Source organism: Streptomyces catenulae, from assembly GCF_000718015.1.
In the GTDB taxonomy this organism is placed as follows: Bacteria; Actinomycetota; Actinomycetes; order Streptomycetales; family Streptomycetaceae; genus Streptomyces; species Streptomyces catenulae.
Window position 1 is genome coordinate 1 of sequence record NZ_JODY01000001.1, and the last position, 461373, is coordinate 461373.

A 461373-nucleotide genomic window follows, 5' to 3' on the forward strand; every position below is an offset into this window, starting at 1 on the left:
CCCGCGCCCCGCCGCCGCGCCCGGATTCCGGGACACCGCCGCCTACCACCTGGCCCGCAGCCAGGGCCTGTGGGCGCCCGGCGGCGCCGCGCCCCGCGCCCGCGCCGCCACCCGGGGCCCGGGCACCGGACTGCCCCCGGGCCGCACCGGCGGGCCGTTCCGCCCCCGTACCCCGCTGCCGCCGCAGGCCGCCGGACCGCTGGGCCCGCCCCGTCCGCTGTCCGCGCCCCGCCGCCCGCTCTCCCGGGCGTTCGCCGCCGCGGCCTGCCTGGTGCTGGGCACCGGGCTCCTCTGCGGCGCGGTCGCCGGGAGCTGGCTCACCGAGGGCGCCGACACCCGTACCGCCGCCCAGATCGCGTACGACAACGGCCGCGACGCCTGGCACAACGCCCCCGTCGACGCGCTCTTCCCACCGGTCGTCGACGGGCTCGGCGCCGGTCCTGGCGGCTCCGACCGCCGCTGGACCCGGGTCGCCGTCGCCCCGGACCGCGCCTGCGCGGGCGCCGAGAACCCGGAGCTGGCCAAGGCCCTCGCCCCGGCCGGTTGCGTACGCCAGCTGCGCGCCACCTACCTCGACGCCACCCGCACCGACCTCGTCACCGTCGGCGTCCGGACCGCCCGGGCCGACCAGGACACCATGAAGGCGCTGCGCCACCACTTCGCCGCCAAGGGCCTCGCCGACGACGCGGACCTCATGCCCCGCACCTACGCACCCGAGGACACCCCGGCCGCCTCCTTCGGCGCCGACCGGCGCGCCACCTGGACCGTGCGGGTACTCACCGACATCCCGGTCGTCGTCTCCGCCGTCGCCGGGTTCGCCGACGGCCGCACCGTCACCCCGCCGCAGCCCGCCGCGGACGCCGTCCGCCCCGGCACCACCACCGTGGCCGCCGAAGCCGGGCTCGGCCACGACGCCGAGGGCCTCGCCGACCGGATCGAGGCCACCTTCCGCGCCGCGGCCGGCAGCACCACCCGCACCACGGAGGCATCCCCGTGACCCGAGCCCCGCTGCGCGCCGCCGCCGCGCTGACCACGGTCCTGACCGCCGCCCTGGCGCCGCTGCTGACCGCCGCCCCGGCCCGCGCCGACGGCATCCGCGCCCAGGAGTGGGCCCTGGAGGCCATCCACGCCCAGGACGCCTGGCGCACCACCAAGGGCAAGGGCGTCACCGTCGCCGTCCTCGACACCGGCGTCGACGCCGACCACCCCGACCTGCGCGGCTCGGTCGCCCCCGAGAAGGACCTCATCGGCTTCGGCGCCGGTCCCGGCGACCCCCAGTGGGCCGTCCACGGCACCGGAATGGCCGGGATCATCGCAGGTCACGGCCATGGCCCGGAGAAGGGCGACGGGGTGCTCGGCATCGCCCCGGAGTCCCGGATACTCCCGGTCCGGGTGATCCTGGAGGACGACGACCCGGCCCGTAAACGCGCCCGCGCCGAACGTGCCGGGGCCCTCGCCGACGGCATCCGTTACGCCGCCGACCACGGCGCCGACGTCATCAACCTCTCCCTGGGCGACGACAGCGCCTCCGCCCACCCCGAACCCCGCGAGGACGCCGCCGTCCAGTACGCGCTCGGCAAGGGGATACCCGTCGTCGCCTCCGCGGGCAACGGCGGCGAGGAGGGCAACCGCGCCTCGTACCCGGCCGCCTATCCCGGTGTCATCGCCGTCACCGCCGTCGACCGCTACGGCAGCCGCGCCGACTTCTCCACCCGCCACTGGTACGCCACCGTCGCCGCCCCGGGCGACGAGGTCGCCACCGCCAACCCCGACCGCACCTACTACGAGGGCTGGGGCACCAGCCCGGCAGCAGCCTTCGTCTCCGGCTCCATCGCCCTCATCCGCGCCGCCCACCCCCGTCTGAGCCCCGCGCAGATCCGCCAACTCCTCATGGCCACCGCGCAGGACCGCCCCGACGGCGGCCGGGACGACGACCGCGGCGCCGGAACCGTCGACCCCGCGGCGGCCCTCAAGGCCGCCGCCGACCTCGAACCGGCCGCCCAGAAACCGGCCCCCGCCGCCCACACCGCACGCCACTTCGGCCCCGGCCGCACCGCCGAGGCCCACGGCACCGCCCCCGCGGGCTGGTTCCCCTGGACCGCCGCGGCCGCGGGCACCGCCCTCCTCGCCGCCGCCGCGGCCCTCTGGCGCGACCGCCACCCCACCCGCCTCTTCCGCTAGCCCCGGCCCGTACGGGAAGCCCCGCCCCGTACGCGGGACGGGAGAGGGGCCCGGCCGGTCCGGACCACCGCGGGCCGGGTCACCCCGGATGCGCCCCTACGACGCCGCGCCCGGTGCCCCCGCGGGCAGCGGTTCGACGCCCGTGACGCGGCGCGCCCGGTCAGGCTCGATGAGCACCATCACCCGCTGCTCACCCGGGAGCAGCCACTCGTACCCCTCGGCGCCGCGGTAGACGCGCGCCAGCTCGTCCATGTTCCGCTCCGCCTCCGGGCCCTCGACGAAGCGGACGGCGCGGCCGTGGATCTGCACCCGGTCGTACGGGTCGTCCGGGTCCGCGTGGGAGAGGCAGACCCGCGGGTCGTGGCGGAGGTTGCGCTCCTTGACCCGTCCCACGGAGGTGTTGAACAGCAGCAGGTCCCCGGCGAGCCCCACCCACATGGGGCTCACATGCGGCGATCCGTCCGGGTTGACCGTGGCGACGTACCAGAAGGTCGGCGCCTCGATCCGGCGGCGGATGTCGTTCGGCAATTCGATCATGGAGCCGAGCCTGCCCCCACCACGGCGGATACACCTCCGTCCACCCCCGCGTGGCGCGGGCCACCGCGCCCGCGGCCCGCGGCACCCGCCCCCGGCCGCCCGCCCCCGTGCCGCTAGGCTCGCCCCGTGGCGCAGAAGAACATCCCGGACCCCGGTTTCTCCGACGACGACGGCTCCGCCGACCCGGCCCTCGCGGCCGCGCTGGCCGCCTACGACCGCGACCGGAGCGCCGAACCGCAGCTCCTCGCGGCCCTCTCCGGCGCCCGGGTGCTGGTGCCCGTCGTCGCCGTCCTCGGCGAGAGCGAGACCGGGCCCGACGGCCTGCGCCGCGAGAAGACCAGCGATATGGCCGTCCCCACGCTCCAGGCCCCCGACGGCCGCCGGGCGCTGCCCGCCTTCACCTCGATGGACACCCTCAAGCGCTGGCGCGCCGACGCCCGCCCGGTGGCCGTCCCGCTCCGTCAGGCGCTGCTGGCCGCCTCCCACGAGAAGGCCGACACCGTCGTCGTCGACCTCGCCGGGCCCGTCACCTACCAGCTCACCGGCCCCGCCCTGCGCGCCCTCGCCGAGGGCCGCCGGGACGCCGATCCGCGCACCGACCCGGCCGTCCTCGACGCGCTGCGCACCCTCCTCGCCGCCGAGCCCGCCGTCCGCCTCGCCCATCTGGCCCCCTCGGCCGAGACCGACGCGACCCTCGCCCTCGGCCTCGCCCCGGACGCCTCCGCCGCCGACGTCGCCCACCGACTGGCCCAGTCCCTCGCCACCGACGAGGAGCTGCGTGCCCGGCTGGTCCGCGGCCTCGACCTGGCCCTGCTGCCGCCCGGCGCGGAGCCGCCCGAGGAGCCCTTCTACCGCCGCTGACCCCGGTGGCCGGTACCTCCACCCGGCCCCGGGCCGCGCCCGCCCGACGGGCGCACCGCTCTCCCCGGTCGCAGAATGCGAGGACAGCTCGGGATCCACGCGAGGAGAGCACCTATGGAGACCACCGAGACCCGCACGCTCCTGTCCGAATTCCTCGGGACGCTGCTCCTGGTGTTCTTCGGTGTCGGCGCCGTGGTGCTGGCCGGTGAGTACATCGGGACCTTCGGCATCGCGCTGAGCTTCGGCTTCGTCATGCTGGCCATGGCCTACTCGCTCGGCCCGATCTCCGGCAGCCACATCAACCCGGCGGTGACCCTGGGCATGCTGCTGGCCCGCCGTATCACCCTCCGTACGGCCGTGGAGTACTGGATCGCGCAGGTGGTGGGCGCCATCGTCGGCGCGGCGGTGCTCTTCCTGGTCGCGAAGCAGATCCCGGGCCTGCGGACCAGCGAGTCGTTCGGCTCCAACGGCTGGGGCGACCGCTCCGCCGTGCATCTCAACACCGGCGGCGCCTTCGTCGCGGAGCTCGTGCTGACCTTCGCCTTCGTCTTCGTGGTGCTCTCCGTCACGCACAAGGTCGCGGTTGTCGGCTTCGGCGGGCTGCCCATCGGTCTGGCGCTGGCCATGGTCCACCTCGTCGGCATCCCGCTCACCGGTACGTCGGTCAACCCCGCCCGCAGCATCGGCCCGGCGCTCTTCGCCGGGGGCGCCGCCATCACCCAGCTGTGGCTGTTCATCGTCGCCCCGCTGATCGGCGGCGCGATCGCCGCGATCGTGCACCGCTACACCCACCCGCCGTACGCCCCGGCGGTCGTCGCCGACGACGTCGCCGCGGAGCCCGAGAAGGACTGACGGCGCCCGCAGACGCGGAAGGAGCCCCGGACCACGCGGTCCGGGGCTCCTTCCGTACGTCCGGCGGGTCAGCCGTAGACCGGTCCGGTGAACTTCTCGCCCGGCCCCTGGCCCGGCTCGTCCGGGACGACCGACGCCTCGCGGAAGGCCAGCTGGAGCGACTTGAGGCCGTCGCGCAGCGGCGCCGCGTGGTACGAGCCGATCTCGGTGGCGCTGGCCGTCACCAGGCCCGCGAGCGCCTGGATCAGCTTCCGCGCCTCGTCGAGGTCCTTGTGGGCGTCGCCCTCCTCGGCGAGCCCGAGGTTGACCGCGGCGGAGCTCATCAGGTGCACGGCGACGGTGGTGATCACCTCGACCGCCGGGACGTCCGCGATGTCGCGGGTCATCGCGTCGAAGTCCGTCTCCGACGCGTCCGGGGCGTCGGGCTGCTGCGGGGTCTGGTCACTCATGTCGGGGCGCTTCGCTTCCTGCCGGGAGGGGATCGCGTCCAGCCTAAGACCCGCCCGTACGGTCCCCGTCCCCGGCCGGTCCTCCGCGCCCGCGCCGTACCTCCGGGGGTTACGGCACCTTCCGCACGGATGTCCGCATCCGCCTGGGGGTCACCTCTTGACTCGTGTATTCTGGTGTTCCGACCGGCCGGACACCCAGGTGACCGGCCCACAAGTGGAGGCTCCGATCTCCCACCCGACCGACCTCAGGGTTGGCGGGTCAACGGTCCGGCTGCGCCCCGCGGAGACCTTCGCGGCGGTGTTCCTGAACCTTTCACGGAGCCCCGCCTGTGTCCCGTCCGGGGCGTTTTTTGATGTACCGGCGCGGTTGGTCACACCGAAACAGAACTGACGCGGCAGTCCGCCAGGCCGTCGCGTGGTGCTACCGAGGAGGATCCATCAGCGCCGAGCCCCGCATCAACGACCGGATTCGCGTCCCCGAGGTGCGACTCGTCGGTCCCAGCGGCGAGCAGGTCGGCATCGTGCCGCTTGCCAAGGCCCTGGAGCTTGCGCAGGAGTACGACCTCGACCTGGTCGAGGTGGCCGCGAACGCACGTCCGCCGGTCTGCAAGCTCATGGACTACGGAAAGTTCAAGTACGAGTCGGCCATGAAGGCCCGTGAGGCGCGCAAGAACCAGGCGCACACGGTCATCAAGGAGATGAAGCTCCGGCCGAAGATCGACCCGCACGACTACGACACCAAAAAGGGTCACGTCGTTCGGTTCCTCAAGCAGGGTGACAAGGTCAAGATCACGATCATGTTCCGTGGTCGCGAGCAGTCCCGCCCCGAGCTGGGCTTCCGGCTGCTGCAGCGGCTCGCGGCCGATGTGGAGGACCTCGGCTTCATCGAGTCGAATCCGAAGCAGGACGGCCGAAACATGATCATGGTCCTCGGTCCGCACAAGAAGAAGACCGAGGCGATGGCCGAGGCCCGTGAGGCGCAGGCCGCCCGCAAGGCGGAGCGCCAGGGTGGAGCTCCCGTGGAGGAGTCCCACGAGGAGCCCGCCGAGGCGTGATTCTCGGGCGCGCCCCGGACATCGCGCCGGGGCACCCGCCCCGGACACAACCGATACATCTGACGCTCCCGTACGGCCCGGGCCGCTGGGAGCGCCACTGACGAGGAGAGAACGGCGCATGCCGAAGAACAAGACGCACAGCGGGACCAGCAAGCGCTTCAAGGTCACCGGCTCCGGCAAGGTGCTGCGCGAGCGCGCCGGCAAGCGCCACCTGCTCGAGCACAAGTCGTCCCGCGTGACGCGTCGCCTCACCGGCAACGCCGAGATGGCCCCGGGCGACGCCAAGAAGATCAAGAAGCTTCTCGGCAAGTGAGTCGCCGCGCCCCTCTCCGTACGGGGCGCGCGACCAGGACCGGGACTAATCGAATCGGGCCGTGTGACGACCACCACGGCCCCGCTACAAGGAGTTAAGAAGTGGCACGCGTCAAGCGGGCGGTCAACGCCCACAAGAAGCGCCGGGCGATCCTGGAGCAGGCCAGCGGTTACCGCGGTCAGCGTTCGCGCCTGTACCGCAAGGCCAAGGAGCAGGTGACCCACTCCTTCGTCTACAACTACAACGACCGCAAGAAGCGCAAGGGCGACTTCCGTCAGCTGTGGATCCAGCGCATCAACGCCGCTGCCCGCGCCAACGGCATGACCTACAACCGCTTCATCCAGGGTCTGAAGGCCGCCAGCATCGAGGTCGACCGCAAGATCCTCGCGGACCTGGCCGTCAACGACGAGAACGCGTTCGCCGCGCTCGTCGAGGTCGCCCAGAAGGCGCTCCCGAGCGACGTCAACGCCCCGAAGGCCGCCTGAACACCGGCCTGACGACGTGACGAGCGGACCCGCAGGCACCGGCCTGCGGGTCCGCCGCCTTTTCACCGGACGCACCCGCCTCTCCCCGCACCGAACCACAGAAGCGAGCCGCCGCCCATGGGCACCCCCGAGCTGATCTCCCCGCGGTCCCCGCGTGTCTCCGCCGCCCGGCGGCTGGCCCGCCGCGCCTTCCGGGCCCGGGAGCGCCGGTTCATCGCCGAGGGCCCGCAGGCCGTACGCGAGGCCATCGCGCACCGCACCGGCGGCGAGCCCACCCTCGTCGAACTGTTCGCGACCGTCGAGGCGGCCGAGCGGCACGCCGAGATCGTCGCCGCCGCGCACGCCGCCGGGATCCGCGTCCACCACGCCGACGACCGCACCGTCGCCGACATCTCCCAGACGGTCACCCCGCAGGGCCTGGTCGGCGTCTGCCGCTTCCTGGACACGCCGTTCGAGGACGTCCTCGCCGCCCGCCCGAAGCTGATCGCCGTCCTTGCGCACGTCCGCGACCCCGGCAACGCCGGTACCGTCCTGCGCTGCGCCGACGCCGCCGGTGCCGACGCGGTGGTCCTCACCGACGCCTCCGTCGACCTCTACAACCCCAAGTCGGTCCGCGCCTCGGTCGGCTCGCTCTTCCATCTGCCGGTCGCCGTCGGCGTCCCCGTCGAGCAGGTGATGGCCGGACTGCGCGGTGTCGGGGCGCGGCTGCTCGCCGCCGACGGTGCGGGCGACCGCGACCTCGACGCGGAGCTGGACGCCGGTTCCATGGGCGGCCCCACCGCCTGGGTCTTCGGCAACGAGGCGTGGGGCCTGCCGGAGGAGACCCGCGCGCTGGCCGACGCCGTCGTCCGGGTGCCCATCCACGGCAAGGCCGAGAGCCTCAACCTCGCCACCGCCGCCGCGGTCTGCCTCTACGCCTCGGCCCGCGCCCAGCGCACCGCCGGTGGCTGCCGCGCCGCCTCGTCCGCCTGACCTCCGTCCCGCCGGATGTGCCCCGGCGGCGCAACCCCGAGCCGTCCGCGGGTGTTGTCAGTAGGGTGACGGGCCGGGGCCGGAGGGGGCTGGTGGGGATGGACGCGAGGACACCGGACGAGAGGGGCGGCGGGCCGCCGGGCCGGGCCGCCGGAGAGACGGCGGACGGGCCGGTGGTGGCGCCGGACGACCTGCCCGACGGACTGGTCGTCGCCGACGCCGACGCCACCGTCGTCTGCTTCAACGCCGCCGCCGCGAAGATCACCGGCATCCGGGCGGCCGACGCCCTCGGCCGCCCCCTGGAGGAGGCGCTGCCGCTCCAGGACATGGAGGGCCGCCGCTGGTGGCGGGTGACCGACCCGTACGGCGGTCTCGCCATCCGGCGCGGGCAGCCCGAGCGGAATCTGCTGCTCGGCGGCCGCGAGGTGCTGGTCTCCGCCCGCTACCTCCGCGACGGTCGGGGCGGGCCGCTGCGTCGGCTGGTCGTCTCGCTGCGCGGCACCGAGGCCCGGCGGCGTACGGAGGTCAGCCACGCCGAGCTGATCGCGACCGTCGCTCATGAACTGCGCTCGCCGCTGACCTCCGTCAAGGGGTTCACCGCCACCCTGCTGCGGAAGTGGGAGCGGTTCACCGACGACCAGAAGCGGCTGATGCTGGAGACCGTCGACGCCGACGCGCACCGGGTCACCCGGCTCATCGCCGAGCTGCTGGACATCTCCCGTATCGACTCCGGGCGGCTGGAGGTGCGCCGCCAGCGGATCGACATGGTCGCGGCGGTGCGGCGGCACGTCCAGGCGCAGATCACCGCGGGGCGCTCCCCGGGCCGTTTCATGATCCGGGTGTGCGGGGCGCTGCCCGATCTGTGGGCCGACCCGGACAAGGTCGACCAGGTGCTGAGCAACCTGCTGGAAAATGCGGTGCGGCACGGCGAGGGAACGGTCACCATCGAGGTCACGGCAGCCACGGTGACCAGCGGGGAGGGGACGGCGGTGACGGTCGGCGACGAGGGGGCGGGGATTCCCGAGGAGTCCATGGGCCGGGTCTTCACCCGCTTCTGGCGCGGCAGCAAACGCGGCGGCACCGGCCTCGGCCTCTACATCGTCAAGGGCATCGTCGAGGCACACGGTGGCGCCATCACCGTCGGCCGGGCCCCCGCGGGTGGCGCCGAGTTCCGATTTATCCTGCCCGCCGCCACCCCGGCCTTCATGGCCTGACCGTCCGGCGGCGGGCGCCCCCGCCCGGGGCTCGGACCGGCACCGTCGGCCCGTCCCCTTAGACTTGCCCTTTGGCACCTTTGGCGCACAAGCATCGCGGGCGCAGCGCGGGCTCGGCATCCGAAGTTTGTGATCGAAGAGGCGTGAAGCCAAGCCAGACCACCGGAAGCACGGGAAGAGATGTCCGCACCCAATAAGTCGTACGACCCTGTCGAGGTCGAAGCCCTGAAACCGGAAGAGATCGCCGCCCGGCTGGACGAGGCGCTCGCCGCCGTCGCCGCCGCGGGCGATCTCGAAGCGCTCGCCCAGGCGAAGATCGCACACGCCGGTGGCACCTCGCCGCTCGCCCTCGCCAACCGCGAGATCGGCGCGCTGCCCCCGCAGGCCAAGGCGGAGGCCGGCAAGCGCGTCGGCCAGGCCCGCGGCCGGGTCAACCAGGCGCTCAAGGCCCGCCAGGAGGAGCTGGAGGCGGAGCGGGACGCCCGCGTGCTGGTCGAGGAGGCGGTGGACGTCACCCTGCCGTACGACCGCACGCCCGCCGGTGCCCGCCACCCGCTGACCACCTTCATGGAGCGGGTCGCCGACGTCTTCGTCGCCATGGGCTACGAGGTCGCCGAGGGCCCCGAGGTCGAGGCGGAGTGGTTCAACTTCGACGCGCTCAACTTCGTGCCGGACCACCCCGCGCGCCAGATGCAGGACACCTTCTTCGTCCAGGGTGAGGGCACCAAGGGCGACGAGTCCGGTGTCGTGCTGCGCACCCACACCTCGCCGGTCCAGGCCCGTACGCTGGTCGACCGCGAGCCGCCGGTCTACGTCGTCTGCCCCGGGCGGGTCTACCGCACCGACGAGCTGGACGCCACGCACTCCCCGGTCTTCCACCAGATCGAGCTGCTCGCCGTCGACGAGGGCCTGACCATGGCGGACCTCAAGGGCACCCTCGACCACATGGTCCAGGCGCTCTTCGGCCCGGACATGACCACCCGCCTGCGGCCGAACTACTTCCCGTTCACCGAGCCGTCCGCCGAGATGGACATGGTCTGCTACGTCTGCCGTGGCGCCTCCGTCGGCAACCCGGACCGCCCCTGCCGCACCTGCTCCAGCGAGGGCTGGATCGAGCTGGGCGGCTGCGGCATGGTCAACCCCCGGGTGCTGACCGCCTGCGGGGTGGACCCGGAGAAGTACAGCGGGTTCGCGTTCGGCTTCGGCATCGACCGGATGCTGATGTTCCGGCACAACGTGGAAGACATGCGCGACATGTTCGAGGGCGACGTCCGGTTCACCCGGCCGTTCGGGATGGAGATCTGAGATGCGTGTCCCGCTTTCCTGGCTGCGGGAGTACGTCGACCTGCCGGCGACCGAGACCGGCCGTGACGTACAGACCAAGCTCGTCGCCGTCGGGCTGGAGGTCGAGACGGTCGAGAAGCTCGGCGAGGGGCTGACCGGCCCGCTGGTGGTCGGCCAGGTGCTGACCATCGAGGAGCTGGAGGGCTTCAAGAAGCCGATCCGCTTCTGCACCGTCGACGTCGGCGACGCCAACGGCACCGGTGAGCCGCAGGAGATCGTCTGCGGCGCCCGCAACTTCGCCGTCGGCGACAAGGTCGTCGTGGTCCTGCCCGGCGCCGTCCTCCCCGGCGACTTCAAGATCTCCGCGCGCAAGACGTACGGCAAGAAGTCGCACGGCATGATCTGCTCCGGCGACGAGCTGGGCATGGGCGACGACGGCAGCGGCGGCATCATCGTGCTGCCCCCGGAGTCCGAGATCGGCACCGACGCCATCGAGCTGCTCCAGCTCGTCGACGAGGTGCTGGACATCGCGGTCACCCCCGACCGCGGCTACTGCCTCTCGCTGCGCGGCGTCGCCCGCGAGACCGCCACCGCGTACGGCCTGCCGCTGCGCGACCCGGCGCTGCTCGACGTCCCGCCGCCGAACTCCGGCGGATACGCCGTGAAGGTCTCCGACCCGATCGGCTGCGGCCGCTTCACCGCCCGCACGGTCAGCGGTCTGAGCCCTGAGGCGCGTTCGCCGATCTGGCTCCAGCGGCGGCTGCAGAAGGCCGGGATGCGCCCGGTCTCGCTCGCCGTGGACATCACCAACTACGTGATGCTGGAGCTGGGCCAGCCGCTGCACGCCTACGACCGGGCCACCCTCCAGGGCCCGATCGGCGTCCGCCGCGCCACCGGCGGCGAGGAGATCACCACCCTCGACGGCGTCAAGCGCGTACTGGACACCGAGGACCTGGTCATCACCGACGACCGCGGTCCGATCGGCCTGGCCGGTGTGATGGGCGGCGCCAACACCGAGATTGCCCGGGGCGTCAGCGACCCGGAGACCGGTGAGGTGCGCGGCACCACCGACGTGGTGATCGAGGCGGCGTACTTCGACGCGCTCGCCATCGCCCGTACGGCCCGGCGCCACAAGCTGTCGTCCGAGGCGTCGCGCCGCTTCGAGCGCGGGGTGGACCCGCAGGCGGCCTCCGCCGCCGCGCAGCGCACCGTCGATCTGCTGGTGCTGCTGGCCGGTGGCACCGCCGAGCCGGGCGTCACCGAGGTCGTCTCGCCCAGCGCCCCGCGCACCCTGACCATCCCCGCCTCGCACCCCGACGAGGTCGCCGGTGTCGAGTACGGCCGGGAGACCGTCGTCCGCCGCCTCCAGCAGGTCGGCTGCGATGTCTACGGTCAGGACGAGCTGGTCGTCACCGTGCCGTCCTGGCGGCCCGACCTCACCGACCCGAACGACCTCGCCGAAGAGGTCATCCGGCTGGAGGGGTACGAGAACCTCCCCTCCACGCTCCCGCTGCCGCCCGCCGGTCGCGGTCTGACCGAGCGGCAGCGGCTGCACCGCCGCGTCGGCCGGGCGCTGGCCGGTGCCGGGTACGCCGAGGCGCTGAACTACCCGTTCCTGGGCACGGCCGTCCTCGACCAGCTCGGCATCGGGCCGGACGATGCGCGCCGCAACACCGTCACGCTCGTCAACCCGCTCTCCGACGAGGAGCCCGATCTGCGGACGACGCTGCTCCCGGGCCTCCTCGGCGCGCTGCGGCGGAACGACGGCCGGGGCACGCACGACCTCGCGCTCTTCGAGACCGGCCAGGTCTTCCTGCCGACCGGTGCCGAGAAGCCCGCGGTCCGGCTGCCGGTGGACCGCCGTCCGACCGACGCGGAGATCGCCGAGCTGAACGCCGCGCTCCCGGCGCAGCCGCGCCGCGTCGCGGTGGTGCTGGCCGGCGCCCGTGAGCAGGCCGGTTGGTGGGGCAAGGGTCACCCGGCGACGTGGGCGGACGCCGTCGAGGCGGCCCGTACCGTCGCGCGGGAGGCCGGTGTCGAGCTGACCATCCGTCAGGACCAGCTGGCGCCGTGGCACCCGGGCCGCTGTGCCGCGCTCGTGGTGACCGTCGGCGGCGCGGAGGAGGTCGTCGGCCACGCCGGTGAGCTGCACCCGCGCGTCATCAAGGCGATGGGTCTGCCGGAGCGCACCAGCGCGATGGAGATCGACCTGGACCGCGTCGAGGCCGCCGCCGACGGTCCGCTGCGCGCCCCGCGGATCTCGTCGTTCCCGGTGGCCACGCAGGACGTCGCGCTCATCGTCGACGCCTCGGTCCCGGCCGCCGCCGTGGAGAGTGCGCTGCGCTCCGGCGCGGGTGAGCTCCTGGAGTCGCTGCGGCTGTTCGACGTCTTCAGCGGTGAGCAGGTGGGCGCCGGGAAGAAGTCGCTGGCGTACGCGCTGCGCTTCCGCGCCGCCGACCGCACGCTGACCGCCGAGGAGGCGTCGGCCGCCCGGGACGCGGCGGTCGCAGCCGCCGCCGAGCACACCGGGGCGGTGCTGCGGGGCTGACGGTGGACCGTGCCGTTGACGGCACGGGGCACACGAAGGAGTGAGGGCGCGACCGGCACTGCCGCCGGTCGCGCCCTCGCCTTTTCCGGGGGTGCGCGCCACCCTCCCGCGAAGCCGTCCGCAGGGCTCTGAAAGGCCCGGACGGGGCGGCGACACCTCCCGCGCGACAGGTGGTGTACCGGTTCTTCAGCCACCCCGCGCCACCCCCTCCCGAACCCCTCGCGCACCCCGGTGGGGCGCATTCGCGCAGGTCCGGGCGCGCCCTTGTGCGCGCCCCGTACCACCTCACCCAATGGAGTGATACAGATGCGCACCGTGGGGGTCCGAGCACGTAACGTCGACACAATCGTTGCGGCCGATACGGCCCGCCGTCCGCAGGACCGGGGCGGCTCGACCGCCGCGCAGCCCGCTGTGGGAACCACAGGCAAGGGGGACCATCGGCATGATCCGTAGTCGGGTGAGCGACGGAGCGCGCGCCGACGTCACACGCACCCGGTGGACCTTCGTCCTCGCCCTGCCCGGCCTGTGGGTGTTCGCCGTGCTGGCCTGGGAGCTGTCCTGGCCCAGCAGCGGACAGCTGCTCCAACTGCTCGCCGCCGCCCCGGCCATCGCCTGCGCGGGCACCGGCCGTCGGCTCTGTGTGGTCATGGGCGGCCTCTGCGCCCTCCTCGCGCTCGTACCGTTCGACGGCGCCCCGCCGATCGGCCCGGGGTTGCCCGCCCGCGCCGTCAACTGCGCCGCGATCCTCACGGTGGTGTGTGCCAGCTATCTGACGGCCGGTCGGCGGCTGCGGCTGGTGCGGGAGCTGGTCCGCGCCCGGGAGGTGGCGGCCACCGCGCAGCGGGCGCTGCTGCCCCCGCTGCCGCCCCGCATCGGCACGGTAGCCCCCGCCGCCCTCCACCTCTCCGCCGACGAGGGCGCCTCGATGGGCGGCGACCTCTACGACGTGGTGGCCACCCGGTACGGCGTACGGGCCGTCATCGGCGATGTGCGCGGCCACGGGCTGGCAGCCCTCGCCACGGTCGCCGCGATGCTCGGCTGCTTCCGCGAGGCCGCCCACGACGAGGCCGAACTGAGCGGACTGCTGGGGCGGTTGGAGCGCGCGCACGCCCGTCATCTGGCCGGGCGCGACCCGGCCACGGACGCCGCCCCGCTCGGCCCGGACGCCGAGGAGTTCGTGACGATCCTGCTGCTGGAGATCGCGCCGGACGGCACGGCCCGGGCGCTCAACTGCGGCCACCCGTGGCCGTACCGTGTCGCGCCCGGTGTGGTGGAGCCCGTCGTCCGCGCGGAACCGCTGCCGCCGCTCGGTCTGTTCCCGCTGCCCCGCGCGCTGGAGACGACGGAGTGCGGGCGGCTGACGCCGGGCGAGGGGCTGCTGCTCTACACCGACGGCGCGCATGACGCGCGGGGTGTGGACGGCGGGTTCTTCCCACTGGTCGAAACGGTGCGGCGGTTCGCCGGGGCGCGGGCGGACGCGGTGGTCGGCGGCGTCCACGACGCCCTGCTGCGGCACGCCCGCGGGCGGCTCACCGACGATGTGGCGCTGGTGATGCTGAGCGCCGCACCGCCGCGCGCCTCGGGTCCGGCGCCTTCGGGCCCGGCGTCCTCCGGCCCGGCTCCTGCCGCCCCCGCGCCCTCGGGCCCCGGCCGTCCGGCGGCCCGCGTCGAGGAGCCCGCGCGTCCGTGGAGGCAGGCCCTCGCTCCCCGGCGTCCGGCCCCGGTGCGCCCCTCGGCCGAGCGCCCGCGCTCCGCTGCCGCCGCTCCACGTACGGCGGGTGACGAGGCGTCTTCACACCCCGTGTGAGCCGCGCTTCACTAATCTGGACGTACGGAGTCTGTACGGCGACGAGGTCGGAGCCAGCGGCCCGTGGGCGGGCCCGGCGCACCGGGAGGCCGGTTTATGGAGCCCAACACCCTGCTCGACGCGATCCTCGACGAGGCGGGCATCTCGCACGCCGGTCTCGCCGCGCGTATCAACCAACTCGGCCGCCACCGCGGCCTGGCACTGCGCTACGAACACACCGCGGTCGCCCGCTGGCTCAAGGGCCAGCGCCCGCGCGGTCAGGTGCCCGACCTGATCTGCGAAATCCTCGCGGCGCGGCTGCACCGCCCGGTCGGCCTGGACGACATCGGTCTCGGCCGCCCCGGGGCGCGCCGCTCCGCCACCACCCCGCTCTCCGGCTTCGTCGAACGCGCCACCGCCCTGTGGCGCTCCGACGAACAGCAACGCGCCCATGTCGTCGACGCCCCGGCGCTCACCGGCACCTCCGCGGTCATGCCGGTGTGGGAGTGGGAGAACCCGCCCGAGGACTCCGACGTCTCGCGGGACGGTCAGGCACGGGTCGGGATGGCCGACATCGAGATGCTGCGCGCCGCCCGTACCCACTACGAGCATCTGTACCGCAAGGCCGGTGGGGTGGCGACGCGTACGCGGATCGTGGGGTTCCTCAACACCGAGGCGGCGCCGCTGCTGCGCGGCGCGTACAGCGACGCGACCGGCCGTCAGCTGCACCGCGCGACGGGCGGGCTGGTCGCCGTCGCGGGCATCTGCGCCTACGACTCGGACGCGCTCGGTCTGGCGCAGCGCTACTTCCACCAGGCGCTGCGGCTCGCCAAGGCCAGCGGTGACCGGGGGCTCGGCGCGTACATCATCGCGCTGCTGGTCAACCAGTCGCTGTTCTCCCGCGAGTACCGGCAGGCGGTGGCGTTCGCGGAGGCGGCGCTGCGGACCGCGGGCCCGCAGCTGACCCCGGCGCTCGCCGCCGACCTCTACGCGATGCAGGCCAAGTCCTACGCCCGGCTCGGCGACGGCGCGGGCGCGCTCGCCTGCATCCGGCAGGCGGAGGCGGCGGCCGAGCGCATCCGGCCGGGCCTGGAGCCCGCCGAGACCGGCTACGTCCAGCCGGGTCTGGTGAACGTCCAGGTGGCGGAGGCCCTGTTGAGCCTGGGGGATCTGCGGGCCGCACGGGAGCAGGCGGATGCCGCCGTGGACACTCCCGCACACGACCGGGGCCGGGTCCACCGGCTGGCGATGCTCACCCACATCGAGCTGCGCCAGGGTGACGCGGACCGGGCCGCGGCCAACGCGGCGCAGATGACCGAGCGGGCCAGGGGCGTGGAGTCCCAGCGCTTACGGGACCGGCTGCGGGCGGTACGCGAACATCTGGCGGAGACCGGTAGCTCCGCGACCGACGCGGCGGCCGATCTCATCGACGAGGTGCTGCGCATACCGCTGTAGGTCGATCCCGCACCGGGCCCGTGTCACCTTGCCGGATCTACGCGGAAGGTGGCAGACAGTGCGTTGGAACAATCTCGCGGAAGAGACCGTGTACGAGAACCGCTGGTTCCGGGTGAATCTCGCCGATGTGCGGATCCCCGACGGCCGGCACCTCGACCACTACCTCATCCGGATGCGGCCGGTGGCCGTCGCGACGGTGGTCAACGAGGCCAATGAGGTGCTGCTGCTCTGGCGGCACCGCTTCATCACCGACTCCTGGGGCTGGGAGCTGGCCGCGGGCGTCGTCGAGGACGGCGAGGACATCGCGGTGGCGGCGGCACGGGAGATGGAGGAGGAGACCGGGTGGCGGCCCGGTCCGCTGACCCATCTGATGTCGGTGGAGCCGTCCAACGGCCTCACCGACGCCCGGCACCACATCTACTGGTCCGACGAGGGCACCTACACGGGCCCGCCGCAGGACGGCTTCGAGTCGGACCGCCGGGAGTGGGTGCCGCTGAAGCTGGTGCCCGACATGGTGGCCCGGGGTGAGGTGCCCGCGGCGAACATGGCCGCGGCCCTGCTGATGCTCCATCAGCTCCGCCTCGGCTGAGGCGGATAGCGGCCCGGCACCGCCGTCCCCGGGCGGCGGTGCCGGGAGCGGTCACCTGGCCAGCACCTGCCAGACGGTCACCGCCACCCCCGCCACGGAGGCGAGCGCGGCCACCGACGGCAGCGGCCAGCGGCCGTGCTCCAACTCCGCGATGCGGGCGTTCAATTCGTCCGCATCGCGCTCGTACTGCGCGGACCGCTGCGCGAGCAGTGCCAGTTCGCCGTCGACGCGGGCGGTGCGTACGTCCAGACACCGCCTCAGCTCCGCCACATCGGTGGCTACCAGCTTGCGTTCAGGGTGGGCGGTCACTTTCCGTTGCCTCTTTTCCGCTGTCGCGACATCTGTCATCCGGTTACGAGACCAGTCAACTGCCCGGAAGCAAGAGGCGGGAGTGTGTGCACCGGGCTTCTGTGAGTCAGCGCCACACACCCCGTGTGAAGTAACGGAGAGTGAGGAATGGGAGGGGTGGGAGGGGCACCGGGGAAAGGTGGGGACGGTGCGACGGCAGCGCGACGGCCCGCCCCCGGGGAAGGGGGCGGGCCGTCGGGTGTCCGGAGTGTGGGTGGCTCAGTACGAGTAGAACCCCGACCCGCTCTTCCGCCCCAACCGGCCCGCGTCGACCATGCGGGCGAGGAGCGGGGGCGCGGCGTACAGCGGCTCCTTGTACTCCTCGTACATCGAGGCGGCGACCGAGGCGACGGTGTCCAGGCCGATCAGGTCGGAGAGCTTGAGGGGGCCCATCGGGTGGGCGCAGCCCAGCTCCATGCCGTTGTCGATGTCCTCGCGGCTGGCCATGCCGGACTCGAACATCCGGATCGCGGAGAGGAGGTACGGGATGAGCAGGGCGTTCACCACGAAGCCCGAGCGGTCCTGGGCGCGGATGGCGTGCTTGCCCAGGACGTTCTGGACCAGCGCCTCGGCGCGCGCGATCGTCTCGTCGCCGGTGGTCAGCGCGGGGATCAGCTCGACGAGCTGCTGCACCGGCGCCGGGTTGAAGAAGTGGATCCCGATGACCTGGTCCGGGCGGGAGGTGGCGACGGCCAGCTTCACCAGCGGGATGGAGGAGGTGTTGGACGCCAGGATCGCGTCCGGGCGGGTCACGACCTGGTCGAGGACCTGGAAGATCTCCGTCTTGACCTGCTCGCTCTCCACGACGGCCTCTATCACGAGGTCCCGGTCGGCGAACTCCCCGAGGTCCGTGGTGAAGCTCAGGCGGGCGAGCGCCGAGTCCCGTTCGGCGGGGGTGATCTTGCCGCGGTCGGCGGCCTTGCCGAGCGAGTTCGTCAGCCGGGTGCGTCCCAGCTCCAGGGCTTCGCCGGTGGTCTCGGCGACCATGACCTCCAGCCCGGAGCGTGCGCACACCTCGGCGATTCCGGCGCCCATCTGACCGCAGCCGACGACGCCGACGCGTGCGATGTCGGTGAAAGTGTCCGTCACCTCGTGCCTTTCGCTGATCTACGGGACCCGCGGGGCTCCGTAATGAGGTGCCGGACCCGCCGCGGCCCCCCAAGTTACTCGTACGGGTACGGGCCTCTTGGCGCCGGGGCGGGCATTCTGACCTCCAAGAACCGGACTAAAGACGGACAAGTTGGGGGTATTTGATGAGACGGATCACACGCCGGAGCTTCACCGTGGCGGCGCTCGGGGCCACCGCGTGGCGCACCGGCGGACCCATGGCCGCCGCCGCGGACCCGTCCGGACACCCGGCACCGGCACCGTCCGGCGGGCCGGGCGCCGGGCGGACGCGCCCGCGCCCCACGCTGCGCGGGGTGTGGCTGGCGACCGTCGCCCACCGCGACTGGCCCTCCCGCCCCGGTCTGCCGCCCGCCGAGGCGCGCCGCGAACTCCTCGCCCTGCTCGACGCCGCCGCCGACCGCCGCCTCGACACCGTCTTCTTCCAGGTCCGGCCCACCGCCGACGCCCTGTGGCCGTCACCGTACGAACCGTGGTCGGGCTGGCTCACCGGGCAGCAGGGCCGCGACCCCGGCTGGGACCCGCTGGGCTGCGCGGTCCACGAGGCGCACCGCCGCGGTCTGGAGCTGCACGCCTGGTGCAACCCGTACCGCGTCGCCCTCCACGACGACCCCGGACGCCTGGACCCGTCCCATCCGGCCCGCCGCCACCCGCGGTGGGTGGTGCGGTACGGCGGCAAGCTCTACTACGACCCGGGGCTGCCGGAGGTCCGGCGCTTCGTCCAGGACGCGTTCCTCGACGCGGTGCGCCGCTACCGCGTCGACGGGCTCCACTTCGACGACTACTTCTATCCGTATCCGGTCGCGGGCGAGACCTTCGGCGACGACGCCTCGTACGCGGCGTACGGCGCGGGCTTCCCCGACCGGGCGGAGTGGCGGCGGTGGAACACCGAGCTGCTGGTGCGGGAGACCGCCGCGCGGGTGGCGGCGGTGGGCCGGGCGACCGGGCGGCGGGTGCGGTTCGGGGTCAGCCCCTTCGCCGTCTGGCGCAACCGCGCCACCGACCCGGCGGGCTCGGACACCCGCGCCGGGGTGCAGACCTACGACGACCTCTACGCCGACACCCGGCGCTGGGCCCGGCTGGGGCTGCTCGACTACCTCGCCCCGCAGGCGTACTGGCACCTGGGCTTCGAGGCGGCGGACTACGCGCGGATCGTGCCGTGGTGGGCGCGGACGGTGGCGGGCACCGGTGTGGACCTCTACCTCGGCGAGGCGCTCTACAAGGCGGGCGACCCGGCGCAGCCCGCGCCCTGGCAGGATCCGGCGGAACTCTCCCGCCACCTCACCTTCGCGGACCGGTATCCGCAGGTGGGCGGCCATGTCTTCTTCGCGGCGACGGAGGTGGCCGCCGATCCGTCGGGGGCGATGGCGCGGGTGGTGGCGGACCACTACCGGTAGGCGCGGCTCCGGGCGCCGCCGTGCGGGCGGCGCCCGGAGGTGGGCCGTGGCGCCGCGGGGCGCGCCACGGCGGGGGCTCAGTGGATGTGCTTGCCCGTGCCGTGGCGGACGACCGTGTCGGGGCCGGGCGACATGATCGTCTCGTGGCCCGATTCATCGCGGACGCGGAAGGGGGGATCGCCGTGGTCGCCCAGCACTTCGATGATCTCGACGACGTGGTCCTGGTGTCCGACGGTCCTGCCGTGCACCAGCAGCCGGTCGCCCTTGGTCGCATGCATCAGGGGTCCTCCCGCCTGGGAAGGCCGTGCCGCCGCTCGGCCGGGCGGCCTGGCCAACGGAATTACGGGCCGGGGCGGCCCGGACGGCGGTACATGCCGCTGCGGCCAGTTTACGTCCGGGGGTGCACGGCGCATCCGGCGCGCGCGGGGGGCCGGGCGGACGCGGCCCGGCCCCGGGCCCTGCGGTTCAGCCCCGGCCGCGCTGGGTGACCACGATGCAGGCCAGCACCGCCAGAGCCGCCACCGGGGCCGCGGGCGGCAGGTGTTCGCCGAGCAGGGCGACCGACCAGACCAGCGTCAGCAGCGGCTGCGCCAACTGGATCTGGCTGGCCCGGGCGACCCCGACGGCCGCCATCCCGCGGTACCAGACGACCATCCCGGCGAAGGTCGAACCGGCCGCCAGCCACAGCAGCCCGGCCACCGCGTGCGGCGTCGGGTGCGGCGGCTCGGCGGTGAGCGCGAGGGCCGAGCCCGTGACCGTCACCGGCAGCGCCAGGACCAGCGCCCAGCCGATCACCTCCCAGCCGGGCAGCACACGCGCCAGCCGCCCGCCCTCGGCGTACCCGGCGGCGCAGACCAGCAGCGCCCCGAAGAGGAAGAGGTCACCGGCGCCCGGGCGGCCGCCGCTCTGGTACAGGGCGAACGCGATGACCACCGCCGCACCGGTGAGCGCCGCGAGCCAGAACGTCCGCGACGGCCGCGTCCCGGTGCGCAGCGCGGCGAACGCGGCGGTGGTCAGCGGCAGCAGACCGACGACCACCGCCGCGTGCGAGGTGGTCGTCGTCTCCAGGGCGAGCGTGGTCAGCAGCGGGAAGCCGAGGACGACCCCGCAGGCCACGACGGCGATACCGGGCCAGTGGCGCCGTGCGGGCAGCGGGGTGCGGCGTGCCGCGAAGCAGGCGCCGGCGACGGCGGCGGCCAGGACGCTGCGCAGCATCACCACCGTCCACGGGCCCAGGCCCTCCAGCGCCCAGACGGTCGCCGGGAAGGTGAGCGAGAACGCGGCGACGCCGAGCGCGGCCAGAAGGATGCCGCCGCGGGCGGTGTCGGGGGGAGGGGCGGAGGCGGTGCCGGTGGGCCGGGGTCCGGCCGGGGCGGTGCCGGAGGCCGGGGGCCGGGCCGAAGGGGTGTCGACCGTTATCCGCGCGGCGCCGATAGCGCTATCGTGTGCTCTCATGCATGAGCGTAGCAGCGTCGCCGAACTGGCCGCAGCCCTGCGGAAAGAGGTCAACCGCTACTCCGACGGCGAGAAGCTGCCGTCGAGTCGTGCGCTGCGGGAGCGGTACCGCGTCAGCCCGGTGACGGTCTCCCGGGCGCTCGCCGAACTGGCCGCCGAGGGGCTCGTCGTCACCCGGCCCGGCGCCGGGGTCTTCCGCGCCGCCGCGCCCGCCCGCACCGCGCACCCCGTCGACACCTCCTGGCAGGAGATCGCGCTCAGCGCCGAGGCGGCCGCCGACCAGGTGCCGCGCGGTGTCGACGCCTCCGGGGTGCTCGCCACCCTCGCCGTACCGCCGCCCGGCGTCGTCGAGCTGAGCGGCGGCTACCTCCACCCCGACCTCCAGCCGGAACGCGCCCTCGCCGCCGCGCTGGCCCGGGCCGGGCGCCGCCCCGGGGCGTGGCGGCGCCCGCCGGTGGCGGGGGTGGACGAGTTGCGGGCGTGGTTCGCGCGGGAGATCGGCGGTCCGGGCGGCGCGCTGTCCGGCAACGATGTGCTGATCACGGCGGGCGGCCAGAGCGCCCTGACCGCCGCGCTGCGGGCGCTCGCCCCGCCCGGCGCGCCGGTGCTCGTCGAGTCGCCCACCTACCCCGGCGTCCTGGCGGCCGCCCGCGCGTCCGGGCTGCGGCCGGTGCCGGTGCCGCTCGACGCGGACGGCGTCCGGACCGATCTGCTCGCCGAGGCGTTCCGGGCCAGCGGCGCCCGGCTCTTCGTCTGCCAGCCGCTGTTCCAGAACCCGACGGGCGCGGTGCTCGCGGACGGGCGGCGGGCCGAGGTGCTGCGGGTGGCGCGGGCCGCCGGGGCGTTCGTCATCGAGGACGACTTCGCCCGCCGCCTCGCCCACGGGCCCGCGTCCGCGCTGCCGCCGACGCTGATCTGCGACGACGCGCACGGCACCGTCGTGCACGTCGGCTCGCTGACGAAGGTGACCTCCCCGAGCCTGCGGGTGGGGGCGCTGGCCGCCCGCGGACCGGTCCTCGACCGGCTGCGTGCCATCCAGGTCGTGGACAGTTTCTTCGTCCCGGGGCCGCTCCAGGAGACCGCGCTGGAGCTGGTCGGCTCGCCGTCCTGGCCGCGCCATCTCCGCACGGTTGCCAAGGAGTTGGCCGTCCGCCGGGACGCGCTGACCACCGCGCTGCACACCCGGCTGCCGGAGCTGATGGGCGCGGACGGCGGTACGGCGCCGGGCGTGCCCCGGGGCGGCTGCTTCCTCTGGCTGCGGCTGCCGGACGGCGTCCCCGAAGAGGCGCTGGCCGGTGCGGCGCTGCGGGCCGGGGTCTCGGTCGCCCCGGGCCGCCCGTACTTCCCCGCCGAGCCGCCCGCGGCCCATCTCCGTCTCGCCTTCGGCTCCGCCTCCGGCCCCGCCGAACTCGCCGAGGGCGTACACCGCCTGGCCACCGCCTGGCGGGAGGTCGCACCGTAACCCTCCGCCGGAAAGGGCTCGACGCCCGCCTGCCGGTCTGCGACTCTCCGGTCATGGATGCACACCTGCCCGCGGGCTACGAGCTGTCCACCGACCCGGCGCGCCTGGACCACGAGCGGCTGCACCGCTGGCTGTCCGAGGACAGCTACTGGGCGTCCGGCCGCAGCCGGGAACGGCAGGAGCGGGCGGTGGCGGGTTCGATCAACTTCGGCCTGTACGACAGCGGTTCGGGCCGCCAGGCCGGGTATGCGCGGGTGGTCACCGACCACGCCACCTTCGGCTGGCTCTGCGATGTCTACGTCGATCCGGCCGACCGCGGTCTGGGTCTGGGCACCGCCCTCGTCCGGGCGGTCGCCGCCGACCTCGCGGCGCGCGGACTGCCAAGGGTCGCGCTCGCCACCCGGGACGCGCACGGCGTCTACGAGAAGGCCGGGTTCCGGCCGCTGCCGGTGCCCGGGGAGTGGATGACGTGGCAGCCCGACGCTCCGGACACGCCCGGGCGCTGACCGCCGTTCCCCGTCCGGCCCAGCCGCCACCCGGTCGGCGGAGCGCCGCCCGTGACCTGCACGGATGACGCCGCTCGGGGCCCGCGGCGCGGGGTGCGGGCCCGGACCGAGGTGCGCCCGGCGGGCGGTCGGGGTCTGCTCGGTGCATGTTCATACGGCACGTCCTCCGAAACGTACCGGCCACCGGCGCCCTCGCCGCCTCGCTGGCCCTGACCGGCGCCGGGCCGGTCCTCGCCGCGGGCGACGCCCACCGGGCGGTCGTCCAGCCCGACCCGGTCGCCCCCGGGGAGGAGTTCTCGGTCTTCGACGGCGGCAACTGCCCCGGGGAGAGCGGCGAGGCGACGTTCGACGGCGCGGGCATACCGACGATGAAGCTGTCGACGCTCCGCAACCAGGTGGGCGGCACCGCCCGGGTCCCCGACTCCGTCGAGCCCGGTTCGTACAAGGTGACCGTGGTCTGCGGCGACGGCGGCGAGGACGGCGGCCACGGCGGGAACGGTCGACGGCCCGGCGCACAGGGGCCGTCGGCGGGTGACGGGCTGAAACCCCAGAGCGGTCCGGGCGCCACGGAGCCGAATGCCACGGACCCGAACGCCACGGATCCGGGCGCCACGGCACCGGACGGTGGCCTGCCGGGCGGTGGCCTGCCCGGCGGGACGGCTCCCGGTGGTCAGGCTCCCGGTGGGGCGGCTCCCGGTGGCGGCGCGACGCCGCCCGCCGACGGTCTGCCCGGGGCCGGAGCCGGAGCCGGAGCCGGGGAGGGCGCGTCGCCCGTGCCCGGGGATCCCGGGGCGTCCGGTGGGGCGGTGCTGCCCGGTGACGGGGCGGCGGGCGCGCCGGTGGATCCGGGAGACGCCGCCGGAGCCGGGCTGCCCGCCGGGGCGCCGGTGGACGGAACGGTGGCGGCCGGTCCGGCGGGTGCGGTCACGGCGCGGGCGGTGTCCGCCGTACGGACGGACGGCGGTGGGCGGTCGGACGGGGACGGTGGACGCGGGCACCGGAGGACCACGCTGACCGGGACCCTGACCGTGGTCGCCGCCGACCACGGCCGTCTGCCCAAGGGCGGCTCCGACACCGGTCTCGGCGGCGCCGCGGGCACCGGTCTGGGCACCACCGCACTGGGCGGCGCCCTGCTCGCCGGGGCGATCGGCTGGGGCGTCGTCGACCACCGCCGCCGGAGCCGCCAGGAGGGACGGGACTGAACGCCGAGCGGGGCGGAGCCGCCCCGTACGGCCCCGCCCGGCCGGGGATCAGGCCACGGCCCCGCCCCTCCGCGGATCAGGTCAGTGACGTCTCCTGGAAGTCCTCCGGGACCAGCTGGAGCAGCTCCTCGCGGCTCGGGGACGTCTGGCGGCTGAGGCGGCCCGCCTGGCGGGTGACGAGGGACTCGAAGACCTTGCGGGCGTAGCGGGCGTTGCCGAAGTTACGGTCCCGGGGCACCGACGCGAAGTGTGCGCGCAGCAGCGCCTCCAGCTCCGGGGCGCAGGTGTAGCCGCCCGCCTTCGCCTGCCGGTTCACGATGATCACCAGCTCGTCGGCGTCGTAGTTGCCGAACTCCACCCGCTGCGAGAAACGGGAGGTCAGACCGGGGTTGGAGGCGAGGAAGGAACCCATCTCCGCCTCGTATCCGGCGGCGATGACGACGACGTCGTCGCGGTGGTCCTCCATCAGCTTGACGAGGGTGTCCACCGCCTCCTGACCGAAGTCGCTGCCGCCCCGCTCGGACGGTGTGAGGGTGTACGCCTCGTCGATGAAGAGCACCCCGCCGCGCGCCTTGTCGAACGCCTCGGTGGTCATCTGCGCGGTGTGGCCGACGTACCGCCCGACCAGATCGGCGCGCGCCACCTCCACCACCTGGCCACCGGCGAGCACCCCCATCGCCTTGAGCAGCTTGGCGTAGAGCCGCGCCACGGTGGTCTTGCCGGTGCCGGGCGGGCCGACGAAGACCAGATGGCGGCTGAGGGACGGCGACGGCAGCCCCGCCGCCTCCCGCTGCCGGGCGTTGGCCAGCAGATGCACCAGGTCCGAGACCTGCCGCTTCGCCTCCGCCAGCCCCACCATCTGCTCCAACTCGCCGAGCAGTGTGTCCAGTTGCCCTTCGTCGCCGCCCGCCGCGTGCGCGCCGACGCCGGATCCGGCGATCTCGCCGAGGTCCTGCGGCAGCAGCCGGACCATGTCGGCGGGGGTGGCGTTCACCTCGTTCGCCAGCCGGAACGCCTGCCGGTCCACCATCTCCTCGAACACCCCGCGCGCGGCCCGGCCGTTGCCGAACGTCTCGTCCCGCGTCATCTGCCGGAACAGTGTGTCCAGCCCGTCCCGGGCGGCCGGGTCGAGGGCGTACTCGTGCCGCTCGCAGATGCTCTCGACGATGGTCACCAACTCGTCCACCGTGTAGTTGGGGAACTCCACGGTGCGGTTGAAGCGCGAGGCCATGCCCGGGTTCGACGACAGGAAGCTGCGCATCTGCGAGGAGTACCCGGCGGCGATGACGACGACGTCGTCGCGGTGGTCCTCCATCAGCTTGACCAGGGTGTCCACCGCCTCCCGCCCGAAGTCGGGGCCGCCGGAGCCGGACTGGGCGGTGAGGGTGTACGCCTCATCGATGAAGAGGACCCCGCCGAGCGCCCGGTTGAACGCCTCCGTCGTCTTGATCGCGGTACCGCCGACGACCTGCGCCACCAGATCCTGGCGCGCCACCTCCACCAGATGCCCGTACCGCAGCACCTCCAGCTCGGCGAGGATCGTGCCGTAGAGGCGGGCCACGGTGGTCTTGCCGGTGCCCGGCGGCCCGGCGAAGACGAGATGGCGGCTCATCGGCGGCACCGTCATGCCCATCTCCTCGCGGCGCCGCGCCATGCGGTTGAGGCTGACCAGCGTGGTCACCTCGTGCTTGACGGAGGCCAGCCCGACCAGCTGGTCCAGCTCCTCCAGCGGCGAGGCGGGGGCCTTCTTCTTCTCCTTCTTCGGCTCCTCGGGGGCGGGCCCGTCCGGCTCCGGCCCGGCGCCGGACGGCGCACCGGCGGCGTTGTCCGTCGCGCCGGTCGCCGCGTCCCAGGCGGCGCTGCCCGCGGCCGGTACGTCCGCCCCGCCGCGCGGCTCACCGCGCCCCGCCGCCGGGGCGTCCGCCGCCTCGCCGTGGATGTCGGCCAGCCCGTTGCCGCGCGACATCACCTCCTCCAGCAGGGCGTTCTCGCTGACCACCGTGCGGTGCACCCCGGCGCCGCCGTTCTCCCAGGTGGAGACGGAGCGCAGGGCGAACTGCCCGTCGGTGTGCGTCAGGACGCCGTCGCCGCGGTTGCCGAAGACCTCGCAGCCGGTGAAGGTGCCCGAGCCGCCCGCCGCCACCAGGATGCCGTTGCGCTCCCCGTCGTGGAAACGCGACTGCGTCGCCACGACGTTGGCGCCCGAGCCGACCGACAGCCCGTCACCGCCGGTACCGGCCACATCGCAGTCCCGCAGCCGCGCCGACGCGGTGCCGGACACCGCTATCCCCGCCGCGCCGCTCTGCCGGACGACCAGCATCGTCAGCCGGGCCCGCGCCTCCCCGCCGATCTGGACGCCGCTGCGCCGGGTGCCGGTGATCTCCAGGTCCTCGAACCGGCCCTGGCTGGTGTCGCACGCCTCCAGACCGTGCGCCCCGCCGCCGGTCAGCACCGTACGGCGCAGCGTCGGCCGGGCGTCCTCGGCCACCCGCAGGCCGATGCCCCGCGGCTCCGTCACCGTCAGCCGGTCCAGCTCCGGTACGCAGTCCTGTGTCAGCTCCACACCGGTGCCCCGGACGTCGGTGACCCGCAGGTCCACGAAGACCGGCCGGGCCGCACCGCCCACCCACAGACCGGTGCCCTCGCTCGCCTCGATCGCGCAGTCCTCGAACCGCCCCCGCGCCGAGTCGTACATCCGCACGCCCTGCCCGGCAGTGCGGGCCACCCGCAGCCGCCGCACCAGCGGATCGGCGTGCTCGGCGACGGTCACGCCCTCCTCGCCGGTCTCCTCGACCCGGCAGTCCTCGACCAGCACCTGGTTACGGCTGGCCAGATGGAGACCGACGGCCTTGGTGCGGTGGATGCGGCAGCGCAGCAGCCGGGTCGCGCTGTCGTCCTCCAGCGCGACGCCGGGCTGCGCCGTCCCGGAGAAGTCGCAGTCCTCGACGGTGCCCTGGCCGTGGCCGCTGACGTAGAGGCCGTTGCCGCGCGCGTCGCGGACCGTGCAGCGGCGCACCAGCGGGTCGCCGTGGTCGCCGATGACGATGCCGGACGCGCCGAGGTCGGCCAGCCGGCAGTCCTCGATGACGCTCTCCGCCTCGCTGGTGACGACGATCCCGGCGCCCTTGGGGTTGGTCACCTCGCAGTCGCGCATGGCGAGGGTGCCGGTGTCGCGGGCGAGGACGGTGGCCCACGCGGCGCCGCCGACCTCGCAGCCGTCCAGCTCCAGTTGGCCGTCGGCCACGTCCACGGCCGGACGCTCCGGGTCGCTGCCGTGCACCACCAGACCGGTCAGCTTCACCGCCTCGGCGGCCACCGTGACCGCGGAGCCGGTGCGCGGTGCGATCCGCACCGTGCCGAGGCCCTCCGCGGCGACGACGGTCACGATGCCGGTGAAGACCAGCGCCTCGGCGTACCGGCCCGGGGCCACGGTGATCAGCGCACCGCTCGGCGCCGCCTGCACCGCCTCCGCGATCGTCGCGAACGCCCCGGACCCGTCTGGCCCCACGGCCAGCACCTGACGGCTCATCGCCGCTAACTCCCTCCAGGGCCCGGCGCCGTGACGGCACCGGGCCCGAACGTGCTCACTCTGCGCGGCATTCGGCCTTCACCTGGGCCGCGGCGACATGCGCCAGCGTCGAGGTGTCGCCCTTCCAGTCCTGCCCGGCGTTGGTCACCCGGAGGGTGAACCGGCCGCCCTCCACGTGGACGGTGGTGCCGAGCACCCAGCTTCCCTTGTTGCGAGGCTGGTCGATGTGGAACCCGGCGAGGTCCCCGCCGTACCACTTGGTGCCCTTGTGCACCGAGTATCGCGCGGGAGCCCCGCCCACCTCCACCGGGCTCTTGCCCTGGGGGATGTAGACGGAGATGCGGCAACTTGCCGACTTCATCCCGGAATTGAACTGCCAGTACGCGGTCACGTCCGAGTCCGGCGAGTCCGCGTCCCCCGACATCGGTATCGCCCGGGAGCCGCCCCCGCAGCCCCCGGCCGTCGACCCGCCGGTCCGCGTCAGCCACCCCTCCTTGCCGTCGCCGTACGCGCCGATCTCGTGGTACCCGGCATTGGCGGTGTTCGCGCAGGTCGGCCCGGCGAACGCGGTGAAGGTACGGGTGGCCAGCGTCCGGGCGTGCGCGTCGGAGCCGGACCCCTTGTCGTCCGTGGCCGCCTTGTCGCCGTGGTCGGCGCTCCCGGCGGTCGGGTCGGTGCGGGTGGTGGCGTCGCCGTCGGTGTGCGGCCCGGTGCCGGAGCCGCCGCCGCTGCCGTCGCCGGGGGCGTTCCCGCTGTCCGCGGGGGCGTGGCTGTCCGTCCGGGGCGCCGTGCCGCCGTCGTCGCGGACGCCGCCGGGGACGGGTACGAAGCCCCTGCCGCCGTCGCTCCCGGCGTCCGGCAGCGGCTGCGTCAGGTCTCCGGCGGCGTTCGTCGGGGACGCGGCGAAGGTCTTGCTCAGCGCGGAGATCGCGAACGGCGCGCCCAGCAGCACCACCCCGGCCAGCGCCGCGCCCGCCACCACACCGGGGGAGACCCGGCTGCCGCTCTCCGCCCTGGTCTCCGCGCCCGTCCCCCCGGCCGCTCCGGCCGCCGCGCCCACCGCCGCGTCCATGCGGCGGAAGAGGCCGAGGCCGCGCCGCCCGGCGGACGCCTTCTTCCCGGCGGCCGGTGCGGCCGGTGCGGGGGCCGCCGCGTCCGCCTCCGGGGCGCCGGTGTCCGCGGTCTCCTCCGTGGCCGCGCCGCCGTCCGTCCCGGACCCGGCGTCGGCCTCCGCGTCCGGCTCCGCGTCCGCCCCGGACCCGCCCTCCGCCGCCCCGGGCAGCGGTGCGCCGGGGCGCAGCACGGTCGTCCCGGTGGCTTTGCCGGTGGCCGCCGGGGGCTCGTCCGGGGTGTCCGGCGCGGTGTCCGGCTGCTCCTGACCGGGGCGCAGGGCCGTCCCGCCGGTGGCGTTCCTCGTGGTGCCCGCCGACGCGGTGGGGGTGTCCGTGGCCGTGGCGTCGGCCGGGCCGGTCCGCTCCGGGCGGGGCTGCGGTGCGTCGGTCACGGGGGCGGAGGTGTCGCCGGTCGCCCCGGCGGCACCGGCCTCTTTCGCGCTGCGGGAGTTCGCCGTCTCGTCGGTCATGATGAGTTCCGCTTCACTCGTCGGGTGTTCGGGTGGGGGGTGCGGGCACCGCCGTGCGGGGCGCGGGGAGGGCGCTCGGCCCGGCGGTGCCCGGAGAGGGTCAGTAGTGCTCCAACGCCGCGTCCAGCTCCGTGTTGAGGGCGGCGGCCCAGGTCTTGAGGCCCGCCGTGGCCTTCGGCGGCCCCTGCGGGTCGGGGGTCCGCGGCTCCGGTGTCACCGGACGGGGCCCATGGGTGCCGAAGGCGTCGCCCGGCAGGTCGAGGTGGAGCAGGAGGGACGCGCCCGCCCCGCCGTCCCACCGGACCAACTGCTCCAGTTTCGCCGCCTGTTCCTCCGTCAGGTGCGGTTTCACATAACGATCGAGGAACTGCTCCCGGCTCATCCGCTCGCCGCCCACCAGCACATCGTCGCCCTCGGACGTCAGATGCACGGTCTGCCGGTCGTCGTCCGCCGCCGTCTTCTGCGCCGTCAGCAGCCCGTCCAACATCGCCTTCCGCCGGGCGACGTTGGCGTCCGCGTAGGGGTGCGGGGGGACGTACCAGCCGGAGTTCACCCGGATCGCGCCGGGCCGCACCCCGCCGACGCCGCGCAGCACCGCCTCCGGGCTGAACCGCAGTTGCAGCGCGTCGGGCAGGGTGAAGACGCCCTCGAAGACGTTCTTGCCGGAGATCTTCGGCCGCCCGAACGCGTCGAAGGTGCCGTACGTGGCGACCTTCACCACCACGTCCACGGAGGTCGGCGTGTACCGCTGCCGGTGCACGGTGCGGTCGACGGAGTTCTTCTGCAGCGCCAGCTGTCCGCCGGAGTCGTGCTCCAGCGTGTGTGTCACCGACGAGGACGCGGAGAACGCCTGCTTGACGCCGAGGAAGCTGCCGCTCAGACCGCCGCCCAGCGTGGTGCCGACGTTGTCGGTGTGCGCGTCGATGTCGTTCTGCAGGTCGTAGTCGGCCCGCTCGCCGGTGCCGTGGTGCCAGCCCTGCGACAGGCCCAGATCGCGGGGCCGAAACTCGACGGTGAGCTGTGCATGGGTGTGGGTGGCCACACCGCCCTCCGCGGTGATCCGCACCGGGAACGTCGCGGTCTGCGGGGTCGGGGTGCCCAGCCCGGTGCGGACCAGGTGGCGGGCCAGCTCCCGGGCGCCGATCAGCTGCTTGAGCTGCACATGGCCGCCGTGCCGGGGGTCGGCGAACACCTTGGGCGTACCGGGGTGCGCGGCCAGCTCCGTCATCACCGCATCGAACAGCACCTTCCCCGCCCGCTCGTCCATGTCCACCAGCACGTCGTGCCGGAGGAACTCGTGGGACGAGATGGGGGACAGCGGCGTGGGGACGCCCGCCACCGGGACCGGCAGTTCGGACCGCGGGACGAGCACCTCCTCATGGACCGGGATCGGGATCTCGTGGGTGGTGTCCCGGCCGGTCGGGAACAGGTCGGCGACCTTGTCGATGCCCGCCTTGAGAAGATGCGCCTTCCCCATCAGCAACGCGTTGACCAGCTGCGAGGCGTGCGAGAAGCTCCCCACCGACAGCGTCAGGGTCGCCTCGGTCCGGTAGACGAACAGGTCCTCCGCGTCGGTGGTGTACGCGTCGTGCCGCCGGACCATGACGCTGCTGTTGTTCGCGACGCCGTTGCCGGTGGCGCGGGTCCACGACGCCGACAGCGAGCCCCCGCCCCCGGCGTTGCTGCCCCCGGCGCCGAGCGTGACGCCCTTGCTGTGCTTGTCGGAGGCGCTGAACTGCTCCTCCACCCGGGTGTTGGACTGGATGTAGCGGGACAGCACACCGTGCGCCGACTTCCCGGTGAAGCGGGCGGCCGTGTCGTTCCGGTCCCATCGCAGATGGACATCGACGCGGGTGTGGTGCCCGAATCCGTCGAGGCGCACCTGGAGGGTGAGTCCGGTGTCGCGCAGCAGGCTGGACAGGTTCCGCAGCGAGGCGCCGTCGAGAATGCTGTCGGCCATCGACTTCATCGCTCCGGCCGGTGTGCCGAGGGTGTGCAGCGGCCCGAGGACCTGCGGCGCGTCCTTGGCCAGCAGCGTGACCAGTCGGCGGAGCACCTCCTGCGAGAGCGTCGGATCCAGCACACTCCGCTGCTCCCCGGGCACCTGCGTCAGCTCCCGCGGAACGCGCTCCTGAATCTCCCGGACCTCCTGGATCTCCTCACTCTTCCCGGTCTCCTGGATCTCCCGGAGTTCGTAGCTCTCGTGCTGCTCCTCGTCCCCGTGGGCCTGCTCGTGCGGCGGCCGGTTCTCCTCCCGGCTCCCGTGCGGGGTGGGGCCGTTCGGGGGAGTGCCCTGGTGGGGGACGGGTACCGGGGTGAGTCCGGTGGTCATGGACAGGATCGGCAGCCGCTCCAGCGTCGGCGGCACCCCGGCCTCCTGCGCCGAGCGTTCGGTCAGCACCGGACGCCGGAACGTCGCCCCGCCCGGCACATGCAGGGTGGTGCTGAGCCCGTCCGTCTTCCAGGTGCCCAGCATGTTGTTCTCGGTGACCGCGATGTTCAGCCGCCAGAGGATGTCCACGGCGTGGTGCTCGTGCGGTACGTCGATCGAGTAGAACTCGCCGGGGTGGGTGTCGTCGATGTCGATCGTGGTCCGCGCCGTGGAGCGGCTCCATGTCTCCGTGTAGCCGACCGATCCGCTGCCCTCGTTGTCGCCCTGCTTCCCCGCGTACGCCATGCTCCCGCCCGAGGTGACCGCGTTCGAGCCGGAGAGCTGCGTCTTCCTGGTGTGGCGGAGCATGTACTCGGTCAGGCCGAACGAGGAGAGGTCCTGCGTCCCGGTGCTGAGCGGCTTCTTGTTGCCGGTGACCGCCTGCACCATCAGATACACATGCGCGTCGGCGAACTGCTTCCCCACCACGAACCGGCCCGGCAACGCCTTCGCATCGCTGCTCAGCGCCGTCTTCAGCTGATCGGTGGTGATCATGTGCTGGAGGTACGAGACCACGTGCGGCGGCACCCGCAGCTCGGACAGCAGCTCCGCCGCGGCGTCCCGCAGCACCCGGGCGTGCAGAACGTGGTCGATCCGGTCGCCGGACTGCAGCGGCTCCGGGGTGAAGCCGTCGGGCAGTTCGATGGCGGAGAAGGCCATCGTTTTGCCGTTCCACACCGGCTTCGGCGCCCGCTGCGGAACCGGCGGACCGTCACCGCCCGCACCCTCAGGGTGCTCGACGACCGGGAGATCCGTCAGGGACTTCGGCACCAGGTACTGCACCGCGCCGGTCGCCGTGGTGACATGCGGGGTGGACGTCTCGGAGGTGGCTCCGCTGACCTTCTCGGCGTGCACCGACACCTCGTACTCCGCCGGGTAGTGGTCGTGCCACATCGTGCCGGACGCGTTCGTACCGTGGTGGGAGAAGGCGTACGTGGTGATGCCGTTGGTCAGCGAGACGTCACGGGAGCGCCCGAAGCTCAGACCGGGCGGGGTGAACGTCATCCCCCCGCCGCCGGTGGACAGCGAGAAGCCGAGCGACAGCGACTGGCCGTTGCCGACGGAATCGGTGGTGGCCAGCCAGTTCCAGTGGGTGGGCCAGCTCTGGACGGTGGCGTTCTCGACCGGCAGCCGCCACGGACCGTCGGCGCCGTCGCCCTGCCCGTACCGGCCCCGGACCGTGAAGTGGAGCAGCAGTTGGGTGCCGTTGTCGCCGCGCGGCCCGAGGAACGTCAGCTGCAGCCCGTCGCCGAACAGGTCCTTGGTCTTCCGCGACAGCTCGTTCACATGGAACTGGACCTCCAGGAAGCGGTTGAGCTGGTCGAGATGGCGGCTGCGGTGCCCTGGTGTCGGATGGGAGAAGTCGACGCGCTTCTCCGCCAGTACGGCCTGCCGACGGAAGTGGTCCACGAGGTGCGCGAGACCGGAGACCCCGAACCCTTCGTAGAGCCCGAACGCGGGCGGGACCGTCGGCGGCGTGGTCAGTGTCGGCGGCGGGGTCACCGGCTCGCCCGTGGCGTGCGCCAGTTGGTACTCGAAGTGGTCCGTCAGATGCTCCGGGACGTGCACGACCAGCCGCACCGGCACGGACTGCGGCGGCATCGCCGGTTCGCCCACCTCGGTGAGTGACGCCTCCATCGTCAGCCGGATCTCGTAGGGCACGCTCTTCCCGTTGAAGCGGACGGTGTCGAGGGAGCCGCCGGTGTTGCCCTCGGTCAGCGACGCGGAGTTGTTGCTGCTCAGCGAGAAGGAGAACGGGAACGACAGCGACGGGTCGCCCCCGGAGAGCTTCGGCCCGACGGTGAGGTCGACGCCGAAGCTCTTGCCGCCGCCCTGGGACGTGGTGTGGAACAGCGAGTCCCACGCCCGCACATTGTTCGCCAGCCCGGCGTCGATCGCGTCGCCGGAACGTTTGACGGTCAGGATCCGCGTCCGGACGTCGGAGACGTAGTGGTGTCCGCCGCTGTGGACGGACGGCAGCCGGGTGTCGCTCAGCATCCGGGAGAAGTTGGCGATCGTGCCCATCTCGCCGAACCAGTGGTTCAGGAACTCATGCGCCCGCGAGCCCTCCCTCATGTGCGGGTACGGGGCGGTCAGCAGGGGGATGAGCTGCTCCTGCCCGCTGCTCTCCCGGACGAGGAAGAACATGTCCTGGAGCGCCCGGCTGACGCGGCGCCGCTGGTCCGGGGTGTGCGGGGTGATCTCCCAGTCGTGGCTGGTGTGGTTGGCCTCGTGGCTGGTCAGCTCGTGCGGGAAGGCCACCTCGACCGGTACCGGCCGGTGGAGCGGGGCCGGGTTCGGTACGGCCTTGGGGACGCCGTGCAGCTCCACCGTCAGCTGGGCGTCCGGGAAGGCGAAGTGTTCCTGGCTCCCGTCGAACACCAGCTCCGGCCGGTCGTAGGAGTTGTGCAGGAAGCTCTGCCCGGCGGAGGCGCTGGAGGAGCCGCCGACGTTGACGGCGAGGTTCACCAGCGCGTGCTCGGCGATGGGGCTGAACGACGTGGTGCCGGTCAGCGAACGGGAGTTGCCGGTGGTCTGGGTGCCGCCGTACTGCCGGTTGAGCGTCGCCTCGCGGTGCCCGACGACCTTCGCCCCGTACGGCAGCGGCTGGGTGATCCGCTCCCCGACCAGATGGACCGCCCCGTCCTGCGACAGCCCGTCGAGCCAGAGCCTCATCCGGTACTTCGACTGCCGGTCGTCGTGCAGCAGCAGGGTGAGCCCGTCCTTCGACAGCAACTTCCGTACGAGCAGCGGACCGTCCGGCCCCGAGAGCTTCTGCCACACATCGGTGGCAACCTTGTTGACCAGCGCGTTCTTGTGCCCGGCCGCCAGCGTCGTCCCGGTCCGGTCGACGGCCGCCCGCACCAGCGCGGTCAGCGACTCGGGCCGCGGCCCGGGCACGCCGACGGGGATGTCCCCGATCCGCACCACGGACCCGAACTGCCCCAGCGGATGCTGCCCACCGTCCCCGAACCCCTTCGGCACCTGCGGGGCGTGCACGAGGGGGAGGGGGGAGGGCGCGGTGGGGTCGGGGTCGGGGTCGGGGTTCTCGTCCGGGTTGTCGTGGTGGGCCTTGTCCTGGTTCTCGTCCTGGTTCTCGCTCTGGTCCTCGTGCCGGTCCTCGGTTCGGTCCTCGCCCCCCTTCTGCTCGTCCTGTTCCTGCTCCTGTTCCTGCTTCCGCTCCTGCTTCCGCTCCTGCTTCCGCTCCTGCTTCTTCTCGCTGTCGTCCCCGTGATCGCCGCCGTCCCGCTTGTCGGAGTCGTGCTCGTCGTGCTCGTTGTTCTGCCGGGGCTCGTCCGACGTCGGACGCTCGGTGGCATCGACGTGGAGCCGACGGGTTCCGGGGGTGTCGCCGTCCTCCCAGTGCGTGAGGTGGTGCAGGTGCGCGTTCTGTTCGGGGCTGAGCTGCGGGCGGACGTAGCGGTCGAGGAACTCGTCCTCGCTCAGGTGCTCACCGCGGACGAGGACGGCGCCGTCGTCGCCCACGGTGACGTGCCAGGTGGTCCGGTCCTCGACGGCGTCCCGCTCCTGGGCGAGGCGCAGCGCGTCGAGCATGGCGGCGGTCTGCTGCTCGTCGGTCGCGTGGTGCGGGGCGACGTACCAGCCCGACTCGATCCGTACCGTCGCGTCGGTGACGCCGCCCACCTCGCGGACCACCGCCTCCGGCGAGTAGCGCAGCTGCAGCATGTCGTCGACGGTGAAGCTGCCGTGGTAGGCGTTGCCGTCGGTGAAGGAGCCGATGTGGTCGACGGAGGTGCTCGGGGCGATGTCGATGTCGACCTTGAGCGCCGTGGGGCTGTGGCGGAGCCAGTGCACGGTGCGGTCGATCGACTCGGTGGGCATCGAGGTGAACGCGCCGCTGTCGTGCGTCTCCGTCTGGCTCTGCTTGAACTTCCCGCCCAGGTTCTGGGTCATCTTGCCGGTGGCCGCGGCGAAGGTGCTGGTGATCGCGGCGCCGAGGCTGCGCTCCTTGGCCGCCGCGTGGGACTGGGTGTTGTACTGGTACTGGTAGTCGGAGCGCTCGGAGGTGCCCTTGGCCCAGCCTTCCGACGAGCCGAATCCGGGCTGGCTGAAGGAGATCCGGACGTTCCCGTAGGTGAGCGTCGTGACGCCGCCCTCGGTGGTCAGCCGGACGCCGAAGGTGTTGTCCTCCGTGGTCGTCCCGCCGAGCCCCGCGCGGCGCAGATGCCAGGCCAGCTCACGGGAGTTGAGGAGCTGACGGAGCTGCTCGCGGCTCTGCTGGCCCTTCGCCGCGAACGTCTTCGCCGCGCCGCCGTGCCTGCTCAGATCCGTCATCAGCGCGTCGAAGAGACTCCGTGACGACTCCTCCTTCATGTCCACCAGCACGGAGTTGTCGTGGAACTCGCCCTTGTCGATCGACTTCGGGGTCTGCTGCGGCGGCCGGACGGTCCCGTTCCGCGAGGTCGCCGACTCCGCGTCGGAGTGCTGGGCGGTGGGCTGCTGCGTCCCGTCCTGCTGTGCGGTGGGCTTCTCGACCTCCTTGAGCTGCTCCGGGCTGAGTTCGGAACGGCTGAGGACGACCTCCTCCCGTACGGGGATGGAGAGGGTGTGGCTGCCGTCCTCGTGCGTGCGGAAGAGGTTCTTCAGCGACTGCGCGCCGCTCTTCAGCGCCTGCGTCCCGCCGAGGAGCAGGCTGTCCACCAGCTGGGACGCATGGCTCTCGTCCTCGACGGTGAGATCGATCGTGCCGTTGATCTCGTAGACGTACAGCTCCTCCTCGGCGGTCGTGTACGCGTCATGGCGGCGGATCATGGTCGCGTCACTGGAGGAGTAGGTGGTGCTCTTCCCGCCGCCGTAGGAGGCGGACGGCGTGGCCCCCTCGGAGCCCTTGGCGCCGGACCCCTCGAAGCCGAACCCGTGGGAGTTCTTGACGGTCCGGGAGTGCGCCTCCTCCTTGCGGATATGCGACTGCGTGTACCGGGAGAGCACCCCCTTGGAGACCTTCTCGGTGAAGTGCGCGCCCGCGGGGTCCCGGGTCATCTGGGCGATGACGTTGGTGTACGAGTGGTGGCCGATACCGTCCGTCCGCATACGGATGTGGAGCCCGGTGCCGCGGAGCAGGCTGCCGGCGCTCTGCAGGGTGCGGCCGTCGAGGACGCTGTCGCCCCCGGACTCCGTCAGGGTGCCGGGCGTGTTGTACGCATGGTTCCTGCCCAGCGCGTGCGGTGCGTGGTCCTTGAGGAGTTCCTCCAGCCGGGTCAGGATCGAGGAGGTCACCGAGGGCTTCGGTCCGCCGGGGGTGGCGTTTGCGTCCTGCTCGTCCGGCGACCCGGTGTCCTTCCGGGGGGAGAGGTCCACGGTCATCGCCGTCAGCGGCAGCTGCGTCAGATGCTCGGGGACCTTCGCCTCCTCCGCCGTCATCCGCGTGTAGTGGGGACGCAGATACGACACGCCGCCCTGGACGGTGACGTCCTTGATCCGGATGTCCTCCCCCCACGTACCGGCCATGTTGGTGTCGCGGCTGGTGACGCTCATCCGCCAGATGACGTCCGCCTCGTGCTGCTGGTGCGGCATGGTCTGATCGACGAACTGGCCGGGGTGGACGCTGGTCACATGGACGGTGGACGAGCCCTTCGACAGGGACTTGCCGAGGGACGCGTCGCCCGCACCGCCGCCGGAGCCGTCCCCGTGCTCCTTGGAGCCGCTGAGCGAGAGGTCCAGCGTGCCGGAGCCGCTGTCCACCTTCTTGTCGGTGCTGGTGAAGCGGCTCATCGCCTCGTCCAGCGTGAAGTTCGACAGCTCCTGCGTCTGCCCGAACGTCTTGTCGTTGACCGTGAGGGCCTCGATGACGAACTGCACGTTGTTGTCGGTGAACGTCTTCTTTCGGACCTGCCGCCCGGACGACGACTGCGCGTCGCTGTTGAGGATGCCCTTGAGCTGATCGGGGGTGAGCAGCTTCTCCAGGTACGGGACGGCCTGGTGCAGGGGGATGCCCGCGTCCCGGAAGAGCTGCACCGCCTCCCGCTGGAGGTCCAGGGAGCCGTGCACATGGTCGATGCGGTCTAGGCTGTCGAGCTGGTGCCCGGTGTCGCCGTCCGGTGCCTTCAGCGGCGGGTAACTCTTCTTCCTGCCGACGGCGTTCGGCTCGACGTCCTCGACGGTGACCTTGTGCTCGGTCTCCCCGGGGGCGTTCTCCTCGGAGGAGTACTGCAGCGACTTCGGTATCAGGTAGTCGGCACGGCCCTCGACGGTCTTCCGGATCACCGGCTGCTCGCCGATCACCTCGGTGCCGGAGACGTGCTCGACCTCCACGGTCGTCTCGAAGACCACCGGGTACGAGTCGTGCCACATCTCGCCGGAGGCGTTGGCCCCCATGTGGGAGAAGCCGTACGTGTTGATGCCGTCGGCCATGGAACGGTCGCGACCGTAGGAGAAGAGCGAGTCGACCGGCGTCATGGTGAAGTCGTCGGTCATGTCGGCGGAGAGGGTGCCACCGGCGCTGATCGACTTGCTGGTGGTCCGGCTCTGGGAGTCCTGCAGCCACGCCCAGCGCGTCGGCCACTTCTGCACGGTGCCGTCGGGGACCGGAATCCGCCAGCCCTGCGCCTGCTCCCCGGGCCTGGCCGGGCGGGCGGAGATGCCGAAGTGCATCAGCAGCCGGCCCTTCTCGCCCTTCGCGCCGCGGAACGTCCGCCGTACGCCGCCGTTCATCACGTCGGGCGCCATGTGGGACAGCTGCTCGGGGTGGAACTGGGTGGTCAGGAACTCCTTGAGGGCGTGCCGGTGTTCCTTCCCGCTCTCGACGGTCCGGTGGCGGAAATCGGTCCTGCTCTCGGCGTGGAGGGCGTCGTTCTGGAACGTCTTCGGCAGATCTTCGAGCCCCTGGAGCCCGAAGACGCTGAACAGCCCGCGGGTCGGCGGCGGACCCGGCGGCGTGAGCGGTTCCCCGGAGCCGTTCTCCGTGTGCTGCTGCCCGGTGTCCTCGGTGTGGTTCTCGGTGGTGGGGTTCTCAGCGGTGGGGCTCTCGGTGGGGTTCGGCCCGGTCTCCTGTCCGACCTCCTGTTCGACGACGCGGCCGCCCTCCTCCCGGGCCACCTCGGTGAGCTGCTTCTCGAACTGTCCGGTGAGGTGTTCCGGGACGCGGACGATCACGGTGACGTCCTTGGTGCCGGAGAAGTAGGCGCTCCCCACCGGGTTGAGCCCCGCCTCGACGTGCAGTTTCACCTCGTACGGCACGCTGAGCCCGTTGAAGCGGGTGGTGTTGGACGTACCGCCGGTGTACCCCTCGGTCAGCGATGACGCGTTGCTGGTGCCGAGGCCGAGGCTGATCGGGAAGGACGTCGGCAAGTGCTCGGGTCCGATGACGACGCCGAGGTCGAGGGATTTGCCGCCGCCCTTGGAGGTGGTGTTGAACACCGAGTGCCAGTCGCGGGTGTTCCCGGCCAGCCCCACCTGCGTCGCATCGCCGACCCGGCGGACGGAGGTGACCCCGGCGCGCGCCTCGGTGACGTAGTGGGTCCCCTTGTGGAAGAAGGAGGGCAGCATCGTGGAGGAGAGCATCCGGCGCAGGCTCCACAGCATGCTGTGCTCGCTGAACCAGTTGTCCAGCATCTTCCGGGGCGTCGAATCCTGCCCCATCGACGCGTACGGGGTGGTCAGTTCGGCGGCGAGCGACGACTGGCCGTGGCTCTCCTGCACGATGAAGAACGTGTTCTGCAGCGCCGTCGCGAACTTCCGCCGCGCCTTGGCCGAGGAGCCGCTGTGCACCTCCCAGGGGTGGTCGGTGCTGTTGGCCTTCGGGTCGGTCAGCTCGGTCGGGAAGGTCACCTCCACCGTGTCCTTCGCGGGGGCGCTCCCGTGCCGCCCGTCGCTGTCGCGGCGGACGCCGACGGTGAGCGTGGCGTTCTTGAAGCCGAAGTGCTCCCGCGTCCCGGCGAAGTTCAGTTCCGGCCGGACGTAGGTGTTGGTGAGGTTGCTGTCCCCCTTCGACGAGGACGAGGAGCCGGTCAGCGTCACCTTCGGCTTGATGCCCACCTCGTTGACGGTCGAGGCGTGCGAGGTGCTGGCCGACACGCTGCGGCTGTTGCTCGCCGTCGAACTGTCGCTGACGTTGTAGTTGACCGCCGCTTCCCGCTGCCCCTTGTCGGACTCGCCGAACCGGAGCCGCTGCGTCGCCCCGGCGCCCTTCGCCGGACCGGTGGCCGAGGCGGCGCCGGGCGTGTTCCGCGGCGGCGCCGTGGGGGAGAGGTGCTCGGCGTTGGCGCGGTCCACACCGTTGAGCCGGAGCGTGACGGTGTACGAGTTCCCGGGCGAGCCGACGGAGAAGCGCAGCCGGAGCCCGCTCTCGTCGAACAGTTTCCGGGCCAGGAGCTGACCGTTGGGACCGGACAGTTCCTGCCACAGCTGGGCGGAGAGGTTGTCGGCCAGCCGGTCGCGGTTCTCGGGCTTCAGGAAGCGCTGCCGGAACCCGCGCGGGCCGGGGATCTCGTCCATGGCCCCCCGGACCAGCTGGTGCAGGCGGTCGGGGCGCTCCCCGCCCGCGCCGAACGCGATGTCGCCGAAGCGGTGCACCCGCCCGAACTGCCCCAGCCCGTACCGCCCGTCCTTCCCGAAGCCCTGGGGGACCTCGGGCTGCGGCTCGGGCGCGGACTTCTGCCCACTGCCGCCCGGGGCGTTCTCGGCGTCGTCGCCGTCGCCGTGCGCGGGGTGGTGCAGCGGGTCGTGGAGCGGGGGTTGCCGGTGTGTCGGCTTGGGCGGGTCGACCGGCTTCTCGTTCCGCGGCTGAGTGTTCTGCTCCTTGTGCTGCGGCGGAACGAGGGGTTCCTTGCCCTTGCCCTGTGACGAGGTGGGCGGGTTCGCGGAGGTGTGGTGCGAGGGCGCGGACGTGGACTTGGCCATCGCCTGGTAGTGCACGCCGCCGCGGTCGTAGAACACGTACAGCGGCGGGCCGCCCGGGGTGAGGTGGTTCCCCGGCTGCGGCGGCTGCATCACGGTGGGATCCCCCGGGTGCTTCTTCGGCACCGTGGAGATGACCGTGAGGTTCACATCGCGCAGGTCGGGCATGGTGGCGAGGAGCTGCGGGAGGTAGTCGGCGAACGGCGAGTTCCACAGATCGCGGCCGCCACCACCGGCCGCCGCGGCGACCAGACCGACGAGCCCCAGTTCCCGCGCCTTCTCCGGGGTCGGCGCGACGGCCAGCAGATCGGGGTACCGGCTGCTTCCGATCAGCTCCTGCCATGCCCGCTGCCGGGCCTTGCGGTCCGTGCCGAACAGCGCCCGGTCGATCCGGTTCCGGAACTCCGCGTCCGACAGCCTGCCGAAGACATCGTCCCTGACGGTCTCGACGGGATCGAAGCCCTGGTGGTCACGGATGACCTCGGGGACCGTCTCGACGTACCGGGCCAGGCGGTTCCGCAGCCCCTGCACGTCCAGGCCCCGGATGTGGGGCACCAGGTTCTGGTGGTGGGCGCTCACCAGCACCGAGGTGAAGAGGCAGTCACCGTCGCCCTTGACCGTCAACTCGTCGTACAGCTCGTGTTCCACGGGGTAGCGGTTGACGACGTTCCGCTGCTTGGTGATCTCCGGCGGCGCCGTCGCGGCCCGGTGCTCGTCGCCCGTGACCGGCGGCGTCTCCGTCTCGCCCGCCTTCTTCTCCGAGCCGTTCTCCGCGTCGTCCTTCTCCGCCTCGTCCTTCTCCGTCTCCGCGTCGTCCTTCTCCGACTGGTCCTTCTCCGACTGGCTCTTCTCGGCCTCGTTGTCGGTCGGCGTGGTCAGCTCACTCCACTTGCTCTCCCGCTGCGCCTTCTCCTGCTGCGCGCTCTCCTGCTGCGCCTTCTCCTTCGTGTCCTGCTCCCGGCGGTCTTCCCGGTGCTGGTCCTCGTTCCGCTTCTCGTCCTGCTTCTCGTCCTGCTTCTCGTGCTGGTTCTCGTGCTGGTTCTGCTCCGGGGGCTTTTCCTCGTGTGGTGGTGTCCGGTCGTCGTCGGGGATCTTCTCGGAGGACGTGGCGGAGCGGTGCTCCTCGGGGGTGTGCTGCTCCTCCGAGGAGGTGGCGGTCTTCTGCTCGTTCCGCTGCTCGCTCTTCGGGGTCCCGGACGTGTCCTTCGCCGACTCGGCGGTCTTGTCGGTGGTCGCCGACTGCCCGTCCTTCTTCTGTTCCTTGGGCGGTGGGCCACCCGCGTGCTGGTCGTGGGCCGCCGGGGTGGAGCCGTTCTTCGGCTTGGGTGTCTGCGCGGTGTCCGGGGTGGGGGGCGGGGAGTGCTGCTGGTTCGGGTTGCCGGTGGGGACGGGGGGTGTGGCCGTGGGCGACGGGTCGTCCTCGGGGGCGTTCTTCGAGGGGGAGTTGTCCGTCGCCGCATCGGACTTTCCGGGTACGACCGGCGCGTCGTCGTGGAGCGATGCGTCGTCCGTGTCCGTGACGGACGCGTCGTCCTTGGCGGACTCCTCGTCGTGGGTGTCGATGTGGTCGAGGTAGTGCCCGCGCGTCGGGGGGCGGTGGTCGTCGCCGTCGCCACCGTCGCCGCCGCTCGCGGTCTTCTGCTGAGCGGAGGGGTGCGTGGGGGTGTCCGTGGCGTCGTCGGACTGCTGTTGGGTCTTCGGCTGCTGCTCGGTGTCCGTGACGGTGCCGTCGGACGGCGCGTTCAACTGCTCGTCGCTGGAGGTGGGCGGCGGAACGTACGCGTTCGGTTCGGTGGACGAGGACAGGTTCTGGTTGCCCTCGGAGGTGAGGGGCAGCGGCCCCGGCGTGTGCGCGACGGCGTTCTTCAGGGCGGAGACCCCCGCGGCGCCGCCGACGGTTCCGACGTGGGTGGCCGCCTGGCCCGCCGCCGCCGACGCGCCGGACACCCCCGTGACGTGGAAGCTCTTGTCGTCGGAGAAGAGCAGGTTGTAGAAGCCCTCGGAGAGGTATGCCTGACCGGTCACCGCGCCGGTCGCCCCGGCGAAGTGGCTGCTCTTGACGGCGATGTGGTCGTGGTGGTTGCGGATCGCCGTGAGGGTGGTGTCGGAGAGGCCGGTCAGCGACGTGTGGACGGCGGGATCGAGGTGCTGCCCGCCGCTGTCGAGAGCCTCCTTCAGCGCCGGTCTGCTCTCCTTGCCCCAGTTCTTGGCGAAGGCGTCGCCGTACTGCTTGCCGAGGTCACGGGCGGCCTGTTCGCCCAGCGTGTCCTTGAAGGTGTGGCCGAACAGGTCGCCGAAGTCGTCGCCGATCTTCTTCGTCGCGCTCTCACCGACGCCCTTGCCCGCGCCGGAGCCGCCGAGCGGGCGGAGGAGGTCGTCGGCGTTCTTGGTGATGATGTTCTCGACGCCGTCGGCCAGGTTCTTGGAGGTGGTGTGGGAGACCGTGTCGGTGGCGATCGACAGGTCCTGGGTGATCTGCTTGCCGACGTTCTTGCCCACCGGCCCCGCGAACAGGTGGGACAGCTTCTGGCCCGCCTTGCCGCCGAGCAGCGACAGCGGGCCCTCCAGCAGCCCGTCGAGCAGCCCGCCCAGCGCCGCGTCCTTGGTGAGGCTGATGTCCCAGGAGTCGCGGTGGCCCTTGGCCATCTGGATGCGCTGCGCGAGCGCGTCCAGGACGGTGCCGATGGACTCGTTGAGGACGACGTGCAGCGCGAGGTGGTCGAGGAGGGAGCGGAGCAGACGTTGCAGGAAGGTCGAGGTCTTGATCTTGATCTCGGGGATTTCCTCGAACTGCAGCATGGCGATGGCGATGACGATCTCGATCAGCATCTCGGTGATCTGGAGGATCGCCATGATCTTCATGTACTCGATGTTCACCGAGGACGACTTGGCCATCTTCTCCAGCCCACCGGAGAGTTCCTGACCGGCCCGGATGTAGTTGCGGTCGCCGCTGGTGAACTCCGAGAGCGACTTCGCGTACGCGTCGGCGGTGTCCCCCGTGATGCTGTTGCGGACCGTGTTGACGGCGCGGACCACCTGCGCGGGCAACTCCTCCAGGTGCTGGCGGATCTGCCCGTAGCCGTCGCCCATCTCCCGCAGCTTGTCCTCGTCCGCGTGGGTGAAGTCCTGCCCCGTCAGCGCGATGAACCAGCCCCGGCCCTCGTCGGATATGTGGAGGCTCACCGGGTCATCCGCTGCTTCAGGTGGTGGGAGACGTCGATGTTGGCCTGCTCGGTGTCGGCGAACGACTTCTGGGTGCCGAGGGTGTCCTCGGCCGTCTGCTGGAATGCCTTCGCGAGGTTCCCGAGCAGCCCGTGGAAGGCTTCGGCCCCGGGCAGGAGCGTCTTCCGCAGCTGGTCGGAGGTCTCGTCGCCGGAGCCGCACGCCTCGTTCGCCAGGAGGGAGACGGTCTGCGTCTGCTGGGAGATCTCCATGACGATCGCGGACAACTCGTCCGTCTGCGACGCACCATGGTTGATCCCGCTCAGATCGGCAGCCAGATTCTCGGCCACGGCCGTCTCCCTTCGTCCCGTCACATCCGTCGCACACCGGCGGCTCCGACGGCGCCGCCGTACCGCCGTGCCGTACGGGATTCCGTACGGCACGGCGCTTCACTTCCCCGCGGGGTGACCCCCGTACCCGCTACGTGCTCTGCTGGCCGGGGAGGGTGCCCCGGGTGAAGGCGGTGAGGAGGTCGTCCAGCGTGGAGCGTCCCTCCGACAGCGCCTTCATGTCGAGCGACTCGGGCAGATGCGCCGCCATCGTCCGCTGCTTCGCCTCGGCGGCGTCCTCCTGCGCCCGCTGCACCGTCTCCAGCAGCGCCTTCGCCAGCTCCGCGGCGGCCATCGAGCGGTAGCGGGTGCTGTGCAGCTTGATCCCGGTCACCCGGCCGCGGGCGTCAGCCGTGACGCTGAGCAGATGATCCTTGGCCGTAGCCGTCACGCTGACCCGGTCGAGACTCTCCCGCGCCTCCTTGGCCTGGACGCGCGCCTCCTCCAGACGTTCCAGGGCGTCCTCCATACGGCCCAGCAGCGGGTTGCCATTCATCGGTCTCTCCCTGATATGCGGTGTCGGCGAAGAGTTGGGTGCCCGGCCGGCCGAGCACGGTGGGTGCCAGCTCCGGATCGGTTCCCCATACGGACGCGTCCTCGGCCAGCCAGGTTGTGCGCTCCCGCTCCTGGTTCTCCTGGCCCTTGCCGCCGCCCATGCCGTTGGCCATCGGCGGGAACAGCGGGACGCCGGAACCGTTCTTGCCGCCGGTCGACGAGGTGGAGATCGGGCCGCGCGCCCCGCCCGCGCCGTTGGCTCCGGAGGCCCCGGAGCCGCCGGTCGAACTGGTCTGCAACCCGCCGGTCCCGGTCCCGGTGCCGGTGGTGCCCGGCGACAGGTTGCTGTTGCCGGAGGAGAGTCGCGGCGGGGTGTAGTTCTTGACGTCGTGCGGCATCCACCGCTTCGGATCGGTCTGCCCCGGACGCGGCGGCTTGTACGTGGTGTTCCCGCCGAGGTTGTTGCCCTTGCCGTAACCGGTGGACGGATTCTTCCGGGTGACGTCGGTGCTGCCCGGATGGGTCATACCGCCGGGGTTGCGCAGGTACGGCGGCACGTAGTGGTTCGGGTCGGTGTCGGTCTGCCCCGGCGGGAGGTCGGAGCCGGGGCCGAGCTTGCCGTCGCCGAGGCCGTTGGAGTCCGTCTGCCCCGGGGACAGGTCGCTGGTGTCGCCGAGGCCCTTGCCGTCGCCGAGGCCGTTGGAGTCGGTCTGGCCGGGGGCGAGATCGCTGGTGTCGCCGAGCCCCTTGCCGTCGCCGAGACCGTTGCCGTCGGTCTGTCCCGGGGCGAGATCGCTGGTGTCGCCCAGGCCCTTGCCGTCGCCGAGACCGTCGCCGTCGCTCTGGCCCGGGGGCAGATCGCCGTCGCCGTTCCCGGTGTCCTTGTCGCCGCTGCCGAGGTCCTTGTCCCCGCCGAGGTCGGTCCCGTCGCCCTTGTCCTTGTCCTTGTCCTTGGTGTCGTCACCGGTGCCGCCCGGCGGGGTCTGGGAGCCGTAGCCCCCGCCGTTGATGGCGTTCTCGATGCTCGGCGGGACGGGCTTCAGCGCCAGCGCGGAGGTGTTGTACGCCTGCGACAGCTTGGTGTGGACATCACCGACCATGCCGTTCAGATACTGCTGGGCGGTCTGTAGCCACAGGTCCTTGGCGTGCTGCTCGATCAGATCCCAGGTGCCCTGCTGGTCGACGTAGCCCAACTCCCCGTACTCGCTGTGGGTGAGCTTGGTGGTGCCCTGGCCGCCGCCCGGATTGTCCTTGTGGTCGACGTTCAGCCCGGACAGCACCTGCTGGAGCGCCCCGGCGGGCGACCAGGTGGGCTGCGAGCCCCAGGTGCTGTACATCTGCTGCATCTCGTCCACCGCGGCGCGCAGCCCGTCGCGCGCCTGGGCGACGGCGCCGAGATAGCCGCCGTTGCCGTCCGGGCCACCGGTCAGCGTGTCGATCTCCTCGAACGCGCGGGACAGCCGCAACAGGACATCGGCAAAGGCCGAGGAGGCGGAGCCCTTCCAGCCGCTCTCCGGGTCGTCCATCTTGGCCCGCCACTGGTCGAGGCCGATATGGAAGTTGTTGAAGTACTGGATGGCGCCCTTGAGCTGCTGTTCGGCGTTGGTGAAGCTCGGCAGCGAGGTCACGTCGGTCCCGGTGCCCGCCAGCGCCTGGATGACGTGGAAGGAGCCCATGTTGAGCTTGGGCCACGCCGAGTCCTTGCTGTCCGGGCCCTGTTCGTCCTCGCCCTTCATCGTGATGCCCGCGGTGCGCGAGAGCCCCCGGCCGTCGTCGTAGCGCGTGACCCACTGCCCCTTGAACGGGTCCTGCCCGAGGGCGTAGTTCCAGTACGCCTTCGTCCAGCGCGGCTCCGTCACGGCCTCCAGCGGAGGGATCGGGTCGATGGCCGTACCGCCCGGCAACCCCTTCGAGTAGAAGGAGTTCAGCAGGTCGGACCAGTTCGTGGGGTCGGCCATGGGGCTGCTCCTGCGTGAGATGTGGTCGGGGGACGGGGCGGCCGGGACTCCCGGGACCGGGCGCCCGGCGGATCAGGCGGTGGTGCTGGTGCTGGTGTTGCTGTTCGTGTTGCTGTTCGTGTTCGTGCTCGTGTTGCTGTTCTGGCCGTTGCTGTCGGTGTTCTGACCGGTGTTCGCGTTCCCGGTGGAGGAGCCGGGCGACTCGGTGCCGGTGGTGCCGGAGCCCTTGCCGCCCGCCGCCAGCGCACCGCCGATGATGCTCTGCAACTGCTGGGCCGTCAGCTGGGTGTTCTCGTCCTCGATGTTGCTCATGGCGGTACTGGTCTCCAGCAACTGCACCATCATCTTGTCCGAGAGGTTGTACGCCGTGGTCAGCTCGTTGAGCAGCGCCGTCGCCGCCTCCTTGAAGCGGTTCTGCAGATCGACGGCCGGCTGGTAGTTGGGCCCGCCCGGCAGCAGCTTGTTGGGGCCCTGGAACGCCATGAGGGCGAGGCGGGCCCGGTCCGCCTCGTCGCGCAGCCGGGTCAGCTCGTTCTCCCGGAAACCCTCCAGGGTCGCCTTCGTGAACGTCAGGGTTCCGTTGTCGTCCGCCATGTCTCGCTCCTGCTGGGTGAGGGCGCGCGCACACGGCGCGGGCCACGGTGATCGGCGCGGAAGTACGAAGTGGTACGGGGGAGGGGCGCCCGCAGCGGACGGCGCCCGGGGCGCGGGCGGCGTGCGGAGACCGCGCTCCGCACGCCGACCGCACGGACCGTCAGCTGGTGGTGAGCGCGTTCCACTTGTTCTGCTCGGAGCCGTCGACGTGCTGGTAGTTCATCCGGACCTGGCCGAGCGTCTTGCCGCCCATGCCCAGGGTCGCGCGCATCTCGTCGACCTTGCGGATCCAGTTGCGGTGCGCGGCGTCGTACGCCTCGATGGCCTGACCGCTCATCTCGCCGCGGACGGTGTTGACCTGGGCGTTCAGCTCTTCCAGGTAGTTCTCGATCTGCTGGGTGTAGTTGATCAGCTCCTGGTGACCCTGGTCCATGGCCGCATGGTTGGTGCTGAAATCGGAGAGGCTGGGCATCGGGGACGTCCTCACGGTTCGATGGGATGACAGGGGGAGGGTGGCCGCCCGGCGGCGGCCCGGTCGCGGACCGTCGGCAACGGTCCGCCCGTACGTCGCTCAGTGCGGGCTGGTCTGCGACACCCAGTGCTTGGTCAGGCCGAGGTTGTCCGACTCGTTGGTGGTGAAGTTGGAGCGGGTGCCGCTCAGCTGGTCGCCCATCGCCTGGAGGGAGTCCATGAGCGACTTCAGCTGCGTCTGCCAGGTCGCCAGGGCGTCGCCGAAGCCGCCCGACGCGTTACCCGTCCAGCTGCCGGACAGCGCGATCTTGCTGTTCTCGACGCTGGTCTGGATGTTCTGGCAGCTCTGGTGCGTGTTGTCGATGGCCTGCGCCGCGATCTGGAGCGCGTGCTCGGTACTCGTGAACTGGTTTCCGGCAACCATGCGGGACTCCTCAGAGATCGGCGCCGTACACGGACCCGGTGTCCGTGTCCCGGCGGGAGCGTGCGGTGAACGGCGTCCGGGACCGGGCCGACGGACGACGGTGCGTCATCCGGCCGCCCCCTTCCCGGAGTCTGCGGTGGTGCTCGCGGAGGCACGGCACTCGGGGTCCTCCGGCGCCTGCGGCGCCGACAGCGCGGGCCGCGCCGCCGCCACCGGGTCGAGCACGGGGCCCGTCGGCAGCAGCCGCAGCAGCGCGGACGGCAGACGGACGGTCTCCGGCTCGGTGAACGACAGCTTCTTCAGCACCGAGTCGTCGGCCAGCGGGTACTTGGTGCCGTCCCCGGTGACGAGGTACGGCGCGCCGGTGCTGCGGCCGCTGCCCTCGCCGCCACGGCCCGGCAGCGGGCGGGCCAGCACCGCGGTGCCCGGCTGCGCGGTCACCAGCCCCGGCTGCGGGCAGCCCGGCGCGGTGCTCTGCCGCGGCACGATCTCCCGGCCCCCGGCCAGCCGCCGGTCGGTCAGGGTGAGTTGCTGGAGCGGTGCGTCGCCGTGCGGGGTGACGGACAGACAGGGGACGGCGCCGCCGGGGGAGAGCGCGCGGGGCGGCGCGGCGGGCAGCCCGGACAGGAAGTCGGCCGCCCCGCCCTTGGCCAGCGCCGGACGGACCTGGTCCGGGGTGAGGGCGACGGCGGCGGGCGCGGCGCCGTCGTACGCCTTCTTCCGGGTGTCGGCGTCACCGGTCAGCAGCTGCGAGCCGGTGAGGGTGAACGGCACCAGCCCGTCCTCGGTCAGCAGGTAGTACTGGTCGGCGGAGCTGGGCGTGTGCACCACGAAGAACTGGCCGACGCGCCGCTTCGACCCGCCGATCTCCGGGCCCGCGGAGCCGCGCCCGGGCACGTCCGGCGCCGCCAGATCGGGACCGGCGGGGATCGCGGCGAGGAACGAGTCGTCCACCGCGACCGGCTCGACGGTGCCGTAGCCGAGCGCCTGCACGGCGCCGCCGTGGTCGTCCAGCCGCAGCCGCTGACCGTGCCAGAGCAGGTAGTCGTTCTTCTTGGCGTCCTGGACGAGGACCGCCTCGGAGTCCCGCAGCGGCGGGCTCTGCGCGCTCACGCCGATCCCCACCGAGGTGGTCGCCAGCTCCCGCCCGTCGTCGCCGGTGCGGCTGGTGGCGCACACCTGCCAGGCGCTGAGGGAGAGCGCGTCGCCCGAGGGCAGTGAGTCCGGTGCGTCCGGGATGCCGATCGCGGTGCCGCGCGGCACGCCCGCGAGGGACTCCCGGGAGACCTCCTGGACCAGGCCCTTGTCACCGACGGCGAGCTTCGCCGAGGTGTAGTTGAGGACCGGGCGCAGCTCCCCGCCGCCGTAGAGGTAGCGGGCGCCGGTCTCCTTCTCCACGATGATCGCGTTCGCCTGCCGCCAGGACGTGGACCGCCCGGGGAAGAGCAGACCGGACACCGCGAACCCGAGGCAGAGCAGCACCCCGATGACCAGTCCGATGACCGTCCCGCGCCGGGTGCGCCCCATATGGGTGTCGATGGCGTCCGGATCGGCGGAGAGCATGCTGGAGGTCAGGCGTCCCACCACGAAGGAGTACGCCTGGACCTGGTCCCGCCGTGACTGCATCTGCTCTCCTGCCACCGTGCTGCGCCCACTGCTGCCGGGCTGTGTTGTCGGGGTCGTGCCGACCGGACGGTGGGCTCGCGCCGGTCGCGGACCACCGGGAGGGCGAGGGGCGCGCGGGGCCGGTCGTCCGCCGCGCGCCGCGGGACGTCAGCTCAGCCAGTCCCGCAGGGCGCCGAGCGCGCCCAGGTCGATCAGGACGAGGGGGAGCAGGGCGATGGCGCAGGCCGAGTGGAGCAGATCGGCGGCGCGCCCCCAGTACGGCACCAGCCGTCGGCCGGGCAGCGCCCAGGAGGCGATGGTCAGTCCGGCGCCGACGACCAGCAGCACCAGCAGGACGACGGCGCGGGTGCCGGGGGAGCCGTGCCAGGCGAAGCCGAGGGCGGGCAGCAGCAGACCGAGGCAGCCGGGGAGCGCCACCGACAGCCGCTGGCGGGTACCGGCCATCGCCCGGGCGTGCAGCACCAGCAGCACACTGAGCACCGCGCCGAGCGCCAGAGGCTCCCAGCCCCGCCCGGTGGACAGCGCCACCAGGCAGACCGCGCACATCAGACCGCAGGCCGTGTAGAGGGCGGTCATGTAGCGGTCGGCGACGCGGGTGCGCTCCAGCACGTCGGTGGAGGGCACCGGGTCGATACCCTCCTGGAGTTCCTGGGCGTTGGTGGGCAGCGGCGGCAGCCGGAGTCCGGCCAGCCGGAACGACAGCAGGGGGACGAAGGTGCCGAGGACGACGGTGACGGCGGCGACCGGACCGGCCGCCGCCGACGGTGCCAGCCCGGCGGTCAGCCCGAGGACCCCGCCGACCGCGGTGAGCAGGAAGCCCAGCAGGACGGCGGTGAACAGCGGCGCCGCGGACGCCGCCGCGGCCAGCGCCAGGATCGCGGCGCCGGAACCCGCCGCGGCACCGGCCAGCAGCCGCGCCCCGAGCAGTGGGTCGCCGACCGGTCCGGTGGGCACGAACCAGCCCGCCACGAAGAGATAGGGGACGGCCAGCAGACCGAGGGTGGTACCGGCGACCGCGTCGCCCACGGCGCGGGCGGCGGCGATCGCGCCGAGCAGCAGCAGGACGCCGACGGCGGCGGTGGCCGCGGAGTGCAGCAGCGGCAGGCCGCTGGTGGCCAGCGGGACCAGACCGGTCAGCAGCACGGCGGCGCCGAAGCCGAGGGCGAGCCGCCGGGTGCCCTCCGGGCCCCACTGGCCGGTGCGCTCGCGCATCCCGGTGGCGACGCCGTCGACGAGGTCGTCGAAGTGGACGGGCGGCAACTGTTCGCGGCGCGGCCGCAGATGGAGGGTTTCGCCGTCCCGCAGGCCCAGATCGGCGGGGGTCGACTCCTCGTCGAGGGCGGGGCGGCCGAGGCGCTGAAGGATCCAACCGCCGTGCTCCACGCCCGTTTCGTCGAGATCGCCGCCGGGGACGGAGCCGTGTTCCAGCAGCGAGGGCATCACCTCGACCAGGGGCATGTCGGCCGGGAGCCCGATCTCGAAGGAGCGCTCGGGCGCCTTGACGACGATCTTGCATATATCGGCAACGATGGTGCTGCTCACGTCAGTTCTCGCCTTCCGCCCCAACGTCGAGGGTGTTCCACCAGAACGTCCTGCCCGGGCAAACGCCCCCGTTGTACACCTGCCGGTATAAAACGGATAGACATCCGATGACTGTGCTGACGCCTTTTTCTCGATCTTCTCGATGGGTGGGGCCTCTGCACAGGCCGCGGAACGTCACGCTCCCGGCGCGAAAAAGCACTTGCTCTGGCTGCGTGGAGGGCGTCCTGGTGGAGAGGAAGTTAACACAAGTCGCTTTAACATTGGCCGGTCCGCCAAAAACTTGTGTGATCTTCATCCGGGTGGGGCGGTGGGGCCCGCAAACGGCCATGGCATCATCTGGGCCCACCAGCCCGACGCGCCGCCGGACGCCCGTCGTTGACGCCGCCGACCCCTGCCCGGACACCCCCTCCGGACGGTCGGCCGGACCCGGCGGCGGCCGGTCCCGCACGTACCGAGAGGACCCGTGTGAGCCTCATCCTCTTCCGCCGTCCACCACGTCGGCCGGGTCCTGAAGTTCCCGGTGGCGAACTGGAATTGCAGGAGCCACCGGCCCTCCCCGAGCGGACCAGCAACCTCTCCGCGCTCTTCACCTACCTGCCGATGGCCGTCGCCTCCACCGGCATGGTGCTGATCTTCCTGCGGCCCGGCGGCGGCAGCGGTGTCTTCACCTATATGGTCGGCGGAATGATGCTGGTCAGCACGTTGGCCATGCTGATCGGCCAACTCGTGCGCTCCGCGGGCGAACGGAAGCGGCGGCTCAGCGGCGACCGCCGCGACTACCTCCGCTATCTGTCGCAGAACCGCCGCCGGGTCCGCGAGGCGGTCGTCGGCCAACGCGACGCCCACGCCTGGCGCAACCCCGACCCGGAGGCGCTGCGTTCACTGGTGCGAACGAGTCGGCTGTGGGAACGGCGCACCTCTCACGAGGACTTCGCCGAGGTCCGGCTGGCCGTCGGCGACCAGCGGCTCGGGATGCGCGTCGCCCCCATGGAGACCAAGCCCGTCGAGGACCTGGAACCGCTCGCCGCGCATGCGCTGCGCCGCTTCATCCGCGCCTACACCTCCGTCGCCGACCAGCCCATCGCCCTTTACCTCCGCGGCTATGCCCGCGTCCAGTTCCGCGGTGACGAGGAGAGCGCACGGGCCATGATCCGCGCCCTCATCGGGCAACTCGCCGTCTTCCACGCCCCCGAGGAACTGCGCCTCGCGGCCTGCACCTCCAAGGACGCGCTGGAGCAATGGGAATGGCTCAAATGGCTGCCCCACGCGCTCCATCCGACCGAGCACGACGGCGCCGGACAGCACCGGTTGGTCACCGAGGACACCACCGAATTCGCCGAACTCCTCGGAGGTCTGCTCTCCGACCGGCCGCGCTTCGACCCCCAGGCCGCACCCGGCAAGGAGGAGCCGTTCACCGTCGTCGTCCTCGACGGCGCCGACCTCCCCGGCGACGACCGGCTCTCCGGCGGCGGCTACCGCAACTGCGTCGTCCTCGACCTCTCCGGCAGCCTCGCCTGGGGCGGCCCGCACACCCTCGGCCTGGAGGTCGAACCCGGCCATCTGCGCGCCGTCGGCCGCGACCGCAACGGCCGCGAGACCGTCTCCCGGCTCGGCCGCCCCGACGCCCTCGCCCCGGTCCGCGCCCGCGCCCTGGCCCGCATGATCGCGCCGTACCGCATGAGCGTGACCACCGAGGTCGCCGAGCCGCTGGAATCCGACTTCCAGCTCACCACCCTGCTGGGCATCGCCGATCTCCACACCCACGAGCTGGAGCGGTTCCACGAGTTCCGCGGCCCGGGCGAGCGCGACCGGCTGCGCGTCCCGGTCGGTGTCGCCGCCGACGGCTCACCCGTCGAACTCGACCTCAAGGAGTCCGCGCACAACGGCATGGGCCCGCACGGCATGCTCATCGGCGCCACCGGCTCCGGCAAGAGCGAGCTGCTGCGCACCCTCGTCACCTCGCTCGCCCTCACCCACTCCTCCGAGATCCTCAATCTCGTCCTGGTGGACTTCAAGGGCGGCGCCACCTTCCTCGGCCTGGAGAACCTGCCGCACACCTCCGCCCTCATCACCAACCTCGCCGACGAGGCGGCGCTGGTGACCCGGATGCACGACGCGGTCCACGGCGAACTGATCCGCCGCCAGGAACTGCTGCGCTCGGCCGGCAACTACACCAACAACCTGGAGTACGAGAAGGCCCGCCTCGCCGGGACCCCGCTGGCGCCCATGCCCTCGCTCGTCATCATCGTCGACGAGTTCAGCGAACTGCTCGCCGCCCACCCCTCCTTCATGGACCTCTTCGTCATGATCGGACGGCTCGGCCGCAGCCTCGGCGTCCATCTGCTGCTCGCCTCCCAGCGCCTCGACGAGGGCCGCGTCCACCAACTCGAATCACACCTCTCGTACCGCATCGGCCTGCGCACCTTCTCCGCCATGGAGAGCCGCGGCGTCCTCGGCGTCCCCGACGCCCACCAACTGCCGCCCGCCCCCGGCAACGGCTACCTCAAGAGCGACACCGCCACCCTCACCCGCTTCAAGGCCGCCTACGTCTCCGGCCCCTACGAGGCCCGGCGCCGCAACGCCCCGAGCGCCCAGGGCGGCGGCTCCGCCGTCCCCTACCGCTCCGGCTACGTCGCCCCCACCCGGCCCGTCGTCCCCGTCGAGCCCGACCCGGCCGAGGAGCGCGAGCAGCTCACCCTGCTGGAGACCGCCAACCGGCGCCTGCTCGACGCCGGTGGCCCGCCCGCCCACCGCATCTGGCTGCCCCCGCTGGACATCCCGCCGACCCTCGACGAGATGCTCCCCGCCCAACCCGAGGACCTGGCCCGCCTCTACGACCCCGAGCGGCGGGAGGCCGGACCGCTGCGGGTACCCGTCGGCGTCGTCGACCGCCCCTTCGACCAGCGGCGCGACCCGCTCGTCGCCGACCTCTCCGGCACCGGCGGCCACCTCGGCGTCGCCGGTGGCCCGCAGACCGGCAAGAGCACCCTGCTGCGCACCGTCATCACCGCCCTCGCCCTCAGCCACACCCCGCGCGAGGTGCAGTTCCACTGCCTCGACTTCGGCGGCGGCGGCTTCGGCACCCTGGCCGACCTGCCGCACATGGGCACCATCAGCAGCCGCGTCCACACCGAGCGCGTCCACCGCACCGTCGGCGAGCTGGAGACCCTGCTGACCCGGCGCGAGGAACAGTTCGCCGACTCCACCATCGACGGCATCGCCGACTACCGCAGGCGCCGCGCCGCCGGGGAGTTCGCCGACGACCCCTGGGGCGACGTCTTCCTCGTCGTCGACGGCTGGTCCACACTGCGCAACGACTTCTTCGACCTCAGCCAGAACATCGCCCAACTCGGCGCCCGCGGCCTCAACTACGGCATCCACCTGCTGATCTCCTCGCCCCGCTGGGCCGACATCCAGCCCGCCCTGCGCGACCAGATCGGCAGCCGCTTCGAGCTGCGGCTCGGCGACACCGTCGACTCCGTCATCAACATGCGCAAGGCCAAGGAGGTCCCCCGCATCCCCGGCCGCGGTCTGACCGAGGACACCTACCACTTCCTCACCGCACTGCCCCGCACCGACGGCGACGGCAACGCCGCCACCCTCACCGAGGGCACCCAGGAGACGGTCGCCGCCGTCCGCGCCGCCTGGGGCGACCGCCCCGGCGCACCCGCCGTACGGATGCTGCCCTCCACCGTCCACACCACCGACCTGCCCGCACCGGTCGGCCGCGACGTCCCGCTGGGCCTGGAGGAGAACGAACTCGCCGCCTTCCGCCAGGACTTCGACGCCAACCCGCACCTCGTCGTCATCGGCGACACCGAGAGCGGCAAGACCAACCTGCTGCGCCTCGTCGCAGACTCCATCGTCCGCACCCACACCGCCAGCGAGGCCAAGTTCGCCTTCGTCGACCTGCGGCGCGAGCTGTACGACGCGGTGCCCGAGGAGTACCGCCTCGACTACGCGGTCTCCCTCGACGCCGCCCGCGAGATGGTCCGCAACTGCGCCGCCTCGATGCGCCCCCGCATCCCCGGCCCGGACATCACCCCCGACCGGCTGCGCCGGCGCGACTGGTGGAAGGGCCCGCAGGTCTTCCTCATCGCGGACGACTACGACCTCGTCGGCGGCGCCGGGATCGGCGCGCAGACCCCGTTCGAGCCGCTGATCGACATCCTCACCCAGGGCTCCGAGATCGGCTTCCACCTGGTCCTCGCCCGCTCCGCGGGCGGCGTCAGCCGGGCCATGAACGACCCGCTGATGCGGCGCCTGGTCGAGGCGAACACCAACCGTCTGCTGCTCTCCTGCCCGCCCGGCGAAGGCGTCCTCTTCGGCGACGTCCGCCCCCGCACGTACCCGCCGGGCCGCGCCCAGTGGATCGCCCGCCGCCGCAACGTCCAGGTGCAGACCGCGCTGCTGGGGGAGAAGGAGCACTGAGCCCCGCCGGGAAGGTGCCGGTCACACCGGTGGGGTGACCGGCACCCCCGGCTCCCCGGGCCCGGACACGGAAGTGCGCCCGCACACCGCATCCGTGGCCCGGGCGCGTCCGTTCCGGCGCACCATGGCCGGACCGCCACGCCCCCCGAGGAGCCCGGAGCCCCCATGCCCTTACGGATCGCCGTCACCGCCGAGCCGATACCGTCCCACCTCAGCGCGCTCGACTACGTCGTCGGCCCGGCCCGCGACCAGGGCCACCGGGTCACCCTCCACGCACCCCCGATGTTCCGCGCCGAGGCCCGCCGCCGCGGCATCGCCCACCGGCCGACCGGAACCGACTGGACCTGCGCGCCCGGCGTACAGGAGACGGCGAGCGAGATCTGGCGGCGGCACGGCAACGGGCCCTTCAACCGCCATGTCTTCGGACGGCTCTGGCCCGACCACGCCGAGGCCAAGACCCGCGCCCTGCTCACCGCCTGGCGCCGGGACCGCCCCGACCTGGTCATCGCCGAATGCAGCGACCCCGGCGCCCACCTCGCGGCCCGGATCCTCCGCCTGCCCCTGCTCGCGGCCGACAACGGCCTCGGCCCGCTGCTCCAGGAACTGTGGGACACCGACATCGCGCCCGCCCTGAACCCGCTGCACAAGCAGTACGGCCAAGCCACCCCCACCCTGCCCCCGATGCTCACCCCGGCCCCGGTCCGGTGGTTCCACCCGACGCCCCCGCCCGCCGCGCGACCGGTCCGCCGCACCGTCGCGGCACACCGCACCGTCCTCCCCGCCCGGCTGGACCGCGCCCCCACCGGCCGCCCCCTCGTCTACGCCAGCCTGGGCACCCTCACCACCGCGATGCCGGGGCTGCGCACCACCGTGGAGGCCCTGTACCGGGAGATCATCGCCGCGCTCACCACGGTCGACTGCGACGCGATCGTCTCCGCGGGCGCCCTCGCCGGGGACCTGACCGCCGACGATCCCCGGATCACCGTCGTCCCCCACGTCCCGCAGCCCGCCCTGCTGCACCGCGCCGACCTCTTCGTGACCCACGGCGGCCGGGCCTCCCTGCTCGACGCGGTACAGGGCGGGGCGCCTGTCCTCGGCCTGGGGATCCTCGCCGACCAGCCCGCCAACACCGCCGCGTTCGCCCGGCTCGGCCTCGGCCGGTCCCTGCCCCCGACGGCGGCGCGTACCGAGATCGCCGACGCCGTGACCGCCCTCCTCGGCGACCTTGGCCACCTCCGCGCCATGGCCGCGGCCCGCACCGAACTGGCCGCACTGCCCCCGCTCGACCTCACCGACCTCCCGGACCCCGGCTGACCGGCGCCACCACACACCAGACGCACCGGGCGACGGACCCGGTGCGCCTCCGCCGTGCGGGCGCGGACGCTACGGCGCGCGCCAACCGCGGGCCCGGCCGCGGGGGATGACCACCGCCAGCAGCGCCGCGACCGCCGCCACCGCCGCGACCCCGCCCGCCATCGCCCACACCGGCCCGGACGCCACCTGCGGCGGCGGCTGGTCCGCCTGGTAGGCCGCGGCGACCGAGCCCGAGCCCGGGCCGGGGGCGCTCCCGCCCGGCCGCAGCGCCGCCACCGCACCCTCCGGGTCGACCATGCCGTACCCGGTCGCCGCGTCCGGCACCGCACCGGCGCCGCGCACCGCGGTGGCCCGCAGCCGTTCTCGTACCGCGTCGGCCGACAGCTGTGGATCGCGGGCGCGGACCAGCGCGGCGGTCCCGGCGACGAACGCCGCCGCCACCGGGTCCCCGCTCCCCGTGAAGTGCCCGCCGCCCGGACCCACGCTCAGCACCCGGTCGCCGGGGGCCGTCAGATCGACCCGGACCGTCGCCCCGCCGGTCGCCGCCGCCTGTTCGGCGTCACCACCGAGCGGGGCGCCCTCCACATTGACGGCGGCCACACTGACCACCCGCGGATAGGCCGCCGGATACGACACCCCGTGGCTGCGGCTCTCCGTCCCGGCGCCCGCCACCACCACGACATCCTTCTGCTGCGCATAGGCGAGCGCCGACTTCAGCGCCCCGCTGGAGCGCGCCGCCCCCACCCCGACCAGCACCACCCGCGCGCCGTGGTCGACGGTCCGGCGGATGCCCGCGGCCACCGCGTCGGGATCGGCCGCACCGCTGTACCCCTCCGCCGCGACGGCCGCCCCGACGACCCGCGCCTGCGGGGCGACGCCCTCGAAGCCGATGTCCGGGGTGCGGGCGGCGGCGACCACCCCGGCGAGGAAGGTGCCGTGCCCGGAGCAGTCCTTGCCGGTGCCCGACGCCCGCCCGGCCAGCGCCGGGACGGACGCGTCGAGCCCGCCGTCGACCACCCCGACCGTCACCCCGCGCCCCTCGCTCAGCGGATGCGCCTTCCCGATGCCGAGCAGCTTCTGCGGCCACGGCGTCGCCCGCGCCGTCCCGGAGCTGTGCTTGACGCACTTCGTTCCGTCGAGCGCGGTGGAGATCTGCGGCAGGACGGCGGAGTCGGTGAACGGGGCGGCCACGGCCGGGAGCGGGACCGCGGCGGCGAGCAGGACACAGCCCACCGTGGTGGCCCGCAGGGAGAGTTTCCGCCGGCGGTCGGACACGAAGGTGCCTCCTGGAGCAGGTCGGACGGCGGCCACCCGGAGGGGCCGCTCTGTGCTTGACCGGGATCATACGCAGAACCGGGCGACGGACGAACGGGCAGGCGAGGCGGGGCAGTTTGTCCCCCGGGCCGCGGAACGGACCCGCCTCGCGGCCCGCGCCCCGCTCACCCCGCGGGCTTCCGCGCCTCGATCAGGAACCGCGTCGCCCGCGCCGGGAACGGCCCCTCCGCGAGGATCTTCTCGTGCAGCTCCCGCAGCCGCTCGCGGTAGCCGTCCACGGTGAAGCCCGGCACCATCCAGATCACCTTCCGCAGGAAGTACACCACCGCGCCGATGTCCCGGAACTCCGTCCGCAGCGACTCCAGCCGCAGATCGACGACGTCCAGACCGGCCGCCTCCGCGCCCCGCCGGGCGTCGTCCGGATGGCGGCGCCGCCGCACCTCGTCCGGCTGCGGCCCCAGGAAGAACTCCACCAGCTCGAAGACGCTGGCCGGACCGACCTGCTGGGACAGGTACGTACCGCCCGGCTCCAGCACCCGGGCGATCTCCTGCCACCACACCGTCACCGGATGGCGGCTGACGACCAGGTCGAAGGCGCCGTCGGCGAACGGCAGCGGCGGCTCGTCCGGATCGGCGACCACCACTACACCCCGCGGCCGCAGCAGCCGGGTCGCCGCCGCGAGATTCGGCGGCCACGCCTCCGTGGCGGCCACCAGCGGCGGCAGCCGGTCCACCCCGGCCAGCACCTCCCCGCCGCCGGTCTGCACGTCCAACGCCGCCGACGCGCCCGCCATCCGCGCGCCCATCAGCCGCTGATACCCCCACGACGGGCGTTCCTCCGTCGCCCGCCCCGCCAGCCAGGAGAAGTCCCAGCCCGCCACCGGAGCCCGCTCGGCCTCCGCCACCAGATCCTCGAACGTTCGTGACACGGGGGGATGCTCCCAGCCACCCCGCCCCGAAGCCATTCGGTGTCCGCCGTCCGGCGGCACCCGGGTCGCACCCCGGCCATCGGCCGATCGCCGCGCCGTCAACCGATCGGCCGATACGGCGTCGAGCGCGTCGGCCGATGTCCGGCCCGCGCCCCGCGCGCCAGGCTGACGCCATGTCCATCATCGAAGTGACGGGCCTGCGCAGGGCCTACGGGGGGCGCCCCGTCGTCGACGGCGTCAGCTTCACCGTCGACGAGGGCGAGATCTTCGGCATCCTCGGCCCGAACGGCGCCGGGAAGACCACCACCGTCGAATGCGTCGAGGGGCTGCGCGTCCCCGACGCCGGAACCGTACGGGTCGCCGGGCTCGACCCGATCGCCGACCACGACCGGGTGACCGGTCTCCTCGGCGCCCAGCTCCAGGAGAGCCAACTCCAGCCGAAGCTCACCGTCGGCGAGGCCCTGGAGCTGTACGCCGCCTTCTACCCGCACCCCGCCGACCCCGGCCCGCTCGCCGCCCGGCTCGGCCTCACCGACCTCCTCGACCGCCGCTTCGGCAAGCTCAGCGGCGGCCAGAAACAACGCCTGTTCATCGCGCTCGCCCTCATCGGCAACCCCCGCGTGGTGGTCCTCGACGAGCTGACGACCGGCCTCGACCCGCGGTCCCGGCGCGACACCTGGCAGCTCATCGAGGAGGTCCGCGACAGCGGCGTCACCGTCCTCCTCGTCACCCACTTCATGGAGGAGGCGCAGCGGCTCTGCGACCGCGTCGCGGTGATCGACCGGGGCCGCGTCGCCGCCCTCGACACCCCCGCCGGACTGATCCGCGGCGCCGCCACCGCCACCGTCATCTCCTTCACCCCCTCCCGGCCACCGGACCCCGCCGACCTCGCCGCGCTCCCCGCCGTCACCGCCACCACCACGGACCGGGACGGCCGCATCACCCTGCACGGCGCCGACGACACCGTCACCGCGCTGCTGTCGCTGCTCGCCCGGCACGGCATCACCGCGGGGCGGCTGCGCGTCACCGACGCCACCCTCGACGACGCCTTCCTCGACCTCACCGCGGGACACGCCGCCGACCGCACCGATCGGGAGAGCTGAGATGCCGACCGTGACCACGGCGCACACCGCCGTCCTGCGCACCGAGGCGCGACTCTTCCGCCGCGAACCCGGCGCGCTCTTCTGGCTGCTGGTCTTCCCGAGCGCACTGCTGACGATCCTCGGCCTCATCCCCGCCTTCCGCGAACCGGGCGCCGCCCCCGGCGGACTCCGCGTCATCGACCTGTACGTCCCTGTCGCCGTGCTGCTCGCGCTGGCCGTCGCCGGGGTGCAGACCATGCCGGTCCAGCTCACCGGCTACCGCGAACGCGGCATCCTGCGCCGCCTGTCCACCACCCCGGCCCGCCCCGCGTCCCTGCTGACGGCGTCGCTGGTGCTGCACGCCGCCGCCATCCTCGGCTCCGTCCTGCTCGCCCTCGCCGTCGGCCGCCTCGCGTTCGGCGTGGCGCTCCCCGCCCAACCCACCGGATACCTCCTGGCGTTGCTGGTCACCGCGCTCGCCGCGTTCGCGCTGGGCGGCGCGCTGTCGGCCGTCTCCCGGACGGTGAAGGCGGCACAGACGCTCGGGACCGTCGTCTTCTTCCCGATGATGTTCACCGCGGGCGTGTGGCTCCCGGTCCAGTCCATGCCGGAGACGCTGCGCCACCTCGTCGAGTGGTCGCCGCTCGGCGCCGCCTCGCAGGCGCTCGCCCAGGCGGCCGCGGGGGAGTGGCCGAGCTGGTCGCACCTGGGCGTGACCGGCCTGTGGGCGGTCCTGCTGCTGACCGTCGCGGTCCGCCGGTTCCGTTGGGAGTGACCGACGGGCGGACGGTGCGCCGCACCGCCCCCGGGCCGCAGGGGAGCCCGGGGGCGGCCCGCGGCATCCTGAACGCCATGACGACCGTGAGCCGCCCCGCCGGCACCGACGAGCGCTGGGAGCAGTTCCACCGTTGGGGCCCGTACGCCCTGCTGGCGGTCAGCACCGCCCTGGCGGTCCCGGCGGGCCCGCTCCTGCCCACCGCGGGCACCCCCGGTCGGCTCGTCGGACCCGTCGCCGCCGCCCTCGCCCTCCAACTGTGGTGGCACCACCGCCGCCGCACCGCCGCCCCGGGCACCGTGCCCGCCCTCGCCTACTACGCGCTCCGCACCGCGCTCGCCTTCGCCCTGACCTGGCTGAACCCCTTCTACGCGATCTTCGCCGTGATGGGGAACTTCGACATCGGGGTGCTGCTGCCGCCTCGGCTGCAACGCTTCGGACTGGCCCTCACCGCCGTGACGATGGCCGGATCGCAGTCCGGCGGGCTGCCCCCGGGGCCGGGCGCGGTGGGCTGGGGCCTCTTCGGCGGACTGTTCCTGCTCCACTTCGGGCTCGGCCTGCTCTTCAGCCATCTCGCGAAGCGGGACGCCGACCGGGCGGCGGCCAAGGCGGCCGCCATCACCGAGCTGGAGCGCGCCAACGCCCGCCTGGAACAGGCGCTCCAGGAGAACGCCGGGCTCCACGCCCAACTCCTCGTCCAGGCCCGCGAGGCCGGAGTCGCCGACGAACGGCGCCGACTGGCCGCCGAGATCCACGACACCATCGCCCAGGGCCTGACCGGCATCATCACCCAACTCCAGGCCGCCACCGACACCCCCGACCCGCACCGCGCCCGCTCCCACGTCGCCCGCGCCGCCGCCCTCGCCCGCCGCTCCCTGGGCGAGGCCCGCCGCTCCGTCCAGGACCTCGGCCCCGGCGACCTGGAGCACGACGCGCTCCCCGAGGCGCTGGAGAAGCTGGTACGGAACTGGTCGGCGCGGACGGGCGCCCGCGCCGGACTGACCCTCACCGGCACCGTCGAACCGCTCCACGACGAACTGGAGGCCACCTTGCTCCGCATCGCCCAGGAGGCGCTCGCCAACGTCGACCGGCACGCCGCCGCCGACCGCGTCGGCGTCACCCTCTCCTACATGGGGGACGAGGTGAGCCTCGACATCCGCGACGACGGCCGCGGCTTCGACCCGCTGGCGCTGCCGCCGCGGTCGGCCACCGGCGGTTTCGGGCTCGGCGGGATGCGGGCCCGCGCCGAACGCGTCGCCGGAACCGTCGACATCGAGTCGGAGCCCGGCGCCGGAACGGCCGTCTCCGCTCGCGTACCGTTGGTGCGCCATGGCTGACGATCCGACGATCACCCTCCTCCTCGTCGACGACCATCCCGTCGTCCGCGACGGACTGCGCGGCATGTTCAGCGCGTCCCCCGGCTTCACCGTCCTCGGCGAGGCGTCGGGCGGCGTAGAGGCGGTGGCGCTCGCCGTCCGCCTCGACCCCGACGTCGTCCTCATGGACCTGCGGATGCCGGGCGGCAGCGGCGTGGAGGCCATCGCGGAGCTGACCCGCCGCGGCGCCCGCGCCAAGGTCCTCGTCCTCACCACCTACGACACCGACTCCGACACCCTCCCGGCGATCGAGGCGGGCGCCACCGGCTACCTCCTCAAGGACGCCCCGCGCGACGAACTCTTCACCGCGGTCCGCGCCGCGGCCGCCGGACGTACGGTCCTCTCGCCCGCCGTCGCCTCCCGCCTGGTCACCGCCGTCCGCTCCCCGGCTCCCGCCGACGCCACCCTCTCCGCCCGCGAACGCGAGGTCCTCACCCTCGTCGCCAAGGGCACCTCCAACCGCGAGATCGCCCGGGTCCTCTTCATCAGCGAGGCGACCGTGAAAACCCATCTCACCCACATCTACGCCAAGTTGGACGCGAAGGACCGCGCGGCGGCGGTGGCGAACGCCTACGACCGGGGAATTCTCGGATAGCGACCGGGACGCCCCGAAAGGACCACGCCCGGAGCGGGAAATCCGGCCCCGCCCGGAGCGGAAAAGGGGAAGCGCCCCCGAAGGCCAGGCAAAAGAAAAAGCAGGGACGGATATCCGCTCCCTGCCACTCTCAAGATATAGCGCACAGGGGGCCTTGCCGCAAGGCCCCCAAGGTGCCGCAGAATATCCGCCGCACGTCCGGGACCAGCGGAAACGGCGGCCCCCGCACCGAGCGGGCCACCACGTGCCGGGCCGGGAGGCCCGTCAAGCAAATTCCGTGGAACGGGGTATTCGATGAACGACGCGACGAATGACGCGAGGAACGGCGCGACGAACGGCGCGAGGAACGGCGCGGTGCGACACGCGGCGGACGACATGGCGGGTGACGCGCCGCACACCACCCCGCACACCACCCCGCACGCCACCTCGCACGACGCCCTTCACGACGTGATCGTCGTCGGCGCCGGGCCGACCGGTCTGATGCTCGCCGCGGAGCTGCGGCTGCACGGGGTGGACGTCGTCGTGCTGGAGAAACTGACCGCACCGTCCGGGCAGTCCCGCGGACGCGGGCTCCATGCGCGCAGCGTGGAGCTGCTGGACCAGCGCGGACTGCTGGAGCGGTTCCTCGCGGCGGGGGAGCGGTTCCGCGCCGGTGGTCTGTTCGGCGGCATCCTCACGCCCTGGCCCGACGGGCTGGACACCGCCCATCCGTACGGCATCGCCATCGGCCAGCCGGAGACCGAGCGGCTGCTCGAAGCGCGCGCCCGTGAGCTGGGCGCCACCCTCCGCCGCGGCTACGAGGTCGTCGCGCTGCACCAGGACGCGGACGGGGTGACCGTCGAGACGGCGGACGGGACGCGGCTGCGGGCGCGGTACCTCGTCGGCTGCGACGGCGGGCGCAGCGCGGTCCGCAAGCTGGCCGGTGTCGCCTTCCCCGGCGAACCCGCCACCACCGAGACGCTGCTGGGCGACATGGAGGCGACCGCGGACCCGGCGGCCATCGCCGCCACCGTCGCCGAGGTCCGCCGCACCCAACTGCGGTTCGGCGTCATGCCCGACGTGGACGGCGAGAAAGGCGTCCACCGTTTCCTCGTCCCCGCCGACGGCGTCGCCGAGGACCGTACGGCGCCGCCGACGCTGGACGAGTTCAGGGACCGGCTGCGGGCCTGGGCGGGCACCGACTTCGGGGTGCACTCACCGCGGTGGCTCTCCCGCTTCGGCGACGCCACCCGGCAGGCCGAGCGGTACCGGACGGGCCGGGTGCTGCTGGCCGGAGACGCCGCCCACATCCATCCCCCGGCCGGTGGCCAGGGCCTCAACCTCGGTGTCCAGGACGCGTTCAACCTCGGCTGGAAGCTCGCCGCCGAGGTCTCCGGACGGGCCCCCGCGGGGCTGCTCGACACGTACCACGCCGAACGCCACCCGGTGGGCGCCGACGTCCTGTCCCACACCCGCGCCCAGATGGCCCTGATGGGCACCGACCCGGGCCCGGCCGCACTGCGCGGCCTCTTCTCCCGGCTGATGGCCATCGACGAGGTGAACCGGCACATCACCGGCCTCATCACCGCCGTCGACCTCCGCTACGACCTCGGCGACGGCCACCCCCTGCTCGGCCGCCGGATGCGCGACCTGCCGCTGACACGGGGCCGCCTCTACGACCGGATGCACCACGGCCGCGGCCTCCTGCTGGACCGCACCCGCCGACTCACCGTCACCGGCTGGACCGACCGCGTCGACCGCGTCCCCGACAACGCCGTCTCCCCGGACATCCCCGCCGCCCTCCTCCGCCCCGACGGCCACATCGCCTGGATCGGCGACGACCAGCGTCAGTTGGAGGAGCGGTTGGAGGAGTGGTTCGGGGCGGCCGGGGGGTGAGGGGGCGGTTGTCCACACCCCGTCGGAAAGCCCCCGCCACCCTCTAGGATTGTTCTTCCGATGAGCGCAACGGGGGCTTGATGACCACGCAGCCGTCTTCCGCGGGTAACCCGCCCGATGAGCGCGAACTGATGTTGGACGCCGTGTTGGGCCCGGCCAGTGAGGCGTACTACGCCGAGCGCGTCCGGTCCGGGAGTGGTGCGAGAGCCAGGGCTCAGGCGGCCCAGTCCACAGTCACGTTGTTCGCGGGCGGCATCGTGGCGACGCTGACCTTCACCCAGCTCACCGACCGGCCGCTGGGCACCCAGTTGGCCGGTGTCGTGGCGGTGGCCCTGTGGCTGTTCGCCGCGGTCCTCTATGTGCGTGCGGTGGCGCAGCCGACCGGCCCCCTGGCCGGACCGGGCCGTGCGCGGACCCGCCTGGACCTGCTCGAAGCCGTGCTGAAGAAGGCCGACGAGGAGGCCGCTCAGGTCGACAGGCGGCAGAAGTACGCGAACCGGGTGGCCATGGGCGCGTTGGGCGTCAGCGTGCTCACGGTCGGGCTCGCCGCCGTCGCGGGCCCGAAGGAGGAGAAGGCCCCCGGCGCGGTCGCGGTCTCGCCCGCGTACGTCAACAGCGTCCGCACGGTGTGTGCCGTGAAGGGTGAGCGGATCACCGGCCGGATCGACAAAGCCTCACTCGCCACCTCCTTCGTGAACCTCACGGTTGCTGCTGAGGAATGCGGCGGCCGGAGAGGCAAGGAAACGGAGCTGGTGATTCCCAAGTCAGCCGTCCGAGCAATTGCGTGGGAAGGGGAATGACCACCGACATGGGTGCGGTCTTCCATCTCTTGTGTTTCACGCCACTCGTCCACCCCGAATCCGCGCTCGAAACGGTGCGCTCACTGCACGCCCGGGGCGATCACCTGGACGGCATCCTCGTGCTGGGCTCCGGCACCGACGGGCCGCGACCCGTCAGCCGCGCCGAAACCGAGGATTTCCTCGAAACGGTGATCCTGGAGTGTCTGGAGGCCGACGCGGACCGGCTTCCGCCGGTGACGGCCGTGCCGGGACGGCATGACGTCCGCCTGCTCGGACGTGGCAGCGGCATGCTCGCCAAGTCACTCACCCGCTACTGGGGCGACACCGAGCCGGGGCTGTGGCGGGGTGACGAGCCGGACATCGTGGAGGCCGTCCGCGACGCGTCCTTCACCGAATTCGTCGAGTGGTCCGGAAAGTTCGAGTGTTCCCCGCGGTGGCGGCCGGGCGTACTGCCGGGTGAGGGATCGGTGACCCTCGGGACGGACACGGGCACCCTCGGCATCGCCGCCGTGAACACCGTCTTCCGTATGGCGGTGCCGGATGCCACCGCCGACCTGGCCACCTGCACCCTGGGCCAGTTGGACGGCACGGTCGGTGGTGAGTACCTCCGGTGGGCCGCGGAGAACGACCTCACCCTGCTGGTCGCGGGTCACTCCGCCGCCGTCCCCGAAGCGCTCGCCCCCGCGCTGCCGAAGACGGTGCTGCTCGCTCCCGAGGGGGAGCCCGCCCGGTCCGGTTCGGCCGCGCGGTGGCTGGTCGTTCCGCGCGGTACGACACGTCAGCACCGGCTGCTGCGCGTGGAGTGCGCCGACGTCGGGGCGCCCAAGGTCCGTGACCTAGCGGCGCCACCCGCGGAGCAGCCGGTCGCACTGCCGAGCCCCCGGCGCGCCGGGAACCGCGTCGCCACGCCCGGCCCGGCCGTGCCGGAGAGCTACGACGAGCAGGCCGCGGTGGCGGAGCTCTACCGGCAGATCGGCACCGGCCGAACGGTTCTGGTGGCGGTCTCGGGTGTGCACGGCGGGGTCGGCCCGATCGACACCGATGAGCTCACCCGACGGCTGACGCGGGATGTGTACGGCCAACTGCTCGACCCGGCGCCCAGCACCCCCGAAATCTGGAACACCGCGCTGAGCGAACTGGGCGCCTCCGCGATGGGCCGGTACGTCGACCAACTGCGCTGTGCGGAGCAGGAGCCCATGACGTCCGCACTCCGCGTCCTGCAGGCCCCGTGGCGGCGGATCTACGACTTCACGGCGTCCGACATCTTTTCGTCGCTCCTCGAACGCGACCCGGGGACCGCGGAGACCAACACCTTCGTCAACGCCCTGCTCCAGAAGCCCGCGGTCGGCAACGCCGCGGTCGAGGCGGTGGCCATGCACGGCACCCCCACAGCCCACGAGGCCCTCGACTTCTCCGTCCCGGCGGACGACGGCTTCTCGCCGCATGCACTGTGGTTCCGCAAGCTGAAGGCGGAACTCCTGACCCATCCCACGGTCTTCATGGCCGCCTCCCCCAGCAGCCGGTCGCTGTGGAATGCGATCGCCCTGACCCAACCGCAGGACGGGACGGAGCACTCGCCCCGGTTCCTCATCTCGGGACCGGGGACCGCCGCGGACCGCGCCCGGATCCGGCAGGCGGGGCTGACCCATATTCAGCTGCCGCCTCACGAGTTCGCGGTGGAGAAGCTGCGGCCGGGCCTGGAGGTCCTCCAGCAGGGCAAACGGCGACTGGCCGAGATCCGGAACGGTGCCCGGAGGCGCTCCGGGATCAAGACCGTCTCCTCCCTCGTCGACAATGCGTCGAAGGGCAGCGTGGAGTTCCTCAAGGGTCAGGACCCGACGTGGGGCGACGTCAAGGACGGCATCGCCGTGAAGCTCTCCATCACCGACCGCATCCGTGCCGCAGCGCAGCCCGCGGCGGACGGAAAGCACCGGATCGTCCTGGTGGAGGGCCGGGCCGGCTCCGGGAAGACCACGGCCCTGATGCAGTACGCCCATGAACTTCATCAGGCGGGGCGGAGCGTGGCATGGATCGACCGCGAGGCGACCGATCCGCTGCCCAACCTCAAGGCCCAGGCCCTCCGGATGTCGGCGGACGCGATCTTCGTGGATGACGTCGACATCTTCGGAAGCCTGGGGGCCTCCCTGCTCCGGGAACTCGGCAACGGTGGCAGGACACTGATCGTCGCGGCGATCAGGACGACCCGCTCCGACGAACTGGACGTCACCTTCCGCTCCCAACGGGTGTCGGCGGACGAGCCGTTGAACGACGACGACCTGGGGCACATCGTCGATGTGCTGCACCGGCACGGACTGCCGGGCATCCTCAAGCGGCAGAAGCTCCGGCCCGAGAAGATCGACAAGTTGCGGGAGCTGTGCGACCGCAATCTGCTCGCGGCCATGATCCAGGTCGTCACGGGCAAGCGCTTCGAGGACAAGGTCGCCAGCGAGTACCACCAGTTGGATGCCGAGCAGGTCTCGGTCTACGCCACCGTGTGCGTCTTCGAATCCACCATCGTCTTCAAGAAACGCGGCATCGAGCTGGACGACCTGCTCCAGATCGTCTCCGGGCGAGGCGCCCCCAAACCCTCGATGAGCCGTGCGATCAACCGGCTCATCGACCGGCGCATTCTCACCCTGGGCCCGGACGGGACCGTACGGTGTCGGCAGCGCACCATCGCGGACACCGTGGTCGAGACGGTCCTCAAGAAGAATCCGGGCGGGCTGGCCGGTGTCATCGAGTACCTGCTCCGGTTCTATGCGCAGTACGCGGCCGACATCCGCGACAACGACAACCCCTACCGCCGGATCCTGATCCGGCTGCTCAGTCACTCCCTGATGGTGTCGCTCCGACTCCGGCCCCCTCAGGTGCGGGACATCTACGGCACCGTTCACGAGCTGCTGCGGGACAACTTCCACTACTGGCTGCAGCGCGGCGAGTACGAGCTGGAGCGGGGTGATCTCGGCATCGCCGAGAACCATCTGGAGACCGCCCACGGCTGCGAAGGCGGAGCGAGCGATCACTTCGTCCTCACCGCATGGAGCGCGATCCGGCTGCGCCGGTCGACGGAGAACCCCGCCGATGCCTTCCTGCGCGACCGTGCGCGGGAGGCCATCGATGTGCTGGAGGGCGTCACCAAGCGCCACGGCGGCGCCTCACCGCACTCCTTCTCGGTGGTCGCGCGACGGGGGACCGAGTGGGTGGAGGCGTGTGAGCAGTCGTTCTCCACCAGCCGGGTCGAGGACTTCCTCCGCAAGATCCTCGAAGTCGTCGACGCCGGTCGGCGGTTCTGCAAGGACAACCACGAGTTCATGCGCATCGCCGACGAGTTCGGCCCCAAGCTGAACCGACTCCTCCAGCGCAACCAGGGCATCCCGCTGTAACACGCGACAGCATCCGCGAACCCGCCCGGCCGCCCCGCCTCGCCCCGAGAGGCGGGGCGGCCGGGTGTGCGCCGAAGACCCAGCCGTGCTCAGCGGGCCAAGCGGAGCGCCAAAAGGCCCGACTCAGCCGCTCAGCTGCACACCTGCGGCGCCCTCCCTTTGAATGGATTGCATAAAACTTCCCCCGGCCGTATAGTCATGCCATCAAGGAGGAGGGTCCCATGGCGGTACGTGCAGCAGTGGCCGGTGCGAGTGGGTATGCGGGGGGTGAGGTCCTGCGCATGCTGCTGGGGCACCCGGAGGTCGAGATCGGTGCGGTGACCGGGCACTCCAGTGCTGGGCAGCGCCTGGGCTCCCTCCAGCCGCATCTGCTCCCGCTGGCCGACCGCGAGGTGCTGCCGACCTCCGCCGAGGCGCTCGCCGGGCACGACGTCGTCTTCCTCGCGCTGCCGCACGGGCAGTCCGCGGCGGTCGCCGCGGAGCTGGGCCCGGAGGTGCTGGTCATCGACTGCGGCGCCGACTTCCGGCTCCGGGACGCCGCCGACTGGGAGGCGTTCTACGGATCGCCGCACGCCGGGGTCTGGCCGTACGGGCTGCCCGAGCTGCCCGGTGCGCGGACGGCGCTCCAGGGCACCAAGCGGATCGCGGTGCCGGGCTGCTACCCCACCGCCGTCTCGCTGGCCCTCTTCCCCGCCTACGCCGCGCGGCTCGCCGGGCCCGAGGCGGTGATCGTCGCGGCGTCCGGCACCTCCGGCGCGGGCAAGGCCGCCAAACCGCATCTGCTGGGCTCCGAGGTGATGGGCTCGATGAGCCCGTACGGCGTCGGCGGCGGGCACCGGCACACGCCGGAGATGATCCAGAACCTCAGCGAGGTGGCGGGCGAGCGGGTCGGTGTCTCGTTCACGCCGACGCTCGCGCCGATGCCCCGCGGCATCCTCGCCACCTGCACCGTCAAGGCGCTCCCGGGCGTGGACGCGGCGGCGGTCCGGGGCGCGTACGAGAAGGCGTTCGCGGACGAGCCGTTCGTGACGCTGCTGCCCGAGGGGCGGTGGCCCGCGACCGCCGCGGTGTACGGCGCCAACACCGCGCAGATCCAGGTGGCCCTGGACCCGGCCGCCGGGCGGATCATCGCGATCTGCGCGATCGACAACCTCGCCAAGGGCACCGCCGGTGGCGCGGTGCAGAGCATGAATCTCGCCCTCGGCCTCCCGGAGACCACCGGGCTGCCGCTCGTCGGGGTGGCCCCGTGAGCCGTACGGACGGCGCGGGCGGGCAGTACGGGGCGGGCGCCGGGTCCACGACGGACGCGGCCGGAGAACTGATCGAGGAGAAGCAGTGAGCGTCACGGCAGCACAGGGATTCACGGCGGCGGGTATCGCCGCCGGGATCAAGGAGAACGGCAACCCGGACCTCGCCCTCGTGGTGAACCACGGGCCGCGCCTGGCCGCCGCGGGCGTCTTCACCTCCAACCGCGTCAAGGCCGCGCCGGTCCTCTGGTCCGAGCAGGTCCTGGGGGGCGGCGAGGTCTCCGCCGTCGTCCTCAACTCCGGCGGCGCCAACGCCTGCACCGGCCCGCAGGGCTTCCAGGACACCCACGCGACCGCCGAGAAGGTCGCCGAATCGCTGAACACCGCGGGGCACGACGCCTCCGGCGAGCACGCCCCCGGCGCCGTCGCCGTCTGCTCCACCGGCCTGATCGGCGAACTGCTGCCGATGAAGAAGGTGCGCATGGGCGTCGACAAGGCCGTCGCCCAGCTCACCCCGCACGGCGGCGAGAAGGCCGCCATCGCCATCAAGACCACCGACAGCGTCCACAAGACCGCCGTCGCCACCGGCGACGGCTGGACCGTCGGCGGGATGGCCAAGGGCGCCGGGATGCTCGCGCCGGGCCTGGCCACCATGCTCGTCGTCCTCACCACCGACGCCGACGTCCCCGCCGCCGGACTGGACGCCGCCCTGCGCGCCGCGACCCGCACCACCTTCGACCGGGTCGACTCCGACGGCTGTATGTCCACCAACGACACCGTGCTGCTGCTGGCCTCCGGCGCCTCCGGTGTCGCCCCCGAGGCCGCCGCGTTCGCCGAGGCCGTCCGTACCGTCTGCGACGATCTGGCCCGCCAGCTGATCGGCGACGCCGAGGGCGCCAGCAAGGACATCCGCATCGAGGTGATCAACGCCGCGAGCGAGGACGACGCCGTCGAGGTCGGCCGCTCCATCGCCCGGAACAACCTCCTCAAGTGCGCCATCCACGGCGAGGACCCCAACTGGGGCCGGGTCCTCTCCGCCATCGGCACCACCTCCGCCGCCTTCGAACCCGACCGGCTGAACGTCGCCATCAACGACGTCTGGGTCTGCAGGAACGGCTCCGTCGGCGAGGACCGCACCCTCGTCGACATGCGCTACCGCGAGGTGCGGATCACCGCCGACCTCGCCGCCGGCGACGACTCCGCGGTCATCTGGGCCAACGACCTCACCGCCGACTACGTCCACGAGAACAGCGCGTACTCGTCGTGACCCACCGCCCGCCCGCCGCCCGCGCATCCGCCCCGAGCCCAGCCAGCGAGGCCGCCGCATGAGTACCCGTAAACACACCGCGCTGCCCAAGGCCCGCACCCTCATCGAGGCGCTGCCCTGGCTGACCCGGCACCACGGCAAGACCGTCGTCATCAAATTCGGCGGCAACGCCATGGTCGACGAGGACCTGAAGAACGCCTTCGCCCAGGACGTCGTCTTCCTCCGCCACGCCGGACTCCGTCCGGTCGTGGTGCACGGCGGCGGCCCGCAGATCAGCGCCCAACTCGACCGCTTGGGCCTGGAGTCGGAGTTCAAGGCGGGCCTGCGGGTCACCACGCCCGAGGCGATGGACGTCGTCCGGATGGTGCTCGCCGGGCAGGTCCAGCGTGAGCTGGTCGGCCTCCTCAACCGGCACGGCCCGTTCGCCGTCGGCATGACCGGCGAGGACGCCCAGCTGATGACCGCCACCCAGCACTACGCGTCGATCGACGGCGAGCGGGTGGACATCGGCCGGGTCGGCGAGGTCACCGCGATCGACACCGGCGCCGTCCAGGCGCTGCTGGACGACGGCCGGATCCCCGTCATCTCCTCCGTCGCGGCCAGCGGCGACGACGGCGACCACGGCGTCTTCAACGTCAACGCCGACACCGCCGCCGCCGCCCTCGCCGCCGCCCTCGGCGCCGAGACCCTGATGGTCCTCACCGACGTCGAGGGCCTGTACGAGGACTGGCCCAGCAGCGACGAGGTCATCTCCCGGCTCACCGCCACCGAACTGGAGGCGCTGCTGCCGGATCTGGCCAGCGGGATGGTCCCCAAGATGCGGGGCTGTCTGCACGCGGTCCGCAACGGCGTGCACACCGCCCGGGTCATCGACGGGCGGGTCCAGCACTCGATCCTGCTGGAGATCTTCACCGACGAGGGCATCGGCACGATGGTCGTGCCGGACCAGGACACCGAGAACGGTACGGACGAGGGGACGGCATGACCGACGCGACCGGCAACACCGACTTCCAACGGCGCTGGCAGGGCGCCATGATGGAGAACTTCGGCACCCCCCGCCTGGCGCTCGTCCGGGGCGAGGGCACCACCCTCTGGGACGCCGACGGCCGCGCCTACCTCGACTTCCTCGGCGGCATCGCGGTCAACGCCCTCGGCCACGCCCACCCCGCGGTGGTCCGCGCCGTCAGCGACCAGATCGCCACCCTCGGCCATGTCTCCAACTTCTACGTCTCCGGGCCGACCGTCACCCTCGCCGAGCGGCTGCTCGCCCTCGCCGGGCGCCCCGGACGCGTCTACTTCTCCAACTCCGGCGCCGAGGCCAACGAGGCGGCCTTCAAGATCGGCCGCCGCACCGGCCGCACCCACATGGTCTCCACCGCCGGTGGCTTCCACGGCCGGACGATGGGCGCCCTGGCGCTGACCGGCCAGCCCGCCAAGCAGCAGCCGTTCGCCCCGCTCCCCGGCGACGTCGACCACGTCCCGTACGGCGATGTCGAGGCGCTGCGCGCGGCGGTCACCACCGACACCGCGTTCGTGATCCTGGAGCCCGTGCAGGGCGAGAACGGCGTCGTCGTCCCGCCGCCCGGCTACCTCCGGGCCGCCCGGGAGATCACCGCCGCCACCGGCACCCTCCTCGTCCTCGACGAGATCCAGACCGGCATCGGCCGTACCGGCCACTGGTTCGCCGCCCAGGAGGAGGGCGTCGAGGCGGACGTCGTCACGCTGGCCAAGGGGCTGGGCGGCGGCCTGCCGATCGGCGCGACGCTGGCCTTCGGCCCCGCCGCCGACCTGCTCACGCCCGGTTCGCACGGCTCGACGTTCAGCGGCAACCCGGTCGTCTGCGCGGCGGCGCTCGCCGTCCTGGACACCATCGAACGCGACGGTCTGCTCGACCACGTCAAGCGGGCCGGGGAGCGGCTGCGCTCCGGGATCGAGGCCCTGGCGCACCCCGCGGTCGCCTCGATCCGCGGTGCGGGCCTCCTCCTGGGTATCGTCTTGACGGAGCCCCTCGCGCCGCAGGCGCAGCAGGCGGCTCAGGACGCGGGCCTGCTGGTGAACGCGGTCGCGCCGGACGTCATCCGGCTCGCCCCGCCGCTGATCGTCTCCGACGACGACGTCGACACGTTCCTCCGCAAGCTGCCCGGCGTCCTCGACACGGCCCGCGAAGCGGCCGACGGGGAACAACGATCCGGAGACTGACGAAGCGATGCATGAGGCGCAGGAGAACGAAACACTCGGTGGAGGCCAGGCCGTACCCCAGACCCGTACCGCCCGCCACCGCCGGATCGTGGACATCCTCAACCGGCAGGCGGTCCGCTCGCAGAGCCAGCTCGCGAAGCTGCTCGCCGACGACGGACTCTCCGTCACCCAGGCGACGCTCTCCCGCGACCTGGACGAGCTGGGCGCGGTGAAGATCCGCAACACCGGCGGGGAGCTGATCTACGCGGTGCCCAGCGAGGGCGGCGACCGCACCCCGCGGGCGCCGCTGGGGGAGTCGGCCAAGGAGGAGCGGATGCGCCGCCTCTCCGGGGAGTTGCTGATCTCGGCCGAGGCGTCCGCCAACCTCGTCGTGCTGCGCACCCCGCCGGGCGCCGCGCAGTTCCTCGCCTCCGCCATCGACCAGGCCGAACTCCACGACATCCTCGGCACCATCGCCGGTGACGACACGCTGATGCTGATCAGCCGCGACCCGGCGGGCGGTCAGGCGCTCGCCGACCATCTGCTGCGGCTGGCGCAGAAGGAGCACTGACACCCCGCGGGCCCGGCCCGACCGCACCGGTCGGCGCCGGGCCCGCGGCGTCGTACCCGAAGGGCCCGGGCGCCCGCCTCCTCGGCGGCGCGCCCGGGCCCTCGTCACCACCGGCGGCTCAACCGGTGTGCTCCTGGCAGCCGACGCAGCAGCGGGCGTACGGCAGGATCTCCAGCCGCTCGGCGGGCACCGGCTCGGCGCACCGCACACAGGTCCCGTAGGTGCCCGCGGCCAGCCGCGCCTCGGCCTGCTCGATCTCGGCGAGCACCTGGCGGATCGCGGCGGTCTGCGCCGTCAGCAGCGCGTCGGTGCTGCCGGGCGGCGCCTCGCCCTCGATGGCCGTGAGCTGCGCCAGCCGGGCGTCACGCTCGTGCACCAGGCGCCGACGGGCGTCGTCGGCGCCGATCCGGTCGGCGGGGGTTTCGGCGCGGGCCGCATCTGGCGACATCGTGGACGGTTCCTTTCGCTGCGCCACGGGGGCTGCGGCGGGCGTGCCCCGGCCCGGGTCCGAGACCGGGCCGGGACGCGGCCACCGCAGCCCCCGGTACGCCACCGGCGACGGTGCCGGGGCGGGCGGGTGACGGGACGGCGGGCGGCGGTCACCGCCCGGCCGGGAGCGGCCCGGACCGCGTCCCGTGGCGGTGCCCCGCCCGGCAACGCGAACCGTCGCTCCCACCTCCCAGCCTCGCCGCAGCCGCCCGTTCCGTACATGGGTGGCACCACCCATGTACGGCTGCGCCGGGGATGTATGCCCTGGTCAGGGATGGTCCCCACCCCCGATCGACGCCGTCGCCGGGCACCGGCAGGCTGGGCCCGGCGCCCGACCCGGGCGCCCCCGAGGTCCCGGCGGATGGGAGAGTGAGCCGATCAAGGAGGTGTGGCGCGCGGTGTCGCTGTTCTGGCGGATCTTCGGGCTCAACGCGGTGGTGCTGGGGGCGGCCACGGCGTTGCTGCTGTGGGCGCCGGTGACCGTTTCGGTGCCGGTGGGGCTGACCGAGGCGGTGGTGCTCGTCGGCGGTCTCGTCGTCATGCTGGTCGCCAACGCGGCGCTGCTCCGCATCGGCCTCGCCCCGGTCGACCGGCTCACCCAGCGGATGGTCACCGTCGACCTGCTCCGCCCCGGCCACCGGCTGCCCGTCGACGGCCGCGGCTCCGTCGCCGTCCTGCTGCGCACCTTCAACGAGATGCTCGACCGGCTGGAGTCGGAACGCGCCGCCAGCACCGCCCGCGCCCTCTCCGCCCAGGAGTCCGAGCGGCGCCGTATCGCCCGGGAGCTGCACGACGAGGTCGGCCAGAGCATGACCGCGGTGCTGCTGGAGCTGAAACGCGCCGCCGACCGCGCCCCGGACGAGCTGCGCGCCGATCTCCAGCACGCCCAGGAGACCACCCGGCAGAGCCTGGACGAGGTCCGCCGCATCGCCCGGCGGCTGCGCCCCGGCGTCCTCGACGACCTCGGGCTGACCAGCGCCCTCACCGCCCTCGCCACCGACTACGCCACCCACACCGGCCTCTCGGTGCGCTGCCGCTGCGACAGCGGCCCGCCGGACCTGGGCGCCGCCGCCGAGCTGGTGGTCTACCGCGTCGCCCAGGAGGCGCTGACCAACACCGCCCGGCACGCCGACGCCCGCACCGTCGAGCTGACGCTGCGCCGCACGCCCGGGGCGGTGGTGCTGGAGGTCCGCGACGACGGCCGCGGGATGGGACGGGCCCGGGAGGGCGCCGGGATCCGCGGGATGCGGGAGCGCGCCCTGTTCATCGAGGCGGGTCTGGACATCGGGCCCGCGCCCGCCGGGGGCCTCAGCGTCCGGCTGACCGTCCCGCTGCCCGGGGAGGAGAGGGGAGCCGCATGATCGAGCGCACCGCACCCGGACCCGTCCGCATCCTGCTCGCCGACGACCACGCCCTCGTCCGGCGCGGCGTCCGGCTGATCCTGGACGGCGAACCGGACCTGGAGGTCGTCGCCGAGGCGGGCGACGGCGCCGAGGCCCTGGCACTCGCCCGCGAGCACCGCCCCGACCTGGTCGTGCTGGACGTCGCCATGCCCCGGATGACCGGCCTCCAGGCGGCCCGCGAACTCTCCGCGGCCCGGCCCGGCGTGCGGATCCTCATGCTGACGATGTACGACAACGAGCAGTACTTCTTCGAGGCGCTCAAGGCGGGCGCCTCCGGCTACGTCCTCAAATCCGTCGCCGACCGGGACCTTGTCGAGGCCTGCCGCGCCGCGATGCGCGGCGAACCCTTCCTCTACCCGGGCGCGGTCACCGCCCTGATCCGCAACTACCTCGACCGCGTCCGGCAGGGCGACGGCGTACCGGAGAAGATCCTCACCGCCCGCGAGGAGGAGATCCTCAAGCTGGTCGCGGAGGGCCACTCCTTCAAGGAGATCGCGGCCACCCTCGTCATCAGCGTCAAGACGGTCGAACGCCACCGCGCCAACATGCTGCACAAACTCGGGATGCGCGACCGTCTGGAGCTGACCCGGTACGCGATCCGGGTGGGCCTGATCGAGCCGTAGCGGCGGCGGGACGGGACGGGATCATGGGGCCGGAGAGGGGAGGGGCGGGATGACACGGCGGAGCGGACGACGGCCGTCGGGCACGGTCACCGGTGACCGGCACGCCCTGCGCGGCCCCGTCCTCCGTACGCTCCTGCTGCTCACCGCCCTGCTCCTCGGCGCGCTCCCGCCGCCGATGGGGGAGCGGGCGGCGGCCCCGGCCACCGCCGCGGCGAGCCCGGTCCGGGCGGCGGGCGCCGCGTACGCACCGGGGGACACCGTCCCGCAGGCCCCCGGCACGGGCACGGGCGCCTCCGCCCCGGCCCGGTCCGACGCCTCCCCGGACACCTCCCCGAACCCGGCCGCCCACCCCGCGCCCCCGCGCTCCGAAGCCCCGTACGCCGTCCTCGTCACCGGCGGTCTGCGGATCGCGCCCGCCGTCCGGCACCCGGCACCCCTGCTGCGGTCCGGCCCGGGTGCCGGTCCCGAGCAGACGTACCACCCGTTGGCGGGCACACCGCCCGCCGCGGTCCTTCCCCTCCCGCCGTACACCGGGCCGCGTCCGCCGCGGATCCGGGCCGCCGCCACGGGCGCGCCCGGGTTCGCCGCGCTCCCCCCGGCCCGCGCACCGCCCTCCTCCGGCAGCTGACCGACGTCCTGTCGCACTCCACCGCGCCCGGCAACGCCCGGACGCGGTACGCCTGTTGGAGGCACCATGACCCGCGCCACCAGGGTGCGCGCGCTGTTCGCGTTCGCCGTGCTCGCCCTGTCCGCCTATCTCGCCGTGACCCAACCCGTCCGGCTCGGTCTCGATCTGCGTGGCGGTACGCAGCTCGTGCTGGAGACCCGTGACTCCCCGTCGGCGCAGGCCGACCGGGACGCCACCGACCGCACGCTGGAGGTGCTGCGCCGCCGGGTGGACGCCCTCGGCGTCGCCGAACCCTCCCTCACCCGCTCCGGCGACCACCGCATCGTCGTCGAACTCCCCGGCGTCCAGGACCCGGCCCACGCCGCCGCCGTCCTCGGCCGCACCGCCCAACTCACCGTCCACCCCGTCCTCGGCACCGCCGCCCCCACCGACCGCCCGGCCACCGGCAAGGACGGGACGGACAAGACCGGGCCGGGCGGGGACGCCACCGGCAAGGCCACCCCGGCGCCCGGCAAGGACCCGGCGGGAACGGGCAAGGCCCCCGACAGCTCCGACGGCTCCGACGGTTCCGCGAAGGGCTCCGGCAAGGACGCCGGGCCCGTGCTGCCCGACGAGTCCGGTACCCGGCTGCGGCTCGGCCCGCCCGCGCTCACCGGCGACGGCGTGGAGAACGCCACCGCCCGGTTCGACGCGGAGCGCGGCACCGGCTGGCACATCGCCCTCGACCTGCGCGGTGCGGGGGAGCACGCCTGGGAGAAGGTCACCGCCCAGGCGGCCTGCGCGGCCCCGGGCGACCCGGCCCGCCGCGCCGCCATCGTCCTCGACAACAAGATCATCTCGTCGCCGCAGGTCGACCCGTCCGTCGCCTGTGGCACCGGCATCACCGGCGGCGCCACCCAGATCACCGGCGGCTTCGACCAGGAATCCGCCAAGGAACTCGCCCTCCTGATCAACGGCGGCGCCCTGCCGGTCCCCGTCGAGACCGTCGAACAGCGCACCGTCGGCCCGACGCTCGGCGCCGCCGCCCTCGACTCCAGCGCCCGCGCGGCGCTCCTCGGCACGGCGCTGACCGCGGTCTTCCTCGGTGTCGTCTACCGCCTCCTGGGCGGCCTCGCCGCCGCCGCGCTGGCCTGCTACGCCCTGATCTCGTACGCCGCGCTGCTCGCCGTCGGCGCGACCCTCACCCTCCCCGGGCTCGCCGGGTTCGTCCTCGCCATCGGGATGGCCGTCGACGCCAACGTCCTGGTCTTCGAGCGGGCCCGCGAGGAGTACGCGGCGGGCGGCCGGACCCGGCGCGGCGCACCACGGCGCAGCCCCCGCGCCGCGCTCACCGCCGGGTTCCGGCACGCCTTCAGTGCCATCGCCGACTCCAACCTCACCACCCTGCTCGCCGCCGGTCTGCTCTTCGTCTTCGCCTCGGGCCCGGTCCGCGGCTTCGCCGTGACCCTCTGCATCGGCGTCCTCGCCTCCATGGTGAGCGCCCTGCTGATCACCCGCGCCCTGGCCGAACTCGCCCTCTCCCGGCGCGCGGTGACCCGCCGCCCCGGTCTCACCGGCCTCACCCGCCCCGGTCGGGTCCGCACCTGGCTGGCGGAGCGCGCCCCCGACCCGCTGCGCCACCGCCGCCGCTGGCCGCTGCTGGCCGTCCTCGCGCTCGCCCTCGCCGTCACCGGCATCGTCGTCCGCGGTGTCGACTACGGGGTGGAGTTCACCGGCGGCCGGATGATCGAGTACACGACGAGCGCGCCCGTGGACGCCGAACGGGCCCGTACCGCCCTGGGTGACGCGGGCTTCCCCCGGGCGGTGGTCCACACCTCGGGCACCCGGGAGCTGACCGTCCGCACCGAACCGCTCTCCGCCACCGCGGAGAAGCGGGTCACCGACGTGGTCTCCGGGCTGGGCGGCGGCGCGGAGAAGGTGCGCGACGAGCAGATCGGCCCGAGCCTCGGCTCCGAACTGCGCCGCGGCGCCCTGATCGCGCTGGGCGTGGCGCTGGCCGGGCAGATGCTCTATCTGGCGATCCGCTTCCGCTGGACCTTCGCCCTCTCCGCGGTCGCCGCGCTCGCCCATGACGTGGTGGTGCTGGTCGGCGCCTTCGCCTGGCTCGGCAAACCGGTCGACGGCGTCTTCCTCGCCGCACTGCTGACCGTCGTCGGCTACTCCGTCAACGACTCCGTCGTGGTCTTCGACCGGGTCCGCGAACTGTGGTCCGCCGACCGCGCGACGCCGTTCCGTACGATCGCGGGCCGGGCGCTGCTGCAGACCGTGCCGCGGACGGTGAACACCGGTATCGGCGCGGTCTTCATCCTCGCCGCGCTGGCCGTCCTCGCCGGGGACGCGCTGACCGACTTCGCGGTGGCGCTGCTCATCGGCATCGGCGTCGGCACGTACTCGTCGATGTTCACGGCGATGCCGCTGGCCATCGCGCTGGAGTCGGTGAGCGGCGCCCCGCCGCCGCAGCCGGCCCGCCCGCGCGGAGCCCGCACCCGCCGCCCGGCGGGCGAGCGGCCGCGCCACGACACGGGCGCCCGGGTCTGACCCGGGGACGGTGTCCCGGCCCCCCCGGCCGGGACACCGTCCACCCGCGCACACCGGACACGGCAGACCCCGTACACACGGAAAAACCCGCCGACCTGGAGATCTCTCTCCGGCCGACGGGCCTTCGCACCGTCGGGACGACAGGATTTGAACCTGCGACCCCTTGACCCCCAGTCAAGTGCGCTACCAAGCTGCGCCACGTCCCGGTGCATGTACCGACCGGATCGGCTCCGGTCGGGGCGTGCAGAAGAAAAATACCCTGTCCGGTGCCCGGAGACCAAAAGCGGGGTCCCCGAGCGGTCCCCGGCGGGCTCCCGGCGCGGTGCGCGGACCGCCCCGACCAGGGCCGGACCGCCGCACCGGCGGACCGGCGCGTGGCGTGTTTCGATGAGGTATGGCCACAAAATCTTCCGCCGACGGCCTGCGGATCCGCCGGGTGTACGAGGCTCCGGAGCCGTCCGACGGCACCCGGGTCCTGGTTGACCGGCTCTGGCCGCGGGGACTCTCCAAGGAGGACGCCCACCTCACCGAGTGGTGCAAGGCGGTCGCCCCCTCGACGGACCTGCGCCGCTGGTACCGGCACGAACCCGAGCGGTTCGCGGAGTTCGCCGACCGCTACCGCGAGGAGCTGGCACGGGACGCGGACGCGGGCGAGGCCCTGCACCATCTGCGGGAACTCGCCCACGACGGCCCCATGACGCTGCTGACCGCCACGAAGGACCTCTCGTACGGGCATGTGCAGATCCTGCTGGAGGAGATCCGTACCGCGGGCTGACGCGCCCGGAGGCGACCGCGGGCGGCCCGCCCTCCGTACGTTGACGAATCATGCAGTCGACTGCATACTTATGCCTATCGGTGCAGGGATCGCCGAGGGGGAGCCGGGGCCGCGCGCCTCGTGCCCGCCGCCGTGGCGGCCCGTCGCGGATACGGCCGGACGCGACTTCGTCCGGCCCGGCTCGTTACCTGATCGACCTTCGTACGACGGCCGCCGCCCGCCCCGCGCGGGTGGCGGTGTACCTCACCACCTCCGAGGAGCAGCAGTGAGCAGCAACAGCGGTGACGTCCGGCTCTGGGGCGGGCGGTTCGCCGACGGTCCGGCCGAGGCGCTGGCCCAGCTTTCCGCGTCCGTCCACTTCGACTGGCGGCTGGCCCCCTACGACATCGCCGGTTCGCGCGCCCACGCCCGGGTGCTGCACAAGGCGGGACTGCTCACCGCCGACGAGCTGGAGCGCATGATCGCCGGTCTCGACCAGCTGGAGGCGGACGTCGCCGACGGCTCGTTCACCGGCACCGTCGCCGACGAGGACGTCCACACCGCCCTGGAGCGCGGGCTGCTGGAGCGGCTCGGCGCCGACCTCGGCGGCAAGCTGCGCGCCGGACGCTCCCGCAACGACCAGGTCGCCACGCTCTTCCGGATGTACCTGCGCGACCACGCCCGGATCATCGGCGGGCTGATCGCCGACCTCCAGGAGGCGCTGGTCGGCCTCGCCGAGGCGCACCCGGACGTCGCCATGCCGGGCCGTACCCACCTCCAGCACGCCCAGCCGGTGCTCTTCGCCCACCATGTGCTCGCCCACGTCCAGTCGCTGTCGCGGGACGGCGAGCGGCTGCGGCAGTGGGACGAGCGGACCGCCGTCTCGCCGTACGGCTCGGGCGCGCTGGCGGGCTCCTCGCTCGGGCTCGACCCGGAGGCGGTCGCCGCCGACCTCGGCTTCGAGCGCGGCAGCGCCGGGAACTCCATCGACGGCACGGCCTCGCGGGACTTCGTCGCGGAGTTCGCGTTCATCACCGCGATGATCGGCGTCAACCTCTCCCGGATCGCCGAGGAGATCATCCTGTGGAACACGAAGGAGTTCTCCTTCGTCACCCTCCACGACGCGTTCTCCACCGGCTCGTCGATCATGCCGCAGAAGAAGAACCCGGACATCGCGGAGCTGGCGCGCGGCAAGTCCGGTCGGCTGATCGGCAACCTCACCGGTCTGCTGGCCACGCTCAAGGCGCTGCCGCTGGCGTACAACCGTGACCTCCAGGAGGACAAGGAGCCGGTCTTCGACTCCTGTGATCAGCTGGAGGTGCTGCTCCCGGCGTTCACCGGCATGACGGCGACGCTCACCGTCAACCGTGAGCGGATGGCGGAGCTGGCCCCGGCGGGCTTCTCGCTCGCCACCGACATCGCCGAGTGGCTGGTCAAGCAGGGGGTGCCGTTCCGGGTGGCGCACGAGGTCGCCGGTGAGTGCGTGAAGGTCGCCGAGGCCGAGGGCAAGGAGCTGGACGAGCTGACGGACGAGCAGTTCGCGAAGATCTCCGCCGAGCTGACCCCCGAGGTCCGCACCGTCCTCAACGTCCCCGGCGCGCTCGCCTCCCGCAACGGCCGCGGCGGCACCGCCCCGTCCGCCGTCGCCGTCCAGCTCGCCGAGGTCAAGGCCGACCTCGCCGTCCAGCAGCGGTGGGCCGCGGCCAAGCGCTGACCCGCGCCCGCCCGCACCGACGGCGGCCCCTCCCGCGCGGAGGGGCCGCCGTCGTCTGCGTACCCCGGGAGCCGTACGGGACCCCGGGCGCCTGAATGAGACAATTGCGTCTCACTCGATTAAGGTGCGTCTCATGGCTGTGGACCGTTCCCATGTACTCACCGCCGCCGCGGCGCTGCTCGCCCGGCGGCCCACGTCCTCCATGGACGAGATCGCCCGCGCCGCCGGGATCGGCCGGGCCACCCTGCACCGGCACTTCGCCGGGCGCGACGCCCTGATCCGCGCGCTGGAGCAGCTGGGCATCGAACAGCTCACCCACGCGCTGGACGCCGCCCGGCTCGACGAGGGCGCCGCCCCGGACGCGCTCCGGCGGCTCGTCGCCGAGGCCGAACCGGTCGCCGGTGTCCTCGCCTTCCTCTTCACCGAGAACCAGCTCTTCGAGGGCGAGGGCATCAACGAGGGCTGGACCCGCCTCGACGCCCGGATCCACGCGCTCTTCCGCCGCGGCCAGGAGGAGGGCGACTTCCGTATCGACCTCGGCGCGGCGTGGCTGACCGAGGCGTTCTACGGCCTGATCGGCGCCGGTGCCTGGGCCGTCCACGACGGCCGGGTGGCCCGTAACGACCTCACCCATTCGATCGCCGAGCTGCTGCTCGGCGGCGCACGACGGAGCATGGAGAAATGACCGAGAGCGCACCGGTGGGCCCCGGCTCCGCCCACGAGGACCACCCCCGCCCGGGCCGCTGGCTGGCGCTCGCCGTCCTGGTGCTCGCGGTGCTGCTGGTCGGCGTCGACGCGACGGTCCTGGGCCTCGCCACCCCGTACCTCAGCGAGGACCTCAAGCCGTCCGGCACCCAACTGCTGTGGATCGGCGACATCTACTCGTTCGTCATCGCCGGTCTGCTGGTCTCGATGGGCAGCCTCGGCGACCGCATCGGCCGTAAGCGGCTGCTGCTCATCGGCTCCGTGGCGTTCGGCGCGATGTCGGCGCTCTGCGCCTACGCGACCAGCCCGGAGATGATGATCGCGGCGCGGGCGCTGCTCGGCGTGGCCGGGGCGACGCTGATGCCGTCCACCCTCGCCCTGATCCGCAACCTCTTCCACGACCCCCGCGAGCGCAGCCTCGCGGTCGGCATCTGGGGCGCGATGGCCTCCGCGGGCACCGCCGTCGGCCCGGTCCTCGGCGGCTTCCTGCTGGGCCACTTCTGGTGGGGCTCGGTCTTCCTGATCAATCTTCCGGTGATGGCGCTGCTGGTGATCGTCGGCGCCCGGGTCATCCCCGAGTCCCGCAACCCCGAGCCGGGCCCGTGGGACCTGCCCAGTGTCGCGCTCTCCCTCGTCGGCATCGTCGCCGTGGTCTACGCGATCAAGGAGGCGGCGGTGCTCGGCTTCCGCTGGGACATCGCGGTGGCCGCGGTCGTCGGCGTCGCCGCACTGGTGGTCTTCGTCCGCCGCCAGTACGCCCTCACCTCACCGCTGCTGAACATGAAGCTCTTCCACCACCGGGGCTTCTCCGGGGCGGTCCTCGCCGATCTGCTGACCATCCTCGGCCTGTCCGGACTGGTCTTCTTCCTCTCGCAGTTCCTCCAGATGGTCCAGTTGCGGCCGCCGCTCAACGCCGGACTCGTGGAACTGCCCGCGGCGGTCGGCGCGGTGGGCGCGGGCCTGACCGCCGGGTACGTCGCCCGGCGGCTCTCCGTCCGCGTCGTGGTGGCCGGTGGCCTCGCCGTCGTCGGGCTGGCGCTCGCCGGGTGCGTCACCCTGCACGCCGACACCTCCACCCTCGCGCTGACCGTGATCCTCTTCGTCGTCGGCATCGGCGCCGGGTTCGCCTTCACCGTCACCGCCGACGTCATCCTCTCCAGCGTCCCCAAGGAGGAGGCGGGCGCCGCCTCCGCGGTCTCCGAGACCGCCTACGAACTGGGCGCCGCGCTCGGCATCGCCCTGCTCGGCTCCATCGTCACCGGCATCTACCGCGGCTTCCCCGCCCCGGCGGGCGTACCGGGCGACGCGTCCGCCGCGGCCCATGAGTCGCTGGGCGGCGCGGTGGACACGGCGCGGACGCTGCCGCCCGGCCAGTCCGAGGCGCTGCTGCACTCCGCGCAGAACGCCTTCGTCGAGGGCCTGGACGTCGCGGCGGGCATCGGCGCCGCGCTGCTGCTCACCGCCGCGGTCGTCGCCTGGTTCCTGCTGCGCGGCCAGGAGCTCGGCGACAGCACGGAACCGTCGCCGGACGCGGAGCGGCGGGGGACCGCCGCCTAGGGAGCCGCCCCCGCCCGCTCCCGCCGCCTCCCGGGCCCGGCGCGCACCGCGCGCCGGGCCCGTTCCCGTACGCCGATACGCCCCGGCCACCCCACCGCGCCGCCGTCCGCACCACCCCGCACCACCCCTCCCGCTCTGTACTTGCCCGGCCGTCCGATTTGGGTGCGGATGGGGGACGCGGGGCCGGGCGGGGGCGTGTCGGCGCCGGGGCGTGGGCCGGGTGGCAACCATGATCGCCACGGCGCGCCGGGCGTACCGGTGGCCGACGGGCCGATGTCCGCCGCCCGTTCACGTCCGCGTCGCGTCGCGGAGATCGGCGCGCCCGCCCCGCCCGCTTGACTCTCCGTCCGTTCCCTTCCGCCCGGGACCTCCCAGGAGAGTGACGCAGTGCGCGAGATCGGACGACGTTCCTTCCTCACCGCTGCCGGGGCGCTGGCCACCACCGGCGCCCTCGGCACCCCCACCTACGCCACCGGCCACGCCCGCGACGCGGCCACCGCCACCGAGTACGTCGATGTGCAGCTCCTCAACATCACCGACCTGCACGGGTATCTCCAGGGCGCGCCAGGCGGAAACTCCGTCATCACCGGTGCGGGCGGCCGCAGATACACCGTCGGCGGCGTCGCCTACATGGCCGCGCACCTGAAGGCGCTGCGCGCCGGACACACCAACTCCGTCTTCTTCGCCCCCGGAGACCTCTTCTCCGGCTGGGAGTTCGACGCCGCCGCCCTCGCCGACGAGCCCACCATCGAGGCGCTCAACGCCATGGGCCTGGACTTCGCCTCCGCCGGGAACCACGAGTTCGACAAGTCCGCGCGGTACCTCACCACACACATGGCGGGCGGCGAACCCTTCCCCGTCGTCGACCGCGACGACGCCTTCAAGGACTCCACCGGCACCCGCTTCAAGGGCGCCGACTTCGCCTACTACAGCGCCAACATGACGTACGTCGCCAACGGGAAGACGGTGCTGCCGCCGTACAACGTCGTGCACGTCGACGCGGGCGGCGGCCGCACCCTGCCGATCGGCTTCATCCACCTCACCGCCATCGGCACCGAGTCGTTCCCCGGCTCCTACCAGCCCGGACTGCGCACCCTCGACGAGCTGGAGACCGCCAACCGCTGCGCCGCCGAACTCAAGGCCCAGGGCGTCCGCGCCATCGTCCTGAGCATGCACGACGGCGCCGTCGCCGGAGCCGACTTCAACAGCGGCACCAACCCCTCGGGCCCCGCCTACGAACTCGCCCTGCGCGCCTCGTCCGACATCGACGCCATCGTCACCGGCCACTGGCACTGCGCCTTCTCGATGATGCTGCCGGACCCGGCGGGCCGACCCCGCCCGTTCGTCGAGGCGGGCTGCTACGGCCAGCTGATCAACGAGATCACCCTCCGCCTCGACCCCGCCACCGGCGAGGTCGTCCGCGAGCTGACCACCACGACCAACCACCCCAACACCCGCGACATCACCCCCGATCCCGTCCTGCGCGAGATCGCCGACTACTGGGCCGGATACGGCACCCGCCGCGCCACCACCCCGATCGCCACCCAGACCGCGTCCTTCACCCGCACCCGTAAGGACACCGGCGAGAGCACCATGGGCAACCTCGTGGCCGACTGGGCGCTGTGGGCCGGACGGCAGCCGCTCGACCCGATGGCCGACCCGGGCGGACCCGCCAACACCCCCGCCGACCTCGCCCTGATCGTCGTCGCCCCCCGCCAGGGCCAGTCCGTCATCGCCGCCGACCTGGTGCACGACGCCGACAGCGGCGGCACCGTCACCTTCGGCGCCGCCTGGAACGCCGTCGGCTTCGGTGACCCGATCATGACCGTCACCGTCACCGGGCGCCAACTCCACGACGCCCTGGAGGAACAGTGGGCGCCCGTCCCCGGCGGCGGCCTCGGCTACGCCCCGCTCGCCGTCTCCGGCAACGTCCGCTACACCTTCGACGCCGGTGCCCCGGCGGGCAAACGGGTCGACCCCGCCGAGGTGCTCATCGACGGCGAGCCCCTCGACGAGAAGCGCACCTACCGCCTCGCCGCCCCCTCGTACACCCTCATCAACCAGGACGGCTTCAGCGCCTTCCTCGGCTTCACCGAACCGGTGCGCCACACCCGCGACTTCGAGAGCTTCGTCGCGTACGTCCGGCAGACGGGGAAGCTCACCCCGGCGGCCACCGACCGGGTCCGGGTGAAGAACGCCACCGCGCCCAACGCCCGCACCGGCACCATCACCGAACGTCCCCGCCCGCTCCAGTACGACGGCACCGCCGTCCCCCGCCCCGAGGCGGCCGTGACCACCGCCCTCACCCGGGGCCGCCGCGCCGCCGGAGGCTTCCGCGTGCCCTGCTGAGCGCGGACACGGCGACGGGCCGCACCCCCGAAGGGATGCGGCCCGTCGCGCGGCAGGCCGTCAGGCGGCGCGTGCCTTGGTCGCGTAGACGTCCACGTACTCCTGGCCGGACAGCTCCATCACGTCGCTCATCACCTCGTCGGTGACGGCCCGCAGGACGTAGCGGTCGCGGTCCATGCCGTCGTAGCGGGAGAACTCCAGCGGCTCACCGAAGCGGACGGTCACCTTGGCGACCCGCGGCACGCCCTTCCCGTCGGGCTGCACCTTGTCCGTGCCGATCATCGCGAACGGGACGACGGGCGCACCGGTCATCAGCGTCAGCCGGGCGATGCCGGTACGGCCGCGGTAGAGACGGCCGTCGGGGGAGCGGGTGCCCTCCGGGTAGATGCCGAAGGCGTGGCCCTGCTCCAGGATCCGGCGGCCGGTCATCAGCGCCGCGACGCCGCCGCGCCCGCCGTCACGGTCCACCGGGATCATCCCGGAGCTGCGGAAGAACCACGCCATCAGCCGACCCTTGACACCCTTGCCGGTGACGTAGGAGTCCTTGCCGATGAAGTACACCGGCCGCTTGACGACCAGGCTCAGGAAGAGCGAGTCGATGAACGTGATGTGGTTGCCGGCCAGGATCACCGGGCCGGTCTCCGGGATGCGCTCCACGCCCTCGACCGTGGGGCGGTACAGGACGCGCATGACGAATCCGAGAATCGCCTTCAGCACAATGCGGGACAACGGGCCCTCCGGGCGTGACGGGTCGGTGGTGGCGGTGGAACGCCGCGGCTCAGGACGATACTCGCGGGTCACCTGTGGTCGCACACCGGGTTCATCCGGTCGCTGCACGGAGTTGACCCCCGTTGGTGCCACGTTCTCCACAAATCCCCCTGCGGTCTCCCCGAACTCCTCCGTTCGTGCATACGATCGACCGGCCGCCCGGCCCGGACACCCGGTCCGCGCGGCTGATCAGACGATTCAGAGAGCAAGGAGCGGGGATGCACCAGGGCCAGCAGCCGGGACGGCGCAAGATACTGGGGGCCGCGGCCCTCGGCGCGGGCGCGGTGGTGTTCGGCGGCGCCGGACAGGCCGCGGCGGCGGACCGCACCGCGGCGGACCGCACCGGCACGGCGGCGGGCGGCCGCCCGGGCCACGGCGGTGTGGGCGGCGAACTGCCCGTCCCGCTGATCGTCGGCCACCGCGGCGCCAGCGGCTACCGCCCCGAGCACACCCTCGGCTCCTACCAACTCGCCCTGGACATGGGCGCCGACGTCATCGAGCAGGACCTCGTCCCCACCAAGGACGGCCATCTGGTCTGCCGTCACGAGAACGACATCACGGCGACCACCGACGTCTCCGCGCACCCCGAGTTCGCGGACCGCAAGACCACCAAGACGGTCGACGGGGTGAAGCTCACCGGCTGGTTCACCGAGGACTTCACCCTCGCCGAGCTGAAGACCCTCCGCGCCAAGGAGCGCATCCCGCAGACCCGCCAGCACAACACGCTCTACGACGGCGTGTGGGAGGTCCCCACCTTCGACGAGGTGCTGCGCTGGGCCGACCGCGAGGGCCGCCGCCGTGGCCGCCGGGTCTGGCTGCACATCGAGACCAAGCACCCCACCTACTTCCGCAAGCTGGGCCTGGGCCTGGAGGAGCGGCTGGCGAAGGCGCTGCGCGCCTACGGGCGCCACCGCCGCACCTCGCCGAACTTCCTCCAGTCGTTCGAGCCGAGCAGCATCCGGCGGCTGGGCAAGCTGGGCCTGGAGTGCCCCAAGGTCGTCCTGCTGGACGCCCCCGACACCCGGCCGTGGGACTTCGTCGAGTCCGGTGACCCGCGGACCGTCGCCGACCTGATCAAGCCCGAGGGGCTGCGCTGGATCGCCGGTTACGCCCAGGGCATCGGCCCGGCGCTGGACCAGATCATCCCGCGGGACGCGTCCGGCAAGTCCGGTGAGCCGACCCCGCTGGTCAAGGACGCGCACGCGGCCGGTCTGGTGCTGCACCCCTACACCGGTCGCAACGAGAACACCTTCCTGCCGACCGACTACCGCCGCGGCACCGACCCGAACGCCTACGGCGACGCCCGCGGTTACTTCCGCGCCTGCCTGGCGACCGGCCTCGACGGGATGTTCTCCGACAACCCGGACACCGCGCTGCTGGTGGCCGAGGAGTTCCGCAAGGCCTGATCCGCGGCCTGATCCGCGCGGCCCGGTCCGGCCGCCGCCCGTCCCGGCCGCGGGGCGGGCGGCGTCGGGAATGTCACAGCGGGCCGCCGGTCCGTTCCGGTTGCGGCGGCGGGCCCGCAGAATGCTCGCGGCGCGATTGCCGCCGGTGCTTTGCGGGGAGCCCTGGAGAGCACCGGCGGCGGCCACGCCGGGAGCGGCGGTGCCTGCCGGGCGCCGCCGGTCAGGGCCATCGTTCCGGGAGCCGCCACCACCCTCATGGCACCCGGGCACCGCGAACCGAAAAGGGGAGGACAACGCGCATGGGCACGAGCGTGACCATCTCTGCGGCGACCGACCAGGACGCCGAGCAGATCCTCAAACTCCAGTACCTCTGCTACCAGCCCGAAGCGGCGCTGTACGACGACTACGGCATCGAACCGCTCACCCAGAGCCTCGCCGGGCTCCGCGAGGAACTCGCCACCGGCTGTGTGGTGGTCGCCCGCCTCGGCGACGAGGTCGTCGGCTCGGCCCGCGGCACCGTCGACGCCGACGGCACCGCCCGCATCGGCAAGCTCATCGTCCACCCCCGGCTGCAACGGCACGGTCTCGGCGGCCGGTTGCTCGCCGCCGTCGAGGCACGGCTGAGCGCCGAACGCGCCGCCACCCGCTACCGCCTCCTCGCCGGACACCGCGGCGACGGCGGACTGCGCCTCTACCGCAGCCACGGCTACGCCCCCGTCGCCACCGAGGAGGCCGGTCGCCGACTGGGCCGCGTCACGCTGGAGAAGCCGGCGACGGCGCAGGCGTACGCCACCGGAGCCTGAGCCGCGCGCCGCGGGGCCACCCTCAGGGCCCCGCGGCACGGCCGCCCGCGGGCGTGTCAGGCGCTGCGCGCCCGCCGCAGCCAGAGCAGACCGGTCACCGGCAGGATCACCGGAATGAAGAGATAGCCCATGCCGTAGTCCGACCAGACCGTGGCGTCGGGGAAGGCGGCCGGGTCGAGCAGCGTCCAGGTGCCGATGCCGAAGACGCCCAGCAGCTCCAGCGCACAGCAGACCAGCGCCGCCCGACGGGCCCCCTCACCCCCGCGCACCAGCGAGAAGGTGATGAAGCCGTAGACCACCGCGGAGACCGCGGAGAGCGTGTACGCCAGCGGCGCCACATGGAACTGCGCGATCAGCTGGTAGAGCGAGCGGGACGCGGCGGCGACGGTGAAGATGCCGTAGAGCGCGACCAGCAGCCGCCCGGGGCCGGAGCCCAGCGAGCGGCGGCCGTCCGCGGCGGCGGTGTCCTGTGCGTCGGTCTCCACGGTCTCAGCCATTGCCGCCTCCCCAGATGTCGAAAAGCCTGACTTCCAGCACCGCCAGCACCACGGCGCCCGCCGCGACGGTGGCCGAGCCCCAGCGGGTGCGCTCCGACAGCGACATGAAGCCGGTGCCCGGCACACACGCCGCCGCGCCGATCAGATACGCGAGGAAGAGCGCAGTGCCCTTGTCGGGGGTGTGTCCGCCCGCCAACTGCACGATGCCGACGACGAGTTGCACGATCCCGAGGAGGGAGACGAGGGCCATGCCGATGAAGTGCCAGTCCTTCGTCGGCTCGTCGCGGTACGCGGCGAAGCCGCACCAGGCGGCCAGGGCGAGGGCGGTCGCACCGACCGCGATCGTCAGGGCGTCGATCACCGGGACCTCCGCGCGGCACGGCGGCACACCGTGGGGTTGTGGGGCATGAGGCGATGCTAATCGGCCCGTACCGGACGCCCGCGCGCGGGCCCGGCCCGGCGGGGGAGCGGCGCGGCGGGCCGGTCCGCCCCCGCATCCGGGCCGCACCGCACCGGGCGCCCGCACCGCCGACCCCGTCCGCCGTGGCGTTGGCCACACGGTCCGGACCCGTGCCGCGCGGGCCGGAAGGGCGCCCGGTCGCCCGCGCGCGCGTTCGCGCAGGCCGCGCGCCCGGGGAGCGGTCGGCGGGCCCGGCGGACCCGGCCCGGGCGCCGTCCACGCTCCGACACCGGCCGTCCGCTATTCGGACACGCTGGCTCGTCCTGGACGCTTGTCTGGTTTACTTGCCGCCATGACCACGACGAGCAGCTGCACCTTTGCGACCGAGGCGATGACGACGCCCGGTGCTCGTTGCATGTGTCGAATGTGTGACCGCTGAGGGCCCCCGCCTGAGCCTCGCGCCCCGAAGCGAGACCTGCTGCCATGAGCCGAGAGCGTCCGCCCCCACGGACCCGGCCACCCCGCGTCACCGGAACCCGAAGCCCGCTCTTCGGCGTCTTTCAGGTCCCCGGTTTCCCATGCCGCGAAAGAATGCCCCGTGTCCGGCGGGCGAGCCGCCGGGTACTCGACAGTGACGGAATTCCCTGTGATCACCACAACGGGCCTGACCAAGGTCTACCGCTCAGGAGACCGCGAAGTCACCGCGCTGGACGGCGTCGACCTGCACGTCCGCGAGGGTGAGGTCTACGGCGTCCTCGGCCAGAGCGGCGCCGGCAAGTCCACCCTGATCCGCTGCCTCAACCTCCTGGAGCGCCCCACCTCCGGCACGGTCACCGTCGCCGGGACGGACCTGACCGCACTGGCCGGACGCGGCGAGCGCGCGGGCGCCGCGCTGCGCGCCGCCCGCAGCCACATCGGCATGGTCTTCCAGCACTTCAACCTGCTGTCCTCGCGCACCGTCCAGGACAACGTCGAGCTGCCGCTGGAGATCCTCAAGGTCGACCGCCGCGAACGCTCCCGCAAGGCGCTCGAACTCCTCGACCTGGTGGGCCTCGCCGACAAGGCCAAGGCGTACCCGGCGCAGCTCTCCGGCGGCCAGAAGCAGCGCGTCGGCATCGCCCGCGCCCTGGCCGGTGACCCCAAGGTGCTCCTCTCCGACGAGGCCACCAGCGCCCTGGACCCGGAGACCACCCGCTCCATCCTCCAGCTGCTCCGCGACCTCAACCAGCAGCTCGGCCTGACCATCGTCCTCATCACCCACGAGATGGACGTCGTCAAGACCATCTGTGACTCCGCCGCACTGATGAAGGGCGGCCGGGTCGTCGAGTCCGGCACCGTCGCAGGGCTCCTCGCCACCCCCGGCTCCGAGCTGGCCCGCGAACTCTTCCCCGTCGGCGGCGAGCCCTCCGGGGACGGCCGCACTGTCGTGGACGTCACCTTCCACGGCTCCGCCGCCACCCGCCCGGTCATCTCCGAGCTGTCGCGCACCTACAACGTCGACATCTCGATCCTCGGCGCCGCGATGGACACCGTCGGCGGCAAGCAGATCGGCCGGATGCGGATCGAGCTGCCCGGCCCCTTCGAGGAGAACGTCGTCCCCATCGGCTTCCTCCGCGAACAGGGGCTGCAGGTCGACGTCGCCGACGCCGCGGACACCACCGACGCACCCGCCGGAGCCACCGCGCCCGCCCCCACGCTCCGGAAGGACGCTGCCAAGTGAGCTGGAACGAGATGCAGCCGCTGCTGTACAACGCCTGCCTCGACACCTTCTTCATGGTGTGGTGGGCGACGGTCTGGGCGGTCATCGGCGGTCTGCCGCTCGGTGTGCTGCTGGTCCTCACCGAGCGCGGCGGCCAGCTCCGCAACGCCGCCGTCAACAAGGTCATCAGCGTCGTGGTGAACATCGGGCGGTCGCTGCCCTTCATCATCCTGATGATCGCCCTGATCCCGTTCACCCGCTTCGTGATCGGCACCTCCATCGGCCCCAGCGCCGCGGTCGTCCCGCTCGCCATCGGCGCCATCCCGTTCTTCGCCCGTCTGGTGGAGACCGCGGTGCGCGAGGTGGACGGCGGTCTGGTCGAGGCGGTCCAGTCGATGGGCGGCTCCACCTGGACCATCGTCTTCAAGGTCCTGCTGCCGCAGGCGATGCCCTCGCTCGTGGCCGGTCTGACCAACACCGTCATCACCGTCATCAGCTACTCCGCGATGGCCGGTGCCCTCGGCGCGGGCGGTCTGGGCAGCGTGGCCATCACCTACGGCCAGCAGCGCTTCGACACCCGCTTCATGATCGTCACGGTGGTCCTGATCATCGTGATCGTCACCGCCGTCCAGCTCATCGGCGACCTCGCGGTACGCGCCCTCTCCCGCCGCACCTCGCGCGCCGACACCCCCCGCGGGCTGCTGCGCCTGCCCCGCCCCCGCAAGGCGAGCGAGCAGATCCAGCGGGACAACGCACATCTTCTGTGAATCCCGGTCCGGACCCTTTGCCGGACGGTAGACGCCCCGCGCCCGCCGCGGGGCCCGTGAGAAAGGCACTCTTCGTGCGTAACGTCATCAAGCTCACCGGGGCGGTCGTGGCCGCCGCCGCCCTCACCCTCGGGCTCGGCGCCTGCAGCGCGCCCTCCGACCCGGACACCACCGACAAGAACGACGCGAACGCGCCGCTCACCGTCGGCGCCACCTCCGTCCCCCAGGCGCAGATCCTCGACTTCGTCAAGAAGAACCTGGCGTCGAAGGAGGGGCTGAAGCTCAACGTCCGCACCTTCGAGGACTACACCCTCATCGACCCCGCCACCGACAACGGGGAGCTGGACGCCAACTACTTCCAGCACAAGTACTACCTGGACGAGTACAACAAGAAGGAGGGCGGCCACCTCATACCGGTGGTCAACGTCCACCTGGAGCCGATGGGCCTCTACTCCAAGAAGCACACCAAGCTCTCCGAGCTGGGCTCCGGCAGCGTCGTCGGCGTCCCCAACGACCCCAGCAACCAGGGCCGCGCCCTCAAGCTGCTCGCGTCCAAGGACCTGATCACCCTCAAGGACAACAAGGCCGAGAACCCGGGCCTCAACGACATCAAGGACACCAAGGGCCTGAAGTTCCAGGAGGCCAAGGCCGAGACGCTGCCCTCCTCCCTCCCGGACTACGACGCCGCGGCGATCAACGGCAACTACGCCATCCCCGCCAAGCTCAAGCCCTCCAAGGACGCCCTCGCGATCGAGCCGGTCCAGGGCAACCCGTACGCCAACTTCCTCGCCGTCAAGAAGGGCAACGAGGACGACCCCCGCGTCAAGAAGCTCGTCAAGCTCCTCAACACCGACGCGGTGAAGAAGTTCATCGAGAAGACCTACACCGACGGCTCCGCGCTGCCCTCCTTCGGCAAGCCCAAGGACTGACCGCGCCCGGCACCTCCGGCGGCCCGTGCACAGCCCCGCGCTGCGCACGGGCCGCCGTGCTTGGCGCATCCTCGCCGGGATGCTGCATGCTGGTGCACTCACGATGGTCGACAAGTGATCGAAAACGACCCGTAACTCCCCGGAGCCCTACGGTCGACAGCGTTGGAGCAGCGGCATGAACCCCACCTTTCCGGACATCTCCATCAGCACGGACCGGTTGGTGCTGCGCCCGTTGGACGAGGACGACATCCCCGCCCTCGCCGAGATGATGAACGACGAACTCGTCGCCGCCTGGACCGCGATACCGCAGCCCTACACCGAGGACCGCGCCCGCCACTGGGTCACCCGCCACGCACCCGGCGAACGCACCGCGGGCCGCGGCATCGACCTCGCCGTCACCGAGTTCCTCACCCAGCGCCTGGTCGGCATCGTCCAGCTCGGCAACACCAACTGGCGGGTGCGCTCCTCCGAGATCTCCTACGTCATCGCCCCCTGGGCCCGCGGCGAGGGCTACGCCTGCGAGGCCACCCTCGCCGTCGCCCGCTGGCTCTTCGGCGACCAGAAGTTCGAGCGCCTGGAGCTGCGCACCGCGGCCGGGAACACCGCCTCCCAGCAGGTCGCCCAGAAGATCGGCTGCATCAGCGAGGGCGTGCTCCGCAACGCCTTCCTCGCCCGCTCCCGCACCGAGGACGGCGGTCTGGCGGACATCCGCACCGACCTCATCGTCTGGAGCCTGCTCCCCGAGGACCTCGACGTGCCCGACCGCCGGGTCGACGCCAACGGCTTCGCCTACCCGGAGTGGAACTGACGGGGCACCCGCGGCCGTTCCCCGGGTACACCACCGGCGGCGCGGCCCCGCCCCACCCGGTCCGCGCCCCGGCCCCGCCAGGAGTAGTCTCGCGGTGCCGCCCCCGCACCCACCTGCGACGCGGCTCCCGCCCCTCACCCGTGACAGGAGACTGACGAAGCATGGCCGACCGGGTCACGGTCATCGGATGGGACGGCTCGCCGCTCACCGCCGCCGCCCGCTCCGCGCTGGGCGCCGCGACCCTGGTGGCCGGCGCGGCGCACCACCTCGCCCTCCCCGAGGTACCGCCCGCCGCCGAACGCATCCGGCTGGGCAGCGTCCCGCTCGCCGCCCGCCGCATCGCCCGCCACCGCGGCACCGCCGTCGTCCTCGCCGACGGCGACCCCGGCTTCTTCGGCGTCGTCCGCACCCTGCGCGCCCCGCAGTACGGCCTGGAGGTCGAGGTCGTCCCGGCGGTCTCCGCCGTCGCCGCCGCGTTCGCCCGCGCCGGGATGCCCTGGGACGACGCCCAGATCGTCGTCGCCCACAGCCGCGACCTGCGCCGCGCCGTCAACGTCTGCCGCGCCCACCCCAAGGTCGCCGTCCTCACCGCCCCCGGCGCCGGTCCCGCCGAACTCGCCCTGCTGCTCGGCGGGGTGCTCCGTACGTTCGTCATCTGCGAGGCCCTGGGCACCGACCGCGAACGGGTCACCGTCCTCACCTCCGACAGGGTCGCCGACCACGACTGGCGCGACCCCAACGTCGTCATCGTCGTCGGCGCCGCCCAGCGCACCGACGACACCGGGGACCGCGCCGGTGGCTGGATCGCCGGGCACGACGTCGACCACCCCGCCGGACCGCGCGGCTGGGGGCTGCCGTCCGGCGCGTACGGCGGCGTCTTCGGCGAGGGCGAGGGGGTGCAGCTGCGCACCGCCCAACTCGCCCGGCTCGGCCCCCGGCTGGGCGACCTGGTCTGGGACATCGGCTCCGGCAGCGGCGCCGCCGCGGTGGAGGCGGCCCGCTTCGGCGCCGCCGTCCTCGCCGTCGACGCCGACCCGGACGCCTGCGGCCGCACCGCCGCCGTCGCCCGCCGCCACGGCGTCCAGCTCCAGGTCGTCCACGGCCGCGCCCCGCAGATCCTGGAGGACCTGCCGGAGCCGGACGTGATCCGGATCGGCGGCGGGGGAGCGGCGGTCGTCACCGCCTGCGCGGCCCGCCGCCCGGAGCGGATCGTCACCCACGCCTCGACCCGCGACGAGGCCGAGGAACTGGGCCGCGCCCTGGCCGACGGCGGCTACGACGTCGAGTGCGCCCTGCTCCAGTCGGTCGATCTGGACACCTCGGCCTGGGTCGAGCGGGAGCGGTCCGTGGTGTTCCTGCTGAGCGGATATCGCGTTCCTCACCCGTGACCAGGAAGGTCACCGGCGCGGGGTAGGCTGGCGGATCGTTGCGCCGCCGTTCCACGTTCGGCTTCGTACGTCAATATCCGGGGAACGCCGCGGTTTTGGCTGAACATCCGGATACCTGACCACGACGCCCGGAGGGCGGACGTGCCGCGAGGCGTGCCGTTCTTTCCGCTCACCGGGCGGAGGGCACGCCCTCCGCCACGCGCGCGCACGAGCGGTGGTAAGGAGCACTATCGATGGGCGAGGGGTACGCATGACCGACACCGGCCAGGTCCCGGGCGAGGGACAGCCGGAGCACGCGGGCGGGCAGGCCGGGCAGCCGGCGACCGCCTCCCCTGCCGGACCCGCGGCTGCCGAACAGCCGGGTGCCGCGCAGGCGGACGCGTACGGCCCTCCCGAACCGTCCGGTGTCGTGGTCGACGACGACGATCTGCTGCTGATGCCGGCCGCCCAGGGCGCCTGGACCGAGCAGCCGGACCGCAGGCCCCGCCCCGCCACCCCGCAGCCCCAGCCCGCGCCCCGGCGCCCGCTGCACATGGGCCCGCCCGTGCCGGACGCCACCGGCGGCGTGGTCCGCTCCCTCGCCGACCGCGGCCCGGCGACCCCGCCGCAGCCCCCCATGCCGGTCCGGCAGCCCGGACCGCCCACGGTCGGCCCCGAATACCTGGACGTTCCGGCGGCGGATGTACCGACGACGGATGTTCCGGTGACGGATGTGCCGACGGGGGACGTTCCGGCTACGGATGTGCCGACGGGGGACGTTCCGGCGGCGGACGTGCCGACGGCGGACGTTTCGGTGACGGACGTGCCGACGGCGGATGTTCCGGCTACGGAGGTTCCGCAGGGTCCCGGGGTCGAGACCGGGGCGCAGGTGTCCGGTCCCGGGGCTCAGGCGCCCGGCGTCGGTCCCGATGGGCAGGCGCCCGTCGCGGAGGGCGGTCCGCAGCTGCCCGGACAGGCCGTGCCCGCCGCTCCGGTGGCGTACGCCGCTGCCGACGCGACGCTGCCCGGTCCCCAGCTCGGTGCGATTCCGCCGCAGGTGGTGCCATGGGGCGAGGCGTCCGCGCAGGCCGCCGCCGCGCCGGTCGCCGACCCGCAGCAGGCCGCCCGGCCCGCCGCCGTGCCGCTGCCCGCGCAGGGTGCGCCGACGCCGGACGCCGCTGCGGCCGAGCCGGTCCCGGACGCCGTCCCGGCCGAGGCGCCCGCCGAGCCGTCCGGCCAGACCGTGGACGCCCTCGTGGAGGCGGAGGGTTCCGCCCCGCAGGACGCCGCTCCGGCCGAGGCCGTCGCGGTGCAGGACACCCCCGCTCCGGAGGCTACGGCGGACGCCCCGCAGGCCGCCGATGCCTCCGACCCGGCCGCCGCCGCGCAGCCGGAGGCGGACGTGGCCGCTCCCGACGCGGCTCCGCAGCCCGTCGAGGCGCCCGTCGCGGACGGTGAGGCCGCCGACACCGCCGCTCCCCAGGCCGACGCTGCCGAGGCTCCCGTGCCGGGCGCCGAGGTCGTGGACGGGACCGCTCCGGTCGCCGTGGCGGAGCCGACCGGGCAGCCCGCCGCTCCGGAGGCTGCGGACGCGGCCCCCGAGGCGGTCGCGGACGCGCCTGCCGAAGCCCCCGCGGCCGGGGCCGGTGACGCCGCGCTCGAGGGTGCCGTGGCCCAGCCCGCCGAGGCGGTCGCGGAGCAGCCCGTGGCGGAACAGGCCGAGGCCGTACCGTCCGAGCCGCAGCCCGAGGCCGAACAGGCGCTTGTCGCCGAGGGCCCCGAGGCCGTCGAGGGCGCGGTGCCCGCCGCCGAGGCCGATGTCCGGGCAGCCGCCCAGGCTCCCGCGCCCGAGGCGGACGCCCAGGCCCCGACGGAGGCCCCCGAAGCCGCAGGCCCGGAGCCGGAGGCGCAGGCCGAGGCTCCGGTTCCGGCCCCGGAGACCGTGACCGACGCCCAGCCGCAGGCTCCCGAGGCCGAGGCCGAGGTTCCGGAAGCCCAGGCCACCGAGGCTCCGGCTCCGGAAGCCCAGGCCCCTCAGACCCAGGCCCCGGAAGCCCAGGCCCCCGAGGCTCAGGCCGCCGAGCCCACCGCCCCCGAGCCCACCGCCACCGAGCCCGAGGCTCAGCCCCAGGCTCCCGAAGCCGCAGCTGCGGACCCCGCGCGGCCCGCCCCCGGCGCGGACCCGGCGGCGGCCGAGCCCGCTCCCGAGCCCGCCGCCGAGGCCCCGGCCCCGCAGCCGTCCGACGTCCCCGGCGCCGGGACGCAGCCCGAGGCCGCCGCGCCGCAGGACACCGCACAGAACCACCCCGCACCGGAGCACACCGTTCAGGACCAGCCCGCCCAGGAACCGGCCGCCCAGGACCCGTCGGTACCGGCCGACGGCGTCGCCCCGGCCGCCGCCCCGCAGCCGCACGTCCCGGAAACCGAGGAGGCGCAGCCCACCGGGCCCGCCGCCGACGCCGTCCCGCAGGCCGCCCCCGCGGTCGCGCCCGGTGTCCCGGTGCCCGCCCCGCTGCCCGCCACCGCGACCCCGGCCGCCGGTACCCCCATCGCGGGGTGGCCGCAGACCGTGCCCCCGGCCGCTCCCGCAGCCGCCTCGCAGCCGCAGGACGCCGCGCCCGGCGCGCCCGAAGCGCCCGAGGACGCCCCGCGGGCCGAGGCCCACCCCGAGGCGGCGCCCGCCCCGGAGCAGCCGCAGCCCGCCGAGGTCACCGGGGCGACGGCACCGGCCGAGGCCCAGGAACAGCCCGAGGTCCCCGACGCCCCCGCCGCCGAGCAGGCCGGACAGGTCGAGGCGACCCCCGCGGCCCCCGGTTACGACGAGTCCGAGCGGGCCGCCGTCCACCGCGTCATGCGGGAGCGCCGCGACATCCGTAACGGCTTCCGCTCCGACCCGATCCCCAACGAGGTGCTGCTGCGCGTCCTGGAGGCGGCGCACACCGCGCCGAGTGTCGGGCACTCGCAGCCGTGGGACTTCGTCGTGATCCGCTCCGGCGAGACCCGCGAGCGGATGCACCAGCTCGCCACCGAGCAGCGGAAGGCGTACGCCGCCTCGCTGCCCAAGGGCCGCGCCAAGCAGTTCCGTGAGCTGAAGATCGAGGCCATCCTCGACACCCCGGTGAACATCGTCGTCACCGCCGACCCCACCCGCGGCGGCCGCCACACCCTCGGTCGGCACACCCAGCCGCAGATGGCGCCGTACTCCTCCGCGCTCGCCGTCGAGAACCTCTGGCTCGCCGCCCGCGCCGAAGGACTCGGCGTCGGCTGGGTCAGCTTCTTCGACGAGCGCCAGATGGTCACCGAACTCGGCCTCCCCGAGCACCTGGAGGTCGTCGCCTACCTCTGCATCGGCTACGTCGACGAGTTCCCCGAGGAACCGGAGCTGATGCAGGCCGGTTGGGCCGAGCGCCGTCCGCTGTCCTGGGTCGTCCACGAGGAGACCTACGGCCGCCGCGCCCTGCCCGGCGAGGACCCGCACGACCTCCTCCGGGAGACCCTGCACGGCATCCGCCCGCTCGACGCCAAGGCGCTCGGGGACGCGTGGGAGCGGCAGAAGCGGATGACCAAGCCCGCCGGGGCGCTGGGCATGCTGGAGATCCTCTCCGCGCAGCTGTGCGGCCTCTCCCGCAAGTGCCCGCCGCCGATCCCCGAGCCCGCCGCCGTCGCGATCTTCGCGGCCGACCACGGTGTGCACGCCCAGGGGGTGACCCCCTGGCCCCAGGAGGTCACCGGCCAGATGGTCGCCAACTTCCTGGGCGGCGGCGCGGTCTGCAACGCCTTCGCCACCCAGGTCGGCGCCGAGGTCTGCGTCGTCGACGTCGGCGTCGCCACCGAACTCCCCGCCGCGCCCGGGCTGCTGCCCCGTAAGGTCCGGGCCGGTACGGACGATTTCACCGCCGGGCCCGCCATGTCCCAGGAGGACGTGCTCAAGGCGATCGAGGCCGGTATCGAGACCGCCCGCGACCTCGTCGCGGCCGGGAACAAGGCGCTGCTCACCGGCGAGATGGGCATCGCCAACACCACCGCGTCGGCCGCCCTGATCAGCGTCTACACCGGCGCCGACCCCGACGGGATCACCGGCCGGGGCACCGGCATCAACGACGAGACGCACGCTCGCAAGGTCGACGTGGTGCGCCGCGCCCTGGAGCTGCACCGCCCCGACCCGGCCGACCCCATCGGCGTTCTCGCCGCGGTCGGCGGTCTGGAGCACGCCGCCCTCGTCGGTCTGATCCTCGGCGGCGCGTCGCTGCGGACGCCGGTGATCCTGGACGGTGTCAGCGTCGGCGCCGCGGCCCTCGTCGCGCACGCCATCGCCCCCGAGGCGCTGGCCGCCTGTATCGCCGGTCACCGCAGCGCCGAACCGGGCCATGTCGCCGCCCTGACCAAGCTCGGCCTCCGCCCGCTGGTCGATCTCGACCTGCGGCTCGGCGAGGGCACCGGCGCCCTGCTCGCCCTCCCCCTGGTGCAGAGCGCCGCCCGCGCCATGCACGAGGTCGCCACCTTCGACACGGCGGGCGTGACAGAGAAGAGCTGATCCGAGGCACCCGCCCGGGGCCGTCCGTCCACACGGCCGCCCCGGGCCGTACGCCCACGGGCCCGGTGTCCTGCCCGCCGAGGGGACACCGGGCCCGAGCTTTCAGGAAGGGTGCCTGTTCGCCACGGGGGGGGGAGGCGGCCCGGGCCGGTTCCTTCAGGAACCCTTCCTGTACATGGGGCAGCCCCGGCCCGCACTTTCAGGACCCCTTCCGGTACGCGGGGCAGCCCCGGCCCGGAATCTTCAGGAACCCTTCCTGTACGTGACCGGGCCCCGGCCCGGAACCTTCAGGAAGCCTCCCTGTACGTGACCGGGCCCCGGCCCGGAACCTTCAGGAACCCTTCCTGTACGTGACCGGGCCCCGGCCCGGAACCTTCAGGAACCCTTCCTGTACGTGACCGAGCCCCGACCGAGCCCCGCCCGTACCCACCGACCCCGTACCCACCGACCCCATACCCACCGACCCCGGGCCCCCGCCCCCCTGGCCGATGCCCCCTATAGGCTGGGAGCCGGGCCGCCACCCGCGTCGGGGCCGGACCCGGCGGCGCCCCGTGGATGCCTCCCAGCCGTTCCACCGCCGCAGCGGCTGTGTCCCGCCGCCCCCGCCTCATCTGCACAAGGAGCCGCACCCATGGCCGAGCACGCCGCCGAACACGCCGCCTACCCCGTCGGCCTGCGCCTGTCGGGCCGCCGCGTCGTCGTCCTCGGCGCCGGCCAGGTCGCCCAGCGTCGGCTCCCCGCCCTCCTCGCCGCGGGCGCCGACGTCCTTCTCGTCTCCCCGTCCGCCACCCCGTCCGTCGAGGCGATGGCCGACACCGGCGAACTCCGCTGGGAGCGCCGCCCGTACCGCCCCGGCGACCTCGAAGGCGCCTGGTACGCGCTGATCTCCACCGACGACCCCGAGGCCAACGCCGCCGCCTCCCGCGAGGCCGAGGAGCGCCGCGTCTGGGCCGTCCGCTCCGACGACGCCGGGGCGGCCACCGCCTGGACCCCGGCCACCGGCCACAGCGAAGGCGTCACCGTCGCCGTCCTCACCGGCCGCGACCCCCGCCGCTCCGCCGCCGTCCGCGACGCCGTCGTCGAGGGCCTGCGCGACGGCTCCCTCGCCGCCCCCCACCACCGCGCCCGCACCAAGGGCGTCGCCCTCGTCGGCGGCGGTCCCGGCGACCCGGATCTGATCACGGTGCGCGGTCGCCGCCTGCTCGCCGAGGCGGATGTCGTCATCGCCGACCGCCTCGGCCCCCGCGACCTCCTCGCCGAACTCCCGCCGCACGTCGAGATCATCGACGCGGCGAAGATCCCCTACGGCCGTTTCATGGCGCAGGAGGCCATCAACCAGGCCCTCATCGACCACGCCAAGGCGGGCAAGGCCGTGGTCCGGCTCAAGGGCGGCGACCCCTTCGTCTTCGGCCGCGGCATGGAGGAGGCCCAGGCGCTCGCCGAGGCCGGAATCCCCTGCACCGTCGTCCCCGGCATCTCCAGCACCATCTCGGTGCCCGGCGCCGCCGGGATCCCGGTCACCCACCGCGGCGTCGCCCACGAGTTCACCGTCGTCAGCGGCCATGTCGCCCCCGACGACGAGCGCTCCCTCGTCGACTGGCCCGCCCTCGCCCGGCTGCGCGGCACCCTCGTCGTCCTGATGGGCGTCGGCAACAGCGCCGCCATCGCCGCCACGCTCATGGCCCACGGCCGCTCCGGGGACACCCCCGCCGCCGTCGTCCAGGAGGGCACCACCGCCGCCCAGCGCCGCGTCGACGCCACCCTCGCCACCCTCGGCGAGACCGTCCGGGCCGAGGGCGTGCGGCCCCCGGCGGTCCTCGTCATCGGGGACGTCGTCGCCGTCACCCCCGGCAGCTCCGTCGAGTAGCCCTTCCCCGCCCGGCATTGGCACCCCGACACCGACAAGGCACTATCTCCCCGTGGCAGAAATCATCACCGTCGACGATCCCGACGACCCCCGGCTCCGTGACTACACCGGCCTGACCGACGTCGAGCTGCGCCGCCGCCGGGAGCCCGCCGAGGGCCTGTTCATCGCCGAGGGCGAGAAGGTCATCCGCCGCGCCCGGCACGCCGGTTACGAGATGCGCTCGATGCTGCTCTCGGCCAAGTGGGTCGACGTCATGCGCGACGTCATCGACGAGGTCCCGGCGCCGGTCTACGCGGTCACCCCCGACCTCGCCGAACGGGTCACCGGCTACCACGTCCACCGCGGCGCCCTCGCCTCCATGCAGCGCAAACCCCTCCCGGACCCGGTGTCGCTGCTTACCACGGCCCCCGGGACCGCGCTCCACGACCCTGCCGACATCGACGCGCGGTCATCGTCCGGTCCGCGGAAGAGCGCAGGTCAGCGCGTTGCCATCTTCGAAGACATAGTCGATCACGCAAATATGGGGGCGGCCTTCCGCAACGCCGCCGCCCTGGGCGTGGACGCCGTCTTCCTCACCCCACGCTGCGCCGACCCGCTCTACCGGCGGTCCGTGAAGGTGTCGATGGGCGCCGTCTTCCACGTCCCCTGGACCCGGCTCCCTTCCTGGCCGGAGGGGATCGAACTCTTCCGCCGGAACGGCTTCGTGACGGCCGCCCTGTGCCTCGACGAGAAGTCGATCGCCATCGACGAACTCGCCGCCCGCCGGTACGACAAGCTGGCGCTCATGCTCGGCACCGAGGGCGACGGACTGTCCGTCGGCGCCCTGCGCGCGGCCGACGAATGGGTCCGGATCCCGATGGCCGCCGACGTGGACTCCCTCAACGTCGCCGCGGCATCGGCCGTGGCCTTCTACGCGACGAGGCTCTGACCCGCGCCGCCCTGCGCCGGTGGTGACGGTCGGGAGCGCGGTGGGTGGGGCTTCGCCGGAGTGGTGCGCGACCCGGGCATCAGGCGGCCACCTTGATGCGGGTGTGGTCGCCCACCACGAGCGTGTGGCAGACGGCACCGGCCGGACCCGTACCGATGACGGCGTTCCGGCCGATCAGCGAATTTCCGCAGACCGGGGCCGTGGGAGATCTCGGCGCCGTCCATCACGACACCAGGGCTTTCACGGATCCTCCTTGCGGTGATCGGCGGCGAACGGGAAAGGCGATCAGCTGATGGCCGGCGGTGCGCCGACGCCGCCGTGCAGCAGATACCGCTTGCCACCGATGCCCCGGACTCCCGGGGTGTCCTGGGTGAGCTCGGTGGTCGCCCGGGCGATGGGGCTGGACAGGAAGTCCGGGTGGGCCTCGTCCTCGGTGAATTCCGCGTAGTTCAGCACCCGGCTGCCGTCCAGGCTGTAGTGGAAGTGCGCCGAGATCAGGCCCGGTGTCGCCTCGGTGAGCGGACCGTCGAGCAGCGTGTCGATGACGGTGCGCTGCGCGGAGCGGCCGTCGACGTCGAACATCGGGGCGACGATACGGGTGGGGGCGTTGACGGTGTCGAAGACGGTGCTCCGGTAGCGCCTGAAGGCTATGGGAGCACAGCGTTCGACGTCCGCCCCGGCTGTCCCGCGGCCGCGCAGCGTCGGGGGCTGCAGGTACATCCGCCGGAGGCGCGGTAGGCGGCCAGATCCGTCCACTGCTCGGGGGCCGGAGCCGCGTGGACCGGCGCGGGTGGTCGCCGGGCACGGGGAACGCCCCGGCTCCGCGCCGCGGGATCCGGAGAGTGCCGCCCCTTAGGATGAGGGCATGTCGAACTCGGGGGCGTTGGCCAAGGAGTTGACGGTCGGAGAGGTGTCGGACCGTAGCGGTGTGCCCGCCTCCACCTTGCGCTACTACGACCGTGAGGGCCTGATACACAGTCGCCGCACCGGTGGGAACCAGCGGCGCTACGCTCGCGACACACTCCGCCGCGTCGCCTTCATCCGCGCCTCACAGCGCGTGGGGATCCCCCTCGCCGAGATCCGGGAGGCCCTGCGCCTCCTCCCCGAGGGCCGCACCCCCACCGAGGAGGACTGGAGCCAGGTCTCCGAGCGGTGGCGCTCCGAACTCGCCCGCCGCATCGATCTCTTGCTACGTCTGCAGAGCAAGCTCACCGACTGCGTCGGATGCGGATGCCTCTCGCTGGAGAAGTGCGCCCTCGTCAACCCCTGTGACGTGCTCGGGGAAGTCGGGCCGGGCGCGGGGGCGCTCCAGTTCTAGGGACACGAGTGCCGGGCCCGGGCTCCGGGTCAGCCGCTGTACGGCCGCTTCTCGCGGGCCTCCCGCAGGGCGAGGCCCCACCAGACGAGCTGGTCGAAGAGGGTCGTGGCCGCGGCGATCGCGGCGGTCGGGTCCTTCAGCGCGCCGGTCTCGTCGAACTGCCCCCAGCAGTTGTGGAAGCTGACCACGTCCCGGACGGTCACCGCATGCAACTCCGCGAAGACGGTGCGCAGCTGCTCCACCGAGCGCAGCCCACCGGCCAGGCCCCCGTAGGAGACGAAGCCGACCGGCTTGGCGCCCCACTCGGTGCGGTGCCAGTCGATCAGGCTCTTCAACGAGGCGGGGAAGCTGTGGTTGTACTCCGGGGTCACCACGAGGAAGACATCGGCGTCGGCCAGCCGCGGCGACACCTTCGCCAGGGTCTCGGCGACCTCCGCGCGGGGGTTCGGGGACAGCTCGTACGGCAGCGTGTGATCGGCGAGGTCGATCAGATCGACCTGTAGGTCGTCGCGCTCCTTGGCGAGCGAGTTGACCCAGTTGGTGACGGTCGGACCGAAGCGGCCCTCCCGGACGCTGCTGTTGATCAGGGCGAGGCGCAGTGGCGTGGTGGACATGGGTCTCCTTGTGGACGAGGGCAGGCCCGGTTTCGCGGAATGTTCAAACGATCAGACTTGAAGTGGGGTTCAAGTCAAGCCCGTTGCTCAGCCGGTGTGACGCGCGGTGGAACGGGTCTCGCCGCGCCAACTGCGCGGCCCACGGTGTCCCAGCGCCCGCTCCAGGCGGCGCCAGTTGGGGCGGTGGCGGTGGATCTCGCCGGGCCGGGCCGCGGGGCGCTGCCGGGCGAGCACCGCCACGACGAGCGCGGCCAGCTCTTCGGGAGTGGCGTTCCCCCCGGTCACGCGGAGGAAGGGGGCGGCCTCGGTCGCCATCGTCTCCGTCTCCGTCTCCCTCTCCGTCACTGTGGGGGATTGCCGTGTTTGCGGGAGGGCAGCTCGGCGTGTTTGTCCCGCAGCATCGCGAGGGAGTCGGCTCGCCGCCGAGCCGGGTCTCCGCACCGATCTCTGCGACGTTGTCGAGGCGTACCGGGAAGGCGACGAGGAACTGACACGGACTCGCCGCCTGCCGCTCGTTGCACGGTTTCGCGCCCGCGGCACGCCGGGTGCCCCTGGGCGGCTGTTCCCACCCCCACTGCACCGGACAGCTGTACGCGGTGATCACGGATGCGATGCGGCGTCGACCCCCAAGACGTCGGCGCCGCCCCGGCGGTCGCCTTCCACACCGTCACGACGGGCCGCCCCACCGCCCGAAAACCCGACAGCCGTACGCCCGGAGCCTGCGAAAGACTCCGGGCGTACGGCTGTGCGGTGCGGTTCAGCTCTTCGCGTCGCCGGACGGCGGGGCGGCGTCGGGGGAGTGTCCCCGCGGCATCTCCACGGCGCTCCGCCCGACCGGTACGGACCCTTCGCCGCCCAGCCCACGCGTCGGTCCCTGGCAGCCCTGTGCCGCCGCGATCCCCAGCGCCACCAGCAGCGTCACCGTGACGAACACCAGGATCCGCTGCCGCATCAACCGCCGGTCGGGACCCGGCCGACGGCCGCCCGAAGTCGGACGCGGTGGCGTACGCGGCGTCTTGCGGCCGCCGGGCCGGGCGGCGGGCACCCGTCCCGCGGGCCGCCCGCCGGTCTGCCGACGGCCGGACGCCGAGGCGGGCCCGGCGGCGCGCGCCGCCGCCTCCCGCTGTGGGGGCCGGGGCGCGCCCCCGGCCGACGGACGCGGCGCGGGCGTCCCGGCCGCGCCCCGCTCGGTACGTTGACGCGCGTAGGCATCGGCGCGCCGCCCGGTGGGCCGCTCGCCGGGCCGCCGCTCACCGCGCGCGGGAGGGGCCGCCGCACCGCCGGGCGCACCGTCCTGCGGGGCGCCCGACAGCCCGTGCGCCTCCCGGGCGGCGATCTCCTTCAGCCGCAGCGACAGCGACAGCGTGCTGGGCCGGTCCGCCGGATCCTTCGCCAGACAGGCCGCGAGCAGCGGCGCCAGCGCGTCCGGCACCCCGGCCAGCTGCGCCTCCTCGTGCACCACGCGGTACAGCATCACCTCCGAACTGCCCTGCCCGAAGGGGGAGTCTGCGGTGCAGGCGTAGGCGAGGGTGGCGCCCAGCGCGAAGATGTCGGTCGCCGGGGCCACCGCGGCGCCCCGCACCTGCTCGGGCGCGAGGAAGCCGGGGGAGCCGACGGCCGTCCCGACATGCGTGAGCGTGCTGGCGCCGGTCGCCCAGGCGATACCGAAGTCGATGATCCGCGGCCCCTTGGGGGACAGCAGGATGTTGGACGGCTTGAGGTCACGGTGGACCACGCCCGCGTCGTGGACGGCCAGCAGCCCCTCGGAGAGCGCCGCCCCGATCGAGGCGACCTGCGCGGGGTCGAGCGGCCCCTCCTCGTTCACCTTGTCGTGCAGCGACGGACCCGGTACGTACTGGGTGGCGAACCACGGGCGGTCCGCGTCGAGATCGGCGGCGACCAGCCGTGCCGTGCAGCCGCCGCGGATCCGCCGGGCCGCCGACACCTCCCGCGCGAACCGGGAACGGAACTCCTGGTCCTCCGCGAGATCCGGCCGGATCACCTTCAGCGCCACCCGCTGTCCGCGTCTGTCCGAGCCGAGATAGACGACGCCCATCCCGCCCGCGCCGAGCCGCCGGTGCAGCCGGAAGGTCCCGACGACACGCGGGTCCTCGCGCCGGAGCCGCATCATCGCCATGTCCGTCCCCATACCTGCGGTGGGCAAGACCCACTCCGTGCCAACCGTCTGACGTGGCACAGCTTACGGATTGACGGCGCGGCGCGCTGAGAGGCCGCGCATGAGCCCACAGCGGGCACCGGACACGGTCGCGGGCGGGCCCGTGCCCCGGCGATTTCCGGCCGGTCCCCGGTCCCTCCCCGCCGGTGGGGTCCAATCCCCGGCCTCAGCAGGGACATTGGCCCGCCGCCCGGCCTCCGTCCGGCGACCTGGACGGGCGGCCGGAAACCGCGCCCCCGCGCCCAAGTCGCCGCGTACCGGGCGCAATCCGCTCCGCGCCCGGCCCCCGGCGGACGGCACGGACCGTTCGGGGAGTGAGAGAAGTCACCCGTTGGGGTATCTGTCCACCCGCGACCGGGATGCGCGCGCCCGCCCCGCCCGGACAACTCGCCCCGCCCCGGCGCACCACACGCCTCAGGGTCACCCCGGGGTCGGTTCTGCAACCAGCGGAGTACGCACCCCGGCCCGCCCTCCTCCTCCTGGAGGCCGTTCACCGGTACGACGGGCTGACGTCCGGCTCCGGGCGGTTGCCTACTGTGGAGACGGAGCGGCGGGCGCCGTACTCGTCCCCCGAGGTCCCGTGCCCGCCGCCACCACCACACGACAGGAGCCGGGATGACGGATCCACAGGGGCGCACGGCGCCGCGGGCACGGTGGCGCGAACGCGTCGCCCCGCTCGGCGTCCGCCGCCCTTCGGGTACCCGCCATCCACTGATCGCGGTCGCCATGGCGCTGCCGCTCGCGGTCCTGCTCTGTGTGGTCTTCGGCGGCTGGGAAGCCGTCATGACGCAGGCGTCGTCCGTGGCCGTGTTGCTGGGGCGCTGAAACGGCGCTCCGGTCCCGGGAGAGCGGCCCGGGACGGGGGAAGCGTGGCCCAGCCCCGTGGGGACGGGGGTGTCACGGACGGCACGCGTGGCCGGGCATCTGGGGAGATGCCCGGCCACCGGGTTTTTCCGGCACGGCACGGCCGGACCACTCGCGGATCGGCACGCCAACTCCCCGCCCCCGTACGGCAGATGAGTTCTTCGACTTTCCGGGAACGCCTGAGGGCCGGAGCAACGTGCGCTGCTCCGGCCCTCAGGTCTGCGGTGTGGACGATACTGGGATTGAACCAGTGACCTCTTCCGTGTCAGGGAAGCGCTCTCCCGCTGAGCTAATCGTCCTCGGGACCACCGAGAATCGAAGTCCTCTGTGGGTACTGCGTGCGCGATACTGGGATTGAACCAGTGACCTCTTCCGTGTCAGGGAAGCGCTCTCCCGCTGAGCTAATCGCGCGGGGCCCGTATATGTTACCGGGCAGTGGACGATACTGGGATTGAACCAGTGACCTCTTCCGTGTCAGGGAAGCGCTCTCCCGCTGAGCTAATCGTCCTTGGAGGTGGAGACGGGATTTGAACCCGTGTAGACGGCTTTGCAGGCCGTTGCCTCGCCTCTCGGCCACTCCACCTGGAGCGTAGGGGTTCGGGATGATCCCCCACATCGAGCGGACGACGAGACTCGAACTCGCGACATCCACCTTGGCAAGGTGGTGCTCTACCAACTGAGCTACGTCCGCAGGTGACTCTCCCGAACCGTGTCCGGGAAGCTACCGGGCCTCCGGGGCGCTTGCGCTTCCCGGCGACGTGTTGAACTCTAGCGGATTCCTGGGCCAGTACAAAAACGCGTTTGTGCAGGTGCTGCGCTTCTGGCTCGGCCACGGCGCCGGAAGGGCCCGAGATCTAGACTCGCTGACGTGCACGACCTCCCTCCTGTGGCCCGCTTCGGCGGCCTCATCGCGACCGATCTCCGCGACGTCACCACCGACCCCGCAGCCCTGGACTCCACGGGCTGGTGGGCGGTGGTGGCCGGATTCGAGGGGGAGGTGATCTGCGCCCGCTTCGCCGACGTCCGGCCCGCCACTCCGGCCGACGCCCCCGATCCCCGCGCCTGGCACGGCCCCGCCCCCGGCCACTGGCGCAGCTCCCTGGACCGCGCCGCCTATATGGACGGGGTGCGCCGCATACGCGCATACATAGGAACGGGCGACGTCTACCAGGTGAACCTCTGCCGGGTGCTGAGCGCGCCGCTGCCCGACCCCGGGCGCAGCGACATCGACGCCCTCACCGCCGTACTCGCCCTCGGCAACCCCGCGCCGTACGCGGGCACCGTCCGCCTCCCGGCGCACGGCGTCGAGGTCGCCACCGCCTCGCCCGAGCTGTATCTCCGCCGCGACGGGCGCACCGTCGAGTCCGGCCCCATCAAGGGGACCGGGCGCACCGCGGCGGATCTGACGGACAAGGACCGCGCGGAGAACGTGATGATCGTCGACCTGGTCCGCAACGACCTCGGCCGGGTCTGCGCCACCGGCAGCGTCACCGTCCCCGCGCTCTGCGCCGTCGAGGAACACCCCGGTCTCGTCCACCTCGTCTCCACCGTGCGCGGTGAGATCGACGAGCGGCACGCCAAGAGCGCCTGGGCCGATCTCCTCACCGCGACCTTCCCGCCCGGCTCGGTCACCGGCGCGCCCAAGGGGAGCGCGCTGCGGATCATCGACGAGTTGGAGACGGCGCCGCGCGGCCCGTACTGCGGCGGCGTCGGCTGGGTCGACGCCGACCGCGGCACCGGTGAGCTGGCCGTCGGGATCCGTACCTTCTGGATCGACCGCGCCGCGGCGGACGGGCCCGAGCTGCGGTTCGGCGCGGGCGCCGGGATCATCTGGGACTCCGACCCGGCGCGCGAGTGGGCGGAGACCGAGCTCAAGGCGCGACGGCTGCTCGCGGTAGCGTCGGGTGAGCTCGACGTGAACGGAAGGACGGCACCATGAGGATCTGGCTGGACGGGGCACTGCAGGAGGCCGGCCGGGCCCGGGTGTCCGTCTTCGACCACGGACTGACGGTCGGCGACGGCGTCTTCGAGACGGTCAAGGCCGAGGGCGGCCGCGCCTTCGCCCTCACCCGCCACCTGGAGCGGCTCGCCCACTCCGCCCGCGGTCTGGGACTGCCCGAGCCCGATCTCGACGAGGTACGCCGTGGCTGCGCCGCCGTCCTCGACGCCAACCCGATGGCGCTCGGCCGACTGCGGATCACCTACACCGGCGGTGAGTCGCCCCTCGGCTCCGACCGCGGCGACGCCCCCGCGACCCTGCTCATCGCCGTCGGCGAGGCCACCCGCCGCCCCGACACCACCGCCGCCGTCACCGTCCCCTGGACACGCAACGAACGCGGTGCGCTCACGGGCCTGAAGACCACCTCGTACGGCGAGAACGTCGTCGCGCTCGCCCGGGCGCGGGAACGCGGCGCCTCCGAGGCGCTGTTCGGCAACACCGTCGGCGCGCTCTGCGAGGGCACCGGCTCCAACGTCTTCGTCGTCCTCGACGGGGAACTGCACACCCCGCCGCTGACCTCCGGCTGCCTGGCCGGGATCACCCGTGCGCTGACCGTCGCCTGGGCCGGTGCCAAGGAGACCGATCTGCCGCTGGACGCCCTGGAGAGCGCCGAGGAGATCTTCCTGACGTCCACGCTCCGCGACGTCCAGGCGGTGACGCGGGTCGACGACCGTCAACTCGGCGACGCGCCGGGCCCGGTGACCCGCGCCGCGATGTGCGCCTTCGACGCGGGCGCCGCCGCCGACTTCGACCCGCGGTGAGGTGAAGGGCCGCGGCGGCGGGTAGAAGGTCCCCGTGACCACCACGCTGCGTCCCGCGGGACCGGAGGACCGAGACGGCGAGGGCCACCGCGCCCGCCGTTACGACATCTGCGTCAACAGCCGCCGGGTGGGCGGTGTCCGGCTCACCACCGACCCGCTCACCGGGCCCGCCACGGGCCGTATCGAGGAACTGGCGGTCGACGCCGCCGACCGCCGCCGTGGCCGGGCCACCGTCGCCGCCCTCGCCGCCGAGGAGGTGCTGCGCGGCTGGGGCTGCCGCCGGATCGCGGTGACCGCCCCCGCCGGAGGGGAGGCCGCGCTGCGCCTCGCGGCGGCCCTGGGGTACACCGAACGCGCCCACCACCTGGCCAAGGTGATCGTCGCCGTCCCGCAGCCGCCGCCGGGCGCCGAGGACCGTCCGTTGGCCGCCGACGGGTACCCGTCCTGGCGCGCCGCCGCGGTCGCGGACCGCGCCCGCCTCCTTGCCGCACCGGGGCTGACCTCGGACGAAGCCACCCGTGCGGCGGAGGCCGAACACCGCGCGCTGCTCCCGGAGGGCGCCGCCACACCGCACCACGCGGTGCGGCTCCTCAGCGTCGGTGGCACCGGCGTCGGCCATGTCTGGACCGCGCTGCGTCCGCCGGACCTGCCCGGCGGACGCGTCCTCGATGTCTTCGTAGCCCCGGAACACCGCGGCCACGGCCACGGCCGGGCCCTGCTGGGCGTCGCGGAGCGGGAGTGCCTGGCCGCCGGGGCGCCCCTGATCGCGCTGACCGTCCGCGCGGACGACACCGCCGCCCGCGGTCTCTGCGCGGCCCTGGGCTACCGCCCCACCGGACTGCTCCTCGCCAAGCCGCTCCTGTGAGCCGCGCTCAGCCCTCGCCGAGCAGCCGGTCCGCGATCTCCTCGATCCGGGCCCGCAGCCCCTCCTGGCTCGCGCTGCCGTCCAGCAGCTCCCCGCCGATGACGTACGTGGGGGTGCCGCGTACGCCGATCGCCTTGCCCTCGGCGTGGTCGGCGTCGACGATCAGCAGATGGCGGCCGTCGATCAGCGCGGTGTCCAGCTCGTCGGAGTCCAGGCCCAGCGCGTCGGCGACCTCCAGCAGCAGCGGGTCGCCGGTGCGGCCCAGCTCCTCGGTGCGGGCCAGCACCGCCTCGGTGAACTCCTGGCCCTTGCCCTGCTCGGCAGCCTCCTCGGCCGCCTGTGCCGCCGCGTAGGAGTGCTTGTGCTTCTCCAGCGGGAAGTGGCGCAGCCGGATGTCCAGCCGGTCGCCGTAGCGTGCGCGCAGGGCGCGCAGATCGTCCTGGGCGGTGTGGCAGTCCGGGCACTGCAGCTCGCACCAGACGTCCAGGACGACGGGGGCGGAGGAGGAGGCGGAGGGTGCGCCGGAGGCGGGGGAGTCGTTCATGGGGCCAGTCTCCCAGTCCGCCGGGCGGCAGGGGCACCTGGACCTCGGGAGGAGTCCGACCCGGAGATCTCCCTGATCACCCCGGCCGGGCATGGCCGCGAGGACGTCGGGCAGGGCAGGATGGAGGAAGGGGACGCAGGGTGCGCTCCCTCCCACCTAGGGCAGGAGGACCCGATGCTGACATCGACCGTATGCGCCGCGGTGTCGGCGGCGGGCCTGGCCGTCGCCGCGCTGACGGCCTACCGCAAGCGTTTCCTGGCGGCGATGCGGATCGCGGCGTTCGCCCTCATCCCGATCGGTCTGGCGATGACCGGCATCATCGACTGGATCACCGGGCTCGTCCTCAAGCCGACGGTCTGGGCCGGGTTCGGTCTGCTGGCGCTCTCGGTCGTGCTGTTCATGATCGGCCGCGCGGTGGAGCGCCGCCGAGGCGGTGTCGGCAGCCGCAAGGAGCGCCGGGCCGCGGCCTCCGCCCGTGGCGCGGCGGTGTCCCCGGGCGCCTCCGCCCCGTCCCTGGGAGCGGGCCGTACGGCCGCCGGGTCCGCGGGCCCGGCCAAGGGGAAAACGGCTCCTGAGGATGACTTCTCGGACATCGAAGCGATCCTCAAAAAACACGGGATCTGATGAACTCCCGCCACTGAGGGGGTAATTGGGCATTCGCGACTGATCGGCTGCGCCATGATCGTCGCGAAATGAACGATGAGTGTGCCCTGGCCCGGGATGAAGCCCCGGCCCCCGAACCGCGCGGATGTCTTTTCGCGCTGTCCCAGCCGCCCCTGATGCTCTTCCTCGCCTTCATCGGCCTGCTGCTGTTGCTGGGCGCCGTCCACGACCTGTACCTCCAGTGAGGGGCGGGACGTGGCCGGTGCGGCTCAGTCCGCGGCCTCCCGCTGCCGCGCCCGGTAGGCGGCGACGTGCAGCCGGTTGCCGCAGGTCCGGCTGGAGCAGTAGCGCCGGGAGCGGTTCCGGGAGAGATCCACGAACGTGTGTCGGCAGCCCGGCGCCTCACAGCGCCGCAGCCGCTCCCGCTCACCCGCCACCACCAGGAACGCCAGCGCCATGCCGCAGTCGGCCGCCAGATGGTGGGCGACCGAGGCACCCGGCGCGAAGTAGTGGACGTGCCAGTCGTAGCCGTCGTGGTCCGTCAGCTGCGGAGTGGTGCCCGCCGAGGCGATCAGCGCGTTCAGCAGCGCGGCGGCCCCGCGGTCGTCGGGTGCGGCGAAAACCTCCGCGAAGCGGGCGCGCAGCGCTCTCACGGCGGCCAGGTCGGTGTCGTCGAGGGTGCCCACCCCGCTGATGTCGTGCCGCGCGGTGAACTCCTGCAGTGCGGCCGTATCGGTCAGGGTGTCCGGGCTGCCGGGCGCCTCGCCCTCCGGCGCGGTGTTCAGCAGGTCGACGACCGCGTCCAGGGCGCACCGGGTGTCGTGCGTGATCATCACGGTTTCGCTCCCAGGCAGGGTGGGGCGACGCGAGAAGCCGCCCCCGAGTCCTTGCGGAATGGTCGCCGACTCTAGCGCGTCGCCCATGCCGCGGCGCCGTCACCGCGGTGGGTCCGCGGTGACGGCGCCGGAGCGTGCCATATGAACTTGTCGGTCCCGCGGCGTCTCCCCGAGTCGGACGCCGCGGACGTGTGCGGGTTGGTTGCGGTGGGTGGCTGTGGTGCGTCTCAGCTCTCCGCGAGGATGTGGGAGAGCTCTGTGTCGAGATCGAAATGCCGATGCTCGGTACCGGGCGGTACCGCGGCATCGGTCCTTTTGAGGAACGATTCGAGGGCCCGTGCGGGGGCCTCCAGGAGGGCTTCGCCTTCCGGGGAACTCAGGGCGATGCAGACCACGCCCTGTCCGTGGCTCCGGGACGGCCAGACGCGGACGTCGCCGGTGCCGGTGGGCCGGTGCAGGCCCTCGGCGAGGAGATCGCGGGCGAAAACCCACTCGACGGTCTCTTCGGCTCCGGTGTGGAAGGTGGCATGCACGGCGTAAGGATCGGCCGTGTCATACCGCAGGCCCGCCGGTACAGGCAGTGAGGACTCGCTCGACACAACGAGGCGCAGGTGCAGCTCGCAGCTGACCGTGGTGTTCATAAGCGCCAGGGCCTTTCGCTCAGTGTGCGCTCGGGGATTCGCACGTCGGCGAAATCGACATGCCACCTACGGTGCCGTTGTAAACCCCTCTGAGCGTTTTGGGTGGCTTCGGGTACCTCTGACGGCGGATTGAAAGATCGTCCCCCATGGATATTCGGGTGGCGGGTCACTCCGGGCGCGATGAAGCGAATACGGAGGGTCACGGAAGGGTGGTGTTCGGTGGGGGTGGGTGTGGCATCCGGCGGAGCCGCCGGTTCGGGGTGCGGAGGCGGAGCCGTGGTCGCCGGGCCCGCTGGTGATCTTGGGGGGCGGTGCTCCGGGTGGCCGGGCCCGGCCGGGTGCCGGACGGCGCGGGTCGCCCCGTCGGATGCGGTGTGCGCGGCGATGACCTGCGCCGGGGCCGTCCGGGTGGTCACGGGGCCCCGTCCGTGTGGGGTAATGTGTGCCGTGCGCCGGGCGATTAGCTCAGTGGGAGAGCGCTTCGTTCACACCGAAGAGGTCACTGGTTCGAACCCAGTATCGCCCACCCCGGCCGAAGGTCCGGAGGCTCCAAGCCTCCGGACCTTCGCGGTTGTTGGGTCCCACCCGCCCCGGAGCGGCACACTGAACCCATGCCCTCCTGGTCGCGCGCACTCCACCGCTACCGCTTCCGCAGCGTGTGGCTGCTGCCCGACGCCCCGCCCGCGGTCGTCTACGCCGTCCTCGAACGCGTCGAGAGCTATCCGCTGTGGTGGCCCCAGGTGCGCGCCGTCGACCGCACCGGCGAGTCCGGCGGAACGGCCCGCTTCCGCTCGTTCCTCCCGTACGAACTGGACGTCGTCGCAGGTGAGGGTGGGCGGGATCCGCGTGCCGGGATGCTGGAGGTGACGCTTCGCGGCGATCTTGAGGGCTGGGTGCGGTGGACGGTCACGGCGCGCGGCGGCGGGACGCGGGTCCTGTTCGAACAGGCGGTGGAGGTGCACAAGCCGCTGCTGCGCCGGCTGGCGCTGCCCGGTCGGCCGCTGTTCGTGCTCAACCACGCGCTGATGATGCGCTCCGGGCGGCGCGGTCTGGTGGCGTGGCTGGCCCGCTGACCGCGTCCGGCCGTCGCACCGGGTGACCGGCGCGGGGTGCCGCGGGGCCCGCGCGGAGGAATTTGTTGGAAAGCCGTGGCGGCCTGTATTGTTCAGGTCGTTCGCGAGGGAAACCCCGCCGACACCCGGGCGATTAGCTCAGTGGGAGAGCGCTTCGTTCACACCGAAGAGGTCACTGGTTCGAACCCAGTATCGCCCACCGGGATCAAGGTCCGGGCCGTCAACTGACGGCCCGGATCTTTTCGTTGGGGCGGCAATTCCCGAACTGCCCGCGCATTTCCGCGCGGTGCGTAAATGCGCTTCTCACTTCTCCGGGACGGCGGGCCGCATCGGCCAGTGACCGTCTGCCGCGCCGCCGCGCGGGAACCACGTCTGCCGGTCGCGGACCTGGGAGCCGAACCACGTCGTCTGGAGGGTGTGGAGTTCGTCGGGGCGCAGCCGGGCGAGGCGGGCGGCGAAGCGGCGGCCCAGCGCGCGGACCACCTCCAGGACGGTCAGCGTCTCGTCGGCGGTGCGCCCGGAGCCGTGCCCGCCGTCGGACGGCTTGACGTCGTACTGCGCGCAGAGGTCGGGAAGGGCGCGGTCGCCCTTGCGGTAGCGGTCCAGATGGGCGTCGAGGACCAGCGGGTCGAGGACGTACAGCGGATGGCTGCCGAGATAGCCGGTCAGGGACGTGGCGCGGTGGCGGGTGGCCTCGCGGTCCAGGAGCGTCAGGGTGAACGGGGCGTCCAGCACGGCCACCGGGCGGCCGGACGCCGCCTGCGCGGCCAGGGCGCGGGCGATCTCGTCGACCGCGGGCGCCGGCCAGCGGCCACGGCGGGCGAGGTGCCCGGCGGTCAGACCGTGCGCCGCCGTCGCCACCTCGGGGATCTCCACGCCGGGACTGATCAGCCAGCGGGTGAGCGCCGGGGCGGCGCCCGGGGTCTCCTGGACCGCCAGCGCCGCCGCGACGACGCGGTCGGTCTCGGGATCGTCCCCGGTCGTCCCGACGCCGAACGCCGCCAGCGGACCGTCGTACCAACTCGGCACCATCGCCCCTCCTCGCACTCCGACACCACGGCGCGGGCGCCCGCCGTCCGTCGGCCGACGCGGTGCGCCGAGCTGCCGGGGACGACGCGGCGGCCCACGTTCCGAGCAGGTGATACCCGCCTCGTGGTGTCGCCGAACCGCATTTGTTTGCGGGCCACTTGACGGGGAGACAAACCAGAAGGACGGGGCGTGGCACAAGTCCGGCCGCGGCTCCCGTCGGACGGAGCCTTCGCGCGAGGACCCGCCCGCACCGGAACGGCCGCCCGTACGCCCGCGCCCGGCGGGCCGCCGCCCCCGCGCACCGCACCCGCCCCGCCGCCCACCCGGCGGCCGCCCCGTACGGCCGCCACCGGGCGTTCCGGCCGGCCCCTCCCGGTGACCGGCCGCAGCTCTTCGACCACCGCGCCCGGCGCGGACCGGGCCGGGAGGGAGACCGTGATGCACCGGCCGATCGACGACACCACCGTGCCGGGCCCGCAGCTGCCGGGCGCCGGTATCCCGCTGCCCGACCCGGCGGCCATCGACCCCGCGATCCTCGGCGCGCTGCTGGCCCGGCACGGCTGGCACCGCACGGGCGGCCCCGGCGGACGGTACGCCCGCTGGACCCCGCCGGGCGGCGGCGCCGGGCTGCTGGTGCCGCAGGACCCGCGCTTCCCGGAGTGCGCCGATCTGCTGGCCGAGGCGCTGGCCACGCTCAGCGTCAGCCCGGCGCCGTACGCCCGGGAGGTGTTGCTGGGGATGGCGGCGCTCAGCGACGAGGTGCGCTGGGAGCGGCTGGCGCCGGGGACCGGGTCGGTGGTGGCGCGCTGGGTGGCGCAGGAGCAGCTGCGCGGTGCGGCGCGCGCGACGCTGGGCGCCGCGGCGCTGGCCAGCTGCGCCCGCGCCGGGTACTACGGGTCGCGCTACCGCGGCCACGCCGAGCGGTATCTGGCGGACGCGCTGCTCGGACCGGCGCCGGAGGGTCGCCGGGTCGCCGCCTTCATCCCGGTGTCGGTCGGCCGGGACCCGGTGATCACGCTGCACCGGGCGCTGCGCGCCGCCCGGGACGCCACCGACCACCGGCGCGCGACCGGGGGTACCGAGGCGTTCGACGCGGCGGTGGCGTTCGGCGTCTGCCACGAACTGGTGCAGGCGCTGATCGCGCTGGTCCACGAGGGCGGCGGCATCCGGATCACGGTGGACTGGTCGCCCGGCGCGGGCCCGCCGTCCGGCTGCCCGGTCCGCCCCGGGCCGGTGGAGTTCACCACGGGCGACCTCCCGGCCCTGGCGGATGCCGCGCAGCGCTACGTCCGCGGCGAGCCGTCGCTGCCGGTCCGGGTGACCGGTGCGGTGGTGCGGCTGCACCGGGAGCGGCCGGGCGGGGGAGTGGTGCGGCTGCGGGTGATCACCGGCGCCGACGTCGAGCAGGTGCGGGTCGCGCTCGGCGACGACGACTACCGCGTCGCGGGCCAGGCCCATCTGATGAATCTGCCGGTCCGGATCAGCGGCCGCCTGGAGAGCCGCGGCGGCTTCCGACGGCTGACCGGGGCGCGGGGCGTCGTCCCGCTGCCGACCGGCGAGCCGGAACCGGGGGAGCCGTCGTAGGGGCACGGAGGGACCGCCGGGTCCCGGGGCGCCCGGGAAACCGTCCTCCCCGGGGGCGACCCGGGGAACCGGCGCCCCCGGCGGCGGCCCGTGGCCCGGCCCGCCCCGGGTGAGCCGGTCCCGGGCAAACCGTTTCGCGCTCCGGTCCGCGGGATCGGTACGATTTCCCTGCGCAGCAATCGCTGACGCGCAGCAGACATGACAGGAGAGACCGGTGTCAGACGTCCGTGTGACCGTCCAACGCGATTCCGAGCGGGAAGAACGCGTGGTGACCACGGGCACTACGGCCGCCGACCTCTTCCAGGGCGAGCGCGCCGTCGTCGCCGCGCGGGTGGCCGGGGAGCTGAAGGACCTGGCGTACGAGGTGGCCGACGGCGAGACCGTCGAGCCCGTCGAGATCACCTCCGAGGACGGCCTGAACATCCTGCGGCACTCCACCGCACACGTGATGGCGCAGGCCGTGCAGGAGCTGTTCCCGGAGGCCAAGCTCGGCATCGGCCCGCCCATCAAGGACGGTTTCTACTACGACTTCGACGTCGAGACCCCGTTCCAGCCGGAAGACCTCAAGCGCATCGAGAAGAAGATGCAGGAGATCCAGAAGCGCGGCCAGAAGTTCGCGCGCCGGGTCACCACCGACGAGGACGCCCGCGTCGAGCTGTCCGACGAGCCGTACAAGCTGGAGCTGATCGGCCTCAAGGGCAACGCTGCGGAGGCCGCCGAGGGTGCCGCCGCCGAGGTGGGCGGCGGCGAGCTGACCATCTACGACAACCTCGACGCCAAGACCGGCGAGCTGTGCTGGAAGGACCTCTGCCGCGGTCCGCACCTGCCCAGCACCCGCGTCATCCCCGCCTTCAAGCTGATGCGCTCGGCCGCCGCCTACTGGCGCGGCAGCGAGAAGAACAAGCAGCTCCAGCGGATCTACGGCACCGCCTGGCCGACCAAGGACGAGCTCAAGGCCCACCTGGAGTTCCTCGCCGAGGCCGAGAAGCGCGACCACCGCAAGCTCGGCGCCGAGCTGGACCTCTTCTCCTTCCCGGAGGAGCTGGGCCCGGGCCTCGCGGTCTTCCACCCCAAGGGCGGCGTCATCCGCAAGGAGATGGAGACCTACTCCCGTAAGCGCCACGAGGTCTCCGGCTATGAGTTCGTCAACACCCCGCACCTCTCGAAGGAGCGGCTCTTCGAGATCTCGGGCCACCTCCCGCACTACGCGGAGGGCATGTTCCCGGCGATCGAGTTCGACGAGCAGAACTACCGCCTCAAGGCGATGAACTGCCCGATGCACAACCTGATCTTCAAGTCGCGCGGCCGTTCCTACCGCGAACTGCCCCTGCGCCTCTTCGAGTTCGGCACGGTCTACCGCTACGAGAAGTCCGGCGTCGTCCACGGTCTGACCCGCTCGCGCGGCTTCACCCAGGACGACTCGCACATCTACTGCACCAAGGAGCAGATGCCGGAGGAGCTGGACACGCTCCTGACCTTCGTGCTGGACCTGCTCCGCGACTACGGTCTGACCGACTTCGAGCTGGAGCTGTCCACCCGCGACGACTCCGACAAGTTCATCGGCACCGACGAGGACTGGGCCGAGGCCACCGAGGCGCTGCGCCAGGCCGCCGAGAAGCAGGGCCTCCCGCTCGTCCCCGACCCGGGCGGCGCCGCGTACTACGGCCCGAAGATCTCCGTGCAGGCCAAGGACGCCATCGGCCGCTCCTGGCAGATGTCGACCCTCCAGGTGGACTTCAACCAGCCCAAGCGGTTCGGCCTGGAGTACACCGCGGCGGACGGCTCCAAGCAGCAGCCCGTCATGCTGCACCGCGCCCTGTTCGGCTCCATCGAGCGGTTCTTCGGCGTGCTCCTGGAGCACTACGCGGGCGCCTTCCCGGTCTGGCTCGCCCCCGTCCAGGCCACCGGTATCCCGATCGGCGACACCCACGTCCCCTACCTCCAGGAGTTCGCCGACGAGGCGCGCGCCCGGGGGCTGCGGATCGAGGTCGACGCCTCGTCGGACCGGATGCAGAAGAAGATCCGCAACGCCCAGAAGAGCAAGGTGCCCTTCATGATCATCGCCGGTGACGAGGACGTCGCGGGCGGCGCGGTCTCCTTCCGCTACCGCGACGGTTCGCAGAAGAACGGCATCCCGCGCGCCGAGGCGATCGCCGAGATCGTGGACGCCGTGGAGCGCCGCATCCAGGTGTGACCCCACGCCGACCATCCGCCCGGGCCCCGGTGAGCGACCGCTCGCCGGGGCCCGGGCGTCTTCCCCGCGCCGCGCCTCACTCCTCGCCCTCCTGCCGGAACCGCCGCACCAGCCAGGACGAGAACGCGCCGACCACCGCACCGACCAGCGCCACCCCCACGAACATCAGTCCGGCGCCGACGGTGCGCCCGCGCGCGGTGACGGGCGTGGCGTCGCCGTACCCCGTCGTCGTCAGCGCCGCCACGGCCCACCACACCGCGTCCCCCAGATCGTGGATGCCGCTCCCCGGCGCCGACCGCTCCTCGTGCAGCACGGCCAGCGCCGCCGCGAACCCCAGCAGCAGCGCGGACAGCCCGGCGTACGCCATCACCCGCGCCTCCAGCACCAGCCGCGGCCGCCGGTGGCGCAGCCGCTGCCGGTCGTGCGTCTCGACCAGCCGCAGCGGTCGCAGCAGCGGCAGCACCACCACCAGCAGGTCGAGCCAGCGGGTGCGTACGAACCGCCGCCGGTCCGGGCTGAGCGCCAGCCGGGTCAGATACTCCGCGATGAAGCACGCCCAGGTCAGAGCGGTCACCGCGGCCCAGCAGGCCCGTACGGCGGGGGACATGCCGGGCTCCAGGACCCGTACCGCGTACGCGAGCAGGAAGAGCAGTGAGGCGGCGAGGAGGTAGGGGTCGGCGCGTCTCTCCCACGCCGCCAGACGGTCGTTCCGGTCCATCGGCCCAGCATCGGGGAGGGTGCGGTGCGGTGCGCCCCGGCGACACGCCGCGGACGGCGGACGCCATATGCTGGCCGGTATGACGAGCGAGCCGGAGCAGCAGATCGGAGTCGGGACGCAGGACGCCTTCCAGCGCCTGTGGACGCCCCACCGGATGGCGTACATCCAGGGGGAGAACAAGCCGAGCGGCCCAGGGGCCGACGACGGCTGTCCGTTCTGCTCGATCCCCGCCAAGTCCGACGAGGACGGTCTGGTCATCGCCCGCGGCGCACATGTCTACGCGGTGCTGAACCTCTACCCGTACAACGGCGGGCATCTGATGGTGGTGCCGTTCCGGCACGTCGCGGACTACACCGAGCTGGACGCGGCGGAGACCGCGGAGCTGGCGGAGCTGACCAAGCACGCGATGACCGCGCTGCGCACCGCGTCCGGGGCGCACGGCTTCAACATCGGTATGAACCAGGGCGCGGTGGCCGGTGCGGGTATCGCCGCCCACCTCCACCAGCACGTCGTCCCGCGCTGGGGCGGCGACACCAACTTCATGCCGGTGGTCGGCCACACCAAGATCCTGCCGCAGCTCCTCGCCGACACCCGGCGGATGCTCGCGGACGCCTGGCCCGCGTAACGGCGCCGCCGCCCCGGGGACCGCGCACCTCCCCGGGGCGCACCGCTCCTCCGAAGGGCCGAACAAAACACCTCCTTCCGGTCCGTCCCGCTCTGTAATGGAGTGGTGACTCCACCGGACCGTCGTTCTGTGCTACGCGCTGCCGCCGCGGTGGCCGCCGGGGCCGCCGCGACCGCCTGCACCCGAGGCGGCGCGGACCCCGCGGCCGCCCGCGCCACCGCCCCGGCCACCCCGCGCCCGGCCTCGCCCCGCCCGGCGCACGCCGCCCGGCCGCCCACCCGCGCGCCGGGCCTGCCCGCGCAGATCGCCCACGGCCCCCGGCGGGGCGACGCGGTCGCGCTCACTTTCCACGGCCAGGGCGACCCGAAGACCGCGACCGCGCTGCTGAGCGAGGCCGAGCGGGCCGGTGCCCGTCTCACCGTGCTGGCCGTCGGCACCTGGCTCGACGAACAGCCCGCGATGGCCCGCCGGATCCTCGACGGCGGCCACGAACTGGGCAACCACACCCTCCACCACCGCACCATCTGCGCGATGCCCGAGGACGAGGCGTACGCCGAGATCACCGGCTGCGCCGACCGGCTGCGGACCCTCACCGGCACCATCGGCAGCTGGTTCCGCCCCTCGCGGACCCAGTACGCCACCGACCGGGTGGTCCGGCTGGCCCGCCGGGCCGGGTACCCGCACGTCCTCTCGTACGACCTGGACTCCCTCGACGCCGACGACCCCGGCGCGTCCGCCGTCCGGCGCACCGTGCTGGACGGTGTCCGGCCCGGCTCGGTCGTCAGCCTCCACCTCGGGCACCCCGGCACCGTCGCCGCGCTGCCCCCGATCCTCGACGGCCTGCACCGGCGCGGTCTGCGCGCGGTGACGACTACGGAGCTGGTGACCTGATGGCTGACCGGACCTCTGCCCTCCGCCGCACCCCGGGGAAGGCCGCCCTGCTGGCCGCCGTGTGCGCGCTGCTCGCCGCCGGTTGCGGGAAAGGCGACCCCGCCGCCCGCGCCCCGCACTCCCCACGCCCCGCGAGCCCGTCCCCGGCGGTGGCCGCCCGCCCCGGACTGCCCGGTATGCCGCCGCTGCTCGACCCGCACGACATCTACGCCGCCGACCGGCCCGGCAAGCTCGTCCCGCAGGTCAAGGACTATCCCTCGATGGTGTACGTCCCCAACACCATCTCCAACACCGTCAGCGTCATCGACCCGCGGACGTACAAGGTCGTCCGGACCATGCCGGTGGGTGTGCAGCCGCAGCACGTCGTGCCGTCCTGGGACATGAAGACGCTCTGGGTCAACAACGACCGCGGCAACAGCCTCACCCCGATCGACCCGCGCACCGGCAAGTCCGGGAAGACCGTCTCGGTCCACGACCCGTACAACCTCTACTTCACGCCCGACGGCAAGTACGCGATCGTCATGGCGTCGATGGACAAACAGCTGGTCTTCCGCGACCCGCACACCATGGCGGTCCGCAAGACCGTGCCGGTGAGCTGCGCCGGGGTCAACCACGCGGACTTCTCCGCCGACGGCCGGTACTTCATCGTCTCCTGCGAGTTCTCCGGCGAACTGCTCAAGGTCGACACCGCGAAGATGACGGTGACCGGCCAGCAGAAGCTGCCGCAGCACGGCGCGATGCCGCAGGACGTCAAGCTCTCCCCGGACGGGAAGACCTGGTACATCGCCGATATGACCTCCGACGGGGTGTGGGTCCTCGACGGCGACCACTTCACCCGGCCGAAGCTGCTCCGCACCGGCAAGGGCGCCCACGGCCTCTACGTCAGCCGTGACTCGAAGCAGATGTACATCTCCAACCGCGGCGAGGGCACCATCTCGCTGCTGGACTTCGCCACCGGCCGCCTCACCGGCAAATGGCACATCCGCGGCGGCGGCAGCCCCGACATGGGCGGCGTCTCCGCCGACGGCAAGGTCCTGTGGCTCTCCGGCCGCTACAACTCGGAGGTCTACGCCCTCGACACCCGTACGGGGAAGACCCTGGCGAAGATCCCGGTCGGCAACGGCCCGCACGGCCTCGCGGTCTACCCGCAGCCCGGCCGCTACTCCCTCGGCCACACCGGCATCTTCCGCTGACCGGCCGGACCGCACACCGGGCCGCGAAACGGCCGACTCCCGTACGGGGCGGGCCCGTACGGGAGTCGGAGGCGGGGGAGTGGACGGCCGCGGGTCAGGCGCTGTACTCGTCGGCCTTCCGGGGCTCGACGCCCTGGACCATGCCGCTGAGCACCATCGAACGGCCCTCGAAGCGCTCGGTGTCCACGCCGTTCTCCTTGAGGACACCCACCGCCGCGGTGTGGACCGCGCGCAGCACCGGCGTCGCCGCGCGCAGCGCGTCATCGGCCATGAAGCGGTGCCGCCAGGGCTTGTCCGCCCAGACGTGCCGCAGCCCGAACGGCTCGGGCAGCCCCAGCTTGCCGCCGAGGAAGTCCAGCACCGGCGGGAACCACGTCAGCGGGGCGCGGGCGGAGAGCCGGACGACCTCGGAGGGGTCGATCAGCGGCAGCGTCTGCTTACGCGTCTCCCAGAACTTGACGACCTTCGCGACCTCTTTGGTCTTGGGCGACGGCTTGCCGGTGAACAGGGAGTTGACCGGGCCGAGGGCGTGGCCGGTGACCTCGATACGCAGCGTCTCGTGCAGCACCGTGACCGTGATCAGCAACGTCAGCACCAACTGGCCGTCCCACAGCACGAACTGCACGCCCAGGTAGTGGCGGTTGCCGCTGCCGAACTGCTGCTCGTTGCAGATCCGCTCGACCTCGTGGCCGCGGATCTGGAAGGCGTCGGTGTCGGTGCCGTCCGGACGGCTGACCTCCTTGGCCTTCTCCCCGACCGGTACGACGATCCAGTGGTTGACCTGCGGCGCCTGCTGGAACCCGCCGGTGTGCAGCGGGCTGCGCTCCAGCATCCGCAGCTTGTCGTGGATCGCCCGGACGACGTCCCAGCTGCGGAACGGATGGATCTCCGTGCCCTCCTTCGCCGGCTTCAGCTCCTCGGCCAGATGCCAGCTGCCCCAGCGGGTGCCCATGCCGAGGATGCCGCGCGGACCGGCGTAGAAGACGACGTTGCTGCGCTGCTCCGCGGAGAGTTTGGCGAGATTGTGCCGCAGCGTCTCGGCCGCGATCTCGCCGGGATCGCCCGGCACCGCCTCGGGGATCTTCGCGCCGACCCCGCCGCCGTCCAGCAGCCCCTGCCACGCCTCGCGCAGCAGCACCGCCGTCCGCTCGCAGATCTGCTTGGCGAACCACCAGCCGACGATCGGGACGACGACCGCGGCCCGGGCGTACATCGGCCAGAAGCCCGTCGTCGGCAACTTGATCAGCAGGACCACCCCGGCCACCGCGAGCACGGCGAGCAGCGCCGAACCGCCGAGGGAGGTCTTGCCGTCCTTGGCGAGGTACTTCTTCAGCTGGAAGCCGCCCAGCCACAGCAGCACACCGGGCAGGAACGCCAGCCCGCACAGCAGCATGATCACCGTCAGCTTGGCGTCCCGCTGCTTGCGGATACGGGTGGCCGCCAGACAGTGCTCGACGATGACCTGCGGCTCGGTGCCGAAGGACTGGATGAGCGCCTTCCGGCCGCCGCCGAGCATCCGCGTCTGGATCGCCCGGGAGAACGCCTCGCCGAGATTCGGCTCGAAGAGCGAGATCTTGGGCTTCTTGATGTCGGAGGCGCCCGAGTCCGAATCCGCCTTGGAGATATCGGCCAACGGACTGTCCCGATACGCGGCGGAGGCCAACGCCTGGGTCGCCGCGGTCTGTCCCGCGCCCCCCAGGAGCGGGACCTGCGCCCCGGGACTGAAGTCGAAGCCGTCTGCTGCCACTGCCCGCCCCCAACGCCGCACCATCACTGCCGCGGCTCTTTACCCGTCCACCGCTCCTGGCACACCTGCCGAGCCCGTCCGGTCAGCGTACAGGCGGGGCCGGGCACAAGGGAGTTGACCGGACGGGCCGCCGGTCAATCGTTGACTATGCGCCGTTTTCCCCGCCCCGCCGCACCGCCTCGGCCAGCTGCTGCGGCATCGGCTCATGGCGCAGATGGGTCCGGGTGAAGCGGCCCGTGCCGTGTGCGAGCGAGCGCAGGTCGACGGCGTAGCGGGCGATCTCCGCCTCCGGCACCTCGGCCCGCACCCAGGTGTGGTCGCCGACCTCCTCCTGCTCGGTGCCGACCACCCGGCCGCGCCGTCCGGACAGATCGCTCAGCACCGCGCCGACGAACTCGTCCGGAATCAACACCGCGACCTCCGCGACCGGTTCGAGCAGGTCGATCCGTACCTGCCCGGCCGCGTCCCGCAGCGCCAGCGCCCCCGCCGCCTGGAACGCCGCGTCCGACGAGTCCACCGAGTGCGCCTTGCCGTCCCGCAGCGTGACCCGGACGTCGACGAGCGGATACCCGGCCGCCACCCCCTGCGCCGCCTGGGCGCGTACCCCCTTCTCCACCGACGTGATGAACTGCCGCGGCACCGCACCGCCCACCACCGTGTCCACGAACTCGATCCCGGAGCCCGCGGGCAGCGGCTCCACGTCGATTTCGCAGATCGCGAACTGCCCGTGCCCGCCGGACTGTTTGACCTGCCGCCCCCGCCCGGACGCCGCGCCGCCGAACGTCTCCCGCAGCGGCACGCGGTACGCCACGGTGTCGACCCGGACGCCGTACCGCGTCCGCAGCCGCTCCAGCGCGACCTCCGCATGCGCCTCGCCCAGGCACCACAACACCACCTGGCCGGTGTGCGGATGCCGCTCCAGACGCATCGTCGGATCCTCCGCGACCAGCCGCGCCAGCCCGTGCGAGAGCCTGTCCTCGTCCGCCTTGCCGTGCGCCTCGATCGCGACCGGCAGCTGCGGGTCGGGCATCGTCCACGGCGCCATCAGCAGCGGCCGCCCGCACGACGACAGGGTGTCGCCGGTCTCCGCCCGGCCGAGCTTCGCCACGTACGCCAACTCCCCGGCCACCGCCCGCGCCAGCGGCTGTTGCTGCTTCCCGGACGGCACGGACAGCGCGCCCACCCGCTCCTGCACGTCGTGGTCGGCGTGGCCGCGGTCCTCCAGACCGTGCCCCGAGACGTGCACCGCCTCGTCCGGCCGCAGCGTCCCGGAGAACACCCGCACCAGCGACAGCCGCCCGACGTACGGGTCGGAGGTGGTCTTGACGACCTCCGCCGCCAGCGGACCGGCCGGATCGCAGACCAGCGGCGGCCGCGGCGCGCCGTCGGGCGCGGTGACCTGCGGCGCGGTCCGCTCGCCCGGCGCCGGGAAACCCCGGACGAGGAGGTCCAGCAGCTCCACGGTGCCCAGCCCGCGGCGGGCGGCGCCGGTGGGCGGGGCGGCGGCGAGCACCGGGTGGAAGGTGCCGCGGGCGACCGCCGTCTCCAGGTCGGCGACGAGCGGGTCGACGTCCAGCTCCTCGCCGCCCACGTAGCGGTCCATCAGCGTCTCGTCCTCGCTCTCCGCGATGATCCCCTCGATCAACCGGCCGCGCGCCTCGTCCAGCAGCGCCCGCTCCGCGCCGTCCGGCTCCCGCTCGGTACGTTCGCCCGACGCGTATTCCGCCACCCGCCGCGTCAACAGCCCGAGCAGCCCCGTCACCGGTGCGTGGCCGTCCGCGCCCGCCGCGCCGTACAGCGGCAGATACAGGGGGAGCACCGCGTCCGGGTCGCCGTCGCCCAGCGCCTCGCCGCAGCCGCGCAGGACGGTGGCGACGTCGGCGCGGGCGGCGTCGAGATGGGTGAGGACCAGCGCCCGCGGCATGCCGACCGCCGCGCACTCCTCCCACACCGCGCGGGTCGCCCCGGCCACCTCCTCCGCGGCGGAGACCACGAAGAGGGCCGCGTCCGCCGCCCGCAGCCCGGCCCGCAGCTCCCCGACGAAATCGGCGTACCCGGGCGTGTCCAGCAGATTGATCCGGCAGCCACGCCACTCCACCGGCACCAGCGAGAGCTGGACCGAGCGCTGCCGCCGCTGTTCGATCGGGTCCTGGTCGGAGAGGGTGTCGCCGTCCTCGACCCGCCCGGCGCGGCCGGTGGCCCCGGCGGTCAGGGCCAGCGCCTCCACGAGGGTGGTCTTGCCCGCGCCGCTGTGGCCGACCAGGACCACGTTGCGGACGGCGGCGGGGCCGTCGGCCGCCCCCGCATCCGGCTTCTCGTTCATGCCCTCGCCTCCAGGTCGTCACCTTTGCGGTGATTCGAGCTTTCCACCGCGGTGGGGGCCCGTCCACAGGGGGCGGCGGGGGAGTGGCGGCCCGCGCCGGGCGGCCGGTCGTCCCCGGGCGGCGCGGTGGGTGCGCGGCGCCCGGGGAGCGCCTGGCTACGATGGGCCAGCCGGTGGCCCCTTGACCGCACGGCCCGTATCAACCTCCGGGAAGGCCATGCTGAACAAGTACGCGCGTGCGTTCTTCACGCGTGTTCTCACGCCGTTCGCCGCCCTGCTCATCCGCCTCGGCGTCAGCCCGGACGCGGTCACCCTCGTCGGTACGGGGGGCGTGGTCGCCGGTGCGCTGGCCTTCTACCCCCGCGGTGAGTTCTTCTGGGGCACCGTCGTCATCACCCTCTTCGTCTTCTCCGACCTGGTCGACGGCAACATGGCGCGGCAGCTGGGACGCTCCAGCCGCTGGGGCGCCTTCCTGGACTCCACCCTCGACCGGGTCGCCGACTCCGCGATCTTCGGCGGGCTCGCCCTCTGGTACGCCGGTGGCGGCGACAGCATGCTGCTCTGTGCCATCGCCATCTTCTGCCTCGCCAGCGGCCAGGTCGTCTCGTACACCAAGGCGCGCGGCGAGGCCATCGGGCTGCCGGTGAACGTCAACGGTCTGGTCGAACGCGCCGAGCGGCTGGTCATCTCCCTCGTCGCCTGCGGTCTGTCCGGGCTGCACGCCTTCGGGGTGCCCGGCGTCCAGATCCTGCTGCCGATCGCGCTGTGGATCGTCGCCGTCGGCAGCGCCGTCACCCTCGCCCAGCGTGTGGTGACGGTCCGCCGGGAGTCCGCCGAGGCGGACGCCGCCGTCGCCCACGGGGGGAAGGGCGCATGAGCCGCATCGACACCGACCGGCTCACCGACGCCCTCTACGGGCTGGGCTGGAGCACCGTCAAGAAGCTGCCCGAGGGCGTGGCGGTACGCCTCGGCCGCACGATCGCCGACGCCGCCTGGCGCCGCCGCGGCAAGGGCGTGCTGCGCCTGGAGGCCAACCTCGCCCGCGTCGTCCCGGACGCCACCCCGCAGCGGCTGACCGAGCTGTCCCGCGCCGGGATGCGCTCGTACATGCGCTACTGGATGGAGTCCTTCCGGCTGCCGTCCTGGAGCCGCGAACGGATAACGGCGGGCTTCGCCGCGCAGGACGTCGACCGGCTCAAGGGCGCCCTGGCCGACGACCGGGGGGTGATCCTCGCCCTGCCGCACATGGGCAACTACGACCTGGCGGGCGTCTGGGTGACCACCGCGCTCGGCGTCCCCTTCACCACCGTCGCCGAACGCCTCAAGCCGGAATCCCTCTACGACCGCTTCGTCGCCTACCGCGAGGGCCTGGGCATGGAGGTGCTGCCGCACACCGGCGGCGCCGCCTTCGGCACCCTCGCCCGGCGGCTGCGCGCCGGTGGCCTGGTCTGCCTCGTCGCCGACCGCGACCTCTCCAGCTCCGGCGTCGAGGTCGACTTCTTCGGCCACGCCGCGAAGATGCCCGCAGGACCCGCGATGCTCGCCGCCCGCACCGGCGCGATACTGCTGCCGGTCACCCTCTGGTACGACCGCTCGCCGGTGATGCGCGGCCGGATCCACCCCGAGGTCGAGGTCCCGGCGGAGGGCACCACCGCGGAGAAGACCGCCGTCATGACCCAGGCGCTCGCCGACGCCTTCGCCTCCGGCATCGCCGACCACCCCGAGGACTGGCACATGCTGCAACGCCTCTGGCTCGACGACCTGGAGCCGCGCGACGCGGCCCGCGGAACGGAGACGCCGTGAGAATCGGCATCGTCTGCCCCTACGCCTGGGACGTCCCCGGCGGCGTCCAGTTCCACATCCGCGACCTCGCCGAACACCTCCTCTCCCGCGGCCACCACGTCTCCGTCCTCGCCCCCGCCGACGACGGCACGCCGCTGCCGCCGTACGTCGTCTCCGCGGGCCGCGCGGTGCCGGTGCCGTACAACGGCTCCGTCGCCCGGCTGAACTTCGGCTTCCTCTCCGCCGCGCGGGTCCGCCGCTGGCTCCAGAACGGCGCCTTCGACGTCATCCACATCCACGAACCGGCCTCGCCCTCCCTCGGCCTGCTCTCCTGCTGGGCGGCGCGCGGCCCGATCGTCGCGACGTTCCACACCTCCAACCCGCGCTCCCGGGCGATGATCGCCGCGTACCCGATCCTGCAGCCCGCGCTGGAGAAGATCAGCGCGCGCATCGCGGTCAGCGAGTACGCCCGCCGCACCCTCGTCGAACACCTCGGCGGCGACGCGGTGGTCATCCCCAACGGCGTGGACGTCGACTTCTTCGCCCGCGCCGAGCCCAAGGCCGCCTGGCAGTCCGGCCCCGGGGACGCCGCGGCCACGGGGGCGGGCTCCGGCCCCACCATCGGCTTCATGGGCCGGATCGACGAGCCCCGCAAGGGCCTGCCGGTCCTGATGCGCGCCCTGCCCGCGATCCTCGCCGAGGTCCCCGGCGCCCGGCTGCTGGTCGCCGGGCGCGGCGACGAGGAGGAGGCGGTCGCCGCGCTGCCCCCCGAACTCCGCTCGCACGTCGAGTTCCTCGGCATGGTCAGCGACGAGGACAAGGCCCGCCTGCTGCGCAGCGTCGACCTGTACGTCGCCCCGAACACCGGCGGCGAGTCCTTCGGCATCATCCTCGTCGAGGCGCTGTCGGCCGGTGCGCCGGTGCTCGCCAGCGACCTCGACGCGTTCGCCCAGGTCCTCGACCAGGGCGAGGCCGGGGAACTGTTCGCCAACGAGGACGCCGACGCCCTCGCCGCCGCCGCCGTCCGCCTGCTCCGCGACCCCGCACGCCGCGCCGAACTGAGCGAACGCGGCTCCCGGCACGTGCGGCGCTTCGACTGGTCCACCGTCGGCGCCGACATCCTCGCGGTCTACGAGACGGTCACCGAGGGCGCCGAGCCCGGCCGCTCCGTCGCCGCCGACGAGCCCGCCGGGCGCACCGCCCAGGACTGACCGCCGCTACGGCCCGTGATCCCCGGGGCCGCCCGCGCCCCGCGGGTACGCCGTCCGGGCCGGTAGGGTGACGCCGCGTGACCACCTTCATCTGGATCGCGGCCGTCGTCGTCCTCATCGGCATCTACCTGAGCTGGACCGCGGGCCGCCTCGACCGGCTGCACGCCCGGATCGACGCGGCGCGCGCCGCTCTCGACGCGCAACTGCTGCGGCGCGCCTCGGTCGCCCAGGAGATCGGCACCTCCGGCGTCCTCGACCCCGCCGCCTCGATCGTGCTCTACCAGGCGGCGCACGCCGCCCGGCAGGCGCCGGAGGACGGCCGGGAGGTCGCCGAGAGCGAGCTGACCCAGGCGCTCCGCGCCACCCTCGGCGAGCGCGAGCAGGTGGCCGCGGTCCGCGAGGCGCCCGCCGGGGAGCAGACCCTCGCGGAGCTGACCGCCGCCGTCCGCCGCGTCCCCATGGCCCGCCGCTTCCACAACGACGCCGTACGGGCCGCCCGCGCGGTCCGCCGCCACCGGGTCGTGCGCTACTTCCGCCTCGCCGGACACGCGCCGTTCCCGCTCGCCTTCGAGATGGACGACGAGCCCCCGGCCGTCCTCGGGGACCCGCACCTGCCCGCCTGACCTGCGGCTGCCCCCGGCGGCACGAGCCACCGGCCACCAATTGGCCCTTTTCGCGGCCCCCTCACCAACGGTTGTGTGGGTGAAGAAGCGCAACCACCCGCATTGAGTGAGGTCAACCGTGTCCAGCACGCCCACCACGCCCCAGACCCCCGAGACCGGAACCGCCCGGGTCAAGCGCGGCATGGCCGAGCAGCTCAAGGGCGGCGTGATCATGGACGTCGTCACGCCCGAAGAGGCCAAGATCGCCGAGGACGCCGGTGCCGTCGCCGTCATGGCGCTGGAGCGGGTCCCCGCCGACATCCGCAAGGACGGCGGCGTCGCCCGGATGTCCGACCCGGACATGATCGACGGCATCATCGACGCCGTCTCCATCCCCGTCATGGCCAAGTCCCGCATCGGCCACTTCGTCGAGGCGCAGGTCCTGCAGTCCCTCGGCGTCGACTACATCGACGAGTCCGAGGTCCTCACCCCCGCCGACGAGGTCAACCACTCCGACAAGTGGGCCTTCACCACCCCCTTCGTCTGCGGCGCCACCAACCTCGGCGAGGCCCTGCGCCGGATCGCCGAGGGCGCGGCCATGATCCGCTCCAAGGGCGAGGCCGGTACCGGCAACGTCGTCGAGGCGGTCCGCCACCTCCGCCAGATCAAGGGCGAGATCGCCAAGCTGCGCGGCTGCGACAACAACGAGCTGTACGCCGCCGCCAAGGAGCTGCGCGCCCCCTTCGAGCTGGTCAAGGAGGTCGCCGAGCTGGGCAAGCTGCCCGTCGTGCTCTTCTCCGCCGGTGGCGTCGCCACCCCCGCCGACGCCGCGCTGATGCGCCAGCTCGGCGCCGAGGGCGTCTTCGTCGGCTCCGGCATCTTCAAGTCCGGCGACCCGGCCAAGCGCGCCGCCGCCATCGTGAAGGCCACCACCTTCTACGACGACCCGAAGGTCGTCGCGGACGTCTCCCGCAACCTGGGCGAGGCCATGGTCGGCATCAACTGCGACACCCTCCCCGAGGCCGAGCGGTACGCCAACCGCGGCTGGTGAACACGGAGATGACCACCCCCACCATCGGAGTCCTGGCCCTCCAGGGCGACGTCCGCGAGCACCTGGTGGCGCTCGCCGCGGCGGACGCCCTGGCCCGGCCGGTGCGCCGCCCCGAGGAACTGGCCGACCTCGACGGCCTCGTCGTCCCGGGCGGCGAGTCCACCACGATGTCCAAGCTCGCCGTCGTCTTCGGGATGCTGGAGCCGCTGCGCGACTTCGTCCGCTCCGGCCGCCCGGTCTACGGCACCTGCGCCGGCATGATCATGGTCGCCGACAAGCTCCTGGACGCCCGCGCGGACCAGGAGACGTTCGGCGGCGTCGACATGATCGTCCGCCGTAACGCCTTCGGACGGCAGAACGAGTCCTTCGAGGCGGCCGTCGACATGACGGGCATCCCCGGCGGTCCGGTCCACGGCGTCTTCATCCGCGCGCCCTGGGTCGAGTCCACCGGCGCCGCCGCCGAGGTCCTCGCGAGGTACGACGGACACACGGTGGCCGTCCGGCAGGGTAACGTCCTCGCCACGTCGTTCCACCCGGAGCTGACCGGCGACCACCGTGTACACGCCTTCTTCGTGGACATGGTGCGTACGGCGGTCTGATGCGCTCCCGGTAGGATCGGCGCGTTGGTTTCTCAATGGGTTACGCGAAGGAGACAGGCGGATGTCCGGCCACTCTAAATGGGCTACGACGAAGCACAAGAAGGCCGTGATCGATGCCAAGCGCGGCAAGCTCTTCGCGAAGCTGATCAAGAACATCGAGGTCGCGGCCCGGACCGGCGGCGCCGACCCGGACGGCAACCCGACCCTCTTCGACGCCATCCAGAAGGCGAAGAAGTCGTCGGTTCCCAACAAGAACATCGACTCCGCGCTCAAGCGCGGCGCGGGTCTCGAAGCCGGTGGCGCCGACTACGAGACGATCATGTACGAGGGTTACGGCCCCAACGGTGTCGCGGTGCTCATCGAGTGCCTCACCGACAACCGCAACCGTGCCGCCTCCGACGTCCGCGTCGCGATGACCCGCAACGGCGGCTCGATGGCCGACCCGGGCTCGGTGTCGTACCTCTTCAACCGCAAGGGCGTCGTGATCGTCCCCAAGGGCGAGCTGTCCGAGGACGACGTCCTGGGCGCGGTCCTGGACGCGGGCGCCGAGGAGGTCAACGACCTCGGTGAGAACTTCGAGGTGCTCAGCGAGGCCACCGACCTGATCGCGGTCCGCTCCGCGCTCCAGGAAGCCGGTATCGACTACGACTCGGCCGAGGCCAACTTCGTCCCGACCATGCAGGTCGAGCTGGAGGAAGAGGGCGCGCGCAAGATCTTCAAGCTGATCGACGCGCTGGAGGACAGCGACGACGTGCAGAACGTCTTCGCCAACTTCGACGTCTCCGACGAGACGATGGCCAAGATCGACGCCTGACGGGGCGTTCCTCCCGTACGACCGACAGCGGCCCGCCGGTGCGAACCGGCGGGCCGCTTCGGCTGACCGGCACCGGACGCGCCCGCCCGCGGCGGCGCCCGCGGCCCTGACCCGACGCGTTGTCAGTGGCAGCCGATAGCCTGCACGAACAGGCCGACGCTCCCGCGTCCGGCCGGTCGACCGAGGAGAAGGCACCGTGCGCGTACTGGGCGTGGACCCCGGGCTCACCCGCTGCGGCGTCGGCGTCGTGGACGGCGCCGTCGGCCGCCCCCTGACGATGGCGGGCGTCGGCGTGATCCGTACCCCCGCCGACGCCGAGATCGCCGACCGCCTCGTCCTCGTCGAGCGCGGCATCGAGCAGTGGCTGGACGAACACCGCCCCCAATACGTCGCCGTGGAGCGGGTGTTCAGCCAGCACAACGTCCGTACGGTCATGGGCACCGCCCAGGCCAGCGCGGTCGCCATGCTCTGCGCCGCCCGCCGCGGACTCCCGGTCGCCCTGCACACCCCCAGCGAGGTCAAGGCCGCGGTCACCGGCTCGGGACGGGCCGGGAAGGAGCAGGTCGGCGCGATGGTGACCCGGCTGCTCCGGCTCGACGCGCCACCCAAGCCGGCCGACGCCGCCGACGCGCTGGCGCTGGCCATATGCCACATCTGGCGCGCCCCCGCCTCCGGCCGCCTCCAGCAGGCACACGCCGCGGCCCGCCGCGCCGCACCCTCCGCCCGTACCCCCGGCGTCCGCCGGGCCGCTCCCCAGAAGGGCATCCGATGATCGCCTTCGTCTCCGGGCCGGTCGCGGCCCTCGGACCGGACACCGCCGTCGTCGAGGTCGGCGGCGTCGGCATGGCCGTCCAGTGCACCCCGGACACCCTCTCCGGCCTGCGCATCGGCAAGCCCGCCCGGCTCGCCACCTCCCTCGTCGTCCGCGAGGACTCGCTGACCCTCTACGGCTTCGCCGACGACGACGAGCGGGCCACCTTCGAACTGCTCCAGACCGCCAGCGGCGTCGGCCCGCGCCTGGCACAGGCCATGCTCGCCGTGCACTCTCCCGACGCACTGCGCCGCGCGGTCGCCACCGCCGACGAGAAGGCGCTCACCGCCGTCCCCGGCATCGGCAAGAAGGGCGCCCAGAAGCTGCTGCTTGAGCTGAAGGACCGCCTCGGCGCGCCGCTCGGCACCGGCGGCGCGCCCGCCCCGGTCACCACGGGCTGGAGCGATCAGCTGCACGCCGCGCTGATCGGCCTCGGCTACGCCACCCGCGAGGCCGACGAGGCGGTCGCCGCCGTCACCCCGCAGGCCGACGCCGCCGTCGCCGGGGGCGGCACCCCGCAGATCCCGCAGCTCCTCAAGGCGGCGCTGCAGACCCTCAACCGCACCCGCTGAGCCGCCCGGCCCGGCCCCCGCCGGACCGCGCCCGCACCCCCACACCCCGGCGGCCCCGCCGCCCCGACCCCGCGAGGCAATCCGCAGTGAACTGGGACGACACCGCACCGTCCGCCGCAACCGACCCGGCCCTGGCCGCGGACCGGCTGGTCGGCGCCGCCGCCGACGGCGAGGACACCGCGGTCGAGGCCGCGCTGCGCCCCAAGGACCTCGGGGAGTTCGTCGGCCAGGAGCGGGTGCGCGAACAGCTCGACCTGGTGCTGCGCGCCGCCCGCGCCCGCGGCGCCACCGCCGACCACGTCCTGCTCTCCGGCGCCCCCGGCCTCGGCAAGACCACTCTCTCGATGATCATCGCCGCCGAGATGGGCGCCCCGATCCGCATCACCTCAGGCCCCGCCATCCAGCACGCCGGTGACCTCGCGGCGATCCTCTCCTCCCTCCAGGAGGGCGAGGTCCTCTTCCTCGACGAGATCCACCGGATGTCGCGCCCCGCCGAGGAGATGCTCTACATGGCGATGGAGGACTTCCGCGTCGACGTCGTCGTCGGCAAGGGCCCCGGCGCCACCGCCATCCCCCTCGAACTCCCGCCGTTCACCCTCGTCGGCGCCACCACCCGGGCCGGTCTGCTGCCGCCCCCGCTCCGCGACCGCTTCGGCTTCACCGGCCACATGGAGTTCTACGCCCCGCCGGAGCTGGAGCGCGTCATCCACCGCTCCGCCGGGCTGCTCGACGTCGAGATCGACGCCGAGGGCGCCGCCGAGATCGCCGGACGCTCCCGCGGCACGCCCCGTATCGCCAACCGCCTCCTGCGCCGCGTCCGCGACTACGCCCAGGTCAAGGCGGACGGTGTGATCACCCGCACCACCGCCGCGCGCGCCCTGGACGTCTACGAGGTCGACGCCCGCGGACTGGATCGCCTCGACCGCGCCGTCCTCACCGCCCTGCTGAAGCTCTTCGGCGGCGGTCCCGTCGGCCTGTCCACCCTCGCGGTCGCCGTGGGGGAGGAGCGCGAGACCGTCGAGGAGGTCGCCGAACCGTTCCTGGTCCGCGAGGGCCTGCTGGCCCGCACCCCCCGTGGCCGGATCGCGACCCCCGCGGCCTGGGCCCACCTCGGCCTCGTCCCGCCCCAGCAACAACCGGGCGCAACGGGACAGCAGGGCCTCTTCGGGGCGTGACGGCGCGGAGAGTCGCCCGGTCAGGAACTGCGGTGCGATGCTGGGCGTTGTTCCACTGGTGCGGACTGACTTAGACTCCGCCGATGCCGTCCCGGCAGCGGGCGGCGTTTCCCACCCCCGCTATACGAGACCGCGACTCAGCGGTCGTGCGAAGGAATTTCTGTCCCGTGAGTACCGTGACTTTCCTCCCTTTCATCGTCCTCATCGGGGCCATGTTCCTGATGACCCGGTCCGCCAAGAAGAAGCAGCAGGCGGCCACGCAGATGCGTAACGAGATGCAGCCGGGCACCGGTGTCCGGACGATCGGGGGCATGTACGCGACCGTCAAGGAGATCCACGAGGAGACGGTCCTCCTCGAGGTGGCCCCCGGCGTGCACGCCGTGTACGCGAAGAACGCCGTCGGCGCGGTCCTCGCGGACGAGGAGTACAACCGGATCATCGACGGCGCCGACCCGGTCGTGCCCGACGACATCTCCTCGCTGACCGGTGACGACACCGCCACCGTTTCGGGTGAGAAGTCCGACAAGATCGACCTCGGCAAGGGTGACGCCGCGGCCGCCGACAAGCCCGAGGCCGACGAGAAGTCCGCCGAGGAGACCCCGGCCACCGCCGAGAAGGACGCGTCCGCCGAGGAGAAGAAGTCCGGCGACGCCGACGCGAAGTAGCCCCGCCCCACGGAACCGCGACGCGCCCCGCTGCGGGCGCCGCGGTTCCGTGACGGTCTAGGCTCCGGCGGGGGCACGTCCCCACAACACTTCGTGGCCGCTCGGCAGACACCTCCGACCGAGCGGTTGGACAGGGAGAAACGAGAAGGTGGCAGCACCGAAGAAGGGCCGCAGGGCACCGGCCGGCCAGGGCAAGCCGGGGCGCACCCTGGTCCTCATCCTGATCGCCATGGTGGCGCTCGTCGGAGGCATGTTCTACTCCGGCACGCTGACGCCCCGGCTGGGAATCGACCTGGCGGGCGGCACCAGCTTCACGCTCCAGGCCCAGAACCAGCCGGGCAAGCCCAACGCGATCAACGAGACCAACATGAAGACCGCCGCCGACATCATGGAGCGGCGCGTCAACGGTCTGGGCGTGACCGAGTCCGAGGTCCAGACCCAGGGCACCGACCACATCATCGTGAACATCCCCAAGGGGACGGACGCGAAGCAGTCCCGCCAGCAGGTCGGCACCACCGCCCAGCTCGGCTTCCGCCCGGTGCTCACCACCACCGCGGGTGGCAAGACCCCCGAGCAGCCGTCCGGTACCCCCTCGGCGGGCGGCAAGCAGGGTGGCAAGGACACCGGCGGCAAGGACGGGAAGTCCGGCGACGAGGCCGCGGACGGCAAGTCCGGCGACGACCCGAAGCCCACCGCGAGCGCCACCACCCAGGGCCGTGCCGTCACGGACGCCCTGAAGAAGGACCCCACCCCCGGCGGCTCCGCCACGCAGAAGCCCCAGACGCCCGCGACCCCGCCCGTCCCGGGCCAGGCGGGCATCCCCCCGGCGTTGCAGAAGCAGCTCGCCGCCCTGGACTGCTCCACCAAGCAGAGCCGCGCGCTCGCCGGTGAGAAGGCCGCCGGCGCCAAGCCGAGCGAACCGGTCGTGGCCTGCAAGGACGACGGCTCGCAGAAGTACGTGCTCGGTCCGGTCGGCGTCGAGGGCACCGACGTCAAGAACGCCAAGGCGGTCTTCGACGGTCAGACCGGCCAGGGCTGGATCGTCCAGATGGACTTCACCTCCGACGGCGGCAAGAAGTTCGCGGACATCACCGGCCAGCTGGCCACCAAGGCCCAGCCGCAGAACCAGTTCGCGATCGTCCTGGACGGTGCGGTCGTCTCCGACCCGCGCGTCAGCCAGCGGCTCAACGGCGGCAGCGCCACCATCTCCGGCGGCTTCACCCAGCAGACCGCCGAGGACCTCGGCAACATGCTGTCCTACGGCGCCCTGCCGCTCTCCTTCAAGATCGCGGACGAGACGACGGTCACCGCGGCGCTCGGCGGTGAGCAGCTCCACGCCGGTCTGGTCGCCGGTGCGATCGGCCTCGCCCTCGTCATCGTCTACCTCGTCGCCTACTACCGCGGTCTGGCGCTGGTCGCCCTGGCCAGCCTCGGCGTCTCGGCGGTCCTGACGTACACGATCATGACGCTGCTCGGCCCCACCATCGGGTTCGCGCTGAACCTCCCGGCGGTCTGCGGCGCCATCGTCGCCATCGGTATCACCGCCGACTCCTTCATCGTCTACTTCGAGCGCATCCGGGACGAGATCCGCGAGGGCCGCTCGCTGCGCCCGGCCGTCGAGCGCGGCTGGCCGCGTGCCCGCCGGACGATTCTGGTCTCCGACTTCGTGTCGTTCCTGGCCGCCGCGGTGCTCTTCATCGTCACCGTCGGCAAGGTCCAGGGCTTCGCGTTCACCCTCGGTCTGACCACGCTCCTCGACGTCGTCGTGGTGTTCTTCTTCACCAAGCCGCTGATGACGCTGCTGGCCCGCCGCAAGTTCTTCGCCGACGGCCATCCCTGGTCCGGCCTCGACCCGCGGCGCCTGGGCGCCCGGCCGCCGCTGCGCCGCCGTCGTACCGCCGCCCCCACCCAGACGAAGGAGGCGTGAGATGTCCAAGCTCGGCAACCTCGGCGCCCGGCTCTACCGCGGTGAGGTCGGCTACGACTTCATCGGCAAGCGGAAGATCTGGTACGGCATCTCGATCCTCATCACCATCACGGCCCTCGTCGGTCTGGCGGTGCGCGGCCTGAACATGGGCATCGAGTTCTCCGGCGGCGCGGTCCTCACCACGCCGAAGACCTCCGTCTCCTCCTCCGAGGCGCAGCACCTGGCCGAGTCCGCCTCCGGCGGCCACCAGGCCATGGTGCAGAAGCTCGGCGGCGGAGCCCTGCGCATCCAGATCAGCGATCTGGACACCAAGCAGGCCGTCCCGGTCCAGGAGAAGCTGGCCGAGGACCTGAAGGTCCCGGTCAAGGAGATCAACACCCAGCTGGTCGGCCCGAGCTGGGGCGAGGAGATCGCCAACAAGGCGTGGCTGGGCCTGGGGATCTTCATGGTCCTCGTGGTCATCTACCTCGCCATCGCCTTCGAGTGGCGGATGGCGCTCGCCGCCCTGATCGCGCTGATCCACGACCTGACGATCACCGTCGGCGTCTACGCGCTGGTCGGCTTCGAGGTCACCCCGGGCACCGTGATCGGTCTGCTCACCATCCTCGGATACTCCCTCTACGACACGGTCGTCGTCTTCGACAGCCTCAAGGAAGCCTCCAAGGACATCACCAAGCAGACCCGCTTCACCTACAGCGAGGTCGCCAACCGCTCGATCAACGGCACGCTGGTCCGCTCGATCAACACCACCGTCGTCGCGCTGCTGCCGGTCGCCGGTCTGCTCTTCGTCGGTGGCGGTGTGCTGGGCGCCGGGATGCTCAACGACATCTCGCTCGCCCTCTTCGTCGGCCTCGCCGCCGGTGCGTACTCCTCGATCTTCATCGCGACCCCGCTGGTCGCCGACCTGAAGAACACCGAGCCGCAGATGAAGGCGCTGGCCAAGCGGGTCAAGGCCAAGCGCGCCTCGGCCGCCGCCAAGGAGGCGGAGCAGCCGCAGGACGACGACCCCGAGCCCGCCGACGACCCGGCCGCGGCCGGTCTCGTCGGCCCCCGCTCGCAGCCCGTCGCCCGTAGCCGCGGTCGCGGCCGTCCGTCGGGCAAGCGCCGATGACCGCCCCCGCGGCCCTGCGCGAGCTGCTGCTCGGCCGGATCACCGATGTGCCGGACTACCCGCAGCCGGGTGTGGTGTTCAAGGACATCACCCCGCTGCTGGCCGACCCCGACGCGTTCGGGGCGCTCACCGACGCCCTGGCCGAGCTGTGCGTACGCCACCGCGCGGACAAGATCGCCGGTCTGGAGGCGCGCGGCTTCATACTGGCCGCCCCCGCCGCCGTCCGCGCCGGTGTCGGCTTCGTCCCGGTCCGCAAGGCCGGCAAGCTGCCCGGCGCCACCCTGGGCCAGACGTACGACCTGGAGTACGGCCGGGCCGAGATCGAGATCCACGCCGATGCGCTGGAGCCCGGCGACCGGGTCCTGGTCATCGACGACGTGCTCGCCACCGGCGGCACCGCCGACGCCTCGCTCCAGCTGGTGCGGCGGGCGGGCGCCGAGGTCGCGGGCCTGGCGGTCCTGATGGAGCTGGGCTTCCTGGAGGGCCGTAAGCGCCTGGAGGCCACGCTGAAGGGCGCTCCGCTGGAGGCCCTGGTCACGGTCTGAGCCGGTCCGGCACCACCACGGCGCCGGGGCTCCGGGGATCCTTCCCCCGGGGCCCCGGCGCCGTTGTCGTGGCCGCCGTCACCGTCGCAGGAGAGGACCGGCGCCCGGGCCGATACGATGGCACCCCGGCCCGGTCGTGGCGCGATCGTGGCCTTGTGGTCCGGAACCACTTGAGGAGTGCTCTTGCCAGACGAGGCCCAGCCGCTCTCCCCCCGGCCGCGTCCGGCGGGGTCCGCCGACGCGTCGGGGAACGAGCCGAAGCCGCGGGCCGCGGGCCCCGCGGGCGCGCAGCCCGAAGACCGGGACGCCGCCCGCGACGGAGCCGCGCCCGGGCCCGGTACGTCCCCCGCCGGTGGCGGAGCACGGCCGGACACCCCCGAGCAGCAGCCGTCCGCCCGGCCGCAAGCCCCCGAACCGGCCACGCCGCGGCCCCCGGCCGTCCGGCCCACGCCGACCTCGGTCGCCAAACCGGCGCCGCCCGCGGCCGTCGGGCGCTCCGGCTCCTCCAGCCGCGTCCGCGCCCGCCTCGCCCGCCTCGGCGTGCAGCGCTCCAGCCCGTACAACCCGGTCCTGGAGCCGCTGCTGCGCGTGGTGCGGAGCAACGACCCCAAGATCGAGGCGGCCACGCTCCGGCAGATCGAGCGGGCCTATCAGGTCGCCGAGCGCTGGCACCGCGGCCAGAAGCGCAAGAGCGGCGATCCGTACATCACCCACCCGCTCGCGGTGACCACGATCCTCGCCGAGCTGGGCATGGATCCGGCCACCCTCATGGCCGGGCTGCTGCACGACACCGTCGAGGACACCGAGTACGGCCTCGACACCCTGCGCCGCGACTTCGGCGACCAGGTCGCGCTGCTCGTCGACGGCGTCACCAAGCTCGACCGGGTGAAGTTCGGCGAGGCGGCGCAGGCCGAGACCGTCCGCAAGATGGTCGTCGCGATGGCCAAGGACCCGCGCGTCCTCGTCATCAAGCTCGCCGACCGCCTGCACAACATGCGCACCATGCGCTACCTCAAGCGGGAGAAGCAGGAGAAGAAGGCCCGCGAGACGCTGGAGATCTACGCCCCGCTGGCGCACCGGCTGGGCATGAACACCATCAAGTGGGAGCTGGAGGACCTCGCCTTCGCGATCCTCTACCCCAAGATGTACGACGAGATCGTCCGCCTCGTCGCCGAGCGGGCCCCCAAGCGCGACGAGTACCTGGCCATAGTGACCGACGAGGTCCAGGCCGATCTGCGCGCCGCCCGCATCAAGGCCACCGTCACCGGCCGCCCCAAGCACTACTACAGCGTCTACCAGAAGATGATCGTCCGCGGCCGGGACTTCGCGGAGATCTACGACCTGGTGGGCATCCGCGTCCTCGTGGACACCGTCCGCGACTGCTACGCGGCGCTCGGCACCGTCCACGCGCGATGGAATCCGGTCCCCGGCCGGTTCAAGGACTACATCGCGATGCCGAAGTTCAACATGTACCAGTCGCTGCACACGACGGTCATCGGCCCCGCGGGCAAGCCCGTCGAGCTGCAGATCCGCACCTTCGACATGCACCGCCGCGCCGAGTACGGCATCGCCGCGCACTGGAAGTACAAGCAGGAGGCCGTCGCCGGTGCCTCCAAGGTCCGTACCGACGTCCCCAAGGGCGCGGGCGGCAAGGGCGACACCGTCAACGACATGGCCTGGCTGCGGCAGTTGCTCGACTGGCAGAAGGAGACCGAGGACCCGGGCGAGTTCCTGGAGTCGCTCCGCTTCGACCTCTCCCGCAACGAGGTCTTCGTCTTCACCCCGAAGGGCGACGTCATAGCGCTGCCCGCCGGGGCCACCCCCGTCGACTTCGCGTACGCCGTCCACACCGAGGTCGGCCACCGCACGATAGGCGCCCGCGTCAACGGGCGGCTCGTCCCGCTCGAATCGACGCTGGACAACGGCGATCTGGTGGAGGTCTTCACCTCCAAGGCGACCGGCGCCGGTCCGTCGCGGGACTGGCTGGGCTTCGTGAAGTCCCCGCGCGCCCGCAACAAGATCCGTGCGTGGTTCTCCAAGGAGCGGCGCGACGAGGCGATCGAGCAGGGCAAGGACGCCATCGCCCGCGCCATGCGCAAGCAGAACCTCCCCATCCAGCGCATCCTGACCGGCGACTCGCTGGTCACCCTCGCGCACGAGATGCGCTACCCGGACATCTCCTCGCTCTACGCGGCGATCGGCGAGGGCCATGTCGCCGCCCAGAGCGTCGTCCAGAAGCTGGTGCAGGCGCTCGGCGGGCAGGAGGAGGCCACCGAGGACATCGCCGAGTCCACCCCGATCCGGCGCTCCAAGCGGCGTTCCAGCGCGGATCCCGGTGTGGTGGTCAAGGGCGTCGACGACGTCTGGGTGAAGCTGGCGCGCTGCTGTACGCCGGTGCCGGGCGACCCGATCATCGGGTTCGTCACGCGCGGCAGCGGCGTATCGGTTCACCGCGCCGACTGCGTCAACGTCGACTCCCTCTCCCGGCAGCCGGAGCGGATCCTGGAGGTCGAGTGGGCGCCCACCCAGTCCTCCGTCTTCCTCGTCGCCATCCAGGTGGAGGCGCTGGACCGCTCCCGGCTGCTGTCGGACGTCACCCGCGTCCTGTCCGACCAGCACGTCAACATCCTCTCCGCGGCCGTCCAGACCTCCCGCGACCGCGTCGCCACCTCCCGCTTCACCTTCGAGATGGGCGACCCCAAGCACCTGGGCCACGTCCTGAAAGCGGTCCGCGGGGTGGAGGGCGTCTACGACGTGTACCGCGTGACATCCGCGCGACGCCCCTAGGCGCAGGCCCGACACGGAAGAACCCCCGCCCGGTCCCGAAGGTCCGAGCGGGGGTTCTTCCTACGTGGTCGGGGCTCAGCCGCCGAACTCCTCCAGGCCCTTCAGCGCCTGGTCGAGCAGGGCCCTGCGGCCCGCCAGCTCCCGGCCGAGCTTGTCCGCCTTGGCGGTGTTACCGGCCGCCCGCGCGGTCTCGATCTGCTTCTCCAGCTTGTCGACCGCGTCCTGCAGCTGACCCGTCAGGCCCGCGGCCCGGGCCCGCGCCTCCGGGTTCGTCCGCCGCCACTCGGCCTCCTCGGCGTCCTGGATGGCGCGCTCCACGGCGTGCATCCGGCCCTCGATCTTCGGGCGGGCGTCCCGCGGGACGTGCCCGATGGCCTCCCACCGCTCGTTGACCGAACGGAACGCGGACCGCGCCGCCTTGAGGTCGGTGACCGGCAGCAGCTTCTCCGCCTCGGCGGCCAGCTCCTCCTTGCGGGTCAGGTTCTCCCGCTGCTCGGCGTCGCGCTCGGCGAACACCTCACCGCGCGCCTGGAAGAAGACGTCCTGCGCGCCGCGGAAGCGGTTCCACAGGTCGTCCTCGTGCTCGCGCTGGGCGCGGCCCGCGGCCTTCCAGTCGGTCATCAGCTCGCGGTACCGGGCGGCGGTCGCCCCCCAGTCCGTCGAATTCGAGAGCGCCTGCGCCTCGGCGACCAGCTTCTCCTTGACCTTGCGGGACTCCTCACGCTGCGCGTCCAGCGACGCGAAGTGCGCCTTGCGCCGCTTGGAGAACGCCGAGCGGGCGTGCGAGAAGCGGTGCCACAGCTCGTCGTCCGCCTTGCGGTCCAGCCGCGGCAGGCCCTTCCAGGTGTCGACCAGCGCGCGCAGCCGCTCACCCGCCGCCCGCCACTGCTCGCTGGCGGCCAGCTCCTCGGCCTCGGCGACCAGCTTCTCCTTGGCCACCCGGGCCTCGTCGCTCTGCTTCGCCTTCTGCGCCTTGCGCTCCTCGCGCCGCGCGTCGACGGTGGCGACCAGCGCGTCGAGCCGCTTCCTCAGCGCTTCCAGGTCACCCACCGCGTGGTGCTCGTCGACCTGCTTGCGCAGATGGTCGATCGCGGCCGTCGCGTCCTTCGCCGACAGGTCGGTGGTCTTGACCCGGCGCTCCAGGAGGCCGATCTCGACGACCAGGCCCTCGTACTTGCGCTCGAAGTAGGCGAGAGCCTCCTCGGGGGTTCCCGCCTGCCACGATCCGACGACCTGCTCGCCATCGGCGGTACGCACGTACACGGTCCCCGTCTCATCGACGCGGCCCCATGGGTCGCTGCTCACAGCGCCTCCTCCACATGACACCGACGAGGGCGTGCGGCCCCCCGGCGTCGTCCACAGTTTCTGTCCGCCGGGGCTGCGCCCCGGCCGGTCCGACGGGCTGTCTTGCGGGAGAGGGGCCGGCCGTCGGAACAGGCACCCTCCACATACGCCAATCTAGGCGACCCGGCGGTCGGCTGTCCGCATCCAGCACGACCGAATTCCACCGGCCCGCAGCCTTTCTACGAGGCGGTTACCGTCGCGCGGTCGATGACGACGGTGGCGTTCGGCGCGGTGTCGCCGGTCTGGGGATCGGGCGAGGAACCGGCGTCGGTGATCTTCTTCAGTACGTCGGTGCCGCCGGTGATCCTGCCGAACGGCGTGTAGTTGGGCGGCAGTTTGCTGTCCTGGTAGACGAGGAAGAACTGACTGCCGCCGGTGTTGCGGGTCTTGTCGTGCTTCCCGTCGTAGCGGTTGGCCATCGCGACCGTGCCCGCCGGGTAGACGTCGCCCTTCAGCCGCGGGTCCTTCAGATTCTCGTCCGGGATCGTGTACCCGGGGGTGCCGCGGCCGGTGCCCGTCGGGTCGCCGCACTGCAGGACGTAGATGCCGGAGTCGACGAGCCGGTGGCAGCGGCTGTGGTCGAAGTAGCCCTGCTTCGCGAGGAAGGCGAAGGAGTTCACCGTGTGCGGCGCCTTCGCGGCGTCCAGCTGCAGATCGATCTCACCGCAGGTGGTCCGTAGCTTCGCGGTGTACGTCGCGGAGGTGTCCACGGACATCTCCGGCTCCTTCTTCCACGTCTTCTTCGACGCCGCACCCTTCTCGGGACGGGCGCACGGGTCGGCCGGTTTCGTGGGGGCGGCCGCCGCGGCGTCGTCGTGATCGCCACCGGCCAGCCCCGCGGTGGCGTACGCGGCTCCGCCCGCGGCGAGGACCACGGCGAGCACACCCGCGATGATGACGTTGCGGCGTTTGGCCTTGTGCCGGGCCTCGGCGCGCCGCTGCTGCTGGCGCGCGTACTTCTCCCTGGCGAGCTGCCGCCGTCGCTGATCGCTGCTGACCACCGGTCGTCTCCTGTCCTGCACTGCGTGCCGCGCTCGGTCGCTCGGGTGACGAGCTGGGGCGAAGGTCTCGGCGCCCCAGGTCGTGGGCCGTGGCCGTACCGTATACGGGTTCGCCGCCGCCTCAGGTGCGCCGGTAGGCTCTGGAGCTGCCGAGTTGTTCCGGGAGCGGCCGCCTGCGCGAGGCGCCCGACCCCACGACCTTTAAGGACGAACGTGCTGATTGCCGGGTTCCCCGCCGGGGCCTGGGGGACCAACTGCTATCTGGTCGCCCCCGCCGCCGGCGAGGAGTGCGTGATCATCGATCCGGGCCACCGCGCCGCACAGGGCGTCGAGGAGGCGGTCGCCAAGCACCGCCTCAAGCCCGTCGCGGTCGTCCTCACCCACGGCCACATCGACCACGTCGCCTCGGTCGTCCCGGTGTGCGGTGCGCACGACGTACCCGCCTGGATCCACCCCGAGGACCGCTACATGATGAGCGATCCGGAGAAGGCCCTCGGCCGGGCCATCGGCGCCCCGCTCATGGGCGAGCTGACGGTGGGGGAGCCGGACGACGTCAAGGAGCTGACGGATGGCAGCACCCTGCAACTGGCCGGGATGGACTTCTCCGTCGCGCACGCACCGGGCCATACCAAGGGGTCGGTGACCTTCCGGATGCCCGAGCAGGCCGACGTCCCGCCGGTCTTCTTCTCGGGCGACCTGCTGTTCGCCGGCTCCATCGGACGCACCGATCTGCCGGGCGGCGATCACGCCGAGATCCTGCGGTCGCTGGCACGTGTGTGCCTGCCGCTGGAGGACTCGACCGTCGTCCTGTCCGGCCACGGCCCCCAGACCACCATCGGCCGCGAGCGCGCCGGCAACCCCTATCTGCGGGAGCTGGCCGCCGGCCTCGGAGAGGGCACCACCGCCCCTCCGCGACGAGGAATGTGACGAGACTTTCCGTGAGCACCTTTCAGGCCCCCAAGGGCACGTACGACCTGCTTCCCCCCGATTCCGCGACCTACCTCGCGGTCCGCGAGGCGATCTCCGCACCGCTGCGCAACTCCGGCTACGGCTACATCGAGACGCCCGGCTTCGAGAACGTCGAGCTGTTCGCCCGCGGTGTCGGTGAGTCCACCGACATCGTGACCAAGGAGATGTACGCCTTCGAGACCAAGGGCGGCGACAAGCTCGCACTGCGCCCCGAGGGCACCGCCTCCGTGCTGCGCGCGGCGCTGGAGGCCAACCTCCACAAGGGCGGCAACCTCCCCGTCAAGCTCTGGTACTCCGGTTCGTACTACCGCTACGAGCGTCCGCAGAAGGGCCGCTACCGCCACTTCTCGCAGGTCGGCGCGGAGGCCATCGGCGCGGAGGACCCGGCGCTCGACGCCGAGCTGATCATCCTCGCCGACCAGGCGTACCGCTCGCTGGGGCTGCGGAACTTCCGCATCCTGCTGAACTCGCTCGGCGACAAGGAGTGCCGCCCGGTCTACCGCGCCGCCCTCCAGGAGTTCCTGCGCGGCCTCGACCTGGACGACGACACCCGCCGCCGCGTCGACATCAACCCGCTGCGCGTCCTCGACGACAAGCGGGAGGCCGTCCGCAAGCAGCTGACCGGCGCCCCGGCGCTCGGCGACTACCTCTGTGAGGCGTGCAAGGCGTACCACGAGCAGGTCCGCGAGCTGCTGACCGCGGCGGGCGTCGCCTTCGAGGACGACGCCAACCTGGTGCGCGGTCTCGACTACTACACCCGCACCACCTTCGAGTTCGTCCACGACGGTCTCGGCTCGCAGTCCGCGGTGGGTGGCGGCGGCCGTTACGACGGTCTGTCCGAGATGATCGGCGGCCCGGCGCTGCCGTCCGTCGGCTGGGCGCTCGGCGTCGACCGCACGGTGCTGGCCCTGGAGGCGGAGGGCGTCACACTCGACATCCCGGCGGCCACCGCGGTCTACGCGGTCCCGCTCGGCGAGGAGGCCCGCCGGGTGCTGTTCGGCCAGGTCACCGCGTTGCGCAAGGCCGGGATCGCGACGGACTTCGCCTTCGGCGGCAAGGGCCTGAAGAACGCCATGAAGTCGGCGAACCGCTCCGGCGCCCGGCTGGCGCTGGTCGCCGGTGAGCGCGATCTGGCCGAGGGCGTCGTCCAGCTGAAGAACCTGGAGAGCGGCGAGCAGACCGCCGTGCCGCTGGACACGGTGGTCGACGAGGTCCGGCGCACGCTGGGCTGACCCGCCACGACGGCCGACGGGGCCGGGCCGGACGCCTTCGGGTGGCCGCCCCGGCCCCGTTCCGTTCCCGGGGCGGCCACCTCCGTCAAGGCCGTGCCCGGCCGTTCACCCGCCTGATCGGTTCGTACCGCGCCCGGGGTGGGAAGGGGCGGCCCGCGAGGCGGTGACGGCGCTGTTCGGGGCGGTGGCGCGGGCGGTGCCGGGGCCGCGGGGAGCGGTCGGCGCGGCCTCGCGCGCGTTCCTCTTTATGTCCTTCGAACGGTGGCACGCACGGTCGGTGGGGCAGAATGTGGAAGCGGCCGCTGCCCGCGGGCCCGCTTGTCCACCCCACCCCACAAGGGATCGACGGAACCGCGATATGACGACGACAGCGCTTGACGACGTGTCCACCGACGACGACCGCGACCGCGGCCCGATCGGGGCGGGCCGCGGACTCTCCTGGCTGCTGGTGATCACCGGTGCGCTGGGCATCCTCGCGTCGTGGGTCATCACGACCGACAAGATCGAGCTGCTGAAGGACCCGAACTTCAAGCCCGCGTGCAGCTTCAACCCGATCATCTCCTGCGGCAGCGTGATGCAGAGCGCCCAGGCCGAGGTCTTCGGATTCCCGAACCCGATGGCCGGGATGCTCGCGTTCCCCGTGGTCGTCGCGATCGGCGTCGGTCTCCTGGCGGGCGCCCGCTACCGCCGCTTCTACTGGATCGGCCTCAACATCGGCACCCTGCTGGGCACGGTGTTCTGCATGTGGCTGATGACGCAGTCGCTGTACCACATCAACGCCCTGTGCCTGTGGTGCACGCTCACCTGGTGCGCCACGCTCCTGATGTTCTGGTACACCACCGTCCACAACATCAAGCACCGCATCATCCCGGTGCCCGCCGGACTGCGCGGCGCGGTGCTGGAGTTCCACTGGGTCGTCCCGGTGCTCTGGTACGGCACCATCGGGCTGCTGATCCTCACCCGCTGGTGGTCGTACTGGTCGTCGCTGCTCTGAGTCACCCCGCGCCCGGTCCGCCGCCCGGTCGCCGGTCCCGCGCGGACCGGCGGCCGGGCGGCGTTGTCAGTGGGGTGACATAGGCTCGTGAGCGTGGAGCCCGACCTGTTCACCGCCGCCGCCGAAGACCGTCAGGAGAAGGACCCCGCGGGGTCCCCGCTCGCCGTACGGATGCGTCCGCGCACCCTCGACGAGGTCGTGGGCCAGCAGCATCTGCTCAAGCCGGGCTCACCGCTGCGGCGGTTGGTGGGGGAGGGCAGCGGCGGGCCCGCGGGCCCGTCCTCGGTCTTCCTGTGGGGCCCGCCCGGCATCGGCAAGACCACCCTCGCGTATGTCGTCAGCCAGGCGACCAACAAGCGGTTCGTGGAGCTGTCGGCGATCACCGCGGGCGTCAAGGAGGTGCGGGCGGTCATCGACGGCGCGCGCCGCGCCTCGGGCGGCTTCGGCAAGGAGACCGTCCTCTTCCTCGACGAGATCCACCGCTTCAGCAAGGCCCAGCAGGACTCCCTGCTCCCGGCGGTGGAGAACCGCTGGGTCACCCTGATCGCCGCCACCACGGAGAACCCGTACTTCTCGGTGATCTCCCCGCTGCTCTCCCGCTCGCTGCTGCTCACCCTGGAGCCGCTGACCGACGACGATCTGCGCGGGCTGCTGGGCCGGGCGCTGACCTCGGAGCGCGGGTTGGGCGGTGCGGTGACGCTGCCGGAGGACACCGAGGCGCATCTGCTGCGGATCGCCGGTGGTGACGCCCGGCGCGCGCTGACGGCGCTGGAGGCGGGCGCGGGCTCGGCGCTGGCCAAGGGCGAGGCGGAGATCACCCTGCAGACGCTGGAGGAGTCGGTCGACCGCGCCGCGGTGAAGTACGACTGGGACGGCGATCAGCACTACGACGTCGCCAGCGCGCTCATCAAGTCCATCCGCGGCTCCGACGTCGATGCCGCGCTGCACTATCTGGCGCGGATGATCGAGGCGGGGGAGGACCCGCGGTTCATCGCGCGGCGGCTGATGATCTCGGCGAGCGAGGACATCGGGCTGGCCGATCCGTCCGCGCTGCAGACGGCGGTGGCCGCGGCGCAGGCGGTCGCCCTGATCGGCTTCCCGGAGGCCCGGATCACGCTGAGTCAGGCCACCATCGCGCTCGCCCTGGCCCCCAAGTCCAACGCCGCCTATCTGGCGATAGACGCGGCGCTCGCCGACGTCCGCGCAGGTCAGGCCGGTCCCGTACCGCCGCATCTGCGCGACGGCCACTACAAGGGCGCCGAGAAGCTGGGCCACGGCAAGGGCTATCAGTACCCGCACGATCTGCCCGGCGGCATCGCGGCCCAGCAGTACGCCCCGGACGCGGTGCACGGCAAGCGGTACTACTCCCCGACCCGGCACGGCGCCGAGGCACGTTACGCCGATGTCGCCGACCGGGTCCGGGCGCGACTGCGGGGCGGTTCCGCGGAGAGCTGAGGGCGCGGCGTCAGCCGGTGGCGCCGGAGCCCCGGGGTGTCACCCCTCCGCCGCCTCGAAGAGCAGGTGCATCGCGCGCCGCAGTTCGGCGACGTCGCGGACGGGCTCGGGGAAGTCGAAGCGCGCGTCGAACGGCGCCTTCCCGGCACCGGTGAAGCGCACCCGCAGCCCGAAGCGGTCCAGGGCCACCGGCGTGGCCTCGTCGCGGGCGCCGCACACCGTGGCGCTCCGCTCGCCGAGCAGGCCGCACAACCCGCGGACCTGCGGCCCGTGCGCGGAGTGCAGATGCTGGAGCAGTTCGGCCTCGTGCACCACGAGCGGATCGGGCACGGCTTCGGCGAACTCCTCCGGCTCGACGGCTTCGGCGCCCCACAGGTCGTCCACCGCGCATTCGCCGACCTCCAACCGGAGCATCAGCCATCCGGCCCGCCCGGGGATGCCCGGCGCCGGTTGCGGATGGACGGCCTCACCGATCCCGAGCAGCTCGCCGACGGGGTGCCGCTCGGCGAGCAGCGCCGCACAGCGGGCGCGGTCCCCGTTGCGTACGGGGGTGAGCCAGCCCGCCACCCAGGCGCGTCCGCGGACCCGGTGGGGCACCGAAACCGGCGCGACATCGGTGATCTCCATCACGGCTGCCAGGTCGTCGTCCTGGGCGTACGCGGCCGCGCGGGCGGCCGCGGAGTCGCCAGGAGCCAGCAACAGCACGTCTCCCTCGGGGGTCACGGTCCGGCAGACCGGTGCCGAGAGCCCGCTGGGGTCGGGGTCCTCGACTCCGGGAATGCTCAGCGAACCCATACCATTGGACTCGACGAGGGTGCGTACGCGCTCGGCCGCCGATGGCCGGGCGTCTTCCACGGGACGCGGCTGACCCGCCTCGGTGCCCTGAGCGGCATCGGGCAGGGGGATCCCAGGTCGAAACATGCGTTCTCCTCGCGCTAAGGTAAGCCTCACCTAACTTACACGGAGGTCCGTTCCACGTGAACCAGTCGCGTCCCAAGGTCAAGAAGTCCCGCGCGCTCGGCATCGCCCTGACGCCGAAGGCCGTCAAGTACTTCGAGGCCCGTCCCTACCCGCCCGGCGAGCACGGCCGTGGCCGCAAGCAGAACAGTGACTACAAGGTCCGTCTGCTCGAGAAGCAGCGTCTGCGTGCGCAGTACGACATCAGCGAGCGCCAGATGGCGCGTGCCTACGACCGCGCTCGGAAGGTCGAAGGCAAGACGGGCGAAGCCCTCATCGTCGAGCTGGAGCGCCGTCTGGACGCGCTCGTCCTGCGTTCGGGCATCGCCCGCACGATCTACCAGGCGCGCCAGATGGTCGTCCACGGCCACATCGCCGTGAACGACCGCAAGGTCGACAAGCCCTCCTTCCGCGTCCGCCCCGGCGACGTCGTGATGGTCCGCGAGCGCAGCCGCGAGAAGCACCCCTTCCAGGTGGCGCGCGAGGGCGGCTACGCCCCCGACGGCGAGACCCCCCGCTACCTGGAGGTCAACCTCCAGGCGCTGGCGTTCCGCCTCGACCGGGACCCCAACCGCAAGGAGATCCCGGTGATCTGCGACGAGCAGCTCGTCGTCGAGTACTACGCCCGCTGAGCCAGGCGTAGCCACCGGCACCTTCCGGCCCGCCGCCCCTCCCCGCAGCTCGCGGGGACGGTGCGGCGGGCCGTCGCCGTTCCCGGCCGCGGGTCCGGGCCGCCGCGCGCCCAGGCCGTGCGCGGGGCGGCCACCGCCCGGACCGTACAATCGGCCGGTCGCCTTCCCTCCGGCCGCCTGCCCGCCGCCCGCAAATCCGGTCGGCCGCGCCGTCCCGGCGCGATAGGGTCAAGGGTGCCGTTCGAGCAGGACGGAAGCCGGAGCGGGACAGTGCGGATGCCCCGTCGGAGAGTGTCGGAGAGTGGTGCCAGCGTGACCGGTGGAGAGGTGGCGGGGATCCTGGTCGCCGTCTTCTGGGCGATCCTCGTGTCGTTCCTCGCCCTCGTGCTGGTGAGGCTCGCACAGACCCTCAAGGCGACGACGAAGATGGTGGCAGAAGTCTCCGACCAGGCCGTTCCGCTGCTCGCCGACGCGTCCGCGACGGTCCGCTCGGCGCACACCCAGCTCGCCCGCGTCGACGCCATCGCCTCCGACGTGCAGGAGGTCACCGCCAACGCCTCCGCGCTCTCCTCGACCGTCTCCTCCGCCTTCGGCGGACCGCTGGTCAAGGTCGCCGCCTTCGGCTACGGCGTACGCCGCGCGATCGGGAAGAAGGGCGCGCCGGATCCCGAGCGCACCGTCGTCGTCGGCCGTACCCTCCCCGGCGCCCGCCGCGGCGCGCGCCGCAACCGTCGCTCCAAGGACTGATCACCGCGATGTTCCGCCGCGCATTCTGGTTCACCACCGGCGCCGCCGCCGGCGTCTGGGCCACCACCAAGGTCAACCGCAAACTGCGTCGGCTGCAGCCCGACAGCCTCGCCGCGCAGGCCGCGGAGAAGGCCGTCGAGACCGGACACCGGCTGCGCCGCTTCGCGCTGGACGTCCGTACGGGAATGGCGGACCGTGAGGAAGAGTTGCACGAAGCGCTGGGCCTGACCGCGCCCGGTGACGCCCGCGAACTGCCCGCACCGCGCTCCCGCGCAGTGCTCGACACACCCCACCCCACCACGAGAGCGACCGGACCGTCCGGGATCGCCGGACCGACTGGAAATGAGGACCACTGATGGAGTCGGCTGAAATCCGCCGCCGCTGGCTGCGCTTCTTCGAGGAGCGCGGGCACACCGTCGTGCCGTCGGCGTCGCTCATCGCGGACGACCCGACGCTGCTGCTGGTCCCCGCGGGCATGGTGCCGTTCAAGCCGTACTTCCTCGGCGAGGTCAAGCCGCCGTGGCCGCGCGCCACCAGCGTGCAGAAGTGCGTGCGTACGCCCGACATCGAAGAGGTCGGCAAGACCACCCGCCACGGCACGTTCTTCCAGATGTGCGGCAACTTCTCCTTCGGCGACTACTTCAAGGAAGGCGCCATCAAGAACGCCTGGGAGCTGCTGACCGGCTCCCAGGAGGACGGTGGCTACGGCCTCGACCCGGAGAAGCTCTGGATCACCGTCTACCTCGACGACGACGAGGCCGAGCGCATCTGGCACGAGGTCATCGGCGTGCCCAAGGAGCGCATCCAGCGCCTGGGCAAGAAGGAGAACTACTGGTCCATGGGCGTCCCCGGCCCCTGCGGACCGTGCTCCGAGATCAACTACGACCGCGGCCCGGAGTTCGGCGTCGAGGGCGGCCCGGCCGTCAACGACGAGCGGTACGTCGAGATCTGGAACCTCGTCTTCATGCAGTACGAGCGGGGTGCGGGCATCGGCAAGGAGGACTTCGAGATCCTCGGCGAGCTGCCCAGCAAGAACATCGACACCGGCCTCGGCCTGGAACGCCTGGCGATGATCCTCCAGGGCGTCCGCAACATGTACGAGACCGACACCCTCCGTGTCGTCATCGACAAGGCCACCGAGCTGACCGGCGTCCGCTACGGCGCCACCGGCGACACCGACGTCTCGCTCCGCGTCGTCGCCGACCACATGCGCACCTCCACGATGCTCATCGGTGACGGCGTCACCCCGGGCAACGAGGGCCGCGGCTACGTCCTGCGCCGCATCATGCGCCGTGCCATCCGCAACATGCGTCTGCTCGGCGCCACCGGCCCGGTCGTCGCCGAGCTGCTGGACACCGTCATCAAGACGATGGGCCAGCAGTACCCGGAGCTGCTGGAGGACCGCCGCCGCATCGAGACCGTCGCCCTCGCCGAGGAGGCCGCCTTCCTCAAGACGCTGAAGGCCGGTACCAACATCCTCGACACCGCCGTCACCGACACCAAGGCCGCCGGTGGCACCGTGCTCGCCGGTGACAAGGCGTTCCTGCTCCACGACACCTGGGGCTTCCCGATCGACCTCACCCTGGAGATGGCCGCCGAGCAGGGCCTCTCCGTGGACGAGGACGGCTTCCGCCGCCTGATGAAGGAGCAGCGGGAGCGCGCCAAGGCCGACGCCCAGGCGAAGAAGCACGGCCACGCCGACCTCTCCGCCTACCGCGCCGTCGCCGACGCCTCCGGCGCCACCGAGTTCACCGGCTACCGCGCCACCGAGGGCGAGTCCTCCGTCGTCGGTCTGCTGGTCAACGGCGTCTCCGCGCCCGCCGCCCACGAGGGCGACGAGGTCGAGATCGTCCTGGACCGCACCCCCTTCTACGCCGAGGGCGGCGGTCAGCTCGCCGACACCGGCCGGATCAAGCTGGAGTCCGGCGCCGTCGTCGAGGTCCGCGACGTCCAGAAGCCGGTCCCCGGTGTCGTGGTCCACAAGGGTGTCGTCCAGGTCGGCGAGGTCGTGGTCGGCTCCGCCGCGTACGCCGCGATCGATGTGACCCGCCGCCGGGCCATCGCCCGCGCCCACAGCGCCACCCACCTCACCCACCAGGCGCTGCGTGACGCCCTGGGCCCGACCGCCGCCCAGGCCGGTTCGGAGAACTCCCCGGGCCGCTTCCGCTTCGACTTCGGTTCGCCGACTGCCGTGCCCGGCGCCGTGCTCACCGACGTCGAGCAGAAGATCAACGAGGTGCTCTCGCGTGAGCTGGATGTGCACGCCGAGGTCATGAGCATGGAGGACGCCAAGAAGCAGGGCGCCATCGCGGAGTTCGGCGAGAAGTACGGCGACCGGGTGCGCGTCGTGACGATCGGCGACTTCTCCAAGGAGCTGTGTGGCGGTACGCACGTCCACAACACCGCCCAGCTGGGCCTGGTGAAGCTGCTGGGCGAGTCGTCGATCGGCTCCGGCGTCCGCCGGGTCGAGGCCCTCGTCGGCGTCGACGCGTACAAGTTCCTCGCCCGCGAGCACACCGTCGTCTCGCAGCTGACGGAGCTGGTCAAGGGCCGTCCGGACGAGCTGCCCGAGAAGATCTCCGGTGTTCTCGCCAAGCTGAAGGACGCCGAGAAGGAGATCGAGAAGTACCGCGCGGAGAAGGTCCTCCAGGCCGCCGCCGGTCTCGCCGCCGAGGCCAAGGACGTCCGAGGGGTGGCCCTCGCCGCCGCCCAGGTCCCTGACGGCACCTCCGCCGACGATCTGCGCAAGCTCGTCCTGGACGTCCGTGGCCGGATCCCCGGCGACCGCGCCGCCGTCGTGGCGCTGTTCTCGGTGGCGGGCGGCCGCCCGGTCACGGTCATCGCCACCAACGAAGCCGCCCGCGAGCGTGGCATCAAGGCCGGTGACCTGGTCCGTACGGCCGCCAAGACCCTCGGTGGTGGCGGCGGCGGCAAGCCGGACGTCGCCCAGGGCGGTGGCCAGAACGCCGCGGCCGTGCCCGAGGCGCTGGAAGCCGTCGAGCGGCTCGTCGCCGAGGTGGCCTGAGCACGTGAGTGAGATTCGACGCGGTCGGCGCATCGCCGTGGACGTCGGGGACGCCCGGATCGGGGTCGCCTCGTGCGACCCCGACGGGGTCCTCGCCACCCCGGTCGAGACGGTCCCCGGACGGGACGTCCCGGCGGCGCACCGTCGCCTCAAGGCGATCGTCGAGGAGTACGAGCCGCTGGAGGTCGTCGTCGGGCTCCCGCGTTCCCTGAATGGGGGAGAGGGGCCCGCCGCGGCAAAGGTCCGGGCCTTCGCCCAGGTACTGGCCGGAAACATCGCCCCGATCGAGGTACGCCTCGTCGACGAGCGGATGTCCACGGTGACCGCCGCACAAGGGCTCCGGGCCTCCGGGGTGCGCAGCAAGAAGGGCCGCTCGGTCGTCGATCAGGCGGCCGCGGTGGTGATCCTGCAGAGCGCGCTGGAGACGGAACGGACCTCGGGCCGGGCTCCGGGTGAATGCATCCGAGTGGTCATCTGATGGCAGTACGGTAACGTTCCGCGATGCGACGCGGCTGAGACGAGCCGCGCAGGTAGAGGCGGGTCGGAACCACATCAGCGCTGGACAGGAGCGCGCCCGTCTCTCGGCTCAAGGGGATCGATGACCGAGTATGGCCGGGGCTACAACTCCGAACCGTGGCATCCCGAGGACCCGCTCTACGGAGACCAGGGGTCCTACGGAGGGCACGCGCAGGGCTCCCCGTGGGGCGGCCGGGGCACCGCCCCGGCCCCTCCGCGGTACGACGGCGGCTGGGACGGCACCGCATCCGGCGGCGCCCCGTACGACCCGTACGGCACCCAGCAGCCGCACGACCCGCTGACCGGTCCCTACACCGATCCGTACGCCGCACCCGCCGGCTACCCGCCCCCGCACGAGCCGCAGGGATACGCCCAGAACCCGGGCGGTCCCTACGACCAGGGGCCGTACGAGCAGTACCCGCAGGACCGGCCCTACCCGGGGGAGCCGCAGTACCCCGGATACCCGCAGGACCAGGGATACGCAGGTCAGCCCGGGTATCCGCAGGAGCCGCAGTATCCGTACGACCCGGGGTACCCGCAGGACCCGGCATACGGTGACCCGCACGCGCAGCCGCACCCGCACGCGCAGCCCTATCCGCCGCACGAGCAGGGCCCGGTTCCGCAGGCGGCGCCCCGTACGGACGGGCCGGAGGACGACTGGCAGCGGGACGGCGGGCGGGAGCCCGACCCCGACCACGCGTTCTTCGCCGACGACCCGGCGGACGACCGGCCGGACGCGGACGACGAGGACGACCGTGCGACCGACGACCGCTCCGGTCACGAGAGCCGCGGCAAGAAGACCAAGCGCCGGGGCGGCTGCGCCCGTTTTTTCATCGCCGTGGTGATCGCCGCCGGTGTCGGCGGCGCCGGATACGTCGGCTACCGCTTCTACGAGAGCCGTATCGCCAGCCCCCCGGACTTCGCGGGCGAGGGCTCCGGCGCGCTCCAGGTGGAGATTCCGGACGGGGCGCCGCTCCAGCAAATGGGGCAGATTCTCAAGAAGGAAGGCGTCGTCAAGAGCGTGGACGCCTTCACCGCCGCGGCGGGGGAGAACCCGAAGGGCTCCGGTCTCCAGCCCGGCAGTTATTCGATGCGTCTGCGGATGTCGGCGGCGTCCGCCGTGGAGCTGATGCTGGACCCGAAGAGCCGTAACGGCCTGACGGTTCAGGAGGGGCTGCGGGCCGGTGCCGTGTACGACCTCATAGACAAGAAGCTCCGGGTGAAATCCGGCACCACGAAGGCCGCCGCCGAGAAGAATCTCAAGCAACTCGGACTGCCTTCCTGGGCCAACGACTCCTCGGAGATAAAGGACCCGCTCGAAGGGTTCCTCTACCCCTCGACGTACAACGTCGGCGGCCATGCCACCCCCACTGACGTGCTGAAACAGATGGTTTCGCGGGCCGGTCAGGAGTACGCCCGCTACAACATGGTGGCGAATGCCAAGAAGTACCACCTCGATTCCCCGCTCCAGCTGCTGAGCGTCGCCAGCCTCACGCAGGCGGAGGGAATGACCCATGAGGACTTCCGCAAGATGGCCGCGGTCATCTACAACCGGCTCGATCCGAGCAATGCGGGTGTCACCCCCAAGCTCGAATTCGACTCGACGTACAACTACTTGAAGAACCAGAGCAAGATCAATATCGGGATCGGTGAGATCCGGAGTTACAACGATCCCTACAACACCTATTTCTACCGAGGTCTCCCGCCGGGGCCGATCGGCAACCCGGGCGCCGATGCGCTGAAGGCGGCGATCGACCCGGACAACTCCCAGAAGTGGCTCTTCTTCATCTCCGTCGACGGAAAGAAGACCGACTTCAGTACCAATCTCACGGACCACAACAAGCTCGTGCAGCAGTTCAACGAACGGCAGCGGGCAGCGAAGCAGAATGGTTGAGGGCAAGGCAGTGACGGACAGCAAGCAGGCGGCGGTTCTCGGATCGCCGATCGCCCACTCCCTCTCGCCGGTCCTGCACCGCGCCGCCTACCGCGAACTGGGCCTGGACGGCTGGGAGTACGGCCGCTTCGACATCGACGAGGCGGCGCTGCCCGCCTTCCTGGCGAAGCTGGACGCGAGCTGGGCCGGACTCTCGCTGACCATGCCGCTCAAGCGCGCGATCATCCCGCTGCTCGACGGCATCAGCGCCACCGCCGCCTCCGTCGAAGCCGTCAACACCGTCGTCCTCACCGACGACGGGCGCCGCACCGGCGACAACACCGACATCCCCGGCATGGTCGCGGCGCTGCGCGAACGCGGGGTGACCCGGGTCGAACGCGCCGCCGTCCTCGGCGCCGGAGCCACCGCCTCCTCGGCGCTCGCCGCCCTCGCCCAGATCTGCACCGGCGAGGTCACCGCGTACGTCCGCAGCGCGCCGCGCGCCGCCGAGATGCGCGGCTGGGGCGAGCGGCTGGGCGTCGCGGTCACCACCGCGCCCTGGGAGGCGGCGGCCGAGGCGTTCGACGCCCCGCTGGTCGTCGCCACCACCCCGGCGGGCACCACCGACGCGCTGGCCACCGCCGTCCCCGAGACGCCCGGCACCCTCTTCGACGTGCTGTACGAGCCCTGGCCCACCGCCCTGGCGGCCGCCTGGTCGGCCCGCGGCGGCGCGGTCGTCGGCGGTCTCGACCTGCTGGTGCACCAGGCGGTCCTCCAGGTCGAGTTGATGACCGGGTGCGCCCCCGCGCCGCTGGCCGCGATGCGTGCGGCGGGTGAGCGGGCCCTCGGCGCCCGCTGACCCGTCGCGCCCGCCCGGTCCGTTCCCTGGACGCGGCGCCGTCCGCCCGCCGTGACGTGGGAGGATCGGGGGAGTAGACGTAGGCGCAGGAGCAGGACAAAAGGAGCACCGTTGAGCAGGTTGCGCTGGCTGACGGCGGGGGAGTCCCACGGCCCCGCACTGGTGGCGACGCTGGAGGGCCTCCCGGCCGGCGTCCCGATCACCACCGATCTGGTGGCGGACGCGCTGGCCAGGCGACGGCTCGGCTACGGCCGCGGTGCCCGGATGAAGTTCGAGCGGGACGAGGTCACCTTCCTCGGCGGCGTCCGCCACGGCCGCTCGCTCGGCTCGCCCGTCGCCGTGATGGTCGGCAACACCGAGTGGCCCAAGTGGGAGCAGGTCATGGCGGCCGACCCGGTGGACGAGGCGGAGCTGGCCGAACTGGCCCGCAACGCCCCGCTGACCCGGCCGCGCCCCGGCCACGCCGACCTCGCCGGGATGCAGAAGTACGGTTTCGACGAGGCCCGCCCGATCCTGGAGCGCGCCTCCGCGCGGGAGACCGCCGCCCGGGTCGCGCTCGGCGCGGTCGCCCGCTCCTTCCTCAAGGAGACCGCCGGGATCGAGATCGTCTCGCACGTCGTCGAGCTGGCCGCGGCGAAGGCCCCGTACGGCGTCGTGCCGACCCCCGCCGACGTCGAGAAGCTGGACGCGGACCCGGTGCGCTGCCTGGACGCGGACGCGAGCGAGGCGATGGTCGCGGAGATCGACCAGGCCCACAAGGACGGCGACACCCTCGGCGGCGTCGTCGAGGTCCTGGCGTACGGCGTGCCCGTCGGCCTCGGCTCGCACGTCCACTGGGACCGGCGGCTGGACGCCCGGCTGGCCGGTGCGCTCATGGGCATCCAGGCGATCAAGGGCGTCGAGGTCGGCGACGGCTTCGACCTGGCGCGGGTGCCCGGCTCCCAGGCGCACGACGAGATCGTCGCCACCGAGGACGGCATCCGCCGCTCCACCGGCCGCTCCGGCGGCACCGAGGGCGGTCTGACCACCGGCGAACTGCTGCGGGTGCGCGCCGCGATGAAGCCCATCGCGACGGTCCCGCGGGCGCTGGCGACGGTCGACGTCACCACCGGCGAGCCGACCAAGGCGCACCACCAGCGCTCGGACGTCTGCGCGGTGCCGGCCGCCGGAATCGTCGCCGAGGCGATGGTGGCGCTGGTCCTGGCGGACGCGGTGGTCGAGAAGTTCGGCGGCGACAGCGTGCCGGAGACCCGCCGCAACGTCCGCGCGTACCTCGACAACCTGGCGATCAAGTGACGCCGCGCGCCGTCCTCGTCGGCCCGCCCGGCGCGGGCAAGTCGACCGTGGGCGCCCTCCTCGCCGAACGGCTCGGGGTCGGCTACCGCGACACCGACGCCGACATCGTCGAGACGGCCGGAAAGCCGATCGCGGAGATCTTCATCGACGAGGGTGAGCCGCACTTCCGCGAGCTGGAGCGGCAGGCGGTCCGCGCCGCCGTCGCCGGGCACGCGGGCGTGCTCTCCCTCGGCGGCGGCGCGATCATGGACGACTCGACGCGGGCGCTGCTGCGCGGGCTGCCGGTCGTCTTCCTGGACGTCGCGCTGGCCGACGCGGTCAAGCGGGTCGGCCTGGACGCGCCGCGGCCGCTGCTCGCGGTCAACCCGCGCCAGCGCTGGCGCGAGCTGATGGAGGCCCGCCGCCCCCTGTACACCGAGGTCGCGTCCGCCGTGGTCAGCACCGGCGGCCGTACCCCCGAGGACGTCGCCGAGGCGGTCCTCGACGCACTGGAGCCGGGGCGGGCCGCGGGCGAGGACCCGCGCGCCGCCCGCAGGAAGGAAGAGGCATGACGGAGCAGGCCACCCGTATCCACGTCGGTGGTACGGCGGGCAGCGAACCGTACGACGTGCTCGTCGGGCGGCAGCTGCTCGGGGAGCTGCCCACCCTGATCGGGGACGGCGTCAAGCGCGTCGCGGTGCTGCACCCGGAGGCGCTGGCCGCGACGGGTGAGGCGCTGCGTGAGGACCTGGCGGGTCAGGGCTTCGAGGCCATCGCGATCCAGCTGCCCAACGCCGAGGAGGCCAAGACCGCCGAGGTCGCCGCGTACTGCTGGAAGGCGCTCGGCCAGACCGGCTTCACCCGCAGCGACGTCATCGTCGGCGTCGGCGGCGGCGCCACCACGGACCTCGCGGGCTTCGTCGCGGCCACCTGGTTGCGCGGGGTGCGCTGGATCGCGGTGCCGACCACCGTCCTGGGCATGGTGGACGCGGCGGTCGGTGGCAAGACCGGCATCAACACCGCCGAGGGCAAGAACCTCGTCGGCGCGTTCCACCCGCCCGCCGGGGTCCTCTGTGACCTCGCGGCGCTCGACTCGCTGCCGGTGCACGACTACGTCTCCGGGCTCGCCGAGGTCATCAAGGCGGGGTTCATCGCCGACCCCGGCATCCTCGACCTGATCGAGGCCGACCCGGAGGCCGCCAGGCGCCCCGACGGGCCGCACACCCAGGAGCTGATCGAGCGGGCGATCCGGGTCAAGGCGGAGGTGGTCTCCGCGGACCTGAAGGAGTCCGGGCTGCGGGAGATCCTCAACTACGGCCACACCCTGGCGCACGCCATCGAGAAGAACGAGCGGTACAACTGGCGCCACGGCGCGGCCGTCTCCGTCGGCATGGTCTTCGCCGCCGAACTGGGCCGGATCGCCGGCCGGTTGGACGACACGACCGCCGACCGCCACCGCGCGGTGCTGGCCGCCGTCGGCCTGCCGCTGACCTACCGCGGCGACCAGTGGCCCAAGCTGCTGGAGACCATGAAGGTCGACAAGAAGTCCCGCGGCGACCGGCTGCGCTTCATCGTCCTGGACGGTCTGGCCCGCCCCACCGTCCTGGAGGGCCCGGACCCGGCCATGCTGCTCGCCGCGCACGCGGAGATCGCCGAGTGAACGGGCGGCGCGGGACAACCACCGAGAGGTACGCCCCCGGCGCACGCCGGGCCGAACGGAGCGGGGGACGGTCATGAGCCGACGGGTGCTGGTCCTCAACGGCCCCAACCTCGGCCGCCTCGGCTCCCGCGAGCCGGACGTCTACGGCGCCACCTCCTACGCCGGTCTGGTCGCGGAGTGCGCCCGGCTCGGCAAGGAGCTGGGCCTGGACACCGAGGTGCGGGAGACCAACGACGAGGGTGAGCTGGTCCGCTGGCTGCACGAGGCGGCGGACGGCGCGATCCCGGTGGTCATCAACCCCGGCGCGTTCACGCACTACTCCTACGCCATGCGGGACGCGGCGGCGCAGCGCACCGCCCCGCTGGTCGAGGTGCACATCTCGAACCCGTACGCCCGCGAGGAGTTCCGCCACAACTCGGTCCTCGCGGCGGTGGCCAGCGGTACGGTCGCCGGTTTCGGCATCGGCTCCTACCGGCTGGCGCTGCGCGCGGTCGCCGAGGAGCTGACCGACTGACCGACCGCCCGGGGCGTGTCCGGAAAGTCCCGGCCCCGCCCGGCGAGGCACCTTCCGCCGCCCCCGGCCGTTCACACCGTGAGCGCCGGGGGCGGTACCGTTCGTCAGCAGTACCGCACGGACCGCGGCCACGGCGCCGCACCGGCCCGCCCGGCGGGCGCCCGGTGTGCCGGACGGCCGCCCGGCTCCGCGCACCGCACCCAGTCGATCCCACGAGACGGAGACCACCGGATGCAGTACGCAGTGGGGGCTCCGCTGCCGCCCCGTCATCAGACGCAGGAGCAGGGAGCGACCCAGAGCTGGACCCCCGGCCCCGGTCACCCCGTCCCGCCGGGCCCGCCGCCGTCCCCGTCCGCACCGCCCGGCGGCCCGCACCCGGGCGCCGTACCTCCCGGGACCGGGCATCCGGGAGCGGGCGGGCCGGGCGGCGCGCCCCCTGGTGCCGGGCACCCCGGTGCCGCGCAGCCCGGCTGGAGCGCCCCGCCGCCGCAGTCCGCGCCGCCCGCCGCGGACACCACGGGCACCGCCGGGTCCACCGGTCACATCCAGCTGCCGCCCGGCGCCCCCGTCGCGCTGCCCAGCCCCCCGGCGGGCACCGCCGCCCCCGACGCCGCGCACACCGCCGTCGCCGTGCTGCTCATAGGCCCGGCCGGGGCGGGCAAGACCAGCGTGGCCCGCCACTGGGCCGACTGCCGCCGGGTGCCCACCGCCCACATCAGCCTCGACGACGTCCGCGAATGGGTGCGCTCCGGCTTCGCCGACCCGCAGCAGGGGTGGAACGACCACTCCGAGGCGCAGTACCGCCTGGCCCGCCGTACCTGCGGCTTCGCCGCCCGCAACTTCCTCGCCAACGGCATCTCCTGCATCCTCGACGACGCCGTCTTCCCGGACCGCCCGGTCGTCGGTCTCGGCGGCTGGAAGCGCCATGTGGGCCCGGGGCTGCTGCCGATCGTGCTGCTGCCCGGCCTGGAGATCGTCCTGGAGCGCAACGCCCGCCGCTCCGGCAACCGCCGCCTCTCCGACGAGGAAGTGGCCCGGATACACGGCCGGATGGCGGGCTGGTACGGCTCCGGCCTGCCGATCATCGACAACTCCCAGCACGACGTCGCGACCACCGCGCGGATGCTCGACGACGTCCTCGCCCGCAGCCTCGCCTCGCCGCCGAGCTGGTGACCGTCCGGCGGCGCCGGTGGGCGGAGGCGGCCGGTCCGGGCCGGGTACCCCGCCCGGCGGCGCCCGACCGGCCCGTGGGGTGATTCGCCCGTAAGCTCGGGATATGTCCGAGCTGCACGCGGCCCGGCGCACGCGGCTGCGGGACCGCTGCGCGGCGACCGGAAGCACCGCCGCCCTGATCTCGCGCCCCGCCAACGTCCGCTATCTCACCGGCTGCGCGCCCTCCGGCGCCGCACTTCTCCTGGGCCCCGCCGCGGACGTGCTGCTCTGCGGCGCCCCGCTGACCGGCGACCCGTCCGAGGGACGCCCCGCCGAGGACGTCCGTGTCACGGTGCTGCCCGCCCGCGACGGCGACCCCGTGGTGGCCGGTGCCGATCTCGCGGCGAAGGCCGGGGCCGCCACCCTCGCCGTCGAGGAACACCATCTGACCGTCGCCCGCCACCGGGCGCTGGGCCGCGCCGCGCCGCGGCTGCGGCTGACCGATGTGGCCTGCGCGGTCGAGGGGCAGCGGCTGGTCAAGGACGACGACGAGATCTCCTGTCTGCGCATCGCCGCGGAGATCACCGACCAGGCCCTGGGCGAACTCCTGGAGTCGATCCTGGTGGGCCGTACCGAGCGGCATCTCGCCCTGGAGCTGGAGCGCCGCCTCGTCGACCACGGCGCGGACGGCCCGGCGTTCGCGACCTCGGTGGCGACCGGCCCGCACTCCGGCCGTCCGGGGCATCTGCCCACCGATCGCCGGGTCGAGGAGGGCGACTTCCTCAGCGTCGGCCTCGGCGCGAACTACCGCGGCTACCGCTGCGAGATCGGCCGGACCTTCGTCATCGGCACCACGCCCGCGGATTGGCAGATCGAGCTGTACGACCTTGTTTTCGCAGCCCAGCGAGCCGGTCGGGAGGCGTTGGCGCCGGGTGTGGAGTGCCGTGAGGTGGACCGGGTGACCCGCCATCTGCTGGAATCCGCAGGGCACGGGGAGCGGCTGGGACCGTGGACCGGACACGGCGTGGGGCTCGAAATCGATGAGGACCCTCAGTTGTCACCTGCGGCCATGGGTAAACTGGACGCTTGCGTGCCGGTCACCGTCGAGCCAGGGGTCCACATCCCGGGCCGTGGGGGTGTCCGGATCGACGACACCCTCGTCGTCCGCCCCGAGGCGGACGGCGGACCCGAGCTACTCACGATCACTACCAAGGAGCTGCTCGCCCTGTGAGCCACCGGGCTCGCTGCGGGCGGTTTCTCGGTACCCACCACCTGCAGTCCAGGAGATTCCGCAACCGTGGCTTCCACGAACGACCTCAAGAACGGCATGGTGCTCAAGCTCGAAGGCGGCCAGCTCTGGTCCGTCGTCGAGTTCCAGCACGTCAAGCCCGGTAAGGGCCCGGCCTTCGTCCGCACCAAGCTCAAGAACGTGCTCTCCGGCAAGGTCGTGGACAAGACCTTCAACGCCGGCGTCAAGGTCGAGACGGCCACCGTCGACAAGCGCGGCATGCAGTTCTCGTACATGGACGGCGACTACTTCGTCTTCATGGACATGGACACCTACGACCAGCTCATGGTCGACCGCAAGGCCGTCGGCGAGGCCGCGAACTTCCTCCTCGAGGGCTTCGAGGCCGTGGTGGCGCAGCACGAGGGCGAGGTGCTCTACGTCGAGCTGCCGGCCGCCGTCGAGCTGACCATCAAGCACACCGAGCCGGGCGTCCAGGGCGACCGCTCCACCGGCGGCTCCAAGCCCGCCACCCTGGAGACCGACTACGAGATCCAGGTCCCGCTCTTCATCACCGAGGGCGAGAAGATCAAGGTCGACACCCGCACCGGTGAGTACCTCGGCCGGGTGAACAGCTAACCGTGGCCGCTCGTAACAAGGCCCGTAAGCGCGCCTTCCAGATCCTCTTCGAGGCCGATCAGCGCGGGGCCGACGTGCAGTCCGTGCTCGCGGACTGGATGCGGCACGCCCGGACCGACCCGCGGCAGCCGCCGGTCAACGAGTTCACCCTGGAGCTGGTCGAGGGGTATGCGGAGCACATCTCCCGCATCGACGAGCTGCTCGACACCTACTCCGTCGACTGGCCGCTGGACCGGATGCCGGTCGTCGACCGCAACATCCTCCGGCTCGCCTCGTACGAGCTGATCTGGGTGGACGCGACGCCCGACGCGGTGGTCATCGACGAAGCGGTGCAGCTGGCCAAGGAGTTCTCCACGGACGACTCCCCGGCCTTCGTCAACGGTCTGCTGGGCCGGTTGAAGGACCTGAAGCCGAGCCTGCGGCGCGAGACGCGATAACCGCGGCCGTCCGAGGCTTCACCCCCGGTGGCACCCGTGAAAGGGCCCGGAGCGCGCAGTACAGGCGCTCCGGGCCCTTCGCGTGTCCCCGGGCCCCTCGCGCGCGGGCCCCGGTCCCGGCCGCCGTACGGGCCGTCCGGGGGGCCGGGAGCACGCGAAACCGCCGCCCCGGTGCTCCGGGACGGCGGTTCGGTGGTCTGCTGCTGTTGCGGGACGGCTCAGAGGTCGTCGTGGGCGACCGCGCGGCGCGCGTCGGCGTCCAGCACACCCCAGCTGATCAGCTGCTCGGTCAGCACCGAGGGGGACTGGTCGTAGATCACCGCGAGGGTGCGCAGGTCGTCCTGGCGGATCGAGAGGACCTTGCCGTTGTAGTCGCCGCGCTGGCTCTGGATCGTGGCGGCGTAGCGCTGCAGCGGGCCGGCCTTCTCCTGCGGGACGTGGGCGAGGCGCTCCAGGTCCAGCACCAGCTTCGGCGGGGGCTCGGCGGCGCCGCCGGGGGTGGTGCCGGGCAGCAGCTCCTGCACCGGCACGCCGTAGAAGTCCGCCAGCTCGGCGAGGCGCTGCACCGTCACGGCGCGGTCACCGCGCTCGTACGAGCCGACGACCACGGCCTTCCAGCGGCCCTGCGACTTCTCCTCGACACCGTGGAGCGAGAGGCCCTGCTGGGTGCGGATGGCGCGGAGCTTGGCCCCGAGCTGTTTGGCGTATTCGCTGGACATAAAGCTCCCCAGACACCTGAATCGAATCGATATGCGGCACCGCCGCGCGGCTGGTAACTCACTGTGAGGTTACGCAGCGTAATCCTCGTTCGTCAAGCCGGGGGAGTCCGCAGGGGCTTCCGGGGGCCGCCCGGGGGTTCCCGGGCGGCCCTGCTAGCCTGTACGGCGGTACACCCGACGTCCTTTAAGGTCCGTCCCGTGAGGCGGAGAAGGAGGTCCGTTTCGCATGGACGCAAGCAATTCCGACGTACGCGTATCCACCGACGCATCCGACGTCACCCCGCAGGTGCCCGCGCGCCCGGTGCTCGAAGGCCCGGACATCGCGCGGATGCTGACCCGTATCGCCCACGAGATCGTCGAGCGCGCCAAGGGCGCCGACGACGTGGTGCTCCTGGGCATCCCGACCCGCGGTGTCTTCCTCGCCCGGCGGCTCGCCGCCAAGCTGGCGGAGATCACCGGCCGCGCCATCCCGGTCGGCTCGCTCGACATCACCATGTACCGCGACGACCTGCGCCTGGGCCCCGCCCGTACGCTCGCCCGCACCGAGATCCCCGGTGACGGCATCGAGGGCCGGGTCGTCCTCCTCGTCGACGACGTGCTCTTCTCCGGCCGCACCATCCGCGCCGCCCTGGACGCCCTGAACGACATCGGCCGGCCGCGCGCCGTCCAGCTCGCCGTTCTCGTCGACCGCGGCCACCGCGAGCTGCCGATCCGCGCCGACTACGTCGGCAAGAACCTCCCCACGTCGCTGCGGGAGACCGTCAAGGTCCAGCTCTCCGAGGAGGACGGCCGCGACGCCGTGCTGCTCGGCACGGGCTCCGCCGACGCCGCGGCGACCGAGCGGCCCACCCGGACCGGCGAGCGCTAGCGCAGCCACCCCACGGACCCGGTACGGCCGGGGCCGTACCGCTGCCTGCCCTCCCGGCGGACATACCCGTACGCCTTTCCCACCCACGGAGAAACCGGATGAAGCGTCACCTCATCTCGGCCGCCGACCTCACGCGCGACGACGCCGTTCTGATCCTCGACACCGCCGAGGAGATGGCCCGGGTCGCCGACCGGCCGATCAAGAAACTTCCCACCCTGCGCGGGCGCACCGTCGTCAACCTCTTCTACGAGGACTCGACCCGGACGCGGATCTCCTTCGAAGCCGCCGCCAAGCGTCTCTCCGCGGACGTCATCAACTTCTCCGCCAAGGGGTCGTCGGTCTCCAAGGGCGAATCCCTCAAGGACACCGCCCTCACCCTGGAGGCGATGGGCGCCGACGCCGTCGTCATCCGCCACCACGACTCCGGCGCCCCGCACCGGCTGGCCACCTCCGGCTGGATCGGCGGCTCCGTCGTCAACGCCGGTGACGGCACCCACGAGCACCCCACCCAGGCGCTGCTGGACGCCTTCACCATGCGGCGCCGCCTGGTCGGCGCGGACGCCGGGCTCGGCAAGGACCTCTCCGGCCGCCGGATCACGGTCGTCGGCGACATCCTGCACAGCCGGGTCGCCCGCTCCAACGTCCATCTGCTCACCACGCTCGGCGCCGAGGTCACCCTCGTCGCGCCGCCCACGCTGGTGCCGATCGGCGTGGAGAACTGGCCCTGCGAGGTCTCGTACGACCTCGACGCGGTCCTCGCCACCTCCGACGCCGTGATGATGCTCCGCGTGCAGCGCGAGCGGATGAACGCCGCCTTCTTCCCGACCGAGCGCGAGTACGCCCGCCGCTACGGGCTGGACGGCGAGCGCATGGCCCGGATGCCCGAGGACGCGATCGTGATGCACCCCGGCCCGATGAACCGCGGTATGGAGATCACCGCCGAGGTCGCCGACTCGCCGCGCTGCACCGCCGTGGAACAGGTCACCAACGGTGTCAGCATCCGGATGGCCGTCCTCTACCTGCTCCTGGGCGGCAACGAACCCGCCCTCACCACCACCGCCCGCACCGAGGAGAGCAAGTAACCATGAGCAAGACCCTGATCCGCGGGGCGAAGATCCTCGGTGGCGAGCCGCAGGACGTGCTGATCGACGGCGAGACCGTCGCCGAGATCGGTACGGGCCTGAGCGCCGACGGCGCCCGCGTCGTCGAGGCCGACGGCCAGATCCTGCTGCCGGGCCTCGTCGACCTCCACACCCATCTGCGCGAGCCGGGCCGCGAGGACTCCGAGACCGTGCTGACCGGTACCAAGGCGGCGGCGGCCGGTGGCTTCACCGCCGTCCACGCGATGGCCAACACCTTCCCCGTCGCCGACTCCGCGGGCGTCGTCGAGCAGGTCTGGCGGCTGGGCCAGGAGTCCGGCTACTGCGACGTCCAGCCGATCGGCGCCGTCACCGTCGGCCTGGAGGGCAAGAAGCTCGCCGAGCTGGGCGCGATGCACGAGTCCCGCGCCGGGGTGCGGGTCTTCTCCGACGACGGCAAGTGTGTCGACGACGCGGTCATCATGCGCCGCGCCCTGGAGTACGTGAAGGCGTTCGACGGTGTCGTCGCCCAGCACGCCCAGGAGCCGCGGCTCACCGAGGGCGCCCAGATGAACGAGGGCCTGGTCTCCGCGGAGCTGGGCCTGGGCGGCTGGCCCGCCGTCGCCGAGGAGTCGATCATCGCCCGCGATGTGCTGCTTGCCGCGCACGTCGGCTCCCGCGTCCACATCTGCCACCTCTCCACCGCGGGCAGCGTCGAGATCGTCCGCTGGGCCAAGTCCAAGGGCTGGAACGTCACCGCCGAGGTCACCCCGCACCACCTCCTCCTCACCGACGAGCTGGTCCGCAGCTACAACCCGGTCTACAAGGTCAACCCGCCGCTGCGCACCGAGGCCGATGTGCTGGCGCTGCGGGAGGCGCTCGCCGACGGCACCATCGACTGCGTCGCCACCGACCACGCCCCGCACCCGCACGAGGACAAGGACTGCGAGTGGGGCGCGGCGGCCATGGGCATGGTCGGCCTGGAGACCGCGCTCTCCGTCGTCCAGCAGACGATGGTCGACAGCGGGCTGCTGGACTGGGCGGGCGTCGCCGACCGGATGTCCTTCCGCCCGGCGCACATCGGCCGTCTCACCGGACACGGTCGCCCCGTCTCGGTCGGTGAGCCCGCCAACCTCACGCTGCACGATTCCGCTTACCGTGGAGTCGTGGACCCCGCGGGCTTCGCCTCCCGCAGCCGTAACACCCCCTACGAGGGCCGTGAGCTGCCGGGTCGCGTCACCCACACCTTCCTGCGGGGCCGGGCAACGGTCGTCGACGGGAAGCTGGCGTGACTCCTCAACTCCTCATCTCCGCAGCGGCACAGAAGTCCGCCGAGGTCACCGACTGGGCCGCGCGGATCGGCTGGGTCGTCGGACTCCTGCTGTTCATCGCGCTCGTCTACTGGCTGATGCGCCAGGGCTGGAAGTGGCGCGGCACGCTCCAGAACGGCCTGCCCGCGCTTCCGACCAGCCCTGATGACCCGGGCGAGGCCCTGCTGACCGCGTCCGGCCGCTACCACGGCTCGACCACCGCCGGGCAGTGGCTCGACCGGATCGTCGCCCAGGGCCTCGGCACCCGCAGCCGTGTCGAGCTGACCCTGACCGAGCAGGGGCTGGACGTCGTCCGCCCCGGCGCCACCGACTTCTTCGTCCCGGTGGACGCCCTGCGCGGCGCCCGCCTCGACAAGGGCATCGCCGGAAAGGTCCTCCCCGAGGGCGGTCTGCTGATCGTCACCTGGGTGCACGGCGACACGGAGATCGATTCCGGTTTCCGTTCCGACCGGGCCGCCGACCACCCCGCCTGGGTCGAGGCGATCAACCGCCTCAGCCCCCACCACACCACCAGCACCACCGAGCACAACGGAACGGAAGGCGCACGATGACGACCTCCACCAGGGGGACCAAAATCCCCGCCGTACTCGTCCTGGAGGACGGCCGCAGCTTCCGCGGTCGCGCCTACGGGGCCGTGGGGGAGACCTTCGGCGAAGCGGTGTTCTCCACCGGCATGACCGGCTACCAGGAGACGCTGACCGACCCCTCGTACCACCGCCAGGTCGTCGTCATGACCGCCCCGCACGTCGGCAACACCGGCGTCAACGACGAGGACGACGAGTCGCAGCGGATCTGGGTGGCGGGCTACGTCGTCCGCGACCCCGCCCGGGTGCCGTCCAACTGGCGGGCGAAGCGCTCCCTGGACGAGCAGCTCGTCGCCCAGGGTGTCGTCGGCATCAGCGGCATCGACACCCGCGCCCTCACCCGCCACCTGCGCGAGCGCGGTGCGATGCGGGTCGGCATCTTCTCCGGCGACGCGCTGCCCGACGAGGGCACCATGCTCGCCAAGGTCCGCCAGGCGCCCGAGATGGCCGGTGCCGACCTGAGCGTCCAGGTCGCCACCGAGGAGACGTACGTCGTCCCGGCGGTCGGCGAGAAGCGCTTCACGGTCGCCGCCGTCGACCTCGGCATCAAGGGCATGACCCCGCAGCGGATGGCCGAGCGCGGCATTGAGGTGCATGTGCTGCCCGCCACCGCCACCGCCGAGGACGTCTACGCGGTCGCCCCCGACGGCGTGTTCTTCTCCAACGGTCCGGGCGACCCGGCCACCGCCGACGGCCCCGTCGCGGTCATGCGGGAGGTCCTGAAGCGGAAGACGCCGCTCTTCGGTATCTGCTTCGGCAACCAGATCCTCGGCCGCGCCCTCGGCTTCGGCACCTTCAAGCTGAAGTACGGCCACCGCGGCATCAACCAGCCGGTCCAGGACCGTACGACGGGCAAGGTCGAGGTCACCGCGCACAACCACGGCTTCGCCGTCGACGCGCCGCTCGACCAGGTCTCCGACACGCCCTACGGCCGCGCCGAGGTCACCCACGTCTGCCTGAACGACAACGTCGTGGAGGGCCTGCACCTCCTCGACCAGCCGGCGTTCTCCGTCCAGTACCACCCCGAAGCCGCCGCGGGCCCGCACGACGCGGCGTACCTCTTCGACCGCTTCGTTACGCTCATGGAGGGCCAGCGTGCCTAAGCGCACCGATATCCAGTCCGTCCTGGTCATCGGCTCCGGCCCGATCGTGATCGGTCAGGCAGCCGAGTTCGACTACTCCGGCACCCAGGCGTGCCGGGTCCTCAAGTCCGAGGGCCTGCGCGTCATCCTCGTCAACTCCAACCCCGCCACGATCATGACGGACCCGGAGATCGCCGACGCCACCTACGTCGAGCCGATCACCCCGGAGTTCGTCGAGAAGATCATCGCGAAGGAGCGCCCGGACGCGCTGCTGCCGACCCTCGGCGGCCAGACGGCCCTCAACACCGCGATCTCCCTCCACGAGGCGGGCACCCTCGACACCTACGGCGTCGAGCTGATCGGCGCCAACGTCGAGGCGATCAACAAGGGCGAGGACCGCGACCTCTTCAAGGGCGTCGTCGAGGCGGTCAACCGCAAGATCGGCCACGGCGAGTCCGCGCGCTCGTACATCTGCCACTCCATGGAGGACGTCCTCCAGGGCGTCGACGAGCTGGGCGGCTACCCCGTCGTCGTCCGCCCCTCCTTCACCATGGGCGGCGCCGGTTCCGGCTTCGCCCACGACGAGGAGGAGCTGCGCCGCATCGCCGGTCAGGGCCTCACGCTCTCCCCGACCACCGAGGTGCTCCTGGAGGAGTCCATCCTCGGCTGGAAGGAGTACGAGCTGGAGCTGATGCGCGACAAGAACGACAACGTCGTGGTCGTCTGCTCCATCGAGAACTTCGACCCGATGGGCGTCCACACCGGCGACTCGATCACCGTCGCCCCGGCGATGACGCTGACCGACCGCGAGTACCAGATCCTGCGGGACATCGGCATCGCCGTGATCCGCGAGGTCGGCGTGGACACCGGCGGCTGCAACATCCAGTTCGCGGTCAACCCCGAGGACGGCCGGGTGATCGTCATCGAGATGAACCCGCGGGTCTCGCGCTCCTCGGCGCTCGCCTCCAAGGCCACCGGCTTCCCGATCGCGAAGATCGCCGCCCGTCTCGCCGTCGGCTACACCCTCGACGAGATCCCCAACGACATCACCGAGGAGACCCCGGCGTCCTTCGAGCCCACGCTCGACTACGTCGTCGTCAAGGTCCCCCGCTTCGCGTTCGAGAAGTTCCCCGCCGCGGACGCCACCCTCACCACCACCATGAAGTCGGTGGGCGAGGCCATGGCGCTGGGCCGCAACTTCACCGAGGCGCTCCAGAAGGCGCTGCGGTCGCTGGAGAAGAAGGGCAGCCAGTTCACCTTCACCGGTGAGCCGGGCGCCAAGGACGAGCTGCTGGTCAAGGCCCAGGTTCCGACCGACGGCCGGATCAACACCGTCATGCAGGCGATCCGCGCGGGCGCCACGCCCGAGGAGGTCTTCGACGCCACGAAGATCGACCCGTGGTTCGTCGACCAGCTCTTCCTGCTCAAGGAGGTCGCCGACGAGATCGCCGCCGCCGACCAGCTGGACGCCACCACCCTCGCCGAGGCGAAGCGGCACGGCTTCTCCGACGCCCAGCTCGCCGGCATCCGCGACCTGCGCGAGGACGTCGTCCGCGAGGTCCGCCACGCCCTCGGCATCCGCCCGGTCTACAAGACGGTCGACACCTGCGCCGCCGAGTTCGCCGCGAAGACCCCGTACTTCTACTCCTCCTACGACGAGGAGAGCGAGGTCGCCCCGCGCGAGAAGCCCGCGGTGATCATCCTGGGCTCCGGCCCGAACCGCATCGGCCAGGGCATCGAGTTCGACTACTCCTGCGTCCACGCCTCCTTCGCGCTCAGCGACGCGGGCTACGAGACCGTGATGGTCAACTGCAACCCGGAGACTGTCTCCACCGACTACGACACCTCCGACCGGCTCTACTTCGAGCCGCTCACCCTGGAGGACGTCCTGGAGATCGTCCACGCCGAGCAGCAGGCCGGACCGGTCGCCGGTGTCGTCGTCCAGCTCGGCGGCCAGACGCCGCTGGGCCTGGCGCAGGCGCTCAAGGACAACGGCGTGCCGATCGTCGGCACCTCCCCGGAGGCCATCGACCTCGCGGAGGAGCGCGGCGCGTTCGGCCGGGTCCTCTCCGAGGCGGGGCTGCCCGCCCCCAAGTACGGCACCGCCTTCTCCTTCGACGAGGCACGGACCATCGCCGCCGAGATCGGCTACCCGGTCATGGTCCGCCCCTCGTACGTGCTGGGCGGCCGCGGTATGGAGATCGTCTACGACGAGCCGTCGCTGGGCGAGTACCTCACCCGCCACGCCGGTCTCATCGACCAGCACCCGGTCCTCATCGACCGGTTCCTGGACGACGCCATCGAGATCGACGTCGACGCCCTCTACGACGGCACCGAGCTGTACCTCGGCGGCGTCATGGAGCACATCGAGGAGGCCGGAATCCACTCCGGCGACTCGGCCTGCGCCCTGCCGCCCATCACCCTCGGCGGCCACGACATCAAGCGGCTGCGCGCCTCCACCGAGGCCATCGCCAAGGGCGTCGGGGTCCGCGGACTGATCAACATCCAGTTCGCGATGGCCGGTGACATCCTCTACGTCCTGGAGGCCAACCCCCGCGCCTCGCGCACCGTGCCCTTCACCTCGAAGGCCACCGCGGTGCCGCTGGCGAAGGCCGCCGCCCGGATCTCCCTCGGCGCCACCGTCGCCGAGCTGCGGGCCGAGGGCATGCTGCCGAAGACCGGCGACGGCGGCACGCTGCCGCTGGACTCGCCGATCTCCGTCAAGGAAGCCGTCATGCCCTGGTCCCGCTTCCGGGACGCCTCCGGGCGCGGCGTGGACACCGTCCTCGGCCCGGAGATGCGCTCCACCGGCGAGGTCATGGGCATCGACTCGCTCTTCGGCACCGCCTACGCCAAGTCGCAGTCCGGCGCGTACGGCGCGCTGCCCACCAAGGGCCGGGCGTTCGTCTCCGTCGCCAACCGGGACAAGCGGGCGATGATCTTCCCCGCCCGGGAGCTGGTCGCCCACGGCTTCGAACTGCTCGCCACCTCCGGCACCGCCGAGGTGCTGCGCCGCAACGGCATCGCCGCCACCGTGGTCCGCAAGCACTCCGAGGGCGAGGGCCCGAACGGTGAGAAGACGATCGTCCAGCTGATCCACGACGGCGACGTCGACCTCATCGTCAACACCCCCTACGGGACCGGTGGCCGCCTCGACGGCTACGACATCCGCACCGCGGCGGTCTCCCGGGGCGTGCCCTGCCTGACCACCGTCCAGGCGCTCGCCGCCGCCGTCCAGGGCATCGAGGCGATGTCCCGCGGCGACATCGGGGTCCGCTCCCTCCAGGAGCACGCGGAGCATCTGACCGCCGCCCGCGACTGACGCCGGGCCCACGAGGGGGACACCGCACACCGGTGTCCCCCTCGTCATGACCGCCGCCGCTCCGGAGCCCCACGAGGACACCACCATGTACCGCACCTTCTTCCGCCTGATCTTCCAGCACATGGACCCCGAGAAGGCCCACCACCTGGCCTTCGGCTGGATCCGCCGCGCCGCCCGCACACCCGTCCTGCGGACCTTCGTGGCGGCGGCGCTCGCGCCCCGTTACCAGGAGCTGCGCACCGAGGCGCTCGGCCGCCGGATGCACGGCCCGTTCGGCCTCGCCGCCGGTTTCGACAAGAACGCCACCGCCATCGACGGCATGGCGATGCTCGGCTTCGACCACGTCGAGATCGGCACCGTCACCGCGCAGCCGCAGCCCGGCAACCCGAAGAAGCGCCTCTTCCGGCTCGTCCCGGACCGCGCGCTGATCAACCGCATGGGCTTCAACAACGACGGTTCGGCCGCCGTCGCGGACCGCCTCGCCGCCCGCACCCCGGTCTTCCGCACCACCCTCGGCGTCAACATCGGCAAGACCAAGGTGGTCCCCGAGGAGGAGGCGATCGGCGACTACGTCACCTCCACCGAACGCCTCGCCGCCCACGCCGACTACCTCGTCGTCAACGTCTCGTCCCCGAACACCCCGGGGCTGCGCAACCTCCAGGCGGTCGACCACCTCCGCCCGCTGCTGACCGCCGTCCGCGAGGCCGCCGACCGTACGGTCACCGACCGCCGGGTCCCGCTGCTGGTCAAGATCGCCCCGGACCTCGCCGACGCGGACATCGACGCGGTCGCCGACCTCGCCCTCGAACTGGGCCTGGACGGCATCATCGCCACCAACACCACCATCGCCCGCGACCCGGCCCTGAAGTCCGACCCGGCGCTGGTCAACGAGGTCGGCGGGCTCTCCGGCGCGCCCGTCGGGGACCGCTCCCTGGAGGTGCTGCGCCGCCTCTACGCCCGCGTCGGCGACCGCATCACCCTCGTCGGCGTCGGCGGCATCACCACCGCCGAGGACGCCTGGCAGCGCATCCTCGCCGGCGCCACCCTGATCCAGGGCTACAGCGCCTTCATCTACGAGGGTCCCTTCTGGTGCCGCGCGCTCCACAAGGGGCTCGCCGCCCGGCTGCGCAACAGCCCCTACGCCACCCTCGCCGACGCGGTCGGCGCCGAGCACAAGCAGGTGACCGCATGACCCAGGCACCCACCCCCTTCGGCGCGCGCCTGCGCCGCGCCATGGACGAGCGCGGCCCGCTCTGCGTCGGGATCGACCCGCACGCCTCCCTCCTCACCGACTGGGGGCTCAACGACGACGTCGCCGGGCTGGCCCGCTTCACCCGCACCGTCGTCGAGGCGCTCGGCGACCGCGTCGCGGTCCTCAAGCCGCAGTCCGCGTTCTTCGAGCGCTTCGGCTCCCGCGGGCTCGCCGTCCTGGAGACCGCCGTCGCCGAGGCGCGCGAGCGCGGTGCGCTCGTCCTGATGGACGCCAAGCGCGGCGACATCGGTTCCACCATGGCCGCCTACGCCGCCACCCACCTCGACCCGGCGTCGCCGCTCTTCTCGGACGCGGTCACGGTCAGCCCGTACCTCGGCTACGGCTCGCTCCGCCCGGCCCTGGACCTGGCCGCCACCCACGGCTGCGGCGTCTTCGCGCTCGCGCTGACCTCCAACCCGGAGGGCGCGGAGTTCCAGCGGGCGGTGCGCGAGGACGGCCGGAGCGTCGCCGCCACCGTCCTGGGCCACCTCGCCGAGGAGAACGCCACGGCCGAGGGCCTGGGCTCGTACGGCGCGGTCGTCGGGGCGACCCTCGGCGATCTCTCCGCCTTCGATCTGGCGATCAACGGTCCGCTGCTGGCGCCCGGCATCGGCGCCCAGGGCGCGACCCCCGCCGACCTGCCCACGGTCTTCGGGGACGCGGTCCGCAACGTGCTGCCGAGCGTCAGCCGGGGGGTGCTGCGGCACGGTCCGGACACCGGCGCGCTGCGGGACGCGGCGGCCCGGTGCGCCGACGAGGTGCGGGCGGCAATCGATCAGCAGGAGGCCCAGCGGTAGGTTTAGTCCGGATTTGTCCTGGTCAGCAGAGTCTGACCAGGACTTTTCGCTTGTTCTCGCTGACTCAAGCGCTGTCGGCCGCTAGTCTCCGACGAGAGCACCGCACGTAAGAGCGTTGCTCGTTGCTCCGCCCGTGCGGGGCGACTAGGTTCCACACCGGTCCGTATCCGACAGTTCTACATCCGAGGTGACGTAGGCGTGGCTCTTCCGCCCCTTACCCCTGAACAGCGCGCAGCTGCGCTTGAGAAGGCCGCCGCGGCTCGCCGGGAGCGCGCAGAGGTCAAGAATCGGCTCAAAAACTCCGGCGTCACCCTCCACGAGGTCATCGAGGCGGGCCAGGGCAACGAGGTCATCGGCAAGATGAAGGTCTCGGCGCTCCTCGAATCGCTGCCCGGCGTGGGCAAGGTCCGCGCCAAGCAGCTCATGGAGCGCCTGGGTATTTCCGAGAGCCGCCGCGTACGCGGTCTGGGCTCCAACCAGATCGCCGCTCTGGAGCGGGAGTTCAGCGGCTCGGCTTCCTGAGTTTTCCGGCACAGCCCGGAAGCTGGAATAATCGCTGCATGGCTGCAACATCCCGGGGGACGACCCCCGTGCCCCCGGACGCTCGTCCGCGACTGACCGTGCTCTCCGGCCCCTCGGGGGTCGGTAAGAGCACGGTCGTCGCCCATCTGCGCAAGGTGCACCCCGAGATCTGGCTCTCGGTTTCGGCGACGACCCGTAAGCCCCGTCCCGGAGAACAGCACGGCGTTCAGTACTTCTTCGTCGACGACGAGGAATTCGACAAGATGATCGCCAACGGTGAACTCCTGGAATGGGCGGAATTCGCGGGTAATCGCTACGGCACCCCGCGCCGCGCGGTGCTCGACCGGCTGGAGTCGGGCGAGCCCGTCCTGCTGGAAATCGATCTCCAGGGCGCCCGCCAGGTGCGCGAATCGATGGCGGAGGCGCAGCTCGTCTTTCTCGCCCCGCCGAGCTGGGACGAGCTGGTCCGCCGCCTCACCGGGCGCGGCACCGAGGCTCCCGACGTGATCGAATGCCGACTGGACGCCGCGCGTATCGAGCTGGCCGCGGAGAAGGAATTCGATGTGACGCTCGTCAACACCTCCGTCGAGGGCGTCAGCCGTGAGCTGCTAGCCTTGATGCTGCGGCGTAATGGGGACGGAAAGACCGCAGGCTGACACCGCGGATCTCCCCGACACCCGCCAGAGTTTTTGCTTCACCACCGGCTTCACACCCCTTCGGAAGGCAGAGAGTGTCCTCTTCCATCACCGCGCCCGAGGGCATCATCAACCCGCCGATTGATGAGCTCCTTGAGGCCACCGACTCGAAGTACAGCCTCGTGATCTACGCGGCGAAGCGTGCGCGTCAGATCAACGCGTACTACTCGCAGCTCGGCGAGGGTCTGCTCGAGTACGTCGGTCCGCTCGTCGACACCCACGTCCACGAGAAGCCCCTGTCGATCGCGCTCCGCGAGATCAACGCGGGTCTGCTGACCTCCGAGGCCATCGAGGGCCCCGCGCAGTAAGCACCGCACCACCACGAAGGGCCCGGCAGCGCGACTGCCGGGCCCTTGGTGTGTCATAGGGGCACACCCGCCGCGGGCGGACGGCGTCCGGCCGCCGCCACGGGGCGATCCGGACCTAGCTCGGGGAGCAGCGAAGCGATGGACAAGCAGGAGCGTGCGAAGCCCAGGGTCGTACTGGGCGTCAGCGGTGGCATCGCCGCGTACAAAGCCTGTGAGCTGCTGCGGCGGCTGACCGAGTCGGGGCACGACGTCCGGGTCGTGCCGACTGCCGCCAGTCTGAACTTCGTCGGCGAGGCCACCTGGTCGGCCCTCTCCGGCAACCCGGCCACCACCGAGGTGTGGGAGTCGGTCCACGAGGTCCCGCACGTCCGCATCGGGCAGGGCGCCGACCTCGTGGTGGTCGCGCCCGCCACCGCCGACATGCTGGCCAAGGCGGCCCACGGCATCGCCGACGACCTGCTGACCAACACCCTGCTCACCGCGCGCTGCCCGGTGGTCTTCGCGCCCGCGATGCACACCGAGATGTGGGAGAACCCCGCGACCCAGGAGAACGTCGCCACGCTGCGGCGCCGCGGCGCGCTGGTCATCGAGCCCGCGGTCGGCCGTCTCACTGGCGTCGACACCGGCAAGGGCCGCTTCCCGGACCCGGCCCAGATCTTCGAGCTGTGCCGCCGGGTGCTGGCCCGCGGCCCGCGGGCGGCCACCGCGGACCTGGCCGGGCGGCATGTCGTCGTCAGCGCGGGCGGCACCCGCGAGCCGCTGGACCCGGTCCGCTATCTGGGCAACCGCTCCTCGGGGCGGCAGGGCTACGCCCTCGCCGCGACGGCTGCCGCGCGCGGGGCGCGGGTCACGCTGGTCGCGGGCAACACCGAGCTGCCGGACCCGGCGGGCGTGGACGTCGTACGGATCGGCACCGCCGTCCAGCTCCGGGAGGCGGTGCTGGCGGCGGCGGGCGACGCCGACGCGGTCGTGATGGCGGCGGCGGTGGCCGATTTCCGGCCGTCGGAGTACGCCACCGGGAAGATCAAGAAGAAGGACGGGCAGGAGCCGGAACCGGTCACCCTGGTCCGCAATCCGGACATCCTCGCCGAGCTGTCCGCCGACCGGCCCAACCGCGGCCAGATTGTTGTCGGATTCGCCGCCGAGACCGACGACGTTCTCGCCAACGGCCGCACCAAACTCGCCCGCAAGGGCTGTGACCTGCTGGTCGTCAACGAGGTGGGGGAGCACAAGACCTTCGGGTCGGCCGAGAACGAGGCCGTGATCCTCGCCACGGACGGTTCCGAGACACCGGTGCCGCACGGACCGAAGGAAGCGCTGGCAGACACGGTGTGGGACCTCGTCGCGGGCCGGTTCGCGGCCACCGCCGACGGCTCCTGAGACGCCTGCCGCACCGGTCCCGTGGGCCCGCGGGACCGGTGCGGGCCCTCTTGACCAGCGGGGCCGTACGGCTGATCGTCCCTCTGTGGGCCGTGGTGTGCCAGGTCGCGACGGATCCACAAATCGAGACTGAGTGTCCGAACCTCGCACACGACCGATAAACTGGCCAGCGGATCGGGCCGAGCGCAGCTCTCGAGCCCCTCCGCCAAATGATCAGCCAGCAGCCGCTGCAACCCCAGGGAGCGATGTGTCCCGCCGCCTCTTCACCTCGGAGTCCGTCACCGAGGGCCACCCCGACAAGATCGCTGACCAGATCAGCGACACGATTCTCGACGCCCTCCTCAAGGAGGACCCCACCTCCCGGGTCGCCGTCGAGACGTTGATCACCACCGGCCTGGTCCATGTGGCCGGCGAGGTGACGACGAAGGCGTACGCCGACATCCCCAGCCTTGTGCGCAACAAGATCCTCGACATCGGCTACGACTCGTCGAAGAAGGGCTTCGACGGCGCCTCCTGCGGCGTCTCGGTCTCCATCGGCGCGCAGTCCGCGGACATCGCCCAGGGTGTCGACACGGCGTACGAGGCCCGCGTCGAGGGTGCCGCCGGTGACCAGGAAGACGAGCTGGACAAGCAGGGCGCGGGCGACCAGGGCCTGATGTTCGGCTTCGCGTGCGACGAGACGCCGGAGCTGCTCCCGCTGCCGATCTTCCTCGCGCACCGGCTCTCCCGCCGCCTGTCCGAGGTCCGCAAGAACGGCACCATCCCCTACCTGCGCCCCGACGGGAAGACCCAGGTCACCATCGAGTACGACGGTCACAAGGCCGTCCGCCTCGACACCGTCGTGGTCTCCTCGCAGCACGCCAGCGACATCGACCTCGACTCGCTGCTCGCACCCGACATCCGCGAGTTCGTCGTCGAGCACGTCCTCAAGGAGCTGGTCGAGGACGGCATCAAGCTGGACACCGACGGCTACCGCCTGCTGGTGAACCCGACCGGCCGCTTCGAGATCGGCGGCCCGATGGGTGACGCCGGGCTGACCGGCCGCAAGATCATCATCGACACCTACGGCGGCATGGCCCGCCACGGCGGTGGCGCGTTCTCCGGCAAGGACCCGTCGAAGGTCGACCGTTCCGCCGCGTACGCGATGCGCTGGGTGGCCAAGAACGTCGTCGCGGCCGGTCTCGCGGCCCGCTGCGAGGTCCAGGTGGCGTACGCCATCGGCAAGGCCGAGCCGGTCGGTCTCTTCGTCGAGACCTTCGGTACCGCCACGGTCGACACCGACAAGATCGAGCAGGCCATCGGCGAGGTCTTCGACCTCCGTCCGGCCGCGATCATCCGCGACCTCGACCTGCTCCGTCCGATCTACGCGGAGACCGCGGCGTACGGCCACTTCGGCCGCGCGGACGCCGACTTCACCTGGGAGCGCACCGACCGCGTCGACGCGCTCCGCAAGGCGGCGGGTCTCTAGAACCTCCCGTCCGGGGCGCCCCGGACACCGCAGCGGCCCCGCACCGGAATCTTCCGGTGCGGGGCCGTTCGGCGTGGGGACGCCCGCTCAGAGCGCGGTGGCGACCAGTTCGCGGGCGATCAGCTCCGCCCGGACGTTGATCATGTACATGGATCCGGCGTAGAAGAGATCGCCGGAGGTGAGGTCGCCCAGCGCGTACAGCCGCCCCGGGGACTGCCCGGCGGCCGGGCGCAGGGCGTTCGTCGCCGGGTCGATCAGCAGCCCGCCGTGCGGATTGCGGACCACCAGGCCCGCCTCCGCCAGCGAGCGCAGCAGCGGGGCGGCGCGCGGGCCGGTGGTGGCGAGCCCGGTGCGGGTGGCGTCGACCACGACGTCGGCGCGTCCGGCCCTGCCCTCGTGGACCACCTCGAAGCCGCCGCCCGCCCGGGCGCGGACCCCGGCCGTTCCGTGGCGGACCGTCAGCTGGCCGCTCTCCATCGCCGCCAGCAGCCGTCGGCCGGTCGGCGGCGGCATCGGGTTGTACAGCGGTTTGGCGAGCGGGTGGAAGCGGCGCAGGAACACCCGCTTCTCACGGTCGCCCCACGCCGTCCACACACTCTCGCGGACATCGCGCAGCGCCGTCGTGGCGATCGTCTGGTACGGATTGCCGTCCAGCCGGGCCAGTTCGGAGCGGAGCCGGTCGTGCGCCGGGCGGGGCGCGGTCTCGGCGGCCAGATCGGTGCCCGCCGCGGCCAGTTCGTCCCGGAGCAGCGCGAAGGTGTCGCGCAGCCCGAGCGAGCCGGAGCGCTCCAGTTGGCGGGATATCGCCTCCGGCGTCAGATGGGTGAGGGTGAACGGGCGGTGCCGGGCGCGGACGCCGGGCAGCAGACCGTGCCGTGAGGTCATCGTGATCCGGCCGCGGTGCCCCCGGTGCAGCAGCCCCAGCGCGACGTCCACGCCGGACAGCCCGGTGCCGAGGACCATGACATGGGCGTCCTCGGCGATCTCGGGCAGCACCGCGGAGAGCGGGTACGGGTCGGGGTGGAAGCCGGGGGCACCGGCCAGCCCGTAGGGGTCGGCCGGTGGTCCGCTGCCCGGGCAGAGCACCACCCGGTCGGCGTGGGTGAGGGAGGCGGCGCCGCGGATCATGACCTCCGCGGCGGACGCCTTGGCGACGGTGGCGAACTCCGGCACCACCGTCACCGTCCAGCCCCGGCGCCGGGCCTCGCGCAGACAGGCCGCCCAGTGGTCCACCAGATACTCGCCGTAGACCCGCCGCGGGACGTACGCGTCGGGCGGCAGGTTCGCCAACGGCGTTGCCGCGTACCGGGGTTGGCGGTGCAGCCAGCGCAGGAAGTGATCCCGCTCGGCGCACCGTACCGACATGAATCCGGCCTCGCGGTTGACCAGTGCGCAGTCCAGGTCGGGGCGGTAGGCGCGGCCGGTGGCCAGTTGCCGCGCCCCTTCGTGGACCGTGATGTCGAACGCGGCGTCTCTCCCGGCGTGGCGCAGCATGCTGTCGAGCAGGCTGACCGCCGCGGCGCCGCCGCCTATGACCGCCAGGCGCATGAGCGGGCTCCCTCCCGGAGCGTGCTATCGGTCCGTATCGGGTGCGATGACGGGCAGCCCCAGCGTGGTGTCGAGCCGCCGGGTGAGCGCGGTGGGGTACGCGGTGACGAACACCTCCAACGCGGGGTGGGCGACGGCCTGTTGGAGGTGGCCGCCGACCGTCGTGCCGTCGCGGCGGCCCAGCACCACATGGGCGTGGACGTGCGGGCGGCCGTCCTTCAGCGCGATGTTGCCGGTCAGGCCCAGCACCTCGGTGTGTTCCGTCACCGGGATCGGCACATGGGCCTTGGCGACCGGGTCGAAGAGGGACAGCCCGGCGGCGCGGAACGCGCCGATCCCGGTCAGGGAACCCGCGGTCACCTGCTGTTCGGCGGCGAACTTCTCCAGCGCGGGCACCACCTCGTCGCCCGCTTCCAGGACGACGGCGAACTGGCGGGTCGCCCTGGCGTCGTCGTGCAGCAGCCGGATGTGCATCGGTGTCAACTCGCTTTCGTGGCGTCGGCGGGCTTCTCGCCGCCGGGGACTGCGCTCGGCACGGGCCCGGGGTGGCGCAGGGCCCACCGGGCGCGCACCTTGCCGATCACATCGAACTGGTTGAGGACCAGCCCGAGGATCACCAGTGTGATGGCCGTCGCCTTCATCGTGCCCAGGGGCTCACCGAGGAGCAGCATCGACGACGCCATGCCGAAGATCGGCACCAGCAGCGTCAACGGCGCGACCCGCGAGGTGCGGTAGGTCCGCATCAGATGGCCCCAGAGCGCGAAGCCGAAGAGGATCGTCGGGTAGACCATGTAGAGCAGCGAGCCGAGGCCGGTCCAGCCCATGGTGGTGAAGGAGTGCTCGACGGTGCCCCAGCCGCCGAGCCCCAGCGACAGCAGGAACATCGGGATCGGCGGCACCAGGCTCGCCCAGACCGTGAACGCCAGCGCGTTCTCCGGCTTGGCCTTCTTGATGATCAGGTTGGCGACGGCCCAGGACAGCGAGGCGCCGACGACCATGACCGTACCGGCCGCGGTGACCGAACCGTCGGTGACGGCGGCGACCAGCCCCATGCCGACCGCCGCCACCACGAACCCCACCAGATAGCGGGGGCTGATGCGTTCGCCCATCAGCCCCGCCGCCAGGCCGATCGTCCAGAACGCCTGGAGCTGCATCACGACCGAGGCCAGACCCGCCGAGAAGCCCAGGTCCATCCCGGCGAAGAGCAGCCCGAACTGGCCGATGCCGAAGAAGACCCCGTACAGCAGGAGATAGCGCCACGGCACGTTCGGCCGCTTGAAGAAGAAGACCGCGGGGACGGCCGCGAGGAGGAAGCGGAGCGACGCCAGGAGATAGGGGTCGAACGAGCGCAGCCCGATGTCGATGATGGCGAAGTTCACTCCCCAGATGACCATCACCAGGACGGCACCCAGGAATTTGGACAGTGGCAAGAACGCTCCTCTTCAGGGTTGTGAGGGGGCCGCGGGCGCGGCGGCGTCGGTGCGGACGACCTGGAACGCCTCGGCGAGCCGCCCGGTGGGGAGCCCGCCGAGGGCCGCCTGTCCGGCCAGCTTCGCGCGGACGTCCTCGCGGAGCCGGTCGCGGTGGGCGGTCTGCGAGACATGGGCGCGCAGCGCGGCGAGCTTCCGCTCGAAGGTCTCCGTCACATCGATCCGGGTGTCCGGGCGCGGCCCGGTCGTCACCCATATCTCCGGGACGCTCCAGGGCGCCAACCCCTCCTCCAGCAGCAGCTCGGGGAAGGCCCGCGGATTGCCCGCGTCCGGGTAGAGCGCCGCCAGCGACGCCTCCCCGGCCGCGCGGTGATCGGGGTGGAGATCGGGCAGGAACGCCCAGTTGATCTCCGGGCTCTGGATCACCGCGCGGTGCGGCCGGGTCTGCCGGATCACCCGGACGATCTGCCGCCGCAGCGCGGCATCGGGTCGCAGCATCCCGTCCTGGTGGCCGAGGAACAGCACGTCCTCGACCCCGAGGACGGCGGCGGCGTCGCGCTGCTCCCGCTCCCGCCGTGCCGCGAGTTCGGCCCGGGGGACGGCCGGGTCCTCGCCGCCGCCCGAGCCGTCCGTCAGGACCAGATACGTCACCTCGGCGCCCGCGGCGGTCCAGGACGCGACGGTGCCGCCGGCGGTGAAGTCCGTGTCGTCGGGGTGGGCCGCGACGGCCAGCACCCGCAGCGCGCCGTCCGGGGAATCCGTGCCGCTCACGCCGTGCGCACCTCGGCGGTGAAGAGGAACGACCGGGGTACGCCGGTCATCGTGCGGGGCGGCACCGGGTGCGGCCAGCGCCCGAAGTCGGCGCCGTCCTCGCCCGGTTGCTTGAGGTCGGTGACCGACCAGCCGCAGTCGGGCAGGAACTCCTCGGGGGTGTCGGTGCCGAAGAGCCAGGGGTTGCCGTCCTCGGCCAGGATGTTGAGGAAGCCGCGGGCGAGCGGGTTGGTGAGCGTGGTGCGGCTCGTCATGTCGCCGAGGAGGACGGAGCCGGGCGCGGACAGCTCCCGCAGGGTGCCCAGCAGCCGCCGTACGACGTCCTCGGGGAGGAAGAAGAAGAGGCCCTCGGCCACCCATAAGGTGGGCTGCCGCGGGTCGAACCCGGCGGCGTGCAGATCGTCCTGCCACTGCTCGGCGAGGTCGACCGCGACGGCGCGGCGGTGCGGCCCGCCGGAGGTGTCGACGCCGTGCTCGGCGAGGAGTTCGGCCTTGGCGTCGAGCAGCGCCGGGCGGTCGAGTTCGTAGAGGGTGACGCCGTCGGGCCAGGTCAGCCGGGCGGAGCGCATGTCCATCCCGGCGGCCACGGAGACCACCTGGCGCAGCCCGCGGTCGCGGACGGCGCGGACGAGGGCGTCGTCGAGGTAGCGGGTGCGGACCAGGACGAAGGGGGCGACGGCCGAGCCGCGGTACCGCTCCAGCAGGGCGAAGCCGGTGTCCCCGGCGACGGCGCGGGCCAGCGGGTCGTCGAAGATACGGTCCGGGCGCTCGGACTCCAGGGCGCGTGCGGCGGCCGTCCACTGGGCGGTCCGGGACACCGGCTCCATCTGCATTTCCGCGCTCGTCATGAGCGGTTACTCCTCTCGGGGCGGCGGCTGACCGGCGCGGGGTGTCCGCCGGTGCCGGAGGTCCGGTTCATGTGTCCTGCCCGGCGGGTCTGCGGCGGAAGATGCTGTGCAGCACCATGCTGAAGACCACCGTGCCCTCCTCGTCGAGGAGTTCGCACCGCGGGCGCAGTATTCCGGATTGCTTGCTGTGCAGTACGGGAGCCACGCCCAGCACGGTCAGGCGCGCCCGCAGGACGTCGCCGGGGCGTACCGGCCGGTGGAAGCGGAGCTCGTCCACGCCCGGCGAGCCCTCACCGGCGGAGTCGGCGAGGATCTCCTCGACGTAGCGGCGCATGAAGAGCGAGGCGGTCAGCCAGCCGCTGGCGACGAGGCCGCCGAAGTGCGACTCGCGGGCCCGCTCGGGGTCGGTGTGGAACATCTGCGGGTCGTAGGCGCGTCCGAAGGACAGCACCTCTTCCTCCGTCACCTTCACCTCGCCGAGGTCGTAGACCTCTCCGACGGGGAAGTCCTCCAGGTACCGGGTGCTCACGGCCACCTCACCATTCCGCGCTGACGAGTTCTTCGGGCGTGGCGCCGGACAGCTGGTAGCGGTCCGGGTCCACCGGGCGTCCGGTGTAGATCCGCAGCACGTCCGGGACGTCCGCGGTCAGCTGCGCCGTGGGCCGCCCGGGCACGGCGGTGCCCAGGGTGAGCCGCCGGGTGGGCAGCTGGATCTCCACCAGGGGGGTGCGCACCACGCGGTCGCAGCGGCCGAGCAGCGTGAGCGCCGCCTGGTGGCCACGGCTGTGGTACGGGTCGTCCAGGCCGATCGCGTCGCGGACGTCGCCGCCGTGGATCCAGGTGCCGAGCGCCGCCAGGTCCTTGGCGCCGCCCGCGGCCCGGATCGCGGGGCCCGCGTCCGTGAGGCCCTGCTCGAACTCGTCGATGACCTGCTTGAGCGGCCAGGAGCGGCGCTCCTCGACGTCCCGCTGGTTCTGCTCGTGGCTGGCGCGGTACGCGGGCCCGGCGGCGAGGCCGGTGAGCGCGGCGCCGCAGTGCGCGACGATGTCGCGGACCGTCCAGGCGGAGCAGACCGTGGGGCGCTTCAGATCGGCCTCGGGCAGGGTGCGTAACCGCGGGACGAGGGTGTCGCGTTCGGCGCGGAGCACCACATCGGTGGCGGCGGGGTTCTGCGGGCCCGTCATCGCACCCCCGCCCCGAAGTAGCGCGCCTCGATGCGGCGCAGGGTGCGGAAGTCGTCGATGTCGATGCTCTCCATGTCGATGTCCTCACCGCTGAGGCGGGAGACCAGGACCATGAACTCGACGAACGCGAGGGAGTCGATCAGACGGCTCTCCAGCAGGTCGAAGTCCGGCTCGATGTCGCTGACCTCGGCGTGCCGGTCGAGGATCCACTGTTTGATCTGGTCGGTGGCGGACTGCATGGCGGACTCCTTCGAAGGGTGGGGCGGGGGAGGGAAGGACGAGCGGACGCGGCGGGCGCGGACGCCCGCGCGGCGGATCAGGCCACGGCGGCCTTGTCGAGGGCCGAGGCGACGGCCGCCCAGTCGCCGTGCTTCTCGTGCAGCACGGCGAGCCAGCGCTCCAGACCGAAGGCGACACAGCTGGTGAACACCGGTCGGCCGGTGCCGGCGACACGGATGTCGCAGCGCTCGCCGAAGAAGTTGCGGTGCTTGTTCACGGAGCCGATGGCGAGGTCGCCGACGAGGAATTCGTACTTCACCGGCGACAGCATCTGGAGCTTGGCGCGCGGCCCCTCGCCGTCGAAGAACGGGTCGGACGCGGGCTCCTTGCGCATCTCCAGGCCGAGCGCCTCGGCGAAGGCGAGGATGCGCTGCGAGGAGCGTTCCAGATGGTCCTCGACGAACTCCTGGCTGCCCAGTGCGACGATCTCGCGCATGTGGAAGCCGAGCAGCCGACGGAGCCCGGTGTACTTCTCCTCGCGGCGGAAGCACCGGCCGACGAGGGTGACCAGGGTGTTGCGCTCCAGCTCCGTGCCCTCCAGGCCGAGGTAGACGGCGTAGCAGGTGGCGGGCGGCGGGGCGACCTCGGCGGGCATCAGCTGGTCGGGCGGGAAGGCGGTGGTCGCCGTCGCCGCCTCGCCCTGGGGACGCCGCTCCAGGTCCAGGCTGCTGACGGTCAGCGCCTGGTGGGGGAAGTTCTGGTAGTAGTCGAGCTTGGCCAGACCGGCGACCGGGAGCAGGGCCGGTCCGACGACGGGCTCGGCGCCGCGGGCGGTGCCCCATTCGGCGAACGTGCGATCGAGGCGGTGGAGCGCGGCGGCTTCGTCGGCGCGCAGGAACAGCAGACCGTTGGGTTCCACGGAAATGGCCTCCCGCCCGCTCAGATGCCGGGCAGGACGTCGTCGGCGAAGATGCCGGTCTTGCACATGAAAGCAAGCGGCTTCCGCACGGCGCGGCGTTCGGCATCCCGGCGCGAGGGCTCGGCGAGCAGCCTCTCCCGGAATCCGAGCGGGTCGGGAATTCCGGCGTCGCGGTAGATCTGCGGATTGTAGAAAGCGCGCAGACTGAAGGCGATGTAGCGCTTGAGGTACTGCTCGATCTCCTCGCGCTGCCCGGGGGTGAGATCTCCGACGAGGTCGGCGTGGAGCAGCGAGACCAGCTCCCGACCGAAGGCGATGTGCCGGGACTCGTCCTCGTGGTGCACCCGGTTGACCTGGCGGATCGTCTCGTGGAGCGAGGTGTCGCCCGCCATCCGCATGTTGTAGTGGTCGACGATCTCCTCGAAGAGGAGCACCCGGCAGAACACCAGAAGGTTCTCGACGCGGGGGTCCTCGTGGGCGATGGAGTTCAGCTTCGGCCCCGAGTAGATCTTCCCGCCGTAGCGCAGACAGAATTCGGCGAAGAACCACATGTGTTCGTTCTCTTCGCCGACGAAGTGGTGGAAGAAGTCCGACGGGATCTCGAACCCGCGGGTGTGGATGCGGCGCACCACCTCCACCAGGAGTTCCCGGATGCCTTCGACGTTCAGGCTGTAGAAATTGATACTCTCCCACCGCGAGAGTTGCTGCCGCTGCGCCTCGGTGAGTTCATTGACGATTTCCGTGCCGTAGGTGGAGGTGAGGTCGTCACTCATCCACATCATTTCGGACGGCAGCGTCTCGGGCCAGTCGAACTCGCGGTACGGGTTGTAGTACTCGTCGACCGACTTGTCGACGAGCCGCTGGAGTATCTCGACGAAACGCTGTTCCCGCTCCGGTCTGGGTGTGGTGGTCGACAGCATTCAATTCCCTTTCGACGATCGGTGAAAGCGGGACCGCGGGCGGGCAGGGGGCTGCCCGAGGTGATCGGTCGGCGCGGGTGGCCGTAATGGGGAAGTGGGGGTGGGAATGCGTACGGGGAGGTGACGGCGGTCGGACGGCGGGGAGTCAGTGGCGTCGAATGCCCGCCGGAGACTTTAGCGCTCTGTCTCGCTATTGGGCCAGATCCCCTGGTGAAAAGAAGGGGAGGAGCGCCTTCCGTTTGTGTCGATGCTGCTGAGGGAGTTACCTCCTTACAAGCTGCGACGAATATTGCAGCAGTATTTCGGCAGTATGAAGCGGCTGTCTGTGCGGCAAGTCTCCCCATGGGGGCGTTGCGTCATTTCCGGCCGACTTCCCCGGAGCGCCGCACGGCTTCGGCCTGGTGATTTCGGTGCGCGGAGGGCGATCAGCTTGTGTTTCCGGCGTCGGGGAACGACTCGAATTCGCTCCTGTGTGTGAACCGGTGCCGCGGGCGCCCGGGCGGGCCCCCGCGCGCGAGGGCCCCCGCCCGCGCGCGGAACCCGCGGCGCCCGCCCCGCCGCCCGGCCTCCGGGGCGGGGCGCACCCACCCGCCGTTGTCGGTGGTGTCTGCTAAGACTGGATGCCGTGAGCAGGGAAGACGGGCGCCAGGGGGCAGGGGCGGATGCGGGCGAGCAGCTGGCCCTCATCCGGGCGAGCGTGCGGGAGACGAAGGCGACCCGCGCCAAGCCGCGCACCTGGCGCGGCGCCGAGCCCGCCGCCGAGCTGCCCGTGGCCCGCGTCCTCGTCGACAAGGGTCTCGTCCACCTCGACCGCTACTTCGACTACGTCGTCCCCGCCGCCATGGACGCCGAGGCGCGCCCCGGCGTGCGGGTGCGCGTCCGCTTCGGCGCGGGTGAGAAGGGCGGGCGGCGCGAGGGCGGCAAGCTGGTCAGCGGCTTCATCGTCGACCGCGTCGCGGAGAGCGACTTCCGCGGCGTCCTCGCCCCGCTCGCCCAGGTCCTCTCCCCGGAGCCGGTGCTCACCCCCGGACTGCTCGCCCTGTGCCGCGCGGTCGCCGACCGGTACGCGGGCAGCCTCGCCGACGTCGTCCAGCTCGCCGTCCCGCCCCGCCGCGCCCGCGCCGAGGCCAAGGAGTCCCCGCCCCCGCTGCCGCCCAACGCCCCGCCGGAGCCCGGCAGCTGGCAGCGGTACGCGGCCGGGCCCGGCTTCCTCGCCGCCCTGACACGGGGCGACGCACCGCGTGCGGTGTGGACGGCGCTGCCCGGCGCCACCTGGCCCGACGAACTGGCCCGCGCCGCCGCCGCCACCCTCGCCGGGGGCCGCGGCGCACTCCTCGTGGTGCCCGACGGCCGGGCCGCCGCCCGGGTGGACGCCGCCCTCACCGCCCTCGTCGGCTCCGGTCGCCACGTCCTGCTCACCGCCGACGCCGGGCCCGAGGAGCGCTACCGCCGCTGGCTCGCCGTCAGCCGCGGCTCGGTGCGCGCCGTGATCGGCACCCGCGCCGCGATGTTCGCCCCCGTCGACCGCCTCGGTCTGGTCGCCCTCTGGGACGACGGCGACGCCGCGCACAGCGACCCGCACGCCCCGCAGCCGCACGCCCGCGAGGTGCTGATCCAGCGCGCGGTGGGGGAGCGGGCCGGGTTCCTGCTCGGCGGCGTGAGCTGCACGGTCGAGGCGGCGCAGCTGGTCGAGACGGGCTGGGCGCACCCGCTCACCGCCGACCGCGAGCGGGTCCGCGCCACCGCCCCCCGTATCCGTACGGTCGGCGAGGGCGACGAGGCGCGCGACGAGGCGGCCCGCGCCGCGCGGCTGCCGTCGATGGCCTGGCAGGTGGTGCGCGAAGGGCTCCGGCACGGCCCGGTCCTCGTCCAGGTGCCCCGGCGCGGCTACGCGCCCCGGCTGGCCTGCGCCCGCTGCCGGACCCCGGCCCGCTGCCGCGCCTGCGCGGGCCCGCTGGAGTCGCCCGGCGCCGACGACCTGGTGTGCGCCTGGTGCGGACGGGCCGAGCCGGACTGGCACTGCGCGGAGTGCGGCGGCGCCCGGCTGCGCGCCCAGGTGGTGGGCGCCCGGCGCACGGCCGAGGAGCTGGGCCGGGCGTTCCCCGCCGTCCCCGTGCGCACCTCGGGCCGCGACCACGTCCTGGCGACGGTGCCGGACACCCCCGCCCTGGTGGTCTCCACCCCGGGCGCCGAGCCGGTCGCGGAGGGCCCCGGGTACGCCGCCGGGCTGTTGCTGGACGGCTGGGCACTGCTCGGCCGCCCGGATCTGCGCGCCGGGGAGGAGGCGCTGCGCCGCTGGCTGACCGCCGCCGCGCTGGTCCGCGGGCAGGAGGCGGGCGGCACGGTCGCGGTGATCGCGGAGCCGACGCTGCGGCCGGTGCAGGCGCTGGTGCGCTGGGATCCGGTGGGCCACGCCGTCCGCGAGCTGGCGGAGCGGGCCGAGCTGGGCTTTCCGCCGGTCTCCCGGATGGCGGCGGTCACCGGCCGCCCCGACGACATCGCCGCGCTGCTGGCATCCGCCGGACTCCCGCCCGGCGCCGAGGTGTTGGGCCCGGTGCCGCTGCCGGTCCCCGACCCCGGGCGGCCGCGCCGCCCCGGCGATCCGCCGCCGGGCGAGAGCTGGGAGCGGGCGCTGGTCCGGGTGCGGCCCGGTCAGGGCGCGGCGCTGGCGGCGGCCCTGAAGGCGGCCCGCGCGGCCCGCCTGGTCAAGCGGGAGGGGGAGGCGGTCCGGGTCCGGATCGACCCGCCCGACCTGGGCTGACCACGGGCCGTTGACGGCCGCGGCTTCGGCCCGCGGGCGCCCGGCGCTCCGCCGTCGGCCGGTCTCGTACACCCGGCCCGCGGGCGCGCGCTTCCGGGTCGCGCCGGGCGCCCGGCGGCCGGGAGGGGCGGCGTCAGCCGTTGCGGGGTGTGGGGAACGCGCCGGTCCGGGGCTCCTCGCGGGGGGCGGTGGCGGGCTGCGCGGGCATCTGGCGGGCCGCGGGCACCGACGGCGTACCGGACAGGCCCGCGGCGACGGCCACCGCGCGGGAGGTGGTCGCCTCGGGGGAGCGGTGCGCGGCGTCGGCGCCCTCGGCGGTGTGCCGGTCGGCCCGGCGGCCACCGTAACGGCGGTGCACCGCCTGCTTGGTGACGCCGAGCGCGGAGCCCACCGCGTCCCAGGAGAAGCCCAGCGAACGGTCGAAGTCGACGGCGGCGGTGACGAGCGTCTCGACGCTGTCCCGCAGTTCCTGGGCGAGGCGGACCGTGGGGGCGGGCGCGCGGCCGTAGACGACGAATCCGGCGGAGGGGCCGGTGCGGCGCGGCCGGTAGACGTTGCCGAGCTGGGCGGTCAGGGTGCGCAACGCGTCCACCTGCCGGCGTACCCGCTCGATGTCGCGTACCAGGAGATGCAGGCTGGCGCGCGCCTGGGCGTCGTGGGTTGCGTGGTCGGCCATGTGAAAGCCTCTCGAACCGGCGTGGAAAGGGAAGATGACAAGGGTGGGCCGCGCCTGCGACCCGGGTGGGGATGGTCAATGCTGTTTGACCAACGCGACAGCGGCGCCTCTGGTCACGGTGTGGGGGCGTAACGGCTCGTCAGGACGGCGCGGCGCGCCCCGCACGCCCCCGGACGGACCAGCGCCGCAGCGGTCCGCCGCCGGACGGCGCGCGGACGGGGGCGCCCGGCGCCGGTCCGGGCCCCGTGCACCCGGTGGGGGCGGCGTCCGGCCGTAGACTGGTGCGCCGTTCCGCAGCGTGTGAGAGGTAGTGCGCCACCCATGAGGCTCGTCTTCGCCGGTACCCCCGAGGTCGCCGTACCTGCCCTGGATGCCCTGATCGCCTCCGACCGGCATGAGGTGGTGGCCGTGGTGACCCGGCCGGACGCCCCGGCCGGTCGCGGCCGACGGCTGGTCGCGAGCCCCGTCGCCGAGCGGGCCGAGGAGGCGGGTATCGAGGTGCTCAAGCCCGCGAAGCCCGGCGACCCCGAGTTCCTGGCCCGGCTGCGGGAGATCGCCCCCGACTGCTGCCCGGTCGTCGCCTACGGCGCGCTGCTGCCGCAGTCCGCGCTGGACATCCCCGCCGAGGGCTGGGTCAACCTCCACTTCTCGCTGCTCCCTGCCTGGCGCGGCGCCGCACCCGTGCAGCACGCCGTGCTCGCCGGGGACGAGGTCACCGGCGCCTCGACCTTCCAGATCGAGAAGGGGCTCGACTCCGGCCCGGTCTTCGGCGTGCTCACCGAGGAGATCCGGCCCACCGACACCGCCGGTGACCTGCTCACCCGGCTCGCGTTCGCCGGTGCCGGGCTGCTCGCCGCGACGATGGACGGCATCCAGGACGGCACCCTGCACGCCGTCCCGCAGCCCGCCGAGGGCGTCTCGCTCGCCCCGAAGATCGAGGTCGAGGACGCCCGGGTGGACTGGGCGGCGCCCGCGCTGCGGGTGGAGCGGGTGGTCCGCGGCTGTGCGCCGTCCCCCGGCGCCTGGACGCTCTTCCGCGGCGAGCGGCTGAAGCTGATGGCCACCGCGTCGGTCGGCCCGGACGCCGATCTGCACCTCGCCCCCGGTGAGCTGGCCGTCACCAAGAAGGCGGTGTACGTCGGCACCGGCAGCCACGCCGTCGAGCTGCTCTGGGTCCAGCCGCAGGGCAAGAAGCCGATGAAGGGCGCCGACTGGGCGCGCGGTGTCCGTATCGAGGCGGGCGAGGTCATCGGGGAGTAGCGCCCGGCCCGGCGTCCGGGGACGGCGGCCGGTGGTCCGCCGACGGCCGCCGCCCGCCGCCGCCCCGGGCTCCCCGCACCGCGCGTACGCTGGTCACACACCCTTTCCGCTCGCCTTTCCCTCTCGTACCCGGAGCACCTTTTCGTGAGCCAGCAGCCGCGTCGCCGTCCCAGCAAGCCCTACCGCCGCCCGCAGAAGGACCCGGTCCGGATCCTCGCGTTCGAGGCGCTGCGGGCCGTCGACGAGCGGGACGCCTACGCCAACCTCGTCCTGCCGCCGCTGCTGCGCAGGGCACGCGAGAACCCGGACTTCGACAGCCGGGACGCGGCGCTCGCCACCGAGCTGGTCTACGGCACGCTGCGCCGCCAGGGCACCTACGACGCGATCGTCGCGCAGTGCGTGGACCGCCCGCTGCGCGAGGTGGACCCGCCGGTCCTCGACGTCCTCACCCTCGGCGCCCACCAGCTGCTCGGCACCCGTATCCCCACCCACGCGGCGGTCAGCGCCAGCGTGGAGCTGGCCCGGGTGGTGCTCGGCGACGGCCGCGCCAAGTTCGTCAACGCGGTGCTGCGCAAGGTCGCGGCGGCCGACATGGACACCTGGCTGGAGCGGATCGCCCCCGATTACGACGAGGCCGCCGAGGAGCACCTCGGGCTGGTCCACGCCCACCCCCGCTGGATCGTCTCCGCCCTGTGGGACGCGCTCGGCGGCGGCCGCGCGGGCATCGAGGACCTGCTGGAGGCCGACAACGAACGGCCCGAGGTCACGCTGGTCGCCCGCCCCGGCCGGTCCACCGCCGAGGAGTTGCTGACCGCCGCGGGCGAGGACCGCGCGCTGCCCGGCCGCTGGTCGCCGTACGCGGTCCGGCTGGCCGAGGGCGGTGAGCCCGGGGCGCTGGACGCGGTGCGCGAGGGGCGTGCCGGGGTGCAGGACGAGGGGAGTCAGCTGGTCGCGCTGGCGCTGGCGAACGCGCCCGTCGAGGGCGACGACCGGCGCTGGCTGGACGGCTGTGCCGGCCCCGGCGGCAAGGCGGCGCTGCTGGCCGCGCTGGCGGCGGAGCGCGGGGCGGCGCTGCTCGCCTCCGAGAAGCAGCCGCACCGTGCCGGTCTGGTGGCCCGCGCCCTGGAGGGCAACCCCGGCCCGTACGCGGTGATCGCCGCCGACGGCACCCGCCCCGCGTGGCGGCCCGGCGCCTTCGACCGGGTGCTGGTCGACGTGCCGTGCACCGGTCTGGGCGCGCTGCGCCGCCGCCCCGAGGCCCGCTGGCGCCGCCGCCCGGAGGACCTGGACGGTTTCGCGCCGCTCCAGCGGGAGCTGCTGCGCCAGGCGCTGGCCGCGGTCCGGGTCGGCGGCGTCGTCGGCTACGCGACCTGCTCGCCGCACCTCGCCGAGACCCGCGCCGTCGTGGACGACGTCCTCAAGGGCCGCGGCGGTGTGCCGGTCGGCGCGGAGTGGATCGACGCCCGCCCGCTGATGCCCGGCGTCCCGGCGCTCGGTGACGGTCCCGATGTTCAGCTGTGGCCGCATCTGCACGGTACGGACGCGATGTACCTGGCGCTGCTGCGGCGTACCGCCTGAGCGGACGCCGCCGGAAACACCCGCGGCCGACGGCCGCCGTGGCCGGTGTCCGACCCCCTGGGGGATCGGGCACCGGCCACGGCCGCTCGTCGGCCGCTGTGCCGGGTGCGGGCGGTGTCGGTCAGACCGCCGGTGCCGGGTACGTCGGGTACTCGACGCCGGAGACGTACTGCACGACGCGGATGACCTGGCAGGAGTAGCCGAACTCGTTGTCGTACCAGAGGTAGAGGATGGCGTTGTCGCCCTCGACCTTGGTGGCACCGGCGTCGACGATCGAGGCGTGGCGCGAGCCGATGAAGTCGTTCGAGACGGCGTCGGGGGCGCTGGTGAAGTCGATCTGACGCTTCAGCGGGGAGGTCAGCGAGACCTCGCGGAGGTGGTCGAGGACCTCCTCGCGGGTGGTCTCGCGGGCCAGCTGGAGGTTGAGGATCGCGATGGAGACGTCCGGCACGGGCACCCGGATCGAGCTGCCGGTGATCTTCGCCTTCAGGTCGGGCAGCGCCTTGGCGACGGCGGAGGCGGCACCCGTCTCCGTGATCACCATGTTGAGCGGCGCCGACCGGCCGCGCCGCTCCGACTTGTGGTAATTGTCCAGCAGGTTCTGGTCGTTGGTGAACGAGTGGACGGTCTCGACGTGGCCGCGCACGACGCCGTACTCGTCCTCCATCGCCTTCAGCGGCGGGACGATCGCGTTGGTGGTGCAGGAGGCGCAGGACAGGATCTGCTCGTCCGGCTTGATCATGTCGTGGTTGACGCCGTGGACGATGTTCGGGACGTCGCCCTTGCCCGGGGCGGTCAGGACGACCTTGTCGACACCGGGGCGCAGGTGCTTCGAGAGCCCCTCGCGGTCGCGCCACTTGCCGGTGTTGTCGATGAGGATGGCGTCCTTGATGCCGTACTCGGTGTAGTCGATCTCGGACGGGTCGTTGGCGTAGATCACCTTGATCTCGTTGCCGTTGGCGACGATGGTGCCGTTCGCCTCGTCCACGGTGATCGTGCCCTGGAACTGACCGTGGATGGAGTCGCGCCGCAGCAGCGAGGCGCGCTTGACCAGGTCGTCGGCGCCGCCGCCGCGCACCACGATGGCGCGCAGCCGCAGACCGTTGCCGGAGCCGGCCTTCTCGATGAGCAGGCGGGCCACGAGGCGGCCGATGCGGCCGAAGCCGTACAGGACGACGTCCCGGCCCTGGCGGCACTCGATCTTGTTGGCGCCGGTGGCGCCGGAGACCGCCTCGGCGGTGAACTCCTCGATGCTCAGACCGCGCTCGTCGGCCTTGTACGTCGCGGCGAGCATGCCGAGGTCGATCTGGGAGGGGCCGAGGTCGAGCGTGGTGAGCGCCTGGAGGAACGGCAGGGTGTCGGTGACCGACAGCTCCTCACCGGCGATCTGCCGGGCGAAGCGGTGGGTCTTGAGGATGCTGACCACCGACTTGTTCACCAAGGAGCGGCTGTGCAGCAGGACGGTCACGTCCCGCTCGCGGTGCAGCTTCCCGATGATCGGGATCATCGACTCCGCGATCTCCTCGCGGTTCTTCCAGTTGGTGAACGAGTCGTCGTTGACAGTCACAGGCTTATCTCTCGATCGAGCTAGGCGGTGCTCATATGCTAACCCGACGCAAATTCGATACTCCGGCCGGTGTCCGAGGGGGAGCGCGGCGAACGGGCCCGGTCCGCGGGGCCGCGGGCCCGGTCGGCGGCCCCGCCCGGGCGCTCCCCGGGGCACTCCGCGAAGCCGCCGCGGGGGTCAGGTCATACTGGTCACATGGCCTTGATCAACCCCAGCATCCTGTCCGCGGACTTCTCCCGGCTCGCCGAGGAGGCGCGGGCCGTCGAGGGCGCCGACTGGCTCCATGTCGACGTGATGGACAACCACTTCGTGCCCAATCTCACGCTCGGGGTGCCGGTCGTCGAGTCGCTGAGCCGCGCGACGGACACCCCGCTCGACCTCCATCTGATGATCGAGGACCCGGACCGGTGGGCCCCGCAGTACATCGAGGCGGGCGCGGGCTCGGTGACCTTCCACGCGGAGGCGGCGGCCGCCCCCGTCCGGCTGGCGCGGGAGATCCGGGCCAAGGGCGCACGGGCGTCGATGGCCCTCAAGCCGGCCACACCGATCGAGCCGTACGAGGACCTGCTGCCCGAGCTGGACATGGTGCTGATCATGACCGTGGAGCCGGGCTTCGGCGGGCAGGCGTTCCTCGACATCATGCTGCCGAAGATCCGGCGCACCCGTGAGCTGATCTCCCGGCACGGGCTCCAGATGTGGCTCCAGGTGGACGGCGGGGTGTCGGCGTCCACCATCGAGCGGTGCGCCGAGGCCGGTGCCGACGTCTTCGTCGCCGGATCCGCCGTCTATGGCGCCGACGATCCGGCCAAGGCCGTCCGCGAGCTGCGGGAGCAGGCGGCGGCCGCGACCCCGGCGGGCTGGGGCTGCACCCACTGATCCCGGGCGGCGGGCCGAACTCCGGCCCGCCGCCGCTCCTTTCATCCTCGCCCCGCCCCCGGTTGTCCGCGCCGCCACCGGCCGTTCACGGCCCCGGGGTGGTCGTGGTCCCCGTCCGCCGCGGGTTTCTGCAAGGATGAGCAAAGACTCGATCAGATGCGCACAGGGGAGATTTTCGTGGTAGCCAGCCGCCCGCAGTCCGGTATGGGCCCCGCCGAGCTGGTGCAGGCCGCGGCCATGGCCCGCCGTTTCTATCTGGAGGGCAAGTCCAAAATCCAGATCGCCGAGGAGTTCGGCGTCAGCCGCTTCAAGGTCGCCCGGGTGCTGGAGACGGCGCTGGAGCGGGATCTCGTACGGATCGAGATCAGGGTGCCGTCCGAGCTGGACGCCGAACGCTCCGACGCGCTGCGCGCCCGCTACGGCCTGCGGCACGCCGTCGTCGTCGAGTCCCCGGCCGACGCCTCCGAGGAGGCCGCCGACCCGGAGAACCTCGGCGAGGTCGCCGCCGACCTGCTCGGCGAGCTGGTCACCGAGGGCGATGTGCTCGGCCTGGCCTGGGGCCGCTCCACCATCCACATGGCGGCGGCGCTGCACCGCCTCCCGCCGTGCACCGTCGTCCAGCTCACCGGCGTCTACGACGCGGGGACCGCCGACCGCGGCTCCGTCGAGGCGGTCCGCCGGGCCGCCGAGGTCTCCGGCGGCGAGGCGCACCCGATCTACGCGCCGATGCTGCTGCCGGACCCGGCGACCGCCGCCGCGCTGCGCGGCCAGACCGGTATCGCCCGCGCCTTCGAGCACTTCGACAAGGTCACCGTCGCCTGTGTCTCCATCGGCTCCTGGGAGCCCGGCGTCTCGACCGTCTACGACATGCTCAGTGACGACGAGCGCGCGCACTACGCCTCGCTGGGCGCCGCCGCCGAGATGTCCGCGCACCTCTTCGACGCCGAGGGCCGCCGTATCGGCCGGGATCTGGGCGAGCGGTGCATCACGGTGGAGGCGGACCGGCTGCGCCGGATCCCCGAGGTCGTCGCCATCGCGGGGGGCCGCCGCAAGGCCGCCGCGATCGGTGCGGTGCTCCGCTCCGGCCTGGTCACCAGCCTGGTCACGGACACCGCCGCCGCCGATCACCTGCTGCTGGAGACCGGTCCGGGCCCGCGCCCGGCCCTGGAGCGCACCGACCCGGACGGCGCCTGAGGGACGGCGCCCGGTGGCAGGCGCCGCCGTCCCACCGCAGCGGGGGAACCGGCGCGGCGGCCCGGCCCCCGCTGTGACAGCATCGGCGCATGAAGATCCGCTTCTCCGTCCGCCCGGCCGCCACCGCCCTCGCGGCCCTGCTCTCCGGGCTGCTGCTGGTCCTGACCGGCTGCGGTCCGGGCCACGGCTCCGCCGCCTCCCCGGGCCCGTCCGCCACCCGCACCGCCGCCTCCCGTCCGGCCGGTGCCCCCGGCTGGGCGCACGGCATGGCGACGGTCACGGAGCGGGAGCTGCCGCACGAGGCGCGCGAGACGCTGCGGCTGATCGACGCCGGAGGCCCGTACCCGTACCGCAAGGACGGCACCGTCTTCGGGAACTACGAGAAGCGGCTGCCGGGGCAGGCGCGGGGCTACTACCACGAGTTCACCGTGCCCACGCCGGGCGCCCGGGACCGCGGTGCGCGGCGGCTGATCACCGGGCAGCACCACGAGACCTTCTACACCGCCGACCACTACCGGAGCTTCAAGGCGGTGCTGCGGTGACCGCCCCCGTGCCGCGGCCGTTGGCGAACGTGCTCGGCGGCTCCACCCCGCCCGGAGTGCTGTCCTGGCCCGCCGGGCGCCCGGTGTCCGACGCGCTCACCGCGGCCGCCGCGGCCGGGTGGCAGGGTGTGGACCTCGACCTCACCGGCGCCCGGGACAAGGCCGCCTTCCTCGACCGCTGCGCCCGTGCGCTGCGGTTCCCGGACTGGTTCGGGCACAACTGGGACGCGCTGGCCGACTGTCTGACCGATCTGTCGTGGTGCCCGGCGGCCCGCGGACGGCTGCTGGTGATCACCGGCTGGCAGGAGTTCGCCGCGGCCGCGCCCGAGGACTGGCATGTGGTCGAGAACGTCATCGCCGATGCGGTCGCCCACTGGCGCGACACCGCCACCGGCCTCGCCGTGATCCTCGCCCGGGGCCCGGCCCGGCCCGCCTGAGCCGCCGCCGGGCGATCCGCCGGGCCGCCGTTCGTCGCTTTGCACAGCCCGCCGCGGCGGCTCGTCGGATGATCGCATCACCGCAGGTGGTGGCCCGTATCCTGGCGGGTATGCGATTCCTGAACCCGAAGAACGGCGCCCTCGAAGAGTGTTCTTCGGTGCCGTACGACCTGACGTACGACGATGTGTTCATGGTGCCCGGCCGCTCGGCCGTGGGCTCCCGGCAGGGCGTGGATCTCTCCTCGCCGGACGGCAGCGGCACCACGATCCCGCTGGTCGTCGCCAACATGACCGCCATCGCCGGCCGCCGGATGGCCGAGACCGTGGCCCGCCGCGGCGGGCTCGTCGTCATCCCGCAGGACATCCCGATCGAGGTCGTCACCGACGTCGTCACCTGGATAAAGCGCCGCCACCTCGTGCTGGACACCCCCATCGTGCTGTCGCCCGTCGCGACCGTCGCCGATGCGCTGGCGCTGCTGCCCAAGCGGGCGCACGGTGCGGGCATCGTCGTCGAGGGCGGTCGCCCGCTCGGTGTGGTCACCGAACACGACCTCGCCGGGGTCGACCGCTTCACGCAGGTCTCCGAGGTCATGTCCAAGGACCTGCTGGTCCTGGACGCCGACATCGACCCGCGCGAGGCGTTCAACCGCCTGGACGCCGCCAACCGCAAGCTGGCACCCGCGGTCGACGAGGACGGCATGCTGGTCGGCATCCTCACCCGCAAGGGCGCGCTCCGCGCCACCCTCTACACGCCCGCCACCGACGCCGGGGGCAAGCTGCGGATCGCCGCCGCCGTCGGCATCAACGGCGATGTGGCCGGTAAGGCGAAGGCGCTGCTCGACGCCGGGGTGGACACCCTCGTCGTGGACACCGCGCACGGCCACCAGGAGTCCATGATCAGCGCGGTCCGGGCCGTCCGGGCGCTCGACCCGCAGGTCCCGATCGTGGCGGGCAACATCGTCGCCGCCGCGGGCGTCCGCGATCTGATCGAGGCGGGGGCGGACATCATCAAGGTCGGTGTCGGTCCGGGCGCGATGTGCACCACCCGGATGATGACCGGCGTGGGCCGCCCGCAGTTCTCCGCGGTCCTGGAGTGCGCCGCCGAGGCGAAGAAGTACGGCAAGCACGTCTGGGCCGACGGCGGCGTCCGCCACCCCCGTGACGTGGCGATGGCGCTGGCCGCCGGTGCCTCCAACGTCATGATCGGCTCGTGGTTCGCCGGGACGCTGGAGTCGCCCGGCGACCTCCAGCACACCGCCGACGGCCGTCCGTACAAGGAGAGCTTCGGCATGGCCTCGGCCCGTGCGGTGCGCAACCGCACCAGCGAGGAGTCGTCGTACGACCGGGCCCGCAAGGCGCTCTTCGAGGAGGGCATCTCCACCTCGCGGATGTTCGTCGACCCGGCGCGTCCCGGTGTCGAGGACCTGATCGACTCGATCATCGCGGGGGTCCGCAGCTCCTGCACCTACGCGGGCGCCGCCTCGCTCGCCGAGTTCGCCGAGAAGGCCGTGGTCGGGGTGCAGAGCGCCGCCGGTTACGCCGAGGGCAAGCCGCTCCACGACAGCTGGAGCTGACACCCGCACCACCCGCAGGGGCCCGCGCCGAAACGCTTCGGTGCGCGGCCCCTGCGGCGTTTTCGCAGCTCGTGCCGGTGCGGGGCGCCCGTACGATCGGGTGGTGGGCGCGCAACGAACGACCGGTGCCCGGCGCGGTGCGCAACGTTCCGCCGCGGTTGCGCAAGGAACCTGCATTACGGCAGGTCAGGAGCGGGCCGTAAGGTCATGCGCTGTACGTGGAGTGGCGGGGACCGTCAGCTCGGCGGTCTCCTGCTGCGGGTGCGTTCCGCCTGCCCGCACGCCGACCGCCGCCGGTCGCCGTCGCCCGTTCCCCGACCGGCAGCGATGAAGGAGCCACCCCAGTGTTGGAGCACGGCGCGTCCCCCGGGGGCAGCGATCCCCGGCCCCCGTCCGCAGGTGGCCTCGGCACCCGGCTGATGCGGCGCAAGCCCGTCGAACGGCTCGTCGCCGAGGGCGGGCAGGGCGAGGGCGGCTCGCTGCGCCGCTCGATGGGCATGTGGCAGCTGACGATGATCAGCATCGGCGCCACCCTCGGCACCGGCATCTTCGTCGTCCTCGGCGAGGCGGTGCCCGACGCCGGACCGGCGGTGATCCTCTCCTTCGTCATCGCGGGCATCACGGCCCTCTTCTCGGCCCTCTCCTACGCGGAGCTGGCCGGTACCATCCCGGTCTCCGGCTCCTCGTACTCCTACGCCTACGCCACCCTCGGCGAGCTGGTCGCCTGGGTCTGCGGCTGGTGTCTGATCCTGGAGTACGGCGTCTCCGTCGCGGCGGTCGCGGTCGGCTGGGGGCAGTACCTCAACGAACTGCTCTCCGGGACGATCGGCGTCACCATCCCCGCCGCGCTCTCCCAGCCGCCCGGCAGCGGCGGGATCTTCAACCTCCCGGCGTTGCTGGTCGTGATGCTCGCCATGGTCTTCCTGCTGGGCGGCGCCAAGGAGAGCGCCCGGGCCAACACGATCATGGTCTCCGTCAAGATCGTCGCGCTGCTGCTCTTCTGCGGCGTGGCGCTCCAGGGCGTGAAGTCCGGCAACTACGCGAACTTCATGCCGATGGGCATGGCGGGCGTCAGCGCCGCCGGGGCCACCCTCTTCTTCTCCTACATCGGCTTCGACGCCGCCTCCACCGCGGGCGAGGAGGCCCGCAACCCGCAGCGCGACCTGCCGCGCGCGATCATGCTGTCGCTGCTCATCGTCACCACGCTGTACTGCCTGGTCGCCGCGGTCGCGGTGGGCGCGCTGCCCTGGCAGCGGTTCAAGGGGTCGGAGGCGGCGCTCGCCGGGATCCTCAAGGAGGTCACCGGCCAGGACATCTGGGCCGTGCTGCTCGCCGCCGGTGCCGTCGTCGCCATCGCCAGCGTCGTGCTGACCGTGCTCTACGGCCAGACCCGCATCCTCTTCGCGATGTCCCGCGACGGGCTGGTGCCCCGGGTCTTCTCCAAGGTGCACCCCAGGTCCGGGGCGCCGCGCGCCAACACCGTCATCGTCTCGCTCTTCTGCGGGGTGCTGGCCGCCGCCGTCCCGCTCGGTCAGCTCGCCGACGCCACCAGCATCGGCACGCTCTTCGCCTTCGCCCTGGTCAATGTCGCGGTGATCGTGCTGCGCCGGACCCGCCCCGAGATGCACCGCACCTTCCGCACCCCGCTGGCACCGCTCTTCCCGGCGATCGGCTTCGTGCTCTGCGTCTACATGATGGGCAGCCTCTCCCCGGTGACCTGGGCGGTCTTCGGAATCTGGATGGCCGTCGGCCTTGTGGTCTACTTCGGGTACGGCATGCGCCGCTCCCGGCTGGCCCCGTCAGAGAAGTGATCCACCCGCAGTGCGACTGAACGACCTCGACGAACGCATCGTCCACGCCCTCGCCGAGGACGCCCGGCGCAGCTACGCCGACATCGGCCAGGAGGTCGGGCTCTCCGCCCCGGCCGTCAAACGCCGGGTGGACCGGCTGCGCGCCGAGGGGGCCATCACCGGCTTCACGGTGCGGGTCGACCCGGCGGCGCTGGGCTGGGAGACCGAGGGCTACATCGAGCTGTACTGCAGCCGCAACACCTCGCCCGAGGCGATCCACCGCGGTCTGTCGCGCTACCCGGAAGTGGCGTCCGCCTCCACCGTCACCGGTGAGGCGGACGCCCTCGTCCAGGTCTTCGCCGCCGACATGCGCCACTTCGAACGGGTCCTGGAACGTATCGCGGGCGAACCGTTCGTGGAGCGCACCAAGTCCGTCCTGGTCCTCTCCCCGCTGCTGCGCCGCTTCAGCTCCGGCTCGCCGGGCTGAGGACGGACGGGCCGGGCGGCGGCCCGCGCCCCGGAAACCGCCCCCGCAACGAATCGCCGCACCGTCCCCGATACGCGCAACAAATCGCTCATCGGGACGCAACGGAGGCGCCTTGTCGCAGGTCAGCGCCGGACCGTACGGTCATTGCGTCCACCGCGAACCGTCCGCCGAGGGGTCCCATGTCGTCGCTGCGCACCGCCCTGTTCCAGAGTTCGGGCAGGCCCGGCGACCCGGCGCACAACCTGGCGCTCCTGGCGTCGGCGGCCGGTGAAGCGGCCGCCGCCGGTGCCGGACTGCTGGTCACCTCCGAGCTGTTCCTCACCGGCTACGCCATCGGCGACGACCTCCACCGCCTCGCCGAGACCGCCCACGGGCCCGCCGCCCGCCGGGTCTCCGAGATCGCCGCGGAACACCGCATCGCGATCGCCCACGGCTACCCGGAGCGCGCCCCCGAGGGCCCCGAGGTGTACAACTCCGTGCAGCTCACCGGCCCCGACGGCGCCCGGCTCGCCACGTACCGCAAGACCCACCTCTTCGGCGACTTCGAGCACGCGCACTTCACGCCGGGCGCCGAACCGGTTGTCCAGGCGGAGCTGGACGGTCTCCGGATCGGCCTGCTGATCTGCTACGACGTGGAGTTCCCGGAGAACGTCCGGGCCCATGCGCTGGCCGGTACCGATCTGCTGCTGGTGCCCACCGCCCAGATGCACCCCTTCCAGTTCGTCGCCGAATCGGTCGTCCCGGTGCGCGCCTTCGAGAGTCAGCTCTACGTCGCGTACGTCAACCGCACCGGCCCCGAGGGCGCGTTCGAGTTCGTCGGGCTGAGCTGTCTGGCCGGGCCCGACGGCATCGTCCGCACCCGCGCCGGACGCGGTGAACAGCTGGTCACCGCCGAGGTGGACGCCGCCTTCCTGCGGGCGTCGCGGGAGGCCAACCCCTACCTCGCCGACCGGCGCCCGGGGCTCTACGGCGCCCTCGGCTGACGCCCGCGCCCGCCCCCCCCGCACCACCCGTATTCCCCCCTTGCAAGGAGCCGTACCCGATGACGTCCACGGTGCCCACCGCCGCCCACCACGCGGACGCCCAGCCGCCGATCACCATGTTCGGCCCGGACTTCCCGTACGCGTACGACGACTTCCTCGCGCATCCGGCGGGTCTCGGCCAGGTCCCGGCGACCGAGCACGGCAAGGAGGTCGCGGTCATCGGCGGCGGTCTCTCCGGCATCGTCACCGCCTACGAGCTGATGAAGATGGGCCTGAGGCCCGTCGTCTACGAGGCGGACGAGATCGGCGGGCGGCTGCGGACCGTCGGCTTCGAGGGCTGCGACCCCTCGCTGACCGCCGAGATGGGCGCGATGCGGTTCCCGCCGTCGTCCACCGCGCTCCAGCACTACATCGACCTGGTGGGCCTGACCACCCGGCCGTTCCCCAACCCGCTGGCGCCGGACACCCCCTCCACCGTCGTCGACCTCAAGGGCGAGTCGCACTACGCGCGCACCGTCGAGGAGCTGCCCGAGGTCTACCACCAGGTCATGGACGCCTGGAACGCCTGCCTGGAGGAGGGCGCGGACTTCTCCGACATGAACCGCGCCATCCGGGAGCGGGACGTGCCCCGCATCCGGGAGATCTGGTCCCGCCTCGTCGAGAAGCTCGACAACCAGACCTTCTACGGCTACCTCTGCGACTCCGCGGCGTTCCGGTCCTTCCGCCACCGGGAGATCTTCGGCCAGGTCGGCTTCGGCACCGGCGGCTGGGACACCGACTTCCCCAACTCCATCCTGGAGATCCTCCGCGTCGTCTACACCGAGGCGGACGACCACCACCGCGGCATCGTCGGCGGCAGCCAGCAACTCCCGCTGCGGCTGTGGGAGCGCGAGCCCGGCAAGATCCTCCACTGGGCACCGGGCACCTCGCTCGCCTCGCTGCACGGCGGCGCGCCCCGCCCGGCCGTGACCCGGCTGCACCGCACCGCCGGGAACCGCATCACCGTCACCGACGCCACCGGCGACATCCGCACCTACGAGGCGGCGGTCTTCACCGCGCAGTCCTGGATGCTGCTGTCGAAGATCGACTGCGATGACGCGCTGCTCCCCATCGACCACTGGACGGCGGTGGAGCGCACCCACTACATGGAGTCGTCCAAGCTCTTCGTCCCGGTGGACCGGCCGTTCTGGCTGGACACGGACGAGGAGACGGGCCGGGACGTCATGTCGATGACGCTCACCGACCGGATGACCCGCGGCACCTACCTCCTCGACAACGGTCCGGACGCGCCCGCCGTCATCTGCCTCTCGTACACCTGGTGCGACGACAGCCTGAAGTGGCTGCCGCTCGATGCCAACGAGCGGATGGAGGTCATGCTGAAGTCGCTGGCCGAGATCTATCCGAAGGTCGACATCCGCAAGCACATCATCGGCAACCCGGTCACCGTCTCCTGGGAGAACGAGCCCTACTTCATGGGCGCGTTCAAGGCCAACCTGCCCGGCCACTACCGCTACCAGCGACGCCTGTTCACCCACTTCATGCAGGACCGCCTGCCCGAGGACAAGCGCGGGCTCTTCCTCGCCGGGGACGACATCTCCTGGACGGCGGGCTGGGCCGAGGGCGCCGTCCAGACCGCGCTGAACGCGGTGTGGGGCGTCATGCACCACTTCGGCGGCGCCACCGACGCCACCAACCCCGGTCCCGGCGACCTCTACGACACGATCGCGCCGGTGGAACTCCCGGAGGACTGACCCCCCGCCCGCCACCGGTGCCGCCGGGAAACTGTCAGGAACCCGTCCTGAACGATTCCCGGTGACCCCCGATCCGCCCCGCCCGGACCGTCTGCCCAGCGGTCCGGGCGGTGGTGTGTCAGCCCAGCGGCGTCAGCAGACAGCGGCCCACCAGCCCGGTGCCCGCGTCCAGCCGCTCGGCGCACTCCCGCGCCAGCTCCGGCGCCCGCCGCGCACCCCACAGCAGCCGCGCCGCGGCCCAGGCGCCCTCCCGGGCCCGCTCCAGACTCCACGCCCCGGCCAGATGCGCCAGCGGATCGGTGACGTCCAGCGTGTCGGGGCCGGGCGCGAGGCTTTCGCGGAACTGCTCCTCCAGCCCGGCGAGCCCCGCGCCCAGCCGGTCGAAGTCGCCCTCCAGCCGGGCCGGTTCACAGCCCAGCGCCCGGCAGGCGTCCACCACCGCCAGCACGAGATCGTGCCCGACCTGCGCGTTCAGCCCGGCCAGCGCGAACTGCAGCGGACGGATGCCCGGGTGGTGGCGCAGCTGGAAGAGCGGCCGCCAGCAGGCCGGGACCGGCAGCCCGGCGTCCGCCGCCTCCACCGCCGCCGCCAGCCGCCGGGCCAGCCGCAGCTCCAGCTCGCCCGCGCCCGCCGCCCCCGGGAAGAGCCCGCCGTCCGCGCCGTCCGCCCCGTCCGTCCGCCGCGCCGCCGTCAGGCAGGCGCGGGTGAAGACGGCCACGCCGTCGCCGTCCGGCAGCGCCCGTACCGACGCCCGCAGCCGCGCCCGGACGGTCGCCGGACCGCGGGGCGTCCGCGCGGACGGGAGGGCCGCGGTGCGGTGCTGAGTGGTCGTCATCGGCTCAGCGTGGCACCGTCCGGGGGAACTATGCGCGATGCTGTGTGGCTTTGACCGGAACGGGGTAATTACCGGCGCGCCCTCTTGTGACCGCGGCCACCGTGGCGGGGAGGGCAACGGCCCTTGAGAACCGCATACTTCCGGCGCCCGCGACCGCACCGCGGGTCAACGCGGCGCCGGACCCCGGAGGTTGGCATGTTCCGACGGCGCACCGCCGCCCTGACCGCCCCGCTTCTGGCCCTGGCCGCGACGCTGGTCGCGGCGGCCCCCGCACAGGCCGTACCGGCCGACAAACCGCAGATCCTCACGCGCTGGACGCAGACCGCCCCGGCGAGCTACACCCAGTGGGCCGACGCCCGCGCGCACCGGGCGAAGTGGTCCGCGTACGGCTTCGACTGGTCCACCGACTACTGCTCGCACTCGCCCGACAACCCCTTCGGCTTCCCCTTCCGGATGTCCTGCGCCCACCACGACTTCGGCTACCGCAACTACAAGGCGGCCGGCACCTTCGCCGCGAACAAGCCCCGGCTCGACTCGATGTTCCACGCCGACCTCCGCCGCGCCTGCACGCGCTACCGGGGCACCAAGAAGAAGTCCTGCGACGCGCTGGCGTGGACGTACTACGAGGCCGTGAAGCGGTTCGGGCACTGATCCGCCACGGGCGGTCCGGGAGCGCCCGGGCCGCCCGCCGTGCGCGGTACCACCCGGTGGGCGTCCGGACACATTCCGCGTTCAGTTTGTCCAGAAGCGATCGTTCGACTATGAATCACCTCGGCTCTGTGACGTGCAGGGCGTCGCAGAGTGGAGAGTGATCATGGCTGGTTTCGGGTGGAAGCTGCACGGAGACGGGCGTCACCTGGAGCCGGGGGAGGTGGTCAAACCCGGGGAACGCCTCACCTGGGGGCGGACGATCGGGCTCGGCGCCCAGCATGTGGTGTCGATGATCGGGGCGTGCTTCGTCGCGCCGGTGCTGATGGGCCTGGATCCGGGGCTCGCGCTGATGGCGTCCGGCGTCGCCACCATGCTCTTCATGCTCATGACCCGCGGCCGGATCCCCAGCTACCTCGGCTCCTCCCTCTCCTTCGTCGGCGTCTCCGCGGTCATCGCGGGTCAGGGCGGTGACGCGGGCACCCTCACCGGCGCGATGCTGGTGGTCGGCGCCTGCCTGGCCGGGTGCGGTATCGCCATCCACATCCTCGGCGCCCGTGTGATCCACGCGGTGCTGCCGCCGCCGGTGACCGGCGCGGTCGTCATGCTCATCGGCTTCAACCTCGCGCCCGTCACCGCGCAGACGTACTGGCCGCAGGACCAGTGGACGGCGCTCGCCACGATGCTCTTCACCGGTCTCGCGCTGGTGGCGCTCCGCGGGTTCTGGTCGCGGATCGCGATCTTCCTCGGGCTGCTCTTCGGCTATGTCCTCTCCTGGGTCCTGGACCGCACCGCCGGACAGATCCACTCCGCCGACGGCTCCGGCAAGGTCACCGACCACTTCCGGATCGACTTCTCCGGCGTCGCCCACGCCGACTGGATCGGCCTGCCCACCTTCCACGGCCCGAACTTCTCCGCCTCCGCGATCCTCGTCGCGCTCCCCGTCCTGGTGGCGCTGGTCGCCGAGAACGCCGGGCACGTCAAGGCGGTCGGGGAGATGACCGGCGACCCGCTGGACGACAAGATGGGCATGGCGATCGTCGCCGACGGCACCGCCACCGTCCTGTCCACCGCGGTCGGCGGCCCGGCCACCACCACCTACGCGGAGAACATCGGCGTGATGGCCGCGACCCGCGTCTACTCCACCGCCGCGTACACGGCTGCCGCGGTCTTCGCCCTGCTCTTCGGCCTCTGCCCGAAGTTCGGCGCGGTGGTCGCCGCGATCCCCGGCGGCGTCCTCGGCGGTATCACCGTCATCCTCTACGGCATGATCGGCCTGCTCGGCGCGCAGATCTGGATCCGTAACAAGGTGGACTTCACCGTCCCGCTGAACCTCATCCCGGCGGCGGCGGGCATCGTCATCGCCATCGGCGGCGTCTCCCTGAAGATCAGCGACAACTTCGAGCTGGGCGGCATCGCCTTGGGCACGCTCATCGTCCTCACCGGCTACCACAGCCTGCGCTGGCTCTCCCGCGCCGCCGGTCAGCGCGGTGCGCCGCTCCTCGACGCGGGGACCACGGGGTACGACGACGGGACCACGGGCAAGGACGACTGACGGCGCCGACCCCGACGGGAAGGGCGGGGCGGGCCCGGGCGTGCTGCCCGGCGCCCGCCCCGCCCTCTCCTTTTCCCGCCCTTTTCCGGGCCCACGGCCGCCCGCCCGCGCCGCGTCCCGCCGCCCGCCCGTCCGGACGTTTACGCCGCCCTAACCGGCGCCGCACCAGCCCCTGGCCTGCCCCTCCGTAGCCTGGGCAGCGTCAAGGGATTCCGGACCGGATCCGGTGCCCGGGCCCGGTCGGCGGGCCGACGGGCGGCGGTCCGGCATCCGCAGCCGCCGCGCAGAAGAGGGAACCCATGTCGGTGTCCACCGCGCACCCCACCACCACCGCGACGGGCACCCCGCACGGCACCGAGGGACCCACACCGCCCTACCCCGGCGGCGGCGGACCGGACGGCTTCTTCACCCGCTCCTGCGACCGCAACCCCTCCCACCCCGCCGTCGAGTGCGGCGCCGAGACCCTCACCTACGCGGAGCTGGACCGGCGCGCCAACCGCCTCGCCCACCTGCTGCGCAGCCGCGGCGCCGGACCCGGTCGCCGCGTCGGCATCCTGCTGGAGCGCTCCCCGGACACCTACGTCACCCTGCTCGCCGTCCTCAAGAGCGGCGCCTCCTACGTCCCGCTCGACGTGTCGTTCCCCGCCGACCGGCTCGCCTTCATCGCCGCCGACTGCGGACTGCACGACCTGGTCACCACCGCCTCGCTCGACGACCGCACCCGCGAGCTGCCCTGCCGGGTGCTGGCACTGGACCGTGCCACCGACGCCCTCGCCCGCGCCCCGGAGACCCGCCCCGAGGACACCGGGGACCCCTCCGGCGAGTGCTACGTCATCTACACCTCCGGCACCACCGGCCGCCCCAAGGGCGTCGCCGTCTCCCGGGCGAACATCGTCGCCTTCCTGCGCGCCGCCGCCCCGCTCTACGGCGTCACCGACCACGACCGCGTCCACCAGGGACTCTCCCTCGCCTTCGACTTCGCGCTGGAGGAGATCTGGCCCGCCTGGATGGCGGGCGCCACCCTGGTCGCCGGGCCGGACGAGGCCCGCCGCGCCGGACCGGAACTCACCGCCTTCCTCACCGAACGCGCCATCACCGTGCTCTGCTGCGTCCCCACGCTGCTCACCACCCTCGACCCGGACCTCCCGGCGCTGCGCACCCTCCTCGTCAGCGGGGAGGCGTGTCCGCCCGGACTCGTCCGCAGCTGGTCACGGCCCGGCCGCCGGATCCTCAACGCGTACGGCCCCACCGAGACGACGGTGACCGCCACCTGCGCCGAACTCACCCCGGACCGGCCGGTCACCATCGGCACCCCGCTGCCCGGCTACCTCGTCTACCTCCTCGACGAGGAGCTGCGGCCCGTCGCCCGCGGTGAGAGCGGCGAGATCTGCATCGGCGGGCCGGGCGTCGCCCTCGGCTACGTCCGCCGCGCCGACCTCACCGAGGACCGCTTCCGCCCCAACCCGGTGACCCGCGACCGCACCACGGCGCCCCGCATCTACCGCACCGGCGACCGTGGCCGCTACGCCCCCTCCGGGGAGATCGAGTACCTCGGCCGGATCGACAACCAGGTCAAGATCCGCGGCTACCGCATCGAACTCGGCGAGATCGAGGAGGTGCTGCGGGAGGACGCCGCCGTCGAGAACGCCGTCGTCGTCCCGCGCGCCCGCGACGGCACCGCCCAGGACCTGACCGGCTACGTCACCCGCAGGCCGCCGGTGGCCGCCGAGGACGACGACACCCTGCGCGAGCGGCTGCACACGGCGCTCCGCCGCAAGCTGCCCGGCTACATGATCCCGACCTTCGTCGAGGTGCTGGCCGCGTTCCCGCTGCTCACCGCCGACAAGGTGGACCGCGCCGCCCTCCCGCCGCCGACCTCCCCGCCGCTGGGCCGCCGCGCCCGGCCGCCCACCGCGCCCCGCACCCCGCTGGAGCGCCGGATGGCCGCACTGTGGCAGGACGTCCTGGGCGGCGGCCCGGTCTCCACCGACGACGACTTCTTCACCGACCTGGGCGGCCACTCCATGACCGCCGCCCGGCTGATCTCCCGGCTGCGGTGCGACACGGACCTGCGCCACCTCGCCATGGGCGACCTCTACGCCCACCCCACCGTCCAAGACCTCGCCGCGTACGCCACCGCGACGGCCACCGCGCCCGAGGAGGAGCCCGCGGCGACCGGCGCCCCGCCGCCCGCCCCGCTGCGCCACTCCACCCTCCGGGTGCTGGCCTGCGGCGTCGCCCAGGTGGCCGGGCTCTACCTCTGGCTGCTGCTGCCCGCGCTCGCCGCGCTCGTCGCGCTGTACCGGCTCGGCGAGATCTGGCACCTGCCGGTCCACGCGCCGCCGGCGGGCAGCGCGCTGGCCACCGTCGCCGGGCTGCCGCTGGCCGCGCTGATCCCGATGGAGGCGGGGTGGCTGGTCCTGAGCCTGCTGGTGGTGCCGATGGTCCTCAGCAGAGTGCTGACGGCAGGCGTCCGGCCGGGCCGTTATCCGCTGTGGGGCGTGGTCTACCTGCGGTTCTGGCTGGCCCACAAGCTGCTCGTGGTCTCGCCGCTGGTCCTGCTGTCCGGCTCGCCGCTGCTGCCGCCGCTGCTGCGGCTGCTCGGCGCGCGCATCGGCCGCCACTGCCATCTGACGACGGTCGTCGCCCCGCCGTCCCTGGTGACGATCGGCGCGGGCACCACCCTCGGCTACGGCACCCGCGTCGAGGTGCACACCGTCGAGGGCGGCTGGCTGCGGCTCGCCCCCGTCCGGATCGGCGCGGGCTGCGGCGTCGGCACCAACAGTGTGGTGCTGCCCGGCGCGGTCCTCGGCGACGGCGCCACGGTGGGGGAGCAGTCCCTCGTCCCCGAGGACACCGAGATCCCGGCGGGGGAGCACTGGGCGGGCTCCCCGGCCACCCGGCAGGCCGCACCGCCGCCCCTCGTCGCGGACCTCGGCGCCCGCCCGGACGACCGCCGCTGGCCGCTCCCGGTGGTGGCCGGGTTCGCGCTCGGCGCGGTGTTCCTGCTGCTCCTGCCGCTGCTGATCATCGAGTGCGGGGCCTGGCTCGCCATCGCCACCGCCCACAGCGACGGCGTCGTCTGGGGCTGCCTCGCCGCCGTCGGCGCCGCCCCGCTGATGGTCCTCACCAGCTGCGCCGCCGTCCTCGCCGTCAAACGCGCCGTGATGCCCGTCGCCCGCCCCGGCATCCACCCCGAGCGCAGCGCCTTCGGGCTCCGCAAATGGCTGGGCGACGGCATGATGACGATGAGCCTGACCTTCACCCAGGCGCTCTACTCCACCCTCTACGTGATCCCGTTCCTGCGCGGACTCGGGGCCCGCACCGGGCACCGGGCGGAGGTCGCCACCGTCACCTTCGTCGACCCCGACATGCTCCGCGTCGGCCCGGAGAGCTTCCTCGCCGACGTCAGCGTGGTGGGCCCGGCCGTCTTCCACCACGGGCACCTCGCGCTGGCGCCCGCCCGCGTCGGCCGCCGCAGCTTCGTCGGCAACGGCGCCCTGCTGCCCGGCTCCGGCCGGATGGGCGACAACAGCCTCCTCGGCGTCCACTCCGTCGCCCCCGCCGAACCGATCGCCCCCGAGACGACCTGGCTCGGCTCGCCCGCCATCTTCCTGCCGCACCGCGAGGCCAGCCCCGGCTTCCCCGAGCGGCTGACCTACGCCCCGAGCCGGGGCCGGGTGCTCGCCCGCCTCGCCGTCGAGTACGTCCGGGTAACGCTGCCGCCCACCCTCGGCCTGCTCTCCCTCCTCGGCGCCTACTACGTCTCCCTCGCCCTCGCCGCGGCCCTCCCGCCGGTGGCGCTCTTCCTCGTCGTACCGCTGGTGCTGATGGCCACCGGGCTGGCCGGTGCGCTCGCCGCGGTCGCCGTGAAGTGGCTGGTCGTCGGCGGCTACCGGCCCCGCGTCGAACCGCTGTGGAGCATGTGGGTGCGCCGCACCGAACTCGTCACCGGTCTCTACGAGAACCTCGTGGTGCCGACCGTCATGAACTTCCTGCTCGGCACCCCCTGGGCGCCGCTGCTGCTGCGCCTCTTCGGCGCCCGGATGGGCCGCCGGGTGTGGCTGTCCACCACCTTCCTCACCGAGTTCGACCTGGTGGGCGTGGCGGACGACGCCGCCGTCGGCCAGTTCACCTCTCTGCAGACCCACCTCTTCGAGGACCGGGTGATGAAGATGTCGCACGTCACCGTCGAACGCGGCGCTTCCGTGGGCATCCGCTCCGTCGTCCTCTACGACTCCCGGGTCGCCGAAGGCGCGTCCCTGGACGCTCTGTCCCTGGTGATGAAGGGCGAGGAGCTGCCCGGGGCGACCCGGTGGCGGGGCATCCCGGCCACCCTCCGCCCCGCCGCCCGGCCCGCCGATCCGCCCCGCAACCCCCGTGGAGCACGTCCATGACCACGCTCACCACACCCCCGCTGATCACCTTCTCGCCGTCCGGCGCGGTGACCGGCCCGCACGTCGCCGGGGACCTGCCCGGCCCGCGCTCCGCCGAACTCCTCGCCCGCCAGGAACGCCGGGAGTCCGCGGCCCGCGTCTACCCGCGCCATCTGCCGATCGCCCTCGCCGACGGCGACGGCCCCTACGTCCGCGACGTCGACGGCAACGTCTTCATCGACTTCCTCGACGGCGCCGGGGTGCTCCCGCTCGGCCACAACCACCCCGAACTCCTGCACGCCGCCGCCCGCCAACTCGGCGTCCTCACCCACGGCCTGGACTTCCCCACCCCGGTCAAGGACGCCTTCACCCAGGCCCAGCTGTCCATGCTGGCGCCCGGGATGCGCCACCGTACGAAGCTCCACTTCTGCGGGCCGACCGGCGCCAACGCGGTCGAGGCGGCCGTCAAGCTCTGCAAGATCGCCACCGGCCGCTCCGACGTCGTCGCCTTCCAGGGCGCCTTCCACGGCACCACCTACGCCACGACGGCGCTCAGCGGCCCGGTCGGCCGGAAGGAAGCCGTCCAGGGCGGCATGCCCGGTGTCCACTTCTTCCCGTACTGCGGACCCGGCCGCTGCCCCGAGGGGCCCGGCCCCGACGGCTGCTCCCGGCGCTGCGCCGACCAGTTGGAGCGGGCCCTGACCGACCGGACCAGCGGCGTCCCGCTGCCCGCCGCCGTCCTGATCGAGCTGGTCCAGGGCGAGGGCGGCAGCGTCCCGGCGCGGCCCGCGTTCGTCCGCCGGGTGCGGGAGCTGACCCGCGCCCTGGGCATCCCGCTCATCGCCGACGAGGTGCAGACCGGCTGCGGCCGTACCGGCACCTGGTTCGCGTTCGAGCAGTACGGCATCGAACCCGACGTGATCGTGGCGTCCAAGGCGCTCAGCGGCGTCGGCCTGCCGGTCGCCCTGATCCTCTACGACGCGGCGCTGGACGTCTGGGAGCCGGGCGCGCACATCGGCACCTTCCGCGGCGACCAGCCGGCGTTCGCCGCGGGCGTGGAGACGGTCCGGATCATGCGCCGCGACGACGTCCTCGGCAACGTCCGGGCGCGCGGGCGGCAGTGCGCGGAGCTGCTGGCGCCGCTCGCCGACCACCCCTGGGTCCGCGACGTCCGCGGCAGTGGCCTGATCCGCGGCGTCGAACTCGCCGACCCGGCCGACGGCCGCCCCGCGACGGAAGCCGCGGCCGCCGTCCAGTCCCTCGCGCTGCGGCACGGTCTGATCGTCGAACTCGGCGGCCGTGACGACGCCGTCGTCCGGCTGCTGCCGCCGCTCAACGTCACCGCGGAGGTCGTGGACACGGCCTGTGCGATCCTCCGCGACGCCGTCACCGTCGCCTGCCGCCCCCGCCCGGGCGCGGCGTTCTGAACCGCCCCGGAAGGAGCCACCATGGCGCTCATCGTCCAGAAGTACGGCGGGACCTCGGTGGGGAGTCCGGAACGGATCCGCCGGGTCGCCGCCCGTGTCGTCGCGGCGCACCGCGCGGGCAACGACGTCGTCGTGGTGGTCTCCGCGATGGGCGCCACCACCGAGGAACTGCTCCACCTGGCGGGCGAGGTCAGCCCCGACCCCGTCCCCCGCGAACTCGACCTCGTCCTGACGGCGGGCGAACAGATCGCCAACGCGCTGACCGCGATGGCCGTCACCGCGCTCGGCGTCCCGGCCCGCTCGTTCACCGGACCGCAGGCCGGTGTCCTGACGACCACCGTCCACGGCGACGCCCGGATCGTCGCGGTCGAACCCCGCCGGATCCGGCTGGCGCTCGACCGCGGGGAGATCCCGTTCGTCGCCGGGTTCCAGGGCCGCTGCCGGGAGACCGGCGAGGTCACCACGTTGGGCCGGGGCGGCTCCGACACCACGGCCATCGCCCTCGCCGCGGCGCTGAAGGCCGACGTCTGCGAGATCTGCACCGACGTCGACGGCGTCTGCACCGCCGACCCCCGCACCGACCCGTCGGCCCGGCTGCTGCGCCATGTCACCTACGAGGCGATGCGGCGGCTGGCCGCCGACGGCGCCGAGGTGCTGGCGCTGCGCAGCGTGGAGTACGCGGCCCGGTACGGGGTGACCGTGCACGTCCGATCGTCCTTCCACGACCGGCCCGGCACGGTGATGTCCGCCTCGCCGGTCCCCGCCGCGACGGCGCCGTCCGGCCGGAAGGTGCCGCGGACCGTGGTCGGCCGGGCGTACGCCGGTCCGGCCGGGGGCGGCGCCGAGCCGCTGCCGGGCGTCCCGGCGGGCCCCGGCCGCCCGGCCCCGGCGCCCCGACCGCTGGCCCCCGCACACACCGGCGACCGGAAGGCGGCCGGATGAGCCGGACCCCGGCGGTCCGCACCGTCGGCCGCGACCCGCTCCCCGGCGGCGCACCGCCCCCGGGCGCCCCCGAGGTGTGGCTGCTGCCGGACGCCGCCGGGTATCTGCGCGCCCGCGGCCCGGACGTGGCCGCCGCGGTCCTCGCCGCCGACGAACGCCGCCGCGCCGCCGCCCTCCGCCCGGCCCCGGCCCGCACCCGCTACACCGCCGCCCATCTGCTCCTGCGCGAACTCCTCGGCGCCTACCTGGGCCGCGATCCGGCCGCGGTGACCTTCGTACGGGAGCGGTGTCCGCGCTGCGGCGCCCCGCACGGCAGACCGCTGGTGGCCGACGCCCCGCTGCACTTCTCGCTCTCCCGCGGCGGCGGGCCCGTCCTGCTCGCCTTCGGGGACGCGCCGGTGGGCGTCGACGCGGAGGCGGTGCCGTCCGCGTCCGGCGCCGAGGAGGTCGCCCGGCTGCTGCACCCGGGCGAGCGCGCGGAACTGGCCGCCCTGCCCGCCGCGGAGCGCCCCACGGCGTGCGCCCGCTGCTGGACCCGTAAGGAGGCGTACCTCAAGGGCGTCGGTACCGGCTTCGTCTCCGGGCCCGCCGAGGTGCGCGTGGGCGCGGGCCCGCGGCCGGTACGGAGCGGCCCGTGGCGGGTGGTGGATCTGCCGCTCGCGGCGCCCGGCGGCGCACCGGCGGCCGTCGCCGCCTGCGCGTACCGGGAGCGGGCGGTCAGCCGCTGGCGGCGTCCAGGTCGCGGTGGATGACGCGGGACGCCGCCTCGATGGTGGCGACGCCGTAGTCCATGGTCCGGTTGGCGCGGGAGAGGACGGCGAGACCGTAGTCGTGGCCGCCGCCGGTGAACGCGGCGACGCTGTGCACCCGCCACCCGTCGGTGGTCCGCGGCAGCCAGCCGTTCTTGACCTGGGAGGTGGCGTCGGCGGGATGCCCGGCGGGGGCGCCCCACCGCTGGTCGGGGGCGACGTGCCGCATCAGCCCGAGCGCGTACGCGCGGGCGCCCGGCCCGAGGACGTCGTTGTCGTGCGTCAGCAGCCGCATCAGGGTGAGCTGGTCGTCGGCGGTGATCTGGGTCAGCCCCCAGGCCGGACCGTCGCCCGGTTCGGTGTGCGCCATCTTGGCGAGGGTGAGGAAGTGCCGGATGCCGTCGGGTCCGACCTGCCGCCACAGTGCGTTGGTCGCGGCGTTGTCCGACTTGGTGATCATCGCGGTGGCCAGCCGTCCCTCCTCCGCGGTGAGCGGCCGGTGCGCCTCCTGGGCCTGCCGCAGCAGCGCCCCCAGCACGGTCACCTTCACCACGCTCGCCGAGTCGAAGGCGTCATCGGCCCGGAAGCGGCAGCTGGTCCGCGTGGACGCGTCGTAGAGGGCCAGCGCCTGGGTGTCCGCGCGCCCGCGGAACGCGTCCGCGATGTCCCGGGAGAGCGTCGGCGCGAGGCCGGGCGTCCCGGAGGTGCACACGACCCGCTCACCGCCCACGGCGGTCGAGCCGTGCCGTCCGCCGCCGGACGGGTAGACCCCGGTGACGGCGAGGGCGGGGGCGGCGGCGCCGAGCGCGGTGAGCAGTACGCCGGCCGTCACGGCGACGGCCCGGGCGCGACGGGAGGGACGGGAGCGGGGCATGGAGAAGTCCTGTTCGCTGAGGGCCGGGCACACCCACGCACCGTGCGGGAGCCAGGAACCGGCGCCGCACCGGCCGGATCGGACCGGCGGACGGGGCCGCCCGGAACAGACGCCTGCCCGGCCACACCGGGAGACGACGGACACCGGCGGTCCGCACGGAGGCCGTACGGCGCGATGTACACGGAGACGGAGCGGTGCACATCCACGACCGGTCACGGCCGACGATAAGGGGCAAACGGGGCGATCGGTGCAGCTCGGCGGGGTGAGGTGCGCCACCTGCCCGGTGCGAGGGGTGTGAGGTGCGTCAAGGAGGGCGCCGGGCGACGGCGCCCCGGGGCGCCGCCCCCCTCACTCCGCCGGGTCCGTGCCCCCGCGGGCGATCAGCCAGGTGAAGCGGGCGTACGGGGTCCGCCGGGTGACCATCAGACGGCCGCCCTCGGCCTCCACCAGGGAGCGGGCGAGGGTGAGCCCGATGCCGTGGCCGGTGGCCGAGTCGTTCTCCCGGCGCCGGGCGAACACGTCCAGCCCCTCGGGCAGCCCCGGGCCCTCGTCCGCCACATCCACCGCCACGACCCCGGAGGCGTCGCGCGCCACGACCGTCACCGCGCCGGTGCCGTGCGCCACCGCGTTGGCCAGCAGCACATCGAGCACCTGCCGCCCGGCGCGCGCCGAACCGACCGCCTCGGGCAACTCCTCCTCCGCCGTCACCCGCAGCGGACGGTCCGCGGCCCGCAGCTCACCCCGCCACCGCCGCTCCGCCTCGGCCAGCAGCGCGCCCACGTCCAGCGGCGCCCGCTCGGGCACGTCCCGCGCCAGGTCGAGCAGCGCGCCGAGGGTCGCCTCCATGTCGCTCAGCGCGGCCAGCGCGGCGTCCGTCGCCGCCCGCGCGACCTCCCGCGGCGCCTCGGCCGGTACGGACTCCAGCTCCAGCCGCACCCGGGTCAGCGCGGTCCGCAGCTGGTGCGAGGCGTCGGCGCTGAACGACCGCTCCCGGCGCAGCAGCTCCGCCACCCGCTGCGCGGCCCGGTTGAGCGCCCGGGCCACCTCGTCCGCCTCGGGCAGCCCGGTCACGGTGGCCCGCGCGGTCAGATCGCCCTCCTCCAGCCGCGCCGCCGTCGTCGCCAGCTCCTCCAGCGGCCGGGCCAGGCTCCGGCTGGAGCGGAACGACAGCGCGACCGCGACGCCGACCGCCACCGCCGCGAGCGCCAGCATCCCGGCCCAGGTCACGGCCGCCCGGCGCAGCGGCCCGTCGGCCGGGGAACTGACCCGCACCACGGCCCGGACCTGCTCCGAGGTGCCCACCGGGACGGCGGCGACCAGCCTGCTCCCGACCCGGTGCGAGGAGACCGAGCCCTCCAGGGCCTCCTGTACCGGCAGATCGCCGGCGGGCGGACCGGCGGCGCGCAACGGACCGGACGCCCGCACGAGACGGGCGTCGGAGTCGTAGACCCCGACATGGGTACCGGGCCGCAGCGGCGGCAGCTCCAGCGGGTCCCAGCGGCCCCGCACATCGGCCGGTACGTTGATCGCCACCCGGGCGGCCACCTGCTGGAGGTGCTGCACCTCGTCCTGTTGGTACAGCCGCAGGATCGCCACCCCCAGGGGCACCGAGAACAGCAGGATCGCGCAGACCACCGCGATGACGCTCGCCTGGAGGATGCGGCGGCGCACGGTCAGCCCGTCGGCGGTTCGAGGCGGTAGCCGTAGTGGCGCAGGGTGGTGATCCGGATCATCCCGCCGAGCTTGCGGCGGAGCGCGGCGACATGGACGTCGAGCGTCTTGGTGGGGCCGAACCAGTTCTCGTCCCACACGTCGCTCATCAGCTCCTCCCGGCTCACCGCCCGCCCGCTGGAGGTGACGAGGCGGACCAGCAGATCGAACTCCTTGGGCCGCAGCTCCGTCTCGCCCTCCGGGGTCAGACACCGCCGGGCCGCCCGGTCGATCTCCAGCTTCCCGTGGCGCAGCGGCCGGGCCGCCCCGACCGGACCGTCCGGTGCGGCGCGCCGTAGATGCGCGGCGAGCCGGGCCTGCAACTCGGCGAGGCGGAACGGTTTGGTGAGGTAGTCGTCCGCGCCCGACTCCAGCGCCTGGATGACATCCATCTCGCCGGTACGGGCGCTCAGCACCACCAGGACCGCGCCCGGCAGCCGCTCGCGCAGCTCCCGGCAGAGTTCGAAGCCGTCGGCGTCCGGCAGCCCCAGGTCCAGCAGCACCAGATCGGCCGGGCCGCGCGCCGCCCGGGCCCGCGCCGAGGCCGCGTCGGGACACCAGGTGCTCTCGTGTCCCAGCCCGCGCAGCGTCCCGGCGAGGCGGTCACCGATGGTCTCGTCGTCCTCCACAAGCACGATGCGTGCCACAGATTCATGGTACGTACGCGCCTTGGGGCCGCATCCGCGGGCGGGGGAGGGGCGGGCCGGTGGGGTGGCCCGGCGGGACGGTTTCCTTCAGGAAGGCTTCCTGATCCCGCGGCCTCCCCGGACCGGGCCCGTCCGCCGTTCAGTCCCCCTGGGACCACGCCGCGACCGGCAGCGACAGATAGATGCCGACGTCCTCCAGCCCCGTCGTGGCGGCGACGCCCTCGTACAGCCGGTCCACCCGCTCCTGCCGGTCGGCGGCCCGGCTCTCGAACCACTTCGATCGCACCTCGATGACGACGTCCAGCCCGCTGCGGTCGTACGGACCGAGCGGCCGGAAGCGCAGTTCGATGTCGCCGGGCTGCAGGTCCCCGTCGTAGGGCTCCTCGGGGCACTCCACCGCCTCCGACACCAAGTGGGGCAGGACCGAACCGAGGTGACGGAGCGTCGCCTCGGCGACCTCGGGCGCGTAGGTGATCTCGACGAGGGGCATGGGGCCACCCTAGTGACCGGCCCCGGGGCGCCCCGGACGGGCCGGTCGTCCCGACGCGGAACGCCTCCGGCTCCGGACGGGCCACGGTCCCCGCGCCGCACCCTCGCCGCACTCCTCGCCGCCGCCGAGGAAACCGCGCTCCGGACCGGCCGGGAGGGCGGTCGGCGGCGCACAGATCCCGGTCGGCTCCCGGTCGGCGGCCGGTCGGTGGCCCGGCGTCGGAGGGGCCGTACGCGGAGGGGCGCGTTCCCCCTGTGGCCGGTTCTCCCCGGGGTCGCCGTGTCCGTCCGCGCCCCGTGCGCGCATACGTGAGGATGGCCCGAGGGTCGGCGGGGGCCAGAGACCGGACGGTGCGGCCCGACGGACCAGGAGGTGGCCGACAGATGGTGTCCACGGAGAGTTTGCTGGCGTTCGCGGTGATGTCGCTGGTGGTGATCGTGATCCCCGGCCCGAGCGTGCTGTTCGTCGTCGGCAGAGCCCTCGCCCACGGCCGCCGCGCGGCGCTGGAGACCGCCCTCGGCAACATCCTCGGCTCGTACGCGCTGATCGTCGCCGTGGCCTGGGGGCTGGGCGCGGTGGTGGAGCGGTCCGCGGTGGTGTTCACCGTCGTGAAGCTGGCGGGCGCGGTGTACCTCGTCCACCTGGGCATCCAGGCGTTCCGGCACCGCAAGGAGATGCACGCGGCGGACATCGACGCCCCGGCCGGTGCCCGGCGCGGCCCGCTGCGCACGGTCCTGGACGGCGCGCTCGTCGGCGTCACCAACCCGAAGGGTCTCGTCTTCTTCGCCGCCGTCCTCCCGCAGTTCGTCAACCACGCGGCGGCGCACATCCCCGTACAGATGATGGTGCTGGGGCTGGTCCCGGTGACCATCGCCCTGGTCACGGACACCCTGTGGGGCCTGGGCGCCTCCGCTGCCCGCACCTGGTTCACCCGCTCGGAGCGCCGCCTGTCGCTGGTCGGCGGCGCGGGCGGCCTGGCGATGATCGGCCTGGGCGTCACGGTGGCGGCGACCGGCCGCGCGGACTGATCCGCCGGACGGCACCCGGTGCGCCTCCGCGGCGGGCGGCGCACCGGGAGAGTCGGGATCTCGCCACCGCCTCCGGGCGGCGGATCCGTACGGGAACGCCGCCGCGGACCGGTGCCGTGCCTCGGCGCAGCGGACCGGCAGGGCGCTCCGGCCCGGTGTTCCCGGGCGTCACGGCGGGCGAGACAGCCGCCCCGGAGGCGTCGAGGTGCCCGCCGGACCGGGCACCGTAAGCAGCCGCTTACGATGGTTTCCTGCCATTTTGCACAGCACCACCCAGGAGCATCACCCGTGAGCGTCGAACCCCTCCAGTCCGCCCGCCCCGTCCCGTTCGGGCAACTGGTCCCCGTCATCGTCCACTTCGACGACCTCGACGCCCTGGGGATGCTGCACAACTCGCGCTACCCGGTGCTGGCCGAACGCGCCTGGGCCGACCACTGGCACCGCCACGGCTTCACCTTCGAGGGCGACTGGGCCGCCGCCAGCGACATGTGCAACGTGATCAAGGAGATGAAGGTCTCCTACGAGCGCCCGATCACCCGCCCCGGTCGCTACGCCGCCCATCTCTGGATCGAACGCCTCGGCCGGACCGGAATGACCTACGGCTTCCGGATCTGCGCCGCCGACGGCACCGAGACCTACGCCCACGGTCACCGTGTGATCGTCCGCGTCGACCCGCAGGCCCTCCGCCCCACCCCGTGGTCGGACCACGCCCGCACCCTCGCCGCGGAACTCCTCCGCCCCACGGCGGACGAGACACCGGAGGGCGAAGCGGCCTGACCGGCTGAAGCGGCCTGACCGGCGGACGTGACCTGACCGGCTGATGCGGCCTGAGCTGCCCGGACCGGGCCTGATCCGGCCGGGCCGGACGCCGGTGCCGAGGGCCGTCCCGCCGCGGGCGGCCCTCGGCCGTGTCACGGACGGGGCGGCGCCTCCGCCGCGGGCGGGTTCCCGGTCGCGGCCGGGGGCTGCGCCGCGGTGTGCGCCTCCGCCGTCGCCGCCGGTGCCGGAAGGGGCGGGAGGCGCAGCACCCGGGCGCCCGCGATCAACCCGACGGCCAGCGCCGTCACCAGGGCGAACGAAATCGTCAGGGAGGTTGCCTGAGCGATGCCGCCGATGGTGGACGGTGCGATCAGCCCCGAGGCATAGGTGATCGTCGCGACACCGGCGATGGCCTGACTGGGGGCCGGACCGCTGCGGCCCGCGGCCGCGAACGCCAGCGGCACCACCACCGCGATCCCCATCCCGACCAGCGCGAACCCCGCCATCGCCACCACCGGGTGACGGGCGGCCACCACCAGCAGACCGCCCGCCGTCGCGAGGACCCCGCCGCACCGCACGGTCCGCACCGGGCCGAAGCGGGCCACCACCCGGTCGCCCGCCAGCCGCGCCGCGGCCATCGTGCAGGCGAACGCCGTGGTGGAGGCGGCCGCCGGGCCCGCGCCCGTCCCCAGGACGTCCCGCAGATAGACCGCGGACCAGTCCAGACTGGCGCCCTCGGCGAACACCGCGCAGAACCCGACGGCCCCGATGACCAGCGCCGACTTCGGCGGCAGCGCGAAGCGCGGCGGCGCGGGCGCATCGGCCGCACCCCGCAGATCCAGCACCCCGCCGCACGCCACCGCGCCCACCAGGGTCAGGACGAGAGCCGTGACGCCCAGGTGCAGCCGGGCGTCCGTACCGGCGTGCGCGGCCACCGTGCCCGCCGCCGAGCCGAGCAGCGCGCCCACGCTCCACATGCCGTGCAGCCCCGACATGATCGGCCGCCCCAACCGGTCCTCCGTCTCCACCCCCAGCGCGTTCATCGCCACATCCGACGTGCCCGCGCTCGCGCCGTAGACCAGCAGCGCCGGGCAGAGCGCGTACAGACCGGGGGAGAGGGCCGGGAGGATCAGCGAGAGGGTCCACAGGGCGAGCAGACCGCGCAGCGCCGTACGGGCGCCGAAGCGGTGGCTGATCCGTCCGGCGAGCGGCATCGCCAACGAGGCGCCGATCGCGGGGAAGGCCAGCGCGAGGCCGAGCTGCCCCGCGCCGATACCGGTGTGCTCCTGGATCCAGGGCACCCGGGTGGCGAAGCTGCCGGTCACCGAGCCGTGTACGAGAAAGACCAGAGAGATGGCCCACCGGGCGCGGCGGAGTGCCGCGGCCGGTGGAGGGACGTCGTTGCGGGCACCGTTGCCGACCATGGCGCGCAAACTATCAGGAACCCTGCCTGTTAATAAGAGCGCCGCGAACACCGGCTGTTGGGCAGCTACGCGGGGCCGCGCCACCGCCCGTGGAGCGCCGCCGGAACACCCACCGCGGACCCCGGCCCGGCCGCCCGTGCGGCGCCCCGGCGGTACGGCCGTCAACCAACGGCGAGTTGTCCACAGGCCGTTCGCCGGGTTGACGGGGTCTGGAAGGATCCCGGCCATGCATGCACCGCGCAGCGAGGCCGTCGGCCGGACCGCCTCTCCCACCACCGCACGGCGGATCAACGACCGTCTCGCCCTGCAACTTCTCCAGGACGAGGGCCCGTTGACGGCGACCCGGCTCAGGGAGCTGACCGGACTCTCCCGCCCGACCGTCGCCGACCTCGTCGAACGGCTCCGGGCCGCCGGTCTGATCGCCGTCGTCGGGGAGAGCGGCGCCCAGCGGCGCGGCCCCAACGCCCGGCTCTTCGGCATCGTCGCCGACCGCGCCCATCTCCTCGCCCTCGACCTGCGCGACCACGGCGTCAGCATCGCCGTGGCCGATCTGCTCGGCGAGATCCGTGCCGAGCGCACCGTCCCTCTCGCGGAGCACACCCCGCCGTTGCACGCCGTCCGGGCCACCCGCCGCGCGATCGACGAGGCGCTGACCGCCGCGGGCGCCACCGAGCCGCACACCGTCGCCGTCGGCGCGCCCGGCCTGATCGACCCGGAGAGCGGCCGTATCGGCGGCACGGACTGGGTCCCCCGCTGGCACCACGCGGTGGTGACCGCGCTGGAGGAGTCCGGGGCGCCGGTCCTGCTGGAGAACGAGGTCAACCTCGCCGCCGTGGCCGAGGCGCGCGACGGCGCGGCCCGCGCGCGGGACACCTTCGTCCTGCTGTGGCTGGGGCAGGGCACCGGCGCCGCCGTGGTCCTCGACGGCCGCCTGCGCCGCGGCGCCTCCGGAGGCACCGGCGAGATCGGCTTCCTGCCCGTCCCCGGCACCGGCGGCCTGCCCTCCGCACACGGCTGCACCGGCGGTTTCCACTCCCTCGCCGGATCGAGGGCGGTGGTCCGCCTGGCCGCGGAGTACGGCATCGAACCGCCGGACCCGGCGCCGGTCCGCACACCCGACACCGGGGCACACCCCCCGGCCGCCGCCCCCGGGGCCGACGGCCCCGATGCCTACGTCACCGCCGCCGAGGCCCTGATGCGCGCCGCCGTCGAACGGCCCGGCGGCGCCGCGTTCCTCGACGACCTCGCCGCCCGGGTCGCCCTCGGGGTGGCCGCGGTGAGCGCCGTCCTGGACCCCGGCTGTGTGGTGCTGGGCGGCGAGGTCGGCCAGGCCGGGGGGCCGGAATTCGCCCGGCGGGTCGCCGCGCAGCTCGCCCGGGTCTCCCCGCTCGCCACCGAGGTACGGGCCGGGACGGTGGGCGGCCGCGGTGTGCTGCGCGGCGCCGTCCTCACGGCGCGGGACGCCGCCCAGAACACCCTCTTCCCGGGCCCCGCCGAACCGCACCACTGACCCCACCCGGCCCGTCCCCGCAGGCCCCGGCCCCGTCCGCCCTCACACCCGCCACCCCGCCCGCTCCTTCAGGAACTCCTCGTACGTCCGGACCCCGACCGCATGGCCCGGGGCCAGGTTCTCGCCCGCGCGGAAGCCCGCCATCGTGCGGCCCGGGAGCCACAGCGGGACCGCGAGGCGGCGTCGGCCGCCGTACCGCAGGGTGAGCCGGACCAGGTCCCGGGCGTCGAGGATCTGCGGGCCGCCCATGTCGGTGGCCCGCCCGGCGGGGTCGCCGAGCGCCAACCCGGCCAGCCGCGCCGCCACTTCGCGCACCTCGATCGGCTGGACGCGCACCCCCGACGGGTACGGCAGCAGCGGGGAGCGGGCGCCCGCCTTCACCACCCGGAGCACCAGATCGTGGAACTGCGTCGTCCGCAGGACCGTCCAGCCGGGCCGGTACTGCTCGACCATCCGCTCCACCACCCGCTTGGTGCGGTAGTAGCCGAGCGGGATGCCGCCCACCCCGACGATCGAGATGTAGACCAGATGCTTCACCCCGGCGCCCTCCGCCGCGGCCAGCAGATGGTCCGCCGCCTCCTCGTCCCCGCCCGCCGGGGCCGACGCGCAGTGCACCACCGTGTCCACCCCCGCCACCGCCTCCGCCAGCCCGACACCGTCACGCAGGTCCACCGCGTACGGATGGAGCCCGGGGGCGGTCGGTCCGGCGGGGAGCCGCCGGCTCAGCGAGCGGACGTCGTGACCGGCGTCGAGCAGTCGGCCGACGACGGCCCGGCCGAGCGTGCCCGTACCGCCGGTCACCAGAAGAGTCGCCATCGCGGATCATTCCTTGAGGTCGTAAGGGTGAGGAGCGCCGTACCCACGGCGGGTCCGTCGTAGGTGTGACATCCATTCCAGGCCCGGCACGCCCCGGAAACCGGTGGCCCCCGAAGCCTGTGAGGCACCCCACAGGGTTCGCCCGCATGGCCGACGATCAGCCGTGGCACACTGGCCCTGTACTGAAACAAGCAGCAGCGCACTCCGGGGTCGGTGTAATTCCGAACCGGCGGTAACAGTCCGCGACCCGTCCGCAGCCAGCGGCCGGTTGAGCAGGTGAAATTCCTGCACCGACGGTGAAAGTCCGGATGGGAGGCAGTGCGCGGCGGGCGAGCTTCGGTGACCGCCGCAGGTGGTGCGTCCGGTGCGTTTTCCGGGCGGGCTTTCCCTTTTTCCACGGCGGGTCCGCCGTCGTTCGTTTCCGCTTCTGCCGTCCAGGCAGCCCCGGAGTCCGTGCCCGAAGAGGCAGGAGGACCCGGTGGCCACTCAAGCCCCCGTCGAGACCGCGGCGATGCGCCGCGCCATCGCACTCGCCGCCCACGGGCTCGGGCACACCAGCCCCAACCCCGTCGTCGGCTGCGTCATCCTCGATGCCGAAGGCCGTACCGCGGGCGAAGGTTGGCACCGGCGCGCCGGTGGCCCGCACGCCGAGATCCACGCCCTGGCGCAAGCCGGTGAGCGGGCCCGCGGCGGCACCGCGCTCGTCACGCTGGAGCCCTGCAACCACTCCGGCCGCACCGGACCCTGCGCCCGCGCCCTCATCGACGCCGGGGTGGCCCGCGTCGTCTACGCCGTCCCCGACCCCAACCCCACCGCGACCGGCGGCGCCGCCACCCTCACGGCCGCCGGGGTCGACGTCGCGGCCGGGCTCCTCGCCGACGAGGCCACCGCCGTCAACGAGGCGTGGCTGACCTCCGTCCGGCTCCGCCGCCCCTTCGTCCTGTGGAAGTACGCCGCCACCCTCGACGGCCGGATCGCCGCCGCCGACGGCACCAGCCGCTGGATCTCCTCGGCCGAGTCCCGCGCCGACGTCCACCGGCTGCGCGCCCAGGCGGACGCCGTCGTCGTCGGCTCCGGCACCGCCCGCGCCGACGACCCGCAGCTCGGCGCCCGCGTCACCGGCCTCACCGATGACGAGGTCACCCAGCCGCTGCGGGTCGTCGTCGACTCCGGCGCCACGGCGGTCAAGCCCGGCGCCCGGGTCCTGGACGGCACCGCGCCCACCCTGATCGCCGTCGCCGAGGACGCCGACGCCGCCCACCTCGAAGGGCTCGCGCCCCTGGTACGGCTGCCCCGCGCCGCCACCGGCCGCGGACTGCGCATCACCGCCCTGCTCCACGAGCTGTACGCCCGCGACGTCCGCTCCGTCCTGCTGGAGGGCGGGCCGACGCTCGCCGGGGCGTTCCTCGCCGCGGGCGCCGTCGACAAGGTCGTCGCCTACCTCGCGCCGGTCCTGCTCGGCGCCGGGCCCGCCGCCGTCGGCGACGCCGGAATCACCACCCTCACCGATGCGTTGCGCCTCGACATGAGCGAGACCGTGCGCCTCGGCCCCGATCTGCGGATCACCGCCACCCCCGTCCGCCACACCCCGCACGAGGAGATCTGACGTGTTCACCGGAATCGTCGAAGAACTGGGTGAGGTCACCGCCGTCGAGAACCTCGGCGACTCCTCCCGCTTCCGGCTGCGCGGCCCCGTCGTCACCGACGGCGCCCGGCACGGCGACTCGATCGCCGTCAACGGCGTCTGTCTCACGGTCGTGGACACCGCGGACGGCGAGTTCACCGCGGATGTGATGGCCGAGACGCTCCAGCGCTCCAGCCTCGGCGCGCTGACCACCGGCTCCCGGGTCAACCTGGAGCGCCCGACGGCCCTCGGCGGACGCCTCGGCGGCCACCTCGTCCAGGGGCATGTCGACGGCACCGGCACGATCACCGAGCGGATCCCCGGCGAACACTGGGAGATCGTGAAGATCGCCCTGCCGCCGCAGCTGGCGCGCTACGTCGTCGAGAAGGGCTCGATCACCGTCGACGGGGTCAGCCTCACCGTCGTCGACGCCGCCGACGACCACTTCACCATCAGCCTCATCCCCACCACCCTCGCCCTGACCACCCTCGGCATCAAGCAGGTCGGCGACCCGGTCAACCTGGAGGTCGACGTCCTCGCCAAGTACGTCGAGCGGCTGCTCGGGCAGGGCGGCACCACACCCGAAGGAGCCGTCCGGTGACCGCGGTGACCTGGCTCAACGGCGAGGCGTTCACCCTCTTCGGACAGCACGTCATCTGGTCCGACATGATCGGCAACACCATCGGTCTCGCCGCCCTCGCCCTCGGCTGGCGCCGCTCCATCTGGACCTGGCCCGCGCAGTTCCTCTCCGGCGTCATCCTCGTCGCCGCCTACGCCTCCGCCCACCTCAGCGGCGGCGTCGGCAAGCAGCTGCTGGTCATCGTCGTCGCCCTGTGGGGCTGGCGGTCCTGGCGCCGCGGCCGCCGCCAGGCGCAGGACGGCTCCATCGCCGTCCGCTTCGCCAGCTGGCGCGAGCGCGGAGTGCTGCTGGCCGGTACCGCCGCCGGTACCGCCGCCGTCGGCGGCCTCTTCGCCCTCGTCCCGCAGCTGTCCTGGAACCCCTGGCCGGACGCGTACATCTTCGTCGGCACGCTCGCCGCGATGGTCGCCCAGGCCCGCGGGCTCGTCGAGTTCTGGTTCGCCTGGCTCCTGGTCGACCTGGTGGGCGTCCCGCTCGCCTTCGGCAGCGGCCTCGCCTTCTCCGGCCTCGTCTACGTCGTCTACTTCGCGCTCGTCATGTGGGGCCTGCGCGACTGGTGGCTGCGCTCGCGCACCGGCGCCGCCACCGCCCTGGAAGGAGCCGCGGCATGACCGCACTGCAGAGCTGGTACGAGCCCGGGGCGGCGGACGACGCCGCGGACCTCACCCTCGACCCCGTCGAGCGGGCCGTTGCCGACATCGCCGCCGGACGCCCCGTCGTGGTCGTCGACGACGAGGACCGGGAGAACGAGGGCGATCTGGTCCTCGCCGCGGAGAAGGCCACGCCCGAGATCGTCGCGTTCATGATGAGCGAGTGCCGCGGTCTGATCTGCGCGCCCATGGAGGGCGACGCACTCGACCGCCTCGCGCTGCCGCAGATGGTCGAGCACAACACCGAGTCGATGCGGACCGCCTTCACCGTCTCCGTCGACGCCACCGGCGCCCACGGCGTGAGCACCGGCATCTCCGCCGCCGACCGCGCCACCACCCTGCGGCTGCTCGCCTCCGGCGCATCGCAGCCCGGCGACTTCGTCCGCCCCGGCCACATCTTCCCGCTGCGCGCCCGCCCCGGCGGCGTCCTCGTCCGCAGCGGCCACACCGAGGCCGGGGTCGACCTCGCCCGCCTCGCCGGACTCCGCCCGGCCGCCGCCATCGTGGAGATCGCCGGGGAGGACGGCACCATGCTGCGCCTGCCCGAGCTGGTGCCGTTCGCCCGCAGGCACGGCCTCGCGATCATCTCCATCGAGGACCTGATCGCCTACCGCCGCCGCTCCACCCCCACCGTCCGCCGCGAGGCCACCACCCGGCTGCCCACCGCGCACGGCGACTTCACCGCGTACGGCTACCGCTCCACCGTCGACGGCGTCGAGCACATCGCGCTGGTCGCCGGGGAGCTGGGCGACGGCGAGGACGTCCTGGTCCGCGTCCACTCCGAGTGCCTGACCGGCGACGTCTTCCACTCGCTGCGCTGTGACTGCGGCCCGCAGCTCCAGGCGTCGCTGGCGCGGATCAGCGCCGCCGGGCGCGGCGTCGTCATCTACCTCCGCGGCCACGAGGGACGCGGCATCGGCCTGCTCTCCAAGCTGCGCGCCTACGAACTCCAGGAGCGCGGCCGCGACACCCTCGACGCCAACCTCGAACTGGGCCTGCCCGCCGACTCCCGCGACTACGCGGCGGGCGCCCAGATGCTCCAGGACCTCGGCGTCCGCTCGGTCCGGCTGCTGACCAACAACCCCGACAAGACCACCGCCCTGGCGCGCCACGGCCTCACCGTCGCCGGACGTGAGCCGATGCCCGTCCAGGCGGGGGAGCACAACCTCCGCTATCTGCGCACCAAGCGCGACCGCATGGGCCACGACCTGCCCTGGCTCGACCACCAGGACCAGCGGTAACGCACCTCCCGACCGTCCCCGACGACACCACCACCAGTACGAGGAGAACCGTGAGCGGCAAGGGCGCACCCGAACTGACCGTGAAGAACTGCCGGGACCTGCGGGTCGCCGTGATCGCCGCGCAGTGGCACGAGCAGGTGATGGACGGCCTGGTGAGCGGCGCCCTGCGCGCCCTGACCGACCTCGGCATCGACGAGCCGACCCTGCTGCGGGTCCCCGGCGCCTTCGAGCTGCCGGTCGTCGCGAAGGTCCTCGCCGGACGCGGCTACGACGCGGTCGTCGCGCTCGGCGTCGTCATCCGCGGCGGCACCCCGCACTTCGACTACGTCTGCCAGGGCGTCACCCAGGGCCTGACCCAGGTCGCCGTCGACACCGGCGTCCCCATCGGCTTCGGCGTGCTGACCTGCGACACCGATCAGCAGGCCCTGGACCGCGCCGGTCTGGCCGGCTCCACCGAGGACAAGGGCCACGAGGCGGTCACCGCCGCCGTCGCCACCGCCGCCACCCTCCGCACGGTCTCCGAACCCTGGCGCTGACGGGAACGCGCCCACCCGTCGCCCACCACCACCCTTCACCCGAGGCGCTGCGCCCCCGCCCGTCGCCCACCACCACCCTTCACCCGAGGCGCTGCGCCCCCGCCCGTCGCCCGCCACCACCCTTCACCCGAGGCGCTGCGCGCCGCAGCGACATTGCCCGCTAGGGTATGGAGCACCATGTCCAAGAAGACGTTCGAGGAGCTCTTCGCCGAGCTCCAGCAGAAGGCCGCCACCGGCGACCCCGTGACCTCCCGTACCGCCGAGCTGGTGCAGTCCGGTGTCCATACGATCGGCAAGAAGGTCGTCGAAGAGGCCGCCGAGGTGTGGATGGCCGCGGAGCACGAATCCGACGACGCCGCCGCCGAGGAGATCTCCCAGCTCCTCTACCACCTCCAGGTGATGATGATCGCCAAGGGCATCTCCCTCGACGACGTCTACGCCCACCTCTGAGCCCCGCTCACCCCGTCACACCTCACCCACCGAAGGAAGAAGAGCACCTCATGCTGCGCATCGCTGTCCCCAACAAGGGTTCACTGTCCGAGCCTGCGTCGGCGATGCTCCATGAGGCCGGGTACCGCCAGCGCAAGGACCGCCGGGAACTGGTCCTCGTCGACGCGCAGAACGAGGTCGAGTTCTTCTTCCTGCGCCCCCGCGACATCGCCGTCTACGTCGGCTCCGGCAAGCTCGACATCGGCATCACCGGCCGCGACCTGCTGCTGGACTCCGGCTCGCAGGCCGAGGAGATCCTCCAGCTCGGCTTCGCCGGTTCCACCTTCCGGTACGCGACCCGCCCGGGCACCGCCACCGACGTCAAGGAGTTCGGCGGCATGACCGTCGCCACCTCCTTCTCCGGTCTGGTCAAGAAGCACCTCGCGGACAACGGCGTGGACGCCGACGTCGTCCACCTCGACGGCGCCGTCGAGACCGCCATCCAGCTGGGCGTCGCGCAGATCATCGCGGACGTCGTCGAGACCGGCACCACGCTGCGCAACGCCGGACTGGAGATCATCGGCGAGCCGATCCTCACCTCCGAGGCGGTCGTCATCCGCCGCACCGGCGCCCCCGCCGACGACCCGAAGGTCCGTCAGTTCCTCCGCCGGATGCAGGGCGTCCTCGTCGCCCGCCGTTACGTGATGATGGACTACGACATCCGCGTCGAGCACGTCGAGAAGGCCGTCTCGCTCACCCCGGGCCTGGAGTCGCCGACCGTCTCCCCGCTGCACCACGAGGGCTGGGTCGCGGTCCGCTCGATGGTCCCGTCCAAGGAGGCCCAGCGCATCATGGACGAGCTGTACGACCTCGGCGCCCGCGCCATCCTCACCACCGGCATCCACGCCTGCCGCCTCTGACGGCCCGCAGCCCCCGCACCCTCCCCTCCGACGGAAGACCCACGACGTGTCCGCGCCCCTGCCCAGCCTGCCGGTGACCTTCCGGCCGACCCGCACCCGGGTCGTCCTGTACCTCGTCGGCCTCGCCCAGCTCGCGGCCCTCACCGCGATCGGTGTGGCGCTGCCCAAGCTGTCCGGCGGGGAGCGGATCAGCTTCGTCTTCACCGGTCTGCTGGTGTTCGCCGTCCTCCTGCTGCTCGCCCGCCCCAAGGTGGTCGCCCGGCAGGAGGGCGTCACCGTCGTCAACCTCACCACCCGCCGCGAACTGGCCTGGGCCCAGGTGCTGCGCGTCAACCTCCGGCAGGGCGACGCGTGGGTCCACCTCGACCTCGCCGACGGCACCAGCCTGCCCGCGATGGGTATCCAGCCCGGCATCGCCCGCCAGCAGGCCATCCGCGACGCCCGCGCCCTGCGCGACCTCGCCGAAATCCACGGCACCGGCGCCTCCGCCACGGCCTGACCCGCCGTCCGGTGGCCCTGCCGTAACCGGCTCCCGCCTGTTTACCCTGTTCCCCACGGCGCGCTCCCGCGCCCGCCCCTGCCCGGGGCCACTGCGACCTGAGGAGTGACTCCCTCCAGCAATGGACGGATCGTCCTGTAGTACCTGCGCCGCCCCCTTGGACCCCCCGGATACGACGGAGGCGGCGGCATGACCGGCCCCCTCCTGCTGCTCACCGCAGCGCTCGTCCTCATCCTGGCCAACGGCTTCTTCGTGGCCGCGGAGTTCGGACTCGTCACCGTGGAGAAGGCCGACGCCGAGCGGGCCGCCGACGACGGCGACCGCCGCGCCGCCACCGTCGTCGCCGCCCTGCGCGAGCTGTCCTTCCAGCTCTCCGGCACCCAGCTGGGCATCACCATCACCTCCCTCGTCGTCGGCATGCTCGCCGAACCGGCGCTCGCCGCCGTCCTCGACGGGCCGCTGACCGCGACCGGGCTGCCCCGCGGCGCCGTGTCCGGCATCTCGGTGGTGACCGGCATGCTCCTCGCCTCCGCCGTCCAGATGGTCGTCGGCGAACTGGTGCCGAAGAACTGGGCGGTCTCCAAGCCGCTCCAGGTGGCCCGCTTCGTCGCCGGACCGCAGAACGCCTTCTCGCGCTTCTTCCGCCCGGTGATCACCCTGCTGAACACCGTCGCCAACCGCCTGGTCCGCGCCCTCGGCGTGGAGCCCACCGACGAACTGGCCTCCGCCCGCACCCCCGGCGAGCTGGTCTCCCTCGCCCGGCACTCCGCACAGGCAGGTGCCATCGAGCAGGACACCGCCGACCTCTTCGTCCGCACCCTCGCGCTCGGCGAGCTGACGGCGGAGAACGTCATGACGCCCCGGGTGCGGGTCAGCGCCCTCCAGGCGTCCGCGACCGCCGAGGACGTCGTCAACCTCACCCGCGCCACGGGCCTGTCCCGCTTCCCGGTCTACCGCGCCCGCCTCGACGAGGTCGTCGGCATGGTGCACCTCAAGGACGCGCTGGCCGTCCCGGCGCACGACCGGCTGCGTACGCCCGCCGCACGGATCGCCGTGCCGCCGCTCCAGGTACCGGCGACGCTCCCCGTCGCCCCGCTGCTGGAGCGGCTGCGCAGCGAGGCGCCGATAGCCGTCGTCGTCGACGAGTACGGCGGCACCGCGGGCGTCGTCACCCTGGAGGACATCATCGAGGAACTGGTCGGCGAGGTCCGCGACGAGCACGACGGGGTGGACCTGCCCGAGCTGGCCCAGGCACCCGCCGAGGACGGCCGCCCCACCTGGGACGCCGACGGCGGCTGCCGCGTCGACACGCTGCGGCGGATCGGCCTGGCGGCCCCCGACGGTCCGTACGAGACGGTCGCCGGGCTGGTCGCCCACATACTCGGCCGGATCCCGGCCCCGGGCGACACCGCCGAACTCGACGGCTGGCGGCTGCGGGTGCGGCTGGTCGCGCACCATCGCGCCGAGCGGATAAGGATCGTCCGCACGGCTCCCGTGGGCGTCGCCCGGGAGGCCGTCGGCGCCGGGGCGGAGGCGGCCCGGTGACCTTCGCGCAACTCCTCCTCGCCGTTCTCCTCGTCCTCGCCAACGGCTTCTTCGTCGGCGCCGAGTTCGCCCTCGTCTCCGTGCGCCGCAGCCAGATCGAGCCGCTGGCCACCGAGGGCTCCAAGCGGGCCCGGCAGGTGCTGCACGGGCTGGAGAACCTGCCGCAGATGATGGCCGCCGCACAGTTCGGCATCACCGTCTGCTCGCTGACCCTGGGCGCCGTCGCCGAACCGACCGTCGCCCGGCTGCTGGAACCGCTCTTCGCCGCGGTCCATCTGCCCGCCCCGCTGATCCATCCGCTCGGCTACGCCATCGCGCTGGCCGTGGTGGTCTTCCTCCACCTCGTCATCGGCGAGATGGTGCCGAAGAACCTGGCGATGGCGGCGCCCGAGCGGACCGCGCTGTGGTTCAGCCCGGGCCTGGTCGCCTTCGCCCGGCTCTGCCGCCCGGTCACCGCACTGCTCGGCGCCTGCGCCAGGGGAGTGCTGCGGCTCTTCCGCGTCGAGCCGAAGGACGAGGTCGAGGCGGTCTTCACCAGCGAACAGCTCACCCACCTCGTCGAGGACGCCGGACAGGCCGGACTGCTCGCCCCCGCCGAACAGGAGCGGCTGTCCGACGCCCTGGAGCTGGGCAGCCGCCCGGTCACCGACGTCCTCCTCGACCGGGCCCGGCTGGTGACGGTCGACGCGACGGTCACCCCGCGCCAGGTGGAGGAGCTGACCGTCGCCACCGGCTACTCCCGCTTCCCGGTCTGCGCGCCGGGCGGCGCGTACATGGGCTATCTGCACGTCAAGGACGTCCTGGACCTGGAGGAGCGGGACCGGGCGGTGCCGCAGCGGATCTGGCACCCGATGACGACGCTCCGCGCCGAACTCCCCCTGGACGACGCGCTGACCGCGATGCGCCGGGCCGCCTCGCACCTCGCCGCGGTCGCCGGTCCGACCGGCCGGGTGCTCGGCCTCGTCGCACTGGAGGACGTCCTGGAGATGCTGGTCGGGGAGGTCCACGACCCGGCGCACCGCACCGAGTCGCCCTCGCACGGCGCCCGCGACACGGCCGCGCCCGTTCCGGCCGCCGTCCCGGACGCCACCGGCGCCGAGGTGGCCGGGGGCGCCGGGCTCCCCGACGGGGACCGCGCGCTGACCGGCTGATCCGACCGGCTGACCCGACCGGCCCAGGGGCCCGTCCCGCCGCCGCGCACCGCGCGGTTCAGAGCGGGGCGGGCCCCGCCGCGTCCGGGCCGCGCCCCGAGCGCACCTCGCCGTACGCCTGGATCAGATCGGGCAGCCGGAGGGTGGCGAGGTCCTCGCGGCCCGGGGTGCCGCGCCAGGTGGAGAGCCGCAGATCGCGGTAGGCGCAGCTCTTCTCGTACAGGGTGCGCAGGAAGCGGCCGTTGCCCAGTTCGTCGATCCAGCCCTGGTCGACGACGTGGCCGCTGATGCTGCGCAGCTCGTCGCGGGCCTCGTCGTCCCAGCGGTCGCCGTTCTCCTCGGCCAGCACCTCGCCGATCGCGGTCAGCTCGCCCGGCCGGTAGCTGGGGAAGTCGACCCGGCTGGTGAACCGCGACGACAGCCCCGGGTTGGTCGCCAGCAGCCGGTCCATGCCCTCGGGATAACCGGCCAGGATGACGACGAGCCGGTCGCGGTTGTCCTCGGCCCGCTTGAGCAGCACCTGCAACGCCTCGTCGCCGTAGGCGTCGCCCTTGCTGTAGCCGGTGTTGGAGAGGCTGTACGCCTCGTCGACGAAGAGGACGCCGCCGAGCGCCGAGTCGATCAGATCGTTGGCCTTGACGGCGGTCTGGCCGAGGAACTCGCCGACCAGATCGGCGCGTTGCGCCTCCACCAGATGGTCGCCGCCCAGCAGCCCCAGCGCGTAGAAGACCCGGCCGAGGATGCGGGCCACCGTCGTCTTGCCGGTGCCGGACGGGCCGGAGAAGACGAAGTGCCGCTTGGGCGGCTGCACCGGCAGCCCCTGCCCGGCCCGCAACCCGGCCATCCGCAGCTGCGCGGAGAGCGCCCGCACCTGCCGCTTCACCGGCTCCATGCCGACCATCCGCTCCAGCTCCGCCAGCGCCTGCTCCAGCAGCACGGGGTCGGCGGGCCCGGCCGCCCGCCCGGCGGCCCGCTGCCCGGGCACCGCCGCCTTGCGCCGGGCAGCGGACGCCGCATCGGGCACCGCACCCGCCGCCTCCGGGAAGCCCGCCTCACCGGCGCCCGTCTCCCAGCCGTCGACGGCGTCGAGCGGGGCGAGCGGATCGGGGTCCCGCCCGGCCTCCTGACCCGCGGCGGGCACGGTCGCGAGATCGCCGCCCTCCTCCAACCCGTCGGCCTGGGTGATGGTGGCCAGCCGCGCCGCGGTGTCCATGAACGACCGGTCGACGCGGTGCACCGCGCGGTACAGGGGGAGCGCGGCGGCGCTGCGGCCGGTGCCCTCGTGGGCGCGGGCGAGCCAGTACCGCAGCTCCTTGCGCTGCGGCTGCTCGCTGCGGCACCGCATCAGCGCGGCCGACAGCAGCGGCGCCGCCTGCCCGTACATCTCCAGCCGCACCCGCGCCATCCCGCCGAACAGCCCCGCCTCGATGCCCAGCACCGGATCGTCCAGCAGCGGTTCGGTGTGGCGGACGAGCTGCTCCCAGTCCTTGACGAGATAGGCGCGGCAGGCGTGCAGGAAGCGGACCTGCGGATCGGCCTCGACCGGCGGGCACCCGGCCAGCGCCTGGTCCAACTCCGCGACATGGCGGCCGTCGAGCCAGTGCGAGGCGTGCGCGAGCAGCAGATCGCGGCGGCTCTCCAACACCGGCTGCACCCACCAGCCCAGCCAGTACCAGGAGTTGAGGGGGCGTCGGTGGCGGGTGCGCTGTTCGCCGAAGCGGTCGCGGTGGCGGTGCATCCGCAGCAGGGCGGTCGAGGTGTCGGCGCGCAGCGCGTGCAGACCGAGCCAGGCGTCGGCCATCGTCGGATCCATCCGTACCGCGGCCCGGAACTCCTCCTCGGCCTGCGGATACGCGCCGACGGTGTACGCGTCGACCGCGCGCAGCCAGGCGAGTTCGGCCGGGGCGGGCGGCGCGCCCGGTGTACCCAAGTCCATCGCATCCCCCACAGAACGTGCCCCGGTGTCCCGCCGACCGGCTGCCACGCCGTCGCCGAAGCACCGTACGCCGTACGGGAGTTGCCGCCGCCCCGCAGCCGTCACCGGCCCCTCGCACGCCCCTGCCGTGGCACCGACTCGCATGGTACCCGGGGTGTCGCCGCAGGCCGTAGGGGGCGACAGGGGATGCGCGGAAGGGGGCAGAGAGGGGCGCACACGGCGCGAACGGGGCGGTGACCCACGGTGAGGGGAAGAGAGGCGCCGAAGCGGCGAATGGGGGTGTCAGGGCAGAACGAAGCCCCCGATCACGGGGGAACAACCGGGGGCTTCGCGTCTGCGGGCGACTCCGTGAGCCGCACAATGAGAACGTAAGTCCTGTACGCCCCCCAGGTCAAGCCGAGTTGGACAGTCGGCGGGTCCTCACCACCCGGCACCCGCGCCGCCCCCAAGTCCGGTGACACAGCGTAAAGGTGACGTTCCTTCAGGTCGCCGAACCGGGCCCCGCGGACACCTCGTACCCCACCGCTCCCTGCCGCACCAGAAGGTCGGCGTACGGACGTGACGGATCTCCCGCGAAGTGCGTCCGCTCCGCCGGGATCCAGCCATCCCAGAACTCGGTGAGAGCCGGTCCGTCCCGGAGCCGCCCCCGCTCCCAGGACGGCTCGTCCGCCAGCTCCATCCACAACAGACAGGCCAGCTGCGGCCGCACCGCCCGGCGCCCGACCCCCACGCCCTCCACCAGCACCACCGGCTCCGGCGCCACCTCCCGCACCTCGCCGTACTCCCGGCGCACCCAGTCGTACACCTCGTACCGCGCCCGCTCGCCCCGGGACAGCGGCGCCAGCACCTGCTCCCGGAACCGCTCCGCCCAGCCGAAGAGCCAGGCGTGGCAGGCCAGGTCGTCGGTGCGGACGACCGGCGCGCCGCCCAGCGCCGCGGCCAGCCGCCGGGCGAAGGTGCTCTTCCCCGACCCCGCGTGCCCGTCCACCCCGATCAGCCGCACCGGACCGCAGGACGGCGGGAGCGCGGCGAGGCGGGCGGCGAGCGGGGCCAGGGTGTCGTTCATCGCGCCAGCGTACGTACCCCGCGGCCGCCGCCCACATCGGCCCGGCGACGCGCGTCCGACCGCTGGCCGAAATGTGGGGGCACCCGCGATAGTTGATCCCTGCCCGAACGGGCGCCGCGGCCGTGCCCGGCGCCCGCCCTCCGTGGCGCCCGGCGCGGATACGCCGTCCGGGAGTCACCCGACCGTGTTCCGCCCGCCGTCCGCACCGCCCGCGTTCCCGTACGCCGCACCCGACTGGGGGAATCCCGATGACACCTTCCGCGTCCCGCCGCACCGTCCTCGCCGCCGCACTCGCCGCGGCCGCGGCCACCGCGGCCCCCGTCGCGGCCGCCGCGCCGCGCCGCACGGGCTCCGGGCCCGCGCCGCGGGCGGCCCGCCCGAGGAGAACCGTGGATCACCACGACTGGACCACCGCCGCCGACTGGGCGCGCGGCACCCACGACGGGACCGGCCCGGCGCCGTCCGCCCGCGCCGGGATCCGGCTGCGGCGGCCCGCCGGGACCGCCGAGTACCACGACCCGCACACCGGCCGCACCGCCGCCTGGGAGTACGCCACCTGGACCGGCCCCCGCCACCCCCTCGCCGTCCCGGCCACCGAACTCGTCGCCGCCTGGAACGCCCACACCCCGCCCGGCACCTGGATCACCGTCGAGGCACGCGCCGACTACTCCGACGGCGGCCGGACGCCCTGGTACGTCATGGGCCGCTGGACCTCCGGCGACGGCGACGCGGACATCCGCCGCACCTCCGTCGACGGCCAGAAGGACGGCCGCAGCAGCGTCTCCACCGACACCCTGGCGATCGACGACGCGGCGTCCGGCACCCGATTCACCGCCTACGCCCTCCGCGTCACCCTGCACCGCACCCCGGGCACCACCGCCACCCCCACCGTCCACCGGCTCGGCACGATGGGCTCGGACATCCCCGCCCGCTTCGAGGTCCCGGCCTCCGTCCCCGGCCCCGCCACCGGCCGCGAGCTGCCCGTCCCGCGCTACTCCCAGGAGATCCACAAGGGCCAGTACCCGGAGTACGACAACGGCGGCGAGGCATGGTGCAGCCCCACCTCCTCCCAGATGATCGTCGAGTACTGGGGCCGCCACCCCGCCCCCGAGGACCTCACCTGGGTCGACCCCTCGTACCAGGACCCCCAGGTCTGCCTGGCCGCCCGCCGCACCTACGACAACCAGTACCAGGGCTGCGGCAACTGGCCCTTCAACGCCGCCTACGCCGCCACCTACCCCGGCCTCCAGTCCGTGGTGACCCGCCTGACCTCCCTCACCGACGCCGAACACCTCATCGCCGCCGGTATCCCCGTCATCACCTCCCAGTCCTTCCTCGCCACCGAACTCACCGGCGCGGGCTACGGCACCGCAGGCCACCTCATGACCGTCATCGGCTTCACCCCCGACGGCGACGTCATCGCCAACGACCCCGCCTCCCCCGACGACCCCGCGGTCCGCCGCGTCTACCACCGCCGGGAATTCGAGACCATCTGGCTCCGGACCAAGCGCTACGACGCGGAGGGCAAGGTCAGGAGCGGGAGCGGGGGAGTGTGTTACCTGTACTTCCCGGTGGATTTGGGGCCGGTTCAGCGCGCCGCGCTGCGGGAGGTCGGGATCCGGTAGGACGCCCGCGCCGCCGGGCGGGCCGACTTCCGCCGCGGGAGGTCGGCCCCGGAGGACCGGAGGAGTAGCCCCGCCCGGCGGCTGGGGGCCCGCCCGTCCTCGGGTACGGGTCAACCGTGACCTCGACGGAACGGTGCCCGAGCCAGCGGACCCTTCATGAATGACGGGCAACTCTGTGCGTCAGCATCAGGGTTGCCCATTACTCAGGAGGCGGACGGCTCGATCTCCCCCGCGAAGACGATGACCTGGTCGATGAGGCTCCGCCGCAGATGGACGACGTCCGTTCCCGCCAGGCGGGGGCCTCCGTCAGGCGTGGTGAAGACCCACTGGTACCGGGCCCATTCGCCGGGCATGTCCACCGCCGAGCAGCGCACCATCGTGCCGGTCCCCGCCGGGTGGCGCCGGATGTCCAGCACGAACCGCTCGACCGCCGCGATTCCCTCGCTGCGACCCAACGGCCCCCAGAAGACCACGTCCGAGGTCAGGGCCTGGGAGAGCAGGGCGGTCACATAACTGTCGTCCGAGGCGTTGAACGCGGAGATGAATGTGTCGATCGCGGAACGTGCGGTCTCTTCCTGCATGCCCCAGTAATACCAGCCGCCTCACGCACACTCGAACCACGAGCCGCCTCCCGATCACGGTGAACCATTCCGGTCACAGCACCAGGTGCGCAGGGTGCGCCGTCGAAGGCTCTCGGCAAGGCGTGGGCGGCCTACCGGCAGCGGGGTCACGACCTCGACCGACCTCGGAATGCTCCCCGCCAGCCATCGGTAGACCGACCACGGCCACGGGGCATCCGTCCGCGGACTTCCCCTACCCGAGCGTCTCGCGAATGGTCGTAGGTAGGCGAGGCGTTGGTGTTACGCGTCGAACTCGCCGCGCCAGGCGAAGTCGAGGAGAGCCTCGGGGAGATAGTCGGTCTCGACCTCGACCGGGATGCCGTTGGCCTTGGCCAGGCAGGCGATTGCCAGCGGGGCGAGGGCCACGACGCCCAGGACGTTGTGGGCCCGGTCCTCGTCGGCAGTCCAGTACGCCTTGTGCCAGCGGACGGCGTCGGCCAGGGACTCGTTGAAACCGGCGGCGTCGTTGCGCAGGTAGCGGTAGAGCATCATGATCGGCGGGTAGCGGAGGTTGCCCATCTCCTCCGCGTCGACGACGCGGGCGTGGTCGGGAGCACTCAGGTCCACGGCGTTCACCAGGTGTGTGCGCAGGTCGTCCCGGCGGAGCCAGAAGCTCTGGAGGGTCTCCACCCAGGCGTAGGTGTACTCGTCCAGGACACCGCCGAAGTCGCGCAGCAGGGACACCGGGATCCGCGCCAGCATGTCGAGGCGGGCCGCTTCACGGCAGATGACCGCGAGGTAGAAGGCGTCGAGCCAGGCGTCCGCGTTGAGGTAGGTCTGCGGTCCGGTGGTGGCGAGGTGGCGCTCCTCCTGGCGGATCTTGCAGCTGACCGTTTCCTGATCGGAAGCGGTGGCGGCGAAGACGGCCGAATGCACCTGCATGGCCAGCAGCCAGGATTCCCAGGTCTCCAGCATGCCGGCACTGGGATCCCCGACACAGCGGACGAGGGCGACGTTCAGCGACTCCATGACGGCATCTGACCTGGAGTTGTGCGAGGTCTCGATCTCCTCCAACGAATAGGACAGAGACTCCTCCATGACGGGCACGACCGCCGCCATCTCGTCCTTGTCGTAGTCCTGGCGCGTCATGTTCACGGACACTGTCTCCTACCTCACTAATACCTAGCCCCTCACCCGGCGCCGAGGGGCTAGCCAGCGCGAACCGGCCCGCTGTCCGGCCCATCGGGGCCTTCGGAGCCCTCCTGCCATCGGGCAGGGGTGACGCTATCGGGCAGGGGTGACGCTGCGGCCTACGGCCACCGTCTGATCTACAGTCTTCGCACACCGATGATCAGCGGTGGCTGTACCTGGACCCCAGACCTACCTCAGTAGCGAGATCACGACCTACGACTGGCGCAAGAGAAGTTCGGCGAACGGCTCGGCTCAGGGGGCGTGTCGCCTGCCGGGAGATGACGGTCGGCGCTGAGGGGCTACTTGTTTTTACGTAGGGAACTCGCCGCACCAGTTGCGCCCCAGGAGGGCGGTCGGCAGGTACTCGGACTCGACCTCGATGGGGATGCCTGCGTCGTGGGCGAGGCAGGCCATGGCGAGCGGGGCGAGAGCGACGAGCCCCGAGATCTGGAAAGCCCTGCTCTCCTCGCTCCAGTATTCCTTGTGCCATTGGAGGGCATTGGCGAGCGCTCGGTTGAAGCCGGGAGCGTCCTTGCGGATGAAGCGGTGGAACATCTCCATCGGCGGGTACAGCAGCTTGCCCACCGTCTCCGGATCGGCGACGGCTTGCGGGTCGGTGCCGTCAACTGCGGCAACCAGCTTCGGGACGAGATCCTGACCGCCGCGCCAGTAGGTCTGGAGCGTGTCAACCCAGGTGTAGTGGTATTCCTCGAAGTGTGGACCATTCTCCCGCAGCAGCGATATGGGTACCTGGCACAGGGCCGAGATCCTGTCCTTCTCCCGGCACACCAACGCCAGGTAGAACGCTGTGATCCACGAGCCCGGATGCACATACCACTGCGGACCGGTGGCCTGAAGAACGCGGTCCTTGTGCGCGATGCGGCACTGGACATGGTCCTCTGCCGTGGTCGCCACGGCGAATGCGGCAGAGCCGACCTGCATGGCGTTGACCCAGGCATCCCACGTGGGGAAGAGCGATGCCTGCGGGTCCATCAGACAGTGCGCCTCGGCCAGAGTGAGCGTGGTGCCCAGGGCGTCTCCCAGATTGGCGGAGCCCGCCTCCAGACCGTCAATCAGCTCCTGTGCGTTCTCCTGGAGCACGGCGAGGCCTTCTTCCGCGTTCCCCGTAGGAAAGGGATGGCGGGGGATGATCGAGACCAACGCGTTTCTCCTTAGAAGAGCTTGAAGTGCTTGAGCTCGGCGCCAGCATACTTACCGGTGTTCTCGGTGGCCTGCACGAGAACGTATTGCAGGGTCTTGTTCTGAATAGCCGCTTTTATTTCTCTGGCGTACTTGGCGTCTTTCGGTGATACGAAAGCACGTTGCTCCATATCAGCCACGATCGTGCGGACGTACTCGAGAGTTCCTTGCTTCACCAAGGTGCCACTGTCGAGCCTACCGTTGCCCTGGCGCCAGTCGAGCCTCGCATTGGGGCCCTTCGCCTCGACGATGATGAGGTTACCTTCCTTATCTCGCCAGAGCTGGTCGAACCTCTTCGAGCCGTTTGCTGTCTCCGGAAGGTCAGTGATCTCCCGGCCCCCTTCGAATTCATGCTGCAGGAGCATGTGCCGGCGCGCGGCCTCCTCGCCGAGGGCTTCACCGAGCTTGCTGTTGTTGGAGACACCCTCGCCGACCGTTGCGTGGAAGTGGTCCTGCGCATCGGTGAGCGCCTTCGCGGTCTCATCGGTCGGGTTGGTCTGGTAGGCCCTCTCGGCATTGGTCAGGTCCATGCCGGCCACACGCTTGGCCGAGACCTCGTCGAGGTGATCGATGCCTTGCGGATCGACCGTGTCCCGGCCTCGCACCAGGTCGTCGAGGTGGTACGCCTCCGGATTCGCGTACGGCAGGTTGTCGGCCGCCATCCAACTGCCGTCAGGCTTCTCGACGAGCTTTGGCAGGAGCTGGCCGTCGACCAGCTCAGTGGAACTGTTGCGCTTGCCAGGCCCCCATTTGTCGTAGTGCTGCGCGCGCCAGATGGGATCCTCGTTGGCGAGCCGGACGTGTTCGCGGGTGATCGCCTCCCGTTCAGTGGGCGTCCGCTCGCCGGCCGGCTTCTCGCGGGCGGCCTCGTACTCCGCCCGACGGGCCGCGTCGTCGGTGCCGCGAGCTGGGTCACCCACGCCGTCTGGGCGGGTGGTGCTGGTCGGCGGAATCTCTGGATGGTCACCGCCCGGGACGCCAGTGTTTGCCGAGGAGCCGCCTGAGACAGTGTGGTCGGCCGTAGAACTGCTCGGCACGTCGCGGGGGTCGGCTGTGGACGTGGTGTCCGCAGGGTTCCGGGCGTCGGTATGGCCGGAGCTGCCTGCCCCGTGGTCCAGGTTGTTCCTGGGCATGTGGTCAGCTGCGTGGCTGCCGGAGGAGTGGCCCACGGTGCTACCGGGCGCCGTGCCGGTGTGACCGGGTGGGGGGCCGCCCGCGGTATGGGCCAGCTCATGGATTCCCGAACCGTCACGTATGACGTCGTCTCCCCGCCCGCCGACGCCAACCGGGACCCGCTGCTCCTGGCGGACCGGCGTCTCGACCGGTGGGTTGTCTGCGCCCGAGGCAGAGGCGTCCTTGGGGGCGTGGTGGGCGTCTTGGAGGAGGTTGCCGTTCTTGTTGTAGAGGTTGCCGGTGGCGTCTGTGTAGTTGCCGGTGAAGGGGTCTTTCACCGTGTGGGGTGGGAGGGTGACGGTGCCTTCGGGCAGTTTGATGGTGCCGTCCGGGAGTTTGGTGGCGCCTTCCGGGATGGGGGTGTCCTTGGGGAGTTGGATCGAGCCGTCGGCCATGTGGAGGGAGCCCTCGGGTAGGGCGAAGGCGCCTTCGGAGATCTGTGGGATTTTGAAGTAGCCGGTGTCCTTGAGGTGGGCCATGACGGCGCCGATTTTCGATACTCCCGTGCCTGCGCCCTTGAAGATGTAGGTCATCGGGTCGATGGCCTTGCCCGCCTTGCCTGCGAAGGACATGACCTTGGCTGCGGCGCCTGCCTTGCCTGCGCCTGATGCGGCGGCGCCTGCGCCTTCGGTGAAGATGGCGGTCAGGACGTTGAAGGTGACGGCACCGGCGGCGCGGGGGGCGTTGGATTCCCATTGGTCCCAGGCCACGAGTGCCTTGCCGGTTTCCTTCATCGCGGTGCGGGAGTCGCGGAGCCAGGAGGGGAGTTTGTCGCCGGGGATGGCGAGGAAGGCGGGGCCCACGAGGGGCATGGTGGTGATCGAGATGCCGGTGGCGAGCTTGGCGAGACCGGTCCATGCCTGGCCGGCGGCGTCCCACCCGTCGACGCAGAGCAGGGTGCCCAGGCCCCTGATGGTGCCCCAGACGCCGTCGACGATGACGCCCTTGCCGAAGTCGTAGGCGTGCCGCCATACCTTCCACCACGGCACGGATTCTTCGACGGCGTCGCCCCAGGGCAGGTGCTTGGACTGCTTGAGGTCTTCGGCGTGGTAGCCGTAGCCCGTTTTGTGGGAGCCGTCGATCGCGTGCAGTTTCTTGCCGCCGACCAGGCCGACGATCTTGGCGTGGCAGTCGCGTTCGGCTGCCTGGAAGGCTGTCCAGACCTCGGCGATCTTGTTGCGGCGGTTGAGGTTTTCGTCGGTCAGGTCGCCGTCCTCGTCCCAGTCGTCGTCACCGTCGACCTTGTGGCGGAAAGCGGCGGCGTCCCGCTTGAGTTGATCGAGCTGCTTGACGAGCGGGGCGATTTCACGGGCGTAGGTGCCCAGCGCCTTGGCGATGACCTGTACGTCCGCACTGATGTCGCGGGCCTTGTCCGCCACGGGCTTGGTGACGGCGAACAGCTGCTCCGCCTCGGGCGCCTGGTAGAAGGCGGAGAGTCCGCCGAAGGACGTGTGGACGTCCGAGCCGGCGGTCTGGACCTTGGGGCCGCTGTGGGACAGCGCCTTCACCTTGGATTCGAGAACGTCCAGATCGCCGGTGAAGACCGGCACCTCTGCCGGGTCGACCGGAGCGTTACTCACTTCTTCCCCCCGAAGCCCTTCAACGCATCCACCCGCACCTCTCGGGCAGCGACCTGGGCGTTCCTCGCCGCCTCCAGATCGCCCTGGACGTACTCATTGGTGGCTTTCGCCGCGCCCAGGACGGCGGCTTGGCAACGGTCGGCCATCGCCTTGAAGTCTGACTGGCGTGCTTTCGCGTACTCGCCCAATGCCGCGGCCACCGGCCCCGTCGCACCGTGCGGCATGAGGCCGGGTGCCACCGGCCCCACCGGCTTGTACCCCGCGGCCACCGGCTGCCCGCTCGGCAGCACCTGGGCCTGGGAGCCCGGCACGGCCGTACCCGCGGCCTGCGCCGCCTCCCGTATGTCCGCCAGCAGCGTGCGGAGAACTTTCCCGAGGTCCTCGGCATGGGTGCCGACGACCTTCAGCTGGCCCTGCACGCCCTGCGGCTGAATGTCCCACGACGCCATGAACGCCCCCTGAATTCCTCTCTGCCGCACCGCCACTACTACCTGCGGCGGTGCCCCCCTACGGCCGGAAACCCGTTGGCGCACGGTGAAGACTGCTCTTCAGCCGGGGCGCCCGGGCCGGGATCAGCCGATGTTGTCGACCGCGGACTTCGCGCGGGCCAGTGTCTGGTGCGCGGTCGCGTCGTTCTTCTCCAGCGTCGTCTTGAGCAGGTGGATGATGCTCTTGACCTCCTGCGAGGCGCGGTTCCAGCGCATCTCCTTGCCGTGGTACTCCTCCGCGACACCGTCCGCGGTGAAATCCGCCATGGCCTGCTTCACCTGCGCGTCGCGCGCCGCCATCACCTGCTCCAGGCGCGCGATCACCGCTTGGATGTTGCCCTGCGCCTCGGCCGATGCGCCCGAGTCGTACGAACGGCGGTCCTTGCCGGCAGTCATCACAATCCTCCCCGTTGAGAGCTGAGTACGCGTCCCTGATCGGGCGGTCAGCGGCCCGAGAAGCGGGCCGCGTCGAAGTTCGCCGCCGACATCTGTGTCCGGGCGTTGTCGGCCTGTTCCTGGACGCCGGAGCTGAACGCGGACTCCATGCCCGACTGGCCGCCCACGATCCCGGCCAGTGCGCTGTTCAACTCGGCGGTGATCTGGTCCGCGTGCGACTTGAACGTGTCGAAGGCCGCCTTGCCGGAGCCGTTGAACTTGCCCTCCAGCGGCTGGGCCGCCTGAACGAGCTGGCGGATCAACGTCCCCAGCTCCGTGCTCGACCCCTGCGACCGCGACCTCAGCGTCGAGAGCGTCTGCGCTCCCATGTCGAACTTCATCGGGCTCCCCCCAGCGGACTTGACGATCGTATGTACGGATATGCCTATCAACTGCGGATCGCTGGTGCAATCTGCTGTTCCGATGCTACGGCCGGGGTGTGACAACAGCTCAGCGCCGTTTTCCGTCCCCCGTCGCTGCGGTGGAGGCCGAAGGCCCACTCCGGCCCGGGCCCTCTCACTCGCCCTTCAGATGCCGCATCAGGCGCTCGAAGTCCTGCCAGCCCGACAGGTCCGACGGGTCTCCCGGCAACGGGTAGTACATCGCGGGGCGGGTCTTCGGGCCGAGGGGGAGGGGAGGCTCGGACAGCGGGGTGCGCCGGGCGCGGTCGTCCGGCATCTGGCGGACCTCCTCCGCGCCCAGGACGAAGGCGAAGGGGACCCCAGGGCCTTCGAAGCGGGGCGGCACCGCCAGATCGCGGCGGGCCTTGCGCAGCTGGACGAGCATCGACTGGAGGCGGTGGCGGGTGGCCAGCAGCTCCGCCGCCCGGGGCACGGCGTCCACCGGCGGCTCTTCGTCGGGCCCGTAGCCGAACATCAGCGTGACGTCTTCCTCCACGCCCGCCGTCGTCCGGCTGATACGCACCGTGGCGAGGCCCGGCCGTTCCGGGCTGCCGACCACCACGCACCATGTCGGCTCAGGGGCCCGTTCGCGGGCCAGGTCGCTGATCTGCCGCGGTGACCAGGGGAGATTGGCAGGTTCCGCGGTTCCCCACCCGGCCGGGGGTGCGCCGGTCAGTTCACGCCACACCGGCTCCAGGGCGCCGCCGAGGACCAGGCGGTCGTCCGCGGGGTGGACGGTGCGGAAGGTCACGGCCAGTTGACGCTCGCCACTGTCCACCACGTCCTGGTAGGAGGCGGCCACCGGGGTGTGCGGGTCGTCAGCGGTGGCCTCGGGCGATGCGACGGGGGCGAACATGCCGTCCTGCCAGTGCAGTACGGCCCCGGTCAGCCCGTCGTAGTAGCCGTCGCGTTCGTCGCGTACGACCCAGCGGGAGGGCCAGGTGCTGAGGCTCTCGCGGACGGCCGGGGAGAGCGTGGTGCCCGGCGGGGTGACGATCTGGAGGCCCAGCTCCGCGGTGGTGGCGGCGCGGTACGCATCGGAGAGCCAGGCGGTCATGGCGGCCACGGGGCGGTCCTGGATGACCACGGCGACCTTGTCGGTGAGGACGTCGACGGTGGGCTGCCCGGCGGCGGACGCGGGCGCCACTCGCGTGCCCTCGGTGTTCACCACGGCCAGGGAGCGCGCGGCCTCCGGCGGCCAGGCGGAGCCGTCGGCCAGTGCCGCCAATCGCGCCGCGAAGGTGCCCGCGAGGAGTTCGGCGTGTTCGACGCCGGTGGTGGCGCGGGCCTCCGTCCACCAGTACGGAACCGGCGGCGGTGTGGCGCCGAGCAGCCGCTCCGCCTCGCCCGCGACCTGGACGAGCAGCGGGGCCTCGACGGAGACGAGGGGGCGGCCCTCGCCGTCGCAGAGTCGCAGCACGGCGCCTTCACCGGTGGTGTCCACGAGCGTGTCGGGGCCTGCGGAGAGCAGTCCGGAGAGCACGGCCCCCGGGGTGGGCATGGTCCGGGTGAGGGCGATGACGTCCTTGGTCATGGGGTCGTCCGGTCCTTCGTCGTTCGTGGCATGGGTGCCGTGTGTCTCGTGGCCCGTGCGCTTGCGCGGGCTGGTCCCCGTTGACTCACGCCGGGGAATGGACGGTCTGGATGAGGCGGTTGGCGTGGCCCCGGCGGATGAGGACGCCGCGGCCGGTCGGTTGCGGGGAGGCGTACACGCCGGAGAACAGCTGGCCCTCGCCGCGGTCGCCCGACATGACGAGGGCGGCGGAGCCCGACTCGCGCAGCCCCTGGACCACGGGTTCGTAGAGGCCGCGGGAGGCGCCTGCGACGCGGCGGGTGAGGACGAAGTGGAGGCCGATGTCCACCGCGGAGGGGAGGTAGGGCAGGAACGGGGCGAGCGGTTCCTGGCCTGCGGTGGTGAGGACGTCGTAGTCGTCGACGAGTACCACGATCCGTGGGCCGCCGCCCCAGCTGCCGGGCTCCAGGTCCTGCGGGTGTGTGGTGCCGTCGGGCACCCGTTTGCTCAGGACGTCGGCGATGCCGTGGGCGAGGCCCGCGCAGAGACCGGCGTTGTACGCGTAGCCGCCGTTGAACTCCTCGGGGACCACGCCGCGCAGGGAGCGCCTGGGGTCCATCACGGCGAAGACCAACTCGTCCTCGCCGTACCGCTCGATCAGGCCACCGGCGACGGCCTTCAACAGGTTCGTCTTGCCGCATTCGCTGTCGCCCAGGACCAGGAGGTGCTGGTCGTGGTGGAAGAGGTCGAGCAGAACGGGCCGGAGCGCGGTCTGATCGAGACCGATCGGCACACACCGGGGCTCGGCGACCGGACCCGGCAGGAGGTCGGGCTGAAGGACGTGCGGCAGCATCCGGACCGGTGGGGCGACCTCGCCGCTCCAGGTGGCCCGGATCGTCCGGGCCGTGCGCTCCAGGACGGTGCCCACATCGGCGGCGTCGGTGAGCGAGTCGGTGCGGGGGAGCGCGACCTGTGCGAAGAGTTTCCCGTCCGTGAGCACGCGGCCGGGCTCGTCCGGCGAGAGGGTCTGGGCGAGCTTGTGGTCGATGCTGGACTCGCTCGGGTCGTTCAGCCGCAGCTCGACGCGGGTGCCGAAGTTCGACTGGACGGCGATGCGCGCGTCGTTCCAGCGGAGCATGCCCGCCACCACGTGGACGCCGTAGCCGCCACCGCGCTTGAGGATGTCGGCGACCTCGTCGTCCAGCTCCTCGAAGTCGTCCCGCAGCGCGCCGAAGCCGTCGATGACGAGCACGATCTCGGCGGAGGCCAGCTGGGGCAGCCGACCCGCCGCGTGCAGGTCGCGCAGCTGGGAGACGGAGTCGATGCCGTGCTCGCGGAAGACGCCCTCCCGCGCCGCGAGCATGGCCCGGACCTCTTCGACGGTGCGGGCGATACGTTCCCGGTCGGCGCGGCCCGCGACGCCGCCCACGTGCGGAAGCCCGGCCAGCGCCGCCAGGCCGCCGCCGACCAGGTCGAGACCGTAGACGCTGACCTCCTGCGGGGTGTGGGTCAGCGCCAGCGAGAGGACGAGGGTGCGCAGCAGCGTGGTCTTGCCGGACTGCGGACCGCCGATGACCGCGGCATGGCCGCCCGCCACCGTCAGGTCCAGGTACCACTGCCCCTGCCACTGCCTGGCCGGGTCGTCGAGGACCCCGAGCGGTATCTCCAGCGGACCGCGGCGCCGCGAGAGCTGCATCCCGCGCGCTCCGGCGACAGTATCCAGGGCGATGGCGTCGGGCAGCGGCGGCAGCCAGATCCGCCGTACCGGGCCCGCGGCGTTCTCCAACTGCTCCACCATGACGCCCAGCTCGGTCGGCCCCGTCTCACGGCGCCGCACCGTCGGCCCCTGGGCGTCCGCAACCTCTTCGGAGGACACGGTGTTGTAGGTGTCGTAGGGGAGGGCGAGCGGTGCGGTCTCCTCTTCGTCCTCGCGCTGTACGGGGCCTCGGTAGGCGCCCGAGACATAGCCGGCCTTGAAGCGGTCGTAGTGGCTGGTGTCGACCTTGAGGTAGCCGAAGCCGGGCAGCGGTGGCAGATGGAAGGCGTCGGTGGTGTCCAGGACCGTACGGGACTCGTCGGCGGAGAAGGTGCGCAGCCCGAGCCGGTAGGAGAGGTAGGTGTCCAGGCCCTTGAGCTTGCCGCCCTCGATGCGCTGGCTGGAGAGCAGCAGATGCACGCCGATGGAGCGGCCGATGCGGCCTATGGAGAGGAACAGATCGATGAAGTCCGGCTTGGCGGTGAGGAGTTCGCCGAACTCGTCGATGACGACGAAGAGGTGCGGCAGCGGCTCCAGATCAGGCCGTCCGTCGGCGCGCAGCGCGGCGTAATGGCCGATGTCGGCGATGTTGCCCGCGTCCTTGAGGACCTGCTGGCGGCGCTTGACCTCGCCCGCGAGCGAGGCGTGGACGCGTTCGACCAGTCCTGCCTGGTTCTCCAGGTTGGTGATCACGCCCGCCACGTGCGGCAGGTTCGCGAACGGCGCGAAGGTCGCGCCGCCCTTGTAATCGACCAGGACCAGGGCGAGATCCTCCGGCGGGTGGGTGGCCACCAGGGCGAGGACGAGAGTGCGCAGCAGTTCGGACTTGCCCGATCCGGTGGCGCCGACACAGAGGCCGTGCGGCCCCATGCCCAGCTCGGAGGACTCCTTCAGGTCCAGCAGCACCGGCTCGTGGGAGTCGTTGACGCCGATGGGCACCCGGAGGAAGGCGCGCTCGCCGCGCGGCGCCCACAGCTGCGCCAGATCCAGGTGCGCCATGTCGTCGATGCCGAGCAGCCCCGCGAAGTCGACGGGCCCGGTCAGGGGAGCGTCGACGCGGGACTCGGCGGACAACCGCAGCGGCGCCAGCATCCGGGCCAGCCCCTCGGCGAAGGAGACGCCGACCTCGTCCGCGGTGCCGTGCGCGACGACCGGCTCCTGGGCGCGCAGGTCCTCGACGACCACCTCGCCGCCGTCGACGGTGATCCGGACGCTGACCTGCCCCGGCTCCTGCACCCGCTGTTCGAGCAGGTGCAGCACGGTGACGCCCATCTCCCGCAGACCGACCGCCTCGTCGGGGCGCGGCAGATCGACGGCGTCCTCGCCGTGTCCGTCGGCGACGACGAGCAGCCGGGACACCATGGACAACGCATCGTTGCCGGACAGTCCGCGGCGCACCTCGGCCGCGTAGGACGCGCGGCGCCGCAGTTCGGGACCGAGCCGCCGGGCGAGCTGAGGTGTGGAGGGCGCTGTCCGGCGGGCGGCGATGGGGCCGTCGAACTGCTCGTCGTCGAGCAGATGCGGCAGCCACTTCGCCCACTCCCAGTCGGCGAGCCGGTCGCCCGGCACGGCCAGCGCCAGCGCCACATCGTCCGGTGAGTGCAGCGCCGCGGCCTGGACGAGCAGAGCACGCGCGATGCGCAGACAGTCCTCGCGGGGCCCGATGACGCTGATGTTGCCGACCCGGTCGAGCGGGACGGTGAGGGGGAGTTCGGTGCCGGTGCGGAAGCGGGTGATCAGCGCCGACGCCTCGTTGAGCATGAAACGGTCGGGCGGGGTGAGGACCGACGAGTCCTGCTGCGCGATCCTCAGGTCCTGGACCGGCATCTCGCCCGCGCCGACGCGCACGTGCAGGAAGTCGGCGTCGCGGCGGCGGCGCTCCCACAGACGCGCCGGATCGCGTACGAGGTCGTAGAGGGCGGGCGGCGGCGGGTTGAGAACATCGGCGCGCTCGCCCCGTCGGCGCTCCTCGGCGGAGAGCTCGTCGCGCAGTTCCTCAAGATAGGAGAGGTACGCCTCGCGCTGGGTGCGGCGGGTGCGCTGGGCCTTGCCGCGCTGCGAGAAGACCAGCGTGAGGGAGCCGATGACGGTGACGACGAGGATGATCGCGCCGAGCGCGGCGAACTGACTGTTGCGTACGACCGTCATCATCACCACGGAGGACATGACACCGGCGACGGGCAGCAGCGACATCGCGATATTGCCCGCCTTCCCCTCCGGAAGGTTCGGCGGTGCCTCGATGATGCGCGCTTCGGGGACGGCCGGGGGCCTGACGGTCCGGGCCGGGCGGTGGATCAGTCGGGTACTCATCGGGGTCCGTCAATCACAGTCGTCGTCCGTTGTTCACGGTCGGGCTCGGCATCTGGTCAGTGACGCTGCTGGGAGAGGCGGAAGGCGTCCGCGGCGATGCGCGTGGCCGCCTGCCTGGTCGAGTGGGCGAGCAGTGCGGTCCGGATCGGCCCGCCCGCTGCCAGATGCCGGTCGAACGGCAGGACCTGGACGCTCACCCCGGTGGCCTTGAGCCGCTCGGCGGCCTCGTCGACGTCGATCCGTGAGCGCGGCATCAATTCGGTGAGTACGACGACGGTGCCAGCGATCACGTGTGGCGGCAGCCCTTGCAACCACTGGAGCACCGCGTATGTGCTGGTGAGGCCCTCCGGCGTGGCCGGAGCGGTCAGCACGCGGCCGTGGGCGGCGGCGAGCGCGACCCGGGCCACCTCGGCGGGCAGCGTCTCGCAGTCGACGACCATCACACCGAAGTAGCGCCGCAGCGCCACCACGGCCCGCTCGTACGCCCGGCTGTCCAGCATCGCGCCGATCTGCCCCTGGCTCGCCGGCAGCAGCCAGGCGTTGTCGGGGAGCTGGACGAGATAGCCGGTGACGTCGAGCAGCGACATGTCCGGCTTGACGATGTCCGCGATCTCGCTCGTGGTCCAGCGCCGCGTCCGGGCGCCGAGCCGCAACGGCAGCGTGCCCAGCGCGGGATCGGCCTCCAGGACGAGAACCGGATCCTGCCGGTAGTGCGCGAACGTGGTGCCCAGCAACGAGGAGACGGTCGACTTGCCCGAGCCGCCCCGGATGGACGTCACGGCGATCTGCCGACCGGTCGTCACCGGCTGCTGAAGCACCCCGGCGGTCTGCGTGACCGCGGCGACCTCGCGTGCGGCCGACGAGGACAGCATGTGGCGCAGAGCGCGTGCGGCCCGCGCAGCAAAAGGCTCGCCGTGCTGCGGCTTGTGGCGTACGGCGTCGGCCAGCGCCTCGTCCACCACGGGGCGGGAGCCGGACGCACCGGAAGGCTGAGGAGCCGACGGGTATGCCGCGGGTGCGTGCTGCTCCTGCTTCCGAAGGTCGGCCTGCTGCGGCCGGACGCCCTGGTGCCCCGCCTGCTGCTCCTGCCCCGGCTGCGGTTGGTCGGCCTGCCCGTACTGCTCCTGGACCTGGGCGCGTGGTGCGGACGGGCCCGGAACGGACGAGGACACCTGGTGTGCCCCTCCGCCGGGGCCCCGCGCGCCCTGCGGGGCGCCGCCCCTCACCTCGCGCAGCACCTCACCCTGCCAGCTGTCGCCGCTCGGCATGCCTGACCTTCACCCCACCCTGCTCCGCCCGGAGCGCCTGCACATCGACTCAGAACTGGTTGAGCAGCTGCCCGTAGACCCCGAACACCCCGAAGGCGAGCGGGAAGAGCCCCACCATGCCCACGGACTCGACCAGATCGGCCACGCGCCGCAGCCGCACCTGCACATGCTCGGGAACCTGCACCGCCAACGCCACCAGCGGCACCACCGCAGCCACACCGAGCACGGCGAACGGCCCGATACCTCCCGCGTGCGCCATCCACACCGTCACCAGGCGGACGACGAGACACGACGCGGCGACCAGAAGCGCCACGACCTCGGGGACCAAGGGGAAGGCCCGCGCCCTGGACACCAGCACCACGGCGACGAGCGACGCCAGCACCGCGGTCCACACGGTCGGCTTCCCGGCCAGCGTGAGCAACCAACCGGCGGCGGCCGCCGAGACCGCGGTGACGACCGTCGACAGGACAAGACCCCGGTGCGTCGCCGCAAGAGCGGTCCCCACCTGGTGCCGACTGACCGAGACCCCACCCGAGCGGCGGTCGTCGAGCGCGGTCAGCCCCGACGCCATCAGGGCGAGCCGTGGCAGCACGCCCAGCAACACCAGCGAGAAGACGGCCATGACCGCGCCGAGCCGGGCCGGATCGCTCTGGACCGCGGCAACCGCCTCCCACACTACGGCGAGTACGGCCGTCGTCACGGCGCCGACGAGCCCGCCCTTGCCGAGTGGCGAGAAGTGGCCGAGACACCCGAGCGCCACCACCAGCACCCCCGCGACGGCGGCGAGCCGTGCCGCGCCCGACCAGGCGTACGCGTCGGCAGCCGTCCACGCGGTGAGGACACCGAGCCCGCCGGAGGCGAGGAGCAGCGCGGTCGTCAGACCCCGGTTCCCCTGCCCGACCCTGGTGACGAGCAGACCGGCCGCCAGGAGCACCAGCGCGAGCGCCGAGCAAGGGCCGACGAGCGCGTCGAGCGCGAACTCGTGCCGGGCGAGCAGCGCGGCGATCACCGTGAAGGCGACCGTGGCCACCCCCGCGGCCGCCCGGCGCGCGGCAGGACGCCAGCGCCAGGCCCGCAGATCGAGATCGTCAGCCACCTGATCCGTGACGTCATGCACCACGGGCGCCGGGGGCGCAGAGTGCGTCCGGACGAGCCGGAGTACCGCACCATCGACGATCCCGGCCGATGCCAGCGTGCTGTCGTGCGGGAGAACGGAGCCGTCAGACGTGATCAACTGCCGCGACATCGGCTCCGCCGCGGGGCGGTCACCCAGCAGTCGCAGGATATCGGGGAGCAATTGCCCGATGGGCGTATCGGAAAGCAGGACGATGTCAGCCCGGCGTCGCTCGCCGACCAAGGTCACTCGGCTCAATTGCGCCTGGGAAGTCGTTGCTCTGCTCACCACTTACGGGAACCTATCATCGCGGTGTTGACGAACTCCGGGGCCGAGGGAGCAGCCTGTTCTTCAGGTCTCCGCCCGGCATCGCGAGATCTTGAATCTGGTCGCTTCTTCCGGTCGCTTCTAGGGATTCGCCGACTTCGTCGGCTGCTCGTACTGCTGCATCTGACGCTGCTGCTTTTCCTGCTCGGCCTTCTGGTTAGCCAGGGTGTGCTGGAGGAAGGACCACCCGACGCACCCCGCGCACAGGACGGCGGTGATGGCGATCCCCGCGAACACCTTCCCGAGCCGCTCATCCGCCGTGCGGCGCCCCCGCTGTGCACCGAACAACAGGGCATCCCGCATCCTGCGCCGGCGTACCGCCACCGACTCCAGCAACTGACTGTCGTAATCCCGCGCCATTTCCTCGCCCGCCGCTCCCCTCGCCTGCCGCATTCACGGGGCCGATGTCCCGGCCTTCGGCGGCCATCCGCGCGCCGCCGATCCGGGGCCCCGCATCATGGTGCACTCCGCGTCTGCCGCCGCACCACCCAGGCCCACCAGCCGCCTCCCAGGGCGCGGCTGCCCACGACAGGCGGTCGCGCTCTGCGCCGGAGGTGTGCTGCGGGCTCGGTGCAGTGGCGGGCGCTTCCGCCGTCAGGACGGGCGCTCCCGCCACCAGGGAGAAATGTCGGGCACCGAGGTGCTCTCCCCCCCCCCGTGCCCCTGTCAGGTCACTCGTTGTGGAGGACGTACGCCCAGGCGGGCTGTTCGCCGCCCTTCTCGTCGATCGCGGTCAGCTCCGACAGGACCCAGTACGGGATCTGCCCCCGCTCGGAGCTGCCCGGGGGGAGGAGAGCGCGGGTACGGATTCCGGTGACGTACAGCGCGACCATGGTGAGGAATTTCTCCAGGCCGCACGCGGCGGGAAGCCCGGCCAGATGCTCCTCGTCGGGTCCGGTCGGGATGCGCAGGATGTGCCCGGTGGGACCGTCGATGACCAACTCGCCCCCCATCCATCTGCCGATCTGGAAGAAGGGGCCGCGCTCCGCCACGGGGTCGACCTCATTCGGCCAGTCCACCTCGTCGAAGAGGTCGACCTCCCAGTCCCCGTACGGCAGCAGCGCCATGGCGCCCTCTCTCATGTCCGGCAGGCCGAACTCGGTGAGGAATTCGCGAGTCGGCCGGTGGGTCAATTCCTCGGGAATGTCCTCGGGTTCGGACTCCCAGATGTCGTCCTCGCCGAACAGGCTGATCAGGTCTCGGTGGCTCGGGGGAGTGGCATCAACGGGGCTGCTCGGGCCCGCATCCGCGTAATCCCGGGACAGGGGCTGTTGCAGGGAGCCGAAGGTGCCCGAGAAATCCATGGCGTCCGTCGGCTGAAGGGCGATCAGTCCCGGGCTGCCGCCGAACACGAGGGTGTTGCCCATGGCCAGCGGTACGCAGGGCAGGAGGAAAGCGTGATTTTCCCGTCGCGGTGCCGGTGACGGAAACAGCTGGGAGAGGCGTGTGGGAGGCCCGGAGCAGTCGTCGTCGCTCTCTGTGTCCGACGCGGTCGGTGAAGCCGGGGGAAGGGCCAGGTCCGTGCGATCTTCCGGCGGGATCTCTTCCTCTTCCCAGGGACCGGCGATCAGTTCACCCGTATCCATGTCCCGGACGGATACATACGCATCCGGCGCCCCGTCCACCGTACGCAGCTGCAGCCCGGCAAGGGCGGGCCGTCCCTGCCAGCGCACTTCCGCCAGCCTGACGAACCTGCCCGCTTCGAGAAAACGCGGGTGGTAGCCACCCGGTGGCCGCCAGTGGGCCCACTTCGTACGCCACAGAAGGGAGACACCGGACGAAGCCACGGAATGCGCGAATTCCTGGTCACCGCGCGACCAGGCCATCACATGCAGCCAGGAAGCCCACTCCCGCTGGCTTTTCGGAACAACTCCCCATTCCCACAGATGAATGGCGTCTGCCGCGGGACTGTTGCCAGGGATGAGATAGCTGCGGCTTCGCGCCGAGTCCATGAGGGCGGTCTGCGGCAACTGCGCCACCATCCGCCCGTCGCGCAGCAACTCCTCGTACACCCCCGCCTGTACGGCGTGCATGGCGAGCCCGGCGGCGGCGTACAGCCCGACAGCTCCGGTCCTGGCCCAGCCCTCGGGGTGCCGGAGGTCGACGGACGTCCGCAGCAGCCAGTCGACCAGATGCCGATTGACGCGCTTGCGCTCCCCGGAATCGACCTGCCGTCGCAGGGCTTCGGCCACACGCTCCTCGGCGAAGGACACACCGAGCGGGCCCACGACCAGCAGCTCTGCGTGCTCCCGGGTCAGCGCGGTGAGTTCCTCCGCTGACCGGGTCTCGCCGGTCAGCGCAGAGACGAGCTGTCCCCACACGGGCAGGGGCACGTTGCGCGGCTCCGCCAGGGCGAGGGCGCGCAACGCGTCCGGCATGTCGGGAGCGGGGACGCCACCGGCGGGATCGGCCAGTCGGAAAACGTTCTCGGGAGGCGCACTGCGGGGCAGGAGTCCGGGACCGGTATCGGTCAGCACGGCCAACTTGCCACGGGCCAACAGGGGAAGGACCCAGGTCACCAACCGCTCGGGCTCGTACGACCGCCGGGTGAGCCCGGCGCGCTCGGCGTTGACCAGCACCAACAACCGCTCTTCGGGCCATGAACCGAGCGCGAACCGCCAGTCGTCCCGCTTCCCCGGAGACAGGTCGAACCCCAGCGCAACCAAGGCGTTGTGCATCACTTGCTCGGCGGTCAGCCCTGCGGCATCGACAAGAACACTCCCCGGTACGCCCTCGTGTACCCGCCGCATGACATCCCCGGCATCGACACCGACCGGAGTGACGACATGGGCGGCACTGCCACCCCGCCCCCCGACACGCCACCATGCCCCCACCCGACCGGGCACCCCCTCCGCAGGAATGCCCACCGACCCCTCAGCCATACCGCTCCTCGTCGCCACTGCTCACGAATTCCCTCACAGTAGGGGGAGAACGCGTTCGGAGGGGGACCGGGGGCTGTGCAGAGGACTTGCCGGAGAGTTGGCCTGTGCGGGGGAGTGCCCCTCCACCGTGACTGTCACCAGGTCTCGATGCTCAGGGGAGCAGGGAATTACCAGGGGGCTGCTCTTACTTTCGTTTTCCGGCGTGCCTCTGCGGAGTTCACATTCCATGCGGGTGTATGCACTGATCTTCGACCCCGACTACTCACCCAGGAAGGGGATCGACGAGCGATCGATGCCCGCAGGTAGGGAAAAGCCCTCGCGGTAGAAGTCCGGCATGTCGACGTCATCAAGAGCCGTCGCCAGCTGTGGCGTGCTGCCTTCGAGCGAGTCACGGATGCTGACGACCTCACCCTCGGGGTTGTATTCGAAGGCGTAGTGCAGTTGGCCGTCACCGTCGTAGGAATTCTTCTCAATTTTTTTCAACTGCCGCTGAAGGTCGATCTGTAGCGTCATCAGCGCAGCGTCGTAGGTGTTGATCCGCTCCAGGTGGACGAGGTATCCGGCAAGGTCACCCGAGCCCGCGTATCTGTAGGAGATGCTCCACTGATGGCTGCCGATGCGCTGCACGGTGGACTGGATTCCGAAGGGGACACCTGGGTGGCGCGCCAAGTGTTCACCCCTGGTGCTCTCCGGGTCGGTCGCCCAGTAATCAATGTGGAAGAGGCTGCCGGAATCGTAGAATTCGGCAAACAGGAGTGCGTGGGATTCGTCGAACTGGGCCCGTGTGTAGTCGCCCTCGTCCAGAGCTTCCTCGCGAGTGACCTCTTCCCCGGGGTAGATTCCCCAATCCAGGTAGAAGCGCTGAATTTGACTGGACACGTGACCTCACACTTCCATGCTCGGGTACATGGCGTACCTGCTGCTCTCGCGCATGACTGAAAAATCGATTCCCGGCAGGCCGAATTCCTCAGTCAGTCTATATGCCTCGCTCGCGAAGGTGCGATCAGGATCCCCAGGGATCCTGTCCAGCAAGAAGCTGGGGACGAAGCCCTTGTTGTTGTAGCTGCGGAGGTCCTTACGCAGCTTGCGGCTGCCCTCCAACGTGTTGCGATCGATGAGACCTTGCTTGCACTTCTCCACGTACGCGTCGAAGCCTTCGTCCGATACGAAGATCGCGAAGTCGACATCCTTGGCATCCGGCTTCCGTAGCGAAGACCCTTGCACCACGATGCTGCCGTCGGGTAGGCCGAACTCTCGTGCCAGACCGCGCAGTCGAGTGGTGAACCGATCGAACTCTTCCTTGTTCTCGAAGTGGTACGGGTAGCCCCGAGGCTCTACCTCGTGGGACCAGTTCTGCATCTGCTCGATGATATTGGCATCGGTTATAGGGGTGTCTCCTTCCTTTATCTTTTTGTTCTTGATGGCTGCCACGTTGACGAAATCCGCGATCTGGAGCGGACTGAGCCCGAGGTCCTGGCCGACATGGAACACCCGGATCAGGTCTCCCGGGATCGGCGGGAGAGGCGTGGCGCTGCTGCTTGAGTTCAGCGGGACGAAGCTCTGTGACCCGGTCAGCGGATCCGTGTAGACGATCTGACCGTTCTGATTCGTCGCGGTCACCGGGAGGCTTCGGTCGTTGGCGTCCTGCGCGAGGAAGACCCTCTGAGCGCCGTGCCCCTCGCCGGCGAGAGAGGTCTCCAGTTCACCGATCGTGGTGCCCTGCTGCCGAGGGGGCCGTGGAACGCTGCCGGTCGCGTCGCGTGTTGCGGTCGGCTCGTGAGTCGGCGCGCTGTGCTGGGTTCCGCTGTTCGTACGGTCGCTGTGCTGCTCGGGGGCGTGCGAGGGCATGCGGTCGTTTTCGGGCGAGTCGGCCGTGGGCGCACGGTCGGAGTCCTCCGGGGCGGCCGGAGGGCGTCGCTCGGTGCCCGCCAGATCGGCCTGGTGCCTGTGGTCTGAGCCTGCGGGGGCGGCGGGGGGCCGACGTTCGGTGCCTGCTGGATCCGCGGGCGGGGTGTGGTCGATGCCGGCCGGGCCCGCCTGTGGGGTGTGGTGGGGGTCCGGGGCGGTGGGGGGAGTCTGGCTCTGATCGTTGTGCATCGCCGAAATGAGGCTGTCGACGAAGTTCAGGTGCTGCTGGATCTCCTCGTCCATGCGCAGGCGCCGGGGCGTCTTGTAGCCCTCTGTCGCCTTCTTGGCCTCGGCCTCGGTCTTGCCCTGGGCCCGCAGGTCGGAGCGTTCCTGCTCCAGCAACTCCTTGCGCTGGGGGTCGACGCGGTACGTCGTGCTGTAGTAAACGGGCACTTCGCGCATGGCGAGGGAGGCGCGAATGGTCCGGGAGCAGTCCGCATGCCCGGAGTTGGCTTTGCGCAGACCGCAAGGTTCCCGCTCCGTGTACAGACCGGCGATCTTGTAGGTGGGCTTCCCCTCGGCCTCCCTGCCTCTGTTGAGCTGATCGACCCACTCCAGGATGTGACCTTCCGAGTGCCGCGGACTCACGGCGTCCGAGGCGGCCGGGACGGACGAGTCGATGATGTAGTGGCTCTCGCCGTGCTCGTCGACGACCTCCACCACCGCGTAGTTCTTGTCGGAGAAGTCCGGGGAGTTGCGCTCCGTCTCGGCCAGCACATCCCGGGCGTCCGGAGGGACGTTGTCCTTGGGGCGCGAGGATGCCTCCCGTCGGGTGGACGCCACGGACTCGTGATGGTCGTGCGCCGGGTCCACCCGCTGCCCCTTCTTGGGCGGGGCATCGGCGTACGGGTCGTTGCGGGGTGCGGGTTCCGGGCTCGCGCCCACCGCGTTGTTCGCGTGGAAGGAGTGGCTCATCCGGCCCAAGGTCGCGAGCGCGGCGGACCGGTCACCGTCGTTCATCTGCGACCACGCCGGGTCGAGATGACGGCGCAGATCGCTGTCCGTGAAGTTGGTCGCAGGCATCGAGACGTTGTCGCGGTGCTCCCGCAGCGTCTCCTTGTGCTCTTTCTTCGCTTCCGCCAAGGCGTTCTTGGCGTCCTTCAGCCGCTGTTCGGCAGCCGCCCGCTCCGCCTGACCGGCCTTCTTCAGCTCTCTCTTGGCGCTGCCGAACTCCTTCTTGGCGTCGTCAATCGCCTGCTTGGCATCGCGGATGTGCTGTGCGGACTCCGCATGCCGCTGCCGTCGGTCCAGGGACTCCTGCAGCAGATCGCCCAAGGGGGACCTGGGCGGGTCGCCCTGGGGCTCGGCCCAGGCTCGCATCTGCTGCTGGACCGGCTTCAGATCGATCCGCCGTACCGGGTGGTCGTCGCGGAGGTCCTGCTGAGATTGGTCCGGAGGCAGCTCCACCTGCGGCTGGTCCACGGCTTCCGGGTGGGGAAGGCTCTGGTTGCGCTGCTCGCGGGTGGCTTGCGGGCTGGGGTCGTGGGGCTCGGCGGGGGAACCGGCCGGGCGCTGGGGCGTGGTCGGGCTCTGGGGTGTGTGCGGGCTCTGGAGGTGGGCGGCGGGCTGGTGGGTGGTGTCGACGGGGCGGCGGTTGGCGTCGAGCGGGATGGCGAAGACGCCGTTGTCGCCGTTGTGGAGCGGGGTGGTGCCGCGTCGGCCCGTCTGCGGGTCGGCGTAGACGATCCGGCCGTTGTGGTTGACGACGTTCCAGGCGTGGGCGCGGCCGTCGGCGTTCTGCGTGATGATCACGGCCTGTGCGCCGTGGCCCTCGTCGCGGAGGGTGGACTCCAGGTTGCGGTACGCGTCGTGGCCGTCGCCGAAATCGTGGAACTCGGCGCCCAGGGTGCGTTCGATACGGTCCCGGCCGTGGGGCTCGGGGGTGTCGGCGGGCGCGCCGTCCTCATGCCGGCTGCGGCGGGCGGCGACCGTGGGGTTTCCGGCGTACGCATCGGCGAACGCCAGGGCTCCGTCGGGGCAGTTGACGTCGCGGCCCGACTCGTCCGGGTGCTGGCCGCGGATGTCGTCCACCCAGGTGCCCTCATGCGGGTCGGGGGCGTGCTGGAACGAACCGTCCTCGTTGCGCGGGAACCGCTCCTGCTGTACGCGGGAGTCCTCGTCGTTGGGCCGGTCGTAGCCGTCCGGCGGCCCGTAGGGACGGGTCTCGGTGGCCGGGAAGACCGGCTCCCTCGACTCCGGCTCGTGGTCGGTGTCCGGGGAGTCCTGGGGGTCCGTGCCGTCGTGGGGCTCGTGGGATTCGTCGGACTCGTGGGTGTCCTGAGCGTTGTCGGAGTCCTCGGTGTCCCGGGGGGTGTCCTGCCCGTCCTGGCCGTCCTGCCCGTCCTGGCCGTTCTCGGTGTCCCGCGTGTTCCGGGTGTCCTGGCCGTCCCGGGGGTCGTCCGGTGTGTCGCGGGTGTCCTGCGTGTTCCGGGGAGCGGCCGTCGGTCGGCCGTAGTGTTCCCCGGTGTCCGGGGCCCGGTTCGGGGTGGCGTCCGGATCCGGGGTCGCCGTCGGGGGTGCTGTGTCGGTGGTGCGGTTGTCCGTGTTCTGTTCGGTGGTCGGGGTGTCGTGGGAGGGCGGTTCGTCGGTGGACTGCCTGGTGGACGGATCGGCCGTCGGCTCGGTGGACGGTGAGGTGTGGGAAGGGTCGTCCGAGCGGGTGTCGGTCGTCGAGTGGTCCGTCGGCGAGTCGGAGCCCGAGCTGTTGTCGGTGCCGGTGTTCTTGTCGGTGTCGGTGTCCGGGGTGGTGTGCTGCGTGGACGGCTCGGGTGTCGGCGGGGTCAGGAAGTATGGGGTGATCGGATTCCGGTTGGCGTCCAGCGGGGTGTAGAAGACCTCTTGGGCGCCCAGGTGGATCGGGTTCTCGCTGACGACGCCTGTTTGCGGGTCGACGAAGAGGACCTTGCCGTTGTGGTTGACCGCGGCGAAGGCGTGGCCGCCACCGCCGGGCCAGTTGACGCCGATCACGGCCGCCGAGCCGTGCCCGGCCTGCGACAGCTCGTGGGTGATGCGCGCGTACGGGTGGGGATGGTCGTTGCCCGCGTACGTGGCGGGGGCCCCGGCCCAACGTGTCTGGTTCTCGACCGAATTGCGCTCCGCGGAGAAGGTGTTCAGGCTGCCGTCCGGATTGCGGTCCAGGGTGCGCGGCGCGGACACCGTCGGGCGGCCGAACCAGGTTTCGAGGAACGAGCGGGTGCAGTCGGCGCAGTTGTTGGACCGACCGGGCACTCCCGGGCCGCCGTCGTTCTGCAGACCGGCCCAGTTTCCCTGCCGCGGGTCCGCGAATACCTGCGGGGTGCCGTCGGGGTTCCTCGGGTGGGCGTTCTCAAGGTCCTGCTGGTGGACGGGGTCGGGCGTGGTCAGGCCCTCGGTCGGGGTGTTCAGGTCGTTGCGGATGTCCGAGAGGTGGTCCGCGTGGGGCGGGGGCGGGGGCGCCGTGGGCTGCGCGGGCGTGCTGTCGTCCGTGGGCGGCTGGTGGTGATCGGGCGACTGGTGGGTGGTGTCCGGCTGGTGAGTGGTGTCCGACTGGGCGTGGTCCGGCTGGTGGTGGTCCGGTGCCGGCATCCCCTGGTCGTTCGGCGTGGCGGTCGGGGACGCGGACGGCGGGTGCTGGTCCGTCGGACGGTTCGTCGGCTGCTCGCCACGGGGCGGCGTGGTCGGGCGCCCGGGTGTCCCGGTACGGGGTGTTTCCGTACGCGGCGCTTCCGACCGCGGCTGCCCTGTACGGGGTGCCTCCGTGCGCGGTGCCTCCGAGCGTGGCGCTTCCGTACGCGGTGCGTCGGTACGCGGCGTGTCGGTACGGGGCGGTGTGGCGGGCCGGTTGGGCGTTTCGGTGCGTGGAGCCTCGGAACGCGGCGTTTCGGAACGCGGCTGTGCTGTGGGGCGGCTCGGTGTTTCGGTGCGTGGTTGCGAGCCCGGACGGTTCTGCCTCGGGTCGCGCGACGGGGGCGTGGGCCTGGTGTTCGGCTGTTCCGTACGTGGTGGCGTGGCCCGTGGCGTCGTCCCGGCGGCGCCTGCCATCGGTGCCTGCGTCGGGATGGGGCCGACCGTCGGCGGCACGGAGGACGAGGGGGCGGGCGAGGGTGTCGTGGGCGGCGGGGTCGGGTGCTGCGGGGCGCTCGCCTCACCGGGCTGCGTTCCGTGGGCCGGGGGCGCCACCGTGGCGGTGTCGCTCATGAGGCTGACGTCGGTGTCGCCGGGGTGGTGCGGGGCCGGTCGCGACGGTGCCGGTGCGTGGCCCTGGCCAGGGCTCGGGTGTGCGGTGGGGGCGTTGCCGGGCATGGCGCCGCTCGGCATGGCGGGGCGGCCACCGCCCTGGCTCTGGCTGTCGTTGCCGCCGTCGTGGGAGCCGTCCGGCGTGGGGCCCTGGGCCGGGGCGGGCATGGTGGTGACCGCGTCGTGCTCGACCTGGTGCACGGCCGGTTCCGGGCGAGGGCTGTCGGGCGCCGGGGCCGGTGCGGCCTCGTGGTGGTCCGCCGTAGGTGGCGGGGACGGCATGGGGGCGGGCTCGGTGTGGCGCGGGTCCGGGATCGACGCGTCGTGCTCCGGGGCGTGGGGGGCGAAGCCTTCCGGGTGGCTCGGGCGCACGCTGTCCGGAGTGGTGTCGGGGGCCGGTCCGCCCTCGATGTCCGGCCGTGTTCCGGTGGACGGCTCCGGGGACGAACTGGGGGTGGACGGGTCGTCGCCCGGGGTGTGGCCGATGCTGTCGTGGTAGGCCTGGGTGCCCACGTCGAAGGGGCTGGGCGAGTCGGAGCCACGGTCCGGTGCGGGCGACGAGGAGGGCGACGAGTCCGGGCCGCCGGTGCTCTCCGGACTGCTGTGGGGCGACGTCCCCGAGTCCGACGGACCGTCGGAGGATGCGGGCGACGAGGGCGACGAGGGGCCGATGTCCGGTGCTCTGCGCCCGGATTCGCCGCTGCTCGGGTTCGGCGCACTGCCGGAACTCGGGGAGTCGCTCGGCGAACCGCTCTCGCCCGACGAACCGGGGGACGAGCCCGGCGTGTTGTCGGAGCCGGGGGAGTTGTCGGACGAACGACCTTCACTGGGCGACGAGTTGTTGTCCGACGAGGGGTCGTTCGACCGCGACGGGTCGTTCGACCGCGAGGGGTTGTCGTTGCCGGATTCGGACGAGTCGTGGCCGTCGCCGCCGTCGCCGCCGTCATGCCCGCCGTCGTGTCCGCCGTTGGTCAGATGGTGGCGGGCGCCGTGCCCCATGCGGGAGCCCGCGCCGTCCCGCAGGGACTCACCGAAGGTGGAGCCGGAATTCTTCAGGGCGTTCGCGCCCTCTTCGAGACCCGTCTTGGCGGTACGGCTCAGGTCGTAGCCGGACTGTTTGCCGAAGTTCTGCTCGACGGTCTGCGCGACCACGTCGGAGATCATGGCTTCGAGAGCGGAGACGAAGGGTTCCTTGGCGGTTTCCAACACCGCGTCCAGGATTTGTTTCGCTATCTCCTTGAGGAGTTTTCGCAGAATCATCCGCGTGGCGGCAGCTGCGCCCATCGCGCCGAGTTCGGACAACCCCAGGGTGAAGGGGGCGGCGGCCTGAGCTGCGATGAGCTCGACCGCCAGGATGACCAACTGGGCGATCACCGCCACTTTGAGCCCGATGATGAGCATCGCCGCGGCGTCCATGCAGATGGCGATCAGCTCGGCGCCCTGGCGGGCGTCGTCGAAATAGCCCGAGCCGCCGGCGAACTTCTCCCAGGTCTTGTTGAACCCGTCGATGGAGTCGCCGGAATTGTCGGCGAGAACGTTGCTGGCGGCGCTCAGGCCACGGGACTGGAGTGCCTCCACATCGGCGGCGAACTGGCGCCAGGTGTTGGCGCATTCCATCATTTTGTCTTCGTCGCCTGTGGGCCATTCGAAGCCGCACATCTCCAGAACCCACTCAAGTGCGCTCGGCAGCATCAAAGCCATGACGAAGACCCCCGTTGTCGCCCATGTAGTTCATGCCGTCCCGGCCTTACGGCCCGAACGATCCCTTCCGCCTCGCCGTCGGCGGAAGGGCCCCGCTGTCCCTGCTGCTGCCGGAGGCGCCGTACCGGAGCCCCGTGAGCGCTCCACCGAACTGCGTCGGCGCGGAGCCATGCTCATGCCAGAGCCTACCCAACGGCTCTTTCAAGCCTTCGGCTCCGCTCTGTCACGGTGCCGTGGTGGACATCAGGCCCCGGCTGTCCGGACCCTCGGCGCCGCCCTAGCTCTGTGGCCGCCGCATGCTCCGGTACAGCTCGATCGCCGAGTCCGGAGGGAAGTTGGGGACGTAGGTGACGGCTCCGTCGCTCTTGGAGATCACCATGTGGCTGCCGCCCAGCGGTGCCTGCGTGCCGGGCGGCGGCGGGGGCAGGACGGCGTGGATGAGATAGCCGAGGTCGAAATCGACCACGTACAACGGCGCGGGATGGCCCTCCACGTCCCGTACTTCGAATCGGGACCGGGCGGCTGCCAGAGCCTCTTCGGCGGTGGCGGGGACGGGCTGTACGGGTTCCGGCATGCCGGGATGGGACACGGACTCTCTCCTGTCAGCGAAGGGAAGGGAAAGGGGAAGGGGAGGGAAGGGAAGGGATGACTGTGGGGCAGACGTGGGGTGATGAGGTGGAACTCAACGATGCGGTGCGGCTATTGGCCGCCGACGGATGGTGCCGGAGCCGAAGCGGCGCCGGAACCGTACGGCGGCGTATGTACTCGGCCCTGGTCGATGCAGCCGTGAGCCGTGAGGTCCCGTGGTGGCCTCGCACCTCAGCCGTACGGTCGTCAGACGACCTACGCCACGGGCCGGATCACTTTCCGACGGACTTCAGCACGCGGACGTCGCCGCCGAACTGATTCTCCGGCTTCTGCTCCTTGATCAGAGCGTCGTTGAAGTCCTCGTTCTCCTCGTGGTTCTTCGCCATCCGCTCCAACGCCTTGCCTATCTCGTTGAGCTTGGTGGCGAGGTGATCCATCGAGTCCGTCATGCCGTCCCGCAGGCCCTCGTAGACCACGCCGAACTTCTCGCCCAACTCGTCGTCACCCCAGGGCGGGGTGCCCTGCTTGTCGCTGAGGGTGGTCATACCCTTCCAGGCGTCGTGGACGACGCTGGAGAAGGTCGTCGCCTTCGGCGCCTCGCCGCCGCCACCGCCGTCCCCCTGCGCGGCCAGGCCGGACTTCAGCCTGGCAGTCGCCTGGTAGAAGTCCCTGCCGATCTCGGAGAAGTTTCTTCCCTCGGACTTCAGGGTCTCCGGACTGCTCTGGAACTCGTCGCCCATGATGACGCCCCCGTTTCACCGACCGGCGTCATCGCTGCCGGTCGCACGTTCGTTTCATGTCTGTGCCAGCGTACCCAGAGGCACTGACAAGCCCTCAACCCCTGGAGCCCGTCAGGTCCGGTGGGGCCGGGGATGGGGGGTCAGAAGAGTCCGTGCCACATCTGCTCGATGATCACGGACCACCAGTTGCGTGGGTCGTCCAGTGCCGTGGGGTCGATGGCGACGAGTTGTTCCTGGAGGTCGGCGACGGCGCCGCCGGCCATGACGGGGTCGAGTCCGGTCATCTCCTCGCGTGTGGTGTCCAGGAGCGCGAGGGAGCGGACGAAGGCGGCGACCGAGGCGTTGACGCGGCGGCCCGCGCCGTTTTCCGGGGTGACGGCCCAGATCTGGCCGACCGGCTCGCCGTCCAGAGCGGATCCGGTGCACTGGACGGTGATCAGGGCGTTCCCGTCGTTGCCGATCCGGATGTGCCCCTCCAGGAACGCGAGGGCGCCGTCGCCCGCCTGGGAGCCGACCTCGCGCAGATGCGCGGCGGCATTGCCGAAGAGACCGCCGGGAAGGTCGGCCTCCGGGTTGTCGGGGGTGAAGAAGAACGGGATGTCGGGCAGCCCGGCCCAGGTCAGCGTGGCCTTGGCGGCTTCGGGGAGTGGGGTCCCCGCCAGGTCGTCGGCGTCGTAGCGGCGTACGTCGTCGGTGCCGAAGACCTCCGTCAGCTCATGGCCCAGGGCGACATCGCGGATCGGCTCGGCAGGCTCGACGTCGGTCGGCACCGGCGCCCGGTGCGGTCGGGGCGGCGGTTGCTGTCCCGCGATCCGGTGCATCTGCTCGACATGCTCGATCAGCCCGGCGATCGCCTTGGCGCGATCCTCGCCCCGCACGCCGTACTCCTGGGTGCAGGTGAACTTGGCGTTGGTGAAGCGGCGGCGGAGCAGCAGGCCCGGATATCCGCCGGGGAGCGGGCTGGAGCTGAGGTCGGTGTGGATCGCGACCACGTTCCCCGCGGGGATACCGAGGTCGACGAGGTCCACCACAGCCTGGTACTCGGAGTGCGGCTCGCCGGGGGCGGAGTTCTTGATCAGGCTCGTCTCCTCGCCGGTGTGCGGGTCGACGTAGGTGAGGACCGTGGTGTTGCCGGGGCCGGTGACCGGCGGCTGCGCGGGCGGCACGGTTTCCGGGCCGCCGCCGTGCTTCGCCTGGTACATCCGCACGACCTCCTCGACCGGCACGGACGGCCAGGTGCTCAGCTCGCCGGTGCGGCGGTCGACCACACCGCAGGCGTGGCCGATCGCGGCGGGCGGACGGCGCCTGCCCGTGACCGGGTCACGCTCGACCGGCGGGGCCGCGGCCCACACCACCCACCCCAGGTCGAACTCCTGGATCCGCACCTCACGGCGGTCCTGCCCCTCGGGGTTGAGCCACCCCTCGGCGGTCGCGAGCGCCTGCTCCTGGCTGATCACGGGAACTCCCTTCAACTCTTCGGACGGACGGGGCCGGTACGGCCGGGGCGGCGCCCCGGCGCACTCCGCGGCCCTCGTCCGGGTGGGCCTGGGTGCAGACGGTCCGGTGCGGCTGCCTTCGACAGGCTCCGGGCCTTCGAGGCTAACGGTCTGCGGTGGGTGGCGGTCAGGCGGTCGGATGGGCGACGGGCCCGGTGACCTGCGGAGCCTGCGCGGTGTCCGGCCCGGCGGGCGCCCGTACGGGCTCCGGTCCGGCTGCCCGGGGATCGGGTACGGAACGCCGAGCGGTCGCCGTACCGGGCTGCGCCGGACGGATCCGTAGCGCCTTCACCCCGTCCTCCGTGGCCACGAGGAGGATGCCGTCGGGCGAGAGGTCGGTCCCGGTGAAGGGAGTGGCGGACATCAGGGCTGTGACGATCTTCTCGTCGCCCGGCTGCGCGCTGCGGTGCCAGACCCGGACGTAGTCGGCGCCGCGGCTGAACCCGAGCGCGCCGGTGGCCCGCTCGTCCTCCGTGGGGCGCTGGATCCGGGCCGGGTCGGCATCGACGACGGAGCCGGTGGCGAGATCCTGCACCAGTACGGCGGAGGCCTCGGGATCATCGGCCCGCAGCGGACGCGAGCCCGGCGTGCCGTGCGGCACCACGCTCACGGCGACCGCGAGCGGAACCGGCTCCGGGGCCGCCTCCTGCCCCGTGGGAGGCTCCTCGGCGCTCTCCGACGCGGGCGGATCCAGTCTGCCGACGGTCACGGTGGCGACCCCGGCGACCCGGACGCTCCACAAGGTGTGCCAGGGCAGCTCCGGCAGCGCCCGGCGCAGCACCGCCGCGTACTCCGGCAGCCCGTCCTCGACGAACGCGGTCTCCAGCAGCGCCGCCCGCAGGACGGCGGGCGCCTGGGTGCGGGTGAGCAGCGGCGCCGTCCGCAGATAGGTGCGCGCCGGTGCGCCCAACTGCTCCGGGGGCACGGCCTCCACCGCGGCGCGCAGCCGCACCGGCTCGGCGTGGGCGAACAGGTTGGGGTCGGTGAGCAGCTGGGGGAGCAGACCGGCTTCCAGGGTGTGTCCCGCGATGTGGTCGCGGACGTACTCCCCGGCCTGCCGCCAGTCCTGCTGGGGGACGGCCTTCAGCAACTCCATGGCGATACGCGCCTGGGCGCCCGGCACATCCGGTATGTCGGCCCGAACGGCCGCGCCGATGCCCGGGTGCCGCAACGCCACCAGCGTCCGCTCGTCCTCGGGGATGCCGTCGTCGTCCCGCTCGACGGGGCGGATGAACGGGGCGGCGAGCAGCATGCCCTGGGCCAGCTCCTCGCGCATGTCCCGCTCGGCCACGGCGGAGGCGAGCGGGGACAGCAGCTGTACGGGCAGCCCCTCGCCCTCGGCGAGGGCGAGCGGCGCGAGGATCTGCCGCAGGGTGCGGGGGTGGGCGCCGAGCCGCCGGGCGTGCAGGTCGAGTGCGTCGCCGACGCTGCCGGGCAGTTGCTCCGGATCCGCCGGATCGAACCCTTCCGGGTGCAGCAGGACCGACTGCACGGCGAGCTGCACCGTCAGACGGCTGCCCGCGCCGTCCCCCGCCCGCCGGGCCATCGCCGCGGCGAGCGCGCGCCGCGCGTCGGGGTCACTCGTGAACGGCAGCTCCGGGGCGCCGAACCGGGGGCTGAGCAGCGCCTCGGCCTGCCGCATCAGCCCGTGCGGGTCGGCCCACTCGGGGGCGTCGAGGTCGATGATCCGGGCCACGCCGGGCGGCAGACTCCCGGCCAGCTCGGCGGCGAACTCCCTTGGCACATCGGCGAGAAGGCGTACGGACTCGACGGCGGCGAGGGGCGTCAGCACCTCCCGCACCAGGCGCGCGGGCTCACCCGCCCCGCGCACCGGACCTGCCCGGTCCACATCCGGCACGACGATCGTCACCGGCCGTCCCGACGGCGGGAGCTGACCGAGGGCGGGGAAGATGTCGGCGGTGCGGGTCGCGGACAACCCGTAGTGATCGGCGAGCAGCCAGAGCGTCTGCGATGCCGTCAACCCGGCGGTACTCGGCACCGCGGGTGCGGGCAGGTCCGGCGGCACCGTCGCCGGATCCAGCGCCGCCAGCTCCAGCCCCTTGCGGTACTCCGGGTCGCAGAGCATCAGGAATCCCGTGAGCAGCCGTGAACACCCGGCGCCCGGACTGCCGGTCAGGACGACGACGCGAGGCGCGTCCGGCCGCTCCGCGCGCCACGCGGCGAGCGCGCGCAGGGCGGCGGAGCGCCCCCCGATATAGGGGTGGGGCTCATGGGCGGCCTCTTCCGGGGCCTGGGTCGGGCTGGTCATCGTTCCCCCGTTGTCCTGTCCGTCCGCACCGTCAAGGCGCCTTGACCGTACGCCGTTCATCCTAGGGTCGCCGCGCGGGGTGAGCCGTGCCCCGACCGCTGTCCGTCCTCCACGGGTGGCGTCGGCGGCACCGCTCGGCGAGCGGGTCCGGCGCGGTGGCCGCGTCCACCGGAGCGGCGTCCACCGGCCGTGCGGCGGGCGCGTTCGGAAGGTGCGCGGCCGACCCCACCGGATGCCTGCGAGCACCCGTGAAGCTTGCGCACCTGCATCATGCCGCACCCCACTGACAACGCCTCTGACCTGCCCTGATGCGCCGAAGAGCCGTCAGCGGAAGCCGCGAGGGGACAGGAGCGGACCGGACGGGTTGCGGCGCGGACGCGCACCGGTACCGGCTGGCACCTGCGCGGCCGGAGGCCGAGACGAAGACCGATACGGACGCACCGTCTCCTCGGCGCCGCCGCCGGGCGGGACGCCCCGGACCGTCCCGCCCGGCGACGGCGTCATTCGGGCTCGGCCTGCGGGGCATCGGCGGCGGACGCGTCGCCGCCCTCCCCGGAGGTGAGGTGCAGGCCGATCACCCCGCCGATGATGGCGAGGAAGCAGAGCGCCTTGCCGGGTGTGATCCGCTCGCCGTACAGCACCCCGGCGAGGAGGACGGAGCCGACGGCGCCGATGCCGGTCCAGACGGTGTAACCGATGCCGACGGGGATGCTCTTCAGGGCGAGGCTGAGGAGGTAGACCCCGCCGCCGCCCGCGACGACGGTGACGACGGACGGGACGAGCCTGGTGAATCCGGCGTTCGCGCCCGAGCCGAGGGCGAAGACGACCTCGACCGCCGCGGCGGCCAGGAGCAGGGTCCAGGCGGTCGCGGCGCTCTGCCCACCGCGCGTCCGCTGCCGGGGTGCGCTCATCGTCACGCCCCCGACAGCGTCTTGAGCCCGACGACCCCGCCGATGATGGCGAGGAAGCAGACCACCTTGGGCAGGGTGATCTTCTCCTTGAAGAGCAGTGCCCCGAAGACGACCGTGCCGACGGCCCCGGCGCCCGTCCAGATCGGATAACCGACCCCCACGTCCAGGGTCTTGAGGGCGAAGCTGATGAAGACGATCCCGCCCACCACGCCGATCAGCGTGATCACGGATGCCTTGGGCTTGGTGAAGCCCTCCGACGCGCTCGCGCCCAGCGCGAAGACGATCTCGAACACAACGGCAAGGGATAAGTAGATCCAGGCCATGACGGTGAAAGCGGTCCTCTCCGACGGTCGGTGCCCGGGCCGGACCTCGTCGGCCGACGGCCCGCTGGCTGCAACGGCCGTACGGGTGGCGATCATTCCGGGACACCCGGCCGGGGCGCCGTGCCGCTCAGAGCGTCAGCCCCTTGAACGCCTTTGTCTGTTCCCGGATGGCGCGTTCCGCGGGGAGGCGTTCGATGGAGGAGGCGCCGAAGAAGCCGACGACGCCTTCGGTACGGGCGAGGACATGGGCGGCGTCGGCCGGTTCGGCGATCGGGCCGCCGTGGCAGAGGACGAGGAGGTCCGGGTTGACGCGGACGGCGGCGTCGCGCATCGCCTGGACGCGGGCGGCCGCCTCGTCGAGGGTGGGGGCGGTCCGCGCGCCGATGGTGCCGCTGGTGGTGAGGCCGAGGTGCGGGACGAGGAGGTCCGCGCCCGCCTCCGCCATCGCGGCGGCCTGGTCCGGGTCGAACACGTAGGGCGCGGTGAGCAGATCCCGCTCGTGCGCCCGGCGGATCAGGTCGACCTCCAGGGCGTAGCCCATACCGGTCTCCTCCAGGTGGCGGCGGAAGGTGCCGTCGTAGAGGCCGACCGTGGGGAAGTTCTGCACACCGCAGAAGCCCATCCGTTGCAGGTCGTCGAGGAAGGGGCCCATGAGGCGGAACGGGTCGGTGCCGTTCACCCCGGCCAGGACGGGGGTGTCCGTGACGACGGGCAGGATCTCGGCGGCCATGTCGACGACGACGGCGTTCGCGTCGCCGTAGGGGAGCAGGCCCGCGAGGGAGCCGCGCCCGGCCATCCGGTAGCGGCCGGAGTTGTAGACGATGAGCAGGTCGATGCCGCCCGCCTCGGCCGCCTTGGCGGACAGGCCGGTACCGGCGCCGCCGCCGATCACCGGGGTCCCGGCGGCCACGGTCGCCCGCAGTCGCCGCAGTACGTGCTGTCGGTCCATTCCGGTCATGCCCGGTCGTCCTCCTCGGTGAGGGTGATGAGGCGATGGAGCTTCCGCGCCATGGCCCGGCCGAAACCTGGATCGTTGATCGCCTCGTCCCGCTCGTGGACCTCGACGGCGGTGCCCGCGGTGGCGTCGCGTACGGCCGCGAAGAGCGCCGCGTCCGCCGCCTCGTCCCGGAACGGGCCACCGGCCACGTCGACCGCGGAGACGCCGCGCAGCGGCAGCTGGATCGCGGACGGTCCGGTGGCGGCGGCCACCTTGGCGCCGAGGAGGCGGCCCAGCTCCGCCATCTCGGCGGCGGTGGTGCGCATCAGGGTGACCGTGGGGTTGTGGCGCAGCAGCGTACGGTCGGCGAAGCGGGCGGGAACGGTCTCCGGCGGGCCGAAGTTGACCATGTCGAGGGCGCCGACGCTCACCACCTGCGGCACGCCCCGCCGCGCCGCCGCGGTCAGCCGCTCGGGGCCCGCGCTCAGCACACCGCCGACGAGTTCGTCCGCCAGCTCGGTGGTGGTGAGGTCCAGGACACCGGCGATCAGCCCGGCGGCGACCAGGCGTTCCATGGCGCGGCCGCCGGATCCGGTGGCGTGGAACACGAGGGTTTCGTAGCCGAGTCCGTCGAGCGTGTGCCGGGCCTCGTCGGCCGCCGGGGTGGTGACGCCGAACATGGTGAGGGCGACGGCGGGCCGGGTGCGCGGGGGCGCGGCCCGCCCGCGGCGGTACGCCGCCGCCATCCCGGCCATCGCCGCGGCAGCGTTGCCCAGGACCTGTTCCGACACCGAGTTGAGGCCCGCGAGATCGACCACCGCGTACATCAGGGTGGCGTCGGTCTCGCCCACGTAGGGGCGAACGTCGCCGCAGGCCATCGTGGAGACGAGGAGTTTGGGGAAGCCGAGGGGGAGCGCCTGGAGCGCCGCGGCGGCGATCGAGGAGCCGCTGGAGCCGCCGAGGGCGAGGAAGCCGTCGATGGCACCCCGGGCGTGCAGGCGGCGCACGGTGTGGGCGGCCCCTTCCGCCATGGCCGCCACCATGGCGCCGCGGTCGCGCCGGGCCCGCAGCGCCGCCAGATCCGCACCGGCGGCCGCCGCGACCTCCTCCGCGGACACCTCGGCCGGGACGTCGGTGGGGTATCCGCCGACATCCACCAGGACGACGGTCACCCCCGCCTCCCGGAGCCGGTCGCGGAGCCAGCCGTACTCCTCGTGCTTCGTGTCCAACGTGCCCAGCAGACACACCGTCGTCACCGGGACCTCCTTCGCGACGCACCACCGCGGATCTCTCGGCGCCGGGTTCCGCCCCGACGGGGAGATGATCGCCGCGCGCCCGGCCCGGGGCCAGCCCCCGGGCGGTACGGGGCCGGAAGAGAGCCGTCGGACGGGGGTCCGGCGGCGCGGCCGGTGGGGGAGCCCCGGCCCCGGCCGCGCGGCGGACTCCCTCCTCCCGCCTAGTGGTCGGAGAGCGACGGGCGGGTACCGCGGTCCGCCGGGTCCGCGTCCGCCGGGTCGCCCGCGGGCCCGGTGCCCTTGCCGCGCGGCCCGTTGCCCGCCGTCAGGACCACGGCCGCGACCAGCACCATGGCGGCGGACAGCACGGCGAATCCGGCCGAGAACGTCGCCACCTGGGCGGCGAGGCCGAGCAGCAGGGAGCCGAGGCCGGTGCCGGAGTCGTAGCCGATGTTCCAGGCGACGGATGTGGTGTGCCGGTTCCCGGGCCCGGCCCGGTCGAAAGCCTGGACGAAAGTGATGCTCTGCAGCCCTCCGTACCCGGCACCCAACAGGACGAGCCCGGCCAACAGCACGGCGAGCGGCGGGTGGCCGGAGCGGACGGCGACGGCGACCAGCGCGAGCCCCGCGCCGCCCCCGACCAGCAGCGTGCAGACCAACGGGCGCGGCGCGAAGCGGTCCGCCAGCACCCCGCAGCCCCAACGGGCGACCGCCGCGGTGGCGGTGAAGAGGAACAGCGCCGTCACCGCCGACGCCGGACGCCCGGCGAACTGCGGGGTGAACGTCAGGACCGCGCCACCGGCCGAGGTCACCAGCAACAGCGTGACCAGCGGCAGCAGGATGCGGCGGAGCACCCCGGCCGTGGGGTCGCCGCCGGTCGCCGCCCGCTCCGCCGCGGGCGCCCCGGTGCAGGCGTCGACCGCGCGCCCCAGACCGCGGGTGAACGGCAGGGCGAGGACGGGCAGCGCACCGCAGGCGAGGACCACCGGGAGGGGGAGCGCCGCGGCCAGGGCCGGGGCCGCCGGGGTCAGCACCATCTGCGGCACCGAGAGCACCAGGCCGTACAGTCCGGTGGCGGCGCCGCGGCGCCCGGGCGGCGCCAGGGCCGCGGTGGCGCTGGAGCCGCACACGGTGAGGATGCCGAAGCCGAACCCCCGCAGGGCGGTGGTCAGCAGGATCACCCACAGGCTGTCGCCGAGCGCCTGCACCGGCGCGGGCAGGCCGAGCAGCAGCGCCCCCAGGGCGAGGGTGCGGGTCCAGCCCAGCCTGCGCAGCGCCGTTCTGACCAGGAGTTGGGCCAGCACGGTGGTGGCCATCAGGGTGGCGGTGACGAGCCCGGCGCCGAACTCGTCGGCGCCGCCGTGCACGGCCCACTGCGGGGAGAGCGGCAGCAGGAGGGCGAAGCCCGAGAAACAGAAGAACACCAGCAGGAGCAGGTGCACCATGCCGGGAGCGGATATGACGGACGTTTTCGCGCGAGTCATGGCAGTCGTGCTTTCTGCGCCGACGCGTGGCCGACGTAGGAGACGGAGGGAGCGGTCGGAGGGCGTGGACCTTGCCGGGGGCGCGGTGACGGCGGCGCCGCCCCGCATGCCCTCCGCCGGGGCGAGGCGCTCCGGGCCGGTCGTGGCGGACCGGCGCACGCCGACGGCGGCGGCACGGGCACGTCGTGAGCCGACACACCTTCCCACCCGCCCGAGCGACCCTACTCCCTCGCCACCTCGGCCGGACGGCTGTGCCGGGACGGCGGGGCAGCCGCACCCGACGGGCGCGGTGAGGCACCCGTAGGACCGCGGACGCCCTCCGAAGTTCCGGATTCCGGCCCTCTCCCGTGGCCGCGGTGACAGCATGGCGGGTGCTGGCCGCGGGCGGGGAGGTAGTGGGTGGCGGGTCGGGGGCCTTCACGGCAGGAGTTGATCAGGCGGCGGCGCCGCAGCGGATTCGTCGGGCGCCGCAGTGAACAGGCGCAGTTCCAGGAGGCGTTGGGGCAGGTGCCGGAGGAGGCCACGCAGTTCCTCTTCCACATCCACGGCCCCGGTGGCGTGGGGAAGTCCACGCTGGCGCGGCAGTTGGAGAGCGCCGCCCGGCAGGCGGGCGCGCTCACCGCCTATGTCGACGAGGCGGTGGCCGATCCGGTCGAGGCGATGGAGTCCATCAGCACCCAGCTCGCCGCGCAGGGCGCGCCGTCGAAGGAGCTGGGCAAGGCGCTCGCGGCCTACCGGCAACGGCGGCACGAAGCCGACTCCAGCCTCGCCGAGGCCGAGGCGGCCGCGGGGGCGCCGGACGCCGCGGCGCCGTCACCGTCGAGCATGATCCTCGCCCAGGTCGGCCTCGTCGGCGCGGGAATGGTCCCGGGGCTGGGCGCCTTCACCGGCGCGGTCGGCGCGCAACAGGTCGCGGCCGGTGCCGACCGGCTCAAGGCGGTGCTCAGCGCCCACCTCCGCAACCACGAGGACGTCCAACTCGTCACCTCCCCGCTCCCGGTCCTCACCCCGGTCCTCCTCCGGCACCTGACCGAAGCGGCCCGCGACCGGCCGTGGGTCGTGCTGCTCTTCGACACCTACGAACGGACCGGCCCCCGGCTGGACACCTGGCTGCGCGACCTCCTGGTCAGCGACCGCTACGGCGAACTCCCCGCCAACGTCATGGTTCTGCTCGCCGGTCAGTCACGGCTGGACGCACGGTGCTGGGGCGACTGGCTCGACCTCGTCACCGACCTCCCCCTCGACGTCTTCACCGAGGACGAGGCCCGCCATCTGCTGGCCGCCAAGGGCGTCACCGACGAACGCGTCGTGGAGGTGATCCTCACCCTCTCCGGCGGGCTGCCGGTGCTGGTCTCGATGCTCGCCGAGACCCGCCCGACCGACCCCGCCGAGGTCGGCGACCCCAGCGGCACCGCCGTCGAACGCTTCCTGAAATGGGAGACCGACCCGGCCCGCCGCGCCGCAGCCCTCGCCTGCGCCCTCCCTCTGGAGCTGGACCAGGACATCTGCCGCACCGCCATCGGCGACGCGGAGAGCGCGGCGGGGGAGCTGTTCACCTGGCTGCGCTCACTGGCCTTCGTCCGCGACCACGCGGGCCGCTGCGTCTACCACGACGTCGTACGGAACGCGATGCTGCGCCTGCAACGCCAGCAGTCCCCCGAGCGGTGGCGGGAGCGGCACACCCGCCTGGCCGACGCCTTCCGGCGGCAGCGCGAGGAGAGCGAGGGCGACGCGGGCCCGAGCGCGGCGGACTGGAAGGACGAACGCTGGCGCGCCGCCCGCCTCCACGAGACCTACCACCGCCTGTGCGCCGACCCCCGCGCCGCACTCCCCGACACCCTGGCCGAACTCGTCAGCGCCTGCCGCCACGGCCTCACCACCCTCCGCCGCTGGGCCGACACGGTCACACGGGCGGCCGAGGACACCGACGCCACCACCCTCACCGAGGTCGGACACCGCCTGCGTACCGCCCTGGACGGGCCGGAACCCGCCATCGCCGCCCTCACCTTCCTGCTCTCACGGAGTGCCCTCGACTCCCGGAGCAGGGCGCTCGCGCATGCGCTGCGCGGTCAGGAGCACCGCACGGCCGAGCAGTTCGAGCAGGCGATGATCGACTACGACCGGGCCATCGAACTGGGGCTGGAAGGGGACCGGGCCTATCGCGGACGGGCGTTCGTCCACCGCGAGGCCCACCGGTACCAGGAGGCCCTGGACGACTTCACCAGGGCTGCCGAAGCCCACCCCGACAGCACGTCGACGCTGACCCAGCGCGCCATGACACATGTCGCCCTCAAGCAGTACGAGGAGGCCATCGCCGACTGTGACCGGGTCGCTGCCATCGACCCGGGTGATTCCTGGATCCTTCGCTACCGCGGCGGGCTGCACCGCAGAAGGGGCGATCTCGATGCCGCGCTGGACGACTTGAACAGAGGGCTTGCCCTCGCCCCGGACAACGCCGGGGGCCTGCGGTCGCGCGGCGCCCTCCACCACGACGCGAAGCGGTACGAGGAGTCCCTCGCGGACCTGGATCGGGCCGTCGACATCGAACCGGACAACGCCTTCGGCCTGACCTGCCGCGGTAACACTCTCCGTGCCATGGGCCGGTACGAGGAAGCCCTCGCGGACTTCGACCGGGCCCTCGACATCGACCCGGACTACAACTGGGCCCGCGTCAACCGTGGGCTGCTCCACGCGTCTCGTGGCCACCATGCGAGGGCCTGTGCCGACTACGACGAGGCGCTCGACAGGGATCCCGACTACACCTGGGCGCTCCGTAACCGGGCCTGGTCCCACCATCTCCTCGGCCGTTTCGACGCGTGCGTGACCGACTGCACCCGCCTCCTCGAGAGCGCTCCCGCGGACGCGTCGGCCCTCGTGGAGCGGGCGGGCGCCAGCCGCTTGGAAGGGCACCACGCCTCGGCGCTGGACGACCTGAACCGCGCCCTGGAGGCCGAACCGGACAAGGCTTCCGCCCTCGTTGCCCGAGGTCTGCTCCACCGCCTCACCGGGCGGTACGACGAGGCGTTGGCCGACCTCACCCGAGCGGTCGCGCTCCATCCCGACAACGGGTGGGCCCACTACGAACGAGCGGTGGTACTGCACGCCCGCCACGACCCGGCCCGGGACGAGGTCCTCACCCGAGCCGTGGCGATCTTGGAGTCCGGGCTCACAGCGCCGGGGGATCCCAGTGTGCCGACGCTCGGCAACCTCGTCCTCGCCCACTGTCTGATGCCCCACTGGGAAGAGGCGGACCGCCGCCTGACCGCCTTCCTCGCCGCCCAGCCGCCACCCGGCCAGCTCTTCGAACTCCTCGCCGTCATGAACACCCTCGTGGACGTCTGCCCCGAGGCGGACACGCACCTGGTGCCGCTCCGCCGTCGGCTGTCCGCCGCCCTCGCCGACGCCGCGGAGGGGTGAGCCGCCGGTCCGTGGCGTGCCGTCAGTTCCGGGTCGACTCCTCGTCGGGGCAGCGCCACGGCCCGGCCGGTGGGGGCAGATGTCCCGGCGCCGTGCCGTGCGCCGCGCGGGCCATTCCGGCGATGAACGCCTGGACGGCCGGGGTCTGGGAGCGAGGGGCGGTGGCCACGCAGACGGTGCGGGTGACGGCCGGGCGGCAGGGGATGAGGCGTACGCCGGGGTGGTGGGCGGGGACGGCCATGCGGGGGACCAGGGCGGTGGTCAGACCGGCGGCCACCAGCTGGAGTTGGGTGCTGTAGTCGGCGACGCAGTAGCGGACCCGGATGTCGGTGACCGCGTGGCGGCGCAGCAGTTCGACGAGGGCCTGATGGGTGTCGCTGCCGGCGGGGCAGCTCGTCCAGACGAGGCCGTGCAGGCTGTTGAGGGGGACTTCCGACAGATGCGCGAGCGGGTGGCGCTCGTGGACGGCCAGCAGCGCGTTCTCGCGGACCAGGGGGTGGGTGAGGACGCCCGGGGGGACGCGGGCCGGGGCGTGGGTCCAGCTCTCCATCACCACCGCGTCCAGCCAGCCCGCCTCCAGATCCGGCAGCAGGTCCGACGCCTCGCCGTCCTGAACCTCGGGTTCCAGGCGCGGATAGGACTCCGTGAGGGCCAGCAGGGTTTGCGGTAGCAGCGAACGTAACGCCGAGGCGACCGCGCCCACCCGCAGCGGGCCCGCCACCAGGCCGCTGATCGCCGCGAGGTCCGAGTCGGCCTGCGACGCCGTCTCGGCCATCCGGTTGGCGGACGCGGCCAGGACCCGCCCGGCGTGGGTGAGACGGATGCCCCGGCCATCGCGTTCGACGAGGGCACAGCCCACCTCGCGCTCCAGGCGGCGCAGATGCTGCGAGACGGCGGGGCCCGTCACATGCAGGGCCTCGGAGGCCGCGCGGACCGAGCCCAGCCGTGCCACCGCGTCGAAGACACGCATTCTCTCCCAACTCACCATGTGCGAAGGCTAATGAATACAGCGAACAAACAGTAAGTAGTGCTGTCGCTTCTTGAGTGGAAGGCTGCTTGACGTGGAAGCCGCACCGAAGCCCCGAACCCCCGCCCCCGAACGTGCCCCGGAGACCTCGGCCACCCAGACGAAGGCAGCCGCCCTGATCATCGGAGGGGCCGCCTGCCTCTCGATGTCGGCCGTCTTCGTCAAGCTGGCCGACGTCAACGCCGGCACCGCGGCCTTCCTGCGCTGCGCCATCGCCCTGCTCGCGCTGGTACCGATGTGCGTGTACGAACTCCGCCGACGCGGCGGGATGCCCGCCGCGCTGCACCGGAACGCGATCCTCGCGGGCGTGTTCCTCGGCGCCGACTACGTGATGTGGACACTCAGCATTCTGGACATCGGCGCCGCCGTGTCCACCGTCCTCATCAATGTGCAGGTGATCGTCTTCCCGTTGCTGGCCCGGGTCTGGGACGGCACACGGGTGACGCGCCGCTTCCTGCTGGCCTGTCCGCTGATGCTGATCGGCATCACGCTGGCGGGCGGCGTCATCGACTCCGGCGCGCAGGCCGTGCACCCCGTGCGGGGGGCGCTGCTGGGCGTCGGCGCGGGCACCGCCTACGCGGTGTACCTGTATCTGATCCGCCGTTGCGGCCAGCGGTCGCCCCGGCACGTCGTGACCCCGGTGTGTGTCTCGACGGCCGCGGCGACGGTCAGCTCCGGCGTCATCAGCCTGCTGACGACCGGGCTGCCGCTGGCGGTCCCGGCCGCCTCGTGGGGCTGGATCGTGGCCCTGGCCCTCCTCGGCCAGGTCGCGGCCTGGCTGCTGATCAGCAAGGGCGGGCCGCAGCTCCCGCCCAACACCGCGGCGGCGCTGCTGCTCCTCCAGCCGGTCATGGCGATCGCGTTCGCCCTCCTCATCCTCCGCGAGACGCCCACTCTGACCCAGTTGGGCGGCTGCGCGCTGGTGATCGCGGCGGTGTGGACCAGCAACCGCACCCCCCGGACCAAGCCGACGGCGCGTCCCGCGTAGGACCGCGACGGCACGGACCGGTAACCCCCCTCGGAAAGCCTGTGGTGCGCCCCCCACGCGCGTGACGGCGTGGGCGAAACGCGCGCCCGCACTGGAAAGGGAAAGAAGAGATGGACCACTTATCGGCCGATGACCACGGCCTCATCGCCCCGGTGAGCCTGCCCCGTGACGGCATGGCCCCCGGGAAGCTCAGCGGCCCGGACGAGTACGACGCGTTCTTCCGTATCCACTACGACGACGTCTCCGACGCCGCCTGGGCCAAGCAGGCCCTCGCCGTCACCCGCAAGGTCGCCGACGACCTGCAGGACTCCAGCCTGGGCGAGGCGGAACGAGCCGACCTGCTGGACGGGATGAATCTCCTCCTCCAGCACGCCCTGACGCTCACCGCCGACCGGTAGCGCATTTCCTTCAGCCCGCTCGAAAGTTCACCGTGACCTCCGTACTTCAGTGGTGCCCGGAATCGGGCGCCGAGATCAAAGGATGTCGGCATGAAACTGACCAGCGACCAGGAAATCGCCATCCGTAGATGGAAACTCGGCCATCACGTTTTCCATCTCCACCTCACGATGATGAACTCCCATCTCCTCGCGCTGCACACCGCGCTCGAAAACGAGGAATGGGCCACCTGCCGACGGCTGCTGGAGACCCTCACCCGTCTCTACCGCGCCTCCACCGCCTCGATGCAGTACGCGTCGGACTTCCCCGCCGGTGCCTACCACGGCCTGCTGCGACCTGCGATGGAGCCGCCGTGGGTCAGCCCCGGGTTCTCCGGGAAGTTCAACGCCGACCATGAGCGGATGCTCGGTCTGCTGAAAACCGTCCGCACCCCGCTGAAAAAGGCCGCACGCGACGGCCGGGCGCCGGACGAAGTGAACGACGCGGCCCGCGAATTGTGGCGGGAGCAGTCGCGTAACCGCGCCAACCACAAGCTCATCTGCGAGAAATTCGTTCCCGGCGGCACATCCCTGCTGCAGGAATATTTCGCCACCAGCGGAAAGTAGAGGAGAGACCATGTCCTTCACCATCGTGGAAACCTGGTACCTGACCGAGAAGGCCGCGGAGCAGGCCACCCGCACCATGCAGCTCATCGACGACGCGCTCGGCGACAACGCCCACCACCACCCGGGCTGGAACGGCCACGCCACCTTCCTCCAGGACCGCGAGGACCCGCGCGTCGTGACCTGGGTCTACCCCTGGCGCAGCGCGGAGGACCACGCCGATCTGCTCAAGTCCGAAGAGTCCCTGGTCGCGCCGTTGATAGCCGAGTACTGCACCCGCCCCCGCGAGGTCCGCTACGCGGTGGAGCTCCCGGTGGAGGTCGACCATGACCACCACTGATCACCGCTCCGCACCGTCCGCCGGGACGCCCGCGGCGGTCGGCGACTGGACACCGGAGGAGCTGGAGCGCAACGGGCAGCTGCTCCTCAAGCGGCTCAGCGAGCACTTCGCCTCCTTACGCACCCAGCCGGTGACCACCGACCGGTCGGCGAAGGAGATCCACCAGCTCTTCGACGAGCCGCTGCCGACGGGCCCGCAGGACTTCGCCGACGTCCTGGACCAGACGTGGCGGGACGTCCGGCCGCATCTGACGCAGTGGAACCACCCCCGCTTCCACGCGTACTTCTCCAACAGCTCCAGCGGCCCGGCGATCCTCGCCGAGACCGCCGCGGCGGCCCTGAACGTCAATGTGATGCTCTGGGACGCGGCACCGGCCGCCGCCGCGGTGGAGTCCACCGTGCTGCGCTGGCTCTGCGAGATGCTGGCCTACCCCGCCGACGGCGACGCCGTACTCGTCGACGGCGCCTCCCTGGCCACGCTGTACGCCCTCGCGGCGGCCCGTGAGCACCTCACCGGTCTCGACGTCCGCCGCACCGGTCTCGCGGGCGGGCCCGTGCTGCGGGTGTACACCTCCGACCAGACGCACAGCAGCATCGACAAGGCGGCCATCACCCTGGGCCTCGGCCTGGACAACGTGGTGCGGCTGCCCGCCCGGCCCGACGGCAGCCTGGACCCGGCCGACCTCGACGCCCGGCTGCGCGCGGACGTGGCGGCCGGGTACCGGCCGCTCGCCGTCGTCGCCAACGTCGGTACCACCTCCACCGGCGGCATCGACCCGCTCGCCGACATCGCCGACCTCTGCGCCCGGCACGGCGTCTGGCTGCACGTCGACGCGGCGTACGGCGGCTTCTGGCGGCTGGCCGACCCCGTCCGGCCGCATCTGCCGGAGCTGGCGGTGGCCGACTCGCTGGTGGCCAACCCGCACAAGGTGCTGCTCTGTCCGATGGAGGCGAGCGCCCTGCTCTCCCGCCACCGCGACGCGCTGACCAACACCTTCCGGCTGGTCCCCGAGTATCTGACGACGCGCCACGAGGACGGCAGCGTCGACTTCATGAACTACTCCCTCCAACTGGGGCGGCAGTTCCGGGCGCTGAAGCTGTGGTGGATCCTCAAGAGCTTCGGCACCGACGGGATCGCCTCCCGCCTCACCGCCTCCGCGGGCCTCGCCGACCGGCTGCGGACCGCCGCCGGGACCGCCCCGCACTGGCAGGTCACCAACGGGCACACGCCGTTCCCGCTGGTCTGCCTGCGGTACGCGCCGGAGGGCCTGGACCGCGCGGCGACCGACGACCTGAACCGCCGTATCCACCACCGCGTCAACGCCGGACGCCGCTCGTTCGTCTCGCACACGGTCACCGGCGACGGCTACGTCATCCGCGTCTCGATCGGCAACATCCACACCCGCGCCGAGGACGTCGACGCGCTCTGGGACGAGCTGACCGACGCGGCGCGGAAGGAGGGCGGCGACCTGTGACGGTCTCACCCCCCGCCACGGCAAACCCGGACACCTTCGCGGAACGCCTCGGCACCTTCTACGCGGTGGGCCGCTGGTCGGCGGTGAACGACGACCTGCCGTGGACCCCGGCCCCCAAGTCCCTGCCCTGCATGTGGCGGTACGCCAATCTGCGGCCGTTCGTGGAGGAGGCCGCTGAGTTCGTCAAGGGCGACGCGGCGGCGCTCCGGGTCCTCACCCACCTCAACCCCGGGCACCGGGAGTACGAGGCGGCCTGCGGGCACCTCTACTCGGGGCTGCAGGCGCTCAAGCCGCACGAGTCGATGACCTGTCATCGGCACGCGGCGTCGGCCGTCCGCTTCGTCCACGAGGGGCACGGCGGCTGGACCGCCGTCGACGGCGACCGCGTCGAGGTCGGCACCGGGGACGTGATCATCACCCCGAGCCGCCGCTGGCACGAGCACGGCAACGACGCCGACGAGGGCCTGGTCATCTGGCAGGACCTCACCAACGACCCGCTGGTCAACACGCTCGGCGCCAACTTCTTCGAGCTGCACCCCGACGGCACCCACCTGCCGACCACCCCGCGCCGCGACACCCACGCGACCTGGGGCGGGCTGCTGCTGCCGGACACCCGCCGCCGCCACGAGGGCTCCCCGCTGTACTCCTACCCGTGGGAGAAGTGCCGGGAGTCCCTGGAGAACGCCGCCCGGGCCGGGCACCACGACCCGCACGACGGGGTGGTCCTGGAGTACGCCGACCCGTCGACGGGCGGCCCGGTCACCCCGACCACCGGCTGCCGGCTCCAGCTCCTGCGGGCCGGGGAGCGGACCCTGACACACCGCCGGACCGGCGCCGTGGTCTACGTCGTCGCCGAGGGCACGGGCACGACCACCATCGAGGGCACCGATTTCGAGTGGTCGGCGGGCGACACCTTCTGCGTCCCGTCCTGGGCCCGGCACCACCACACCAACCGCAGCGGCACCGGCGAAGCCGTGCTGTTCTCCGCCGACGAGTCCCCCCTCCTCCGCGCCCTCGGCCTGTACGTCGAGGACACCGGACCGTTCGACGGGTCCTGACCACCCGCACCGCCCGGGGCCTTCGGGCCCCGGGCCCCGTCAGAGAGGAAGACTCATGCACCGCATTCTCGTGATGCTGTCCGCCGCCACCCGGATGCCGCTGACCGACGGCCGAACCCAGCCCGTCGGCTTCTGGCCCGAGGAGGTCACCGAACCGCTGGCGGTCTTCGACGGCGCCGGGGTGGAGATCACCACGGCGACCCCCGACGGACGGCCCGCCGAGCCGGACCCGTCGGGCTTCACCCCGGAGGGCACCGGCCTCACCCCGGAGGGGTGCCAGGCGCTCCGCGACGCCGTGGCCGGACACCGCGAACGGCTGGCCGCCCCCGCGTCGTTGCAGGAGATCCGCGGCGAGGACTTCGACGCCGTCTTCGTGCCCGGCGGCTACGCCCCCATGATCGACCTCTGGTGCGACCCGCACTGCGGCCGCATCCTGGCCGGTGCCTACCGGGCCGGTCGCCCGGTCGCCGCGGTCTGCCACGGCCCCGCCGCGCTGCTGTCCTGTACCGACGCACAGGGCGACTGGCTCTTCCGCGGCTACCGGATGACGTCGTTCACCGACGCCGAGGAGAAGGACGTGGCGCTGCTCGACGTCCTGCCGTGGACCTCGCAGCAGTCGCTGGTCCGTCAGGGCGCCCACTTCTCGTCCGCACCCGCCCCCTGGGCGGAGCACCTGGTCGAGGACCGCGGGCTGCTCACCGGCCAGAACCCGGCCTCGGCCCGGCCGCTCGCCGAACGGCTGCTGGCCCGGCTGAACGGCGCGCAGCCGCCCGCCGCCTGAGCGCACCGCGGCGGTGACCCCGACGGACGGCGCCCGGCCCCCGGGACGCCCCGCCCGCCGCGGTCACCGCCGTCTGCGTCCGGTCGCCCACACCGCCACCGCCGACGCGCCGGTCCACGCCGCCGCGTAGCCGAAGCCGACCGCCGGGCCGAAGGCCGTCCACAGGACGCCGACCACCGCCGAGGAGGCGAAGTCGCCGAGGGACTGGACGAGTCCGAGCAGCCCGAAGCCGCTGCCGCGCAGCGCGTCCGGGAGCATCCCCGCCACCAGCGTCGACTCGGCGGGCTCGACCAGCCCGATACCGCTGCCCGCCAGCACGAAGGCGGCCAGCAGCGGCGCCCAGCCGTGCCAGGGGACGGCGAACATGCCGTACGCCGCCAGGTAGAGGAGCCCGCCGGTGGCGAAGGCGGTACGGGGGCCCGCCCGGTCGATCCAGTGGCCGCCGAGGTAGGCGACGGCGGCGGCGAGGGCGTTGTGCGCCGCGTAGATCAGCACCGCCAGCGAGGTGGCGGCGGCCAGATCGCGGGCGCCGTGGTGCAGGAGTTGGGTGGCGCGCAGGATGAGCAGGGTGACCGCGATGTTGCCGCACTCGAACAGTGCCACCGGCAGCAGCGCCCGGACCATCCCGGCGCGGTGCAGATCGCCCAGGCGGAGCCGGAGACGGTGCCGGGCGGACGGCTGCGCGAGGGTGCGGCGGGCCTCACGTCCGGCGAAGGTGATCGCCACCGCCGCCAGCAGACCCGGCAGCGCCGCACACCAGAGCGTGGCGCGGATACCGATGACGGAGACCAACAGCGCCGCGAGGAGCGGGCCGACGACCGCGCCGAGGTTGTCCCCGGCCCGCTCCAGGCCGAAGGCGCGTCCGTAGGCGTGCGGCGGGGCGAGGGAGGCCAGCAGCGCGTCCCGGGCCGGTGACCGGATACCGCGCGAGGCCCACGCCGTGGCGCGCAGCACGCCGACCTGCCCCACCGACTGCGCGAGACCGAGGGCGCCGGTGGCCAGCGCGGTGCCGAGGTAGCCGCCGGTGGCGATCCGGGCCCGGCGCGCGGGAGAGTTGGCCAGCGGGCCGCCCGCCAGTTTGGCGACCCCGGTGAGCGCGTCGCTGACGCCCTCGACCACGCCGAGCGCCCCGGGGGAGGCGTGCAGGGTGGCGGTGAGGAAGCCCGGCAGCACGGCGGTGGCGATCTCGTGCCCGGAGTCGCTGAAGAAGCTCGCCGCGCCGACACCGCCCACCCCGGCGCTGTACCAGCCGCCCCGCTCGCCCGGCCGCTGTCCGGTGTGCTCGTCCATGGGGAAGTGTCCTACCGGGCGGCGCCCGGTGGCGGCGGCACGCCACGCCGGGCGCGCGCCCGCCGCCGTACGCCCCCGGTCACTGGGCGGGCAGCCGTACCGAGTACAGCGACGGGGTGTCGAGCCGCCGGGAGACCAGCACCGCGCCGGTGACGGCGAAGAGCAGCGGGACCATCAGGGCGTCGAGGGTGCGGGTGAGTTCCAGCGCCAGGACGACGGCGGCGATCGGCGCCTGCATCGCGGCGGCGAGGACGGCCGCCGCGCCGATGATCGCGAAGCCCGCGGCCGGGCCCGGCCAGGCGAGCGTCCAGCCCTGCCCGGCGAGGGAACCGAGCAGCGCACCGGTGGCGAGCGTCGGGGTGAAGAGCCCGCCGCTGGCGCCGCTGCCCAGGCTGCCCGCGGTGGCGAGCGGTTTGAGCAGGAACAGCGCCACCAGGGTGGCGGCGCCGAACTGCGCCCCCAGGGTGAGCTGGACGATGTCCTTGCCGTTGCCGAGCAGTTCGGGGTACGGCACGGCCAGCGCGCCGACCGCGGTGAACACCAGCGGCGGCCCGGCCCACCGGCCCCACCCCGTCGGCCGCAGCCCGTGCGCGATCCGGATCATCCGCACCCAGCCGACCGCCACCCACCCGGCGAACGGGCCGATCACGAGGGCGAACACGAGCAGCGACGCGGACAGCGGGACCTGCGGCAGCCGGTAGGTCGGCCCCGTCGGAAGCACGACCCAGGAGACCGCGGTCGCCACGCACGAGGTGGCCAGCGCGGGCAGCGCCAGCCGCAGCGACAGGACGCCGAGCATCACCTCCAGGGTGAGCAGCGCCCCGCCCAGCGGCACGTTGTAGACACACGCCATGCCCGCACCGGCGCCGCAGGCGGCCAGCAGTCTGCGGTGCGCGGTGTTCAGCCGGGCCCAGTCGGACAGCCGGGAGGCGAGCGCCGCGCCCGCCAGCCGTGGCGCGGCCTCCCGGCCCAGCGACGCGCCCATGCCCACGATCACCACGGACAGCACCGCCGTCCCCAGACTGCGCCGCAGCGGCAGCCGCCCCTCGTCCCGCCACAGCGCCCGGCTCACCTCCGAACCGCCGGGCCCGGTCCACCGCCGCAGCAGCCACCACCCGGCCCCGGCCACCACCCCGGCGGCGGCCAGCGCCGCCACCCGGCGGCCCGCGCCCGCCCGTTCGACCGCGGCCAGGAAACTCCCCGAGCGGTAGGAGTACGTCAGATACGCCGCCGTGTGCAGCAGCGCCATCAGCGCGGCGCCCGCCAGCCCCGCCAGCACCCCGGTGGCCACCACCAGCACCCAGAACCGCGCGGACAGCGACGGGACGTCCGCCGGTGCGACCAGGTTCGGCTGCTCCACCGCCCCGCCGCCCCGGGCCCGCGCCCGTCCGTTCCGCTCTGCGCCCATCGCTCGCCTTCCCGGCGGGTCCCGGCGCCGCTGCCGGACCCTGCCGGGCATCGTCTCCCGGCCCGGCGCGCACGGGGTGGGACCCGGCGCGCGTGTCGTGCCCGTACGCCGGGGGCGCGGTCACGTGGCGTACGTCGCAGAGGCGGGAAAACGGGGACACGGACGGCGGGTCGCTGGCACCGTCGGGTCAGGCGCCCCCCGGGGCGCGGTTCTTCGTACGAGGTATCGCGGTATCGGCGACGGCATCGGAGGGGCAGGCGACCATGGCGGATCACGGGCTCGAAGGATTCGGGCGGACCACTTTCACGCACGACGGCGTCACCCGGAAGGTGCTGCGCCGCGGCACCGGGCCCGCCGTGATCGTGATGTCCGAGATGCCGGGCATCACGCCCAAGGTCCTCGGGTTCGCCGAACGGGTGGCCGCCCTGGGGTGCACCGCCGTGCTGCCCGTCCTGTTCGGCACGCCAGGACGCGACCCGCACCCGTCGGCGCACGGCCCGCTGCGGGCCCGGGCGTACGTCGGGTCCACGTTCCTGAAGCTCTGTGTGAGCCGGGAGTTCACGCTCCTCGCCACCGGCCGCAGCTCCCGGGTCGTCGACTGGCTGCGGGCGCTCGCCGCCCACGAGCACGGGCGGTGCGGCGGCCCCGGCGTCGGCGCGATCGGCATGTGCGCCACCGGCGGCTTCGCCCTCGCCATGGCCACCGACGAGCGGCTGCTCGCCCCCGTCCTCTCCCAGCCCTCGCTGCCGCTGCCGGTCACCGCCGGGCGGCGCGGCACGATCGACATCTCCCCGGCGGAGCTGGCCGTCGTCAAGGACCGCTGCGCCCGCGGTGAGCTGCGCGTCCTCGGTATGCGGTTCCGCGGCGACCGCTTCGTACCGGGGGAGCGGTTCGACGCGCTGCGCCGCGAGTTGGGGGACGCGTTCGTCGCCGTGGAACTGGACGACGAGGACGCCGCCCCGGAGGCGCTCGCCGCGCCGCACTCCGTCGTGACGGAGCATCTGATCGACGCGCCGGGCCAGCCGACCCGCGCCGCCCTCGACCAGGTCCTCGACCTCTTCCGCACCCGGCTGCTGGCGGAGCCGCCGACCGCACCGGAGCCCGGGAGCGGCGGCTGAGCCGCGCGCCCTACTTCTCCTCCGCCGCCGGTTCGGTCTCCCGGACGACGACCACCGGGCACGGGGCGTGCGCCGTGCAGTGGTGGCTGACCGAGCCCAGCAGTGCCCCGGTGAAACCGCCGCGCCCGCGGCTGCCGACGACCAGCAGATCGGCGCCGCGGGCCGCCTCCAGCAGCACCCCGGCGGCCGTGCCGTACCCGAGGAACTTCTCCACCGGCGGCCCGGACCCCGGCCGGACGGCCTTCGCGAGCGCCTCGTCCAGCTCCTGGCCCGCCGACTGCTCCAGCGAGGTCCGGAAGTCCTGGGGCGTGTCCATCCAGCCGACGGAGCCGTAGAGCGGCGGGTACTCCCACGCCATCACCGCGGTGACGGTGCTCCCCGTCAGCTCCGCCTGGCGCAGCGCCCAGCGCAGCGCCTCCTGGGACGGCTCCGAGCCGTCGACACCCACGACGATGCGTCCGTGGTCCTGCTGCCGGTTTTCCATGGCGACCTCCGCGGGACGGGTTTCCGGCGCACCGGGACGGCGTGCCCGTGCACGCCCTTCCCCCAGCTTCCGTCACACCCGGCCCCGCCGCAGCGGGACACCGGTCAGGCGGCCCCCTCGTCCGGGACGACCGCCACCGGGCAGGCCGCGTGGTGCATCGCGGCGTGCGCGACCGGCCCCACCCGGGGCACGAAGGCGTGCCGCCGCCGACGGCCGACCGCCAGGAGGACGGCTCCGGGCGCGCTGTGCACCAGGGCCCGGGTCGGGTTCTCCGGCCGTACCGTCATCGCCACCTCGACCCCGGGGAACCGCTCCCGCCACGGCCGCAACGTCTCCCGCAGCGTCTCCTCCCGCTCCCCGACGAACTGCCCGGCGGCTTCGGGGTCGATGCCCCAGGGCGCGTAGGCGGTGACGGGCAGGGCCCGGCCGTGCACGGCGTGCAGCGGCAGACCGCGGCGCGCCGCGGCGTCGAAGGCGAAGGCGAGCAGGGCGTCACAGGGGGCCGTCAGCCCCATCCCGACGACCACGTGCGGGGCGGGCGACGGCACGTCCTCCGCCCCGGCGCCGCGGAACGCCGGACGCCCGGACCAACCCTCCCGGACGAGGACGACGGGACGGTCGGCCCGGCCCACCACCTCCAGGCTGACGTCGCCGAGGACATAGCTCTCCCACGCGGTGAGGGCCCGGGAGCCGAGGGCGAGCAGCTGCGAGCCCTCCGCGGCGCGCAGCAGCGCCGGTACGGCCTCGGAGCCGACCAGGTCCTCGATGATTCGCAGGTCCGGATGGTCGGTGCGGACCTCGGCCAGGGCGTCCTCCACGAGGCGCCGGGCACCGGCGTTCTGATCGCGGTCCGGCGGGGTGTCCGGCCCTTCGGCGGCCAGCAGGATCCAGGCGTGCAGCAGCCGCAGTACGGCCCGCCGCCGCTCGGCCTCCTCGGCCGCCCACCGCGCCGCCGCCAGGCTCTCGGCGCTGCCGTCCAGCCCGACGGTGATCACTTCCGGTTCCATGGCTCCTCCTCGTACGGCGGGCGGCTCACGGCACGATCGTCAGCACCTGCTCCACCGGCCGCCGGGGGGAGGCGGGCCCCTCGGGGCCGTAGCCCAGGCGCAGGATCATCTGGACATGGCCGGTGCCGGACACCGGGTCGCGCAGCAGCCAGCGCAGTTCGGGCCATTCGACGGGCTGGGTCGCGAAGGAGCTGACGAGCCCGCGGCGGGTGGCGCGCAGCAGGACGCGCTGGAGCGCCTGTCCCGCCCGCAGCCAGTCGGCCGGGGCGTCGTCGGCGGTGCTCAACGTCGCGAGCTGGGGACGGGATTCGAACGTGGCGTAGGCGCGGTCCGGCTGGGCCCGCCGCCCGGCGAAGTCCCGGACCGGCGCCGCCGCGTTTGGCGAGCGGGGCCCGAAGGCGTACTCGGGGACGCCGTCGTCGGCCGGTGGCCCGCCGGTGTCCGCGCGGGTCCAGCGGCGCTGTTCGGCGTCGCGGGCCTCGTCCATCCGGTTGTACCCCTCGGCCTGCTCGATCAGGTCGAGGACGGTCTCCCGGTGCGGTCCGGTCAGGAAGGACAGACACGCCCCCTCGGCCGCGGCGGCGGCCAGCAGCGCGGCGCGCACCGCCGGGGGGATCTCCCGGTCGGTGTAGGGCAGCCGGCTGGTGTGCCGGGCGCGGACCGCGGGGTGCAGCCCGGCGAGGTCGGGGTCGACGGGGTCGGCGTCGCCGGGCCCGGCGGGAGCGCCGAGGCGTACGGAGGCGAGGACGTCGGGCCGCTCCGGGGCGGGCAGCAGGACGGGCGCCGCGGGCAGCCCGGCGTGGGCCGCGGCGACCCGCAGGTTCAGCAGCGCGGCGCCGCAGCCCAGATGGAGGGCGCGGCCGGAGGGGTCGGTGTGCGGCAGGGCGCGTTCGGGGTCGGCGGCGAGGGTCAGCGTGCGGTCGGCCCGGGTGTACCGGAACCGCCAGGGCTGGGCGTTGTGCTGCGACGGCGCGGTGACGGCGTCGGCGACGAGCGCCCTCACCAGCGTGTCGTCGAGAGGGGGAGCGGACACCGGCACCTCCTGGACGGACGGCGGACGGCCGGTTCCGGCGAACACGGCCGGTCCCCTCCAGGGTCGCCGCTCCGGCCCGCCCGTACCAGGGCCGCAGGTCCCTGCCCGGGACCCGGCCGGAGGGCCGACCGGCTCATACCGCACCGGCGCCCGCCCGGCCATGCTGGAGAGGCGGACCCCGCGGGCCCTCGCGGGAGCCGCGGCGGAAAGGAGCAGGTCATGGAGCACCGCACGGTGGGTGAACTCATGACACGGAAGGTGGTGACCGTCCGGCTGGAGACGCCGTTCAAGGAGATCGCGCGGATCCTCGACGACCACGCGGTCAGCGCCGTCCCCGTCCTCGACGGTCTCGGTCGGCCCGCCGGGATGGTCTCGGAGGCCGATCTGCTGCGGAAGGTGGCCGACCGCTCCGATCTGACCGGCCGCACCCCGCTGCCGCATCTGGAGGCGTGGGAGCGTGAACGGGCCGAGGGCCGCACCGCCGGGGAGTTCATGTCCGCCCCCGCGGTCTGCGCCCACCCGGAGTGGACGGTGGTGGAGGCCGCCCGGCTGATGCAGGTGCAGAACGTGAAGCGGCTGCCCGTGGTCGACGAGACGGACCGGCTGCTGGGCATCGTCAGCCGCAGCGATCTGCTACGGGTCTTCCTCCGGCGGGACCGGGCGATCCGCGAGGAGATCTCCCACGAGGTCGTCGGCCGCCTCGCCCGCCTCGGCGCCGCGGGCGTCACCGCCGAGGTCACCGAGGGCCAGGTCACGCTGCGCGGCACGGTGGACGACGCGCTCCTGATCCCCGTCCTCACCCGGATGTGCGCCGGGGTCGACGGGGTGGTGTCGGTGGCGGAGGAGGTACGGGTGGGGGCGTGACGCCCGCCGTCCGGGGCCCTGCGCCCGCCGTCCGGATCGGGCCCGTCCGGGTCAGGCCCGTCCGGGTCAGGCCCGTCCGGGTCAGGCGGAGACCGGTGCGGGCCGCCCCGTCGCGTGGATCCGGCGCCCGGTGAGGTGTACCGGGTCGAGGGCGATCCAGAGCGGGCGCGCGCCCACCCAGGGGTCGGAGTGGGCGGCCGCGGTCAGCCGCCGGTCCTCGGCCGGGTCGGTGACCGCCCGGGCCGGGCCCACCACCAGGACGCTCCACCCCTCGCCGAACGCGTCGTCGAGGTGGTCGACCTCCAGCGCGGCCCGGTCCCCGGCGGCCGCGGCCGGTCCGGACTCCGGGGCGGTGCGGAAGGCGATCCCGCCGTCGGTGACGGTGTAGTTCACCGGGAAGATCGCCGGGGCGTCGTCGACGGTCACCGCGACCCGGCCGACGCCGTGCGTCCCCAGATGGGTCCAGCAGGCCGCGGTGTCGAGCACCAGCACCTCGGGCCGGGCCGCGGCCCCGGCGAGCCCCGGCGGGAACTCCACGGTCCCGCCCACCAGCTCCGCCACCGTGGTGTCCAGCGCGTCGGCGAGCCGCAGCAGGAACTCGGCGCCCGGTTCGGCCGGGTCCTCCTCCACGTGCCGGAGGTAGCCGGGCGAGGCGCCCGCGCGGGCCGCGACCTCCGCCAGGCTCAGCCCGAGACGGCACCGCCGGAACCTCACCCGCCGCCCGAGGTCGCTGCCCGCCGGAGGCGTCGCGGATCCGGGCCCACGGTCCTGATCGGTCATGGTGCAGGTCCTTTCACGGTGGGGCGGGCGGGGGAACGTTCAGGAAGGCTTCCTGAAGGTGTGCGGGGCGAACTGTCCCGGACCGCCCGGGCCCGGCCCCCTCCCGCCCGCGGAGCGTCCCTGTTCCTGTCCACCCGCCCAGCCTCCGCCGCCCCGCCCGTACCGCGCATGGGCCGGTCGGCCCCCACCCGGGGCACGACGGCCCACCCGGCCCGGCCGGAGGACGCACCCGCCGCCCGCCCCGGACCGGCGGAAGGCGGACAATACGGGTAGATCCGCCTCCGCCCGCAGGGAGCGCCATGTCCGACACCCCGACCACACCGCCCACCGGCACCGCCATCCGCGTCTTCCTCGTCGACGATCACGAGGTGGTACGCCGGGGGCTGCGCGATCTGATCGACGACGCGCCCGGGATGGAGGTGGCCGGGGAGGCGGCGACCGCGGACCAGGCGGTGGCCCGGGGCCCCGCGCTCCGGCCCGATGTCGCCGTGCTCGACGTCCGGCTCCCCGACGGCGACGGCATCGCGGTCTGCCGGGAGCTGCGTTCGCGGATGCCCGGACTCGCCTGTCTGATGCTGACCTCGTTCGACGACGAGGACGCCCTGCTGGACGCGATCATGGCGGGCGCCGCGGGCTATGTGCTCAAGCAGATCCAGGGCGCCGACCTCGTCTCGGCGGTACGGACCGTGGCCACCGGGCAGTCGATGCTGGACCCGGCCACCACCGCCCGGCTGATGCGCTCGCTGCGCGGTCCCGGGGAGGCGAAGGCGCCCGAGGAGGAGCGGCTCGCGGTGCTGTCGGAGCGGGAGCGGGCCGTGCTGGAGCTGATCGGCGAGGGCCTCACCAACCGGCAGATCGCGCACCGGCTCCGGCTCTCGGAGAAGACGGTCAAGAACCACATCTCCCGGTTGCTCGGGAAGCTGGGCGTGGAACGCCGCGTCCAGGCCGCGGTCCTCGCCGCGCAGGCCCAGGAGCACGCACGGCCGCAGGACCACGGACCGTCCCACCGGCACCCGCCGCCCCCGGCCCGCGCCCCCTTCCCCGGCCACCGCCCCGGACACGGCTGACGGCCGCGCCGGGCCGCCTCACCCCTCCTCCGCCACCACCGGAACACGCCAGACCAGCGCGGTCCCCCCGCCCGGCCCGGACCGGGCGCCGACGGTGAGCGAGCCGCCCAGCAGATCGGCGCGTTCGGCGAGGTTGCGCAGACCGCTGCGGGCGGTCCCGGACAGGATGCCGACGCCGTCGTCGTCCACCGTCACCGTCAGGGTGCCGCCGCCGACGGCGACGGAGACCTCCGCCCGGCGGGCCCGTGCGTGGCGGGCCACATTGGTGAGCGCCTCGCCGAGCACCGCGACGACCTCCTCGGCCACCCCGGGCGGCACCTCCGTGTCGAGCAGGCCCTCCATCCGCAGGGCGGGCGTGAAGCCGAGGGCGGGCACGGCCGCGTCCACCGCCGCGACCACCCGGTTACGGAGCTTCGGGGCGGCGCCGGAGAGGTCGTGGGCGCGGAGGCCGAAGATCGTCGAGCGGATGATCTTGATGGTGGCGTCCAGGTCCTCGGCCGCCCGGGCCAGCCGCTCCGCCGCCTCCGGACGGTCCACGAACCGGCGCGCGCCCTGGAGCGTCAACCCGATCGCGAAGAGCCGCTGGATCGCCAGATCGTGCAGGTCACGGGCGATCCGGTCGCGGTCCTCGCGCAGGCTCGCCCGCTCCGCGTCGCGCCGCCGGGCGGCCAGTTCGAGGGCGAGCGCCGCCCGGTCGGCGAAGCCGGGGAGCGGGGTGACCTCGGCGCTGGTGAAGGGCGGGCGCCCGCGCCGCCGGGCCAGCACCAGCACCCCGCTCGGACGCTCCTCCGTACCGACCGCGACGGCCACCGCCGCGCCGCAGCCCGGCCAGCGGTCCGGCTGCGCCGTGACCCGCCCGTCGTGCTCCGCGTCCGCCACCGTGACCGGCCCGTCGCGGTCCAGCGCGGCGGCGGTCAGCGTCCCCCCGCCGCCGGGGAACGCCACGTCCCGGTGGTCCGCGGCCCGCTCGCCCCGGGCCAGCGAGCCGTGGACGGCACCGCCGGGCCCGACGAGGTAGAAGACCCCGGTGTCGGCGCCCGCGATGGCGACCGCCTGCTCCAGCATGCCGTCGAAGACCTCCGACTCCGCCGCCCCGGACAGCAGCGCGCGGGTCAGATCGGAACCGGCCGCCAGCCACCGCTGCCGGAGCCTGCCCCGTTCGTAGAGGCGGGCGTTGTCGAGGGCGAAACCGGCGGCGACGGCCAGCGTGGTCACCACCGCCTCGTCCTCGTCGTCGAAGTCGGCGCCGCCGCGCTTCTCGGTGAGGTAGAGATTGCCGAAGACCTCGTCGCGGACGCGGATCGGCACCCCGAGGAACGACCGCATCGGCGGGTGGTGCGGCGGGAATCCGGACGAGGCGGGGTGCCCGGCCAGCTCGGACAGGCGCAGCGGCCGCGGATCGCGGATCAGCTCGCCGAGCAGCCCGTGGCCCGAGGGCAGCTCGCCGATCCGGGCCCGTAGTTCGTCGTCGATGCCGACCGGGACGAACTCCGCGAGCCGGTGGTCGTCGCCGATGACGCCGAGCGCGCCGTAGCGGGCGTCCACCAACGTCACGGCCGCCCGCACGATGCCGTGCAGCACCTCGGGCAGCTCCAGCTCCGCCCCGACGGCGATGACCGCGTCGAGGAGTCCGTCGAGCCGGTCCCGGGCGCCGCGGACCTCGTCGACGCGTCCCCGCAGTTCGTCGAGGAGTTCGTCGAGCCGCAGCCGCGGGACCCTGCCCTTCCGCTGCGGGTCACCGGTCCCCATCGCCACCTCCGCCCGCGCGCGTGGCCCACCTTCACCGTAGTCCGGGCCCGGGCCGCCTTCCTGTCGAGCCCGCCCGGGGCCGCCTCAGAGCCGGAACCAGCGCTCCTCGCCCGGCGCGACGGTGCGGTGCCGGTCCCCGGGGAGGACGACCGGCAGCGGGCCCCGGGACGACGCCGGGACCCGGACCGCCAGCCGCCCCGGCAGCATCCGCAGCCGTACGCCCCGGTGCCCGCCGACGCAGCAGGTGAACGCGAACCGGGGGATCTCCCGCAGCGTCACCGGCGCCACCCGCAACCCCTCCGGGCCCGCCTCCAGACCGGTCAGCCCGCGCTCCACCAGGTCGACGGTGCCCGCCATCGCCCCCAGATGGATGCCCTCGCCCGTCGTCCCGCCCTGCAGATCGGCGACGTCACCGAGCAGCGCCTCCCGGCAGTGCGCCCAGGCGCCCGGCCCGTCCCCGCGGGTGAGCAGCCAGCCGTGGACGAGGCTGCTCAGCGTCGAGCCGTGGCTGCTGCGCCGCAGGTAGTAGTCGACCGTCGCGCGCCACAGCGCGTCGTCCAGCCGGTAGCCGAGCCGGGAGAACAGCGCGGCCAGCTCCGGCGGGCGGAAGAGGTATCCGAGCATCAGGGCGTCGGCCTGTTTCGACGCCTGGTAGCGGTTGACGGTGTCGCCCTCGGCCTCCAGGATCCGGTCCAGCCGGCGGATGTCGCCGTAACGGTCCCGGTAGCGCGCCCAGTCCAGCTCCGCCAGCTCGCCGTACCCCGCGAACTGGCTGAGCACGCCCCGGTGGAAGGGGAGGTACAGACGGCGCGAGAGCGTGTCCCAGCGGGCGAGTTCCTCGGCGTCGAGCCCGAGGTCCCCGGACAGCTCCGCGCGCCGGGCGGCGGGCAGTTCACCGAGCAGGTCGAGACCGCGGGCGAGCACCCAGGCGGCGGTCGCGTTGGTGTAGGCGTTGTCGTCGATGCCGGGCGCGGCGGCGTCCGGGTAGGCGTCGTGGTACTCGTCCGGCCCGACGACGCCGGTGAGCCGGTAGCGCTCCAGCGCCGGGTCGAAGGTCGCGGCTCCGGACCAGAAACGGGCGACCGCCAGCAGGATCTCCGCCCCGGCGGAGTACAGGAACCCGCGGTCGCCGGTGGTCTCCGCGTACCGCCAGACGTTGTGGGCGATGGCCGAGCCGACATGGCGCTGGAGGTGCGAGTGGTCGGGCAGCCAGCGCCCGGAGCGCGGGTTGAGATGCAGCGTCTGCGTCTCCTCGCGGCCCGAACTCGCGCTCTGCCAGGGGTACATGGCGCCCGCGCGGCCGGTGCGGAGCGCCGCCGCCCGCGCGGCCGGGAGCCGCCGGTGGCGATGCCGGAGCAGGGACCGCGCCACCTCCGGGAAGTGCAGACCGAGATAGGGCAGCACGAACAGTTCGTCCCAGAAGATGTGCCCCCGGTACGCCTCGCCGTGCAGCCCGCGCGCGGGGACACCGGCGTCGAGGTCGGCGGTGTGCGGGGAGAGCGTCTGCAGCAGATGGAACAGGTGCAGCCGCAGAATCCGGCCCGCCTCACCCGGCACCTCCAACTCCCCCTCCGCCCACAGCCGCGCCCAGGCCGCCTCATGGGTGGCGAGCAGCCGCGGCAGCGCCGGTGCCCGGGCGGCCTCGTCGCAGGCGGCGGCGGTGGGATCGGCGACCGGCCGGTCCAGGGAGGAGCGCAGCGCCAGGGTCTTCACCAGCGCCACCGTGCGGTGGGGCGCCACCGGCAGCCGGTACGTCCGGACGGCCCCGGTCTCCGTGACCGCCTCCCGGGCGGGGCACTCCGGGACGGTTTCGGTCCGGAGTGCCAGTGCGATCCGGATGCCCGGGTCGGTGGTCCGGCAGGTGAGCCAGGCGGTGCCGTCGGACCGGAACCCCGCCCGGTGGCCGGTGAGATGACGCCCTTCGAGGTTGCGGTAGCGCTCCACACCGCTGTTGGTGACGGCGCCGTCGAGCGCGGACTCGACCTCGACGGTGCCGCGCCAGCCGTAGGCACGGAACAGGGTGCGCTGCGCCGCCAGATCCGGGTCCCCCATGTGGACGATCCGCAGATGGCAGACGCGCAGCCCGCGCCCCTCGGCGTCCTCGAAGAACAGATACCGGTTCAGGACGCCGGTCCGCGGGTCGAGGCGGGCGGTGCAGTGGCGCGCCGCACCGGGCGTCAGCCAGGGGCCGGGCGGGGCGTCGTCGGGGCGGCAGCGGTAGCGCAGCAGCGTCCAGTTGGGCAGATTGACCAGGTCCTCGTTCTCGACCCGCCGGTCCGCGACCTCCGAGGTGCGCCGGTCGTAGCAGCCCGCGAGGTAGGTGCCCGGGTAGTGGACGGGTCCGGCGGGGCACTCGGGGGCGGAGCCGCGGGTGGCGAACCGGCCGTTGCCGAGCGTGCAGAGCGCCTCCACCAGCCGCTCGCGCTCCGGGTCGTAGCGGTCGTAGCGCCAGTCGGGGTCCGTCATCCGTGCTCCCTCCGTACGCGTCCGACCAGCGCCGTCAGCGTGTCGGTCGTCTCGTCGGCGCCCGCCTCGCGCAGCGCGGCGCGGGCGGCGCCGTCCGCGGTCCGGTCGATGCCGACGACGAGCCCGAAGCCGCCCCGCCGGGCCGCCCGCACCCCGGCGAGCGCGTCCTCGACGACCGCGGTCTCCGCCGGGCGGGCGCCGAGCAGGGCGGTGGCGTGCAGGAAGAGCGCCGGGTCGGGCTTCCCGGCGAGACCGTGCCGGGCGGCGTCCACGCCGTCCACGACCACGGTGAGGAGCCGGTCGAGCGCGGTGGCCGCGAGCAGGTCGCGGGCGTGCCGGGAGGCGGACACCGCGGCGCACGGCACCCCGTCGGCGCGCAGCGCCCGCAGCGCCGGTCCGGCGTCCGGGAACGCGGTGACGCCCTCGCTCCGCACCCGTTCGACGAACGCCCGCTCCTTGGCCGCGGCGACCGCCCACACGGTGCCGAAGCCGGGCGGATCGCCCGGGGTGCCCGTCGGGAGGGCGATGCCCCGGGCGGTGAGGAAGGCGGCGGCGCCGTCGTGGCGGGACTTCCCGTCGACGAACCGGCGGTAGTCGGCGTCGCCGTCGAACGGCGGCTGCGCGCCGCCCGCGACGGCCCGGAGGCAGGCGTCCAGCGCGGTCCGCCACGCCGCGGCGTGCAGCCGGGCGGAGTCGAGGAGGACGCCGTCGGTGTCCAGGACGACCGCGCGCAGCGGGCCGGTCGGCGGGCCGGGGGAGTTCACCTGAAGCCTCCTCGCGCACGGCGTACGGACCGCCCGGGCACCCTGCGACGGCCCCCGGGCGCAGCCCCGCCGGGGAGCGCCCGCGCCCGGACCCCGGTCGGCCGTGGTCCCTTCCAGGGTTCCGCGAACCGGCGCCGCCGCAACCGGGAGCGGCCCGGCGCCGGACGGCCCCTCCCCGCCCGGCATGCGCCGCGCACCCCGCCGCGGGACGGTGGGAGCAGGCCGCCCGCCCGGACGGCGCGGCGCGCACCGGCCACCGACCGGACCCCGCACCCCGCCCGTCCACCCCGTCACGCGGCCCGCACCCGCACGATGAGGAACGCCCCATGACCGCCCAGCACTTCACCGTCGCCGATGTGATGACGCGGCAGGTCGTCGCGGTCCGGCGGGACGCCGGATTCAAGGAGATCGTCGCGGCGATGGCCCGGTGGAAGGTGACCGCCGTGCCCGTCGTCGAGGGCGCGGACCGGGTCGTCGGGGTGGTGTCCGAGGCCGATCTGCTGGCGAAGGAGGAGTTCCACGACCACCGCACCGGGATGATCGAACAGCGGCGCCGCCTCGACGCCACCGCCAAGGCGGGCGCCCGCCGCGCCGAGGACCTCATGGCCGCACCCGCCGTCACCGTCGGCACCGGCGCGTCCCTGCCCCAGGCCGCCCGGCTGATGGCCACCCACCACGTCAAACGGCTGCCGGTCGTCGACGAGGACGGGACCCTCCGCGGCATCGTCAGCCGCGCCGACCTGCTCAAGGTGTTCCTCCGCCCAGACCGGGACCTCGCCGCCGAGGTACGCCGCGAGGTCGTCGAACCGCTCTTCCCGGACGCGCCCCGGCGGATCGGCGTCACCGTCGACGGCGGCGTCGTGACCCTCTCCGGCGAGGTCACCGACACCGCGGTCGTCCCGCTCGCCGCCCGTCTGACCCGCGCCGTGGAGGGCGTGGTGGACGTACGGTGCGAGCTGACGCCCCGGGCGGCCCCGTAACGCCCCACCGGCCGTCTCATCACTCCTCCGCGGGCGGCACCGCGACCACCGGACAGGCCGCACGGTGCAGCAGCCCGTGGACCGTCGACCCGAGCCGCCCGCCGTGGCTCCCGCGGCCGACGACCACCGCGAGGGCGGCGTACGAGACCCGGCTCAGCTCCTCGACCGGGCGGCCCCGGACGACCTGTTGCTCCACCGGGACCTCGGGGTAGCGCTCGGCCCACCCGGCGACCGCCTCGGACAGCGCGCGGCGGCGTTCGAGCAGGTCCTCCTCGGTGTCGTCCCGGTAGGGGAACGGGCCGGGCCACACCCAGACCGCCCGCAGCCGCGCCTCGCGCAGCGCCGCCTCGGCCACCGCGAAGCCGACGGCCGCCCGGCAGCCTGGCCCGCCGTCCACCCCGACGACGACCAGCGGCGGATGGACCGCCGGACGCTCCGGGTCGCGGACCACCACGACCGGGCAGTGGGCCCGCGCGGCCAGCGGGATCGCCACCGACGCCTCCCCGAGGACCTCGGCGACCCGGCCCAGGCGCCGCGACCCCAGCACCGCGAGCGCGGCGTCCGCCGTCCGGTCCCGCAACACGGCGACCGGCGGCCCGTCCAGGAACTCCGTCGCGGTCCACAGCCCGCTGTGCAGCTCCCGCACCAGGTCCTCCGCCGTCGCCAGGGCCGACTGCGCGCGGATCAGCAGGGTGCTGCGGCGGGTGAACGCGCCGTACCGCAGCGGCGGCGCGACGGTGACCAGCCGCAGCCGCACCCTGCGGTGCGCGGCCTCGTCGGCGGCCCACACCAGCGCCGGGACCGACAGCTCCTGCGGGTCCACACCGACCAGGACGTCGTTCATCTCCGGCTCCGTACCCCGTCCCTCAGCTCCGGCGCCGCACCGCGCGACCGCCGGTCGTCCCCGTCACGGCTCCTCCTCGGGCTCCTCGGGCGCCTCGGCGGTGGCCGGGCGCCGCTGCGGGACGACGGCCACCGGGCAGACCGCGTGGTGCAGCGCCCGGTGGACGACGCCGCCGAACTCCCGCCCGAAGACACCGCCGCGCCGCCGCGCCCCGAGCACCAGCAGATCGGCGGCGGCCGACCATGCGGTCATCGTCCGGCGCGCGGTCCCCTCGGGCGTGCTCCGGCGCAGCCGCACCCCGGGACGGTCGCGGACCGCGGCCGCCAGCGCCTCGTCGAGCAGCTCCCCGGCGCGCTGTGCATGGTAGGTGCCGGGCGCACCGGCCAGCAGCGGATGGTCGGCCGGTTCGTGGAGCGGCCGCCGCCAGGTGCGGACCGCGTCCAGCTCCGCGTCCCGCACCGCCGCCGCCCGGAACGCGAACCGTACGGCCGGGGAGTCCACGTCGTGGTCGCCGATGCCCAGCAGCACCCGCCCGTGCTCACCGTCCAGGGCCTGCCGGTCCCCCCGGACGACGACGACCGGGCAGTGCGCGCGGGCGGCGACCAGCAGGCTGACGGAGCCCAGCAGCAGACCGGCCACCGCGCCCCGCCCGCGGTCCGCGACGACCAGGAGGACGGCCTCCTGCGCCGCGTCGAGCAGGGCGGTCGCCGCGTCGGTGGCGGCGACGTCCGCCGTGACGGCCAGGCCCGGCGCCCGCTGTCCGGCGCGTTCGGCCGCGGCGGCGGCGATCGTCTCGGCGAGCAGCTGCTCCGCGGGCCGGTCCGCGGCCGGGTCCGGCTCCACGCCCTCGTACCGCTCCCACAGCGAGGCGTGCACCACCCGCAGTGGACGTCCGTGCCGTACGGCCTCGTCGGCGGCCCAGTCGACGGCCGTCAGGCTCGCGTCGGAACCGTCGACGCCCACCACCACGGGAAGCTCCATCGTCGCCACCGCCTTCCGGCTCCGGGACCTCCTCCCACCCTCGCGCCGCGGCGGCCGCCCGGCCAGGGCCGACCGGCCCCGGACGCGGCCCGCCCGGACCTCCCCGACGGCCGCGCGCCACCGCCGAAAATACCCGCCGTACCCGGTCTGACCTGCCCTGTCGCGGATCGGTCCCGGTCTTTGCAGCGGGCCGCCGGGCGGTGCGGCGTCCAGGCATACTTCGGGCATGGTCATGACCGTCCTCCTCTTCGCTCTCTTCGGTCTCAGCGTCCGGCAGGACCGCCGCAGGTTCCGTAACGCGGTCCTCCTCGGACTGGCGCTGCTCAGCCTCTCGGGCTGGCTCCTCGGCAAGGTCGGTCAATTGCCTCCCGGTGTGGCCGTCGCGGCCTATCTGCTGGTCTTCGCGGTGCCCGTCGTCGGCGTGGTGGCGCTCGGCGGCTTCCTGGTGGCCAACGGCGTCACCATGGCCCGCAGGGAAGGGCTCCGCCCGGCCAATCTCCTCTCCGGTCTGCTGGGCGTGGCCGTCTTCGGTCTGGTCGCCCTGCTGGTCGGGCTGGGCCGACTCCAGGGCACGCCCCTCCTCCCCGTCGCCGTGGCGGTGCTCCTCCTCGCCGCCTACGTCTCCTTCCTCTTCCTCTGCTTCCTCGCCTACGCCTTCCTCTACGGCCGGATCGCGGTCCGCGGCGACGTCGACTACGTCGTCATGCTGGGCTCCGGGCTGATCGGCGGCGAGCGGGTGCCGCCGCTGCTCGCCTCCCGGCTGCGCAAGGGCCTGGAGATCCACGACGCGCAGCTCGCCCGCGGCGGCCCGGCGCCGGTCCTGCTCACCTCCGGCGGCCAGGGGCCGGACGAGAAGCTGCCGGAGGCCGAGGCGATGGCCCGCTGGCTGGTCGAGCAGGGCGCCCCGGCCGACCACGTCCAGGAGGAGAACCGCTCCCGGACCACCGACGAGAACCTCCGTTTCAGCCACGAGATCATGACCGCCGGGAAGCCCGACTACCGCTGTGTCGTGGTCACCAACAACTTCCACGCCTTCCGCGCCGCCATGACGGCCCGTCAGTCCGGCGTCCCCGGTCAGGTGCTGGGCTCGCCGACCGCGCGGTACTTCCGGCCGAGCGCCACCCTCCGCGAGTTCGTCGCGGTGTTCTGGGAGCACAAGCTGGTCAACCTGGGCGTCTGCGCCGCCCTGATCGCCCTGGTGGCCTTCGTCGCGACCCGCGGCTGACCCGGACCGGCCGCCCCCTCCTCCGGAGGTACCGGACGGCATCGCCCGGGGACGCGCGACAATGGACCGCAGATATCCCGTTGGGGTGGATATCGGGAGGGACCAGAACACGATGAGGCACCGCAGTGTCGCCGATCTGATGACGCCCGGCGCCGTCGCCGTACAGCTCGGCACGGCGTTCGGTGAGATCGCGCGGCTGCTGGACGAGTACGACATCAGCGCGGTACCGGTGGTGGACGGGGCGGGCCGCACGCTCGGCGTCGTCTCCGAGGCCGATCTGCTGCGACGGCACATCGACCGGACGCCGTCGAACACCGCCGCCTCGCTCATGACCAGCCCCGCCGTGGTGGCGCGCCCGCAGTGGAGCGCGATCCGGGCGGCCCGGGTGATGGAGGAGAAGGGCGTCAAGCGGCTGCCGGTGGTCGACGAGGAGGGGCTGCTCATCGGCGTGCTCAGCCGCGGCGACCTCGTCCAGCTCTTCCTGCGGCGCGACCGCGCGATCCAGGAGGAGATCCTGGAGGACGTGCTGACCCGCACGCTGAACGTCCCGCCGTCCGCCGTCACCGTGGAGGTCTCGGACGGCACCGTCACGCTCAGCGGCACCCTCGCGCGCCGCAGCCTGGTCGTCGTGGCGGTGCGGCTGTGCGAGAGCGTCGACGGCGTCGTCGAGGTGATCAATCGCCTCACCTACGAGACGGACGACCGCGCGGCCCTGAAGGACCGGACGCCGATCGAGCCGCCGGAGCCCGTCTGACCTGAGACGACACCATCCGCCGCGGCAACCGCCCGGCGGGTGGGGTGGACTTACTAGGACGTCCAACTATATCTTCGGGGCCAAGGCCCGCGGTGCAGGGAAGCCGGTGTGAATCCGGCGCGGTCCCGCCACTGTGACCGGGAAGCACGCCCTTCGGAGAGAAGGCCACTGACGGAGGAAGAACACCGTCGGGAAGGCCGGGGGCGCGCGCAGATCCGGGAGTCAGGATACCGGCCGCGGGGTGTTCCGTGTTGTCCACGAGGATGGAGCAGACACGCATGGCACCGGTCCGTTTCCACGACCCAGGTGAACCGGCGCGGCGAGCGACGACGTCCGCCCGAAGGGCCCCCACGCGGCGCTCGTGACGGCGCCCGGCGGCGTCCGCACCCCCTGTGACGACGCCCCGGCCCGCCCCCGAACCCCGCGACGGCCCCCGGCCATCGTGTCCCGCGGCAGGCCCCCGCACCCCACCGGGTGCGCCCCCGGCCTGCCGCGCCCTCCCCGGATCGCACCTGACGAGAGCAGGCATCTCATGGTCCGTGAACTGACGCACTTCATCGGCGGCGCCCCCGCCCCCGGCACCTCGGGGCTCTTCGCCGACGTCCATGACCCCAACACCGGGCAGGTCCAGGCCCGCGTCCCGCTCGCCGGGCGGGCCGACACCGAGCGGGCGATCGCCGACGCCGCCGCGGCCCAGCCGGAGTGGGCCGAGTGGAATCCGCAGCGCCGCGCCCGGGTGCTGCTGAAATTCCTCCAACTCGTCGAGGGCGAGCGGGACCAGCTCGCCCGGCTGCTCTCCTCCGAACACGGCAAGACCGTCGAGGACGCCCACGGCGACCTCCAACGCGGCCTGGAGGTCGTGGAGTTCGCCGCCGGGATCCCGCATCTGCTCAAGGGCGAGTTCACCGACAACGCCGGGCGCGGCATCGATGTGCACTCGCTGCGCCGCCCGCTCGGCGTCGTCGCCGGGATCACCCCGTTCAACTTCCCCGCCATGATCCCGCTCTGGAAGGCCGCACCCGCCCTGGCCTGCGGCAACGCCTTCATCCTCAAGCCCTCCGAACGCGACCCGTCCGTCCCGTTGCGGCTCGCCGAACTCTTCCTGGAGGCCGGTCTGCCGCCCGGCGTGCTGAACGTCGTCAACGGCGGCAAGGAGGCGGCCGACACCCTCCTCGCCGACCCCCGCGTCCAGGCCATCGGCTTCGTCGGCTCCACCCCGATCGCCGCCGACGTCTACGCCACCGCCGCCCGCCACGGCAAGCGCGCCCAGTGCTTCGGCGGTGCCAAGAACCACCTCATCGTGATGCCCGACGCCGACCTCGACCAGGCCGTCGAGGCGCTGATCGGCGCCGGGTTCGGCTCCGCGGGCGAGCGCTGCATGGCCGTCTCCGTCGCCGTCCCGGTGGGCGAGGAGACCGCCGACCGCCTCGTCGCCCGCCTCAAGGAGCGCATGGGCACCCTGCGCATCGGCACCTCCGACGACCCGGACGCCGACTTCGGCCCGATGGTCGGCCGCGACGCCGTCGACCGGGTGCGCCGCTACGTCGACATCGGCGTCAACGAGGGCGCCGAACTCGTCGTCGACGGCCGCGGCTTCACCCTCCCCGGCCACGAGAACGGCTTCTTCGCCGGTGCCTCCCTCTTCGACCGGGTCAGCCCCGCCATGCGGATCTACCGCGAGGAGATCTTCGGCCCGGTCCTCAGCGTGGTGCGCGCCGCCGACTACGAGGAGGCGCTGCGGCTGCCCAGCGAGCACCCGTACGGCAACGGCGTCTCCCTCTTCACCCGGGACGGCGACACCGCCCGCGACTTCACCCGCCGCGTCGACACCGGCATGGTCGGCGTCAACGTCCCGATCCCGGTGCCCGTCGCGTACCACACCTTCGGCGGCTGGAAGCGGTCCGGCTTCGGCGACCTCAACCAGCACGGGCCCGACGCCATCCGCTTCTACACCCGCACCAAGACCGTCACCTCGCGCTGGCCCTCCGGGGTCAAGGAGGGCGCGACCTTCACCCTGCCGACGATGGGATGAGGGCGATGACCACCACCCTCACCAAGGACCAACTCGCCCTCGCCGAGGTCACCCTCGACTTCACCGAGGAACACCTCACCCCGCACGCCGTCGCCTGGGACCGCGACAAGCACTTCCCCGTCGACGTCCTGCGCAAGGCCGCCGGACTGGGCCTCGGCGGCATCTACGTACGCGAGGAGTCCGGCGGCTCCGGGCTGAGCCGCGCCGACGGCGTCGTCATCTTCGAGGTCCTGGCCACCGGCTGCCCCTCCATCGCCGGATACCTCTCCATCCACAACATGGTCGCCTGGATGATCGACCACTACGGCGACGAGCCCCAGCGCGCCCGCTGGCTGCCGGACCTCTGCGCCATGGACGCACTCGGCAGCTACTGCCTGACCGAACCGGGCGCCGGCTCCGACGCCGCCGCCCTGCGCACCCGCGCCGTCCGCGACGGCGACGACTACGTCCTCACCGGCGTCAAACAGTTCATCTCCGGCGCCGGTGCCTCCCAGGTGTACCTCGTGATGGCCCGCACCGGCGGCGAGGGGCCGGGCGGCGTCTCCGCCTTCGTCGTCGAACGCGACGACCCGGGCCTGTCGTTCGGGCCCAACGAGCAGAAGATGGGGTGGAACGCGCAGCCCACCCGGCAGGTGGTGCTCGACGGCGTCCGTATCCCCGCCGACCGGATGCTCGGCGCCGAGGGCGACGGCTTCCGCATCGCCATGGCGGGCCTCAACGGCGGGCGCCTCGGCATTGCCGCCTGCTCGCTCGGCGGTGGCCGCAGCGCCCTCCACCGCAGCCTGGCCTACCTCGCCGACCGGGAGGCGTTCGGCGCCCCGCTGCTCGACGCCCAGGCGCTCCGCTTCCGCCTCGCCGACATGGCGACCGAACTCGCCGCCGCCCGCGCCCTGGTGCGGCAGGCGGCCGAGGCGCTGGACGGCGGCGACCCGCAGGCGCCGCAGTTGTGCGCGATGGCCAAGCGGTTCGCCACCGACACCGGCTACACCGTCGCCGACCGGGCCCTGCAACTCCACGGCGGCTACGGCTATCTCAGCGAGTACGGCATCGAGAAGATCGTCCGGGACCTCCGGGTCCACCAGATCCTGGAAGGGACCAACGAGATCATGCGGCTCATCGTGGCCCGCGGCCTGACGGAGGTCGCCCGATGACCGCATCCGACGACCCGGTCCTCACCGAGGTGACGGGCCGCACCGGCCGCCTCACCCTCAACCGCCCCCGGGCCCTCAACGCCCTCACCCACCCCATGGTCCACCGGATCTCCGAGACGCTCGACGCCTGGGAGCACGACCCGGCCGTACGGACCGTGGTACTCACCGGCGCGGGGGAGCGCGGACTCTGCGCGGGCGGCGACATCCGCGCCATCCACGACGACATCCGCGCGGGCGGCGGCAGCGCCTCGGCCGCCTTCTGGCGCGACGAGTACCGCCTCAACGCGCGGATCGCCCGCTACCCCAAGCCGTATGTGGCGCTCATGGACGGCATCGTGATGGGCGGCGGCGTCGGCGTCTCCGCGCACGGCACCGTCCGCATCGTCACCGAACGGACCCGGATCGCCATGCCGGAGACCGGCATCGGCTTCGTCCCCGACGTCGGCGGCACCTACCTCCTGGCGCTCGCCCCCGGCGAACTGGGCACCTACCTCGCGCTGACCGGGCAGCCGGTCGGCGCCGGGGACGCGCTGCGCTGCGGTCTGGCCGACCACTTCGTCCCCTCCGACCGGCTGCCGGGCCTCCTCGCCGCGCTGGCCGACCGCGAGGTCCACGACGTCCTCCCGGCCTTCGTCGGCGAGGCACCGCCCGGCAGCCTCGACTCCCGGCGCGAGTGGATCGACCACGCCTTCGCGGCGGACACGGTCGAGGAGATCGTGGACCGGCTCCTCGGCAGCGGTCGGCCCGCCGCGAAGGAGGCCGCCACCACGCTCCTCGCCGCCTCGCCCACCTCGCTGAAGGTCACCCTCGCCGCCCTGCGGAAGGCACCCGGCCTCGGCCCGCTGGAGGCGGTGCTGGAGCAGGAGTACCGCGTCTCCTGCGCCACGCTCACCGCCCCCGACCTGGCCGAGGGCATCCGCGCCCAGGTGATCGACAAGGACCGCACGCCCCGCTGGTCGCCCGCCACCCTCGCCGAGGTGACCGACGCCGACGTGGCGCGCTTTTTCGCCCCGCCCGCCGACCGGCCGCTGCGCCTGGTCACCGACGCCGCACCCCAGGAGGTCCCGTGGTGAACATCGCCTTCATCGGACTCGGTCACATGGGCGGCCCCATGGCCGCCAACCTCGTCCGCGCAGGTCACCAGGTGCTCGGCTACGACCTCGACGCCGCCTCCCTCGCCGAGGCGGCTGCCGCGGGCGTCACCCCCGCCGCCTCGGCGCCGCAGGCCGCGGCCGGGGCCGACGTGGTCGTCACCATGCTCCCCATGGGCCGCCACGTCCTCGCGCTCTACCGGGACGAGGGCCTGCTCGCCGCCGCCGCGCCGGGCACCCTCTTCGTCGACTGCTCCACCATCGACGTGGCCGACGCCCGCCTCGCCCACCGGGCGGCCACCGACGCGGGCCACCGGGCGCTGGACGCACCCGTCTCCGGCGGGGTGGTGGGCGCCGAGGCGGCCACCCTCACCTTCATGGCGGGCGGCGGCGCGGCCGAGTTCGCCGAGGCCGAACCGCTCCTCGCCGCCATGGGGAAGAAGGTGGTCCACTGCGGCGACGCGGGCGCCGGACAGGCCGCGAAGATCTGCAACAACATGATCCTCGGCATCTCGATGATCGCGGTCAGCGAGGCGTTCGTCCTCGGCGAGAGCCTGGGCCTGTCCCACCAGGCGCTCTACGACGTCGCCGCCGCCGCATCCGGCCAGTGCTGGGCGCTGACCACCAACTGCCCGGTCCCCGGCCCCGTCCCGACGAGCCCCGCCAACCGCGACTACCGCCCCGGCTTCGCCGCCCCCCTCATGGCGAAGGACCTGGGGCTGGCCGCCAACGCCGCTCGCGCCGGAGGGGTCGACGCCCGCCTCGGCCTCCAGGCGGCCCGGCTGTACGAGGAGTTCGGCGCCGCCGGGGGAGCGGACCGGGACTTCTCCGCCATCGTGGCGGCCATCCGGGAACGCTCCGGCGCCCCGCAGGCGGCCGTGGAGGGCCCGTCCTGACCCGCGCGGGTGCGACCGGGGCCCGCCACGGCGCGGGCCCCGGTCCGGTCAACCGGCCTGCGCGCTGTCCTTGTGGGCGCCCCAGCCGTGCCACCGGTCGATCTCGATCCAGGCGGTCACCCGGGCCCGGTCCCGCCGCGGGTACGGGGTGCCGAGGTAGTGGTGGGCCAGCCGGTCGATGTCCGTCAGCTCCCCGTCCGGCCGCAGCTCGGTGACGCGGCCGACGAGGCTGAGATGGGTGTACCAGTCGCCCTCGTCGAGCACGGTGAGCGTCACCCGCGGATCGTCGCGGACATGCGTCAGCCGCCTGCGGCCCTCGTCCATGTTGACCATGACGCGGCCGTTGTCCCAGAGGTACCAGGTGGCCGTGGAGACGGGCTGACCGTCCGGCCGCAGGGTCGCGATGACGGCGGGGTTGGCCTTCGCCAGCATGGCGGTGGCTGCCTCGGGCAGCGGAGGCTTCGACATGGGCACACCTCACGGTCGGGCCGGTGGACGGGAACGGGCGGCTGACGGGCGCCGGGCCGCGCGCCTGCGGCGGGCACCGGAGCCCCCGGGACATGCTGTCCGCTCCCCGCCCCGACCGCCATCCCGCGGGGGCCGCTCCCGTGAACGGCCCGCACCGGGCCCGCCTCCGCACACCCCCGCCCACCGCGCGCCGGGCCCCCCGCCGACGTACCGTTGACGCGGAAATCCCCGCTCCCACCCCGCCCGCCGCCCGCGTCCGCGGCGCCCCGGGCCGGAAGGTGCGCCATGACCAGAGTCCGCGACGCGCTCACCGCCGCACCGGACATCGGCGGCCTCACCACCGTCGTCACCGGCGGCTCCCGCGGTCTGGGCCTCCTCCTCGGCCGCCGCTTCGCCCGGTACGGCTGCCGGGTGGTGCTGCTCGTCCCGGACGCCGCCGACCTCGACCGGGCGGTCCGGTTCGCCGGACGGGGCGCCGGGGGCCCGGTGCGCGGCGCCGTCTGCGACGTACGGGACGCGGCGGCGGTCCGCGACCGGTTCGCGGAGATCGCCGAGGACGAGGGCGGCATCGACATCACCGTCGCCGCCGCGGGCCTCCTCCAGGTCGGCCCGGCGGAGGCGCTCGGCCCCGACGGCTTCCGCCGGGCGCTGGACGCGGTCTTCACCGGTGCCCTGCACACCTCCCTCGCCGCCCTGCCCCACCTGCGGCGCAGCCCGGTCGGCGGCCGCCTCGGGCTGATCGGGTCGGTGGGCGCGCCGGTGCCCGTACCGCATCTGGTGCCGTACGCCTGCGCCCGGTCGGCCGTCGGCGCCCTCGCGGCGGGGCTGCGCGCCGAGGAGGCGGCGCACGGCGTCACCGTCACCGCCGTCCACCCGGGTCCGGTACGCACCGGTGCGCCGCTGCGGGCGTACTTCGGCGGTGACCGGCGGCGGGAGTACGCCTGGTTCTCGGCGCTGGCCGGGCTGCCGCTGCTCTCCATGGACGCCGAACGGGCCGCCGACCGGATCGTCACCGGGATCCGGCGCCGCCGCCCGCGGATCGTCCTCACCCCGGCCGCCCGGCTCGGCGCCGTGGCGGGCGGGGTGGCGCCGGTGACCACCGGCCGTCTGATGGCCGCCGTCGCCCGCGCACTGCCGCGCGGCGACGCCCCGGCGACGGTGACCGGCGCCGAGGTCGCCGCCGACGACCAGCCGCCCGCGCCCCGGCTACGCGCCGTCCTCGGTGTCCTCGACGCCCGTGGCGCCGCCCGCTGCAACGCACGCATCCGCAAAGACCGGTGACGGGATCCGGTCGCAGATTGACGTGTTCCGCGCCCCGGAAACGGCCGAGCGCGCCGCCCGGCGGGGTGCCGGTGGCGCGCTCGGCCGACGGAGCCGGGGCCCCGTCGGTGGTGCGGGTGTCACTCGCCGACGACGCCGGACTTGTCGATGGTGACCTTGGCCTTGGGGGCACCGCTCTGCGAGCCGAGGGCCTCGATCTTGGTCACCAGGTCCTGGCCCTCGACGACCTCGCCGAAGACGACGTGCTTGCCGTCGAGCCAGGAGGTGACGACGGTGGTGATGAAGAACTGCGAGCCGTTGGTGTTGCGGCCGGCGTTCGCCATCGACAGCAGGAACGGCCGGTCGTGCTTGAGCTGGAAGTTCTCATCGGCGAACTTCTCGCCGTAGATGCTCTTGCCGCCGGTGCCGTTGTGGTTGGTGAAGTCACCGCCCTGGAGCATGAACTGCGGGATGACGCGGTGGAAGCCGGAACCGGCGTAGCCGAAGCCGTGCTGGCCGGTGGCGAGCTCACGGAAGTTGGCGGCGGTCTTCGGCACGACGTCGTCGTACAGCTTGAAGACGATGCGGCCCTCAGGCTTGTCGTTGATGGTGATGTCGAAAAATACGTTGGTGCTCATGGAGGCATTGTGGCACCCGGTGTGCCCCGTCCCGTGCGCACCCTCGGCCCCGCGCGGCTACGGCGCCGGGGTGTCGTCCGTGGTGGCCCGCAGGTCGGCGAGGAGTTCGGCCTGTCCGGCGAGGACACCCGTGAGGATCGTCCTGGCGACCTTGAGCAACTCCGCCACCTGCGGGTTGGCCAGCGAGTAGTGGACGGTCGAGCCCTCTTTACGGGTGGTGACCAGCTTCGCCCGCCGCAGGACCGCGAGCTGCTGCGACAGATGCGCCGGTTCCAGACCGACCTCGGGCAGCAGCTCCGCCACCGCGTGCTCCCGCTGGCTCAGCAGCTCCAGGACACGGATCCGCGCCGGGTGCCCCAGCGTCTTGAAGAACTCGGCCTTGAGTTGGTACAGCGGCGTGCTCATCGCGCCCCCACTTCTCCGGCGCGGCGGGAGCGCCCGGTCGGGCCCTCCGCGGCGTACCGCGTCCATCCGCTCGTCGACGACATCGGTTTCCTCCTCCCGCGCGGTGACGGGGCGGCCGACGCGCGGGATCCGGAGCCACCTGAGGCCGACGTGGTGACCTCGGCGATCGCCAAGATTATCAACTCCGCCGGTCACCGGAGGCGGCCCGGGGCGGGCGCCCGGCGGCTCGCGGACCGGCTCACAGGGGCAGACAGACTCGGACGGTCTTCCCCTCGCCGTCCGCGTCCGGGAGCACCCCGGCGGTACCGCCCAGACCGAGGGTGAGTTCCATGACGGTGGCCAGCCCGCCGTCCTCGCTGCCGACCGTGGCGCCGTACAGCGTCGGCAGGTACGGGTGCCGGTCGTGGACCGCGACGACCAGCCGGTCCCGGCGGGCCGCGTAGACGACGGTCAGCTGGGTGGAGAGCGGTGCGGCGTGCCGGACGCTGTTGGTGACCAGCTCGGCGAGGATCAGCAGCGCCGGGCCGACGGTCGGGTGGTGCGCGCCGATGTGCCACTCCGCCAGGACCTGCTCGGCGGTCTCCCGCGCCACCCGGACCGCCGCCGGGACGGTGGGCAGGGTGAGGACGTGACGCTGCCGCAGCGATTCCAGCCCCGCGATCACCGCTCCTCCCGGTGGCCGGGCCCTGATGCAAAGGTCATCACCACAGCATCTAATCAATTGCGAACTTTCGCAATTCCGCAGCTCAAGGCGGTGCCCCGGCCCGGCGTGGCCGGGGCGTCAGCGCACCACGGGCTGCGCCGGAACGGTGACCGGGAGGGGGAGCGGCGCAGCGGTCAGGGCGCCGGGACCGCGCCGGGCGAGGCGGAGCACGGCGGCGGACACCCGGGCGACGGCGTCCGGGACCTGACGGAAGCTCGGGAAGTCGTTGATGTCGACGACCACCGGACCGTCGGGCCCGAACAGGACGTCGATGCCGTAGAGGTCGAGCCCGAAGGCGGCGCCCGTCTCGGCGGTGATGCGGGCGACCTCGGCGGAGAGCGGGACGCACCGCTCGCGGACCGCGCGCCCGGGGTGGAGCGGGGAGCGGCGCTCGGTGGCGAACAGCTCCCCGGCGACGCTGTAGACCTTGAGATCGGTACCGGAGTTGGGGACGTACGGCTGGGCGATCAGCAGCCCGGTGGCGGGTGCCTGGTCCGTGGCGGTCAGCTCGCCCGGGTCGCGGACCAGCCGGACGGCGCGCCCGGAGCTGCCGTCGGCGGGCTTGACCACGAGCGGGAACTCCGCCTCGGGTATCCGCGCGAACTCCTCGGCGCGGGCGGCCGCGTACGTCACCGGGACGGGCAGCCCGTGGGTGCGGGCGATGACCGCGGCGAGCGCCTTGTCGCGGACGCCGCGGATGGCCCGCACATCGTTGACGGTCGTCAGACCGGTGTGTGCGGCGGCCTCCAGCAGGGTGAGACCCGGGCCGCCGGAGACGGTTTTCAGCACCCAGGCGTCGTGGTCCCCGGCGGTGAGGGCGGAGGACAGCGGCAGCAGCGAGCGGCCGGGCCGGACGATGTCCACCGTGTGGCCCCAGGCGCCGAGTTGGGCGATCACCTCCCGGGGCATCCCGTCGTGGCGGTACTCCTCCTCCACCAGGAAGCAGAGCCTCATCGATGACACCCCGATCGCCGCACGTCCACCGTCCGCCCGGCAGATCCTTGACCTTTGACATGCGGGATCCTACGCGGGCGCCCGGCACCCGGCCGCCGGGGTCGCGGGCGGCGGCGCGGGAGCGCGCGACGGCGCCCGGCCGGGGGTGGTGGCCGGGCGCCGCAGCGGAGTCAACGGGGAGCGGGGGCCCGGCACTTCGGTGCCGTCCGGCCGCTCCCGGCGAGGTCAGTCCTCGTAGTAGTTGTTGACGATCACATCGGGCTCGTCGTCGTCGAACGCCTCGTTGAGCAGCGCGCCGCCGACCAGACCGGCCGCACCGGCGCCGATGAGCGCGCCGGTGCCGAACCGGCGGCCCTGCTGCGGCTGTTCGGGCTGCGGGTACCCCTGCTGCGCGGGCGCCGCCTGCGGGTAGCCCGGCTGGGCGGGCTGCTGCGGGTACCCGGCCTGCGCGTACCCCTGCTGCGGGGCGGTGTAGTACGGCGGCGGGGTGGTCTGGACGCGCTGGGCGCAGCCGGGGCACGAGGTGATCTGACGCGGGACGCCCCACTGCGGCGACCACATGACGGGCGTCGTGCCGGGGCCGTGCGAGGGGTCGAAGAAGCAGGTCATGTCGGTGGCTCCGATCGGTGCGGGGTGGGCGGCGGGGTCCGGCACGGTGGCGTGACCGGACGGCGGGAAGGCGGCGGGCTCCGGCGGGAGCGGGGGCGTCGGCGGCATCGCGGGCGCGGGCGGCGCCGGTGCCGCGATGGGCGCCGGGGCGGCCGGTTCGGGGCGCAGGACGTCGACGCCGTAGTCCTGGGCGATCCCGGCGAGCCCGGAGGCGTAACCCTGGCCGACGGCACGGAACTTCCACTCCGCGCCGTGGCGGTACAGCTCGCCGAAGACCATGGCGGTCTCGGCGCCGCCCGCGCCGTGCAGGTCGTAGCGGGCGAGCGGGGTGCCGTCCGTGGCGGTCACCTGGATGTGGGCGGCGGCGACCTGCGCGAAGCTCTGGCCGCGTTCCTCCGCCTCGTAGAGCGAGACCGGGAAGACGATCTTGGTGACGGCGGCGGGGACGGCGCCGAAGTCGATGTCGATCCGGGCGTCGTCGCCGCTGCCGTCATGCGGCGGGGCGGCGAGCGTCACCGCGCCCTCGGGGCTGCGGAGGTTGTTGAAGAAGACGAAGTGCGCCTCGGACAGCACCTTCCCGGAGCCGTCGCAGAGCAGCGCGCTCGCGTCCGGGTCGCAGCCGGTGCCTTCGGTCCGCCAACCCAGCCCCACCCGTACGGCGGTCAGGCCGGGGGCCTGTTTGCTGAGCGACACATTGCCGCCCTTGGTCAGGGCCACCGTCATCTCTTCCTCCACAACTGCCGTGCCGTACGGCGTCCTTCGGCGTCCGCGATCCTACGGTTACCGGATTGCGCAATGACTGAAGTATGCCTGGTCCGCGGGGGTGGCAAGGCGCTGACCGGCGCACTTCGGCCAGGTGGCGCGGAGGGGTGGCCGGTGGGCGCCCCTCCGCGCCACCCGGACGGCCGTGACATCGGCCTCATCTGCTGGGCGTGGGGCGGGATCTGGTGTTTGGTATCCCATCGAAGGTGCGCCGACCGCGGTGCGGTGCTTCCGCGGTCGGATTTCTGTGACGCACCCCACCTGCGTTTTTCTGCTGCACGCCTCTTGACCGCCGCGCGAAGCCGCCCGTAGCGTCCCCGTCACCTCAGCGGAATTTGATTTCTGTATACCGGAATATTTTCGGGAAAGGCGGCTGGTGTGACCGCAATGCAGGGCGCATCGCGCACGGAGGGGACGCCGCTCGCCGGTTCGGAGGCGGACACCGCGGGCACCGACACCAGTCCCCGGCTCTACAACCCCGATCTCGCCCCCACCAGGAAGGCGGGCCGCAGCTGGAGCGGGTACAACGTCTTCACGCTCTGGGCCAACGACGTGCACAGCCTGGGCAATTACGCCTTCGCGATCGGCCTCTTCGCTCTCGGGATGGGCGTCTGGGACATCCTCGCCGCCTTCGTCCTCGCCTCCGTCTTCCTCTTCGGACTGCTGAGCCTCTCCGGCTACATGGGGGCGAAGACGGGCGTGCCGTTCCCGGTGATGAGCCGTATCGCGTTCGGGATCCGGGGCGCCAAGCTCCCGGCGGTCGTCCGCGGCGGCGTGGCCATCGCCTGGTTCGGCATCCAGACCTATCTCGCCTCGTCCGTGCTCTCCGCCCTGCTGGTGGCGGTGGCGCCCGGACTCCGCTCCTGGCAGCAGCACTCGCTGCTCGGACTGTCGGCGCTCGGCTGGGTCTCCTTCCTTACGCTCTGGCTCGTCCAGGTACTGATCGTCAGTTACGGCATGGACGTCATCCGCAAGTACATCGCGGTGGCCGCACCGGCCGTACTGGTGACGATGGCGGCGCTGGCGGTGTGGATGTTCGCCAAGGCGGACTGGTCGCTGGCGATGGACGCGGGCCACCCGTTCACCGGGGCGGAGCGCTGGCTGCACATCCTGGAGGCGGCGGCGCTGTGGGTGGTCATCTACGGCACCTTCGTCCTCAACTTCTGCGACTTCACCCGCTCCGCGAAGTCGAACCGCTCGATCCTGCTGGGCAACCTCGTCGGCATCCCGGTCAACATGATGTTCTTCGCGGGCATCGTGGTCGTGCTCAGCGGCGCCCAGTTCAGGATCAACGGGCGGATCATCGCCGGTTCCGACGACATCGTGCGGACCATCCCCCACACCTTCCTGCTGGTCCTGGCCTCGCTGGCGCTCATCGTGCTGACCGTCGCGGTCAACCTCATGGCCAACTTCGTCGCCCCCGTCTACGCCCTGGTCAACCTCTTCCCGCAGCGGCTCGACTTCCGCCGCGCGGCCCTCGTCAGCGCCGTCATCGGCCTGGTGATCCTGCCGTGGAACCTCTACGACAGCCCGGTCGTCGTCGAGTACTTCCTCGGCGGGCTCGGGGCGCTGCTCGGCCCGGTCTTCGGCATCGTGATGGCCGACTACTGGCTGATCCGCCGGACCCGTGTGCACGTCCCGCACCTCTACACCGAGGATCCGCGGGCGAGTTACGCCTACCGCTCGGGCGTCAACCCGCGCGCCGTCGCCGCACTCGTCCCCTCGGCCGCCGTCGCCGTCGTCGTCGCGCTCGTCCCGTACTTCTCCGCCGTCTCCGGCTTCTCGTGGTTCCTCGGCGCGGTGCTCGCCGCGGTGCTCTACGTGGCCGTGCCCGGCCGGGTGCGCCGTCCGTACGAGGACGTGGACGGCGAGGAGATCGCCGTACCCAGCGCCTAGGCGCGCACCCCGCTCCACCGAACACCTCTAGCGAAACGGGATCCCCCTCATGCGGCTGCTGGTCGTCAACGTCAACACCACCGAATCGATGACGCGGAGCATCGGCGAGCAGGCGGCGGCCGTCGCCGCGCCGGGCACCGAGATCGTGCCGCTCACCCCGGCGTTCGGCGCCGAGTCCGTCGAGGGCAACTACGAGAGCCATCTCGCGGCCGTCGCCGTCATGGAGGCCGTCCGCGCCCACCGCGAGCCGTACGACGCGGTGATCCAGGCGGGCTACGGCGAGCACGGCCGGGAGGGGCTCCAGGAGTTGCTGGACGTCCCGGTCGTCGACATCACCGAGGCGGCCGCTGCCACGGCGCAGTTCCTGGGGCGCAGCTACTCCGTCGTCACCACGCTCGACCGGGCCGTCCCGCTGATCGAGGACCGGCTCACCCTCGCCGGGCTCGCCGCCCGCTGTGCCTCGGTCCGGGCCAGCGGTCTGGCCGTGCTCGATCTGGAGCGCGATCCGGCGGCCGCGGTCGAGGCGATCGTCGAGGAGGCGGCGCGCGCGGTCGAGCGGGACCGCGCCGAGGTGATCTGTCTGGGCTGCGGCGGCATGTCCGGGCTGGGGGAGCGCGTCGTCGAGCGGACCGGTGTGCCCGTGGTGGACGGCGTCGCGGCGGCGGTGACGGTCGCCGAATCCCTCGTCCGCCTCGGCCTGAAGACCTCCAAGGTCCGCACCTACGCGCCGCCGCGCCCGAAGCGGTTCCGCGCCTGGCCGCCGACCGCGGGCGGCCTCGGCTGAGCGGCCCCGGGCGCCGCGCCGTCCGGGCGCGGCACACCCGTAAGAAGAAAAACCGCAAATAGGGACATAAGGTCTCCGGTGTGCCGCGGTGGTCGCGGTGTCGATCCCGCCGCACCGCGAAGGGGACCCCATGCCCGTCCCGGAGCTGACCGTCACCGCCCTCGACCGGGCCGCCGCCCGCCTGGTGGACACCGGGCCGGGCCCGTGCGCCGGGCCGGAGACCGTACGGCGGGGCCCCGTTCGCCCGGATCACCGGGAGCGGGCCGCGTGGGAGGGGATCGCCGCGGGCTGGGCGCGGACCGCGCCCGCCGATCCGGCGGCCCGGCGGCTGATCCGTGCGACCGTCGACGAACTGGTCGCCGAGGCGCTGCGCGCGGTGCCCCGGTACGGGACCCGTCCGGATGTGGAGGTGCGGCTGCCCGGCCGGTTCGCCCGGGCGCTGCCCGACTGGGCGCACCGCCGCCGCCCGGACCTCTCCCACCGGCCGAGCACCCAACTCGCCGTCACCGCCGAGATCCTGCGGACCTGGGGCTGGCAGCAGCGCCCGCACCGGCTGCGCGACCGCCGCGGGCGCCGGTGCGTCTGCGGGGCGCTCCTCGGCGCGGTGGCGCTCGGCGTCGGCTCCGAGGACGCCGCGGAGCGCGCCGCCGCCCACATCCTCGGCGAACTGCGCCACCGCGGCTGGCAGGCGCTGATCGGCGACTGGAACGCGGTACCGGGCCGCACCCGGGAACAGGCCGTCGCACTGGTCACGGCGGCCCGGGGGCGGGCGCTGGCCGCGGGGGAGTGAGCGGCCCCGCGCCCGCCCTCTGTTACGCCGTGGCCACCAACGGCCGCAGCCGGGTGGTGCCCAACCGCTCCACCAGCGGCGCCGCGCGGCCCGCCGGGACGGACACCGCGCAGGCCACGGCCGCGCCGACGAGCAGTCCGGCCGCCACGTCGTGCGGATAGTGCGCGCCCACCCACACCCGGGACGCGGCCATCAGCAGCGCCAGCACCGCGGCGAGCGCGCCGATGCGCCGGTCCGCCAGCAGGAGCGCCACGGCGGCGGCTCCGGCGATGGCGGCGTGGTTGCTGGGGAACGACCAGTCGCCCGGCGGCGGGCACGCCTGGACGGTGACGGTGTGCAGCACCTGGCACGGCCGCCGCTCGTCGAAGACCGCCTTGACCACGTCGTTGACGAGATACCCGGCGACGATCACCACCGGTACCGCCAGCACCCGCGCCATCCGGACCGCGTCCCCGCCGGAGCGCGCCCGCCACCACGCGACGGCCAGACAGAGGACGAACGCACCGAGCCCGAAGTCCGTCCACACCGACACCGCGGTGTTCCACGGTGCCGGGGCGTGTGCGGCGAGATCGGTCACCCAGAGGTAGAGCCCCCCGTCCAGGGAGGCTCCGCCGGCGGCGAGCGGAAGGGTCACGGCAGCTCCTTGTGAGCGGGGGAGGGGCGGGCGCCGTCGGGCGCCTCGCGCGGGGGCCGGGTCGCACCGCCCGCCCCGGAGGGAGGCCCGGACCGGACGGCAGGGGCGTCTACACAGCAGTAGACCGACTACGTCACTGTAGACGACGATGTGCGAGGCTGGACGCCATGAGCGGTACGGAGGAGACACGATGAGCGGTGCGGACAAGGAGCGGCGGCTCGCCGGTGAGCTGGAATCCGGGGTGCTCGCCGTGTTGTGGGCGGCGGACGCTCCGCTCACCCCCGGTCAGGTCCAGCAGGCGCTCGGCGCGTCGCTGGCACGCACCACGGTCACCACGATCCTCACCCGCCTCCACGGCAAGGGCACCCTCGTCCGCGCCCGCTCCGGCCGCGGCTACGCCTACGCGCCCGCCCAGGACGCCCCCGGGCTGACCGCCCGCCGGATGCACTCGGAGCTGGCGAAGGACGAGGACCGCGGTGCCGTGCTCGCCCGGTTCGTCTCCCAGCTCTCCGACGAGGACGAGCAACTGCTCCGCTCGCTGCTCGACGAGGGGCCCGCCGGGGACCGCCCGTGATGTCCCTGGTGTGGGTGCCGCTGCTCGCGCCGTTCCTCGCCGTCCCGGCGGCCCGGCGGCTGGCCGACGCCCTCGCCCCGCGCCGCGCCGCCGCCCTGCTGGTCTGCGTCGCGGTGGGGCTCGCGCTCTGCACCGCGGCGGCGCTGGCGCTGCTGATGGTCCCCGGCGCGTCGTATCTGCCGTGGGTGGCCGCCGCCGGTGAACTGCTCACCCCGCTCGCCGACGGGCCGCCCGCGCTGACCGTCGGCGTCTCGGCGGTGGCCGCCGCCCTGCTGGGCGCGAGCGCCGCCGCGGTGACGGTCCGGCTCCGCGCCCACCGCGCCGACCTGCGCGAGGCCCGTACACGGGCCGGGGCGTTCCGCGGCGAGCTGGCCGTGGTGCCCGACGAGCGGCCGGACGCCTTCGCGCTGCCCGGACGGCCCGGCCGGATCGTGGTGACCACCGCGATGCTGCGCGCCCTGGCACCGGCCGAACGCACGGCGCTCTTCGCCCATGAACGCGCCCATCTGCGCGGCCGTCACCATCTGCCGCTCGCCGCCGTGGACCTCGCCGCCCGCTGCCATCCGGCGCTGCGCGGCCTCCGCGCGCCGCTCGGGTACGCGCTGGAGCGGATCGCCGACGAGGCCGCGGCGGACGCCGTCGGCGACCGGACGCTGACCGCCCGCGCGGTCGGCCGGGCGGCGCTCGCGGGCGGCCCCGCGCCCCGGCCCCGTACGGTCCTGGCGGCCACCGCCGGGCCGGTGCCGCGCCGGGTGGCGGCGCTGCTCGGCCGGGAGGTGGCCGCCCGTCCGGCGCCCCGGCTGCGCCGCGCGGTCGCCGCCGGACTGCTGCTCTGCCTGGTCACCACGGGCGCGGCGGAGCTGAGCGCCGCCGACACGCTGCACGCCCACATCGAGGTGGCCCAGGGCGAATGGCGGTGAGCCGGGGACCGGCGGGCCCGCGGCGGTGACCGCCGCCGGAGCCGTCCGGCCACCCGGCACCGCCGCTCAGGCGCCTTCCCCGGACTCCTCCTCCGGCACCGAGATCACCCAGTGGCTGTCCTGGCGCGGCCGCAGATAGCAGGCCCAGTACAGGGCCGCCGCCGCGACGATCGCGCCGGTGATCGCCAGGCTCCCGGCGCTCTGCTGCCACAGCACCCACACCAGGACCAGTACCAGCAGCGCCGGGATCGCCGGCCACAGCGGCATCCGCCAGGCCGCGCGGTGCCGGTGCGCGCCCCGCCGGGCGACCAGCGCGCCCAGCGCCACGAAGACGTACATCGCCGCGACGGCGACGCCGGTGACCTCGCTCAGCATGTCCAGGTCGACGAAGCACAGGGCCGCCCCGGGCACGCCCACCGCCAGCGTCGCCGCCCAGGGGGAGCCGAAGCGCCGCCCGAGGTGGGACAGGGCCCGGTTGACGCCGGTCGGCCAGGCCGCGTCGCGCGCCGAGGCGAAGACCACCCGGGAGTTCTGGATCACCATCACGATCGCCGCGTTGATGATCGCCAGCGCGATGCAGAGGCTGACGAACGTACCGACCGCCGAATTGCTCCAGGACTCCACCATGCCCGCGACATCGCCCGAGGTCAGCGTGGCCAGATCCGGTGCGCCCAGCGTGATCGCCACGACCGGTACGAGGACCACCGCCGCGCCGATGCCCAGCGTCCACAGGACCGTACGGGAGACGTTGCGCCGCGGGTTCTCCATCTCCTCGGCGAGGTACACCGCCGTCGAGAAGCCCTGGAGGATGAAGAGCGCGGTGGCCAGTCCGGTCACCACCAGGCCCGCGGTCAGCGCGGTGCTGTGCCCGTCGGGCGTGGCGATCACCGGGTGGACCAGGACGGCGGCGGAGCGGCTGGTGTGGCTGAAGCCGAGGAAGGCGACGACCCCGGCGGCCACCACCTCCAGGACCAGGAAGATGCCGGTGATCCAGGCGTTGGCCCGCAGATCGAGCAGGCCCATGGCGGTGGCGAGGAGCATCACGCCCGCGGCGGTCCACTGCGGATCGAGGTGGGCGAGCGGCGCCAGGTAGTCGGCGGTGCCCAGCGCGATGATCGGCGGCACGATCATGACGACGATCAGCGACAGCACGAAGACCAGCCACCCGGCCAGCCGCCCCATCAACGTGCCGACCATCGCGTACTCACCGCCGGAGCTGGGGATCAGCGTGCCCAACTCGGAGTAGGTGAACGCGACGCCGATACAGAGCACGGCGGCGATGGCGATGGTGAGCGCGGTGCCGGTGCCCAGCGTCGCGAAGGAGTCCGGCACGATCACGAAGAGCGAGGACGCCGGGGTCAGGCAGGAGAGGGTGAGCAGGGTGCCGCCCACCACGCCGATCGAGCGGTTGAGCTTGGGTGCTCCGCCGGTCGCGGCGTCCGTATCCGCTCCGGACGTCGGCGCCGGATGCGGGTCCGCCGCGGGGGTCGCGGAGGCAACGGGTGTGGCGGGCGTAGTGGTCATCCGTGTCCCATCGTGCGAGCGGCCGAGGTGCGTGCCGAAGAGGTGGTGCCACGAAGCGGTGCGACCCGAGGAGCGCGGCCAAGGCGCGGTCGCCGTTTCGGTGACCGAATGAAACCCCCGTCCCCGGGGCGCGTCAAGGTTTCCTATGAAATTCGCAGGACGACGAAATCCGTTGTGTGGAGGGGGTGATGGGGAGGTATTGGTGTCATGTGGGAGACGTCGGAACGGAATCGGTGGCGTCGCCCGTGGGTCCGGTCCGGGCTCCGGCGGGAGTTGCCCGGGGCGGCCGGGGCGGTGCGGCGGCCGGGCGGCGGGCCCCGGCGCGGTGGTGCGGCAGCCGCGGCCCGGACCGCGGGGCGGGCCGCGGCCGGGCCCGTTCCACCGCCCGTGGAATCCGTCGTGAACGCCCGCCGGTGCCCGGAAGCGGCCACCGGAACGCCGCTGACCAGGCGCGGGAACCGGCCGGTCCGGATCGCTCCGGACGGCCGCCGCGCCGCCCGTACACCTTGCGCCCACCGGGCTCCCGCCCCCTGGCGCGCTCCGCCCGCGGGACGGATGCCCGCCTCGCCCCTGTGGACGCTTTTCGGCCAGTCCCGGGTACAGGTGGCCCGCGCCCCGGAGGTACCGTGGGAGCCACGTGGCGCCTCCGGGCGCCGCACGGCGGTGGGGCCCGCCGTACCCAACCGCGGCAGACGCCGCCAACGGTCCCTACTTGCGACGACGTGCGCCCGGCGACGGGCGCCGCGAGTAGGAGAGACAGATGGTGAAGGCCCAGGAACCGGTGTGTGACGACCCCGTTGACCCCGATGTCGGCGTCCGCCCGCCCGCGCGGCGCCGTACCCCGCTGAACGGCCAGGGCGCCGTGGTCGCCGTGGTCTCCCTCGGCGGCGTCCTCGGCGCCTGCGCCCGCTACGGCGCCTCGCTGCTCTGGCCCACCCCGAGCGGCGGCTTCCCCTGGACCACGCTCGCGGTCAACTCCCTCGGCTGCGCCGTCATCGGCGTCTTCATGGTGCTGATCAGCGAGGTCTGGGCCGCCCACCGCCTGGTGCGGCCCTTCTTCGGCACCGGCGTGCTCGGCGGCTTCACCACCTTCTCCACCTACGCCGTGGAGATCCAACGCCTGATCACCGACGGCCGGGCCCGTACCGGGCTCGCCTATCTGGCGCTGACCGTCGTGACGGCACTGGTGTCCGTGACCCTCGCGGCGACGGTCACCCGCCGTCTCGTCGTAGGGAGGCAGAAGTGAGGTTCACCGGATCCGCGCTGCGGGCGACCGTCTACGTCGGGGAGCACGACACCTGGCACCACAAGCCGGTCTTCGTCGAGATCGTCCACCGCGCCCGCGCCGCCGGGCTCGCCGGTGCCTCCGTCTTCCACGGCATCGAGGGCTTCGGCGCCTCGTCCGTCATCCACACCAGCCGACTGCTGTCGCTCAGCGAGGACCTGCCGGTCGCCGTCGTCCTCATCGACACCGAGGAGCGCATCCGCGGCTTCCTGCCGCAGCTCGACGAGGTGGTGGGCGACGCGCTGGTCACCCTGGACGTCTGCGAGACGCTCCGCTACACACGGAACGAGGTGCGCCGGTGAACTGGCTGCTCGTCATCGCCGGTGCCGCGGTCGGCGCCCCGTTGCGCTACCTCACCGACCGCGCCGTCCAGGCCCGTCACGACTCGGTGTTCCCCTGGGGCACCTTCACCGTCAACATCTCGGCGTGTGTGATCCTCGGCCTGATCACCGGCGCCGCCGCCTCCGGCGCGGTCCCCTCCCAGGTACAGCTGACCCTGGGCACCGGGCTGTGCGGGGCGCTGTCGACGTACTCGACCTTCTCCTACGAGACGCTGCGGCTGGCCGAGGACGGTGCGCGGTTCCTCGCGGCGGCCAACGTCGTCGCGCAGCTGGTCGCCGGGCTCGGCGCCGCGTTCCTGGGCGCGGCGATCGCCGGGGCGCTCTGAGCGGTGTGACCGCGCCGCACCCGGCGTACCGGGTGCGGCGTACGGATCACAGGTGCGCGGCGATGGACGGCATCAGGTCCTGGAAGGTGCGGCCGTTCGCCGGGGTGCCGAGGGCGGCCATCTGCCAGCCCTGGTCCGAGCGGTACACCTTGGCCATGATCTGCGCGGTGTGCGCGCCGCCGCCGTCGAGGGTGTAGCGCGCCAGCTCCTGACCGGTGGTCTCGTCGACCAGACGGCAGAAGGCGTTCTGGACCTCCTGGAACGTCTGCCCGGTGAAGGAGTTGACGGTGAAGACGATCTGGTCGACGTTGCCGGGGACCTTGCCGAGGTCCACCAGGATCGACTCGTCGTCGCCGCCCTGACCGGCGCCGCCCACGCGGTTGTCGCCGGTGTGCCGGACCGAACCGTCGTCACTGATCAGATGCTGGAAGAAGACGACGTCGACGGGCTGCTGCCCGGCGAAGAGCACCGCGGAGGCGTCCAGGTCGATCTCCTTGGCGGTGAGCTTGGCCCAGAACCCCTTGCGGCCCGCGGCCTGCCAGCCCAGGCCCATCCGCACGAGGGTGAGCGCCCCGCCGTCGGACTTGCTCAGGCTGATCTTCTGGCCCTTGCTCAGATTTACGGACATCAGATTCCTCTGTCGTGACGGTGAGCCGGGCGGTTGCCCACCGGACGACGGGCGTGCCGCGGGCGCGCCCGCCCGGCTGCGGAAACCCAAAATCTACAACACTGTAGAGAGGGTGGGGGCGGAGTGCGCGGGCCCGGCCCCGGGTCGGCGCAAAGGGCCCGCCCGCTCCCGGACAGGCCCTTGCGCCACCGCCGTCAGCTCTGGCTCTGCGACGGTCCGAAGAACTCGACCGCGGCGATCGCCACCTGCTTGTCCGGCCCCGTCCCGTACGCCGAGTCCACGGTCAGCCGCACCTTCACCACATCGCCGTAGCGGAACGACTGGTGCTGGAAACCGCTGCCCTGGTCGAGGTTGATGACCCTGGTCTCGGTGTGCCCGTTGTCCATGGTGATCTGCGCCGTGATCCGGTGCGGCTGCGCCGACTTGTCGAGCGCCTCGGCGTGCGACGACTCACCCGGTGTGATGCCGATGTCCAGCAGCCGCACCGGGTCCGAGAACCGCGCCTCCAGCCAGTTCCCCGTCCCCGGCGAGATGCCGGGCCCCCACCAGGTGTTGCTGAACGGGTCGAACGCCTGCTCAGGACCGTGCTTGGCGAACGACCGGGACGCGGTGGACGCCTCCGGGCTCACCAGCGCCCGCTTCGCGAAGTGGTCCTTGACCGCCTGGACACCCTCGTCGACGTGGAACAGCCCGAACACGACGAGGCCGAGCGCCGCGGCCGTCAGCAGCCAGCGCAGGATCCGGCCGAGCTGCCGGCGCAGCCGCGGCCGGTCCCCGGCCCACGGCTGCTCCCGGTTGCGGCGGTCGAACAGCCGCCGCCACCACGGCAGTCGGGCCGGGCCCTGCGGCGACGACGCCATCCGCATCGCACAGCGGCAGCAGAAGTGCCGGTCCGGGCGGTTGGGCGTACCGCACCACGGGCAGGCCACGCCGTCCACGGTCCGGTACTCGCCCGGCGCCCGGACCTGCGGCCGCGCCGCGACCGGCTGGCCCGGCAGCACGGGCGCCACGGACGGCCGCTCCGGCTCACCCTGCGGATCCTCGACCGGCACCAGCAGCGCCCGGGCCCGGGCCCGCTCGTCCTCGGCCGGATTGGAGGAACCGGCGGTCCCGGAGGAACCGGTCGAACCGGCGGTCCCGGACGCGACCGCCGGACCGGGGCCCTCCGCCGCACCGGTCCCGAACCCGGCGCCGGGCCCGACGGACCCGCCGGACCCGGCCGTACCGCCGGTGCCCGAGATCCCGGACGTCCCTGATGTTCCGGACGTCCCGGAGATCCGTTCCCCACCGGTGCCCGCGGTGTCGGACCCGCCGTCCGGTGCGGCCGGGCGGCCCGTGGCGGGCGGTACGTCGGCGGTGTCGTCGTCCGGGTCGGACGAGGGGCCGGACGGGCGGGGCGCGGAGGCGGCCGGGCGGGTGCCGCCGGGCGTCCAGCGCAGGACGGCGCCGCAGGTGTCGCAGAACGGCTGTCCCGCCTCGTGCGGCGTACCGCACTGCTCGCAGGCCGCAGGGCGCGCGTCCTTGCCGGAGGCTCCGGAGGACGGGCTGTTGCTCATGTCGGTCAGGTCCTTTCCGCCGTCAGCACCTCGACGGTGTACGGCATGTGGGCGGGGCGGGCGGCCGCCACGAGGGCGTCCAGCCGGTGGGTGTCCGCGGCGGTCGGCGCGGGCAGCCGGAGCGTGACGTGCAGCCGCGGGCGGGGCTCGCCCGGGGCCGGGCCGCGCGGCCGGGCGCTCCATGCCGCCGCGCCGCTCTCGGAGATCTCCGGGGCGACGCCGAACGCCAGCCGCACTGTCTCCGCCAGCCCGCGGCGGGTACCGCGCACCCGGTGCAGATGGGCCGCCGCGGCCACCGCGGCCCGCAGCCGCGCCTCCCCGGCGGCGTCACCGTCGTAGATCCCGTCGGTGTCCGCCCCCACCCACCAGCCCAGCCAGCGGGTGAAGTCGGCCGGTGCCAGCGACGGCCGGAAGTAGGAGTCCAGACAGTCCAGGACGTTGACGAGCGGCGCCAGCACCTCGTCCAGACCCGCGACGAAGTCCTGCGCCAGCGCGTCGTCCGCGAAGACCGCGGGCAGCATCGGGCCCAGCGGCGCCGACGACACCAGCCCGTCCACCGAGCCCCTCACGACGCGTCCCCGATGACCCGGACCCGGTGGTCGAAGGAGAACACCAGCGACGACGGGTCGAGGTCGATCCGGTCCGACTGGTCGCCGCGGCGGCCGGTCAGCGGATCGGCCGGGTGCAGCAGCACCTCGTCCACCAACTCCACGCCCGGCACCCGCTGGAGCACCGCGAAGACCTCACCGGCCTGCACCGGACGCCCGAACGGCCAGCCGTTGCCGTCCGCACCGCCGGTCAGCGGGTCGAGATGGCGGTAGAGCGCGTCGTGTGCCTCGCGCCGCACCCGGTCCACGTCCACCCCGCGGAACGCGTGCAGCGTCGAGACGACCGTGACGCCCTGGTAGAACGGCGGGCCCACCGCGAGCCGGGTGCCGATCAGCCGCCGGTCGTCCAGATACCGCGTCACCCGCTCCAACAGCGAGTCGGCGGGCACCAGTTGCTCGAACCGCAGTCGGCCGCCCGGGTCCGGCACCGCCTGCGGCACCACCAGCACCCGCACCGCGTACGCGCCGTGCTCCCCCTCGTCCCCGGCCAGACAGGTGATCCGGGCGGTCTCCGGCGCCGCCCGCCGGGCCAGCTCCTCGTAGTCCCGCAGCGTCACCGCGCGGTCCTGCGCCCGCAGCGTGATCGGCGCGCGGGCCCGCGCCTCCTCGACAGTCTCGCCGTCGACCCCGCCGCGCGCCGCCTCCCGGTTGACCACCTCGGCGACGTACGGGACGGAGTCGCGCAGCGCGCGGACCGCGCCCCGGGCGACGTTGCCGGTGCGACCGCCGCCGGTGCGGTAGCGGCGGGCGCGGATCGCGGAGCCCTTCGGCGGCATCGCACCGTAGTGGCGCAGGGTGCCGTCCGGCTCGCGCACCGACGGGCCGAACGCCAGCTCGCCGGTGGTGGCGTCCAGCGTCACATGCCGGTCCTGGGGCCCGGACGCCGCGAAGTGCGGCACCACCTCCCAGTCCGTCCAGCCGTCGTACTCGGCGACCTGGAGGTGGAGCGGCGGGGTGTCGCCGACGACGGGCGTACGGGCCAGCCGCAGCCGCTGGCCGGGCAGCCCACCGGCCTCGCCGAGCGTCTCGTCGTACACCGTCTCGGCGTGCACCGCGGGGGTGGTGCCGCCCACCGTGAACGCCTCCGCCGACCGCACGGTGGGCGAGGTGGTGTAGAAGGGCTGGCCGGACGCGGCTTCGGTGACGCGGCAGCGGATCCAGCCCGCCTCGTTCCGCCCGGACCGGGACAGCACATGGCCGCCGGGCACGTGCAGCACCACGTCGCCGGGGCGGTTGAGACCGCCGGTGGTGTCCTGGTCGACCTCGCACGCCGCCCAGCCGTCGGCGGTCCACGCCTCCCACACCAGGGGCGGCTGCCGCGGGTCGACACCGACACCGTCGACCCGGCTGTCGAGCCGCAGCGCCACCGCGCAGTGCGGCACCGCGGCGCTCAGCCCCAGCAACATGCAGTCGCCGGGCCGCGGCGCCTCGGCGAAGCAGAGCAGGTCCTGACCCTCCTGGAGGTCGGAGGTCCGGTCGGTGACCGGCTGCCCCTCGTTCTGCACCGCGAGATGCGCGAGCGAGGACGGCACCACCGTCAACTCCCGCTCGGTGGCGAAGACCACCGCGTCCTCGCTGTCCGCCCGCACCGTCGCCGCCTCGGTGCCCAGCGGCACCACCACCGGCTCGTCCTGCGCCGCGGAGAGCCAGAACGTCAGCTCGGTCCGCGCCGCCGACGGCGGGAAGAGTGTGATGCCGACGAGGTCGAGGAAGGCGAGGTGGTTCTTCTCCGGGACGCGGTTGAGCCGGTAGACGATCTGGTCGGCCATGTGCGCGACGGTCTCCACCAGCGTCACGCCGGGGTCGGACACGTTGTGGTCGGTCCACTCCGGGGCGCGCTGCTGGATGTAGCGCTTGGCGTCGTCGACGAACTGCTGGAAGCGCCGGTCGTCGAGGTTCGGGGAAGGCAGGGCCATCAGCGGTCGCTTTCGGTGGACGGGCCGGGGGAATCGGAGGCGGTCTCGGGGCCGTCGTGGGCGGGAATGACGTAGAAGGGGAAGACGAGGTTGCGGGGGTTGTTGGTGCCGCGGATCGTGTAGCGCACATCGATGAAGAGGACGCCCGGCTCGTCCCCGGCGGTCACCTCCACGTCGTGCACCTCGATCCGTGGCTCCCACCGGTCGAGGCTGGTGTGCACCTCGTGCTGGATACGTCCGGCGGTCGCCTCGTTGACCGGCGCGAAGACCATGTCGTGGATGGCGCAGCCGAACTCCGGCCGCATCGGCCGCTCACCGGGCGCCGTCGCCAGCACCAGATGAATGGCTTCCTCCACCTCCCGCTCCCCGCTGACCAGGGCGATCCCCCCGGTCGGACTGATGCGCAGCGGGAACGACCAACCGGATCCGACGAATTGCTCGGGCATCAGATCACCGGGACCCCGTCGACGGTGACGTACCCGGCGAACGCGACCTCCGCGGCGACGACCGCCACGTTGCCGGTCGCCAGGATCTGCATGGCCGCCCCGGCGATCAGGTTCACATCGGCGCCACCGGCCAGGTGCAGCATCGCCCCGGCGTCGATCGTGCCCGCCCCGCCCGCGTTCAGGTTGAACATGCCACCCGCCGAGAGGGCCAGGTCGAGACCGCCCTTGACGGACATCGCGCCGCCCGCGGTGAGGCTCATCGCGCCGCCCGCGTACAGGCTCATCGCCCCGCCCGCCTTCATGGACAGCTGACCCTTGGCCTCGACGGACACCGAGGTGTTGCCCGTGATGCTCACGCTGCCGGAGCTGTCGACGGTGATCTTCGTCCTGGTGCGGTCGAGTTCGACGGTGAGCCGGTCGTCCCCGGTCCGCAGCCGCACCCCGCGCTTGCGCAGCCCGCTCTTCTGGCTGAGCAGATCGACGCGGTTGTTCTCCCGGTCGGCGACGGTGTGCCGGCTCGCCTTCCCGCTGAGCCGGTCGTGCAGCGGGACATCGCCGTTCTCCGGCTTGTCCTTGCCGTTGTAGAGCCCGCCGATGACGTACGGATGGTCCAGCGCGCCGCGGTCGAATGCCACCAGGACCTCGTCCTTGACGTCCAGCGGCATGATCCCGCCGCCGTTGACGCCGCCGAGTTGCACGGTGCGCGTCCAGTCGCTGACGTACTTGTCGTCCAGCCACGGGAACCGCAGCTTGACCCGGCCCTGCTTCAGCGGGTCCTTCACGTCCGTGACGATCGCGTTGGCCACCGACGGCAGCCGCGCGGCGCTCGTGCCGCCGCCGGAGGCCACGCCGTACAGCGACCGCCACTGGCGCCCGCTGACGGTCACCCACGTCTCGTAGTGCCGCCCGGAGGCGAAGACGTGCCGCACCCCCGTCGCGGTGTACTTGCCCTCGAAGGGCTCGCCGACGTCGGTGAGGGTCACCGGGGTGTCCGGCCGCAGCTTCGGCGCACCGCGCACGGTGACCTCCAACTCCGCGAAGGACGCCGTGACATCGTCGGCCAGTGCGTCCGCCGCCCGCTTGACCTGCGCCTGCTGGTCGTAGGGCGTATGGGTCTCGACGAGCGGGGAGGTCGGGAACGCCGCGGCTGCCTTGCCCGGTGTGGTGCCGATGGCGAAGCCGGGGTTGTCCTTCGCGTTCGTCCGCTCCCGCAGCGTCTTCTTGCTCTGCACGTCCCAGCCGCGCGCCTCCGTCCGCGGCACCTGGTCGGCGGCGGTGACGGCGGAGCGGCAGCGCAGGATGTCGACGCCCGCCTGGAGGACGTACGGGCTCTTGTCGCCCGGGGTGTTCTCCGGCGGGGCGCCCGACGCCTTGTCGGGGGTGACGAACTGGAACTTCCCGCGCGGGTCGAGGAACATCACCTTCTCGTTCTCGTCCGCGAGGCGGGAGAGGAAGTCCCAGTCGGTGACGTTGTCCTGGGTGAGGAAGTCGTACATGCCCTTCGTGGACTCGATCCGCCCGACGGTGATGCCGCTGTCGGCGACCAGCTTGCGGGCGATGGCCGCCGCCGTCATCCGGGTGTAACCGGCGACCCGGCGCTGCCGCAGCATCCGGTGGCCGAGGTCGTAGCCGCGGACGAGGGTGAAGGTGCCGGTGCCGTCGTACTCCGTCTCCAGCGCGGTGACCTCGCCGCTGATCAGCGGGTCCTGGGCGCCCTTGCCGTCGGCGACCGGCGCCAGCGCGACCTTGGTGCCGATCTTGATCCCGGCGGCGCCGAGCAGCTTGCGGTGCGGGTCGCGGAAGGTGAGCTGGAAGGCGCCGGGCACCCCGGAGCCGAGGTCCACCCAGGCGTCCGACAGGTACGGCAGCAGCTTCTTCGGCAGCGGGGAGCCGCCGATCGTGACGTGGATGACGCTGGAATAGGCGAGCTTGGTCATGCGCCGGTCACCTCCTCGACCGCGGGCAGCATCAGTTCGGTGCCGGGCGACAGCCGCGACGGGTCGTCGATGCCGTTGGCCGTCGCGATGGCCCGCCAGAACCCGGCGTCGCCGTACTCCCGCCAGGCCAGCGACGGCAGCGAGTCCCCGGCCACCAGCCGGTGCACCCGCCGCGCGGTCAGCGCACCCGAGGTCGGGTTCTGCCCCTTGGTGTCGGTGGGGATCTCGCCCAGCCGCACCTGACAGGTGGCCCGGATCGGCAGCCCGGTGGTGCCGAACAGCGTGTACGAGACGTCGACGGAGGCCACGTACGCGGTGAAGTGCGCGGTGGAGAACCCGCCCCACTCGAACACCACCCACGGCGTCGACGGCTGCTTCGCGGCGATGCTCGCGGCCGTCACCTCGCAGCAGTCGAGCAGCGCGTCGACCTTCTTCAGGACCTCGTTGCTGTCCGGCTTGTCCGAGCAGTCCAGGAAGATCTCCAAGGTCAGCTCCCGGGCGTACGCGCCGATGAACTCGGGGAGCGCGCCGTTGCGGACCGCGGGCGCCGGGGTCACCTTCCAGTCGGCGCGCTGGCTCAGCGCCAGCTGCGAGGGGTTGAAGTCGAAGCCGAACGTACGCTTCAGCGCGCCGGGCGTGGTGCTCTCGCCGACCGGCGGCTCATGGATCGCGAGCGAGGCTCGGACCAGGCTCTTGCCCGCCCCCGCCATCACGCGCCTCCCGCGTCGGTGAAGCCGTGGTGGGTGATCTCCAGGACCTCGGTCGCCACCCCGGGGCTCTCCGGGTCGAGGGACGGCCCCTGCCAGCGGACCGGCAGGACGTCGATCAGCCCCCAGCGGGCGACCACCGAACCGTCCGCCCGCAACGCCGCGATCTGCGCGGTGGGACGGCGCACCCCGGTGGTCACCGACGAGATCCAGGCCGCGACCTTCGAGGTGTCCGGGGTCAGCGGGCGGGTCAGCCGGATGCTGGAGAAGGTGACGCGGGACGGCAGCTGCCAGACGAAGCCGTTGTTGCCGCCCTCCTGGTGGTGCTCGATCTCCACCTCGGAGGCGAGCCCTTCACAGCCGTTGAAGTACCCCAGACTCTCGCCGTCGATGGTCAGGGTGAAGAAGATGGTGGATCCCGGATCGAGATCGCTGGGCATCGCGGCGGCCTTTCTGGTACGGACGTGAGGGCAAAGCGGGGTGGGCCGCGTCAGCGGCGCGGATCGCGGAGTCTGCCGATGCGCTCCCGGTCATGACGGAACTCGGCCTTCAACCGGGGGACCAGCAGCCCGATCAGCCGGTGGACCAACTCGTCCACCTGACCGTCGGTGAGGTCACGGGCGTCGAACCCGTCCCCCTCCCGCCCGGCGGACCGCTTCGGGGAACTCTCCTTGGGAGCCTGCCGGTTACGGGCCGAGGTCCGCCGGAGCGGCGGCTGCTCCCGGCCCTGCGCCCGCTCCGGCGCCGGACCGCTCCTCCCGGCGGGAAGCGGCGGAGCCTGCGGCGCCTCCCGCCCCCGCGGCACGCTCTTCTCCAGCAACGGCCGCCGCTCCGACCCGCCCCGCTCCGGCGCGCGTTGCACGGCGGGGAGCGGAGGGAGCGGCGGGAGCGGCGGTACGGCGGTGTGCTGCGGCGCCGGTACGGGGGCCGGGCCTCCTGCGGGCGGTACGGCCGCCGCCGGTGCCGGGGGCGCGGCGGGCCCGCCCGCCGGACGGGGCGTCAGCGGTGCGGCCGTGCGCCGGACGGCGGGCGGCCGGGCGCCCGCCGCGGTCGGGAGCGGGACCGGCGGGCGGCGCGGCGCGTCCCCGCTCCCGCCCGGCGCCGGAGCGGCGCGCAGCGGCGCGGCCCGTGGGACGGGGGCGCCCGCCGGACCGGACCGCGGTGCGGCGCCGGGCGCGCCCGCGGGGCCGTTCGGCGTCGTGGCGACCGCCGGGGCCTGCGGCGCCGGGCCGTCCGGGAGCTGCCGCAGCGGTACGGGGGCGGCGGGCCCCGGCGCACCGGGCGCGCCCCCGGGGAGCGGCACGGCGGGTGTGCGCTGCACGGCCGGAACGCCCGGCTGCCGCGCCGCGCCCGACGGCGCCCGCGTCGGCCGCACGGACGGCGCACCCGGAACCGGCGCGGGACGCAGCGGCGCCGGGGCCGTACGCCGCTGAACGGGGGCGACGGCCGGGGCACCGGACGCCGTAGCCGAGGTCAACGGCCGCGCGGAGGCCAACGGCAGGGCCGCGACCGGACGCGCCGGGACGGCGGCCGACGCCCTGGTGGCGGGCGGGGTGTCCGGGCGGACGGCGGGGGCGGACCGCGGCACCGAGGGCTCCGACGGTACGGGCTCCGCCGTCGCGGCTTCCGGTGCCACGGGCGCCGCGAGCGGGGGCCGGACGGTCCCGGGTGCGGCGTCCGGTACGGCCCGGGCCAGGGGGGTGGGCAGCGGGAGCCGGGGCGCGTCGCAGGTCGGCTGCCCGGTGCTTGCGGGGCTCGTACCGGAGGGCCGCGCCTCGGCGGGCCGCCGTACGGGGACGGCGCGCTGCACCGGCGCGGGGCTGCCGGTCGAGGCACCCGAGGCCCCGGCCGGGCGGCGCGGAGCGGCGGGAGCACCGCCCGCGGGAGCCGGACGCACCGGCTCGGCCTGCGACGGGCCGATCAGCGGGGCGCCCAGCAGGGGGCGCCGACGGGCCGGTTCCGCGGCTCCGGAAGCGGACGGTGCCGCGCGACGGGCTACGGGGAGGCCCGGGGCGGGAGTGGCGGCGGAGGATGCCGAGGGGGTGGATGGTGCGGACGGCCTGGGGGAGTTGGCCGGGGTCGGGGTCGGGGCCGACTGAGGTGCCGGTGCCGGAGTCGTGGAGGGCGTGGCGGGTGCGGTGGACGTGGCCGGGGTGGTCGGTGCGACAGGTGCGGACGGCATGGCCGGTGCGCTCGGTGTGGAAGGCGTGGAAGGTATGGATGCGCCCGGCGCGCCTGCCGCCGGGGCGGCCGATGGCGACGGCGACGGCAACGAGGACGGTGACGACGAAGGTGATGACGAAGGCGATGACGACGACGCAGCCGGAGGCACCGCCCCCATCGGCGGGTTGAGCCCGGCCGACCGCTGTACCGGCGTACCGGACGGCGCCGCCGGGGCGGGGGTGCCGGAGGCGGGCGACGGCTGCGCGGTGCGCGGCGTGCCGAGCCCTCGGCGCACGGGGGAACCCTCGGCGCTGCGCTGCACCGGACGCGTACCGGGGGCCGTACCGCCGGACGGCGCGCCGGGGCCCGCAGCCGGAGCGGCCGAGGGAGCGGCCGACGGAGAGGGCGAGTGAGCGGCCGACGACGGGCCGGGGGACGGCGCCTTCGGGCCGCCGGGCGTCCGCGCCGCAGGGCCGGAGGGGGCCGCCGGGCGCGGCGCCGCCGAGGCGGACGGAGTGCCCGCCGTACGCGCCGCGTCGGGCGCGGCCAGGGCGCGGGAGACGGTCAACGGACGGTCACCGCCCGCCGAAGGAGCCGCACCGCCGGGCGCACCCGTGGCACGCGCGACCGGGACGCCACCGGACGCCCCGGAACCCTGCGGGGCGTCAGAGCCCTTCGGCCCCCCGAGCCCCTTCCGCGCAGCGGAGCTCTCCGGGGCGGCCCCGGGAACGGCAGAGGAGCCGGACCCCGACGGAGAACCGGAGGCCGGTGACGCGGGTGACGGAGAGCCGGAAGCCGGTGACGCGGGTGACGCGGATGACGGTGAGCCGGACACCGACGGAGCCGACGACGAGCGCGACGCCGACGAAGCCGACGGAGTCGACGACAGGCGGGACGCCGACGACGGGCGCGACGCCGAAGGCGAGGGCGCGGAGCCGCTCCCCGACGGGGCAGGCGTGCGCGGGGCGGCGGCGGGCGCACCCGGCGCCGTGCTCGCACCGCTGCCGCCCGTCGGTGCCGGGCCGGACGACGGCGTACCCGGACGCGCCGCCGCACCCGTACGCGGCGCACTCTCCGGCGTACCGGCTGACGTGCCCGCATCGGGCCGAGAGGGCGTACCAACCGGCCCGGCGGCACGCGCGGGACGCGGCGCGGCGGGAACGGCAGGCAGGGCGGAGGAGGCAGGCGCCGCAGGCGCGCCCGTGGCTTTCTGCACCACGGGCAGCGGCCCGGCGAGCCCGGCCCCCGGGGCGCCACCCGGCCGACCACCGTCGGGACGCGACGCGCCCGCGGAGTTCCCGGACCGGGAGGAGGAGTCCTGCGTACTCGAACTCCGCGACGCAGAAGGTGAGTTGGTAGTGGGAACGGGAGTCGAGGACGGCACCGGACCGGCCCCCGCAGTGGGCACCGCCCGTCCGCCGTCCGCCACCCGCTGCACCGCCACCGGCGGCAGCCCGGCACCGGCACCGGCACCGGACGCGGCACCGGCACCGCCATCGACGCCGGACGGCGAGCCGGCACCGGCGGCAGGCGGCAGCAGCAGACCCGCCCCGCCCACCAGGGAACCGGAGTCCGCAGCCGAGCCGGAGCGCACCCCCGCATCGACCGCCGGAGCCGCACCCACGCCGGACACGGGCCGGGAGCCGGACACGGTCCGGGCGTCGGACACGGGCCGGGCGTCGGGCGCAGGCCGCGAAACCGGTGCGGCAGCCGCTGCCGCCCGTGCCACCGGCAGCTCCCGCCGCTGTACCGAGGTGCGCGGGGCCGTGCCGGACCGGGTGCCGCGCGGGGCGGACGTCAGCGTCGCCGGGCGGGTCGCCACGGTCGGCGGCAGCGGCCGGACCTGCGGACCCGTCGCCCGTGCCACCACGACCGGGACGGCCGCCGCACCGTCCGGGTCGGCCGGGTCGGCCGGGGCGTCGGCAGGCGTCGGGCGCGGCCCCGCGACGGGCAACTCCGCTGCGGGAGCCTCCGGTTCGGCCGTACCGCGCACCGGCGCGGCCGACAGCTGCGCGATCCGTCCGCCGGGCCCGCCGTCCAGCACCGCATGGCTGAGGGTGCCGGTGAAGGACGGGTTCTGCCAGGTCGTCAGCGAGGTGCCGAAACCGCGGTCGGCGACGGTGTCCGCCCGGTCCGCGAAGGCCCGTTGGATCGGCGGCAGCGCCGACCAACCGGCCGGAGCCCGGTGCCCGGCGTCCACCGGAGCCGGATCGGCCGCGGCAGCCGTGGCGGGCGCGGCGGCGGACGCGGCCGTACCGTCGTCCGGCGCCTGCGGACGGCGGCCGCGCACTCTGTCGAGGAATCCCATCAGCCCTCCGCCGCCGCGCGGTTGACCAGCGTGGCGATCTCGTCGGCGTACCGGCGGCGGTCCCCGTGTTCGAGGTCCAGGATGTCCTCCAGGCTCCAGTGGAAGTGATAGGCGACGTACGCGATCTCCGCGTGGATACGGTCGGCCGCGTACGTCACGATTCCCCCAGGCGGCTCCCGCCCAGCTCCACCTCGAACGGCTGCTCACAGTGCGGGCAGGTCACCCCGGCCCGGGTGTGGCCCTCCGCGTTGACCTGCCGGTAGAAGTCCTGGAGGAACGCCAGGTCGGAGGCGAACATGTTCTCCACGATCCCGTCGTGCACCTGATGGAGCGTGCCGAGACGGGTGATGACGCGGCCCAGCAGCACCACCGACAGATACGCCGGGTTCTCCTGGACCCGGATGTCCCGCAGCGGCACCAGCTCGTCGCGGGCCGTCGCCAGCCGCATCGAACCGGTACGGTGCACCACCCCCGCGTCGTCGACATAGCCGCGCGGCAGCTCGAACTCGAACTCGGTGCGCAGCGGGGCCCGTTCGGCGGCGGGCGCGGGCGCCGCGGCCGGGGCGGGCGCCGCGGGGTCCCCGCCCGGGGCCGCGGGCGCGGCGACCGGGTCGGGGACGGCCGCGGGCCGGGAGGCCGTACGGCGCATTACTCGATGACCAGTTCTTCGAAGGTGATGGTCACGGTCTCGGTCAGCGCGGACGCCTCACCGGCCTTGACGGTGGAGGTGTCGACCTTGCTGCACCAGGCGTTGCGCATGTTGTAGCGCTTCACCGGGTTGTTCATGTAGTCCATCACCATGATCGTGGCGTTCTTCCGCGCCGTCGACATCTGGCCGTTGACGGACTGGGTGATCCACTGGTTGAACGCGGCGGACTGCGTCATACCGCGCACGACCGTGCAGGTACCGGCCTTCTTGACGCCCGGCAGCTTCTTCGTGACGGGCTTGCCCTGGCTGGAGACCTGCTGGTACTCGATCACGTCCTGCTCGATGCTCAGGCCGCTGACCTCCTGGAGGTACTCGACCATGACGCCGTCGATCTGGAGGCCGAAATTGTGTGAGGTGAGGGAATCACCGGGCTGCAGACTCATGGTTCGCTCTCTGTGCAGGGGCGGGGGACCCCGGCGCGGATGCCGGGCCCCCGGGAATCGGGACGGTCAGGTGCGGACGGGGCGGGCCGCGGACGGGCCGCGCCCCACCCCCGGCCGGGTCACTCCTCCAGCTCGCCGCTGCCGCTGGAGAACTGCGCCAGCCGGAAGATCACGAACTCGGCGGGCTTGACCGGCGCGATACCGATCTCGCAGATGACCCGGCCGAGGTCGACCGACTCGGGGGTGTTGGTCTCGGCGTCGCACTTCACGTAGAAGGCGTCCTCGGGACGGGAGCCGAACAGGGCGCCGTTACGCCACTCGTTGACGAGGAACGCCGAGACGTTCCGCCGGATCCGGGCCCACAGCGCCTCGTCGTTGGGCTCGAACACCACCCACTGGGTGCCGATCAGGATCGACTCCTCCAGGTAGTTGAAGTACCGGCGGATGTTGATGTAGCGCCAGGCCGGGTCGGAGGAGAGGGTGCGGGCACCCCAGACGCGGATACCGCGGCCGGGGAAGGCGCGGATGCAGTTGACGCCGATCGGGTTGAGCAGATCCTGCTCACCGCGGGTGATCTGGGTCTCCAGATCGACGGCGCCGCGCACCACCTCGTTGGCCGGGGCCTTGTGCACCCCGCGCTCGAAGTCGTTACGGGCCCAGATGCCGGAGACATGGCCGCTCGGCGGGATCATCTTCGTCTGGCCGGACGCCGGGTCGAAGACCTTGACCCACGGGTAGTACACCGCGGCGTACTTCGAGTCGTAGCCCGCCGTGTCCTGGCGCCACACCCGGATGTCCCGGGCGTTGAGGCCGGGCGGCGGGTCGATGACGGCTACGCGGTCACCCATCAGCTCACAGTGGGCGATCAGACCGAGCTGGACGGCCTTGACCTCCTCCAGGCCGATGGCGCCCCGCTGGTAGGCGGCCATCAGATCGGGCACCGCGACCATCGAGATCTCGTCGACCGCCTCCAGGCCACCGAAGCCGGTGCGGTCGGCGGAGTCGCCGAGGTACTCGGCCGGGCCGGGGTGGACGGCCGGGGCCGCACCCGGGGCGGCGGGCGCCGGGGCCGCGGGCGCCTGCACGGCCCGGGCCAGCTCGACCGTCTGGTTGTCGGGGCGCGCCAACTGCGCCGCGGGCGCCGCCTCCAGGACGGTGATGAGCTTGGAGCGCTCCTTGACCTGGGTGACGACGTAGTTGCGGTTGCTCTTCTTGGCGCTGACGTCGAAGGTCTCGGCGACCTTGTCGCCGTCCTTGACCAGCAGCCGGAACCGCTCGGCCGGGCCCTCGCCCTCCGGGTCGGTGACCTCGACGCTCAGCGCGCCGCCGCCGGTGCCGGACGTCAGCGCCCGGACCGCGAAGGTGCCCAGGGCGGTGGGCTCACCGGGCGTCAGCTCGGCGGGCGCGGCGGCGGCCGACACCGCGGCCGGGGCGGCGGACTGCGGCCCGGCGTCCGCGGCGGCGCCGCCGACCCGGACCACATAGGCGGCCGAACCGCCGTTGTTGAAGAACCCGTAGACCGAGTGGGCGAGGTAGTAGCCGTCGGTGAACTCGCCGAAGGCGGCCACGTACTGGGACCAGTTGGTCACCAGCGTCGGCTGGTTCAGCGGCCCCGTGGGCGCCAGACCCACGAAGGCCGCCACGGACGTGCCGACCCCCTCGATCGGGCGGGAGCCACTGGCTACCTCCTCGACGTAGACGCCGGGCGACAGATACGACGGCATGCGCTGGTTCTCCTCGGGGTACGACAACCGTATGACGGTGGAGTTCGCCACTGTTGTCGCCGCTCCCTCGCCTCCGGAAGGTCCGTCGGGGCCGTAGCGGGGGCAGCGCCGGTGCCCCAACGGGCAGCCGGAGCGCGGATATCGGGTCGCTCGGCGCGGCCTGAGGCCCCCGTTGACCTGCGAAGCTCCCGCTTCCGGGGCGCCTCGGGGACCCCGGTGCAGCCGCTGCGGGCCCCGAGGGCAGCCGGTGGCGTCCCTTGGGGCACCCGACCCTGCCCCCAGTCCTGCGACACGCCCCACGGCCTCGCCATACGGTCGCCGTATGAGCCTGTGGACCTCTCTCGAACCCGCCTCGACCACCGTGGACCCGGGCGGCAGCACCACCGTGCGGCTACGGCTGCGCAACACCGGCGACGTCGTCGACGAGTACCGCTGCGTCCCGGTGGGCGAACTGGCACCTTGGACGACCGTCGAGCCCGGGACCCTGCGGCTCTACCCGGGCACCACGGGCACGGTGGAGCTGACGTTCGCTCCGCCCCGCACCCCCGACGCCGCCGCCGGTCCGCACCCCTACGGTGTCCAGATCATCCCGACGGAGTTCCCCGAGGCCACCACCGTCCCCGAGGGCAATGTCACCGTCACCCCGTTCAGCGAGGTCCGCGCCGAACTCGTCCCCACCAACGTCACCGGCCGGTTCCGCGGCCGTCCCCGGCTCGCCATCGACAACCTCGGCAACGTCAAGCTCACCGCGTCCGTCACCGGTCACGACAACAGCGATCAGCTGTCGTACGAGATCCACCCGGCGAACGTGCAGGTCGAGCCGGGGCGGGCGGCGTTCCTGAAGACCACGCTCAAACCGCGGCAGATCATCTGGGCGGGCGCCAAACAGTCCCGGCCCTACACGCTGTCGGTGCAGCGCTCCGGCGCCGAACCGCTGCCGGTGCGCGGGACGTACGTCCAGCCGGGGCTGCTGCCGCGCTGGCTCGGGGTGCTCTTCAGCCTGCTGCTGGGGCTGGCCATCGCGTTCCTGATGATCTGGCTGACGTACAAGCCGGACGTGGCCACCAAGGCGACGGACAAGACGCCCGGCCAGACGGCGCACACCATCCAGCCGTCGGCGCCCGCCCAGCCGACGCCGCAACAGACCACCGAGGCGCCCAAGAAGGACCCGGGCGGCGGCGGGGGCGGCGGGGGCGGCGGGAACAAGCCGAAGCGGGACCCGTACGCGCATCTGCACAACGTGCTGCTGCGCAACGGCGCGACGCACAAGTGCGTCGACCTCACCGGCTACAGCGAGGGGGAACTGGGGCACACCGTCATGCAGTTCGGCTGCAACGGCTCGCCCACCGAGGAAAACCAGCGGTGGAGCTTCGAGCTGATGCCGGGCGGCAAGGGCGCGGGCCCCGGCGGGAAGGACCTCTTCCAGGTCCGTAACCTCCGCGCCAACCACTGCCTCGACGTGCGGGGCCCCGTCCCGGCGCCGAACACCTCGCTGATCCAGGAGTCCAACTGCACCCGCCGCAAGGACGGCAACCAGGTGTGGTGGCTGGAGCGGCGCCCGGCGACCGGCCAGATCTGGATCCGCAACGCCACCAGCAACAACTACTGCCTGGACGTGAAGGGCTACTACGCCCGGGGCGAGGACCTGAAGGACGCGACCGCGCTGACGCTCGCCAACTGCACCGACGGGGACGACCAGGGCTGGCTCATCGAGAAGTGACGGGCCCGAACGGCCCACGGCGCCCGGCCCGGTGACCTCACCGGACCGGGCGCCGTCCGCTCTCACCAGCCGGTGTCGTCCAGCACCAGCCGTCCGCCCTTGCGGTACTCGCGGCGGGCACCGGTGAGCAGATCGGCATCGGTGACCGGCGCGCCACGCCCGGCGGCGGCGTACGCGGCGGTGACCACCGCGCTGCGGATCGAACCACCGGACAGCTCGAACTCCCGGGCGCACGGCCCCGGATCGATCCCCTCGACGCACGGGACGTGCGCCAGGCTGTGGCGCCACAGCGCCAGCCGCTGCTCCGCGTCGGGGAACGGGAAGTCGACCACCAGATCCAGCCGCCGGGTGAACGCGTCGTCGATGTTGGCCCGCAGATTGGTGGTCAGCACCGCGATGCCGTCGAACGCCTCCAGCCGCTGGAGCAGGTAGGCGCTCTCCATGTTGGCGTACCGGTCGTGCGCGTCCTTCACCTCGGACCGCTTGCCGAAGACGGCGTCGGCCTCGTCGAAGAGCAGCACCGCGTCCGTACGGTCCGCCTCGGTGAAGATCCGCTCCAGGTTCTTCTCCGTCTCCCCGACGAACTTGTCGACCACCGAGGAGAGTTGGACGACGTAGAGATCGAGGCCGAGATCGGCGGCGACCACCTCGGCCGACAGCGTCTTACCGGTCCCGGAGTCCCCGGCGAACAGCGCCAGCACCCCCCGGCCCCGGCCGCCACCGGCGCTCAGCCGCCAGTCGCCGAGGACCCGGTCGCGGTGGCGGGAGCGGAGCGCCAGCTCCCGCAGCTGTCCCAACGGTCCCTCCGGCAGCACCAGATCGTCCCAGTCGACGTCCGGGCGGATCCGCCGGGCGTGCCGCTCCAGACCGGACGCCGACTGCTGCCGGGCGGCGTGCCGCAGATGCGCGGCGGTCGGCGCGGTGCCCTCCAGCGCCGCCAGGGCCAGCGCGGAACGGGCCGCCCGCCGGATCCGCTCCCCGTCGAGGCGGTACGGAGCGACCGTCGCCGCCAGGTCGAGGCCGGGCGTGGCGGCGTCCGCGCCGAGCGCCGCCTCCCAGGCGTCCACCGCGCCCGCCCGGGTCCGCGGCGCCTCCAGCACCAGCGGATCGCGGGCGCACCACAGCGGGTCGTACGGCCGCGGCCCGCAGAGCAGCACCGACACGTCCTCGGCCGCCAACTCCCGGATCAGCTCCCCCGGTTCGTCCGGCAGCGGGGCGACGACCACCGCGCAGTCGCGCAGCCGGGCCTCGCGCAGCAGGGCCGCCACCGGGCCCCGGCCGTCCGGCGCCGGGTCCGCCGTGCCGTCGTCCGGCCGCCGCGGCCGGGCGGGCGGTGTGAAGTGCAGCGCCGCCCGGCCCGCGGCGTGCAGCGCGGCCACCGCCCGGGCCGGTCCGTCGCCCTCGCGGTGCTCCCGCAGATAGACGGTGGCCGGGCCCGCCGCCAGCAGCGCGCCGAGCCGATCGGCCGGGTCCGCCGGTCCGTCCGCCGGGGCGCCGGGCAGCTCCGTGACGTACCCGGCGAGCGCGGCGTCCGGGGTGTCGTCGCCCAGCAGATGCGCGGCGACCCGGTCCGGGACGCGGAGCGGACGGCCCAGGAACGGGCGGTCGGTCTCCTCGATGTGCAGCAGGCCGTACGCGGACAGTGGCGCCGACGGGTGGAAGCGGGCCCGCGCCGCGGCGCCCGCACCGTCCGGGGCGAGCAGTCCGCACAGGTCGAGGGCGAGCCCGGTGGTGGCGCGGCGGCGGCTGACGTCGTCGTTGAGGTAGCCGTACAGCGGCTCGAAGTCCCGGTCGAGGTCGGGGGCGAGCGCGATGAGCAGGACGGTGGAGTCCAGCGGGGTCAGCCCCAGCCGCCGGGCGAGCAGCCCCAACCGGTCCCCGGGCACCACGGCACCGTCCGGCGGCGGGGGCCCGTCCCACCCCTCGGGCGGCGGGCCCCCGGCCTCGGTCCGGCCGTGCAGCCGGTGGCGGACCGCGTCGTCGGAGAGGTACAGGCCACGCAGCGGGTCGTCGGCCGTCGGGTCGTCCGCGCCGCGCCGGGCGACCAGCGCGGCGACCCGCGCACGCAGCGCGGCCAGCCGGTCGGCCAGCGGCTGCCCGGCGGCGGGCGCGTCACCGCTCACCGGGCGCCTCCGCGGTGGCGGACGCGGGCCGGGCCACGCCCTTGAGGTGCCGCTCCTGGTGCGCACGGGGCTCGTCGGCGAGCGGGCCGTCCAACTCCCGGGCGGAGACCACCGCGCCCTCGGTGACCGGCGGCCCCGCGTCGTACTCGGGGAAGCCCGGGAACGGCACGGTCAGCATCAGGTCGACGGAGGGCTTGAGTTCACCGCCGAGCGCGGAGAAGAGTTCGGCGCGGGAGCGGGCGTCGCCCGGGGTGGCGCCGACGACGAGCGGCACGCTCAGCCCGAGCGCCGCCAGCGACCCCGGCAGTTGCGGGGGCGCCAGCAGTTCGTGGGGGAGGAGCGAGGCGAGCGCCGCGGACAGCAGCCGGTGTTCGTCCTGCGGTCGCTTCGTCCACGCGGTGACCAGGTACGACAGCCGGAACCAGCGCGGCGGACGGCGCCTGCGCAGCACCGCGCCGCGCTCGTCGCGCACCGGCATGGTGCCGCCCTCCCGCCGTGCGGTGTCCTCGCGGATGTCGTACAGATAGGCGTTGAGCGTGGGGGAGTTGCGCCGGGATGCCCAGGTGCGGGTCGGGGCGTCGAAGGCGATCTCGATGCCGGTGCCGGCGAGCACCCCGCCGGTCAGCAGCCCCTCGATGACCTCGTCCACTTCGTGGATCATTCAGTGTCGCTCCAGTCGGCCGCGTACGGCCCTCACGAGATGTAGCCCTCGCGCAGCGCGTAGGCCACGGCGTGCGCGCGGTTGCGCAGGTTCAGACGGGTCGTCAGCCCCTGCATGATGTTCTTGACGGTCCGTTCGGAGTACGCCAGCTTCCGGGCGATCTCGTTGGTGTCCATGCCCTCCGCGACCAGCCGCAGCGCGTCGACCTCGCGCTGGGAGAGCCCCGAGGGGCGCACGCCCGGGACGCCGAGCGTGCCCGGGCGGAGCGAGCCGACCTGGCTGAGCAGCCGTCCGAGCAGATCGGCGGGGAGGTCGCCGTCGCCCCGGGAGGCGGCGATGACGGCTTGCAGCAGGCGGTTGCCGGTGGCCTCGCGGCGCCAGACGATGGCGCCCACCCCGCACTCGATGATGTCCAGCAGCTCCGCCTCGCGGATCAGGCTGACGACGAGCACGGCGTGCATCCCGTCGCTGCGCACCAGTCGCCGCAGCCAGCCGAGCATGGTCTCGTCGAGGGACTCGGTGAGCAGCACCGCGACGCCGCCCGATTGCTGGGCGGTCGCCTCGTCGACGAGATCGATCACCGCATGGCCCCGCAGCTGGCTGATGGTCCCTTCCCGGGAGATGGGATCCGGCGCGTGTACCACGACGGGAATGCGCTCTGCGGGTTCCTCCACGGCCGTTCTGAATGAGCCGCGCAATTGTTGTCCTCCCCGTACCGATCGCCGCACCGGCGCGGAGAGATTTCCGCAGCGGCCGATCCGTTCCCTCACTATGACATCACTTGATGTGGACTCAGATGGTGGTGCGGGCGGGGAAGGTTGCGTGCGCGATCCAGCTGTGACGGAGTTGTCGAGGAAAAAGTTGGGGAAACGGTGAACCGATCGCGTTTCCACAGGTCATAGCGGTGCTGGAGCGGGAAGGGGGGTGTTGTTCACCCGGTGAAAATCGGCCATCTGGCGAATTGTGACCGTGTCACGCGGGGGTATTGCGGAAGGAGGTGTGGGTGTGGTTCCGGCCCGGTGATGGAAATGTAATTCCCGGAAAAATGCGATCGCGATCACCGGGATACGGCGCCCGGACTCTTTGCGCTATCTTTGCGGCGATTCGGTGAACCGGCCGGGAATTCACCGCCGCGCCGCCCCCCGCGACCGGCGCGGAAGGGCCCGGCGGAGCGCTCGCGTCCGCCCCGCCGGGGGAGGAGCATCGGACGGGTGACCGACCCGCGTCCGATCCTCTTCCTCGACGTCGACGGCCCGCTCAACCCGTGGCGGGCCCCCGTCGGGCGGGCCCCGGCCGGATACACCACCCTGCCGATGCGCCCCACCGGCTGGGAGGAGCCGCACCCGCCGCTGCCGGTACGCCTCGACCCCCGCCACGGCCCGCTCCTCCTGGGCCTCGGCTACCGCCTGGTGTGGGCCAGCACCTGGGGCCCCGAGGCCAACACCTGGATAGCCCCCGTCCTGGGCCTCCCCACCCTCCCGTACGTGGACTGGCTCCGGCCCCCGTACCGCGCCTCCGACGGCGTGCACTGGAAGACCCGCCGCCTGGTCGCCGTCGCCGACGGCTGGCCGTTCGCCTGGGTCGACGACGAGATCGGCGAACCGGACCGCTCCTGGATCTCCCGGAACCACCCGGGCCAGGTCCTGCTGCGCTGCGTCGACCCCGCGGTGGGACTGCTCGCGGACGACTTCGAGGCGCTACGGGCGTGGGGGAAGGGGCGGTGAGGCCGCGCCCCGACGGGGCGCGGACGGATCCGTGAGGCGCCGGTCCGGGCAGGCCCGCCCTCCCGCTCAGCCCGCCCGGCCCACCAGGTCCAGCACGGCCCGCAGCCCGTCCGGGCGCCGGTCCACCGGCACCGGGTCGACCGGCAGATAGCGGCAGCCCACCGCCGTCGCACCACCGTCGTTCCGCCGGTCGTCGCCGACCATCACCACCTCGTCCGGCGCGAGCCCCAACTCCCGGCAGGCGGCGGTGAAGAGCCGCGGATCGGGCTTCGCCGTCCGGTGCTCGTACGACAGGACGGTGCAGTCCAGATATGGCGCCAGCCCGTGCGCGCGCAGCACCGGCCGCAGATCCCAGCCGATGTTGCTCACCAGCCCCGACCGCAGCCCCCGCCCGCGCAGTTCGGCCAGCACCTCCACCGCGTCGGGGTACGGCCACCACGCCTCGGGGCGCATATGGCGCGCGTACAGCGCCTCCGGCAGCACGGCGGAGGGCAGCGGCACCCGGCGGGCCAGCGCGGTGTAGACCTCGCGGTGGCGGCGGGGGTCGTGGTCCCGCTCCGCCCAGGGAGCGGCCAGCTCCGGCGGGACCGCCTCGGGCACGGCGCCGCCGGGCAGCGCCCCGGCCCGCTCCAGCGCCGCGGCCGTGTCGCGCACCGCGGACTCGTCCAGCGCGGTCCCGGTCGCCGCCAACGCGCCGCGCAGCCAGCTCTCCGCCGGTTCGCTCCGCACCAGCGTCCCGGAGAAGTCGAACAGCACACCTCTGGTCACCGTCATGCCCCCATCGTGGGCGATCCGGCCGCGGTGCACCATGGGCCCGCACACGCCGCCACGCCCACGGGCGGGCCGCCGCTCACGCCTCCCGCCCGGCCGTGCGCCGCCGCTCGTACGCCCGGTGGGCCGTCACCGCCGCCGCGACCACCACGGCACCGAACAGCCAGCCGCCGACGACGTCCGACAGCCAGTGCACCCCCAGGAACAACCGGGTGAAGCCGACCCCGGCCATCGACACCGCCACCACCGCGACGGCCACCCGCCACCGGGCCGGGCGGGGCGCCCGCCGGTGCAGCAGCCAGAGCAGCAGACCGCCCGCGACCGTCAGCGACAGCGCGTGCCCGGACGGGAAGGACTGGTAGTGCGCAAAGTCCACGGGGTCGGGCCACACCGGCCGGTCCCGGTCCACCGCCGCCTTCAGCCCTTGCTGGAGGGCGGTGCCCAGGAGCGAGGTGGCGGCCACCCAGAGACCGAGCAGCCACGCACCGCGGCGCACGAGCAGCGCGACCGCCACCGCCAGCACGGCCCGCATCGTCCAGGGGTCCCACACCCAGTCGGTGAGGATCCGGTTGAGGTGGGTCCAGCCGGGCGCGCCGACGGCCGCGGTGTGCAGGGTGTCCGCGACGCTCCGGTCGAGCCCGAGCAGCGGCGCCCAGCCCGCCGTGACCAGCACCGTCAGGACGACGGCGGGCACCGCGCAGCCGATGAGCACGGCCAGCGGGGCGCGCAGGGACGGGTGCCGGGAGGAGGAGCCGAGGGGGCGCGGCGTCGGCGCCGCGCGCCGTTCTGACGAGGCCATGCGCCGATCTTCGCGGACACCGCCGCCCGGCACCATGCCCCACCCCGAAGCCCCGGCAGGCGGCGTGCCCGGTCAGGTCAGGGCGTGCAGCCCCGGGACGAAGGTGATCAGCAGCGGGACGGCCGGGAACAGCGCCGCGTACGCGGTGATCCGCAGGCGGCGGGCGGGGGAGAAGCGGACGCCCGGCGCCAGCAGCCGGTCCACCCGCTGCGGCACCTGCCCCAACTGCTCGGGGCACGGCCCGAACACCCCGCGGTCCTCGTTCATCCCGACCAGCGCCAACGCGGTCGTCAGCCGCCCGAAGCGGCGTGACGCCACATCGTCCGCGGCCAGTTCGACCAGCCGGTGGACCTGGTCCCGGAACGCGGCGAACACCGGGACCTGCGGGAAACCGGCCGCCAGCGCCGAGGCGCAGTGCAGCAGCAGATCGTGCCGGGCCCGGGCGTGGCCCTGCTCATGGGCGAGCAGCGCATCGAGCTGACGATCCTTCAGACGGCGCAACGCGGCTGTGGTGACGACGAGTTGGGGCGCGCTGCGCTGGAGCCACCACGCCTCGGGGCGGTCGCTCTCCAGGACGACGAGGCGGTCGCCCGAGCGCTCCTCGCCGGGCAGCAGCGGCACCCGCCGCAGCAGATCCGCGCGGCGCTGCCGACGCCGGGCCCGCGCGGCGCGCACCTCACGGGTCAGCGCCACCGCCGTCCACACCGCGCCCCCGGCGAGCAGCAGTGCCAGCGAACCGGCCCACGGCCCGTAGGTGTTGAGCGCGTACGCCTCGACGACGACGCGCGGCGCGAAGCCGAACACCGGGCCGCGGACGGCGTCCCACGCGGCGGCCGCGCTCAGCGCCATCGCCAGTCCGCAGCAGAGCAGCACGGCGGCGACCACGCACTGCCAGACCCACAGGGCGAGAACCGGTTCGCGGTCGGGCCAGTCCGAACGGGCCATCAGGCGCGGCGCCATGGACGCGGCCAGCACGCCGAGGATCATCAGCGTGAGGGGGACCATCATGCGGCCAGCCTATGAGCGCCCCGCTCGCAGGCGGTACGGCGGCGTTCCGGAAGTGACGTATGCCACCCCGCCGGGAGGCGTGACGCGCCGCCCCGGACGTGGGCCAGGACGGCGCCCGCGCAGCGACCCCGGACACCGGTCAGGTCGGCCCGTCACCCTGGGTGCCGGTCCCGGTCGCCCGCCACCCCGGGTGCCGGTCGGGTCCGGACGCGGACCAGGACACCGGTCAGGCCCGGACGCCACCCCGGGCGCCGGTCCGCACGGGCCCGCGGCCGGGACCGGCGTCAGACCAACAGCAGCATCACCAGCATGCCGAGGCTCATCGCCAGCCGGCAGACGCCGAACGCCTCGGCGCGCCGGAGCACCGGGAACGGGGAGGCGGAGCCGCGTACGTCCTCGGGGGGAGCCGCCGCTGAGCCCGCCGGGCGGCCGGGGACGCCGTCCGCCGCGGGCCGGACGGCGGCACCCTCCGGCAGCTCGGCAGCGCCGCCGCCGACCGGCACACCGTCCACCGGGCCCGCTCCCGCGGGCACCGCACCCGCACCCGGCACCGCACCCGCCCCAGCGGGCACCGCACCGACCGGCACCGCCTCCGCCGCACCCGCCCCGGGTATCAGCCGGATCCCGGCGAGGACGACGGACGCCGCGTAGTAGACCAGCAGGGCGCCCGTCACCAGGGGCGGGCCGCCCATGTCGCCGTGCCCCGCGGCCATCGCACCGCCGTGGCCGCCCGGCATCGCCATCGGCGCCGTGCCGGTCATCGCCGGGTCCGCCGCCAGCAGTGGGGTCATCACCAGCGCCATGTACACCATCGCCAGCGAGTCGACCGCGTGGTGGGCGTGCCGGAGCCACAGGGCCCGTACCGCCGCGACGGCGAAGACCGCGGCGTACCCCCACGCCAGCCACGGCGGCGGGGCGAACGCCTCGGTGGGCAGCGCCATCACCGCCATCGCCAGCCCCATCAGCGCCTGCCCGCGCGCCTGGGACCGCTGCGCCGCCGTCCCGCGGCGCGCCCGCGACAGGCAGTACCCGCCCGCCACGGCACACACCACCACCAGCAGCCAACTCGTCAGCGACGGCCCGTGCACTCCGACCTCCCCACCCCGGCCCGGCGCGGCGGCGGCCATCCCGCGCACCGGCCGGACACCGATCCCGTACGACCGGAGAATGCCCAGGTCACCGGGGGCGCAAGGGAGCGCACGGGGGCAGGCGCGGGGCGCAGGACCGGCCGCCCCGGGGAGGCCCGGGCCGGGGCGTCACCCGGAGGCCCGCATCCCGCCCGGAGCCGCGGAGCCGCAGGTCAGGGCCGGTAGCGCAGGGGATGGTCGGCGGGCACCTCGACCAGGACGAGGCGGTGGCCGTCCGGATCGGCGACCCACATCTCGATCAGACCCCACGGCTCCCGGACCGGCGGCCGCAGCATCTCCACCCCGCCCGCCACCAGCGCCTCGTGCGCCGCCGCCACGTCCGCCACCTGGAGCCACAGCTGAAGGGTCCGCCCGGGCGGCCCGTCCGACCGGCCGGACACCTCCAGGAAGCCGCCGCCCAGGAAGTACACCGTGCCGCGCTCGGGGCCCGTACCGAACTCCCGGTAGATCTCCAGCCCCAGCGTCCCGCCGTAGAACGCCCGCGACCGCTCGGGGTCCGCGGGCCGCACCAGCACCCTGCTGCTCAGTACCTGCACCATGTGCCGGACCCTACGCGTCCGGGGGCGTGCGGCCGGGCACCGCGCGCGGGTTCCGGGCGCCGGGGAGCTGCCCGGCCCGGCATCGGGACGAAAGGCCCTGATCAGCCGGGGTGTCGCCTTGCTAGCCTCGCGGTGTGCCCCGGCCCTGCCGTCCGGCACCCGTAGCCCGCCCGAGAGGAACCACCGCACCATGCCCACCGGCCAACTCGTCTTCCGCTCCGCCACCGACGCCGACATCCCCGCGCTCGTCGCACTGATCGAGTCGGCGTACCGCGGCGACGCGAGCCGGGTGGGCTGGACCACCGAGGCGCATCTGCTGGAGGGGCAGCGCACGGATCCCGAGGGGGTCGCCGCCGTGGTGCACCAGGAGGGCAGCCGTCTGCTGGTGGTGGAGCGCGACGGCGAGCCGATCGCCTGCTGCCAGTTGGAGAACCGCGGCGACCACGCCTACTTCGGCATGTTCGCGGTCCGCCCGACGCTCCAGGGCGGTGGCCTCGGCAAGGCGATCATCGCCGAGGCGGAGCGCACCGTCCGCGCCGAGTGGGGCGCCGAAGAGATGCGGATGACCGTCATCCGGCAGCGCACGGAGCTGATCGCCTGGTACGAGCGGCGTGGCTACCGCCGCACCGGCGAGCTGAGCCCGTTCCCCTACGGCGACGAGCGGTTCGGCGTCCCGCAGCGCGACGACCTCGCCTTCGAACTCCTGGTCAAGCCGCTCGGCTGAGCCACCCGGCGGGCCCGGGGCCGCACCGGCGGCGCGGCCCTACCGGCGCCCCGTCCCGACGACCCGCTCCAGGAACTGCCGGGTGCGGGCCTCACGCGGCGCCCCGAACAGCTCCTCGGGGGTGCCGCGCTCCCGGATCACCCCGGCGTCCAGGAAACACACCTGGTCGGCGACGTCCCGGGCGAACCCCATCTCATGGGTGGCGAGCACCATCGTCATGCCCTCCGCCTTCAGCCCGCGCACCACGTCCAGCACCTCGCCGACCAGCTCCGGGTCGAGCGCCGCGGTGATCTCGTCGAGCAGCAGCAGCCGGGGGCGGCAGGCCAGCGCCCGGACGAGGGCGACGCGCTGTTGCTGCCCGCCGCTGAGCCGGTCCGGGTAGGCGTCCGCCCGCCCGCCGAGCCCCAGCCGCTCCAGCAGCTCGTGGGCGCGCGCCTCCGCCTCCTCCCGCGGCACCCCGTGCACCCGGCGCGGCGCCAGCGTGATGTTCTCCACCACCGTCATGTGCGGGAAGAGGTTGTACGCCTGGAAGACCACCCCGATCCGGCGGCGTACCGCGTCCGCGTCGGCGCGCGGATCGGTGATCTCCTCGCCGTCCAGGAAGATCGCCCCGTCGTCGATCTCCTCCAGCAGGTTCGCGCACCGCAGCAGCGTCGACTTGCCGGAGCCGGACGCCCCGATCAGCGCCGTGACGGTGTGCGGCGCGACCTCCAGATCGACGTCCCGCAGCACCACCGTGCCCCGCCCGTACGTCTTGCGGACGGCCTCCAGCCGCAGCACCGGCGCGGCATCCGGCTCGCTCATACGATCCCTCCCTGGGCACGCCGCCGGTCCATCCGGGCCGTCACCCAGTCCGTCAGCCGCGTCATCGGGATCGTCAGGGCGACGAAGACCAGCCCGGCGACCACGTACGGCGTGTAGTTGAAGTCCTTGCCCGCGATGATCTGCGCCGCGTACACCGCATCCACCGCCCCCGCGATCGACACCAGACCGGTGTCCTTCTGGAGCGAGACCAGATCGTTGAGCAGCGGCGGCACCACCCGGCGTACCGCCTGCGGCAGCACCACGTACCGCAGCGCCTGCCCGCTCGACAGCCCCAGCGACCGCGCCGCGGCCCGCTGCGAGGGGTGCACCGACTCGATACCCGCGCGGAAGACCTCCGCCACATACGCGGAGTACGTCAGGACCAGCGCCGCCCCGCCGAGCAGCACCGGATCGGTGGTGACGCCCTGCAACCGCAGCGCCGGGACGCCGAAGACCACCATCAACAGGCAGATGATCAGCGGCAGTCCGCGGAAGAAGTCGGTGTACGCGGTGGCCAGCGCGCGCAGCGGGAAGAACACCGGACCGCGCAGCGTCCGCGCCACCGCCAGCCCCATCCCGAGTACCAGCACCGCCGCACCGCACACCACCAGCAGCTCCAGGTTGAGCAGCAGCCCCTCCAGCACCTTGGGCAGCGCCTTGCGGGCGTACGCGGCGCTGAAGAAGGTCTCGTGGGTGCGCTGCCAGCCGGGCGACCCGGTGATCACCACGTACAGCACCGCGGCGGTCACCAGCGTGCTCACCGTGGCGACGGCGGCGGCGCGGCGGGCCCGGCCCTTCCGGTACCGCTCCCGCGCCAGCCGCCGCGCGGACGGTACGTAGCCGTCGTCCGGGGAAGGCGCCGACGCGCCCTTGACGAGGCTCACTTCAGCACCGGCGCATGGGCGGCGTCGGCCAGCCACTTCTTCTCCAGGGCGGCGAGCGTGCCGTCCTTGCGCAGCGCGTCGACGGCCGACCGGACGCAGCCGGTGATCCGGCTCTCCTTGTCGAGCACCAGCCCGAACCGCTCGCCGTCCGCGCCGGTGTCGGCGAACTGCCCGACCACCTTCGCGTCCGTCACCTCGGTGGAGGTGATGTAGAACGCGGTCGGCAGATCGGTGAGGATCGCGTCCACCTGACCGTTCCGCAGCGCGGACTTGGCGAAGTCGTTCTTCTGGTAGACCGCGGGCCGTCGGCTCGGCCGGACGGTGTCGTTGATGACGTCGAGGCTGGTGGTGCCGACCTGCGCGCCGAGCCGTACGTCCTTGAGGTCGGCGATGCTCTTCGCGCCCGCCGCCTTCGAGCCCTTGAGCGCCACCACCGCCTGCCGGACGTCGTAGTAGCCGGAGGAGAAGGCGACGGCCTGCTTGCGGGAGGCGCTGATCGAGATCTGGTTGATGTCGAAGTCGAACTTCTTCTCACCGGGCGCGAAGGCGTTGTTGAACGGCACGGTCCGCCAGCCGACCGCGGAGCGCGGATAGCCGAGCCGGTCGGCGACCGCGTAGGCGACGGCCGATTCGAAACCCTTGCCGTTCGCCGGGTCGTCGTCCTGGAACCACGGCGCGTACGCGGGCTTGTCGGTGCCGACGGTCAGCTTCCCGGCGGTCACCGTGGCCAGCTTGCCGGGCGCACAACTCGCCCCGCCCGCCGCGTCGGACGGCGCGTCCTGCGGGGCACAGCCGACGGCGGCGGACCCCAACACGGCGGCACACACGGCGAGAAGAGCGGGGCGAGAGGCGAGGCGCATGGCGGGAGAGTGACAGTGCCGGAGGCCGTCTGTCGAGATCACCGCGGAAATCGTCCGGATGCCGGAACGAGATTGCACGCCCGTGAACTGCGGATTTCCTACGGAGGGAGGCGCCGGGGCGCGGGGCCGCCGCACGGACCCGCGCCCCGGCGCGGCCCCGCTATGCCGTGAACCGCACCGCCCGGCGGATCTCCGGCTGATCGGTCACTACACCGTCCAGCCCCAGACCGCGGGCGATCCGCAGCTGGTCGTGGGTGTTGACGGTCCACGCCACCACCCGCAGCTGCGCGGCGCGGGCCCGCTCCACCAACTCCAGGGTCAGCCGACGGATGTTGAGCGAGAGCAGCGGCGCGCCCACCGCCTGCGCCCGGTCGACCACGTCCAGCCCGTACCGGCTGGCGACCAGCGCGGTGCGGACGCCCGGGACCAGCGTCCGGATGGCCGCCAACGCCTCGTCGTGGAAGGAGATCACCTCGACCCGGCCGATCAGATCGCGGGCCCGCAGCACCTCGGCGAGCGCCCGCGCCGCCGCCACATCCTTGATCTCGGCCTGCAACGGCGCCCGGACCGCGTCCACCACCTCCTCGAACACCGGGATCCGCTCGCCCCGTCCGGCGTCCAGTTCACGCAGCTCCGCGAGGGTCTGTTCGGCGATCGGCCCGCTGCCGTCGGTGGTCCGTGAGACGTCCGCGTCGTGCATCACCACGAGCGCGCCGTCCTTGCTCAGATGCAGATCCAGCTCGACGACGTCGAGCCCTTCGCGCTCGGCCCGGACGAACGACCGGAGGGTGTTCTCCGGCTCCACGCCCATCAATCCGCGGTGCCCGATGGTGAGAAAGGACAAGGCTGCCTCGCTTCTGTCGGCTCGGTACTGCTCTGACGTCGCAACTCGCGTGCGGCGGTGCCGTGGCCCCGCACCCCGGAACGCCCCGGGCGCCCGGCCCCGGCGACGGCCCGCACCTCCCCGGCCCGGCGCCCCGCACACCACGACCTCGGGCACAAAGCCGTACGAAATGGCGCACATCCTAACGGCTCCACCGGGCCCCGGAAGCGGCGCGGACCGGCCACCGCGGGCCCCGCCGGGCGCCCCCGCGACCCGCCCGGCAGACCGCCCGCGGGGGAGGTCCGCCGTGCCCCGTACCGGACCGGAACCCCCGGCCGCCGGTCCGGAGCACCCGCTCAGGGGTATCTGTCCGCCCGGGCCGTCCGCGAACCCGCTCACCCGCGCGTGGGCGCGTCCCCACGGGGCTGACGCGGTCCCGTACCCCGGGGCGCGGGACCGCGGAAACGGCGAGAACGTGTCGCTCCACGCCGCATCGACAGGAAAAATCATCGTGATCTGGGGGTGGTGACGGAATAATTTTCACCGGCACCTCTTGAGGGAAAGAACCTTGGCTGGTTACGGTGGGTGCACCACACGATCTACCGCCGGAGGGCAGTCATGACGGAAATCCTTTCGCCCGTGGGTGCTCGGACGGGCACTTCGACCACGGAGTCGGTGACCGCGCACCCGGCGTGGCCCGCCCTGAAGCGCGCGGTCGAGACCATCCGGCCGTGGCAGTCCAAGGACGGCTCGATCGATCTGACCGCCGACGGCGCTCCCACCGCGGAAACGGTTCGCCACGAGGTCGAGGCGATCATCGCCGCCCTCGGCGCGCTCGCCCCGCTGCTGCCGCACAACGCCGCCTACCACGAGGCGCTCGCCGCCGACCTGCGCCGCTGGGCGGACGACGGCTTCGGCGTACCGGACTTCCTCGACTCCCTGCTGGCCTTCCAGCCCGCCCAGGACCGGGCCGACGGCCGCCAGCACCTGGTGCTCTTCCCGATGTACACGCAGAACGGCAACCCGGACCGCAACTTCGAGGCCGTCGTCCTGCGCATGGTCTGGCCCGACTGGCTGGCCGAGCTGGAGCGCACCCGCTACGACAACCCGCTCTTCTGCGGCATCACCTTCGAGGACTTCACCGCCGGGTACGACACCAACTCCGCGGTCCTCTTCCCCGAGACCATCGCGGTGCGCGAGGCCCCCGAACGGTTCAGCTGGGGCGGCATCTTCTGCGACCGCGAGGCCGCGCGCTTCCGCCGCGTCAGCGAGGCGGCGGTCGAGACGCTCGGCATCGAGCTGCCCGAGGACATCCGCGCCCTCCTCGCCGACCAGGACCGCTGCCAGCAGGCGTTCGTCCTGTGGGACATGGTCCACGACCGCACCCACAGCCACGGCGACCTGCCCTTCGACCCGTTCATGATCAAGCAGCGCCAGCCGTTCTGGATGTACGGCCTCGAAGAGCTGCGCTGCGACCTCACCGCCTTCCGCGAGGCCGTGAAGCTGGAGGCCGAGGGGTATGCGCAGGCCCGCGATGTGCAGTACGCGGTGATCTTCGACCGGATGTTCCGCTTCCCGGTCACCGGCGACCGCAACCGCAACTACGACGGTCTCGGCGGCCAGCTGCTCTTCGCGTACCTGCACAAGCACGACGTCGTACGCTGGACGGACAACACTCTCCACATCGACTGGGAGCGGGCGCCGAAGGTCACCAACCAGCTCTGCGGAGAGATCGAGCAGCTCTACCGCGACGGCATCGACCGGCCCAAGCTGGTCCACTGGTTCGCCGCCTACGACCTCGTCTCGACCTACCTCGCCCCGCACCCGGGATCGGTCTGGGCGAAGGGGCCCGACGCCCTCGACCTCGACCAGCCGCCGCGCAAGCTCGTGGACGACGTGCTGCCCGACGAGTTCCCGCTCAGCATGTTCTACGAGGCCCTCGCCAAGAAGCTGCGTACGGTGATCGCTTCCACCAAGGGCATCACGGCCGGCCGCGAGATGCCGGCGGCGGCGTGACCACGGGCCGCGCCACCACCGAAACCGCAGGTCAGTCAGGTGTCCAGAAGGATGAGGAGGCGACGGAGATGAGTACTTCGACGGGCGGCCAGGGGTCGTTGGAGGGCGCTGTCATCGCGGTGGCGGGCGCCGCCGGACCCGCGGGGCGGGCCACCCTGCTGCGGTTGGCCGAGGCGGGCGCCACCGTCGTCGGCTGTGACGCGGACGCCGCACGGCTGGCCGAGGCGGTCGACGCCGCCCGCTACGCCCACGGCGGTGCCACGGTCATCGGCGACACGGTCGATCTGCTCGACCCGGAGCAGACCCGGGAGTGGGCCGCCCGTACGGAGAAGGAGTTCGGCCGGGTCGACGGGCTCGTTCACCTGGTCGGCGGCTGGCGCGGTGCGAAGACCTTCGGCGAGACCGATCTGCACGACTGGGACCTGCTGCACAAGCTCCTGATCCGTACCGTCCAGCACACCTCCCTCGCCTTCCACGAGGCCCTGCAGCGCTCCGGGAACGGCCGGTACCTGCTCACCAGCGCCGCCGGGGCGAGCAAGCCCACCGGCGGGAACGCCGCGTACGCCGCGTCGAAGGCGGCGGCCGAGGCGTGGACGCTGGCGCTGGCCGACGGCTTCCGCAAGGCGGGGGGCGAGGAGGGCCCGCGGGCCGCGGCTGCGATCCTGGTCGTCAAGGCGCTCGTCAACGACCAGATGCGCGCCGAGCGACCGAACGCCAAGTTCGCGGGCTTCACCGATGTCACGGAGTTGGCCGAGGCCATCGCCGGAGTCTGGGGGCGGCCCGCCCGGGAAGTGAATGGAAAGCGTCTGTGGCTGACCCCCGAACCGTGAGCGGCGGCAAGACCGACGCCCGGCAGCACCACGACACCCAGGTACGCGGCTTCGCCAGCGACAACTACGCGGGCGCGCACCCGGAGGTCCTCGCGGCCCTCGCCCTCGCCAACGGCGGTCACCAGATCGCCTACGGCGAGGACGAGTACACCGCCCACCTCCAGCGGGTGATCCGCAGCCACTTCGGGCAGCGGGCGGAGGCGTTCCCCGTCTTCAACGGCACCGGCGCCAACGTCGTCGCGCTCCAGTCGGTCACCGACCGCTGGGGCGCGGTGATCGCCGCCGAGTCGGCGCACATCAACGTCGACGAGTGCGGCGCCCCGGAGCGCGTCGGCGGCCTCAAGCTGCTGACCGTGCCGACCGAGGACGGCAAGCTCACCCCCGAGCTGATCGACCGCGAGGCGTTCGGCTGGGACGACGAGCACCGCGCCATGCCGCAGGTCGTCTCGATCACCCAGAGCACCGAACTGGGCACGCTCTACACCCCGGACGAGATCCGGGCGATCTGCGAGCACGCCCACGGTCTGGGCATGGTGGTGCACCTCGACGGTTCGCGGATAGCCAACGCCGCGGCGTCCCTGGACGTGCCGATGCGGACGTTCACCAACGCGGTGGGCGTGGACCTGCTCTCCCTGGGCGGCACGAAGAACGGTGCCGTCTTCGGTGAGGCGGTCGTCGTCCTCAACCCCGACGCGGTGCGCGGGATGAAGCATCTGCGGAAGCTGTCGATGCAGCTGGCGTCCAAGATGCGGTTCGTCTCCGTGCAGTTGGAGGCGCTGCTCGCCAAGGACCTGTGGCTGCGCAACGCCCGGCACGCCAACACCATGGCGCAGCGGCTGGCGGCCGGGGTCCGGGAGGTCGCCGGGGTGGAGATCCTCCACCCCGTGCAGTCCAACGCGGTCTTCGCCCGGCTGCCGCACGCCGTCAGCGAACGCCTCCAGAAGCGCTACCGCTTCTACTTCTGGGACGAGGCGGCCGGTGTGGTCCGCTGGATGTGCGCCTTTGACACCACGGAGGAGGACGTCGACGGCTTCCTCACCGCCCTCCGCGAGGAGATCGGCGCCGTCTGACGGCACCCGCGGAAGGGCACCACCGAACCGAATAACTATGCGTCCGGTCGAAAAGTCATTGACTCTCGGCCGGGCGCATCGTTACGCTCCCGGCGCATGGAGCTGATCCAGGAAAGCCCGGAAATCGCCGCCTACTTGGCGGTGAGCGAGGCCATCGACCACGATCATCCGCAGGTCCGGGCCCTCGCGGCACAGCTGCGCGCCGAGACCGCCGACGCATACACATACGCCAAGGCCGCCTTCGAGTACGTCCGCGACACCGTCCCGCACTCCCACGACGCCGACGACCCCCGCGTCACCTGGCGCGCCTCCGACGTCCTCACCCGCCGCACCGGCATCTGCTTCGCCAAGGCCCACGCGCTGACCGCCCTGCTGCGCGCCGAGGGCATCCCCGCCGCGCTCTGCTACCAGAGGCTCGACACCCTGCACGGGCTGATCGCGCTCCGGCTCCCCGGCGGCGACTGGGCGCGCCAGGACCCGCGCGGCAACAAACCCGGCGTGCACGCGGAGTTCCGCACCGACCGGGAACAACTCGCCTGGCCCGTCCACCCGGAGCGGGGCGAGGCGGATTCACCGGTGCTCTACGCCGAGCCGCTGCCCGCCGTGCTCCGGTGTCTGCGACGGGCCGCCGACCGGACCGAACTGTGGCGGACGCTCCCCACCGACTTCTGACGGAAGGGAGTGGAAAGGGGCGAGCCCGGGAGCCGTGCGGCCCCCGGGCGTCGGGTCAGGCGGGCGAACCGGGCGCCGCCGGGGCCGTACCGCCCAGGTGCGCCGGGATCCACCAGGTGTCCTCCGGGCCCTTGGGGCGCACGGGGTAGGCGCGCTGCGCCGCCTCCAGCAGATCCTGGACGCGCGAGCGCAGCCGGTCGGTGATCTTCTCCGCCTGCTCGTCCGGGTCCGCCTCCATCGGCTCGCCCACCCGGATCGTGATCGGGAAGTGGTTCCGCCCCAGATCCCGCTTGTGGCCCTTGGTCCACAGCCGCTGGGTGCCCCACAGCGCCACCGGCAGCAGGGGAACGCCCGCCTCCTGCGCCATGCGCACCGCGCCCGACTTGAAGTTCTTCAGCGTGAACGACTCCGAGATCGTCGCCTCCGGGAAGACGCCGACCACCTCGCCCGACCGAAGCGCCGACACCGCGTGCCGGTAGGCGTGCACACCCTGCGCACGGTCCACCGGGATGTGCTTCATCGCCCGCATCAACGGCCCCGACACCTTGTGCCGGAACACCGATTCCTTGGCCATGAACCGCACCAGGCGCTTCGCCGGACGGGCGGTGAGGCCCGCGAAGACGAAGTCGAGGTACCCGATGTGGTTGCTCACCAGCACCGCACCGCCGCGCCGCGGAATGTTCTCCGTGCCCGCGATGTCGAATTTCAGGTCGAGCGACTTGAAGAGGGTGCGCGCGGCACCGATCACCGGCGGATAGACCAGATCGGCCATGTCGGGAGGACCCCTTTTCTGTGCCCGGGGAGGGTTCTCCCGGCGGAAACCTACGCAGCCGTAAGAAGCGGCTTTCGGGAGATCGTGCCCGATCACAGGCGTCGCGGCTACCACAGGGGCCACCCGGAGCGGGAGATTCTCATCACGTACGCCCCGCTCCCGTCGCGCCGCGCGCGCCCTGGGCGTACTGTTCGCGCCCCCGTTCCGGGAGCCCCGCGCGCCCGCGGGAATCATTCCGGCGCCGCGTGCGCTGCACCTTCGGACGACCACCCGCACCACCCCACACCCAGGAGGCCGACGGTGCCCCAGCAGGACGACGGCGTACGGCTCGGCGCGGAGAGCCTGGGGGCGCCGCTCGGGGAGCGGGCCACCCTCGTGCAGTTCTCCAGCGCCTTCTGCCAGCCCTGCCGCGCCACCCGCCGCACCCTCGCCGAGGTCGCCGCCATGGTCGACGGCGTCACGCACACCGAGATCGACGCCGAGTCCCGGCTCGGTCTCGTCCGGGAGCTGCGGATCACGGGTACGCCGACCGTCCTGGTGCTCGACGCCGAGGGCGCGATCGTGCGCCGCGCCGCCGGTCAGCCCCGTAAGGCCGATGTCATCGCGGCGCTCGGTGAGGCGGTCCGTGAGGGATCTCCCAGAAACCGGGCGCCTCTTGACGCTCCGCCCCGAAGCTCGTCACGCTGACGTGATGCGGCCAGGAACCCTTCTGTACGGACGCGCGCACGTGGATCTGCTGAGGACCGCCAGCGCGCGCTGTCCGGGCGCGTGAGCAGCGACGACACCACCGCCGCCGGTTCCGCCACGGCGGGCGGCGGCCCTGCCTCGGCTCGTAGACCTCAGCAGAAGGACAATTCCATGACGGCATCGCCCGATCTCGGCACGCCCCGCACCGCCTCCCCCGAACTCCTGCGCTCCGTCTTCCGGCAGCACGCCGCGGGCGTCGCGGTGATCACCGCGCGCGGCGAGCGCCCCGTCGGCTTCACGGCGACCTCCCTGACCTCCGTCGCCGCCGAACCGCCGCTGCTCTCCTTCGGCGTCGCCACCACCGCCTCGTCCTGGCCCGCGCTCGCGGAGACGGACCATCTGGGCGTGCACATACTCGGCGAGCACCAGCAGGAGCTGGCCGCCACCTTCGCCCGCAGCGGCGCCGACCGCTTCGGCCCCGGCACCTCCTGGCGCACCGGCCCGGAGGGCGTCCCGCTGCTCGACGGCGTCCTCGCCTGGCTGGTGTGCCGGGTCGTCGCCCGCGTCCCCGCCGGTGACCACCGCATCGTCCTCGCCCAGCCGCTCCTCGGCGATCCGGCGGGACCGGGCCGTCCGCTCCTGTACCACCAGGGGCGCTTCAACGCGCTGCGCGACTGACGGGTTCCCGTAACGCTTCGTCATCCCCGGGTCGGGGCCGTTGGGTAGGTCACAGTTCAGCGGCCTTGATTCCGGGGACGACACTGTATGTACTGGTGAGTAATATCGGGGTCGGCGCGGGGAACCCGAACCGACCCGGAGCCGCCCCCACAGGCGCCTATGCTGCCAGCACAAGGCAGTTCTGAAGAGACGAAGCAGGTAGGAGAGCCGGCGTGAGCTTGAGGATCGTTGTCTGTGTGAAGTACGTGCCCGACGCCACCGGCGACCGGCACTTCGCCGAGGACCTGACCGTCGACCGCGACGACGTGGACGGCCTCCTCTCGGAGCTGGACGAATACGCCGTCGAGCAGGCCCTGCAGATCAAGGAGGCGGCCGACGACGCCGAGGTCACGGTCCTGACCGTCGGCCCCGAGGACGCCAACGACGCGCTGCGCAAGGCGCTGTCGATGGGCGCGGACAAGGGCATCCACGTCGAGGACGACGACCTGCACGGCACCGACGCGCTGGGCACCTCCCTGGTGCTCGCCAAGGCTGTCGAGAAGGCCGGTTTCGACCTGGTCGTCTGCGGTATGGCCTCCACCGACGGCACGATGGGCGTGCTGCCCGCCCTGCTCGCCGAGCGGCTGAACGTCCCGCAGGTCACCCAGCTCTCCGAGGTGGCGGTCGACGGTGGCAAGGTGACCGGTCGCCGTGACGGCGACACCGCCAGCGAGCAGCTGGAGGCGTCGCTCCCGGCCGTCGTGTCCGTCACCGACCAGTCGGGCGAGGCGCGTTACCCCTCCTTCAAGGGCATCATGGCCGCGAAGAAGAAGCCGGTGGAGTCCTGGGAGCTGGACGACCTCGACATCGACGCGGACGAGGTCGGTCTGGAGGGTGCCTGGACCGCGGTCGACGGCGCCGCGGAGCGCCCGGCCCGTACGGCCGGCACGATCGTCACGGACGAGGGCGAGGGCGGCAAGCAGCTCGCCGAGTTCCTCGCGGGCCAGAAGTTCATCTGAGGCCCCCGGCCGGGGCGTGGTACCCCGGCCGTCCCGCAACCGCCCTCATTCTTCCCGCAGGAGAGTCACCCCATGGCTGAAGTCCTTGTCTACGTCGACCACGTGGACGGCGCCGTCCGCAAGCCCACCCTCGAACTGCTCACCCTGGCCCGCCGCATCGGCGAGCCCGTGGCCGTGCACCTCGGCGCCGGTGCGGACACCGCCGTCGCCACCCTCGCCGAGCACGGCGCGGTGAAGGTGCTCGCCGCCGACGCCCCCGAGTTCGCCGAGTACCTCGTCGCCCCCAAGGTCGACGCGCTCCAGGCCGCCTACGAGGCGGTGTCCCCGGTCGCCGTGCTGCTGCCGTCCTCCGCCGAGGGCAAGGAGATCGGCGCCCGCCTCGCGGTCCGCATCGGCTCCGGCATCATCACCGACGCCGTGGACCTGGAGGCCGGTGACGAGGGCCCGGTGGCCACGCAGTCCGTCTTCGCGGCCTCGTTCACCACCAAGTCGCGCGTCACCACCGGCACCCCGGTCATCACCGTCAAGCCCAACTCCGCCGCGCCCGAGGCCGCTCCGGCCGCAGGTCAGGTCGAGCAGCTCGCGGTGACCGTCGCCGACTCCTCCAAGGGCACCAAGATCGTCTCGCGCACCCCGCGTGAGTCGACCGGCCGCCCGGAGCTGACCGAGGCCGCGATCGTGGTCTCCGGTGGCCGTGGCGTCAACGGCGCCGAGAACTTCCCGGTCATCGAGGCGCTGGCGGACTCGCTCGGTGCCGCGGTCGGCGCCTCGCGTGCCGCCGTCGACGCCGGTTGGTACCCGCACACCAACCAGGTCGGCCAGACCGGTAAGTCGGTCTCGCCGCAGCTGTACATCGCCGCCGGTATCTCCGGTGCGATCCAGCACCGCGCCGGTATGCAGACCTCGAAGACGATCGTCGCCATCAACAAGGACGCCGAGGCCCCGATCTTCGATCTGGTCGACTACGGCGTCGTCGGCGACCTCTTCAACGTCGTCCCGGCGCTGACCGAGGAGGTCAAGACCCGCAAGGGCTGAGCCACCCCGGGCCGGTCCGTCCGCGCCCACGGCGAAGGCCCCGTACGCACCGCGCGTACGGGGCCTTCGCCGTGCGGTCAGTCGCCGGTGGTGCCGTCGATCCGCTCCCGCAGCAGGTCCGCGTGGCCGTTGTGCCGGGCGTACTCCTCGATGAGGTGGGTGTATATCCAGCGCAGGTTGAGTTCCCGGCCGCGCGGGGCGGCGAAGGTCTCGTCGAGGCCGCGGTCGGCCACCGCCGCATCGCAGACCGCGGTCTCGGCGCGGAAGGCGGCGAAGTCGGCCTCGGCGCTCTCCGGGGTGCCGTCGTCGTGGTCCGCGTCGATGTTCTCGTCCGTGATGTGGACGGAGGGGAGCAGCTCGCGGGCGAACCGCTGCCGGAACCAGGCGCGTTCGACGTCGGTGAGGTGGCGTACCAGCCCGAGGAGGCTGAGCGTGGAGGGCGCCGCGCTGCGCAGCGTCAACTGCTCGCCGGTCAGGCCCGCGCATTTGGCCAGCAGGGTGTCGCGGTGCCAGTCGAGCCAGCCCTGCAGCATCTCGCGCTCGCCGACGGCGGCGGGCATCGGGCGGCGTTCCACGGTGGGGGCGATCCAAGTCGTCATGCGGTGAGTCTGCCGGGCCGCGCCGCGGGGTGCCAGGCACTTTGCGGGGCCATGGGCCGTCGGGCCGCCCGGTGGCGGCGACCGTCCGTGGTGGACGCGGAGGGGTGTTGACCTTGCCACTCACCACGGTTAGCTTCGCTATACGGATTGTTGATTCCGTTACGCGGAAGGCTCGCGTATGGCGTGTAACCATCGGGAGGATGTCGAAATGGGGCAGCAGGAGACCGTGGCGACCAGCCTTGCGGACACCGTACGCGAGGGCATCGGGGCCTCCCTCGCCGACGTCGACGCGGACCTCGCCCGCCGGTACCCGGGCGACCCCGGCACCCGCCAGCCGGTCCACACCGTCTACGTCCCCGGTGACGCCTTCACCGCCACCACCCTGCGGACCTGGGGCGACGAGGCGCTGGCCGCCCTCGACGCGCACGCACCGGACGCCGACGCCCTCGCCCGCGTCCTCGGCATCCCCGACACCCTCGCCGCACCCGTCCACGACCGCGTCCGCGAGAAGCTGACCCGCGAGCCGGTCGAGGACCTCCGTATCGACTTCGAGGACGGCTACGGGCCCCGGCCCGACGCCGAGGAGGACGAGACCGCCGCCCGCGCCGCCGCCCTCGTCGCCGCCGCGTACCGCGACGGCACCGCCGCCCCCTACACGGGCATCCGGATGAAGTGCATGGAGGCCGCCGTCCGCGACCGCGGCATCCGCACCCTCGACATCTTCCTCACCGGCCTGATGAACGCCGGTGGCCTCCCCGACGGCCTGGTCCTCACCCTGCCCAAGGTGACCTACGCCGAGCAGGTCACCGCGATGGTCCGGCTGCTGGAGGCGTTCGAGAGGACGCACGGGCTGGCGAGCGGCCGGATCGGCTTCGAGATCCAGATCGAGACCACCCAGTCCATCCTCGGCGCCGACGGCCGCGCCACCGTCGCCCGCATGATCGAAGCCGCCGAGGGCCGCGCCACCTCGCTCCACTACGGCACCTTCGACTACAGCGCCTCCTGCGGCGTCAGCGCCGCCCACCAGTCCCTGGACCACCCGGTCGCCGACCACGCCAAGGCCGTCATGCAGGTCGCCGCCGCCGGAACGGGCGTCCGCCTCTCCGACGGCTCGACCAACGCCCTGCCCGTCGGCACCACCGAACAGGTCCACGCCGCCTGGCGCCTCCACCACGGACTCGTCCGCCGCTCCCTCGCCCGCGCCTACTACCAGGGCTGGGACATGCACCCGGGCCACCTCCCGACCCGCTACGCCGCGGTCTACGCCTTCTACCGCGAGGGCCTGGAGCAGGCCGCGGCCCGCCTCGCCGCCTACGTCGGCAAGGCCGGTGGCGCGGTCATGGACGAACCCGCCACCGCCAAGGCGCTCAGCTCCTACCTGCTGCGCGGTCTGGACTGCGGCGCCCTCGACACCGCCGAGGTCGCCCGGCTCACCGGACTGACCCGCACCGAACTGGACGGCCTCGCGGGCCGCCCGGTCCACCCGGCGTGAGCCGACGGGCCGCCGCCACCGGGGAGCGGCGGCCCGTCCCGCGCCCCCGCGGCGGACCGGACGATCACGCCGTACGCGGTGGCACGGTGCGCAGGAACGCCCGGACGTGACGCAGCCAGACCGCCCGGTCGCTCCCGTCGACGAGATGCCCGGCGCCGGGCAGTTCGAGGAGTTCGGCGCCCGCGATGGCGTCGGCCAGGCGGCGGGAGCTGTCGGGGAGGACGAGCCGGTCCCCGGTCGGCGCCGCCACCAGCGTGGGGACGGACACGAGCGGGAGATCGGCCCGGACGTCCACCCGGGAGACCAGATCGAAGTGGTCCACCGTGCCCGGCGGCAGAGCGGCCAGGGTCCCGGCCACCCGGGCGTCGAGTGCGGCGGCGCCGATGCCCGCCAGCTCCGTCGGCGACATGCAGGACACGGTGGCGAACCGGGCCAGCTCCGCCCACCGGCCGTCGGCCGCCAGGCTCTTGACGAGACGGGCCGCCAGCGCCAGGACCGGGTCCGCGACGGGAAATCCGGCGGTGAGGACCAGCGCCTCGACCCGCTCGGGGTGGCGGGTGGCGACCCGTACGGCCACCGCGCCGCCCAGCGACTCGCCGAGCACGGCGAACGACTCCTGCCCGGCGGCGACGGCGGAGGCGACCAACTGATCGGCCAGTTCGTCCAGTTCGAGCGGGCTGTGGTCGACGGGTGTGCCGCCGGAGCCCGGGTAGTGGGGGCCGACGAGCGTGTGATCGCGGGCGAGGTCGTCGAGGACGAGGCCGAAGTTGCCCTCGATGCCGCCGCCGGCACCGTGGGCGAGCAGCAGCGCGGGACCGCTGCCCTGTACGGCGACGTCGAGGCGGGGAACGGGAAGTGCGGAGGTGGTCGTCATGGCGGCGACGCTAAACTCTGACATCCATGTCAGAGTCAAGTCGGGTGTCCCGGAGGCGGATCGGATGCGGATGAAGGAGATGGTCCGGCGCACCGGCGTCCACGAGCGGCTGCTGCGCTACTACGAACAGCAAGGACTGCTCACCCCGGACCGGCTGCCCAGCGGCTACCGCGTCTACGGCGAACCGGACGTCGAGACGGTGCGCCGGATCCGCTGCCTGCTGGCGGCGGGACTCCCGACGGCCCTGATCGCCCGGATCCTGCCCTGCGTCACGGCCGACGGCGACCGCCTCGTACCCACCTGCCCGGACCTGGTCGCCCAGTTGCGGCAGGAGCACGAGCGGATCAGCCGCACCATCGAGGAGTTGGAGACGTCCCGCGCGATGCTCGGCACCGTCATCGCCGACGCGCCGTTCCCGGAAGGTCGCTGAGCGGGCGCGACGGCACGGCCGGGCGTCAGCCCCGCGCCGGACGGATCTCGCCCGAGCCACGGGCGATCAACCGGGTCGGGATCTCCTCCCGGCGCGGCGGCTCGTCGGCGCCCTCCAGACGGCGGAAGAGCAGCCCGGCGGCGGTCCGCCCCATCCGGGCCGCGTCCTGTGCGACGACGGTGACCGCCGGGCTCACCAGATCGGCCAGCTCGAAGTCGTCGAACCCCACCAGCGCGACCGGCGCGGTGCGCTGCCGCAGTACGCGGACGAGGGTGACGGTGACGCGGTTGTTCCCGGCGAACAGCGCGGTGACCGGCTCCGGCGCGTCCAGCATCGCCCGCGCCGCGGTGTGCACCCGCTCCGGTTCGGTGGTGCCGAGCGAGACCCAGGCGTCGTCCACCGGCAGCCCGGCGGCGGCCATCGCGGTGCGGTAGCCGCGCAGCCGCTCCTTCGCGGTGTGGATACGCGGCTGGTCGCCGATGAAGCCGATCCGGCGGTGGCCGTGCGCGATGAGGTGGGCGACCGCGTCCCGCGAGCCGCCGAAGCTGTCCGACAGCACCGTGTCCGCCTCGATCCGCCCGGCCGGACGGTCCACGAAGACGGTGGCGACACCCGCGGCGATCTCCGGGGCGAGATAGCGGTGGTCGTCACCGGCGGGGATCACCACCAGACCGTCGACCCGCCGGGCACACAGCGCGAGCACCAACTCCTGTTCCCGGGCCGGGTCCTCGGCGCTGGAGCCGTTGATCAGCAGTGCGCCGTGATGGCGGGCGACCTCCTCGACGGCGCGGCTGAGCGGACCGTAGAAGGGGTCGGCGAGATCCTCCAGGACCAGACCGATGCTGGCGGTGCGGCCCTTGCGCAGGATCCGGGCGGAGTCGTTGCGCCGGAAGCCGAGGGCGGTGATCGCCTCCTGGACGCGGCGCTCGGTGTCCGGGGTGACGCCCGGCTCGCCGTTGACCACCCGGGAGACGGTCTTGAGCCCCACCCCGGCGCGCGCCGCGACATCCTTCATGGTGGGACGGGTGCCGTAGCGGCGGGAACTGCCCCGGGCGGTGTCGGTCACGTGCGGGGTCCCCCTCGGCTGCGGCTGGCGTGTCCCGCCGAGCATAGCCGCTGGACAACGTTGTCACCTGGGGTGAAACTGACCTCCCCGTCAACGGACCGGCGCCGTCGGTCCCCGCGTCCACCAGGAGAACCGACACCGATGCAGAAGGACCTCAGCGCAGCGCTGGACATCGGCGGCACCAAGATCGCCGGAGCGCTGGTGGACGGGCACGGCAGACTCCTCGTCCGCACCGCCCGGCCCACCCCGGCCGACCGGGACGCGGCCACGGTGATGCGCGCGGTGGCCGCCGTGGTCGGCGAGTTGACCGCGGCGCCGCAGTGGGCGCGGGTGGGCGCGGTCGGTATCGGCAGCGCCGGTCCGGTGGACGCGGCGGCCGGTACGGTCAGCCCCGTCAACATCCCCGGCTGGCGCGGCTTCCCGCTGGTCGCGGGCGTCCGGGCGCTCACCGGCGACCTCCCCGTCGTGCTGATGGGCGACGGGGTGGCGATGGCGGCGGCCGAGCACTGGCAGGGCGCGGCGCGCGGCCGGTCCGACGCCCTGTGCATGGTGGTCTCCACGGGCGTCGGCGGCGGCCTGATCCTGGGCGGTCGCCCGCACCCCGGCCCCACCGGGAACGCCGGACACATCGGCCACATCAGCGTGGACCTCGACGGGGACCGCTGCCCGTGCGGCGCCCGCGGCTGTGTGGAGCGGATCGCCAGCGGCCCGAACATCGTCCGCCGCGCCCTGGCGGACGGCTGGCGGCCCGGGCCCGGCGGCGAGGACGGCGCGGCGGCGGTGGCGGCCGCGGCCCGCGCCGGGGACCCCGTCGCCCGGCGCTCCTTCGAACGGGCCGCGCAGGCGCTGGCCGCCGGGATCGCCGCCACCGCGGCGCTGGTGGAGATCGAGGTCGCCGTCGTCGGCGGCGGGGTGGCGGGCGCCGGTGAGGTGCTGTTCGCGCCGCTGCGCCGGGCGCTCGGGGAGTACGCGACGCTCTCCTTCGTCGCCGGACTGACCGTCGTCCCCGCCGAGATGGGCACCGACGCCGGTCTGGTGGGCGCCGCCGCTGCCGCCGCACAACAGTCCCGCCTCGCCACCTTCGCCGCGGCATCCTGACGCGCCGTCCGGCCGCCGGATCGCCGGGATCACCCCGGTGTGCCCGGCATCGGGCGGCCCTTCCGAGTACGGACGTACGCTCCTCACGCCGCGAAACGCACCCCTCCGCCAAACCATTCGCCACCCCGGAGGCGTCCCGGGCGCTCCTCCGGCGCCTTACCCTGGTGCACGTCGGAAGAGGCGGGCAGGGAGACGGCCGACGGCGACGTCGGGCAGCGGGAGGAACGGCGACGTGGCTTCGGGGGAGCGCGGACAGCGCGGGGCGGACGAGGACAACGGCGCGGGCGGAGCGGATTCCGCCGGGCCGGACGGTGTGACGGCGGGGCTGCCGGGCCCGGATGCCGGAGAGCGGGCGGGCGCGTCCGGCGCCCGCGCCGACGACGATCTGACGGGCCGTGTGCTGGGCGGCCGTTACCGCGTCACCGGCCGGATCGGCCGCGGCGGTATGGGCGTGGTCTGCCGCGCGGTGGACGAGGTGCTGGGCCGCGAGGTCGCCGTCAAGGTGCTGCGCGCCTACACCGACGCCTCGGCGCCGGAGCTGGCCGATCTGCGCACCCGGATGCAGCGCGAGGCGCGCGCCGCGGCCCGGATCCGGCACTCCGGCGTGATCACCGTCCATGACGTCATCGACGAGGGCGGTCGCCCGGTCATCGTGATGGAGCTGGTGGACGGGCCGTCGCTGGACGACGCGGTCGGGCGCCGGGGCGGCATCGAGCCGCGCGAGATGGCCGCGATCGGCGCCCGGGTGATGGACGCGCTGGACGCCGCGCACCGCGCCGGGGTGCTGCACCGTGATGTGAAGCCCGGCAACGTCCTGCTCGACAGCAGCGGCCGGGTGGTCCTCACCGACTTCGGCATCGCCAGCATCGAGGCGCCCGGCGACGGCGCCGAGACCAACATCACCCGCAGCGGCGAACTGGTCGGCTCGCTCGACTACCTCCCGCCCGAGCGCGCCCAGGGCATGGGCCCGAGCCCGGCGTCCGACATCTGGTCGCTCGGTATGACGCTGTACGCGGCGGTCGAGGGCGGCACCGCGCCGTTCCGCCGTACGTCGGTGTACTCCACGCTGACCGCGATCGTCACCGAACCGCTCCCCGAGCCGCGGCGTGCCGGACCGCTCGCGCCCGTTCTGCACGCGCTGATGGCGAAGAGCCCGGCGGACCGGCCGGACGCGGCGCGTGCCCGGGAGATGCTCCAGGCGGTCGCCGACGGACGCGACCCGGAGGCGATGCCGGTGCCCGGCGCACCGCATCTGCCGACCGCCACCGACATCAAGCCGGTCGGCCCGCCCCCGCCGCCGCGGCCCTTCGGGGCGGCGGCCACCGGCGGCAACGCCTCGGGCGCACCCACCGGTTGGCTCTCCGGTCCGGGCCCGGCGGGCGCCGCCGGGGGGACGCCGACCGGCGGCCCGGAGCCGCTCCACGACCGGCCGACCGCGGTGGTCGGCGCGGTGGCGGCGTCCCGCGGCGCCGGGGAGACCGCGCCGCTGCCGCGTCCGCGCCGCGGCGGGCGGATCGCGCTCGCCGTCGCCGCGGTGCTGGTGGTGCTCGCCACCGGTGGCGGCGTGACGTATCTGATGGTCGGCAACAAGAGCGAGCCCGCGGCGCGCGGCGGCTCGGCGGCACCGGTCGACGGCGACGCCAGCCGCGCCACACAGTCCGGGACGCCGGTCTCCCCGGACCCCGGCAGCAGCGACAAGGACGGCAAGGACGGCAAGGACGCCGGGAAGGGCGACGGCGCCGGGGACACCGGCGAGAGCCCGGGCGGAGAGCCGTCGCGGACGGACGAGCCGTCCGGCGGCGCCTCCTCCCCGGCGGGCCGCCCGAGCACCGGCGGCGGTCACCACGGCGGCGGCGCGGGCGGCGGATCCGGCACCCCGACCGGCGGCGGCAGCACCCCGCCGCCGGAGACCTCCTGCACCCCCGGGGACGCCGGGAAGACCAACTGTGTGGTGTGGCGGACCGCCGATTCGTACACCGCGTCCGGGCAGAAGGCGGGGGTGGTCAACGGCGGCACCAACTACTTCTACTGCCAGGCGAACCTGGGCCGCCGGGAGACCAGCGGCCGGTGGACCAACGTCTGGTGGGCCCGGACGGACGACGACAGCGGCAACACCGGTGTCTACCTCAGCGTCGTCTACCTCAAGGGCGGCGCCAACGACCAGCCGATTCCGGGGCTGCCGGTCTGCTGAGCGCCGCCGGGCCGGGCGGGGCGTCGGGGGTCAGTCGCCCTTCTCGGGGGTCACCCGGTAGACGACGGTGGCGTGTGCGGGCACCGTCACGGTGATCTCGTCGGTGGTGTGCCGGTCGGTGCGCTGCCACAGGTCCCGCAGCCGGTAGCGGGGTGCCGCGGGCAGTCCGGCGGCGGTCGCGCCGGTGGTGATCCGCTGCTCGTGGTCGCTCTCGTTGAAGAGCGCCACCGCCCGGTCGCCGTTCGCCAACTCCTTGACCAGCGTCCACCGTCCGCCGTCGCTGTCCAGCACGGTCGCCTGACGGCCCAGCGGGTCCTGGTCGAGCGCGATGACGTCCGTGTTGCGCAGGATGTCGTACGTCTGCGGGGAGGCGGTGCGCAGATCGGTGCCGATGAGCAGCGGCGCGGCCATCATGGCCCAGAGGGTGAAATGGCTGCGGTACTCGGTGTCCGTCATTCCGCCGTTGCCGACCTCCAGCATGTCCGGGTCGTTCCAGTGTCCGGGACCGGCGTACGGGGCGAGCGGCAGATTCTTCTTCAGAATGTCCAGCATGCTCGCCCAGGTGTCGCCGATGTCCCCGGTGGTCCGCCATGACTGCCCCAACTCCGCGGCCCATTCCCAGGGCGCGTTCTCGCCCCATTCGCAGATGCTGTACGTGATCGGGCGGCCGGTGGCGCGCAGTGCGTCGCGCATGGCGGTGTAACGCTGCCGGGCGTCCACGCCTTGGTTGTTGCAGTTGTCGTACTTGAGGTAGTCCACGCCCCAGTCGGCGAACTGCCGCGCGTCGGATCTCTCATGGCCCAGCGCCCCGGGAAATCCGATGTCGCTGCAGGTCCTGGTGCCCGCGCTGGTGTAGATACCGAACTTCAGCCCCTTGGCGTGGACATAGTCGGCGACCGCTTTGATGCCGTGCGGAAAGCGGATCGGGTCGGGGACGAGTCTCCCTTGCGGATCGCGGGTGGGCATCGCCCAGCAGTCGTCGAGATTGACGTAGGTGTATCCGGCGTCCTTGAGTCCTTTGGCGAGGAAGAGATCGGCGATCTCCTTGACCATTTTCTCGTTGAATTCCGGTCCGCAGTGGGTGGAATTCCAGTTGTTGAAGCCCATCGGGGGAGTGGCGGCGGGACCGTCCGCCGCTTTTCCGGTGGCGGACGGAGCGGGAGCCCGGGCGGCGGACGGCGGGGCGGCTGCCGCGGTGACGCAGAGCAGCGCGGCGGACAGCGCACCGAGCGCGGCGTGCCGCCGCCGACCGACGGGGGAGCGCAGGAACTGGCGCATGAACAGGTCTCCGTCCTCGGGGGATGGGTGGGGGTGACCGGTCGCACGTGTGAGGTGACGGTAGAGCCTGTTGAACTCTGTTGGAAGAGGGTCGCTGGGCGGTGCCGTCATTCCCGAACTGCCCAGTGGTCACCGGGACTTGGCGGAGGGGGAGAGTGTCCAGCTCTCTCGTCTCCCTCGACTCTGCGCGGTTGCGTTCGTTCATGTGGGATTCGCGGGGCGAGGTGGGAGCGGTCGCCGGGGCGGGCTGACGGCATCCTGTCGCGGCGGCGCGGCAGGGGCATCGGCGCGCCCCCGGATTTCCTTCCGTGCCGCGCGACGAATGGGCCGCCCGGGAATGCCGTTCCGGGTGTTTCCGGTGCGACGGGCGGCTGTCATATGCGGATGTCAGGGTTCCCCGGGCCCGTGCGCGGGCAGGGGTTTCGGTCCGGGAGGCGCTGGGGAGCGCTTGGTTGCCGAGGGCTTCGCGGGGCGGGATACGAGGCGGTGTCCCCACCGTGGCGCATTGTGCGACCGGCGCGTGCACGGGGCCCGCGCGGCGCCCCGCCACCACGTCGCCGCCGCACGGTGCACCGTTCCCGGCTGTGCGCGCGGCCCGTGGATTCGAACGTTTTCCGTGGCAGGCTGGTGCGGGCAACTCACCTGGTTCCGGAGAAGAGGGGACACCGTGATCGTCTGGCTGAACGGCACGTTCGGTGCGGGCAAGACCACAGCGGCGCAGGAATTGCTCGACCTGCTTCCGGGGAGCACGCTCTACGACCCCGAACTCCTCGGTCAGGGCCTGCGGATGATGCTGCCCGCCAAGCGCCTGGAGGAAATCGACGACCTCCAGGACCTGCCCGCCTGGCGCCGGTTGGTCGTGGACACCGCGGCGGCGCTGCTGACCGAGGTCCCCGGCCCCTTGGTGACCCCGATGACGTTGTTGCGTCAGGAATACCGCGACGAAATCTTCGGCGCCCTCGCCGCCCGCCGCATTCCGGTCCGGCATTTTCTCCTGGATGCGGAGGAAACGATCCTGCGGGCACGGATCGCGCACCGTGAGGAAACCGCCGCCGATGCGGCGAGCGCGGCGCAGGTCCGCCGCTGGGGTCTGGACGCCCTCACCTCGTACGCCGAGGCGCTGAGCTGGCTCAAGGACGACGCCTATGTGGTGGACACCGGGCGGCTGACACCCCGGCGCGCCGCGGAGGAGATAGCCGAGGCGGTGCGCTCCGGCACCGCCGACTGCGGCATCGTGCAGACCCCGGAGCCCACCGCCGAAACCCTCGCCGCCGGCGTCCTGCTCTTCGACGACGCCGACCGCGTCCTCCTCGTCGACCCCACCTACAAACCGGGCTGGGAATTCCCCGGCGGCATCGTCGAGCACGGCGAACCGCCCACCCAGGCCGGACTCCGCGAGGTCGTGGAGGAGTTGGCGCTCCAACTGCCGCGCACCCCGCGCCTGCTGGTCCTGGACTGGGAGGCGCCCGAACCGCCCGGCTTCGGCGGGCTGCGGCTGCTCTTCGACGGCGGTCGGCTCACCGACGAGCAGACCCGCGCCCTGCGGCTGCCCGGCGCCGAACTGCGGGAGTGGCGCTTCGTCACCGAGTCCGAGGCGGAACATCTGCTGCCGCCGGTCCGCTTCCGCCGGTTGCGCTGGGCGCTGCGGGCCCGCGAGCGCGGCTGCCCGATGCTCCTGGAACGGGGTGTCCCGGCGGGCGGATGAGGACGGGCGGGGAACGGCCCGGACGGGGCGTGCGCGACCGGTGCGCGGCGGTGCGGTGCGCGCCGGTCCGGGAACCGCGGGAAGCTCCCGTCCGGTCCGGACGCGGGCTTCCGCCGCCGCACCTCACCGGGCGTCCGCACCGCTCGCGGACGCCCGGTGAGCCGCGCCGTCGCTCCGGTCGTCAGCTCCGCTCGGCCGCGTACCGCTGGAGGAACAGCGCCTCGGCGAGCGACAGCCGCTCCAGCTCCTCGGGCGAGACGCTCTCGTTGACCGCGTGGATCTGCGCGTCCGGCTCGCTCAGCCCGATCAGCAGGATCTCCGTCTCCGGGTAGAGCGACGCGAGGGTGTTGCAGAGCGGGATGGAGCCGCCCATCCCGGCGATCTGCATCTCCTCCCCGTCGTACGCCTCCCGCAGCGCCGCCGCCATCGACGCGTACGCCGGGCTGCCGGTGTCGGCGCGGAACGCCTGGCCCTGGCCGACGTGTTCGACGGCGACCCGCGCGCCCCAGGGCGCGGCGTTCTCCAGGTGGGCGGTGAGCAGCCGGGTCGCCTCGGCGGCGTCGGTGCCCGGCGGCACCCGCAGGCTGACCAGCGCCCGGGCGCCCGCCTGGACGGACGGGGTGGCGCCGACGACCGGCGGGCAGTCGATGCCGAGGACGGTCGCGGCGGGCCGGGCCCAGAGCCGGTCGGCGATCGTGCCGCCGCCGATCAGCCCGACGCCGTCCAGCACCTTCGCGTCCTTGCGGAACTCCTCCTCCGGGTACTGCAGCCCCTCCCAGGCGGCGTCCGCGGCCAGCCCGTCCACCGTGGTGGAGCCGTCCTCGGCGCGGAGCGAGTCCAGGATGCGGATCAGCGCGGCCAGCGCGTCGGGCGCGGCGCCGCCGAACTGACCGGAGTGCAGATTTCCGGCCAGGGTGTCGACGGAGACCCGCACCAGCGTCATCCCGCGCAGCGTCGCGGTCGCCGTCGGCAGACCGACGCGGAAGTTCCCGGCGTCCCCGATGACGATGGTGTCGGCGGTCAGCAGCTCCGGGTGCGCCTCGGCGTACCGCTCCAGCCCGCCGGTGCCCTGCTCCTCCGAACCCTCCACGATGACCTTGACGTTCACCGGCACCCCGCCGTGCTCCCGCAGCGCCCGCAGCGCCGTCAGGTGCAGGATGACGCCGCCCTTGCAGTCCGCCGCGCCGCGGCCGTACCAGCGGCCGTCCCGCTCGGTCAGCGTGAACGGCGGGGAGTCCCAGGCGGCCTCGTCCAGCGGCGGCTGCACGTCGTAGTGGGCGTAGAGCAGCACCGTCGGCGCGCCCTCGGGGCCGGGCAGGAAGCCGTAGACCGACTGCGTACCGTCCGGGGTGTCCAGCAGCGCGACGTCCTGGAAGCCGTCGGCCCGCAGCGCCTCGACGATCCAGCCGGCCGCCGCCTCGCACTCGCTCCTGGGGAACTGCTCCGGATCCGCGACCGAACGGAAGGCCACCAGCTCGGCCAGTTCGGTGCGGGCGCGGGGCTGCAACGCAGCGACGGTACGGGCCAGCGGGCTGTCAGACATGGACGCTCCTTGTGGGCGCGGTGAACTTCTCCGGACCTGCGGTCCGACCGGCGGGGTGCCGCGGGCGACCCGGAAGTACGGGGGTGAATCCCCCCGATCTTCCCACAGACGTTCGAGCGGAGCGCGGGCCCGTAGGATGCGGACGGTAGGCGCAGCAAGGATTCGAACGGGAGCAGAAACACCGGTGAGCAGCGAGCAGGCAGCCCAGGACAACGAGCAGGTGTGGGACGTCGTGGTGGTGGGCGCCGGTCCCGCGGGCGCCTCGGCGGCACACGCGGCGGCGTGCGCGGGGCGCCGGGTGCTGCTCCTGGAGAAGGCGGAACTGCCCCGCTACAAGACCTGCGGCGGCGGCATCATCGGTCCCTCGCGGGACTCCCTGCCGCCCGGTTTCACCCTGCCGCTGCGCGACCGGGTGCACGCGGTGACCTTCTCGCTCAACGGCAAGCTGGCCCGCACCCGGCGCTCCAAGAGCATGCTGTTCGGGCTGATCAACCGCCCCGAGTTCGACGAGGGGCTGGTCAAGGCGGCCAAGGATGCGGGCGCCGAGATCCGTACCGGCGCCGCGGTCTCGCGGGTCGAGCAGCACGGCGCGGAGGTGCCGGACCGCCGGACGGTCGCGGTGGTGCTCACCGGCGGTGAGGTGATCCTCGCCCGCGCGGTGGTCGGCGCGGACGGCAGCGCGAGCCGGATAGGCGCGCACGTCGGCGTCAAGCTCGATCAGGTCGACCTCGGTCTGGAGGCGGAGATTCCGGTGCCGCCGACCGTCGCCGAGGACTGGAAGGGCCGCGTCCTCATCGACTGGGGTCCGCTGCCCGGCAGTTACGGCTGGGTCTTCCCCAAGGGCGACACCCTCACCGTCGGCGTGATCTCGGCCCGTGGCGAGGGCGCCGCGACCAAGCGGTATCTGGAGGACTTCATCGCCCGGCTCGGCCTCGCGGGCTTCGAACCGGACGTCTCGTCCGGACATCTGACGCGCTGCCGCACCGACGACTCGCCGCTCTCCCGCGGCCGGGTGCTCGTCGCCGGGGACGCCGCGGGTCTGCTGGAGCCGTGGACGCGGGAGGGCATCTCCTTCGCGCTGCGCTCGGGCCGGTTGGCGGGGGAGTGGGCGGCCCGGGTCGCCGAGGCGCACGACGCCGTGGACGCCCGCCGTCAGGCCCTCAACTACGCCTTCGCCATCAAGGCGGGGCTCGGCGTCGAGATGAGCGTCGGCCGCCGGATGCACGGTGTCTTCGCGCGCCGCCCCGGACTCCTGCACGCCGTCCTCACCGGCTTCCGCCCCGCCTGGAACGCCTTCGCCGACATCACCCGCGGCACCACCACCCTCGGCGAACTGGTCCGCAGCCACCCGCTGGCCCGCCGCGCGCTGGACGCCATGGACCGGCGGCAGCAGGCCAGGGAGGGGTGACCCCGGGGCGGGCGGAGGGCTGACCGGCCGCCGGTCAGCCCTGGCGCATCAGCAGATGGCCGCGGCGGAACCGTTCGCCCTCGCCCGGCTCCCGCAGCATCCGCCCCACCTCGGTGAACCCGGCCTTCCGGGCCAGCTCCGCGAGGTCGTCGATCGGCCACCGGTAGGCGGTCGTCACCTTGTGGTCGAACGGGGTGAGCGGCCCGTCCTCCGCCTCGAAGAAGCCGAGCAGCAGATGGCCGCCGGGCGCGATCACCCGCCGGAACTCCGCGAAGTACGCGGGCAGTTCCTCGGGCGGGGTGTGGATGACCGAGTACCAGGACACGACGGCGCGCAGGGTGTCGTCGGCGAGGTCCAGCGCGTCCATGGAGCCGACCTCGAACCGCAGGTCCGGGTAGGCCGCGCGGGCCAGGTCGATCATGGCCGGGGTCAGGTCGACACCGAAGGCGTCCAGCCCCAGGTCCCGCAGATGCGCGGTCAGATACCCGGGGCCGCAGCCCAGTTCGGCGACGGGCCCGGGACCGGCGGCCCGGACGAGTTCGGCGAACGCCGCGAGCACGGCGCGGTCCAGCGGAAAGTCGTCCAGCGCGTTACGGGTGAGGTCGGCGTAGAGGTCGGCGATGGCGGCGTAGGCGCTCGCCGTCGCTTCGAGGTGGGTGGAGGTCTCGGTCACAAGCGAGAACCCTAGATCCTCGCCCCGCCCCGGGCCGCCGAACGGCCAACTCGGCCGCGGTGAGAGGTGTTTGCGGGACTCTTCCCGGACTGTCCGAGGTGTCACCCGGCCCGGTTCCGTGCCGGTGTCGGGGCGCCTGCCTGCTGGTCCTGCCCACGTTTCCGCCGTGCGCGTTCACCGGGCGGGGCGCGTTCACGACTCCGTGAGGCGGAAGACGGGGTGGCGCGGCGCCGCGATGCGCAGCTCCTCGTCCGAGGAGTCGGCGGTGATCTCCCCGAAGTACGCCTTCACCTCCCAGCCCCAGCGCCGCAGATAGGCCCGGAGCAGCTCCGGGGTCTCGCCCGGCGCCAGCTCCACGGCGGTGAACGCGCGGGTGCGGCGGCCGACCCGGAGCTGCCCGCCACCGGCCGCCCGCATGTTGCGCACCCAGTCGGACTCCCCGCGCGCCGAGACGAGATAGCGGGCGCCCTCGTACGTCATCGGGTTCACCGGGACCCGCCGCCAGGCGCCGCTTTTGCGCCCCCGGACGGAGAGGTCCGCCGCACCGGCGAGGCTGATGCCGTGGCGGGCCAGCCAGCCGACGGCGGCGTTGAAGCGGGCGGTCGTGCGGCCGGGCTTGAGGTAGCGGGACATCTGGCCCTCCGGGGCGCTCGTGGAGTGGTGCGGTACGGCGGTGGGTCCGCGGTGAGCAGGCGCGATCAGCAAAACGTGAGCACTGCTCTTGCTTGAGATCAGTGTGCATGAATGGTCCGCAGGAAGGCAAGAGCAGTGCTCTCGGTTTGGTTCACCGGTCGCCTTGTGGTGCGGTGATCCGAGGGATGGCAGACTCCTTGCCATGACGGCGATCCGAGGGGCCAGGGAACGGGCCCGCAGCGAAATCACCGCGGCCATCAAGGACGAGGCCCGCGCGCAACTCGCGGCCGAAGGTGCCGCCAAGCTCTCCCTGCGCGCGGTGGCCCGCGCCCTGGGAATGGCCTCCTCCGCGCTCTACCGCTACTTCCCCAGCCGCGACGACCTGCTCACCGCCCTGATCCTCGACGCCTACCACGCGATCGGCGCGGCGGCGGAGGCGGCGGATCCCGCCACGGGCGGAGCGGGCGCGAGCGGACCGGCCGAGTCCGGCGGGACGGGCGCGGCGGGCCGCCCGGAGACGCCCGGACACCTTGAGCGCTGGGTCGCCGTCTGCGGCGGGGTCCGCGCCTGGGCGCTGGCCCATCCGCACGAGTACGCCCTGCTCTACGGCACACCCGTCCCCGGCTACCACGCCCCGCAGACGACCACCGCACCCGCCGGACGGGTCGCCCGCGCCCTCATCGCCGTCGTCGGCGACGCCCACGCCGCCGGGGCGCTCCACGAGCCGCCGGGACCGCTGCCCGAGGAGGTCGCGGCCGATGTACGCGCCCTCATGACGGAGCTGGACATCGAGCTGCCCGCGCCCGTCATGGCTGTCCTGGTCGCGACCTGGGCCCAGCTCTTCGGCCTCATCAGCTTCGAGCTGTTCGGCCAGTTCCACCGGGTGGTGGAGGAGCGCGACGCCTTCTTCGCCCATACGACCCGACGGCTGGCGGAGGGCGTGGGGCTGACCGCGGAGCCGGGCGGCGCCGCCTGAGCCGACGGCCGTTCTCCCCGGGGCGGGCTACGCCGCGGTCAGCGCAGGGCGACCGCGGCGCCCGTCCGTTCGGTGGCGATCTTGACGGCGAAGACCGCCAGCGCGGTGCCCATCACATAGCGGTGCAGGCGCTGCCAGAGCGGGTGCCGGGCGAAGAATCCGGCGACCGATCCGGCCGTCACGATGAAGAACGCGTTGCCCGCGACCCCCACCGCGATCTGGACCAGCCCCAATATCAGCCCCTGCAGACCGACATGGCCGCGCTCCGGGTCGACGAACTGCGGCAGCAGCGAGATGTAGAGGATGGCCACCTTGGGGTTGAGCAGGCAGGTGAGGAAGCCCATCAGGAAGAGCTTTCGGGGCCTGTCCGGTGTCAACTCCTCGGTCGTGGCGGCGGATCGGCCGCCCGGCCGGACGGCCTTCCAGGCCAGCCAGAGCAGATAGCCCGCCCCGGTCAGCTTGATCGCCAGGTAGATCTCCGGCACCAGCGCGAAAACGGTGGCGATACCGGCGGACACCGCCAGGAGATAGACCAGGAAGCCGAGGAAGACCCCGGCGAGCGAGATCAGTCCCGCCCGGCGGCCCTGGGCGATCGAGCGGGAGACCAGGTAGATCATGTTCGGCCCCGGCGTCAGCACCATGCCGAACTCCACCGCGGCGATCCCCGCTATTGCTCCCAGCCCGATCACAGCACAACCCCCGTACACGCGTTCCTCCGGACGCCACGCAACCTAGCAGCCCGCGATCATGCGCCGATCCGTGTTCTCCTTCCGCCGCTCGCCGGGGAGACCGTGGGCAACGGGCCGCCGTGCTGCGCGCGAGGCGGCCGCCTCCCTCCCGGCTCCCCGTCAGATCCCGCCGCGCTCCTCCCAGAGCCGGACGAGGCTCTCGTCACCCTTGACCTTCAGGTCCTTCCAGGGGGCGCGGTTCCACAGGGCGAGGTAGAGCGCCTCGGCGGACCCCTCGACGCTCAGATCGGCCGATGCGGCCGCCTCCGTGTCGGTGCCCTCCCCGGCGGACCGCACGGTGCGCGGCGGCGCCTCGGACAGCTGGACCGTCCACTCCGCATCGGCGGCGTCCGTCGCCCGCACCCGCAGCGTCTTCGGCTCCGTGGTGCGCACCCGGCTGCGCTTCTGGCTGTGGACCCCGGCCAGTATCTCGTCGATGCCGTCCGCGGCGAACGCACGCGGCAGCGGGGTGAGGGGGGCGCCCAGAGCCTGCTGCGCGTCGGCACGGTGGACGGCGGTCTCGTGCGCCTGCCGACGGGCCCAGAAGGCGAGCGGCGACGGGGCGGGCAGGAACGTCCACGCGGTGAGGGATTCCGGCGCCTCGTGCAGCGCCACCACCAGGTGGTGATGGCCCTCGCGCAGCCACGGCACCAACTCCTCGTCGGTGAGGTCCGGCGCGGCTTCCGGCGTCGACGGCTGCTCCAGACCCTCGGTCACATACCGCGTGGCCCAGCGGTGTACCCGGCCCACGTGGAGGACCAGATCGCGCATCCGCCACTCCGGACACGCCGGAATCGGGGCCTCGGGTCCGGCCTCCTCCGCGGCGGCGGCCAGCAGCGCTCCGTCCAACCGCAGTGCTTCGACGAATTCGGTGATCTCCATGGCCCCGAGTCTGCCAGTCACCACTGACAACGGAACCCGGCGCCCCCGCTCACCCGCGGTGATCCCACCGCCTGTGACCGGCGCCGATGCCCGTTTCGGGACTCCCCGCCCGTCACCTGTCTTCCCCGCCCATATCCACATCTACGGCGCAGAGGCTCCCGGCGTGATCGGCCTTCTGGCGGCGGCGCGTTGGCCTACTTCGAGGGCCTCCGACCGGGGGCGGCGGGGGACCGCGCGCCTCGAATCCGGCACGGGGGACCCACCGTGTTTTGTTCCGACGCGGTACAAAGCCAGAATGGAGGCGTGACCCAGACTCGGACAACCAGGCTGGAGCGGGGCCGTGCCTCCCTCGGACCCGCACTGGAGCTCGTACACACCGGACGCGCCCCCACCCGCGCGGTCCTCACCTCGGAACTCGGCGTGACCCGCGCGACTGCCGGAGCCGTCGCGGCGGAGCTGGAAGTCCTCGGCCTGATCACCGTCGACTCCCGGCCGACCGCCTCCGCCGGTTCCCAAGGGAGGCCGTCGCACCGCCTGTTCGTCAACGAGCGCGGCCCCGTGGTGCTCGCCGCGCAGATCCACGCCGACGGCTTCCGCGTCGCGCTGGTGGGACTCGGCGGGCGCATCGTGGCCACCACCACCGGCAGCGGCACCATCTCCGCCGACCCGGCCCATGTCCTCGCCGAGGCGGTCGGCGCGGGCGCCGGACTGCTGCGCGAGACCGGCCGCCGCTGCCTGGGGGCGGGCCTCGCCGTGCCGTCCGCCGTCGCCGAACCGGACGGCGAGGCGCTGAACCCGCTCCACCTCGCCTGGCCCGCCGGTGCCCCCGTACGTGAGATCTTCCAGCGCGCGCTCGCCGATGCCGCGATCCCGGGCGTCACCGAGGCGATCGGGTTCAGCGGCAACGACGTCAACCTTATGGCCCTCGCCGAACACCGCCACGGCGCCGGACGGGGCGCCCGGGATCTGCTCTGCGTCGCCTCCGGGCACCGGGGCGTCGGTGGCGCCCTGGTCCTCGACGGGCGCCTGCACAGCGGAAGTTCGGGCCTCGCCCTGGAGGTGGGCCACCTCACGGTGCACCCCGAGGGCGCGCCCTGCCACTGCGGCAGCCGGGGCTGTCTGGACGTCGAGGCCGACCCGCTGGCCTTCCTGAACGCGGCCGGACGCACCCCGGGCCCCGAGGGCTCACTGCTCCATCAGGCCGCCGACCTGCTGCGCACCGCGTACGGCGATCCGGCCGTACGCGCCGCCGCCGACCTCCTCATCGACCGCCTCGGGCTGGGCCTGGCCGGGCTGGTGAACATCCTCAACCCGGACCGCATCATCCTCGGCGGACTGCACCGCACGCTTCTGGAGACCGACCCGGAACGGCTCCGCGCCGTCGTCGCCGACCGCAGTCTGTGGGGCCGCAGCGGCGGCGTTCCGATCCTGCCCTGCGGCCTCGACCACAACAGCCTCGTCGGCGCCGCGGAACTCGCCTGGCAGCCGGTGCTGGACGACCCGCTGGTCGTGCAGGAGGAGCGTCGGGCGTAGGCGGATCCGTCACTCCCACCGGTCCTGTGCGGAGCGCTGCCCGAAAAGCCCGCCGAGGCCGCCGCAACTCGCCGTGTGCGCAGGTGGGAGAGCCGGGAGGGCCGCCAACCACCCGCTCCGGAAGGCCGGTTGTCGGTGATCGATCGGCGGCGTTGTCAGTGGTGCCGGTTACGTTGTGTGACATGAAGAACGCGCGAACGAAGCAGGCGGCCGCATCGAGTCAGCCGCACAGGTCGGACCGGCCGGGCCACCTACCCCGGTCGAACGGCACAGGGGTGCGCCCGGGCGGTCACGGTCCCGCCGGGCCGTGCGGCGCGACCCAGCCGCCACCCGGGAGCCCGGCGCCGCCGCTTCGCCGCCGTGCGCCCGTAGGCTGCCGCCATGATTGCCGAAGCCGTGGCCCGCAGCCCTTACGTCAGCCTCGTCACGTACCGGCGCAGTGGCGCCCCGGTGGCGACCCCGGTGTGGGCCGTCGCCCAGGGGGACGAACTGCTGGTGTGGACGCGCAGCGACAGCGGAAAGGTCAAACGGCTGCGCCGCGACACCCGGGTGACGGTCACCCCGTGCGATGTACGGGGCAACCTCACCGAGGGTGCGGAGACCCTCGAAGGCACCGCCCGCCTCATGGCGGAACCCCAGGGGCTGGCCCGGGTGCGACGCGCGATGGCAGGCAAGTACGGACTGCGCTTCCGCATCCTCGACACCGGTGGCGCGCTGCTCCGCCGGGGCAAGCGGCCCCATGTGGGCATCGCCGTCACCTTCCCCCGCTGAGCCTCCGGGGCACCCAACCGCCGACCGCACTCCATGCCCCCACCCGGCCGCCCGCCGGACGACGCTCAGCCGTCGGCGGTCCGGCGCCCGCCGCCCTCCGAAGGCCATACGGCGGCGAATGCCCGGGCCGGATTGACAGTCAGCATCCGGGTCACCAACTCCGGGCCCAACACCTCTGCCAGCCAGTGGCGTTGGCGGCGCAGCAGATGCGGCATACCGGGCCCGCCGTTCACCGACCGGGCGGCGGCCGTGGTGGTGTCACCGCCCAGCAGGAGCTGCGCGCCGTGCCCCGCGTCGGCGAGCGCCCGGAGCGCGTCGGGCAGCCGCCAATCGGTGGCGTGATGCGCCCGCGAGGGCCCGTCGAAGGCCAGGAACGCGCCCGTCCGCGCGGCCCGGCGCAGCATGCCGGGGTCGGGAAAGCGGTTGAGGTGCCCCAGGATCACCCGCCGGGGCGGCACGCCGTGCTCGTCGCAGAGCAGCTCGACGACGTCCTCCGCAGCGGTGCCCGCCTCCAGGTGCACACCGACCACCGCCCCCGTCGCGTGGTGCGCCTCGGCCGCCGCGGCCATCGTCCACCGGGCGTGTGCGTCCACCCCGTGGAACCCACCGGCCACTTTGATCATCCCGGCGCGTACCCCGGTGTCCCCGATGCCCTCGGTCAGCTCGGCCACGAACAGTCCCGCAGGATCCGTCCCCACCCGCGCCAACACCTCCGGCGCGTAGTGCACGGCCTGGTGCAGCCCCGTGGCGACCACCAGCCGTACCCCCGAATCCCGTGCGAGGCGGGGCAGTTCCTCGGCGCCGCGCCCCATGCCGTGCGGCGTCCACTGGATCACCGCGCCGCCACCCGCCGCCCGGAAGGCGGCGAGTTCGGCCGCCGCGGCCTCCGGATCGGTCAGCTCCTGACCCGGCAACCGCGGGCTGCGGAGGAAGAGATGATCATGCGCATCGCACACCCCCAGGGCCTCGGGTGCGAGGTCGCCCTGCACCGTACGGACGGCGGCGCGGCCCGCTACCGCAGGGGTCGGCACCGTCACCACAGCCGCCCTTCGCCCAGCGCGCCGATATCCGGCGCGGAGAGATGCAGCACCTGGTAGCGGTCACCGGCGTCCTCGGGTGCCTCGCCCGTCCAGAGGGTGACGTGCACGATCTCCCAGTCCGCGGGGGAGTACGCCATCGCCGTGGTGTGCACCCCGGAGGTCCGCGCCAACTGCTCGTGTCCGGCCGCCGCTTCGGCGAACGCCGTACCCGGGTCGGCGCCCTCGGGCAGCCGGACGCTCCGCAGCGTGTAGGCGCGCGGCACGGTCCCCACTTCGGGTCCCGCCCGGTGGAAGAGCCCCTGCCAGTGCCGGACCGGCGGCCGCCCGAAGTCGCGGATCACGCCACGGAACCCGTCACCGGCCAGGAAGCGGTTCATCGCCCGTGGGTCCGCCCAGAGATAGAACGGCGCATACGCGTTCACCGGAGAGCCGTCGATGCCCCGCACGCGCATCCCGTACGCCTTGAGACCGAGCCCGTCGAAGTCGTCCAGCAGATGTCCCCGGGTGCGCACCCGGTTCCGGATGATCTCCATGTCGTAGTCGGCGGGAAGGGTGCGGGCGTACTGCATGGCGTACATGACGGGCTCCCGGGACGGAGTGAGGTGCGGTTGTCAGCGGATGGACCGGTGCCCGGCGGGGCCCGTCGGGTAAGCCGTCGGGCCCGTGGTGACCTGCGCGGAGAGGAGGGCGAGCAGGCCCCGGACGGCGGCGTCGAAGGGCGCCGGGTCGTCCGCGGCGCGGGCCAGGACATAGCCGCCCTGGACGGTGGCGGCAACGGTCGCCGCGAGCGCCGCCGGGTCGGTCCCGGCGGCCAGCTCACCGGCGCGCACGCCCTCGGCGATCACCTCGGCGATCCGGGCGCGCAGCCGGTCGAAGAGGGCGTCCAGCGGGCGGCGCAACTCGGCGCTGCACGCCACATCACGGTCCTGCGTCATCCGGCCGATCGGACAGCCGCGCAGCACCTGCCGCTCGCGCAGCAGATAGGCGGCGACCTTGTCATAGGCCGTGCCAGGGCCCGAAAGGCATGCGTCGGCCGAGGCCCACAGCTCCTCGGCGCTCCGCTCGATGGCGGCCAGCGCCAGCGCGGCCTTGCCGTCGAAGTGGTGGTACATGCTGCCCTGCCCGACACCGGCCCGCTCCAGGATGGCCTTCGGGCTGGTGCCCACGTAGCCGCGTTCCCACAGCAGTTCCTGGGTGCTGCGCACCAGCCGCTCGCGGGTGGGGACGGATCCACGGTCTCCGCCGCTGCCGGAATTCCTCATACCGCGAATGTACATACCAGTAGTTACAGAAACAAGAATGGGAGTGGGGCGGGACAGGTGGCGAGGGCGGCGCAGAAGGCGCAGGCGGGCGGGACCCGCAGATCGGTCGGGGTCGCTTTCCGGCCTCCGCGGGGCGGGCCGCTCGGGCCGGAAAGCGTTCAGCCGACCCCTGCGCCCCGTATCCGGGCGTGTGGGTCGGCTGCGGTCCAGGTGTGTTCCAGTGGGGCGCCGGTCCAGGGAGGTGGAGCGGGCACCCGCTCCTGGGGCGCGAGGGTCAGCGCGGGCAGCGTGAACCACACGACCTTTCCGGCGCCGTCCGGGCGCACCCCCCAGCTCTCGCTGAGCGCGGCGATCAGGGCCAGACCACGCCCGCAGGTCTCCCAGGTACCGGCGGCCCGCAGCTGCGGCAGGCGCGGATCGTGATCGTGCACGGAGACCGTCAACTGGTCTATCAGCACGCAGAGCTGAACGGTGCACCGCTTGCTGGGGCGGGCGTGCCGGTGCACATTCGCGAGAAGTTCGGTGAGGCCGAGCGTGGCCGTGTCCACCAGGGGATCGAGGCGCCAGTACCGCAGTTGGGCCGAGATGATGCGGCGCACCTGTCCGATGCGGGCCGGGAGGGCCTGGAGCTCCACCGTGCAGTGTCTGCTGGGCTGCCTGATCACGACGCGACTCCCTGACGAGGCCGGGCGTCCCGCGGGGCGGGGCGAAGACCGAAACCGGCAACGCCCGCCGTACACCGCAGCGTCATCGCCGGTGAACCCTCAGTGATACACGTCCAGGGTCGGCCCGGAACGAGGCCCCCGCAACCGCAGCCCTGCCGCGCCGCCGCCCTCCGTACACGCCCCCGGCGCACGGAAAGCGCCGCGCGCCCCTTCCGGGGCGGTGTCCGCGGCCCCGTACGCGCCGCCACCGGCCGTCCCCCGAACGGCGCAGCGGCTGGACGCGGGCCCGGGTGTTCCTCGGGCGCGCGGGCCGGACGGCCCGGCCGGAGGCGGAGCCGTCAGGGGAGAACCGGTCGTCCGTGGAGCTCAGGTCCGCGGGGTGTGGGCCGCCTGTACCGCGTCGAGGAAGCGGTCGGGCGCACCCAGGGTCAGGGAGTAACGGTTGCCGTTCAGGCGGGCCAGGGCCCGGTCGCGGGCGGCGAACAGGGGCTTGTGCACCTGGACCGCCCGGAGTGGCGCACTGTCGATCTCCTTGCCGTAGCTCGTCAGCAACGCGAGCCTGCCGTCCCGGATCACGACCTGCCCCGCCCGGGTCAGGGACCGCAGCGATCGTTCGATGTGCACACCCGTCGCATTGAACTCGGGCTCGGCCATGCCCGCCACCTCCTCGCCATGGGCAGGTGCCCCTCACCGCCCCCTATGGGGGCAGTGTGCACGGCCTTCGCGCCGGGCACCAGTGCCTCCGGGGCCGGTCCGTGCGAACACCCGTCACCCAGGCTCTCCTTGGGGCCTCCCAAAGATGCGTTTATGCAGGTGAGAAGCGTGCGCGAGGTGGTTATAGTCGAAATCGGCCCGCCTCTCCGTACGGGCTCACAACCCTTGAGGAGCGCTCCGGTGAGCACCGCACAGCAGCCGCACACCCCGCACCGCGCCGGCGCCGACGGCGCACCGCAGGCGGCCGTCCACGCACCGACACCGACCGTCGACGTCGACCACACCGATCCGGACTACCGCGACTGGCTGAAGGAAGCCGTCCGCAAGGTCCAGGCGGACGCCAACCGCACCGCCGACACCCACCTGCTGCGCTTCCCGCTCCCCGAGGAGTGGGGCATCGACCTCTACCTCAAGGACGAGTCGACGCACCCCACCGGCAGCCTCAAGCACCGCCTCGCCCGCTCCCTCTTCCTCTACGGGCTGTGCAACGGCTGGGTCCGCCCCGGCAAGCCCGTCATCGAGGCGTCCAGCGGCTCCACGGCCGTCTCCGAGGCGTACTTCGCCTCGCTGATCGGGGTGCCGTTCATCGCGGTGATGCCGGCGACCACCAGCCGCGAGAAGACCCGGCTGATCGAATTCCACGGCGGCACCTGCCATCTCGTCCAGGACCCGCGCACCGTCTACGACGTCTCCGCGCAGCTCGCGGCGGAGTCCGGCGGCCACTACATGGACCAGTTCACCTACGCCGAACGGGCGACGGACTGGCGCGGCAACAACAACATCGCCGAATCGATCTACGAGCAGCTACGCCTGGAGCGCTACCCCGAACCTGCCTGGATCGTCGCGACCGCGGGCACCGGCGGCACCTCCGCCACCATCGCCCGCTACGTCCACTACATGCAGTACGACACCCGCATCTGCGTCCCCGACCCGGAGAACTCCTGTTTCTTCGACGGCTGGCTCACCGGCGACGCCTCGGCGCACTGCGCGACCCCCTCCCGGATCGAGGGGGTCGGCCGCCCCCGGATGGAGCCGAGCTTCGTGCCCGGCGCGATCGACCGGATGATGAAGGTCCCCGACGCCGCGAGCATGGCCGCCGTACGCGCCCTGGAGACGGCCATCGGCCGCAAGGCGGGCGGCTCGACCGGCACCGGTCTGTGGAGCGCCCTGAGGATCGTCGCCGAGATGCACGCCGCCGGACGGACCGGCTCCGTCGTCACCCTGCTGTGCGACCCGGGCGACCGCTACCTCGACAAGTACTACTCGGACGACTGGCTCGCCGCCCAGGGCCTGGACATCGCACCGTACGCCCGCACGATCGACACCTTCCTGAGCACGGGCGTCTGGCCCGACTGAGCGCGGACGGCCCGGTCCGCCCGGGGCGGTCAGCTGCCGTTCGCCGCCCGGGCGAGCCGCCGGTCGAGCGCCCGGGCCGACACCCGGAAGGCCCGGCCCAGACCCGGCCGCGCCAGCAGCAGGACGAGGCGCAGCGGCCCCGGTCCGTCGGCGGCGAACGTCCACCGCAGCCGGGTGCCGTCGCCGTCCGGGGCGAGCCGCCAGTCCTCCAGCAGGGCGCGGAGCCCCGGGGCGTTGGTGCGGTCCACGCGGTAGGTGTAGCGCGTCTCCGCCTCCGTGGCCAGCACCGTTTCCAGGAAGCGGGTGCCGCCCGTCAGCCGTACCTCCCGGCCCGCACCACCGTCCGTCGGTACCGCCTCCGCGACCCCGGTGAACCAGCGCGCCCACCCTTCGGCGTCCTCCGCCAGCGCCGCGTACACCGCCGAGGGTGGCGCACCGAGCCGGGCGGAGAAGGTCAGCCGCAGCGGCGCGGACCGGGCGAAGTCCAGTTCTACGGGGCGGAGCCGACGCATGGAGCAACCCCCAACGGGTCGAGCGGTGTGACAGCGCGGACACCACGGGCCGCCCGCGAAGCCCGGCCCCCGGTGGACCGGCGTCGCGGATCCTAGGGGCCCCGGCCGCAGATGTCTGCGGTGTCGCGCCCGGAAAGCCGTACGTCCGTCCATGCCGTATGTCCGCCTGTGCCGGACGTACGGGTCAACTCCGCCTCTCGAAGGGCGTTAACTGGCCGATATCTGGCGCCAGTTGGCGTCCGTTACCCCGTGGCAGGTGTGCGGGAACCGGCCCATCACTCTTCTCCCTCGGTGTCCTGCCACGGCTCGCCCGCGACCACCAGCTCCGGCGGCAGCTCCGCGAACCGCTCCCGTGCCTCAGGGGTGAGACCGGCATCGGTCACCACCACGTCGACCTGCTCCAGCGAGGCGAACGAACTCAGCGCCACCGTGCCCCACTTGGTGTGGTCGGCGACCACCACGACCCGCCGTGCCGAGCGCATGAAATGACGGTTGGTCTCCGCCTCCGCGAGGTTCGGCGTGGACAGCCCCGCCTCCACCGATATGCCGTGCACCCCGAGGAAGAGCAGATCGAAGTGGAGGGTGCGGATCGCGGCATCGGCGACCGGTCCGACCAAAGTGTCCGACGGGGTCCGCACCCCGCCCGTCAGGACCACCGTCGCCGCACCGGCGTGGGGCCCCGGGCCGCCGCTCGCCGACGCCCGCTGCGCGGTGTAGAAGACATCGGCGACCCGCACGGAGTTGGTCACCACCGTCAGATCCGGCACGTCCACCAACTGCTGGGCCAGTGCATAGGCGGTGGTGCCACCGGCCAGGGCGATGGCGCTGCCCGGGGCGACCAGCTGCGCCGCCGCCAGCGCGATGTCCTCCTTGGCGCTCAGCTCCAGCGCCGACTTCGCCTCGAAACCCGGCTCGTGCGCACTGGGCTCGCCGACCGGGACCGCGCCGCCGTGCACCTTCTCCAGCATGCCCTGCCGGGCCAGCGCGTCCAGATCGCGGCGGACCGTCATGTCCGAGACGCTGAGTCTGCGGGTGAGTTCGTTGACCCGCGCGCCGCCGCGCCGCCTGACCTCTTCGAGGATCAGGGCCCGCCGCTGCTCGGCCAGCAGATTCTGGTTGTCACTCACCCCGGCCCGTCCCTTCCGCCCAGCTCACCGGCGTGTCACCTGCGCTCCGCCGCCCGTTCCGATCGTTCTGCTCATCCTCGCACGAGCCACCGACAACGCCGTCGGACGCGCGCGCCACCTGCTCCCAGCGGGTGGGGGAGGGGCCGCGCGTCCGGTCCGTTCAGTACAGCCGGATGTGCCGCAGCCCCGTCCACACCCGGCGGAGCCCGCCCCGTACCGGGCCGTCGGTGTTCGGTGTGAGGGTCAGCCCCGCCGAGGCGGCGACGCGGTCGGCGACCTGCGGGACCGTGATCCGATCGGTCCAGAGGTGCTCGGCGAACTCCGGCCCCCGCAGCCGCTCCAGGCACAGGTCGAGCTTGCCCATCGCGAAGCTGTCCCGCCGCAGCTGCCCCTCCTTGACGACTTCGAGGCGCACGATCTGCCCCAGGCCCCGCTCCCGCAACCGCCGCACCACCGTCTCGCGCTCCGCCAGCAGCGCGAAGTGCCGTACGTCGTGGCCGCGTTCCCGCAACCGGCCGACCGTTTCGGCGAAGTACGCCGGTTCGATGACGGTCATCGGGGCGATCACCGGACCGGGATGGCGGGAGAGCGCCAGGTCGAGGACCTCGTACACCCCCTGCCGCCAGGCCCGGAAGTCCTGGAAGTCGCCGCGGATGCCCCGCGGGGTCATCCGGTGCAGGCCGAACCCCACCTCTTCCGGATCGCAGACCACGCTGCCGGGCAGCCGCCGCCGGATCTCGAACGCCGTTTGTGTTTTGCCGCCCCCGAAAGGGCCGTTGAGCCACAGAAGCATGGGTCGACCCTAGAGCGCCGCCCGCCGGAAAGCTCGGAGCGGACGGGTGGAACGGGCCGCTCCGCGGAGTGGCGGGGAGGTGTCGCGCGCGGCGTGGCAGGCGCGGGCGGCAGCCGGTCGGGAGGTACGGAATCGGGCCTCCCCGGGGCCACGGGGGTATTTATCGGACGAAGGGCACTCTTTCGGGAAGGGAGTGCAACTCCTCGGCGGGGAAAGGTGATCCTTGTGTGAGACCTGGCGCCGCCCGGCGCCGCTCGGACCACGGGGGACACAGTGGAGACCGCGGACACGACACCGCACGCACAACCGCCACGCACACACGACACCACGGACACCACCGCCGACCGACCACCGCAACTCGCCCTGGAACTGTTGGTGCACGGCGTCGGCGGCACCACACCACAGGCCATGCTCGGCGAGCCCCGCACCACCCTGATCACCGGCGACGACACCGCGGCCTGCTACCGCCGCAGTGAGGACGCCGACGCGGAGCAGCACCCCGAGGACTACCGCGACGCCCCGGTGCGCGAGGCGTACTGCTGGTCCAACCTCACCTCCGGCAACGGCGCCCGCGCCCTCTGGCTCATCCTGCTGCCCTTCATGGTCGCCAACCTCGCCCACTGGATGCGCCCCGCGGGCCCGCCCCGCCACCCCGCCCACCGCGTCTACGACATCCTCGTCCGTGCCCTCGCCCTCAGCCTCACCGTCCTGCTGACGGCCGCCGCCTGCGAGATCGCCCTCGACCTCACCGCCTGGCAGTGCGCCGGAACGGCCTCCTGCGTCGCCGGCAGGTCCTGGATGGGCTTCGTCAGCCCCGCCCAGGGCGGCTGGTGGAGCCTGCCCGGCCGCCGACTGGTCCTCGCCGCCGCCCTGCCGCTCCTCGTCATCGCCCTCCTGACCTGGCTCTCCCACCGCACCTGGAGCGCCTACGAATCGGCGTCGCCGCCGCCCCGCCGCCCCGGCACCTCCCGCAACACCCCGCCCGACGAGCGCACCGCCCTCAGCCTCGACGGCTTCTGGTACGGCCGCCGCGTCGTGGCCCGGCTGCGCACCGCCCACACCACCGCGGGCGTGCTGACCGTCGCCGCCGCCGTGCTCTGCGCCGTCCGCACCACCGACGCCCGGAGCGGCGCCGGATCCGTGTTCACCGTCACCGGTGACGTCCTCGCCGTCCTGCTCGCGGCACTCGCCGTGACCACCCTCGCCGTCGTCGGACGCACCGCCCGCAGCGAGGCGGTGCCCGACGACGACCGGGACCGCGCCGTCGTCCGCGCCCTGCCCTACGCCGCCCTCGGCGCCTTCGCCCTGACCGCCGGGTACGCCGCGTGGCAGCGCCCCATGACCACCACCTCGGGCGCGCTGCCCGGCGTCACCGGCTTCGGGATCCTCACCGTCCTCCAAGGCGCCCTGGTCCTCGCCCTGGTGCTCACCGCCCGGGTCCTGCACCGTGCCTCCCGCGGCGACGCCCGGGCCGCGCTCAAGGGCATGGGCGGCCCCGCCGTCGCCCTGCTCGCCTGCGCGGTCGGCGGCGTGCTGTCCGGGGGAGCGGCCCAGCGGTTCGCCGACTGGATCGACGGTGACGCCACCCCGGGCGAGCCCGGAGCCGTCATGGCCGGGCCGCCGGTGCTGCTCTCCTGGCAGGCGTCGGTCATCCCCGTCCTGCTGCTCGTCGTGGTCGCCGTCGCCCTGCTCGCCGCGCTGCGGGTGCGCACCGTCAGCCGCCGCGTCGCCGCCGACGTCCCCGGTCTCTACGACGACCGGGAGAAGCCCGACGCCTGGCTCACCGGAAAGATCGCCGGAACCATCGCCCGCGCCGGACTCACCGACTCCGCGCCCGTCCTGGTCGCCGCCACCGCCGCCGTCACCCTCCTGCTGGGCGCCGGTGCCGTCCTCGGCGCCTGGTGCACCGGCCGCGCGCCCGGCCCCGCCACCGAAGGCGCCCCGCCCGCCGTGCACGCCGCCGCCGAGACCGCGTCCGCCCTCGGCTCCTGGCTGATGGGCGCCGGGGTGATACTCCTGCTCGCCACCGGACGGCGGGCCTACCGCGACCGCTCCGCCCGCCGCACCATCGGCATCCTCTGGGACGTCGGCACCTTCTGGCCGCGCGCCGCCCACCCCTTCGCGCCCCCCTGCTACGCCGAGCGTGCCGTCCCCGACCTCACGTGGCGGATGGCCACCTGGACCGAGCGGTTCGACGGACGGCTGGTGATCTCGGGCCACTCGCAGGGCAGCGTGCTCGCCGCGGCGGCCGTCTGGCAGCTCGACCTCGTCACCCGCAGCCGCGTCGCCCTGCTCACCTACGGATCACCGCTGGAGCGCCTCTACGGCCGCTGGTTCCCCGCCTTCTTCGGTCCGGCGTTCCTGACCGGTCTCCACCGCGAGATGGACGACTGGCGCAACCTCTGGCGCTTCACCGACCCCATCGGCGGCCCGATCCGCCTCACCACCGAGGAAGGACAGCGCATCGACGAGGGCCCGCTGCGCGACCCGCTCACCCTGGGCCGCTCCCTCCAGCACCCGCTGCCCGCCCAGATCCTCGGCCACGGCGACTACCAGGCCGATCCGGTCTTCGACCGGGTCCGCGGCGAACTCCTCGCCCGCCTCGGCACGGCCCTGCCGGGCCAGCGCGCCACGACGACGCCCGCCCCCGGAGCACCGGAGACGGGCGGCGATCCACGGACGGCTCAGGGAAGTTCGGGGAGGTCCTCGGGGTAGAGCAGGGCGAGGTCGTCGGTGCTCGGGTCGGTGAGCTGCGCGACCCGGCCCGCGTGCCGCTCGACCATCGCCTCGAAGGTCTGCCGCGCCGTGCGGCCGTTGCCGAACGAGGGGCCCTTCGGGAGCGCCGTGAAGTACTTCAGCAACGCCTCGTCGGACCCCTCGCCCAGCCGGTACTCGTGCTCCTCGCCCTGCTGCTCGACTATGCGCAGCAACTCCTCCGCGCCGTAGTCGCCGAAGGTGATGGTCCGCGAGAAGCGGGACGCCACACCGGGGTTGACGGCGAGGAAGCGCGCCATCTCGACGGTGTAACCGGCGACGATCACCACCACGGCGTCCCGGTGGTCCTCCATCAGCTTCACCAGCGTGTCGATGGCCTCCCGGCCGAAGTCACGCCCCGAGTCCTCGGGCGAGAGGGCGTACGCCTCGTCGATGAAGAGCACCCCGCCGCGCGCCCGGTCGAACGCCTCCTGGGTGCGGATCGCGGTCGAGCCGATGTGCTCGCCCACCAGGTCCACCCGCGACACCTCGACCAGATGCCCGCGCTCCAGCACCCCCAAGGAGGCCAGGATCTCGCCGTACAGCCGGGCGACGGTCGTCTTGCCCGTGCCGGGGGAGCCGGTGAACACCAGATGGCGGCGGGCGGAGGCGGCCTTCAGGCCCGCCTGCTGGCGCCTGCGCCCCACCTCGATCATGTTGATCAGGCTGCGGACCTCCCGTTTGACGCTCTCCAGCCCCACCAGGGTGTCGAGTTCGCCGAGCACCTCCTCCGACGGCCGCCGCGGCGCCTCGGGCTCCGCCTCCGCGGGCGCCGCCTCCGGACGCGCGGTGGCCTGCGCCGGGACCCCGCCCAGCAACCCGGTGGTCGTCTGCGTCGCCTGCTGCACCGACGGTGCCGCCCCGGTGGACGGCGTGGGCGCCGCGGTCCGGCTCTCGTCGCTGGTGCAGTCCGTGACGGTCGGGCCGCCGGTGCCGTCGCCGGACGCCCCGTCGGCGAACTCGTAGCCCCCGCGGGCGCACCGCTCCGTACGGCAGCGGGTCAGCGTGGTGCGGCAGCCGTCGATGATGTGGAAGCCGAAGCCGGAGCTGCCGGTCACCCGGCAGCCCTGGAAGGTGCCGCGGCCCTCGGCCGAGACGTAGAAGCCTGCCTCGGTGGGCGAGCCGACCGTGCAGCCCTCGACGGTGGGGTCGGCGCCCTTGGTGACGATGACGCCGGTCTGCGCGCCCTCGATGACGCAGTTGGCGAGGGTGCCGCCGCTGCCGTGGTCGCGGAACCACGCACCCGTCGCCGCCTCGCGTATCCGGCAGTCGTCCAGCTGCACCGTCGCACCGTCGCTGACCGACACCGCGGTGTTGCGCACCTGCGACAGATCGCAGTCGACGACATCGGCGCGCGAACCGCGGTCGAGGACGAAGAGCGCGTCGGGCACATCGTGCACCCGGGTGGCGTCCAGCACCGCCGTCGCGCCGTCGCTCACCCACACCGCGGGGTAGTCGCCCGTGCTGTCGTGGATCTCGCACTGGTTGGCGTCCACCCGGGTGCCCGGGTCCCACACCGACAGGCCGTTCCGTCCGAAGTGCCGCACCGTGGAGCGGGTCAGGGTGAGGACCGAGCGGGAGCGGAGATCGACGGCGTTCTCCGGGATGTCGTGGATGTCGCAGTCGGCGAGGGTGAGCACCGCATCGGTGTCGAGGGTGACGCCGTCGGCCGAGGTGCGGTGGACGGTGCAGTCCGTCAGATGCCCGGTCGCGCGCGAGGCGACCTGCACGCCGGTGCCCTTGATCTCGTAGATCTCGCAGCCCACCGCCTCCAGGGCGCTGCCCTCGCCGTGCAGCGACAGACCGGCGCCGGAGGCGTGGTGGACCCGGCAGTTCTCCAGCCGCGGATGGGCGCCGCCGCGGACCGCGACCCCCGCCTGCCCCGCGGCCACCACCTCGCACTCCTCGAAGACGCCGCCCGCGCCGTCCAGCACGCTGATGCCGACGCCCCCGGCGTTGTCGACCGTGCACCGCCGAACCGTCGGCCGCGCCCCGCCGCGCACCTCGACGCCCGCCGCCGAGCGGGTCACCACCCGCAGGCCCACCAACTCCGGCGCGCAGTCCTCCACCAGGACGGCGGGCGACGCCGAGTCCGTCGCCTCCAGGTGGAGATCGTGGACGGTCGCGGACGCCCGTACCGTCAGCGCGACGCCGTCGGCCGGGACGATCCGCACCGAGCCGCGCGCCCCGTCCGGGCCGCGGAGCGTCACCGCGCGCTGCAACACCAGATTCTCGCGGTACGTCCCCGCCGGCACGGTCAGCACATCACCGTCCCCCGCGGCCTCCAGCGCTGCGGAGAGCGAGCTGTACTCGCCGGTGCGGCGTCGCCAGCGGGATGTTCCGGAGTGCGTCACCTGGACCGAGCCCTGTGCCATGGTGCTGTCGTGCCCCCACCTCGTGCGGCTGTTGACGGCCCGGCAGGTTCCGTCCGCTGTTGTCCGCATACGGGTGCCCGGGCCCCAGCCGAGTGGCTGGCTGCACCACCGTAGCGCGCTCGGCGGGCGGTAGTTGACGAGGTCGGACAGCGTCGGCGGGACACGGGGACGCACGGACGCACGGGCCCGGCGCAGACGTCGCAGGTGTGCGCCGCGGGGCTCCGGAACGGGGTCAGTTACCGGCGTCCGCGCGGCCCCAGGTCTGCCCCGCGCGGGCCCACGCCTCGTCCCAGCGGCGGTAGCGGCGCACCATCAGCCGCCGCACCGCCAGCCGACGGGCGCCCTCGATCAGCCCGCCGACGCAGGCGGCGACGCCGAGCCCGGCCAGCGTCGCATGGGTGGCGGCGGTGGACTCGTCCATCGGGCGGGGGATGACCATGCCGCGGTCGTCGGTCCAGATCCGGAAGCGGTCGCCGGGCTCGACGGGGCGGGGCGCGCCGATCCGGCCGGTGCGGGGGCTGCCGTCCCACGCCGTCCACCGGGCGACGACCCGCAGATGGGAGTCGCGCCGCGAGGACGTCTCCGGGTCCGGGTCCATCGGGGCGCGGGTGGCGAGACGGTCGACGGTGGCCCACACCAGATGGCGGTGGGCGGCCTGGGAGCGCACCGTCGCCAGCAGGGTGTCGTGCACCGCGCCGCCCGTCCGCAGGCCCGCCAACGGCGCTCCCAGCGCGATCAGCAGCACGGCGAGCACGGTCAGCAAGGACTCGACGTGGTCGGTACGGCGGCGCAGCGGGTTGCACCACCGTGCGCGCAGACCGGGTTTCACTGGCTTCACCGGGCCCCCTCTCCGACTCCTTGAATACCCCATCCGACGCCGCTCGTGCGCGGCTTCGGCCCACCACGACCGGCGTTCCGGCTCATCTCCGCGGCCCGGCCGGGCGCCGGAGGCCGTACGGCGCGCGGGCGCGCACCGTCCCGCGGCGTCCTGTGCCGAGCGCCCCGAGGCGGCCGTACGGCCTGTGCCGACGCCCGGTCCGGGGGCGTCAGCCGAGTATCTCGAAGGGGTCGCCGACGTGGATGGTGCCGGTGTTCCGCGGGATGAGGTTCTGGCCGAAGACCGGGCGCTCGGAGATGCGGTGGTGGCGCGCGAGGGTGCGCAGCGGCTCCTTGCCGCGCTCGGCGGTGTGCTGGTCGGTGGTGGTGACGACGCACCGGCTGCTGGGCTTGGCGACGTCGAAGACCACGGCGCCGATCCGCACGCTGCGCCAGGAGTCCTCGGCCCACGGGGTGGTGCCGTCGACGACCGCGTTGGGACGGAAGCGGTCCATCGGCAGCGGGCCCTCGTCGGGGTGATCGCCCTGGGCGATGAGGGAGTTGAGGGCGTCCAGGGACGCGGTGGTGGTGAGCAGCAGCGGATAGCCGTCGGCGAAGGAGACGGTGTCGCCCGGCCGGGAGTACTCCGGATCGACGGGGCGCCGCTTGCCGGGGGCGTCGAGGTGCACCAGCTCCACCGGCATCTCCAGATACCGGCTGAACCACGCGGCCGCGGCGGAGCCCGCCGGGACCGCCTCGACCTCGTCCCGCCAGATCCCGACCGTGATCGTCCGGTCGGGCTCCGGCACCTCGACGGTCAGCGGCTCCATCCCGGGCGCGGTGAGCCGCACGCCGCCGTCCGGCAGGCCCTCGGCGGCGGCCAGTGCCAGCTTGGGGTGCGGCCGCTGGGTCACCAGTCGGCGTCCGGCGTCGACCAGCATCCAGCGGCGGTCCCCGGCGAGGCCCCACGGCTCGACGACCGCTTCGGCGGGACCGGCCCCCGCAAGTGACTTGACCGGGTACAGATGAATGTCACGCAGCACTGGCTCGGGCATGTCCCCATCCTGCCAGCCACCACCGACAGCCGACCCGGGAGTCCGGTCCCGCACCCCCGCTCCGGGTCAGTAGCCCCGGGGCTGGTACGAGCGGCCGTACGGGTCGTCGTACGGGGCCGGGCCGCGCTGCGGGGCCGGGGCGACGGGGGCCGCCGGGCGCATCGCCTCGTAGCCGGTGCCCATGGGCGGGCGCGGCGGCTGCGGGGCGGCCGGATGGCTGCGGGTGACCGCCTGCTGCGGGATGTACGGCGCAGGCGTGTGCTGGAGCGGGGCGACCGGCGCGGCGGCACCGGGGTAACCCGCTCCGGGCGACGGATGCGACGGGGCGGCGGGCAGTGCCGCCGGGAGCGCCGGAAGGTACGACGAGCCGGTGTCGTACGGTGCCGGGTTGACCCGGATCGGGGCGATCTGCGGCGTCCCGCGTTCGGCGACGAGACTGTCGTAGATGGGGGTGTCCGGGAAGGACGGCGAAGCGTAGTAGCCGCCGCCGTAGGTAGAGCGGGGGGAGGTCATACCTCTTAAGTTAAGCCCACGATGTGCCGATTGGGGAGCCTGGAATGCGGGTTGTTTCGCGGGGCGGTGGTGACCTCCTGCCCGTAATGGTGGCTAAATGGTGAAAATCGGTCGAGATCGACCGTAGAAAATGCGTAAAGACCTCGCTTCTCGCAGGTGAACAGGGGACGTTCACACCTCGTTCCGGCCAAGTAGGTTGGGTACAGGCGTGACTGACGGGGCGACCGGCGGGACGGAAGTGTTCCGTGAGGTCGGTGGGGTGCGGGAAAGCGAGAAGGGTGCCGAGATGGCGATGCTCAAGGGCGGGAACGTTCCGGTGACGGCGGGGGCCGTACGGATCGAGCTGGGGTGGCGGGCCGCGCCGGGGGTGCCGGGCGTCGACGCCTCCGCCCTGCTCCTCTCCTCCGGACGGGTGCGCGACGACGGCGACTTCGTCTTCTACAACCAACCGGTCCACGCCTCCGGCGCCGTCCGGTACGAGGGCGGGAACGGCTCCGGCGACGCGCGGACCGACACCCTCGCCGTCGACCTCGCGGCCGTCGACGGCGCGGTGGACACCGTGGTGCTCGCCGCCTCCGCCGACGGCGGCACCTTCGGACAGGTGCCCGGCCTGTACATCCGGGTGCTGGACGCCGCGGGCGGCGCCGAGCTGGCCCGCTTCGACAGCGCCGACGCCACCGCCGAGACCGCCTTCGTCCTCGGCGAGCTCTACCGCCGCCAGGGCGGATGGAAGTTCCGCGCCGTGGGACAGGGGTACGCCACCGGCCTCGCGGGCCTCGCCACCGACTTCGGCATCAGCGTCGAGGCGGAGCCTGCGCAGCCGGTCGCCCCGGCGCCCCCGGTGGCGCCTCCCGCCGCCCCCGCGGGCCCCGCATACGGAGCTGCCCCGGGCGGCCCGTACCCGGGAGCGGCGCCCGCGCCCGTGGGCCCGCCCCCGCCCGTGCCTCCCGCGGCCCCCGCTCCCGTCAGCCTCACCAAGGTCACGCTGACCAAGGAGACGCCGTCCGTCTCGCTCACCAAGCAGGGCGGCACCGGCGGGGCGATGCGGGTCAACCTCAACTGGACCGGCGCCGGGGCCGCCAAGCGGTTCGGCAAGAAGCTCGGACGCAAGGCCATGGAGGCGCTCGGCGCACGCGGCGCGATGCTGCCACCCGGCGGCGACCTCGACCTCGATCTGTGCGCCCTCTACGAACTCACCGACGGCAGCGCCGGGGTGGTCCACCCGCTCGGCAACAGCTTCGGCGCGCTGCACGCCCCGCCCTACATCCAGCTCGACGGCGACGACCGCACCGGCGCCGTCGCGACCGGCGAGAACCTCACCGTCAACCTCGACCACCAGGACCGCATCCGCCGCATCCTGCTCTTCGTCACCGTCTACGCCGGTGCCCGCAGCTTCGAGGGGCTGACCGCCTCCGTCACCCTCCAGCCGCAGCATGGCGCGCCCGTCGAGTTCACCCTCGACGCCTGCACGGTGCCCTCGACGGTCTGCGCCCTCGCCCTGATCACCAACACCGGCGGTGAACTCGTCGTCCGGCGCGAGGCCCGCTACCTCGTCCCGGAGCCCGGCGTCAGCCCGCAGCGCACCGTCGACCACGCCTACGGCTGGGGCCTGAAGTGGTCGCCCGCCACGAAGTGACCGGCGGCGCGGCCCTCACGGCGCGCCGTACGTCCGGCCCTTCCACGCCGCCCCGCGGCCCCGGTGGTGGCGCAGCGCCGAGTCCACCGTCATCAGCAGGTACAGCAGCGCGGTGAACGGCAGCAGCGGCGCCGTCCACCACGGCTGGCGGTAGTACCGCACCATCGGCAGGAACGTCCCGCACATCACCGCCCACGCCGCGCCGCCGCACCCCGCCGCCACGGCGCCGCCCGTCACCGCTCCCGCCAGCAGCACGGCGGGCGGCGCCAGATACACCAGCGCCAGCCCCAGCACCGTCCCGAGCAGCAGCGACGGCCGGTGGCGCAGCTGGGCGTAGGCGCTGCGGGCGACCATCTGCCACAGCTCGGCCAGTCGCGGGTACGGCCGCACGCTGTCCACCCGCTCCGCCAGCCCCAGCCAGATCCGCCCGCCGGACCGCTTGACCGCCCGGGCCAGCGACACGTCGTCGATCACCGCGCCCCGGATCGACTCCGGGACGCCCGCCCGTTCCGCGGCGTCCGCCCGTAGCAGCACACAGCCACCGGCCGCCGCCGCGGTCCGCGCGCCCGGCCGGTTCACCCACCGGAACGGGTAGAGCTGCGCGAAGAAGTACACGAACGCCGGGACGATCAGCCGCTCCCAGGGCGTGGCCACCCGCAGCCGGGCCATCTGCGACACCAGATCCAGCCGCGCCGACCGTGCCGCCGCCACCAACTCCCGCAGACTGTCCGGCTCATGGGCGATGTCGGCGTCCGTCAGCAGCAGATACTCCGCGTCCGTCCGCTCCCGGGCCAGCGCGATGCCGTGGCGTACCGCCCAGAGCTTGCCGGTCCAGCCGGGCTCCATCGGGCCGGGGGAGACGACGGTCAGCGGCAGTCCGCCCCGCTCGGCGGCGAGCGCGCGGGCCAGCGTGCCGGTGCCGTCCGTGCTGCCGTCGTCGACGAGGAAGATCTCGGCCCGGCCCGGATACTTCTGCGCCAGCAGCGACGGCAGGCTCTCCGGCAGCACCCCGGCCTCGTCCCGGGCGGGCACCACCACGGCCACCGGCGGCCACCGCTCCGGCTCCGTACGGGCAGGCAGCCGGACGTCCGTACGCCAGAAGAAGCCCTGCCCCAGCAGCAGCCACACCCACGCCGCCAACGATGCGGCACCGATCCACTCCATCGCTCCCACGGGCCGCAGTCTGCCGCACGGCGGGCCCGGTGGCGGGGTGTTCCGGGCGCCCGGCGGGGCGGCGGCGCGCCCGTCCGGAGCGCCCGGTGCGGTATGACAAGTCGGGCACCCGACGAGTAGGGTGCCCGGGTGAAGATCGCGCTGATGGACTCCGGTACCGGCCTGCTTCCCGCGGCCGCCGCGGTGCGCCGGCTCCGGCCGGACGCCGATCTCGTCCTCTCCACCGACCCCGACGGCATGCCCTGGGGTCCGCGCACCCCCGACGACATCGTGGCGCACGCGCTGGCCTGCGCCCGCGCCGCCGCCGCACACCGTCCGGACGCGCTGATCGTCGCCTGCAACACCGCCACCGTGAGCGCCCTCCCCGCGCTCCGCGCCGAGCTGGAGCCCGGCATCCCGGTCATCGGCACCGTCCCGGCGGTCAAGCCCGCCGCGCTCTCCGGCGGCCCGGTCGCCATCTGGGCGACCCCGGCCACCACCGGCAGTCCGTATCAGCGCGGGCTGATCGAGCGGTTCGCCGCGGACGTGGACGTCACCGCCGTGCCCTGCCCCGGTCTCGCCGACGCCGTCGAGGCGGCCGACGAGCGGGCCGTCGCCGCCGCGGTCGCGACCGCCGCCGCCCGCACCCCGCACGGCGTCCGCGCCGTCGTCCTCGGCTGCACCCACTACGAGCTGGTCGCCGACGCCATCCGCGGCGCCCTCCAGCAGCCCGGCGCGCCCGCCCTCGCGCTGTACGGGTCGGCCGACGCGGTCGCCGCCCAGGCGCTGCGGCGGATCGGCGCCGCGCCCGCGCCGGACGCCGCGCCGACCGGCACCCTGCACATGATCGAGAGCGGCCGCCCCGGCGCGCTGCCGTCCTTCGCCCTGGCGTACGCCGAGGGCAGGCTGCTGGCCCCCGGAGCCGCCGCCCCGGCCGGACGCCGCTGACCGCACCGGAGCGCGGGCCCGTCCCCGGGACCCGCTGACGTGGCGGGCGACACGCTGCCCGCGGCCGGGAAGGCGCGTACGCTGCGTGGCATGAGGGACCACCCCCACGACGGGGCAGCCGCCCCCGACGCGCACCCCCACCCCTCCGGCTCCGGCGACGACGCCCATCTCTCCGGCGCGCACCCGCAGATCCCCGAGGTGTGGCACGGCAGCGCCACCAACCGCGTCCAGTGGCTGCTGGCCGCGATCGGTGTGGCCTGTCTGGCGCTCGGTGTCCAGCTGGCCGTCGACAGCCGGTGGACCTCCTCGGTGGTGCCGCTGGTGATGGCGGTGGTCGGCTGTGTCGCGGCCGGTCTGCTGGTGCTCTTCGGCACGCTCGCCTTCGTCCATGTCGACGTCCGGGTCGACCGGGAGTCCATGGAGGTGCGCTGCGGGCACATCGGGGTGCCGCGCCGCCGTATCCCGCTCTCCGGGGTCGTCGGCGTCGAGACGGCGCCCTGGGTCACTCCGCGCCACTGGGGCGGCTGGGGCTACCGCTGGCGTCCCGAGCAGGGCATGGCCATCGTGGTCCGGCGCGGTGAGGCGGTGGTCCTCACCCTCCGCGACGGCCGGACCTTCACGGTCACCGTCGACGACGCCGAGGGCGCGGCCCGCTGCATCCGCAGCCGCATCCCGGCCCCCACGGCAGCCTCCTAGGAGCGGCCGCCCGTTCCTCTACAGTGCAGACATGGCAACCCCCGACTTCATCCGTGACCTGCGAGCCACCATCGGACATCGGCTGCTGTGGCTGCCCGGGGTGACCGCCGTGGTCTTCGACGACGACGGCCGGGTGCTGCTGGGCCGCCGGGCGGACACCGGCAACTGGTCGGTGATCGGCGGCATCGCCGAGCCCGGTGAGCAGCCGGCGGCGGTCGCGGTCCGCGAGGTCTTCGAGGAGACGGCGGTCCGTGTCGTCCCCGAACGCGTCGTCCTCGTCGAGGCGCTGCCCTCGCTGACCTACCCGAACGGCGACATCTGCCAGTTCATGGACACCACGCTGCGCTGCCGTGCGGTCGGCGGCGAGGCGCGTGTCAACGACGACGAATCGCTGGACGTGGCGTGGTTCGCCCTGGACGCCCTGCCGGACCTGGAGGAGTTCGCCCTGACCCGGATCCGCCGCGCGGCGGAGGAGGGCGAGGCGTGGTTCGAGGGACGGGGCGAGGTACCGGCGCTGTCGTAGGACGCGCCGCCCGCGGCGCCTCCCGAGGCGTGGCCAGGGCAGCGCCCGGAACCGTGCGAGGGGGCGGCCCTCGGCCGTGAGACTGCCGAGCGCCGTGCCCTCGTAGGCGATCCGGCGGGGCGTACAACTCGGGGGCCCGGCCGTGCGGTTCGCATGGCCCGGTCGCGCGGCGGGCGTCGGCTGATGCTGCCCGTCCGCCGTCCTCCTGTCCTCCCCGTTGACCTCGATGAACCGGCGCCTGGCGGGGGCGACCCGCGCGGTTCGTGAAGCCGGAGCACGATCACTCTTCAGAAGGCGGGCATCCGGCTGCCGGGGCGGTCGTGGCCCGCACCCTGCCACCCTGGTCACCTGGGCGGCGGCCCGCCCCCCTCACACCCTGATCTGTCCGGGACAGAGCCGTCTGCGGAATCAACGAATTGCGAAAATAAGCAATTCCTTACATGCTGTGTCCCGTCGTGCCCGTAGGTAGCCGCGGGCACGACGCCCAACGAGTGCCCCGTCCGTGCGGGGCAAAGCGAGCGAGGGTGGCTGTGCTGGTGCCGCTGTGTCAGGCCGAGGCGGAGTTCTTCCGGATGCCGGTCGGGGGGAGTGGCCTCCCGGCCGGGCCACGGGAAGCGGGGGTCGTCGCACCGTGAGGACATCACTGCCGTCCCGGGCATGGGGCCGGGTCCGCGGGCTGCTGCCCGACCGCGCCGATCTGGTGGCGATGGGCCGTACGCCGCGCCGCGATCTGCTCGCCGGACTGACCGTCGCCGTCGTCGCGCTCCCGCTGGCGCTGGGCTTCGGCGTCTCCTCGGGGCTCGGCGCCGAGGCGGGGCTGGCGACCGCGGTGGTCGCGGGCGCCCTGGCGGCGATCTTCGGCGGCTCCCGCCTCCAGGTGTCCGGGCCGACCGGCGCCATGACCGTCGTCCTCGTCCCGATCGTGGCGCGGTACGGGCCCGGCGGGGTGCTCACCGTCGGACTGCTCGCCGGGGTGCTGCTGATCGCGCTCGCCGTGGCACGGGCCGGGCGCTTCCTGCAGTACGTGCCCGCGCCCGTGGTGGAGGGCTTCACGCTCGGCATCGCCTGTGTGATCGCCCTCCAACAGGTGCCCAACGCGCTGGGGGTCGCCAAGCCGGAGGGGGACAAGGTCCTGGCCGTGACGTGGCGGGCGGTCGAGGAGTTCGTCCGGCAGCCGCACTGGACGGCCGTCGGCCTCGCGCTCGCCGTCGTCGTCCTCATGCTGGCCGGGGCCCGTAGATGGCCCGGCGTCCCTTTCTCGATCGTCGCGGTGGTCGTCGCGACCCTCGCCGCGCAGCTCCTCCCTCTGGACGTCGCGCCGATCGGCGACCTCCCCGCGGGGCTGCCCGCCCCGTCCCTCGCCTTCCTCGATCCGGCCGCGCTCGGTTCGCTGCTCGCGCCCGCGGTGGCGGTGGCCGCCCTCGCCGCGCTGGAGTCGCTGCTGTCGGCGTCCGTCGCCGACGGGATGACGGTCGGACGGCGGCACGACCCGGACCGGGAACTGTTCGGGCAGGGCCTGGCGAACCTCGCGGCGCCGCTGTTCGGCGGCGTCCCGGCGACCGGCGCCATCGCCCGTACCGCCGTCAACGTCCGTACCGGCGGACGCTCCCGCCTCGCCGCCCTCACCCACGCCGTGGTGCTCGCGGTGATCGTCTTCGCCGCCGCGCCGCTGGTCTCCCGGATCCCGCTGGCCGCGCTCGCGGGCGTACTGCTGGCGACGGCGGTCCGCATGGTCGAGGTCGGATCGCTGCGGGCGATGGCACGCGCGACCCGTTCCGACGCCGTCGTCCTGGTGGTGACCGCCGTCGCGACGCTCGCCCTGGACCTGGTGTACGCGGTCGTCATCGGTCTGGTGGTGGCGGGCGCGCTGGCGCTGCGCGCGGTGGCCCGGCAGTCCCGGATGGAACGGGTCTCCGCCGCCGCGCAACTGCCCGGCGAGGACCGCGCGGAGAGCCATGAACCGCTCGCCGGACACCTCGCCGTCTACCGGCTGGACGGCCCGCTCTTCTTCGCCGGTGCGCACCGCCTCCTGCTGGAGCTGTCCGAGGTCGCCGACGCCCGCGTGGTCGTCCTGCGGATGTCGCGGGTGACGACGATGGACGCCACGGGCGCGCTGGTCCTCAAGGACGCCGTGGCGGGGCTCGACCGGCGCGGTATCGCCGTCCTGACCGCGGGCCTGCGCCCCGGCCAGCGCCAGGTGCTCCACTCCGTGGGCGCGTCGGAGCTGCTGCGGGAGGGGCGCGCGTACGCCACCGCTCCCGAGGCCGTCGCCGGTGCCCGCGCCCATCTGGAGCGCACCGGTGTGCTCCCGGGGCCCGCCGCCCCCGTCCCCCCGGACGCACCCGCCCTCGCGACCCCCGAGGAGGCCGCCCGATGACGACGGGGCCCACCGCCGACCGCCGGATGCACGGCATCTCCGGCGAGGAGGCCGTGTACCTGCTGCAGGGCGCCACGCAGGGACGGCTGATGTACGGACAGCGGGAGGAGATCGCCGTCCGCGTCGCCGCACACATCCAGGAGTACGGACGGCTCATCGTCCGGGCGCCGGTCCCGGCCGCCGTCCTCGCCGGGCGCACCACCGTCACGTACCACGTCGACCAGGTGAACCCGCGGACCGGCACCGGCTGGACGGTCACCGCCACCGGCGTCGCCGAGGCCGTCCTCGACAGCGACGAGGCCGCCCACTACCGGCGCACCCTCCCGGGCTGGTCCCACGGCCCGCACGACACCCTGCTGCGCCTCCACCCGCAGCAGGTGAGCGGCTACCGCCTGGCCCGGATATAGTCATCTACTATGACTGAGAATCTCCCTCCTTGCCCCAAGTGTTCCTGCGAGTACACCTACGAGATGAACGCCTTGGTGGTGTGCCCGGAGTGCGGCCACGAGTGGGTCCCCGCCGACGGCGGTACGGAGGACGGGGAGGGCGCCGGTGAGCGGGTCGTCAAGGACGCCGTCGGCAATGTGCTGCGGGACGGCGACTCCGTGGTCGTCGTCAAGGCGCTGAAGGTCAAGGGAAGCCCGTCGGGGATCAAGGCCGGTACCAAGGTCCGCAACATCCGGCTGGTCGACGGCGTCGCCGGTCACGACATCGACTGCAAGATCGACGGATTCGGCGCGATGCAGCTGAAGTCGAGCGTGGTGAAGAAGGCCTGACCGGCCGGAGGGCGACTCTCTCCGGGGCGCCCGTTCCGCTTCTTCCGCTGTGTGAGGTGCTCGCGAACGATGGCGCCGATCTGCCGAGGAAGTCCGGGGGAGAAGAGTGAGTGCCCCATTCCCGGGATCGCCTGGAACGCGGAGTGCGGTATCTCCGCGGCGAGGGTGTTCTTCCGCGGAGGGATTTCCGCGACCGCTCGGAGTGTCCGGTTCACCCCCAGAACTCCCGCAGGGCGGCGTTGACCGCGGCGGGCTCCTGGGTGTGCGGGTAGTACCCGGGTACCCGTAGGAGGTGGGCGCCGAGGGAGGTCGTGAGGGACTCCGCCACGGCCATGAGGGGGAGCCCCACGTGCTCGCGGTATGCGGCGGGTGCGTCCTCCCAGGTTCCGCAGATCACCAGAAGCGGCAGTTCGGCGGCCCGGAGCGCCTCCAGCGGGATCTCCGCCTCCCAGACGGGCCGCTCCCGCATGGACGTGGCCACGGCGCGCAGCCGACGCGCCGTGGGCTCGGGCACGGCCATCCCCAACCCCTCGGTGGACGCCCGCAGATACTGCTCCGGCGTGATGTCGTCCGGGATGCCGGGGGCGCCGTCGCGCACCCGGTCGAGGAGACCGGCGACGACGGGGTGGTCCGCGGCGGCGGTGAAGGCGGAGGGCTGGACGAGGGCGAGGGAGCGGACGAGGTCGGGGCGGCGCGCGGCGGCGATGAGCGCGGCGACGGCGCCGTTCCCGTGCCCCACCAGGTGGGCGCCGCCGCTGCCCGTGGCGGAGGTCTCGTCGTCCAGAATCTCCACGACGTCCTCGGCGTCCACGTCGAAGTCGCTCCGCGCGGTGTCCGGGCTGTCGCCGTACCCCCGGCGGTCCATCAGGAGCAGCCGTCGGCTGTCCGCGAGCGGCCGCTGCCCGGCGAACCCGTACGCGGGGTCGCTGCCCCAGGTGAAGATGTTGTGGACGAAGAGCGCGGGGGCGGCGGCCACCGGGGGCCGGTCTTCTCGGGTCCGGTCGCGGTCATCCCACACGGTCACGTGTACGGCCGTCATGGCTCGTCCTCTCGAAACTGAAGGGTGTCAACTCCCATGAGAACAGGTCGCGTTCGGTGGTAAGCCCGGTGCCTCGCCGGAGGCGGGACGCTCCCGGTGCGGTGTGCGGGGCGGGGAACCTCTCCGGCGATCGGCGGGCGGAGCCGGTGCGTGAGCCTCGATCGCGGCTGCCCGGTACGTGGAACGGGGACCTCTCAGTCCTCGCACCCGTCGATGTCGTCGTCGCATCCGTCCACATCGCCGGGGGCGACCGCGCTGAGACGCCAGGAGATGAGCCCCATGCCGTGCTCGTCGGGGGCGATATGAGCCTTGAAGGGCTTGCCCGCGGGGAGGTCGAACCGGTCCGCCTCAAGGTCCCCGCACTCCACCCCGTAGGGCTGCTCCTCCTCACCCCGGGACAGGGTCAGCGTGAGCTCCGCGACGCCGTCCGTGTCGCAGGTGATCTCGAACCGGTACGGCTGCTTGCCGCTCGCCGGGAAGGACTTGTCCAGTCCCGAGCCGAGGTACGCGGTGCCGGAGTCGACGGGTTCCGGTTCCGTGCCGTCGTCGGCGGCGGCATCCAGCGCACGCTCCGCACGCCGCGACGCGTCGTCCGGCTCCCAGGGGCGGGTGTCCCCGGCGGACGCGGACGGTCTCGACGTCCGTGACGAGGCATCGGCGCGTTCCGACGGCTCGTTTCCGCCGCCCCCGTGCCGCCCCTCCGCGCAGCCGGACATCAGGACGGCCAGAGCGGCGACGGACAGCGGAAGTGCGTGACGTATGCGCATGTAACGACCCTATGTGCCGCGTTCCGTGAGGTCGGGCGCGTGATCCGCACCGGGCAGCTGCTGCGGTGTACGACCCGGAACGGGATGTCTGTACGACCCGGAACGGGGCGTCGGCCTCACCCTGCCGCGCGAACAGGGCCCGGCCGCCGCCGATTTCGGCCAGGCCGCCTGGTCTCAGCGGGGCGCCAGGTCGGCGAGTGCGGGATCTGCGGCAGGCCCCGTGGAGGTGCGGGGTGTCCGGGTCCGGTAGGAGTGGCCGAGTTCCGGGCCGAGGCCGAAGTAGTGGCGGAAGTTGTAGATGAGGGGGCTCCAGGCGGCGGGGTCGATGTGGTCGGTGCCCGGGACGACGATGCGGGAGTCGGCGTGCACCTTGCGCACGACTGCCTCGACGAGGACGAAGTCCCCGGAGACATCCGGCTGCACCCGCTCGGCACGGGCCTCCAACTGGATCGGGCATCCGGCGACGCGAGGCGGCCGGACCAGATGGGAGGGTTCGCCGGTCAGGCCCGCCGCGGCGAACTTGTCCGGCTCGAAGCGGCAGCCCTGGGGCTTGCCGGCGGGCACCGGATTCCGGCCGGTCAGTGGCGCCAGCCGCTCCACGGCCGGCCACTGGGCGGGGGCCGGAAGACTGATGACCAGATCGGGGCGGCTGCCGAGGTTGTACGCGGTCTGCCCTTCACGGCCCAGTCCGATCACCACCGTCTGCCCGAGGGCCCATGCGGACGACATCGGGGCAAGGTTGAACGAACCGTCCTGATTCTCTGTCGACAGGAGTACCACCGGCGTCCCGAAGTACAGGACGCTCGGCTCGATCTCCAGATGGGTGGGGGCTGTCTGCGCGGGCGGGGTGCGGGGAGGTGCTGTGTTCATGGTGAGCAGTCTCGGGGCCGGTTGTTTCGGCCGGGACCGAAGCGTCACCGGGGACAATGGACCGTATGGACATGCAGCGCGCACAGGTGGCCGGTCCCGACCTGGCCACCGTGGCGAAGCTTCTGGCCGATGGCACGCGGGCGGGTTTCTGTCTGGCCCTGCTCGACGGCCGGGCGTGGACGGCGACGGAATTGGCACGTCATATGGGTGTGGCGCCCTCGACCGCGACCGAGCACCTGCATGCGCTCGTCCGCGGACGCCTGCTGGCCGAGGAACGGCAGGGCCGCCACCGCTACGTGCGGCTGGCCGGTCCGCAGGTGGCCGAGCTGATCGAGAGCCTCGCCGCGATGGCACCCGGGCGCGCCCCGGCGCCCCGTTCCCTGTCGGCGGCCGGTCGCCGACAGGCCCTCGCCCACGCCCGTACCTGCTACGACCACCTCGCCGGGACCGTCGGGGTCGCCGTCACCGATGCGATGCTCGACCGAGGTCTGCTGGACCTGGAGCGTGGACTCGGGCTCACCGGCGCCGGAGCGACCTGGCTCGAAGATCTCGGCATCACGGTCCCGACCGGCACCCGCCGACCGTCGGTACGGTCGTGTCTGGACTGGACCGAACGCCGCCCCCACCTGGCCGGAGCCGTCGGTGCCGCCCTGTGCCGTCACGCGTTCGACACCGGCTGGATCACTCCCGTCGGCACCACGCGTGCCGTCGTGGTCACCCCCCTCGGTCGGCAGGCGCTCCGCCGCCATCTCGGCATGTCCGACCAACTCCTTTCACGGAAGTGAGGAGGGCGCTCTCCCCGCCGTACGCCGGGAAGTGATGAGGTATGCGCTCCCACGGATGGCACCTCACCCACGACATCGACGAACACCTCGGCCGCGCGGGGGACTTCCTGCGCTCCCGTCCCGCCCCGCACACCATGGCGTTGACGGTGATGGAGCGGCTGCGGAGGGACGGGCCGGATGCGGGTGGCGCCGGAGCCGTGTTCGGGCGGTTGGAGCGGGCGGGCGGGGTCCGCGCCGCCTGGTTCCGGCTCCCGGGGCGCGGGCTGAGTCCTACCGCCCTCACCCCGGAGGACGCCGATGGCCTCGCCACCCACCTGGCCGGTCTCGGGTACGCCCTCCCGTATGTCAGCGCCGACCACCGCACCGCCGCCGCGTTCGCCGATGCCTGGCGGCGGCACACCGGTGCGGCGCCGACGCTCCGCCAGCGGCTCCACCTCTACCGGCTCGGTGCGCTCACCCCGCCGGAGCCGTGTCCGGAGGGGCGGGGGCGGCTCCTGGGGGCGGCGGATCATGACGCGCTCCTGCGCTGGTGTGACGGGTTCGTCACCGCCGTCGGTGAGACCCCGGCCATCGACGCCGGGTCCTGGGCCGCCTCGCGCTTCGCCGACAAGCGCTTCACCTTCTGGGAGACGCCGGACGGCACCCCGGTCTCGTTGGCGGGGCATACGGCGTCGGTCGGCGGCATGGTCCGGGTGGATCCCGTCTACACCCCCGCCCACCTGCGGGGACGCGGCTACGCGGGCGCCGTCACGGCCGAGGTGAGCCGCGCCGCGCTGGCCGCGGGTGCCACGGATGTCGTCCTCTTCACGGACCCGGCGAACGCCACCAGCAACGCCCTCTACCGGCGTCTCGGCTACGTCCGGGTCACCGATTTCGCCGTGTACGACTTCGCGTAGGGGTGGCAGGGGAGGAGCGGCGGGCGGCACGTTCTGGTCACTCTCCGTTGTCAGCTACTGGCGAAACTGTTACTCGAACGAGCGTGCGAACATTGGGTTAGAGTGGTTCCACGGCCGGATGCCGTGGAGGTCGCAGAGACACAGAGGGGGGTTATGGGAGCCAGGAGGTGTGTATGTCGTTCACGCATCTCCATGTGGCGAGTGGCTACTCGCTGCGTTACGGGGCCAGTCATCCGCACGCCCTGGCCGAGCGGGCCGCCGAGCGGGGGCTCGACGCGCTGGCGCTGACCGACCGGGACTCCCTCGCGGGCGCGGTGCGCTTCGCGAAGGCGTGCGCGCGGGCCGGTGTCCGGCCGCTGTTCGGTACCGACCTCGCGGTGCCCGGTATCCCGGCGCCCGGGGACGGCCCGGCCGGACGGCGGCGGACCCCCGTCAAGGGCGGCACCTTCGTGACGGAGGCACCGTCCCGCGCCGTCTTCCTGGCCCGCAGCGCGCGCGGCTGGGCCGAACTGTGCCGTCTGGTGTCGGCATCGGCGGCCTCCGGCACCGGGCTGACCTGGGAGGACCTGGACCGCCCCGACGGTGAGGTGATCGTCCTCCTCGGGGCCGGTTCCGAGGTGGGACAGGCGCTGGCCGCCGGGCGCCCCGACCGGGCCGTCGCCCTGCTCGCCCCCTGGCGCGAGCGGTTCGGCGAGGCGCTGCGGCTGGAGGTGGCGTGCCACGGACGGTCCGGTACGGGGCCCGGATCGCTGCGCCTCGCCGCCCGGCTGGCGGGCTTCGCCGCCGAGCAACAGGTCACGGCCGTACTGAGCAACGCCGTGCGCTACGCCGACCCCGGTCAGGGCGAGGTCGCCGACATCCTGGACTCCGCCCGGTTGCTGGTGCCGGTCGACACCCGGGACGCGGCCCGGCTGGACGGCGGGCAGCGGTGGCTGAAGGACGCCGGGGAGATGGAGCGGACCGCCGCCCGGATCGCCGAGGCGGCGGGCGGCCGGGCAGCGGACGCGCGGCGGCTGCTGGCGGCGACGGAGGAGACCGCGGCGGTCTGCGCGGTCGACCCCGGCGAGGCGTTCGGCCTGGGGCGGCTCAACCTTCCCGAACCCGAACTCGTCGGCGCCTCCCGCGAGGTGGCCGACCGTACCCTCGCCGACCGGTGCGCGGCGGGCATGCTGAGCCGCGGCTACCACCGGGAGGCGCCGCGGTGGGACCGGCTGGAGGACGAGCTGCGGATCATCGCCGGGCACGGCTTCGCCGGATACTTCCTGACCGTCGCCGAGGTGGCGGCGCAGGCCCGGCGCCTCGGCGTCCGGGTCGCCGCCCGCGGCTCGGGCGTCGGCTCGCTCGTCACCCATCTCCTGGGCATCAGCCCGGTCGACCCGGTGGCCCACGGCCTGCTGATGGAGCGCTTCCTGTCCGCCCGGCGCTCCGCGCTGCCCGACATCGACCTGGACGTGGAGTCGGCCCGCCGCCTGGACGTCTACCAGGCGGTCCGCGAGCGATTCGGCGCCGACCGGGTGGCGACGCTCGCGGTCTACAAGACCTACCGGGCGCGCGGCGCGATCGAGGACGTGGCGCGCGCCCGGGGCATGGCCCCCGACGAGGCGGCCCGCCTCGCCAAGGCGTTCCCGCACATCCGGGCGAAGGACGTCCGGGCCGCCCTCGCCGAACTGCCGGAGCTGCGCGAGGTCGCCGCCGAGGACCACGGCCGGTTGTGGGAGCTGGTGGAGGCGCTGGACGGACTGCCGCACGAGGCGGCCATGCACCCGTGCGGCCTGCTGGTCTCCAACGCCGGACTGCTGCACCGCACCCCGGTCGCCCCGACCACCGTGGAGAACATCGCCATGTCCCAGTTCGACAAGGAGGACATCGAGGACACCGGCCATCCGAAGATCGACGTCATCGGCGTCCGGATGCAGTCGGCGCTCGCCCACGCGGTGGCCGAGATCGAACGGGTCACCGGCGAACACCTCGACCTCGACGACCCCGCACAGGTGCCGCCGGACGACCCGGCCACGTACGACCTGATCACCTCCGGGGACACCCTGGGCACCTTCCAGCTGGAGAGCCCCGGCCAGCGCGAACTGGTGCGGAACCTGCGGCCGCGTTCGTTCGGCGATCTGGCGCTGGACATCAGCCTGTTCCGGCCCGGGCCGGTGGCCGCCGACATGGTGACGCCGCTGATCGAGGCCCGCGACCGGCGCGGACGGATCCGCTGTCCGCACCCGGACCTGGAGCCGATCCTCCGGGAGACCGAGGGGCAGGTCGTCTACCACGAACAGGTCATCGCGATCATGGCGACGATGACCGGTTGCGACCGCGGCATGGCCGACGAGGCGCGCCGCGCCCTGTCCGTCCCCGAGCGGCAGGGCCGGGTCCGGGCCTGGTTCGCCGACCGGGCCCGCGGGCGCGGCTATCCGGTCCGGGCCGTGCGGGAGGTGTGGGACGTCCTGGAGGGGTTCGGCAGCTTCGGTTTCGCCAAGGCGCACGCCGCGGCCTTCGCGCAGCCCGCCTACCAGTCGAGCTGGCTCAAGGCCCACCGGATGGCGGCCCTCCTCGCCGGGCTGCTCACCCACGACCCGGGGATGTACCACAAGCGCGTCCTCGCCGCGGACGCCCGGCGGCACGGGGTGCCGCTGCTGCTGCCCGACATCAACGTCTCCCGGGCCGCACACACGATCGAACTGGTGTCCGGTAAATGGGGGGTGCGGATCGGACTTTCGCAGGTCCGCGGCATCACCGAGGCGGAGAGCGACCGCATCACCTCCGGACAGCCCTACGCCTCCCTGGAGGACTTCTGGCAGCGCGCCCGCCCCAGCCGCCCACTGGCCGAACGGCTGGCACAGGTCGGGGCGATGGACACCTTCGGCCCGCGCCGCGAACTCCTGCTGAAGATCGCCGAGCTGCACCGCTCCGGCCGCGGCCACAGCGCCGCCGCGGGCCAACTCCCCATGGAGAGCGGCGACACCGGCCCCGACCCGGACGGCACCGCACCCCCGGCCACCGGCCTCATGGCCATGGACGGCTCCGAGCAGCTCGCCGCGGAGCTGGACGTGCTCGGTATGGACGTCTCCCGCCATGTGCTGGCGGAACACCGCTCCCTGCTGGCCGACATCGGGGCCACCCCCGCCGCGGCGCTGCCCCGGCTGCGGCACGGCGCCACCGTGCTGGTCGCCGGGGTCAAGGTCGCCACCCAGACCCCGCCGATCCGCTCGGGCCGCCGCGTCATCTTCGCCACCCTCGACGACCCCACCGGCCTGTCCGACCTGGCGTTCTTCGAGGACAGCCAGGCCCGCTGCGCCCATACGGTCTTCCACAGCGGCCTGTTGCTGGTCCGCGGCACGCTGACCCGCCGCCCCCCGCGCGCCTTCGGCATCACCGGCACGGCCGCCTGGGACCTGGCCGAACTGATCGACCTGTACCGCAGCGGCGGCCCGGTCGCCGTCGCGGACCGGCTCGCCCTTCCCCGAGCCGCCGGGGCGGGGGAGACCCCGCTCACGCCCGCCGCGCGCCGGGCCGGACCGCGCCGCACCCTCGTCCAGCCGACCGGCGACACCCTCCACCCCTGGGCCGACCTGCGGCCGCCGGGCACCCCGGCCGCCCGCACCCCGCTCACGGCCCTCGACGGAAGGACCTTCCACCATGCGAGTCCCGGCAGCGCGGGGTGACCGACGATGATCCTCTACCTGCACTTCGGGAACCTGCCGCCCACCGGCGACCGGGCCGAGGCCGCGTACCGGCAACTCATCGACCTGCTCGGCGCGTTCACCCCGGTGGTTCAGGCGCTGCCGCCCGATGCGGCGCTCGCCGATGTGTCCGGGAGCGTGCGGTACTTCGACCGCGACGCCGCCGGGCTCGCGGCGCTGATCCGGATGCGGGCCGCCGCCGTCCTCGACGCCGACACGACGATCGGCATCGGCCCCAGCCCGCTCCTCGCCCAACTCGTCGCCCACCGCGGCGCCCCCGGCGCGATCCGCACCCTCCCCGACGACCCGCGGGCCGTCACCGCCTTCCTCACCGGTCTGCCCGCCGCCGCGCTCCCGGGCGTCGGCCCGGCGACCGCGCGCACCCTGGCCTCCTACGGCCTCACCACCGCCGACCGGATCGCCGCCACCCCGCTGCTCACCCTCCAGCGCATCCTGGGGACGGCGGCCGGACGCCGACTCCACCGGCGCGCACACGGCATCGACCCCACCCCCGTCCGCCCCGGCGCCCCGCCGCCGGTCTTCGCCGCCGAGCACCGCTTCCCGTACGACGAACTCGACCCCGACCGGCAGCGCGGTGCCCTGACCCATCTCAGCGAACGCCTCGGCACCCGGCTCCGCGACGCGCACCGGGCCTGCCGCACGCTGACCCTGACCGTCCAGTACGCCGACCGCTCCACCACCACCCGCGGTCGCACCCTGCCCGAACCCACCGCGCACAGCCCGCAACTCCGCGCGGCGGCCCATGCGCTGCACCGGAGCCTGGGGCTGCAGCGCGCCCGGGTCCGCCGCCTCACGCTCCGCGCCGAGGAGCTGTGCGAGGCGGACGCGGTCTCCCGGCAGCTGACCTTCGGCCCCGACGACGACAGGGCCCGCCGTATCGAGGCCGCCGCCGACCGGGCCCGGGCCCGCTTCGGCCCGAGCGTGGTACGCCCCGCCAGTACGGCCGGGATGCCGTGAGAGGGGGCGCCGTGAGACCCCGGACGGTGGGAACGGCGTCCTGGTCAACGCACCCCGTGTGACACCTCCGTCACAGGATGGGCCCCTCTGTACCGGGACAACCACGGTGCCCGGCGGGGCCGTTGACGCCTCCCGGGCCCCTCGGGAAGCTGACAGCGCGTCCTTCCCCCGCGGTCCGGCCCGCCCGGGACACGGGGGAAGGGCGCGAAGACGTCAGGGCCCCGTTCCGCAGCCTCCCGTTCGCCCCGCCCTGACCCGACGTCGCCCGTTCACCGGCGTCCCGGCCGGTCGTGCGAGGTCGCAGCGGAGGCATACCAGGAAAGAGCCCATGAAACTCTTCCGCAGCTCCGCCGGTGTCGGCGCCATGGCGCTGGCAGGCGCCCTCGCCCTCTCCGCCACCTCGCCCGACACCGCCCGCGCCGCCCCGCCCGCGAAGACGCGGGTGGCGGCGGACAAGGTCACGCCGCAGGGGCGGACGACCTTACGCGGGGCGGACCCCAGCGTGCTGAGGGTCGGCGGCACCTATATCGCCGTCAAGGCGGCGGCCGGTGGCATCGTCGTACGGCAGGCCCCGTCCCCGGACGGTCTGGCCTCGGCCCCCGCCAAGAAGATCTGGTCGAACCCGAACGGTCTGCAGGACGTCTGGGCCCCGGAGATCGTGCGGGACAACGGCCGCTACTACGTCTACTTCACGGGCGGCCGCAGCTCCGCCCACCGGATGTACGTCATCAGCTCCACCCGCCCGGACGGCGGCTACACCGCCGAGAAGAAGCTGGCCCTGCCGGACGACCGGTGGGCCATCGACGGGACGCTCTTCACCTTCGGGGGGAAGCGCTGGTTCGTCTGGTCGGGCTGGTCGGGCGGCAGCGCCAACGAACAGAACCTCTATCTGGCCCGGATGAGCGACCCGGCCACCCCGACCGGGAAGCGGTACCTCATCTCGCAGCCCCGCGAGAAGTGGGAACGGAAGAAGGGCAACCCCTACGTCAACGAGGCACCGGAGGCGATCAAGGACCCCAACGGGCAACTGCACATCGTCTACTCCGCCAACGGCAGCTGGACCGATCAGTACTGCCTGGGCGAGCTGCGGCTCAAGAAGGGCGGCGACCCGACGAAGATCTGGGACTGGTACAAGTCCAACGGCTGCCTCTTCGGCTCGCACCGCGACACGATGATGCCCGGCTGGGACCCGACGCTGCACGTCGACGGCCCAGGCCACCACACGTTCGCCCTGCTCGACGGGGACATCAACACGAGCCCGCCGGGCGGCAAGAGGTTCCCCATGATGTTCCACGCGGTCGCCAAGGGAACGCCGTACAAGTGGGCCAACCGCTACTGGTACACCGGCTCGTTCGTCTGGTGGGGCAACACCACCTACCGGCGCGCCCACGTCCCCGGACCGACCAGCGACAAGGGGTACAGCCTCAAGTTCTTCGAGTGAGCGGCCACGGTCGCCACGCCCCGTCCGCCCGCCGTCCCGGCCACCCCGGGACGGCGGGCGGACCGCTTCCCGAGCCCCCGGCCGTACGCCACGGAGGGCCCGGCGGCGGTGCGCGGAGCGTTTCCGTGCTCCTGCCCACGATGCGGTCAAGAGTCGGCAATCGGCGGCGATATCGGGGGCCGAGCGGAATAGAGTGATAAGCGTTTGAAGGGCACCTCGTTCGGTGAGGCGTCTGCACGGACACAGGCCACTGACCCGACGACGTCGAGAGACGCCCAGGTTCAGGACACCTCTCCCCGGCCCAAGGGGTGAGGCCAAGTGGCTTCCCGCTCGCGTGGGATCACGCCGTGCAGTGCCAAAGCTCTGACGAGTCGGGGTGAACCGGCCGCCCCGTGCGGGCCGGTCCGCTCCCTTGCCGTGTCGATGCCGACGTCACCCGGCGTCCCGACCGGAAGGAGGCGAGAGACATGACCAGCAGCGGCAGTGATCCGGGCCACCATCGGCCCCGCACCCGCCTGTCCTCGCATTCTTCCGGCACGCGGTAACCCTCCTCCCGCGCGGCCCGGCCGCGTCCCCGCCCTCCGCACCGCGCCACGGCGCCCGCGGCGGGCCGCGCCGCCGTGCGCGCGGAGGGCTGCCACGCGCCCCCTACCTCCCCGCACCCGGGGAACGGGAGGCACCATGACCACCGGCACGACCGGACCCACCGCGGCGACACCGCCGACCGCGGTCCTCGACGACGCCCACACCGGCGACATCCGCGGCGCACTGGGCACCATCGCCCACGGCGACACCGCACCCCGCACCGGACTCCCCGCGAAGCTCAAGACCCTGCTGGCCGTCGTCGGCCCGGGGCTGATCGTGATGGTCGGCGACAACGACGCCGGAGCCTTCGCCACCTACGGACAGGCGGGCCAGAACTACGGCACCCACCTGCTGTGGACCCTCCTGCTGCTCGTCCCCGTCCTGTATGTGAACCAGGAGATGGTGCTCCGCCTCGGCGCGGTCACCGGCGTCGGGCACGCCCGGCTGATCCTGGAACGGTTCGGGACGTTCTGGGGCGCGTTCTCCGTCATCGATCTCTTCCTGCTCAACGCGCTCACCCTGGTCACGGAGTTCATCGGCGTCACCCTCGCCGCCGGATACCTGGGACTGCCGAAGGCCGCCGCCGTGCCGCTCGCGGCCCTCACCATCGTCGCCTCGGCCTTCACCGGCTCCTTCCGGCGGTTCGAGCGCATCGCCGTCACCCTGTGCGCCGCCTCGCTGCTGCTCGTACCGGTCTACGTCATGGTCCACCCGCCCGCCGCACAGATGGCCCGCGGCTTCCTCGTCCCCGAACTGCCCGGCGGCAGCGGCACGCTCTCCACCGCCCTGCTCCTGATCATCGGCATCGTCGGCACGACGGTCGCCCCCTGGCAGCTCTTCTTCCAGCAGTCGTACGTCATCGACAAGCGGATCACCCCGCGGTTCCTGCGGTACGAGAAGGCCGATCTGTGGCTCGGCATCGTGATCGTGGTCATCGGCGCCGCGGCGATGATGGGCTTCACCGCCGCCGCGTTCGCCGGTACCCACGGCGTCGGCGCCTTCACCGACGCCTCCGGCATCGCCGCCGGACTGGCGCACCGGGCGGGCCGGACCGCCGGTGCGCTGTTCGCCGTCGCCCTCCTCGACGCCTCCGTCATCGGCGCGTTCGCGGTGTCGCTCTCCACCGCCTACGCGATCGGCGACGTCCTCGGGATGAACCACTCACTGCACCGCGGGGTCGGCCGGGCCAAGGGCTTCTACGCCGTCCACGCGGGCCTGGTGGCGGCCGCCGCGGCGATCGTGCTGATCCCCGGCTCACCGCTGGGGCTGCTGACCGAGGGCGTCCAGACCCTGGCCGGGGTGCTGCTCCCCTCCGCCACCGTCTTCCTGCTGCTGCTCTGCAACGACCGGCAGGTCCTCGGCCCCTGGGTGAACGGCGCCCGGACCAACGCCTTCACCGCCACCGTGATCGGCGTCCTGGTCACCCTGTCGGTGATCCTCACCGCCGCGGTGCTCTTCCCCGGCCTCACCGCCGCCACGATCGGGTGGCTCACAGCCGGATGCGCGGCGGCCGGACTGGCGGGCGCCGGGTACGCCGCCGTCCGCCGCCGCTCGGGCCCCGCGCGGGCGCCGGTGGACCGGACCGGCCGGGAGCGGTGGCGGATGCCGCCCCTGGCGAGCCTGGAGCGGCCGGCACTGTCCACCGCCCGCAGGCTCGGCATGGGCGCCCTGCGCGGCTATCTGCTGGTCGCGATGGTGCTCAGCGTCATCAAGATCGTCGAGGTGGCGCTCGGCCACTGAACCCGCCGGACGCCGGGGGCGGGCGCCACCAGGCCGCCCGCCCGTACGGAAGGAGGCGCACCGTGCCGAGGAATCTGCCCGTCCGCACACCTACGACGGGGCCGTCGTACGCACCGCGTTCGCCCCGGTGGCGCCGGAGCCGATCGTCCCGGACGAGGTCCGCGCGGCCCTGACGCGGTGGTTGGGCCCGGCCGACCGGCGGGCGGCCCGCCCGGTGTGAGGCGGCCGGGGCCCGCTCCGGGGGCCGCGGTGGTCACGGGTGCGGGGCCCCGCACCGTGCGGGATCGTGGCAGGGGAAACGGCGGTCCCGCGGTACGGACGCGGGCCACGGAGGAGGACGCAGGAGGATCGACATGGCGAAACTGCTCTTCGTGCTGACCGGATCTCCCTACTGGACCCTCAAGGACGGCACCCGGCACGCCACCGGCTACTGGGCCGAGGAGTTCGCGGCCCCGTACAAGGCGTTCACGGACGCCGGTCACCGGATCGAGGTCGCCACCCCCGGCGGGGTGGTGCCCACCGTCGACATGATGAGCCTCCGCCCCGACACGGCGGGTGGCGCGCAGACCGCGCTGGAGCTGGAGCGCATCATCCGTGCCGCGGAGGAGCTGCGGCGCCCGCTCCGGCTCTCCGAGATCCGGCCGGAGGAGTACGACGCCGTCTACCTCCCCGGCGGCCACGGCCCCATGGAGGACCTGTGGTGCGACGCCGACGCGGGGCGGCTGCTGACCGCGGCGCTCGCCTCGGGCCGTCCGCTCGCGGTGGTCTGCCACGCCCCCGCCGCGCTGCTGGCCACCCGGGTGCGGGGCGTCTCCCCGTTCGCCGGGTACAAGGTCACGGCCTTCACCAACGACGAGGAGTACGCCGTCGGACTGGCCCCGAGGGCCCGCTGGCTGCTGGAGGACGAGCTGAAGGAGCTGGGGGTGGAGTTCGAGCGCGGGGAGATGTGGAAGCCATACACGGTGGTCGACCGCACCCTCTACACCGGGCAGAACCCGGCCTCCGCCGGTGCCCTGGCGCAGCGGCTGCTCAAGGTGGTCTAGCCGGGCAGCCCCCGCGGGCCCCGTCTCACAGCTCCTCGGTCGACGGGTCGTCCACCGGTGTGCTGGAGTCGTCCGGCACCGGCGGGAGGTGGGACTCGTCGGGGGAGTCGGAGGGGGCGCCCGGTTCGTCGGACGGGGAGCCGGGCGCGTCCGAGGGCGGGCCGTCGGGTTCCTCGGTGTGCATCTCCAGCCGGTCCTTGCGGCAGCTGCTGACCCAGGTGCCGGTCGGGCCGCCCTCGTAGCGGCAGAGCCAGCCGTGGACCGCGAGGGAGCCGGAGGTGCCGCCGCCGTCCTGCGGGGCGCGGTGGAAGAAATCGGCCATCACGTCGTGGGCCTCACCGCAGCCCACCGTGCCGTCGGCGCCGGGGTCCGCGTAGAGCGCCACATCGTGCGCGGTGCCGAGCGCATCGCGGATCTGGCCGCACTCCACCGGCTGCCCGGGCACGGTCGGCGCGCTGCCGGACGGTGCCGGTGTGCGGCCGGGGGCGCGGGAGGAGGCAGCGGTGTCGGCGGACCGCTCGCCGCCGGAGCACGCCGTGGCGGCGAGGGCGAGCAGCACGGTCGGCACGGCGAGCAGTCGGCGCATGGTCGGACCCCCTGGTGTCGGTGGCGCTGCATCTTCGGACGGTAGGAGCCCGGGAGCGGTACGGCGATCCGGGGCGGCCGACCGGGTGAGCGCCCCGGGGCCGGACGGGGCGGCGCGGGCGGGCTCCCGGGGGCGGCGCGAACCCTTCGGGGCCCGTCGGCCCGGCCCGTAAGGTGCCGACATGACCATGATGGGAACACCCGGACAGGTATCCCTCGAACTCGGCGGCCGGACGGCGCTGGTCACCGGCGCCGCCGGTGGCATCGGCCGCGCCTGCACACTGCGGCTGGCCGCCGCCGGTGCGACCGTACGCGCCGTCGACCGCGACGAGGCGGGGCTGACCCGCCTCCTCGACACCCTCCCCGACGGCCTGCCCGGCGCCGTCGAACCCCGCACCCTCGATCTGACCGACCTCGACGCGGCCGAGCGGGCCGCCGCCGGGTGCGACGTCCTCGTCAACAACGCGGGCATCCAACTCGTCCGCCCCATCGAGGAGTTCCCGCCCGAGACGTTCCACGACGTGCTGACGATCATGCTGGAGGCGCCGTTCCGGCTGATCCGCGGCGCGCTGCCGCACATGTACGGCGCCGGGTGGGGCCGCATCGTCAACCTCTCCTCCGTCCACGGGCTGCGCGCCTCGCCGTACAAGTCCGCCTACGTGGCGGCCAAGCACGGTCTGGAGGGTCTGTCGAAGACCGCGGCGCTGGAGGGCGCCCCGCACGGCGTCACCTCCAACTGCATCAACCCCGGCTATGTCCGCACCCCGCTGGTCGAGGGGCAGATCGCCGATCAGGCCGAGGCGCACGGCATCCCCGAGGAGCGGGTGCTCAAGGAGGTACTGCTGGTGCGGTCCGCGATGAAACGCCTGGTGGAACCGGCCGAGGTCGCCGAGATGGTGGCGTACCTCTGCTCGCCGGGGGCGGCGTTCCTCACCGGCGCGTCGCTGTCGCTGGACGGCGGCTGGACGGCCCACTGAGCACGGCGGTCCGGAAGCCGCCGTCCGCGCCCGTGCCCCGCTCCCCGTCACCGGAGGGCGGGGCACCACCGTGCGGTCAGCGGGCCCAGGGGTGGCGCAGCCGGATCCACAGGTCCCGGGCGCGGCGCCCGGCCTGGGTGCGGCTGCGGGCGACGAGTTGGCGCGCCTGCTCCGAGGTCTCCACCATCGGGCCGGAGCCGCGCAGCGGCTTGCCCGCCGTCTCGTGCAGGAAGAACGTCGCCACCAGACCGATCAGCCCCGCCACCATCAGGTAGTACGCCGGGACCATGGTGTCGCCGGTCGCCTGGACGAGGGCGGAGGCGAACAGCGGCGTCGTCCCGCCGAAGAGCGACACGGAGATGTTGAAGGCGATCGACAGCGCGCCGTACCGCAGCCGGGTCGGGAACAGCGCGGGCAGTGTGGCGGCCGAGGTCCCGGCGAAGCAGACCAGCAGCAGGCCCAGGATCAGACAGCCGAAGGCGGGCAGCAGGATGCCCCCGGCGCGGATCAGCAGCACCGCGGGCGCCGCCAGCAGGATCAGCGCGATGCTGCCCGCCATGAACACCGGTCGCCGCCCCCAGCGGTCCGAGGTGCGGCCCACGGTGGTGATCGTCAGCACCACCACGATCATCGTGCCGAGCACCAGCAGCTGGGCGGTGAGGGCGTCCTGATGGAGCGTCTCGCTCATGAAGGTCGGCAGGTACGACGTGACCATGTAGTTGGTGACGTTGTAGAGCAGCACCAGCCCCATGCAGATGAGGACCGCCTGCCAGTGGCGGGTGAAGATCTCCTTCAACCGGCCGTGGCCGGACTGCCGGGCCACCTCGACGGGGTCGTCGCCGCCCTCGCTGCGGATCTTCTCCGCCTCCTCGCGCGCCGCCTCCGCCTCCCGCTCGAACGCCGGTGTCTCCTCCAGGTGCAGCCGCATGTAGAGCCCGATCAGCCCCAGCGGCCCGGCCAGTATGAACGGCAGCCGCCAGCCCCAGTCCGTCATCCCGTCGTCACCGAGGACCGCGGTGAGGACGGTGACCAGCCCGGAGCCGAGCGAGTAGCCGACGAAGGTGCCGAAGTCGAGCCAGCTGCCGAGGAATCCGCGCCGCTTGTCGGGCGCGTACTCGGCGATGTACGTCGTGGCGCCCGCGTACTCGCCGCCCGTCGAGAACCCCTGGACGAGGCGGCAGACCAGCAGCAGGAGCGGCGCGGCGAAGCCGATGGCCGCGTAGGTGGGCAGGAGCCCCACCGCGAAGGTGCTGATCGCCATCATGATCATGGTCGCGGCGAGGACGCGTTTCCGGCCGATGCGGTCGCCGAGCGGCCCGAAGACCAGTCCGCCCAGCGGCCGGACGAGGAAGGCGGCGGCGAAGGTGGCGAACGCGGAGACGACCTGGGCGCCGGGGGAGCTGGCGGGGAAGAAGACCTTGCCCAACGTCCCGGCCAGATAGGCGTAGACGCCGAAGTCGAACCACTCCATCGTGTTGCCGAGCGCGGCGGCGGAGACCGCGCGGCGGACCTGGGGGCGGTCGGCGACGGTGACGTCCGCGGCGCTCAGGGCGTGCTTGCGGCGGCGCAGCAGGATGCGGAGCAGGCGGTCGTTGACGGCGTTGCCGCGGGCGGCGCCCCGTCGCGGCTGCGGTGTGCGGCGTCCAGGGGCCATGTCACCCGGTCCATGACGGTGTCGAGAGGATCATTAGGACGGATTATTGCCCGCAATGTCCTATTCGGTGGTGGCTCCATCGGCCCAGCGTGTCGTCCACCGGGGTGGCGGTCGCCGTGGGTACGGGAACCGGCCGCCACCCACGGGGGTGGCGGCCGGTGTCGTGCCGGTCCCGCTCAGCGGGCGGTGGACCGGATTACTTCCACTCGTCCAGCCACTTCAGGCTGCCGCCCTGGCAGCCCTCGCCGAAGACCGGGTTACCGGCGATGATGGCGGCGCCGAGGCCGCAGGCGCCGAATGTGGCGTCGCCGCTGGAGTGGGTGGAGTGGTCGTCGTGGTGGTCCTTGTCGCCACCGGCCATGGCGGAACCGGCGCCGCCCAGGACGATGGCGGCGGCGAGGGCGGTGGCGGAGAGGACGGCGCGCATGCGCATGAAGACTCCTGAGGGTGCGGGGATGCGATCGCTTCACTGATCACCCCGGCCCACCTCCCGTGAAACGTGCGCGCACCTTCTGCTCGGCCGATCGCGTGACCGATTCCCCCGGCGAGGTCAGCGCCCCGCCGCGGCCTCCTCGGCGGCCGCCCGCAGCCGCTTCTTGTCGGGCTTGCCCGCGTCGGTGAGCGGCAGCGCGTCCAGGAAGGTGATGCGGGCCGGTTCGTACATCGCGCCGCGGGTGTCCCGGACCAGGGTGCGCAGCTGCGCCTCGTCGACGTCGGCGCCGGGCGCGAGCACGACGGCGGCGTGCACCCGCTCCATCCGGTCGCTGTCGCGGACGCCGAAGACGGCGCTCTGGCGGACCTGCGGATGGGTGTTGAGCAGGTCCTCCAGCTCGGTGGTGTACACATGGCCGCCGACCACGACGATCATGTCCTTGATGCGGTCGACGATGGTGACGTAGCCGTCGGCGTCGAGGAAGCCGATGTCGCCGGTGCGCACCCAGCCGTCCCGCATGACCTCGGCGGTCAGCTCCGGCTGCTTCCAGTACCCCTTCATGGTCATGTCGGAGCGCGCGCACAGCTCGCCGGTCTCGCCGACCGGGAGGTCGTTCCCGGCCTCGTCGCGGACGGCGACCTCGACGCCGGGGATGATCTTTCCGGCCGAGCGGAGCCGGTCCGGGCGCGCCGGGTCGTGGTCCGCGGGGGTGAGGACGCTGACGCCGCCGGCCTCGTTCTGGCCGTAGACCTGCATCAGCACCGGGCCGAACCGCTCGACCGCGTCCACGAGGCGGGCGGGCGACGCCTGGCAGCCGCCGTACGTGAGGAAGCGCAGGCTGCTGACGTCGGTGGTCGCCGCGGCCGGGTGGTCGATCAGCTCGTAGAGCAGCGGCGGCAGGACGAAGAGGTGGGTGATCCGCTCGCGCTCGACGGTGGCGAGGACCTCGGCCGGGTCGAAGTCGTCGTGCAGGACGACGGTGCCGCCGTGGTGCAGCACACCGTCGGCCAGCAGGCCCGCGGCGTGCGCGAGGGTGGTGCAGACGAGCTGGCGGGGCGCCTCGACGTCGAACATCCCGCCGCGGTCCCAGCGGCCCTGGTCGAAGGTGCTGCAGATGCCCTTGGGGTGGCCGGTGGTGCCGCCGGTGTGGCGGATGAGGCAGATGTCGTCGGGGCGGGCCTCGCTCGCCACCGGCTCGGCGCTCTGCGTGGCGGCCAGCTCCAGCAGATCGCTGCCGGTCTTGGCGGGGCCGAGCATCAGCACGTCCGGGCCGGGCGCCAACTCGACCAGCTCGGCGGCGCGTTCGGCCTGCCGCGGGTCGACGATCAGCGCCCGGGTCTCCACATCGCGCACGATGGCCGCCTGCGCGGAGACGGAGAGCTTGTTGTAGAGGTGGTTGATACGGCAACCGAGCAGGCCGACGGCGTAGCGCGCGGCGATGACCTCGGGGAGGTTGCCGCTGAGCAGGGTGACCGTGTCGCCGCGGGTGATGCCCCGGGCGCGCAGGGCGCGGGCGAGGCGGTGGACGAGGTCGCGCAGCTCGCCGCCGGTGATCCGGCGGCCCTGGTGGATCAGTATCTCGCGGTCCGGGTGGGCCGCGAGGATGTCGAGGTTCTCCTCCACGTGCGAACGGAAGGGCGGGGCGGCTGCGGGCATGGGGGGATCCTCCTGGAACCGGCGACGGATGCGCGGAAAGGGCGGTGTAAAGAAAGAATTAGTTGCTAGAGGCAACTAAAAGGAGCGTAGTGGCTCGCGAATCCCACCTCCAATCGGAGGGGCGGGATTCGGACGTCTGCGGCCACCACCCCGCACCGACCCCGAAAGCCCACGCCACAGCGGTGCGGCGGGGCCCCGGAACCCCGCCGCACCGCCCGGCCATGGCCGACTCGGCGCCCGCGAGGGATGATGGTGCGCAGCGCAGCACGGCGGAAAACGGACGGTGCCCCGGGGCGCCGCCCGCTACCGGCGGAAGGAGAGCCCGGATGGGGGCGACCGACCCGTTCCCCGGCGATGTGGGCCCCGCCGGGGCCGCACAGGGGGACGCGGGCGGCCTGCTCGACGCACTGGGCGTGGCGGCGGTGGTCCTCGACGCGCGTGGCCGGATCACGCTGTGGAGCCCCCAGGCCGAGGCACTCTTCGGCTGGAGCGCCGCCGAGGCGCTGGGCCGCCTCGCCGCACCGCTGCTGGTCCCGCCCGAGCAGACCGACCTCGTCCTCCAGCTCTTCGGCCGGGTCATCGCCGACGGCACCACCTGGGCCGGGTCCTTCCCGGTCCGCCACAAGGACGGCACCACCCGCCTCGTCGAGTTCCGCAACATGCGCCTCACCGACGCCGAGGGCCGCGTCTACGCCCTCGGCATGGCCTGCGACAGCCAACTGCTGCGCCGCACCGAACGCGACCTCGCGCTCTCCGTCCGCCTCGTCGCCCAGTCCCCGATCGGCCTCGCCGTCCTCGACACCGACCTGCGGTACGTCATGGTCAACCCGGCGCTGGAACGTCTCAACGGCCAGCCCGCGGGCGCCCAGCTCGGGCTGCGCCCCGACGCCTGTCTGCGCTTCCTCGACACCGACATGCTGATGACCAGCATGCGCAAGGTCCTCGCCACCGGCACCCCCCGCCTCGACCAGGTCACCGTCGGCAGCCCGCCCGACGACCCCGGCACCGAACACGCCTGGTCGGTCTCCCACTACCGGCTGGAGGGCCCCGGCGGTCAGGTGCTCGGCGTGGCCTCCTCGGTGCTGGACGTCACCGACCACCACCGCGCCGCCACCGAGGCGGCCCGCGCCCGCCGCCGCCTCGCCGTCATCGCCGACGCCTCCGCCACCGTCGGCACCACCCTCGACGTCGACCGCACCGCCCGCGAACTCGCCGACGTCGTCGTCCCGGAGCTGGCCGACCTCGCCGCCGTCGACGTCCTCGACACCGTCCTGGAGGGCCGCCGCCCGCTCCCGCCCGTCCCCGACGGCCCGGTGCGCTTCCGCGCGCTCGCCGTCGCCAGCGCCCGCCCCACCGAGGCCGAGCGGGCGCTCGACCCGGCCGGACAACTCGCCTCCTACGACGCCGAACGCGTCATCACCCGGTGCGTCACCACCGGCCGCCCGGTCCTCCTCGCCCGGGTGCGCCCCGCCGACCTGCCGCGGATCGCCGCCGACGAGGACGGCGCCGAGGCCCTGGCGCGCGCCGGGCTCCGCTCCTACCTCGGCGTCCCGCTGATCGCCCGCGGCGATGTGCTCGGCGCCGTCTCGCTCTACCGGGTCCGCAACGACGCCCCGTTCGACGAGGACGACGTGGTCCTCGCCGTCGAACTCGCCGCCCGCGCCGCCGTCTGCATCGACAACGCCCGCTCGTACCAGAGCGAACGCCGCACCGCGCTCGCCCTCCAGCGCCATCTGATGAGCGAGGCGCCCGCCCAGCCCACCGGGATGGCCATCGCCCACCGCTACCAGCCGGCCCGCGCCGCCGGGGAGGTCGGCGGCGACTGGTTCGACGCCCTCGCGGTCGCCGGTGACAAGACCGCGCTCGTCGTCGGCGACGTCATGGGCAGCGGCATCAACGCGGCGGCCACCATGGGACAGTTGCGCACCACCACCCGCGCCCTCGCCGACCTCGACCTGGAGCCCGCCGAGGTGCTGCGCCACCTCGACCACGCCGCCGCCGGACTCGACCCCGCCTTCGCCACCTGCGTCTACGCCGTCTACGACCCGCACGCCGGGGAGTGCAGGCTGGCGAGCGCCGGACATCTGCCGCCCGTCGTCGTCCGCCCCGGACCGCGCCCCGTCCTCGTCGACCTGCCGACCGGCGCACCGCTCGGCGTCGGCGGCGTCCCCTTCGAGCAGACCGTCGTCCCGCTCCACCCCGGCGACCGGCTGGTGCTCTACACCGACGGGCTGGTGGAGACCCGCGACACCGCGATCGACCGCCGCCTCGACTGCCTCGTCGACCTGCTCGCCGAGCCCCACGACGACCTGGAGGAGCTCTGTGACCATCTGCTGGCCGCGCTCCGCCATCCGCACGACCACGACGACGTCGCCCTGCTCATCGCGCACGCCACCGGCCTGACCCCGCGCACCTGACCGCCCGGTGCGCGGGGCGCGCCGCTACTTCACCGCCCCCAGGGACAGCCCCTGCACCAGCTTGTCCTGGGCGGCGAACCCGGCCGCCAGCACCGGCAGCGAGATCACCGTGGCCGCCGCGCAGACCTTGGCGAGGAAGAGGCCCTGGCTGGTGACGAAGCCGGTCAGGAACACCGGCGAGGTGCCCGCCACGACTCCGGTCAGCACCCGGGCGAAGAGCAGTTCGTTCCAGCTGAAGATGAAGGAGATCAGCGCGGTGGCGGCGATACCGGGCATCGCCACCGGGCCGACGATCCGCAGCAGCGTGGTGGTGAGCCCCGCACCGTCCAGCGACGCCGCCTCCAACATCTCGACCGGCACCTCCGCGAGGAAGGACCGCATCATCCACACCGCGATCGGCAGATTCATCGAGGTGTAGAGGAGGACCAGCAGCCAGATGTTGTCCAGCATCCCGGTGTTCTGCGCGACGAGATAGACCGGCAGCAGACCGGCCACCAGCGGCAGCATCTTCGTCGACAGGAAGAAGAACAGCACATCGCTCCACTTGCGCACCGGCCGGATCGACAGCGCGTACGCCGCCGGGACCGCGAGCACCAGCACCAGCAGGGTGGACAGGACCGAGGCGGTCAGCGAGTTGACCAGCGGCGGCCAGGGGCTGAGCCCGCCGCCGCCCGCGCCGAAGAATTCGCGGTAGCCGTGGAGCGTCAGCGGGGCGGTGAGCGACGGCGGATTGGTCGCCGCGTCCTGCTCGCCGTGCAGGGACGTCAGCACCATCCAGGCGACCGGCAGGAAGAACGCGAGGCCCGCGAGCCAGGCCACCAGCCCCAGCAGGCCGTTGGTGCGGCGGCGGCGCCGCAGGGAGACGGGTGCGGTGGTCGAGGTCATCGGGTGATCTCCTCGCGGAGCAGGGACGACACGGTACGCAGCGCGAAGGTCGCCACCAGCAGCGAACAGAGCACGACCACCACCCCCTGCGCCGACGCCCGCCCGTAGTCATGGGCCTGGTAGAAGGTCTGGTAGAGGGTGTACGGCAGATTGGCGGTGCCCAGACCGCCCGAGGTGATGGTGAACACCGCGTCGAAGTTCTGCACCACGTACACCGTGCCCAGCAGCGCCGCCAGCTCCAGATAGCGGCGCAGATGCGGCAGCGTCAGATACCGGAAGATCGCGAACGCCCCGGCGCCGTCCATCCGCGCCGCCTCGATCGCGTCCGCCGGACGCGACTGCAGCCCGGCCAGCAGGATCAGCATCATGAACGGCGTCCACTGCCAGATCAGCGCCGCCTCGACGGCGGCCAGCGGCGAGGACGTCATCCAGTCCGGCTGCGGCGCGCCGTCGCTGCCGAACAGCCGCCACACCGCGGTCAGCACGCCGTTGAACAGCCCGTACGACGCGTTGTACAGCGCGTGCTTCCACAGCAGCGCGGCGGCCACCGGCACCACCAGGAACGGTGTGATCAGCAGCGTGCGCACCAGGCCCCGGCCGAAGAACTTCCGGTCCAGCAACAGTGCGAGCCCCAGCCCCAGCACCAGGCTGACCAGGACCACCACCACCGTCAGCAGCACCGTCGTGATCACCGAGGCGCGCAGCGCCGGATCGGTGAAGACCGCGGCGTAGTTGTCGAGGGCGGCGAAGCCGCGGCGGTCCGGGGCGAGCGCGTTCCAGCGGGTGAAGGAGAGCACCACCGTGGCCACGAACGGCAGCTGGGTCACGATGATCAGGAACACCAGCGCGGGCAGCAGCGGCGCCCGCCGCGCCCACTCCTTCGCCCGCCGGGCGGCCGGTCCCCGGACGGGCGCCGCACCCGCGGACGCGGGCTCGCTCCGCACGGTCTCAGCGGTCGGTGTAGGCATCGGACACCTCCTGGGCGAGCCGGCGGCTCTCGGCGAGGGCCGCGGCCACGCTCTGCTTGCCCGCGATGGCCGCACTGATCTCCTGGGACACCTTCGTGCCCAGGTCGGAGAACTCGGGTATGCCGACGAACTGGATACCGGGCGCCGGACGCGGCTGCACCCCCGGATCGTCGGGCCGCGCGGTGCGGATCGCCTCCTCCGTCGCGGCGGCGAAGGCACCGGACTCCTTGCGGTACTCCGGATCGCGGTAGAGCGAGGCGCGTTTGCCGCCCGGTGCCCGCGACCAGCCCAACTCCTTGCCGACCAACCGCTCGTAGCCCTTGCCGGACGCCCATGAGACGAACTTCCAGGCGGCGTCCTGATGACGGCTCGCCCGCTGCACGCCCCAGGCCCAGGTGTAGAGCCACCCCGCACTCTTCGTCCGCTCGACCGGCGCCGGTACGTAGCCGACCTTCCCGGCGACCTTGGAGCCGTCGCTCTCCAGCGACCCGGCGCCCGCCGTCGCGTCGTACCACATGGCGACCTTGCCCTGCTGCATGTCGTTGAGGCACTCGGTGTACCCCGCCTGCGGGGCGCCCGCCTCGCCGTGCCCGCGGAGCAGATCGACGTAGAACTTGGTGGCCCGGGTGAACTCGGGGGAGTCGACGCGGGGTTTCCAGTCCTTGTCGAACCAGGTGCCGCCGAAGGTGTTGACGACGGTGGTCAGCGGTGCGGCCAGCTGACCCCAACCGGGCTGACCGCGCAGACAGATGCCCTTCATACCCTTACGGGCGCCGTCCAGCTTCGCGGCCAGTGTGGCGACCTGACGCCACGTCGGGTGCGCGGGCATGGTCAGCCCGGCCTCCTTGAGGACGTCCTTGCGGTACATCAGGAACGACGACTCGCCGTAGAACGGCTCCGCGTAGATCTTCCCGTCCGCCGCGGTCAGCGAGGAGCGGACCGGCGCCAGGATGTCCCGCTGGTCGAACTCCGGGTCCTGCGCGGCGCGTTCGCCCAGCGGCGTCAGCCAGCCGTTGCGGGCGTAGATCGGCGTCTCGTAGTTGCTCAGGCTCGCGACGTCGTACTGTCCGGCCTGGCTGGAGAAGTCCTGGCTCATCTTGTCGCGCAGATCGTCCTCCGGCAGCAGCGTGAAGTGCACCTTGATGCCGGTCCGCGCGGTGAAGTGCCGGGCGGTCAGCCGCTGGAGGTCCACCATCTGCGGGTTGTTGACCATCAGGACGTTGATCGTGTCGCGGCCGTCGTTGCCGGTGTCTCCGGCGCCGCGGTAGCAACCGGCGCAGGTCAGCGCCAGTGCCAGGGCGGCCGACGCCGCCGTGCGGGCCCGGCGGATCCCGGGGGAACGTGCTCTCACGGCTCGTACCTTTCTGGACGTGTCCGGGCCGCCGCGCCGGGGGGACGCGGCGGCCCGCACGGGGCGAGGGGCGGCCGACGGGCCGCGGCGACGGACGGAGACCGCGGACGGCGCGGCCCGCCCGGGTCAGACCCGGAGCACCTGGGGCCCCAGGAGGGAGTAGCGGTGGGCCTCCGGCGCGGAGAGCCCGGCGTCGGTGACGACGGTGTGCACGTCCCCGATCGCGGCGAACCGGCAGAAGCTGCTCGCCCCGAACTTGCTGTGCACCCCCACCAGCACCCGCCGCCGCGAGGACCGCACGGCCTGCTCCTTGACCTCGGCGACCGCCGGGTCCGGCGTGGTCAGACCGTGCTCACGGGAGATGCCGTTGGCGCCGAGGAACGCCAGATCGATGACGAAGCGGGCGAGCATGTCCCGCGCCCACGAGCCGACGGTCGCCTGCGTCCCGCCGCGGACCCGGCCACCGGCGAGCAGCACCGTCGCGGACTCGTTGGCCGACACCAGCGAGGCGGTGCGCAGCGACGGGGTGATCACGGTCAGCGGCCGGTCGGCCGGGAGCAGCCCGGCGACCAGCTCCGGGGTGTACCCCTCGTCGACGAAGACCGTCTCCGCCTCGCCGAGCAGCTGCGCCGCGGCCGCCGCGATCCGCCGCTTCTCGGGCACCTGCTGGGTCTCCCGGCGCGCCAGCGTCGTCTCGAACCCCGCGCTCTCGACCGGGTAGGCGGCCCCGTGGGTCCGCCGCACCAGCCCGCGCCGCTCCAGCTCGCTCAGGTCCCGCCGTACGGTCTCCCGGGCGACGGCGAACTCCTCGGCGGCGTCGGCGACCTCCACCCGGCCGCGCTGCCGGGCGAGCACGAGGATCCGGTGCTGGCGTTCCTCGGCCCTCATGGCTCACTCCTGCGCTGTACGTCGGCCCGCCGGGCCCGGATCAGGGGACGCGCGCCGATCCGTTCGGTCATGGACCTGCCCGTTTCTGCCCGCCCGAGGTTTATAGCAACCGATCCGGGGCGTTCCGCTGCCCGCAGGAAGAGAAAAGTTGCCCGCTTCTGCCCGCGCTTTTTCGCTCCGTGGCGGTTCGGCGGGCCGTCCGCCGCCCGTTTGACCGCTCCCGACGGTCCGCGGGCATCTGCGGGCGCACCGACCCCGGCGAATTCCGGCCGGACCGGCTGACCGAATCGCTCCCGAATGACCGTAAAAGATCATCGAAGACCCTGGATGATCACTCGTGTGAGGGGTTCGGGACGGTCCCTGAGCGGCGGCGCAGCACCCACCCGCACCCCCGCACCCCGGCCCGCCCGCCGGGGCACGCCCCGAGCGCACCGGCAGCCGCGGCGGCGGGGCCGGAAGCCGGGCCGCTTACGCTGGACGGCATGAGTGCGGATATGCGATCGCTGGCGGTCACGGCACTCGTCCAGGCGGACGAGTGCGCGGTGCTGCGTGTCACGGGGGAGCTGGACCTCCGCACCGAGCAGGCATTTCTCGCCGAGGCCCGGTCCGTCGTCTCGGCCGGACACCGCTTCCTGGTGCTCGATCTGACCGCCCTGCGGTTCTGCGACTCCCGCGGCCTGAGCTGCCTGCTCGCCCTGGAATGGCTCTGCCGCCGCCTGGAGGGCCGCCTCCTCCTCGCCTCCCTGGGCGTCCGCATGCTGCGCCTCCTGGTCGGCACCCAGTCCCTCGGCGTCTTCTCCTGCTACCCCACCGTCGGCCACGCCCTGGCCGCCGTCCCCCACGCCAGCCGCCCCGTCTGGCCCCCGGAGCCGGAGGAGCCGCAGGGCACCGAGGACCCGGACCGCGAAGCGCCTGCCGGGGGCCCGTCGCCGACCTGAGCGCGGGCCCGTCCCACGGCCCCCTGCCGCGTCATGTCCGATTGATACGCTGCGCCCGGCCGCAACGGGGAGAGGGGCATCAGGTGCCGGGTGCTGAGGTGGCGCAGGCGCGTCGTGGACGGTCGTCGCTCCGCCAGGAGGTGGCCGACGAGATCAAGCGCCATATGCTCGCCCACCGGATGCGCCCCGGCGATCTCCTGCCCACCGAGTCCGAGCTGTGCGCCACCCTCGGCGCCAGCCGCTCCAGCGTCCGCGAGGCGGTCAAGTCCCTCGCCGCGCTCGACATCGTCGAGGTCCGCCACGGCCACGGCACCTACGTCGGCGGGCTCGGCCTGTCGGCGCTCGCCGAGAGCGTCACCTTCCGCGGGCTGCTCAGCCCCGACGACGACTTCCGCGCCTACGCCGACCTCGTCGACGTCCGGGAACTCTTCGAACGCGGCAACGCCGACGGCATCGTCGCCGCCCTGACCCCCGCCCACCTCGACGCGCTGGACGACCTGGTCACCGAGATGGCCCGGCACCCCGCGGGCGGCGAGGGCTTCACCGCCGCCGACCGCGCCTTCCACACCCTCCTCGTCGAACCCCTCGGCAACGACCTGATCAGCCAGCTCACCCAGGCGTTCTGGGACAGTTACGCGACCGTCGGCCCGCACCTCGACCTCGTCACCCCCGGCGACGAACGCCAGACCCTCGCCGCCCACCACCGCGCCGTCGTCGACGCCGCCCGCTCCGGCGACGCCAGCGCCTTCGCGGCGGCGATCGGGGCGCACTACGCACCGGTGCGCGGACGGGTGGCCGCGGCCCGCGGAGCCACGGGACGGCCGTAGCCGCCGGACGGATCCGCCGCCCGGTCCGCCTCCGGCCCGCCCGTACGCCCGTCGGCACCGGCCCCCGGCCCCGCCGCCCCCTCGCCCAACGCCTCGATCAGCGCGGCGACCGGGGGCCGCCGCCGGGCCACCGCGTCCACCGCCACCACGAGATGCCGCTCCAGCGGATCCTCCAGCGAGGCCACGGTGACGCCCTCCGACCGCAGCCGCAGCATCAGATCCGTCACCGGCGCCACACCCAGCCCCGCCGCGACCATCGCCAGTGACGTCGCGGTGTCGGTGACCTCGTGCGCCACCCGCGGCTCGAACCCGGCGCGGCGGCACGCGGTGCGCACCGCCCGCCCGTAGTACGACGCGGGCGCCGGGAGGATCCACGCCAGCTCCGCCGCCCCGGCCAGCCGCAGCGAGCCGCGCGCCGCCTCCCGGGGCGGGCACCCGGCCGGGACCGCCAGCGCGAACCGCTCGGTCCGCAGCCGCACCAGCGCCACCTTGCCGTCCCGCGGCAGCGGCGCGTCCGGATAGTCGAGCCCCAGCGCCAGATCCACCCGGCCCGCACAGACCTCCGCATACGCCTGGTCCACGTCCACCTCGCGGCTCACCACCCGCACCGCCGGATGACGGGCACGCAGCCGGTGCAGGGCCGGCGGGAGCAGGACCGCCGCCGCGCTGCCGAAGACGCCCAGCACCAGCCGCCCGGCGACCTCGCCCCGGCCGCGTTCCAGCGCCGCCAACGCCGCCGCCTGCGCCGCGAGAATCCGCTCGGCGTGCACCGCGAGGGTGCGCCCCGCGTCGGTCAGCTCCACCCGGCGGCCCGCCCGCCGCACCAGCTCCGCGCCGGTGGCCCGCTCCAGCGCGGCGATGTGCTGCGACACCGCGCCCGGCGTGTACCCCAGCGCCGCGGCTGCCGCGGTCATCGTGGCGCCCCCGGCCAGTTCCAGGAGCGTTCTGAGCTGCGGGCCCGGAAGTTCCATGGCGTCAATCTACGGGCGCGCGGTCCGCCGGGGGAGGGGGCCGCGGACGCCGTCGCCGCGCGCCGTCCACCGGGAATCCGCAGGACCCCTGAAAGATCACATGGAGCAACTCTCCATGGACGTCCGGTCGCCGGGGCCCCACCATCGAGGCACCCAAAGGCGCGCCGCGACGCCGCCCCGGGCCCGCCGGGCGGCGCCACCCGGCGGCGCACCGACCCCGCACCCACCCAGGTACCGGACGACGGGAAGGCGAACCGATGGCTCCCACCGCAGACCGGACCGGCGGTCAGACCCCGGACCGGGCGCACCGGCCGGGCACCGCCCCCACCCCGGCCGACCTCCCCGACCTCCCCGACCACGCCGACGTCGTCATCGTCGGCGGCGGCGTCATCGGCGCCAGCACCGCCTTCCACCTCGCCGAGGCGGGCGCCGGGGACGTGGTCCTCCTCGAACGCGACCGCCCCGCCTCCGGCTCCTCCGGCAAACCCCTCGGCGGCGTCCGCGCGCAGTTCTCCGACCCGCTCAACATCCGCCTCGGCCTGCGCAGCCTCGACGCCTGGCGCGACTTCGCCCGCCGCCCCGGCGCCGACATCGGCCTGGCGCACAGCGGATACCTCTTCCTCCTCGGCGACCCCGCCGAACGCGACCTCTTCGCCGCCGGTGTCGAGCTGCAGAACTCCCTCGGCGTCCCCAGCCGCCTGATCACCCCGCGCGAGGCCCATGACCTGTGCCCGTACGCCGACCCGGCCGCCCTCGTCGCCGCCGCCTGGTCACCCGCCGACGGCTACGCCCGCCCCGAGGCCGCCGTCACCGGCTATCTGCGCGCCGCCCGCCGCCTCGGCGCCCGCGTCCACCCCCACTGCCCGGTCACCGCCGTCGACACCGCCGCCGCCCCCGGCCTCCAGGCGGTCCGCACCCCGTACGGCACGATCCGCACCCCCGTCGTCATCTGCTGCGCCGGTGCCTGGTCCGCGAGCGTCGGGGAGATGGCCGGGGCGCGGCTGCCCGTCACCCCGCTCCGCCGCCAGATCGCCCTCACCGGCCCGCTGCGCCCCGCCCCGCCCCGTATCCCCTTCACCCTCGACTTCGCCTCCACCCTCTACTTCCACAACGACACCGCCGACGGCCTCCTCCTCGGCCTCTCCGACCCCGACCAACGCCCCGGCTTCGACCGGAGCTTCAGCCGCGAATGGCTCGCCCCCTTCCGCGCCGCCGCCGCCCGCCGCGCCCCCGCCCTCGCCCGCCTCCCGGTCCGCGACGGCTGGGCCGGGCTCTACGAGATGACGCCGGACCGCAACGCCCTCATCGGCGAGGCGGACCGCGCCCCTAACCACCAGGGACGGTTCCTGTACGCCACGGGCTTCTCCGGCCACGGCTTCCTCCAGGCGCCCGCCGTCGGCGAGATCGTCCGCGATCTGTACCTGCGCCGCACCCCGTTCCTCGACGTCACCCCGCTCTCCGCCGCCCGCTTCGACGGCGGAGCCCCCGCCCGCCCCGAGGCCCACATCATCTGACCGCCCCTGGAGGCTCCCGTATGGTCCCCACCTGGCGGCTGCGCACCGCCTTCGCCCGCCGCCTGTCCGCCGTGTACGGCACGGAGGTCCCCGCGTACACCACGCTCCTCGACGTGACCGCGCGGATCAACGAGGAGACCGTGCGCCGCGACGGCCACCCCGGACACCTCGGCGGACTCGACCGCGTCACCGCCGAACGGCACGGCGCCATCCGCGTCGGCACCCCGGACGAACTCCGCCAGGCGGGCGCGGTCTTCGCCGCACTCGGCATGCACCCGGTCGGCTTCTACGACCTGCGCGACGGACCCGGCGCCGTCCCCGTCGTCTCCACCGCCTTCCGCCCCCTCGACGCCGAGGAGCTGGAACGCAACCCGTTCCGTGTCTTCACCTCCCTGCTCACCCCCGACGACCGCCGCTTCTTCGACGACGGTCTCGCCCGCCGCCTCGGCACCTTCCTCGGCCGCCGCACCCTCTTCCCGCCCGCACTCCTCGCCCTCGCCGCCCGCGCCGAGGACGGCGGCGGTCTCCCCGACGCGGACGCCGACCGCTTCCTCACCCTCGCCACCGACGCCTTCGCCCTCTCCGCCGAGCCGGTGGACCGCGCCTGGTACGAGGAGCTGTCCCGGGTCAGCGCCGTCGCCGCGGACATCGGCGGGGTCACCACCACCCACCTCAACCACCTCACCCCGCGCGTCCTGGACATCGACGCCCTCTACCGGCGGATGACCGACCACGGCATCACCATGATCGACCGCATCCAGGGCCCGCCCCGCTGGGACGGCCCCGACGTCCTGCTGCGCCAGACGTCGTTCCGGGCGCTCTCCGAACCCCGCGCCTTCCGCGAGACGGACGGCCGCGTCACCGACGGCACCCTCCGCGTCCGCTTCGGCGAGGTCGAGGCCCGCGGCATCGCCCTCACCCGCACCGGCCGTACCCGCTACGACGCCCTCACCGCCGAGACCGACCGGCGCACCGCCGCCTCGGACACCACCGGATCGGACGCCGCCGCGGACCACGCCGCCACCGCCCGCGCCGTCTGGGAGGCCGGATTCCCCCGCACCGAACGGCTGCTCGCCACCGAAGGGCTCGCGTTCTTCACCTACGCCCCGGCGCTCACCCGCCCCCGCGACGGCCGCCGCCCGCCCGACGGCCTCGCCGCCCTCCTCGACCAGGGCTGGCTGACCGCCCGTCCGATCGTCTACGAGGACTTCCTCCCGCGCTCCGCCGCCGGAATCTTCCGCTCCAACCTCACCCGCGACACCACCCGCGACACGGAGCGCACCGCCGCCCCCTACGACGCCGACCGGCTCGCCGCCGCCCTCGACCGCCCCGTCCACGACCCGTTCGCCCGCTACGCCGACCGCAGCCTCACCACCCTGCGGCAGGCCCGCCGCGCGCTGGGCCTCACCCCGACGCCCGAGGAGTCCGTATGAGCCACCCCACCACCGACGCCCTCCGCGAGCGGGCCACCGCCGCCCTCGCCCGCTGCGGCGCCACCACCGCCCCCGACCCGACCGCCGCCCCCTCCGGCGCCACGCTCACCGCCCGTACGCCGCTGACCGGCGGCACCCTCGGGACGCTGCCGGTCACCACCGCCGACGAGGGGGCTGCCGCGCTCGCCGCCGCCACCCGCGCCTTCCACGCCTGGCGCACCGTCCCCGCGCCGCGCCGCGGTGCGCTCGTCAAACGGCTCGGCGCGCTGATCGAGGCCCACCAGGACGACCTCGCCGATCTGGTGACCCTCGAAGCGGGCAAGATCCGCTCCGAGGCGCTGGGCGAGGTCCGCGAGATGACCGACATCTGCGACTTCGCGGTCGGCCTCTCCCGCCAGCTCCACGGCCGCACCATCGCCGGGGAACGCCCCGGCCACCGGCTCAGCGAGACCTGGCACCCGCTCGGCGTCACCGGCGTGATCACCGCCTTCAACTTCCCCGTCGCCGTCTGGTCCTGGAACGTCGCCCTCGCCCTCGTCTGCGGCGACCCGGTCGTCTGGAAACCCTCCGAACTCACCCCGCTCACCGCCCTCGCCTGCACCGCCCTGCTCGCCCGGGCGACCGCCGACACCGACGCGCCCGACGGCCTGCACCACCTGCTGCTCGGCGGCCCCGACCTCGGCACACTCCTCGCCGACGACCCCCGGGTGGCGCTGGTCAGCGCGACCGGTTCGGTACGGATGGGCCGCGCCGTGGCGCCCCGCGTCGCCGCCCGCTTCGGCCGGTCCCTCCTGGAGCTGGGCGGCAACAACGCCGCCGTCGTCGCCCCCTCCGCCGACCTCGACCTCGCCGTCCGCGGCATCGTCTTCGCCGCCGCCGGAACCGCCGGGCAGCGCTGCACCACCCTGCGCCGTCTGATCGTCCACGAGGACGTCGCCGACCGCCTGCTGCCGTGCCTCGCCGACGCCTACCGCAGCCTCCCCGTCGGCGACCCGTTCGCCGAAGCCACCCTCGTCGGCCCGCTCGTCCACCGAGGCGCCCGCGACGCCATGCACGAGGCGCTGGCCGCCGCCCGCCGCGACGGCGGCACCCTCCTCGCGGGCGGCGAGGCGTGTCTGACCGCCGAGGCACCGGACGCCGCCTACGTCCGCCCGGCGCTGGTCCGGATGGACCGGCAGACCGCCGTCGTCCGCACCGAGACCTTCGCCCCGATCCTCTACGCGCTCACCTACCGCACCCTGGACGAGGCCGTCGCCCTCAACAACGAGGTCCCGCAGGGCCTTTCGGCCGCCATCTTCACCCGGGACCAGCGGGAGGCCGAACGCTTCCTCGCCGCCGACGGCTCCGACTGCGGCATCACCAACGTCAACCTCGGCACCTCGGGCGCCGAGGTCGGCGGCGCGTTCGGCGGCGAGAAGGAGACCGGCGGCGGCCGCGAGTCGGGCTCCGACGCCTGGCGCGGCTATATGCGCCGCGCCACCAACACCGTCAACTACTCCGACGCGCTCCCGCTCGCCCAGGGCGTCACCTTCCTGTGAGGGCACCGCTCCCGGGCCCGCCGGGGCCCGCCGCCGCGCGCCGGACGGTGCCGCGGCGGCAGGGCCCGGGGCCCTGCCGCCGCCCGGTCAGCGGGCCCCGCCCAGATCCCGGACCAGCGTCGGCGAGGGCCGCGGGATCTCCCCGAAGTCCTCGTCGTCGCCGTCCACCGTCAGCCGGTTGATCACCCCCTCCAGTGCGGGCGGCAGCGTCGGCGCGAGCCCGCTGTGCCACTGGACGAGCAGATTGTGCCGGGCGGCGTCCGGCAGCAGCTGACGGGTGTCGAACGCCGGGATCTGCCGCCGCTCCTCGTCCGGCGCGTGCGCCGCCTGCTCCCGCCAGTACGCCGCGTCCCGGAAGTCGCCGTTGCGGCGGTGCGCCAGATAGAGGCAGTACGCCGCGGTCCGGCTGCCTGCCCCGGCGCCGAAGTGCCACCAGAAGTGCGCCGCCTCGCTCCGCCCCGTGATGTGCAGCAGACAGGCGAAGACCAGCGCGCCCTCCGGGTCGATCCGGTGCTCGTCGACCAGCCGCTCCAGACTGGCCGCCGCCGCAGCCGCGTTCACCACCAGCGCACACGCCAACTCCAGCTCGTGCGTTGCCTCGTCCCGCGCACTGGGGTACGCACTGGGCGCACCCCGCTCGGGCCGCACCGCCGGAGCCGCGCCGCCCGCCGGGCCCGCCGCCGGACCGTCGCCGTCCAGCAGCCCGAAGCCGTCGAGGACGCCGCGGTCGTCCAACTCCCCGAACGCCTCCAGATCGTCGATGTCGGCGACCGCCGCGGCGGCGTCGAGCAGCGCCTCGACGGTGTCGCGCCGACCGGTGTCGTGGACCGATGTCATGGCCGCTTCCCCCTCGTGTCTCCCTGATCCATGCCGAGCGCCGCGGCGAGCCTGCGCCGCCCCCGGCTGGCGTGCGAACGGACGGTGGCCTCGTCGACGCCGAGCAACGCCGCGATCTGCGCGTCGCCGTACCCGATCACATGGCGCAGCACGATCACGTCGCACTGCCGCTCCGGCAGCCGGGCGATCGCCGCGTACAGACCCAACTGGCTCTCCAGTAACGCGAACTGCGCCTGGAACTCCCGCAGCAGCGCCTTGGTGACCACCGCGAACGCCGCGGTCTCGGTGAGCGCGGTGGGCTGTCGGTGGTCGTAGAGCCACTCCACGACGCACTCCTTGAGGAGCGCCCAGGCGAACGCCTCCACCGACGCCTGCCGCAGCGCGTGCGGCCACACGGCGGCCAGCCGCCGGAAGGCGCCGCAGGTCACCTCGACGGCGGCGTCGCGTCCCCCGGTGTGCAGATACGCGTACTTGAGCCACTTGCGCGCATGGGTGGTGTGGAACGCCTCGAAGGAGAGGGAGAGCTGACGCTCCGTCTCCGTCCCGGCGTCCGTGTCCGTGTCCGTGGCCCCGAGGGTGCTCGGGTCGGCGTACCGGCTCATGTACGCCCCTCGCGCGTGCGCCGGGTATATCGCTCCCGGGCGCCCTGGCACGCTCCGCGTACGCCGGTGGTGAAAGGGGGCGCGCGGGGAGTGCCGTGCGGGCGACGGCCGGGGACCGCCGGGCCCTGCTGATCGTCCGCCGCGCCCCCTCCGGTCGGGCGTGCGCCCCGGTGGATGGGGGCGGGAGCCGGTGCCGGTATGCGCTCACGAGCCGTCCTCGTTCCGTTCGCCGTGCACCGCCGGTCCCGGTGCGTCAGCTGCCGGGGGAGCGGCGGGAGGACGGTTGTCCTCCCTTCCAATGAACAGGAAAGTGCACCCATTTGTGGCACGGGGGCGAAGAAATCCGCCGTCGGGTATTCATATGACCGCGCGCGACCGGGGGCACGGACGCGGGCCCGCTCCGCGCGCCCGGCGCACGCCGTCCGCCCCGGTGTGCGCCCCGGCCGCCCGGGTGCCACGGTGCGGCCCGTGACGGCGGCGCGGTCCGGTGCCACAATCGATCATGGCCGCCGAGCGGCGGTCCGCCGACAGGAGAGGCCGGACACGATGAGCGAGCAGAGCGCGTCAGGGGTGGACCTGCAGCTGGACCGGGCCCATTCGGCCCGTATCTACGACTACTTCCTCGGCGGGAAGACCAATTTCCTCGCCGACCGGATGGCGGCCGGAAGGGTTCTCGGGGTCTTCCCGGGCGCGCTGGTCGCCGCCCGTATCAACCGCGAGTTCATGCACCGCGCCACCCGCATCCTCACCGAATCGGGCATCCGCCAGTTCCTCGACATAGGCACCGGCATCCCCACCCCGCCCAACCTCCACGAGATCGCCCAGTCCGTGGCGCCCGACGCCCGCGTCGTCTACACCGACAACGACCCGATCGTCCTCGCCCACGCCGCCGCGCTGCTGCAGAGCACCCCCGAGGGCCGCACCGCCTACGTCCAGGCCGACGCCCACGACCCCGGCGGCATCATGGCCGCCCCCCAACTCCTGGCGGCGCTGGACCTCACCCGGCCGGTGGGCCTGAGCCTGAACGCCCTGATGCACTTCGTCACCGACGACGGCGAGGGCCGCGCGCACGCCATCGTCGAGGCGCTCAAGGACGCGGTGCCCAGCGGCTCCACCCTCGCGATGACCCACGCCACGCCGGACTTCGCGCCCGAGGTGATGGCCGGGATCGTCGAGATCTACGGCGCCGCCGGGACCGCCCTGCAGTTCCGCACCCGCGCGGAGTTCGCCCGCTTCTTCGACGGCTGGGAGCTGCTGGAGCCCGGCATCACCCTCTCCCACCAGTGGCGCCCCGACCGCCCCGAGGACGCCACCCACGTCACCGACGCGGAGGCGGCCTGCTACGCGGCCATCGCCCGCAAGCCGTGATGCCCTGGGCGAGTAGTTCCGCATGCCCAGGCGAGTGATCCTGTACGACACGCTGTACGAGGTCAGCGGGCCGGCGGGATGCGCAGCAGGTTCATCGTGCCTGCTCGCGCCATTGCGCGAAGCTGCCCTGAACCTCGGCGATGCCGGGGTGGCGCACGGCGTCCAGCCCGTCATCGGCGAGAAGGTCGGCGATCAGGGACGAAGAGCCGAATACCTCGGTCGCGCTCAGGTCCCAGTCGGTGAGAACGAACCAGGAGTCCTCCACGGGCCACCAGTGCGCGGGAAACTGGGTCCCTGCGGGCCGGTCGGGCCATGCGCAGGCGGCGTGGTGGGCAAGTGCCTCCTCCAGTCGGCCACGGCGGGCCGGGATCGGGCGGCCGATGTCCTCGATCGCGGCCTGGGCCCAGTAGCACTCCGTCCGCGGCCCGTCGGAGCTGTGCCGGGCAAGGACCTCGACCAGGCGGGCCAGGCTGTCGCGGTCGATTTCCCCCAGGTCCGGTTTCTCAAGATCCTCGGGCAGGTCCAGCCCCTCGAAGACCCTGAAGGAAGGGGTGCACCGCCAGTCCTCCAGACGCTTGCCGGCATGGGCCAGCACGTCATCCCACCGGACCCGTTCCCCTCCCACCGTGATGGTGTGCAGAACCCAGCAGCGATCCGGGAACCCCTCCTGGGGTTCGTAGCCCAAGATGGCCTCGTCCCCCTCCAGGATCGGACGCATACCGCCCAGCGAGTCGTCATCCGACACAAGCTCCAACGCGACAGCCCTCGACATTTCGATCATGCATGTGACGTTCTGTGATCAGTCGAGGTTAAGCGACAAACCGATGGCATGTTCGGAGGTGGAGGAAGGGGGCCGAGATCGTTTTGTGGCGAACGAGTATGTGGACGCCCTCGTCACCGGGCCGTACGTGAAGATCGACGACGAGATCGGAGGGATCCGATGGCTCGGCGGTCCGCCGCAGTTGAGCGATTCCGAGCCGGTGTGTCTGGCGGTCGCGCCGGTCCTGCTGGGGTTCTCCTCGGAGGCGCGCTGGCTGCGGTTCGCCCGGGGCAACCTGGGCTCGATGTTCCCGTACCTACCCAAGCGGCCGGGGTGCAACAAGCGGCTTCGGACCGCGTTGCCCCTGGTCAAGCGGGCGATGCGACTGCTGGCCGCCGACACGGACTTCTGGTTCGGCAACCACTGGATCGTCGACTCGACGCCGGTGCCGTGCGGGATGTCGAGGCCGAAGGTGGAGCGGTCGGAGATGGCAGGCTGGGCCGGATACGGGTACTGCGCCTCCCACTCCCGCTTCTTCTGGGGGCTTCGAGCGCGAGGTCCTGGCCGCCACGCCGGACCGTGAGCCGCGTCTGACGGCCGACCGGCCCGGTCTGCCGGCACGGCGACGGACCTTCGAGGGCGTCGCCGTGCGCGTCGCCCAGCGCGTCCTGGCGATGGCCGTGGCCATCTGGCACAACCACAGGAGTGGCGCCCCGGTCCTGCGGTCGCTGACCGCATTCGATCACTGAACACATCGGAACTACTCGTCTAGGCCCGCCCGGCAGACTCCACGAGGCCCTGGATACCGTCGAGTACACAGGACAGGCCGAAATCGAGCGGGTCGTCACCGGCGGGGGCGAAGCCGCCCTCGGTGACCGCCCGGGTGACGGCGGGGAAGCGCTCGGCGTGCAGGGTGAGTTGCTGGGTGGTGAGGCGGTCCCACTCCCGGTCGCCCTGTTCGTCGCTGTCGAGCGTCTGCTGGGTGAGGTTGCGTACCAGGCTCAGGACGAGGATCGCGGCGTCGTGCCGGTGGCGGGCGCCGAGCCCGGTCGGTTCGAGGGCGGCCAGCGCCGCGTCCAGCCAGGCCACCTGGTGCGGCCCCATGGCCTGGCGCCGCAGGCCGGTGGCGGCCAGGATCCAGGGGTGGGCGCGGTAGACGTGCCGACAGGCACGGGCCCAGGCTTCGATCCGGGGGCGCCAGCCGCCCGGGACGTCACCGAGGTCGGGCGGTGAGCTGAGCACGGTGTCGACCATCAGGTCGATCAGGTCGGGCTTGCCGGGGACGTAGCGGTAGAGCGCCATCGTGGTGACCCCGAGCAGCTCGGCGACCCGCTGCATGGAGAGGGCGTCGAGCCCTTCGGAGTCGGCGATCCCGATACCGGCGCGGGCCACCTGGACGGGTGTGAACTTCGGCTTCGGTCCCCGCCGCGGGCGGGCCTCGGCCTCGCCCCACAGCAGCGCCAGGCTGGCGCCCGGATCCCGCTTGCTCTCCCTGTTCGCCGACACGGTACCGGCCTCCTCTCCGCACGCGGGCCGCCGGAACACCGGTGGGCACCGGGGGCGTTGCCGCCCGCCGAATAACTGTGTATAAGGTACACAGCAATTAACTGTGTAGTGCGTACGCAGTTAATGGATCGTCGTTCACCGCCCTTTCCCGGAGGTCTCCATGCTCAGCACGATGATCACCGCCGCGGCCGGTGCCTGCCTCGCCGCGCCGGTCGCCGGTCTCCTCGTCCACCGCGCCGTCGTCCGCGCCGACCGCGCCCGTCGGCTGCGCATCACCGGCCGCCACGGCATCGACGAGCGGTACTTCACCCGTATCGGCGGGCTCGACCAGTGGATCTCCGTCCGCGGCGAGGACCGCGCCCACCCCGTCGTGGTGGAACTGCACGGCGGGCCCGGCTCGTCCCATTCGGTCCTGACCCATCTCTCCCGCGACTGGGAGCGGCACGTCACCCTGGTGCGCTGGGACATGCGCGGCACCGGCAAGACCCTGCGCCGCTCCGGCGCGGACGGCCAGGGGGAGATGACGTTCGCGCGGCTGCTGGCGGACGCCGCGGAGGTGGTGGAGCACGTCCGGGAGCGCCTCGGCGTCCGGCGGGTCGTGCTGCTGGGCTGCTCCTTCGGCAGCGCCCTCGCCCTGCGCCTGGCCCGCAGCCGCCCCGACCTGGTCGGGGCGTACGTCGGAACCGACCAGAAGATCTTCGACGGTGGCCGGGACCGCGCCGACCACGACGCCGTCCTGGACCGGCTGGAGCGGGCGGGGAAGAAGAAGGAACTCGCCGCGGTACGGGCGATGGGACCGGATCCGCGGGCCTGGAGCGCCGAGCAGTTCGGCCACTTCCACCGCGCCGCCGCCACCACCGACCCGCACACCTTCGCCGCGATGAAGTCCGTGGTGATGAAGTCGCTGTGGTACTCGCCGCTGCACTCCCTGCGGGAGATCCCGGTCTTCTTCCGGAGCTTCCTGGTCTCGTCGGCCGTGCTGCCGGGTACCGCCGCCTTCGACGACCGGGCGGACGGCACCCGGTTCGACGTCCCGTTCTTCGTCGTCCAGGGCGCCTGTGACCTGGTGAACACCCCCGCCCGTGCCCGCGCCTTCTTCGACGAGGTCCAGGCCCCGGTCAAGGAGTTCACCCTGATCGAGGACGCCGGTCACTTCGCCGCCTACCGGCGCCCCGACCTCTTCCTCGACGTCCTCCGCACCCGCGTCCTGCCCACGCTCGGCGGCGACCGGCAGGAGGCGTGAGGCAAGGTCCGCGGGCCGATGCGGGCCCCGGGAACCGCACCCCGGCGAGCCGAACCCCGGCCCGGAGCCCGGAGCCCGGCGGCCGCCGGCCCCGGTGGCCGCCGGGCCCGGTGGCCGCCGGGCCCGCCTCACTCCTTCCGGTACCCGTACGCCTCCCCGGCCGCGGTCGCCACCGCCGTGAGGTCGGCGCCGGTCGACGCGGTCACCACGGCGGCCACCGCGCCCTCCAGGAACGGCGCGTCCACCAGCCGCGCGCTCTCCGGCAGTTCGTCGCCCTCCGCCACCATCGCCTTCACCGTCAGCACCGCACTGCCCAGATCGACGAGGAGCGCGACGCCCGCCCCGCCGTCCACCGAGCGGGCCGCCTCGGCGATCAGCTCCGCGCTGGTGCCCAGGCCGCCGTCCGGGGTGCCGCCCGCCGCGGCCACCGGCGCCTGCGCGCCGCCCGCCAGCCCCAGGGCGAGCGCCGCCACCGACTCCGCCACCGGCCCGCTGTGCGACACCAGCACGATGCCGACCGTCCCGGCCACCGCCCTCCGCCCGGTCATCGCGCCACCTCCGCGAGCGCCGCGAAGAGCAGCGCCGAGGATGCCGCGCCGGGATCCTCGTGCCCGATGCTGCGCTCCCCGAGATAGCTGGCCCGCCCCTTACGGGCCTGGAGCGGTACGGTCGCCCGCGAGCCCGCACCGGCCGCCTCGGCCGCCGCCGCGAAACCGTCCGCCAGCGCCGTGACCGCCGGGTCCAGCGCGTCCAGCATCGTCTTGTCGCCCGGCGCCGAACTGCCGAGCTGCCCCACCGCGTCCACCCCGGCGCGCAGCCCGTCCCGCAGCTCCCCGAGCCCGACCCGCTCCGCGTCGCCGAGCGTCTTGCCCGTCCGCCGCAGCAGCGTGCCGAAGAGCGGACCGGAGGCGCCGCCGACGGTGGAGACCAGCGTCTTCCCCGCCGTGACCAGGACCGCGCCGGGCGTCGCCGGGGGTTCCTTCTCCAGGGCGGTGCGGACGGCGGTGAAGCCGCGCTTGAGGTTGCTGCCGTGGTCGGCGTCGCCGATCGCGGAGTCCAGTTCGGTGAGGTGGTCGGCCTCCCGGTCGACGGCGGCGGCGACCGCCGTCATCCACCGGACGAAGAACGCGGCATCCAGGGCCGTTTCGGACACGTGACTCTCCTCTGCTCGTGGCGCTGGTACGGACGGTACGGGCACCCGGGCGTCCCCCGGGCGCGGGGCGGCGCGGTTCAGCGGCCCCACCGCAACCCCGCGGTCTGCACCGGCGCGTCCCACAGCCGCAGCAGCTCGTCGTCCACCTGGCAGAGCGTCACCGACGCGCCCGCCATGTCCAGCGAGGTCACATAGTCGCCGACGAGGGTACGGGCCACCGCCACCTCGCGGTCGGCGAGCCGCCGGTGCACCTCGGCCGCGAAGCCGTACAGCTCCAGCAGCGGCGTCGCCCCCGCGCCGTTGACCAGCACCAGCACCGGCAGCTCCGGCCGCAGGTCGTCGACGACCGCGTCCACCGTGACCTCGGCGATCTCCCGGGACGTCATCATCGCCCGCCGCTCCCGCCCCGGCTCGCCGTGGATGCCGACGCCCAACTCCAGCTGTCCGGACGGCAGATCGAAGGTCGGGCTGCCCTTGGCCGGGGTCGTGCAGGCGGCGAGCGCCACCCCGAAGCTGCGGGACGCGCCGACCACCTGCCGGGCGACCGCCTCGACCCGCTCCAGCGGCGCGCCCTCCTCGGCCGCCGCCCCGGCGATCTTCTCCACGAAGAGGGTGGCGCCGGTGCCGCGGCGGCCCGCGGTGAACGTCGAGTCGGTCACCGCCACGTCGTCGTCGACCAGCACACTGGCGACGGTGACGCCCTCGTCCTCGGCCAGCTCCGCCGCCATCCGGAAGTTCAGCACGTCACCGGTGTAGTTCTTGACGAGGAACAGCACGCCCGCCCCGCTGTCCACGGCTGCCGCCGCCCGCACCATCTGGTCGGGCACCGGCGAGGTGAACACCTCCCCGGGGCACGCCGCGTCCAGCATCCCCGGCCCGACGAACCCGCCGTGCAGCGGCTCGTGCCCGCTGCCGCCGCCGGAGATCAGCGCGACCTTCCCGGCCACCGGCGCGTCCCGCCGCACCACCACCCGGTTCTCGACGTCCACGACCAGTTCGGGGTGGGCCACCGCCATCCCGCGCAGCGCGTCCGCCACGACGGTCTCGGCGACGTTGATGAGCATCTTCAACGGTTCCTCCTGCGATGGATCCCGGCCACCCCGTACGGGCCCGGCCGGACGGCGCACGACACCGTCCAGTATCGAAGAGCCGGGCCCGATCGGAGGGGCGACGCGGGGAATCCGCCGCTCCGGACGTCCGGAGGGGCCGCGGGCGGCGGACGGCCCGTCCCGCGGGCTCAGCGGGTGGTGTAGCCCCCGTTCAGGAAGAGCGTCTGGCCGTTGGCCCACCAGCCGTCGGTCAGCAGCGTCCGCACCCACGGCACGATGTCCTCGATCCGGGTGAGGTCGCCGTTCATCGCGGACGCCTTGTGGAACGCGACGGAGTCGTCGTCCTCCGCCGGGTAGAAGAACGGGGTGTCCATCGGCCCCGGCGCGATGTTGTTGACCGAGACGTTCCGCCCGAACAGCTCCTTCGACAGGGCCCGCGCGAAGTGCTCCACGGGCGCCTTGCTCCCCGCGTACGAGGAGTACAGCCCGGTGTAGGCGGCCAGCAGCGAGGTGACGACGGTGACGATCTTCCCGCCGTCCGCGATCCGCCGGGCCGCCTCCTTCATCACGAAGAACGCGGCCTTGGAGTTGACCGCGAACATCTGGTCGTACTCCTCCTCCGTGATCTCCGTCATCGGCTTCTTCAGCACCATCCCGGCCGTGTTGACGCTGATGTCGAGCTTCCCGAAGCGGGCGACGACCTCGTCGAAGGCGCGCGCCACCTCGGTCGGCCGGGTCAGATCCGCCTGGAGCGTGAACGCCTCGCCGGGCCCGGCGTTGATCCGGGCGGCGACGTCCTCGGCCTTGGCCCGGGAGGAGTCGCTGTGGTGGTGGACGGCGACCAGGGCGCCCTCCGCGCCGAGCGTCTCGGCGATCAGTCCGCCGAGATTGCGCGACGCACCGCCGATGAAGGCGGCCTTCCCCTGGAGCGTGGTGTCCGGCTTGCTGACCATGTCGGCCTCCTGCGTGTGGTGGCGAACGGTGCGGCCCGGCCCGGCCGCCCTGCCCCACCAGACTCATCGGCCCCGGCCCCGCGGGTCCCGGCCGCGCCACCGCCCGCAGCCGCGCACCGCCCGCCGCCGAGGCCGCCCTGCCCCGCCCACCGGCGCCCCGCGAACCGCTCGGAACAAGCCCGCCGCGTTCCCCCGAACGGGTGAATCGTGGCGGTATTTGGCTCTTGCGGGGGCTTGCCCGGACACGTGATCGTGAAGGCCCGTTCTCTCACGGAAGGAACCCATCCGGTGGCGCACCGTAAGGTCTATCTGGCGGTCGGCAGGACGCATACGCGGATCCATCGCTTCGACCCCCTCGACGGGGACACCCGCGTCGTCGAGAACGTCCCGGCGTACGCGCCGGGCTACACCGCCATGGGCGCGCAGTACCGCGGCGACGACACCGAACCGCTGCTGCTGGCCGTCAGCGGCAACAAACTGATCACCGTCGACGTGGTCGCCGGCACCCTCCGCGAGGACACCGTCGAAGGGCTCCCCCCGCACGCGAAGTGGTACGACGGCGACACCAGCCCCGACGGCAAGTCCCTGCTGGTCATGGGCGACCCCGAGGCCCCGACCTACACGATCGACATCGCCGCGCGGAAGGCCGTCCCCGGCAACAGCCCCGGCGGCGGCCGCTGGGACGACTTCTCCGCCCGCCCCCGGGACGGCCATCTCTTCGCCGTCGAGGGCGACAACGGCGACCTGCTCCGCATCGACCCCGAGCGGAACCCGATGCGGACCGTCGCCGCCCGGCGGGTCTTCCCGCCCGCCGAGGCCAGCACCTCGGCCCACTCCCGCAGGTCCTACGCCGCGACCTTCTTCGACCAGGACGGCCACTTCTTCGCCGTCGACTCCGCCGGGAACGTCAACTCCCTCGACCTCTCCGCCACCGAGGTGCCCGGGAAGGCGCAGCGCATCGGCGGCGGCAAGATCCCCGTCGGCGACCTGGAGGTGGTCAACGGCGCGGGCCGCATCACACCGCTGCCGGTGCGGGTCAGCTACGACGAGATCACCGTCACGAAGCGGGCCGTCCAGGCGTGGGAGAGCGGTGACCCGCGGGGCAAGGTCTACAGCGTCGAACTGACCCTCACGGCCGCCCCGAAGGACGGCGGCGAGGCGCGGGACGTCCGGCAGTTCCGGATCTCCTTCGACCTCCCGACGGTCCCCGGCGCCAAGGCCGTCGCGTCCGGCGTCACCGTGCTGTGCCAGGACGGCAAGGCGTACCTGGAGGCCGAACAGGACCAACTCCTCAGCGCGGGTGCCTCCCGCCCCATCTCCGTGCAGATCACCGTGCCGGGCGACCCGCGGGCGCTTCCGGCGGAGTACCCGCTCGACGGGTTGAAGGCGACGCGGCTGGCGTGAGCCGCGGTGGTGCGCCCGGGCCCGCACGGCGAGCGGCGGCCCGGGGCGCCCTCGGCCCCGGACCGCCGCTGTGGCCCGCCGGTGTCGGCGGACCTACGGGCTAGCCGTCCGTCAGCCGCACTGCGAGGCCTGGGCGCGGAGCTGCTGCGCCCGCTCGTGGTACGCCTGCGCCTTCTGCGTGTACGCGGTGGCCGCCTGCTGGTCGCCGCGGGCCGCCGCGTCCCGCGCCTGGGCCTCGGCCTGGGCGGCCTGGGCGTCGGCCTGGTCCGCCTGCTGCCGCAGCTGCTGCGCGTCGCAGGAGAGCTTCATCACGGGGGCGGAGACGGCGGGCTGTGCCGCGTTCGCCGAGGCGGCGCCGAGGGCTATCGGCGCCGTCGCGGCCATGGTGACGACGGCCGCGGAGGCGAGAACACGCGTGAACTTGCGCATGGAACGTACCTTTCGTGGATGGTCTTGCGGTGAGGGATTCCGCCGGAGCCGGCCCCTCGCGGTGACAGTAGCGAGGTGTGGGAGGTCGCGAGGGGCGGATGACGGATGAAGGTGCGTCCGGATTTCGCGGACCCAAAGTGACTGGCCGGTAAGAGGGTTGACGGACCGGCCGCAACCCGCCCGCCGGGCCCGCCGTCCCGCTCACCCCGTCAGGCCCAGCTCCGCCGCCAACCGGCCCCGGTGCCACGCCGCCGAGCCGAGGAGCTGGGCCGAGGTGTGGGCGCGTTTGAAGTAGTGGTGCGCCTCGTGTTCCCAGGTGAGGGCGGTACCGCCGTGGAGCTGGATCATCTCGCCCGCCACCGCGGTGAACGCCTCCGAGCAGGCGGACTTGGCGGCGGCGGCCAGACGGGGCAGGGCGGGGGAGCGGTCGTCGGCGGCGCAGGCGGCGGCCAGGGCGGCGGTGCGGGCCGCCTCGATCAGGACGTAGGCGTCGGCCAGCCGGTGCTTGACCGCCTGGAAGGAGCCGATCGGGCGGCCGAACTGGTGGCGGATCCCGGCGTAGGCGACGGTGCTCTCCAGGCAGTGCGCGGCGGCGCCGGTCTGTTCGGCGGCGAGGGCGGTGGCCGCCAGGTCCAGGACGTGGGTCAGCACCCGCGCCCCGTCCCCGTCGGCGCCGAGCAGCCGTCCCCCGGCGCCGTCGAGGACGATCCGGGCCTGGGCCCGCGTGGAGTCGACCGGGACCAGGGCCTCGCGCCGGGCCCGCGGGTCGTCGGTCGGCACCTCGAAGAGCGCGGGGCCACGGGCGGTGCGCGCCGCCACCAGCAGCAGCCCGGCATCGGCGCCGTCCAGGACGTGTTCCTTGACACCGGTGAGCCGCCAGCCGCCGTCCGGCCCGGTGACCGCCTCGGCCCGGATCCGCGCCGGGTCCCACGAGCCGTCCTCCGCCCAGGCCAGGGCGCCCACCACCGCCCCGGAGGCGAGACCGGGCAGCAGCCGGGCGCGGGCCCGTTCGTCCCCGGTGGCCAGGAGTGCCTGGGTGGTCAGGACCGCCGAACCGAGGAACGGCAGCGGGCTCAGCGTCCGGCCCAACTCCTCCAGGACGACATGGCGTTCGCGGGCGCCGCCGCCGGTGCCGCCGTACTCCTCGGGGACGCCGAGCCCGGCGATGCCGATCTGCCCGGTCAGCGGGCGCCAGGCGGTAGCGCCCCCGTGCCGGGCGAGCACCGCGCGGACCGCGGCCCCCAACTCCCGTTGCTCCGCGGTCAGTCGCACCGTCCACTCCTTCGCTGCCGTCGCGGTGCCGGACGCCGTACCGGTCCGGCCGTCACGGGGCCAGGACGCGGGCGCGGTGTGCGGCGGGGGTGCCCCAGGCGTCGCGCAGGGCGCGGGCCTTGCGGATCCACAGGGAGAGGGCGGGCTCCTCGGTGTAGCCGAGGGCGCCGTGCAGCTGGAGCGCGGTGCGCGCCGCCGCGTACGCCGCCTCACCGGCCGCGACCTTCGCCGCCGGGACGGTACGGTCGTCCGCCGCGCCCCGCGCCAGGGCCAGCGCCGCCGCGTACACCAGCGGTTCGGCGAACTCCAGGCCCAGCAGGGTGTCGGCCAGCCGGTGCTTGACCGCCTGGAACGAGCCGACGGGGACGCCGAACTGCGTCCGGTCGCGGACATGTCCGACGGTCGCGTCGAGCAGCGCCCGGCCCAGCCCCAGGGACTGCGCGGCCGTCGCCAGCGCCGCCAGCGCGGCCGCCCGCTCCGCCGCCGCCCGCACCCGCGGCCCCCGCGCGAGGACGGGCCCCGGACCCGGCCGGGCCAGCCGCCGCGCCGGATCGGCGGACCGCTGCACCGGCCCCACGGACCCCGCCCGCCGCAGCGCGTCCCCCTCGACGACCAGCACCGTGTCGGCGGCGTCGGCGTCCAGCGCGTACGGCTGCTCCGCGGAGAGCAGGCAGAGGGAGACGAGGGAGCGCCCGGCGGCGATCCCGGGCAGGAGATCGGCCGCGAGGCCGCCGGGCGGGGCGGCGGCGGTCGGTCCCGGTCCGTCCGGATCGCCCAGCAGGGCCGCCGCCGCGACCGTCTCCACGAGCGGACCCGGCACCGCGTGCCGTCCCAACTCAACGAAACTCAGGGCGAGTTCGACCGGATGGAGCCCCGCCCCGCCGTGCCGCTCGGGGACGGCCAGGGCGAACACCCCGACGTCGGCGAGCTTGCCCCACAGCGCGCGGCCGGGCCCCGGGTCACCGGCCGCCCAGGACCGTACCGCCGCGGGGGTGTCGGCCGCGCCGAGCAGGGTGTTCAGCGTCCGGGCGAACTCCCGCTGTTCGCGGTCGAGGAGGAACCGCATCAGCGTCGTCCCTTCGGCAGGCCGAGCAGCCGCTCGGCGATGATGTCGCGCTGGATCTCGTTGGTGCCCGCGTAGAGCGGCCCGGCGAGCGCGAAGACATGCCCCTCCGCCCACCGGCCCTGGGCGGGCGCCTCCGCGGCGTCGTCGGCCAACTCGCCGTACGGGCCGAGCAGATCGAGCGCGGTCTCGTGCAGCGCGAGGTCCAGCTCCGACCAGAAGACCTTGTTGAGGCTGGACTCCGCGCCGATCGGCTCCCCGGCGGCGAGCCGGGCCGCCGCCGCATGGGTGAACAGGCGGTACGCCTCGGCGCCGATCACCGCGTCGGCGACCCGGTCGCGCAGCGCCGTGTCCTCCGGCGCGCCGCGCTCACGCCAGAGCGCGGTCAGCCGCGCCGCGGCGGCGGTGAACCGGCCGGGGCTGCGCAGTGTCAGCCCGCGTTCGTTCCCGGCGGTGGACATCGCGACGCGCCAGCCGTCGCCGGGGGCGCCGATGACGTCCTCGTCGGGGACGAAGACACCGTCCAGGAAGAGTTCGGCGAAGGCGGGTTTGCCGTCGAGGCGGCCGATCGGCCGGACCGTCACCCCGGGCGCGTCCAGCGGGAACATCAGATACGTCAGCCCGTGGTGCGGGCGGGCGCCGCGGGCGCTGCGGAAGAGGCCGAAGGCGCGGTCGGCGAAGGCGGCCCGGGACGACCAGGTCTTCTGGCCGTCGAGCAGCCAGCCACCGTCGGTACGGGTCGCCGTCGAGCGCAGCGCCGCCAGGTCCGAACCGGCCTCCGGCTCCGACCACGCCTGCGCCCAGATCGTCCCGCCGCGCGCCATCGGCGGCAGGATCCGGGCGCGTTGGGCGTCGGTGCCGTGCTCCAGCAGGGTGGGGGCGAGGAGGTTGACGCCGTTCTGCGCGACCCGGCCGGGGGCGCCCGCCGCGTGGTACTCCTCCTCGAAGAGCAGCCACTCGACGACGCCGACGCCCCGGCCGCCGTACTCCTCGGGCCAGGACACCGCCGACCAGCGGTCGGCGCCGAGCGTCCGCTCCCAGGCGCGGTGGGCGGCGAACCCCTCGGCCGTCTCCAGGGACGGCAGCGGCGCCGTGGGCACGTGGTCGGCGAGCCAGGCGCGGGCCTCGTCGCGGAAGGCGCGCTGTGCGGCGGTGAGGTCGAGGTCCATCAGGATCCGGCCTCCTTCATGGCCCGGACGTCCATCCCGCCGAGCGCGTCCCGGGAGGTCTCCGCGTTGTGGGCGTGGGCGAGGTGGTGCAGGCCGAAGACGGAGTCGAGGCCGGTGTGCAGGCCCTGGAGGTCCTCGGCCTGGTTGACGGCGCGCTTGGTCAGCGCCAGTCCCATCCGGGGCTGACCGGCGATCTCCGTCGCCAACTCCAGGGTGTGGTCGAGGAGCCGGTCGCGCGGGACGACGCGGTTGATCATGCCCAGTTCGTGGGCGCGGGCGGCGCTCATCCGGTCGCCGGTGTAGAGGAACTCCTTGGCGATCCGCGGCGGCATCACCCAGGGGTGGGCGAAGTACTCGACGCCGGGGATGCCCATCCGGACCACCGGGTCGGCGAAGAACGCGTCCTCGGAGGCGATGATCAGGTCGCAGATCCACGCCAGCATCAGCCCGCCCGCCACACACGCGCCCTGGACGCAGGCGAGCACCGGTTTGGGCAGCTCCCGCCAGCGGCGGCACATGCCGAGGTAGACCTCCGACTCACGGGCGTAGCGGCTCTCGGCGCCCTGCTTGTCCGAGTGGTCCCACCACAGTCCGGCGGCGCGGTCGAACGGCAGATGGGCGTCGCGCTCGGGGGTGCCGATGTCGTGACCGGCCGAGAAGTGTTTGCCCGCGCCCGCGAGGACCACGGTCCGGACGCCGTCGTCGTCGGCCGCGCGGTAGAACGCCCGGTCCAGCGCGTAGGTCATCGCGGAGTTCTGGGCGTTGCGGTAGGCGGGGCGGTCCATGGTGATCAGGGCCACCGGGCCCCGGGTCTCGTAGCGGACCGGCTCCGTCGGGGCAGTGGACATCCGCCCTCCTTCCCTAACAAGTGTTTGGTAGGTTAACGTACCGGCCGGTGGCCGTCGAGATCCGTGGGGGAGCCGGCAGATGAGCGCGGTGGACGAGTTCCGGCAGCAGGCGCGGAGCTGGCTGGAGGCGCAGCTCACCGGCGCGTTCGCGCCGCTGCGCGGCCTCGGCGGACCGGGCCGGGAGCACGAGGCGTTCGCCGAACGGCTCGCCTGGGAGCGCCACATGGCCGCCGCCGGATGGACCTGCGTCGGCTGGCCCACCGAGTACGGCGGTCGCGGCGCCACCCTGGAGGAACAGGTCGCCTTCCACGAGGAGTACGCCGAGTCCGGCGCGCCCGCCCGGGTGGGCCACATCGGCGAACAGCTCGTCGGCCCCACCCTCATGGCGTTCGGCACCCCGCGGCAGCGCGCCCGCTTCCTCCCGCCCATCGCCGCCGCCCGCGACCTGTGGTGCCAGGGCTACAGCGAACCCGACGCCGGATCCGACCTCGCCGCCGTCCGTACCCGCGCCGAACGGGACGGCGACGCCTGGGTGCTCACCGGCCGCAAGATCTGGACCTCACTCGCCCACGAGTCCCGGTGGTGCTTCGTCCTCGCCCGCACCGAACCCGGCTCGACGCGCCACCGCGGTCTGTCCTACCTCCTGGTGCCGCTGGACCAGGACGGTGTGGAGATCCGGCCGATCACCCAGCTCACCGGCACCGCGGAGTTCAACGAGGTGCTGTTCGACGGCGCCCGCACCGACGCCGGGAACCTCGTCGGCGAGGAGGGCGGCGGCTGGGCGGTCGCGATGGCCACCCTCGGCTTCGAGCGCGGCGTCTCCACCCTGGGGCAGCAGGTCGGCTTCCGCCGCGAATGGGAGGCGCTGGCCGCCCTCGCGGTCCGCAACGGCGCGGCCCGCGACCCGCTGATCCGCGACCGGCTCACCCGCTCCTGGATCAGCCTGGAGACCGTCCGCGGCAACGCCCTGCGGATGCTGGAGGGCGCCGCCGCCGGGGCGCCGGGCCCGGAGGCGTCCATCGGCAAGATCTACTGGGCGACCTTCCACCGCGACCTGGGCGAACTCGCCATGGAGATCCGCGGCGCGGACGGCACCCTCGCCGCCGGGGCCCCCTACGACCTCGACGAGTGGCAGCGGCTGTTCCTCTTCTCCCGCGCCGACACGCTCTACGGCGGCTCCAACGAGATCCAGCGGAACATCATCGCCGAACGGGTGCTGGGGCTGCCCAGGGAGCCCCGCCCGTGACGGGCACCGCCCCGCTTCCCGGCCCGGTCCCGGCGCCGGGCGGGCGGGGGACGACAATGGCGGTGTGCCGAAAAGCAATGCGCCCGACAGCGGCAAGAAGAAGACGATGACCCCCTCGCCCGAGCGGCGCCGGGAACTGCTCGGCGTGGCCGCCGACGTGTTCGCCGCGCAGGGGTACAACGCCACCACCGTCCGCAAGATCGCCGACGCGGCCGGAATGCTGGCGGGGAGCCTCTACTACCACTTCGACTCCAAGGAGGCGATGCTCGACGAGATCCTCTCCACCTTCCTCGACGAGCTGTGGGCGGGCTACGACGCCGTCCTCGCCGCCGGGCTCGGCCCCCGGGAGACGATCGAGGCGCTGGTCACCGAGTCGTTCCGGGAGATCGACCGGCACCACGCGGCGGTCGCGATCTACCAGAAGGAGTCCCGCCACCTCTCCGTCCAGCCCCGGTTCACCTATCTCGCCGACTCGCAGCGGAAGTTCGAGAAGGCGTGGCTGGGCACCCTGGAGCGCGGCGTCGCCGACGGCGTCTTCCGCGCCGACCTGGACATCCGCCTCACCTACCGCTTCGTCCGCGACACCGTCTGGGTCGCCGCGTCGTGGTACCGGCCCGGCGGACTGCACAGCCCCGACGAGATCGCCCGGCAGTACCTCTCGATGGTGCTCGACGGCATCGCCCTCGGGGAGCGCACCCCCTGACGCATCTTCCCTGAGGAGTCCCGATGCCCGAGGCGTATCTCGTCGAAGCGGTCCGCACCCCCGTCGGCCGGCGCCGCGGCGGACTCTCCGCCGTCCATCCGGCGGACCTCGGGGCGCATGTGCTGACGGCCCTGATGGCGCGCTCGGGCGTGGATCCGGCCGCCGTGGCGGACGTCGTGTTCGGCTGTGTGGACACCGTCGGACCGCAGGCGGCGGACATCGCGCGGACCTGCTGGCTGGCGGCCGGACTGCCCGAGGAGGTGCCGGGCGTGACCGTCGACCGGCAGTGCGGCTCCTCCCAGCAGGCCGTCCACTTCGCAGCTCAAGGCGTGCTCTCCGGCACCCAGGACCTGGTCGTCGCGGGCGGCGTGCAGAGCATGTCGCAGATCCCCATCGCCTTCGCCAGCCGCAAGGCCGCCGAACCGCTCGGCTTCACCCATGGGCCCTACGCCGGATCGGCGGGCTGGCGCGCGCGGTACGGCGACCGGCCGGTCGACCAGTTCCACGGCGCCGAACTCATCGCCGCGCAGTGGGGCATCGGCCGCGAGGAGATGGAGGAGTTCGCGCTCCGCTCCCACCGGCGGGCCGTCCGCGCCCTCGACGAGGGCCGCTTCGCCCGCGAGACCGTGCCGTACGGCGCCGTCACCGCCGACGAGGGGCCGCGCCGCGACACCGATCCGGCGAAGATGGCGGCGCTCACCCCGCTGACCGAGGGCGGCCGCCTCACCGCCGCCCTCGCCTCCCAGGTCTCCGACGGCGCCGCCGCGCTGCTCCTCGCCTCCGAACGCGCCGTCCGCGACCACGGGCTGACGCCCCGCGCCCGCATCCACCACCTCTCGGTGCGCGGCGAGGACCCGATCCGGATGCTCTCCGCCCCGATCCCGGCCACCGCGTACGCACTGCGCAGGGCCGGGCTGACGATGGACGACATCGATCTGGTGGAGATCAACGAGGCGTTCGCCTCCGTGGTCCTCGCCTGGCTGCGGGAGACCGGCGCCGACCCGGCGAAGGTCAACGTCAACGGCGGCGCCATCGCCCTGGGCCACCCCCTCGGCGCCACCGGCGCCAAGCTGATGACCACTCTCCTGCACGAACTGGAGCGCACCGGTGGCCGGTTCGGCCTCCAGACCATGTGTGAGGGCGGCGGCCAGGCCAATGTGACGATCATCGAACGGCTGTGACGGCGCGGCCGGGCGGGGCGATCCGGCCCCGCCCGCGGCGTACGGGCCTGCTGCGCCCGTACGCCGCGCCGCTCAGTCCCGCTCCTCGCGCGACGCGACGAACGCCTCCCGGTGCCGGTCCGCGACGCCGCTGAGGTTGGCCTCGAAGGTGAAGCCCTGCTCGAAGCGGTAGCTGCGGCGGACGTCGACCGGGTCGATGCCGTTGAGCGCCGCCTTCGCCAGCCGCAGCAGCGACCCGTCCTTGGCGGCGATCTCCCGCGCCAACTCCAGCGCCGCAGGTCGCAGTTCCTCCCGCGGGACGACCCGCCACACCGAGCCGTGCGCCCGCAGCTCCTCCGCGGTGACCGTCCGAGAGGTGTAGTACAGCGTCCGCATCAGATGGGCCGGGACCAGCCGGGCGAGATGGGTCGCCGCGCCGAGCGCCCCGCGGTCCAGCTCCGGCAGGCCGAACACCGCGTCGTCGCTCGCCACGATCGCGTCGGCGTTCCCGGCCAGCCCGACGCCGCCGCCCAGACAGAACCCCTGGACCGCCGCGACCACCGGCACCTCGCACTCGTAGACCGCGGCGAACGCCTCGTAGCAGCCGCGGTTGGCGCCGATCAGCGCGGTGTGGCCGGGGGTGCGCTGCATCTCCTTGAGATCGACGCCCGCGTTGAAACCGCGCCCCTCGGCGGCCAGCACCACACAGCGCGCCCCGGGGTCGGCGCCCGCGGCGCGGACCGCGTCGGCGAGGTCGTACCAGCCCTGTACGGGAAGGGCGTTGACCGGCGGGACGTCGACGGTGACGATGCGGACGCCCTCTTCGGGGCGGGAGACGGAGACACCCATGAGACGGTCGGCCACCTTTCCATCTAACGTTTGTTAGGTAGGCTAGCAGCTCGACGGACGGCGGCGGAGGGGTCGGTGCCCGCCGTCATCAGCGGACGGAAGGGAATCCCATGGCCGGACTGTGCGCGCAGCGCGTCGTCGCGATCACCGGAGCCGGACGCGGACTGGGCCGCGCCCATGCGCTGGCCTTCGCCGCCGAGGGCGCCCGGGTCGTCGTCAACGACCTCGGCGTCGGACTCGACGGCACCGGCGCGGTCACCGGTCCGGCGCGGCGGGTCGCCGAGGAGATCCGGGCGCGCGGCGGTGCGGCGGTGGCGCACGACGGCGACATCGCCACCCCCGAGGGCGCCGCCTCCCTCGTCGCCACCGCGCTGGACTCCTACGGCCGCCTCGACACCCTCGTCAACAACGCCGGATTCCTCCGCGACCGGATGCTCGTCAACCTCGGCGAGGACGACTGGGACGCCGTCGTCCGCGTCCACCTCAAGGGCCACTTCCTCACCCTCCGGCACGCCGCCGCACACTGGCGGGCCGAGGCCAAGGTGGGCCGCACACCGCACGCCCGGATCGTCAACACCAGCTCCGGCGCGGGCCTGTTGGGCAGTGTCGGGCAGGGCAACTACGCCGCCGCCAAGGCCGGGATCGTCGGGCTGACGCTGGTCGCCGCCGCCGAACTCGCCCGCTACGGCGTCCAGGTCAACGCCCTCGCCCCGGCCGCCCGCACCCGGATGACGGAACACGCCTTCGCCCAGGAGATGGCGGCACCGGCGGCGGGGGAGTTCGACGCGATGGCCCCGGAGAACGTCTCCCCACTCGTGGTCTGGCTCGGCTCCGCCGACGCGGCGGGCGTCACCGGCCGGGTCTTCGAGACGGAGGGTGGCCGGATCACCGTCATGGAGGGCTGGCACCCCGGTCCGGGCGACGACACCGGCACCCGCCGCACCCCCGCCGAGGCCGGGGCCACGGCCCGCCGGTTGCTCGCGGCGGCCCGGCCACCGCTGCCGGTGTACGGGAGTTGAGCCCCCGTCAGGCGTCCGGAACCGCCCGCCCGGCCAGATAACGGGCGGGCGGTTCGCCGCCGCCGTGGACGGCGAGATCCGCACCGTTGATGTATCCGGCCGCCGGGCCCGCCAGGAAGAGACAGGCGTCGGCGAGATCGGCGGGGAGCGCCAGACGGCCCAGCGGGACGATCCCGGCGAGGGCCGCCTCGCGCTCCGTGCCGGACGTCCGCACCGGCCCGGCGCTGAGATGGTTGACCCGGACCGCCGGTCCCCACTCCAGCGCCAGCGCCCGGGTGAGCATCAGCAGCCCCGCCTTGGCGGCGGAGTAGGCGGCCGTGCCGGGCTGTGGATGGTGCGCCGAGACGCTGCCGATGTTGAGGATGCAGCCGCCGCCGTCCTGGCCGTGCATCCGGCGGTGCGCGGCCTGGGAGGCGTAGAACGGCGCCAGCAGATTGAGCGCCACCACCTTCTCGACGAAGCGCGGGGAGACGGTGGCCGCGTCGGCGTCGGGGGAGCCCCCGGCGTTGTTGACGAGGACGTCGAGCCGCCCCGAGCGGCGGGCCGCGGCGTCGACGAATTCCCGTGCCGCGGCCGGGTCGCGGACATCGGCGCGGACCGTGTGCGCGGTGCGGCCGCCCGCGCGCGGCGGGGTCG

The 461373-nt window shown here is 73.3% G+C and carries 398 protein-coding genes, 8 tRNA genes, 2 pseudogenes and 3 riboswitches (1 of these 411 only partly in view); of the genes and pseudogenes, 224 read left to right on the forward strand and 184 right to left on the reverse strand.

Annotation, left to right across the window (positions count from 1 at the left end; all coding sequences use genetic code 11):
- Both IF23_RS0100005 and mycP read left to right on the forward strand, forming a co-directional pair.
- The coding region (locus tag IF23_RS0100005) for a hypothetical protein (protein WP_245654845.1) at positions 1 to 997 on the forward strand (997 nt) is incomplete at its 5' end.
- Positions 994 to 2181, forward strand: a complete 1188-nt coding sequence (mycP, locus tag IF23_RS0100010; RefSeq protein WP_030278306.1) for a type VII secretion-associated serine protease mycosin — start codon at positions 994 to 996, stop codon at positions 2179 to 2181. The genes IF23_RS0100005 and mycP, both read left to right, overlap by 4 nt.
- 96 nt (positions 2182 to 2277) lie before the next feature.
- Here the strand turns inward: mycP and IF23_RS0100015 are convergent, their stop codons facing one another.
- A complete protein-coding gene (locus IF23_RS0100015; protein ID WP_030278307.1) occupies positions 2278 to 2718 on the reverse strand; it encodes a PPOX class F420-dependent oxidoreductase in 441 nt (146 codons plus the stop codon).
- 126 nt (positions 2719 to 2844) lie between these two features.
- On the opposite strand from IF23_RS0100015, the gene IF23_RS0100020 reads away from it, so the two are divergent.
- The gene (locus IF23_RS0100020) at positions 2845 to 3579 is read left to right on the forward strand and encodes an SseB family protein (protein ID WP_030278309.1); all 735 of its coding nucleotides are present in this window, start codon (positions 2845 to 2847) and stop codon (positions 3577 to 3579) included.
- A 114-nt stretch (positions 3580 to 3693) separates the two neighbouring features.
- The gene (locus tag IF23_RS0100025) at positions 3694 to 4431 is read left to right on the forward strand and encodes an MIP family channel protein (RefSeq protein ID WP_030278311.1); all 738 of its coding nucleotides are present in this window, start codon (positions 3694 to 3696) and stop codon (positions 4429 to 4431) included.
- A gap of 68 nt (positions 4432 to 4499) precedes the next feature.
- Here IF23_RS0100025 and IF23_RS0100030 read toward each other — a convergent pair whose 3' ends face one another.
- Positions 4500 to 4880, reverse strand: coding sequence for a DUF1844 domain-containing protein (locus IF23_RS0100030; protein WP_030278313.1), 381 nt, complete (start codon positions 4878 to 4880; stop codon positions 4500 to 4502).
- A gap of 353 nt (positions 4881 to 5233) precedes the next feature.
- Between IF23_RS0100030 and infC the strand changes: the two genes are divergently transcribed.
- From infC to IF23_RS0100080, 10 genes are all read left to right on the forward strand, one after another.
- On the forward strand, positions 5234 to 5935 hold the full coding sequence (infC, locus tag IF23_RS0100035) for a translation initiation factor IF-3 (protein WP_078653697.1): 702 nt from the start codon (positions 5234 to 5236) through the stop codon (positions 5933 to 5935).
- A gap of 118 nt (positions 5936 to 6053) precedes the next feature.
- A complete protein-coding gene (gene rpmI, locus IF23_RS0100040) occupies positions 6054 to 6248 on the forward strand; it encodes a 50S ribosomal protein L35 (protein WP_030278317.1) in 195 nt (64 codons plus the stop codon).
- A 101-nt stretch (positions 6249 to 6349) separates the two neighbouring features.
- Positions 6350 to 6733, forward strand: coding sequence for a 50S ribosomal protein L20 (gene rplT / locus IF23_RS0100045; RefSeq protein ID WP_030278319.1), 384 nt, complete (start codon positions 6350 to 6352; stop codon positions 6731 to 6733).
- Between the two features lie 117 nt (positions 6734 to 6850).
- The gene (locus IF23_RS0100050) at positions 6851 to 7705 is read left to right on the forward strand and encodes a TrmH family RNA methyltransferase (protein ID WP_030278321.1); all 855 of its coding nucleotides are present in this window, start codon (positions 6851 to 6853) and stop codon (positions 7703 to 7705) included.
- Between the two features lie 98 nt (positions 7706 to 7803).
- A complete protein-coding gene (locus IF23_RS0100055) occupies positions 7804 to 8919 on the forward strand; it encodes a sensor histidine kinase (RefSeq protein WP_030278323.1) in 1116 nt (371 codons plus the stop codon).
- Positions 8920 to 9099: 180 nt separating this feature from the next.
- Positions 9100 to 10224, forward strand: coding sequence for a phenylalanine--tRNA ligase subunit alpha (pheS, locus tag IF23_RS0100060; protein WP_030278325.1), 1125 nt, complete (start codon positions 9100 to 9102; stop codon positions 10222 to 10224).
- A 1-nt stretch (position 10225) separates the two neighbouring features.
- Positions 10226 to 12751 (forward strand): phenylalanine--tRNA ligase subunit beta, encoded by a 2526-nt coding sequence (gene pheT / locus IF23_RS0100065; protein WP_030278327.1) that lies wholly within the window; start codon positions 10226 to 10228, stop codon positions 12749 to 12751.
- A gap of 457 nt (positions 12752 to 13208) precedes the next feature.
- Entirely contained in the window at positions 13209 to 14558 is a 1350-nt protein-coding gene (locus IF23_RS0100070; protein WP_245654846.1) for a PP2C family protein-serine/threonine phosphatase, read from the forward strand.
- Positions 14559 to 14654: 96 nt separating this feature from the next.
- The gene (locus tag IF23_RS0100075; RefSeq protein ID WP_030278330.1) at positions 14655 to 15992 is read left to right on the forward strand and encodes an NsdA family TPR-like regulatory protein; all 1338 of its coding nucleotides are present in this window, start codon (positions 14655 to 14657) and stop codon (positions 15990 to 15992) included.
- A gap of 58 nt (positions 15993 to 16050) precedes the next feature.
- Complete coding sequence (locus IF23_RS0100080; protein ID WP_030278332.1) at positions 16051 to 16581, forward strand: NUDIX hydrolase; 531 nt, start codon at positions 16051 to 16053, stop codon at positions 16579 to 16581.
- Positions 16582 to 16632: 51 nt separating this feature from the next.
- Here IF23_RS0100080 and IF23_RS0100085 read toward each other — a convergent pair whose 3' ends face one another.
- Together IF23_RS0100085 and IF23_RS0100090 are read right to left on the reverse strand one after the other, a co-directional pair.
- Positions 16633 to 16890 (reverse strand): hypothetical protein, encoded by a 258-nt coding sequence (locus tag IF23_RS0100085; RefSeq protein ID WP_030278335.1) that lies wholly within the window; start codon positions 16888 to 16890, stop codon positions 16633 to 16635.
- Positions 16891 to 17148: 258 nt separating this feature from the next.
- Complete coding sequence (locus IF23_RS0100090) at positions 17149 to 18018, reverse strand: 3-hydroxybutyryl-CoA dehydrogenase (protein WP_030278337.1); 870 nt, start codon at positions 18016 to 18018, stop codon at positions 17149 to 17151.
- 164 nt (positions 18019 to 18182) lie between these two features.
- Between IF23_RS0100090 and IF23_RS0100095 the strand changes: the two genes are divergently transcribed.
- On the forward strand, positions 18183 to 19451 hold the full coding sequence (locus IF23_RS0100095) for a glycoside hydrolase family 10-like protein (RefSeq protein WP_030278339.1): 1269 nt from the start codon (positions 18183 to 18185) through the stop codon (positions 19449 to 19451).
- A 77-nt stretch (positions 19452 to 19528) separates the two neighbouring features.
- Here the strand turns inward: IF23_RS0100095 and IF23_RS0100100 are convergent, their stop codons facing one another.
- Both IF23_RS0100100 and IF23_RS0100105 read right to left on the reverse strand, forming a co-directional pair.
- Positions 19529 to 19729, reverse strand: a complete 201-nt coding sequence (locus IF23_RS0100100) for a DUF1918 domain-containing protein (protein ID WP_030278341.1) — start codon at positions 19727 to 19729, stop codon at positions 19529 to 19531.
- Between the two features lie 187 nt (positions 19730 to 19916).
- Positions 19917 to 20906 (reverse strand): DMT family transporter, encoded by a 990-nt coding sequence (locus IF23_RS0100105; protein WP_030278343.1) that lies wholly within the window; start codon positions 20904 to 20906, stop codon positions 19917 to 19919.
- On the opposite strand from IF23_RS0100105, the gene IF23_RS0100110 reads away from it, so the two are divergent.
- The 3 genes from IF23_RS0100110 to IF23_RS0100120 all read left to right on the forward strand — a co-directional run bounded on the left by IF23_RS0100110 (position 20905) and on the right by IF23_RS0100120 (position 24076).
- Positions 20905 to 22368 (forward strand): aminotransferase-like domain-containing protein, encoded by a 1464-nt coding sequence (locus IF23_RS0100110; protein ID WP_030278345.1) that lies wholly within the window; start codon positions 20905 to 20907, stop codon positions 22366 to 22368. The genes IF23_RS0100105 and IF23_RS0100110 overlap by 2 nt on opposite strands.
- A gap of 53 nt (positions 22369 to 22421) precedes the next feature.
- The gene (locus IF23_RS0100115) at positions 22422 to 22874 is read left to right on the forward strand and encodes a GNAT family N-acetyltransferase (RefSeq protein ID WP_030278346.1); all 453 of its coding nucleotides are present in this window, start codon (positions 22422 to 22424) and stop codon (positions 22872 to 22874) included.
- 146 nt (positions 22875 to 23020) lie between these two features.
- Positions 23021 to 24076 (forward strand): hypothetical protein, encoded by a 1056-nt coding sequence (locus tag IF23_RS0100120; RefSeq protein WP_030278349.1) that lies wholly within the window; start codon positions 23021 to 23023, stop codon positions 24074 to 24076.
- A gap of 76 nt (positions 24077 to 24152) precedes the next feature.
- Here the strand turns inward: IF23_RS0100120 and IF23_RS0100125 are convergent, their stop codons facing one another.
- From IF23_RS0100125 to eccD (IF23_RS0100175), 11 genes are all read right to left on the reverse strand, one after another.
- A complete protein-coding gene (locus tag IF23_RS0100125) occupies positions 24153 to 27605 on the reverse strand; it encodes a right-handed parallel beta-helix repeat-containing protein (protein WP_030278351.1) in 3453 nt (1150 codons plus the stop codon).
- A gap of 55 nt (positions 27606 to 27660) precedes the next feature.
- Positions 27661 to 29187 (reverse strand): RodZ family helix-turn-helix domain-containing protein, encoded by a 1527-nt coding sequence (locus tag IF23_RS0100130; protein ID WP_030278353.1) that lies wholly within the window; start codon positions 29185 to 29187, stop codon positions 27661 to 27663.
- Positions 29188 to 29287: 100 nt separating this feature from the next.
- Positions 29288 to 43657 carry a WXG100-like domain-containing protein gene (locus IF23_RS0100135; RefSeq protein WP_030278354.1) on the reverse strand — a complete coding sequence of 4790 codons (14370 nt, stop codon included), beginning with the start codon at positions 43655 to 43657 and terminating at the stop codon, positions 29288 to 29290.
- A complete protein-coding gene (locus tag IF23_RS0100140) occupies positions 43654 to 43986 on the reverse strand; it encodes a hypothetical protein (RefSeq protein ID WP_030278356.1) in 333 nt (110 codons plus the stop codon). Before IF23_RS0100140 ends, IF23_RS0100135 begins: the two co-directional genes overlap by 4 nt.
- Positions 43987 to 44116: 130 nt before the next feature.
- Entirely contained in the window at positions 44117 to 44416 is a 300-nt protein-coding gene (locus tag IF23_RS32340) for a YbaB/EbfC family nucleoid-associated protein (RefSeq protein ID WP_245654847.1), read from the reverse strand.
- Complete coding sequence (locus IF23_RS34725; RefSeq protein ID WP_030278360.1) at positions 44373 to 46478, reverse strand: WXG100 family type VII secretion target; 2106 nt, start codon at positions 46476 to 46478, stop codon at positions 44373 to 44375. The genes IF23_RS32340 and IF23_RS34725 overlap by 44 nt, the downstream gene beginning before the upstream one ends.
- A 72-nt stretch (positions 46479 to 46550) precedes the next feature.
- Positions 46551 to 47072, reverse strand: a complete 522-nt coding sequence (locus IF23_RS33875; protein WP_030278362.1) for a hypothetical protein — start codon at positions 47070 to 47072, stop codon at positions 46551 to 46553.
- Between the two features lie 160 nt (positions 47073 to 47232).
- Positions 47233 to 47544: a WXG100 family type VII secretion target gene (locus tag IF23_RS0100160; protein WP_030278364.1), complete on the reverse strand. Its 312-nt coding sequence runs from the start codon at positions 47542 to 47544 to the stop codon at positions 47233 to 47235.
- A gap of 99 nt (positions 47545 to 47643) precedes the next feature.
- Complete coding sequence (locus IF23_RS0100165; protein ID WP_030278367.1) at positions 47644 to 47967, reverse strand: WXG100 family type VII secretion target; 324 nt, start codon at positions 47965 to 47967, stop codon at positions 47644 to 47646.
- Positions 47968 to 48072: 105 nt separating this feature from the next.
- A complete protein-coding gene (gene eccB / locus IF23_RS0100170) occupies positions 48073 to 49593 on the reverse strand; it encodes a type VII secretion protein EccB (RefSeq protein ID WP_030278369.1) in 1521 nt (506 codons plus the stop codon).
- 147 nt (positions 49594 to 49740) lie between these two features.
- The gene (gene eccD, locus IF23_RS0100175) at positions 49741 to 51135 is read right to left on the reverse strand and encodes a type VII secretion integral membrane protein EccD (RefSeq protein WP_030278370.1); all 1395 of its coding nucleotides are present in this window, start codon (positions 51133 to 51135) and stop codon (positions 49741 to 49743) included.
- 534 nt (positions 51136 to 51669) lie between these two features.
- Here eccD (IF23_RS0100175) and eccCa point away from each other — a divergent pair.
- Positions 51670 to 55566 carry a type VII secretion protein EccCa gene (gene eccCa / locus IF23_RS0100180; protein WP_342667914.1) on the forward strand — a complete coding sequence of 1299 codons (3897 nt, stop codon included), beginning with the start codon at positions 51670 to 51672 and terminating at the stop codon, positions 55564 to 55566.
- A gap of 165 nt (positions 55567 to 55731) precedes the next feature.
- Positions 55732 to 56880 (forward strand): glycosyltransferase, encoded by a 1149-nt coding sequence (locus IF23_RS0100185; protein ID WP_051739046.1) that lies wholly within the window; start codon positions 55732 to 55734, stop codon positions 56878 to 56880.
- Positions 56881 to 56949: 69 nt separating this feature from the next.
- Here the strand turns inward: IF23_RS0100185 and IF23_RS0100190 are convergent, their stop codons facing one another.
- Both IF23_RS0100190 and IF23_RS0100195 read right to left on the reverse strand, forming a co-directional pair.
- Entirely contained in the window at positions 56950 to 58155 is a 1206-nt protein-coding gene (locus IF23_RS0100190; protein WP_169749978.1) for a S8 family serine peptidase, read from the reverse strand.
- Positions 58156 to 58319: 164 nt separating this feature from the next.
- The gene (locus IF23_RS0100195) at positions 58320 to 59084 is read right to left on the reverse strand and encodes a class I SAM-dependent methyltransferase (protein ID WP_030278378.1); all 765 of its coding nucleotides are present in this window, start codon (positions 59082 to 59084) and stop codon (positions 58320 to 58322) included.
- 173 nt (positions 59085 to 59257) lie between these two features.
- On the opposite strand from IF23_RS0100195, the gene IF23_RS0100200 reads away from it, so the two are divergent.
- From IF23_RS0100200 to IF23_RS0100260, 12 genes are all read left to right on the forward strand, one after another.
- On the forward strand, positions 59258 to 60187 hold the full coding sequence (locus IF23_RS0100200) for an ABC transporter ATP-binding protein (RefSeq protein ID WP_037676943.1): 930 nt from the start codon (positions 59258 to 59260) through the stop codon (positions 60185 to 60187).
- A gap of 1 nt (position 60188) precedes the next feature.
- Positions 60189 to 60941: an ABC transporter permease gene (locus IF23_RS0100205; protein ID WP_030278386.1), complete on the forward strand. Its 753-nt coding sequence runs from the start codon at positions 60189 to 60191 to the stop codon at positions 60939 to 60941.
- Positions 60942 to 61018: 77 nt separating this feature from the next.
- Complete coding sequence (locus IF23_RS0100210; RefSeq protein WP_030278388.1) at positions 61019 to 62278, forward strand: sensor histidine kinase; 1260 nt, start codon at positions 61019 to 61021, stop codon at positions 62276 to 62278.
- Positions 62271 to 62912 carry a response regulator gene (locus IF23_RS0100215; protein ID WP_030278390.1) on the forward strand — a complete coding sequence of 214 codons (642 nt, stop codon included), beginning with the start codon at positions 62271 to 62273 and terminating at the stop codon, positions 62910 to 62912. The genes IF23_RS0100210 and IF23_RS0100215 overlap by 8 nt, the downstream gene beginning before the upstream one ends.
- Before the next feature lie 375 nt (positions 62913 to 63287).
- Positions 63288 to 64787, forward strand: a complete 1500-nt coding sequence (locus IF23_RS0100220) for an FAD-dependent monooxygenase (protein WP_078653729.1) — start codon at positions 63288 to 63290, stop codon at positions 64785 to 64787.
- 80 nt (positions 64788 to 64867) lie between these two features.
- Positions 64868 to 65587 carry a hypothetical protein gene (locus IF23_RS0100225; protein ID WP_157847961.1) on the forward strand — a complete coding sequence of 240 codons (720 nt, stop codon included), beginning with the start codon at positions 64868 to 64870 and terminating at the stop codon, positions 65585 to 65587.
- A complete protein-coding gene (locus IF23_RS0100230; protein ID WP_030278396.1) occupies positions 65584 to 68970 on the forward strand; it encodes a P-loop NTPase in 3387 nt (1128 codons plus the stop codon). The genes IF23_RS0100225 and IF23_RS0100230 overlap by 4 nt, the downstream gene beginning before the upstream one ends.
- A gap of 221 nt (positions 68971 to 69191) precedes the next feature.
- A complete protein-coding gene (gene argC, locus IF23_RS0100235; protein ID WP_030278398.1) occupies positions 69192 to 70220 on the forward strand; it encodes an N-acetyl-gamma-glutamyl-phosphate reductase in 1029 nt (342 codons plus the stop codon).
- A gap of 85 nt (positions 70221 to 70305) precedes the next feature.
- Positions 70306 to 71484, forward strand: coding sequence for a bifunctional glutamate N-acetyltransferase/amino-acid acetyltransferase ArgJ (gene argJ / locus IF23_RS0100245; protein WP_030278400.1), 1179 nt, complete (start codon positions 70306 to 70308; stop codon positions 71482 to 71484).
- A 58-nt stretch (positions 71485 to 71542) separates the two neighbouring features.
- Positions 71543 to 72469, forward strand: coding sequence for an acetylglutamate kinase (gene argB, locus IF23_RS0100250; protein WP_030278402.1), 927 nt, complete (start codon positions 71543 to 71545; stop codon positions 72467 to 72469).
- Positions 72466 to 73683, forward strand: coding sequence for an acetylornithine transaminase (locus tag IF23_RS0100255; protein ID WP_030278404.1), 1218 nt, complete (start codon positions 72466 to 72468; stop codon positions 73681 to 73683). Before argB ends, IF23_RS0100255 begins: the two co-directional genes overlap by 4 nt.
- 7 nt (positions 73684 to 73690) lie before the next feature.
- On the forward strand, positions 73691 to 74233 hold the full coding sequence (locus tag IF23_RS0100260; protein WP_030278406.1) for an arginine repressor: 543 nt from the start codon (positions 73691 to 73693) through the stop codon (positions 74231 to 74233).
- A 118-nt stretch (positions 74234 to 74351) separates the two neighbouring features.
- Here IF23_RS0100260 and IF23_RS0100265 read toward each other — a convergent pair whose 3' ends face one another.
- On the reverse strand, positions 74352 to 74681 hold the full coding sequence (locus IF23_RS0100265) for a TraR/DksA family transcriptional regulator (protein WP_030278408.1): 330 nt from the start codon (positions 74679 to 74681) through the stop codon (positions 74352 to 74354).
- Between the two features lie 439 nt (positions 74682 to 75120).
- On the opposite strand from IF23_RS0100265, the gene IF23_RS0100270 reads away from it, so the two are divergent.
- The 4 genes from IF23_RS0100270 (at position 75121) to secD (IF23_RS0100285) (ending at position 79914) form a co-directional block, all read left to right on the forward strand.
- Positions 75121 to 76083: a HAMP domain-containing sensor histidine kinase gene (locus IF23_RS0100270; RefSeq protein ID WP_030278410.1), complete on the forward strand. Its 963-nt coding sequence runs from the start codon at positions 75121 to 75123 to the stop codon at positions 76081 to 76083.
- Complete coding sequence (locus IF23_RS0100275; protein ID WP_030278412.1) at positions 76080 to 76748, forward strand: response regulator; 669 nt, start codon at positions 76080 to 76082, stop codon at positions 76746 to 76748. Before IF23_RS0100270 ends, IF23_RS0100275 begins: the two co-directional genes overlap by 4 nt.
- Positions 76749 to 76797: 49 nt before the next feature.
- Positions 76798 to 77376 carry a hypothetical protein gene (locus tag IF23_RS0100280; RefSeq protein WP_030278414.1) on the forward strand — a complete coding sequence of 193 codons (579 nt, stop codon included), beginning with the start codon at positions 76798 to 76800 and terminating at the stop codon, positions 77374 to 77376.
- Positions 77377 to 77442: 66 nt separating this feature from the next.
- Positions 77443 to 79914 carry a protein translocase subunit SecD gene (gene secD, locus IF23_RS0100285; protein WP_030278417.1) on the forward strand — a complete coding sequence of 824 codons (2472 nt, stop codon included), beginning with the start codon at positions 77443 to 77445 and terminating at the stop codon, positions 79912 to 79914.
- A 132-nt stretch (positions 79915 to 80046) separates the two neighbouring features.
- Here secD (IF23_RS0100285) and IF23_RS0100290 read toward each other — a convergent pair.
- Positions 80047 to 80120 (reverse strand) — tRNA-Pro (locus IF23_RS0100290).
- A 188-nt stretch (positions 80121 to 80308) separates the two neighbouring features.
- Between IF23_RS0100290 and IF23_RS0100295 the strand changes: the two genes are divergently transcribed.
- The 5 genes from IF23_RS0100295 (at position 80309) to IF23_RS0100315 (ending at position 86993) form a co-directional block, all read left to right on the forward strand.
- Complete coding sequence (locus IF23_RS0100295) at positions 80309 to 80689, forward strand: DUF488 domain-containing protein (protein ID WP_030278418.1); 381 nt, start codon at positions 80309 to 80311, stop codon at positions 80687 to 80689.
- A gap of 265 nt (positions 80690 to 80954) precedes the next feature.
- Positions 80955 to 82382, forward strand: coding sequence for an argininosuccinate lyase (gene argH, locus IF23_RS0100300; RefSeq protein ID WP_030278420.1), 1428 nt, complete (start codon positions 80955 to 80957; stop codon positions 82380 to 82382).
- 133 nt (positions 82383 to 82515) lie between these two features.
- Entirely contained in the window at positions 82516 to 83067 is a 552-nt protein-coding gene (locus tag IF23_RS0100305; RefSeq protein ID WP_030278422.1) for a TetR/AcrR family transcriptional regulator, read from the forward strand.
- The gene (locus tag IF23_RS0100310; protein WP_051739047.1) at positions 83064 to 84644 is read left to right on the forward strand and encodes an MFS transporter; all 1581 of its coding nucleotides are present in this window, start codon (positions 83064 to 83066) and stop codon (positions 84642 to 84644) included. The genes IF23_RS0100305 and IF23_RS0100310 overlap by 4 nt, the downstream gene beginning before the upstream one ends.
- A 387-nt stretch (positions 84645 to 85031) precedes the next feature.
- Positions 85032 to 86993 (forward strand): bifunctional metallophosphatase/5'-nucleotidase, encoded by a 1962-nt coding sequence (locus tag IF23_RS0100315; RefSeq protein WP_030278426.1) that lies wholly within the window; start codon positions 85032 to 85034, stop codon positions 86991 to 86993.
- A gap of 60 nt (positions 86994 to 87053) precedes the next feature.
- Here IF23_RS0100315 and IF23_RS0100320 read toward each other — a convergent pair whose 3' ends face one another.
- On the reverse strand, positions 87054 to 87722 hold the full coding sequence (locus IF23_RS0100320) for a lysophospholipid acyltransferase family protein (protein WP_030278428.1): 669 nt from the start codon (positions 87720 to 87722) through the stop codon (positions 87054 to 87056).
- Between the two features lie 257 nt (positions 87723 to 87979).
- Between IF23_RS0100320 and IF23_RS0100325 the strand changes: the two genes are divergently transcribed.
- Entirely contained in the window at positions 87980 to 89167 is a 1188-nt protein-coding gene (locus IF23_RS0100325) for a glycerophosphodiester phosphodiesterase (protein WP_030278430.1), read from the forward strand.
- 299 nt (positions 89168 to 89466) lie between these two features.
- Positions 89467 to 89970, forward strand: a complete 504-nt coding sequence (locus tag IF23_RS0100330) for a GNAT family N-acetyltransferase (RefSeq protein WP_030278431.1) — start codon at positions 89467 to 89469, stop codon at positions 89968 to 89970.
- A 56-nt stretch (positions 89971 to 90026) separates the two neighbouring features.
- On the opposite strand, the gene IF23_RS0100335 is transcribed toward IF23_RS0100330, so the two are convergent.
- Together IF23_RS0100335 and IF23_RS0100340 are read right to left on the reverse strand one after the other, a co-directional pair.
- Complete coding sequence (locus IF23_RS0100335) at positions 90027 to 90467, reverse strand: hypothetical protein (RefSeq protein WP_030278433.1); 441 nt, start codon at positions 90465 to 90467, stop codon at positions 90027 to 90029.
- Positions 90460 to 90828: a hypothetical protein gene (locus tag IF23_RS0100340; protein WP_030278435.1), complete on the reverse strand. Its 369-nt coding sequence runs from the start codon at positions 90826 to 90828 to the stop codon at positions 90460 to 90462. The genes IF23_RS0100335 and IF23_RS0100340 overlap by 8 nt, the downstream gene beginning before the upstream one ends.
- 685 nt (positions 90829 to 91513) lie before the next feature.
- On the opposite strand from IF23_RS0100340, the gene IF23_RS0100345 reads away from it, so the two are divergent.
- The 8 genes from IF23_RS0100345 to IF23_RS0100380 all read left to right on the forward strand — a co-directional run bounded on the left by IF23_RS0100345 (position 91514) and on the right by IF23_RS0100380 (position 103766).
- Complete coding sequence (locus tag IF23_RS0100345) at positions 91514 to 92587, forward strand: methionine ABC transporter ATP-binding protein (protein WP_030278437.1); 1074 nt, start codon at positions 91514 to 91516, stop codon at positions 92585 to 92587.
- A complete protein-coding gene (locus IF23_RS0100350) occupies positions 92584 to 93333 on the forward strand; it encodes a methionine ABC transporter permease (protein ID WP_030278439.1) in 750 nt (249 codons plus the stop codon). The genes IF23_RS0100345 and IF23_RS0100350 overlap by 4 nt, the downstream gene beginning before the upstream one ends.
- 74 nt (positions 93334 to 93407) lie before the next feature.
- Positions 93408 to 94262, forward strand: a complete 855-nt coding sequence (locus IF23_RS0100355) for a MetQ/NlpA family ABC transporter substrate-binding protein (RefSeq protein WP_030278441.1) — start codon at positions 93408 to 93410, stop codon at positions 94260 to 94262.
- A 175-nt stretch (positions 94263 to 94437) separates the two neighbouring features.
- Positions 94438 to 95070, forward strand: coding sequence for a GNAT family N-acetyltransferase (locus IF23_RS0100360; protein ID WP_030278443.1), 633 nt, complete (start codon positions 94438 to 94440; stop codon positions 95068 to 95070).
- Between the two features lie 161 nt (positions 95071 to 95231).
- A complete protein-coding gene (gene cbiE / locus IF23_RS0100365) occupies positions 95232 to 96458 on the forward strand; it encodes a precorrin-6y C5,15-methyltransferase (decarboxylating) subunit CbiE (protein WP_030278446.1) in 1227 nt (408 codons plus the stop codon).
- 250 nt (positions 96459 to 96708) lie between these two features.
- On the forward strand, positions 96709 to 100971 hold the full coding sequence (gene cobT / locus IF23_RS0100370; RefSeq protein WP_030278448.1) for a nicotinate-nucleotide--dimethylbenzimidazole phosphoribosyltransferase: 4263 nt from the start codon (positions 96709 to 96711) through the stop codon (positions 100969 to 100971).
- Between the two features lie 631 nt (positions 100972 to 101602).
- Entirely contained in the window at positions 101603 to 102838 is a 1236-nt protein-coding gene (gene cobA / locus IF23_RS0100375) for a uroporphyrinogen-III C-methyltransferase (RefSeq protein ID WP_030278452.1), read from the forward strand.
- A gap of 52 nt (positions 102839 to 102890) precedes the next feature.
- Entirely contained in the window at positions 102891 to 103766 is an 876-nt protein-coding gene (locus IF23_RS0100380; protein WP_030278454.1) for a TrmH family RNA methyltransferase, read from the forward strand.
- 285 nt (positions 103767 to 104051) lie between these two features.
- On the opposite strand, the gene IF23_RS0100385 is transcribed toward IF23_RS0100380, so the two are convergent.
- Positions 104052 to 104486, reverse strand: coding sequence for an antibiotic biosynthesis monooxygenase (locus IF23_RS0100385; RefSeq protein ID WP_051739049.1), 435 nt, complete (start codon positions 104484 to 104486; stop codon positions 104052 to 104054).
- A gap of 145 nt (positions 104487 to 104631) precedes the next feature.
- On the opposite strand from IF23_RS0100385, the gene soxR reads away from it, so the two are divergent.
- Positions 104632 to 105084 (forward strand): redox-sensitive transcriptional activator SoxR, encoded by a 453-nt coding sequence (gene soxR, locus IF23_RS0100390; protein WP_030278458.1) that lies wholly within the window; start codon positions 104632 to 104634, stop codon positions 105082 to 105084.
- 29 nt (positions 105085 to 105113) lie between these two features.
- Here soxR and IF23_RS0100395 read toward each other — a convergent pair whose 3' ends face one another.
- The 3 genes from IF23_RS0100395 to IF23_RS0100405 form a co-directional block, all read right to left on the reverse strand.
- Positions 105114 to 105698 carry an NADPH-dependent FMN reductase gene (locus tag IF23_RS0100395; protein ID WP_030278460.1) on the reverse strand — a complete coding sequence of 195 codons (585 nt, stop codon included), beginning with the start codon at positions 105696 to 105698 and terminating at the stop codon, positions 105114 to 105116.
- Positions 105699 to 105785: 87 nt separating this feature from the next.
- Positions 105786 to 106013, reverse strand: a complete 228-nt coding sequence (locus IF23_RS0100400; RefSeq protein WP_030278462.1) for an acyl-CoA carboxylase epsilon subunit — start codon at positions 106011 to 106013, stop codon at positions 105786 to 105788.
- 442 nt (positions 106014 to 106455) lie between these two features.
- Entirely contained in the window at positions 106456 to 107835 is a 1380-nt protein-coding gene (locus IF23_RS0100405) for a serine/threonine-protein kinase (protein WP_030278464.1), read from the reverse strand.
- Positions 107836 to 108489: 654 nt separating this feature from the next.
- Between IF23_RS0100405 and IF23_RS0100410 the strand changes: the two genes are divergently transcribed.
- Positions 108490 to 108699 (forward strand): hypothetical protein, encoded by a 210-nt coding sequence (locus IF23_RS0100410; RefSeq protein ID WP_030278466.1) that lies wholly within the window; start codon positions 108490 to 108492, stop codon positions 108697 to 108699.
- Positions 108700 to 108965: 266 nt separating this feature from the next.
- Here the strand turns inward: IF23_RS0100410 and IF23_RS0100415 are convergent.
- The 5 genes from IF23_RS0100415 to IF23_RS0100435 form a co-directional block, all read right to left on the reverse strand.
- A tRNA-Val gene (locus IF23_RS0100415) sits at positions 108966 to 109037 on the reverse strand.
- 40 nt (positions 109038 to 109077) lie between these two features.
- Positions 109078 to 109149 (reverse strand) — tRNA-Val (locus IF23_RS0100420).
- Positions 109150 to 109174: 25 nt separating this feature from the next.
- Positions 109175 to 109246: transfer RNA gene (locus tag IF23_RS0100425), tRNA-Val, on the reverse strand.
- A 1-nt stretch (position 109247) separates the two neighbouring features.
- Positions 109248 to 109321 (reverse strand) — tRNA-Cys (locus IF23_RS0100430).
- 35 nt (positions 109322 to 109356) lie between these two features.
- Positions 109357 to 109429 (reverse strand) — tRNA-Gly (locus tag IF23_RS0100435).
- Between the two features lie 177 nt (positions 109430 to 109606).
- Between IF23_RS0100435 and IF23_RS0100440 the strand changes: the two genes are divergently transcribed.
- Genes IF23_RS0100440 through IF23_RS0100450 form a run of 3 tightly spaced genes read left to right on the forward strand, consistent with a single transcriptional unit; the run spans position 109607 to position 112363 of the window.
- Entirely contained in the window at positions 109607 to 110677 is a 1071-nt protein-coding gene (locus IF23_RS0100440) for a chorismate-binding protein (RefSeq protein ID WP_078653702.1), read from the forward strand.
- Positions 110674 to 111498: an aminotransferase class IV gene (locus IF23_RS0100445; protein ID WP_030278470.1), complete on the forward strand. Its 825-nt coding sequence runs from the start codon at positions 110674 to 110676 to the stop codon at positions 111496 to 111498. Before IF23_RS0100440 ends, IF23_RS0100445 begins: the two co-directional genes overlap by 4 nt.
- A gap of 34 nt (positions 111499 to 111532) precedes the next feature.
- Complete coding sequence (locus tag IF23_RS0100450) at positions 111533 to 112363, forward strand: GNAT family N-acetyltransferase (RefSeq protein WP_030278472.1); 831 nt, start codon at positions 111533 to 111535, stop codon at positions 112361 to 112363.
- A gap of 7 nt (positions 112364 to 112370) precedes the next feature.
- Here the strand turns inward: IF23_RS0100450 and IF23_RS0100455 are convergent, their stop codons facing one another.
- Positions 112371 to 112907, reverse strand: a complete 537-nt coding sequence (locus IF23_RS0100455) for a DsbA family protein (protein WP_030278474.1) — start codon at positions 112905 to 112907, stop codon at positions 112371 to 112373.
- A 174-nt stretch (positions 112908 to 113081) separates the two neighbouring features.
- Between IF23_RS0100455 and IF23_RS0100460 the strand changes: the two genes are divergently transcribed.
- Both IF23_RS0100460 and IF23_RS34285 read left to right on the forward strand, forming a co-directional pair.
- Positions 113082 to 113531 (forward strand): hypothetical protein, encoded by a 450-nt coding sequence (locus tag IF23_RS0100460; protein ID WP_030278475.1) that lies wholly within the window; start codon positions 113082 to 113084, stop codon positions 113529 to 113531.
- Positions 113532 to 113599: 68 nt separating this feature from the next.
- Entirely contained in the window at positions 113600 to 113755 is a 156-nt protein-coding gene (locus tag IF23_RS34285) for a hypothetical protein (RefSeq protein ID WP_169749979.1), read from the forward strand.
- A 24-nt stretch (positions 113756 to 113779) separates the two neighbouring features.
- Here IF23_RS34285 and IF23_RS0100470 read toward each other — a convergent pair whose 3' ends face one another.
- Positions 113780 to 114346 carry a CGNR zinc finger domain-containing protein gene (locus IF23_RS0100470; protein WP_030278477.1) on the reverse strand — a complete coding sequence of 189 codons (567 nt, stop codon included), beginning with the start codon at positions 114344 to 114346 and terminating at the stop codon, positions 113780 to 113782.
- A 227-nt stretch (positions 114347 to 114573) separates the two neighbouring features.
- On the reverse strand, positions 114574 to 114987 hold the full coding sequence (locus tag IF23_RS0100475; RefSeq protein ID WP_003959770.1) for an SsgA family sporulation/cell division regulator: 414 nt from the start codon (positions 114985 to 114987) through the stop codon (positions 114574 to 114576).
- Between the two features lie 454 nt (positions 114988 to 115441).
- Here IF23_RS0100475 and IF23_RS0100480 point away from each other — a divergent pair.
- The 3 genes from IF23_RS0100480 to IF23_RS0100490 all read left to right on the forward strand — a co-directional run bounded on the left by IF23_RS0100480 (position 115442) and on the right by IF23_RS0100490 (position 116259).
- Positions 115442 to 115513 (forward strand) — tRNA-Val (locus IF23_RS0100480).
- A gap of 85 nt (positions 115514 to 115598) precedes the next feature.
- A complete protein-coding gene (locus IF23_RS0100485) occupies positions 115599 to 116060 on the forward strand; it encodes an SRPBCC family protein (protein ID WP_030278479.1) in 462 nt (153 codons plus the stop codon).
- A gap of 127 nt (positions 116061 to 116187) precedes the next feature.
- A tRNA-Val gene (locus tag IF23_RS0100490) sits at positions 116188 to 116259 on the forward strand.
- Positions 116260 to 116363: 104 nt separating this feature from the next.
- Here the strand turns inward: IF23_RS0100490 and IF23_RS0100495 are convergent.
- Positions 116364 to 117089 (reverse strand): 3'-5' exonuclease family protein, encoded by a 726-nt coding sequence (locus IF23_RS0100495; protein WP_078653730.1) that lies wholly within the window; start codon positions 117087 to 117089, stop codon positions 116364 to 116366.
- 438 nt (positions 117090 to 117527) lie between these two features.
- On the opposite strand from IF23_RS0100495, the gene IF23_RS0100500 reads away from it, so the two are divergent.
- Complete coding sequence (locus tag IF23_RS0100500; protein ID WP_245654848.1) at positions 117528 to 118673, forward strand: hypothetical protein; 1146 nt, start codon at positions 117528 to 117530, stop codon at positions 118671 to 118673.
- A gap of 214 nt (positions 118674 to 118887) precedes the next feature.
- The gene (gene thrS / locus IF23_RS0100505; RefSeq protein ID WP_030278485.1) at positions 118888 to 120867 is read left to right on the forward strand and encodes a threonine--tRNA ligase; all 1980 of its coding nucleotides are present in this window, start codon (positions 118888 to 118890) and stop codon (positions 120865 to 120867) included.
- A 76-nt stretch (positions 120868 to 120943) separates the two neighbouring features.
- On the opposite strand, the gene IF23_RS0100510 is transcribed toward thrS, so the two are convergent.
- Positions 120944 to 121585, reverse strand: a complete 642-nt coding sequence (locus IF23_RS0100510; RefSeq protein WP_030278487.1) for a potassium channel family protein — start codon at positions 121583 to 121585, stop codon at positions 120944 to 120946.
- A 67-nt stretch (positions 121586 to 121652) separates the two neighbouring features.
- Between IF23_RS0100510 and IF23_RS0100515 the strand changes: the two genes are divergently transcribed.
- The 3 genes from IF23_RS0100515 to IF23_RS0100525 all read left to right on the forward strand — a co-directional run bounded on the left by IF23_RS0100515 (position 121653) and on the right by IF23_RS0100525 (position 124294).
- Positions 121653 to 122210: an HIT family protein gene (locus IF23_RS0100515; RefSeq protein WP_030278489.1), complete on the forward strand. Its 558-nt coding sequence runs from the start codon at positions 121653 to 121655 to the stop codon at positions 122208 to 122210.
- 129 nt (positions 122211 to 122339) lie between these two features.
- Positions 122340 to 123101, forward strand: coding sequence for a polysaccharide deacetylase family protein (locus tag IF23_RS0100520; protein ID WP_030278491.1), 762 nt, complete (start codon positions 122340 to 122342; stop codon positions 123099 to 123101).
- Positions 123101 to 124294, forward strand: a complete 1194-nt coding sequence (locus IF23_RS0100525) for a YncE family protein (protein WP_030278493.1) — start codon at positions 123101 to 123103, stop codon at positions 124292 to 124294. The genes IF23_RS0100520 and IF23_RS0100525 overlap by 1 nt, the downstream gene beginning before the upstream one ends.
- Before the next feature lie 94 nt (positions 124295 to 124388).
- Here the strand turns inward: IF23_RS0100525 and IF23_RS0100530 are convergent, their stop codons facing one another.
- Positions 124389 to 126065 (reverse strand): hypothetical protein, encoded by a 1677-nt coding sequence (locus IF23_RS0100530; RefSeq protein ID WP_078653703.1) that lies wholly within the window; start codon positions 126063 to 126065, stop codon positions 124389 to 124391.
- 121 nt (positions 126066 to 126186) lie between these two features.
- On the reverse strand, positions 126187 to 128364 hold the full coding sequence (locus IF23_RS0100535; protein WP_030278497.1) for an elongation factor G-like protein EF-G2: 2178 nt from the start codon (positions 128362 to 128364) through the stop codon (positions 126187 to 126189).
- 217 nt (positions 128365 to 128581) lie between these two features.
- Here IF23_RS0100535 and pgsA point away from each other — a divergent pair, with 217 nt between their 5' ends.
- The 15 genes from pgsA to IF23_RS0100610 all read left to right on the forward strand — a co-directional run bounded on the left by pgsA (position 128582) and on the right by IF23_RS0100610 (position 144016).
- The gene (pgsA, locus tag IF23_RS0100540; protein WP_030278499.1) at positions 128582 to 129241 is read left to right on the forward strand and encodes a phosphatidylinositol phosphate synthase; all 660 of its coding nucleotides are present in this window, start codon (positions 128582 to 128584) and stop codon (positions 129239 to 129241) included.
- Positions 129238 to 130167: a phosphatidylinositol mannoside acyltransferase gene (locus IF23_RS0100545; protein WP_030278501.1), complete on the forward strand. Its 930-nt coding sequence runs from the start codon at positions 129238 to 129240 to the stop codon at positions 130165 to 130167. Before pgsA ends, IF23_RS0100545 begins: the two co-directional genes overlap by 4 nt.
- Positions 130164 to 131357, forward strand: a complete 1194-nt coding sequence (locus IF23_RS0100550; RefSeq protein WP_030278503.1) for a glycosyltransferase family 4 protein — start codon at positions 130164 to 130166, stop codon at positions 131355 to 131357. The genes IF23_RS0100545 and IF23_RS0100550 overlap by 4 nt, the downstream gene beginning before the upstream one ends.
- A 77-nt stretch (positions 131358 to 131434) precedes the next feature.
- A complete protein-coding gene (locus tag IF23_RS0100555) occupies positions 131435 to 131980 on the forward strand; it encodes a LemA family protein (protein ID WP_030278505.1) in 546 nt (181 codons plus the stop codon).
- A gap of 118 nt (positions 131981 to 132098) precedes the next feature.
- Positions 132099 to 133010 (forward strand): pyridoxal 5'-phosphate synthase lyase subunit PdxS, encoded by a 912-nt coding sequence (gene pdxS / locus IF23_RS0100560; protein WP_030278507.1) that lies wholly within the window; start codon positions 132099 to 132101, stop codon positions 133008 to 133010.
- Between the two features lie 8 nt (positions 133011 to 133018).
- A complete protein-coding gene (pdxT, locus tag IF23_RS0100565) occupies positions 133019 to 133609 on the forward strand; it encodes a pyridoxal 5'-phosphate synthase glutaminase subunit PdxT (protein WP_030278510.1) in 591 nt (196 codons plus the stop codon).
- 61 nt (positions 133610 to 133670) lie between these two features.
- Positions 133671 to 134423 (forward strand): YebC/PmpR family DNA-binding transcriptional regulator, encoded by a 753-nt coding sequence (locus tag IF23_RS0100570; RefSeq protein WP_030278512.1) that lies wholly within the window; start codon positions 133671 to 133673, stop codon positions 134421 to 134423.
- 196 nt (positions 134424 to 134619) lie between these two features.
- A complete protein-coding gene (gene ruvC / locus IF23_RS0100575) occupies positions 134620 to 135195 on the forward strand; it encodes a crossover junction endodeoxyribonuclease RuvC (RefSeq protein WP_030278514.1) in 576 nt (191 codons plus the stop codon).
- Complete coding sequence (gene ruvA / locus IF23_RS0100580; protein WP_030278517.1) at positions 135192 to 135806, forward strand: Holliday junction branch migration protein RuvA; 615 nt, start codon at positions 135192 to 135194, stop codon at positions 135804 to 135806. Before ruvC ends, ruvA begins: the two co-directional genes overlap by 4 nt.
- 86 nt (positions 135807 to 135892) lie before the next feature.
- On the forward strand, positions 135893 to 136981 hold the full coding sequence (ruvB, locus tag IF23_RS0100585) for a Holliday junction branch migration DNA helicase RuvB (protein ID WP_030278519.1): 1089 nt from the start codon (positions 135893 to 135895) through the stop codon (positions 136979 to 136981).
- Positions 136982 to 137148: 167 nt separating this feature from the next.
- Positions 137149 to 137646: a preprotein translocase subunit YajC gene (gene yajC, locus IF23_RS0100590; protein ID WP_030278521.1), complete on the forward strand. Its 498-nt coding sequence runs from the start codon at positions 137149 to 137151 to the stop codon at positions 137644 to 137646.
- 148 nt (positions 137647 to 137794) lie between these two features.
- On the forward strand, positions 137795 to 139573 hold the full coding sequence (secD, locus tag IF23_RS0100595) for a protein translocase subunit SecD (protein ID WP_030278523.1): 1779 nt from the start codon (positions 137795 to 137797) through the stop codon (positions 139571 to 139573).
- 1 nt (position 139574) lies between these two features.
- On the forward strand, positions 139575 to 140684 hold the full coding sequence (gene secF / locus IF23_RS0100600) for a protein translocase subunit SecF (RefSeq protein WP_030278525.1): 1110 nt from the start codon (positions 139575 to 139577) through the stop codon (positions 140682 to 140684).
- Positions 140681 to 141229, forward strand: a complete 549-nt coding sequence (locus tag IF23_RS0100605) for an adenine phosphoribosyltransferase (protein ID WP_030278527.1) — start codon at positions 140681 to 140683, stop codon at positions 141227 to 141229. Before secF ends, IF23_RS0100605 begins: the two co-directional genes overlap by 4 nt.
- 183 nt (positions 141230 to 141412) lie before the next feature.
- Positions 141413 to 144016 carry a RelA/SpoT family protein gene (locus IF23_RS0100610; RefSeq protein ID WP_030278529.1) on the forward strand — a complete coding sequence of 868 codons (2604 nt, stop codon included), beginning with the start codon at positions 141413 to 141415 and terminating at the stop codon, positions 144014 to 144016.
- A gap of 75 nt (positions 144017 to 144091) precedes the next feature.
- Here IF23_RS0100610 and IF23_RS0100615 read toward each other — a convergent pair whose 3' ends face one another.
- Both IF23_RS0100615 and IF23_RS0100620 read right to left on the reverse strand, forming a co-directional pair.
- Positions 144092 to 145321 carry a DUF349 domain-containing protein gene (locus tag IF23_RS0100615; protein WP_030278531.1) on the reverse strand — a complete coding sequence of 410 codons (1230 nt, stop codon included), beginning with the start codon at positions 145319 to 145321 and terminating at the stop codon, positions 144092 to 144094.
- Positions 145322 to 145539: 218 nt separating this feature from the next.
- Positions 145540 to 146361 (reverse strand): peptidylprolyl isomerase, encoded by an 822-nt coding sequence (locus tag IF23_RS0100620; RefSeq protein ID WP_030278533.1) that lies wholly within the window; start codon positions 146359 to 146361, stop codon positions 145540 to 145542.
- Between the two features lie 213 nt (positions 146362 to 146574).
- Between IF23_RS0100620 and IF23_RS0100625 the strand changes: the two genes are divergently transcribed.
- From IF23_RS0100625 to IF23_RS0100640, 4 genes are all read left to right on the forward strand, one after another.
- Complete coding sequence (locus IF23_RS0100625; RefSeq protein WP_030278536.1) at positions 146575 to 147288, forward strand: MBL fold metallo-hydrolase; 714 nt, start codon at positions 146575 to 146577, stop codon at positions 147286 to 147288.
- A gap of 11 nt (positions 147289 to 147299) precedes the next feature.
- Positions 147300 to 148562, forward strand: a complete 1263-nt coding sequence (hisS, locus tag IF23_RS0100630; RefSeq protein WP_030278539.1) for a histidine--tRNA ligase — start codon at positions 147300 to 147302, stop codon at positions 148560 to 148562.
- Between the two features lie 358 nt (positions 148563 to 148920).
- On the forward strand, positions 148921 to 149556 hold the full coding sequence (locus IF23_RS0100635; RefSeq protein WP_030278541.1) for a vitamin K epoxide reductase family protein: 636 nt from the start codon (positions 148921 to 148923) through the stop codon (positions 149554 to 149556).
- 93 nt (positions 149557 to 149649) lie between these two features.
- Positions 149650 to 151011, forward strand: coding sequence for a replication-associated recombination protein A (locus IF23_RS0100640; protein WP_037677015.1), 1362 nt, complete (start codon positions 149650 to 149652; stop codon positions 151009 to 151011).
- Positions 151012 to 151050: 39 nt separating this feature from the next.
- Here IF23_RS0100640 and IF23_RS0100645 read toward each other — a convergent pair whose 3' ends face one another.
- Entirely contained in the window at positions 151051 to 151806 is a 756-nt protein-coding gene (locus tag IF23_RS0100645; protein WP_030278545.1) for a DUF2470 domain-containing protein, read from the reverse strand.
- A gap of 182 nt (positions 151807 to 151988) precedes the next feature.
- Here IF23_RS0100645 and rpsD point away from each other — a divergent pair, with 182 nt between their 5' ends.
- From rpsD to nusB, 15 genes are all read left to right on the forward strand, one after another.
- Positions 151989 to 152600 (forward strand): 30S ribosomal protein S4, encoded by a 612-nt coding sequence (gene rpsD / locus IF23_RS0100650; protein WP_030278547.1) that lies wholly within the window; start codon positions 151989 to 151991, stop codon positions 152598 to 152600.
- A gap of 312 nt (positions 152601 to 152912) precedes the next feature.
- Positions 152913 to 153347, forward strand: a complete 435-nt coding sequence (locus IF23_RS0100655; RefSeq protein ID WP_211266104.1) for a DUF948 domain-containing protein — start codon at positions 152913 to 152915, stop codon at positions 153345 to 153347.
- A gap of 8 nt (positions 153348 to 153355) precedes the next feature.
- Positions 153356 to 153703: a DUF6167 family protein gene (locus IF23_RS0100660; RefSeq protein ID WP_030278552.1), complete on the forward strand. Its 348-nt coding sequence runs from the start codon at positions 153356 to 153358 to the stop codon at positions 153701 to 153703.
- On the forward strand, positions 153703 to 156372 hold the full coding sequence (gene alaS, locus IF23_RS0100665; RefSeq protein ID WP_030278554.1) for an alanine--tRNA ligase: 2670 nt from the start codon (positions 153703 to 153705) through the stop codon (positions 156370 to 156372). Before IF23_RS0100660 ends, alaS begins: the two co-directional genes overlap by 1 nt.
- Before the next feature lie 13 nt (positions 156373 to 156385).
- Positions 156386 to 156850 (forward strand): Holliday junction resolvase RuvX, encoded by a 465-nt coding sequence (gene ruvX / locus IF23_RS0100670; protein WP_030278556.1) that lies wholly within the window; start codon positions 156386 to 156388, stop codon positions 156848 to 156850.
- A 120-nt stretch (positions 156851 to 156970) separates the two neighbouring features.
- Positions 156971 to 158782: an endolytic transglycosylase MltG gene (gene mltG, locus IF23_RS0100675; RefSeq protein ID WP_030278557.1), complete on the forward strand. Its 1812-nt coding sequence runs from the start codon at positions 156971 to 156973 to the stop codon at positions 158780 to 158782.
- Between the two features lie 10 nt (positions 158783 to 158792).
- Positions 158793 to 159620, forward strand: a complete 828-nt coding sequence (locus tag IF23_RS0100680; RefSeq protein WP_359041006.1) for a shikimate dehydrogenase — start codon at positions 158793 to 158795, stop codon at positions 159618 to 159620.
- A 111-nt stretch (positions 159621 to 159731) separates the two neighbouring features.
- Complete coding sequence (aroC, locus tag IF23_RS0100685) at positions 159732 to 160916, forward strand: chorismate synthase (RefSeq protein ID WP_030278562.1); 1185 nt, start codon at positions 159732 to 159734, stop codon at positions 160914 to 160916.
- Complete coding sequence (locus tag IF23_RS0100690; RefSeq protein WP_030278563.1) at positions 160913 to 161467, forward strand: shikimate kinase; 555 nt, start codon at positions 160913 to 160915, stop codon at positions 161465 to 161467. The genes aroC and IF23_RS0100690 overlap by 4 nt, the downstream gene beginning before the upstream one ends.
- Positions 161464 to 162555: a 3-dehydroquinate synthase gene (gene aroB / locus IF23_RS0100695; protein WP_030278566.1), complete on the forward strand. Its 1092-nt coding sequence runs from the start codon at positions 161464 to 161466 to the stop codon at positions 162553 to 162555. Before IF23_RS0100690 ends, aroB begins: the two co-directional genes overlap by 4 nt.
- Positions 162556 to 162628: 73 nt before the next feature.
- Complete coding sequence (gene aroQ, locus IF23_RS0100700; protein ID WP_030278568.1) at positions 162629 to 163069, forward strand: type II 3-dehydroquinate dehydratase; 441 nt, start codon at positions 162629 to 162631, stop codon at positions 163067 to 163069.
- Positions 163070 to 163300: 231 nt separating this feature from the next.
- On the forward strand, positions 163301 to 164242 hold the full coding sequence (locus IF23_RS0100705; protein WP_030278570.1) for an AAA family ATPase: 942 nt from the start codon (positions 163301 to 163303) through the stop codon (positions 164240 to 164242).
- 103 nt (positions 164243 to 164345) lie between these two features.
- Entirely contained in the window at positions 164346 to 165452 is a 1107-nt protein-coding gene (locus tag IF23_RS0100710) for an aminopeptidase P family protein (protein ID WP_030278572.1), read from the forward strand.
- A 66-nt stretch (positions 165453 to 165518) separates the two neighbouring features.
- On the forward strand, positions 165519 to 166085 hold the full coding sequence (efp, locus tag IF23_RS0100715; protein WP_030278574.1) for an elongation factor P: 567 nt from the start codon (positions 165519 to 165521) through the stop codon (positions 166083 to 166085).
- Positions 166086 to 166087: 2 nt separating this feature from the next.
- The gene (nusB, locus tag IF23_RS0100720) at positions 166088 to 166522 is read left to right on the forward strand and encodes a transcription antitermination factor NusB (protein WP_030278576.1); all 435 of its coding nucleotides are present in this window, start codon (positions 166088 to 166090) and stop codon (positions 166520 to 166522) included.
- 218 nt (positions 166523 to 166740) lie between these two features.
- On the opposite strand, the gene bldD is transcribed toward nusB, so the two are convergent.
- On the reverse strand, positions 166741 to 167241 hold the full coding sequence (gene bldD, locus IF23_RS0100725; RefSeq protein ID WP_030278578.1) for a transcriptional regulator BldD: 501 nt from the start codon (positions 167239 to 167241) through the stop codon (positions 166741 to 166743).
- Positions 167242 to 167569: 328 nt separating this feature from the next.
- Here bldD and pyrR point away from each other — a divergent pair, with 328 nt between their 5' ends.
- The 13 genes from pyrR (at position 167570) to metK (ending at position 181929) form a co-directional block, all read left to right on the forward strand.
- A complete protein-coding gene (gene pyrR, locus IF23_RS0100730) occupies positions 167570 to 168109 on the forward strand; it encodes a bifunctional pyr operon transcriptional regulator/uracil phosphoribosyltransferase PyrR (RefSeq protein WP_245654859.1) in 540 nt (179 codons plus the stop codon).
- 98 nt (positions 168110 to 168207) lie between these two features.
- On the forward strand, positions 168208 to 169191 hold the full coding sequence (locus IF23_RS0100735) for an aspartate carbamoyltransferase catalytic subunit (RefSeq protein WP_030278581.1): 984 nt from the start codon (positions 168208 to 168210) through the stop codon (positions 169189 to 169191).
- 2 nt (positions 169192 to 169193) lie between these two features.
- The gene (locus IF23_RS0100740; RefSeq protein WP_030278584.1) at positions 169194 to 170480 is read left to right on the forward strand and encodes a dihydroorotase; all 1287 of its coding nucleotides are present in this window, start codon (positions 169194 to 169196) and stop codon (positions 170478 to 170480) included.
- Positions 170477 to 171070 carry a PH-like domain-containing protein gene (locus tag IF23_RS0100745; protein ID WP_030278586.1) on the forward strand — a complete coding sequence of 198 codons (594 nt, stop codon included), beginning with the start codon at positions 170477 to 170479 and terminating at the stop codon, positions 171068 to 171070. Before IF23_RS0100740 ends, IF23_RS0100745 begins: the two co-directional genes overlap by 4 nt.
- Positions 171067 to 172206: a glutamine-hydrolyzing carbamoyl-phosphate synthase small subunit gene (gene carA, locus IF23_RS0100750; RefSeq protein WP_030278588.1), complete on the forward strand. Its 1140-nt coding sequence runs from the start codon at positions 171067 to 171069 to the stop codon at positions 172204 to 172206. Before IF23_RS0100745 ends, carA begins: the two co-directional genes overlap by 4 nt.
- On the forward strand, positions 172199 to 175507 hold the full coding sequence (carB, locus tag IF23_RS0100755) for a carbamoyl-phosphate synthase large subunit (protein WP_030278590.1): 3309 nt from the start codon (positions 172199 to 172201) through the stop codon (positions 175505 to 175507). Before carA ends, carB begins: the two co-directional genes overlap by 8 nt.
- A gap of 85 nt (positions 175508 to 175592) precedes the next feature.
- Positions 175593 to 176699 (forward strand): quinone-dependent dihydroorotate dehydrogenase, encoded by a 1107-nt coding sequence (locus IF23_RS0100760; RefSeq protein WP_030278592.1) that lies wholly within the window; start codon positions 175593 to 175595, stop codon positions 176697 to 176699.
- The gene (pyrF, locus tag IF23_RS0100765) at positions 176696 to 177556 is read left to right on the forward strand and encodes an orotidine-5'-phosphate decarboxylase (RefSeq protein WP_030278593.1); all 861 of its coding nucleotides are present in this window, start codon (positions 176696 to 176698) and stop codon (positions 177554 to 177556) included. Before IF23_RS0100760 ends, pyrF begins: the two co-directional genes overlap by 4 nt.
- 198 nt (positions 177557 to 177754) lie before the next feature.
- Positions 177755 to 178078: an integration host factor, actinobacterial type gene (gene mihF, locus IF23_RS34565; RefSeq protein ID WP_030278594.1), complete on the forward strand. Its 324-nt coding sequence runs from the start codon at positions 177755 to 177757 to the stop codon at positions 178076 to 178078.
- Between the two features lie 38 nt (positions 178079 to 178116).
- Positions 178117 to 178734, forward strand: a complete 618-nt coding sequence (gene gmk, locus IF23_RS34570; RefSeq protein WP_051739052.1) for a guanylate kinase — start codon at positions 178117 to 178119, stop codon at positions 178732 to 178734.
- Between the two features lie 74 nt (positions 178735 to 178808).
- Entirely contained in the window at positions 178809 to 179081 is a 273-nt protein-coding gene (gene rpoZ, locus IF23_RS0100780; protein WP_005319902.1) for a DNA-directed RNA polymerase subunit omega, read from the forward strand.
- A gap of 138 nt (positions 179082 to 179219) precedes the next feature.
- The gene (gene coaBC, locus IF23_RS0100785; RefSeq protein WP_037676955.1) at positions 179220 to 180461 is read left to right on the forward strand and encodes a bifunctional phosphopantothenoylcysteine decarboxylase/phosphopantothenate--cysteine ligase CoaBC; all 1242 of its coding nucleotides are present in this window, start codon (positions 179220 to 179222) and stop codon (positions 180459 to 180461) included.
- A gap of 247 nt (positions 180462 to 180708) precedes the next feature.
- Positions 180709 to 181929: a methionine adenosyltransferase gene (gene metK, locus IF23_RS0100790; RefSeq protein WP_030278597.1), complete on the forward strand. Its 1221-nt coding sequence runs from the start codon at positions 180709 to 180711 to the stop codon at positions 181927 to 181929.
- Positions 181930 to 182016: 87 nt separating this feature from the next.
- On the opposite strand, the gene IF23_RS0100795 is transcribed toward metK, so the two are convergent.
- The 10 genes from IF23_RS0100795 to IF23_RS0100840 all read right to left on the reverse strand — a co-directional run bounded on the left by IF23_RS0100795 (position 182017) and on the right by IF23_RS0100840 (position 189768).
- The gene (locus IF23_RS0100795) at positions 182017 to 183477 is read right to left on the reverse strand and encodes an FAD/NAD(P)-binding protein (protein ID WP_030278598.1); all 1461 of its coding nucleotides are present in this window, start codon (positions 183475 to 183477) and stop codon (positions 182017 to 182019) included.
- Between the two features lie 24 nt (positions 183478 to 183501).
- Entirely contained in the window at positions 183502 to 183951 is a 450-nt protein-coding gene (locus IF23_RS0100800; RefSeq protein ID WP_030278599.1) for a PPC domain-containing DNA-binding protein, read from the reverse strand.
- 5 nt (positions 183952 to 183956) lie between these two features.
- Positions 183957 to 184907, reverse strand: coding sequence for an EamA family transporter (locus IF23_RS0100805; RefSeq protein ID WP_078653705.1), 951 nt, complete (start codon positions 184905 to 184907; stop codon positions 183957 to 183959).
- Positions 184908 to 184919: 12 nt separating this feature from the next.
- Entirely contained in the window at positions 184920 to 185678 is a 759-nt protein-coding gene (locus tag IF23_RS0100810; RefSeq protein WP_030278602.1) for a PIG-L deacetylase family protein, read from the reverse strand.
- Positions 185675 to 186526, reverse strand: a complete 852-nt coding sequence (locus IF23_RS0100815; RefSeq protein WP_245654849.1) for an SAM-dependent methyltransferase — start codon at positions 186524 to 186526, stop codon at positions 185675 to 185677. Before IF23_RS0100815 ends, IF23_RS0100810 begins: the two co-directional genes overlap by 4 nt.
- Before the next feature lie 67 nt (positions 186527 to 186593).
- Positions 186594 to 187055 carry a MaoC family dehydratase gene (locus IF23_RS0100820; RefSeq protein WP_030278605.1) on the reverse strand — a complete coding sequence of 154 codons (462 nt, stop codon included), beginning with the start codon at positions 187053 to 187055 and terminating at the stop codon, positions 186594 to 186596.
- Positions 187056 to 187062: 7 nt separating this feature from the next.
- Complete coding sequence (locus IF23_RS0100825) at positions 187063 to 187710, reverse strand: maleylpyruvate isomerase family mycothiol-dependent enzyme (RefSeq protein WP_030278606.1); 648 nt, start codon at positions 187708 to 187710, stop codon at positions 187063 to 187065.
- Complete coding sequence (locus IF23_RS0100830; protein ID WP_030278607.1) at positions 187707 to 187949, reverse strand: hypothetical protein; 243 nt, start codon at positions 187947 to 187949, stop codon at positions 187707 to 187709. The genes IF23_RS0100825 and IF23_RS0100830 overlap by 4 nt, the downstream gene beginning before the upstream one ends.
- Positions 187950 to 188026: 77 nt before the next feature.
- Positions 188027 to 188848 (reverse strand): aminoacyl--tRNA ligase-related protein, encoded by an 822-nt coding sequence (locus tag IF23_RS0100835; RefSeq protein ID WP_051739054.1) that lies wholly within the window; start codon positions 188846 to 188848, stop codon positions 188027 to 188029.
- Positions 188849 to 188868: 20 nt separating this feature from the next.
- Positions 188869 to 189768: a diiron oxygenase gene (locus IF23_RS0100840; RefSeq protein ID WP_030278609.1), complete on the reverse strand. Its 900-nt coding sequence runs from the start codon at positions 189766 to 189768 to the stop codon at positions 188869 to 188871.
- A gap of 625 nt (positions 189769 to 190393) precedes the next feature.
- Here IF23_RS0100840 and IF23_RS0100845 point away from each other — a divergent pair.
- A complete protein-coding gene (locus IF23_RS0100845) occupies positions 190394 to 192529 on the forward strand; it encodes a primosomal protein N' (RefSeq protein WP_030278612.1) in 2136 nt (711 codons plus the stop codon).
- A 133-nt stretch (positions 192530 to 192662) separates the two neighbouring features.
- Here IF23_RS0100845 and IF23_RS0100850 read toward each other — a convergent pair whose 3' ends face one another.
- On the reverse strand, positions 192663 to 193205 hold the full coding sequence (locus IF23_RS0100850; RefSeq protein ID WP_030278614.1) for a hypothetical protein: 543 nt from the start codon (positions 193203 to 193205) through the stop codon (positions 192663 to 192665).
- Positions 193206 to 193526: 321 nt separating this feature from the next.
- Between IF23_RS0100850 and fmt the strand changes: the two genes are divergently transcribed.
- Together fmt and IF23_RS0100860 are read left to right on the forward strand one after the other, a co-directional pair.
- The gene (gene fmt, locus IF23_RS0100855) at positions 193527 to 194465 is read left to right on the forward strand and encodes a methionyl-tRNA formyltransferase (protein ID WP_030278616.1); all 939 of its coding nucleotides are present in this window, start codon (positions 193527 to 193529) and stop codon (positions 194463 to 194465) included.
- Positions 194466 to 194609: 144 nt separating this feature from the next.
- Positions 194610 to 196043, forward strand: a complete 1434-nt coding sequence (locus IF23_RS0100860) for an RsmB/NOP family class I SAM-dependent RNA methyltransferase (protein WP_030278617.1) — start codon at positions 194610 to 194612, stop codon at positions 196041 to 196043.
- 121 nt (positions 196044 to 196164) lie between these two features.
- Here the strand turns inward: IF23_RS0100860 and IF23_RS0100865 are convergent, their stop codons facing one another.
- Positions 196165 to 197610: a glyceraldehyde-3-phosphate dehydrogenase gene (locus tag IF23_RS0100865; RefSeq protein WP_030278619.1), complete on the reverse strand. Its 1446-nt coding sequence runs from the start codon at positions 197608 to 197610 to the stop codon at positions 196165 to 196167.
- 195 nt (positions 197611 to 197805) lie between these two features.
- Here IF23_RS0100865 and rpe point away from each other — a divergent pair, with 195 nt between their 5' ends.
- The 9 genes from rpe to IF23_RS0100910 all read left to right on the forward strand — a co-directional run bounded on the left by rpe (position 197806) and on the right by IF23_RS0100910 (position 207244).
- Positions 197806 to 198486: a ribulose-phosphate 3-epimerase gene (rpe, locus tag IF23_RS0100870; RefSeq protein ID WP_030278621.1), complete on the forward strand. Its 681-nt coding sequence runs from the start codon at positions 197806 to 197808 to the stop codon at positions 198484 to 198486.
- Positions 198487 to 198690: 204 nt separating this feature from the next.
- Complete coding sequence (locus tag IF23_RS0100875; RefSeq protein ID WP_030278623.1) at positions 198691 to 199680, forward strand: sugar-binding transcriptional regulator; 990 nt, start codon at positions 198691 to 198693, stop codon at positions 199678 to 199680.
- Positions 199681 to 199769: 89 nt separating this feature from the next.
- Positions 199770 to 200222 carry a guanyl-specific ribonuclease gene (locus IF23_RS0100880; RefSeq protein WP_030278625.1) on the forward strand — a complete coding sequence of 151 codons (453 nt, stop codon included), beginning with the start codon at positions 199770 to 199772 and terminating at the stop codon, positions 200220 to 200222.
- The gene (locus IF23_RS0100885; RefSeq protein WP_030278628.1) at positions 200219 to 200659 is read left to right on the forward strand and encodes a barstar family protein; all 441 of its coding nucleotides are present in this window, start codon (positions 200219 to 200221) and stop codon (positions 200657 to 200659) included. Before IF23_RS0100880 ends, IF23_RS0100885 begins: the two co-directional genes overlap by 4 nt.
- 110 nt (positions 200660 to 200769) lie before the next feature.
- Entirely contained in the window at positions 200770 to 202233 is a 1464-nt protein-coding gene (locus IF23_RS0100890; RefSeq protein WP_030278630.1) for a GuaB1 family IMP dehydrogenase-related protein, read from the forward strand.
- Between the two features lie 344 nt (positions 202234 to 202577).
- Entirely contained in the window at positions 202578 to 204044 is a 1467-nt protein-coding gene (locus IF23_RS0100895) for an amino acid permease (RefSeq protein ID WP_030278631.1), read from the forward strand.
- A 10-nt stretch (positions 204045 to 204054) separates the two neighbouring features.
- Positions 204055 to 204510: an Lrp/AsnC family transcriptional regulator gene (locus IF23_RS0100900; RefSeq protein ID WP_030278633.1), complete on the forward strand. Its 456-nt coding sequence runs from the start codon at positions 204055 to 204057 to the stop codon at positions 204508 to 204510.
- 179 nt (positions 204511 to 204689) lie between these two features.
- Positions 204690 to 205493, forward strand: a complete 804-nt coding sequence (locus IF23_RS0100905; RefSeq protein ID WP_030278636.1) for a carbon-nitrogen hydrolase family protein — start codon at positions 204690 to 204692, stop codon at positions 205491 to 205493.
- Between the two features lie 59 nt (positions 205494 to 205552).
- Entirely contained in the window at positions 205553 to 207244 is a 1692-nt protein-coding gene (locus tag IF23_RS0100910; RefSeq protein WP_030278638.1) for a flavin monoamine oxidase family protein, read from the forward strand.
- A 118-nt stretch (positions 207245 to 207362) separates the two neighbouring features.
- Here IF23_RS0100910 and IF23_RS0100915 read toward each other — a convergent pair whose 3' ends face one another.
- Positions 207363 to 208079, reverse strand: a complete 717-nt coding sequence (locus IF23_RS0100915; RefSeq protein WP_051739055.1) for a DUF5995 family protein — start codon at positions 208077 to 208079, stop codon at positions 207363 to 207365.
- A gap of 195 nt (positions 208080 to 208274) precedes the next feature.
- Here IF23_RS0100915 and IF23_RS0100920 point away from each other — a divergent pair, with 195 nt between their 5' ends.
- The 6 genes from IF23_RS0100920 (at position 208275) to IF23_RS30810 (ending at position 217779) form a co-directional block, all read left to right on the forward strand.
- Positions 208275 to 208730 (forward strand): phospholipase, encoded by a 456-nt coding sequence (locus IF23_RS0100920; RefSeq protein WP_030278642.1) that lies wholly within the window; start codon positions 208275 to 208277, stop codon positions 208728 to 208730.
- A gap of 163 nt (positions 208731 to 208893) precedes the next feature.
- A complete protein-coding gene (locus IF23_RS0100925) occupies positions 208894 to 210282 on the forward strand; it encodes a uracil-xanthine permease family protein (protein WP_030278643.1) in 1389 nt (462 codons plus the stop codon).
- A 299-nt stretch (positions 210283 to 210581) separates the two neighbouring features.
- Entirely contained in the window at positions 210582 to 214679 is a 4098-nt protein-coding gene (locus tag IF23_RS0100930; RefSeq protein WP_078653706.1) for a Pls/PosA family non-ribosomal peptide synthetase, read from the forward strand.
- Positions 214676 to 216085, forward strand: coding sequence for an aspartate aminotransferase family protein (locus IF23_RS0100935; protein ID WP_051739057.1), 1410 nt, complete (start codon positions 214676 to 214678; stop codon positions 216083 to 216085). The genes IF23_RS0100930 and IF23_RS0100935 overlap by 4 nt, the downstream gene beginning before the upstream one ends.
- Before the next feature lie 21 nt (positions 216086 to 216106).
- Positions 216107 to 217027: an aspartate kinase gene (locus tag IF23_RS0100940; protein ID WP_051739059.1), complete on the forward strand. Its 921-nt coding sequence runs from the start codon at positions 216107 to 216109 to the stop codon at positions 217025 to 217027.
- The gene (locus tag IF23_RS30810; protein WP_051739062.1) at positions 217024 to 217779 is read left to right on the forward strand and encodes a 4'-phosphopantetheinyl transferase family protein; all 756 of its coding nucleotides are present in this window, start codon (positions 217024 to 217026) and stop codon (positions 217777 to 217779) included. The genes IF23_RS0100940 and IF23_RS30810 overlap by 4 nt, the downstream gene beginning before the upstream one ends.
- On the opposite strand, the gene IF23_RS0100950 is transcribed toward IF23_RS30810, so the two are convergent.
- The 4 genes from IF23_RS0100950 to IF23_RS0100965 form a co-directional block, all read right to left on the reverse strand.
- Positions 217745 to 218650: a serine hydrolase gene (locus IF23_RS0100950; protein ID WP_037677028.1), complete on the reverse strand. Its 906-nt coding sequence runs from the start codon at positions 218648 to 218650 to the stop codon at positions 217745 to 217747. The genes IF23_RS30810 and IF23_RS0100950 overlap by 35 nt on opposite strands.
- 348 nt (positions 218651 to 218998) lie before the next feature.
- Complete coding sequence (locus IF23_RS0100955) at positions 218999 to 220321, reverse strand: sensor histidine kinase (RefSeq protein WP_030278654.1); 1323 nt, start codon at positions 220319 to 220321, stop codon at positions 218999 to 219001.
- A gap of 2 nt (positions 220322 to 220323) precedes the next feature.
- Entirely contained in the window at positions 220324 to 221007 is a 684-nt protein-coding gene (locus IF23_RS0100960) for a response regulator transcription factor (RefSeq protein WP_030278656.1), read from the reverse strand.
- Positions 221008 to 221146: 139 nt separating this feature from the next.
- Complete coding sequence (locus IF23_RS0100965; protein ID WP_030278658.1) at positions 221147 to 221497, reverse strand: hypothetical protein; 351 nt, start codon at positions 221495 to 221497, stop codon at positions 221147 to 221149.
- Between the two features lie 383 nt (positions 221498 to 221880).
- Here IF23_RS0100965 and IF23_RS0100970 point away from each other — a divergent pair, with 383 nt between their 5' ends.
- The gene (locus tag IF23_RS0100970; protein WP_030278659.1) at positions 221881 to 222525 is read left to right on the forward strand and encodes a LysE family translocator; all 645 of its coding nucleotides are present in this window, start codon (positions 221881 to 221883) and stop codon (positions 222523 to 222525) included.
- A 288-nt stretch (positions 222526 to 222813) separates the two neighbouring features.
- Positions 222814 to 223302: an acyl-CoA thioesterase gene (locus IF23_RS0100975; protein WP_030278662.1), complete on the forward strand. Its 489-nt coding sequence runs from the start codon at positions 222814 to 222816 to the stop codon at positions 223300 to 223302.
- Between the two features lie 134 nt (positions 223303 to 223436).
- Here the strand turns inward: IF23_RS0100975 and IF23_RS0100980 are convergent, their stop codons facing one another.
- On the reverse strand, positions 223437 to 224708 hold the full coding sequence (locus IF23_RS0100980) for an MFS transporter (protein WP_030278664.1): 1272 nt from the start codon (positions 224706 to 224708) through the stop codon (positions 223437 to 223439).
- A gap of 226 nt (positions 224709 to 224934) precedes the next feature.
- Here IF23_RS0100980 and IF23_RS0100985 point away from each other — a divergent pair, with 226 nt between their 5' ends.
- A complete protein-coding gene (locus IF23_RS0100985; protein WP_030278666.1) occupies positions 224935 to 226218 on the forward strand; it encodes an ROK family transcriptional regulator in 1284 nt (427 codons plus the stop codon).
- Between the two features lie 42 nt (positions 226219 to 226260).
- Here IF23_RS0100985 and IF23_RS0100990 read toward each other — a convergent pair whose 3' ends face one another.
- Positions 226261 to 227034, reverse strand: coding sequence for an SDR family oxidoreductase (locus IF23_RS0100990; RefSeq protein ID WP_030278667.1), 774 nt, complete (start codon positions 227032 to 227034; stop codon positions 226261 to 226263).
- A 195-nt stretch (positions 227035 to 227229) separates the two neighbouring features.
- Positions 227230 to 227360, forward strand: a riboswitch (FMN riboswitch).
- 185 nt (positions 227361 to 227545) lie between these two features.
- Here IF23_RS0100990 and ribD point away from each other — a divergent pair.
- The 10 genes from ribD (at position 227546) to IF23_RS0101040 (ending at position 236269) form a co-directional block, all read left to right on the forward strand.
- Complete coding sequence (gene ribD / locus IF23_RS0100995) at positions 227546 to 228640, forward strand: bifunctional diaminohydroxyphosphoribosylaminopyrimidine deaminase/5-amino-6-(5-phosphoribosylamino)uracil reductase RibD (protein ID WP_037677031.1); 1095 nt, start codon at positions 227546 to 227548, stop codon at positions 228638 to 228640.
- Position 228641: 1 nt separating this feature from the next.
- Entirely contained in the window at positions 228642 to 229259 is a 618-nt protein-coding gene (locus IF23_RS0101000) for a riboflavin synthase (protein WP_030278672.1), read from the forward strand.
- Positions 229256 to 229909, forward strand: a complete 654-nt coding sequence (locus IF23_RS0101005; protein WP_030278674.1) for a nicotinamide mononucleotide transporter family protein — start codon at positions 229256 to 229258, stop codon at positions 229907 to 229909. The genes IF23_RS0101000 and IF23_RS0101005 overlap by 4 nt, the downstream gene beginning before the upstream one ends.
- Positions 229906 to 231189, forward strand: a complete 1284-nt coding sequence (locus IF23_RS0101010; RefSeq protein WP_030278676.1) for a bifunctional 3,4-dihydroxy-2-butanone-4-phosphate synthase/GTP cyclohydrolase II — start codon at positions 229906 to 229908, stop codon at positions 231187 to 231189. Before IF23_RS0101005 ends, IF23_RS0101010 begins: the two co-directional genes overlap by 4 nt.
- A gap of 50 nt (positions 231190 to 231239) precedes the next feature.
- Positions 231240 to 231725, forward strand: a complete 486-nt coding sequence (gene ribH / locus IF23_RS0101015) for a 6,7-dimethyl-8-ribityllumazine synthase (protein ID WP_030278678.1) — start codon at positions 231240 to 231242, stop codon at positions 231723 to 231725.
- Between the two features lie 177 nt (positions 231726 to 231902).
- Positions 231903 to 232175 carry a phosphoribosyl-ATP diphosphatase gene (locus IF23_RS0101020; RefSeq protein WP_030278680.1) on the forward strand — a complete coding sequence of 91 codons (273 nt, stop codon included), beginning with the start codon at positions 231903 to 231905 and terminating at the stop codon, positions 232173 to 232175.
- 50 nt (positions 232176 to 232225) lie between these two features.
- The gene (gene hisG / locus IF23_RS0101025) at positions 232226 to 233074 is read left to right on the forward strand and encodes an ATP phosphoribosyltransferase (RefSeq protein ID WP_030278682.1); all 849 of its coding nucleotides are present in this window, start codon (positions 232226 to 232228) and stop codon (positions 233072 to 233074) included.
- A gap of 46 nt (positions 233075 to 233120) precedes the next feature.
- Entirely contained in the window at positions 233121 to 233573 is a 453-nt protein-coding gene (locus IF23_RS0101030) for a PH domain-containing protein (protein WP_030278684.1), read from the forward strand.
- Between the two features lie 189 nt (positions 233574 to 233762).
- Positions 233763 to 235118, forward strand: coding sequence for a hemolysin family protein (locus IF23_RS0101035; RefSeq protein WP_030278686.1), 1356 nt, complete (start codon positions 233763 to 233765; stop codon positions 235116 to 235118).
- Positions 235115 to 236269, forward strand: coding sequence for a hemolysin family protein (locus tag IF23_RS0101040; RefSeq protein WP_078653708.1), 1155 nt, complete (start codon positions 235115 to 235117; stop codon positions 236267 to 236269). Before IF23_RS0101035 ends, IF23_RS0101040 begins: the two co-directional genes overlap by 4 nt.
- 58 nt (positions 236270 to 236327) lie before the next feature.
- Here IF23_RS0101040 and IF23_RS0101045 read toward each other — a convergent pair whose 3' ends face one another.
- Both IF23_RS0101045 and IF23_RS0101050 read right to left on the reverse strand, forming a co-directional pair.
- Positions 236328 to 238205 (reverse strand): AAA family ATPase, encoded by a 1878-nt coding sequence (locus tag IF23_RS0101045; protein ID WP_030278689.1) that lies wholly within the window; start codon positions 238203 to 238205, stop codon positions 236328 to 236330.
- Positions 238206 to 238686: 481 nt separating this feature from the next.
- Positions 238687 to 239271 carry a nucleoside/nucleotide kinase family protein gene (locus IF23_RS0101050; protein ID WP_030278691.1) on the reverse strand — a complete coding sequence of 195 codons (585 nt, stop codon included), beginning with the start codon at positions 239269 to 239271 and terminating at the stop codon, positions 238687 to 238689.
- Between the two features lie 248 nt (positions 239272 to 239519).
- On the opposite strand from IF23_RS0101050, the gene IF23_RS0101055 reads away from it, so the two are divergent.
- Positions 239520 to 240896 (forward strand): peptidase C39 family protein, encoded by a 1377-nt coding sequence (locus tag IF23_RS0101055; protein WP_030278694.1) that lies wholly within the window; start codon positions 239520 to 239522, stop codon positions 240894 to 240896.
- A gap of 203 nt (positions 240897 to 241099) precedes the next feature.
- On the opposite strand, the gene IF23_RS0101060 is transcribed toward IF23_RS0101055, so the two are convergent.
- From IF23_RS0101060 to IF23_RS0101180, 24 genes are all read right to left on the reverse strand, one after another.
- Positions 241100 to 241477, reverse strand: a complete 378-nt coding sequence (locus IF23_RS0101060) for a nuclear transport factor 2 family protein (protein ID WP_030278697.1) — start codon at positions 241475 to 241477, stop codon at positions 241100 to 241102.
- Between the two features lie 279 nt (positions 241478 to 241756).
- The gene (locus IF23_RS0101065; protein WP_030278698.1) at positions 241757 to 242605 is read right to left on the reverse strand and encodes an immunity 49 family protein; all 849 of its coding nucleotides are present in this window, start codon (positions 242603 to 242605) and stop codon (positions 241757 to 241759) included.
- Positions 242606 to 242956: 351 nt separating this feature from the next.
- Positions 242957 to 243808, reverse strand: a complete 852-nt coding sequence (locus IF23_RS0101070; RefSeq protein ID WP_030278700.1) for an immunity 49 family protein — start codon at positions 243806 to 243808, stop codon at positions 242957 to 242959.
- A gap of 11 nt (positions 243809 to 243819) precedes the next feature.
- Complete coding sequence (locus tag IF23_RS0101075) at positions 243820 to 246600, reverse strand: hypothetical protein (RefSeq protein WP_030278702.1); 2781 nt, start codon at positions 246598 to 246600, stop codon at positions 243820 to 243822.
- On the reverse strand, positions 246597 to 247049 hold the full coding sequence (locus tag IF23_RS0101080) for a DUF6507 family protein (protein ID WP_030278704.1): 453 nt from the start codon (positions 247047 to 247049) through the stop codon (positions 246597 to 246599). The genes IF23_RS0101075 and IF23_RS0101080 overlap by 4 nt, the downstream gene beginning before the upstream one ends.
- Before the next feature lie 123 nt (positions 247050 to 247172).
- Positions 247173 to 247484, reverse strand: coding sequence for a pore-forming ESAT-6 family protein (locus IF23_RS0101085; protein ID WP_030278706.1), 312 nt, complete (start codon positions 247482 to 247484; stop codon positions 247173 to 247175).
- 47 nt (positions 247485 to 247531) lie between these two features.
- The gene (locus IF23_RS0101090; RefSeq protein WP_030278708.1) at positions 247532 to 247864 is read right to left on the reverse strand and encodes a hypothetical protein; all 333 of its coding nucleotides are present in this window, start codon (positions 247862 to 247864) and stop codon (positions 247532 to 247534) included.
- Between the two features lie 175 nt (positions 247865 to 248039).
- The gene (locus IF23_RS0101095; protein ID WP_030278710.1) at positions 248040 to 249458 is read right to left on the reverse strand and encodes a DUF6177 family protein; all 1419 of its coding nucleotides are present in this window, start codon (positions 249456 to 249458) and stop codon (positions 248040 to 248042) included.
- 85 nt (positions 249459 to 249543) lie between these two features.
- Complete coding sequence (locus IF23_RS0101100; RefSeq protein WP_030278712.1) at positions 249544 to 253503, reverse strand: type VII secretion protein EccC; 3960 nt, start codon at positions 253501 to 253503, stop codon at positions 249544 to 249546.
- A gap of 56 nt (positions 253504 to 253559) precedes the next feature.
- Positions 253560 to 254771: an ATPase gene (locus tag IF23_RS0101105; RefSeq protein ID WP_078653709.1), complete on the reverse strand. Its 1212-nt coding sequence runs from the start codon at positions 254769 to 254771 to the stop codon at positions 253560 to 253562.
- A 49-nt stretch (positions 254772 to 254820) separates the two neighbouring features.
- Positions 254821 to 256176, reverse strand: a complete 1356-nt coding sequence (gene eccD / locus IF23_RS0101115) for a type VII secretion integral membrane protein EccD (protein ID WP_030278718.1) — start codon at positions 256174 to 256176, stop codon at positions 254821 to 254823.
- A gap of 117 nt (positions 256177 to 256293) precedes the next feature.
- Positions 256294 to 256572 (reverse strand): hypothetical protein, encoded by a 279-nt coding sequence (locus IF23_RS0101120; RefSeq protein ID WP_030278720.1) that lies wholly within the window; start codon positions 256570 to 256572, stop codon positions 256294 to 256296.
- Positions 256573 to 256883: 311 nt separating this feature from the next.
- Positions 256884 to 259094, reverse strand: a complete 2211-nt coding sequence (locus IF23_RS0101125; protein WP_030278722.1) for an SUKH-4 family immunity protein — start codon at positions 259092 to 259094, stop codon at positions 256884 to 256886.
- A 258-nt stretch (positions 259095 to 259352) separates the two neighbouring features.
- Positions 259353 to 259973: a hypothetical protein gene (locus tag IF23_RS0101130; protein WP_030278724.1), complete on the reverse strand. Its 621-nt coding sequence runs from the start codon at positions 259971 to 259973 to the stop codon at positions 259353 to 259355.
- 6 nt (positions 259974 to 259979) lie between these two features.
- Positions 259980 to 266918 carry a toxin glutamine deamidase domain-containing protein gene (locus IF23_RS0101135; RefSeq protein WP_483855135.1) on the reverse strand — a complete coding sequence of 2313 codons (6939 nt, stop codon included), beginning with the start codon at positions 266916 to 266918 and terminating at the stop codon, positions 259980 to 259982.
- A 277-nt stretch (positions 266919 to 267195) separates the two neighbouring features.
- Positions 267196 to 267492 carry a hypothetical protein gene (locus IF23_RS0101140; RefSeq protein WP_037677037.1) on the reverse strand — a complete coding sequence of 99 codons (297 nt, stop codon included), beginning with the start codon at positions 267490 to 267492 and terminating at the stop codon, positions 267196 to 267198.
- A gap of 286 nt (positions 267493 to 267778) precedes the next feature.
- Positions 267779 to 268246: a hypothetical protein gene (locus IF23_RS0101145; protein ID WP_030278730.1), complete on the reverse strand. Its 468-nt coding sequence runs from the start codon at positions 268244 to 268246 to the stop codon at positions 267779 to 267781.
- A 140-nt stretch (positions 268247 to 268386) separates the two neighbouring features.
- On the reverse strand, positions 268387 to 269703 hold the full coding sequence (locus IF23_RS0101150; protein ID WP_030278733.1) for an SUKH-4 family immunity protein: 1317 nt from the start codon (positions 269701 to 269703) through the stop codon (positions 268387 to 268389).
- Positions 269704 to 269869: 166 nt separating this feature from the next.
- Positions 269870 to 272011 (reverse strand): ATP-binding protein, encoded by a 2142-nt coding sequence (locus IF23_RS0101155; RefSeq protein ID WP_211266105.1) that lies wholly within the window; start codon positions 272009 to 272011, stop codon positions 269870 to 269872.
- A 500-nt stretch (positions 272012 to 272511) separates the two neighbouring features.
- Positions 272512 to 272922, reverse strand: coding sequence for a DMT family transporter (locus IF23_RS0101160; RefSeq protein WP_051739064.1), 411 nt, complete (start codon positions 272920 to 272922; stop codon positions 272512 to 272514).
- A 2-nt stretch (positions 272923 to 272924) separates the two neighbouring features.
- Positions 272925 to 273341 (reverse strand): DMT family transporter, encoded by a 417-nt coding sequence (locus IF23_RS0101165; protein WP_435834302.1) that lies wholly within the window; start codon positions 273339 to 273341, stop codon positions 272925 to 272927.
- Between the two features lie 31 nt (positions 273342 to 273372).
- On the reverse strand, positions 273373 to 274203 hold the full coding sequence (locus IF23_RS0101170; RefSeq protein ID WP_245654851.1) for a phosphoenolpyruvate hydrolase family protein: 831 nt from the start codon (positions 274201 to 274203) through the stop codon (positions 273373 to 273375).
- Positions 274200 to 275438 carry a Tm-1-like ATP-binding domain-containing protein gene (locus tag IF23_RS0101175; RefSeq protein WP_030278744.1) on the reverse strand — a complete coding sequence of 413 codons (1239 nt, stop codon included), beginning with the start codon at positions 275436 to 275438 and terminating at the stop codon, positions 274200 to 274202. Before IF23_RS0101175 ends, IF23_RS0101170 begins: the two co-directional genes overlap by 4 nt.
- A 200-nt stretch (positions 275439 to 275638) precedes the next feature.
- Positions 275639 to 276862 carry an MFS transporter gene (locus tag IF23_RS0101180; RefSeq protein ID WP_245654852.1) on the reverse strand — a complete coding sequence of 408 codons (1224 nt, stop codon included), beginning with the start codon at positions 276860 to 276862 and terminating at the stop codon, positions 275639 to 275641.
- A 468-nt stretch (positions 276863 to 277330) separates the two neighbouring features.
- Between IF23_RS0101180 and IF23_RS30815 the strand changes: the two genes are divergently transcribed.
- On the forward strand, positions 277331 to 280318 hold the full coding sequence (locus IF23_RS30815) for an ATP-binding protein (protein WP_037676965.1): 2988 nt from the start codon (positions 277331 to 277333) through the stop codon (positions 280316 to 280318).
- Between the two features lie 22 nt (positions 280319 to 280340).
- Here IF23_RS30815 and IF23_RS0101190 read toward each other — a convergent pair whose 3' ends face one another.
- Positions 280341 to 281306 (reverse strand): LysR family transcriptional regulator, encoded by a 966-nt coding sequence (locus IF23_RS0101190; RefSeq protein ID WP_078653710.1) that lies wholly within the window; start codon positions 281304 to 281306, stop codon positions 280341 to 280343.
- A 73-nt stretch (positions 281307 to 281379) separates the two neighbouring features.
- Between IF23_RS0101190 and IF23_RS0101195 the strand changes: the two genes are divergently transcribed.
- The 7 genes from IF23_RS0101195 to IF23_RS0101225 all read left to right on the forward strand — a co-directional run bounded on the left by IF23_RS0101195 (position 281380) and on the right by IF23_RS0101225 (position 286984).
- Positions 281380 to 282333, forward strand: a complete 954-nt coding sequence (locus IF23_RS0101195; RefSeq protein ID WP_245654853.1) for a DMT family transporter — start codon at positions 281380 to 281382, stop codon at positions 282331 to 282333.
- Positions 282334 to 282443: 110 nt separating this feature from the next.
- Entirely contained in the window at positions 282444 to 282731 is a 288-nt protein-coding gene (locus tag IF23_RS0101200; protein ID WP_030278754.1) for a hypothetical protein, read from the forward strand.
- Positions 282732 to 282821: 90 nt separating this feature from the next.
- Positions 282822 to 283334: a hypothetical protein gene (locus IF23_RS0101205; RefSeq protein WP_030278756.1), complete on the forward strand. Its 513-nt coding sequence runs from the start codon at positions 282822 to 282824 to the stop codon at positions 283332 to 283334.
- Between the two features lie 10 nt (positions 283335 to 283344).
- The gene (locus IF23_RS0101210) at positions 283345 to 283671 is read left to right on the forward strand and encodes a hypothetical protein (protein ID WP_030278758.1); all 327 of its coding nucleotides are present in this window, start codon (positions 283345 to 283347) and stop codon (positions 283669 to 283671) included.
- On the forward strand, positions 283658 to 285145 hold the full coding sequence (locus tag IF23_RS0101215) for a pyridoxal phosphate-dependent decarboxylase family protein (RefSeq protein WP_030278760.1): 1488 nt from the start codon (positions 283658 to 283660) through the stop codon (positions 285143 to 285145). Before IF23_RS0101210 ends, IF23_RS0101215 begins: the two co-directional genes overlap by 14 nt.
- A complete protein-coding gene (locus IF23_RS0101220) occupies positions 285142 to 286203 on the forward strand; it encodes a cupin domain-containing protein (protein WP_030278762.1) in 1062 nt (353 codons plus the stop codon). The genes IF23_RS0101215 and IF23_RS0101220 overlap by 4 nt, the downstream gene beginning before the upstream one ends.
- A gap of 55 nt (positions 286204 to 286258) precedes the next feature.
- Positions 286259 to 286984 carry a type 1 glutamine amidotransferase domain-containing protein gene (locus tag IF23_RS0101225; protein ID WP_030278764.1) on the forward strand — a complete coding sequence of 242 codons (726 nt, stop codon included), beginning with the start codon at positions 286259 to 286261 and terminating at the stop codon, positions 286982 to 286984.
- Between the two features lie 63 nt (positions 286985 to 287047).
- Here IF23_RS0101225 and IF23_RS0101230 read toward each other — a convergent pair whose 3' ends face one another.
- Positions 287048 to 288274 (reverse strand): MFS transporter, encoded by a 1227-nt coding sequence (locus IF23_RS0101230; RefSeq protein ID WP_030278766.1) that lies wholly within the window; start codon positions 288272 to 288274, stop codon positions 287048 to 287050.
- Positions 288275 to 288353: 79 nt separating this feature from the next.
- Positions 288354 to 289682, reverse strand: a complete 1329-nt coding sequence (locus tag IF23_RS0101235) for a chloride channel protein (protein WP_030278768.1) — start codon at positions 289680 to 289682, stop codon at positions 288354 to 288356.
- A gap of 263 nt (positions 289683 to 289945) precedes the next feature.
- Here IF23_RS0101235 and IF23_RS0101240 point away from each other — a divergent pair, with 263 nt between their 5' ends.
- A complete protein-coding gene (locus IF23_RS0101240) occupies positions 289946 to 290800 on the forward strand; it encodes a dienelactone hydrolase family protein (RefSeq protein WP_030278770.1) in 855 nt (284 codons plus the stop codon).
- A gap of 10 nt (positions 290801 to 290810) precedes the next feature.
- Here IF23_RS0101240 and IF23_RS0101245 read toward each other — a convergent pair whose 3' ends face one another.
- The 3 genes from IF23_RS0101245 to IF23_RS0101255 all read right to left on the reverse strand — a co-directional run bounded on the left by IF23_RS0101245 (position 290811) and on the right by IF23_RS0101255 (position 293324).
- A complete protein-coding gene (locus IF23_RS0101245) occupies positions 290811 to 291284 on the reverse strand; it encodes a universal stress protein (RefSeq protein WP_030278773.1) in 474 nt (157 codons plus the stop codon).
- A 104-nt stretch (positions 291285 to 291388) separates the two neighbouring features.
- Positions 291389 to 292291, reverse strand: a complete 903-nt coding sequence (locus IF23_RS0101250; RefSeq protein WP_030278775.1) for a universal stress protein — start codon at positions 292289 to 292291, stop codon at positions 291389 to 291391.
- A 25-nt stretch (positions 292292 to 292316) separates the two neighbouring features.
- Positions 292317 to 293324, reverse strand: a complete 1008-nt coding sequence (locus tag IF23_RS0101255) for an Acg family FMN-binding oxidoreductase (protein WP_037677049.1) — start codon at positions 293322 to 293324, stop codon at positions 292317 to 292319.
- A gap of 219 nt (positions 293325 to 293543) precedes the next feature.
- Between IF23_RS0101255 and IF23_RS0101260 the strand changes: the two genes are divergently transcribed.
- Complete coding sequence (locus tag IF23_RS0101260) at positions 293544 to 294188, forward strand: CBS domain-containing protein (protein WP_030278778.1); 645 nt, start codon at positions 293544 to 293546, stop codon at positions 294186 to 294188.
- Between the two features lie 81 nt (positions 294189 to 294269).
- Here IF23_RS0101260 and IF23_RS0101265 read toward each other — a convergent pair whose 3' ends face one another.
- Positions 294270 to 294968: a helix-turn-helix domain-containing protein gene (locus IF23_RS0101265; RefSeq protein ID WP_030278780.1), complete on the reverse strand. Its 699-nt coding sequence runs from the start codon at positions 294966 to 294968 to the stop codon at positions 294270 to 294272.
- Between the two features lie 299 nt (positions 294969 to 295267).
- Between IF23_RS0101265 and IF23_RS0101270 the strand changes: the two genes are divergently transcribed.
- On the forward strand, positions 295268 to 296035 hold the full coding sequence (locus IF23_RS0101270) for a response regulator (RefSeq protein ID WP_078653713.1): 768 nt from the start codon (positions 295268 to 295270) through the stop codon (positions 296033 to 296035).
- Between the two features lie 18 nt (positions 296036 to 296053).
- Here the strand turns inward: IF23_RS0101270 and IF23_RS0101275 are convergent, their stop codons facing one another.
- From IF23_RS0101275 to IF23_RS0101285, 3 genes are all read right to left on the reverse strand, one after another.
- Positions 296054 to 297784 (reverse strand): sensor histidine kinase, encoded by a 1731-nt coding sequence (locus IF23_RS0101275; RefSeq protein ID WP_030278784.1) that lies wholly within the window; start codon positions 297782 to 297784, stop codon positions 296054 to 296056.
- Between the two features lie 84 nt (positions 297785 to 297868).
- Positions 297869 to 300250, reverse strand: a complete 2382-nt coding sequence (locus tag IF23_RS0101280; protein WP_030278786.1) for a glycoside hydrolase family 65 protein — start codon at positions 300248 to 300250, stop codon at positions 297869 to 297871.
- Positions 300247 to 301014, reverse strand: coding sequence for an HAD family hydrolase (locus tag IF23_RS0101285; protein WP_037676969.1), 768 nt, complete (start codon positions 301012 to 301014; stop codon positions 300247 to 300249). Before IF23_RS0101285 ends, IF23_RS0101280 begins: the two co-directional genes overlap by 4 nt.
- A 326-nt stretch (positions 301015 to 301340) precedes the next feature.
- On the opposite strand from IF23_RS0101285, the gene IF23_RS0101290 reads away from it, so the two are divergent.
- A complete protein-coding gene (locus IF23_RS0101290; RefSeq protein WP_030278790.1) occupies positions 301341 to 301994 on the forward strand; it encodes a CBS domain-containing protein in 654 nt (217 codons plus the stop codon).
- A gap of 19 nt (positions 301995 to 302013) precedes the next feature.
- Here the strand turns inward: IF23_RS0101290 and IF23_RS0101295 are convergent, their stop codons facing one another.
- Both IF23_RS0101295 and IF23_RS0101300 read right to left on the reverse strand, forming a co-directional pair.
- Entirely contained in the window at positions 302014 to 302838 is an 825-nt protein-coding gene (locus IF23_RS0101295; protein ID WP_030278793.1) for a universal stress protein, read from the reverse strand.
- 63 nt (positions 302839 to 302901) lie between these two features.
- Positions 302902 to 303819 (reverse strand): universal stress protein, encoded by a 918-nt coding sequence (locus IF23_RS0101300; protein WP_030278795.1) that lies wholly within the window; start codon positions 303817 to 303819, stop codon positions 302902 to 302904.
- A gap of 226 nt (positions 303820 to 304045) precedes the next feature.
- On the opposite strand from IF23_RS0101300, the gene IF23_RS0101305 reads away from it, so the two are divergent.
- From IF23_RS0101305 to mmsB, 6 genes are all read left to right on the forward strand, one after another.
- Positions 304046 to 305044, forward strand: coding sequence for a YdcF family protein (locus IF23_RS0101305; RefSeq protein ID WP_030278797.1), 999 nt, complete (start codon positions 304046 to 304048; stop codon positions 305042 to 305044).
- A 112-nt stretch (positions 305045 to 305156) separates the two neighbouring features.
- Positions 305157 to 305798 (forward strand): CBS domain-containing protein, encoded by a 642-nt coding sequence (locus IF23_RS0101310; RefSeq protein WP_030278799.1) that lies wholly within the window; start codon positions 305157 to 305159, stop codon positions 305796 to 305798.
- A 73-nt stretch (positions 305799 to 305871) separates the two neighbouring features.
- Positions 305872 to 306051, forward strand: a riboswitch (cobalamin riboswitch).
- Between the two features lie 279 nt (positions 306052 to 306330).
- Positions 306331 to 307830: a CoA-acylating methylmalonate-semialdehyde dehydrogenase gene (locus IF23_RS0101315; RefSeq protein WP_030278802.1), complete on the forward strand. Its 1500-nt coding sequence runs from the start codon at positions 306331 to 306333 to the stop codon at positions 307828 to 307830.
- The gene (locus IF23_RS0101320; RefSeq protein WP_425423781.1) at positions 307827 to 308981 is read left to right on the forward strand and encodes an acyl-CoA dehydrogenase family protein; all 1155 of its coding nucleotides are present in this window, start codon (positions 307827 to 307829) and stop codon (positions 308979 to 308981) included. The genes IF23_RS0101315 and IF23_RS0101320 overlap by 4 nt, the downstream gene beginning before the upstream one ends.
- Entirely contained in the window at positions 308978 to 310054 is a 1077-nt protein-coding gene (locus tag IF23_RS0101325) for an enoyl-CoA hydratase/isomerase family protein (protein WP_030278806.1), read from the forward strand. Before IF23_RS0101320 ends, IF23_RS0101325 begins: the two co-directional genes overlap by 4 nt.
- On the forward strand, positions 310048 to 310968 hold the full coding sequence (gene mmsB, locus IF23_RS0101330; RefSeq protein WP_037676972.1) for a 3-hydroxyisobutyrate dehydrogenase: 921 nt from the start codon (positions 310048 to 310050) through the stop codon (positions 310966 to 310968). The genes IF23_RS0101325 and mmsB overlap by 7 nt, the downstream gene beginning before the upstream one ends.
- 48 nt (positions 310969 to 311016) lie before the next feature.
- Here mmsB and IF23_RS0101335 read toward each other — a convergent pair whose 3' ends face one another.
- Positions 311017 to 311436 (reverse strand): PPOX class F420-dependent oxidoreductase, encoded by a 420-nt coding sequence (locus IF23_RS0101335; RefSeq protein WP_030278810.1) that lies wholly within the window; start codon positions 311434 to 311436, stop codon positions 311017 to 311019.
- A gap of 285 nt (positions 311437 to 311721) precedes the next feature.
- Here IF23_RS0101335 and IF23_RS0101340 point away from each other — a divergent pair, with 285 nt between their 5' ends.
- A complete protein-coding gene (locus IF23_RS0101340) occupies positions 311722 to 312717 on the forward strand; it encodes an SDR family NAD(P)-dependent oxidoreductase (RefSeq protein WP_030278812.1) in 996 nt (331 codons plus the stop codon).
- A 119-nt stretch (positions 312718 to 312836) separates the two neighbouring features.
- On the opposite strand, the gene IF23_RS0101345 is transcribed toward IF23_RS0101340, so the two are convergent.
- The 5 genes from IF23_RS0101345 to IF23_RS35315 form a co-directional block, all read right to left on the reverse strand.
- Positions 312837 to 313334, reverse strand: coding sequence for a peptidylprolyl isomerase (locus tag IF23_RS0101345; RefSeq protein ID WP_030278813.1), 498 nt, complete (start codon positions 313332 to 313334; stop codon positions 312837 to 312839).
- A gap of 57 nt (positions 313335 to 313391) precedes the next feature.
- Positions 313392 to 313739 carry an ArsR/SmtB family transcription factor gene (locus tag IF23_RS0101350; RefSeq protein WP_030278814.1) on the reverse strand — a complete coding sequence of 116 codons (348 nt, stop codon included), beginning with the start codon at positions 313737 to 313739 and terminating at the stop codon, positions 313392 to 313394.
- A gap of 238 nt (positions 313740 to 313977) precedes the next feature.
- A complete protein-coding gene (locus IF23_RS0101355; protein ID WP_051739070.1) occupies positions 313978 to 314403 on the reverse strand; it encodes an ATP-binding protein in 426 nt (141 codons plus the stop codon).
- 117 nt (positions 314404 to 314520) lie between these two features.
- Entirely contained in the window at positions 314521 to 315396 is an 876-nt protein-coding gene (locus IF23_RS0101360) for an ATP-grasp domain-containing protein (RefSeq protein WP_037676974.1), read from the reverse strand.
- Positions 315397 to 315621: 225 nt separating this feature from the next.
- Positions 315622 to 316728 carry a TerD family protein gene (locus IF23_RS35315; protein ID WP_030278817.1) on the reverse strand — a complete coding sequence of 369 codons (1107 nt, stop codon included), beginning with the start codon at positions 316726 to 316728 and terminating at the stop codon, positions 315622 to 315624.
- Positions 316729 to 317154: 426 nt separating this feature from the next.
- Between IF23_RS35315 and IF23_RS0101370 the strand changes: the two genes are divergently transcribed.
- The 3 genes from IF23_RS0101370 (at position 317155) to IF23_RS0101380 (ending at position 320237) form a co-directional block, all read left to right on the forward strand.
- The gene (locus IF23_RS0101370) at positions 317155 to 318663 is read left to right on the forward strand and encodes an NCS1 family nucleobase:cation symporter-1 (RefSeq protein WP_051739071.1); all 1509 of its coding nucleotides are present in this window, start codon (positions 317155 to 317157) and stop codon (positions 318661 to 318663) included.
- A 49-nt stretch (positions 318664 to 318712) separates the two neighbouring features.
- Entirely contained in the window at positions 318713 to 319447 is a 735-nt protein-coding gene (locus tag IF23_RS0101375) for an aspartate/glutamate racemase family protein (RefSeq protein WP_030278820.1), read from the forward strand.
- Positions 319448 to 319577: 130 nt separating this feature from the next.
- On the forward strand, positions 319578 to 320237 hold the full coding sequence (locus IF23_RS0101380) for a DUF6197 family protein (RefSeq protein ID WP_030278822.1): 660 nt from the start codon (positions 319578 to 319580) through the stop codon (positions 320235 to 320237).
- A 22-nt stretch (positions 320238 to 320259) separates the two neighbouring features.
- On the opposite strand, the gene IF23_RS0101385 is transcribed toward IF23_RS0101380, so the two are convergent.
- A complete protein-coding gene (locus IF23_RS0101385; protein WP_030278824.1) occupies positions 320260 to 320871 on the reverse strand; it encodes a phosphatase PAP2 family protein in 612 nt (203 codons plus the stop codon).
- Between the two features lie 190 nt (positions 320872 to 321061).
- On the opposite strand from IF23_RS0101385, the gene IF23_RS0101390 reads away from it, so the two are divergent.
- Both IF23_RS0101390 and IF23_RS0101395 read left to right on the forward strand, forming a co-directional pair.
- Complete coding sequence (locus tag IF23_RS0101390; RefSeq protein ID WP_030278826.1) at positions 321062 to 321445, forward strand: BlaI/MecI/CopY family transcriptional regulator; 384 nt, start codon at positions 321062 to 321064, stop codon at positions 321443 to 321445.
- Positions 321445 to 322365 carry a M56 family metallopeptidase gene (locus tag IF23_RS0101395; protein WP_030278828.1) on the forward strand — a complete coding sequence of 307 codons (921 nt, stop codon included), beginning with the start codon at positions 321445 to 321447 and terminating at the stop codon, positions 322363 to 322365. The genes IF23_RS0101390 and IF23_RS0101395 overlap by 1 nt, the downstream gene beginning before the upstream one ends.
- A 66-nt stretch (positions 322366 to 322431) precedes the next feature.
- On the opposite strand, the gene IF23_RS0101400 is transcribed toward IF23_RS0101395, so the two are convergent.
- Positions 322432 to 323889, reverse strand: a complete 1458-nt coding sequence (locus tag IF23_RS0101400; RefSeq protein WP_078653715.1) for an APC family permease — start codon at positions 323887 to 323889, stop codon at positions 322432 to 322434.
- 760 nt (positions 323890 to 324649) lie between these two features.
- Here IF23_RS0101400 and crcB (IF23_RS0101405) point away from each other — a divergent pair.
- Genes crcB (IF23_RS0101405) through crcB (IF23_RS0101415) form a run of 3 tightly spaced genes read left to right on the forward strand, consistent with a single transcriptional unit; the run spans position 324650 to position 325841 of the window.
- Positions 324650 to 325135, forward strand: a complete 486-nt coding sequence (gene crcB / locus IF23_RS0101405) for a fluoride efflux transporter CrcB (RefSeq protein WP_030278832.1) — start codon at positions 324650 to 324652, stop codon at positions 325133 to 325135.
- On the forward strand, positions 325132 to 325476 hold the full coding sequence (locus IF23_RS0101410) for a DUF190 domain-containing protein (RefSeq protein ID WP_030278834.1): 345 nt from the start codon (positions 325132 to 325134) through the stop codon (positions 325474 to 325476). Before crcB (IF23_RS0101405) ends, IF23_RS0101410 begins: the two co-directional genes overlap by 4 nt.
- Positions 325473 to 325841, forward strand: coding sequence for a fluoride efflux transporter CrcB (gene crcB, locus IF23_RS0101415; RefSeq protein ID WP_030278836.1), 369 nt, complete (start codon positions 325473 to 325475; stop codon positions 325839 to 325841). Before IF23_RS0101410 ends, crcB (IF23_RS0101415) begins: the two co-directional genes overlap by 4 nt.
- A 46-nt stretch (positions 325842 to 325887) precedes the next feature.
- Here crcB (IF23_RS0101415) and IF23_RS0101420 read toward each other — a convergent pair whose 3' ends face one another.
- The 9 genes from IF23_RS0101420 to IF23_RS33885 all read right to left on the reverse strand — a co-directional run bounded on the left by IF23_RS0101420 (position 325888) and on the right by IF23_RS33885 (position 334960).
- Entirely contained in the window at positions 325888 to 326469 is a 582-nt protein-coding gene (locus IF23_RS0101420) for a TerD family protein (RefSeq protein ID WP_030278838.1), read from the reverse strand.
- A gap of 194 nt (positions 326470 to 326663) precedes the next feature.
- Complete coding sequence (locus IF23_RS0101425; RefSeq protein WP_037676978.1) at positions 326664 to 328025, reverse strand: NADase-type glycan-binding domain-containing protein; 1362 nt, start codon at positions 328023 to 328025, stop codon at positions 326664 to 326666.
- 5 nt (positions 328026 to 328030) lie between these two features.
- Positions 328031 to 328594, reverse strand: coding sequence for a phage tail protein (locus tag IF23_RS0101430; protein ID WP_030278843.1), 564 nt, complete (start codon positions 328592 to 328594; stop codon positions 328031 to 328033).
- The gene (locus IF23_RS0101435) at positions 328591 to 330549 is read right to left on the reverse strand and encodes a putative baseplate assembly protein (RefSeq protein ID WP_030278845.1); all 1959 of its coding nucleotides are present in this window, start codon (positions 330547 to 330549) and stop codon (positions 328591 to 328593) included. The genes IF23_RS0101430 and IF23_RS0101435 overlap by 4 nt, the downstream gene beginning before the upstream one ends.
- Positions 330549 to 330995, reverse strand: a complete 447-nt coding sequence (locus IF23_RS0101440; RefSeq protein WP_030278847.1) for a GPW/gp25 family protein — start codon at positions 330993 to 330995, stop codon at positions 330549 to 330551. Before IF23_RS0101440 ends, IF23_RS0101435 begins: the two co-directional genes overlap by 1 nt.
- Positions 330995 to 332932 (reverse strand): VgrG-related protein, encoded by a 1938-nt coding sequence (locus IF23_RS0101445; protein ID WP_030278848.1) that lies wholly within the window; start codon positions 332930 to 332932, stop codon positions 330995 to 330997. Before IF23_RS0101445 ends, IF23_RS0101440 begins: the two co-directional genes overlap by 1 nt.
- Positions 332929 to 333642, reverse strand: coding sequence for a CIS tube protein (locus IF23_RS0101450; RefSeq protein ID WP_030278850.1), 714 nt, complete (start codon positions 333640 to 333642; stop codon positions 332929 to 332931). Before IF23_RS0101450 ends, IF23_RS0101445 begins: the two co-directional genes overlap by 4 nt.
- On the reverse strand, positions 333642 to 334079 hold the full coding sequence (locus IF23_RS0101455) for a phage tail protein (protein WP_030278852.1): 438 nt from the start codon (positions 334077 to 334079) through the stop codon (positions 333642 to 333644). Before IF23_RS0101455 ends, IF23_RS0101450 begins: the two co-directional genes overlap by 1 nt.
- Positions 334080 to 334129: 50 nt before the next feature.
- Complete coding sequence (locus IF23_RS33885; protein WP_157847964.1) at positions 334130 to 334960, reverse strand: hypothetical protein; 831 nt, start codon at positions 334958 to 334960, stop codon at positions 334130 to 334132.
- A gap of 805 nt (positions 334961 to 335765) precedes the next feature.
- Here IF23_RS33885 and IF23_RS0101470 point away from each other — a divergent pair.
- The gene (locus IF23_RS0101470; RefSeq protein ID WP_157847965.1) at positions 335766 to 336215 is read left to right on the forward strand and encodes a hypothetical protein; all 450 of its coding nucleotides are present in this window, start codon (positions 335766 to 335768) and stop codon (positions 336213 to 336215) included.
- 1894 nt (positions 336216 to 338109) lie between these two features.
- Here IF23_RS0101470 and IF23_RS34295 read toward each other — a convergent pair.
- The 4 genes from IF23_RS34295 to IF23_RS0101495 all read right to left on the reverse strand — a co-directional run bounded on the left by IF23_RS34295 (position 338110) and on the right by IF23_RS0101495 (position 340926).
- On the reverse strand, positions 338110 to 338268 hold the full coding sequence (locus IF23_RS34295; protein ID WP_169749981.1) for a DUF6760 family protein: 159 nt from the start codon (positions 338266 to 338268) through the stop codon (positions 338110 to 338112).
- The gene (locus tag IF23_RS0101485) at positions 338265 to 338759 is read right to left on the reverse strand and encodes a hypothetical protein (protein WP_030278859.1); all 495 of its coding nucleotides are present in this window, start codon (positions 338757 to 338759) and stop codon (positions 338265 to 338267) included. The genes IF23_RS34295 and IF23_RS0101485 overlap by 4 nt, the downstream gene beginning before the upstream one ends.
- Positions 338759 to 339202, reverse strand: a complete 444-nt coding sequence (locus IF23_RS0101490) for a phage tail protein (protein WP_030278861.1) — start codon at positions 339200 to 339202, stop codon at positions 338759 to 338761. Before IF23_RS0101490 ends, IF23_RS0101485 begins: the two co-directional genes overlap by 1 nt.
- Before the next feature lie 119 nt (positions 339203 to 339321).
- The gene (locus IF23_RS0101495; RefSeq protein WP_030278863.1) at positions 339322 to 340926 is read right to left on the reverse strand and encodes a phage tail sheath family protein; all 1605 of its coding nucleotides are present in this window, start codon (positions 340924 to 340926) and stop codon (positions 339322 to 339324) included.
- Between the two features lie 322 nt (positions 340927 to 341248).
- On the opposite strand from IF23_RS0101495, the gene IF23_RS0101500 reads away from it, so the two are divergent.
- Complete coding sequence (locus IF23_RS0101500) at positions 341249 to 342646, forward strand: RICIN domain-containing protein (protein WP_030278865.1); 1398 nt, start codon at positions 341249 to 341251, stop codon at positions 342644 to 342646.
- 62 nt (positions 342647 to 342708) lie between these two features.
- On the opposite strand, the gene IF23_RS0101505 is transcribed toward IF23_RS0101500, so the two are convergent.
- The 3 genes from IF23_RS0101505 to IF23_RS0101515 are packed head-to-tail and all read right to left on the reverse strand — an operon-like array spanning position 342709 to position 346128.
- The gene (locus IF23_RS0101505) at positions 342709 to 344769 is read right to left on the reverse strand and encodes an ATP-binding protein (RefSeq protein ID WP_030278866.1); all 2061 of its coding nucleotides are present in this window, start codon (positions 344767 to 344769) and stop codon (positions 342709 to 342711) included.
- Complete coding sequence (locus IF23_RS0101510) at positions 344759 to 345430, reverse strand: Pvc16 family protein (RefSeq protein WP_030278867.1); 672 nt, start codon at positions 345428 to 345430, stop codon at positions 344759 to 344761. Before IF23_RS0101510 ends, IF23_RS0101505 begins: the two co-directional genes overlap by 11 nt.
- Before the next feature lie 32 nt (positions 345431 to 345462).
- Complete coding sequence (locus tag IF23_RS0101515) at positions 345463 to 346128, reverse strand: helix-turn-helix transcriptional regulator (protein ID WP_051739077.1); 666 nt, start codon at positions 346126 to 346128, stop codon at positions 345463 to 345465.
- Between the two features lie 513 nt (positions 346129 to 346641).
- On the opposite strand from IF23_RS0101515, the gene IF23_RS0101520 reads away from it, so the two are divergent.
- A complete protein-coding gene (locus IF23_RS0101520) occupies positions 346642 to 347154 on the forward strand; it encodes an HAD domain-containing protein (RefSeq protein ID WP_030278870.1) in 513 nt (170 codons plus the stop codon).
- A 66-nt stretch (positions 347155 to 347220) separates the two neighbouring features.
- Here IF23_RS0101520 and IF23_RS0101525 read toward each other — a convergent pair whose 3' ends face one another.
- The 5 genes from IF23_RS0101525 to IF23_RS0101545 all read right to left on the reverse strand — a co-directional run bounded on the left by IF23_RS0101525 (position 347221) and on the right by IF23_RS0101545 (position 351419).
- Complete coding sequence (locus IF23_RS0101525; RefSeq protein ID WP_030278872.1) at positions 347221 to 347928, reverse strand: HAD family hydrolase; 708 nt, start codon at positions 347926 to 347928, stop codon at positions 347221 to 347223.
- A gap of 76 nt (positions 347929 to 348004) precedes the next feature.
- Positions 348005 to 348724 (reverse strand): phosphatase PAP2 family protein, encoded by a 720-nt coding sequence (locus IF23_RS0101530; protein ID WP_078653731.1) that lies wholly within the window; start codon positions 348722 to 348724, stop codon positions 348005 to 348007.
- Between the two features lie 72 nt (positions 348725 to 348796).
- The gene (locus IF23_RS0101535; protein WP_030278876.1) at positions 348797 to 349732 is read right to left on the reverse strand and encodes a M56 family metallopeptidase; all 936 of its coding nucleotides are present in this window, start codon (positions 349730 to 349732) and stop codon (positions 348797 to 348799) included.
- A gap of 284 nt (positions 349733 to 350016) precedes the next feature.
- A complete protein-coding gene (locus IF23_RS31835) occupies positions 350017 to 350820 on the reverse strand; it encodes a DUF5134 domain-containing protein (RefSeq protein WP_107126856.1) in 804 nt (267 codons plus the stop codon).
- Between the two features lie 212 nt (positions 350821 to 351032).
- Positions 351033 to 351419: a VOC family protein gene (locus IF23_RS0101545; RefSeq protein ID WP_030278880.1), complete on the reverse strand. Its 387-nt coding sequence runs from the start codon at positions 351417 to 351419 to the stop codon at positions 351033 to 351035.
- Positions 351420 to 351609: 190 nt separating this feature from the next.
- Here IF23_RS0101545 and IF23_RS0101550 point away from each other — a divergent pair, with 190 nt between their 5' ends.
- Positions 351610 to 352143, forward strand: a complete 534-nt coding sequence (locus IF23_RS0101550; protein ID WP_030278888.1) for a GNAT family N-acetyltransferase — start codon at positions 351610 to 351612, stop codon at positions 352141 to 352143.
- Between the two features lie 39 nt (positions 352144 to 352182).
- Here IF23_RS0101550 and IF23_RS0101555 read toward each other — a convergent pair whose 3' ends face one another.
- The 4 genes from IF23_RS0101555 to IF23_RS0101570 all read right to left on the reverse strand — a co-directional run bounded on the left by IF23_RS0101555 (position 352183) and on the right by IF23_RS0101570 (position 355535).
- Positions 352183 to 352947, reverse strand: coding sequence for an amino acid ABC transporter ATP-binding protein (locus tag IF23_RS0101555; protein WP_030278890.1), 765 nt, complete (start codon positions 352945 to 352947; stop codon positions 352183 to 352185).
- Positions 352944 to 353831, reverse strand: coding sequence for an amino acid ABC transporter permease (locus IF23_RS0101560; protein ID WP_030278893.1), 888 nt, complete (start codon positions 353829 to 353831; stop codon positions 352944 to 352946). Before IF23_RS0101560 ends, IF23_RS0101555 begins: the two co-directional genes overlap by 4 nt.
- Entirely contained in the window at positions 353828 to 354691 is an 864-nt protein-coding gene (locus IF23_RS0101565) for an ABC transporter substrate-binding protein (RefSeq protein ID WP_030278894.1), read from the reverse strand. The genes IF23_RS0101560 and IF23_RS0101565 overlap by 4 nt, the downstream gene beginning before the upstream one ends.
- Before the next feature lie 160 nt (positions 354692 to 354851).
- Complete coding sequence (locus tag IF23_RS0101570; protein ID WP_030278896.1) at positions 354852 to 355535, reverse strand: glycerophosphodiester phosphodiesterase; 684 nt, start codon at positions 355533 to 355535, stop codon at positions 354852 to 354854.
- A gap of 597 nt (positions 355536 to 356132) precedes the next feature.
- On the opposite strand from IF23_RS0101570, the gene IF23_RS0101575 reads away from it, so the two are divergent.
- The 4 genes from IF23_RS0101575 to IF23_RS0101590 all read left to right on the forward strand — a co-directional run bounded on the left by IF23_RS0101575 (position 356133) and on the right by IF23_RS0101590 (position 360102).
- Positions 356133 to 357530 carry a DUF6421 family protein gene (locus IF23_RS0101575; RefSeq protein ID WP_030278898.1) on the forward strand — a complete coding sequence of 466 codons (1398 nt, stop codon included), beginning with the start codon at positions 356133 to 356135 and terminating at the stop codon, positions 357528 to 357530.
- Between the two features lie 68 nt (positions 357531 to 357598).
- Positions 357599 to 358360: an SDR family NAD(P)-dependent oxidoreductase gene (locus tag IF23_RS0101580; protein WP_030278900.1), complete on the forward strand. Its 762-nt coding sequence runs from the start codon at positions 357599 to 357601 to the stop codon at positions 358358 to 358360.
- A complete protein-coding gene (locus IF23_RS0101585) occupies positions 358339 to 359430 on the forward strand; it encodes a threonine aldolase family protein (RefSeq protein WP_078653716.1) in 1092 nt (363 codons plus the stop codon). Before IF23_RS0101580 ends, IF23_RS0101585 begins: the two co-directional genes overlap by 22 nt.
- A gap of 96 nt (positions 359431 to 359526) precedes the next feature.
- A complete protein-coding gene (locus IF23_RS0101590) occupies positions 359527 to 360102 on the forward strand; it encodes a transglutaminase-like domain-containing protein (protein WP_030278904.1) in 576 nt (191 codons plus the stop codon).
- Between the two features lie 55 nt (positions 360103 to 360157).
- Here IF23_RS0101590 and IF23_RS0101595 read toward each other — a convergent pair whose 3' ends face one another.
- Positions 360158 to 360874, reverse strand: coding sequence for a lysophospholipid acyltransferase family protein (locus IF23_RS0101595; protein ID WP_030278906.1), 717 nt, complete (start codon positions 360872 to 360874; stop codon positions 360158 to 360160).
- A gap of 300 nt (positions 360875 to 361174) precedes the next feature.
- On the opposite strand from IF23_RS0101595, the gene IF23_RS0101600 reads away from it, so the two are divergent.
- The 4 genes from IF23_RS0101600 (at position 361175) to IF23_RS0101615 (ending at position 364272) form a co-directional block, all read left to right on the forward strand.
- Entirely contained in the window at positions 361175 to 361561 is a 387-nt protein-coding gene (locus IF23_RS0101600) for a TlpA family protein disulfide reductase (RefSeq protein WP_051739083.1), read from the forward strand.
- A 171-nt stretch (positions 361562 to 361732) separates the two neighbouring features.
- Positions 361733 to 362239 (forward strand): flavin reductase family protein, encoded by a 507-nt coding sequence (locus tag IF23_RS0101605; protein WP_030278910.1) that lies wholly within the window; start codon positions 361733 to 361735, stop codon positions 362237 to 362239.
- Between the two features lie 212 nt (positions 362240 to 362451).
- Entirely contained in the window at positions 362452 to 363237 is a 786-nt protein-coding gene (locus IF23_RS0101610) for an electron transfer flavoprotein subunit beta/FixA family protein (RefSeq protein WP_030278912.1), read from the forward strand.
- A gap of 72 nt (positions 363238 to 363309) precedes the next feature.
- A complete protein-coding gene (locus tag IF23_RS0101615; protein WP_030278913.1) occupies positions 363310 to 364272 on the forward strand; it encodes an electron transfer flavoprotein subunit alpha/FixB family protein in 963 nt (320 codons plus the stop codon).
- Between the two features lie 77 nt (positions 364273 to 364349).
- On the opposite strand, the gene IF23_RS0101620 is transcribed toward IF23_RS0101615, so the two are convergent.
- On the reverse strand, positions 364350 to 364871 hold the full coding sequence (locus IF23_RS0101620) for a DinB family protein (protein WP_030278915.1): 522 nt from the start codon (positions 364869 to 364871) through the stop codon (positions 364350 to 364352).
- A 208-nt stretch (positions 364872 to 365079) separates the two neighbouring features.
- Between IF23_RS0101620 and IF23_RS0101625 the strand changes: the two genes are divergently transcribed.
- Positions 365080 to 366363 (forward strand): DUF6986 family protein, encoded by a 1284-nt coding sequence (locus IF23_RS0101625; RefSeq protein WP_030278917.1) that lies wholly within the window; start codon positions 365080 to 365082, stop codon positions 366361 to 366363.
- A 64-nt stretch (positions 366364 to 366427) separates the two neighbouring features.
- On the opposite strand, the gene IF23_RS0101630 is transcribed toward IF23_RS0101625, so the two are convergent.
- Positions 366428 to 367237: an alpha/beta fold hydrolase gene (locus IF23_RS0101630; RefSeq protein ID WP_030278919.1), complete on the reverse strand. Its 810-nt coding sequence runs from the start codon at positions 367235 to 367237 to the stop codon at positions 366428 to 366430.
- Positions 367238 to 367301: 64 nt separating this feature from the next.
- Between IF23_RS0101630 and IF23_RS0101635 the strand changes: the two genes are divergently transcribed.
- A complete protein-coding gene (locus IF23_RS0101635; protein WP_030278921.1) occupies positions 367302 to 367667 on the forward strand; it encodes a MerR family transcriptional regulator in 366 nt (121 codons plus the stop codon).
- Positions 367668 to 367692: 25 nt separating this feature from the next.
- Here IF23_RS0101635 and IF23_RS0101640 read toward each other — a convergent pair whose 3' ends face one another.
- Positions 367693 to 368733: a LacI family DNA-binding transcriptional regulator gene (locus tag IF23_RS0101640; protein ID WP_030278923.1), complete on the reverse strand. Its 1041-nt coding sequence runs from the start codon at positions 368731 to 368733 to the stop codon at positions 367693 to 367695.
- A 141-nt stretch (positions 368734 to 368874) separates the two neighbouring features.
- Here IF23_RS0101640 and IF23_RS0101645 point away from each other — a divergent pair, with 141 nt between their 5' ends.
- Both IF23_RS0101645 and IF23_RS0101650 read left to right on the forward strand, forming a co-directional pair.
- The gene (locus IF23_RS0101645; RefSeq protein WP_030278925.1) at positions 368875 to 369831 is read left to right on the forward strand and encodes an ROK family protein; all 957 of its coding nucleotides are present in this window, start codon (positions 368875 to 368877) and stop codon (positions 369829 to 369831) included.
- A 385-nt stretch (positions 369832 to 370216) separates the two neighbouring features.
- A complete protein-coding gene (locus IF23_RS0101650) occupies positions 370217 to 372022 on the forward strand; it encodes a serine/threonine-protein kinase (protein WP_030278927.1) in 1806 nt (601 codons plus the stop codon).
- Positions 372023 to 372064: 42 nt separating this feature from the next.
- Here IF23_RS0101650 and IF23_RS0101655 read toward each other — a convergent pair.
- Positions 372065 to 373300, reverse strand: a pseudogene (locus IF23_RS0101655) (glycoside hydrolase family 27 protein); the annotation flags it as partial.
- Positions 373301 to 373967: 667 nt separating this feature from the next.
- Here IF23_RS0101655 and IF23_RS0101660 point away from each other — a divergent pair.
- A complete protein-coding gene (locus tag IF23_RS0101660) occupies positions 373968 to 375005 on the forward strand; it encodes an NUDIX hydrolase (RefSeq protein WP_030278931.1) in 1038 nt (345 codons plus the stop codon).
- Positions 375006 to 375186: 181 nt separating this feature from the next.
- Here the strand turns inward: IF23_RS0101660 and IF23_RS0101665 are convergent, their stop codons facing one another.
- Positions 375187 to 376548 (reverse strand): dipeptidase, encoded by a 1362-nt coding sequence (locus IF23_RS0101665; protein ID WP_030278932.1) that lies wholly within the window; start codon positions 376546 to 376548, stop codon positions 375187 to 375189.
- A 184-nt stretch (positions 376549 to 376732) separates the two neighbouring features.
- Between IF23_RS0101665 and IF23_RS0101670 the strand changes: the two genes are divergently transcribed.
- Positions 376733 to 377956, forward strand: a complete 1224-nt coding sequence (locus IF23_RS0101670) for a geranylgeranyl reductase family protein (protein WP_030278935.1) — start codon at positions 376733 to 376735, stop codon at positions 377954 to 377956.
- Between the two features lie 34 nt (positions 377957 to 377990).
- Here IF23_RS0101670 and IF23_RS0101675 read toward each other — a convergent pair whose 3' ends face one another.
- Together IF23_RS0101675 and IF23_RS0101680 are read right to left on the reverse strand one after the other, a co-directional pair.
- Entirely contained in the window at positions 377991 to 378629 is a 639-nt protein-coding gene (locus IF23_RS0101675; protein ID WP_030278936.1) for a class I SAM-dependent methyltransferase, read from the reverse strand.
- A 192-nt stretch (positions 378630 to 378821) separates the two neighbouring features.
- Positions 378822 to 379262 carry a nitroreductase family deazaflavin-dependent oxidoreductase gene (locus IF23_RS0101680; RefSeq protein WP_030278938.1) on the reverse strand — a complete coding sequence of 147 codons (441 nt, stop codon included), beginning with the start codon at positions 379260 to 379262 and terminating at the stop codon, positions 378822 to 378824.
- A 202-nt stretch (positions 379263 to 379464) separates the two neighbouring features.
- Here IF23_RS0101680 and IF23_RS0101685 point away from each other — a divergent pair, with 202 nt between their 5' ends.
- Positions 379465 to 380238, forward strand: a complete 774-nt coding sequence (locus tag IF23_RS0101685; RefSeq protein WP_030278940.1) for a TetR/AcrR family transcriptional regulator — start codon at positions 379465 to 379467, stop codon at positions 380236 to 380238.
- 38 nt (positions 380239 to 380276) lie between these two features.
- Here IF23_RS0101685 and IF23_RS0101690 read toward each other — a convergent pair whose 3' ends face one another.
- Together IF23_RS0101690 and IF23_RS0101695 are read right to left on the reverse strand one after the other, a co-directional pair.
- A complete protein-coding gene (locus IF23_RS0101690; RefSeq protein ID WP_030278941.1) occupies positions 380277 to 380927 on the reverse strand; it encodes a LysE family translocator in 651 nt (216 codons plus the stop codon).
- Between the two features lie 159 nt (positions 380928 to 381086).
- Positions 381087 to 381848: a maleylpyruvate isomerase family mycothiol-dependent enzyme gene (locus IF23_RS0101695; RefSeq protein ID WP_030278943.1), complete on the reverse strand. Its 762-nt coding sequence runs from the start codon at positions 381846 to 381848 to the stop codon at positions 381087 to 381089.
- A 303-nt stretch (positions 381849 to 382151) separates the two neighbouring features.
- Here IF23_RS0101695 and IF23_RS0101700 point away from each other — a divergent pair, with 303 nt between their 5' ends.
- Together IF23_RS0101700 and IF23_RS0101705 are read left to right on the forward strand one after the other, a co-directional pair.
- Positions 382152 to 383381 carry an ROK family protein gene (locus tag IF23_RS0101700; protein WP_030278945.1) on the forward strand — a complete coding sequence of 410 codons (1230 nt, stop codon included), beginning with the start codon at positions 382152 to 382154 and terminating at the stop codon, positions 383379 to 383381.
- 381 nt (positions 383382 to 383762) lie between these two features.
- A complete protein-coding gene (locus tag IF23_RS0101705) occupies positions 383763 to 384152 on the forward strand; it encodes a PPOX class F420-dependent oxidoreductase (RefSeq protein WP_030278947.1) in 390 nt (129 codons plus the stop codon).
- 65 nt (positions 384153 to 384217) lie between these two features.
- Here IF23_RS0101705 and IF23_RS0101710 read toward each other — a convergent pair whose 3' ends face one another.
- From IF23_RS0101710 to IF23_RS0101730, 5 genes are all read right to left on the reverse strand, one after another.
- Positions 384218 to 385189 (reverse strand): phosphotriesterase family protein, encoded by a 972-nt coding sequence (locus IF23_RS0101710; RefSeq protein WP_245654855.1) that lies wholly within the window; start codon positions 385187 to 385189, stop codon positions 384218 to 384220.
- On the reverse strand, positions 385186 to 385770 hold the full coding sequence (locus IF23_RS0101715) for a DUF4865 family protein (RefSeq protein WP_030278951.1): 585 nt from the start codon (positions 385768 to 385770) through the stop codon (positions 385186 to 385188). Before IF23_RS0101715 ends, IF23_RS0101710 begins: the two co-directional genes overlap by 4 nt.
- 33 nt (positions 385771 to 385803) lie before the next feature.
- On the reverse strand, positions 385804 to 386454 hold the full coding sequence (locus IF23_RS0101720) for a TetR/AcrR family transcriptional regulator (RefSeq protein WP_051739085.1): 651 nt from the start codon (positions 386452 to 386454) through the stop codon (positions 385804 to 385806).
- 158 nt (positions 386455 to 386612) lie between these two features.
- Positions 386613 to 387119 carry an ATP-binding protein gene (locus IF23_RS0101725; protein WP_030278954.1) on the reverse strand — a complete coding sequence of 169 codons (507 nt, stop codon included), beginning with the start codon at positions 387117 to 387119 and terminating at the stop codon, positions 386613 to 386615.
- 366 nt (positions 387120 to 387485) lie between these two features.
- On the reverse strand, positions 387486 to 387773 hold the full coding sequence (locus IF23_RS0101730) for a hypothetical protein (RefSeq protein ID WP_030278956.1): 288 nt from the start codon (positions 387771 to 387773) through the stop codon (positions 387486 to 387488).
- A gap of 240 nt (positions 387774 to 388013) precedes the next feature.
- Here IF23_RS0101730 and IF23_RS0101735 point away from each other — a divergent pair, with 240 nt between their 5' ends.
- Entirely contained in the window at positions 388014 to 389189 is a 1176-nt protein-coding gene (locus tag IF23_RS0101735) for a PLP-dependent cysteine synthase family protein (RefSeq protein ID WP_030278957.1), read from the forward strand.
- A 29-nt stretch (positions 389190 to 389218) separates the two neighbouring features.
- Here the strand turns inward: IF23_RS0101735 and IF23_RS0101740 are convergent, their stop codons facing one another.
- The 3 genes from IF23_RS0101740 to IF23_RS0101750 form a co-directional block, all read right to left on the reverse strand.
- On the reverse strand, positions 389219 to 389701 hold the full coding sequence (locus IF23_RS0101740) for an SRPBCC family protein (RefSeq protein ID WP_030278959.1): 483 nt from the start codon (positions 389699 to 389701) through the stop codon (positions 389219 to 389221).
- Between the two features lie 275 nt (positions 389702 to 389976).
- Positions 389977 to 390828, reverse strand: a complete 852-nt coding sequence (locus tag IF23_RS0101745) for a DeoR/GlpR family DNA-binding transcription regulator (RefSeq protein WP_030278961.1) — start codon at positions 390826 to 390828, stop codon at positions 389977 to 389979.
- Between the two features lie 160 nt (positions 390829 to 390988).
- Positions 390989 to 391621: an AAA family ATPase gene (locus tag IF23_RS0101750; RefSeq protein WP_030278963.1), complete on the reverse strand. Its 633-nt coding sequence runs from the start codon at positions 391619 to 391621 to the stop codon at positions 390989 to 390991.
- Between the two features lie 273 nt (positions 391622 to 391894).
- Here IF23_RS0101750 and IF23_RS0101755 point away from each other — a divergent pair, with 273 nt between their 5' ends.
- Positions 391895 to 394336, forward strand: coding sequence for a hypothetical protein (locus IF23_RS0101755; protein ID WP_030278964.1), 2442 nt, complete (start codon positions 391895 to 391897; stop codon positions 394334 to 394336).
- On the opposite strand, the gene IF23_RS0101760 is transcribed toward IF23_RS0101755, so the two are convergent.
- The 4 genes from IF23_RS0101760 to IF23_RS0101775 all read right to left on the reverse strand — a co-directional run bounded on the left by IF23_RS0101760 (position 394306) and on the right by IF23_RS0101775 (position 399134).
- Entirely contained in the window at positions 394306 to 396750 is a 2445-nt protein-coding gene (locus IF23_RS0101760) for a right-handed parallel beta-helix repeat-containing protein (protein ID WP_030278966.1), read from the reverse strand. The two genes, IF23_RS0101755 and IF23_RS0101760, sit on opposite strands and share 31 nt — an antisense overlap.
- A 232-nt stretch (positions 396751 to 396982) precedes the next feature.
- Entirely contained in the window at positions 396983 to 397588 is a 606-nt protein-coding gene (locus IF23_RS0101765) for an Rv1733c family protein (RefSeq protein ID WP_245654856.1), read from the reverse strand.
- Positions 397589 to 397796: 208 nt separating this feature from the next.
- Positions 397797 to 398621, reverse strand: a complete 825-nt coding sequence (locus IF23_RS0101770; RefSeq protein ID WP_030278970.1) for an MOSC domain-containing protein — start codon at positions 398619 to 398621, stop codon at positions 397797 to 397799.
- 66 nt (positions 398622 to 398687) lie between these two features.
- A complete protein-coding gene (locus IF23_RS0101775) occupies positions 398688 to 399134 on the reverse strand; it encodes a DUF6643 family protein (protein ID WP_030278972.1) in 447 nt (148 codons plus the stop codon).
- 286 nt (positions 399135 to 399420) lie between these two features.
- Between IF23_RS0101775 and IF23_RS0101780 the strand changes: the two genes are divergently transcribed.
- Complete coding sequence (locus IF23_RS0101780) at positions 399421 to 400770, forward strand: TerD family protein (protein ID WP_030278974.1); 1350 nt, start codon at positions 399421 to 399423, stop codon at positions 400768 to 400770.
- Positions 400771 to 400785: 15 nt separating this feature from the next.
- Here the strand turns inward: IF23_RS0101780 and IF23_RS0101785 are convergent, their stop codons facing one another.
- Positions 400786 to 401934, reverse strand: coding sequence for a glycosyltransferase (locus IF23_RS0101785; protein ID WP_030278976.1), 1149 nt, complete (start codon positions 401932 to 401934; stop codon positions 400786 to 400788).
- A 138-nt stretch (positions 401935 to 402072) separates the two neighbouring features.
- Between IF23_RS0101785 and IF23_RS0101790 the strand changes: the two genes are divergently transcribed.
- The 6 genes from IF23_RS0101790 (at position 402073) to IF23_RS0101815 (ending at position 407242) form a co-directional block, all read left to right on the forward strand.
- Positions 402073 to 402870: a glutamate racemase gene (locus IF23_RS0101790; protein ID WP_030278978.1), complete on the forward strand. Its 798-nt coding sequence runs from the start codon at positions 402073 to 402075 to the stop codon at positions 402868 to 402870.
- 90 nt (positions 402871 to 402960) lie between these two features.
- Positions 402961 to 403566: a hypothetical protein gene (locus IF23_RS0101795; RefSeq protein WP_030278980.1), complete on the forward strand. Its 606-nt coding sequence runs from the start codon at positions 402961 to 402963 to the stop codon at positions 403564 to 403566.
- Positions 403567 to 403597: 31 nt separating this feature from the next.
- Entirely contained in the window at positions 403598 to 404089 is a 492-nt protein-coding gene (locus IF23_RS0101800; protein ID WP_030278982.1) for an NUDIX hydrolase, read from the forward strand.
- Positions 404090 to 404795: 706 nt separating this feature from the next.
- Positions 404796 to 406466 carry a SulP family inorganic anion transporter gene (locus IF23_RS0101805; protein ID WP_245654863.1) on the forward strand — a complete coding sequence of 557 codons (1671 nt, stop codon included), beginning with the start codon at positions 404796 to 404798 and terminating at the stop codon, positions 406464 to 406466.
- The gene (locus IF23_RS0101810; RefSeq protein WP_030278986.1) at positions 406463 to 406873 is read left to right on the forward strand and encodes a pyridoxamine 5'-phosphate oxidase family protein; all 411 of its coding nucleotides are present in this window, start codon (positions 406463 to 406465) and stop codon (positions 406871 to 406873) included. The genes IF23_RS0101805 and IF23_RS0101810 overlap by 4 nt, the downstream gene beginning before the upstream one ends.
- Positions 406874 to 406882: 9 nt before the next feature.
- Positions 406883 to 407242 carry a zinc ribbon domain-containing protein YjdM gene (locus IF23_RS0101815; protein WP_030278988.1) on the forward strand — a complete coding sequence of 120 codons (360 nt, stop codon included), beginning with the start codon at positions 406883 to 406885 and terminating at the stop codon, positions 407240 to 407242.
- Positions 407243 to 407453: 211 nt separating this feature from the next.
- Here the strand turns inward: IF23_RS0101815 and IF23_RS0101820 are convergent, their stop codons facing one another.
- From IF23_RS0101820 to IF23_RS0101830, 3 genes are all read right to left on the reverse strand, one after another.
- Complete coding sequence (locus IF23_RS0101820; RefSeq protein WP_030278990.1) at positions 407454 to 408281, reverse strand: alpha/beta fold hydrolase; 828 nt, start codon at positions 408279 to 408281, stop codon at positions 407454 to 407456.
- 194 nt (positions 408282 to 408475) lie between these two features.
- Positions 408476 to 409048 (reverse strand): hypothetical protein, encoded by a 573-nt coding sequence (locus IF23_RS0101825; protein WP_030278992.1) that lies wholly within the window; start codon positions 409046 to 409048, stop codon positions 408476 to 408478.
- 174 nt (positions 409049 to 409222) lie between these two features.
- The gene (locus tag IF23_RS0101830; RefSeq protein ID WP_030278994.1) at positions 409223 to 409918 is read right to left on the reverse strand and encodes a flavin reductase family protein; all 696 of its coding nucleotides are present in this window, start codon (positions 409916 to 409918) and stop codon (positions 409223 to 409225) included.
- 56 nt (positions 409919 to 409974) lie between these two features.
- On the opposite strand from IF23_RS0101830, the gene IF23_RS0101835 reads away from it, so the two are divergent.
- From IF23_RS0101835 to IF23_RS0101865, 7 genes are all read left to right on the forward strand, one after another.
- Positions 409975 to 410703 carry an ArsR/SmtB family transcription factor gene (locus IF23_RS0101835; RefSeq protein WP_107126852.1) on the forward strand — a complete coding sequence of 243 codons (729 nt, stop codon included), beginning with the start codon at positions 409975 to 409977 and terminating at the stop codon, positions 410701 to 410703.
- A gap of 41 nt (positions 410704 to 410744) precedes the next feature.
- On the forward strand, positions 410745 to 411599 hold the full coding sequence (locus IF23_RS0101840) for a GNAT family N-acetyltransferase (RefSeq protein WP_030278998.1): 855 nt from the start codon (positions 410745 to 410747) through the stop codon (positions 411597 to 411599).
- 173 nt (positions 411600 to 411772) lie between these two features.
- Positions 411773 to 415264, forward strand: coding sequence for a DNA polymerase III subunit alpha (locus IF23_RS0101845; protein ID WP_030278999.1), 3492 nt, complete (start codon positions 411773 to 411775; stop codon positions 415262 to 415264).
- A gap of 6 nt (positions 415265 to 415270) precedes the next feature.
- Positions 415271 to 416260 (forward strand): DNA polymerase Y family protein, encoded by a 990-nt coding sequence (locus IF23_RS0101850; protein WP_030279001.1) that lies wholly within the window; start codon positions 415271 to 415273, stop codon positions 416258 to 416260.
- A gap of 328 nt (positions 416261 to 416588) precedes the next feature.
- Positions 416589 to 417701 (forward strand): glycoside hydrolase family 43 protein, encoded by a 1113-nt coding sequence (locus IF23_RS0101855; protein WP_030279003.1) that lies wholly within the window; start codon positions 416589 to 416591, stop codon positions 417699 to 417701.
- A 208-nt stretch (positions 417702 to 417909) separates the two neighbouring features.
- Positions 417910 to 418084, forward strand: a riboswitch (M-box (ykoK) riboswitch).
- A gap of 298 nt (positions 418085 to 418382) precedes the next feature.
- Positions 418383 to 420026, forward strand: coding sequence for an NRAMP family divalent metal transporter (locus tag IF23_RS0101860; protein WP_030279004.1), 1644 nt, complete (start codon positions 418383 to 418385; stop codon positions 420024 to 420026).
- A 353-nt stretch (positions 420027 to 420379) separates the two neighbouring features.
- Positions 420380 to 421069, forward strand: coding sequence for a type 1 glutamine amidotransferase domain-containing protein (locus IF23_RS0101865; RefSeq protein WP_030279006.1), 690 nt, complete (start codon positions 420380 to 420382; stop codon positions 421067 to 421069).
- 25 nt (positions 421070 to 421094) lie between these two features.
- Here the strand turns inward: IF23_RS0101865 and IF23_RS0101870 are convergent, their stop codons facing one another.
- Entirely contained in the window at positions 421095 to 421655 is a 561-nt protein-coding gene (locus tag IF23_RS0101870; RefSeq protein WP_030279007.1) for a hypothetical protein, read from the reverse strand.
- 181 nt (positions 421656 to 421836) lie between these two features.
- On the opposite strand from IF23_RS0101870, the gene IF23_RS0101875 reads away from it, so the two are divergent.
- Complete coding sequence (locus IF23_RS0101875; RefSeq protein WP_030279009.1) at positions 421837 to 422631, forward strand: 3-hydroxybutyrate dehydrogenase; 795 nt, start codon at positions 421837 to 421839, stop codon at positions 422629 to 422631.
- A gap of 76 nt (positions 422632 to 422707) precedes the next feature.
- Here IF23_RS0101875 and proP read toward each other — a convergent pair whose 3' ends face one another.
- The 3 genes from proP to IF23_RS0101890 all read right to left on the reverse strand — a co-directional run bounded on the left by proP (position 422708) and on the right by IF23_RS0101890 (position 426374).
- A complete protein-coding gene (gene proP / locus IF23_RS0101880) occupies positions 422708 to 424216 on the reverse strand; it encodes a glycine betaine/L-proline transporter ProP (protein WP_211266108.1) in 1509 nt (502 codons plus the stop codon).
- Between the two features lie 265 nt (positions 424217 to 424481).
- Entirely contained in the window at positions 424482 to 424718 is a 237-nt protein-coding gene (locus IF23_RS0101885; protein ID WP_030279013.1) for a hypothetical protein, read from the reverse strand.
- Positions 424719 to 424835: 117 nt separating this feature from the next.
- Entirely contained in the window at positions 424836 to 426374 is a 1539-nt protein-coding gene (locus IF23_RS0101890; protein ID WP_030279015.1) for an AMP-binding protein, read from the reverse strand.
- A gap of 326 nt (positions 426375 to 426700) precedes the next feature.
- On the opposite strand from IF23_RS0101890, the gene IF23_RS0101895 reads away from it, so the two are divergent.
- A complete protein-coding gene (locus IF23_RS0101895; protein ID WP_030279017.1) occupies positions 426701 to 428791 on the forward strand; it encodes a SpoIIE family protein phosphatase in 2091 nt (696 codons plus the stop codon).
- A gap of 24 nt (positions 428792 to 428815) precedes the next feature.
- Here the strand turns inward: IF23_RS0101895 and IF23_RS0101900 are convergent, their stop codons facing one another.
- The 4 genes from IF23_RS0101900 to IF23_RS0101915 all read right to left on the reverse strand — a co-directional run bounded on the left by IF23_RS0101900 (position 428816) and on the right by IF23_RS0101915 (position 432883).
- Complete coding sequence (locus IF23_RS0101900; RefSeq protein ID WP_030279018.1) at positions 428816 to 429676, reverse strand: carbohydrate ABC transporter permease; 861 nt, start codon at positions 429674 to 429676, stop codon at positions 428816 to 428818.
- On the reverse strand, positions 429673 to 430644 hold the full coding sequence (locus IF23_RS0101905) for a carbohydrate ABC transporter permease (RefSeq protein ID WP_030279020.1): 972 nt from the start codon (positions 430642 to 430644) through the stop codon (positions 429673 to 429675). The genes IF23_RS0101900 and IF23_RS0101905 overlap by 4 nt, the downstream gene beginning before the upstream one ends.
- A complete protein-coding gene (locus IF23_RS0101910) occupies positions 430625 to 431995 on the reverse strand; it encodes an ABC transporter substrate-binding protein (RefSeq protein ID WP_030279022.1) in 1371 nt (456 codons plus the stop codon). Before IF23_RS0101910 ends, IF23_RS0101905 begins: the two co-directional genes overlap by 20 nt.
- A 126-nt stretch (positions 431996 to 432121) precedes the next feature.
- Entirely contained in the window at positions 432122 to 432883 is a 762-nt protein-coding gene (locus IF23_RS0101915; protein WP_030279024.1) for a DeoR/GlpR family DNA-binding transcription regulator, read from the reverse strand.
- A 482-nt stretch (positions 432884 to 433365) separates the two neighbouring features.
- Here IF23_RS0101915 and IF23_RS0101920 point away from each other — a divergent pair, with 482 nt between their 5' ends.
- Together IF23_RS0101920 and IF23_RS0101925 are read left to right on the forward strand one after the other, a co-directional pair.
- Positions 433366 to 433821, forward strand: a complete 456-nt coding sequence (locus IF23_RS0101920; protein ID WP_245654857.1) for an STAS domain-containing protein — start codon at positions 433366 to 433368, stop codon at positions 433819 to 433821.
- Positions 433822 to 433919: 98 nt separating this feature from the next.
- Positions 433920 to 434648: a FadR/GntR family transcriptional regulator gene (locus tag IF23_RS0101925; RefSeq protein WP_030279026.1), complete on the forward strand. Its 729-nt coding sequence runs from the start codon at positions 433920 to 433922 to the stop codon at positions 434646 to 434648.
- Here the strand turns inward: IF23_RS0101925 and IF23_RS0101930 are convergent.
- Positions 434591 to 435619 (reverse strand): LysR substrate-binding domain-containing protein, encoded by a 1029-nt coding sequence (locus tag IF23_RS0101930; RefSeq protein WP_078653721.1) that lies wholly within the window; start codon positions 435617 to 435619, stop codon positions 434591 to 434593. The genes IF23_RS0101925 and IF23_RS0101930 overlap by 58 nt on opposite strands.
- Before the next feature lie 257 nt (positions 435620 to 435876).
- On the opposite strand from IF23_RS0101930, the gene IF23_RS0101935 reads away from it, so the two are divergent.
- The 3 genes from IF23_RS0101935 to amaB are packed head-to-tail and all read left to right on the forward strand — an operon-like array spanning position 435877 to position 440104.
- Complete coding sequence (locus tag IF23_RS0101935) at positions 435877 to 437133, forward strand: NAD(P)/FAD-dependent oxidoreductase (RefSeq protein WP_078653722.1); 1257 nt, start codon at positions 435877 to 435879, stop codon at positions 437131 to 437133.
- Positions 437134 to 437153: 20 nt separating this feature from the next.
- Complete coding sequence (hglS, locus tag IF23_RS0101940; RefSeq protein WP_030279032.1) at positions 437154 to 438566, forward strand: 2-oxoadipate dioxygenase/decarboxylase; 1413 nt, start codon at positions 437154 to 437156, stop codon at positions 438564 to 438566.
- Positions 438563 to 440104: an L-piperidine-6-carboxylate dehydrogenase gene (gene amaB, locus IF23_RS0101945; RefSeq protein ID WP_030279033.1), complete on the forward strand. Its 1542-nt coding sequence runs from the start codon at positions 438563 to 438565 to the stop codon at positions 440102 to 440104. Before hglS ends, amaB begins: the two co-directional genes overlap by 4 nt.
- An 87-nt stretch (positions 440105 to 440191) precedes the next feature.
- On the opposite strand, the gene IF23_RS0101950 is transcribed toward amaB, so the two are convergent.
- Positions 440192 to 440941, reverse strand: a complete 750-nt coding sequence (locus tag IF23_RS0101950; protein ID WP_030279034.1) for a hypothetical protein — start codon at positions 440939 to 440941, stop codon at positions 440192 to 440194.
- The gene (locus tag IF23_RS0101955; protein ID WP_078653723.1) at positions 440938 to 441543 is read right to left on the reverse strand and encodes an RNA polymerase sigma factor; all 606 of its coding nucleotides are present in this window, start codon (positions 441541 to 441543) and stop codon (positions 440938 to 440940) included. Before IF23_RS0101955 ends, IF23_RS0101950 begins: the two co-directional genes overlap by 4 nt.
- A gap of 546 nt (positions 441544 to 442089) precedes the next feature.
- Here IF23_RS0101955 and IF23_RS0101960 point away from each other — a divergent pair.
- On the forward strand, positions 442090 to 442911 hold the full coding sequence (locus IF23_RS0101960; RefSeq protein ID WP_030279038.1) for an SAM-dependent methyltransferase: 822 nt from the start codon (positions 442090 to 442092) through the stop codon (positions 442909 to 442911).
- Positions 442912 to 443002: 91 nt separating this feature from the next.
- Here the strand turns inward: IF23_RS0101960 and IF23_RS0101965 are convergent, their stop codons facing one another.
- Positions 443003 to 443692 (reverse strand): hypothetical protein, encoded by a 690-nt coding sequence (locus tag IF23_RS0101965; protein ID WP_030279040.1) that lies wholly within the window; start codon positions 443690 to 443692, stop codon positions 443003 to 443005.
- A gap of 43 nt (positions 443693 to 443735) precedes the next feature.
- On the opposite strand from IF23_RS0101965, the pseudogene IF23_RS30825 reads away from it, so the two are divergent.
- Positions 443736 to 444420 (forward strand): annotated as a pseudogene (locus IF23_RS30825) (transposase family protein).
- Positions 444421 to 444439: 19 nt separating this feature from the next.
- Here IF23_RS30825 and IF23_RS0101975 read toward each other — a convergent pair.
- Positions 444440 to 445177 (reverse strand): TetR/AcrR family transcriptional regulator, encoded by a 738-nt coding sequence (locus tag IF23_RS0101975; protein ID WP_051739090.1) that lies wholly within the window; start codon positions 445175 to 445177, stop codon positions 444440 to 444442.
- A gap of 160 nt (positions 445178 to 445337) precedes the next feature.
- Between IF23_RS0101975 and IF23_RS0101980 the strand changes: the two genes are divergently transcribed.
- Positions 445338 to 446420, forward strand: a complete 1083-nt coding sequence (locus IF23_RS0101980) for an alpha/beta fold hydrolase (RefSeq protein ID WP_030279044.1) — start codon at positions 445338 to 445340, stop codon at positions 446418 to 446420.
- 128 nt (positions 446421 to 446548) lie between these two features.
- On the opposite strand, the gene IF23_RS0101985 is transcribed toward IF23_RS0101980, so the two are convergent.
- The 4 genes from IF23_RS0101985 to IF23_RS0102000 all read right to left on the reverse strand — a co-directional run bounded on the left by IF23_RS0101985 (position 446549) and on the right by IF23_RS0102000 (position 449575).
- Entirely contained in the window at positions 446549 to 446968 is a 420-nt protein-coding gene (locus tag IF23_RS0101985) for a PTS-dependent dihydroxyacetone kinase phosphotransferase subunit DhaM (RefSeq protein WP_030279046.1), read from the reverse strand.
- Positions 446965 to 447573 (reverse strand): dihydroxyacetone kinase subunit DhaL, encoded by a 609-nt coding sequence (dhaL, locus tag IF23_RS0101990; RefSeq protein ID WP_030279048.1) that lies wholly within the window; start codon positions 447571 to 447573, stop codon positions 446965 to 446967. Before dhaL ends, IF23_RS0101985 begins: the two co-directional genes overlap by 4 nt.
- 77 nt (positions 447574 to 447650) lie before the next feature.
- Positions 447651 to 448643 (reverse strand): dihydroxyacetone kinase subunit DhaK, encoded by a 993-nt coding sequence (gene dhaK / locus IF23_RS0101995; protein ID WP_030279050.1) that lies wholly within the window; start codon positions 448641 to 448643, stop codon positions 447651 to 447653.
- A gap of 167 nt (positions 448644 to 448810) precedes the next feature.
- Positions 448811 to 449575: an SDR family oxidoreductase gene (locus tag IF23_RS0102000; RefSeq protein WP_030279052.1), complete on the reverse strand. Its 765-nt coding sequence runs from the start codon at positions 449573 to 449575 to the stop codon at positions 448811 to 448813.
- A gap of 288 nt (positions 449576 to 449863) precedes the next feature.
- Here IF23_RS0102000 and IF23_RS0102005 point away from each other — a divergent pair, with 288 nt between their 5' ends.
- Complete coding sequence (locus IF23_RS0102005; protein WP_030279054.1) at positions 449864 to 450979, forward strand: hypothetical protein; 1116 nt, start codon at positions 449864 to 449866, stop codon at positions 450977 to 450979.
- Between the two features lie 111 nt (positions 450980 to 451090).
- Here IF23_RS0102005 and IF23_RS0102010 read toward each other — a convergent pair whose 3' ends face one another.
- The 5 genes from IF23_RS0102010 to IF23_RS0102030 all read right to left on the reverse strand — a co-directional run bounded on the left by IF23_RS0102010 (position 451091) and on the right by IF23_RS0102030 (position 455760).
- Positions 451091 to 451408, reverse strand: coding sequence for a hypothetical protein (locus IF23_RS0102010; RefSeq protein WP_030279056.1), 318 nt, complete (start codon positions 451406 to 451408; stop codon positions 451091 to 451093).
- Between the two features lie 201 nt (positions 451409 to 451609).
- Positions 451610 to 452680 (reverse strand): acyl-CoA dehydrogenase family protein, encoded by a 1071-nt coding sequence (locus tag IF23_RS0102015; RefSeq protein ID WP_030279058.1) that lies wholly within the window; start codon positions 452678 to 452680, stop codon positions 451610 to 451612.
- Positions 452681 to 452732: 52 nt separating this feature from the next.
- Complete coding sequence (locus IF23_RS0102020) at positions 452733 to 453746, reverse strand: acyl-CoA dehydrogenase family protein (RefSeq protein ID WP_030279060.1); 1014 nt, start codon at positions 453744 to 453746, stop codon at positions 452733 to 452735.
- Positions 453746 to 454912, reverse strand: a complete 1167-nt coding sequence (locus IF23_RS0102025; RefSeq protein WP_030279062.1) for an acyl-CoA dehydrogenase family protein — start codon at positions 454910 to 454912, stop codon at positions 453746 to 453748. Before IF23_RS0102025 ends, IF23_RS0102020 begins: the two co-directional genes overlap by 1 nt.
- Positions 454912 to 455760 carry an enoyl-CoA hydratase gene (locus IF23_RS0102030; RefSeq protein ID WP_030279064.1) on the reverse strand — a complete coding sequence of 283 codons (849 nt, stop codon included), beginning with the start codon at positions 455758 to 455760 and terminating at the stop codon, positions 454912 to 454914. Before IF23_RS0102030 ends, IF23_RS0102025 begins: the two co-directional genes overlap by 1 nt.
- A 79-nt stretch (positions 455761 to 455839) precedes the next feature.
- Between IF23_RS0102030 and IF23_RS0102035 the strand changes: the two genes are divergently transcribed.
- From IF23_RS0102035 to IF23_RS0102045, 3 genes are all read left to right on the forward strand, one after another.
- A complete protein-coding gene (locus IF23_RS0102035; protein ID WP_030279066.1) occupies positions 455840 to 457006 on the forward strand; it encodes an acyl-CoA dehydrogenase family protein in 1167 nt (388 codons plus the stop codon).
- Positions 457007 to 457112: 106 nt separating this feature from the next.
- Positions 457113 to 457709, forward strand: a complete 597-nt coding sequence (locus tag IF23_RS0102040) for a TetR/AcrR family transcriptional regulator (RefSeq protein ID WP_030279067.1) — start codon at positions 457113 to 457115, stop codon at positions 457707 to 457709.
- 23 nt (positions 457710 to 457732) lie between these two features.
- Positions 457733 to 458890: an acetyl-CoA C-acetyltransferase gene (locus IF23_RS0102045; protein ID WP_030279069.1), complete on the forward strand. Its 1158-nt coding sequence runs from the start codon at positions 457733 to 457735 to the stop codon at positions 458888 to 458890.
- 72 nt (positions 458891 to 458962) lie between these two features.
- Here the strand turns inward: IF23_RS0102045 and IF23_RS0102050 are convergent, their stop codons facing one another.
- Complete coding sequence (locus tag IF23_RS0102050) at positions 458963 to 459718, reverse strand: enoyl-CoA hydratase family protein (RefSeq protein WP_030279071.1); 756 nt, start codon at positions 459716 to 459718, stop codon at positions 458963 to 458965.
- Between the two features lie 110 nt (positions 459719 to 459828).
- Here IF23_RS0102050 and IF23_RS0102055 point away from each other — a divergent pair, with 110 nt between their 5' ends.
- Complete coding sequence (locus tag IF23_RS0102055) at positions 459829 to 460737, forward strand: SDR family oxidoreductase (RefSeq protein ID WP_030279073.1); 909 nt, start codon at positions 459829 to 459831, stop codon at positions 460735 to 460737.
- Positions 460738 to 460744: 7 nt separating this feature from the next.
- On the opposite strand, the gene IF23_RS0102060 is transcribed toward IF23_RS0102055, so the two are convergent.
- On the reverse strand, positions 460745 to 461373 hold the 3' portion of the coding sequence (locus tag IF23_RS0102060) for an SDR family oxidoreductase (protein WP_030279075.1). The gene runs 136 nt beyond the window's last position; only the last 629 of its 765 coding nucleotides appear in the window; its start codon lies off the right edge, out of view; the stop codon is at positions 460745 to 460747.

Coding starts and splice junctions, on each gene's coding strand:
- IF23_RS0101740 (WP_030278959.1), bottom strand. CDS start 389,701: ATGCGTCGGCTCCGCCCCGTAGAACTGGACTTCGCCCGGTCCGCGCCG.
- IF23_RS0100940 (WP_051739059.1), top strand. CDS start 216,107: ATGGCGCTCATCGTCCAGAAGTACGGCGGGACCTCGGTGGGGAGTCCG.
- IF23_RS0100455 (WP_030278474.1), bottom strand. CDS start 112,907: ATGAACGACTCCCCCGCCTCCGGCGCACCCTCCGCCTCCTCCTCCGCC.
- IF23_RS0100445 (WP_030278470.1), top strand. CDS start 110,674: ATGAGGATCTGGCTGGACGGGGCACTGCAGGAGGCCGGCCGGGCCCGG.
- IF23_RS0101230 (WP_030278766.1), bottom strand. CDS start 288,274: ATGGACGAGCACACCGGACAGCGGCCGGGCGAGCGGGGCGGCTGGTAC.
- IF23_RS0101265 (WP_030278780.1), bottom strand. CDS start 294,968: ATGACCGATCAGGACCGTGGGCCCGGATCCGCGACGCCTCCGGCGGGC.
- IF23_RS0100220 (WP_078653729.1), top strand. CDS start 63,288: ATGGCGGGTGACGCGCCGCACACCACCCCGCACACCACCCCGCACGCC.
- IF23_RS0101495 (WP_030278863.1), bottom strand. CDS start 340,926: ATGCCGTCGTATCTGTCGCCCGGCGTCTACGTCGAGGAGGTAGCCAGT.
- IF23_RS0100850 (WP_030278614.1), bottom strand. CDS start 193,205: ATGGCCGACCACGCAACCCACGACGCCCAGGCGCGCGCCAGCCTGCAT.
- hisG (WP_030278682.1), top strand. CDS start 232,226: ATGCTGCGCATCGCTGTCCCCAACAAGGGTTCACTGTCCGAGCCTGCG.
- IF23_RS0101695 (WP_030278943.1), bottom strand. CDS start 381,848: ATGGAGATCACCGAATTCGTCGAAGCACTGCGGTTGGACGGAGCGCTG.
- IF23_RS30810 (WP_051739062.1), top strand. CDS start 217,024: ATGAGCCGGACCCCGGCGGTCCGCACCGTCGGCCGCGACCCGCTCCCC.
- IF23_RS0101100 (WP_030278712.1), bottom strand. CDS start 253,503: ATGAGTACCCGACTGATCCACCGCCCGGCCCGGACCGTCAGGCCCCCG.
- IF23_RS0100710 (WP_030278572.1), top strand. CDS start 164,346: ATGTCCGAGCTGCACGCGGCCCGGCGCACGCGGCTGCGGGACCGCTGC.
- IF23_RS0100890 (WP_030278630.1), top strand. CDS start 200,770: ATGCGATTCCTGAACCCGAAGAACGGCGCCCTCGAAGAGTGTTCTTCG.
- IF23_RS0100530 (WP_078653703.1), bottom strand. CDS start 126,065: ATGGTGCGGCGTTGGGGGCGGGCAGTGGCAGCAGACGGCTTCGACTTC.
- IF23_RS0101980 (WP_030279044.1), top strand. CDS start 445,338: ATGCTCAGCACGATGATCACCGCCGCGGCCGGTGCCTGCCTCGCCGCG.
- IF23_RS0101780 (WP_030278974.1), top strand. CDS start 399,421: ATGGCGATGCTCAAGGGCGGGAACGTTCCGGTGACGGCGGGGGCCGTA.
- IF23_RS35315 (WP_030278817.1), bottom strand. CDS start 316,728: ATGACGGTGGCCCTGACCAAGGGCGGCAATGTGTCGCTCAGCAAACAG.
- IF23_RS0102045 (WP_030279069.1), top strand. CDS start 457,733: ATGCCCGAGGCGTATCTCGTCGAAGCGGTCCGCACCCCCGTCGGCCGG.
- IF23_RS0101440 (WP_030278847.1), bottom strand. CDS start 330,995: ATGCCCGAGCAATTCGTCGGATCCGGTTGGTCGTTCCCGCTGCGCATC.
- IF23_RS0101335 (WP_030278810.1), bottom strand. CDS start 311,436: ATGTCGAAGCCTCCGCTGCCCGAGGCAGCCACCGCCATGCTGGCGAAG.
- aroQ (WP_030278568.1), top strand. CDS start 162,629: ATGAGCCGACGGGTGCTGGTCCTCAACGGCCCCAACCTCGGCCGCCTC.
- cobT (WP_030278448.1), top strand. CDS start 96,709: ATGACCGACACCGGCCAGGTCCCGGGCGAGGGACAGCCGGAGCACGCG.
- IF23_RS0101180 (WP_245654852.1), bottom strand. CDS start 276,862: ATGGTGCACCTGCTCCTGCTGGTGTTCTTCTGTTTCTCGGGCTTCGCC.
- IF23_RS0100950 (WP_037677028.1), bottom strand. CDS start 218,650: ATGCCCCGCTCCCGTCCCTCCCGTCGCGCCCGGGCCGTCGCCGTGACG.
- IF23_RS0101890 (WP_030279015.1), bottom strand. CDS start 426,374: ATGCCCGCAGCCGCCCCGCCCTTCCGTTCGCACGTGGAGGAGAACCTC.
- cobA (WP_030278452.1), top strand. CDS start 101,603: ATGGCCGAGCACGCCGCCGAACACGCCGCCTACCCCGTCGGCCTGCGC.
- IF23_RS33875 (WP_030278362.1), bottom strand. CDS start 47,072: ATGGCGGACGACAACGGAACCCTGACGTTCACGAAGGCGACCCTGGAG.
- IF23_RS0101810 (WP_030278986.1), top strand. CDS start 406,463: ATGACGACGGGGCCCACCGCCGACCGCCGGATGCACGGCATCTCCGGC.
- IF23_RS0100980 (WP_030278664.1), bottom strand. CDS start 224,708: ATGGTCGGCAACGGTGCCCGCAACGACGTCCCTCCACCGGCCGCGGCA.
- IF23_RS0100935 (WP_051739057.1), top strand. CDS start 214,676: ATGACCACGCTCACCACACCCCCGCTGATCACCTTCTCGCCGTCCGGC.
- IF23_RS0101855 (WP_030279003.1), top strand. CDS start 416,589: ATGAAACTCTTCCGCAGCTCCGCCGGTGTCGGCGCCATGGCGCTGGCA.
- IF23_RS0100395 (WP_030278460.1), bottom strand. CDS start 105,698: ATGTCCACCACGCCACTGCGCCTCGCCCTGATCAACAGCAGCGTCCGG.
- IF23_RS0101215 (WP_030278760.1), top strand. CDS start 283,658: ATGACCACCACTGATCACCGCTCCGCACCGTCCGCCGGGACGCCCGCG.
- IF23_RS0101400 (WP_078653715.1), bottom strand. CDS start 323,889: ATGACCACTACGCCCGCCACACCCGTTGCCTCCGCGACCCCCGCGGCG.
- IF23_RS0100125 (WP_030278351.1), bottom strand. CDS start 27,605: ATGAGCCGTCAGGTGCTGGCCGTGGGGCCAGACGGGTCCGGGGCGTTC.
- bldD (WP_030278578.1), bottom strand. CDS start 167,241: ATGTCCAGCGAATACGCCAAACAGCTCGGGGCCAAGCTCCGCGCCATC.
- IF23_RS0101170 (WP_245654851.1), bottom strand. CDS start 274,203: ATGACCGGAATGGACCGACAGCACGTACTGCGGCGACTGCGGGCGACC.
- IF23_RS0100305 (WP_030278422.1), top strand. CDS start 82,516: ATGGCTGTGGACCGTTCCCATGTACTCACCGCCGCCGCGGCGCTGCTC.
- IF23_RS0101080 (WP_030278704.1), bottom strand. CDS start 247,049: ATGGCGTCGTGGGACATTCAGCCGCAGGGCGTGCAGGGCCAGCTGAAG.
- IF23_RS0100920 (WP_030278642.1), top strand. CDS start 208,275: ATGTTCCGACGGCGCACCGCCGCCCTGACCGCCCCGCTTCTGGCCCTG.
- IF23_RS0101050 (WP_030278691.1), bottom strand. CDS start 239,271: ATGAACGACACCCTGGCCCCGCTCGCCGCCCGCCTCGCCGCGCTCCCG.
- IF23_RS0100570 (WP_030278512.1), top strand. CDS start 133,671: ATGTCCGGCCACTCTAAATGGGCTACGACGAAGCACAAGAAGGCCGTG.
- IF23_RS0101965 (WP_030279040.1), bottom strand. CDS start 443,692: ATGATCGAAATGTCGAGGGCTGTCGCGTTGGAGCTTGTGTCGGATGAC.
- IF23_RS0101145 (WP_030278730.1), bottom strand. CDS start 268,246: ATGGGCGACGAGTTCCAGAGCAGTCCGGAGACCCTGAAGTCCGAGGGA.
- IF23_RS0101930 (WP_078653721.1), bottom strand. CDS start 435,619: ATGGAACTTCCGGGCCCGCAGCTCAGAACGCTCCTGGAACTGGCCGGG.
- ruvA (WP_030278517.1), top strand. CDS start 135,192: ATGATCGCCTTCGTCTCCGGGCCGGTCGCGGCCCTCGGACCGGACACC.
- IF23_RS0101010 (WP_030278676.1), top strand. CDS start 229,906: ATGACCGCACTGCAGAGCTGGTACGAGCCCGGGGCGGCGGACGACGCC.
- IF23_RS0101095 (WP_030278710.1), bottom strand. CDS start 249,458: ATGACCAAGGACGTCATCGCCCTCACCCGGACCATGCCCACCCCGGGG.
- IF23_RS0101545 (WP_030278880.1), bottom strand. CDS start 351,419: ATGGTGCAGGTACTGAGCAGCAGGGTGCTGGTGCGGCCCGCGGACCCC.
- IF23_RS0100210 (WP_030278388.1), top strand. CDS start 61,019: ATGACGACCGTGAGCCGCCCCGCCGGCACCGACGAGCGCTGGGAGCAG.
- IF23_RS0101820 (WP_030278990.1), bottom strand. CDS start 408,281: ATGACGGCCGTACACGTGACCGTGTGGGATGACCGCGACCGGACCCGA.
- IF23_RS0100095 (WP_030278339.1), top strand. CDS start 18,183: ATGAGACGGATCACACGCCGGAGCTTCACCGTGGCGGCGCTCGGGGCC.
- IF23_RS0101425 (WP_037676978.1), bottom strand. CDS start 328,025: ATGAGCAACAGCCCGTCCTCCGGAGCCTCCGGCAAGGACGCGCGCCCT.
- IF23_RS0101865 (WP_030279006.1), top strand. CDS start 420,380: ATGGCGAAACTGCTCTTCGTGCTGACCGGATCTCCCTACTGGACCCTC.
- crcB (WP_030278832.1), top strand. CDS start 324,650: ATGGTGAAGGCCCAGGAACCGGTGTGTGACGACCCCGTTGACCCCGAT.
- IF23_RS0100105 (WP_030278343.1), bottom strand. CDS start 20,906: ATGAGAGCACACGATAGCGCTATCGGCGCCGCGCGGATAACGGTCGAC.
- IF23_RS0101435 (WP_030278845.1), bottom strand. CDS start 330,549: ATGGCCCTGCCTTCCCCGAACCTCGACGACCGGCGCTTCCAGCAGTTC.
- ribD (WP_037677031.1), top strand. CDS start 227,546: ATGCGCCGCGCCATCGCACTCGCCGCCCACGGGCTCGGGCACACCAGC.
- IF23_RS0101685 (WP_030278940.1), top strand. CDS start 379,465: ATGACGGCGATCCGAGGGGCCAGGGAACGGGCCCGCAGCGAAATCACC.
- hglS (WP_030279032.1), top strand. CDS start 437,154: ATGGTCCCCACCTGGCGGCTGCGCACCGCCTTCGCCCGCCGCCTGTCC.
- IF23_RS0101825 (WP_030278992.1), bottom strand. CDS start 409,048: ATGCGCATACGTCACGCACTTCCGCTGTCCGTCGCCGCTCTGGCCGTC.
- IF23_RS0101420 (WP_030278838.1), bottom strand. CDS start 326,469: ATGTCCGTAAATCTGAGCAAGGGCCAGAAGATCAGCCTGAGCAAGTCC.
- IF23_RS0100205 (WP_030278386.1), top strand. CDS start 60,189: ATGCCGACCGTGACCACGGCGCACACCGCCGTCCTGCGCACCGAGGCG.
- IF23_RS0101280 (WP_030278786.1), bottom strand. CDS start 300,250: ATGACGGACCCCGACTGGCGCTACGACCGCTACGACCCGGAGCGCGAG.
- IF23_RS0101645 (WP_030278925.1), top strand. CDS start 368,875: ATGCAGAAGGACCTCAGCGCAGCGCTGGACATCGGCGGCACCAAGATC.
- IF23_RS0100705 (WP_030278570.1), top strand. CDS start 163,301: ATGCAGTACGCAGTGGGGGCTCCGCTGCCGCCCCGTCATCAGACGCAG.
- IF23_RS0100330 (WP_030278431.1), top strand. CDS start 89,467: ATGGGCACGAGCGTGACCATCTCTGCGGCGACCGACCAGGACGCCGAG.
- IF23_RS0101620 (WP_030278915.1), bottom strand. CDS start 364,871: ATGACGACTTGGATCGCCCCCACCGTGGAACGCCGCCCGATGCCCGCC.
- IF23_RS0101225 (WP_030278764.1), top strand. CDS start 286,259: ATGCACCGCATTCTCGTGATGCTGTCCGCCGCCACCCGGATGCCGCTG.
- IF23_RS0101730 (WP_030278956.1), bottom strand. CDS start 387,773: ATGGCCGAGCCCGAGTTCAATGCGACGGGTGTGCACATCGAACGATCG.
- IF23_RS0100385 (WP_051739049.1), bottom strand. CDS start 104,486: ATGTACCTGCAGCCCCCGACGCTGCGCGGCCGCGGGACAGCCGGGGCG.
- IF23_RS0101085 (WP_030278706.1), bottom strand. CDS start 247,484: ATGACTGCCGGCAAGGACCGCCGTTCGTACGACTCGGGCGCATCGGCC.
- IF23_RS0101615 (WP_030278913.1), top strand. CDS start 363,310: ATGGCTGAAGTCCTTGTCTACGTCGACCACGTGGACGGCGCCGTCCGC.
- IF23_RS0101245 (WP_030278773.1), bottom strand. CDS start 291,284: ATGGAAAACCGGCAGCAGGACCACGGACGCATCGTCGTGGGTGTCGAC.
- IF23_RS0101260 (WP_030278778.1), top strand. CDS start 293,544: ATGGAGCACCGCACGGTGGGTGAACTCATGACACGGAAGGTGGTGACC.
- IF23_RS0100130 (WP_030278353.1), bottom strand. CDS start 29,187: ATGACCGACGAGACGGCGAACTCCCGCAGCGCGAAAGAGGCCGGTGCC.
- IF23_RS0101785 (WP_030278976.1), bottom strand. CDS start 401,934: ATGGAGTGGATCGGTGCCGCATCGTTGGCGGCGTGGGTGTGGCTGCTG.
- IF23_RS0101310 (WP_030278799.1), top strand. CDS start 305,157: ATGAGGCACCGCAGTGTCGCCGATCTGATGACGCCCGGCGCCGTCGCC.
- alaS (WP_030278554.1), top strand. CDS start 153,703: ATGGAGTCGGCTGAAATCCGCCGCCGCTGGCTGCGCTTCTTCGAGGAG.
- IF23_RS0100915 (WP_051739055.1), bottom strand. CDS start 208,079: ATGACGACCACTCAGCACCGCACCGCGGCCCTCCCGTCCGCGCGGACG.
- IF23_RS0100400 (WP_030278462.1), bottom strand. CDS start 106,013: ATGGCGACCGAGGCCGCCCCCTTCCTCCGCGTGACCGGGGGGAACGCC.
- eccB (WP_030278369.1), bottom strand. CDS start 49,593: ATGCAGTCACGGCGGGACCAGGTCCAGGCGTACTCCTTCGTGGTGGGA.
- IF23_RS0101630 (WP_030278919.1), bottom strand. CDS start 367,237: ATGACGACCACCTCCGCACTTCCCGTTCCCCGCCTCGACGTCGCCGTA.
- IF23_RS0100880 (WP_030278625.1), top strand. CDS start 199,770: ATGAAGATCCGCTTCTCCGTCCGCCCGGCCGCCACCGCCCTCGCGGCC.
- IF23_RS0100115 (WP_030278346.1), top strand. CDS start 22,422: ATGGATGCACACCTGCCCGCGGGCTACGAGCTGTCCACCGACCCGGCG.
- IF23_RS0102035 (WP_030279066.1), top strand. CDS start 455,840: ATGAGCGCGGTGGACGAGTTCCGGCAGCAGGCGCGGAGCTGGCTGGAG.
- IF23_RS0100660 (WP_030278552.1), top strand. CDS start 153,356: ATGTTCCGCCGCGCATTCTGGTTCACCACCGGCGCCGCCGCCGGCGTC.
- IF23_RS0101325 (WP_030278806.1), top strand. CDS start 308,978: ATGACCGCATCCGACGACCCGGTCCTCACCGAGGTGACGGGCCGCACC.
- IF23_RS0101860 (WP_030279004.1), top strand. CDS start 418,383: ATGACCACCGGCACGACCGGACCCACCGCGGCGACACCGCCGACCGCG.
- IF23_RS0100160 (WP_030278364.1), bottom strand. CDS start 47,544: ATGCCCAGCCTCTCCGATTTCAGCACCAACCATGCGGCCATGGACCAG.
- IF23_RS0101580 (WP_030278900.1), top strand. CDS start 357,599: ATGAGTACTTCGACGGGCGGCCAGGGGTCGTTGGAGGGCGCTGTCATC.
- IF23_RS0100260 (WP_030278406.1), top strand. CDS start 73,691: ATGCATGAGGCGCAGGAGAACGAAACACTCGGTGGAGGCCAGGCCGTA.
- IF23_RS0101315 (WP_030278802.1), top strand. CDS start 306,331: ATGGTCCGTGAACTGACGCACTTCATCGGCGGCGCCCCCGCCCCCGGC.
- IF23_RS0101835 (WP_107126852.1), top strand. CDS start 409,975: ATGGACCGTATGGACATGCAGCGCGCACAGGTGGCCGGTCCCGACCTG.
- IF23_RS0100985 (WP_030278666.1), top strand. CDS start 224,935: ATGCATGCACCGCGCAGCGAGGCCGTCGGCCGGACCGCCTCTCCCACC.
- IF23_RS0101900 (WP_030279018.1), bottom strand. CDS start 429,676: ATGACCTCGACCACCGCACCCGTCTCCCTGCGGCGCCGCCGCCGCACC.
- IF23_RS0102025 (WP_030279062.1), bottom strand. CDS start 454,912: ATGGACCTCGACCTCACCGCCGCACAGCGCGCCTTCCGCGACGAGGCC.
- IF23_RS0100740 (WP_030278584.1), top strand. CDS start 169,194: ATGAGCAAGACCCTGATCCGCGGGGCGAAGATCCTCGGTGGCGAGCCG.
- IF23_RS0101350 (WP_030278814.1), bottom strand. CDS start 313,739: ATGAGCACGCCGCTGTACCAACTCAAGGCCGAGTTCTTCAAGACGCTG.
- IF23_RS0100795 (WP_030278598.1), bottom strand. CDS start 183,477: ATGCGCCTGGCGGTCATAGGCGGCGGCGCCGCGGCGGTCAGCCTGCTC.
- IF23_RS0101840 (WP_030278998.1), top strand. CDS start 410,745: ATGCGCTCCCACGGATGGCACCTCACCCACGACATCGACGAACACCTC.
- IF23_RS0101395 (WP_030278828.1), top strand. CDS start 321,445: ATGTCCCTGGTGTGGGTGCCGCTGCTCGCGCCGTTCCTCGCCGTCCCG.
- IF23_RS0101525 (WP_030278872.1), bottom strand. CDS start 347,928: ATGACGGTGACCAGAGGTGTGCTGTTCGACTTCTCCGGGACGCTGGTG.
- IF23_RS0101290 (WP_030278790.1), top strand. CDS start 301,341: ATGACCGCCCAGCACTTCACCGTCGCCGATGTGATGACGCGGCAGGTC.
- IF23_RS0101705 (WP_030278947.1), top strand. CDS start 383,763: ATGATTGCCGAAGCCGTGGCCCGCAGCCCTTACGTCAGCCTCGTCACG.
- IF23_RS0101450 (WP_030278850.1), bottom strand. CDS start 333,642: ATGGCGGGGGCGGGCAAGAGCCTGGTCCGAGCCTCGCTCGCGATCCAT.
- IF23_RS0100325 (WP_030278430.1), top strand. CDS start 87,980: ATGCACCAGGGCCAGCAGCCGGGACGGCGCAAGATACTGGGGGCCGCG.
- IF23_RS0101320 (WP_425423781.1), top strand. CDS start 307,827: ATGAGGGCGATGACCACCACCCTCACCAAGGACCAACTCGCCCTCGCC.
- IF23_RS0101380 (WP_030278822.1), top strand. CDS start 319,578: ATGCCCGTCCCGGAGCTGACCGTCACCGCCCTCGACCGGGCCGCCGCC.
- IF23_RS0101370 (WP_051739071.1), top strand. CDS start 317,155: ATGCAGGGCGCATCGCGCACGGAGGGGACGCCGCTCGCCGGTTCGGAG.
- IF23_RS0100230 (WP_030278396.1), top strand. CDS start 65,584: ATGACCACCGACATGGGTGCGGTCTTCCATCTCTTGTGTTTCACGCCA.
- IF23_RS0101565 (WP_030278894.1), bottom strand. CDS start 354,691: ATGCGCCTCGCCTCTCGCCCCGCTCTTCTCGCCGTGTGTGCCGCCGTG.
- IF23_RS0100475 (WP_003959770.1), bottom strand. CDS start 114,987: ATGAACACCACGGTCAGCTGCGAGCTGCACCTGCGCCTCGTTGTGTCG.
- IF23_RS0102030 (WP_030279064.1), bottom strand. CDS start 455,760: ATGTCCACTGCCCCGACGGAGCCGGTCCGCTACGAGACCCGGGGCCCG.
- argC (WP_030278398.1), top strand. CDS start 69,192: ATGGCGGTACGTGCAGCAGTGGCCGGTGCGAGTGGGTATGCGGGGGGT.
- mltG (WP_030278557.1), top strand. CDS start 156,971: ATGACCGAGTATGGCCGGGGCTACAACTCCGAACCGTGGCATCCCGAG.
- IF23_RS0101775 (WP_030278972.1), bottom strand. CDS start 399,134: ATGACCTCCCCCCGCTCTACCTACGGCGGCGGCTACTACGCTTCGCCG.
- carA (WP_030278588.1), top strand. CDS start 171,067: ATGACGACCTCCACCAGGGGGACCAAAATCCCCGCCGTACTCGTCCTG.
- IF23_RS0100930 (WP_078653706.1), top strand. CDS start 210,582: ATGTCGGTGTCCACCGCGCACCCCACCACCACCGCGACGGGCACCCCG.
- IF23_RS0101090 (WP_030278708.1), bottom strand. CDS start 247,864: ATGAAGTTCGACATGGGAGCGCAGACGCTCTCGACGCTGAGGTCGCGG.
- IF23_RS0100605 (WP_030278527.1), top strand. CDS start 140,681: ATGACCGCCCCCGCGGCCCTGCGCGAGCTGCTGCTCGGCCGGATCACC.
- IF23_RS0101795 (WP_030278980.1), top strand. CDS start 402,961: ATGAGGGACCACCCCCACGACGGGGCAGCCGCCCCCGACGCGCACCCC.
- IF23_RS0101165 (WP_435834302.1), bottom strand. CDS start 273,341: ATGATCGCCACCCGTACGGCCGTTGCAGCCAGCGGGCCGTCGGCCGAC.
- secF (WP_030278525.1), top strand. CDS start 139,575: ATGTCCAAGCTCGGCAACCTCGGCGCCCGGCTCTACCGCGGTGAGGTC.
- IF23_RS0101680 (WP_030278938.1), bottom strand. CDS start 379,262: ATGTCCCGCTACCTCAAGCCCGGCCGCACGACCGCCCGCTTCAACGCC.
- IF23_RS0101935 (WP_078653722.1), top strand. CDS start 435,877: ATGGCTCCCACCGCAGACCGGACCGGCGGTCAGACCCCGGACCGGGCG.
- IF23_RS0100500 (WP_245654848.1), top strand. CDS start 117,528: ATGCACCGGCCGATCGACGACACCACCGTGCCGGGCCCGCAGCTGCCG.
- IF23_RS0101375 (WP_030278820.1), top strand. CDS start 318,713: ATGCGGCTGCTGGTCGTCAACGTCAACACCACCGAATCGATGACGCGG.
- IF23_RS0101845 (WP_030278999.1), top strand. CDS start 411,773: ATGTCGTTCACGCATCTCCATGTGGCGAGTGGCTACTCGCTGCGTTAC.
- IF23_RS0101875 (WP_030279009.1), top strand. CDS start 421,837: ATGACCATGATGGGAACACCCGGACAGGTATCCCTCGAACTCGGCGGC.
- IF23_RS0100255 (WP_030278404.1), top strand. CDS start 72,466: ATGACCGACGCGACCGGCAACACCGACTTCCAACGGCGCTGGCAGGGC.
- pyrF (WP_030278593.1), top strand. CDS start 176,696: ATGACCCAGGCACCCACCCCCTTCGGCGCGCGCCTGCGCCGCGCCATG.
- IF23_RS0100075 (WP_030278330.1), top strand. CDS start 14,655: ATGGAGCCCAACACCCTGCTCGACGCGATCCTCGACGAGGCGGGCATC.
- IF23_RS0101390 (WP_030278826.1), top strand. CDS start 321,062: ATGAGCGGTGCGGACAAGGAGCGGCGGCTCGCCGGTGAGCTGGAATCC.
- IF23_RS0101210 (WP_030278758.1), top strand. CDS start 283,345: ATGTCCTTCACCATCGTGGAAACCTGGTACCTGACCGAGAAGGCCGCG.
- rpe (WP_030278621.1), top strand. CDS start 197,806: ATGGCCTTGATCAACCCCAGCATCCTGTCCGCGGACTTCTCCCGGCTC.
- IF23_RS0101500 (WP_030278865.1), top strand. CDS start 341,249: ATGAGCCTGTGGACCTCTCTCGAACCCGCCTCGACCACCGTGGACCCG.
- IF23_RS0100970 (WP_030278659.1), top strand. CDS start 221,881: ATGGTGTCCACGGAGAGTTTGCTGGCGTTCGCGGTGATGTCGCTGGTG.
- IF23_RS0100510 (WP_030278487.1), bottom strand. CDS start 121,585: ATGGACCGGAACGACCGTCTGGCGGCGTGGGAGAGACGCGCCGACCCC.
- IF23_RS0101575 (WP_030278898.1), top strand. CDS start 356,133: ATGACGGAAATCCTTTCGCCCGTGGGTGCTCGGACGGGCACTTCGACC.
- IF23_RS0101490 (WP_030278861.1), bottom strand. CDS start 339,202: ATGAGTCTGCAGCCCGGTGATTCCCTCACCTCACACAATTTCGGCCTC.
- IF23_RS0101550 (WP_030278888.1), top strand. CDS start 351,610: ATGCCCACCGGCCAACTCGTCTTCCGCTCCGCCACCGACGCCGACATC.
- IF23_RS0100990 (WP_030278667.1), bottom strand. CDS start 227,034: ATGGCGACTCTTCTGGTGACCGGCGGTACGGGCACGCTCGGCCGGGCC.
- IF23_RS0100815 (WP_245654849.1), bottom strand. CDS start 186,526: ATGACGAGCGCGGAAATGCAGATGGAGCCGGTGTCCCGGACCGCCCAG.
- IF23_RS0101455 (WP_030278852.1), bottom strand. CDS start 334,079: ATGCCCAGCGATCTCGATCCGGGATCCACCATCTTCTTCACCCTGACC.
- IF23_RS0100645 (WP_030278545.1), bottom strand. CDS start 151,806: ATGGGTTCGCTGAGCATTCCCGGAGTCGAGGACCCCGACCCCAGCGGG.
- IF23_RS0100405 (WP_030278464.1), bottom strand. CDS start 107,835: ATGGCGATGATGCGGCTCCGGCGCGAGGACCCGCGTGTCGTCGGGACC.
- aroB (WP_030278566.1), top strand. CDS start 161,464: ATGACGGAGCAGGCCACCCGTATCCACGTCGGTGGTACGGCGGGCAGC.
- IF23_RS0100910 (WP_030278638.1), top strand. CDS start 205,553: ATGACGTCCACGGTGCCCACCGCCGCCCACCACGCGGACGCCCAGCCG.
- IF23_RS0101120 (WP_030278720.1), bottom strand. CDS start 256,572: ATGGCGCGGGATTACGACAGTCAGTTGCTGGAGTCGGTGGCGGTACGC.
- IF23_RS0100280 (WP_030278414.1), top strand. CDS start 76,798: ATGACACGGCGGAGCGGACGACGGCCGTCGGGCACGGTCACCGGTGAC.
- IF23_RS0101960 (WP_030279038.1), top strand. CDS start 442,090: ATGAGCGAGCAGAGCGCGTCAGGGGTGGACCTGCAGCTGGACCGGGCC.
- IF23_RS0101815 (WP_030278988.1), top strand. CDS start 406,883: ATGACTGAGAATCTCCCTCCTTGCCCCAAGTGTTCCTGCGAGTACACC.
- IF23_RS0100120 (WP_030278349.1), top strand. CDS start 23,021: ATGTTCATACGGCACGTCCTCCGAAACGTACCGGCCACCGGCGCCCTC.
- IF23_RS0100030 (WP_030278313.1), bottom strand. CDS start 4,880: ATGAGTGACCAGACCCCGCAGCAGCCCGACGCCCCGGACGCGTCGGAG.
- rpmI (WP_030278317.1), top strand. CDS start 6,054: ATGCCGAAGAACAAGACGCACAGCGGGACCAGCAAGCGCTTCAAGGTC.
- pgsA (WP_030278499.1), top strand. CDS start 128,582: ATGCTGAACAAGTACGCGCGTGCGTTCTTCACGCGTGTTCTCACGCCG.
- IF23_RS0101905 (WP_030279020.1), bottom strand. CDS start 430,644: ATGCCTACACCGACCGCTGAGACCGTGCGGAGCGAGCCCGCGTCCGCG.
- IF23_RS0101060 (WP_030278697.1), bottom strand. CDS start 241,477: ATGCAGGAAGAGACCGCACGTTCCGCGATCGACACATTCATCTCCGCG.
- IF23_RS0101305 (WP_030278797.1), top strand. CDS start 304,046: ATGGTCATGACCGTCCTCCTCTTCGCTCTCTTCGGTCTCAGCGTCCGG.
- IF23_RS0101190 (WP_078653710.1), bottom strand. CDS start 281,306: ATGGTGAGTTGGGAGAGAATGCGTGTCTTCGACGCGGTGGCACGGCTG.
- IF23_RS34285 (WP_169749979.1), top strand. CDS start 113,600: ATGAACGATGAGTGTGCCCTGGCCCGGGATGAAGCCCCGGCCCCCGAA.
- IF23_RS0100215 (WP_030278390.1), top strand. CDS start 62,271: ATGGCTGACGATCCGACGATCACCCTCCTCCTCGTCGACGACCATCCC.
- IF23_RS0100100 (WP_030278341.1), bottom strand. CDS start 19,729: ATGCATGCGACCAAGGGCGACCGGCTGCTGGTGCACGGCAGGACCGTC.
- IF23_RS0100825 (WP_030278606.1), bottom strand. CDS start 187,710: ATGACGGGCCCGCAGAACCCCGCCGCCACCGATGTGGTGCTCCGCGCC.
- IF23_RS0100965 (WP_030278658.1), bottom strand. CDS start 221,497: ATGCCCCTCGTCGAGATCACCTACGCGCCCGAGGTCGCCGAGGCGACG.
- IF23_RS0101275 (WP_030278784.1), bottom strand. CDS start 297,784: ATGGGGACCGGTGACCCGCAGCGGAAGGGCAGGGTCCCGCGGCTGCGG.
- IF23_RS0101605 (WP_030278910.1), top strand. CDS start 361,733: ATGACGGCATCGCCCGATCTCGGCACGCCCCGCACCGCCTCCCCCGAA.
- coaBC (WP_037676955.1), top strand. CDS start 179,220: ATGGACAAGCAGGAGCGTGCGAAGCCCAGGGTCGTACTGGGCGTCAGC.
- IF23_RS0101665 (WP_030278932.1), bottom strand. CDS start 376,548: ATGTCTGACAGCCCGCTGGCCCGTACCGTCGCTGCGTTGCAGCCCCGC.
- IF23_RS0101065 (WP_030278698.1), bottom strand. CDS start 242,605: ATGACGCGCCAGGACTACGACAAGGACGAGATGGCGGCGGTCGTGCCC.
- gmk (WP_051739052.1), top strand. CDS start 178,117: ATGGCTGCAACATCCCGGGGGACGACCCCCGTGCCCCCGGACGCTCGT.
- IF23_RS0101625 (WP_030278917.1), top strand. CDS start 365,080: ATGGGGCAGCAGGAGACCGTGGCGACCAGCCTTGCGGACACCGTACGC.
- IF23_RS0101595 (WP_030278906.1), bottom strand. CDS start 360,874: ATGGCCGATCTGGTCTATCCGCCGGTGATCGGTGCCGCGCGCACCCTC.
- IF23_RS0101850 (WP_030279001.1), top strand. CDS start 415,271: ATGATCCTCTACCTGCACTTCGGGAACCTGCCGCCCACCGGCGACCGG.
- infC (WP_078653697.1), top strand. CDS start 5,234: ATGTACCGGCGCGGTTGGTCACACCGAAACAGAACTGACGCGGCAGTC.
- IF23_RS0101295 (WP_030278793.1), bottom strand. CDS start 302,838: ATGAACGACGTCCTGGTCGGTGTGGACCCGCAGGAGCTGTCGGTCCCG.
- IF23_RS0101950 (WP_030279034.1), bottom strand. CDS start 440,941: ATGACATCGGTCCACGACACCGGTCGGCGCGACACCGTCGAGGCGCTG.
- IF23_RS0101770 (WP_030278970.1), bottom strand. CDS start 398,621: ATGCCCGAGCCAGTGCTGCGTGACATTCATCTGTACCCGGTCAAGTCA.
- IF23_RS0101485 (WP_030278859.1), bottom strand. CDS start 338,759: ATGCGCCGTACGGCCTCCCGGCCCGCGGCCGTCCCCGACCCGGTCGCC.
- IF23_RS0100735 (WP_030278581.1), top strand. CDS start 168,208: ATGAAGCGTCACCTCATCTCGGCCGCCGACCTCACGCGCGACGACGCC.
- IF23_RS0100025 (WP_030278311.1), top strand. CDS start 3,694: ATGGAGACCACCGAGACCCGCACGCTCCTGTCCGAATTCCTCGGGACG.
- IF23_RS0101445 (WP_030278848.1), bottom strand. CDS start 332,932: ATGACCAAGCTCGCCTATTCCAGCGTCATCCACGTCACGATCGGCGGC.
- IF23_RS0100335 (WP_030278433.1), bottom strand. CDS start 90,467: ATGGCTGAGACCGTGGAGACCGACGCACAGGACACCGCCGCCGCGGAC.
- IF23_RS0100545 (WP_030278501.1), top strand. CDS start 129,238: ATGAGCCGCATCGACACCGACCGGCTCACCGACGCCCTCTACGGGCTG.
- IF23_RS0100905 (WP_030278636.1), top strand. CDS start 204,690: ATGTCGTCGCTGCGCACCGCCCTGTTCCAGAGTTCGGGCAGGCCCGGC.
- IF23_RS0101985 (WP_030279046.1), bottom strand. CDS start 446,968: ATGACCGGGCGGAGGGCGGTGGCCGGGACGGTCGGCATCGTGCTGGTG.
- IF23_RS0101155 (WP_211266105.1), bottom strand. CDS start 272,011: ATGACCAGCCCGACCCAGGCCCCGGAAGAGGCCGCCCATGAGCCCCAC.
- pheT (WP_030278327.1), top strand. CDS start 10,226: ATGCGTGTCCCGCTTTCCTGGCTGCGGGAGTACGTCGACCTGCCGGCG.
- IF23_RS0101125 (WP_030278722.1), bottom strand. CDS start 259,094: ATGGCTGAGGGGTCGGTGGGCATTCCTGCGGAGGGGGTGCCCGGTCGG.
- IF23_RS0101160 (WP_051739064.1), bottom strand. CDS start 272,922: ATGAGCGCACCCCGGCAGCGGACGCGCGGTGGGCAGAGCGCCGCGACC.
- IF23_RS0100800 (WP_030278599.1), bottom strand. CDS start 183,951: ATGCACATCCGGCTGCTGCACGACGACGCCAGGGCGACCCGCCAGTTC.
- IF23_RS0100295 (WP_030278418.1), top strand. CDS start 80,309: ATGGCCACAAAATCTTCCGCCGACGGCCTGCGGATCCGCCGGGTGTAC.
- IF23_RS0100265 (WP_030278408.1), bottom strand. CDS start 74,681: ATGTCGCCAGATGCGGCCCGCGCCGAAACCCCCGCCGACCGGATCGGC.
- IF23_RS0101915 (WP_030279024.1), bottom strand. CDS start 432,883: ATGAGGGCCGAGGAACGCCAGCACCGGATCCTCGTGCTCGCCCGGCAG.
- IF23_RS0100830 (WP_030278607.1), bottom strand. CDS start 187,949: ATGCAGTCCGCCACCGACCAGATCAAACAGTGGATCCTCGACCGGCAC.
- IF23_RS0101340 (WP_030278812.1), top strand. CDS start 311,722: ATGACCAGAGTCCGCGACGCGCTCACCGCCGCACCGGACATCGGCGGC.
- IF23_RS0100760 (WP_030278592.1), top strand. CDS start 175,593: ATGTACCGCACCTTCTTCCGCCTGATCTTCCAGCACATGGACCCCGAG.
- IF23_RS0100200 (WP_037676943.1), top strand. CDS start 59,258: ATGTCCATCATCGAAGTGACGGGCCTGCGCAGGGCCTACGGGGGGCGC.
- IF23_RS0100185 (WP_051739046.1), top strand. CDS start 55,732: ATGCCCTTACGGATCGCCGTCACCGCCGAGCCGATACCGTCCCACCTC.
- IF23_RS0101635 (WP_030278921.1), top strand. CDS start 367,302: ATGCGGATGAAGGAGATGGTCCGGCGCACCGGCGTCCACGAGCGGCTG.
- IF23_RS0100310 (WP_051739047.1), top strand. CDS start 83,064: ATGACCGAGAGCGCACCGGTGGGCCCCGGCTCCGCCCACGAGGACCAC.
- IF23_RS0101870 (WP_030279007.1), bottom strand. CDS start 421,655: ATGCGCCGACTGCTCGCCGTGCCGACCGTGCTGCTCGCCCTCGCCGCC.
- IF23_RS0101270 (WP_078653713.1), top strand. CDS start 295,268: ATGTCCGACACCCCGACCACACCGCCCACCGGCACCGCCATCCGCGTC.
- pyrR (WP_245654859.1), top strand. CDS start 167,570: ATGCTGACCCGTATCGCCCACGAGATCGTCGAGCGCGCCAAGGGCGCC.
- IF23_RS0100360 (WP_030278443.1), top strand. CDS start 94,438: ATGAACCCCACCTTTCCGGACATCTCCATCAGCACGGACCGGTTGGTG.
- IF23_RS0101135 (WP_483855135.1), bottom strand. CDS start 266,918: ATGGCTTTGATGCTGCCGAGCGCACTTGAGTGGGTTCTGGAGATGTGC.
- fmt (WP_030278616.1), top strand. CDS start 193,527: ATGAGGCTCGTCTTCGCCGGTACCCCCGAGGTCGCCGTACCTGCCCTG.
- IF23_RS0100460 (WP_030278475.1), top strand. CDS start 113,082: ATGCTGACATCGACCGTATGCGCCGCGGTGTCGGCGGCGGGCCTGGCC.
- IF23_RS0100410 (WP_030278466.1), top strand. CDS start 108,490: ATGACGGATCCACAGGGGCGCACGGCGCCGCGGGCACGGTGGCGCGAA.
- IF23_RS0101750 (WP_030278963.1), bottom strand. CDS start 391,621: ATGCTTCTGTGGCTCAACGGCCCTTTCGGGGGCGGCAAAACACAAACG.
- IF23_RS0101250 (WP_030278775.1), bottom strand. CDS start 292,291: ATGGAACCGGAAGTGATCACCGTCGGGCTGGACGGCAGCGCCGAGAGC.
- IF23_RS0101140 (WP_037677037.1), bottom strand. CDS start 267,492: ATGCCGGAACCCGTACAGCCCGTCCCCGCCACCGCCGAAGAGGCTCTG.
- IF23_RS0100015 (WP_030278307.1), bottom strand. CDS start 2,718: ATGATCGAATTGCCGAACGACATCCGCCGCCGGATCGAGGCGCCGACC.
- IF23_RS0100485 (WP_030278479.1), top strand. CDS start 115,599: ATGCCCTCCTGGTCGCGCGCACTCCACCGCTACCGCTTCCGCAGCGTG.
- IF23_RS0101200 (WP_030278754.1), top strand. CDS start 282,444: ATGGACCACTTATCGGCCGATGACCACGGCCTCATCGCCCCGGTGAGC.
- IF23_RS0100840 (WP_030278609.1), bottom strand. CDS start 189,768: ATGCTGTCGACCACCACACCCAGACCGGAGCGGGAACAGCGTTTCGTC.
- argB (WP_030278402.1), top strand. CDS start 71,543: ATGAGTACCCGTAAACACACCGCGCTGCCCAAGGCCCGCACCCTCATC.
- IF23_RS0101035 (WP_030278686.1), top strand. CDS start 233,763: ATGACCGGCCCCCTCCTGCTGCTCACCGCAGCGCTCGTCCTCATCCTG.
- IF23_RS0100925 (WP_030278643.1), top strand. CDS start 208,894: ATGGCTGGTTTCGGGTGGAAGCTGCACGGAGACGGGCGTCACCTGGAG.
- IF23_RS0102020 (WP_030279060.1), bottom strand. CDS start 453,746: ATGCGGTTCCTCCTCGACCGCGAACAGCGGGAGTTCGCCCGGACGCTG.
- IF23_RS0101345 (WP_030278813.1), bottom strand. CDS start 313,334: ATGAGCACCAACGTATTTTTCGACATCACCATCAACGACAAGCCTGAG.
- IF23_RS0100525 (WP_030278493.1), top strand. CDS start 123,101: ATGGCTGACCGGACCTCTGCCCTCCGCCGCACCCCGGGGAAGGCCGCC.
- IF23_RS0100055 (WP_030278323.1), top strand. CDS start 7,804: ATGGACGCGAGGACACCGGACGAGAGGGGCGGCGGGCCGCCGGGCCGG.
- IF23_RS0101830 (WP_030278994.1), bottom strand. CDS start 409,918: ATGAACACAGCACCTCCCCGCACCCCGCCCGCGCAGACAGCCCCCACC.
- IF23_RS0100635 (WP_030278541.1), top strand. CDS start 148,921: ATGACGACGACAGCGCTTGACGACGTGTCCACCGACGACGACCGCGAC.
- soxR (WP_030278458.1), top strand. CDS start 104,632: ATGTCGAACTCGGGGGCGTTGGCCAAGGAGTTGACGGTCGGAGAGGTG.
- amaB (WP_030279033.1), top strand. CDS start 438,563: ATGAGCCACCCCACCACCGACGCCCTCCGCGAGCGGGCCACCGCCGCC.
- IF23_RS0100515 (WP_030278489.1), top strand. CDS start 121,653: ATGCTGGCCGGTATGACGAGCGAGCCGGAGCAGCAGATCGGAGTCGGG.
- IF23_RS0101205 (WP_030278756.1), top strand. CDS start 282,822: ATGAAACTGACCAGCGACCAGGAAATCGCCATCCGTAGATGGAAACTC.
- IF23_RS0101530 (WP_078653731.1), bottom strand. CDS start 348,724: ATGGCCTCGTCAGAACGGCGCGCGGCGCCGACGCCGCGCCCCCTCGGC.
- IF23_RS0101885 (WP_030279013.1), bottom strand. CDS start 424,718: ATGCGCATGCGCGCCGTCCTCTCCGCCACCGCCCTCGCCGCCGCCATC.
- pdxT (WP_030278510.1), top strand. CDS start 133,019: ATGACCACCCCCACCATCGGAGTCCTGGCCCTCCAGGGCGACGTCCGC.
- IF23_RS0101020 (WP_030278680.1), top strand. CDS start 231,903: ATGTCCAAGAAGACGTTCGAGGAGCTCTTCGCCGAGCTCCAGCAGAAG.
- IF23_RS34725 (WP_030278360.1), bottom strand. CDS start 46,478: ATGGCCGACCCCACGAACTGGTCCGACCTGCTGAACTCCTTCTACTCG.
- IF23_RS0102000 (WP_030279052.1), bottom strand. CDS start 449,575: ATGGTCAGCAAGCCGGACACCACGCTCCAGGGGAAGGCCGCCTTCATC.
- IF23_RS0102050 (WP_030279071.1), bottom strand. CDS start 459,718: ATGGGTGTCTCCGTCTCCCGCCCCGAAGAGGGCGTCCGCATCGTCACC.
- IF23_RS0100275 (WP_030278412.1), top strand. CDS start 76,080: ATGATCGAGCGCACCGCACCCGGACCCGTCCGCATCCTGCTCGCCGAC.
- IF23_RS0100225 (WP_157847961.1), top strand. CDS start 64,868: ATGACCACGCAGCCGTCTTCCGCGGGTAACCCGCCCGATGAGCGCGAA.
- IF23_RS0101720 (WP_051739085.1), bottom strand. CDS start 386,454: ATGAGGAATTCCGGCAGCGGCGGAGACCGTGGATCCGTCCCCACCCGC.
- IF23_RS0101535 (WP_030278876.1), bottom strand. CDS start 349,732: ATGATGGTCCCCCTCACGCTGATGATCCTCGGCGTGCTGGCCGCGTCC.
- IF23_RS0101300 (WP_030278795.1), bottom strand. CDS start 303,819: ATGGAGCTTCCCGTGGTGGTGGGCGTCGACGGTTCCGACGCGAGCCTG.
- IF23_RS0102040 (WP_030279067.1), top strand. CDS start 457,113: ATGACCCCCTCGCCCGAGCGGCGCCGGGAACTGCTCGGCGTGGCCGCC.
- cbiE (WP_030278446.1), top strand. CDS start 95,232: ATGGCCGACCGGGTCACGGTCATCGGATGGGACGGCTCGCCGCTCACC.
- IF23_RS0101055 (WP_030278694.1), top strand. CDS start 239,520: ATGACACCTTCCGCGTCCCGCCGCACCGTCCTCGCCGCCGCACTCGCC.
- IF23_RS0101045 (WP_030278689.1), bottom strand. CDS start 238,205: ATGGACTTGGGTACACCGGGCGCGCCGCCCGCCCCGGCCGAACTCGCC.
- pheS (WP_030278325.1), top strand. CDS start 9,100: ATGTCCGCACCCAATAAGTCGTACGACCCTGTCGAGGTCGAAGCCCTG.
- IF23_RS0101920 (WP_245654857.1), top strand. CDS start 433,366: ATGAGTGCGGATATGCGATCGCTGGCGGTCACGGCACTCGTCCAGGCG.
- IF23_RS0101360 (WP_037676974.1), bottom strand. CDS start 315,396: ATGAGGCTCTGCTTCCTGGTGGAGGAGGAGTACCGCCACGACGGGATG.
- IF23_RS0101760 (WP_030278966.1), bottom strand. CDS start 396,750: ATGGCACAGGGCTCGGTCCAGGTGACGCACTCCGGAACATCCCGCTGG.
- IF23_RS0101895 (WP_030279017.1), top strand. CDS start 426,701: ATGGGGGCGACCGACCCGTTCCCCGGCGATGTGGGCCCCGCCGGGGCC.
- IF23_RS0100535 (WP_030278497.1), bottom strand. CDS start 128,364: ATGAACGAGAAGCCGGATGCGGGGGCGGCCGACGGCCCCGCCGCCGTC.
- IF23_RS0100875 (WP_030278623.1), top strand. CDS start 198,691: ATGGGCCCCGCCGAGCTGGTGCAGGCCGCGGCCATGGCCCGCCGTTTC.
- IF23_RS0101805 (WP_245654863.1), top strand. CDS start 404,796: ATGGGCCGTACGCCGCGCCGCGATCTGCTCGCCGGACTGACCGTCGCC.
- IF23_RS0101590 (WP_030278904.1), top strand. CDS start 359,527: ATGGAGCTGATCCAGGAAAGCCCGGAAATCGCCGCCTACTTGGCGGTG.
- IF23_RS0102055 (WP_030279073.1), top strand. CDS start 459,829: ATGGCCGGACTGTGCGCGCAGCGCGTCGTCGCGATCACCGGAGCCGGA.
- secD (WP_030278417.1), top strand. CDS start 77,443: ATGACCCGCGCCACCAGGGTGCGCGCGCTGTTCGCGTTCGCCGTGCTC.
- IF23_RS0100110 (WP_030278345.1), top strand. CDS start 20,905: ATGCATGAGCGTAGCAGCGTCGCCGAACTGGCCGCAGCCCTGCGGAAA.
- IF23_RS0102010 (WP_030279056.1), bottom strand. CDS start 451,408: ATGCGCAAGTTCACGCGTGTTCTCGCCTCCGCGGCCGTCGTCACCATG.
- IF23_RS0101800 (WP_030278982.1), top strand. CDS start 403,598: ATGGCAACCCCCGACTTCATCCGTGACCTGCGAGCCACCATCGGACAT.
- IF23_RS0101555 (WP_030278890.1), bottom strand. CDS start 352,947: ATGAGCGAGCCGGATGCCGCGCCGGTGCTGCGGCTGGAGGCCGTCCGC.
- IF23_RS0101235 (WP_030278768.1), bottom strand. CDS start 289,682: ATGGGCGCAGAGCGGAACGGACGGGCGCGGGCCCGGGGCGGCGGGGCG.
- IF23_RS0101510 (WP_030278867.1), bottom strand. CDS start 345,430: ATGATCCACGAAGTGGACGAGGTCATCGAGGGGCTGCTGACCGGCGGG.
- IF23_RS0100165 (WP_030278367.1), bottom strand. CDS start 47,967: ATGGTTGCCGGAAACCAGTTCACGAGTACCGAGCACGCGCTCCAGATC.
- IF23_RS0101955 (WP_078653723.1), bottom strand. CDS start 441,543: ATGAGCCGGTACGCCGACCCGAGCACCCTCGGGGCCACGGACACGGAC.
- IF23_RS0100050 (WP_030278321.1), top strand. CDS start 6,851: ATGGGCACCCCCGAGCTGATCTCCCCGCGGTCCCCGCGTGTCTCCGCC.
- IF23_RS0101105 (WP_078653709.1), bottom strand. CDS start 254,771: ATGCCGAGCGGCGACAGCTGGCAGGGTGAGGTGCTGCGCGAGGTGAGG.
- IF23_RS0101715 (WP_030278951.1), bottom strand. CDS start 385,770: ATGTACGCCATGCAGTACGCCCGCACCCTTCCCGCCGACTACGACATG.
- IF23_RS0101240 (WP_030278770.1), top strand. CDS start 289,946: ATGGCGGATCACGGGCTCGAAGGATTCGGGCGGACCACTTTCACGCAC.